This window comes from Allohahella marinimesophila, assembly GCF_039538005.1.
Classification (GTDB): domain Bacteria; phylum Pseudomonadota; class Gammaproteobacteria; order Pseudomonadales; family Oleiphilaceae; genus Allohahella; species Allohahella marinimesophila.
This window is the reverse complement of sequence record NZ_BAABBO010000001.1, coordinates 229,686-691,058: the sequence shown is the minus strand read 5'-3', so window position 1 is coordinate 691,058 and position 461,373 is coordinate 229,686. Positions and strand designations below refer to the sequence as shown.

The window sequence follows — 461,373 nt, the reverse complement described above, 5'->3', positions numbered from 1 at the left end:
ACGAAGGCCGACGATACATGCCTGAACACCCGCTGTTTCAAGTCAGCCTGGCCGCCGTAGGGGTCTATGAGCTCGCCATCCCTACCCCTGGCCATGGCGTTGATCGTCAGGTCCCTGCGCTGGAGGTCCTCTTCCAGCGTGAGGTCGGGGCTGAAATCGCAGATGAACCCTGTATGGCCACGGCCTGCCTTGCGCTCCGTTCGTGCCAGCGCATATTCTTCGTGGGTTTCCGGGTGCAGAAAGGTCGGAAAATCGCTACCAATCTGCGAGAATCCGGCTTCGATGAGCTCGGCGGGTGTCGCACCGGTGACAACGTAGTCACGATCAGCCACTGGCCGCCCCAACAATTCGTCACGAACGGCTCCGCCAACAAGAAAGATGTCCATAATGCTGAATATATTCACTCGTAGATGATTGATCCTGAGCAGCAGCCTGACTGCGAAGTCCCGTGCGAGACAGCGACCATCGAGCTCGCGCGACTCACGGCGTCTGCACTGTGCGACTTCACCAAGACTCGACTATGGAATACTGCGCATGCTTCAGACGCACTGTACCTCAATCATGATCTACTGTGTCGCCCGGGCGTCGGCAGAGCGACCTATCATCGCTTCGATTCTGCTTCGCGCCGGCACCTGATCGTCTTCGGTCAGAAGATGATCGTCGACAAATGGCAGTCTGTGGTGAACGGCACAGGCGCGCTCGAGCGCTGGTTGACGGTGCGGGAGATTCGCAGGCGCGGTTACTTCGATGGTCTCGTGAGCCTTGAGTCAGTCCTGCTGCAGACCTGTCTTCATGAGTTCGCTCATCTTCTACAGACTGTCGACAGGAAGCGCCGCTATGGCAGTGTTCACAACGAGGCTTTTTACACCCATCTCCAGCGTCTGCACGACACAGTGGATCTGAACCTCGCCAGATCCCAGCTTCGTGAACTGCTTCCACAGCAACTCGTGGGGGCGCCCTGTTTTCAGCAAAGCATCGAGAAAGCAGAGGCCACTCAGCGATCGCGTTCCGCGCAGAATTTTGCCGCGGGCGACCGGGTGGTCTTCCATTATCGTCAACAGCTCGTTCAGGCTGTCGTACTCAAACAGAATCGTATCAACTGCAAGCTACAAGGTCTTGGTCGCCACAAGGGCATGATCTACCGCTGCCATCCTTCATTGCTGAGCCCGGACCAGACCACCTCGTCCTGAAACCGACGCTCAGGTGGCGCTGGATTCGACTACCTTTCCGGATTCGTCGAGCCGTCCACTGCGGAGCACCCGCATTTCCAGCGGCTGACTCGTGCTGAGATGGACGTCGCGCTGCGGGTAGGCTATCGAAATTTCAGCCTCGTTCAAGGCCTCATAAATCTGCGTAATCAGCTCGGTCGCGACCGGCAGTCGCAGCGCCAGTTCGCCGACGAAGGCACGCAGGAAGATCTGCAGAGCGCTGTCACCAAATGCTTCGAAGGTCACCAGTGGTGCCGGTTCAGTGAGTACGTTCGGATGAGACGTGGCGACATCGCTGATGATCTGCATGGCTTTGCGTGGATCGGATCCATAGGCGATGCCGACAGGAATCAAGAGACGCGTCGTTTCATCGGTCAGGGTCCAGTTCAATAAACGGCTGGTGATGAACTCCTTGTTGGGCACCAGCAATTCCTTGTTGTCCCAGTTCCTGATGGTCGTGGCCCGTATCTTGATTCGAGTGACGACGCCGTCTGTGTCTCCGACCGTAACAACGTCACCGACCCGAATTGGACGTTCGAACAGAATGATGAGGCCGCTGATGAAGTTGGCCACTATTTCCTGCAGACCAAAACCGATGCCGACACTGAGTGCCGCGGCCATCCACCCGATCTGCGACCAGTTGGCGCCCACCTGTGCCAGCGCCACGATAATGCCAATGCCGACCACAAGGTAGCCCGCGAGCGTTCTGATGGTGTAGCTGCCCCCTGGGCCCATGGCGAGCCGCTGAAGCACGGCAAATTCGAGTAAGGCCGGGATTCGGCGGGCTGCAAATATCGTGAGTACGATCACAAAAATCGATAATCCGAGATCGAACAGTGTCACCGGTACGATGCGAGCCTCCTCGCCAGTGCCCTCGGTGTACTGCCAGATCGCGACCTCTTCGAAGATATTGAAGGCTGGCAGCACATCTTCCCAGATAAACCATAAACCGAAGGCACCCGCGGCCAGCATTACGGTACTCAACAGTTCGCGCATGCCTTTGCTGAGCACGGCGATATCGAGACCAGACTCCTGTCCTGCCTCAACCGCTGCCTCCACGGCAGCAGTAATTTCCGGGTTACGCACAGCTTCATGCTCGTCCGGTGCAGTGACTGGCAGGGCGGCGGCACGCGCAGTGAGGCGGGCCGCATTGCGCTTCTCGATTGCACGCTTGTAGGCCACTTTCCGCTGCGTGAGGATGATGCCCCGTACCATGAGCAGATGCACGACAAGAAGAGCGACCAGCAGAAAAATGGTATCGCTGATCAGCACGAACACGGTGCCTACGGTGTAGAGATAACCCAGCAAGGCTGTACCACCCAAGGCTGCCGGAATCAGAATCGAGCTGACAATGAGGAACCTGTGGGCCCTCGATGAAGCTTCCCTGTGCCGGTAACGCAGGTAGATTCGAATAACCCCCCTGTCGCGGCTGAACAACTTCACGAGCGCATAGCCCAATGCCGTCAATGACAGCAGAGGCACCAGGTTAGGCAAGGCGCCAACGCCTGAGCCAAAGTCGAAATTGATAATGAAGCTCGCAACCAGTATCAGGGGCAAAACGAGGTAAAGAAAGCGGTTCAGGTCGCGATAGATCATCTCGACATGCTCCCTCGGCCATCGCAGATGCGCCACGGCAATGCCATCTGGCACACAGAGCATGCGAATAACCTGCAGGTAGAACAGCAGGGACACCATGCCATGGAGGGCTGCCGTAAGGGCGACGGCAGGGCGGCTCTGCAGCGGCGTCTGCTCGAGAGCCATGCTGATGGACCAGAAGATGACTGGCCAAGGCAGCGCCAGCAGAATCGTGACCAGAAGAGCCTTGGCCGACCAGGCAAAACTGTCGGTACTCAAGCGCCCCAACGGCACTGCGTAGTTTCGTAACATCACCTTCAGACTGTAGCGGCGCAGGTAGGCTGCAAAAGCCAGGAAGGCGACGACCCACCAGACAAGACCTGCTGACAGACTTTCACGAATATCTACCAATAGACCGCGCCAGTGCTGGAATCGCATCAGTTCCCGCACCTGGGTACCGATGCCCAGCAGCATGCCGCCGTCCACGACCGGACTGCTACGAATCCACAGCAGGCGCTCGTTGATGAAAGCCTGATAGCTTTCACCCACATCGTCGAGTTGCGTCAACATATAGTCCAGTTCACTGAGGCTCTGAAGATAGGACTGATCTGCGCTGGTCAGTTCATCGAGAATGCTGCGGCGGGTTTCGAGCACCGGAATCATCATGTCGACAAATTCCGCCTGCTCCATCTCTGCGGGCTTCAGTTTCTCGCGGCGATACAAACGCTCGGCAAAGTCTTCCAGATCCCGCAGATCCCGACGCATTTCTGCGTTCTGTATCTGCGAAAGACCCGCCCTGGCAATGAGGTCCTGACTAGTGAGCGCCCGCGCTTCCTGCAGACGTGGTTCTCTCAACTGCCGGCGCTCTTCAAGCAGAATCTGACCAAGCGCCTGGCTGAGACCGGCCACCTCGACCTTGCTTCGGGTATATCGGAAACGTTCGCGAATATCGGCCAGTTCATCATTGGCAGCGGCCACATTCCGATCGATGACTTCTGTAGACTGTGTTCGCTGCAGCAGGTCGTCACTGAGCGCCAGGTTGGTTTGCTGGTTGCGGGATATGACCTTGTCGGCAAGACCGAGTTTCTGGCCACTGGCCTGCACATCAGACTTCACATCTTCCTTGAGCCGACTTGCTTCCTCAATATTGAGTTCGGCAATGCGTTGTTGGAGCACGCGGACCAACTTGGTCAGACGCTCGGCCTTGATGGCAGTCAGGGTCCTATCCGCTTCGATGAGATCGCCACGAAGCGACTGACTTGCCAGTTCAATCTGATTGCGGTCGGCCTTTTCGCTCAAGGCCAGCGCTTCGGCCGCAAGCGCCCACCGTTCGGTCAGGGATTCGAAGGCTGACAATGTCTGCGCCATTGGGGCGTCTGCCGAGTCGTCGGCACCTTCATCCTCGACGAGTGCAGAGTAGGCTTTTTCGACAGTAGGCGTATCAGCCTGGCCGTCGTAGGTCTGCAGAGCGATGTCTATACGAGTCAGGCGGTCATTGATTTCGCTGAGCTCTCGTCGGGCATCGTCCGGGCGAGCTCTCAATTCAGTCAGCTCCTCGGTCAGATCCTCGAGGTGGCTGTTGAGCTGCTGAAGCTCGGTTTCTGATTTCACCAGACGACCTGACAGTGTCTGCTGCAGTTCGTCGATCTGTGCCGGCTCCAGGTCGCTGAGTGGCGCCGACAATGCGTCATCCTGAGCGATCAGATCCGGCTCTTTCTCCCTCTGCAGTGTCTTGGTGACCAGTTCTCGCGTCTTGAGATCTTCCGGGCCGTGATCGAGTCTGTCCTGGTATTCATCGGCCTGTTTCCTGTCTGTTCGAGCCTGCTTCTTGAATACGCTGGTCTTTTCAAGCCGCTCGAGGAGCGTCTGCTTTTCAGCTTCGGCGATGTCTCGCGCCTCGATACGCGCCTTGATGGCCTCGATCTCGGCCTTGGAAGGCACGTCGTCCCTGGCCGCACGTTGCGCGGGCGAGGCCGAATCATCTGAGTCACGGATCTGGGTCGGCGCGGCAGGTGGCGCGGCAGCAAGCTGTCCTGCCAGCAGGGTGAGTCCAAAAATAACGGCGACTACGAGCCGGTGCATGCTCACTGAACAAGCGTTGTGTCCGCGTCTCACCGTGATGCGAGACCTGTCTGAAGTGCAGAAGCATCGCCAGTGGCGGGGTGCTTCAGCTGCACGAGATGATAGCCGAGGTGTCCGGCGATGAAAGTCTGGATGAAAAAGTAGCTATGGTCATAGCCTTCCCTGAGCTGGTACTCAAGCTCGATACCGGCATCCTCGCACACGGCCTGAAGCGACTCCGGCCGCAGTTGCCCAGCTTCGAGGAAATCATCTGCGTCACCCTGCTCTACCCGAATCCGGCCAGGGCCTCGGGCCCCTTGCCGTATCAGGCTACAGGCGTCGTATTCTGCCCATTCTGCTTGGTCACTACCGAGATAGGCCGAAAATGCGCGCTGGCCCCAGTCACATTTCGAGGGCTCACAGATCGGCGCGAAGGCGCTGACTGAGCGGAACAGATCCGGACGCTTCAAGGCCATGATGAGTGCGCCGTGCCCTCCCATGGAGTGACCTGCGACACCAAGATGCTCCAGCGATACCGGCAACTGCTCAGCGACCAGGGTCAGAAATTCCTCAGTGATGTAGCTGAACATCTGATAGCCATCGCGCCAGGGCGACTCGGTGGCATCGACATAGAAGCCCGCACCGCTGCCGAGGTCATACCGCTCATCTTCGCCATCGATATTCAGACCTCTTGGACTGGTATCAGGCACCAGCAGGATGCAGCCTGCTGCGGACGCCGCCGCTGCCGCATGTGCCTTCTGAACGAAATTCTGATCGGTACAGGTGAGGCCGGACAGCCAGAGCAGCGCTGGCTTCCTATCACCGGGCGCCATGGCCCCGGAATGACTTTCGCAGCCAGGAGGGAGATAGACAGAGAAGGTCATCTCACACTGGCATAAGGCCGATACATGGCTGTAGCGTTGCCAGACGCCTTCGAAGCATCTGTTGGTCTCGAGCAGTTTCATCGTGCCTCCTGGCTTTGCAGACATGTGCGGTCCCTAGAACAGTATGACTGTACGGATACTTTCGCCCGCATGCAGTGCGTCAAAAGCCTTGTTGATATCTTCGAGCTTCATGGTGTGTGTCACGAAAGGATCGATCTTGATGTCGCCGGACATGTACTGATCCACGAAGCCAGGTAATTCACTGCGGCCCTTCACGCCACCAAAGGCCGAACCCTTCCACACTCGACCGGTCACCAGCTGAAACGGACGTGTACTGATTTCCTTGCCGGCCCCGGCTACCCCAATGATGACAGAAACGCCCCATCCCTTATGAGTACACTCGAGTGCGGTGCGCATGAGGTCGACATTGCCGACGCATTCGAAGGAATAATCAACGCCACCATCGGTCATGTCGACGATTGCCTGCTGAAGTGAGCCTCTGCCGTCTGGCAAATCATCAGGATTGAGCACATCGGTTGCGCCCATCTGCTTCGCGAGTTCAAATTTATCAGGGTTGAGATCGACGCCAATGATGCGGCCGGCGCCCGCCATCGCAGCGCCCTGTATGACGCTCAGGCCAATTCCGCCCAGACCGAAGACCGCCACTGTAGAACCGGCTTCCACTTTGGCCGTGTGGGTCACGGCGCCGATGCCAGTGGTCACGCCGCAGCCAAGCAGGCAGACTTTGTCCAGCGGCGCAGACTCGTCGATTTTCGCCAGTGCGATTTCGGGGATGACTGCGTACTCAGAGAAGGTCGAAGTGCCCATGTAATGATGTATCGGCTTGCCCTGATAGCTAAGTCGCGATGTTCCGTCGGGCATCAGTCCGCGGCCCTGCGTGGATCGAATGGCCTGACAGAGATTGGTCTTGCCAGACCGGCAGAATTTGCATTCGCCGCACTCCGGCGTGTAGAGGGGAATGACGTGATCCCCTACCGCCACCGTGCTCACCCCTTCACCAAGCGCCTCCACTACGCCGCCGCCCTCATGGCCGAGCACACAGGGGAAAAGCCCCTCGGGATCTTCGCCGGACAGCGTGTAGGCGTCTGTATGGCACACACCTGTAGCGACCATTCTTACCAGCACTTCGCCTTTCTTTGGTGGCTCGATGTCGATGTCTACGATTTCAAGAGGTTTGCCGGCCTCGAAGGCGACAGCAGCGCGTGACTTCATAGCGATTACTTCCTTTTGGGATGACTGACTAGGCGTTATACGCAGCTCATTGCGAATCCTGACACCGGACGATACCGATCAGGCCAGCGTTCTGTCTATGAAGGAGTGCAGTGAGCGCTCACAATGTGCCGGTATGGCGGTGAACTCGAGGCTGCTGATATACTCATTTCTGTCCTTGCTGGTACGCAGGACCTTGGCGTAGATGTCATGGTCCGTAGGCGATGCCATGGCAAGACTGAAGGGAAACTTGATATTAGAAAAGGGTTCGAGAAACTCGCTCGTCCGAGCACGCATGCCGTAGTAACCAAGGTCGAGGATTTCCCCCTCCCCCACCTCCGCGCCGATGGTTGTGCCTTCCACTCGCCAGTACTGCATTGGCAGATGCACCGGCACCCGTGGACTCTTCCGGTCGTCACAACGCGGAATGTGCAATGTACGCGCTGTCCCCTCTTCCTCGACAGCAGTATCGGCCTCGGCCGACAGCTCGACACTCGTGAGCTCATAGATCCTGAGCGGCCGCGGCTGTCCCTTGACGAAGACATCGGCAGGCTCACCGACGGCCACATATCGCTCGACCAGAGAATACAGTGGCGCCGTCAGCAAGACCTGCCCCCGAAGGCTATGCGCTTCGACCCGGGCAGCCACATTGACCGTCTCCCCGATGACAGTATATTCACCATGTGTCTCACAGCCCAGTGTGGTCGCGACCACTTCGCCACAGTTCAAACCCACTCCGATATATACTGCATCAAGCCCCAGGCGGGCCGCAAAGAGATTAACTTCCTCCATGGACCGCTGCATTTCAGCAGCACAACGGACGGCGTCGAGACTGGACCTGCGGGGTTTACGCTTGTTCTTGAGTCCGAACACGGCCATGACACTGTCGCCCATGAACTTGTCGACAAAACCGTCGTACTTGTAGATGAGCTCGACCATTCTGGTGAAGAAGAAGTTGAGCAAGGCAACGATCTGGGTAGGTCGGTTTGAAGCGGTGAGCTGTGTGAAGCCTCTGATATCGGCTATCAGGACAGTGGCTATCTTGAGCTCGGGTGTCAACTTGAGCGGACTGGGATCGACAATCTCACGAATCGCAGTCGTGATCGCCCCGCGTGAGTGTCTGGCAAGGCTGCCGGACACCCCTTTCTGTGCGGATTGGCTTTCCTGACTGCCAGCAGGTGTCGCCCTCCGCCGCTCGTCGACGAGCAGTTCGAGAGTGAAGTCGGTTAATTCCTCGACCAGACGGGATTTGGACTGCATCGCTTGTTATTATTGCCTTTCGTCATCCACTGATCTTTTGATAATGGTCTGCAGGACCACGGGTGTCAATTGAACCGAAGGATTAAATTACTGACAATTGCGGACGATATCAGTCGCTGTCAATTCTGCGAAGTGGCGGGCCTGATTCCCGAAGCGAAGCCAATATTCCAGCTGCCCGTGACTGCACGAATCGGTATCTTCAGCCAGGCGCCGGGTAACAAGGCCCACTTGAAGGGCCTGCCTTTTTTTGACCCCTCTGGTGTGCGACTCCGTAGCTGGCTCGGCGTCGATGAGACAGCCTTCTATGAGTCAGGCAAATTCGCCATTGCACCGATGGCCTTCTGCTTTCCCGGCTACGATGGCAGCGGCAAGACCGGCAAAGGTGGCGATAAGCCGCCTGTATCCGAGTGTGCCGAGCGCTGGCGGACGCAGCTCATGGCGCAGCTCATGCCGCAGCTGGATCTCGTGCTGCTCATCGGCCAGTATGCCCAGCGCTGGCATCTTCCCGAGCAGAGCCATCTTTCAATGACCGCCAGGGTTGCCAACTGGCGCGCAGCGCTTGGTAGACCAGCTCCGGGTGAGCCGATTCTGCTGCCAATGCCGCATCCTTCCTGGCGCAATACGGCGTGGCTGAAGAAAAACCCCTGGTTCGAGGACGAATTCGTACCAGAACTGCAAGCCAGAGTCAGGCGGGCACTGCAGGGCTCGACTCAGGACCTTCATCAACTGGACACGACAATATGACCTATATCATCGGCATCATGGTAGCCGCAGTCTTCGGCTACCTGATCGTCACCAATCTGCAGACGACCGATCCGAAAGATGAGGCGGCGGCACGGGAAATTCTCGATTTACATCGACATCGAACCGATGTTGCTGAAGACGAAATTCTTGCCGTTCTGCAAAAGCATGGACGAAATCGGGCACAGGGTGAGCAGGTTGCACGTATGTTGTTGGTAAGATTCCGAAAAGTCGGTAAATTCGAAAATGACAGGATTCATGCGATGCCGCAGGTCAGGCGCGCGGTGGCACGCCTGCCTGTCACCATTGACAGCAATTCCCCACAGTAGGCCATTGCATTCGTACTCATAAAAAGGACACTACATGACAGCAAAGAAGAACAGCCCAGCCAGCAAAGCCGCCAAGCCTTCTGCCCCGGCCAACAAAATGGCAAAAAAACCGGCCAAGCCCCCCGAAACAACGCCGCAATACGATCTCATCATTTTTGGCGCGACCAGCTTCGTGGGCGAACTGGTCGCCGAATACCTGCTCGAAACCTATGGTGTCGGACAAAACCTCAAGTGGGCTGCTGCCGGTCGATCACGCAACAAGTTACGCGAGATGCGCAGCAAGCTCGGGCCCACGGCTGCCAGCTTGCCTCTGATCATTGCAGACGCCAACGATACAGCCTCGCTGGCGAACATGTGCGCGCAGACCAAGGTGGTACTCACTACGGTCGGTCCTTATGCGCTCTATGGCGAACCCCTGGTGCGTATCTGCGCCAAGACTGGCACTGACTACTGCGATCTTGCCGGCGAAGTACAGTGGATCAAAGAGATGATTGACCGTTATGAGCCCGATGCCAAGGCTTCTGGCGCACGCATCGTGCATTGCTGCGGCTTCGACTCGATTCCATCCGATCTGGGTGTACACTTTCTTCAGCAAGCAGCGATGGAGCGGTTCGGCGAGCCTTGTAACCACGTCAGCATGCGGGTCAAGGGCGCCAAGGGTGAGTTCTCGGGCGGAACTGTGGCCAGCTTGATGAACTTGATCAAGGAGGCGAAGAACGATTCTGAGCTGCGCAAGCAGTTGAGTAATCCTTATCTGCTCTGTCCTGACAGTCATCATCCGGACACCCGGCAGCCGGATGCCAACACGCCTCGCTACGATGCAGATTTCCGGTCATGGACCGCGCCCTTCATCATGGCGGCCATCAATACTCGAGTCGTGCACCGCAGCAATGGTCTCAAGCAGGCCGAATACGGCAAGGACTTCACGTACAGCGAGGCCACGCTCACCGGACGCGGCGTCAAAGGTCGTCTTGCAGCCTACGCAGTGGCCGGCGCCACCGCCGCGTTCATGGTAGGCTCAGCGATCAAGCCAACCCGCTGGGCGATCGAAACCTTTCTTGTGCCAAAGCCTGGCGAAGGCCCGGACAAGGCTTCCCGCAACGCTGGCTACTTCGACCTCCGATTCAAGGGCAAGACCAAAGGTGGCGCGAAGATCAGCATCAAGGTCACTGGCGAACGCGATCCCGGCTATGGCTGTACGGCGAGAATGATGTCGCAGGCAGCGATCTGTCTGGCACAGGATGTGAGCGCACTCAAGGGTGGTTTCTGGACACCGTCGACGGCCATGGGTACCGTCCTCATCGAACGTCTGACGAAAAGTGCCGGGATGACTTTCGAGGAACTCGATGCCTGATGCATCGAACTGAGCAGGACAGGCTGGCGCCATCGCGCATCAGCCTGCCTCATTCCGCCCGTTAGCTAGGCTAGCGGGTTGGGCCAACCTGAATCAGCAGACTGGTATTGAAGGTCTGAGTGCCCTGAATATACTGCGCATTGACTCTGACTGTCGTCAGCGACACGATATTGGTCAGCGTATTGATTTCCAGGAAGCCGTCACCGTCGATTGTCGCAATGGTATCTCCCTCATCGCGGGGAATCTGCCAGGTAATCTCATCTCGCTCGTCGCCGTCGGCAAAGTCCACTGTGCCACGCTCGCCATTCGACAGCACACCATAGAGTTCAAGCTCGACACGATCACCCGCCACCAGATTCCCCGTGCGGGGATTGACGATCACGATATCGTTGATGCCAATGGCATTGGCTGAAATAGTACCGTCGAGACCACCACAACTAGCTGTAATTTCAGCACTGCCCGGTGCTACGCCGCTCAGACGCCCTGCTGCGTCGACCCTGACCGCTGCATCATTGGCACTACTCCAGTTGACCGCCGGCGTGATTGTCTGCGCGGGCGTACCGTTCGAATAGATACCGGTAGCCGCGAGGCTCGCCGCGCCACCCACCTGAACAGTGGTGGAGCCAGTGCCGCCATCTTCGCCTGATACCGTTATTCCGGACAGTGTATCGCTGACATTGAGTGGCGCGGGCTGAGACACTACGCCACCGAGCGAAGCAGTAATATCGCTGGCGCCTGCGTTCAGCGTGAGAATATTGCCACTGTCATCGATCCTGGCGATGTCTGGCGCTGTGGAAGTCCAGCCGAGGCCGTTGAGAGGTCTTACGGTGCCGTCACTATAGTTGCCGACAGCCGACGCACTCGTCGGCAGGCACTCGTTCACCGGGTCCTGCGACGCCAGCGAAGTAGTGATGCTGACGAGCGCCGCGTCGCTGACATTCACTTCCAGGCTGGCACTGAACTGGGCCCAGTCGGCGCTGATAATGACTGGCGATACGCCAGTCACCGCACCAGCGTTGAATTGTCCACCGTTAATTCGTGCGACCGAGGTATCACTGCTGCGCCAATCGACACGGCTGGTTGCATCGAAAGTAGTGCCATCGGCCCTGGTAGCCACCACCGAAAAATCCCAGTTCTCACCAGGCGCAAAGATTCTCTTGTCGTTCGCCGACTGCACGGCAATGCTGGCCACATTCTCACGAGCGATCACTACTGCGCGTTCGAGAGATTCACTTTCGTCTTCGCCGGAGCAGGCACTGATCGCAAGGGCTGTGAAGATTGCCAGGCCCAGGCGCCTGCATAGTCTAGAATTCATAAACCGCTCCCAGAATCGCGGCCTTTATCGTGACGTCACCGTCAAGAAACACATGCTGGTACCCGCCTCGGAGAATGACCGACGGCATGGACTTGAGTCGCTCCTCCAGCCGAAACTGCAGACTCGGGCCACGATAATCCTGGGAGCCCGGCTCACCGCTGGCACCCGCCTGGGTATCAAGCTCATAGAAGGTATAGCCAAGCCCCAATGCAATACTGGTGCGCCCGCTGAAAGCGCCGCCAACGAACATGTGGGCGCCACCTGCGAATTCGACCGACATCTCGGCGTCGTCACTATCGTCGTCATAGACACCGGCACCGGCCGTCAGCTCAGTGGTCAACAGCTCGCTGATGCGATAGCCAAAATCGGCCTGCAGCACGGCAGGGCTGAACTTTTCTCCACCGGCATCGACGAAGAGCATACCGGCGCTGAGCCCAGCATAAGGGCCTCGCTCGAAATCCGGAGTATCGATCTCATCGATGGCGTGAGCAGACGCAGTAAATCCAAGGAAGCCTGCGGACAGTAGCAACAGCGCAGGACGCGCAATGGATAAAAACCTGATAAAACGATGTTTCAAACTGACAATCTCTTGGAGGCGCAAAATTTTCACGAGTTGTACCTGTCTGGGCAGCAGCGGTCAACCATGCTTTCGGCTCATTCGTTGGCTATGAAATAGCAGAGACAGTCACTGAGGGCTATGTCTGCGCGCGTTGTCATCATAAAAAAGCGAGTACTGTGCTTCGTGACCAGATCGTAACGCCGAAGCTCGAAATAGTCTGTGACGTTCGCCACCCCAATATGACTTTTTACCGAAAGTTTTGCGAAAGCCTCCGGCTGCATTCTCGCGATCACCGTGTCCGGCCCGACAGCACCAAAATTCAGTGCGTCAGCGTCGTCTGCCAGCACGATATCCTTGCCGAGTTCGAGAGCGACCTCTTCATTCTGATGGTAGGCTGCCGCATCGGCGTAAGCAATGCTGGTAGATGCATCGAGTTGCAGCCGCATCGGATTACGAAACACCCTGGTCTGCATGGCCTGCTCGGCACCGGCTTCCGGTTCCAGCGCGCGCTGTCCGGGCAGCTGGCAAAATCGCCGCAGGCCCTCATAGGCGATAAGGACAGCGTTACTGTCACCCGCCCCGCCACACTCTATGGTCACAGTCGGCACCGAGCGCTCGCTCAGTTCCATCAATGCACCAAGCCGCAAATCTGTAACGATCATGTCGCAGGTCCAGAGGGCCGTGAGCGCTCGGTGGCAGGCATCATCACGTATAGAGACCGCAAAGGCAGGCCCCTTGCCTGAAGTATTATGGATATCGATCAGGCTTTCGGGCTGAAAATCTCTGATACAGGCCAGAATCGATGACGCCAGAGCCGCGTCGACATCTTCTTCTGGCCCTGCCATGCCAGATGGCTCCGGACGGTTGAAGAAACAACGGTTCAGATCGCTATGCCCTGGGATAAAGCGATGCCGAAAAGCTTGCCCGTGCAGCGCGGCTGAAGGATTGGCAACGATGCAGGCGACGATGCCATGCGGCTCCAGCTCCGCCTGCACCAGGCGCAACAGCGCGAGAAGACCGGAGGGCTCATTGCCGTGAAGCAGCGTGATGACCAGCCGACGGGATGGCCTGTCGTCCCGCGCCTGCACTTTACTGGGGTCAGCGTTCAGATGCAGGAGACAGGGTCCGGGCAGCAGGTTCAAGAAGGCGGCCGCAAGCGCTCGCTCTCGTTGCAGCGATGCATCCACACCATTACCGGTTTCAGCCTCGACCCTGGCACTCTGCCGACTCGCCGCCTTCACCAGGCTTCGAACGTCTGCCAACGATAGTTCTGGCAGTGGCGAAGGCGTTTTCACAGGCGCTCCCATTGGGATACTGGTGTATTGCTGAGCGCGCGCTGGCGGTACTGGTTGACGAGCGTTCGGAGCGCAGCCTGCTTGTCGCTGCCATCAGCAGTCAGTCTGGCCAGATTGTCCAGCAGCCATCGACTGCCGTTCTGACGACTGCCAAGGGTATCAGCGGCAATGCTGACCGCTCTGTCAATATCGCTGGCGGATACGCCAAGACCACTCAGGCCGACTGGTACCATGGGCAGCAACTCCCCGAGGATATCGGCAACGGTGCGTTCCCTCAGTGTGCTGCTGTCGATGTCAGGCCACAGCATGATGGCTTCGAGTCCATGATGAGCCGCATTGTAGAAGTTCTCTGTAGCATAGCGGAAAGGCAAGCCGGGGATAATGGTGTTGATGTAGGGCTTCATGGCTTCGATGAGGCCAATGAAGACTGCCGCGTTGGCGCACATGTCGGCACAGGTCGGCCCCGCCGGCAGCGCCCGTAATTCGATTCTGATGTGCCCCCCGTCAGCCGGGTCATATATTGGTCTGTTCCAGGACCATATCGATCCCTGATGCAATCGCATCGCGCCAAGCTCGCCCGGTGCCGTCGCCTCGGGCATCACAGGCATCAGTGGTGGAAACAGATAGGCGCCCTCCACGAAGAGCTCATGAATGCCCTCGCGGAGCCAGCCGTTGCCGAAGCCTACCCGGGGCGGCAGGCGTGCACGAAAGGTATGGGCCACGCGACTGTCGACGGACTGTTCAAACAGGGGAATTCTGGTTTCCTGCCACAGCCGCCTGCCAAATAGCAGAGGCGAGTTTGCTGCGAGTGCGGTCATCAGCGGTGTCAGCAGTGAGGCCGTATTCCAGACATCACGAAAGTCCGCTGGGTCGACGCGGTAATGAAACTGAAAAGAGGTATTCGCGCCTTCGAGCGTCACATCCCCCCAGCGCATATCGAGGGTTTCGAGTCCCTGGATACGGATGGCGAAGTCCTCACCACGCCGATGTCTGAGCGCACTGGCGAGCGCATGATAGCGTGGCAGGTCGGTCATCGCATGGGCGCCGAGCTGGCTGGTGGTCAGCGTCGGCAGAATACCAATGGGAACGATACCAGCGCCCGAAGCAGCCGCTGCCTGATCGAGCTTGAGCAGGGTGTCCTGCAGCGTCTTCTCGATACTGGCGAAGGGGCTACCCCTGGCCGGCACAGGATCGAGGTTGAATTCGAGATTGAAGCGATTGAGTTCAAGCGTGAGCCGATCGTCGCCAGCAGCCTTGCGAACGGCTTCGTTGGCGTAAACAACGTTAGCATCCCGATCCACGAGATACAGTTCGACTTCGGCACCAAAACTTGCCGGCCCCTTACCAAAATGCGGTCGATCGAGAATGGCTCTGAATTCGCTCAGATCATCCAGCAGCTGCGCCCGAAAGCGTTCATAGTCTTCCGCTGCAAAGCTTGTCCGGTCTATTGACTGGCCCAGTCAGTTACCCCGCCTGTCGTTTCTCCAACATACCGTGGTGTACGATGAAATCAACGATTTCAGCAACACCGTCATCTTTGAGTACGTTGGCAAAAACAAATGGTTTGCTTCCGCGCACGCGTAAGGTATCGCGCTCCATGACTTCGAGCGACGCACCGACGTGCGGCGCCAGCTCCGTTTTGTTGATGACCAACAAATCAGACTTGGTAATACCGGGCCCGCCCTTCCGCGGAATCTTGTCGCCGGCACAGACGTCGATGACATAGATCGTCAGATCCGAAAGCTCAGGACTGAAGGTGGCGCTCAGGTTATCACCGCCGCTTTCAACAAAGACAAGCTCAAGCCCGGGATGCCGAGCCTGCAGTGATTCTACCGCCGCAAGATTCATCGAGGCGTCCTCCCTGATAGCCGTGTGTGGACACCCACCCGTCTCGACGCCCAGTATGCGATCGCTTGGCAGAGCTTCGTAACGCAGCAGAAATTCCGCATCTTCCCTCGTATAGATATCGTTGGTGACGACAGCGAGGTTGTAACGATCGCGCATGGCCAGACACAGCTGCTTCACAAGTGCCGTCTTGCCTGATCCGACCGGTCCGCCGACGCCGACTCTTAGGCAGGATGTTGTCATGATAGTAGTCTCCGTTAGGGCCAGGCTCAGCTTCTGAACAGCCTGGCATATTGTGTCTCATGCAGCATGCTGGCGATGGCCATGCCAGGCAGGCCGCTGCCGATATCATCAACCCCGATCGCGGCACTGCGGGTAACGAGGGCATCCAGTCGCGGCAAGAAGTACTGCAGCACCGACTGTGCATCCGTCTGTCCAAGCGGTATCGTTTTCTGGGCAGCGCTTACCTGGTTCTCCAGCCAGCTCCATACAAAGGCACTGGCGCACTCCTCAGCGGACATCTTCCACAGCCGACCACCTAACGCGAATACGAGAGGCCAGGCGAAGTCCGCAATGTCGCTTGCCAGGCCTGCTCGGGCTTCTCTCGGTTCGGAGAGATCAGAAAGGCTGCCGGACTGTGGACCCTCGGGATTCTGGCTGAGCAGACGCGCCATAGTGGCCGCAAGCTGACGATCTTCCGCCAGCAACTCACTGGTCTCACGGAAAGCCAGTATTCGCTGGGACAGCGTCGATAACTCTCCACTACAGGCACGAAGAAGCCTATGCAGGTGCGCGGATCTGGTCTCGTTCCCGGCCTCCCCATCGCCACTGACTTCGTGGGTGAGCATGATGGCAGTCGCCAGGTGAATTGCCGGCAGATCGAGTTGAGCGATTCCATCCTCGAGCGTTGCCGAGAGCCAATCTGCCAGAGTCTGCCGGTCCTTAACCCAGCCTAACTCGATCGCACTTTCAAGCCCCTGCGACCAGGCGAAGCCACCAACCGGTAAGGCCGGACTGGCGAGGTACATCATGGCAAATCGCGCAGTCACCGTACTGAATCACCAGGCAGGTCATGGCCATGGTCGTGGTCGTGGTCGTGGTCGTGGTCGTGGTTATGATCGTGGGCATGGTGAGCGTGCCCATCAGCCGCGGCGTGCGCGCTATAGGCGCCCGACTCCGGGTGGAAAGGCATTTCCACCAGCGCAGTGGACAGGCCGAGGCGTTCCACCATTTCTCGCAGCACATGGTCTGGTGCCAGCCGCAACCAGCCATGGCCGACCTGCAGGGGCACATGACGGTTACCGAGGTGATAGCAGCAACGCGCCAACAGATGCATATTCGTGGTGGAGGCCTCAATGACCTGCTCTGGCCTGGCGATCACCTCGATCACGAGGCCATCATCGTCGGCGAAGCGTTCGCCGCCTGCCAATACAGTGCCTCGCTCCGTAAACAGACCGACCTCGACCCCAGCGTCAGTGACGGCCCTGAGGCGGCATTTCTGGCGCTGATCGAAGTCCAGCTGCAAAGTGTCGGCGGCTGGCCGGAGGTCGTGAATCTGTCGAAGTGTTCTCATGCTACTGCTCTCGTTGCGCACTGGCTAGAAAAGAAAATATCGCTGAGCCAGCGGTAGTTCGCTTGCCGGTTCGCAGGTCAGCAGTTCGCCGTCGGCTCTCACTTCATAGGTCTGGGCATCAACCTCGATATGCGGCGTTGCGCCGTTGAGTATCATGTCAGACTTGCGCACCTGGCGGACGCCTCTACAGGCCGATAGCGTCTTGTTCAGCTTCAGTCGTTGCGCGATATCCGATTCAAGGGCGAGCTGACTGACAAAGGTGAGCGAAGTAGCTGCCACCGCTCCACCATAACTACCGAACATCGGTCGATAATGCACTGGCTGTGGCGTAGGAATCGAAGCATTGGGATCGCCCATCGCAGCGGCTGCGATCATGCCGCCCTTGATGATGAGACTCGGCTTCACACCGAAGAAAGCCGGGCGCCAGATACAGAGATCGGCCAGCTTGCCGACCTCGATCGAACCGACTTCATGGGCAATGCCATGAGTGATGGCAGGATTGATGGTGTATTTGGCGATGTAGCGTCTAATGCGCAAATTGTCAGCGCCAGTACCCTCGTCGCCTGGCAACTCGCCACGCTGAACCTTCATTTTGTGAGCCGTCTGCCAGGTGCGGCTGATGACCTCGCCGACTCGACCCATGGCCTGCGAATCCGAAGAAATCATGGAAAATACGCCGAGATCGTGAAGAATGTCTTCGGCTGCAATGGTTTCCTTGCGGATCCGCGAGTCCGCAAAGGCGACGTCTTCCGGGATGGACGGGTCCAGATGGTGGCAAACCATCAGCATGTCGAGATGCTCATCGACAGTGTTGACGGTATAAGGACGGGTCGGGTTCGTCGATGACGGCAGAATATTTGCCAGGCCTGCGATTTTGATGATATCTGGTGCGTGGCCGCCCCCCGCTCCTTCAGTGTGATAGGTGTGAATGCAGCGATCGCCAATGGCCTTGATCGTATCCTCGACAAAGCCGGATTCGTTGAGCGTATCGGTATGAATGGCCACCTGAACATCATATTGCTCAGCGACGTGCAGGCAGTTGTCAATCGATGCCGGCGTTGTCCCCCAGTCCTCATGTAATTTGAGACCACAGGCACCCGCTTGCAGTTGTTCTACCAGCGGGTCTGGCAAGCTCGCGTTACCCTTGCCGAGAAAGCCGAAATTCATCGGGAAGGCCTCAGCCGCCTGCAGCATCTTGCCTATATGCCAGGGCCCGGGTGTGCAGGTGGTGGCCTTGGTCCCTGTGGCTGGACCCGTTCCGCCCCCCAACATCGTCGTGATGCCAGACATGAGCGCTTCTTCGATCTGCTGCGGGCAAATGAAGTGGATATGCGCGTCAATCGCACCAGCGGTGACGATCTGCCCTTCTCCGGCAATAATCTCGGTACCAGCGCCAATCGCAATGGTGACGCCCGCCTGTGTATCCGGGTTACCGGCTTTGCCAATAGCGCTGATCCGGCCATCCTTGATACCGATGTCCGCCTTGACGATGCCCCAGTGATCAATGATGAGAGCATTGGTGATCACCGTATCTGCCACATGCCTGCTGGTGAGCTGACTCTGACCCTGTCCATCACGGATGACCTTACCACCACCAAATTTGACTTCATCGCCATATATGGTGAAATCCTTTTCAACTTTGGCCCAGAGTTCTGTGTCTGCCAGTCGGACACAGTCGCCAGTAGTCGGACCGAACATTTCGGCATAGGTTTGTCTTGCTATTGAACGAGCCATCTACAGTGCTCCCATGATGTCGCCGCGGAAGCCGTAGATTTCTCGCTTGCCTGCATACTCAACCAGTTCGATGTCACGTCGCTGCCCAGGCTCGAAGCGAATGGCAGTCCCGGCAGGCAGATTTGGTCGCATCCCACGTGCCTTCGCACGATCGAAGTCCAGCGCCGGGTTGGCTTCAAAGAAGTGATAGTGCGATCCGACCTGCACCGGTCGATCACCATGATTGACGACACTGACTGTACAAGTGCGGCGGCCTTCGTTCAGAACGATATCGCCTTCGGCAAGTCGGTACTCTCCGGGTATCATGGCAAGCTCCTTCGCAGGGTGAAATTCAAAGAGGTCAAACTAGCGAATGGGATCATGCACGGTCACCAGTTTCGTGCCGTCGGGAAAGGTGGCCTCTACCTGCACGTCATGGATCATGTCGGCAATACCTTCCATCACATCGTCGACGCTCAGCAGGGTCTGGCCGTAGCTCATCAGCTCCGCTACGGTCCTGCCATCTCGTGCGCCCTCCATGATGGCCGCGCTCAGGTAGGCGATGGCCTCCGGATAATTCAGTTTCAGCCCCCTCGCCTTGCGTCGCTCCGCCAGCAACGCAGCCGTGAAGATCAGCAGCTTGTCTTTTTCTCTGGGACTCAGATCCATGAAGGACTTCCTGATTCAGGTGTCGGCCCTGTGTCGGGCTGGAAAAAGCCAACATTAGCAAGGCTTGAAGAAGCTGACCAGAGACAATCACGCCGCCACCCAAAGCGGCATCAATATGGTTCAAAATCGATAGCATTCATGCGCTTAAATGGTGCGACAGCCTCTTTTTGGTGCGCGCAGAGTCAGGTGGCCCAGATACGGGGAGCCGTGGCCACGCGTCCAAGCACGGCAGGCCGAAGCCGCCGCCACAACAAGTCGAAAAAGGCTGTAGCTTCGCCGCTCTCATGGCCGAGATAGCGACCGATGAGCAGGCCCGGCTTAGTGGTCAACGCCAGGCAGCCCGAGGACTGCGGAAAGGCAGCACTGATGTCGTCTCGCAAATCATCCAGAAGACTGGCACGCACCGCGCCGCTGAAGGCATCGAGATGCTCATCGGCAAAGCCGTGAACCAGAAGGCTTCCCGTAACGCTGAAATCGCCCATCTGCGCCCGGTTACGCATATTGCCTGCGTGAAGCCTTATGCGCTCCTCATGAATCGGCCGGCCATCGGCAGTCAGGAGACGCAGATTCTGTCGCAGGGCGCTGTCGGGAGACTCGTGAAAGTGGACGCCACTCGCCGGACGGCCAAGACAGGTAACTTCCCGGTAAAACAGCCCAGCTCGGTGATGAAGAATGATATCGGTATCGAATTCGGCTCGACTCCCCGTGAAGAAGATGTTTTCCAGAGGAAGCCATTCCAGAGAGCCCTCGGCAGCGACTTCGAATCTCAGCTTCTGTCGCTGCGGCACTCGCCGCTCATCCACCCGATAAATCCGCGTAGCTGAAGTGGTCGTCAACAGCGCACGGGCGCCTGTTTCGACACTGACATCGATCGCCAGCCTGTCGCCACTAACGACGCCACCTGGTGGATGTAAGAGATAGCTGTGGCAGACAGACGTACCGCCACGACAGTCCGCTGATCGAATTTCTGGATAAAAGCCGCGCTGCACCTTGAGGGGACCAGACACCGAGAGCAGATCGGCCACTGTCTTCAGGCCACTGCGATCGGGGCGATAGCGCAGGTGCAGTTCGGCCAGCCAGCTCCGCTCGGCGACCTCTGGTTGCCCCAGCGGCCTTGCTGAACTGCTGTCAGTCTTCGATAATGCGAGACCACCATTCATCATCACTTTTCCTCAAGCACTACAGACAGTCCTTTGCTAGAATCAGCGCTCCGATAGTCGTCAGAAAAGTAAGTGATGTCAAAAAATTCAAGATTGGTTTACAGCACTGATCAGGGCCGTATGTGTCCAGATTGCGAACAGCCTCAGGAACAATGCATCTGTGGTGAGGCGACACCGCCCGCCGCGGAGGTGGTCCTCATCTCTCTGGATACCAAAGGTCGCAAGGGCAAAGGCGTCACGCTCGTGCAAGGCCTGGGACTGGATAAGCCGGGCCTGGACACACTGTCCAAGCAGATGAAGAAGCAGTGTGGTGTTGGGGGTAGCGTCAAGGACTGGACAATAGAGATGCAGGGCGACCAGCGCAGCAAGCTTTCACCCCTCCTTGAAGCCCTCGGTTATCGCGTCAAAGTTCGCTAGCTCAAGCTCACCAGCGTCGTGACACTGGCGGAATTGTAAACAATTGCAAAATTAGGTTCCCGCCCGCTCGCCACTACGACGCTTCACTGTATAGTGAGCGCTGGTCAATAATCAGGCGCCGGCAGTGAACCATATTCAGAGCAGCGGCTCCATACTTCGACGAGCAGCCGCGTGAAAGCGCTTACGCTTGCGCTGGTCATGCTTGGCAGCCAGTACAGTCTTGCCGACGATTTACTGTTCGACGCTACCGTCGAAACGCCAGTCGACAGAACTGACATGGCACTGCCCGTGCTCAATGGCCAGGCGCTTGGCCCTGAGCGAAGTCTCAAGTCTGGTGCCGACGCAGCAGCACTCATACCACCATGCTATCAAAACAGGTGGCCAGTCGCCGGCCCATCTTTTCCAGCCCTGTCTTTCCCTGAACTGTTCGAACCATCCTTGTCGAACTACTGGCCCGGGCTGAATGGGAGCGTCTGGATGGGTCGCAGTGATGATCAGCTCTATGCGATTCGGGATCTACGTGTGCTTCGAGGCAGCCTGGCGACGGTTGGGCAGCCCAGCCTTACCATATACGATGCTTCTGGCACTGCCCTGTTGCGGGAAAACCTTCTGAACCTGATCGCAGTGAACACCTCCAAGGGTCTTCTGTTGACGGGCTTCTTTCACCAACACGCCGGCCTGCACTGCCTCGATATCCTGATGCCAAATAAGTCAGAGTCAGCCGCCAGAGCCAGCAGGCTCTATTTCAGAAAGGCTGGCACGCTTTATACCAAAACACTGGATCTTCGACGCTTCATATCGGATAACACAAAGGAATGGCAGCAATGAATGTCTCGTGGGCCTTTCTAGCAGTTTTTCAGGACCTCATGGTGGAGATAGCGCTTCTCACCGGTCTATTGGTGGCATTGGCGCTTATTCGCTTCCGCGACACCATGGCACTGTTCTGGTTGAAACTACGTATCAATGTCCCCGTTCTTGGTCTGTCTGCCCGGCTGTCACGACAGTTGAGTCACGACCCGGCAAGCGGCTGGTTCCGCGCCGAACACGCGCTCTGTCGTGCGTTCAGAGCTCATGCCATCGATCTGGACCGACGAGTCAACGCTTACGATCAGAGCGTCAGCTATCTGCGGAAATGCCAGGAGCTTGGGCGTCAACGCCTCAGCATACCGGGATGGTCTGTCATTGCCATCATGGTGTTCCTCGAGGCTATTGGCTTTTCCTACGTGCTGGCTGGCTACACCCTGCCTGGTGCCAGCGAAGCGCTGAAACAACAGGGCGCAGTGGGCATCGCCCTCCTGGTATCGGTGCTGCTGGTGTACATGACGCATTACAGTGGCCATGAGCTGCACCATAACGATCTCGTCAGAAAGATCCGCATCTGGTTCCGCCAGAGTGGTGCCAGTGAAGAACAGCTCGAGCCCAATACCCAGGTGTCGCTGGCCAATGAAGATGCCGACAATCATGAACCAGCCTGGTGTCAGCTGCTGAATCGGCTGCAGACCAACGCCGATATCACTCCGACCTACCGGATCACCATCGCTACGGTGATCATGGTCATTCTCATCGCGATTGGAGCGACCTATGTTCGCGGCCAGGTTCTCGAGCAGGACAATCTGGAGCAGCAACGGGTTGGGCCGTCCCTGGCTGCGCCATCGACAGACCTGTACACCGAACTCTACGTGCCGGCCGAGCTGGAAACCGAGCAGCGAGCGATAGATCAGCAACTTGATGAAGCCAGTCGACATGCCGATCTGAAAGCAGGCTGGGGTACATTTCTGGTTCTGGCCGTTATCTTCGTATTTTTGCAGATTCTCAGCATTATCATGGGTTACCGTACCGGCTTCGCTGCCCGTGAAGCGGCGACAGCGCGCTCGACGATTGGGCGCTTCAGAACCCGGCAGCAATTCCTGGATTATCACGAGCGAAAGCGGACAGATGTCCTGATGTCAGCGCAGGCCGCACTGGAAAACCTGCAAAGCCGAATGCTGAATCGCGCTGAATCCCGGGGCGTATCTCCCGAAAAGCTGGATTTGCTGCAGCACACTGGCGGACGCACTTTTCAGTCATGGCTTGAACATGATTGTGGATCTCGACCTCCAGCCACCCAAGCTGCTGACGCAAGGGCTACCGAAACCAGGAGTCGAGGTGGCTTGCAGATCGTTTCGACGCCAGGGCTGGCCGCGCACGCCGCCAATCAGTCCGATAACCTGGACGAGGCTGAAATTCTTTCATGGATGTCACGCTTCGGCTGGAGTCGGGAACGGACGATATCTGCCTTGCTGAAGCACCGCACCCGACAGTTTTCAGCAGCCGGACTATCCGAAGAAGCGGCGCTCAACATGCTTCAGGGCGAACCAGCTTTTCGAAAAGGCAGGCCCCGGTCATGATCAGACTCGGCCTTTGTCTTCTGCTCCTGATCAGCGCACAGGTCAGTGCAGATGCGCGCGATGATTTCCCCTCATGCTACACCGTGCTGGACAAGCCAAGACAGGCTCAGGCCAGCGCCCGAGAACTGATTGTCATCATCGACCAGACTGTGAAACTCAACGTCGCGCTCAAGCGACACGTCCATGCGACAGTGAATGGCTTTCTTCAGCCTGGTGATCGTTTCACGCTGCTGACGTTCAGCGCGTATGCGCAAAGTCACTACGCCTCGATGCCGCTGAGTGGTGCCACGGATGTTCCGCTCGACGAAGACACGCGTTATCACACCAGTCTGACTTCGCTGCGCAAGTTCGACCGTTGCATGGCACGACAGGGCAAAATGGTCAGACGCAGTATCGATCAAGCCATCAAGACCGCGCTGGATGGCGCTGACGACAGCTTACCGCGAACAGAAGTGGCCGCCTCGCTGGCAGAGTTTGGTGACAGTGTGATTGCCGTTTCAACAGCACCACGCCGGGTGGTATTGCTTGTTTCAGACATGCTGGAAAATTCGGCGACCGCCAGTTTCTACAGGAATGGAGAGCTGGCAGAGCTCGAGGTCGAAGCCGCGCTGACGACTACGGCTTCAGCGGGGGCCTTGAGCAATTGGCGAGAGGCGGAGATCTATATCATCGGCGCAGCCTACTCGCCAGACGGTGTCTACCGCACCCGGCCAGTGCTGGATAGTCTGCGGCAGTTCTGGACGGCTTATCTTGAGAAATCGAACGCCAGATTACTCGGCTGGGGCCAGCCAGAACTGCTTGCCCAGATACCCTGATTGTATTCTGGTTTAGTCGGCGAAGTAGGCGCAGCAGTAGTCTGTTACTTCCAGTACCCTGATATTGAACGAGGAATTGGCTGGGACGTCGAAGGACTCTCCGGCTTTGTAGGCCACCCACGCAGCCGCGTCAGGCATTCGGACTTCAACCTGCCCCGATTGAATGGCCATGTTTTCACGCTGCTCAGTGCCGAACCTGTATTCGCCGGGGAGCATCACACCGAGCGTCTTCTTTTCACCACCTGCAAACAGGATGGTATGGCTGATGACCTTGCCATCGAAATACACACTGGCCTTCTTCAACACACTGACGTTATCGAACTGACTCATTGCAGGTTTTCCTGAGTGGAGAATATTTCGGCGAGAATGTAGCAGAGCGCTGGCTGCCTGACCATCAGGATCTGGTAGTCGGCGTCGGGTCTTGTCGTCGCATCGGCAGCATCTGCTCGAAAGACACAACAGAATGCTCCTCTTCGAGCCAGTCCCTGAAGTCCTCCTCCGTCAAAGGTCTGGCAAACAGATAGCCCTGAAAGCTTTCGCAGCCGAGTTCGATGAGGCGCTGGCAATGGTATCCTGTCTCAACGCCTTCGGCGACAACGACAAGCCCCATGTTGCGGCCGATATCGATGATCGACTCGACAAGCGGATGCTCCATTTCGCCACTGAGTTCAGCAATGAACGACTTGTCGATCTTGAGTTGATCAAGCGGCAGGTCGCGCAGGTAGGCCAGTGAGGAATAGCCTGTGCCGAAATCGTCAAGCGCGATGCCGACACCATGATTGCGTAGTGCCCTGAGTTTTTCGATAGTTTCCTGCAGATCGTACAACAGTGCCGACTCTGTCAACTCGAGCATCAAGCGCTGCGGGGGCACCTGATAGTCGGCCAGCGCTGCGAATACTTGCGAGACGAAATCGGGCCGTGAAAACTGCCAGGCGCTGACGTTTATCGATAGATGCCCTGTAAAAGGCACCGCTTGACGAGCCCATTCGCTAAGATGCCGACACGACTCGGTGAGCACCCAGGTGCCAATGGCGTGGATACCACCCGTCTCTTCCGCAACCGGTATGAAGTCGACCGGTGACACATATCCAAGCTCAGGATGTCTCCAACGAAGCAGCACCTCAGCGCCGATGACACCGACCGATCGCCCAAGCTGCGGCTGAAAGCGCAGCTGCAGCTCACCGTTGCCGAGCGCGTTTCTCAGCCCTTCTTCGAGCTGCAACCTGTTCGCTACAGCTGCCTGCAGCGCGGGCCGAAACAGATTGATAGTGCCGCGACCGGACTTTTTCGCCTCATATAAGGCGAGATCCGCATGTCGCAGGATGTCTGCCTCCCCACTGCCAGCAATCGGAAACAGTGCAACACCAATACTCGCGCCGACACTGAAGGTCCGTTCACCCACATACAGGAGTTGAGACAGACCTTCCAATATACCTTCGGCCAACTTGACAGCCGCAAGCTGAGCACTCCCTTCCACAGTCAGCATGACGACGAATTCGTCGCCACCCAGGCGGGCCACCCTGGCATCGGCGCCAGCAATATCCTGCAGACGCCTGGCGACAGACTGGAGAAGCCCGTCGCCGACTTCATGACCGAGCGCATCGTTGATGGTTTTGAAATGATCGAGATCGATGAGCAAAAGCGCGTTTTGAGGCTCGACCGCCGCTGTCGTGTCGTTGGCTTCCGAGAGCCACTCCTGCAGCTGGCCACGATTAGGTAGTCCAGTAAGATAATCGTGATAAGCCATGTGCCGAATATGCGCTTCGGCCTGTTGCCGCTGCAGTTCCGACTCTGCACGGGCAGCGAAAATCTCCAGGATTCTGGTGTTTTCTTCGACATGCATCAGGGGGCGGGTATCGCTCAGGGCTATCAGCCCAATCACCTTGCCCCTGGCGTCGCGCAGCGGCGTGGCAATGAAGTCCGTTGTGCCAAGATCGCTAAGCAGGCTGTCTTGTGGATAATCCTGCCGAACCTCATGGAAATACTTCGACTGCCCGATCTGGAGAACTTCTTTACAGGCAGAAGCTTCGAGGGGGATAAGGCGTTCGCCAACGAGTCGACCACTCGCCGACCAGGCCAGTGTTCTCAACGTGTTCTCCAGCCGATCATCGGTCACGGCGATGAAGGCATCGCTGGCGTCGAAGACTTGGGCAATATTCACCACCAGTTTGTCGAAGAATTCGTCGACAGTCGATGAGGAGACCGCGGTGGCCACTAGCTGCATGGCATCGTCGGTTCGTTTTTTATCAGTGACATCCTGATGCATAAGGATCACATCGCTGATATCGCCGCTGCCATCCTTGATGGGATAGATATAGGCTGCCACCCACCGATCGCGCGACGGGCCTTCCAGATATGGATCTTCAGCGGGATTGTAAACCAGCGGCGGAATTTCCGTTGCCACGCCACCGAAGCCCTTGAGCAGATAAGGCATCGCGCCTTTTTCAATGAGTTGGGGATCTTCCAGCAATTGGTGAGACGCCATATCTTCTTTAGTCAGCCCCCACAACTGCTCCCAGGCTGAGTTGACCTGTCGGGTCTTGCCGTCGGGTGTGAGCACCTGAATGCTGAACGGTGATTGCTCGACAAGGGACCTGAATCGACGTTCGGAAGCCTGAAGGCGCTGGAAAGACTCCCTGTTCAAGGCAGTGCCCATGATGAGCGGCATGAGCAGAAAGACAAACGGCGCCAGATGGATGAAGTCCATCAGCCCCAGTCGAACCATCGCACCCTGCACTGTCGCTGCAAGAAACAGTAGCGCAGCACAGAGCATGGCAATCACGGCCCCGGAGCGGGTTTGCCACCACAGGCGCGTCAGCGCATAGACGCCGTAGAGCAATACACAGAAGGTCAGCAACACCGCGACCTTCATGCTCAGACTGATCGAACCCGCAGCCAGTGTGACTGATTCTGCCCAGGGCAATTCGAACTGATAGAGCTCGATGACGGAATCGAACTGAAGGCTGTGATCTTTCGACAGGTTGATTATCGCCAGCACTGCATAGATTGCACTCACGACCTGCAGAAGGCGGATAGAGCCCCGTCCGGTATAACGTTGGATGAATGGCCCGTAGAAGGCGAAGAAGATGCAGACACTGAATATATTGACTTTCAAGCCAAGCAGGTAAGCGGCTTCGTCGTATGAGGTGAAGCAGACGACCTGCGAAATACCGTAAGCCACAACTGCCAGGCACATTCCCGCGAAAAGCCCCTGGGTGGGATCATAGGGGCGTCGCAATGCCGCCAGGGCATGGGCCACGGAGGCCATGATACATATGCCGGTCAGCATCAAAAGACTGGAAACTACCATTATACCTGACTTTTCCTCTCACCGGGCCCAGGTTCCGGACCATCCCTTTTGAAGAGTAGCACAGGGATTCGGGCTGGACAGGCCACCCCTTATTCGACGATCACCGCGAAGGCGGCCTGGTCTTCACCAGAAGCGTTCACCGTTCGTACGATGAAGTTATACACCCCGCTTCCCGTCGGCAGCCATTGCACCCTGCCGGTAGCGGCATCGATGGTCGCACCGGTCGGTCCCTCCACCAGACTGAATCGACCGATCGGGTGTCCGGTCACTGGAATGTCGTAGTCGAGCGCGGCGCCCGACGCGAGCTGCCGATTCGACGGCTCAAGCAAGGGCGCCGCTGCCGTGCAGCGTGGCAATATGTCTTGTAGGGCTTCGAACCACACCAGCGCCATTTTTTCAGACCCAATGTCGTTGGTATGAACTTCATCGAACATGTCGGTGGCGTAATCGAGCACTGGCTCATGGTCGACCAGGAAGAGGTTATCGCCGGCCTGCTGCCGCTGAACGACCGCCTGGGCAAGCAGCTGATTGAAGTCAGACGTCGAGGCGTCATAAGTCCGTCGGTTGATGATTTTGCCAACTATCATCGGCACCGTGGCATCGAACTGGTCCAGCCGGTCGAAGATCTTCTGCATGCTAGGCACGTCGAAGCGGTTCGTGCCCAGGTGGGTCAACACCAGCTCAGGTGGATTCATCTGCAGCCAGGTCGACAATCGCTCGGATACCGCCAGCGGCGAAATGCCTGACCAGCCTTCGTGTGCCTTGTCGTGCGACCCAGCCTCCTGTCCTGTCTGACCGCCGACGAAATCGACCCGATAACCGGAGTTCGTCAGCAAATTGAACAGTGCGGGCCGATAGGTACCCCAGAATGTAGTCGCCGAACCGTTGGCGCCCTCGGTAATACTGTCGCCCAGCGGCATGATCCGTACCGGAGCCTCGCACTGCGAAAGACCGCGCTTAAGGCCTGTCGTCAGATCAGTCACGAGACGGGCCAGTTCATCACGACGCTGGGTGCGGGTATGCACCGAGAGCTCGTCGATTCGACCTGCGAAAAAGCCATTCAGATCCGAGCCGCCGACTGCAAGCGGTACCTGGCTTGCAGACAGTGCTGCAAGCGCGGATGACATGGCAGCGCTGTCGATAGACACCAGACCACGCTGGACGCCATCTATCATGAGACGCATCTGACCAGCGTGACCGTCGAGGCCGAGGCTGACCAGGTGCCAGACGCCATCGTTGATATCGAGGTTACCTGTTACTGTCACCGGTGCCGCCGAAGCAGTCTTCACGGTAGCAGTCAGACTGCCATTCTGGCACTGCAATGCCAGAACGCCCGACTCAGCGCTACCCAGCGCCACAATCTCGTCTGTTCCACCACACGCCGTTCGCATCAGGATGTTCATGGTAATGCCGCGTGATGCTGCGACAGCGCTGAGATCAATTCCGGTATCGGTCAAAGAGGTGGACTGTCCATCGAAATCCAGGGCCTGGCCAACAAGGCCGGCCGCTGCTGCAGGACAATTCGTGCAAGCAAAGCTGGTGTTGCCCATGCTGGCAGCCAGTCTGGCTGTCTGGCTGCTGCCGTCGAAGCTCCAGATAGCGGCAGTCTCATCATGCACGATAGTCGCTGCAGCGGCGCCCGACCGCGGGGCCGATTCCGGACCATTGCCAGATGGGGTGAAGTCGGCATCACGGGTCAGCAACAACTTGTCGATGATCATGCCTGATTCACGCATCCAGATATTCAGCGTATGGCGACCGGTGTTGTTCACCCTGAGTACCGCACGCTTGTAGGTCACGAATTGCTTGTTCGACCAGTTCATCTGCCCGAAAGGCTCGAAGTAGCTGATGGGCGAACTGTCCTCGCCTGGCACGCCATCAAGCCCGAGATGTACCGAGTCCGAGGCACCATCTTTCGCTTCCGCTCTTATCCAGATGTAGTAATCGCCTGTCTGACTGAATTCGATGTCGTAATCGAGCTGCGCGGTAGTGTCAGTGAAATCACGCGAATAGCCGTGGCCGAAGGGTAAGGCCTGCACGGCACGGTCGTTCGACCAGTTGCCATCGCTGACAGCCGTCCACTCAGTGCCCACCGTAGACATACGGGCCCTGACGAAATCTTCGGCTTCGATGGCTATGATGCCACCATAGCTATCAGCCTGGCTGACTGGCGCAGCATCTCCACCAGAACCGGAACCGGCCGCGGTGACCGTCAGCTGCAGCGTCCTCGATACCACAAGACTGTTATCAAGTGCGTCCGTAGCGTAAACAGTCAGCTCGTATGAGGCCTCTGTGGCATCGGCGCCTGGCGTCCAGCTCAGCAGCGCTGAACCATCGCCATTATCCGTCAGGCTGGCTATACCCGGCAGTGAACCCAGATCTGCATCGATGATGGGGGCGGGACTCTGCGCCGCGCTTGCACTGTCCGGATCGCTCGCCTGCAAGCTGAGGCTGAGGCTGGCATCCGCCGCCACACTGGCTGAAGAAGTCGAGTCGATCCACTGCGGACTGGCGTTACCAAAGCTGAATGGCAGTGTCAGCTCATCGCTATCGATGAACCCTGCTCCGCCAGCCACAGCCCGCAAGGTCAGATCAGAGCTGATCATGAACGGTCCGGAGTACAGTTGACTGCTGGTACCGGGTTGGCTGCCATCGAGGGTATAGTAAATGCTGGCATTTGCGCTGGCGCTACTGAGATTCACGCTGACAGGGTTGACGAATTGCCCACCGTCAGTGTTGGCCGTCGGCTTTGCTGCCTGCGGCACAGGCTCTTCACCATCGATGATCTGTGGCGTTTCTTCCGGACCACTTCCGCTCGGTACATAGCCCGAGCTCTTCGTCAACAGGACACGGTCGAACACGAAGCCGGTCTCCCGCATCCAGATATTGACAGTATGAATACCGGCTTCTGGAATGCCGATGCGTGCGTAGCTGCCGGTAGCCTGGCTATAACGACTCCAGATCGGCCGACCGTATGGCGTAAAAGAGGTCACGGCCTTGCCTGTGGCTACTGGTTCTCCATTCAGACCCAGGTGCACGGAATCGGAGCCACCATCACTGCCCTGCCCGCGAATCCAGACATAGTAAGTGCCAGCCTCGGCGAAACGGATACGATAGTCGAGACGGGCGCTGACGTTTTCATAGTCGCTGTTGTAGCTACCAGTGCCAGCAGGCACTGCCTGAAGGGCCGCTCCCGAACCGAAGTTCGTGGCATTCACGGATGTCCAGTTCTGACCGTAGACCGCCACGCTCTGTTCATGGAAGTGCTCAGCTTCGATGACCACCAGGCCGCCCGCTGCAGTGCCCGGGGTGAACACCGGCAGGCCAGTACCTGGTTCGCCGCCATCCCCTCCGGAAGTGCTGAGCGTCAGCGTGACGATATGCTGAGTAGTCAACGACGGATTCAAAGCATCAGTTGCTGTCAGCGTAAGACTGAAGCTCGCTGCCGCGGCTTCAGCGCCAGGAGCCCAGGCCAGCGAAGCTGTGCCATTGCGGTTATCGGTAAAACTGGCTGTGCCTGGCAATGCCGCGAGTTCAGTCGCATCGGCAGTGAGCACAGGTTCTGGGCTCTGAGCGGCTGTGTTGCTGTCTGCATCGCTTGCACTGAACACAAGGCTCAGGTTGGCGCCGGCGTCTACAGTGGCTGAAGCTGCAGGGTTGAGCCACTGCGGAGCCGTGTTGCCAAAACTGAAAGTCGCCTGCATTTCGGCGCTCGGGCTATAGCCCACACCGCCCGCAATGGCCCTGAGCGTAGCGTTACTACTGATTGAAATGGGGCCGGAATAAACCGCACTACTGTCGCTCGGCGCCGAGCCATCCAGGGTGTAGAAGATCGAAGCATCGGTAGAGGTCGTCGCAAGACTCACCGTCACTGGGTTGACGTATTGCCCGCCCTGAAGGTTCGCCATGGGCTTCGCCGCCTGGGGATCGGGAGCTTCACCGTCGATGATCTGCTGCGTTTCTTCCGGACCTGTGCCGCTGGGCTTGTAGCCTGAACTGCGCGTCAGCAGCACACGGTCAACAATGAAGCCGGTTTCACGCATCCACAGATTGAGCGTGTGATCGCCTGCGCTCGGTACCACGATTCGCGCATTACCACCTGAAGCCTGGCTATAGCGGCTCCATGCCGGCTGACCCAAGGGAGAAAACCAGGTGATGGCCTTGGCCGAGGCCACTGGCTCGCCATTGAGGCCTACGTGAATCGAGTCCGATCCAACATCATCACCTTGCCCACGAATCCAGACATAGTAGGTGCCTGCTTCAGCAAAACGGATCCGGTAACCCAGTGCCGCACTGACTGTTTCATAATCACTGTTATAGCTGCCAGTGCCTGCTGGCTGAGCCTGCAGGGCCGCGTTGCCGCTATAACGCGAATTCGCGAGCGGCGCCCAGTTCTGACCATAGAGCGCAACGCTTTGGTCGTGAAAGTGCTCCGCCTCGATAACGATACGCCCGGAATTGTCTGGATCCTGCAGAAAAACCGAAAGGCCTTCGGCTGGCGGCTCTCCGCCATCACCCACTGCCGTGACGCTCAGATTCAGGGTATGGGAAGTCGACACCTGACTATCGAGCGCGTCGGTCGCTGTCAGTACCAGCGAATAGCTCGCTGCGGTGGCTTCAGCACCCGGCGTCCACGACAGTGTGGCCTGGCCATTGCCTGAATCAGTGAGCGTGGCTGTGCCAGGCAGCGCCGCCAACTGATCAGCGTTCGCAGTGATGACCGGCGCAGGGCTCTGCGCGGCTGTGGCACTGTCTTCGTCAATGGCAAGCAGCTGCAGGCTGAAGGTCTGACCAGCTGGAACGGTGCCCGAAGCTGGCGCCGACTGCCATTGCGGTGCAGCGTTGCCGAATACGAAGCTCAGTTGAAGCTCGTTGCTCTGACTGAAACCTGAGCCGATGGCGACTGCTCGTACAGTAGCCTCCGAAGCAATGCTGAACGGTGCATCATAGACGAGACTCGCGCTGTCAGGCGCTGTTCCATCGATGGTGTAGTAAATTTGAGTACCTGCAGAGGCGCTGCTCAGCTCGATGGTGACGGGATCGACATACCGACCACTGCTCAGGCTCGCAGTGGGTTGAGCCGCCTGGGGATCGGGCAGTTCGCCGTCGATGATCTGAACGCTCGCTTCGGGTCCGGTGTCGCTTGGCGTATACCACGTGCTTTTTGTCAGCAACAGACGATCAATGATGAAGCCTGTTTCTCGCATCCAGACGTTGAGGGTATGTACGCCAGCACTGGGAATGGTAACGACCGCGTTCTTGCCAGTCGCCTGGCTGTAGCGGCTCCAGTCGAGTTGCCCTCTGGGATAGAAGGACGTGATCGCCTTGCCAGCGGCTATGGCTTCCCCGTTGAGTCCGATATGGACAGAATCCGAGGCGCCGTCAGGCCCGTCACCACGGACCCACACTACGTATGTGCCCGGCTCATCGAAACGAATACGATATTCAAGCGCAGCACTGAGGGTGTCGTAATCGTTGTTGTAACTGCCAGTGCCGGCGGGCTCGGCCCTGAGGGCAAGGCCGTCGGCATAGCGGCTACCTGTTGCGGGCACCCAGCTCTGGCCACTCACTGCAGCGCTGCTGTCGTGAAACTGTTCAGCTTCAATCACTACCTGGCCATTGTCGTTCTGCAAATACACCGCAGAGTCGGCTGACTGAGCCAGGCCTCCCGACAGCAGCAGGCTCATGCCCATCAGGCTGATGGTGAACTTTCGTAGACTGGACATGGGCATTGACGACACCTGCAACTGGATCAGAAACGGTGTTCATTTTCTGCCAAAAGTGCAGGAAAGACTACAAAACAGCCACCAGATTTAACAAAGTATTACATTCTGTCCAGCCCGCTCCACGGCAGCTAGAAGCTATCTGTCAGCCTACAACTGGCGTCGCGCGCGCTATGATGGATGCAGCATTGGTATTCACCGGGAGATTTCCATAGTTCAGCCCTCCATGCAGACCCATCCGTGTGGCGCAGAAAGCCTCTGCCATGGCCGACGAAGAGTGACGGATCATCAGCGCACCCTGCATGACCAGGGCCAGACGGTCCACCAGATTGCGGGCACGGTACTCGAGGTTGTCGGTATTCATCAAGTCGCTTTGCAGTTTTACGAGGAAGACATCGAAGCGGGCATCGGAGCCTTTGGCGGCGCCGACTTCGTTGAAGTACACCTCGAGACTCGCAGGGGATTTGGCCAGCGCCCGTAAGATATCCAGACACTGGACGTTGCCACTGCCCTCCCAGATGGCGTTGACCGGTGACTCACGCAACAGGCGCGGCATGATGCTATCTTCCATAACCCCGCTGCCGCCAATGCATTCCATGGCCTCGTAGGCATGGTTCGGTGCCCGTTTGCAAATCCAGTACTTGCCAATTGGCGTGGCCAGTCGCGCCAGCAGCTGCTCTTCTTCTTCGGACTGATGATCGAGCGCTCGAGCCAGCCGGAGCGTCATCAGCAATGCGGCTTCGCTTTCGATGGCAAGATCTGCCAGCACATTCTGCATCAGTGGCTGATCGGACAGTCGAGCGCCAAAGGCTGAGCGGTGTCTGCAGTGATGCAGCGCCTGCGCAGCCGCCTGGCGCATACCTGCAGAGCTGCCAATCATGCAATCGAAACGGGTCATGGCGACCATCTCAATGATGGTCGGTACGCCTCGCCCCTCTTCGCCAATCATCCAGCCGAGTGCACCACGCAGTTCTGCCTCACTGGATGCGTTGGCGACGTTGCCCATCTTGTTCTTGAGGCGCTGGATGTGCCAGGGGTTCTTGGTGCCGTCAGGGCGCCAGCGGGGCATGAGAAAACACGATAGCCCGCCAGGGGCCTGTGCCAGCACCAGAAAAGCATCGCACATCGGCGCCGAAACAAACCACTTGTGACCAACCAGACGGTAAGGCTTGCCCGGACCGGGCTGCTCGATTGGCATGGCACGGGTGCTGTTGGCACGCACGTCAGAACCGCCCTGCTTCTCGGTCATGGCCATACCGATGGTCACCGCCGACTTTTCTTCTGCAGGCACATTGCGTGGATCATAGGCTCGGGCGGTCATCTTCGGACCCCAGACGGCAGCGATATCCGGCTGCAGCGCGATCGACGGCATGGCCGCGAAAGTCATGGTGACGGGGCAACCGTGGGCAGCCTCGACCTGCGCATGCATGTAATATCTGGCGGCCCGGGCAACATGCGCGCCCTCCCGTGGATGCGTCCAGGGACTGCTGTGCAGGCCATGCTCCAGTGCAAGGGTCATCAGTTGATGGTAGGCGGGATGAAACTTCACCAGATCCTGACGATGGCCGAAGCGGTCGTGGCTATGGAAGATCGGCTTGTTTTCATTGGCCAGAAAGCCAAGTTCGATAATGTCCGAACGGCCTGCGAGTGCGCCGTATTCTCCAAGTTCACCCTCTGCCCACGCGGCGCCCTCGCGGACCACGCCTTCTCGCAAGGCCTGATCCTGTTCGAACAGATTATAGTTTTCCAAGGGGGGTGGCTGGTTGACCACCTCGTGGGTGTCGGCGAGATAACTGTCTTCGGCGGCCGATTCGGCACTCTGGGCAGATGACACTGAAGCGTTCAAATCTATCTCCTCTGGCCGCTCACCCCCTGCATGCAGAAGTCGATGATTGGCTCTATCAAGACCTTCTGCCAACTCGAATCCTGGGCAGAAGGCATATGCTGTGCTGCAGCCGTTTGCTGTGGGGGCGATAGCGGCCCTACCAGACTTTCCGCCAATGCGCCCACCAGGCAGGTGGCGCTGAGATGGGCATCCTGTCGCGGCAGGCTGCCTGCTTCTACACCTTCGAGAATCACGCGCTCGAAGAATTCCGCATAAGAGCGTCTGTAGTTCAGCCGCTCTTCCTCGACTCGTGGATCTACCGGCTCTGCGATGAGCGACCAGGCCATGACCGGCCCTCGCAAGGCCCTTTCTGCAAACTGCCTGAGGGCATGCTCGAGTCGGCTCAGTGCAGGCTCATCTCCAGTCAGCGCAGTCGCCACCTTGTCGAGTTCAATCTGCGTGGCCCTGCGGAAGACTTCCGCAAACAGCTCGGCTTTGGATTCGAAGTGTCGATACACCGACCCGGTCGCCACGCCAGCCTGTTCGGCTACCAGATTGATGGGCGCATTGCGAAAACCGCCCTCACTGACACGCTGGTAGGCACAGTCGAAGATACGCTGGCGGATCTCGGCCTTGCGCAGGCGCATTTTTTCGGTTTCACGATAGGCCATTGCGTAGCCAGATAAAGAATGAATCAATATTCATTGTATGTCAATCGAAGTCGGCCTGATCGGTCGGGACCTAGAATACGCTCAGCGGCCTTTCCTGGATGGCGGACTGCTGTTCACGGAGCTGGAGAATATGATCCCTCCAGTAGCGGGGGCTGTTGAACCAGGTAAATGCCTGTGGAAAAGCAGGATCCTGCCAGCGCTCGGCGATCCAGCCCGCGTGATGAATCATACGGATTGTTCGAAGGGCTTCGATCCAGCGCAGGCTCGGATAGTCGAATTCACGGAAGGTTTCATAGCCTTCGAGCACCTTATCCAGTTGCTGACACTGGGTTTCCCTGTCACCTGCGAGCAGCATCCAGATATCCTGCACCGGCGGCGCTATTCTGGCGTCATCAAAGTCGACCAGATTGAAATAGTCGTCGCGCCAGAGAATGTTGCCACGATGCAGGTCGCCGTGAATGCGTATGCCTGCTGCCAAATAACTGTCGTCGAGAATGGCACGGCAACGGGCCGTGAGGTCATCGACAATCGAGCGATAGGCCGGTAGCAGATCGGGCGGGAGGAAGTCCGCTTCGATGAGCGCCCGGCCGCGGCCAATAAAGTCGTCTGTCGTCAAAAGAGGTCGATGGAGAAACTTCGAGTTGGCGCCAATGTTGTGCATCTGTCCCAACAAACGACCCAGCATTTTCAGGGTCTCCGGCTGGTCGAGATCCGGTGCATGGCCACCACGGCGCTTGAAGACCGAGAAGCGGAACTCATCGTGCCGGTGCAGGGTCTGGCCGTTGAAATGCTCTGGCGGAACACAGGGCAGCTCAGCTTCAGTCAACTCGAGCTGAAAGGCATGCTCTTCAAGAATCTGCTCATCCGTCCAGCGCTCTGGGCGGTAGATCTTGAGAATGACTGGTTCAGACTGGTCGATACCGATCTGATACACACGGTTTTCATAGCTGTTCAATGCCGCCAACTGGCCATTACAGACCAGCCCCAGGGATTCCACAGCATCGAGGACGAGATCAGGGCTGATTCGTGCGAACGGGTGGACCGCAGCTTCGTCTTCTCGGTCGGTTGACACGTCGGTCATGCTATCTCCATTATTCAATGTGCACCTCGCCAGGGCCTGGACCCTGTTGGCGGGCGCTTGCGCTGCGTCACCCTAACGCTGGCCTGTTGAAAACGCCAGTGACGAAGCAACCATATGGAAAGATATCATGATCACTTCGAGCGTACCGAACGGCTACTTGGCCATCCTGCCCTGGAAAAGGCTCATGTTTGCCGCCGCAGGGCTCTGTCTTGCCGGCTCAGCGCTGGCTCTCGAACCACAGGAACCGCAAATGCGTCAGGTGAGTTTCAGCGTCGAGTCAGCGTCGAAAATAGATCAGGACCTCATCGAGGCGAGCCTGTACTACGAGACACAGAGACTGGAGGCTGCCGACGCCGCAGCTGAGGTCAACAACAAGATGGCAGAAGCCCTGAAGTTGCTCGAAGGGCGCGATGGTCTCGAGTACAGCACCCTCGCCTATCAGACTTACCCCGTGTATGAAAAAAGCAATATAGAAGGCTGGCGGGTCCGCCAGGTCCTGCAGGTGAGCGGACAGGACAAGACCGCCGTGACAGAGGCGTTGACAGCTCTGCAGAAGACGCTGTCGATCCAGTCACTGGAATTTGTGGTGTCGAGGGGAGCGCGAGAGGAAACGAACGCCCAGCTGACGAAGGATGTCCTGGCCAAATTCAAACAGCGGGCGCAGCTGATCAGCACGAGTATGGATGCTGCGACTTATGAAATCACCAGCATTCAGATTGATACCCAGGGCGGTAATCAACCAAATTATCCCCGAGCGGAGATGATGATGGCACGAGACAGCTCGGGCGGTTCTGGACCGGCTCTGGAGGCCGGCAAGGCCGAAATCGTGGTCAGTGCCAATGCCACGATAGAGCTGGTGTTCGATGGCGACAAGCGTTAGGTCAGATCAGCGTTGCCCGATCTCAATTACCTTGGGCAGCGCTGTCTTCTTCGTTCATGATCTGTTCTAACCGTTTGCCGACGGCTTCCGGGATCAGTACCTGCTCGATGGCATGAAGAACGCCGTTGCTGGCCTCGATATCGGACGCCAGCACCTTGATGCCATCAATTGATAACACGCCGCCCTTATGCATTATGGGCAGCGTCGCCCCATCCATCATTTCGACTTCCTTGCGCTCAGCCAACTGCTTCGCAGACAGTTCGCCCTTGATGACATGATGCTTCAGGAGGTCCGCGAGCGTGTCATGATCTTCACGCAGCGCATCGAACTGTTCTCTGGGAATGGCTGCAAAGGCCGCATTGGACGGCGCCAGAATGGTATACGGCCCTTCTCCACGAAGCACCTCCTCGAGACCGGCCGCTTTCACTGCCAGCACAAAGGTACTGAAATCGCCATGGGCAATAGCGACCCCAACGACATCCTTGTCACCCATCGCTTCGGTGGCTGCCGCGCCGCTACCATCGCCCACTTCGCCATCTTCGATATTGGAGGCAACCGCCAGCGCCGTGACCGGGCTCAGCGAAAACGAAAATGCAGCAGCCAGCAAAAAATCTTTGAGTTTCATCGCAGTGATCCTTTTTGTTTCGTCATTGTTTTTCATCCGGAACCGTCCTTCATCCAGTCAAGGGCAGCTCTGAACCTACAGGGTCCAACATGGCCGCATCATCACCACGACCTTACCTTTCGGTTATGTTTGGGGCGTTTTCCGTAAACACAACAGGCTCCAGGCCAGTAGTCCGGCTATTGCTCCGAGCATGTGGGCCTCATGAAGAACAGGTGCTCCAATCAAGGTTTCACTGACCCTGCTCACAGCGTTAGACCCAGCCGATGGCCAGATACCCGCCACAATCCGGAACAGAAAATAAATGACAGCGACGCCGAGTAATCCCAACCGCAGCATGCCCCGTGGATCAACCACCTGCCGTGCGCGCCGTGCTTCCTGCATTATTCCGGCGAGCAGCCCATACAGTATCTGCCCATACAGCACGCCACTGTAACCGGCGTACCACTGTACTTGTGGATAGAACAGAAACAGTCCGGCCGATATGACCAGCATCCCGAGCACTAGACACGCAGCCAGATCTCTGGCACTGCCATCCAGCAGCAGATAGCAGGCGGACAGCCCAAGCACGTTGACACCAAGATGCGCCCAGTTCAGATGGACAAGATGGGCTGTCAGCAAGCGATAATATTCTCCGCCCACAATAAGTTCGCGCTCATAACGAAATACGGAGCGCAGGCTCGACTCGCTCATTATCTGCTCAACGAGCTGAAAACCGCCGAGTATCACGATGGTGACTATCAGCCAAACCATCTTGGCGCTCAGCGGCCTAACGTTTTCCAGCATGTAAATCACCGTTTCGTGAAGGAGTTGGCGGCGTCAGTATGAAAGGGCGTGTCCTGATGACCCGTGTTCAGTTATCATCGAAAAGCCTGCGAAGGCACCTTCGAAACTAACAACGCAACTATAAATACAAAGCCGTCAGGTGACCTCATGCGCCCAGATTCCACGCTTCTGCCGAAACAGAGCAGACGCCGTTTTCTCACACACTCCGCCATGGTGCTCGCAGCCCCTGCTGCCAGCAGCCTGCTGGTGGGCTGTGCAGGCCCATCTGCCCGTGACGGCGGCGGCTTGCAAGCCAGGGAGTTCGACACGTCCTCGCCGTTCGTCCGCGGCATCTACCTTGATGAAGATGGTAGCAGATTCTTTCGTGCCGCTTCCCTTGCGGTCCTGCCGGAACTGGAACAGCCAGATGCCGAGACCATGGATAATCACCTGAGGCAGGTCGATACGGCCTTTGTCGCGTTCGGACCCGTCACCCAGAATGAATTTGCCGCACTCCTCTCCCTATTGACCTGGGCACCGACCAGAATGGGCGTAGCTGGTGTCTGGAGTGACTGGGAGACTGCCTCGCCGGCAGAGGTAGACGGCTTCCTCTCCGACTGGCGCAACAGCAGCTCGACCCTGCTGAATGCTGGCTACAACGGCATCGTCAAGATCATCAGCACGAGCTACTATGGTCAGCCCGAAAACTTCGCCAAAAGCGGTTATCCCGGTCCACCGGCCTTCGCTACCAGCAGTTTGCCGCAATTTCAGCGGGAGACCGCAGTATGAGCGTTCAGGATGTGATCACCCTTGGCCTGGAGCGCGGCTGGGCAGTCTATTCGGCGCGGCCAGAATCTGAAATTGATAACGCGAACCGAGATTTCATCAAGCCGGTCTCATCCATGCGCGAAGTCGAGTTCGATGTCATCGTGATTGGCACCGGCGCCGGGGGCGGCACCGCGGCCGAGACCTTTGCCGGACAGGGCCTGAGCGTGCTCATGCTCGAGGAAGGCCGTCTCCATAGTCTGAAAGACTTCAAGATGGAGGAGCTCTGGTCTTACGGCAACCTGTACCAGGAAGCGCTGGCGCGAACGACTGAAGATGCCGGCATTTCCATTATGCAAGGTCGAAGTGTCGGCGGCTCGACCACTGTCAACTGGACCTCAAGCTTCAGAACTCCAGAGAAAACGCTTGACCACTGGGCAGGCGCCCATCTTGTTGCCCAAAGCACGCCGAGCGAGATGCGGAGCTTTTTCGAAAACCGTGAACAGCGGCTCAATATTTCACCCTGGGCCGGTCTGCCGAATGAAAACAACGCTGTCCTGCAACGCGGTTGTCAAGCTCTCGGATGGTCCACCAGCCTGATTCCTCGCAATGTTCTCGGCTGCTGGAATCTGGGGTACTGTGGTTTTGGCTGCCCCACCAATGCCAAGCAATCCATGCTCACGACCACCATACCGGCTGCGCTCGACAAGGGCGCAACACTGATGACCAGCGTCAGGGCAGAGCGACTGATGCAGGTCGGCGACACTATTCGTGGTCTGGTGTGCCATCCGGTCGCCGTGAACCATGAAGTTGATGTCGACAGTGAAATCCTGCTCAAGGCTCGCCATTACGTGCTCGCCGCTGGCGCTATCGGTAGCCCGGCAGTACTTTTGCGATCCGGCGTGAGCGATCCCCACGAGCGCGCGGGCAAGCGGACTTTCCTGCACCCCGTGGTGGCCACGATCGCTGATATGGGCAAGCCTGTGGATCCCTACTACGGTGCTCCACAGTCTGTATACTCGGATGAATTTCTCTGGCGTGATGGCGTGACAGGGAAGATGGGTTACAAACTTGAAGTACCACCGCTGCATCCGTCACTGTCTGCTGGCGTCATTGGATTGCATGGCGAAGAACTGATGGATCGTATGCGTATGCTGCCGCAGATGAACTCGGTGCTGGCGTTGCTGCGCGACGGCTTCAACGACGAGAGCCAGGGGGGCGAAGTCTTTCTGAGGGATGGCGGCCACCCTGGGCTACGTTATGAACTGAACGATTATCTTTGGGAGGGCGCCAGGGATGCCTATCTGAAGATGGCAGAGGTGCAGTTCGCCGGAGGCGCGCGCTCAGTTCGACTGGTTCACCTCGACTCAGAAGACTACAGTAGCTGGTCAGCAGCCCGCGAGGCCATCGAGGCGATGCCCATGGCGGCCCAGCGCACCAAGCTGTTCAGTGCGCATGTCATGGGAGGATGTGCCATGGGCGAAAATCCTCGCGAAGCGGTAGTCGACAGCTATGGCCAGCATCATCAGATCAGCAACCTGAGTGTCATGGATGGCTCGGTCTTCCCCACCAGTATCGGGGCAAATCCTCAGTTATCCATCTACGGTCTGGTCTACCGCAACGCCTTGAGGCTTGCTCAGCAGCTAGCCTAAACCTGGCGTTTTGGCGGCTAGCTGTCATCGAAGCTGCCGAGGCGGTAGAAATCGAGCAACTGCCCTTCGGCCACGCTGTCATACTCGGGTACCACGGCCAGCCCTTCAGCCCAGCAAGCGGACATCAGCATGCCAGAGCTCTGATTGTCGAAAGGTGCTATTCGGCCATTCTCGATGCGAGCCCGGAGGAAGTCTCGCCGGATGGAGGGCTTGTCGCGGGTAAAGGCGGCCGGCAGTCTTTCCGCCCGGGGCCGCAGCATCTGCAGGCGTCTGTCAGGGGACGATTCGCTCACCCCCCTCCCCTGCAGCCATGAGATCAGAGGTCTCGCAAACACCAGGCTGCTCACGAAGGCCGCACCCGGGTTACCAGGAATACCCAGAAATGGAATCTTCCTGTGCTTGCCGAGGAGACCAAAAGCCAGCGGCTTACCCGGTTTCATGCGAATTTTCCAGAAGCCCAGCTCGCCCAACTGCTCCACCGCTGCCTTGATATGGTCTTCTTCACCAACAGACATTCCCCCCGTACTGATGACGAGATCGGCCTCGCGACTGGCGCGCTCGAGGCAGCTGATGCTGGCTTCGGGCGTATCAGCAATGATGCCGTAGTCAATGACATTGCAACCAATCGATTGCAGCCAGCTGGTGAGCAGATAGCGGTTACTGTTGTATATCTGGCCAGGCTGCAGAGGCCAGCCTGGTTCAACGAGTTCGTCTCCGGTCGACAGCAGGCCGACCTTCAGGCGCTCGAATACCGGCACGCTGTGCTGACCAATCGAGGCCAGTAGTCCCAGATGCCTTGGCTGCAGGAGCTGGCCAGCTTCAAGTACCGTGTTGCCGCTAGCGATATCCTGAGCTTTGGGGCGAACATTGCTCCCTGGCAACAAGGTTCCCGACTTGACCCGCGCGGGTACCAGGTCTGAGCCGTCGAGATCGACATCTTCCTGCATGACCACGCAATCAGCCCCAGGTGGGAGCGGCGCGCCGGTGAATAGCCTGATCGCTGTGCCAGCTTCGAGCGGCTCATCTGGTGCAGGATCCCCTGCTGCAATCCGTCCCACGACGGTAAGTGAGGCCAGCCTGCTATCAGCTGAACGAAGGGCGTAGCCATCGACAGCGCTGTTGTCGAAAGGCGGCACGTCGATCGCTGAATGGACCGACGAAGCCAGCACACGCCCCCTGGCTTCCAGCAGGGGCACCGTTTGCTGGACAGGCACAACGGCATGTGTAGCCACGATTTCAATCATCGCGTGGAGGGCTTCTTCTACAGAAGTAAGGTCATCTGGCGTCTGCAATCTGTTTCCTGTCTATCGAAGTTTCGGAGGATGATATGGATGTTCAGGCTAAGCGTTGCGGTAAGCAAGCGGCGATTTGCCCGTCAGGGTTTTGAAGCGTCTCGAAAAGGCGGCGGCCTCCCCGTATCCGAGCAGATCTGCGATGGCCGCGACCGGCAGGGTGGTCTCCCTTAAATATCGCATGGCCAGCTCTGTTCTGGCGGTATCCAGCAAGCCTCTGAAGCTTAAGTTCTTCTTGGCCAATCGGCGTTGAAGTGTGCGAACAGGCACATGCAGAAGTTGGGCGAACTGCTGAATCGACACATCACCTAGCGGTATGCATTGTCTCAGCGCAATTTCCAGTCGACCGACCAGATCAGGAGCCCGCTGTAGCGCCTGCTGCTTCAGCAAGGTATCCCTGAAGGAGAGCAAGAGCGTGGCGTCAGGACTGACCCGGCGGTTGAGCAGCTGCAATGGGAATACAACAACATTACTGTCCTGGTTGAACAGTACCGGACAGCCAAACACAGCCCTATAACGGCTTGCATCCTCAGGCCTGACCTGATGCGCCAGATAGACCGAAACACCCGGCAGCGAGCCACCGACCAGACGGCCCACGATCGAAAGCCCCAGGGCCAGGGTCAGGTCGATGACCTGGGCCGCGCGACCTTCATGACTCACCAGCGGTGTGTAGACCACCATGACTTGCTGGCCGTCGATACTGTAATCGATCTGGCCCGACTGGCTGTGAACATACAGGAAGCGCCGCAGTAGCTGTAGTGCCTCGCCAAGCGTACTGCAGGCGCAGAGCAGATTACCGACGACGCCCAAAATGGCGATGCTCTGCCTCGCAGACAGCTCCAGGCCGAAAGTGGGCCGCCCACTCTCCGTTGCAGTGATCTCCAGCAACTTGCAGAAGCGATCCGCGGAAACCAGCAAATCGTCATTCTGAAGCACGTTCTCCGGCAAGCCACAACGCGCCATCAGCGCAGCCGTATTCACCCCTGACTCACTGGCGAGCCCGGCATACCCATAAAGACTGGCTGAGCGAACGAATAAATTCATTGGCGCAATTTATCAAAAACTGTCGCAATTTGTCATGCGCGGATTTCTGAATCTTTTATGCTCGCCAGAGATCTCATGAGAAGTCCCCTGGTCCGAACGAAGGTAGCTCAGCATGACAAAACAAGAACAGCTGCACCATCCCGAGCATTATGACCTCATCATCACCAATGGTCTGGTGTTTTCAGGTGACGACGAAGCGCCAAGAAATGCCTGCGTCCACATCCGTGATGGCCGCGTCAGCAGAATCAGTCCCACGCAACTTGGCAGCGCCAGCCATGTCATCGATGCCAGCGGCTCATGGGTCACCCCTGGCTTCATTGACTCCCACACTCATTACGACGCCGAGGCCTTGATATCCCCGGGCCTGACTGAATCGGTCCGCCATGGCATCACGACAGTGTTCATCGGCAGCTGTTCCATTAGCATGATTCTCAACGATCCTGAAGACACTGCAGACATGTTCACCCGGGTGGAAGCCGTGCCCAGGGAAGCTGTGCTGCCAGTGCTGCAGAAGCAGAAAAGCTGGCGCGATGTCGAGGCCTACACGCGTTTCTATGACCAGCACCCGACTGGGCCGAACATCGCCAGCTATCTTGGCCATTCAGACCTTCGGGCCGCCGTCATGGGGCTTGGCCGGGCGACCACACAAGGCGAAGTGCCGACAGAGACTGAGCTGAAGCAGATGACCGGGTTGCTCGAATCTGCGCTGGACCACGGCTTGCTGGGCCTATCGACCATGACCACCAAGTGGGACAAGATCGACGGTGACCGTTATCGAAGCGCCTCGCTGCCCTCGACCTACGCCCACTGGAAGGAGTTTCGTGCGCTCAACAGCGTCCTGCGCGAGCGTGAACGGGTGCATCAAGGCGCACCGAACATCGTGACCAAATGGAATACGGTGCTGTTCATGTTCGAAAGCATGGGGCTGATGAGAAAGCGGCTGAAAACGACATTGATCACGCTGATGGACAGCAAGGCCAATCCGGGCCTGGTCGGCCTGATCAGCAATACCACACGCCAGCTCAACCGCTTTTTCAATGCCGACTTCAGGTGGCAGGCGCTGCCCAACACCTTCGAGGTGTACGCTGATGGTATGGACCTGGTAGTTTTCGAAGAGTTTGGCAGCGGTGAAGCCGCGCTGCACCTCAAGACAGAAATTGAACGCAATGAGTTGCTAAGCGACGTCAATTACAGACGACAGTTCCGCAAGGATTACGAGAAGAAATGGGGGGGTCGCGTATGGCATCGCGATTTTGGCGATGCCCTCATCTCTGGGTGCCCCGACAAGACCCTGATTGGTCGCAGTTTTGGCTCGATCGCGCTGGAGCGCAAGCTGCACCCAGCTGATCTCTTCCTCGATCTCGTCATTGAATATGGCGCCAAGCTGCGCTGGCACACGGTCATCGCCAACCACAGACCGCATGTGGTCGAGCAGATTGTTCAGTCCCCCGACGTGATCATCAGTTTTTCAGACGCAGGCGCCCACCTTCGCAACATGGCCTTCTACAACTTTGGTCTGCGCCTGCTGCAGATTGCAGCCGTACAGAAGCCGGCGAAGCTCAGCGTTCAGCGTGCGGTACATCGACTCACCGGGGAGCTGGCCGACTGGTTCAATCTGGATGTCGGTCATCTGCGCGAGGGTGCGCGAGCGGATATCGCCATTATCGACCCCGCAAAACTGCATCAACCGCTCGACGCTTATGCGGAAGCGCAGTTCGATGGCATCGATTCGCTGCAGCGCATGGTGAACCGCCCGGATGACTGCGTGACCCATACCATCATCAACGGCAACATTGCCTATGAGGCCGGACGCTTCGCGGGAGACTTCGGCAGGGCCCGAAACTATGGCTGTTTCCTGCGCGCTGGCGAGCCGGCTCCTGCAGGATACTCGGCCGGCAGCGAAGCCAGAAAGGCGCCCCCGGTCGAAACGAATACTTCAAGGGCATCTGTGGAGCGCACTGCTGTATGACAACCGGGACACCCATGGTCAGGTTCGGCACCGACGCTGTGCGGATAAGCGGGTCGGGAGCACCCGCTCTGTTTTTGCATGGTGTACCCGATACCAGCGCCCTCTGGGAAGATGTGATCGTTGGTGTGGAAGATCGGTTCCACTGCTTTGCGCCCGACTTGCCGGGCTTTGGCGAATCCGAGCTCCCCGAAGGCTTCAGCTTCGACTTACGGGCCTACGGTCAACACATCAACCGACTTGTAGAGGCCTGCGGCATCGAGACACCCTTGACGCTGGTCCTGCACGACTGGGGTGCCATATTCGGCCTCAGCTTTGCGGCGCAGTTCCCCGACAAGGTCGCCGCCATTGTCGGGGCCAGCTTTCCCTTTTCGCATCTCTATCGCTGGCACACCTGGGCGAGGATCTGGCAAACGCCCGGGCTTGGCGAACTGTCGATGCTGATGATGAATCACCCGCTGTTCAGTCATGAGATCCGCCGAGGCAGTAAGAATCTGGATACCGCCACCATTCGGCGGATGTTCGCATCCGCCAACAGGCCCACCACCAAGGCGACTATTCTGAAGCTGTACCGATCTGCCCCACCGTACGCCTTCACTGAACTGCAGGCGGAACTGAGACGGCATATCGACGCATCGCGCATTCAGCTGCTCTGGGGCGATAGCGATCCATATATTCCCAGCCATTTTGGCCGACAGATTCCACATGAGCGTATAGTAATAGTTGAAGGCTGTGGGCACTGGCTTCCGTCAGAATACCCGGAAGCAGTAATACGGACATTGACCACGATACTGACAGACTCATTGAGAGGGACCTCGCGTGAACTCACATCGGTTTCAGCCACACTCGCTCCTCACCAGCGCCCACCTGCAGACGATCTGGAGTCAGCTCACCCGCACAAAACCACTGGTGTGGCGTGACAGGGAACGCCTGCATACACCGGATGGTGATTTTCTCGATCTCGACTGGCACGTACCGCAGGTAGCACTCAAGACTGATCTTCAGCCGATTACCGCAGTGCTGTTTCACGGGCTGACAGGCTCGAGTGACAGTCTCTACGTACTCGGCTTGCAGAAGGCCCTTGGGCAGGTCGGCATCGCCAGCGTCGCCGTGAATTTCAGAGGATGCTCAGGCACACCCAACTGGTTACCCCGTGGCTATCATTCTGGTGACACTGAAGACGTCGAGTTGGTGATGCAACACGTCAGGTTGCGCTTCCCCGAGCATTTCATCGCTGCCGTAGGCTACTCCATGGGCGGTAATGCGCTGTGCAAATGGTTTGGCGAGCAGCGCGATGCTGCCTGCGCAGACGCCGGCGTCATTGTCTCTGCGCCCTTCGATCTGGTCGCCTGCGCCAATCACATGGATGAAGGCATCAGCCGTGTCTATCGTAATCAGCTCGTCGGTGGCTGCCTGGAATATATCGCCGCGAAAAAGCGGATGTTCCAGTTTCTGAGTCAACGCAGCGGCGCCAGAGAGCCATGGCATTCACGCTTTGAACAAATGGAAGCGCTTGGCAGCGACGAGACACTGGCGGGCATCAAGAGTTTCTGGGATTTCGACAGACTGATCACTGCGCCGCTAAATAACTTCAGTTCGGCCCGCGACTACTATGAACGGAGTTCAGCGAAATACTTCCTGCCGAAAGTTACTCGCCCACTGTGGGTCATCCACTCCCGGGACGATCCCTTTATGCCGGAATCATCAGCGCCCAGTGAAGAAGGCTGCCCTCCAAACATCCGCTTCGACATCAGCTCTGGCGGCGGCCACCTCGGGTTTATCTCGGAACAGCTGACCGTTGGCCTGCAGGGGCATATCCCTTCGCTACGAAGATCGTCTTTCTGGCTCGAGGAAGTCATTCCAAAGTGGATCGAGAAACAGGCGGCAGAGCAACCACAGTCGAGTCAGGCGCCTACGGGACTTGTGGCGACACCATAATGCTGGCGGTGGCCGACAATGAGTCAGGGAAAAACAGAAGGAAGCGAGAAAAGGTGGCGGAGGGACAGGGATTCGAACCCTGGATAGGCTATAAACCTATGCCGGTTTTCAAGACCGGTGCATTCAACCGCTCTGCCATCCCTCCGTCGGGACTTCACCAGTGTGAGCGGGGTGAAGAAGCGCGTAATAATACGTTATCTTCAGGCAGTGTCAACCTGAATGCACGAGTTCTTGGCGCTGACGCCTCCTGAGCTCCGGTGCGTTCTCTACATGCAGCAAATTACACCAAATTAAGCACTATCGTGACCGCCAGCATTGAATTTGCGCCCGGTGTCTATATTATAAAAGCAGTTCGAGTTGAACCTTTGCTGGCGCTGGGCGCCGGTAAAGCAGCATTTAAGCATGTCTTTGGAGGACTGTATGCAGGACAGACGTTATCAACAGGGTTACAACCTGGCGGCCGCAGGAGCAGGCTCAACGCCTGTCGTCGATAGCGACACCGCCAATACTGTTCTCAAGAACACCTACTGGCTCCTGGGCATGACCCTGGCGTTTTCGGCGTTTACGGCATTTATCTCAAGCGGAATGGCCTTCAATCCGGTCGTGCACTTTGGTGCATTGATTGGCGCGCTGGTCATCAGCTTCGTCATCAACAAGGTGGCGAACAGTGTCTGGGGTCTCGTGCTCGCATTTGCGTTCACTGGCCTCCTCGGCCTCACCATTGGCCCGATTGTTGGCACGCTCGTAGCCGCTGGCCAGGGACAAATGGTCACGACAGCCCTGGGACTGACAGCCTTTGCCTTCTTTGGTCTGAGCGGCACCGCGCTGGTCACCAAGAAAGACTTCAGCTTCCTGAGCAGCTTCGTCACGATCGGCTTCTTCGTTATTCTCGGCGCTTTCATCCTGAATCTGTTCCTGCAGATCCCGGCTGTAGCCCTGGCCATCTCGGTAGCCATCATCCTGATGTCATCAGCAGCGATCCTGTGGCAGACCAGCGCCATTGTTCGTGGTGGTGAAACGAACTACATCCTGGCCGCGGTCAGCCTGTATGCTTCGATCTACAACATCTTCATGAGCCTGCTGCATATCCTCATGGCTTTCGGCGGCGACGACTGATAGACCTGTCAAGCGAAGCCCGGCACTGCCGGGCTTTTTTATGCCTGCCATTTGATGAATTGACAGTCAGATCAGCCGCCTACCCCGGGGCTTTATGCTACAGTACAAGATGAGTCGGCCCGCTAGCCCGTAGCCGAATGCAAGGGGATCTGAACCGTGTCATCTCTCACCTACAGCCTGCTGGTGATGTCTGCACCGCTTGGTCACCAGGCACCATACACCGCAGAACAGTTCTGTCGTGCGGCCATCGCCCGAGGCCATCGTATCTTCAGGGTTTTTTTCTACCACGACGGTGTTTACAACGCCCTCTCGACGGCGGTCCCGCCACAAGATGCTGCGCAGCTTCCAGCAGGCTGGCGGGAGCTGCGAGAGCGACACGATATCGCCCTCACCGTCTGTATTGCCAGCGCACTGAAAAAGGGGGTCGTCGATGCCGGCGAGGCCAAGCGCTACGAACTCGACGCGGTTACCCTCGACAGCCATTTTGAAATTGCAGGCCTGGGCGACTGGATAGAAGCTACTCAGGTGTCGGATCGCATCCTGACATTCGCCCGCTAAGGAGTCCCTATGCAGCATAGCCGCCACCTCGCTTTCGTCTTTCTCAAGCCACCTTACGGCCGCAGTCTGGCAGCCGATGGCCTCGACATGCTGCTGGCAACAGCCGCCTTCGACCAGAAAATCACCGCAATCTTTCTTGGTTCCGGACTGTTCAACCTGCTGCCGGGCCAAAGCCACGATATCAACATGAAAAATCAGACCAAGGCCTTTGCCTCCCTGCCACTGTTCGATGTCGCCAAGGTGCTGGTAGATGAGCGTGAGATCGTGCGCTATGGCCTGCATGTCGAGCAGTTCCTGTTGCCGGTCACCCCGGTTTCACTCGCCAGCGTTCGTGAACATCTGCACGCTGCCGACCACGTCCACAGCTTCTAGGCCACCGCTCATGCTGCATATATTCACCCTGGGACTCGACGCGGGAAGCCAGCTCGAGCACTGTCTTGCGCTCATGGGATCGAAGGACGCGCTGCTGCTGATCGAAGACGGTGTGTACTGGTCTCATCCCAGCGAAGCCAGCGGACGCCTCTGGGCCGCACTAGGGCTGGCCAACGATCTTGATCCCCAGTGCTACCAGGCGCCCGGTGAACCCACGCCTGCTTTTGCGACTGAGCCTCATCAGGTCATGGTGCTAAAGGCCGACTGCACCGCCCGTGGCATCGCGGACGCCAGCCTACCCGGAGATGCTGGCAGATGCTTCCAGCTGATAGATTTTGATCGTTTCGTGGAGCTGACAGAGCACCACATACAGTCCATGACCTGGTACTGATCATTCCGATGAGCAGTATCCCTGGCGTTGAGCCACAAACCGACAAGGAAGGATTTCTACGCAATATCGCCGACTGGTCCGAAACAGTCGCCCGTCAGCTGGCACAACAATCAGACATCGAGCTCGAGCGGGCCCATCTCGAACTCCTGCTCGCTGCCCGTACTTACTATGAGCTTTACGGCCAGGCTCCGCTGGCACGCAGTTTTGTTCGCTACCTTCAGCAGAGTACCCCTGAATTCAGCAGCATGAGCCTGATGCACTTGTTTCCACCTTCCTCCACGGCCGGCAGCTCGATCAAGCAGATCTGCCGCATGGCCGGTTTGCCGAAACCGCCTGGCTGTCTCTGAATCCGAAATTGTGTCGACGATCCGACAATCTGGTCTTCGAATGTTTGCTAGCACCTGCGATCTAGGCCACTCTTAGCCCTTCTTTGAACAAAAACAAAAATGCCAATCGGAGCATCTCTTGAGTACCAAGCCCTCAGTCAATCCTGCATCCGCCGCCCATGTCGGCAAACAGGCCGATAACGCCTGGAGCGTTCTCTTCCTGCTTTTCCTGGTCAATCTGCTGAATTTTTTCGATCGCACCATTCCGGCTGTCGTTCTGGAACCAATGCGTATCGAGTTCGATCTCAACGATTTGCAGCTCGGCATTATTGGCGCAGCGTTCACGGTGGTGTATGCGATTGCAGGTATCCCGTTGGGAAGGCTGTCTGACACAGGCACCAGAAAAAAAGTCCTGGCGGCTGGACTGACAGTCTGGAGTGGCCTGACAGCCGCCACAGGCATGGCAGGAAGTTTCATGACCCTGCTCCTCGCCCGGATGGGTGTGGGTGTTGGCGAGGCCAGCTGCGCACCCGCTGCCACCTCACTCATCGGTGACCTCTTTCCCGCAAACAAGCGCTCACGCGCGATGGGGGTCTTCATGCTCGGACTGCCGCTCGGCCTCGTACTAGCATTCTTCACGGTCGGTGCCATGGTCAAGGCCTTCGATAGCTGGCGAGCACCGTTCTTCATAGCCGCGATACCCGGCCTGATACTGGCAGTCGTCATCCTGTTCATGAAGGAACCTGCGCGCGGTGCTGCCGAGGAAACGGCGCTTGGGCAGAATGTACTCGACAAGCCACTTCGTCGTGTCCTGAGCATTCCCACAATGTGGTGGATCATTCTTTCCGGCGTTGCCGTCAACTTTGCTGCGTATGCCGGCAACGGCTATCTGGTCGCCCTCCTGCAACGCTATTACGAGCTCCCCATCGAGCAAGCGGCCATGCTGACCGGTCTCATTGTGGGTGTCACGGGACTGATTGGTCTGACCGTCGGCGGACAGATATCGGATCGAATTCATATGCGCAGCCAGACCGGACGGCTCAACTACGGCGCGCTGTGCATGGTGATAGCGGCCCTGGCAACAGGCTTTGCGCTTGACGGCGACAATGGTGTGATCGCGTTCTCTGTGCTCTTCGGCATTGGCTGGCTGACCTACTACAGCTACTACACCACGGTTTACCCAGCACTGCAGGACGTCGTGGAGCCGCGGCTACGGGCCACTGCCATGGCCTTGTACTTCGCGGGCATGTACCTGCTCGGCGGCGCCTTTGGCCTCGTGGTGGTGGGCGGCCTGTCCGACTACCTGGCAAATGAGGCCATGATGGCTGCGGGCGCGCTCGAAATGACTGAAGGATTCAGAGCGATCGGACTTCACGGGGCCATGTATCTCGTGCCGGTGACCCTTGGTATTACTGCGATCTTCGTCTTCCTGGCGGGCCGGTCCTTCCGCAAGGATCACCTGCGCATGCTCGATCAGATGAAAAGCTAAGGGGACCTCTCGACAGCAGCTTTACTTCCAAGGCCACTTCGCAGCCAGTACACTGGGAACACCACCCACCCTGCGGAGCCCGGCCTTGGATTCAACTGATTCGAATTCAGCAGTCACCAAAACCAATTTTCTCGAACGCAACGAACATAGCTTCGCGCAATACATCCGCATTCTTGGCAAGGGCAAGCGCGGTACCCGCTCGTTCAGTAGGGAAGAGGCCTGCGCAGCGATGGGACAGATACTCGATGGTCAGGTGCTGGATCTGCAGCTGGGCGCCTTTCTGATGCTATTGCGGGTCAAGGAAGAAACACCAGATGAGATTGCAGGCTTCGTCGAAGCTGCCCAGATAGAACTCGATACCCGAACCCACAATGCATTTACCGACATTCCGGTCGATCTCGACTGGAGCTCCTATGCCGGAAAGCGCCGACATGTGCCCTGGTTTCTGCTATCAATCAAGGCTTTGGCTTCTGCAGGCCATAGAATCTTCGTGCATGGTGCGGCTGGGCACACGCATGGCCGCCTCTATACCCAGGATCTTGCAGCGTCACTGCATATCCCCCTTGCATCAGACCCTGGCGAGGCAGCCTCCGCGCTCGATAAATACAACTGCGTGTTCATGCCGTTGAAGATGATCTGGCCCCGGCTGGAAGACATCATTCAGATGCGTTCGATACTCGGCTTGAGGTCGCCCATTCACTCGATGGCGCGACTATTGAACCCCTGTCGCGCACCGGCCGTCATCCAGGGCGTGTTCCATCCGCCCTATCTGGCCATTCACCAGCATGCAGGGCTAGCCCTTGGTTACAGGAGCACGCTGGTCATCAAGGGGGAAGGTGGTGAGATCGAGCGTAATCCGGACGCGAAAACCCTTGCTCACTGGACGCGCCCTGAGCAGGACCCATCGCACGGCATCGATGAGCTGCCTCCTCTATTCGAGCGACGGCACATGAAGCCGGATACGCTCGACCCATCGGCCCTCAATGCCATGTGGCGGGGCGAACTTGATGATGAGTACGGAGAGGCTGCAGTCATTTCGACCATTGAACTGGGACTGAGAGCCGTCAAGCCAGAGTCAGAGGGTCTGGCGGAAGAGGCTCGGAAGATCTGGGCAGAAAGAGACAAGTCCCTGGTGGCGCCTTATGGGCAACATGAGAGTTGCCCCCTGGGCTAGTCACTGATGTAAGACACCAAGGCCTACTTGTAGTAGGCGTTTGCCGTTTCGCTGTGATCCGTGACGTCGCGAACAGCGGCCAGCTCGGGCACCTGCTCCTTGAGCGTTTTCTCAACGCCACTCTTCAAGGTGATATCCACTGCTGAGCAACCCTGGCAACCACCGCCAAATTTCAGCACCGCCACTTTGTCTTCGGTCACCTCGACCAGGCTGACTTCCCCGCCATGGGAGGCCAGGCCTGGATTGATTTCCGAATAAAGGATGTAATTGATGCGATCGGCCAGTGGGGCATCGGCGCCGACCCTGGGCGCCTTGGCGTTCGGCGCCTTGATGGTGAGCTGACCACCAAAGCGTTCGGTATTGAAATCGACCACCGCATCTTCAAGATACGGCAGGCTTGGCGTATCGAGATACAACATGAAATGTTCGAGCGGCACCTTTTCATCCGTCTCGATGACTTCTTCTGGTTTGCAGTAGGCAAGGCAGGTTTCTGCCTGACGCGTGCCAGGTTGCGTGACAAAGACGCGAACCGCCATGCCCTCGACATCCTGCTTTTTCAGCAACTGACCCAGGTACTCTTGTGCGCTCTCGCTGATAGTTACCATGATGCAGGAATGGCCCTCAAACCGTATTGAAATGAATAGTCAGTCTAACCGCTTCGCTGCGTGCAAAGAAGGCAGCAAACGCCGACCAGGTATTACATGTGGGCAATTGTACCACGCTGCAAGGCTTTGAGAGCAGAAAGCACGGATTTCGCAGCAGGTTCTGGTATCATGCAGCGTTCTTTAATTCGTCTCACGATCAGCAGCCCATAGCCTATGACCTCAAGCACACGTCCCGACACGCAGAACACCGGCCGCAAAAAAACCGCCGCCTGGATCAAACTCGACAGCATACTCGCCGAGCGGATCATGGTACTCGATGGCGCGATGGGCACGATGATTCAGAGCTATGGCCTGGAAGAAGAGGACTATCGCGGCGACGTGTTCAGCGATCATCCTTCGGATCTGAAAGGCAACAACGATCTGCTGTGCATGACGCGCCCAGCCTTGATCGAAGAGATCCACAAGGCCTATCTGGATGCCGGCGCGGACATCATCGAGACCAACAGCTTCAACGCCACCCGGGTTTCACAGGGTGAGTATGGTCTCGAACATATCGTCTATGACCTGAATCTGGCCGCTGCTAAAGTCGCCAAAGCGGCGGCTGATGCGAAAACTGCAGAAACCCCAGACAAGCCGCGCTTTGTCGCGGGCGTGCTCGGCCCGACTTCACGCACCGCCTCGCTATCGCCAGACGTCAACGATCCAGGTTTCCGGAACATTACCTTCCAGGGCCTGGTGGACAACTATTATGAGTCGATGAAAGGCCTGCTCGATGGTGGCGCCGACATCATCATGATCGAGACCATATTCGATACGCTCAATGCGAAGGCCTGCATCTTCGCAGTTCAGCAGTTCTTCATAGATAACGACATCGAACTGCCGGTCATGATCTCTGGCACGATTACCGATGCTTCCGGCCGTACCCTATCGGGGCAGACCACCGAAGCGTTCTGGATTTCCATGTCGCACGCCCGACCCTTGAGCATCGGGCTGAACTGTGCGCTTGGTGCAGACGCGCTGCGCCCTCATGTGGAAGAACTGTCCAACAAGGCGGACTGTTTCGTCAGCGCGCACCCGAACGCCGGACTGCCAAACGAATTCGGCGAATATGACCAGACACCCGAACAGATGGCCGAGATTGTCGAAGGCTTCGCCCGTGATGGTTTCGTCAATATCATCGGTGGCTGTTGCGGATCCATGCCGTCGCATATCGAGGCGATTGCCAAAGCTGTTGCCAAATACAAGCCTCGACAGATTCCCGAGCTCGAGCCAAGGCTCAGGCTTTCCGGTCTGGAAGCCTTTGTACTTACCGACAACATCCGCTTCGTCAACGTCGGGGAACGAACCAACGTGACTGGTTCGCGGCGCTTCCTGCGATTGATCAAGGAAGAACAGTATGAGGAAGCGCTCGATGTCGCGCTGGACCAGGTCGTCAACGGCGCCCAGATCATCGACATCAACATGGACGAGGGCATGCTCGACGCCGTCGAGGTCTTGCCCAAGTTCCTGAACCTGCTGGCAGCAGAGCCTGACATCTCGCGAGTCCCGATCATGGTCGATTCGTCGAAGTGGGAAGTCATCGAGGCCGGCCTGCGCTGCATTCAGGGCAAGGCTGTGGTCAACTCGATCAGCCTCAAGGAAGGTGAGACAGAGTTTATCCACAAGGCGAAGCTGTGCATGCGCTATGGTGCAGCTGTCGTTGTCATGGCCTTCGATGAAGACGGTCAGGCGGATACCTTCAAGCGCAAGACCGAGATCTGCAAGCGCAGCTACGACGTGCTGACCGGCATCGGCTTTCCGCCGCAGGACATCATTTTTGATCCGAACATCTTTGCCATTGCGACCGGCATTGATGAGCATAACAATTATGCCGTCGACTTCATCGAAGCCTGCCGCTGGATCACTGACAACCTGCCCCACGCCAATATTTCCGGCGGCGTCAGTAACGTCTCATTTTCCTTCCGCGGCAACGATCGCGTACGTGAGGCCATTCACTCGGTGTTCCTGTATCACGCCATCAATAACGGCATGAACATGGGCATCGTCAACCCGGCACAGCTCGAGGTGTATGACGACATCCCCGCCGATCTGAAGGATCTTGTCGAAGATGTCGTGCTCAACAAGCACGAGGGCGGCACGGAAGCGCTGCTCGAGAAAGCCGAGAGCTATAAGGGCACTGGCGAAGTCGCCGAAGCCGAAAAGCTCGAATGGCGCGACTGGCCTGTGACGAAGCGGCTTGAACACGCACTGGTGAAAGGCATCAATGCCTTCATTATCGAAGATACCGAGGCCGCCAGACTGGAAGCCAAACGGCCAATAGACGTCATCGAAGGCCCACTGATGGCCGGTATGAACGTGGTAGGCGACCTATTCGGATCCGGCAAGATGTTCCTGCCCCAGGTCGTCAAGAGTGCCCGGGTCATGAAGCAGTCAGTGGCCCATCTCATCCCCTTTATCGAGGCCGAGAAAACCGGCAAGAGCAAGGCCAAGGGAAAGATCCTGATGGCCACGGTCAAGGGTGACGTCCACGATATCGGCAAGAACATCGTCGGGGTAGTGCTGCAGTGCAACAACTACGAAGTCATCGACCTCGGCGTCATGGTCTCGGCAGAAAAGATTCTGGACACCGCCCGCAAGGAAAAGGTGGACATTATCGGCCTCTCGGGACTGATCACGCCTTCCCTCGATGAAATGGTACATGTTGCCAAGGAAATGCAGCGTCTGGACTTCCAGATCCCACTCATGATCGGCGGTGCGACGACATCGAAGGCACATACAGCGGTCAAGATCGAGCCGCGTTACAGTAATGATGCGGTGGTGTACGTCACCGACGCGTCACGATCGGTGAGCGTAGCCACCAAACTGATCAGCGAGACGCAGAAGGACGAGTATGTCGCCAGCATCAAGAGCGAATACGAGGACGTGCGCGTGCGTCGTAGTCAGCGCGAGCCCGCCCAGGTCAGCGTGCCTTACCCAGAAGCCGTCAAGCGTGGTCTGAAGCTGGATTTTTCGAGCTACCAGCCGCCGAAACCGACATTTACTGGCCTGAAGGTCTTCGATAACTATCCTCTCGAGGAGCTGGTCGACTATATCGACTGGACGCCATTCTTCATTTCGTGGGAACTGGTTGGGAAATACCCGAAAATTCTGGAAGACAAGGTCGTCGGTGAGGCCGCGACGCAGCTGTTCAAGGATGCCCAGGCCATGCTCCGCCGGATCATCGACGAACAGCTGCTGGAGGCGAAGGCCGTGATAGGTTTCTGGCCCGCCACGCGCACCGGACCAGATTCGGTCACCATCGACACGGCTGAAGAGGGCGACATCACGCTCGAGCATCTCCGTCAGCAGACCGAGCGCAACCGCTCGGGAAAGACCTCTTCACAGTCCCAGTGCCTCAGCCTGGCTGATTACGTTGCGCCAGCCGACTCTGGCGTACAGGACTACATGGGTGGCTTTGCCGTCACCGCAGGCATTGGCGCGGAAGAACTGTCGAAGCAGTTCGAAGCGAAGAACGATGACTACAACAGCATTATGGTCAAGGCGCTGGCGGACCGGCTGGCAGAAGCGCTGGCCGAGCGTATGCACGAACGCGTCCGGAAGGAGTTCTGGGGCTATGCCGAGGACGAGACACTCGACAATACGGCCCTGATCAAGGAGCGTTATCAGGGCATACGTCCGGCGCCTGGTTACCCGGCCTGCCCCGACCATACCGAAAAGGCGAAGCTGTTCCGCATTCTTGATGTCGATCAGAAGATCGGGCTGCGGCTGACTGAAAGCTTTGCCATGTATCCGGCGGCAGCTGTGAGTGGCTGGTACTTCTCGCACCCTGAGTCAAAATATTTCAATGTGGGCAAATTGCAGAAGGACCAGGTGAATACCTACGCCGAGCGCAAGGGCATGTCAGTGCAGGAAATAGAACGCTGGATGGGCTCGAGCCTTGGCTACGACACCTGAGGCAGACAATATGAAGTCAGCGGAGACAGAGAATAGATCCAGTGACGACACCGTCGCTGGCAGTAAGGCCGAAAAGCAGCCAGAAGAGACGAGCGGACTATCAATGCTGAGCCTGATCGGCAGCATCTTTGCAGCCGCCTTCGGCGTGCAGAGCAGCAAAGCCCGCGAACGTGACTTCAGTCAGCGTTCGCCCCTGCCCTTCATCATTGGCGGGGTCCTGTTCGGCATACTGTTCGTGGTGACGCTTGTGGTCGTCGTCAGCATGGTGCTGCCGGACTGATGCACTTCGTCCGGCCAGCGCCTGTCATCGATAGGAGTGCCTGGGCTAGCGGGTAGATACCCAGAGCAGCATGCCACCGGCAATGCACAGAATCAGCATGAAGGCTGCAAAGGCATCAGCCTTGCTGTCGCTGGTATCAGTGCCGTCGTACTTGCTGAGTATATCCTGCGACTCATGATCGATATCGCCGTGGTGGTCGTTGCCATGACCCGCTGCAGATGCGGTATTGGCTGCATTATTTTGCTGATGACGTGCGGCGTCATTGGCGAAAGCTTCTTTCGCCGGCCCGTAGTGACGAGAATGTTTCGGTTCCACAATATCTCCCTGATTGATAATAGTTTGTTCTTGTAAATTCACGGAAATCAGTTCAGCCGAGGCCAGTAGTCCCGCTTAATTGACCCACGAATCCAGCCGCGAAAATGGCGAAGAAGGAGCCAATCAGGTTTAAAACAGGTATACTATGACACGAATTTTTTTCTGGCACGAGACTTATGTATCAATACGATAAGCACGATCAGGTGATCATAGAAGAGCGCGTGAAGCAGTTCCGCGACCAGACCCGGCGCTATCTGAACGGCCAGCTCAGCGAAGAAGAGTTTCTACCGCTGCGCCTGCAGAACGGCCTTTATGTTCAGCGTCTTGCGCCAATGCTGCGTATTGCCGTGCCTTACGGCATGCTCAACAGCGCGCAGCTCAGACGTCTGGCCCATGTTAGCCGCAATTACGACAAGGGCTTTGCGCACTTTACCACTCGACAGAATCTCCAGCTGAACTGGCCTACAGTCAAGGATTCGCCGGATATCCTGGCGGAGCTGGCCGAAGTGCAGATGCACGCGGTCCAGACCAGTGGTAATTGTATTCGCAACACCACCACAGATCAGTATGCTGGCGTAACGCCAGATGAGATCGTCGACCCACGCCCATACTGCGAGATCATCAGGCAGTGGTCGACCTTCCATCCTGAGTTCGCCTTTTTGCCGCGCAAGTTCAAGATTGCCGTCAATGCCTGCCCGGAAGTCGATCGTGCAGCGACGCAGGTCCACGACATCGGCGTGCATCTGGTTCGTAATGACGCTGGTGAGATCGGCTACAGAATACTGGTCGGCGGTGGCCTGGGCCGAACGCCCATGATCGGCTCCGTGATACGGGAGTTCCTGCCTGAGCTGGACCTGCTGACTTATCTCGACGCTATTCTACGGGTCTATAACCGCTATGGGCGCCGGGACAACAAGTACAAGGCGCGCATCAAGATACTCGTCAAGGCTCTGAGCCCTGAAACCTTTGCTGAAAAGGTCGAGGCCGAGTGGGCACATTTCAAGGATGGTGAAGGCCGTATCACTGCCGAAGAGCTCGCGCGCGTGCAGAGCTACTTTGTAGACCCTGCTTACGAAGATTTCGGCAGCCGTGCCGATGATCTCGAAAACACCCTGAAACAGCAGTGCGCAGAGAACACCTATTTCGCAAACTGGCTGCGTCGCAATACCGCCGCGCACAAGCGCCCCGGTTATCGCATCGTCACCATGTCGCTGAAAAAGATTGGCATCCCACCGGGCAATGTCAGCGATCATCAGCTGGACGCGCTCGCAGATCTTGCTGACGAGTACAGCTTTGGCGAAGCCCGCGTAACACATGAGCAGAACATTGTGCTGGCTGATGTGAAGGTAGACCAACTGTTCACGCTGTGGGAGAAGATCAAGCCGCTTGGCTTCGCAACACCGACGCTCGGTACGCTGGCGGATATCATCTGCTGCCCCGGCGGCGACTACTGCGCCCTGGCCAATGCGAAGTCCATTCCAGTGGCCGAGGCCATTCAGGTGGAGTTCGATGACCTCGACTTCCTCTACGACCTTGGTGACCTCGATATCAATATTTCGGGCTGCATGAACGCCTGTGGCCACCATCATGTCGGTCATATCGGCATTCTCGGCGTCGACAAGAAGGGCGAAGAGTGGTACCAGATTTCGATTGGCGGCCAGGCTGGCAAGGTGACTGCGCTGGCGAAGATTCTCGGCCCTTCGTTCGCTCGCTCGGATGTTCCGCAGGTCGTGCGCAAACTGGTGGACGTCTATGTCGAACACAGACAGCCTGAAGAGCTCTTCGTCGATACTTACAATCGCCTCGGAATAGACCCATTCAAGGAGCGAATCTATGCCAAATCTCATTAAGATACCGGTTCGCGCAGATCATTCTGAAGCGAAGCTGGTCGATCACGAGTGGAGCCGGCTGGAAAAAGACCTGTCGCCTGAAGCGCTTGGGTCACAGGTTGAGCAAGCGTTGAAATCAGCCTACGGGGTACTTGTATACTGGGAGGACGCACTCGCCGCCGGCCTGGAAGGCGCACAAGTTCAGCATGATCTTGGTCTGACCGCTGACAATTTCGGCGTCTGGTTCGACAGCGACGATGAGGTCGAAGCGCTTGGGAAAGGTGCTCAGCAGTTTCCGCTCATCGCCTTGCACTTTCCGAAGTTTGTGGATGGCAGGAGCTACTCCAGTGCCTATCTGCTGCGCAGCCGCTTTGGCTTTACCGGTGAGTTACGGGCAGTTGGCGATGTACTGGTCGACCAGCTGTTCTTCATGCGCCGCTGTGGTTTCGACGCCTTCGAGCTTCGGGCCGACAAGCTCGTGGAAGACGCACTGACTGCACTGAATGCCTTTTCCGTGAAGTACCAGGGCAGCATCGATCGAAGTGAGCCTCTGTTCCGCATCGAAGATCGGCCCGCGGCCAGCGCCTGATATCTGCCCGATCGTGGCAACGTTAGCAGTTGCCACGGTTCAGGCGTTTACATCTTCGGCTGATGCATCAGGCTCATAAGCCGGGTCCAGCCACGGTCAATGGCGACCGAGGCGGCTATACCAAACTTCTCCGCCAGATTCTTCGGCTCTTCATAGCTCACCTGATATACGTCCGCAACCTTCGCTGAAGCCTGCAGGTAGTCATCGCTGGTCAGTATTTCGTCGATGAGCTTCTTGTCTATGGCGCGCTGCCCGTACCATATTTCGCCCTTGCTGACCTCTTCGATATCGACCACCGGACGGTTCGTGGACACGAACTCCTTGAACAGCACATGGGTCTCGTGCAGGTCATCCAGGAACTTCGCTCTGCCCTGCTCAGTGTTTTCGCCCAGTATCGTCAGTGTTCGCTTGTACTCACCTGCCGTGAGGACCTCGACATCGATGTCATTCTTTTTCAGCAGCCTGTGCACGTTCGGCACCTGGGCGACCACGCCGATTGAGCCAATGATGGCGAAAGGCGCCGCAATGATCTTGTCTGCCAGACAGGCCATAAGATAGCCACCGCTGGCCGCAACCTTATCGACGCAGACCGTCAGCGGAATATTGCGCGCCTTGATTCGACCAAGTTGCGATGCTGCCAGGCCATAGCTATGCACCATGCCACCTGGGCTTTCGAGCCTTACAACGACTTCGTCAGTGGGACGGGCCAGGGTAAGTACGGCCGTAATCGACTCACGCAGAGAGTCGACTTCGGAGGCTTTTATATCACCATCGAAATCCAGCACATAGACACGCTTACGCCCATCATCGTCAACTGCTTCTTCCTTTGATAAAGCAGTGTCTGTCGCCTTCGCAGTGTCAGCGCTCTTCCCTGAGGCGTCACGCTCTATGGTCGCGCCACGTTTTTCACCCGAGGCAGCTTTGGACGGCAAGGCCTTGAGTGCAGCCTTCTCGGCAAGTTTGGCTTCCTTCTTTCGAGCCTTGTATTCGAGTTTCTCGGCCTTCTGCTCGATCTTTTCGCGCGATTTCAGCCAGAGCTCATCGTGAATCTTGTGCTCGAGCACCCGCCGCATTCTGTCAAAGCGGTCGTTGAGATTCTTGATGCGCAGGAGCCCATCCTGCTTGTCCTTCTGGCGCTGGCTAATAGCGACGATCGAGCCGACAATGATGATGAAGGCTGCGACCAGCGTGACCGTCTTGGCCAGAAACAGACCGTACTGCAGTAAAAATTCCAAAAGTATTTCCTCGGTGTGGCTGGGGTTCGGGCTGCCTGGCTCAGGACAGCACCCCTGAAAAATTCATGGGCAAGCCGAAAGGGATGAGCTGTATATTGTGGCGGACAGTAAAAAAACAAGGCTGTTGACAGCTCAGGACATTGCCCATAAAGTCTTTTGCCAATAAGATTTCCACTGAACCAGACCACCATACGAACAGGATAAGAATTATGGCAGTGCAACAAACATTTGAAAAACTGAAAAACAACTTCAACTCTGATGCCGCTCAGGGTCTGGACCTGGTATTTCAGTTCGATATCGAAGATGGTGAGAACGCACACCTGATCGTGAAGGACGGCAAGTGCGATCTTGGTGAAGGCAACCACCCTGATCCATCTGTAACCCTGATCATGGATGAGCAGACTTTCCAGAACATCGTCAGCGGCGAAACTGACGGCATGCAGGCATTCATGGCTGGTCAGCTGCGCGCTGAAGGCGACATGATGCTGGCCATGAAGCTGGGTGAACTGTTCAACATGGGCTAGTTGCCCAGGCGGGATTCTGCTTGCAGAGTGATAGCGAGCAGAGTCTCATTGTTCTGCTCGCCCCGATTTTCCCCTGGCACGTCCCTATTTCCAGTTTTGCACGGCATCGAAAGCAGGCGCAGTCAAAGGCCTTGCCTTGAGGCCATCTGTCCCCAGCACTATCGCATAGCGCGCACCATGACTCATTGGCATGTAAACCGCTGCGCCATATTTGGCATCAACCCAGGGCAGATCGTACTCCCGGCTCAGGCTCCACAGATCCGGCATCACTCGTTCTTCATCGAAGCTGAGATCATAGACGCTGCGGATGCCCGCCTTTTCGTCACTGACACTGCCATATCGTCCTGAGAGGCGTTCTATTTCGTAGAAAGGCGCAGTACCGAATAGTCTGAGTGGGCCTTTCAGACTGATGAATCGAGCGTCCACCATCCAGAAGTCACCATGCAGTGGCGCTTTGAACACACGTTCATCGGGATATAGCAGCGTCGCCTGGAAGGTCTGGCGATCGAGCTTTTCAAAGCTGATGGTGGCGACGATGCCATTATCTCGCGCCTGCAGCATGCCATCGAGCTGGTAGTAAAACAGGCCAGCACCGCCGGCCATTGTTAATACGCCGAGCCAGAGGGTGACTCTGATCGCGGTGAAAATTCGGCCCATACTGTAGTCAGCTTACCTTGAAGCCGAGTTCTTTCAGGCTCTCGGCAGCAAACTGCAGTAGTTCCGTATTGCCTTCGAGGTTACGTGTCAGACTGTCGACAAAGTATTCGAGAGACGTCAGCGCATCAGCCAGCGTTTCGAGAAAGTGAGCATCATCTCTCTGCTTGAGACCTGCGCCATCCTCACCCAGAAATTTCTGCTGAATGCAGGCAATCGTTGCCTGCACGATCTTGGCCGCATTGTCATGCTCGAGCATGGCCATGGCTCCACGAATCGCATCGAGCGTGTCGGGCACGTTAGCCAGATGCAGCTGATCCCCGCCCGACTCCAGGTAGGCTGTGATCGATTTCTTTGCCAGCAACAGGCCTGTTTTTGACTCTTCGACCACGACGTCATGGGCGTTGCGGAAATATGGCGTCATGCCGGGTCGCGTCGAATCGCCACCAGCACGTTGCAGCAACTGGTCGGCCATGCGATCCGTTTCCATTGTCAGTCCGCCGCGCTCGAGCAGCAGAATAGCCTGCTCGACAATGAGCAGGGCATCGGCGACCGCCGCCATTTCCTGATACTGATCAGTACCTGGCTCCAGCGTCAATGGTTGGCTACCACCCTCAGACTGCAGCGCCCCCAGACGCACAGCAATATGTCCCGCCACCTGACCAAGCTTTGGCAGACTGAGCATGGTCAGGGTATGGCCGAGACGCGTAAGACTATCAACAATCTGGCCGAGCCCATTTTCTTCGCTGTCCATACCGCGCTCGATAATATCGAGCTTGTCTTTGATGAGGCCGATCTCTTCCTGCAATGCCGTAGTCACTGCCGCCAGCACATCCGCGCCGGGACCCATCAACAATTCCTTGTGAGCCAGGAAAGTGTGGCTGTCCAGCACCTCGGCATCCGAAACATGGTAGAAGTCCAGCAGGGCCTGTGCCGCGTCCGATCTGTGACGATCGCGAGCAATCCAGTGCAGAAGGTCCTTGCTGACGATTTCAGAGACAGTCTTCGAGGTAGACAGCCGGCCAGTGGCGACGGCCTCCTTGAAGTAACGTTCGACACGCATTAGAAGCTGCTTGCGTGCAGCCGGTAGGGGGCCAAGCGAGATAACCGAAGCCGCCGCCTGTTGCAGCAATCGCCAGAACTGCGACATGGTGCTGCCTTCACAGATCTTGAGCATGCCTTCAGCGGCTCTTGATACCAGCTTGCTACCGATTTCCAGATCTTCGTAACGGGTCTTTCGCAATAGCGCCAGCAGACCTACCTGATACATATGCCGTAGACGGCGAGCCCGCATTTCGAACACGTCCTGCTCGATGCCCTGCACCACCTGGGGCTGAATATCCTTCGGAAGCTCAATGTCGACGAAGTAACTTTCAGGCAGCGCTTTCGCATCGCGAATCAGCCGATACTGGTTGATGATATCGAGCAGCAGCTCCGGGTTGTCTTCCCGACGCTTGCGGAAATATTCAACATAACGTCGCAGTACATACAGTAGCTGATTCAGAGCAGCGAGCAGGCCATCCTTGCTCTGCTGTGCATCGACAGGCACTTCATTGGCCAGTGCCACGGCTTCGTTCGCCAGCAGTGTTGCGCCATCGAGTTCGATAAGCACAAAAATGCCGCGTAGCTGGTGCAGAAAATCTATACAGTTCTGCAGCTCCTCACCATTCTCCCGATTTTCGTGGAAGCGCTCGAGGCTTTGCTCTGCCTGTTCAATTGTAAGTCCGAGCTCAGCTTCGACCAGGTCGAAGGAGACCGACTTCTTTGCTATCCCACCGGGATCAACCATAAATTCAACACCCTACTTCTAGGCACCCGAAAGGTGTCCGTCTGACCGACAATAAAGGCAGACTCTGATATTCGACTGATGTACGAACCGTATCTGGTTCTAAGTCTAGCTCAATTCGGAAACTTGGCAGTAAGCCTGCATTACGGACTGGACAGCAGGCTTACCCTCATGACTCAGAGTGGCCAGCGAAGTGAGCGATGCAGCCTGGACCGCACGCTAAGACGAAAGGAAGACCACGGTCCCAACATCGCGAGACCGCTTCAGAGATGTGAGCTGCGGATCAGCCGAAGCCTACCACTGCAAGCTCCGCCACAAGGCCGGGCTGTCCGGCTTTTCGATAGCAGACAGTCTGCTGTCGTGCGCTTCCAGTTCCGCGGCCGAGGCAGCGATAACGGTCAGGCGTGGACGTTCTGCCGGCAAAATCCAGCGATGCGAAGATTCTGACTCTGCACCATCGTCATCCCCATACAGTCCCAGGCTAGTCTGGCCGCCAGTCATCAGTAGATAGACATCTGCCAGTATTTCAGCATCCAGCAGGGCGCCGTGCAGCTCCCGCTGACTGTTGTCGACACCGTAGCGCTTGCAGAGGGCATCCAGACTATTGCGCTGCCCTGGGTGCTTTTTCCGCGCCATGAGCAAGGTATCTATCACGCCGCAATGATCGGCGATACAGCCATGGGCCTGAAGTAGTTTCAGTTCGTGGTCGAGAAAGCCGATATCGAACGCGGCGTTGTGAATGATCAGCTCGCCGTCACGGATGAAGTCCATGAAGGCATCGGCGACGTTACGGAACAGCGGCTTGTCAGCCAGGAACTCGTCCGACAGTCCGTGCACTTCGAGCGCGCCGATATCGACTTTGCGCTCAGGATTGATGTACACGTGAAAGTGGCGGCCAGTCAGCCGGCGATCGACAATTTCCACACAGCCGATCTCGATAATGCGATGCCCTTCGCCGGGCTCAAGACCAGTTGTTTCGGTATCAAGAACGATTTGGCGCATGACTGTACACGACTCCCTTGTTGGCCAGCGCATCCGCCAGGTCGTTGAGGGGATGACCGCTATGACCCTTGACCCAATGCCAGTGCACATCGTGTCGCCCAGTCGCGGCTTCGAGCGCCATCCAGAGGTCCTGGTTCTTCACCGGCTTGCCGGCGCTGTTCTTCCAGCCCTTCTTCTTCCAGCCATGAATCCAGCTGGTAATCCCCTGACGGACGTACTGCGAATCGGTATAGAGTTCCACACGGCACGGCTCGGTGAGCGCATTCAGGGCTTCGACCGCAGCAGTGAGTTCCATCTGATTGTTGGTGACGTCAGGCGCGCCGCCAAATAGCTCTTTCTGTTTGCCCTGGAACTGCATGACAGCACCCCAGCCGCCTGGGCCGGGGTTGCCCTTGCAGGCCCCATCGGTATAGATCGTTATCGTCTTCAAGTAGATCCTGTCGTTTTCGAGGTGATGCGCAGGGGGATGACCAACGCTCAGTGCGAGTGATCGGTATTCTCGTCATCGTAGGCCGCGTCCTCGTAAGCAGCCTCTCTATACGCGGCCATATTGAGCACGGCCGCACTGCTACGAATTTTAGGACGCCACGCCGTTTTCAGGGGAATCATACTACCCACCTGCTTCTGGCTTACGCAAACATAAAAGCCGCCCAGCGGCAATTTGAGCCGTCGAGCAAGACGCTCCAGTAGCCCGGGCTGGTCTTCGGCTACAGCCCTTGCGGCTGAACTCCCCCCTTTCAGTAGTGTTCCAAAGAGACGGTATTCCATTCGCCGCGCACTCAGGTCCAGCAGACTGCACCAGTCTTCGAGCCGCGAGCCGCTGAGGAAACGGCCCGCCCAAGGCACTTTGCGCCGTCTGGTAATCAGACGCATGAAGCCCCACAGACTATATGGGTTGAAGCCCACCACCACGACATGACCGCCCGAGCGCAGGACTCGCGATGCCTCACGCAGCACCTGGTGCGGATGGGCGCTCACATCGAGGGTATGGTGCAGAATCACGAGGTCAACAGAGTCACTGGCGATCGGCAACAAATGCGCCTGGCACGGCAATACGCTCTCAAGCTGCCCACTTGGACGGGCCGTGGCGATGATACGGTGACCAAGCAGGCTGCCGGCACCAATGTCTGCGGTATCCGACAGCACCACCTCAAGCTGGTGGTATCCGAAAAAGCGCTGTACGCAGGCCGTCACAGTGGCGCGCTCAGCAGCCAGCAGGGACTGCCCGGCAGCAGATTCAAACCATTTTGCCCAGGCCTTTGACGACGGCATGCGGACACCTCGCTCAAACTGGTAATGTCGAATGCTTCATCTTACATTGGCCAGAAGATGCGGTATAGTCTTTCAAACACAGCTGATGGATGATGATTTTGACAGGATCGATACACCCTGCGCGGATCGAACTGGAGGCCGTGCCTGCCTTCAACGACAATTATATCTGGTGCTTCAGACGCATCGACTCCCCGCTCACCTGGGTAGTCGATCCCGGTCAGGCTGCGCCTGCGATCGCCTATCTTGAGACCAGGGGCCTGAAGCTGGCAGGCATCCTGTTGACACACCATCATCCCGACCACACTGGCGGCGTTGGTCAGCTCATCAGCGAGTGCTGGCATATTGAGGGTGAATGTCCGGTATTTGGCAGTCGGCAGTCCGCACGTGCAGACCGCATACCCCACATTAACCGGCCGCTCGGGGCTGGTGAGCAGTTCGAGGCTGCCGGCCTCACCTTCGAGACCCTCTCGGTGCCGGGACATACGCTCGATCATGTTGCCTTCTTCACCGACTCCCCTCTGGAACTGGCGAATACTCACAGGCTCAGCGTACTTGAAAAGGCCGCCTGCGGCGCCGACGCTGTGCCCCCGAATGGGGCAAGTGCGCGTCCTCTGCTATTCTGTGGAGACACACTTTTTTCTGCTGGCTGTGGCCGCCTGTTCGAGGGGACACCAGAACAGATGCTGAATTCCCTTGATTCCATGGCCTCACTGCCGGCATCGACCATGGTTTGCTGCGGGCACGAATACACACTTGCAAACCTGGCATTCACAGCCGGGGCCTGGCCAGACAACAAGGCTCTTCCTGGCTATCGCGATGTCTGTGAACGCCTGCGTGAAGCCGGCGAGCCCACATTGCCGTCGAGCCTGGCCATCGAACACAGGATCAATCCTTTCATGAACCCTGAACTTACCCGATTTACAGACAGCGACACCGATAACGCTGAAAATTGCGGCAAGGGACAGCGTATGCCATCCGCTGACCAGCGTCTGCAAGCCTTCACCCAGCTGCGCGCAGCAAAGGATAAAGCCTAGTGCGTAGCCTCGCTGTATTGCTGTGTACGCTTGCGATGCTCACCTCGCCCGTATCAAATGCGGAAAATGCTGAGGCGACCGGTCTTAATGCGACAGCGTCCGTGACGCACGCAGGTGCAGTGCGACTGAACGACCCTGGCGAGCCAGGCGGCGCAGTGAAGTTGCCGACTGCGAAACCCGCCATCTGGAATCGCATTCGTCAGGGCCTCAGTCTTTATCAGCACGAGAATCATCCTCGCATCGACGACGAGATCCGTTTCCTGAAAAGGAATCCGAGCTATCTCGACATCACGCTGCGACGAGCTCAGCCCTATCTCTACTACATCGTGACCGAGGCCGAAAAGCGCAACATACCACTGGAATTTGCACTGCTGCCGATCGTCGAAAGTGCTTACGATCCTTTCGCCTATAGTCACGGTCGTGCTGCTGGTCTATGGCAGTTCATTCCCATGACCGGACAACGATTCAAACTGCGTCAGAGCTGGTGGTACGACGGACGCCGCGACGTCTATGCCTCGACTCAGGCGGCCTTTCAGTATCTCAATGCGCTGAACCGTTTTTTCGGTGGTGACTGGCTGCATGCGCTGGCTGGCTACAATGCTGGCGAAGGTAATGTGCGCAAGGCCGTGAATGCCAATAAGGCGCGCAAGCGACCCTACGGCTATTGGCACCTCAAGCTACCGAGGGAAACCGAACTCTATGTGCCGCGACTGATGGCCATCGCTCGCGTTGTGGCGAATCCTGCCGCTTACGGCGTTACCCTGCCCTATATCGCGGATGAGCCCTTTTTTGAAGTGGTTGAAATCAAGTCACAGATCGACCTGGCGCAGGCAGCGAAGCTCGCCAACCTGTCCATCGACGACATTTACCGTATGAATCCCGGATTCAATCAGTGGGCCACTGATCCGGATGGCCCGCACCGTCTGCTCATTCCGAAGACGCATGCCACAGCTTTCCGGACAGAACTGGCCCTGCTGCCATCATCCCAACGTCTGAAATGGCATCGTTACCTCGTCAAGAGTGGCGATACACTTGGTCATATTGCTCAGCGTTTCAAGACCACCCGTGCCGTCGTCAGGGATGTCAACCAGATCGAAGGCGACAATCTGAAGATCGGCCAGGCGCTATTGATTCCCACGGCATCGAAACGCGACGAGCATTACACGCTCAACGTCAACAACCGGGTGCAGCAGGCGATTGCGAACGTGAATCCGCGCGCCGGCAGTAGCAAGATCGTGCATAAGGTAGAGGCTGGTGATACGCTCTGGGATCTGGCCAACACTTATGATGTCAGTGTCGGACAATTAGCCAAGTGGAACAGTATGGCGCCAGGCGATCCATTGCGATCCGGTGCCAGCCTCACGTTGTGGGTCCCGGCCGAGATCACCAAGCGTCCGGGCAGCATTGCACTGAACGGTGTGAATCCGCAGAATACTGTGCGTAAATTTGGCTATACCGTTCGCGATGGCGACTCAATTTCCAAGATCGCCGGACATTACAATGTTTCCATGGACGACCTGTTACGCTGGAACTCAATCAGACCAGGTAGCATCCTGCGTCCTGGGCAACGGCTCACGGTGTTTGTGGACGTTACCCAGCTCTCGCGTTGAGGGCCGCATAACAATGATATGAAAGGGGTTTTTGAATATGGCTCATGAATCAACCGATTCATTCCTGAGACGCTGCTTACTCACCCTCCCCGTAGTCGTCATGCTCTTTTCCCCCGCGGCTTCCTCTCTGGCTCAGGAGGCTGAACAGGCACCTGCCAAAGCTGAAGCCCCGGCAGAGGCTGGCAAGGCTGCCGTCACCACGACCAGCAGCTTCGCCCTCCGCGGCGAGCCGAAATACCAGGAAGGCTTCGGACATTTCGAATACGCCAACCCGGATGCGCCCAAGGGTGGCAGTCTGCGACGTTCTGCCGTAGGCACCTTCGACAACCTGCATCGCTACGCGCAGCGCGGTACGCCTGCCACGGCTTCAGACGGCCTGTACGACCCGCTGATGAAGGGCTCGCTGGATGAACTGGATGTTTATTATCCTCTGATCGCAGAAAAAATCAGTTACCCGTCCGATTACAGCTTCCTGCGTTTCCACATCAATCCGAAAGCCACCTTTCAGGACGGCAAGCCGATCACCGCAGAATCAGTCAAATTCTCCTTCGAGAAGTTCGCTGAGGAAGGTGTACCGCAGTTCAAGAAGTACTACAGCTTCGTCAAGGATATTGAGGTCGAGGACAAACAGACAGTCACCTTTCATCTCGAAGGCGCCAACCGCGAGGAAATGGCGTCGCTGCTGTCACTGAAGATTCTGCCCGAACATTACTGGGGCAGCCGTAATTTCAGCGAGCCCAGCAAGGAGATTGCCATCGGCAGTAGTGGCATGACCATCGACAACTTCAAGCTGGGCCAGTATATCGAGTACCGGCATCTCGACGATTACTGGGCCAAGGATCTTCCAGTCAATAAAGGCAGTAACAATTTCGATATCGTTCGCTACGATTACTACCTGGACGCCAACGTCGCCTTCGAAGGCTTCAAGTCAGGTCAGTTCGAATTCTGGGAAGAAACCCAGGCCAAGAACTGGGCGACTGCCTATGATTTCCCTGCGCTCGATGAAGGCAAGGTCAAGCGCGAAGCCCTCGAACACTCGCTGCCTCAGGCGACTTCAGGCTTCATTTTCAATACCCAGAGACCGCTGTTCAAGGACCGCCGGGTCAGGGAGGCCTTGAGCTATCTGCTCGATTTCGAATGGATGAACAAGGCGCTGTTCTACGATCAGTACACCCGCACACGTTCGTATTTCACCAATACTGATTACGCTTCGAGTGGACTTCCTTCTGAAGAAGAACTCGCGATTCTCAAGCCGATGACATCGCTTGTTCCACCACAGGTGTTCGACAAGGCTTTCGAGCTGCCTGAAACCAAGGGCGACGGCAATATACGCACCCAGATGCGGGCGGCACTGGCACTGCTCAAGAAAGCCGGCTGGACCTTGAAGGATGGCCGTCTCATCAACGACAAAGGCGAACCCTTCGAGTTCGAGTTCATTTCCAGAGACCCCCAGACCGAACGGATCGTGGCGCCGTACAAGGCAAATCTGGAGAAGATAGGGATTACTCTGAACGTGCGACGCATCGATGCCAGTCAGTTCATCAACCGTTTGCGAAACCACGATTTCGATATGCTCTCAGGCTCATACCCAGCCTTGCCGACGCCTTCGTCCGATATGAAGATTCTGTTCGACTCGAAGTTCGTCGATTCCACCTGGAACATCGCGAATATTCAGGATGAGGCCATCGACAAGCTCGTCGCGGGCATTACAGAGAATCTGACCAATGACGACGCCCTGCTCGCCTGGGGCCGTGCATTCGACCGGGTAGCCCTGTGGAACTATTTCCTGATTCCGCACTGGCATATCAGTGCATTCAGAATTGCCTACTGGGACAAGTTCGACCGACCTGAGACACGCCCGGAATATGATCTTGGCGAAAGCCTCTGGTGGTCGAAGGATGCGAAGTAAGCCTCAGGCGGTTCTGATGATCTTGACGAGCAGGATGAGCTGAGTGGGCGTCTACATACTCAAGCGACTGTTGCTGATGATCCCGACTCTGTGGATCATCATCACCATCAATTTTCTCATCGTGCAGGCGGCGCCTGGTGGCCCGGTGGAGCAGGCCATCGCCGCCAGCCGTGGCATGGGCAGCGGTATGATGGACCGTCTGACGAATGCCAACCAGGCCGATGTTCAGGGCGCCGTGGCACAATCCGCCAGCGAGGGTGGTTACAAGGGCGCGCGGGGTCTCGATCCCGAGATCATTGCCGCCCTCGAGAAGCGCTTCGGATTCGACAAGCCCCTGCATGAACGTTATTTCGATATGCTGGGCGACTACCTCACCTTTGATTTCGGTGACAGCCTATTCAAGGCCGGCAGTGTGGTGGATCTGATTCTGGCGGCAATGCCAGTCAGTATCTCGCTCGGGCTGTGGACACTGCTGATCGTCTACCTGGTCTCCATTCCCCTGGGCATCATGAAGGCACTGCGTAACGGCCAGTCTTTCGACCGCTGGACCAGCATCGTACTGTCGATTTTCTACGCCATACCAGGCTTCCTGTTCGGCATTCTGCTCATCATTCTTTTTGCTGGTGGGCAATATTTCGACTGGTTTCCGCTTCGGGGCATGGTGTCGGAAAACTGGGACTCGCTATCCTGGCCGGACAAGATCATCGACTACTTCTGGCATATGGCGCTGCCCATCACAGCCAGCGTCATCGGGGGCTTTTCGACGCTCGCCATGCTGACCAAGAACTCGTTTCTCGACGAGATCAACAAGCAATATGTCATGACAGCGCGGGCCAAGGGCCTCACACCACGAAAGGTGCTGTACACGCATGTGTTTCGTAATGCCATGCTGATCATCATCGCAGGCTTTCCAAGCGCATTTCTGGGCATTTTCTTCACCGGAGCGCTGCTCATCGAAATCATCTTCTCACTCAACGGTCTTGGCCTGCTGGGCTACGAGGCGGTGCTTCAGCGTGACTACCCGGTCATCTTCAGTACGCTGTATATCTTCACCCTCATCGGTCTCATCGTCGGTCTGATCACGGACCTGACCTATACTTGGGTCGACCCACGCATCGACTTCGAGTCGCGGGGTTGAGGGGCCAGACATGAGCAGCAAAGTGGTTGGAAAATTATCGGTCAAGAACAGGCAGCGCTGGCAGCGTTTCAAGTCGCATCGGGTGGGCTATTACTCACTCTATATCTTCGCATTCATCTTCATCGTGTCGATGCTGTCGGACCTCATTGCCAACGACAGGCCACTGGCCATCGAGTTTCAGGATGAGTGGTACTTCCCCATATTCCAGACCTATTCCGAAACCGATTTCGGTGGAGAGTTCGATGTCGAGGCGGATTACACCGACCCTTATCTGGCAGATATCATAGAAGCCGAGGGTTCTATCATCTGGCCACTGATTCCCTACAGTTACGACACGATCATCTATGATCTGCCCTCCCCGGCGCCCAGCCCGCCTAGCGCGGAAAACTGGCTGGGCACGGATGATCAGAGCCGTGACGTGCTGGCAAGAGTACTTTACGGAACGCGCGTAGCCATTCTTTTCGGCTTTTCGCTGACCATTGCGTCCGCCGTCATTGGCGTGACGGCGGGCGCGCTGCAGGGCTACTATGGTGGCCGCGTGGACCTCTTCTTCCAGCGCTTCATCGAAATCTGGTCGAGCCTGCCTACCCTGTTCATGCTGATCATCCTGGCCAGCGTCATCCAGCCCACCTTCTGGATACTGATCGGCTTCATGCTGCTGTTTTCCTGGATGAGTTATGTCGGCGTGGTGCGGGCCGAATTCCTGCGAGGTCGGAACTTCGATTATGTCGTGGCCGCCAGGGCCATGGGCATGAGCGACAATCGCATCATGTTCAAGCACATCCTGCCCAATGCCATGGTCGCCACCATGACGTTCGTGCCCTTCGTCTTATCGGGGTCGGTCGTCGCCCTGACCTCGCTCGACTTCCTCGGCTATGGTCTGCCACCAGGATCACCCTCACTGGGTGAACTGCTGGCCCAGGGCAAGGCAAACCTGCAGGCACCATGGTTAGGCATCACCGCTTTCTGCTCGCTGTCGATTCTGACCGGCCTGCTGATCTTCGTCGGTGAGGCAGTTCGTGATGCCTATGATCCCAGGACGGTCTACAAATGAGCCTCTTGAATATTCGTGATCTGACGCTCGACTTCCGGGGGCCACACACCCCGCTGCAAGAGGCCGTTATCCGCAAGGTCAGCTTTGATATCGAGCCCGCCGAGACACTGGCCCTCGTCGGCGAAAGCGGCTCCGGCAAGTCAGTCACTGCGATGACCATCCTGCGCCTGATCGATTCGCCACCCCTGCATGTGCTGGGAGGTGACATCGAGTTCAAGGGCACCCAGATTCTCAAAGCCTCGGAGGCTGAACTGCGCCGGATCCGCTCTGGCGAAGTCGGCGTCATCTTTCAGGAGCCACTGACCTCGCTGAACCCGCTGCATCGGATCCATCGCCAGCTCACCGAAAAGATCGTGTTGCAAAGAGGACTCGGCAAACGGGAAGCACTCGAGCTGGCGCTGTTCTGGCTCAACAAGGTAGGGATCCGCAATGCTGCGCAGCGTCTGCAGGCCTTTCCTCATGAGCTCTCAGGCGGCGAGCGGCAGCGTGTGATGATTGCCATGGCCCTGGTCAATGAGCCATCTCTGCTGATTGCGGACGAACCGACAACGGCCCTCGATGTGACCGTACAGGCGCAGATTCTCGAGCTGATACAGCGGCTTCAGGATGAGATGAAAATGGCGGTCCTGTTTATCACCCACGACCTGCATATCGTGCGTCAGATCGCTGATCGCGTAGTGGTCATGGAACGTGGTGAGGTCGTGGAGCAGGGAGAATGCCGTCAGGTGTTCGAACAGCCTGCGCATCCCTATACTCAAAAGCTGATCCAGTCGGAGCCACACGGTACGCCCCCTGATATCGTGTCCGACAAAAGCATTCTGGACGTCAACGGCCTTCGCTGCTGGTATCCGCTGAAAAAGAGCCTGTTCGGCAAGGTGAAGAGCTACGTCAAGGCGGTGGATGATGTCTCACTCACCATTCGCCGCGGCGAATCGATCGGGCTGGTTGGTGAAAGCGGCTCGGGCAAATCGTCGTTCGGCCGCGCCGTGCTTCGCCTCGAAAGCAGCGAGGGCGAGATCGTCTTCGATGGCCAGCGCATCGATGACCTGAAAGGCTCCGCGCTCAAGCCCCTGCGCAAGCGCATACAGGTCATTTTTCAGGATCCCTACGGCGCCCTGTCGCCACGGCTGACTCTGGACGAAATCATTCGTGAGGGCCTGGAGATTCATGAGTCACTCAGCCCAGCCGAGCTGGCTGTTGCCGTCACCGAAGCCATGGAGGCGGTGCAGCTCGATCCGAGCTGGCGCGACCGCTATCCGCACGAACTGTCTGGCGGCCAGCGCCAGCGTGTCTGTATCGCGCGTGCGCTGATATTGAAACCTGAGCTGCTGGTGCTGGATGAACCGACCTCTTCGCTGGATCGCACCATTCAGCAACAGATCATCGAGCTGCTACAGAAGCTGCAAAGAGACTTTGGCCTGAGCTTTCTGTTCATCAGTCATGACCTTCGGGTCGTTCAGGCCATGTGCCATCGGGTCTTCGTCATGCGACAGGGAAAGATCGTTGAACACAACACTACGGAAGCCCTTTTCAGCAACCCCGTTGAGCCCTACACTCGCGAATTAATCAAGACAGCCTTCCTCGGAGAGACACCCCTGGGCCAGCCGCAGTAGACAAGCGCGGGCATGGAATCCTGAAACCGACCTAACAAGACAAGGAGTAGATCATGGGACTGCTGAGTGGAAAACGCGCACTGATCGTGGGCGTGGCAAGCAAGTTATCCATCGCCAAGGGCATCGCGGATGCCTTTCACAGGGAAGGCGCCGAAATCGCCCTGACCTATCAGAATGACAAGCTACAGGGCCGGGTGGAGAAGTTTGCTGCCGAGTACGATTCCACACTCACCTTTCCCTGCGATGTGGCTGACGATGCCCAGATCGAGACCCTGTTTCAGGATCTCGGCAAGCACTGGGAAAGTTTCGATATCCTGGTGCATTCCGTAGGCTATGCGCCGGGCGACCAGCTCGATGGCGACTTCACAGACGTCACCACGCGGGAAGGTTTCCGCATCGCCCATGATATCAGCGTCTACAGCTTCATTGCGCTGGCCAGAGCGGCGCGGCCCATGCTCGAGCCGAGGAAAGGCTCATTGTTGACGCTGACCTATCTCGGTTCACAGCGGACCATGCCCAATTACAATGTCATGGGCCTTGCCAAAGCCAGTCTGGAAGCTTCCGTACGCTATCTTGCCGCAAGCCTTGGACCATCCGGCATGCGGGTCAATGCCATCTCGGCGGGCCCGATCAGAACGCTGGCGGCCTCAGGTATCAAGAACTTCCGCAAGATGCTGAACGAGTTCGAGCGACAGACGCCAATGCGACGCAATGTGACCATCGAGGAGGTCGGCAATGCGGCGACCTTCCTCTGCTCGGACTGGGCAAGCGGTGTGACCGGCGAAATCATGTTCGTCGATGGCGGCTTCAGTTTTTCCGCCATGGGTGCGATAGAAGACGACTCAGGCAAGGCTGGGCCGGGAGACTGAGCCACAGATCACTGTTTACGGCGCGCATACGGGGTAGCATCCTGCTTCGCTGCATTCACTCATGACCAATCATCTCATGATCATCAACCAACGCCGCCGGCTATCAAGACGCTGAATGACAAGACCAACTGCACCCAGAACCCATGGCGGCTCCATGTCCGTCACCACTCGCGCCCTGGCGACCTTCGGCCTGTTGTTCGGCTTGCTGCTCAGCACAGGCTGCGAGTCGATGAAAGCCAGCCAGACCTTATCGAACGCTATGGGCTTCGGCGGAATTCCGCCAGTCGATCTGGAAGAGCAGTATATCAATGAGGACTCCGAGTTCCTGCAAATACGTGGCATGCGCATCCACTACCGGGATGTGGGTGAAGGCCCCGTTATCATCCTCGTCCACGGCATCTTTTCCTCGCTGCATACCTGGGATGGCTGGGTGGAGGAACTGCGTAAAAGTAATCGTGTCATCACCCTCGACCTGCCTGGTTATGGACTGACGGGTGGACCCGAAAACATCGATGACTTCAATGTCGAGTTCGTATACAGCGTGTTTCAGAACTTCATTCAATATATGGAGGCCGAACATTTCACGCTGGCAGGCTCTTCCTTCGGTGGCTACCTGAGCGCCCGCTACGCAGTCGACCATCCTGAAAAGGTCGACCGGCTGATATTGATCGATCCTTCCGGTTATTCGCAGGGAGAACGCCCCCTGGTATTCAAGATGGCTTCAACGCCCGTCGTTGGCTCCATCATGAAGGTTTTCCAACCGCCCTTCATGATTACAAGGAACGTAAAGAAAAACTATGGCGATCCGTCGAAGCTCACTGAGGAAAACCTGTATCGCTACGTTCACATGGCGCAGCGCGAAGGTGCGAAGCCGCTCTATGTGAAAACACTGCAGATGCTCGGTGAAGACAAGGCAGATGGCACCGACATGAGCTTCAGCGGCGTCAAGGCACCTACATTGCTGATGTGGGGCGAAGAGGATGAGTGGACGCCACTAAGCCAGTCAGAGCGCTGGATGGCTGATCTGCGCAACGTCAAGCTGATCACCTATCCCGAGGTTGGTCATATGCCTATGGAAGAAATACCCTTCCAGACCGTATCCGATGCCATCACTTTCCTGGCCGATGCGCCTGGCGCAGGTGACGCGGAGGAAGACACCTTTCGTTCGATCAATAATACCAGTAGCGAAGATCTCGAATCGCTCATCAATGACAGCAATGAATTTCAGGAACTGTCTGAAGAAGACGTCAAACGGATGGAGAGGGATCTGGAGTAAGCTCGGATCCTCAGCCAGTAACGTGGTCGTCGTGCTCCTGTCCGAGCATGGCGGCCACGGCAAGTTTCCAGTCAACTATTGACGTATCATCGGATTCGAACAGTCTGAATCCCACAAGCCACCCCGCAGTGCCTGGCAGACGACGTTGCCACTTTACCTCCGATGCAAGCTCAAACTTGTCGCCGGTTCGTTCGCGGACGATGCAGAGCTGCAGGATGGTGCCAACCTGAAGCGGCTTTGGAAACCTGACCTGCAGTCCGTTGGCTGACACGTCAATGGTTTCAGAAGCAGCTACCTCAGGTTCGATCTGCTCGCTTTCCATCGCACAATTGCCGATGATTTCGACATACACCGTTTCGTAATGCGGCAGTCTTGGTTCGCTGCGCTGATTATCCTGCAGAGGGCCTTCGGAAAACGACATTTCAGTCTCCAGTGTTGGACTGCAGCAGTTGCCTGCCGCTAGTTGCGGACGCCGATGCGACCGACAGCTCTGGCCAGCCGGGCTTCGAAAGCCTGACCTGCATCGCGTATGATTATGTCACCGTCGAGCAGTCTCTGCACGGCGTCATCCCGCAGTATTTCCTCGAGCTTCAGCCCGAGATCGTTCACGAATATCAGTTTGCCAGTCGCATTGAGGCGTACGGCAAGTTTCCCGTTGACCATTTCCCCGTTCTTCCTGATCTGCACACTACCGCCCAGATGAATGGCATCGATCTGCTCACGGGCAGCCTGCAGAAGCTGAAGCTCAGCCTTCGCTTCGGAATCGAGTTCGGCCTGCTGCATCTGCCTGGCAGCTTCGGCTTTTTCCTCGTCAGCCCTCGCCTGCGCGTTTTCCCGAGCCAGCAGTATGGCTGCCGCTTCAGCCTGCGCCTTCTCGCGCGCAGTTTCGCGCTGAACCTTTTCAGCAGCGAATCGTTCCGACGCCTGTACCTTCTGATCCAGATAGGCCTGAACGGTTCGCAGGCCGACGCGTCTGGCTACGGCATACAGTGGAACAGCGCCCGCTTCTGCAGTGAGAATGCCCTTCTCGGCTTCCGCCAGCACTTCGGCAAGCGGCTCCGTCAGCACCTTGCGGCCAGCAAAGTCGCTCCAGAGAATGGCCTGTTGCCAGGGGAGATAAATGAGCGCCTTGCACAACCTGTCGCCTCGCCTGAACCAACTGGGCCCCAGCTTTTGCATGAGTTTCGCCGCGTCCACCGCCACGTCATCGTTCCCTGAAGCAGCGCCATTAACTGCAGATTCGGCGGCTCGACCGCGCTGAGCTGCGGCGAGCACCGGCCAGGGCTGGCGCTCGAGTTCCTTGCCCCGAAGTATGTCCTGAAGCGCTGCATCAAAGGTCGCCAGAACGCTGCTCTTGCGTCCTGCATCATTATCGAGGCTGCCAAGTCGTTGACCGACCTCCGTCGATAAGGCTGCAGCAAAGCCGAACAGTTTCTGCCGCTGCAGTTCGGACTCGATTTCACGAAAGGCGAAGACCATCCGGTCGCAGAGTACATGCATGTCTCGGTACTGCTTACTCTCTGGACCATGTTGACGACAGGCGAGCAGCATGGAGTCCTGCCATACCCCCTGCAGAAATTCGATGACCTGCACTGGTAACTGGAAATGCGATGCCACGGCATTGAGCCGCTGGGCGACAAGCGACTCGGCCTGCATACTCAGATCCTGGCCAAGTTCAGAGTCTGTCAGTCGCTGTTCCAGGATCTGCCGACGCTTCTGTTCCCGCTGCCATTCAGTTCGCACCTGCTCGAGCGTGCGGACCTGCTGCTCGTGCTGCAGCACGTGATCGTCGTCGAGCAGATTCTGCAAAGTATCAAAGGCCCGGGAGACGAAACCGGGTGCCGGACCCTGCGCCGATTCCCAGCCGGCAAATAACTGCTCTACGAAGTTGAGCAGCTGTGCTACCGGGTGGGACGGGTCGAGTATGAACTCCGGTTGGTCGATGAGTAGTGCTGCAAATACGAAGCGGCGTTTGAGCAGGGCCGTACGCACGGCATCTTCGAGCCCGCTCTGCCCTGACCACTGGGTACAGATGCGTTCGATGAACACGAGACTGTTCGCCAGCAGGCGGTCGAAATAGTCGTGCCGCTCTATCCAGTCTTCACACAGATTGGTGAGACTGCCTTCAGCGCGTAAGCTGGCTTCAGCGAGCGAGCGGGCCAATTCGTGACGGGAAGTCTGATCCACCTCGGTGCCTGCGGTGCGCGCGTCCGGCACCGGCGCTCGCATGAGTTCATTGGGGATCGCCAGCAGATCGCGGGTTTCGCTGAATTCTGCACGCATGAGCGCTTCACTGAGATTCGCCGCCAACTCTTTCAGGGACTGACCCTGCTGTCCTTCTTCGGCCGACGTGCTGATTTGGCCAGGCGTGTCTGGCCCAGGGGCTTGCGGTAAATTCACTGTGGTCTGTTCATGGTCGGTGGGCACTGTTCATTGGATACAGTCTAGCTGCTTTCGCTGTAGTTGCTTTCGAATGTCAGCCTTTCCATACTGGGTACGGATCTGCCTACTTGCGAGAAAATCTCGTTGTCTCCCGCACCCATTTGATTTACGGGGAGTATCACAGTTCGTTTCGATGTGTGCTCATTTGTAGTTCGGAAGGCCGCTTTACTGATTATGGTGTAATCTCATATCAGTACCAGTTTAAGGATCGATGCATTTATGCGCGTACGCGTCTTCTCACTTTCACAGTTTCTGCAGACTCTGAGCCTGCTTATCGCTGGCTTTACGCTCATGTTGTCAATGCAGGCCAGAGCCGCAAGCCTTGAAGGTTTGCAGCTGAACGGCATCGCCACGTACGAGCAGCTTGGCAAACCGTATTATATTGTCGCCCTGTATACGGACACCCCAGTGAGCTCTGGCAGCGATTTGGTGGATGGGGATGGCCGCGCAGTCGCCGTCATGAAAATAGTGAGTGGCAACTGGACCAGCATCGGTTTTTCACAGATCTGGACACGGGATGTATCTATCAACAATGAGCTTTCAGGTCAGTCGCCAGATATCGATGCGCTGCTGAAGTTTTTCAGTCTGGCCAAAGAACCTCTTGAAGTGGGTGACACTATCGAAGTGGCCTATCTGCCCGGTCGTGGCACCAGAATCGAACTGAATAGCGAAACCGTGCTGACCACGCCAAACAAGGCGCTCTTCAACTACATCGTGAATGTCTGGGTAGGGCCCTCTGCGCCTTCTCGGGACTTCAAGGCAGCCATGCTGGCCGGTTCACAGGCTACAGCCACAGACAACGCAGCGCTGGTGCAGGACTTTGCAGAATTTCGCACAGATCCAAAACGCGCAGCGCTGGTGACACAGTGGCAGCAAAAGGAAAGCGAGAGTGCTGCGAAAAAAGCCCGTGCTGAAGCCGAGCGCCAGGCCGAACGTGAGCGGCTGGCTGCTGAACAACAGGCTGCCGAGAAGAAACGCCGTGAAGACGAGCTGGCTGCAAAGCAGCGCGCAGAGGCTGCGGCTACTGCCAAGTTAGCTGCGGAGAAGGCCGCAGCTGCAGCAGCAGCGGTTGCGAGCGCAGCCGAGCGCAAGGCCCAGCTTGCAGCGGCTCAGGCGCTGGAGCAGAGCAAGCGAGTTAAAAAACAGGATGAAGAGCGGGTATTGAAACGCCTGAAGCAGCAGGAACGTACCACTGCTGAAGCAGAAACCCGCGAAGCTTCAGATCGAACTGATGCTGAAGGGGCTCGACGAGTCGCTGCAGATGCAGAGCGGGCGCGTCAGGAGGCCGCTGCTCAGGCAGAAGCGGCGGCTGAACGCGCCCGAGAGGAAGCCGCAGCGCAGGCACGCGCTGAAGCAGAAGCCCAGCGCCTGCAGCAGGAGAAGTTGGCAGGCCTGCAAAAAGATTACGACCAGGCGATGTACATCTGGCAGGTTCAGCGTACGGTGTTGTCGAATATCAAGTATCCCGAATGGGCTCGAGAATTTGGCCGTGAAGGCAATATCAGAATTCTGGCGACGCTCGATAAGGCAGGTAACGTCATAGGCACTGAAGTTGTGGAAGGTGCGCAGCACAACCTTCTGGTGCAGGAAGTCATTTCCACGGTCAATCAGGCCGGTCCTTACGGGGCGTCGGGAAGAAACTCGGTCACCGTACCCATTGCCTATTCATTCGATCTGAAAAGTACCCGTCAGCCAGACAGCAGCTCTGGCACAGTTGCCCAACTCCCACCTCAACCTGTCATGCCGCCAGAGCTGACCCTGGTGAAGCAGCAGTCTGTCAGTGGTCCTGATCGGGCGGGCAAGGTCGCTGAATATGCCGACCTTGTGCGCACCAAGATTCTTGCCACCATCGAGTACCCGCTCTGGGCAAAAAACCTGCGGCAGGAAGGTGAAGCGGAAATTGAAATTATCGTGGCCGCTGATGGTTCGATCGTGAATACCAAGCTGTTGAAGGAGACGCGTCACAACCTGCTGAACAAGGAAATGCAGTCAGCGGTAGAGCGGGCAACGCCCTTCCCGGTTATTCCGCCAGAGTTGGGCATCGACACTATCGACGTTAAATTCAGCTACAACTTTGGACGCTGACCTCTAATCAGCGCCTGATTTAGTCCTGCTCCGGTGGCAGGGCTAGAATTTCAGAGCCTGAGAGATGCCGAGTGTCATGCTGGAGGCATCCTCACTGAACTGTTCGAATTCGCCACGCACGCTCAACCCTGGCGTGATGTGGTATAGCAATCCGCCTGCCCAGGCCAGCTGCAGGCTGCTATCTTCCTCGACAGCGATCCGGCTGCTGTCAGAATCGGTCATCAACGTAGACACCCCGACCTTTGCAAACAGATCCCAACTCTTTCGGTTCCCATTGAGCAGGAATCCTGCCATGACAGCCGGCGCTGCGTAGCTGATTGCCGCTGACCCGGCATTCGGGTTGATGGACCTTACCTCTGCGTCGCCAAGCACGCTGTACAGAACTTCAGCAAAGAAGTTCCGATGAAACTGCACCCCACCGAAGACTTTCCAGGCGAGGTCACCGTCCTCGATGAGGCGAAAACCAGTGCCCTTCGTTTCCGGCTCCAGGGTAGACATTCCCATGGATGCTCCCAGGTAGGTACAGGCGGCCGACAGCTGAAACATCGGTTCTTCGGAACCGTCGCCCTGTTCATTGAAACAGCCTGGTTGGGCAGCCTGCGCGCGCCCCGCTCCCAGGGCGAACACCAACAAGCCGAAGCCGAACATAGACAAGAGCGGCAAAGCACCAATCGAGCCGGTGCCGCCTACAGCGGTCTGTATTTTCGGGGTCACCTGCAATCGGTCAGGAATACCGTCCTGGTTGAAGTCGACATTTTCCTGGCCATCTTCAAGCCCGTCATTGTCGCTATCCCGATCCCTGTAGTTCTCGAGGCCATCGCCATCAGTGTCGATGACGCGATCATACCGATCGTCGATTCCATTCATGTTCTCGTCCACACCTCTTGTTTGATCAACATCCGTCGCATCGTCGATGCCATCGCGATCTACATCCCGCCCGAACAGCACCAGACCACTTTGCTCGATCAGGTCAGTGATCGTGTCACCGTCACTATCGGTATCCAGGCGGTCCTCGACACCATCGCCATCGGTATCGACTAGCGGAATATTATCATCCAGTCCGTTGTCGTCCGTATCACTGCTGCCGTTGACTTCGATATCGTAGGCATCATCGAGTCCATTACTATTGATATCGGCATTCAGAGGCGGTAGCAGGTTCGCCTCTCGGGAGTCTTCGAGGCCATCGTTGTCGCTATCCCTGTCGAGCCGGTCCACGATGCCATCACCATCGGTATCCACATTGCCTTCGAAAATATCCGGCAGGCCGTCGTTATCGTCGTCGGCGTCTTCATCGTTAAAGAGGCCATCGCCATCGGCATCGCCACCATGACCAAATTCGCCCAGCCCTCGATCCACGCTGTCATCAATACCATCTCGATCAGCGTCGACCGTGAGATCGATCCGACCGTCGCCATTGGCGTCAAAGCTCGCGAACGGCGTTCCGGCAATGTCGTATACACCATCGCCATTGCTGTCGACATCACGGTAATCTGGCCCGACGAGCGCGCCAGTACTGTCGAAATCCACGGCGTTATCACTGTCTGGTGGCGCTGTCACAAGTACGACCTCGCTATCGATGACTGCATCCTGGTTGACGTCCTGACTGCCGCCTTCGACGACATCAAAAACACCATCATTATCGGAATCCAGATCCCGGAAGTCAGGCAAGCCATCACCATCGGTATCCGGTAGACGGTTCGTGTCGTCAATGTCGTCGTCATTGGCATCCACACGGATCAGCCCCATCGAGACACCTGCATCGAAAAGATCCTGAATACCGTTCTTGTTGGCGTCGGCGAGCGCCTCAAAGCTCTGGAAGACTTCGATAAGATCGGCAATACCATCGTTATCCGAATCGAGATCCCGATAATCGGGCAGACCGTCGCCATCACTGTCCAGACCAGAAGCAGCGTCATCTACGCCGTCACCGTCCAGGTCGGTTCCGCCCGTCACATCGACATCGATCGCATCATCAAGACCATCGCCATCGCTATCCAGATCGGCAAAGCCAAACTCTATGCGGTCAGGGATTCCATCGTTATCGCTGTCCTTTTCCCTGTAGTCGGGGATCCCATCGCCATCGGCGTCAGGGAAGTTGTAGGCGTCTATGACACCGTCGCCATCGGCGTCGAGTACATTACTATTATCGGCGTCGAACACGTCAATGAGGCCATCGCCGTCAGAATCCGTCGCCAGTTGCTCGGCGCTGAGACCGGCTTCCACGCTGTCCGGAATACCATCGCCATCTGAATCGGTATCGAGGGCGTCGACCAGTGGATCATCATCCGACTCTTCAGTACCCTCGAAGACATCGGGAATCCCGTCACCATCCTCGTCAGAGGATCGGTCGAGAAAATCTGGCACGCCATCCAAATCTGCGTCGCCAGTGCCTTCGGCAGTATCGCTGACACCGTCGCCATCACTATCCAGATCTCGGAAGTTCAGGATTCCATCGCCATCGACGTCACCAGAGCCTTCTTCTCTGTCCGATATGCCATCGTTGTCGCTGTCATCGTCCAAGGCGTCGATGACGCCGTCGCCATCTGTGTCGAAAGGCTGTGAAACTGAGCCGATCTCAATCGAATCCGGGATGGTATCGGAATCGGAATCGGTACGGTTAGGGAACATGCCGAGCGCGGTTTCAACGTCGTCATCGATACCGTCGCCATCAGTGTCGACAGCGAAAGCCGCTGTGGAGGCCATCAGCAACGAGGCAAACAGTCCGGTCAGGATACCGGCGCGGGAAAGTGTGGAGGTCGTAATCAAGGGCGCGCACTCTCATTATAATATGGGCAATCTGGAATTGGCCCTAGAATACACGCCCCAGCGATGCTGTCTATGCACCGCGTCTCAGAGAGGCCATTTACTGGCGTATGGCTTCGAACTCGAGAATGATATCGACATCATCGCCTACCAGATTATTTTCCACACCGTATTCCATGCCCCATTTACTGCGCTGAATGGTGGTTCTGGCCGACACGCCCAGGGTATATTCTTCATGGCCAAACGGGTATTCGGCCGCCTTGTTCAGAGTGACGTCGAGCTCTACCGGATGAGTCTGGCCGAGCATCGTCAGGTCCCCGCCCAGTGTGCCGGTTTTACCGTCATCGGTTTTCAATTCTTTGGCCTTGAAGGTGATGGTGTCGTAGTCATCGACATTGAGGAAGTCATCACTCTTGACGTGTTCATCGCGCTTTTCATGATTGGTAAACAGGCTATCGCTCTGGATGGTGACCGTGCCGCTCTTCAGCGACTTCGCAGACTCGTCATATACAAAGCTGCCCTTACCTTCCAGGAACATGCCGAGCATCTTCTCGTAGCCAACGTGGCCAATCATGAAACCGATGGAAAAATGCTCAGGATCAATCTCATAGGTCCGGGGTTCTGCCAGCGCGGGACGGATCAGTCCGACCACCAGAACGGCTGCGGATAGAAGTTTCAGGGGGGACGTCAGGTTTCTCATGCTCATTCTCCATCAGATCAGGGCTTCTGAACTCGATTCGCGATCCTCATGCAAAAGTCGACAAGGCTCAATGTAGCAACTTTACTTAGAGGGTTACCTTGTACTACGGGCTTATAAACGAATTTGACCTTCCATCTGGCAAGTCTTGTGAATCATCGCGCACCGGGTACAGCACGGCGACATCGACTCGTGCGTGAACTCTGCCTGAGTTGGGTTGTGGCTGCTGTCATGATGGCTTCAGCGATGACGCAGGCCGCGACGCCCCAGAGCCCGCCTCTGGATGTTGCCCTCAACCAGGACAAGACCCTGCTGAACCCGGCACTGAGCTACAGTCTCGACGCCGGCTCGGCGATGAGTCCGGCCGATCTCGTAGAGACCCATCCGGACTGGCAGGAGGCTGGAGACGAAATACTCAATTTCGGCTTCGAGGCGAAGACGCTGTGGTTAAGACTGAGACTGGTGAATAGCCGGGGCTCTCCCGTCACCCGGTTTATCAGTATCGAACATCCCATTCTCAATGAAGTGGACTTCTTCCGGGTGGACCCCACTGGCCACATTGTCGAAGAGGTACGGACTGGCGATCAGCGGCCATTTACCACCCGTTCTATCGACAGCAGACACTACGTCTTCCCGATCACCCTCGAAGGCGGCGCAGCGACCTGGATATATTTCAGAATTCGCTCTGACAGCTCCCTGCAGGCACCGGTATGGCTTTCGCCGCCGACCGTATTCTATTCAGACGCTCAGCGCGATATCGTGCAGCACACCATGTACGCAGGCGTAATGCTCGCCATGGTGCTATATAACCTTTTCCTGCTCGCCTCTTTGCGTGAGCGGGTCTATTTCTACTATGTCATGTTCGTCTTCAGCTCGCTTCTGGCCCAGGTCTGCCTGACAGGACTCTGGGCCGGATTCGTCGCACCGGGTGCGACAGGCCTGCAGGACACCCTGCTCAGGGTCGCCGTCCCAGCCTTACCTCTATTTTCATGCCTCTTTGCCCGAAGCTTTCTGCGCCTGAAAGTCAACGCGCCGCGTTTCGACAGGCTGTTTCTGCTCGCATCCATAGCGAGTGGTGCAATCCTTGTCGCCGGCTTCTTCATCAGCTACAAGGTCACCATACTGGCAGCCATTGCCCTGATCCTGGTCACATCCGTAAGCTGCCTTGTCGTCGGCCCCTACCTTTGGGCTCGAGGAAACACGCTGGCGCGCTTCTACACCCTCGCCTGGGCTGGTGTGATGGTGGCCATATTCGTATTCATGCTCACGCGCTTCAATATCATTCCGCGCACTTTCCTGACCGAGAACAGCCCGCCCATAGGCTCGGCGCTTGAAGCGATACTGCTCTCGTTCGCACTCGCCGATCGCCTCAATCAGGAGCGGCGCCGACGCTACAAGTCGCAAAAAGCGCTACTGACGGAAACCCAGCATCGACGGGCAGCGGAGTCCAGCCTGTATCGTCAGGCCCTCTACCATCATCGTTTACAGATCCCGAATCGGGCCTTTCTGGAATCCTGGTTTCAGCGAAATATCATCGCCGACTCGCAGCTGATGATCTGTCTGCTGCACTTTTCACGCTTTCACGAAGTCAACAAGACCCTCGGTCACGCAAAGGCCGATCAGATGCTATTGGCGCTGTGCGAACGTCTCGACGCCCGGGTCTCCAGGCTGACGGGCGCTGTAAAACTTGAAAATCTCGATGCAGTGGAGCGTCCGGGGCAGGATGCTGCCAATTTTATCTGCTCTGTCGAGGGTGCGACCTTCGCAATTCTGATTCAGCCGCCAAGCCGATTTGCGAGTTCGGACGATGAGTTTACCGAGGAAGCCCTGCTGAGTGGCAGCAATGCCTTTGTGACCCGATCGTTGGCCGAGCTCGAGCAGCTGGTGGCGGAATTTGCTGAACCTTTCGAAACTGGCGAGCTAGTCGTCGAGCTTGGCGCCGTGGCCGGCATTGCAGTTTGTCCAGTCCACGCTGACCGGGTAGAGCCACTGTTGCAGAAAGCCCAGATTGCTGTCGATGCATCGAGCCGCATGAATCATTCGCTCACGCTCTTCAGCGAACAGATCAACCCATACAATGAGCGCCGCTTGAGTTTGGCTGGCGACCTGCGCAAGGCGATTGCGGACAACACGCTCACGCTCGCCTTTCAGCCAAAGATCACTGCCAGCTCCTCGAAGATCGACTCCATCGAAGCCCTGCTGCGCTGGCATCATCCACAACACGGCTACATTGGACCGGATGAATTCATTCCAGTGGCCGAGCAGACAGGCATTATCCACTGGCTGACAGACTGGGTACTGAAAACCGCCCTGCAGAGCCTGGCAGTGCTGCAGGCCCAGGGATTCGACCTCAAGGTTGCCGTGAATATTTCCGCGGTAAATCTGCGTGAGCGCGACTTCGCAGCGCGATTGGCCAATGCCCTCGCCATCCATGATATGCCGGCAAGTGCCCTTATCCTCGAGGTAACGGAGAGCGCCATGATGATCGATCCCGAGCGGGCCTGTGAAGTGCTCGATGAGCTGCATGCCATGGGCGTCAGCCTGTCGATCGATGATTTTGGCACCGGGTATTCATCACTGTCCTATATCAAGCGTTTGCCGGTGCAGGAGATCAAGCTCGACCGGTCCTTCGTCATGGAGCTCGATGGTTCCAACGATGATCGGGTGATCGTCGACACGACCATTCGCATGGCCCATGCCCTCGACCTGAAGATCGTTGCCGAAGGCGTCGAAACCAAGACCGCTTTCGAACTGCTGGCTGGAATGGGCTGCGATGTGCTGCAGGGCTATTACATGAGTCGTCCGATACCGCTGGCAGAACTGTCGACACTGTTGACATCAAGCAGAGGCCACTTTCATCACAAGCCGGCAGATCCCTCAGTGGTCAACTGACCCCTGCACCGGCGGCTGTCCCCGCAACAGATCCCATACATCCTTCGCAAAAGAGCCTGTGAGCAAGAGCAGCGCCGTGAGCAGGATCGCCTTTGCAGTTTCAGCTTCAAGCATGGGGTGTAGGCAGATAACGAGGCTCACCACCTGCACCACACAGATGGTCTTGCGCCGCAGACTCGGTGGCAAAGGCGCTTTGAGGGCGGGCAGCGGCACCGCCGCTGCGACGAAGCCATAACGCATGAGACCTATGATCAGCACCCATGCGGGCGCGACACCAGTGCGCCAGAGCAATATACAGAGCACCAGAATAAAGGCGGCATCGACTTCCATATCGAAGCGAGCGCCGAAGTCAGACGTTGCCTGAGCCTTGCGGGCAATGAAGCCGTCCACTCCATCAAGCAGGAGACAAACGGTGGCAATCCCAATCATCGTGTAAGGCCAGAGCATAGCCCCACCCTCGCCAGGCAGCATTCGCTCAGTCACGAAGGGCACCATTCCAGCCAGTGCTACGGTAATGAGCGTTCTGAACAAGGTGACTCTGTTGGCCCAGCCAAAGGGCCGAGACCCCGAAGCCTGAGACCTGTTCCAGGTGAAGTGCAGAATTATGCCCGCTATTCCATACAGCGCGATACAGAGCCCGATATACCACAACTTCTCCGGATAGCCGGGCGTGACCTGCGGTGCCAGCCCGGCCGCCATGGTGACCAGCAGCAATAGTCCGACGGCTGGCTCGGGAAACCGCCGGGCGCTCTGGCTTGACAGTAGGCGTTCATTATATGTCGAAATGGGAGTACGCTCTCTTCGATAAATGGTCCGGGTAAGCCGGGCTCGGCTTTACTTACGTAAATACTCTCGCAACCATACACCGGATGACCCGCCCTTCGCCTGAACATTCCAGGCGCCAGTATCAAGGACAACATGCTGACATGACTGCGACTGCCGCCCCTGACCACATCGTGCCCGCACGAGCCCTCTGGATAACGGCTCCCCGAACAGCGACCATCGAGGGCGGCGCAGTGAGACCAGAGGATGTCGAGACGACGGAGGCCCCGGTGCTCGTCAACACCTGCTATACCGCCATCAGTCGTGGCACCGAACGTCTGGTGTACAATGGCCTCGTGCCGACTTCGGAACATGCCAGGATGCGTGCACCCTTTCAGAGCGGCGATTTTACTTTCCCAGTGAAATACGGCTATGCGAACGTCGGCCGCGTGGCCCCTTCGCCTGCGGCAGACCATGCCGGACTCAGCGGCCACCATGTATTTGGCCTTTACCCCCATCAGACCGCCTTCTATGCCGATCCGGCGACGCTGTCGCTTGTCCCGGATTCGGTGCCAGTGCGGCGCGCCGTGCTCGCTGCCAACATGGAAACAGCCCTGAACGCCTGCTGGGACGCTGCGCCACTGCCGGGTGACCGGATTGCCGTTGTAGGTTGTGGCCTTGTCGGGGCGCTTATCGTCTACCTCTGCGCGCGGATACCAGGCGTCAGTGTGCTGGCGGTGGAGACCGACTCATTGAAAGCAGAAGTCCTGCAACGACTGGGCGCAGCCAGCGTTCAGTCGGCGCCTGCTGAAGGCGGATACGATCTCGTGTTTCACGCCAGCGCCACGCAGGCGGGTCTGCACACAGCCATTTCACTGGCTGAGAAAGCCGCACGAATCGTTGAGCTGAGCTGGTACGGCGACCAGGCGGTGAGCATCGGACTTGGCGGGCGCTTTCACGCATTACGCCTGCAGCTGCACTCAAGCCAGGTGGGAACGATACCTCCCGCCCAGGCCGCGAGATGGAGCTTCAGACGGCGCCTTGCCACCGCGCTTGAACTCCTGGCCGACGATCGCCTCGATGCACTGCTGAGTCCCGATGCCTCTTTTGACGAGCTACCAGATACCATGGCCACAGTGTGCGGTTCCGGTCCACTGCACAAAGGGCCTGCCCCATTATTTTGTCAGGTGGTGCGCTATCCATGACCCTGGCTTTACCAACAAACAGGAGTTGAACCTTGTATTCCCTTACCGTTCGAGATCACATGATGATTGCCCACAGTTTCAGGGGCGAAATATTCGGTCCAGCACAGAATCTTCACGGCGCCACCTTTGTGGTCGATCTGACCTTCGAGTCCGAGCAACTTGACGGCGACAATCTCGTTATCGATATCGGCCTGGCCAGCGAAGCCCTCAAGGCGATCCTGCAGCCACTCAACTATCAGAACCTTGATGAGCTGCCGCTATTCGCTGGCCAGAACACCACTACGGAGTTCCTGGCCAAGCACATATTTGATGAGGTGGCCGCGCAGATGAAGGCCGGACAGCTTGGCAAGCAGGCTAAAGTTGTCAAGCGGCTCACCGTCCAGTTGAAGGAAAGTCACGTTGCCTGGGCCAGCTACAGTGGACACCTGGCTTGATCCGACTTGTGGTGCCAGGGTCGGTCAATCAGCTGACAGGTGGATATCGCTATGATGCCGCCCTGCTGAAGGCTCTTCAGTGGAGCGGTGTCGACGCTGAGGCCATTGAGGTCTTGAATCTCGAAGAGCCGGATGAATTGCGCGCCCTGGTCAGAGATCTGCAGTCGGATACGCCAGGCCCCTGCCACCTCATCGTCGACGGTCTGGCCCTGGCGCGTCTCCACCAGCATCATGCAGAGCTTCTTCAGCAGTTCTCTCGGGTTGCCTCGCACACCCACTCGCTCAGCGCGCTGGTCCATCATCCGCTTTGTGACGAAACCGGACTCGACGACAAACAGCAGGTCAGTCTGCAAACGCTCGAGGCTGCGGCCCTGCAACAGGTCGACCTGATCATCACGACCAGCAGCCATACCTGCGAACGAATCAAATGTCTGTTCGAACCACAGCAGACGGTGGTTGCGATTGAGCCTGGCGTCGAGCGTCCTAAAACACTGTTGAAAAAGCAGCACAGGCAAGGCGCTGAGCCCCTGAAGCTGCTGTGTGTGGCCAGCCTGGTGCCGCGCAAGGGTCAGGACATTCTAGTGCGAGCGCTGCACCGACTGTCTTCACAGGATGTTCACTGCACGCTGGTAGGACTGCTGGACCGCGATCCCGAATTCGTCACTCAGATTCGCCAGACGGTGGCAGAGCTCGGTCTGCATAGTCAGGTCGAAATGTCCGGACCGCTTGAAGAGGATGCTCTGGAACGGCATTGGCAGACAGCCGATGTACTGGTGTTACCCTCCTGGTACGAAGGCTACGGGATGGTCCTCGATGAAGCTGCTGTACGAGGCGTTCCAGTGCTGACCACCACAGGCGGCGCCCTGGCTGCCACCTTCCGTGAAGGGACCGGCCTGCAAGTTCCACCTGGCGATATAGAGGCTCTGGCCGCGGCGATAGCGCGATTTGCTCACGACACTGCTCTGCTATCGACCTGTCGAACAGCCGCACTGGCGATCAGTCAGGCACAACGGACCTGGGAGGAGGCGGCAGCTGAAACGTGTCTGGCTCTGGAGGTGATGGTTCCCGAAGCCAGGCGCCTGGACCTGTTTGATGAGACATGGCTGGCACTGCGAGAACCCTTTGATCATCAGGCGCGCTCCGACAATCAGGCCGAGCAGGCTCTCCGTCAGTGGAGTCAAACGCTACAAACAGCTGGCAGTGCGTTAACGGTCATTGATCTCGGAGCTGGCAGTGGCTCGAATCTGCGCCATCTCGATGCCTGCCTGCGCACGCAGAACGACGAGAGCCTTATCGGGAAGCGCATTGCCATGGATCACGATCCTGCCATGTTACAGGCGCTCAGGCAGCTCCCGGCTACGGAGGCTCGTGCAGTAGACTTTCAGGACCTACCATCATTTGCAGCTGCAATTCATGATGCCATACCAGGCGGGGACGCCAGTCTGCTTACTGGATCCGCCCTGCTCGATCTCGTGTCGGACTCCTGGATGACGACGGTCCTCGAGCTGGCGAGACAGCACAACTCAGCTGTGTTCTTCGCGCTTAGCGTCGATGGCAGCAGTACGCTGTGCCCGGCTGATGAGGATGACGATCTGGTTCAACAGTTGTTCAATATGCATCAACGGCAGGGTGCTGGCCCGGGCCCCGATGCCGCAGCAATGTTCGCAAGAATGGCGCGCAAGCGTCTGTTCGAAGTCACCGTAGATGCCAGCGACTGGCAACTGGACAGTGCTGCTGGTGCTTCAGACCGTCAGCTGATGACCAGCCTGTTGACCGGATGGCGCGTCGCTGCTCGCGAACAGCTTGCTCATGCTCATCTCAGTGCTTCGAGCAGCCGTGAGGCGCGTACCGGCGAGCAGTTGATCAAGGTAGATGCCTGGTGCCAGCGGCGCATGGTGCAGATTCGAAACGGTACCCTGCGTCTGAGGCTCGGGCACTGCGATCTGCTTGCCATACCGGGTCCAGCGGCGGTATCCGCGGTGATTTGATGACGACCCGCCCGGTCTTCAGACTGCTGTTTTCCCTGAGCCTGCTTCTGGCGGTAATTGCCTTCTCGGACCTGGACGCGGTTCAGCAACAGTTCGTGGCCCTTGGTAACGACAGGAAGAATGGTAGTGCTGCAGCCTGGATCGTGCTCGCCATTTTCGCGACCTTTCCGCAGTATCTGCTGTCGGCACGCCGGTGGCAGCTGACTGCTGCTCAACTCGATCTGAACCTGCCCTACGGCGCTGCGCTGAAAGCCTACTACAAGGCTACATTTTTCAATCAGGTGCTGCCGGGAGGCGTGCTCGGTGACGTAGCCCGTGCCGTCGAACATGGCAGACACGGTTCGCCTGACCAGCGTTTTTCAGCCTGGCGTGCGGTCGCCATCGAACGACTTGCCGGCCAGCTCGTGCTGATAGCGGCTGTGTGCCTCGCGCCGCCCTTCGTCGGGTTTACCGGTGAGACTGCATCGACGTCGGCGACATCGACAGGCTGGTGGAGTGTAATGGCGGCGCTGGCACTCATAACGTTAATTGTTGCGGCATATAACGCCGCGCCGCGCCTGGCGTTCGTGACGAAAATATCCGCAGGCCTGCAGACATTTACCGCGGACCTCGCGCGAGCCTGGCTCAGGCCCGGACTGCCAGTGAGGCAATTGGCGCTGTCGCTAGCGGTTCTTGTCAGCTATGTCCTGAGTTATATCGCCCTGGCCCTGGCCTTCGGATTCGACGGCGATCTGTTGTGGCTGAGCAGTGTGATACTGCTGGTGCTGCTATCGATGTCCCTACCCTTGAGCGTGGCTGGTTGGGGCGTGAGAGAAGTCAGCGCTGCCGGCCTGTGGCTGGCTGGAGGACAGGATCCGTCGGCGGGCGTCGCCATCGCCGTGGCTTATGGGCTCCTGAACCTGGGCTGCAGCCTGCCCGGCCTCTGGTTCATATTACGTCGGCGCGGGATGAGCTAGTGTCGACAAAATTCCAGGTCGAACAAGGTATCCTGCTCCAGACTGAAGCGCCGGGTTCTCGCCCTGACCGCAGCATCGATAGAACTGATTTCGCTGAGCGAAAAAGAGGGTTTTCCCGATCCAAGAATCATGGGCGCCACGGTGACGTGAATCCGATCAAGCACACCAGCTTCAAGAAAACGTGAAACGGTTGTGCCCCCGCCCTCGATCAGTACCCGCTTCAGGCCACGCGCCTGCAGTGTTGCCAGCACCCCACTCACGCCACAACCTGAGGATGCGCCTGCCAGGTCCGGCACAGCGCTACCGGAACAGGAACTGGCGGCATCGATGCACAACTGCAACGTTCTGGCACAGCCATCCCTGAAAAGTCGTTGCCCGCCCGGAACCCGACCGCTCGGGTCGATCACCACTCTCACCGGACTCGGCCCCTCCACATGCCTGACTGTCAGCAGGGGATCATCGGCAATGGCGGTGCTGGCACCAATGACGACTGCATCCACCAGCGCCCTGAGGCGATGCAGATGGATGAGGCCAGCCGGTCCATTGATCAGCTCATTACGGCCGTCGACGGTGGCAATGCGTCCATCGAGCGTCTGTCCCATCTGCGCAATCACCAGGGGCTGATCGCCTGCACGACTCACCAGCGGCAGATAGATGTCGAAGAGCTGACGCGCCTCGGCCGTCACCTTGGCATAGCTTTGCCAACCGCCATCATCGGCAATAGTCAGCGCCTCAACCTCACGTCCCTGGCGAATATCCAGAATCATTTTCCAGGCCGTGGAGGCGGTAATACTTCCCTGCCAATGGGCGCGCAGGGTTGATGTGGTGCGGAGTTCCATAATGGCGTCTCTACGTCTCGGATCGTCTGGCAGCCCGATTGATACGTTGCCATGAGCCGCTCGATTCACCACGTAATGCACGAAATCATGATCAGACTGTGAGGTAGCGCTGAATAATGGCATCCGACAGTTCGGGCATGGCCCCCTCGCTGACTTTCCGGCCTCTGTCCAGAATCACGTACCGGTCGGCCACCTTCCTCGCAAAAGGAAGCTTCTGCTCCACGATAATGACGGTGAGTCCGAATTCCTGATTCAGTCGCCTGATGATCGTGGCGATATCGGCCACCAGGTTTGGCTGAATACCTTCCGTGGGCTCGTCCAGAATCAGCAGCTTGGGATCGATCACCAGCGCCCGTCCGATGGCGAGCTGCTGTTGCTGCCCACCCGAAAGGTCACCTCCACGCCGCCCGAGCATTTCCTTCAACACCGGAAACAACTCGTAGATGAAGCTGGGGATGCTGCGCGCCTTGTCCTTTCTGGCCGACAGACCAATCTGCAGGTTTTCCTCGACGCTCAATAGCGGGAAGATCTGTCGCCCCTGTGGGACCAGTCCTATACCAGCTGGCGCGCGGTATTCGATGGCCTTGCGGGAAATATCTTCCCCAGCAAATTGAATGCTGCCGCTGTCCAGGTTGCGCATACCCATGATGGTCTCCATGAGCGTCGTCTTGCCGACACCGTTGCGGCCCATCACCACGGTGCACTGCCCTTCCGGGACATCGAGGTCGATGTCCCACAGGGTGTGACTCTGACCATAGCTCTGATTGACGCCGCGCAGCTCTAGCAGGTTACTGGCAGTGGTCGCTTCAGGCCCCAAGATACACCTCCCGAACTTTCGGATCCGATTGCACCTGGTCCATGCTGCCCTCCTTGAGAATACTGCCCTGATGCAGCACCGTAACGGTCTGCGCGATACTGCGAATGAACTCCATGTCGTGCTCCACAACGACCACGGTATGCCGCCCGGCGAGACCTTTGAGCAGCTCTGCAGTCTTGTCCATTTCCTGATGGGTCATGCCAGCTACCGGTTCATCGACCAGGAGCATTTTAGGGTTCTGCATCAGCAGCATGCCGATCTCCAGCCATTGTTTCTGTCCATGCGAAAGCGTACCCGCGAGCGACGACTGCAGATCCGAAAGGCCGATGAGATTGATGACTTCATCCATGCGCGCCAGCTGTTCGGCACTCAGCTTGCGGTTGAACAAGCGAGGAATACTGCGCTGCCCGCCAAGCGCGAGCCACAGATTCTCGAAAACCGTCAGGGCCTCGAAAACCGTCGGCTTCTGGAACTTGCGGCCGATACCCGCGTTAGCGATTTCAGGCTCTTTCATCTTCAGCAGGTCCATACTCTGACCGAACCAGACACTGCCTGAGTCAGGCTGGGTCTTGCCAGTGATGATATCCATCATCGTAGTCTTGCCAGCCCCGTTGGGGCCAATGATGCAACGCAACTCACCTTCCCTGATATACAGGTTCAGATTATTGATGGCCTTGAAGCCATCGAAGCTGACGGAAACATCTTCCATGTAGAGAATGTAGCCCTTGCGGGTATCAAGGTCTCCTGCCCCCTGGGGTGCAAGAAAATCGAACACGCGATCGCGCTGTCGAATCGAATTGATCAAGCTCATGCTGTCGCCTCCCTGTGAACTGGAGCATCAGGCCCTATCGGCGGGTCGCCCTGCTTCTTTTTCAGGTGACGGAACAGTCCGGATATACCCTGCGGCAGTACGATAGTGACGAACACGAACAGACCACCCAGCGCAAACAGCCACACTTCCGGCATCACGCCGGTAAACCAGGTCTTGCTGAAGTTGACCAGTAGCGCGCCAATGACAGCGCCATACAACGTCGCCCTGCCGCCGATCGCGACCCAGACGACGATTTCTATGGAATTCAGTGGGGAGAACTCACCAGGGTTGATGATGCCCACCTGAGGCACATAGAGCGCGCCTGCCACACCGGCGATCATGGCCGACAGCACGAAGACTACCAGCTGTACATGCTCGACCTTGTAGCCACTGAATCGTGTACGGTTCTCGGCATCACGAACGGCCAGCATCACGCGCCCGAAGCGGGTGACCGTGATCCACTTGCACAGCAGGTAACCCAGCGACAGCGCAATCGCCGAGGTGATGAAGAGCCCTATCCTGGTATCGTCCGATTGCAGATCGAAGCCAAGGAGGTCTTTGAAATCCGTCAGCCCGTTATTGCCGCCGAAGCCCATCTCGTTGCGGAAGAAGGCCAGCATCAAAGCGTAGGTCAACGCCTGGGTGATAATTGATAGATATACACCACTGACCCGCGAGCGGAACGCCAGCCAGCCAAAAACAAAGGCCAAGGTGCCAGGCACCAGCAGGATCATTAGCGCTGCAAACCAGAACTGATCGAAGCCCTGCCAGAACCAGGGCAGTTCACTCCAGTTCAGGAAGACCATGAAGTCCGGGAGCTCCGGATGGCCATAGACGCCGCGATCGCCGATCTGACGCATGAGGTACATCCCCATGGCATAGCCGCCAAGCCCGAAGAAGGCACCATGACCAAGACTGAGAATGCCCATATAGCCCCAGACGAAGTCGACCGCCACAGCAAGCAAAGCCAGTGTCAGGTACTTGCCTAGCAGGGTGACGGTGAAGGTCGCCACGTGAAAGGGGCTATCTGGGGGGAGCAGCTGGTTTGCCAGGGTGACCAGCAGGGTGGCCGCGAACAGAACACCAAGGAACCAGTTGGTGCCTGCATCGAAGACTGCCTTTCTGTGTGTACCGGCAAATCTGGCCGGATTGAGCTCAGCCATCGACGGCTCTCCCTTTTTGCGGAAACAGACCGCGTGGTCGCTTCTGGATGAACAATATGATGAAGATCAGCACCAGTATCTTTGCCAGAACGGCGCCGCTGAAGGGTTCGAGGAATTTGTTGGCCACACCGAGACTGAGTCCTGCGACGAGGGTTCCCCAGAGATTGCCGACACCACCGAACACGACCACCATGAATGAGTCGATAATATAACTCTGCCCCAGATTGGGCCCGACGTTGGTCAGCTGACTCAGGGCTACACCGGCAATGCCGGCAATCCCCGACCCAAGGCCGAAGGTGGTGCAGTCGACCCAGGCCGAACGCACACCCATGGCCTGTGCCATGGCACGATTCTGTGAGACCGCCCGCACCCTCAGTCCCAGTGACGTCTTCTTCAGCACCAGCAACAGGGCAAAGAACACCATGAGTGAGAAAAAGATGATGAACAGTCTGTTGTAGGTGATCGAGAAAATGGGGTTGATCTGCCAGACACCATGCATCCAGTCCGGAGACTCTACAGCTCTATTGAGCGGCGAAAATATCGAGCGCACCGCCTGCTGCAATATGAGACTCACACCGAAGGTCGCCAGCAGGGTCTCGAGCGGCCGTCCGTAAAGGAAGCGAATCACGCCGCGCTCGATCAGCATGCCGACCACAGCGGAAACGACAAATGCACAGGGAATGGAGAGGAGCAATGCCAGCCCGACCTGCTGCGGCATGAGTTGCTGGATGACGAAGGTCGTATAGGCGCCCAGCATGATCAATTCGCCGTGGGCCATGTTGATGACACCCATTACTCCGAAGGTCACTGCCAGACCAATGGCCGCCAATACCAGCACGGAGCCAAGGCTCAGGCCGAAAAAGAGATTCTCGACTTTGGAATAGAATTCAGCCTTTTCTTCGACCTTTCTGATGCCGTCGCTGGCAGCTCTCTGCAACAGCTTCTCCTGCGCTGTTAGCGGCCTGGTATCAGCAATATCGGTCAACTCACGTCTGAGACTGCGGAACTCGTTGACGACGGCAGGTTGCAGACTGTCCTGCAGATTCTGCGCGGCTTCGAGCTGATCGCCGAGCGCTCCGGTCTGCAGCCTGAAGAGTTGCAGAGCCTGCTGCATCAGCGCCTTCACCTCTGCATTGTCTTCCCCGGCGAAAGCGGACTGGATAAGTTCGACATTATCTTCGTCAAGCTTGTCGAATATCTGATTGACAGCATTGAGGCGTCTGGATACCTCCTTGTGTTGCAGACTGCGAGTCGCAATCAGCGTACGAATCTGTCGCCGCATGGCGTTGTTGGTGGCGACTCGCCTGAAATCTCCCTTTTTGGCAATTTCAGGCTCAGTCAGCCCGGGTGGCTCTGTTGCCATGTCCAGTCGTCGCACTTCGACGCCGCCCGGCATCGTTGCGCCCATGACCACCAGACGGTCGTCGGCTCTGCTGCGGTACAGGTCACTGGTCAGTAGCGCCGCTAGCAGTTCATCGGCTACTTCCGATTCGCTATCCTTCAACAAGGGTAAGGCCTGCCTCACCTCCATCAGCTTGGGAGACTGCAATTTCAGGACGGCCTGATCAAGGGCCTCATCAGCAAACACATGAGGGCTCGATGCGAGCAGCATCAATATCACGGCCTGGAGGGCTAGCAGCCAGTGCAGCCTCCCTCCGGACTTGTTCATTTTCATAAGGAGCCTATCGAGTCAGAGACAAAAAAAATCACCCGGACGTGAGCGCCCGGATGATTTTCAGACAGCGCGATCCGGAATCAGAAATTCTGACCTGAACACTTGCCGGTCTTGACGTTGTAGTTACCGCAAGACATTGGCTTCCTCCAGTCAGCGATGAGGTCCTTGCTGTCAGGCAGGAAGTCAGACCAGGCATCACCCGCGACAAGACCGGAAGTCTCCCAGACAACCTGGAACTGGCCGTCGTCCTGTATTTCGCCAATGAGGACCGGTTTGGTGATGTGGTGGTTAGGCATCATTGCCGAGTAGCCACCAGTGAGGTTAGGCACCGCCACTCCAACCATCGCGTCGATGACGGCATCTGTTTCAGTCGTCTGGGCTTTCTTGACGGCTTCGATCCACATGTTGAAGCCGATGTAATGGGCTTCCATCGGATCGTTGGTCACACGATCAGTGTTCTTGATGAACTTCTTCCAGGAGTCGATGAACTGGGTGTTAACGTCAGATTCGACACTCTGGAAATAGTTCCAGGCCGCGAGATGACCGACGAGAGGCTTGGTGTCGATACCAGAGAGTTCTTCCTCGCCAACCGAGAAGGCCACGACTGGGATATCTTCGGCGCTGATGCCCTGGTTACCGAGCTCCTTGTAGAAAGGCACGTTGGCATCACCATTGATAGTGGATACCACGGCGGTCTTCTTGCCGGCATCACCGAACTTCTTGATGTCCGATACGATGCTCTGCCAGTCGGAATGTCCGAAAGGCGTGTAGTTGATCATGATGTCTTCGGCGTTCACGCCCTTACCCTTGAGGTAGGCCTCCAGCACCTTGTTGGTCGTCCGCGGGTAGACATAGTCTGTACCGGCCAGTACCCAGCGCTCGACACCGAGATCATTCATCAGGTAGTCGACCGCAGGAATCGCCTGCTGGTTTGGCGCAGCGCCGGTGTAAAACACGTTGCGGGAGGATTCTTCACCTTCATACTGAACGGGATAGAACAGAAGACTATTGAGTTCCTCGAAGACCGGTAACACCGACTTCCGTGAGACCGAGGTCCAGCAGCCGAATACCGCAGCCACCTTTTCCTTCGAAATCAAATCACGGGCCTTCTCAGCGAACAGTGGCCAATCCGATGCTGGATCGACCACCACGGCTTCGAGCTTCTTGCCAAGCACGCCACCCTTCTTGTTCTGCTCGTCGATGAGCATGAGCATGGTGTCTTTCAGCGTCGTTTCACTAATGGCCATCGTGCCGGAGAGTGAGTGCAGGATACCGACCTTGATGGTCTCTTCAGCCAGCGCACCGCCCGCCATCAGAGAAGTCGTGAAAGCAAGCGTCAGTGGTGCAAAGAATCGTTGTGCCTTGTTCATGAAAGTACCTGTGTCTTCTGTGTGATTGATCCCTGGCCTACGGAGCATTTATTGAAGTGTGCTTCTCTGGGTTGGGGCCGTTATTTGGCAATCTTGTCGCGTAACGCAGGAGGGATTTAGCACAGAGCGTGCCAGGCCATCACTTCCGCCCAATTCACGCCTGTTTACTAGCGAATCCGTGGGTGGCAGGGGGAACTATCAGATGCCCCCCTCAAAGATCGCCAGCATTCGTGCACCAGATTTGATCTCAAGGTGGTATGGCAAGGTACCAGTGCACCGGAATGGTGCGACACGGTATGAACGCACATCGTCCATCTACTTTTCGACACGCACTTCGGGAAGCGGATAAAATATGAGTAAGGTCTTAAACTCTGAAGACCGAATAATGTACCATTGCGCCGACATGGGAGAAGTATGTGTATGGTTTCGGCACAATTAGTAGGTATCAGCTTAATCGATTATTTCGGAAACCGGATTCCGATTACCGACCTTGAGGGAGATATTGAGTATCAGGAGCTGGCTAAAGACGACGTCAGCCCAATGGCTCCGTTCGGCATCACGCCATTCGGTGATATCGTCAACAAGCCGGGCACCTCGATTCAATCGGGCATATATGCGTCAAACATGCTTGAAGCGCTGTACTCCATACGACGCGACCTCGATCTGATCAGACACTATCAGGAGGCCTTTTACGCCGTGAACGATACGCCTCTAGAAGTTGCGGCGATCAAGGACAGATCGTATAGACTCTACAGCAACGGTAAACTGCTGAAAATTCTGACATCGTCTGAGATGGCGACCGAGTATGAAAAGATCACCAGAAATCACCGCAGCCTCGTCAAAAGACATCTTGCCCGCAATAAATAGCGGCCATCGATAGGGTCCTGCGGCCTTCCGCCAACTTCATATAAAAAGAGACTCATGAGCCAGAAGAACGGGTTTTCAGCTCACCGCAAAGACAGAATCAGCGCACCAAGCACGGTGACTGTCTATTACTGGCATCGAATCGTTCTATTCGGCTTGCTGCTGATATTCATCATCGGTGGCCTTGCCTTCTGGGCCTTCAGTCAGTTCGACACCGCACCAAAAGCGGTCATCCCCGGCAGCAGCGCCGAGTTGGCGGCCGAGCGTAACGAAAGCAACGGTCGCACTGATGACGCGCTGAGCGATTATGAACAATCCGCGATGACACCGACGCCAGCCGACGCGCCTGTCTTCGCCTCACAGGTCGAAGACGCGCCTGTGGCAGACGCGCCTGGCAGCGTAGAGCCTGACTCTGCTCTCGAGCCCACTCTAGATGAATCATCTACTGGCATAGGGGACGAATCAGAAGCCGATGTGGGTGACAGCGCAACATCAGGCAGTGAAGCCCCTAAAGAGACAGTTGCCGAACCGGACACTGTCATAGTCGACGATGCGCCGGTCATTGACGAAGCGCCCGGAACCGAGGAAGCCTCCGGAAATGACTCAGCTGACGTCGATGGCATGCAGGACGAAGTGGCTGACACCAACACTGATGCCGACCCCGCTGTGGCCCAAGGCGTTGACAGTGAGCGTGGCAAGCCGACGACCACCGAGATATTGTCTGAAGCGATTGCCAGAGCCAGTCTCGCCAGGGGTTTACGCGAACGCGAGCCCATCGGTATCTACAAGAATGCCGTGAGCTTGAATGGGCAGGACCTCATCACCGTCTTCATGTTCACTCAGACGCGCGGCTATGTGGGTGAGGAGCTCTTTCATAACTGGTATCTGAACGATGATCGCATCGCTCAGGTCGTCATCAAGCCATGGGTGTCACCAATGCGTGCCTCTTCCAGCAAGAAGATCATTCCGACCATGATCGGTGACTGGCGGGTGGAGATCGTTGATGCGACTGGCAAGAAGCTGGCCGTGACCACTTTCGAAGTCGTCGAATAGGCTGACTTACTGTTCGCGCCAGGCTTTATCGAAGGCCGTCAGCAGAGGCTCTGCAAAATACTGGAGTGGCGTCGATTCGCCGGTGAGAATGTAGACTTCTGCGGGCATGCCTGGTTTGACCGTCTCCTCTCCCCATAGGGGGTTCGCGCCATTGTCCATGACAATTCTGGCCTCGAAGTAGTATTGCCCGCTCTGTTCATCGAAGAGTGCATCCGCAGATACGAACTCCAGCGTACCCTGCAGCTCCGGCATCTCATGCTGACGATAGCCTGAGAGGCGGGCACGAGCAGCCTGTCTGCCGCTCACCTTATCGACGTCAAGTGGGCGAATCCTGGCATCGATGACGAGTTCATCTCTCGCAGGAACGATTTCCATCAAGGTATCGCCTGGCCGCACCACTTCACCAATGTTGTGGATGGCGAGATCGACAACGACACCATCGACGGGCGCTGCGAGGCTGACACGCTCAAGCACGTTGGTGCTGGCGGCCAAGCGCTGAACCAGCGTCTCCATATCGCCACGTAACTCACGCAATTCATTGGCGGCTTCATAGCGATACTCCTGCCGCGACTGTTCGCGCTCCAGTTCAATTTCAGACTGTTTGGTTCGTGCCTCGGCTATAGCCGTATTCAGACTCGCGATTTCTCCTCGTGCGCGGGCGGCTTCACGTTTCAGTTCCAGCGAACGTGCCTTGCCAGTCATGCGCCGTTGCAGCAGTGTTTCAAGGGAGGCCAGCTCTTCTTCTATCAAAGCCAGTTGCTCCTCGCCAGCAAGCACTTCGGCACGCATGCCACGAATCTGATCGCCGAGTTGCAGGCTCTGCTGCTCCAATATGGCCAGCTTTCCCTTGAGCGTGCTTCGGTCCAGCTCAAACAGCGCTTCTGTTTCACGCATTCTGGACTGCATGATCGGGTCCGCCTGCTCAAGCAGGTGCTTCGGGAAGCTCAGGGCATCCTGTCCGGTCTGCGCAGCAAGGAGGGCCGCTTCCCGCACCTGCAGGGCGTTGAGCTGCTGTGAGAGCAGGAGATACTCCGACTCAGCGAAGGTCTGATCCAGCGTTACCAGAATCTGTCCGGCCCTGACCATTTCCCCTTCCCGCACCAGAATGCGTTTGACCAGTCCACCTTCCAGATGCTGGATTCGCTTCCGCTCTGAACCAACCTTCACCACACCTTCCGCTATCACCGCACTGGCCAGGGGCACCGAGGCAGCCCACGTGAGAAAGCCGCCAAATCCGATGCCAGTGATGAGGACGCCACTGATGATCAGTCCCTGCAGGCTGCGGGCCGGCGTTGTACTGGCAGATTTACTCATCACCCGACTCCCGTAGATTCACCACTGACGCAGACTTTCGAATGATCACTGGCTCGGACCGACGACGAGCTTCCGGTCTGAGCATGTCAGCCAGCAGCGCTTTTGTAGGCCCGAAGCGTTCGAGCCTGCCGTTGGCCATCAAGGCCAGGAAGTCTGTCTCGTTGAGCAGGTGTGACTGATGACTGATCGTGATGACTGTTGTGCCGCGGGCTTTCAGAGCTCTGAGAGCAGACTGGAAAGCTTGCTGCCCCTCCGCGTCCAGACTTGAGGTCGGTTCATCCAGCACGACTATGGCCGGACTGCCGAACAGCGCGCGCGCCAGCCCAATTCTCTGCTTCTGACCGCCGGACAATGGCACACCGGCGGGCCCGATAGGCGTGTCGTAGCCTGCCTGCAACGACAGGATCATTGTCTCGACACCAGCCAGGCGAGCGGCCTCCATGATGTCATTCGGAGTTGCATCAGAAAATCTGGCGATATTCTCCGCTACGCTGCCATCGAAAAGCTCCACGTCCTGAGGCAGATACCCCATGAACCCGGCGAACTGATCCCTGAGTTGTGGCGTCATTTCCGCCCCATCTATGCGCACCTCGCCGGAGTCCGCGAACGACACGCCCAGAATGAGCCTGATAAGCGAGGTCTTGCCAGCGCCACTGGGCCCAATAACGCCTAGTGAACTGCCTGCGGGCAGTGCCAGCGAAATATCTGTCAGCAGCGGTTTTATCGCAAGACCGGAGCCTGTGAGCATGGTTGCGGAAAGACTGGCCCTGGAGATCGCGAGCTCGCCACGGGGACGCGGGAGCTGCATGCCTGGTTTCTGAGAGTCTGCCGTTTCAAGAAAATTGTCGAGGCTTTGCAGTGCCTGCCTGGCGCTGACCAGTGTGCGCCATCCCTGTATCGACTGCTCGATCGGCGCCAGTGCTCTGGCGATTATGATTGAGGCTGCAATCATGACGCCTGCAGTAGTGATGTTGTCCATGGTCAACCAGGCACCAGCAGCGAGCACCGCAATCTGCAGAAACTGCCTGATCACCTTGGCGAATGTCGAAAGACGGGCATTGCGCTCAGCCGCGACACTCAGCAATGACAAACCTGCCCCCTGTCTTTTCTGCCACAGCCGCGACAACGCAGGCGCCATGCCCATGCCCAATACCGCCTCACGATTACGCGTACTGTGTTCGGCGAAACTGGAGGCCTGTCCCAATGCCATATTTCCCTGTTTATAGGCGGCACGCGATATCAGTTCATTGAGAACCGCCAGACCGATGAGCAACAGCGCGCCCGCAAGACCGATGTGGCCGAGTAGTGGATGCAGCAGGTACACCAGACCGAGAAAAAGCGGTATCCAGGGTGCATCGAAGAGAGCAAGCGTATAGGGCGAACTGATGAAGGTGCGTATGGTATTGAGGTCATGTACAGGTTGCGACGATCGAGAAAATCGCAGCGTCTCGGCGAACACCGTGCTGCCCAGGTCGTCATCGAAGCGGTTCGCCACCCTGACCAGCAGTCGCTGCCTGATCGAATCGATCAGGCCCAGCACCAGGAGCGCAAAGACAGCGACACCGAACAGAAAGAACAGCGTTTCCCGGCTACCAGACAATAGCACCCGATCATACACCTGCAGCATGAACAGCGGCGCGGTCAACAACAGTACGTTGACCACGAGGCTGAAAGCGAACACTGGCAGGAAGCCACGTCTGACGCGCGACAGGGCCGCGCTCAACTGGCTAGGTGATGCCTTTGCAGCACTCACATCAATGACCCTGCAAGACCGGCTCAACCAGCCAGAAAGTCATTGTCAGTGCCGTTGATCAGCACCTCGACCGTGGCCATGCTGGTGCCGCCGTTGCCATCGCTGACCGTGTAGGTAAACGTATCGGTCGCCGTCTCACCTGCGGCCAGCGCGTCGAACTGACCGGCAGGATCGTAGGTGAAGCTGCCATCGGCATTCGCCACTACTGAGCCAGTCAGCGAGCTGTCATCGAACGACAGGATCGACAGTGCGTACCCATCCAGGTCAGTATCGTTCTCCAGTACGCGTATGCTCACGGCAGTCGCCTCATCGGTGGCAGCCTCATCAGCAGCGGCTACCACAGCATCATTGACGCCTGTGACTTCGAGTTCGATCAGTGCAGTGGAGAATGCCCCGCTGCCATCCGTGATCGTATATTCGGCCGTAGTGATCACCGTTTCTCCAGCCTTCAGGTAATCGAATCCCGTCTCGGCGCTGAACCGTGCACGGCCATCAGCATAAATCTGGAACGCCCCACCCTCTGAGCCGGCGACCGTGATACTGGTGCCTGACATCGGCACATCATTCACAGCGGACACCCGAATGATCGCGTTCGCATCCGCATCGGTATCGTTACCCACCGGCCGCGAGTCGGTAAGAATATTCAGAGCAAAACGAAAACTGCCTTCGTTGACCTGATAAAAGTCATCCACGGCGACCGGCGCATCGTTGGCACCAGTCACCACAACGGACACGTTACCGAACGCACTGCCGCCTGCACCATCTGACACTGTGTATTGCAACTGTTCAGTGACCTGCTGGCCCGCACCCAGGTAGTCGAAGTCGCCGTCAGTGAAGAATTCGGCTGTACCATCAGCCTCGAGTATCCAGTAGCCGCCATTGGTGCCAGCCACGACTTCGCCGACCTTGGTAGCGCTCCTGGCCACTGCAGAGACAAACAGCTCATCCTGATCAGCATCGGTGTCGTTGAGCAATACGTTGGACAGAATCAGAGATGGCGCATCTTCGTTTATCGTACCGCTATCATTGACTGCCCGTGGCGCCTGGTTGGCTACGCCGTTCACAGTCACCTGATAAACCGCAGTGGATGTATCACCGTCTTCGTCAGCGATGGTATAGGTGACCGTAGTGATCGCGGTTTCGCCGCCCTGCAGGTAGGTAAAATCGCCGTTGGCGTCGAATATCACCGAGCCATCAGCTGCAATCGTAAATTCTCCGCCATTCGATCCTGCAGCCGGAGCTCCAACATTGCCGGCGCCGCCTGCGACAGCCACGACTGTGGACGCTCCGTCTCCTCGAATATCGTTGACCAGCGCATTGAGCAGCGACAACTGGTTTGCGCCTTCGGTCGCGGAGACGCTGTCGGCTACCGCTACCGGTACCTGGTTACCAGCGTCGTCGACCGTCACTGTCAGCGTGGCCGTCGAGGTCTGGCCGTCGTTATCATTGATCGTGTAGGTGACGCTGGTAGTGGCGCTCTCTCCTTCCTGCAAATAGTCGAACTCACCATTGGGGTCGAAATCTGCATTGCCGTCTGCGTCGATGACGAAGAGTCCGCCGCTAGAACCTGCAATCACGGCGCCAACCTGCGCGGCGCTGCCATTGACCTCGGTCACGACCGCAGGCGCATCACCATTCTGGTCGTTGGCCAGCACATTGAGATCCACGGCAGTCAGGTCATCCGTGCTCACTGCATCATCATAGGCAATGACGGCAACATTCTCACCATTGACCTGCATAGTCACCGTGGCCGTCGAGCTCGCCCCGTTACTGTCGCTCACGGTATAACTGATTTGTGTGAGAAGGACTTCATCCTGATCCAGGTTTTCAAAGCCGGTTTCTGCACTTAGTCGTGCCCTACCGTCAGCGTATACCAAAAATTCCCCGCCGTTCGAACCGGTGACCGTCATGCTGTTGCCCGTCATCACCTGGCCATTGACCTCAGTGATTCGAAGCGTATCGTTGAGATCGCTATCAATATCGTTCTGAACAAGTCTGTTATCGGTAAAGATGTTCAGGGCGACGAAGAACTCACCTTCCCGGACCTCGTAGAGATCGTCCGTGGCGACGGGCGCGTCGTTGGCACCAGTAATAGTGACCGTGACCGAACTGAAATCCTCTCCACCTCGACCGTCGGATATCTTGTACTGCAGGGTCTCTGTGGTCTCCTCGCCAACGGCGAGGAAGTCGAACTCACCATTGGTGAAGAACTCTGCCCGACCGTCACTTTGCAGCACCCAGTAACCGCCCTGGCTACCGGCAATCTGCTGCCCGACATTCGCAGATGAACCAGCCACTTCCGACACTGACAGGCTGTCACCATCGGCATCGGTATCGTTCGCCAGCACATTCTCGAAGACGACTGACGATTCATCCTCGCTCACAACCGCACTGTCAATGGCCGCGTCGGGCGCAGTCGATGGATTCTGACCTTCAACGGTAACGGTATAAGTAGCTGTGCTCAGGTCACCATCCTCATCGCTGATGGTGTAGGTCACACTGGTAGTCGCCGTTTCACCCGCGTTCAATGCAGCAAACTGCCCATCTGGATCGAAAGAAACAGAGCCATCGGCAGCCATCACAAACAGGCCACCATTGGAGCCAGCAACGCTTGCACCCACATTCAGGGCATCACCATTGACCATACTGATGATCATGGTGCCATCGCCTGCAAGATCGTTCAGCAGGGCATTGCCTATCTGGCTGAGACCAGCTTCTTCCTGAACGCTTGCGCTGTCGTCGACCGCGACAGGCAACGCGTTGGTGTCATTTACCGTGACGGCCACTGAGGCCTCAGAGCTTCCACCATTGCCGTCGGTGATGGTGTAGAGAATGCTGTCTTCGCCGGTAAAGTCGGCATCCGGGGTGTAAGTCAGTGAACCATCGGCATTGATGACGACAGTGCCGTTGGCGGCACTCGCAGAGGATACTGTAAGGGCATCGCCATCGGGATCGGTGTCATTTGCCAGAACATCTACTGTCACCGCGGTGTTTTCGTCGGTCACGGCGGCATCGTCAACAGCGACTGGTGCAAGATTTTCTGGGGGGGGATCAGTCGGGTCGATATCGCCATCGTCAAAGCGAAACTGTTCCACGTCGACCACCAGGTCCTGATCTCCGCTGGCGAGGTGGGTGACACGGAAACAGGCAGATCCGATCTGCTCAATCCGGTACTCGCTTCGCTCGCCTGCAAATACGGCCACATCGTAGCCGCCATTGCCGTCGATGAGATCGCTGCCCCGACCACCAATCAGGATATCATCGCCCTGCTCTCCGAACAGTGCATCGTCGCCGTCATCACCATGAAGGGTGTCGTCGCCACGGCCGCCGAACAGCGCATCACTGTCATCACCACCCGACAGGGTATCGTCACCATTGCCACCGGAGATCAGGTCATTACCTGAGCCGCCATCGACGGTATCGTCGCCGTTTCCACTCAATATGAGATCATCCCCGGCACCACCATTGACCACGTCATCACCCGAGCCCGAGAGGATCAGATCATTGCCGTCATTACCCTCTATTTCATCGTCTTTTCGAGAGCCGATAATAAGATCGCTGTGATTACTGCCGTTGATGTCCGTCATGTTTTCTCCTGGGATGCGCGTGGTCTATGCCTTATGGCTTATTTTTTTTTGGAACGCATCTTTATAAAGCAAGGTCTAAACGTTTCAAAGTGTTTCGATTTGTTAACGTGATGCTTCTCTCCTTTTATTGCGCTGTTCGTCAATATGTGGCAATGAAAAGGTCTAACCCGTCACAGTCCTTGTAAACACTGCGCTGGTGGCTGTGGTGATGTTCCGCGGCAGAGGATTTCGGCAATATAATTAACGATTTTTAATGATAGAGCCGAGATATCTTTCCGCCGCTAACTTGCGGTTTTATAAAGCAGTTGACTGTGCAAAAAGCGTTGTTTGAGGCAGTATTAGTATAAATAAAAGCCGAGTTCGACTCCGATTCAAGGTGGGTCAGGGCTAACCACAGAGATGGAGTACCTAGCGTATGACCCAATCTATCCGACAGTTTCCCAGCAGGCTTCGGACCCAGTCCTGGCGAAGTGATGCCAGCGTGCTCACCTACGGCAAAGGTCGCCATGAACACCTCTGCAATCTCGTGCTCGGCCTGGAAAGCCAGACCATCACGCCGACTGAGCTGATCATTGCTTACATGGCGGACGAACCCTATTCAAACCTGCCGCAGGCGTCATTCCCCATTCGACAGATCCACGTGTCAGCTGATACCGCAGCGCTGCCTCTGGCAGCCGCCAGAAATGCTGCAGCCCAAGCAGCCGTGTCCAGTCATCTGGTGTTTCTCGATATCGACTGCATTCCTTCCCCTCGACTGGTCGAGGACTACATCGCTGCGCTCTCTCACTGGAATGGCCTGCTTGTCGGGGACGTTCGTTATCTACGCAAAGGCGGCAATGCGCCAGGATGGACGCCTCACACGCTTATGCTTGCATCGGTAGTCCATGCCGAGCGACGCTTACCGCCCAAGAATGGTATTGAGCGCTGCACTGACTACAGGGTTTTTTCGTCGATGTCTTTTGCCGCCAGGAAGACGCTCTTTCTCGAGGCTGGCGGTTTCGACGAACGTTATGACGGATACGGTGCAGAAGATAGCGACTTTAGTCGCGAAATGTCCGAGCTCGGCATCGATATAGGCTGGTGCGCTGGAGCGACGGCCTTCCATCAGTATCATCTGCAGCACAGACCACCAGTTCACAGGTTACAGACCGTATTGGCCAACAACAGAGTCTATCGGCAGAAGTGGGGGCAAAATACAATGGAGCATTGGCTTCGCGCGTTCGAGAGGCTTGGCCTGATAAAGCCGGCGGGCGATGACTTCGAGATTCTCAGAGACGTCACTGATCAGGATCTTCTGCTGACACAGCAGAGCCCAAACGACGCCTACGCCTCTACTCGTGCATTTCTCGACAGGTTGGACGTGACTACCTCTGAAGAGAACGGCACACACTCCACTGCTTCGGTCCTGACGGCGAGCGCGTCGCCTGACTGACCTTATATGAAGTGGCGACCTATTTGCCGCGAGCAGATATCTCAGCCGCTACCTTTTATAACGTTAGTTGTAGGGACGTCTGCGCCGAGTGTAGTACTTACGCGCTCTCCTTCTGCCTGCTGATCGTCTAAGGGCAATTGAGCCAGGCGTCGTTTCTGCCGAAAAGGCCGATTGGGGTCGGATTTCATGATAAGGCGTTCGTCGTGAGTTACCAACATGGTCTAATCTCTATTGATGCTTTCAGCTGAACATTCATAATACGTGCCACCCTGAGACGAGACCGTTGTCCATGGCTCACCACAGCCCGCTTGCGCTCATGCGCAGCCGCCAGTTCCTGCCCTTCTTTCTGACTCAGGCCCTCGGGGCCTTCAACGACAATGTCTTCAAGAATGCCCTGCTGCTGCTGTTGACCTTTTCGGCCGGCAGCAGTTTGGGAATGGATATCAATGTGGTGGTCAATCTGGCGGCCGGCTTATTCATCCTGCCATTCTTTCTGGTGTCGCCAATGGCAGGCCAGATTGCCGACAAGTACGAAAAATCTGCCATTATTCGGTGGGTCAAGCTGGGCGAAGTCGTGATCATGAGTCTGGCGGCGGTGGCCCTCATTCTCGATGCGTACCTTGCCCTGCTTCTGCTGCTGTTGGCCATGGGCACACAATCGGCTTTTTTTGGCCCGGTGAAGTACGCCATCATGCCGCAGCACCTTAACGATCGCGATCTCGTTGGGGGCAATGCCCTGGTGGAATTGGGCACCTTTCTGGCTATTCTCGCAGGCACCATACTGGCCGGTGTATTGTCCCCACTCAGCGCGGCCAGCACCTGGATAGCCATCACAGTCGTCGTACTCGCCGTGGCTGGCTATATTGCCAGTCGAGGCATACCCGAAGCAGCCGCCAGCAACCCCGGTTTGAACATTGACTGGAATCCGTTTACGCAGCTTGCCAACATCTGGCGGCAAACACGCCGAAATCCGGCCGTGTTTCAGTCGATACTGGCTATCAGCTGGTTCTGGTTCCTTGGCGCCAGCTACCTGACGCAGTTTCCGAACTTCACCAAGGATGTACTCTCATCTGGCGCCGGCGTGGTGACCTTGTTACTGGCCGTGTTCTCGGTCGGTATCGCAGTCGGATCCCTGCTGTGCGAGCGGCTGTCCAGAGGGCGGGTCGAACTCGGTATCGTACCCATCGGCGCTTTCGGTCTGACTGTTTTCGGGGCCGACCTGTACTTCGCTGCACTCGCCCTGCAGACGACGCTGGCGGAGGCTGCGGATCCTGAACTGCTCAATACGGTCGCCAGTCTCTGGCGCAGTGCGGGTAGTGGACGACTACTGGCCGACCTCGGCCTTATCGGACTAAGCGGTGGTTTGTTCATCGTTCCGCTGTATGCATTGATCCAGCAGCGAAGTGCGCCTGCGCAGCGGGCCCAGGTCATTGCAGCCAATAATGTGCTGAACGCCCTTTTCATGGTCGTCAGCGCTGTGTTCGCCATTATTTGCCTCAGCATATTCGCGCTGTCGATACCGGCTTATTTTCTTATACTGGCCTTGATCAACCTTGGCGTGAGCATCTACGTGTTCAGGCAGGTGCCTGAATTTGTATTCCGTTTCATCATCTGGTTGCTCGGTCACACGATCTATCGCGTACGCACCACTGGCCTCGATAACCTGCCCGAAGAAGGCCCCGCTCTTCTGGTATGTAATCACGTCAGCTACGCTGACGCAGTCATCATCGGCGGTGCCATTCACCGCCCTGTTCGCTTCGTGATGGACCGCACCATCGCGGGCCTGCCTGGCATGCGCTGGTTCTTCCGCATGGCCAAGACGATCCCCATCTGTTCTGAGCGTGCAGATCCAGCAGTCTTCAACGCCGCCTTTGCTGACATTCGCGCCTGCCTGGAGGCCGGCGAGGTGGTGTGTATTTTTCCTGAGGGTCGGCTTACGAAGGATGGCGAGATTGCACCATTCCGCAAAGGCGTCGAGCGGATCATCGCAGATACTCCGGTGCCGGTCGTACCCATGGCTCTACAAGGCCTGTGGGGGTCGGTATTCAGCCACGCTGGCGGCACAGCACTCACCAAACTTCCGCGTAGGTTCTGGTCACGAATCACACTCGTGCTCGGCCCGCCAGAGCAGCCGGACCGAGTGACGGCCGAGCATTTACAGACTCGGGTCGAAGATCTCAGGGGCAGTCTGAAGTGATGGCATGGCATAAGCGTAATAGGCCGGTAACCCTTTCGCGGGGCTCAGTTCTGTAAAGTGCTCCGCATGATTGTATTCAAACTCTTTCTGAGCACGACGGGCCTTTTTCTGCTTCTGCTGGCGGGCCCATTGTTCATGGCGGCGTGCAGCCCCACCAAAAGCGTCAAGAGCTGGCACCAGGCGGACCGCTCCAGTGCCGGGATCGCGCCATCGCCGTCGGAAGTCCCTGAAGCCGTAGTTCAGGTTTACGGCGCCAGGGCGTATAGCTGGCGCGGACACTTTGCGGTGCACACCTGGATTGCGACCAAGGCCGCTGATGCGCCGCATTTCAAGGTGCACGAGGTGGTAGGTTGGGGCCGGAACAAGGTCAGGTCAAGAACAGGCAAGCCCGATCACGCCTGGTATGGCAACAAACCTGCACTGATCGCTGACATTCGGGGCGAGCGCGCCGCTGCGATGATTCCGCAGATCGATCAAGCCATCGTAGATTATCCTTATCCTGATCGATATCAGGCCTGGCCGGGGCCAAACAGTAACACCTTCGTCGCTTGGGTGATTCGAGAGGTCCCAGACTTTCGCGTAGCCTTGCCCAACATCGCTATAGGCAAGGACTACCTGGGAGATGGCGTTATCGCGAAAACCCCCACCGGCACGGGTTATCAGTTTTCTCTGTGGGGCTGGTTTGGTGTGATGGCGAGCGTGAGGGAGGGCTTCGAACTCAACGTGCTTGGACTGTCACTTGGTATCGACCCACTGGCGCTGGCGATAAAGCTACCGGGTGTGGGTCAGCTGGGCTGGCGTGATCCCTGGATGGATGGCAAGCCGGTTCAGACGGCTGAGGTCTTACCCTCAGAACCGGGTGAACTGGCGGGCCTCGCAGAGCCAGCGGGGTCGGAGGCACCTCCGCCGGAGCTCTAGCTGACAGCGCTTCAGCGCTCCCAGATGACCTTGTCACCCGAGTTGCAGATCTGTTCCATCAACTGCGTATAACGATCTTCCACCTTGCTTCGCTTGATCTTCAGGGTGGGGGTGACCATTCCGCTTTCAGGCAGCCAATCGTCTTTTGAAATTATGACGCCACAAAGTTTCTCGTGGTTCAGCAGCTGACGGTTTACCTGCTCGATATGGCTTTCAATAGCCGTCTTCAATTCCTCTTTTGGAATCTGCCGAGCCTGTTCAGTCAGTGTCACGATCGCCACAGGCTGGTTCAGACCCGAGCCCGCCAGACAGATCTGTTCGAACTCCTTCATCGAGGCAATCTTGGCCTCTATCGGGGCTGGCGCAACGTACTCACCTTTTTCAGTCTTGAAGAGCTCTTTGATCCGGCCGGTAATTCGCAGGTAGCCATCCTGATCGATCTCTCCAAGATCGCCCGAATGATAGTAGCCTTCGGCATCGATAGCCTCAGCAGTTTTTTCTGGCTCGCGATAATAACCGGTCATGAGCGTCGGCGACTTGAACAGCACCTCCCCTTGCTCGCTCAGCCTGAAACCGCTATCCGGCATGGCCTGCCCGACAGTCCCCGGCTTGCTCTTGCCGCGACGGGCAATGAAGCCATAGGCGAAGTTCTCGGTCATGCCGTAGCCTTCGAGTATCTCGATGCCAAGCGCCTGGTACCAGGCCAGCAACGATGGTGCGATCGGCGCCGCGCCGGAAATCACATAACGCGCTTCAGCAAGACCCAGGGCCTTGCGCAACTTGGCCGCCACGATGTTCTTGATGAACGGAATCTTCATCAGGAGATCAAGCTTCTTCTGCGGCATCTTTTCCAGTATGCCTCCCTGAAACTTCTTCCAGAGTCTCGGAACGGAAAAGAATATCGTTGGCTGAACCGATACCAGATCACGTTGAAAAGTATCGAGCGACTGGGTGAAGCTGACTTGCATGCCACAATAGAGGCTGGTGGTCGCCAGCAGTAGGCGCTCGGCGACGTGGGCCAGGGGCAGAAACGAAAAGCCCTTGTCGTCGGGGCCCAGGTCGAAGATTTCCATGGCGCGAGATCCCACAAGGCGAGTGCCACCGAAAACATGAACCGCACCCTTGGGATTGCCAGTCGTGCCCGATGTATAGACGATGGTCCAGATATCATCATCCGCAGGTACAGGACTGTCCTCGAAGGGCTCGTTCTGCGCAATCAGATCCTTGGTGTGATGCTGGACCTCGCCTTCTTTCGGGAAATCACCATCGGACCCCAGAAAGTCGAAGCCTATTGTCGTCATGCCAGAAGGGATACCGGGTTTGAGCCGCTGCCAGACCGGCTTGTCCAGCTTGCCGACGAAAATGCCCTTCGACTCCGAGTGTTCGAGCACGTAGCGCATGGTCTCGGGCGTCTGATCAAAATACAGGGGCACGCTGACAAATCCACCAAGCTGCATGGCAATGTCGGTCTTGATCCATTCTGCGCAGTTCTTGGAGAGAATGGCGATTTTGTCGCCGCGTTTGAAGCCCATACCGAGCAATGCTGTCACGAGCCCTCGGGCGTGTTTGCCCACGTCGCCCCAAGTGTACTCGTTCCAGTTGCCATCGATGGGTTGACGGAGATAGACCCGATCGGTGGCTGTTTCTTCCCAATGGTAGAACATTTCGATGGGGGTCTTGTTACGGGCGATATCGGCAAGGTTCATGTGTGTGCGCGCTCCAACAGCTGCTTATTGTAATTTTGCAGCCTGATACTACCGGCTCCGAGGCTTGTCCGACAAGTTAGGTGGAGGCTTTGCACAAGCTCAATGCCAAACACCGCACGATCTGCTCATGTTCTGATCAATTTAACGGTCTCTCTGCCTGTAAATCTGTATACTCCGGCCCGTCCATGGATGGAGATCCCCGCTTGCTACGCCCTAAAAACCACGCGCTTGCCTATTACTGCTTCGCAGTTCTGCTCTCGATCATCACGCTGGCTGAATTTCTGCACTTCAACTTTCTCGGAAAGCTTGAGAGTGGCGCCTACGACCTGTCGCTGAAGCACCGTCTGTTCCATGCGCCGGCAGATCCGGACATCGTCATCATCGATATCGATGAGAAGTCGCTGGCGGCCATGGGCGAGGAGTATGGTCGCTGGCCATGGCCGCGGACTGTGCTGGCTGAATTCGTCGAAGGCCTGGAGGCACAATCCCCGGCAGCCGTCGTATTCGACATCCTGTTTTCGGAGCCGGACATCTATAATCCTGAGTCCGATGCCTATCTCAACTCAGTGGCAGACAGCTACGACAACGTATTTTTTCCGTTTATCAGACTGCCCTCGCATAATGACTCGCTGAGTGAACTTCGCCCATCCATGGTGCCTGGCCTCGAGCGTCTGGATGATCTGCCGAGCACTGATGCCCCGTTCGCCGCAATCCTGCCCTTTCTGAGCGCAGCGACCTCGTCAGGACGAATAGGCACCAACACCATCCAACCTGAGGACGACGGCATCGTTCGCAGCTATGAACTGTATGAGATTCATGACGGCTGGCTGATCCCGTCGCTGCCCCTGACCCTGGCGAAACGATTGAACGGTGCCGTTCCGCAGGCGCAGTCGTTATTGATTAACTGGAGGGGTGATGTGGGCGCCTATGAGTCAGTCAGCTTCGTGGAGGTTTTCGAGGACTTCCTTCAACGTAAGCCCTCACGTCCGGCCAACGAATTCGAGAATCGGATCATCATCATCGGTTCGACGGCGCCCAGCCTTCATGACCTGAAACCAACGCCAATTGCCCGCTCCCATCCTGGTGTGGAAATACTTGCCACGGGCATCGACAATGCCTTGAACAGGGACTTCATTCGCACCTTTCAGACGCCGTGGGTGCCCCTGCTTACCGCACTTCTTATCATCTGGCTTACCGCCCTTGCCTTTGCACGTCAGATTCCCGTCACGGTGATCGATGGACTGTACGGGGCCAGTCAGGGCGGTCTGCTCGTTCTGGGCTTCGCCAGCATCAACCTGTCGGATTTCTATCTCGACCTCTCCGCCCCGGTCTTCTTTGGTCTCGCCTACTTCGCGGTAGCCAGGGGCTATCAGATCTACAGTACGAAATCCGATTCGCAGCGCGTATGGCAGAAACGCTTTGCCACCCCCGGCCCAGTCGGTATCGGCATCCTGCATTTTCCTTCCAAGACTGAGACCAGACAGCTCAGACGGCAGACGCTGGCCAGAATGAGAAAACTGTTCAGAACTGTTCATGTCGAAAAGGTGCCCGCAGAAAACAGTGCCTTGCAGGCAACTTTCGGCGAGACCTACTTCATCTTCAACCTGTTCGACGAACGGCCTGAACTGTTCGCCACGGGCGCTTTGCACACTCATTTACTCGAAGCTCGCGCCAGACCGATACCAGCGGACTCACTCTTCGTGGCCACCAAGGTCATGCAGTTCGATGCAGATCGCCCTGCAAATGAGCAGCTCTGGAGATCGCAGGCCTTCAAATTACTTCAACAGACCACCAATACAGGGAAGCATAGTGAACAGACACCGACGAATTAATATTGCTTTGCTGGCAGCTGCGTTGATATCTGCGCCACTGCCTTTGCTGGCCAAGGAGGCCAGTCTGGGTAAGCCATCAAGGCTCTACACAGAGCCCTTCAAGGATGCCGCAGTCATCGCAACCCTCAGCGCCACCTCTACGGTGAAGGTGCTGGAGCGCAAGGGCGGCTGGTCGCGGATTCAGCATCAGCAGAGCGAGGGCTGGATCAGAACCCTGGATCTTCGCTTCGGCAAGTCAGCAGAAGGCTCGGTGGTGGCAGATACCTTCGGTCTGGCGACCGGCCGTGCAGGGAGCGGCAATGTCGTGGCCACTACAGGTATTCGCGGCCTGGACGAAGAAGACCTCAAAAGCGCCAATTTCAGTGCTGAACAGATCTCGCTGGCCGAGAGTTACCGCATAGACGCCTCAGTGGCGGAAAGTGCAGCAGCTCGTGCTGGACTGCAAAGCACTACGGTCGAGTACTTCGAGGATATTACCAACGCCACACCCGCTGCCAGGAGGCACGACCGATGAAACTGCTCAGCACCATCTGCCTTCTCGCTACTGTCAGCCTGTCACTCTCCAATCCAGCTATCGCGTTCGATCTCGGGGGGCTGGCGGGCGATATTCTCAATAAGGCCACATCGTCCACTGCGCCCGGTGACGACAGTTCAGGTGTCAGCGACCTGTCCCGAGGGCTCGAGGTCCTCTCCATCCTGACCACCGACGTGGCAGAAGATGAAGAGGTCGCCATCGGGCGTGAAATTGCCGGTCGATTGCTCGGTGCAGCGCCGCTGGTGGCAGACGCCAAGCTCCAGCGCTACGTGAACCGGGTTGGCAAATGGGTGGCCCTGCAATCTGAAAGACCAGGACTCGAATGGACCTTCGGCGTCATCGACTCGGATTCCGTCAACGCCTTCGCGAGTCCAGGCGGCTATATCTTCGTTACCCGTGGCCTCTACGCCCTGCTGAACAACGAGTCGGAACTCGCCGGCGTTCTAGGCCATGAAATTGGTCACGTAGTCCGTCGCCATCACCTCGAACTACTGAATCAGTCAAAGCTGGTCGATACCGGTTCCAAAATACTCAGCGACAAGGTCCGCAACCGGACCCAGGTCGTGGACAACCTCATTGGCAACGGGGCCGAGATTCTGGCGCGCGGTCTGGATAAAGATGCGGAATACGAAGCCGATCTGATTGGCATCGTGCTGGCCTCCAGGGCAGGCTATGAGGCCTATGGCCTGCCGGTTGTGCTGCAGGAAATTGGTCATTCATCGGCCGCCAGTAACGAAGGCGGGCTGATGTACAAGACCCACCCACTACCCGCTGACCGATTGAGCAGGCTCAACGAATTTGCACCCAGATTCCCGGAGTCAGGCCAACTCGCCAGCACAGGTCTGTATCCGCTGAAGAAGCGCTGACGCCTCTCTCAGAGGCGTCAGGAGTAGGCCTTTAGGACAAGAATCGATCTCGCTGTGCCAGCCGTATACCCAGCTGTATAGACAAGCTGGAGATATGATTTTGGTCGGTTTCACGATGAGCACAGCGAGCGATGACAACTGGGTAATTCACAGCACCGGCGGTCCGGTATTGGCTACAGCAGTCCATGCAGGACATGCCATGCGAGAGGAGCTTCGCCCCTACCTGGAGGCCGACGAAGCTGAACTCAGACGTGAAGAGGATCCGCTGACTGATATCTGGGCTTCGGCCGCTCCTGATCATTTTCTCTGCCGAACGTCCCGCTTCGAAGTCGATCTCAACCGCTCGCGCGATATGGCGCTCGCCACCAACCCGGAACATACCTGGGGAAAGCGCATCTGGCGGGAAAGCCCACCTCAGGCCATGATCGAGCGCTCGCTTGCGCAACACGACCGCTTCTACGGGTTGATGAGCGACTGGATCAAGTCGCTCATCACCACTCACGGCAAAATACTACTTCTCGACATCCATTCCTATAATCACCGTCGCGATGGTGAATACGCGCCGCCCGCGTCTTCTTCAAGCAATCCTGATATCGACCTTGGACTCACCGAACTCAATCATGACCGCTACGGCTCGCTGATCGACGTTTTCAGCGAGGCGCTCGCTCAGGTGCCTTGCCAGGGCCGCAGACCAGATGTTCGCGGCAACGTCCGCTATCCCGACGGTGGGCATTGGCCGGAGTGGGTCTTCGCCGAGTTCGGAGATGATGTCTGCACTGTCACCCTTGAATACAAGAAGTTCTACATGGACGAATGGACCGGACACGCCTACCTGCCAGTGGTGGAAGATCTGCGTAGCGGGCTTGCTCATGCCATCGAGGCAGCTACACGGGAGCTAAGACAATGTCGTTAAAAGCGGATCTGGACAGTGGTAAGAAAGTCGATCACCTCAGGCCACTGCCGCCGATAGCGGCCGAAGTCGACCGGGCGCTGGTGGGAATCGACGACAAGGTGGATTGGCTGTATTACCTGTCGCCTCTTCATAACGATGATATCTGGGAAGCCTTTCAGAAGAGCGGTTACAAGGATGAGCCCTTGCTGGAATATGTCGACATTCCGGACGATTTCAAGCTGCTGCGGAAAAGCCTGAGAGAACTCCAGGTTGACGATATCGAGCACCCTGCTATTCACGCTCTTCTGCTCGAAAAGCAGAAAGAGCTGGAATTGCAATGCGAACTCGTCCTGTTACGTGATACCGAGGGCTTTGTAGCCGTCTCGGTCGACCTGTTTGGGGGCACAGATCGCGCCCTCCTGCATACGGCTGAACGGATTTTGCGCAGCGTCAAGGATGAAGATCAGACACTCGATACGGCGGGCGCTGACGATGTGGCCGCCGCCGCCGAGCGACACCTCGCACACTATCGTCAGTCAGCGCCGGATCTCGCTTCCAGAGTAATCATTCAGCCCGACCTCAACTCGATGATGATGGTGCATCGCGGCAATCTTGAAATTGCCCGCAGCGTGCACCTCTCACCCGAACGGATTGAAGCGCTGATGGCCCACGAAGTCGGTGTTCATGTCGTTACGCGCTATAACGGCCATCATCAGGTGTTGAAGCAGCTGGAGGTCGGCCTGGCGCATTACGATGCCCTGCAGGAGGGACTGGGCACCCTGGCGGAGTATCTGGCCGGGTATTTACCGCCCAGACGATTGCGAATCATAGCTGCGCGCGTCGTCGCCAGTGATCTCGTCATCCAGCGCAAGAATATTGTAGACATTTTCGCGGTGCTTCACGAGGAGCATGGCCTACCCGCTGAAGATGCCTTTGACATTGCGGTGAGGGCCCGCCGTGGTGGCGGCCTCACCAAGGACTCCGTCTATCTCCACGGACTGCAGAATCTGCTTGAATATCTCGCAGACGGTGGAAGCCTCGAGTTCCTGTATCTCGGCAAATTTGCGCTGCAACAGCGCTTCATTCTACAGGAACTCGTCGATGATGGTCTGGTGTCACTCCCTCGTCTCCTGCCTCGTCACCTCGAATCTACTGCCTGCCTGGAAAGACTGGAACGTGTTCGCACTCTCAGCGTGGAAGCGCTTTTTCAAGGAAGACCTGAATCATGAAACTCGCCTTTATCATCAATGACATCTGTACCGAGAAAGACAACTACACCACAATCCGGCTGGCTCGACGTGCCATTGGTATGGGTCACGAAGTGGTGCTCGTCGGTATAGGGAATCTCATCTACGAATCCAACGAGTCAGTCGCTGCCTTGGTAACGCGCCCAAGCCGGACAGATTATGAGGACGATACTGATCTACTGGCCGACCTGCAGTCCGACAAAGTCGAGAAGACACGCTGCAATCTCAGCGAGATGGATGTGGTCCTGCTTCGCTTCGATCCTGCCGACGAAATCAATACCCGTCCATGGGCACCGCCTTCGGCATTATTATTCGCTCAGCTGCTGGCCAATCAGGGCATCATCGTCCTCAACGACCCAACGCATCTCACGGATGCCTCCAACAAAACCTACTTCCAGACCTACCCTGAACTCGTTAGACCAAAGACCGCCATCGTTCACAATGCTGCCGAGATCAAGAATGTGGTAGAGCGCTTCGGCGGAAAAGCCGTCATCAAACCGTTGCAGGGCTCGGGCGGACAGGGCGTGTTTATCATCAACAGGGAGTCGAGTTCAAACCTGAACCAGATGATCGAAGCCAGTCTCCGCGATGGCTATGTCATCGTACAGGAGTACCTGCCGCTGGCAGCCGACGGTGATCTTCGCTTACTCACGCTGAATGGCAAGCCACTGCAAGTCGACGGGGTCTATGCCTGCTTCAAGCGCTATAACGAATCGGGCGATGGTCGTTCCAATATCTCGGCAGGTGGCAAGATCAAGATGGCCGAACCTGATGATGACGCATTGCGCCTGGCTGAGGCAGTAGGTCCGAAGCTGGTCCGCGACGGCATGTATTTTACCGGACTGGATATCGTCGGTAACAAGATGATGGAGATCAATGTCGACAGCCCTGGCGGTATTACCATGGCCGAGGACCTGACAGGCAAGGATTTTTCAGGCGCGATCATCGCCGATCTCGAGCGCAAGGTGAGACTGAAGCGCTATTACGGCGGCAAACTCAGCGTGACCGAACTCGCCGTGATGTAAGCGCCGCTGGAGGCCCCGAGTGACGCTTTACACGTAGCCAGCCTTCTTGAGCATTGAATAGGCCTGATTCAGCCGTTTGGATTCGTCCTCTGCCCGCAGCCTCACATCCGGTGCGGCACCAGCCACCTTGTCCGGATGACAGAGTTTCATTTTCTGACGATAGCGCTTTCTGATGGCGAGCTTGTCTGCCTCTGGACCGAGATCCAGCGCCTGCAGGCAGGCCGAAATCGAATCCGGTGCTGAGTGATCCTGCCTCGACCTGCCCGAACCCGCTTTCCCCCCTGTGGTCGCCTTGTACACGAAAATCTGGCCGTACTGATCGATCTCCATTCTGAAAGGCTCACGACAGCTACCACAGCGGCCTACGCCTGCCTGCGCTGGCAATCGGATGCGCATCTTGCGCTCGCAGCTTGGGCACCAGACAATTTTCTCGTGCTGCGATTGAGCAGAGTCGCTGCGCGGGCTGGCACTACCTTGCGCCGCATGGCGGGTCCGTGTACCAGCTGCATGATCAAATCGTCCTCGCTCGAATACCGACTTTCTGGAAGGCGTGAGGCCGAGCACAATCATCCACAGAACATTGAGGCCGGGTATGAGAAACAGCACCGACAACCAGGCGGGCCAGCCAGTATCACGGCTGCGCTTGGCAAGTATGGCAAGGAAGGGATACAGCAGGAGCAGATAGAGGGGCAGCGAGGCCGTACTGAACAGGCCATTGGCCCAGAGCAGCCCAGTGACTGCGAGAAGCCCCGCCAGAGCCAACCAGTAGCCAGAGCGGCCCAGCCGGCCATTGAAGGATAAATACAGCGAAACGATATCCATGTCTAAACAGTGCTCACATCAGAAAAACGACTCTCGATGGAGCATTGTACGCTAGCAGGGCCTGCTATGGCTGCGATCCAGTTGAAGATCAGCGGTCGAAAGGATAGGCCTCACCTTCGACCGACAGCGCTTGCAGTGTGCCATCCTGCCAGCGAAGCCGCCGGGTACTGAAAACATCATCACTATTATCGTCACACACCTGGTCAGCACTTCTCACGATGAAGGTCGAGATAACGCCATTGCCTGTATTGAATTGCCAGGTGCCTTGCAGTAGCACGTCTGTCATCGCGCCGTTCACCAGGCAGCGCCGAGTGACCAACAGATTGTCATCGCTGACGAAGCTCACCAGCACGGCACTCGCAAGACCATTCTCTGCAGTGGGCTCCAGCACCCAAAGACCCGAAGGACTTGCCGGATCATAGGGGCGTGTGTCAGGCGTGACAGGATCACCATCGGCACCGGGATCGATGGAGCCCTCAAGTCGGGCCAGTTGAGCTTCAAGATGGCTGATAGCATCGATGACAGGGATCAGGCCGATGCGAATGATACTCAGCCCGGAGTTGGGTAGAAGCTGTGTGACCGCAGTTGATGCCGCAAAATCTGCAACCGTCTGCGCAAAGATGACCTGCGTGGCATTCAGTTTGGCCTGCTCAGAAATGGTGATCCCGTTTTCAGGGTTGCCGTCCACATCCAGCGACTGCAGGAGGCGGATGATATTGGTCACCTCATCGTTGATGGTGGCGTCGGCTGACATGTCCAGAGGAGTGACCACTGGCGCTGCAGTGACTTCAGGCAGCGCGAGATCACCTATGGCGAAGGTGACGCTTTCGCCCGGCAGGTAGGTAAACTCCCCCTGCGCAGAGGTCACACCCGAACGGCTTGCGGTACGATAGTCAATATTGGCGACCGGGCTGTCCAGAAAGACACCAGTGAGCACCTGCGGCTCACCCGGCGGCGTCTGCCCTGCCCCACTGCGGTCCGGCTGTTGCGCAACGGGATCTGAATTCTGGACAGGATCACTGTCGTTATCGCTGCTGCTGCAGGCGATCAGTGATAAGGCTATCGAAGCGGCGAGAAAGACATTGAGCGGGAAAGACATACAGGCATCCATGGCATGATTATTCTAAGCGTCCCTGTATTAGGCCATATCGACAAGCTGTGAGCTGTGAACTGGCACACGCTAGCACCCTGTCTAGAGCTGTTGCTTGAATGGCTTCATGGCCACTTCGCCAGCCCGCTGCCAGAGCGAGCGCTGTGTCCATCTGGTGAAGTCGATGGGCTCGCAATGTTCCGAGTCAGCATCGAAGTCCGCATTCAGACGCTCGGCTACGGCCACAGAATCGACCACCATGCTGATCTCTTCATCCTTCTGCATCGAACGCTGATTGAAGTTCGCCGACCCAATGCAGACGAGCTCGCCGTCGACGATGATCAACTTGGTATGCAGCATGGTTTTCTGATACAGCAACAGTGTCACGCCAGCATCGAGCAAGCGCCGGAAACCGTCTTCGCCGCCCAGCTGCGAGACACGCTGATCGGTGTGTCGACCTGGCAGCATGACGGTAATCGACACCCCACGGGCCACCGTAGCGGCCAGCAGATCGATCAGCACCGGATCGGGCACAAAATAAGCAGTGGCGATTCTCACTTCGCGACGGGCTGAAAACAGCAGCGCCTGTATCAGGGTGGCGACATCCGACCAGCCGAGGGCTGAGCTGGACTTCAGCACCTGTATAGTCACGTTTTCAAAAATATCGCTACCCGGCAGACGGACGTGCTCGGGAAGGCTGACCGGAGACATGAGATCTGGTTCCACCAGGCGACCTTCGTCTACCCAGTTACCCAGGAAAGCTGCATGCATGCCTTCGAGACAAGGGCCCGTCAGCTGAAAATGCGTGTCGCGCCATTGCTCTGGATTTTCGGCGTCGCCCTCCCATTGCGACGCGATACCGACCCCACCGGTAAAGCCAATGCACTGGTCGACGAGCAGAATCTTGCGGTGGGTCCTGTGATCGCTTCTCCAGACTTTCCAGGTCGCCATTGGCCGAAACCAGCGAATGATGACACCCGCCTCGCGCATGGCATCCAGTAGATCATCGTTCATCGTGGCTGCGCCATAACTATCAAGTAGTACCCGCACACACAGCCCCTCTCTCGCCTTTTCAGCCAGGGCTTCAGCAAATTCGACAGCAATATCACCAGTCCAGTAGACAAAGGTCAGGAACTCGATACGCTCATTCGCCTGCCTCACGGCCTCAAGCATGGCAGGAAATATCTGACAGCCGTTTCTGAGTATGCGAAGGGTATTATTGTTCGTGAACGGAACACCAAGTGCGTGCTCGAGTACGGCCCGCTTGTGCGATTGCCTGTCTGAATCAGTCATTAGCTCTCCAGTAACAGCGGTGCTGCTATCCGACTTCTCGTAGCTATCATTTTCGAACGTCATGATGCGATCATAACTGCTAACGATCCGATCCGCGACCATCCCTGAGACTGGTCGAATAATTCCTCGGCCCAGCTGGCGGGCTGCCAAGCTTCAGGATCATCTGTAATCTTGCAATGCCGGGCAAATTCGCGAGCAGAATCTTGATGGTGGCCAGCATGGGTGTGGCCATCAAAGCACCCGGCACGCCCCACAACCAGCTCCAGATGATGACACCCAGAAATACCGATACAGGATTCAGTCGCAAACTATGACCCACCGCCGTAGGTGTGATGAACTGCCCCTCCAGCGTGGTGAGGATAAGGAATATCCCAGGCACAGCCAGGGCATCGGTCATCACCGGAAACTCCGTGATACCTACCATGGTCAGCAGACAGGCGGTGCCCATGGCGCCTATGTAAGGAACGAAGTTCAACAGACCAGCTAGCGTTCCCCAGAACAGTGGATTGGGCACGTCCAGCAAAAACAGATAGCCGGCAACCAGCAGACCGAGACAGGTGTTGATGATAGTCACCATACCCAGATAGCGGGAAATGTCGCGCTGAATCTTGGTCGCGATATAGACCGTTTGACGCTTGCCGCGCCAGGTGGAATTGAGTCGGACCATTCTTCGCAAAAAATGCTGGTTTGCCGAGAGCAGAAAGAAGGTCAGCACCAGCGTGATGATGAGATAACCTGTAAACTTCGGCAGGCTTTCTGTCATGATGCCGCTCAGGACGTCCTGCTCCTTGATTTTCACGGACAGCGGCTCTTCACCCCTGGTCACCTGATCCATCTCGGTGAGGTTCTCAACCTCCTGTGAGACCCGCTGCAGATCACCGAATGCCCCGCCCCCAGTCGCGACAAAATCTTTGAGCGCCTGCAGATTGGCTGGTAGCTCTTTCAGCAGTTCAGCCGCGGGCTCGGCCAGAAAGTCAGTCAACACGAGCAGAAGTACGAGCATCGTCATGATAATAACGGCTGCAGTAAAGGCCGAGTGGATACGGTAGCGGTTGCCGAACTTTACGATGGGCAGCAATAGCGAGCTCAGAAGCCAGGCAAGCACGATTGGCACGAGTATGCCCGAGGCAAAATATAATGCCGTCGCCAGCGCCAGCGCTGTCAGTATGAGCAGGCAGACTACCTTGCAACGTTCGATATGCAGTTCGGACTGGGTCATTTCAGAACTCTACTCACAGATTTCATTGTTGTTGACCCGCCAGCCAACCGCATGAGGCCAGCGGGTATTACATCCGGGATGACGTGTCCCCAGGTACTTACTATATACTGGCACAAACCGCTGTTCCTGCCGGAACTTTCCTCCGACCGCCCTGGACTGGACCAATGCCCCCAAAGGATTCAACCCGACGATTCATCGAACAGGTCTCTCAGATGAGGCCGGAAGGCTCGCATGACAAGAGCAGACTCGAGCGTGAATATACGATTGACGAACTGGCACGTGCGACTGGGACTACCACTCGAAACATCCGGGCTTACCAGGAGCGTGGCATTCTTCGATCTCCACGGCTTCGAGGACGGAAGGGTATCTATTCAGATGAGCACTACTCAAGACTCCGGCTGATCGCTAATTTGCTGGAGCGCGGCTACACCTTGTCCAGTATTGGTGATCTACTTACGGCTGTAGAACAGGGAATGGACCTGAAAAATTTTGTCGGCATCGAATCTGCGCTCACCAGCCCATGGACTGATGAAGAAACCGTGGTCATGCCGTTGACACAACTCATGGCCATGTTCGATACGAAAATGACGAGTGAGGCGCTGGCAAAAGCCAGAGACCTGGATCTGTTCCGGATCGAAGGTGATCATGTGTCGATCCGTAGCCTTCGAATGATGCAGGCCGGTGCAGAGCTGGTCTCGACTGGCATTCCGTTCGAGGAACTGCTCGACATCATTCAGATGCTGCGTGGGAATGTGGAACGTGTGGCCAATGAGTTGGTCAAGCTGGTATCCGAGCACGTGCTCGAGAAGTACGATTTCGATGCCACGCCGCCAAAGGAAGACTTACCGCAGCTGGTCGATCTGATCTGGCGACTGCGCCCTCTGGCTGAAATGGCGGTGCATGCCGAACTCGCGCGGGCAATGGAGCGTGCCGCCAACCACTTCCTTGGCGACAGGCTGGAAACCATCATTCAGGAGCTCGAGGTGCTCAAGCGGAAGTGACCGTCGCCAGCCTTCTCGTGGCCACACTTTGCTGCTCAGGCTGCCTGCTGTTCATGTCCGAATGACTCCACTCGTTCCACCAGCTCATCAAGTTGCTCCAGGTGATGCCGGTTGTCATGCTGCCATGGGTGAAAGCCAGGCTTGAACCAGGCGAACCATGACGGCAGGGCCTTGCGGAAAACGCCTGGCCTTAACCAGAGGTGTCTTGTAAGAGACCACCAGCCGCGAAGATTGATCAATGCCCGGCTACGCCGCAATATTCTCAGATAGAAAATTGTGCACAGGGAAAAGAAGATCGTCGTTGCCATAAACAGCGTGGCGCAACGTAGCAGATAGGCCCGGGTGCCGGTACCCACGACTTGCTGATAAACGTCGAAGGCAACCGCCTTGTGCTCTGTTTCCTCGAGGGCGTGCCATTCCCACAGTGCCTTGAAGCGAGGTTCGGCACCCTCCAGGGCTGCCGGACTTTTCAGCAGCGCATCAGCCATGATGGCAGTCAGATGTTCCAGCGCGACCGTCACAGCCAGACAGTACGCTGGTGACGAGACCTTCTGCAGTCGCTTGAGGCGCCGAGTAACACGATCTTCCATAGATTTGATGGGGAACCCAGCCGCTTCCATGGCGTCATTATAGATTTGATGTTCGCGGCCATGCATCGCCTCCTGAGCGATAAATGCCTTGACTGAAGCCTGAAGCTCCGGCTCGTCGATCTGATCACGGTAGTGCCGTACGCTATCGATAAAGAATCGCTCGCCCTGAGGGAAGAACAGCGACAAGGTATTGAGAAATTGGGAGACATGAACGCCATCTGCATGCCAGTCGGTGACGCGGTCGACGGGTAGCAGGAATTTTAGGTTGCGCTGTATTGGATTGACGATACTCATTAGGCATTCCTTCCATAGGTGGCGGCTTGCTTACATTATCTATGTGCCATCGATCTATGGCACATAGATAATGTAAGCAAGCGTGACAGACAAATGCAAGGATTTTTTGCGCAATCACTTGTGCCCGGAACAGGCTAGACTAGTGTGTAATCTGAACCATTAAGCCGTGGCCATTCGCACTGATGCGTGGCAAGGTAGGCGCCTCTCACACCAGATTCCGGATGCTCGAATGTTGTTTTCGATACGTATGCTGCTGTTAAGCGTGCACTTCATCGTCGCCAGCTTGGTCGGCCTCATTGTCTGTCTCTTTCGACCATTCAATCCTGATAACAGCAGAATTGCCGGCAGACTATATGCGAGCCTCGCGCTACCGATCATGGGTGTGCGCCTCAAGGCAGATCCACTTCCCACCAGGGCCACACCCTGTGTGTATGTCGCGAACCACCAGTCCAACTATGACCTCTTTATCATGGGTGGCCTGATAGCCCCAAGAACGGTCAGTCTCGGCAAGAAGAGCCTCAAGTGGGTACCCTTGTTCGGCCAGTTGTACTGGCTCTCTGGTAATGTTTTGATCGATCGTGGGAATGTCATGCGCTCGCGTCAGTCGATGCTGAAGACGACTGAAACACTGCGCCACCGCAATACGTCGATCTGGTTCTTCGCCGAAGGTACGCGAAACCCCAGTGGCGAGTTGCTCCCTTTCAAGAAGGGCGCCTTCCAGATGGCGATCGCCGCAGGTGTCCCTATCGTGCCAGTATGTGCCAGCAGCTACATGAAGCATATTGATTTGAACCGATGGAACAGCGGTAGGATATTGCTCGATTCACTACCGGAAATTCCCACTGCAGGCCTTACTGCTGAAGACGTACCAGCCCTGCTGGCACAATGCCAGACGCAGATGCAACAGCGTATCCGGGAACTGGATTCACAGGTGGCCTAGTCATCTGAAGACAGTGCAGAAAATGAAGATCTGTTAGCTGCTGGCCTCAGTGTCCGTCTTGGGGAGTTCAATCAGAAAGGTCGTGCCATCCTCGGAGGTTGAGGTCAGACTGACCATGCCGTGATGCGCCTGCACGAGTTCCCGCACAATGTAGAGCCCAAGGCCCATGTTCTTGTCAGGATTATATCTGCCTGACATTGTGCTCTCTGCCAGGTCAAAGATTCGCTTGTGATCTTTTGTGGGAATCGGATCGCCAGCGTTATGTACACTAAGTTCCACCGTCTCAGCACGCTCACTACAGCAGACAAGGATCTCGCCTTTCGGCGCGCCATGATGAATTGCATTGCCAATAAGATTCTGGCAAATCTGTCCCAGCCTGCCCGGATCCCACTCACCACGACAATCCCCCGTGTGGAGTTCGCGAAAGACATGCCCAGGATGCGAGCCACGAAACTCCTCCACGACCCGACTGACGATCGCCGGTAGATCCATTGGCACCGGGTGGATGCTCAAGCCTCCCCCGATGCGGCTCTGGGTAAAATCCATCAGATTGTCCAGCATACCTTTCAAGCGGTGCACGCTTCCGAGTATACGAGTCCCGATCTGAACATGGCTGGCGTCAATATTCTTCGTCAGTTTAAGGCTTTCAGCCCCGAAGCTGATGGACTGCAGGGGCGCGCGCAGGTCGTGTCCAAGCATACCGAGAAATATATCGGAATTTTTAATGACAGCATCCGAATACCGCGATATGGACTCGGCCAGCGCCTGATCGATGGCTTCGTTGAATCGAATCACGTCTTCCAGGCCTTCCTGTTCGCGCGACCTCGGCTCTTGAAACCAGAGTCTCAACACACTCGCGCGCAGTGCTCTGTACTCCGCCACCAGCAGGATGACAGAAAAACCCGAGAGCAAACGACCTTCAGCATGAGTTTCGGCGGCAGTTTCTATGTTGCTACCGGGACTCTGTCCTTTGGATTTGCGAGTCCGTTGCCGTTCAGTCTGGTTGGTTGACATGTCGTCGATGATGACCAGCAACATGTCCTGCGCATGATCGCGCAACTCCATGACATCCATATCACCACCAGACGGCTGAATGGCACGCGCAAACGCTTCCCATTCAAGGATGATGGCTTCCATGTTGGCCGAAATGAAGTTGTGCAGTCGCATAAGGCACTCTCGTCGGCGCTCGACTCAAGGTCAAACGTAGTACTGAATAGGAGAGTCTTGCTGCTGGAATCACTAAAAGCGCCTTGTGATGCGCAAGGCATCGTGGCGTGAAACAGCCGCTCCTGACACCCACGACACTACACGAAGCGCCTATCGGAGAGCCAGAAAAACACGTGATAGAGAGTTAACAATGCAGCAGGACAGCGAAGCTGGTGAAATATGGATATATGTAGAAATGGTCGGGACGGGAGGATTTGAACCTCCGACCACCTGCACCCCATGCAGGTGCGCTACCAGGCTGCGCTACGCCCCGAAATCCGAGATGACAAGACTTGCCACTCAGGAAGGGTGGCGATGATAGCCTAGGGCTCGAGAACCTTCAAGACTTCTTCGAGTTCTGTAATCATTTGACGAATCAACTGACGGGCCTGGGTAGCGTCATCCTTCTGATCGTCACCCGTCAGCTTGAGCTTGGCACCGCCAATGGTATAGCCCTGATCGTACAACAGGCCACGAATCTGGCGAATCGTCAGAACATCCTGACGCTGGTAATAGCGACGATTGCCCCGACGTTTTACCGGCGCCAGTTGAGGAAACTCCTGCTCCCAGTACCGCAGGACATGCGGTTTGACGCAGCAGAGTTCACTCACTTCACCAATGGTAAAATAACGTTTGCCCGGAATCGTTGGTAATTCCGCGTTATTACTCGCCTCCAGCATACGCCTCTACTTTCGTCTTCAACTTCTGGCCGGGACGGAAGGTAACGACTCTCCGGGCAGTGATCGGGATTTCTTCACCGGTTTTCGGATTCCGACCAGGACGTTGATTCTTGTCGCGCAGGTCGAAGTTACCGAAACCAGACAGTTTGACCTGTTCGTTATGGCTTAGTGCTTCTTTGATCTCGCCGAAAAACAGCTCGACCATTTCTTTGGCTTCCCTTTTATTGAGACCGACTTCCTCGAACAGCGTTTCCGCCATGTCAGCCTTGGTTAAAGCCGTCATTCACTAACTCCTTAGAACCGCTCCAAACTGCTCGCGTAAGCGACTTACTATGTCATTGAAAGCGGACTGTACTTCTTCGTCACGAAGGGTTCGGTCAGGGTGTTGCCAGACAACACCAATACCCAGACTCTTCATGCCCAGCTCAAGCCCTTTCGCCGCCTCGCCGTTCTGCCCCTGATAGACATCGAACAACACCTGACGTTGAAAGTAGTCCCCTCCGGCAGAACGCACAAGTTCGCTCACTGCCTGATAGGAAATGGACTCTTCAATAATAATAGCAAGATCTCGCCGAATTTCAGGATATCTGGAAATTGACCTGCTTTGCGGCAGATCTGTCGCCAGAACCTCGCTTAAGCGTAGTTCAAAACCGAAGACTGGGCCATTCATGTCCAGATTTTTCAGCGCAGAGGGGTGCAACTTACCGGCATAACCAATCGTTTTGCCCTCTGGGCCGCCAGACTGTTGATTTTTCGATGTTTCCTCAGAATTTCGAACAATACGGCAGCGCTGCCCCTGCTGGAAGATAGCACCGTAATGCCCATCGTCATCATCGAAAGGCTCGTAACTGATGTCCTGGTGCCCAGTTCGGGCCGCAAGCAACTGCTCGATGTTGCCTTTCATGTCGAAGAAATCGACCGGCCTGGCTTTGGCGTCACGACTTTCTGGCATCGGCGAGCCAAACAGTACACCTGCCAGCATCTTGTCCTGCACGATCCTCGCACTGACCGCCAGGTCGGCTGGGCGACCCGGTGGCCTGGCGCCAGTATCGACTACATTCACAGCCGGCTGTTGCACGGGAATGAAACGGAGACCTGTTTCAAACAGTCTCACACGGCTTTGCTGGCGGTTCTGGTTATAACGCATGGCCTGCAACAGCCCTGGCAGGAGACTCACTCGCATTTGTCCCATGTCGCTGGCAATCGGATTTGCGAGGTCAATGCCCTCGAGCGTGGGGAATAGCTTCGCCTGCTTGATGCCATCGACGAAACTGTATGTGATGGCTTCCTGAAAGCCCATCGTCAACAGCGCCTGCCGAATCTGGCCAAGCTCCCGCTGCTTTTCAGGCAGGGGCTGGAATCCAATCGCCGCTTTCGGCTTGGTCACCGGTAGCTTGTTGTAACCGTAAAGACGTGCAACCTCTTCGATGATGTCGACTTCACGACGAACATCGAAACGGTGCGCTGGCACGTTAAAACGCCAGCCCTCCTTGTTCACCTGCTCTACCCTGATATCGAGTAGTCCGAGCAGTTGCTCGATTTCGTCACGGCTAAGCTGAAGTCCCAGCAAATCAGCAACATACTGCTCGCGCACACTCACCGGCGGGCGCGCCGGCATAGTCGCGGTATCCAGCTGGATATCGATCGGACCCGGTTCACCACCGCAGATATCGATGAGCAGCTGCGTCGCCCGATGGACGGCGCGCTCCTGATGGTCGGGGTCGACGCCGCGTTCAAAACGATGCGAGGCATCTGTATGCAGACCATAATGCCGGGCTCGGCCAGCCATGGGCACCGGCGCGAAAAAAGCGCACTCGAACAGAATATTTTTGGTCTGCGATGTCACGCCGCTGTTCAATCCACCCATGATGCCAGCCAGGGCCAGCGGTCCATTGGCATCAGCGATGACCAGGCTGCTGTCCGTGAGATCGATACTGGTCTCATCGAGCAGCGTCAGCGTTTCTCCAGCCGCCGCATGCCGAACCTGCAGCTCGCCATTCAATACATCAAGATCGAAAGCATGCATGGGCTGGCCGAGTTCGAGCATGACATAATTCGTGACGTCGACAGCCGCATCTATGCTACGGATGCCCGAACGGCGGAGACGCTCGACCATCCACACCGGGGTCGGCTGGCTCAGGTCCACATTACGGACGATGCGGGAAGTAAATTTCGGGCAATCGGCGCTTGCCATGACCTTGACCGGAAAGGTTTCGTCATGAGCTGCCGCTACTTCAGCCGAGATTTTCTCGAGCAGATTCTCATCGATACGAATACGATTGACCGCGGCTACTTCACGAGCAATACCAAGCACACTCAGGCAGTCCCCACGGTTTGGCGTCAGATCAATATCAATGATGCTATCGTCGAGCTTGAGATACTGTTCGAGTGGCTTGCCAGCGGGAGCAGCCGCCGGCAACTCCATCAGACCGTCAGCGGCTTCGCTCAACTGCAGCTCCGCCTCGGAGCACAGCATCCCGGATGATTCGACACCGCGCAGCTTCGCCTTCCTGATTTTGAAGGGTTCACCTTCTGCCCCCTTCAGCGAAGCCCCGATTCGGGCAAATGGCACTTTTGTACCCACGCGGGCATTTGGTGCACCACACACTACCTGGTGAGACCCAATACCGTCACTTACAGTGCAGACGTTGAGACGATCTGCCTCAGGGTGTTTCTCCATCGCGGTAATTTCACCGACCACGACATCGGTGAACGAAGCTGCCACAGTCTCCACGGCATCGACTTCAAGGCCGGCCATGGTGATCTGGTGAACCAGCGCAGATGTGCTCAATGCCGGGTCTACCCAGTCACGCAACCACTGCTCGCTAATCTTCATTACTTGTCCTCAATACGCGGTGTCGCTTGCTAGAACTGGTTCAGGAAGCGCAAATCGTTTTCAAAAAACTGGCGGAGGTCATTCACGCCATATCGCAGCATAGCCATTCGCTCCACGCCCATGCCGAAGGCAAAGCCACGGTATTGTGTGGTATCGATACCTGAGGCTTCGAAGACGGTGGGGTGGACCATACCGCAGCCCATCACTTCCAGCCATCTGACCTGCCCCTGGTCATCCCGCCCCCACTCTATATCGACTTCCGCAGAAGGCTCTGTGAACGGAAAATAGGATGGACGGAAGCGCACTTCGAGATCGCGCTCGAAAAACTCCCTCAGGAAGGACACGATGGTGCTTTTAAGATCGGCAAAACTGACTTGTCTGTCGACCAGCAGCCCTTCCACCTGATGGAACATCGGCGTGTGCGTCTGATCGGAGTCGTTGCGGTATACCCTGCCCGGACAAATCATTCTGAACGGAGGCTTCGCAGACTCCATGACCCTGACCTGGACCGGCGAGGTGTGGGTGCGCAGCAGCGTGCCAGGATCAAAATAAAAGGTGTCGTGCATGGCACGGGCCGGGTGATGCGCCGGAATATTCAGCGCTTCGAAGTTATGATAATCATCTTCAATTTCCGGACCTTCCTCGACGCTGTAACCGCAGCGGGTGAAAAAGGCTTCGATACGCTGCATGGTGCGGGTAACCGGGTGCAGCTTGCCACTACTCTGGAACCGGCCAGGCAGTGTGATATCTATGGCTTCAGCTGAAAGCTGGGATTCTAGCGCAGCTGACTCGAGTTGGGCACGGGCCTCATTCAAGGCATGCTGAACACCGGCCTTGGCCTCATTCACACGTGCGCCAAATGCAGGTCGCTCTTCAGCGCTCATTTTACCGAGACTCGACATCAGGCCAGCAAAATGACCTTTCTTACCAAGATAATCGACCCTGATCTGCTCGAGCGCCTTCAGGTCACCCGCCTGTTGAATCGAACCCTGCGCCTCATGCAGCAAGGCTTCAAGGTTGTCCATGTGCCATCCTCATTTTTTTACCTTTGACCCAGACGAAAAAAGGGAAGAGTCGCCCCTTCCCCTTTTATCAGACATATCAGACTGCGCCCGAGGGCACTGTCCTCACATCACTGTCAGCTAATCAAGCTGCCAGTGCTGTTTTAGCCCGTTCTACGACAGCTGCAAAGCCGTCTTTCTCGTTCATGGCCAGGTCAGCAAGTACGCGACGGTCGATAACGACATTCGCAGCCTTGAGACCGGCAATCAGCTTGCTGTAATTCAGGCCGTTCATGCGTGCACCGGCGTTGATACGCGCAATCCAGAGCGCACGGAACACACGCTTCTTGGCACGACGGTCACGGTAGGCGTATTGACCCGCCTTGATAACAGCCTGCTTGGCAACCCGGAATACACGGCTTCTAGCGCCGTAATAACCCTTGGCCTGCTTTAAAATCTTTTTGTGCCGACGCCTGGCCTGCACACCACGTTTTACTCGAGCCATTTTCTATCTCCTCAACAAGCCAGCATGCGATTGATCAAAGGCACATCGCACTTCGCAACCTGCGCCATGGGACGCAAATGACGCTTACGCTTGGTACTTTTCTTGGTGAGGATGTGGCTCGTGAAAGACTGCTTGTGCTTATAGCCGTTGGCTGTCTTCTTGAACCGCTTACTCGCCGAACTCTTGGCTTTCATCTTGGGCATAACTTACTCCGCAATTTGCTCTATTCAAAAACTGCTGTGAGTCTCTCGACTACTTCTTCTTTTTAGGAGCGATCACCATGATGGCCTGACGTCCCTCGACTTTTGGTCTCGATTCGACAGTACCAATGTCGACAAGGTCCTTCTCGATACGTTCGAGAAGTTGAATGCCGAGCTCTTGGTGCGCCATTTCACGTCCGCGAAAGCGAATCGATACTTTGGCTTTATCTCCCTGCTCCAGGAAACGCATCAGGTTGCGCAGTTTTACCTGATAGTCACCTTCTTCCGTGCCTGGTCTGAACTTCATTTCCTTGACTTGCTGTTGCTTCTGCTTTTTCTTCGCAGCGGCTTTCTGCTTTTTCTCGTCAAAGATCTTCTTCCCATAGTCCATGATCTTGCCGACTACGGGGTCACCCTCAGACATCTGGACCAGATCGAGACTCTCTGCCTCCGCCGCCGATAATGCTTCCTGCAAGGAAACGATACCCATCTGTTCCCCAGAAGAGGAAATCAGTCTTACCTGGGTTGCGACGATATTCTGGTTTATTTTTGGACGTTCTTTGCCACTGCCTGCTTGGGTGCGCTTAATCGTGTATTCTCCGCTAGTTAGCTGTTCTGATCCGGAACGCCTGCGGCCATGCCGCGGCTTCTCCTACTGATATCGGCTTCGAGTCGTTGTATGAATGCCTCGATACTGTCTGAGCCAAGGTCCTCACCTGTGCGCGTACGTACCGCCACGGTGTTGGATTCGACCTCGTTATCGCCCACGACAAGAAGATAGGGAGTCCGGTCAATTGTGTGCTGGCGGATTTTAAAGCCTATCTTCTCATTTCTCAAGTCGCAGACCGCCCGAAAACCGTTTAAATTCAATTTATCGGAAATTTTCTGGCAATATTCGGCCTGATTGTCGGTGATATTCATCACTACGACCTGCTTGGGCGCCAACCAGGTGGGGAACGCACCTTCGTATTCTTCGATCAGAATACCGATAAATCGCTCAAATGAACCCAGAATGGCGCGATGCAGCATCACCGGTGTACGGCGCTCCTGGGTTTCGCTGACATACTGCGCACCTAATCTGCCGGGCATGGAGAAATCCACCTGCATGGTGCCGCACTGCCAAACCCGGCCGATACAGTCCTTGAGCGAAAACTCGATTTTCGGTCCGTAGAATGCGCCCTCGCCCGGCTGTAAATCCCAGGGCAGCCCCTTGGCGTTGAGCGCATCCTCGAGCGCCTGTTCGGCCTTGTCCCACTGTGCATCCTCACCCACCCGCTTTTCAGGCCTGGTGGAGAGCTTGTACTGCATTTCCGTAAAGCCAAAGTCGGCGTAGACGTCGTGAAGGAAATCGATGAAAGCTGCGCACTCCGCCTGAATCTGGTCTTCGGTGCAGAAGATGTGGCCGTCATCCTGCGTAAAGCCACGCACACGCATGAGGCCGTGCAAAGCGCCAGACGCTTCGTTGCGATGACATGAGCCAAATTCAGCGAGGCGAAGCGGCAATTCGCGGTGAGATCGCAGGCCCTGGTTGAAGACCTGCACGTGACCCGGACAGTTCATCGGCTTTATGGCGTAGTCGCGATCTTCCGATTGTGTGGTGAACATGTCGTCGCGGAACTTTTCCCAATGCCCGGATTTCTCCCAGAGACTGCGGTCGATCACCTGCGGCGTCTTGATTTCCTTGTAATCGCGGGCACGCTGCTGCGCACGCATATACTTCTCGACTGCCTGATAGATAGCCCAGCCGTCGGGATGCCAGAACACCATGCCTGGCGCTTCTTCCTGCATGTGGAACAGGTCGAGCTTTTTCCCGACTTTTCGATGATCCCGCTTTTCAGCTTCGGCCAGCCGATTGAGGTAGGCCTTCAGGTCCTTCTTGTTGGCCCAGGCCGTACCGTAAATACGCTGCAGCATCTCGTTATTGGAATCACCACGCCAGTAGGCTCCAGCCACGCGTGTCAGCTTGAAGGCCTTGATCTTGCCGGTACTCGGCACGTGAGGGCCGCGGCAGAGGTCGATGAAGTCACCCTGCTTGTAGAAACTGAGCGGCTCCTCACCGGGAATCGCTGCGATGATTTCCTTTTTGTAGGCCTCGCCCATCTTGTCGAACAGACTGATGGCCTCTTCCCTGTCCAGGACTGAGCGGAATACCGGCAGATCATCTTTCGACAGATCTTCCATGCGCTTCTCGATGGCTTCGAGGTCGTCTGGTGTAAACGGCCTATGGAAAGCGAAGTCGTAATAGAAGCCATCGTCGATGACCGGGCCGATGGTGACCTGTGCTTCAGGAAACAGATCCTGAACAGCCATGGCCAGCAGGTGAGCCGCGGAATGCCGAATGATGTCGAGGCCTTCCTCGTCGCGCTCGGTGACAATGGCCAGACGGGTGTCGCGGTCTATGAGAAACGAGGTGTCGACCAGGGTTTCCTGGCCATCTTCATGTATGAGTTTTCCGCCCAGGGCTGCCTTGGCGAGTCCCGGACCAATGTCTGCGGCAATATCATGCACGGTGACAGCCTGACTGAACGCGCGTTCGCTGCCATCCGGGAGTGTGATAAGCGGCATAGTGACTCTACCTCGATGTCGATTCTGTAATTCGCACAGGCGACTGTTGTCGTGACGCTTTGCGATTAAACGGCGGTGGATTCTATCAATAGAACAAGCCCGTGGCTATCATGCCAGTCAACCCTGAGCCTAAGACCTTGCATTATGCGATCAATCGCTATCTACAATCTCAAAGGCGGCGTCGGGAAAACCGCGACGGCTGTCAATCTGGCTGCACTGGCTGCCGAGTCGGGTGGCAGAACCCTGGTCTGGGATCTCGACCCCCAGGCCGCTGCAAGCTGGTATCTTCGTGCAGAACCCGTAAAAGGTTTCAAGGCTGGCAGGCTCATCAAAGGTAAGATCCCAATCGGCCAGTGTATACAGCGAACGGCTATAGCACATCTCGATGTCCTGCCGGCTGATCTGACACTCCGCAATCTGGACATCATCCTCAGGCGGGAAGCAGAACTCCATCCGGCAGACGCAGGCAGTCATGCTGCCATGGTGTTCGAAAGGTGGCTCAGCGCCCTGAGCGAAACCTATCGGCTGATCATCTTCGATTGTCCAGCCTCACTCTCGGATCTCGCGGCGACAGTGCTTCAGGTCGCCGACCTTGTCGTCATTCCCGTTATTCCGACGCACCTGTCTTTCGAGACCTATGGTCATGTGCAGCGGCTGATGACAGCAAAGAAGCTGAAACCGAAGAAACTCGTGCCCGTACTGACGATGGTCGATCGCCGCAAGCTGCTGCACCAGACCTTCTGTCGGGAAGCGAGCGAGCGTCTGGGAAGAGCGCCGATCGGGCTCATACCCTATGCCAGCGACATCGAGAAGATGGGCAACCTCAGGCAGCCGCTCCTGCAGTTTGCCCCACGCTCAGCAGCGACGCTGGCATATCGTATGCTCTGGAAGAACCTCGCAGAACTGCTCAGGCAGCAGTAACGACGAAGTCACCTTCGAGGCGACAGGTCAGCACCTGGGCGCAGTGCACTTCACTGAGCATATGAAGCCGCCCCTTGTGACGGCGCCTGAACATGCCGAGGAAACGCTGCCAGGCCTGCTCGTCGAGCTCGCACCGGGCGGTGAAGGCGTCGCGCATCGGAAGCAGATATTCGAGATTTGAACGCTGGACCACAAGATCGCCCTCCAGCTTTTCAGCTTTGAGGCGAACGTAGATCATCGTCCACGCCGCCAGCGTGGCCACAGAAGCTATGCTACCCCCGAAGACCGTTCCCTGATGATTGATATTCGGCGGGAAAGGTGCGGAGAGGGTGATGGCGGTTTCACTCTGCTCAAGCACCTCGACCCCCATGGCCTGGCTGATCGGGATGTGCGTGTGGAGATAATCGACGATTGCTGCCTTGTCCATTGTGGAAGATCTCATCTGCCGCTATTGCCTCACCAGTCCTGCCTCACGAAAGTAGCGTGCTGCGCCGGGATGAGTCGGGGTTGCAAGACGTTCACTGGCCATGTCCTGAATGCGCAGGTTTGCCAGCGCTGGATGGCGCTGCCTGAAGCCTTCAAAGTTTTCGAAGACAGCCTTGACCAGTCGGTACACGGTTTCTTCATCGGTAGCGGCATCGGTCACTAACACTGCGCCAACACCGAAGGTGGGCGTAGCCTCGTCATTATGACGATACATCGACGCTGGGATGGCGGATTCCCGGTAGTAAGGAAAGGCGGAGGTGAGCGATTTCACCATTTGCTGGCTCAAGGGAATCAAACGGCTCTTGCACAGTGTCGTGACCTCCTTGACCGCACCATTGGGATGCCCGACTACATAAAGCATGACGTCGATCTTTCCCCGGCACAGAGCGTCAGGCTGATCGACTGCTGGCAGCTCGGTTGTTTCACTGAAATCACTGAAACTCCAGCCAAGGTGGCCGAGAAGAATTTCGATGGTGGCCCGTTGGCCGGAACCCCGGCTACCGACATTGACACGCCTGTTTTTGAGATCGTCCAGGTCACGTATGGGCGAATCGGCCCGCACGACTGCGGTAAAGGCTTCGGGATGAAGACTGAAGACCGAACGCAGTGATTTCTGCGCCGGCATTGTGTCATTACCGTGGTAGGCATTGTGCTGCCAGTCGGTCTGGACGATGGCGAAGGAGACTTCCCTGCGGGCAAGGGCTTCGAGGTTGGCAATACTGCCATCGGTACTTTCGATGAAACAGCGAGTACCATCGCCTCGATACACCTGATTGACCAGCCGGCAGATAGCGCCGCCTGCAGGAAAATACACGCCTGTCTCATTGCCGGTAGCAATGGTAATGGTCGGTGTATCAACCGGTGCGACTGAAGACTCCGTCTGTGCATGCGCGGCGCCATGGAGGGCCGCTATCAGTAGCAGGCATGACAGCAGTCGATACCGCCACCTGCCTGCCCCAAACCGTCTCTCCATGACAGACCATCTCCATCGGATAGATTAACTGGCTACCTGCGCTGCCTTGGCCTTCGCCACCATCTGGTCAGGACGGAGCAGGAAGCGGGCCAGCGCTGGCAGCAGCCAGATGGCACCGATCATGTTCCAGATAAACATGAAGAACAACAAGAGCCCCATGTTAGCCTGGAATTTGATCGGACTCAGTATCCAGGTGCAGACGCCAATACCCAGGGTGATACCAGTGAAGATAACGGCCTTACCGGTGCTGCGCAAGGTCTCGAAATAGGCGTTCTGCAGGGAGCGCCCCTGCAGCAGGAAGTGCTCGAACTTGGCATAGATATATATACCGTAATCGACACCTATACCAACACCCAGCGCGATGACCGGCAGCGTTTCCACCTTGATACCAATGCCCAGCTGCGCCATGAGGGCCTCACAGAGCACCGAAGTCAGGCCAAGCGGGATGACGATACAGAGCACAGCACGAATGGACCGGAAAGTAATGAAACACAATATGCTGACTACGGCATAGACGAAGACGAGCATCATGTTCTTCGCGTCGCTGATCACCTCATTGGTAGCTGCATCCACGCCAGCGTTACCCGCGCCGAGCAGGAACTGGAAATCGTCCTGTGGGTTTTCTGCCACATAGTCTTCAACCACGCCAACCACACGCTGCAGTGTTTCTGCCTTGTGATCCTCGAGGAAGGCCAGCACCGGCGTCAGGCTACAATCAGAATTGATGAGACCTGACGGTGCACGTTGAACTGACGAGTTGATGACCTGCTGGTTACGCGACAGTTCAGACCACTTGAAGTTACCTTCGTTAAAGGCCTTCGTCACAATCTTCGAGACGGTCACGATGGAAGCGGTGGACTCCACGCCGGGCGTGTTTTCAAGACGCCACTGCAGATCGTTCATCGCCGCCATGACCGGATAACTCGAGCAACGTTCAGGCTCGGTCGTGACCATAATCACTAGCACATCCGAACTCGTGCTGTAGTTTTCCATCATGAACTGATTGTCCATGTTGTATCGGCTGTCTGCCCGCAGTTCAGGGGCACCCGGATCCAGGTCACCGACCTTGAGATCCTGCTTCAGATAGAAGCCGAGTCCCGTGCCTATCAGGGCTATCAGAATTGAAACGGGCGCAACAGACGGGTGAGCGAATTTCGACATCCAGTGCCATTTGCGATCGTGACGCTCATCATGGTTCTGCACGTAGCGCACACCGCTCTTGCTGATGCCGACATAGGACAGCAAGACAGGATGCAGAACCAGGTTGGTGACGATGACTACGGCCACGCCAATACTCGCCGATATTGCCAGGTCACGAATGACGTCAATTTCGATAAACAGCAGCGTGAGAAAGCCTATCGCATCACTCAGCAGTGCAATCATACCGGGCACATACAACCCTCGGAAGGCACGCTTGGCTGATTCGTAAGCGTTATGACCATCTGCACTTTCGACGGCCATCGCGTTGACGATCTGCACACCGTGACTGATGCCCACCGCGAAGACCAGGAAAGGCACCAGCACCGAATAGGGGTCCAGGCCAAAGCCCAGCAGCTTGAGTATGCCGAGCTGCCAGAAGACGGCAATGATAGACGAGAAAATAGGCGTCAGCGTGCCTGACCAGCAGCGGGAATACAGCAACAGCAGTACGAAAGTCAGGCCAATGGTCACCAGGAAGAACAGACCAATCGACTGTATTCCGTTGATCAGATCACCAACTTTCTTGGCGAAACCGACAACGTGGATATCAATATTCGGGTTGTCTGCACCGTACTTCTGTCTGATCTTTTCTTCGATTGCGTTCCCGAATGCCTGATAGTCCAGGGTTTCACCGGTCTCTGGATTCTTCTCGAGCAGGGGTGCGGAAATGATGGTGGACTTGAAATCATCTGCGACCAGGCGCCCAATCTCGCCAGAGCGCTGGATATTCTGTTCAAGTGCATTCAGTCGGGTAGCATCCCAGCCGTCGCCACCAGGAATCACGGTGCCGCCCTGGAATCCTTCTTCAGTCACTTCCACCCAGCGGGTATTTGGCGTCCAGATACCCTGCACTCCAGCGCGATCGACACCGTTCAGGAAGAACACCTCGTCGGTGACCTTCTCGAGCAGGTCCATATACTCCTCGGTGAAGATATCGCCGTCTTTCACGGCCACAGCTATCCTGATCGAATTACCAAGGTTCGACAGATCCGCCCTGTGCTCCATCATGTTCTTGATGTAGGGGTGCTCGAGCGGAATCAGGCGCTCGAAACTGGCATCGGGCTTGATCTGGACGGCGTGATAGCCAAAGAACGCTGTAAGCAGCGCAAAGATGACCAGGATGATCGGCCGACTACCGAATATCAGCCGCTCCAGCAAAGGCTCTGCTTTCGGAGTGGTAATATAATGTTCGCCCTTGTCGTGCAGCGGATTAGACATAACGAGCCCTTCGAGAAGTTCTTATATTGGAATTCGATTTAAATCTTGCTGATACCGTTCATGATACTGACGCCGCTTTCGCCAGTGATGAGAACCTTGTCCTCATTGACGATCCACGCGGAAGTCAGCGACAGACGATCATCACGGATGCGCGCCCGAAATGTTCGCCCATGATCCGAGCTGAAGAGCATGACGCCGGAGTTACCAACCACCACGATACGTCCTGAGCTCTGCGCCATGCCGCCGGTCAGTGTCGCGTCGGTCTGCGAATTGACCTCATCCCAGCTTTCACCGTTATCGGTTGAGAGAAACATGTTGCCACGCAGGCCAAGCAGAAGGACTTCGTTGACATTGCCGGTACCGGTGACCGCAAAGAAGGAGCCATCATAGGGACTTTCCATGGTTTGCCAGGTATCGCCTGCATCGACTGACCGGAACACGATACCGCCTTCACCAGCGATGTATATCGTTCCGCCAGCCACCTGATTGATGGCATTGAGATGGAAGCGATCAAGATTGTCGATATTGCCCGAGTAGTTCTGCCAGGTCTCGCCGCCATCTTCGGTTTTGAAGAAAAAGCCATACGAACCTACTGCGAAACCACGCTGACTGTTCTGAAACCAGACATCGAGCAGTGGCTTGGTTGGGCCGAGTTTGGCGTCTTCCTGCGCATCCTCGAGGTTGTATTGTGCATCCTCCAGCTGTATCTCCAACTCGGACATGGAGCCAGCGTCTTCCGCTGAAGCATCGGCATCGGCGCCGTCCTCTTGAGCAGCCAGTGCAGCTTCCAGTTCTTCGATAATGGATTTGGACTCGGTGATCACCAGCTCGTTGGCATCGTCTCCATCGAACTGTTTCGTCCAGGTCCTGCCAGAGTCACTAGAGTGAAGAATGATACCGCTGTGCCCAACAGCCCAGCCGTTCTCCGCATCAGGAAAATGCACGGCTGTGAGCAGCACGTTCACCGGAACGTCGGCCTGCTCCCAGGTCTTTCCGCCATCGTCGGAATAGATGATGTGGCCCCGCTGCCCGACGGCAACCAGACGATCACCAGCACTACTCACATCAATCAACAGGGTGGAAGTGACAAGATCACTCTGGATGGCTGGCTTGGTGAGTGGCTCGGCCGCAATGGCCGCGGCCGGCATGGCACTGGCCAATGCCGTCGCCAATGAAACACCCAGGCCGGCCTTGCGTAGCCAGAACTTCGCTGTAGTTGCTGAACTCATTTATTATTCCTGTATGCAGCGGGAGTTAACACAGTACTATCTGCCGCGGCGGCGCAGTGCCTGCGGACTGAAGTAACGTCTTGATGGAGCCTCTCCAGTGAACATCTTTGCTGTTTTTTCTTCAGAGTCCATACCTTGCACGTGATAGCGCATGGACCGCAAATCATAAAATGCGTCTACAGTGGTCCACGTAGTCGGCAGCTCATAAAAATTCTTGAGATGCGCCATGCTGACACGCCAGAGTTCATCCCGCGTGTCATATTGATCGACCATGGCCACGTTCCAGCTATCGGCATCAATGTAGAATACACGCTTGCCGTAGATATGGCGCTCCCCTTTCTTCAGCTTGGCTTCTACCACGTGAACACGTTGTTTCTCGAAGCGCAGCAAATCCGGGTTCAGATGGCTGTTATCCAGCAGCTGATCATAGGTGACATCACCTTGCGACAGCTTATAGCTGTTGTAGGGAATATACATTTCGCGTATGCCCATGTATTTCCAGTCATAGCGATCCGGGCTGCCGTTGTACATGTCCGTGTCATCTGCTGTACGAAGGCCTTCGGCATCTGCGATAGGTGAATCGTACGCAAGATTGGGTGCCTTGCGGACCCTGCGCTGACCGGAATCGTAGCCCCAGGCCTGTCGCGGCTCCTTGACCTGATCGACTGTTTCGTGAATCAGGACGGCGCCTCCAGCCTTACGTGCCGGGGCAATGTTGAACGACAGATAATAAAACAGGATGTTGTCCAGTGTCTTTGCAGAGCCTTCCGGATTGTAATAGTTGAAATAGACTTCCTGCTGTGAGGTAACGAGGGTGTATTCGCCATTCCGTTGTACAGCAACATCACTGGCCTTTCTGGTCACAAAAATACCGCGATAGCGGGTGATATGATTCCAGATCGCTTGCAAGCCTTTTTGTTCATCAGTGCCGTCAAGTATCGGAAATGGCACGCCACCGTAAGCGCCCTTGATACCATTACCCCCATCGACGAGCTGCGCTGACTTCGCATTCTCAAAAGTATTTTCATAGACCCACTTTGGCGCAGCATGCGTGCGGTGACTGGTATACACCGGCACCTTGAAGGAGCTGGCGTAGGTCTTCACCATAGCCTGGAGACCATCCGACATGGCAGGCGCATATTTGGCAAGGTTGGTCGAGTCTATGGTAAAGAGAGGCTTCTCATCGGCGAAGGGGTTCGGATGATGCTGCCCCGGTCGCTCATAATCTTTGGGAGCTTCCGTAATGCCGCCCGTCCAGGCTGGAATATCTTTGCCATTTCCCTTTCGAGGTGCGCCGTACGGAGTGAGTTCGTCCTTTAGCTTCGCAGCTTCTGCATCAGATACCTTCGCCTGCGCCGGCATTTGAGCCGTTAGGACAACGAGGGCTGCACATGAAAGCTTTAACAGTGTTCGAGAGGGTAGCGACCGGTTCATAAAAGTCATGCTGCTATGTATTCCTGACAATTGTGAGGGACCTGGCACCGGAGGAGACGATTCACGAAGTCCAGACGGTACCCAACTTCCATAGCTTAGACCAGCACCGTAGTTTGTCCACGGCGGAGGCGTCGACCCCAGCCGTGGCAAACAGACAAATCAGCTACCTTTTGACGTTTCCTGAAGTGATTTATATACGATCTCGTAAAGATCTTTCGATATTTCCGTACCTTCAACCGGTTTAGCCAGAGCCGATAGCTCGGCTTTGAGCAAACTGCTATAGGGCTCGGCATATTTACGCCATCTGGTCAGCGGTGTAGCCATACGCGAAGCGATCTGCGGATTGTTCTGATCCAGTTCAGCTATAGTCTTGCGGATGAAGCGATAACCGGCACCGTCGGTTGCGTGAAAACAGGCCCAGTTCTGTCCGGCAAAGGTGCTGAAGAGTGAACGCAGCTTGTTCGGATTGAAGCGGCTGAACAGACGGTGTTCCGACAGTCGCTCGATATCCTCTAGAGTGCCGTAGTCCCTGGATGCGGCCTGAAGGCCAAACCAGTTATCCATGACGAGACTATCCTGCTGCCATTGATGTTCGAAAGCTTCAATGGCCTGCGCAGGGCGACTCGATTGCGACCGTGGATACCTTAGCAGCGCACGGAACCCTGCCAGTTGATCGGTCATCAGCTTTGCGGCGTCGAAGTGCTGCCAGGCCAGCTCGTCATGACCCGGCAGTCTCGAGAGCACGCCAAGACAGGTATTGCGCAGGGCTCGCAAGGCAGCCCCCTTTTCTCTTTGGCCTATATCCGCATGAGCACCCAGTTCGTCGTAGCATTGCCTGGCAGACTGCTCCAGTTGGGAACAGACCTCCAGTGTTGCCTGCTCATAACAACCGAGCGCAAGCTGTATGTCCACTTGAGGCAGCCGTTCAATCCAGGCGGAAAACTCAGGCATCTGCAGCAGAAGCGCACAGAAGGCCGGATCCTGCCGACTCGTTGATCCGGGCTTCAGGTACTGCTTCAGCGCAGTTGCATATTCCTGCAGGAAGCCCATATCGGCTTCATCGATAGCGGACCCACCCTGGCTATTCTCTCCGGCTGAAGCGCGACCGAGCACACGGTCGAACAGGCTGAGTGCAAGGATCTGCCCCGCATTCCAGCGATTGAATCCATCACTGTCATACTGCATGAGGTGGAGCAGCTCGGTGGTGTCGTAGTCATATTCGACCCGGACAGGCGCCGAAAAACCGCGGTTGAGTGAAACGACCGGCTTATGCGCAATATCCTTGAAGACCACGGTTTCTTCTGTTTCCCGCAGTTCGATCATGAGGCCATGGCCATCGCTGACGCTGGCCGTGGCAGTCGACTCCGAGGCCACCCTGGCTTCAAAATCCTTGCCGTCATCCGAAACAAGACCAATACAGAACGGAAAATGCATAGGCTGCTTCCCGGTCTGCCCAGGGGTGTCCGGAATATGCTGGCGAATCGTGAGCCGATACTCACCAGTCTTCGCATTGTAGTGATCCTTGACCTTGACGCAGGGCGTGCCGGCCTGGCTGTACCAGAGTTTGAACTGGCTCAGATCACGATCGCTCACCTCTTCCATACAGGCGACGAAATCTTCCGTAGTGACGGCCTGGCCGTCGAAGCGATCAAAATAAAGATCGCTGCCGCGCCTGAACAGCTCGTCCCCGAGCAGCAGGTGAATCATGCGGACGACTTCGGCACCCTTTTCATAGATGGTCAGGGTGTAGAAGTTGGAGATCTCCATATAGCTCTCAGGACGCACAGCGTGTGCCATGGGACCTGCGTCTTCAGCAAACTGCGCGGTGCGTAGAAAGCGCACATGCTCGATACGGTTGACGACCGGCGAATGCATGTCTGCGCTGAAGCAGGCATCGCGATACACGGTGAAACCTTCTTTCAGACTCAACTGGAACCAGTCGCGACAGGTGACCCGGTTGCCCGACCAGTTATGGAAATATTCGTGAGCCACGATCGACTCGACGCGATCGAAGCTGGCATCACTGGCTGTGGCTGTGTCAGCCAATACGCAACTTGAGTTAAAGATATTGAGGCTCTTGTTCTCCATTGCGCCCATGTTGAAGTCATCAACCGCCACGATATTGAAGAGATCGAGATCATATTCACGTCCATAGCGCTCCTCATCCCAGCGCATGGCCTTCTTGAGGCTATCGAGGGCGTGACGGCACTTTCCGCTATTGCCTGGATCGACATAGATATGGAGGTCAATGTTACGGCCGGACATCGTGGTAAAGCTGTCCTCTACCCTGTCGAGCGTGCCCGCCACCAGTGCGAACAGATAACTCGGCTTGCGGAAGGGATCTTCCCAGATGGCACGATGTCGATTCTCCCCGACAGGCTCTTCCCCGATCAGGTTACCGTTGCTGAGCAGAACCGGATACTTCTCACGGTCTGCCTCGATGGTGCAGCGATAGGTCGCCATGACGTCCGGCCGGTCGAGGAACCAGGTGATGCTTCTGAAGCCTTCGGCCTCGCACTGCGTACAGAACAGATTTTTGGAGCGATACAGGCCTTCGAGCCGGGTATTGTCCTGTGGCCTGATGCGGCTGACGGTTTCCAGCACGAAAGGCTGCGCCATCTCGGTACGATGCGTGATCAGCATGCCGTTTTCATCGATACGAAAGTCCTGCTCGGTGAGGCGCGTACCGTTGATAGTGACACTGACGAGCTCAAGTGATTCGCCATGCAGCCAGAGATCAGCCTTCGCTTCCGCCTTGGCAGCCTGAATATTCAGTGTTCCAGTGACCATCGCATGGTCTTCATGCAGGTCGACATACAGGTCGACGGTGTCGATGGTATAGGCAGGCGGCGTATAGTCACGCAGGTAGACCGCCTGATTCTGCGAAGCCTTTGCCGCGTCGGCATCTGGCCCGGGCGCTGCGTCCGGGAGCTCAGGTTGGGTCAGTTTCGGTGCAGTCGCAGTAGGCTCTGGGCTGACGCTCAATGTCGTTCTCCTGTCTGTTTAATGGTGAGGATCTGTTCGGCCTGCGTCCCGCACGCCATTTCCTTTTTACCGCCGACATAACCAGTACGTCTTTCATCTGGAAAATTATTGATGTGTTCGTAGCGGATGATGGCTTCCATGCATAGCGCCTTCTGTTCCTGGGTCAGCTGATTGCCATCGGGCCAGCGGCCAAGTTGAAGCGAGCTTCTCAGTGCCTCATACACATCTGGGGTTATCTGTTTGAGAAGAGTCTGCAGATCCATTCTGTTTTCCTGGGCTAACGCTTGAATTAACGGTCAGTGAAGCGGAGCACCCCTGACGGGCGGCTGTCTGACAAGTGAAGAACAGGCCTGCCACAGAACACCGCTGAGGAAGCCAACGAAGTGGGCTGTATCGGCCATATAGACATCGAACAGCTCACTGAGATTACTAAGGCCAAAAGCCATACCGACAACGGCCAGGATGACGAAGCCGGACGGCCCCCACACTGGATTGCCTTTATCGAGTACGAGCGCCACGGCATGCACGCCCACCAGGGCGTAAACAACACCTGAAAAGCCAGCAAAAGCGGCGCCGTGAAACAAGTATTGCGCCAGGTTGCTGACCAGCGCTGACGTAATCATCAGCAAGAGCATCCATAACCGGCCGTGCATCAACTCGATTGCCCGGCCGAAGACGAAGAGGCCTAGTGCGTTCCCTACGAGATGGAGTACGCCGAGGTGCGTCAGTGCAGGTGACAGAGGACGCCACACCTGCCCGTCCATCAGGACCAGCCAGAGCACCTCCCAGCGCTGGGCAAGCCCGTCGACCCCATACAGCGAGGGCGGGACCATGTAGAAGTCGTCCTGCGAGGGAAAGCGACCGAAGCCGGTCCAGGCGCCCACGAGCAGCAACAGCGCCAGTGTCAGCCAGACCAGAGGGAAGCGGGCTGTGCTGACCAGTATCGTGGTCGAGAGCGAATCTCCGGAACGGGTTTTCGCGCGCTTCGTACGCAAATGCGTGACTTCGGCATCAACCTGCTGGCGAATTTCAGCGCTGCTACTGTAGCGGCTGAAGGCCTCCCTGACTTTGGACACCAAGGCTTCGTCTTCGACCCAGATACTCTGCAGGCCATTCTGCTCAATGACTCTTACAGGCACTCCATTGAGTCTCAACGATTCGTACAACGCGCTTATATCAGTTTCGATGTCGAGTTCTAGTGCCTTGAACATGGCGCGCCTACCATTGTGATTCCTTGCCGACGTCTACCCAGACAAACTTGTCTTCACTGATTTCACTTTCGTCATCGAGCCGATAGGCGACCAGCTTGCCGTATTTTACGGCGCTGTAATCCAGGCAGCAGATATTCGGACGAATACGCCTCGGCTTCCCGGTGAGCCAGTAATGTCCGATAAAGAGCATGGGCTCGTCAGGTCCGTAATACGTCAACTGGTCCTGCTCCGCAATCGTCAGCGGCCGGTCTTCCACACTTTCAGGCAGCGCATCTGGCTGAAAGACCACATCGCCATAAGTCTGGGGATCTGTAGCCCAGTATTTCGTTCTGAAAAAGTCACGGACAAAGCCATCGCCACCAGCAATGCGAACGCCATCTGGCAGCTGAAGATCGGTTCCCCGGGTCAGCCGGTCCATGACCTTGTGTTCATACGAGCTAGGGTCTGCCGAAGCCTTGAGAAAATTCAGATCGATACAGCCACTGGGGTAGCGCTGGAGGAACTGGCTGATCAGCTCATTGTCCCAGCACGCATGAACCACCCGGAAATGGCCGAAATCCAGCAACAGCGGCAGGCTCATGAACCAGTCGAGATAACCGGCCCACTCGTCGGGATGCAAGGCAAACTGCTCCAGTGTTTCCTTGATTAGCCTGTCGTTACGCGGCGTGCGCTTACGCAGATAGCGTTTTTCCGCACCGACGCCGTCAGTCGTGCAGTAGCTCAGTGCATTATATTCATGGTTGCCCATGATGACATGGGCCTCGCCAGCATCCGCCATCGCCTTCACAGTACTGAGCGCTTCGCGAATACGAGGCCCTCTGTCGATGATATCGCCAACGAAAATGGCTTTCCTCGATGGATGGCGGTAGCAGCCATCCCGGCGGGTATAGCCGAGCTTTTCCAGCAGACGAAGCAGCGTGAGCCCGCAGCCATGAATGTCGCCAATCAGGTCATAGCCTTCGCAGGCACTGGTGTCAGCCACAGCTGCTCCCAACGGCTCCGCCAAGGCTAGAAACCTCCCAGATGCCCGGACCAGCCAAGTTTTTCGCGACAGATCTGATAGAAATCGTGCGACTCAGGATGGATGAGGCGCAGCTTCTGAGGCTTCTTGCTGATAGTGACAGTATCGCCTGGGGCACAATTGATGTGGGTCTGACCATCACAACTGATATGCGGATAGGTCTGGTTGTCTTCACCGATCAGGATCTTGATCTCGCTATTGCCGTCGACGACGATGGGTCGTGAACTCAGGGTATGTGGATACATGGGAACCAATACGACGGCATCCAGCTTCGGGTGCATTATCGGCCCACCGGCAGACAGCGCATAAGCCGTTGATCCGGTCGGCGTGGCGACAATAAGACCGTCCGAGCGCTGGCTGTTGACGAACTGGCCTTCGATATTCAGCTCGAAACTGATCATGCGGGTACTCTTGCCCGGATGCAGCACGATGTCGTTGAGCGCCAGGCCGGTTCCGATCGGTTCACCATTCCGACGAACCAAGGCACCGATCAGGAAGCGATACTCCGAGACATATTTACCCTTGAGCACTTCAAGTATTTCGGCTTCAGCCGTATTCGGCGAGATATCCGTCAGAAAGCCCAGGCGACCCCGGTTAACGCCGAGTACCGGCACATCGGAACCTGCCAGCGCTCGAGCAGCCCCAAGGAGACTACCATCGCCGCCGACCACGATGACCAGGTCGCAGCTCTGACGCATCATTTTCGCCGTTGATACCTGGGCTGAGTGGCCGGGCATCACGTTGGCGATACCATCGTCCAGAATCACAGAATAGCCCTGTTGGCTCAGAAACCTGTTGATGCGCCTGACGGTATCGATTACCTGCACCGATCCCAGCCTGCCTATCAAGCCGATGTTTCTGAACTGATCCATGTGTCTGTCTACTCCAGGATGACGGGAAGGGCTGGTGTCTGAAGGCCGCCGGTATGAATGATGACGTGTCGGCGCTGGTCTTGTGCGACCCCTTCGAGTGCCACCCGTGCAACCTTGCAGGTATACACAGGATCGAGCCGGATACCATACTCTCTATCGAAGTCTGAAATAAAGTCTCTTAACCAATCTGTCATGCGGCCAAAGTTGCCGGTATCGGTGGTGGTATCGAGCCACCAGTCGCACTCGATCGGACTACCCTGTTCTGCCAGGACATTAGTCACTGCTGTCTGCAACCAAAGTCCAAACCGGCCTGCCGGCACGCCTACGATTCGGCAGTGCTCATTGGCTTCAAAGATAAAGCCCGCCATCGTGGCCCCAGTGCCTGCGCCAAGATACAAGGTGACAGGATTAGCTGCGTCAGGTCGGAGCGCGTCGATTATGCTCCGGGCCCACTCACGAACGCCTTTGACAGCTGCAGCATTGCTGCCACCCTCCGGCAGAAGCCAGACCTGATGCGGCTCGAAGCCGAGTCGCTGCGGCAGCCCCTGCCACTGCCGTTCGCGTTCTGCCCGAAAGTCCACACGATCGAGATGATGCAGCCTCATGCCAAGACTGTGCAGACTGTCAATGGTCGGGGTACTTGAGTAATCGAGGCCGCGGATGAAGCCGTGGACCGGCAAGTTGCGTCTGGAACAGGCATGCGCCAATGCGTGCAGATGATTGGACCAGGGGCCGCCCACAGATATCACAGGTGGACAGGGCGAACCTTGCTGCGGGAGATTGTAGCGAAGCTTGAAGTGCTTGTTACCCTCGCCTGCTGCGCCTATGCAATCACCACGGACGATGAGCAGGCGGCCATGCCCGAGTTCGGGAAAGCTCGGGCTGGCGGGTATATTCTGAATCAGAGGTTCAGAGTTCGACCTTATGGGCCGCGCAGCGATTGTCTTCTCCATGCTCATAGTCAGCGGGCACGGTTACCCGTTCCACTGTTTTTCCACAGACTTCGCAGAGCGGCGTTTCGTAATGCTCCAGCCAGTGTTTGTAATTCTGTTCGGTCACGAAACAGCGGCTTGCGGCGTAAGCCAGAGGCTTCTCGGAATAGGTTTTCAGATCTGCTGCTGGCAGCGTGAGATGTCCTGCACCGGGATGGTAGACCACGAACACGACGTCGAGCTCCGACAACCTGGTGATAATTTCCATGTCGTCGTGATCTTCAAGTTGCGCCTGTGCAGTCTGGATTTCCGCCCTGAGCTGCTCTTCTCGCTCCGAACGCATCTGCAGTTCAGCCTCGCGGCGCTGTAGTTGCTCCTTCACGATGGAGAGTTCTGCCCGCAGGCGACTGGCATTACGGTCTTCATCAGTGCTGCCAGCCTTGCCGCTTGCAGCACTGACTGCCGCCTGCTTCTGCAGCAGCCGAATCTGCTGCTTCAGCTCGTCAACGCTTGATTGCAGCTTGAGCACCTGTTCACCACGCTCTTTCAGGCGTGCCTTGAGCTGATCACTGAGCACACTGACTTGCTGAAGCTTCTGCTCAAGCACCTGGGTACGATTCTTGTGCGCCTGCTGCTCCAGCCGCTGTGCCCGCACGAGATCGCCAATTTCGGTTTCGTGCTGGCTCGACAGCGCCTTGATGCGCAGACGTTGATCCCGCAGCAGCCGCGCCAGCCTGGTTCGGTGATCAACGCCAGTACCATCACGCTCCGGCGTGGCCTGCAGCTCATCGCTGAAGCTGAGGGCGTCCTCATCGCTGAGCTCTTCGCTGTCTGTATCACTGTATTGATCGTGAACAGGGAGCTCACGATAGCCGGCGCTCTTCAGGCTTGGAACACCTTCGCCAGTACCTTCTGCAACGCGCTCGAAACCAAGCCGGTTGTCCTTGAGTGCTTTGCGAATGACTTGAAAGTCATTGCCGCCCGGGCGCATATCCGGATCCCACAGATCCGCAAGATGCCATGAAATCGGGCATTGACTGCGGCAGGCGAGGCGAACAGGGCCGGCTCCGAGGTCAGGCCCGGGGCCAGCTATACGTGCGAGCCGTCTGAGCGGCAGGTTCCATTCGGGATCAGCACGTCCCTCTTCGTCAAAATAGATCTTGAAAAAGACAGTGGCGCGAACCTGGAGTTGCTCATCCATGACGGCATAAACGGCAAAGGATTCGGCATCCGCAAGATCAGGCATCGGTACGACGCCATCGAGCACGGCTTCGAATTCTGCAAACCGCATCTGCCGAACCACATACTGGTCTTCCAGAAACAGCACAGCTTCGAAACCATTTATCATTTCTGCTTTGGGCATTCGATCCCCGACTTCAAAAGCACTCCGGACGACGAGAAGTCGAACCGGTCCAACAGCAAAAAAATAGCACTAAAAGCCGGGGGTGTCAGTGCCAGCTTTGTAGCCGGCACTGTGAGGGGTCTGACTTGTGACAGGGTTGGCTTACCAATACAGCCTTACAGCGCTGCAGCTACCCGGCAACCCTGGTTAATCGCCCGCTTTGCATCCAGCTCGGCCGCAACATCTGATCCGCCAATGAGTTGCACCGAAATTCCGGCTGCCTCCAGTGGTTCAAAGAGCTCCCTCAGAGGCTCCTGACCGGCACAGATAATCACATGATCGACATCGAGAACCTGCGGCTGACCATTCACCGTAATGTGAAAACCTTCGTCATCTATTTTCAGATATTCACAGCCAGAGAGCATCTTCACTTCACGATGCTTCAGTGAAGTACGATGGATCCATCCGGTGGTCTTGCCCAGGTTCTTGCCAAGCTTGCTGGTCTTGCGCTGCATGAGGATGACCTCACGTGCCGGTTTCTCGATCTCCGCCTCAACGCCAGCGATACCACCGCGATGGTCGACGCCCAGATCGACACCCCACTCCTCCATGAACTTTTCGGTGTTCAATGCGGGAGACTCACCTGTATGCGTGAGGAATTCCGACACATCGAAACCGATACCACCAGCACCCACCACTGCGACTTTCTGGCCAATGTCGACCCGCTGGTACAGTGCATCGATATAGCTGACTGCCTTTGGATGGTCGATACCTTCGATCTCAGGCGTTCGTGGCTTGACGCCCGTCGCCAGCAGTACCTCATCAAAGCCACCATCGATCAGATCCTGTGCGGTGACGCGAGCACCAAGACGTACATCGACATTGTGCTTCTTCAGCATCACATCGTAATAGCGCAGCGTCTCGTAAAATTCTTCCTTGCCCGGGATCAGCTTCGCCATATTGAACTGGCCACCAATCTTGTCAGCAGAGTCGAACAGCGTCACCTCGTGACCCCGCTCTGCAGCGATGGTCGATGCCGCAAGACCAGCCGGACCAGCACCGACAACAGCAATTTTCTTCGGTTGAGCAGTTTTGACGTAGACCAGTTCGGTTTCATGACAGGCACGTGGGTTGACCAGACAGCTGGTCAGCTTGAGCTGGAAGGTGTGATCGAGACAAGCCTGGTTGCAGGCGATACAGGTGTTGATTTCGTGAGCCTTCCCGGCCGCCGCCTTGTTGACGAAATCAGGATCCGCCAGGAAGGGACGCGCCATTGAAATCATGTCGGCATCACCGTCCGCCAGCACCTTCTCGGCCACAGCCGGCATGTTGATGCGGTTGGTGGTGATGACCGGAATATTGACGTGCGGCTTCAGCTTGGCGGTCACCTTGGTGAAAGCAGCCCGCGGCACCATGGTCGCGATGGTCGGCACACGCGCTTCGTGCCAGCCGATACCGGTGTTCAGAATAGTCGCGCCGGCCTTTTCAATGGCCTGACCAAGCTGTACAACTTCATCCCAGGTGCTGCCGTCGTCGATAAGATCGAGCATGGACAGGCGGTAGATAATGATAAAGTTCGGACCTACTCGCTCACGGACTCGACGCACGACTTCGATAGGCAAACGGGTGCGGTTCTCGTAGGAGCCGCCCCACTTGTCGGTGCGCTTGTTGGTATGCGACACGATGAACTGGTTGATGAAGTAGCCTTCGGAGCCCATGATCTCGACGCCGTCGTAGCCGGCATCCTGCGCCAGCGCGGCACAGCGCGCGTAGGCCTCGATCTGCTCATCGACTTCTTCGGTCGACAGTTCCTTCGGGTTGAACATGTTGATCGGCGCCTTGATGGCTGAAGGCGCAACGAGCTTGGGATGATAGGCGTAGCGACCGGCGTGGAGGATCTGCATGCAGATCTTGCCGTCGTGAGCATGCACAGCATCGGTGACGATCTTATGCTTGGCGACTTCTTCCTGGGTGGTCAGCTTGGAGGCACCCTGCGCGACACAGCCTTCTTCGTTGGGGCCGATACCGCCGGTCACGATGAGGCCCACACCACCTTTGGCGCGTTCGGCAAAATAGGCCGCCATGCGATTGAAGCCGTTCGGCGACTCTTCGAGGCCAGTATGCATGCTGCCCATCAACATGCGGTTTTTCAGTGTCGTGAAACCGAGGTCCAGTGGGCTGAGCATGTGTGGATATTTCTGATCTGACTCGAGGGTCGCGTGCATTCTGATCTCCGTTATTGATCTGACCGCCCCACATCGGGCGACTGGTCGTACTGATGCGCTTTAATGTAGACCCTGTATCGCAGCAGAACAATGTCCTAAACTCACAGAATCATATCCCTGGAGTACAGGCCAATGCCACGTGGAACCAGCAGCGCTCGCCCGTTGGGAGATATTTCAGTCAATTTCCTTCGGCTGCTGGCCGATACCGCGCAGGCGCTTGGTGCCGCACCAGACCCCGTGCTGCGCAAATACAAGATCGGTGAAGAAGACTTGCAGCAGTCGCAGGCCAGGGTGAGCATTCAGCGCTACATGCGCATCGGCAAGGAATTGATCGACCTCAGTGGCCGAGCGGACCTGGGGCTCGAGATGGGCGCCAGAATGCAGGTGACCACCCTCGGGATGCCAGGCTACGCAGCCATGACAGCGAACTCTCTCGAGCACGCCATCCGACTCGCCATCATGTATGAACGCCTGGCCAGCAGAAACCAGCAGGGCAGCAGCCGTTATTATCGCGAACAGCTGAAAAATGGTTCGCGCGACCCGGACACGAACCGGCGTTTGCATGGCGTCGCCCAACTGTATTCGCTTGAGCCTTATAACGAGTACAACCATTTCGTCGTCGACTCCACCCTGGCTGGGTGGTTCACAATAGCGCGCTGGCTTACCGGCCGCAGTGATATCGTCGATATGATCGAAGTGGAATACCCGCAACCTGAATACGCCAAAGCCTACAGGGCCTTTTTCGGCTGTCCGGTTCACTTCGGGCAGTCTCGCAACGCCGTGACATTTTCAGCATCGGCACTGGACCTTCCGTCACTGTACAAACATCCGGTAACGCATTTGCAGATGCTCGGCATCTGTGATGCTGCACTGACAAGAGTCAATGTGGAGATGACGATGGCAGAACGAGTCTCTGACATCATACGCTCTCGCCTGGAGAGCGGCGGAATCAGCCTGACTAAAACGGCTGATCAACTGGTCACGACGCCCTGGTCGCTGCGTCGGCAGCTTGCCAAGGAACAGACCAGCTTCAATGCATTGCTTGATGAGGTTCGGCGCAATCGGGCGGACTTTCTGCTGAAGACCACAGATCGCTCACTGACACAGATCAGCTTCGAACTGGGCTTTGCCAATCCCGCCTCATTCCACCGCGCGCGGCGGCGATGGCAGTCAGAGTCCTGACCAACTGGCCTTACAGCTCTTCGCCATCATCGTGGTCTGCGTCGTCTTCGAAAAAGATATCGCTGCTTTGTGAGACTCTCACTTCCATCAGCTCTTCGTAGTAATCCTGCATGTTGCCTTCTCCTGCGTCGTCAGCTATTGAGCGCTTCGCCCGTATTCTGCGAAGTATCCCCGCTGTAGATGACAGTATTGTGAAGGCCTCTGCTCCAGACCCCGCAGTTCGATCGTATTCAGGCTGAGCCGCACATTTTGGCGGCAGGTCTGTCCGAAGGACGTAACAAGCGAAAAGGAGTTATATCGTGCTCGAATCCATGAATGCAGTGCCCGTGCGGCGGCTGCTTGCCAGCGTTTTGATCAGTTGCTCGCTCATTGCCTGCAGCGATGATGACGACAAGGAAGAACGTGACGAAGGAAGAGATTTGTATGTGTTTGGTGACAGCCTGTCTGACACCGGCAACCTGGGTGAGTTTCTGACACTCAATGACGACCTGCCGGATCCATTTTATGAAAACCGTATTTCCAATGGGCCGGTTATCGTCGATTACGTCGGCCAGGCACTTGGCGAGCCAGTGGAACCAGCCGAATATGTCGAACCGGGCGAGGATGGTACCAACTACGCCGTTTCGGGCTCAAAGGCCAATGATCCCGACCCGAACCTGACACTGAAGAATCAGATCGATTTCTTCCTCGGTAACAACAACGATGTCGTCGATCCCAAGGATCTGTTCATCATCTTCATTGGTGGCAACGATATCAACAGTGTCGTGGGCCAGGAAGGCGCGACTGCCATGGCCGCGCTCGATCTTGCTGTCGAGGAAGTCGGCGCTGCCGTTGAAGATATTGCGACGCGTGGCGGCAGGGAGTTTTTCGTGCTGACTGTGCCGGATATCGGCAAGACGCCTGATGTGCTCGCAGCGGAGGCACAAACGCCTGGACGGGCGGCAAATGCCACAATGCTGACTCAGTATTACAACCAGGCGCTGCGAGACAATCTTGTTGTCGTGAGTGACCGACTGAATGCGACCGGAGTGCCAGGCGTACGGATCAACGTGATCGACACCTTTGCAATCTTCAATGACAAGATTGCCAGGGCCGGGGAACTGGGACTCACGAATACTACGGATGCCTGCTATATCATTGCAGACTTCACCTATCAGCCTCCGTGTAATGAGAGCCTGTTACCGAACTACGCCTTTTTCGACAAGATTCACCCAAGTGGTCGGATGCATGAGCTGGTCGGTACAGAGGTGGCTGCAGAGATTCAGGCCGTCCTGAACGCGCAGTAAGCAATGAACTGAGGGCCTGGGTGTGCGGTATTCCACCCGGGTTTCTCGGACCCGCATAAATCTCGGACACGAGAAAGAACCGGCCTGCTTTGCGCATGTCGGTTTATTTTCTGTGCCTGAAACGGCAAGAGAATTCAGAAAAAAGTTGGCGGAGCGGACGGGACTCGAACCCGCGACCCCCGGCGTGACAGGCCGGTATTCTAACCAACTGAACTACCGCTCCATTTTGGTGGGTGGTACAGGGATCGAACCTGTGACCTACGCCTTGTAAGGGCGCCGCTCTCCCAGCTGAGCTAACCACCCGAGCTCAACGCTTTAGATTTCGTCCTGAGGACTGCGTCGATATTCGGTATCAGTGCGTGCCAGCGTTGTTTCTGCTTGCACGTTTGAGGCCGCGAATATTAAAGAGAGGACCCACCTCTGTCAACACCTAATCTTCACTTAATTCAAATTACTGTGACGAAAGAACATTGAGCTGCAAAGAGAGCTCATTCAGGCGCCGATCCACGGCCACGAAACGCTGCACCAGCTGCTGACGCGTGGCATCTATCGAGTCAACCTGCTGTTGTAACGACTTTACGGTATCAGGGGATACCGCCTCTCGTGAGGCTGCCCTGGAAGCGCTCTGCGCCAGCTTGCGAGCCTCTACGATCTGATCGCCATGCTGCGCCACCGTAGACTGCAGCTGGGACAGGCCCTTCTCTAACTTCTCCACATTGCTGTTCAAGGCTGCCACGCGCTCCTGAGCGGCTTCTCCTGCCTGCTCCGCCATCTGCGCCACCGCGTCATCGATCTTGCCAAGCCGAGTCTCAAGTGCAGCTGTCGTTGTGCTCAGGGCATTCTGTTCCGCAAGAATATCCTCCGACATCTGGCTCAGGGTGCCGAGACTTGTTGTATGCTGCGCAATGGTTTTGGTGGCAGTGGCGAGTTGTGCATCCAGTGCCACCTGCTTCTGTACCAGAATCGCGTTGGTCTTTTCAATCTGGGCGAGCTTGTCGCTGGCTGCGGCAGTCGATGCTGCAGTGGATTTTTCCAGCTTACGCAATTGCGCATCCATCTTTTTCAGGGCTCGCGCCATCTCGTTGCCACTCTGTGCCAGCGTCGCATCAGTCTGACTGAGCTGGCCCTCGAGCTCACCAGCCAGTTTCTGACTCTCGTCTGCCAGCGTTTGCGCGGTAGTCAGTTCGTTCTGAAGATTGTCCACCACCTGTTGCTGCAAATAGAGGACGTAAGCACCAGCGCCTGCCAGTGCAAGCAGAAGCAGCCAGAGCAGCCAGGTGCTGCCGGAACTTTTTGCGGGAGGGGCTGAGCCTCCACCGCCTGTGTAAGCTGACCCACGGCTTGCGGAAGCACCGTAGTTGTCTCGCCCCGCCCTCATGGCGCTGTCGCCGGCGTCGTGGCGATCGCTGGCGCCACGTTGACCGGATGGTGCCGGCTTGCCTCTGCCAGCGCCGGGTCGATCGAGTTCATCGAAGTCGGGTTTGAGTGGTTCCATGGGTCTCCAGTGTACAATGAGGTTGCCCTGCCAAGAGGCTTGGCAGAGTTTGGCTTCGAGTCTGAATTCATTGTCGCTAAGCTGGCGGGCGAAATCCATGCTTATTGCACTCGCTGCGTACCGTAGATAGACTGCACGGTTTTCAATTTGCCGGTAGACACAATTCATGAGCGAATCCAATCAGGCGCTTGTCGGTATCATCATGGGCTCCAGGTCAGACTGGCCCACCATGATCCACGCCTCAGAAATGCTGACCAGACTCGGGGTCGCTCACGAAGTCGAGGTGGTCTCTGCCCATCGCACACCTCACAGACTGACTGAATACGCCACCCAGGCTCGTGAGCGCGGCCTGATGGCCATTATTGCTGGTGCCGGTGGGGCTGCCCATCTGCCAGGCATGGTGGCCGCGCACACCTCACTACCTGTGCTAGGCGTGCCCGTGAAATCGAAGACCCTGAATGGCCTCGACTCGCTGCTATCGATAGTTCAAATGCCTGCAGGGATCGCAGTCGGCACATTGGCCATCGGTCAGGCAGGCGCCAGCAATGCTGGCTTGCTGGCTGCTCAGATCATCAGCCTGCACGATGACAGTGTGCGCAGAAATATCGACGATTTTCGTCAGCAACAGACCGAAAAAGTGACACGGGGCAACGATCCTCGTATTGAACTTGACGCCCCCTCGGATCCGACATCATGAGCAGCACCGCGCGCAGCCGCAATCGTACAACAGGCCTGAAGGTCGGCGTATTGGGCGCGGGACAGCTTGGACGAATGATGGCTCTGGAAGGCATCCCCTTGGGTATGCAGTTTGCCTTCTACGACACATCCGGAACACCTTCGGCGGGTCTTGGCAAGATCTACAGTGACCCCGATAACAGCCTGGCGCCGCTGAACGACTTCATTGCCGATGTCGATGTGGTGACTTATGAGTTCGAACACCTTCCGCTCGATCTGGCGAGTCAGGTCGCTGATGCGAAGCCACTTTACCCCGGGGTGAAGGCGCTGCGCATCTGCCAGAACCGCGTGCTCGAAAAACAGACTTTTGATGAACTGAATATTCCCACAGCCCCTTTCAGGGTCGTCGACTCGCAAGCGGATCTCGAACAGGCGGTCAGCGAACTCGGCCTGCCCTGCGTACTGAAGTCGACCACCGAAGGCTATGATGGCAAGGGCCAGGCCGTACTTCGCGATGCTGCCAATATCGCTGATGTATGGCTGAGTCTGGGCGAGCGTCAACTGATTGCGGAGGCCTTCATTCCCTTCCAGCGCGAACTCTCGATCATAGCCGTGCGTGCTGAAGATGGCGCGACAGCAACCTACCCGCTCATGGAAAACATTCATTCGGAGGGCATTCTCAGATATACGCTAGCCCCTGCCCCTGACTGCAGCAGCGAGACCTTCGTGCGGGCCAGCGACTACGCTGAGCGGCTGCTCAATCATCTCGACTATGTTGGTGTGCTGGCGCTTGAGTTGTTCGAAGTGAACGGCGCTCTGATGGCAAATGAAATGGCGCCCAGGGTACATAATTCAGGCCACTGGACCCAGAACGGCGCGCATACCAGCCAGTTCGAAAACCACCTGCGGGCTATCTCGGGACTGCCGCTAGGCGATACCGGCGCGATCGGCGTCAGCTGCATGGTAAACCTGATCGGACGTGAAGCAGATACGGCCGCCGTGCTCACTCTGGCCGACACTCACCTTCACCTGTATGGCAAGTCTGAGCGCCCCGGCCGAAAAGTAGGTCATATCAATATTGTGGCCAGCGACTACGCAGAGCTCCTGAAAAAGCTGAAGCTTTGCCTGCCGCACGTGCCTGAACACCCGGCCTTTTCCTCGAGCCTGATCTCACTGCCCTGAAAACTGCGCAGAATTCTCAGCGCCTGCTTCACCGAGACCCGAAATAAAAAAAGCCGGCATTGCCGGCTTTTTTACTGTCCCGAGCTTACTTGACCTTCGATTCGCCCTGAGCCGAGCGGTCTTCAAGCGGGTTGCCAAGGAAGAGGGACTCGACGTCTGGGCGCACCAGATTCCCGACAGCTTCTTCGCCCTCGGTTTGCGCCTTCAGATCAAGATTCAGCTTCCAGAGCTTGTTGTACCGGTCCTCGACGATGGTCGCGGCCTCACCCTTGTTGCGCAGGATGGTAGGTCGCAGGAAGACCATGAGGTTGGCCTTCTCCTTGTTCCTGGTCGTGGTACGGAACAAGGCGCCAATGAGCGGGATATCACCCAGCAGCGGCACCTTGGCCTCGCTGAAACGATAATTCTCGCTGATCAGACCACCCAACACGATGGTTTCGAGGTTGTCAGCCAGAACCGAGGTCTTGATTTCACGTTTGTTCGTGATGATGTCGCTCGCCGCTTCGTTAGACGGCGCGATCGACGAAGACTCCTGCTCGATTTCAAGGCGTACCAGCTCACCATCACTGATGCTTGGCGTGACCCTCAGCGTGAGACCAACATCCTGACGCTCAATGGTGGTAAACGGATTCGACAGTCCGTCCGTTCCGGTCGAAGTCGAGCCGGTTCTGAACGGTACGTTCTGACCGACGACAATCTCGGACTCCTGGTTGTCCATGGTGATGATGCTCGGTGTACTGAGCAGCTTCGCCTGGCCGCTGGTGGCCAGAGCCTGGATGAGCGCGCCCCAGACCTTGCCATCATCCTTCTGTTCGCCGAAGGCAATGGCTGCGCCATCTGGCACACCAGGAATGGTGCCGGTATCAGAGATGATCGCACCGATGACCGTGGCTGCAGAAACGCCGCCATTTGAGAAATTGGTGAAGGCCGCAGGTACATTGTTCGCACCAGCAGCAAGCTGCACACCCAGCGCGCGGCTGAGGCCATCACTGATTTCAACGATGGCAGCTTCGATCAGCACCTGGGCGCGACGAACGTCCAGCTGCTCCACGATCGCTTCAATTTCAGTCATCATGGATGGCTCGGCACGCACAACCAGCGCATTCAGGCCTTCATCTGCATAAATGCTGACCTTGGTAGACTGACCGCCTCCACCACCGCCGGCAGCACCTTCTCCACCCTGACTGACATTCTTCTCGATGTCGCCCATGATGCCCTTGAGCAACTCGGCCAGCTTCTCGGCGTCAGCGTTTCGAAGATTGATAACCTTGGTCGCGCCGGACACAGCAGCCGGCTGATCGAGCTTGGCGACAAGATCGCGAACCTTGTCCCTGAAAACATCATCGCCCTTGATGATAAGGCGATTACTGCGCTCGTCTGCCACTACGCTGAACTTGGCTCCGGGACCACCCTTGCCCGCACCAGCCTTGCCGAGCTCGGTAGGTGCCAGTTGCTCGAGCAGCTTGACCAGATCACCGACCCAGGCTTCCTGCAGCTGAATGACTTCGAGCTTATAGTCTGCTGGACTATCGAGTTCGCGCACCAGAGAGCGAATGCGATTGATGTTGTTGACGTGGTCACTGATGATCAAAGCGTTAGATGCTGCCACACCGGCGAGGTGTCCATACTTGGCGACCATTGGGCGCAGTATGGGTACCAGTTCGAGGGCATTGGCATTCTTGACCTCGATGACCTGAGTCACCAGCTGATCGGCCGGCACCTTCTTGAATCGATCCAGATTGGCGGCGCCCTGCTTGGCTTCGTTTTCCAGAACGATCTTGATAACGTCTTCACCTGGAATGGCACTGAAGCCATGCACGTTCAGCACGGAGAGGAACATCTCATAGACCTCCTCCCTGTTCATCGGCGTGTTGGAGATGACAGTAACCTTTGCCTTGACCCTGGGGTTGATGACGAAGCTATAGCCGGTGATGTCAGCGATCTGGGTGATGAAGGCGCGAATGTCGGCGTCCTTCAGGTTGATCTTCCAGGTCTGTTCCTGGCTCTCGCTGGCGGCACCGTTCTGCTGGCCGGCCGGTGGAGCAGCGAGCACTGGAGCACTCACGCCGAGCAAGGCGCTCATGGCCACAGCACTCACGAGACGGGTCATACCGCTCGAAACGTGTCTGCTCACAAGAAAACGGTCTGCATTCAAGCAGCGGTCTTGACCGGTTTCGCCGGTCAGGCCTGTCGAAACCGGCTGCAGAGGTGATCTTATCATCCTGGACATAAAGTTCTGCTTATCAAAGTGGTCGATTCAAAGTTCATCAGCTGAGTGCTGCCCGCAGCAAACCCGCCTGGCTTACGGTATAGGATAGCTTATTGAGAACACAGCTCCATCGCGTTCAACTTCCACTTCGAGCATACCGCTCTGGTGGAACTCCTTCATCATGCGCCTGTCTTCCTGAACGTTACCCAGCACATGACCATTGATAGATCGTATGACATCTCCCGGCTGCAGGTTCAGCGAACGCAGCATCGGGTTGCCACCAGTAAAGCGATAGCCTTCGGCAGCGCCCCCAGCGGCAGCAGGCTCGAGCCCCACAGAGGCGAGCGCTGCAGGCGCATCTTCCGTCAACTGCTGCTCAGCCATGCTGAGAAACTCTTCTGGCGACTGCGGCAGCGGTGAACCACTACTGGCTACGGGTGGCTGAGTAGCCTGCGGGCGAACCATCGTCTTGATCGTCGCGCCCTTGTCAAAGGAGAGTGTTTCCATGACGCCGTTGCGATCGAGCAGCACACGGTCATCATACACCGCTGCCAGCACTACGCCGCCCGGCAACTCCTCATCCATCCTATAATAGTTCGCTTCTGCATTCCGCTCCGAAATGATCGCCCCGCTGCTGCGACTATCGAGCCCTACAACAACCCCATGCAGATCGAGCTGCATGGCTGTCTCTGGCACTTCGACCTGCGCCATTTCCTGACGAACCTCACCGGCAGGTTTGCGCCCAAAGAGATTCCAGGCTGCGTAGTTTGCCTTAATTGCTTCGGCACCACCGCGACCTTGCTCAAAGTTCGCGACCAAAGGCCTGAACGCATCTGGATAGAGCACCGGCCAAATCCACTTGCCAAGCAGCCACACAAAAAGAAAGATCGCCGTCCAGAGCAGCAGGTTAGTCAACCACGTTCTTGCTCCAGTACCAAGGCTTGCCAGCCGACCTGTCGACATGTTCATTGTGGAGCCAGAGGCTGTTTCAGCCGAAAAACGATGGCATCTGCATCCGCGCGGTCACTATAGGGCGCACCAGCCACATCGAGCATGCGCTTGCGCACTTGCAAAGCCAGCATCATGCCGGGCTCAAGCACAGCCGACAGCAATTTGGCACCGGTATCATTCAGCACAACATCAAGTGAAGGCTGCCCGCCTGTTTCACCCAGATCACCGCGCAAAGCGGGTATATCTGTAGTCTGGTCCTTAGCGCCCACCGGGTAGCTCACACGACCGCCGGGCCAGAACAGATCCCCGCTGGCACTCAGCAGTTGCTCATTATTGAAATCGTAACTCGCCTGAACATTTCTTACATCAACCAAACCACCGACCTGAAGCCGATTTTGCGACAGAATTGGCCTGAATACGTCCAGATCGATACTGCCACTGACATTCACATCAGCGACTGAAGAACTTGTGGTAGCGCCGACCGTAAGATCTATGCCTCGCGTTCGCACCTTAGTCTGAACGAACTCTTCGCCAAACAGCAAACTGCCGACCGACAGATTCCAGTTGACCAGCACCTGTTCACCAGTCTGCTGAACCACAGCGAGCGCCGCACCATCCCAAATAGTACCCGAGAGCTGCTGCGGCTGAACGGGCATTGATCTCAAATCCGCAGACTTGCTGACCATATCCCACATCACGGCCGCCGGCATATGCACGAGCGCGCTCGTGATGAAGATCAGCGATACCAGCAGAACAGCTGCAATGGCGAGAAATATTCTCATGAAAAAGGTATTAATCCCTTGAACGACGTTGGCGCCACTTTATTTCGCAGGCACGAAAGCGACGCATCATAGCAAAAGCATAGCAGTGAATTCACATTTAACTGCTCATAAAAAAGCCTCGCAACCATAGGGATGCGAGGCTCTTCTCATCTTGAGGCTTACATCTGCGTAAGCCTGTCGACTTTTTCGCTGGGTAGCGAGGGCTTTACATCATGCCGCCCATGCCGCCCATTCCACCCATGCCGCCCATATCTGGCATGCCACCACCTTTCTCGTCAGCTGGCTCATCAGCGATCATGCACTCGGTCGTGATCATGAGGCTGGCGATAGAGGCCGCAGACTGCAGCGCAGTACGGGTGACTTTGGCTGGATCCAGGATACCCATTTCCAGCATGTCGCCGTACTCTTCCGACGCAGCATTGTAGCCGTAAGAGCCCTTGTTCTGCTTGATCTTGTCGATAACGACTGAGGCTTCGCCGCCAGCGTTAGTGACGATCTGACGCAGTGGTGCTTCCATGGCCTTGCGCAGCAGGTTGATGCCGACGGTCTGGTCATCGTTATCGCCCTTCAGGCCTTCGAGACCCTGCAGTGCGCGAAGCAGTGCAACACCGCCGCCAGGTACAACGCCTTCTTCAACTGCAGCACGAGTAGAGTGAAGCGCGTCTTCTACGCGAGCCTTCTTCTCTTTCATTTCAGTTTCAGTGACAGCGCCAACCTTGATGACTGCAACACCGCCTGCCAGCTTGGCAACGCGCTCCTGCAACTTCTCACGGTCGTAATCTGAAGTGGTGTCTTCGATCTGCTTGCGGATCTGGCCAACACGGGCATCAATATCGTTCTTCGCGCCTGCACCATCGATGATGGTGGTGTTTTCCTTGGTGATCACGGCACGCTTGGCACGACCGAGGTCGTCAAGAGTGGCGTTTTCGAGAGACAGACCAACTTCTTCAGAGATGACAGTACCGCCGGTAAGAATGGCGATGTCCTGCAGCATTTCCTTGCGACGGTCACCAAAGCCAGGCGCCTTCACAGCAGCCACTTTCACGATGCCGCGCATGTTGTTGACAACCAGAGTTGCCAGCGCTTCGCCTTCGAGGTCTTCACTGATGACCAGGAGTGGCTTGCCAGCCTTGGCGACAGCTTCGAGCACAGGCAGCATCTCACGGATGTTGCTGATCTTCTTGTCTACCAGCAGAACCAGCGGCTCTTCAACTTCAGCGCTCATGTTCTCCTGGTTATTGATGAAGTAAGGCGACAGGTAACCACGGTCGAACTGCATACCTTCGACGACTTCGAGTTCGTCTTCGAGGCCAGTGCCTTCTTCAACCGTGATGACGCCTTCCTTGCCAACTTTCGCCATTGCGTCTGCAATGAGCTGACCGATGCGGGTGTCGCTGTTGGCAGAGATGGTGCCGACCTGAGCGATAGCCTTGCTGTCTTCACATGGCTTGGACAGTGAACGAATTTCTTCAACAGCAGCCTTGACTGCCTTGTCGATGCCGCGCTTGAGATCCATAGGATTCATACCGGCAGCAACGGCCTTGAGGCCTTCGTTGAGGATGGCCTGGGTCAGGACTGTCGCGGTAGTGGTGCCATCGCCAGCTTCGTCGTTTGTTCTGGAAGCGACTTCCTTCACCATTTGCGCGCCCATGTTCTCGAACTTGTCTTTTAGTTCGATTTCCTTGGCAACGGAAACGCCGTCTTTAGTGACGGTAGGTGCGCCATACGACTTGTCGAGGATGACGTTACGGCCTTTAGGGCCGAGTGTGACTTTTACCGCATCCGCCAGGATGTTGACACCTGCGACCATGCGCTTACGGGCGGTTTCGCCGAATTTGATTTCTTTAGCAGCCATTTCGATTAATCCTTTAGAAATTGTTTATTTGATCATGAGCCTGGGCTTGTACTGCCACAGTGGCCGGTATCAGGTTTCGCTGATTAAGACTCAATAACGCCGAAGATATCGCTCTCATTCATGATGAGGAGCTCTTCGCCGTCGACCTTGACGGTGCTGCCTGAATACTGACCGAACATGACTTTGTCACCGGCCTTTACACTGCAGGGACGCACGTCACCATTGGTCAGGATCCGGCCTTCACCAACAGCGAGAACCTCGCCCTGCTGCGGCTTTTCTGCAGCACTTCCTGGCAACACAATACCGCCGGCAGATTTTGTTTCTTCTTCGTTACGGCGAACGACCACACGATCGTGAAGCGGACGAATTTTCATCTCAGAGACTCTCCCAATTCGAAAAAACCAGATGTTTACTGATGTTACGTGCCACGACCGCGGCGTCCGGCAAGAAACAGGACTCGCTGCAGTGGCGATGTGAACTGAATGTGGGGCTGCCCGTCAGGAATTCAACGGGCGGGGAGGAAAATTTTTTACTTTTTGTCGATCTCGGTGAACTCACCTTCGATAACGCGGCCGGAGCCGGAATCAGGACTGGAGGGCCCGGCCTCATCTTCGTTGGCAGCTGGACCGCTGCCGAAAGGATTACCATCAGGCCGCCGACCGAAGCCACCGGCACCGAAGGGCCCCTGATTCCTGCTGGAGGGTCCCTGGCTATCACCAAAGGGCCCCTGACTGCTGCCAAAAGGCCCCTGACCGCCGCCAAATGTGCTGTAACGGGTGACGGCAGCGCCAGCCAGGCGCTTGCTCACGCTTGAAATCAGCAGAGCCCGGGTCGGTGGCAGAATCAGGAACATGCCACAGGCATCGGTGACGAAGCCTGGGGTCATCAGCAGAATGCCGCCAACGACCATCAACAGGCCTTCGACGAGTTCCCGCGCAGGCATTTCACCTGCCGCAGCCTTCATCTGCACCTGCGCCATGATCTGCGGACCCTGACGTCGAAGCAGCCAGGCGCCGGTAACACCGGTGGCGATGATGATGAGTATCGTTGGTCCAAGACCGATCACCTGACCGACCTTGACGAGGACGATGAGCTCGATAATGGCGATAACTGGAATAAGAAATAACAGGCGACTCATGAGTTTCGGGCCGAACTGGTTGGAAGAAGGGAGATAGCATACCATATCCGGCCTTGCTATCGATTCAGGAACTGCTGACAGTGAGTCGGCAGTGCAGACAGGTGTGTTGATTATGAATACGAACGATTGTGTAGTTGTGATTACTGGCGGCGGCGCTGGGCTTGGGCGCTCGATGGCGCTGTACCTGGCATCACGGAAAGCGAAGCTTGCCCTGCTCGACGTCAACGAAGACGGGCTGACCGAAACCGCCAAGCTGTGCCGTGAAGCTGGCGCCATGGATGTCGCCACGTTCAAATGTAACGTCGCTTCAGAAAGTGAAGTCGAGTCGGTGTTCGGCGCCGTCGTCGACTATTTTGGACATATCGACTGCCTGGTCAACAACGCTGGTGTGTTGCGTGACGGCATGCTGATCAAGGCCAAGGACGGGGAAATCGTCAAGCGCATGTCGCTGGCTGAATGGCAGATGGTCATCGATGTGAATCTGACAGGCGTCTTCCTGTGTGGCCGCGAAGCTGCTACGCATATGATCAACACCAAACGACCTGGCGTGATCATCAATATCTCCAGCGTTTCGCGTGCTGGCAATATTGGCCAGAGCAACTATTCGGCGGCAAAAGCTGGCGTTGCGGCGATGTCGGTCACCTGGGCGAAAGAACTGTCGCGCTACAACATCCGCGCCATGGCCGTAGCGCCAGGGTTCATTGAAACTGACATGGTCAAATCCATGAAGCCTGAAGCGCTGCAGAAAATGACAAGCCAGATTCCCTTACAGCGCATGGGGCAGCCCGACGAAATCGCCAAAACGATCGCCTTCATCATCGAGAACGACTACCTGACAGGTCGGGTCATCGAGGTAGACGGTGGCATCCGGGTCTGAAGATGAGCGTCGGCAGGCCATCTTCGCTACGGTGATGGCCATTCCGCCCGGCCGTGTGTGCAGCTATGGCGAGGTGGCGCGGCTGTCGCAGCAGCCGGGGCTGGCTCGCTTTGTTGGGCGGATTCTCGGCGAGGTCGATGGACTGCCGTGGTTCAGGGTCGTGCGGGCAGGCGGACAGATTGCCTTTGCGCAGGAGACACAGAAGTACCATGAACAGGTCAGCCGACTGGTTGCCGAAGGCGTGGAGATTAAAAATGGACGGGTGCAGGACTGGAAGCAGCGCTACTGGCAGGGCTACTGAAGCGCGTGGCCTTGCGTATAGGCGGCATGAATGTCCTGTATCACGCCTTCCTGTGTCAGCGCCCTGAATGCCAGCTCGGCGCGAGCGACAACGTCGGAGGGAACATCAAGACTGAACGCCATATATAGCGGACTTGAGATCTCATCAAGCGAAATGGCGACTTCGAGGTCCGCAGGATCGAAGCCCTCCTTGCGAACAATAAACGGCAGGCTCGTCGAGCTCACGGGCAGAAGATCGATCCGACCGGCAAAAAGCTTGCGAACGTTCAGCGCAGCCGTGCGCTCGAGCTCAATATTCCAGTCTTCTTCGAAGCCTTCGCTCTTGAGATAGAGCTGCTTGATATCCAGATACTCGCCGCCGACCTGGTAGAGCTTGGCCTGCTGCACATCTTCGATGCGAATATCCTTGCGCGACCGAAGCTTATAAAGGTTGATCTGGTAAGGCGCCAGCGGACCAACCCACTGAAACATGTCCTCCCGCTGAGTGGATCTGGCGATGGAGAATATGAGTGTATTGCGGCCGGTTCTGGCCAGAGTATAGGCCCTCGCCCAGGGATAAACCTTATAGCTGGTGGTCTGGATGTTGGCCCTGGCCAGAATGGCCTGAACGATTTCGGTACTCAGGCCGGAGACCTTGCCGTCGTCAGAAAAGGAATAAGGCGGAAAGTCAGTTGTCAGCACGGTCATCGGCTCGGCGAGCACCACTCCGGCAGACAGCACGGATTGGCAGAGCAATACCGTGAGAAATTTCAGACCCCGCTTCATTGTTGTTACTCGATCAGATGAGGCTTTCCGCCTTTTATATTGACCAGTTTAGTCTTCGGCAGATGAAGCTGCCTCCTTTATAGTCATCATTTTTTCAGCTGCAGGAGCTCCACCTTGTTGCTCTCACCGAAGTCCAGCTCAATGCTCGAGCAGTCCGCGTTAACTGTGCCCTCCATCACGTCTCCTTTTTCAGATGTGGGGTCGGCATTCATCAGAATGCGATCGCCTTCGATCGTATAAGGGCCAGTGCCTTTGTGCGTGCCGAAGAATGTCATTTCAAAAGTCTTTGATTCAGGATCGAGTGACAGCCTTGGCAGCAAATTCTCCGCATCGGCCTGCTGGTCGTTAGCCATCATCTTGTCAATCGTTGGCTGCATGGCGGCGGGATAGGCCTTGGGAGAACGAAAATCGCCTTTACATACTATGGCGTGAGCGAGCGGGACGAGGGTGAGTGTGAGCAGAAGGACTGTGCTGGCGACCGTTTTGTGGCTTGTAAGAGACATGGCTGAACTCGAGAGAAGCTTTGGAATCAAATGAGATGATAAGTGAATGGTTCCGGCTCGGCTACCTGCGGTAGCTTATGGCAAGCTGCAAGCGCGGCAGGAAGCTTTCGTATTGCACGGTCGAAAAGCCGTCGCGCATCTTCATTGTGTCCGTCAGAGGTTAATGGAACGAACCTCAGCGTAATTTTTGCGCACACATATAAATGAAGGATGCTGTATGAAGACCCTCGCCTCACGATTTGCTCTGCACAAGCTCTCGGTTGCTGTGACCCTCGCCCTGGCCCTCTCCGCCTGCGGCGGTGGCTCTGGTGGTGACGATTCGCCCGCTGCGCCGGTTGGCGGCCCGGAACCAACTACACCCTCTAACCCTGTTGGATCTGGCAGCACGCCGCCCGAGGCCACGCCAGAAGAACCAGGCGAAGTACTCCAGCTTGCCGGCGTGGTGCGAAACTATTACACAGGTGAGGTCATTCCTTCTGCACTGATTCGGCTCTCTGCATCGGCTGATCAGGGCTTCGCGGCCTTTTCAGAGGCCACAGCTGACGCGGCTGGCGCTTTCAGTATCAACCGCCCCAATTCGGACACCGCGCTCCTGCTGGATGTGACCGCTTCAGGCTATGCCCGTGGCGTGGTGACCATTCCTGCTGGCAGTGCCGGCCTGGCTGTAGAGCTGATTCCTCAGTTGCAGCCAGTAGTTGCTCAGGTTGGTGGTTCGACCACTGCACCGCTTGTGGTGAATTACACTCGAACCACAATAGATGGTGAGACTACTGCGCCGGTACTCAACGTGCCTGCTGCCAGTCTTGTCGATGCGGCCGGAAATCTCTTTGAAGGCGACTATAGCGTTGGCTTTACGCTGATCGACCCATCCTCAGACCCAGCCCTGATGCCAGGCAGTTTTGAAGCTGTTGACCCTGCCACTGGCACCATCAGCCAGATCGAGAGCTTCGGTGCAATCGAAATTGGTATCAGCAACCCTGCCGGTGAAGCGCTTAACTTTGTTGGTGGCAGCGCGCCAGTGCTGAGCATCCCACTCGCTTCGACCATCAATCCAGCGACCGCACCAGCCAGCGTACCGCTCTTCTTTTTCGACACTTCGTTGGGCTACTGGGTCGATCGTGGAGTCGCTCAGCTGACTCAACTCGGTGAAAGCTGGGCCTATCAGGGGGCAATAGACAGGACAGGCATCTGGAACGCTGATATCCAGTTCGATGCGGTCACACTGACTGGCTGTGTTGCCGATGCGGAAGGTCAGCGTCTGCCCAACGTTCGACTTATGGCGGACGGCCGAACCTACATCGGCCGAAGCAGAACGCTCACGGATGCAAACGGGCAGTTCAGCGTGCCGGTTCGCCCCGACAGCCAACTGTTGGTGGCGGCGGTACTGCAAGCACAGAGCGAAACCGTTATCACAGATATTGGCGCGACCGATGTCAATATTGCTGACTGTCTGGTGCTGTCGCCCAGTGCCGCCACGGCTCGGCTGACCTGGGGTGAGAACCCGCGTGACCTCGATACTTACTTCTTCGGACCCGACGGTAATGGAGGGGAATTCGAGGTGTCCTTTATGGACAAGACGGTAGCCGTAGGCACCACTCAGTATGATCTCGATGTCGACGATGTCACCTCGTTCGGCCCGGAGGTGCTCACCCTGCCTGAGTTCCAGTTCCCAGGCATCTATCGCTATGTGGTCGACCTTTACGCTGGCACTGGCACGATGGCGGCCTCCCCTACTCGGGTCGAGCTGAACCTGAAAGGGGATATCCGGGTGTTTTCGGCGACTGAAGCACAGGGTGACGCGAGCCTGGAGAAATGGCACGTCTTCAATCTGGTTGTAGATGAGGCACTGACTGTGACCATGCAGCCGGTGCAGCGCTTCTCTGATTCGGACAGAGCGGATGCCTTTGATGTGGCTGGCTTCGGACCGGCTTCAGTGAAGAGTGAGATCAAGCCTGAGAAGTATTATGCACAGCCAGTTTCTGGTGCTGTCCCTACTCGGCAGTTGGCTGATTAATTAGCGCACTCCGGGCTGGGTCATGGCGAGTGCTGTGGCCCAGCCGTCTCGACTCCCCCACGCTGCGTCCACAACCAATAAAAACTCAAGCCAATCGCCGGCAGCCCCAGCGCAGCCGCGAGCAGAAAGAAGTTCCCAAAGCCCCAGCTATCAACCATCACGCCCGAATACCCGCTAAAGAACTTGCCTGGCAAGGTCATGATCGAACTGAATAACGCATATTGCGTTGCGGTGTGTTCGCTACTGGTAAGACTCGATAAAAAGGCGATAAAGGCCACGATGGCGAGGCCGCCACTGAGGTTATCCGCACTGATGACGATGCCGAGCGCGAACAAGTCCGGCGGGACGGTGCTGAGCCATGAGAACAGCAAATTGGTGCCAGAGACGCAGATGGCACCAATGCAGAGTATCGGCGCGACACCGTAGCGTGTGACGAGCAGGCCGCCAAGGAAGGAGCCGAGGATGGTCATGCCGAAGCCGAAGACCTTGGTCACGTTGGCGATGTCGGTCTTGCTGAAGCCCAGTTGCAGATAAAAGGGGTTGGCCATCGCACCCATGATGATGTCGCTGATGCGGTAGCAGCCCACCAGCAGCAGAATCAGCAGCGCCTGGTAGCGGTAGCGACGCAGAAAGTCGGCAAAGGGGTCGACGACGGCATGGGTCAGCCAGGCAACGGCACCACTGCCAGGCGCCAGGGTGGTACTCGGCCGACGCACGGTGGCCTGGTCGGCTATCAGCGTGACGCCCAGCAGGACGAAGGCCAGCGCAGCCATTGACTGGTAGGCAATCTGCCAGGAGAAGAACTCGGCGATATACAGCGCCCCTGCCCCACCTATCAACAGCGCGACGCGATAGCCGAACACATAGGCAGCAGACATCGCGGCCTGCATATTGTCTTCAGCCAGTTCGATGCGGTAGGCGTCGATGGCGATATCCTGCGTAGCGGAGGAGAAAGCGACGACAACGGCGAAGAAGGCGAGCAGCTCGAATTCGGTGGCGGGGTTCAGCACACTCATGGCCAGTAGACCAGCCCCGATGCCGATTTGCGCCAGCATGATGAAGCTGCGCCTCGGCCCGAACCAGCGGTGTAAAAATGGTATGCGAATCCGGTCGACCAGCGGCGCCCAGATGATCTTGATCGAATAGGTAATGCCGACCCAGCTGATGAAACCGATCGTGGTATTGGTCAGGCCGGCTTCAGTCAGCCAGGCCGTAAGCGTGGAGAACACGAGCAGGAACGGCAGGCCCGCAGAAACACCCAGCGCAAACAGGATGAGCACCGGTTTACTGGCATAGACCGACAGCGCGGCCCGCCAGGACTTCTCCTGAGGTATGTTCAATCGCGAAAGTTGGTGAAAGTCAGCGGTACCGGAATGTCGTCATTCCCACGCAACAGGCCCATCGCTTCCTGCAGATCGTCACGTTTCTTGCCGGTCACCCGAACCTGCTCGCCCTGTATCGAGGCCTGCACCTTCAGCTTGGCATCCTTGATGACCTTGACGATTTTCTTCGCGGTTGGCTGATCGATGCCCTGTTTCAGTGGATAACTACGGGTCATCTTGCGACCGGTACGATTGGTCGTGGACTCACCGAGGCTTCTGACGTCCAGTTTACGCTTGGTCAGGGCTGTGACGAGGATGGAAAACATCTGATCGACGTGGAAGCTTTCCTCGGCGGTGAGGTCCACGCTATTCTCGGTCAACTCGAAAGATGCATCGATGCCTTTGAAATCAAAGCGTCTTTCGAGTTCCTTGTTGGCCTGGTCGACGGCATTGGTCATTTCGTGTCGATCGAAGGTGCTTTCAATATCAAAACTCGGCACAGCTATTGTCCTCACTAGAATTTCTTTGAGATTCTACACGGAATCAAAGTCATGCGACTATACTTCCCGGAGCACGTCGCGAGCAGGATGCCATGCTCAGGGACAATCAAAACGACCTTAGCCATCAGAAGATCCTGCCTATGCCCAATCTAGACCTCGCCATCATGGTCGTCGACGACGCCAAATTCAGCAGTGCCATCATCGCCCGAACCCTGAAGAATGCCGGCTATCGCGACATTCGCATAGCCAATACCCCGCACGGCGGCGTGACCGCCCTGGAAACCCGACCTGCCAGCGTGCTCATCGCCGACTGGCTGATGCCAGAGATGGACGGCCTTGAGCTGGCAGACAGGGTTCGGCAGCTCGACGAAGCACAGAATCATTTTACCTATATCATCCTGCTCACCGCCCGGGAGGGTAATGACGCTCTGCTCGAGGCCTTCGATCGTGGCGTTGACGACTTCATTCACAAGTCGGACATGAACAAGCAGTTGCTGCCGCGTATCTATGCCGCCGACCGCACCTCTGAAATTCAGAATAATCTGCTGACCGCCAATCAGTTGCTGCTTGAGAATAACAATGAGCTACAGGCGAAGAATGGTCTGGACCTGCTCACCGGCATGCCCAACCATCGCATGGCCCACACCAGGCTAGCGGATTCACTGAAGCAGGCAGAAGCGCGCGGCGGCGCGTCCTGTATTCTGATGATTGGCATGCTCAACTGGCAGCAGCTGAAGCGACGGTATAGCGCCACGCTGCTGGATGAGTTGATCATCGGTGTGGCCAGACGGCTCAGACATCTCACCCGCCCACTGGACATGGTGGCTCGATTCAGTGAAAACCAGTTCGTGGTGATTAGTCAGTTCAATGATATCGAGCATTGCACATCGAGCTGTTTTCGACGCGTGCATGAAGGTCTGAACCTGAAGGCCTTCAAGACCAGCTCAGGGTTTGTGTCGATACAGGTAGGGACTGGTGGCGTGGCCATCGATGCGTCCACTCATATTCCTTCGGCAGATGTGATTGAGCAGGCCGCACACCGCCAGCTGGCGCACGCCTACGAGACCGGCACGCTATCGATGGTGCACTGGAAGGAAGTGGCGAAGCATTTTACTCAGGCGGAACAGTAACCTGCTGCTATTTCAGGCTTTTGAAATATACATTTACGTTTACTTACCGGCTGCTTGCAAAAGACGACATCAACACAACAGCATGAGTCGTCGATAGCCCTTATTATCTGAATCGTGGAGTTGAGTAGTATCCCACTTGGGGCAGAAGCAGATGAGTAGTCGCTTCAGCCTTTTTTTTCGCCTGAATTTTGATGGCGAAGCCTGTTTGACGAAAATGCTCGCCACTCAGTTCCCGCGTTACGCATGTTTACCAGCTGGACACTTAACTCCAACAGCAGCACAACGGAAGATACATGTGACCTCGCGTATTATCTCGAAAGTGGAATCAAGCAGTATCCACGGCGGAATCAAGTAGTATCCGTCGGGCAGAAGCAGATGAGTAGTCGCTTCTGCCTTTTTTTTGCCTGCGATTCAGCGCCGCCTTACTTGAGGTGGGCGTTCATCGTGATATCGGCGTTGAGCACCTTCGAGACCGGGCAATTCTTCTTGGTCGCTTCGGCTATTTCCTGAAACTGTCCATTGTCGATGCCAGGAATGCTGGCTTCGACATCAAGATGAACAGCAGAAATAGTAAAGCCACCATTGTCTTCGATGAGGCTGACCGTTGCCTTGGTATCGATGCTGTCTGCTGTAAAATCCTGCTTGCCGAGTTCGAGTGACAGGGCCATGGAAAAACAACCAGCATGGGCAGCGCCGATGAGCTCTTCAGGATTGGTGCCGGGTTTGCCTTCGAAGCGGGTATTAAAGCCGAAGGGCTGTTCACTCAACGCCTTACTCTCAGTGCTGATAGATCCCTTGCCTTCCTTGATTGGACCTGTCCAGTGCGCGCTTGCTGTTTTCTTGATAGTCATAATCGCTTCCCTCTTCATGATTGAACGTCTACTAGCGTACGCAGGCTAGCCGATAGGTGTTCACAGCGAGGGATATCCGGTGATGTCGCGGATGGATTTGTAAAGCGGCTGAAGCTGCTGATACATGCGCTTGTAGACCTCGGTATACAGACGCTCGTAAATGGCTACGGCTTCGCGTTGCGGCTCGAAGCGTTTGCCGACTCGGGTCATGCTGTCCATGGCACTTCGATGATCGGGGTAGATACCGAGCCCGACCATGGTATTGATGGCTGCCCCCAGGGCGGAGGTCTCGGCGGTGTGGGGGCGCTCTACTGGCAGGTCGAAAATATCGGCAGTGAGTTGGAGTGCTATATCACTCTTCGATCCGCCGCCAGACACACGTAAATACTGCAGCTTCGTACCCGAACGCTTCTCGATTTTTTCTCGGCCCTCCCGCAGGCCATAGGCCAGGCCTTCGAGGATGGCCCGATAGATATGCGCGCGGGTGTGAACATCCCCGAAGCCGATAATGGCGCCTTTGGCCTCAGGGCCAGGATCGCGAGCGCCTGGCGACCAGTAAGGCTGCAGGATCAGGCCCATCGAACCAGCTGGTATTTCGCTGATCAGCTTGTCCAATACAGACTCGGGGGCCACATCGAGCTCGTCGGCCAGGGCCACTTCTCGCGAACCAAACTCCTTCTTGAACCAGCTCACCATCCAGAAGCCGCGGTAGATGTTCACCTCGGTAGCAAACCTGCCTGGTACGGCAGCAGGATACGGAGGCATATGCCGTTCCACCTCCAGATAGCTGTCGCGGCAGGTGTTAATGGTGGCTGTGGTGCCGTAACTCAGGCAGCCTATTTCGGGTGTGTAGCCACCAGAGCCGAGAATTTCGCAGGCCTTGTCGCTGGCCGCCGCGAATACCGGCAGACCGGCAGGCAGACCCATTTCCTTGGCCTGTGCCGTCTGAAGATGCCCAAGCAGCTCACCTGGTTCGACAAGCGTCGGCAATTGCTCCGGCCGCACTGGTACCGCATGCCAGCGCCAGTCTCGCTGGCCCGCCCAGCGGCGACGCTTGAAATCAAAGGGTATGTAGCCCACCTGGGAGGCGATCGAGTCACGGAATTCGCCAGTGAGCTGACAGTTGAGCCAGGCTGATAACAGACCGAAGCGCTCAGTGCGCGCCCAGATGTCTGGTTCATGTTCTGCGATCCAGTTGGCCTGGGCTCGTTTGCAGAAACGTTCAATGGTGTGGCTGACACCCGCCAGCCTGAACAGCAGACGCCACTGCAGCGGCAACGTTCGGGTGGACGAGCATTCGCGCTGGTCGAGCCAGATGATGGCAGGGCGTAGCGCACCGCCCTGCGCATCCATGCAGACGACTGTACCGCGCTGCGTAGTCACGCTGAGGCCTTCGATCTGCGCCGGCTTTACCAGGCCGCTCTGCCAGACCTGCTGACAGGCAGACCGCAAGGCTTGCCAATAGACATCGACATGCTGCTCGGCCCAGCCTGGCTGGACAGAAAAATACGGATCGATCTCCTGTTTGCCGGATGCCACGACCTTTCCGGTCTCGTCGAACACGATGGCACGAACGCTTTGGGTACCATTATCGATGGCCATCACGTAGGTCACGCGGCGGCTCCTGACACTGTACCGCTGGCAGGCGAACTGGCAGAGGCAGCCTGGGTAGCGATGCTGAAGTAACAGCTATAGATATGATGATAGCGCTCGAGTTCGAGGCGCCACCGAGCGTCACCCCAATTCAGGTGCTGCTTGCAGAGTGGCTCGAGACGGTCGAACACTTCGGTGCCGCCATTGTCGAGCAGATTGCCCAGGCGGGTGCGACGCAACAGCAGATCGTCGAGGTGAAACACCGCCTCATGCTTGAGGGCCCATTCTAGTTCGCACCATTGGAAAGCAGTATTGCCGACGCTATCTGAAGACCCTTTCATCAGCAACGCGGCTGTACCATAACGCCCATAAAGGCGGCTCGCGCCGGCATCTAATATCGTGGCATCCGGCGAGTCGAAGATGGCTTGATCAGTTTTACCTGCCTGAATATCAGTGTATTTGGCAGCATGCGCGAGCGCATCCAGGGCAATCAGTCGGAAAGTCGTCAGTTTGCCGCCCGCTATGGTAATCAATCCATTGTCATCCCAGATGGCATGTTCGCGATTTTCCTTCGAAGGGTCGATGGCCTCACCGCTGGCGATGACCGGTCTCACGCCAGACCAACTTGAGATGATGTCGCTACGCGCCAGCTTGACGCCGGGGAACAGCGCATCGACGCCTGAAAGCATATAAGCGGTTTCGGCTTCGCTGATAGCGATATCGGTGGCATCTGTCCTCTGCAGGCTGGCGCTGTGATCGAGATCTGTCGTTCCAATCACAGTAGCGCCTTCCCACGGAAATACAAAAACAGGACGCTTGTCGACCGGATGAAAATAGCTCACTGAAAACGCGACCGGGAAGCGCCAGGCAGGCACTACAAGGTGACTGCCGCGCAGCGGCCGGATGGAGGCCTCATGCCCTTCGTGCATTCGCAGAGTATCGGCCCAGGCGCCGGTGGCACTGATGACCGTTTTCGCCCGGATCAGGAACGGCTTGTCGCTCTCCGCATCCGGGCTGGTATCGACTACCCAGGCACCTTCAATGCGCCCTTTCCCACCATTATGGCTATCTGCTCTGGCGACTGCCTGTACCTTGAGATAGTTGAAGGCCTCGACGCCGGACTGCTGGGCTTCGAAGAGCACACGCATGACGAGCCGGGCGTCGTCAGTGACCGCATCAGTGAACTGGGTCAGTGCCGACAGGCCTTGCTGTTTCAGATTCGTGGCCAACATACCCTGCTCGGCCGCCGACCATTGTCGGTGGCGCATCGCCTTCACATGCTGTCGCTCTGCACCCTGCTGCCGTGCCGCGGAACGGGCAAAGCGGTCGTAGACATGCAGCAATTTGTCGAACAGCCAGGCGGGTGGGAACTCGCCCTTGTAGTGCGCCATGAGAAACTGCAGAGGCTCGACCAGTCCGGCAGCTTCCACCAGCATGCGTTCGCGTTCGGAGACAGATTCGCGAGCCAAGCGCAGCTGACCGCTGCCGAGATAACGCAAACCGCCATGAACCATTTTTGAAGATTTGCTCGAGGTGCCCCAGGCAAAATCGTGCTGCTCACAAAGAATCGCTGAGCAGCCCGCGCGTGCAGCTTCCCGCAGTACACCTGCGCCTGTGATGCCACCACCAACGACAAGAACGTCGACAAGCGGAGGGCTGGCACGCCAGGCGGCCAGGGTCTTGCGGCGCGTCTCTGTCGACCAGTGTTTCATGTCAGTCTCCTGCCAGCTGTTCAGGGAGACGCACACCAGGCGCGTCGGCCAGCAGGGTGCCGGGATTGAGCAGGCCAGCAGGATCGAAGTGCTTCATGACCGCCTCAATGGCGTCCATGGCCACCTCACCCTTCTCTGCCGGCAGATACGGCGCATGATCCTTGCCGACACCATGCTGGTGGCTGATGGTGCCACCATACTCGACGATAATGGCCGATGTGCTGTGCTTCAGTTTCGCCCAGGTCTTCAGGGTGTCTTCGTAGCTGCCCGCACACGGAAACACGTAGGTCGTATAGATCGAGCAGCCCTGGCTGTACACGTGAGAAAGATGGGTGAACACGTGCGCTTTCGGACCTGCCGTTCGAAGGTTGTCCTCGATGGCGTTGAGCAGCCGGTCGACATTGCGCCAGTTGGTCGCAGTCTCGAGTGTGTCCACCACGTACCCCTGCTTCCACAAGGCCTCGCGCAGATAGGGCATCATGAAGCGCTTCTCAGCCCACTTGCGACCCAGCAGTTCACCGGTCGACACGGCGTTAAAATCGCTAAGCACATGCTTGAGCTGTTGCTTGACAGCGCTCACTTGTGCCCGGCTCCCGGTGACACCGAGGGTCATCATGCACTTGCCTTCGCTGGCTCCACGCCAGCCCAGATAGCGCTCCAGCCAGGCGATCTGCCCCGGATGCCCGGCGAGTGCGAGCTGGGTTTGCGTTTCAACGGCATTCGAGACGCGCAGCATGGAGAGCTGGGTTCGGCTTTGCACCAGGGCCCGAGCAGCATCACGGGCCTTGTTCCAGTTCGGCAGGAAAAAGGCGAGAAAAGTCTCTTTCTCTGCCAGGCGGGTCACCCTGACCTTGACCTCCGTCAGGATCCCCATGCGACCTTCACTGCCCAGACACCACTCGCGCAGATCGGGTCCGGCTGCCGAGGCCGGAAAGGCCGGTATGTCCAGCGCTTTGCCGTCGCCACGCAGCAGTTCCAATCGGCCACCAGCGAATAGCTGCTCAATCCGACCATAACGCAGAGATTGCTGGCCGCTGGATCGGGTGACGACCCAGCCACCAAGCGTAGAGAGTTCGAAAGACTGCGGAAAGTGGCCCAAGGTGAAGCCTTTTGCACGAAGCTGAGCTTCGAGATGCGGGCCTGCAACACCTGCTCCGAAAGTCGCAACCTGGCTCTCTTCGTCGAGATCGAGCAGGCTATTCATGCGCGAGAGCGAGATCGTCAATATTGGCCTGGCGGAATCTTCCACCGGATTGATATGCCCTGCGACGCTGGTGCCGCCACCGTATGGAATCACCACGATATCGTGACGAGCGCAGTGCACCAACAGTTTTCGCACTTCGGGGCTTGAGCGGGGGAAGGCCACGGCGTCGGGAAAGGCACCGAAGTCGCCGCTGCGCATGGCGAGCCAGTCAGCGAGACTCTGCCCTCGGGCGTGACGGATGCGTGTCTCGGCGTCATGTGAAACCTCCACTCCAGTCGCATCGGCGATGCCCTGCAGGCGTGATGGCGGCACGTGCGCTTTCACGGTGTCCAGCGTGGCATCCGCCAGTGGCTGGCCAGATCCAATGCGCTCGCCGAGAAAGCTCAGACCCTGTGCAGGCAGATCCATAGAGGTCGCGGTATCGCCCCACCCGTTCCATCGTCGCATTGCAGTCGCTCCAGTCTTGTTGTCGAGATGCTGCATCCTAGCGCATTTCAAGTTTTAGTCAGTGTCACTTACGGACAGGCCAGTGTATCATTTTGCGACATCGCCACACTGAAGACATTATTAGAGCCTTCCGATGAGCACAGCTCGCATCACCTCAGCGCAGGCACCAGGCCTGGTTTCGCGCCCAGCCGCCCTGCAATATCTGCTGGCGGCAGGGGCCATGGGACTGGATACAGCTCGCGCCTGCCAGGCTGCCGATCTCGCCTTCGATGAGGTGCTCGACAAATCCGGCGGTATGCTGACGGGCGTGCAGCTTGCGCTGATTCTGCAGGACCTTTTGCTGCAATCTGGCGACCCCTTGCTGGGCCTCAAGAGTGGGGCATTCGTGCAGCCAGGCAGCTATTCCGCGCTTGGCTACATCCTCATGAGCTGTCAGACGTTAGGCCAGGCCGTGCATCGAATCTCACCCTACGAAAAGCTGGTTGGCGATATGGGCACGACACATCTGCTGACCGGCATGGCGCTGCAGCCACTTGCTAATAGGCTGCCGGCTTCCGAGACCCCGCTACTTGGCGTGGAGTGGCGCTGTAGCTACACCGTCCCGGTGCTTCGGCAGCTGATGGTAGATAATGTCTTTGCTTCGTGGACTCAGTATGCGCGCTGGCTGGCCAATGCGGCCACTTTGATGCCTCAGGCGGTGCTGCTCACAAGGCCGAAACCCGACGCGGGAGAATGCTTACGCTACGAAGAAGTGTTTGGTAAAACACTGCGCTTTGGAGCGGAGATCGATTGCATCGTCATTCGAACCAGTGACTTGTCGCGCCCTCTGCGGCAACCCGATGAAGGCCTGCTGCAGACGCTCGAGCGACATGCAGAATTGCAACTCAAAGGTCTGGTGAGTAAATCGCGCGGTCGGAGCGCCATCGACAGTCCGCAAGCTGACGGTTTTGTTCGACTGGTTGAGGCCGCAATAGCCGACGCGCTGGCACTTGGCTCCGTGGATCAGACATTGATAGCCACTCAACTGGGTGTGACGGCACGCACACTGCAGCGCAGACTCAGCGCAGAGGGCGCGCGCTTCAGCCACTGTGTGGAACGGGCTCGAATTACCGAGGCCTGCCGGTTGCTTGAAGAAAACAGCTCAGAATCCCCAATGAGCGTAGCTGAAATCGCCGCACGCCTGGGGTATCAGGAACCACGGTCACTGCACCGGGCTTTTCGCCGTGTCAAAGGCATGACGCCGGGTGCCTGGCGCGAACAGAACAGGCATTGCTAAGCTCAGTCCTGCTTCAAACCTCGCGGCCCGAATACCCCCTCCGTCTCGAGCGCCCTGATCTCTTCTTCTGCCAGACCATGCGCCTTGAGAACCGCGAGGGTATCTTCGCCGAGCGCAGCCCCAGTGTAAGCCGGTTGAGGCCGCCCACGATCTTCCCCCTGTTGCATGACAACGGCGGGTGCGAGCTGACGCGAGAGATTGCCACTGGTTCTGTCTTCGACTTCCACGAACATCTCGCGCTCTTCGAACAGAGAATGTCTTGCAGTTTCGTCCAGTGTCAGTACGGGCTCGACACAGGCATCTACCTCCGCAAACACCTTGATCCAGTCTGCCTGCGTTCGGGTCAGAAAAATGTCTCGCAATGCGGAGCGACTCTTTGTCCGGTCTTCAGGACGCTGACTCACCATGGTCGGCACCAGCTGGCGAATATCGAGCGCTGCGCACAGTGCCTGCGCAAACTGTGGCTCGAGTGCGCCGGCTGACATGTAGCGGCCGTCTGCAGTTTCAAAGTAATTGTAGGCACCGGCACCATTGAGCGCATCGCTCTCCAGGTCGGGCACCGCACCACCGGCCAGCACTGCCGCCATGCTCATGTGATTCAGCGTGAGCGCCGCATCGGTCATCGAGACATCCAGATGCACACCTGCCCCTGTCCGCTGGCGATGAATGACTGCAGCGAGAAGATTCATGACTGCCTGGTGCGAGCCGCCGGCGACATCGGCGATCTGGATACCGCTTACCGCAGGACCTTCGCTAGCATGGCCACTATAAGAACTGATGCCGGCGAGTCCAAGATAATTGATATCATGCCCGGCACGCTGGCTGAATTGACCATACTGACCGTAACCCGTGATCGAGCAATAGATGAGCTCGGGCCACTGTTCACTCAAGGCCTGATAGCCGAGTCCGAAACGGTCCATGACCCCTGGCCTGAACTGCTCCACGATGATGTCGTACGCTTCGAGCAACTTTTTCACCACCGACACAGCGCCCGGCTTCTTCAGATCCAGCGCCAGGGAGCGCTTGCCACGATTGAGATAGGCGTGCGCGGCCGAGCCATCGCCCTGCCTGGGCGGAAGCAGCCTGAGAAAGTCCGGACGGGTGGGTGACTCGATCCGCAGCACATCGGCGCCGAGGTCAGCCAGCATCATCGTGGCGCAGGGCCCAGGCAGCAGTGTGCTGAAATCGAGAATCTTCAATCCTTCGAGCAGTCGGAATCCAGTCTTTCCCTGAGCCATCTGAGTTGCCTTCGTTTTATTCATTCATGTTTTTGAAAGGCTGGATGCTACCGCCTGGCCGCCCCCATCGCCAATGATCGATTTGACCAGTCGCTGTGATGAAAATGGTAATTGCACTTCGTACAGCGTACGTTCATACTGTTCAGTCAACACTAAACAAAGCGAATACATTGAGTGACCCAGTCCCAGGACACCGCCATCTCCGAATTCATCGAGCGCCTCGGCATGGTAACGCAGGCCGATGGCCTGTCCCGAATTGCTGGTCGAATTCTCGGCTTTCTCATCATCCACGGTGGCCCGTTCAGCTTCTCTGAACTGGCGCAGCGGCTGCAGGTGAGTCGCGGCAGCATCAGCACCAATACCCGCCTGCTGGAGACCATCGGCGTAATAGAACGGGTGTCCATGCCTGGAGATCGGCAGGATTATTTCCAGATCAGAAACAAACCGTATGACGAGCTGTTACGGGGTTCGATCCTGCGCTTGCGCAAGGCGCGTGAAGTGGTGCTGACGGCTGAAAAGGATATTCCCGATTCGCTCGACGCTGCCCACATGCGGCTGAAGGAACTACGGGAGTTCTACGAAATGTTGATCGTCAATACGGAAGCCATCGTTGGCAAAGAGAGTACACAGTCATGAAACAGTCGCATGTCATTGCCCTGCTGGCCACGGTGGCCCTGGTGGTCTGGATGGGCATCGGAGTGCTCTCGCCTTCGCAGGGTTCCGAGCCAGTTGCAGCAAGCGAGCGCAGTAGGACTGACGAGACCCGTCAGTCGCAGATGCTGGTGGAAACACGAACACTGAATGCGGAAGAGATCGAGCGGACGATCCTGTCGCTCGGTCAGGTCGAACCGGATCGCAACGTGACTATCCGCAGCGATCTCGAAGGCCGTATTACAGAGGTGCCGGTAGCCGCCGGCACACGTGTGAAGGCTGGCACTATTATCGCCCGGATGGACAACAGTGAGTGGGCTGCGGCGCTGGACAAGGGTCAGGCCGTCTTCAACGAGCGCAAGGCTGCCTGGGAACGGCTCAAGCAGCTGAGCGACAAGGGTTATCAGTCGCGCAATCTCATCGATGAAGCCTATTCAGCCTATCAGGTCGCCGAGGCCGAGTTGGCCATACTCAGACGCAATCTTCGCAATACGGACATTCTAGCCCCCTTTGATGGCGTTATTGATCATCGTGCTGTCGAAGTCGGCGATTTCGTCACGGTCAATGGAGAAATTGCCACCTTGGTCGACAACGACCCACTTCTGGTCACCGCGCAGATATCACAGAGCGATGTGGATGATATTGAAGTCGGGAGTGTGGCAAAGGTCGATTTCCCAAACGACAGGACAGCTGAAGGCAAGGTGCGATTCATAGCCACTCAGGCGGCCGAGGCAACGCGAACCTTCCGCGTCGAGATAGAGATTCCGAATCCAGAGCTGACGCTGCGATCAGGCACCAGTGCCGAGGCCCGCATTCCCACTGGCACCGTGACGGCACACTTCGTATCGCCTGCCCTGTTGACGCTGGACGACAGTGGTCGAATCGGCATCAAGACCGTGGACGCGAAAAACGTGGTCGAGTTTCATCCAGTCACGGTCGAGCTGACTGAAACTGGGGGCATCTGGGTCAGCGGTCTGCCAGCAAGGGCTGAGGTCATTGCAGTGGGCCAGGGCTTCGTCCGTGAAGGCGAAACTGTGCGCATCGGCACCAGAGCACCAGATGACAAGCCGGCAGAAGCGCCACTGCCTGCGATCGCCGCACAATGAATGCCCTGATCGATGCCGCGTTCAGTCGCGGTCGAACCGTCATCATGCTCTTCGTCATCATCCTCGGTGCGGGCGCAGTAGCCTACTTTGGCATTCCCAAGGAGTCGGAGCCGGACATACCGATTCCGACCATTTATGTGTCTGTCACCCATGAAGGTATTTCGCCCGGTGATGCCGAACGCTTGCTGGCCAAACCTCTCGAGAAGGAATTGCAGACGCTCGAGGGTCTGAAGGAAATGCGTGCCACCGCGGCCGAGGGCTATGCCTCGGTGACGCTCGAATTTGACGCGGGTTTCGATGCTGACAAGGCCTTGCAGGACGTGCGTGAAAAGGTTGACCTGGCCAAGGTCGAACTTCCAAGTGATAGTGATGAGCCCCGAGTCACTGAAATCAACACTGCTCTGTTTCCGGTGCTCACGGTTGTGCTCTCAGGCCAGGTGCCGGAACGGACCCTGGTCACCCTGGCGCGCGATCTGAAAGACAAGGTCGAATCACTGGCCGGCGTCCTGGAAGTCGATATCGGTGGCGACCGTGAAGAAGTACTGGAAATCATCGCCAATCCTTCGGTCATGGAAACCTACAACATCTCCTATAACGATGTCTTTACTCTGGTGCAGCGTAACAACCGGCTCGTGGCGGCTGGCGCACTCGATACCGGTGCAGGCCGCATGGTGCTGAAAGTGCCCGGTCTCATCGAGGACCTCGAAGACGTGTTGAGCCTGCCAATCAAGGTATCAGGCAATACAGTCGTCACCTTTCGCGACGTCGCTGATATTCGTCGCACCTTCAAGGATCCCGACAGCTTCGCCCGCGTAGGTGGCGAACCCGCGCTGGTGCTGGAAATCTCCAAGCGCAGCGGTGCAAACATCATCGAGACAATTGCTGAAATCCGCGCGCTTATAGCGTCCGAGCAGTTAGCCTGGCCCGAAGGGCTCAGCGTCAGCTTCCTGCAGGATAAGTCCGAACAGATCAAGACCATGCTCGGCGACCTTGAGAATAATGTCATTACCGCCGTCGTACTGGTCATGATCGTAATTGTCGCGGCACTGGGTGGTCGGCCCGCCATACTGGTTGGGCTGGCCATTCCAGGCTCATTTCTCGCGGGCATGCTGGTGCTGGATGCGATGGGCATCACTCTCAACATCGTGGTGCTGTTCAGTCTCATTCTCGTCGTGGGCATGCTGGTTGACGGCGCCATCGTGACCACAGAGCTGGCCGACCGACGCATGGCAGAAGGGGCTGACCGTAAGGAGGCCTATGCCTTCGCCGCCAAACGCATGGCCTGGCCGATCATTTCCTCTACAGCCACAACGCTCGCTGTATTCATCCCGCTGGTATTCTGGCCTGGTATCGTCGGCGAATTCATGAAGTTCCTGCCGATTACGGTGCTCATCACGCTGGCTGCCTCTATCGCCATGGCACTGATATTCATTCCAGTGCTTGGCGGCATGATTGCCAGGCCCATGGATAGCAGGGACCTGAAAAGCGGCGATCCGGTCGAAGACGCGCGAGGGTTTACCCGCAGATACCTGAACGTCGTGGCCACGCTGCTGCGACACCCGGCCAAGACGCTCGTGACAGCAATCCTGATTACCGTGGGCACCTATGTCGCGTACGGCAGCTTTGGTCGCGGTGTCGAGTTCTTTCCCAGCACCGAACCAGACTTCGCCCAGGTGCAGGTGCAGGCGCGCGGAGATCTCTCGGTGCTCGAGCGCGACGCGCTGGTGCGTCAGGTGGAATCACGCCTGCTCGAAGTGCCTGAGCTGAAGACTGTCTATGCACGAACTATTGGCGGCGGCGCCCAAGGCGGCCAGAATCGCACAGCAGACACCGTTGGCGTGATTCAGATCGAGTTCATCGACTGGTCGGTGAGAGATCCTGCCGAAGTCATCATCCCTCGTCTGCGCGAGCTGGTGGCGGACATTCCCGGTATCGTGATTCAGGTCAGGGAGCAGGAATCGGGGCCTTCTGGGGGTAAGCCTGTGCAGATGGAAGTCAGCGCACGCGATCCCGCCCTGCTCGAAGCCTCTGTCGTGAAGCTGCGAGGGCTGCTTGATGAACTCGGTGGCTTTGAAGACATCGCCGATAACCGTGCCCTGCCAAGCATCGAATGGCAACTCCATGTCGATCGTGCCAAGGCGGCGCTCTATGGCGCCGATGTTGCGCTACTCGGTGACGCCGTGAAGATGCTGACGACGGGCATACAGCTGGCCGAGTACCGACCGGACGATACCGATGATGCTGTCGATATTCGTCTGCGCTTCCCGCTCGACGAGCGCAATCTGGAACGCATCAAGCAGCTGCGGGTGCCGACCGCTGACGGCCAGATACCTGTCAGCAATTTCCTGACGCTGCAACCAGCACAGAAGACTGGCGCACTCAGTCGAACAGACGGCAGACGGGTCATGACCATCGAAGCGGATGTCGCCCCCGATCTGTTGCCTGACCAGCAGGTACAGAGAATCAGGGCGGCGCTGGCCGACGTCGGACTCGACCCTGCTGTCCAGGTGACCTTCAAGGGGCAGGATGAGGATCAACGGGAAACATCCGCCTTCCTCGGTACTGCCTTCCTGACGGCCATGTTCCTGATGATCACCATACTGGTGACACAGTTCAACAGCTTCTATCAAACGGCACTCGTGCTCAGCGCTATTGTTTTCTCGACGGCTGGCGTGCTGCTGGGACTCATGGTCATGGGTCAGCCTTTCGGTATCGTCATGGGTGGGATCGGCGTGATCGCGCTGGCTGGTATCGTGGTGAACAACAACATCGTGCTCATCGATACCTTCAACGACCTCCGCAAGGCTGGCATGGCTGCGAGAGAAGCCATCATGCAGACGGTAGCTGAGCGTATGCGCCCAGTATTGCTGACCTCTGTGACGACGGTGCTGGGGCTGCTGCCGATGGTGTTCGCGATGAACATCGATCTCATCGGCCAGAACATCAGTTTCGGCGCTCCGTCGACGCAGTGGTGGGTGCAACTGTCCAGTGCGATCGCGGGCGGGCTGACACTCGCGACCATGCTGACACTGCTGCTGACGCCCTGTCTGCTCATGCTCGGTGAGAATGTGTCTGCTGCGCGCGCTCGTCGACGTGAACAGCGTGAGCGCTCGAGACTGGCGCTGCAACAGGACCAGGCCTGATCGTGTCTCCGGAGGGGTGCCGCGCTTCCCTCAACATGGCATGATGGCTAACTTTCTTATGGCACTGGATCAGCATGACGGAAAATACAATGGATACGCTCAGTATCCCCAACGTCTTCGTCAGGGGCGTCCTCAGCGGCGCCGAGCAATCCGGCGTGGACCCGGTCCAGCTGCTGTCTGCGGCTGGCATTTCGGCGGAAGTACTACGTAACCCGCTTGCCCGGGTTGACGCCACACGCTATGCCCGTCTGGTGCGCCAGGTCTGGCTCGAGCTGGAAGACGAATTCATGGGCCTGGCTGGCGTTCGCAGCAAGCCAGGCACTTTTGCCATGATGTCTTTGCTGGCCATACGCTCGCGTACGATAGGTGGCGTTATGCGCCGCTCAGAGCAGTTTTACGGCCTTTTCGACAACCCGGTCGTTATGCACTTCGAAGCGCAGCTGGCAGAGCCTGATGAAGGCCTGGCAGCACTGACCTTGCGAACAGCCCAGCCACTCAGGGATCCTCAGCACTTTTTCCAGGAGTCCTTGCTGGTGATCTGGCATCGTTTCAACAGCTGGCTCATTGGTCAGCAAGTGCTGCTTGATCGCGTAGAGTTCGATTATCCTGCGCCAGCCCATGTGAAGGAATACCAGCAGATTTTCAACTGCCCGCTACACTTCGACTGCCCGGCGACCCGCATCGTCTTCCAGCAGCGTTTTCTTAATTTCCCCGTTATCCGCGACGATGCCGAGCTACGAGAATTTCTCATCACCTCCCCCGCGGACCTGCTGGCAAGACCTGCCGATAATCAGTCCTACCTCGCGCGGATACGCAATGTGATCGGCCGTGACCTGAGCGCCTCCCTGCCCGACTTCGAGTACGTTGCGGAACAGCTCCACCTGAGCCCGCAGACGCTGCGCAGACGTCTGCGGGAGGAGAACACCTCGTATCAGGAGATCAAGGACGACCTGCGGCGGGACGTGGCCATCTATCACCTGTCGCGGCCTGACTTTCCGATCAATGAAATTGCCTATCAGGTCGGCTTTACGGAGGCCAGCACGTTTCACCGCGCCTTCAAGAAATGGACTGGACTGACGCCTGGCGCGTATCGTGAAGCTGCCCTGGCGAAACGCAAGGATTCCGAATGACCATCTGGACTGCTCGATGAAGAAAAATATGGGGTTGGAAGACAAGGCCTTTCTGCTATTGCTCATCCTGGTAACGATAGCCTTCGGCATGGTGCTGAAGCCTTTTTTCAGCGCGATACTCTGGGCGGTACTGCTGGTCATCCTGTTCATACCCATGCACCGGAAGATACTCAAGTTCATGGGTGAGCGGCGTATTCTCGCAGCACTCACGACGCTCCTGGTGGTCAATCTCATTTTCATTATCCCGCTCGCCCTGATCGTGACGGCCCTGGGGGTCGAAGCGAATGCCTTCTATGAGCGTATTCAGTCCGGCAACCTGGATGTGCAGACCGTTACGGACCAGGTCACGCAGAAATTCCCCTTTGTCGAAACAGCTGCCGGCTGGTTCAATCTCGACCTCAGCAATATCGAATCACAGATCAACGAAGCCGGACTCAAGGCGAGCCAGTTCATCGCCAAGCAGGCTGTGAGCGTGGGCCAGAACACCTTCACCTTCAGCCTCAATTTGGTGCTCACCGGTTATCTGGCGTTCTTCCTGCTGATAGATCACCAGCGACTCATCCGCATTCTCATCTGGGTGTTGCCACTCGGCGATGACCGCGAGCGAATGCTATTCAGGAAATTTACGGAAGTATCACGGGCGACCATCAAGGGCAATCTGGTCGTCGGTGCCGTCCAGGGCACTCTGGGCGGCCTGATCTTCTGGATACTGGGCATACAGGGGCCCTTCCTCTGGGGCGTGGTCATGGCCTTCCTGTCATTGCTACCAGCTGTCGGGGCTGCGCTGATCTGGGCGCCTACCGCCATCTTCCTGGCGCTCAGCGATCAGGTCGTCCCTGCCATCATACTGGCGCTGTATGGCTTCTTCGTGATCGGCATGGCAGATAATGTGCTGCGTCCCATACTCGTCGGCCGCGACACCAAGCTGCCGGATTACATTGTGCTACTGTCGACGCTTGGTGGACTGGCACTCTTCGGCATCAATGGTTTCGTCATCGGGCCTGTGATTGCCGCCCTGTTTATCGCTTTCTGGCAGATTTTCACTATTGAGTTCAACGACAGCGCAGCGGATACCTTTGATGAGCAGGAGCTGATCACTGAGGCCGAAGCGAAAGCCGAGGACCACGGCCATGAGGGCACGCATCTCGATGCCGCTCCGCTCGATGCTGAATTGGAACCGCTTGATCATGAACCAGATCGATCATCCGATAGACAGGGCGCCCCAAAGCCGCCCTTGTGAGGCTTATCCCTGGGACGAGGTTGTCAGGCCGGCGAACTGGTAGATTTCTTCGCCTTCTGACGATAGAGCCGTTCGTCCGCGAGTTTGAGTAACTTGCGTCCGGTGGGCTCGACGATACTGGTGGTGGCTGCGGTGCCTATCGATGCCTTGACCGGTATTCGATGGGTGCCGTGGATGAGCGGGTTTTCACGAAAACACTCGCAGATCCGCTCAGCGATCAATGCGGCACCCTCTTCGTCCTGGTTAGGCAGCAGTATGACGAATTCATCACCGGCAAAGCGGAAGGCCAGGTCGGTTTTTCGCAGCGCCAGAACCAGAAGATTGGCCAGGTGCTGCAGGTACTGGTCGCCCGTTTCGTGACCGTACTCATCATTGATCTTCTTGAAGTCATCGCAATCGAGAAAAGCCAGCGCCAGGGGTGAGCCGTGACGATGCACCCGCGAAATTTCATGCTCCAGCGTTTCCTCCATTTCGCGCCGATTGCGTAAGTGCGTCAGAGGATCACGTGTTGCCAGGAACTCGATCTTCTCCCGAGCCACTACAGAGCTCAGACAGAGCGATACTTTCACAGCGAGCTGGTGCAGGAAAAAGGCTTCCTTGCCTGCCTGATAGCGCTCTTCATCATATGCCCCCAGATTGAGGCTACCGGCGAGACGGCCATCGAGCAGCAACGGTAGCGAAGCAATCGAGCGCAGCGCAGGCCGCAGGCGATGCGGGGTCAGTGGCCGGAAGCGAGAGAGATCGCAATGATCCAGCACCGGCTCTCTGGCGCCCTTCAAAGCGGCGTGAAAATCGACAGCCGCGACACTACGCCAATGGGCACCGAGCTTTTCACTTCTTTCGAGCGTCGAGCGGATGCACTGAGTAGCGGGCTTATCGATGATGGCATACCAGACTTCGTCTATGCCGAAATGTTCGCGCAGATGAGCGTGCAGCAGTTCCAGAAAGTCCTGAACACTCGAAATGTTGAGTATCGCCACTTCAAGGTTGAACATGCGGCGAGCGATATCCTCGTTCTTCCGCGCGTGTGCGATCAGTGCTTCGAGTTGACTCATCTGTTGGCTACCGTTCACAGTCTCTACTCTGTCTGTTCAACTACTCGGTGCCGGGATGATTCCGACCGACCGCCATCTGGTAATTTCTTTACAATTATGGTGAACAAGTAAACATAAGCAAATGACATACAAGGCATCTTGAGGTTTTTTTACAATGGGGCTTGACCTTGTCCCCATCGGCCTTTAGTATACGCCCTCCTCTGACGCGGGGTGGAGCAGTCTGGTAGCTCGTCGGGCTCATAACCCGAAGGTCGTAGGTTCAAATCCTGCCCCCGCAACCATATTTAATAATGACTTAGGCTGATCGAAAGATCGGCCTTTGTTGTTTCTGCTCCAGGCAAATAATTACTGTCCGCTTCGCAGCAAGCGCCCATATTCGGGGCTTTCCGATATCGTGTTATGCCCGGTTCCGGCAACGATACTGAGTTCGGCCACTCCAGGCCGAAAAAACTCCAGCAATGTCTTGGTATTCGATAAGGGAATGATCTCATCGTGCTCGGCAGTGATGAGCAAGGTAGGTACCGCAATTTTCGGCGCGTAGGCAGATGATTCGTACTTGTCCTGCAGGAGCCAGCGCACAGGCAACCAGGGGAACTGCTGCTGGGCGATGGCCATGATACTGTCGAACGGCGTCACGAGCACCAATCGGGACACCGGACGCTGACTGGCCAGATAGGTAGCCACGCCGCTTCCCAGACTGCGTCCCATGACGACGACATGCTCATACTTCGCGTGGACTTCGTCGAATAGCATGAGTGCATCAGCGAAAAGTGCCGCCTCCGAAGGCTTACCTTCACTCCCGCCATAACCGCGATAATGCATCAGATGAATGGCATGCCGAGGAAAGCTGGCCGCGAGATCTGGCAGGCTATAGACCACATTTTCCGCATTGCCACCAAAGTAGATCAGCGCCTTGCGCCCGTCCCGCGGGCGAACCGTCACGTGAATGTCCGCTCCCCTGGCTGGCAGGATCATCAGATTGGTCCCGGCGGGTCGAACCGAAACTTCCGGCTGCGGAAAGTAGATCAACGATCGCTGGAAGACGTAGAGAGAGATACAGACTCCGGCGTACACGAGCACGATAAAAGTCAGAAAACTGGTCATGCCACGCCGCCAGGGCGCAATGTATTGCTTCTCAGGCACATTCGGGCTCCAGGTGGTGATATGACAAGCAGCGCTTCGTCCTGATAGTACGCCGGTCCTGGTAGCTACGAAACCGCGCGCCAACCCACAGCCAACGAACAGGAGCCCCATGCTCGATTTTAAACACGTTTTCAAACTGGCTGGCAAACAGCTGGTCGGTACTACGATGTTCCTGGCCACCCTCTCACTGGAACCGGCTGCGGCAAGCGCGCCATGGCCTGACTTTGCCGCAATCAATCTGAACAAGGAACCTGTTCAGAGTAGCTCGCTGATTGGACAACGGACGATAGTCATCGTGACACCATCAGAAGAAGCCGCCGACTCGACCCAGCGCTGGGTCGAAGCGCTTCGAAGTGAGGTGGAGGAGGATGCCTTCCGGGTGCGAACGCTCATTACACTTGACCTGCCGTTCTTCGTCTCCGTGGAAGCGGCCGTGGGTGATGCGAAAGAAGTCGTTCCCGAGGAGTTCCATGACCAGACCTGGATTCTGGACTCCGACGTGCTTGAAGATGCCATCGGCGTCGAGCGGGGAAGCTCACGAGCCGCAGTCATCATTCTCGACAGCCAGGGCAACATGGTTGAACTGTCTCACGGACCACTGACCGAGGAGCGCTTGCAGACGGTTGTAAAGGCAGCCCGGGCACTCAACCAGTAAATCAGATCACTTCAGCAAGAGGGGATGGACTAAAAACCCGCCCTCCTCATACCCAAATGATATTACAGAATGTAACTATTTGTTTCAGATTGTTTGACAGTTCAAAGTTTTTTGCGATGGCATGACAGACCATGCAGCTCCGCTCAACTAGGACATGCCGTCATGATCAATCAGCATCTAACTTCGACCGTGAGTCCCCTCGCAGTAATTCGCGTGGCCAGCCTGTCTCTGTTTATGGCTGCCACGACCTCGATCATTCTTTTTCAATCTGCCTACGCCAATACTGAGCCTAAACCAGCAGCTGAAATAGTTGGGGATCAGAGCGGCCTCGTTCTCAATGGTTTCGCCACTCGCAAATTCCTCTTCATGGTCGACGTCTATGTTGGTTCGCTGTATGTGGAGCGAAAGTCACGAGACCCCCGGGCGCTCATGAGTGCCGACGAGCATCGTGTCATGCAGTTCGACCTGCTCAGAGATGTTCGTGGGCGTCGCATTGCCAACGCTTTTTATGAAGGCATGCAGCTCAACGTCAGTCCAGAGAAAATTCAGTCGCTCGAGCCACAGATCAGTCAGCTGCTGACCATGTTTGATCAGAAACTGGAAACTGGCGACACGGCCATCGTCGAGTACATACCTGAAGTCGGCACACGCGTGGTTCTGGCTGGTCAGGAGAAAGGCGTCATTCCTGGAAAAGAATTATTCGACGCAATCCTCTCGATCTGGATTGGCGAGTATCCAGTCAGTGAGACGTTCAAGGAAGGCATTCTTGGGATGAAAAGCTAGCTCTCCATCGCCTGGAAATGAAGGGGCAAACTATTCACACACGAGGCGCCGGACCTGTTGGCGATCCGGTCCTCGGGTGACGGCCTGCTCCGTTAAACTACTGCTCCAATAGAATCTCTACACGGCGGTTCTTCGAGCGACCAGCGTCAGTATCATTAGTGGCGACAGGGAACTGCTCGCCCATACCTTTAGTAGTCATTCGACTCGCCTCAACCCCATTTTCAAGCATTGCGTCTCTCACGGCATTGGCACGCTCTTCCGAAAGCTTCTGGTTGAACTCTTCAGAGCCGATTGAGTCCGTAAAGCCCTCGATGACAAGACTCACCTTCGGATTCTTGTTGATGAATTCGGCAAGCTTTTTCATGGTGCGCTCGGCTCCATCCTTCAATTCGGACTTTCCGAATTCGAACAGAATATCCTGCAGCGTCAGTAGCGTGCCTCGATCGGTCTGCTCGGCCTTGACGTTCTCGAGCTCTGCCGACAGCGCCATGGCCTGATCGGCAGCCAGTTGAGCTTCAAGACGGGCCTGTTCAACCTCTTCACGCGCCAACTGAGCTTCCTGCTGTGCCTTTCTGCGTGCCTCTTCTGCTTCCTGCGCTCGTCCTTGAGTAGACTTCAGATCTTCCCGGGCTGCAGCAAGACGAGCCTCCTGGGCATCCAGTCTCAGCTGATTGCGCTGTTCTGCGAGAGAATTGACTTCCTGTCGCTTCTCACCAATTTCAGTGCGGGCGCGAGTGACTTCTGCCTGCTTCTGCGCCAGGAAAAGCACATGTTCGTATTCGCGATCATCGCCATCGGACCAGCTTGATTGTGCGCGCTGCGTGAGGTTTTCCAATTCATCCAGCTGCACCGCCGCAGTTCTCACCGTAGTGGGATTGCTCTGGAACGACTTCAACTGGCTTTCAAGATTCTGCAACTCATCGGGTTTCGTCTGCTGCCCTGCGCAGGCCTGGAGTAGCATGAAACCCGCTGCAATCGGCAGGACTCGTATCTTCCTCATCTGAATGCTCATTCGCTGGCTCCTCCGCTATTGGCATTGATTTCGCGCTTGAGATCCTTGATGGCTGCGCGTACTTCCTGAACGGTCTTGTCTTCGCGAGCGAGCTCTGATTTGGCAACAGCGTAATCGGCTTCCATCTCTGCTTTTTCAAGCAGGCGTCTGGCTTCGAGGTTATCTTCTTTGGCTAATGCCTGACGAGCCGCAGTGAGGTGCTGTTCGGCATTCTTGATTTCTACAGGCGCGTACTGATAGGCCTCGTTGTTCTTCGCTTCGCTGATACGGGACTCAGCCAGCACGAGCTGGCGATCAGGCTTGGGCGCCGAGGCACATGCACCAAGCACGCCTACGCAGAGGCCGACCGTTAGCCAGCGGGATATTATTGTTCGCTTCATACAAACCTCTATGACAGAACTGAATCGGCATCATCTATGGAGAAATTTTGGCTGTTAACACTTCACGCCGCCCCAAGGATGATGAATGGAGTAACTTATGAACGTCCCTGTTTGACAAACGTTCTACTGCTTCATGACATACAAACTATAGACCAACTGCAGAATTACCAAGCATTTCAGGCGTTAAAAAGATCTTCTTAATGCTCTTACTAACGTAATTCTTGTAAACCTTACAGCCAAAAGGCCTAAAGGCGATACATGTCGCTCTTTTCCGTCAGTCTTCCTCAATACTGTACGTAAACCTTTGAGCGGAAAGATCTATTCTTGCTCTGTTTGCCCGGCCAGCAGCGCTTCCAGCTGCATGACGATGAGCTGCTTCAGGCAGGCGACCAATGTAGTGCGCATCGGTTCTTCGGTATTTACGGCAAATCGGAGGGCGCTTCCGGCCGCTTCACACAACAGCACACCGACCGCCAGCAAGTGCTGTCGATCCAGTTGTGGATAACGCACAGCCATCGTAGCTGAGAATATACTGGCGTATGGAGGGTATCGTCCCGATCCAGCTGACTGAGCGCTGGCTCAGACTGAAAGCCGGCCCACAGTGCTGGGAACCCTGGCTCTTCGCGGTAGAAATGGAAGGCTGCATCGACGGTTCGATCGACAGCTACAGGCAGCGGGCTACGGTTTTGCATGCAACCTTGCCAGGCTTCGAATAGCCTGGCTTCGAAGCGCTTGTTGAATTGCTCGCCAAGCCCCTTGAGTATGGACGCCTTGTTGGGGAAATATTGATAGAGCGAACCGATCTGCACCTTCGCCCGACGAGCGATATCCCGCATGACCAGGCCTTCAGTGCCGCGTTCGATGAGCAGCATGGTGGACACGGCAAGTATGGCCTCCACCCTCGCCTGGCTCCGTTGTTGCACCGGCTTCCGCCCTTCGCCTGAACGACCCATCGGCTCTCCCTCGTGAAAATGACGCCCGCACGCTTCGATCGTTCCTGATTATTTTGCGTATAAGCAGCTTTAATCATATCATTTCAAAAATGATCATCGATCATATTAAGGCATTTGAAATGATGGTATCGCTCGCCCTTCCCATGGCTACCTGATGATGAATAGCCACAGTACTGACACGCAAGCCTCTGAAGCGCTTGCGAATTTCCCTCATTCTGCCATGCAGGAGCAGTTCTCGGTAGCGATAATCGGCGCTGGAGCTGCTGGTATTGCAGTGGCAAAGTGCCTGAAAGAAGCTCGCCTGGATTACCATATTTTCGAGCGGCATACGGATTTCGGGGGTGTATGGGACATCATGGCCCCCGACTCTCCCATGTATGAATCGGCGCACCTGATTTCCTCGAGGGCGTCTTCGTCGTTCAGCGATCAGCCGATGGACGAGCGCCTGCCGGATTATCCGTCGCACCGGCAGGTGCTGGCCTATCTCAGGAGCTATGCGCGACAGCACAGACTCTATGATTCAGCGACCTTCAATACGACCGTCAGCGCCGTAAAGCCTGAGGGAGCGCGCTGGAGTGTAGAGACTCATACTGGCCGGAGGTTCATTTTCGATGCCGTTATCTGTACGACAGGCATGTACTGGGACCCGGTCATGCCGGACTTTGCGCGTAAGGCGCAGGCAGATGCGACCAACCAGTGTCGAATCATGCACTCGCGCGAATACTGTGATGGCACCTCACTCGCGGGGCAACGGGTTCTGGTGGTTGGTGGTGGCAACTCAGGCGCGGATATCGCCTGCGACGCCGCAATTCACGCTGCCCAGGCCACGATCATTGTTCGCCGAGGCTATCACTTTCTACCGAAATATCTGTTTGGCATACCGACAACTGTAGTGGCAGATCACTTTCCCACGTGGCTTCCCTTTCGCCTACAGCAGCTCATGATGTCCAGCGTACTGCGCAGAACGCTCGGCAGCCCTGAGCAGTTTGGCCTGCCGAAACCTGACCACGGTGTGCTGGAGACCCACCCTGTGGTGAACAGCCAGATTTTACACCATTGCGCCCATGGCGATCTGAAAGTCCGTGGCGATGTCGTGTCCATGAGTGGCAAACGCGTCAACTTCAGTGACGGCAGTAGCGGTATATTCGACACCGTTATCTGCGCTACCGGCTACGAAGAGCGCCTGCCCTTTCTGCTCGACGATCTGCTGCCGAAGAAGGATGGCAAGCCAGATCTGTACTTGCACATGTTCAATGCCGAACAGCCCACACTCATTGTGATGGGGATGATGGAAATCGATAACGGTGCCCTGCCCGTTTTCGAAGCCTGTGCAGAGGTGATAGCACACTATCTTCAGGACAAGGCCTCGGGCTCTGTCAATGCACAACAGCTGGAGCAACTCATGCATCTTCGACCGGATACTCGCGGTAATCGCAAGCTGCTGAAAAGCCGGCGGCACATCAATTATGTCCACAAGCCAAGCTATCTTGCCCAGCTTAGGCGACTGCGCAAGCTGATGGGCTGGCGGGCGCTACTTTCATCACCAGCTCAGCCCGAAGCCAGCACCGGCGACGTGCTCACCGAAATCTAGCCCAGGCTAGGTCAACTGTGCCAGGCCATCGCGTCTGAGTAGAAAGGCCAGACAGACCGCTCGAGCTATCACGAAGGCCACGAAGGCCGCCCACAGGCCGTCATTGCCGAAACCGCCCCCCAGTATCAGCGCCAGGATGAAGAACGCTACCGTGGACACGATGGCTGCATTGCGCATACCCCTGGTAGCGGTCGCACCGATGAAGACCCCATCGAGGTGAAAGGCCGCCGACGAACAGGCAATGTAGGCTACAGCCCAGTGCAGACTTTCGTTGGTCTGCCTCAATACCGCAGGCAGATCGGTCAGCAGCCCGACTGCCATGTCACCGCCCAGCGCCAGCCCTGACGCCAGAAAAACACCAGTCACTGCCGCAAGTCGGAAGCAGCGCCAGCTCACCTGTTTCGCCAAGGTCAGATCGCCCTGCCCACGGGCCCGGCCAACAAAGCTTTCGGTCACGAAGGCAAAGCCGTCAAGAAAGAATGCACTGAAGGCGATGAACTGCAACAGAACATGGTTGGCTGCCAGAACTTCATCCCCGAAGCTGGCGCTGATATTGGTGAACCAGGCGAAGGCCAGTAAGAGCATCACGGTTCTGATCATGACATTGCCATTGGCCTGCATCAGGGCAAGCAGCGCAGCGGGGGCCAGTATGACTTTTTTCACCCAGACGAAGTCGGGTGTCATATTGACTGGTCGCCGTCCCAGCACAGTAGCCAGATATATGATGGCAACGATCACAGTGACGTACTCGGCCACTATGGTCCCGAGGGCGATTCCGGCCACGCCCATCTGAAAATGGGCAGCAAAGATAAAGTCGAGCAGAATGTTCAGGCCGTTTAGCAGCAGTTGGAGCCAGAGCAGCGCAGATGTGCGGCCGGCGCCGATCAAAACGCCGAAACAGACATAGGTCAGCAATGTGGCAGGGGCGCCCCAGACTCTGATGTCAAAGTAGACCGCCGCCAGACCTTCAACCGCGTCGCTGGCAGTAAAGGCCGTGAAGGCCAGCCAGCTGATCAGCGCCTGGGTTAACAGAATACCGCTGGCGATCACCAGTGCGATGACCGCGGCTCTGCCGACCACCGCTAGCACCCGGTCGGCAGTCTGATCATCCCAGCACTGGCTCACAAAGCCCGTCGTGGTCATCCGCAGGAAGCCGAACGCCCAGTAGACAAAACTGAAAATGAGAGAGCCGAGGGCTACAGCGCCAAGATCAGCAACGCCTGCGTAATGGCCAATAATGGCCGTATCGGCCAGCCCGAGCAGGGGCACAGCACAGTTCGCCGCGATAATCGGGGCTGCAGATAACACAAGGCGGCCGTAGCCCGGTGGGTTGCTCATCTTGGTCCGGATGTGATGTCGTCTCCTCGCGCTGCTCGGAGTACACTGCAGTTGGCACGGCAGTGTAGCAGCAGAATGATCGCAGAAGGAATGCATACCATGACCACCTCAACCAGAATAACGAAAGGTAACGCGGCAGAACACCAGAGGAAAGACTCGCAGGAGATCTACTTCTATGGCACCTGCCTCATCGACCTGTTTCTGCCGCAGGCTGGCATCGATGCAGTACGCCTGCTCGAACGAGAAGGCTTGAAGGTGCTGTACCCGCAGGCGCAAACCTGCTGTGGTCAGCCTGCCTTCAACAGCGGTTACCGACGCGAAGCACTGGCAGTCGCGAGAAGCCAGCTTGCACTGTTTCAGAAGCCCATCCCCCTCGTTATCCCCTCGGGCTCCTGCGCCGCCATGTTCCGGAAGGATTATCCGGACCTGTTCCGTCACGAGCCCGAATACGAAGCGGCGCTCGATCTGGCTAGTCGAGTATATGAACTGGCTGAATTCATGGTTGATGTGCTTCAGGTGCAGCTCTGTGATCAGGGCGCTGAAGAAGCCGTGATTCTGCATTCTTCCTGCAGTCTGAGACGCTCGCTGTCCGCCCATGATCAGACGCTCGCACTGCTCGGACAATTGAATAAGGTCCATCTGCAGGAGCCGGATCGCGCCAGCGACTGCTGCGGCTTCGGTGGCACCTTTGCCGTCAAGCAGCCGGCGCTGTCCGCCGCGCTCACTCGCGATAAATGCGCCAACATTGAAGCCAGTGGCTGCAAGCGCCTTGTTGGCGGGGACCAGGGCTGTCTGATGAACATCGACGGCATGCTACAGCGCCAGAACAGTGATATTGAAAGTCAGCACATCGCCACTTTCATCTGGCAGCGTACCTCATGAGCCATACCGACTTTCAGGATCGTGCCGCCGTCACCTTGAACGACGTGAAGCTGACTACAGAGTTCCGCAATGCCATGGATTTCCTGCGCAACAAGCGTAGTAGTGTCATACCTTCACGGGACGAGTTCGAGGCACTCGCCGCCCGTGGGCGCGCCATCCGTGAGGAAGCCCTCGATCAATTGCCAGATTTGCTGGTGGCGCTGGAAAAGCGCTGCCTGGCCAATGGCATTCAGGTGCACTGGGCAGAGGACTCGGCCCAGGCCTGCGAGATCGTCGAGGGCATAGCGAAAGACCGGCAGGCACGCAGCTTCATCAAAGGTAAATCAATGGCCAGCGAAGAGATTGGCCTCAATCATTTTCTTATCGAGCGCGGTTACGAGTGCCTGGAATCGGACATGGGCGAATATATCGTTCAGCTCGCCGGCGAGACGCCTTCGCACATCATCATGCCGGCCATCCACAAGAGCAAGGTAGCCATTGCAGAGCTCTTTGCCGAACGCATCGAAGGCCATCGATACACCGAGAACGTCGATGAACTCATTGGCGCTGGACGGGCAGTGCTTCGTGAGAAATTTGAAGCCGCCGACATCGGCATTTCGGGCGTGAATTTCGCCGTGGCCGAGACGGGTACGCTGTGCCTGGTCGAAAACGAAGGCAACGGCCGCATGTCTACAACGGTTCCGAACACTCACATTGCGATATGCGGCATTGAAAAGGTGATTCCACGCCTTGAGGACCTTCCAACCTTGCTGAGCCTGTTGACCCGATCAGCGACCGGACAGAAGATCACCACCTACGTCAACCTGATCTCTTCACCTCGTCAGCCCGGTGACCTGGATGGCCCGGCCGCAGTGCACCTCATACTGCTGGACAACGGTCGTAGCCGGATTCACCGTGATCCAGAGCTTCGCGAAACTTTATTGTGCATTCGCTGCGGCGCGTGCATGAATCATTGCCCGGTCTATACCCGAATAGGTGGCCATGCTTATGGGAGCGTCTACCCCGGGCCGATTGGTCAGGTCGTTGCACCCCAGCTTGAAGGCCTGGCGCAGCACGGCGAAATAGTCGAAGCCTGCACGCTCAACGGCGCCTGCGGCGAGGTCTGCCCGGTAGGCATCCCCCTGCCCGGTCTCATTCGCCGGCTGCGCGAGCGTAAACGTCACACGCCTGATGAACAGGCTGATGCCGATGCGGTACCGGGCAGCGGTCGTGGACGTTCCTGGTTTGAAGCCGGCCTTTGGAGGGCCTGGACCCTGGCAGCTAGTAGCCCTCGGCTATATAGTCTCATCCGACTATTCGTCACTCGTGCGAGAGCCCTGATACCTCGAAGAATTGGCTCATGGTCGAGCGTGAGGACGCAACCGAAACCGGCGCCTCGCAGTCTCAACGAACTCATGAAGGACAGGCATGTCTGACTCAGAGCAACAGAGCGCGCGCGAACGGATTCTCGATCGCCTCACGACAGCGCAGCCAGAGACCGCACCAGCGGACAATCTGCCGATGACACCAAGTGCTTCAGAATCAGATTCGAGCGCGCGCCCACGCAGTGCGAAACAGCAGCGTCAGCTGGTCTCTCAGCTGGCTGATGCCTTGTTAGCCTCACACGCTGAAGTCCTACATGTGCGTGAAGACGATTGGCCCCATACGCTGGCGACCCTGGCGCAGGCAGAGCAGCTCCGAACCTGGTTATGCCATCCCGCTTGTGAGGCCGGTCGGATGTTCAGCACTTACATTGGCGACAGGCAGCCAGGGGCGCTGAAGCTGAGGCATTATTCAGGCGAGTATCCTTTGCCAGCAGATCAGGCAGGGACCAGACAATGGCCTGACAAGGCAGCACTGTTCCACAATATCGATGCTGGCCTGAGCCATGCAACAGCGGGCATTGCTGACACAGGGACACTGCTTCTATTCAGTTCGCCCACTCAGCCAAGACTGCTGTCACTGGTACCGCCGGTGCACGCTGTTACCCTTCGCTACTCTGCGATTCAGTCGAACATGGCCGAGTGTATGGCCACAAACGCTGTCTTTCGCCAGCGGCCGCTCCCAGCGAATATCATCTTCGTATCGGGACCATCGAAGACCGCAGACATTCAGCAGACGCTGGCCTATGGTGCTCACGGACCAAAGCGGCTGATCGTCATGCTGATCGATGACCTGGCGCAGTTCAGCTCGACGTCATCCTGAAGATACCCTGAGCGTTGGAACTATCGAAGCGTAAATCCAGTGAACGCCTGCCCTCGTTATCCACGATTTCGCCGCGCTGAATGAACTCGAAAAAGGAGCCGGGTACCCAGAGCGCATCCTCACTCGGTTGCGCCTGTTCCACCGAAGTCATCGGCCGTGATACCGGCGCCGCGTGAAATGCCGTCTGCTGAACCTTGGCGTGACGGGCCACTTCGATCTCCGGCTTGATCGCCCGGCCTTTTTCGCGCTGTACTGCCTCTACCGCCTTGATGTCATCTACGCGGTCGGTGGCATGATTGAAAACGTTGCCTTCGGTGCTGATCCATGCCATCTCACGGGACTCGGTCTTCAGCAGATGATAATCCTCGAGGCTGGGCAATTCGTGATACCGCTCGAAACAGCCCACCAGTTTTGGCAACAGTTTGACCGCGTCGTTCATTGGCAGCACATGGTGCTCGGATAATTGCTCCAGGAGGCTATCATCATCTGAGCTGAGCGGATCCTGCTCAGTACCCAGAATGGTGGTCACAACAGCCTGGAATTGCTCTGAAAACTGTTCCGGGTAAAGCTCACTGACGAAGAACTGCGACAGACTGTCGGGCAGATCCTCAGAGGCGTATACGAAGCCACACATTCTGATTTTCTCGAGCGGGTACTCGCCGGCCAGGTGGTACCCCAGCGGCTCGAGGATCCGCTTGAAAGCCAGGTGACCTGATGGCAGCCCAGCTTCATGATGACGCTGATACCGCACTGTGCGCAGAGCGCCGTGGTCGAGCATGACCTTGCCGCCTCCCTGCCACTTTTCTCGAACGTAGGCAGCGCCGTCGGGTACTCGCTCGAGCAGACGATGCAAAAGCGCAAGATTCATCGCATGAGCAATCAAGCTGCGGTGGATACCGTCACGTTCCGACGACGCAAGCGGACTCGGGTGCTGAACACCGTTGATAATTGTATCCAGCGTCGAGTCGTCCCAGCCAAGTCCGTTCTTCAACAATTCGCGAAGCTGCTGGCGAAAGGTGGTCTGCTCGCCGGATTCATCCGTCGATGACGCTTGCTCTTGCCTCATGGTTCACTCCTCTATCGGGGAAATACACAATTTGTCTTGAGGTCCATGCTACGCCTCTTGAATCATTGGTGCATCCTGAACAAGCTGTAATCGCCAGCTGAAGCCTGAGTTCGTCTACAAAGACCTTCGCTTCGTAAGTAAAAGAGTATGCTTCAATCTTCCCGAGATCGCCTATGCTTCGACCCGCTCTCCTAACGCTGGCATGGGCGGCGCTGTCAGCCTGCTCTGTTCCAGACCTTCAACGTAGCTCACCTCGTGAACACTATCTGGCGGGGCTTGAAAATGGCGGCCTTCTGCAAACTCGACTCGTAGATGAATGGCAGACGGCGGCTCGTTCAGCGCTCAATGCGCCGGCCAGACTGGCATTACCGGTGAGCGAGACCATCTGGGTCGAACAGGCGACACCACGTGCGCTCGCCTATCGAGTCAGCCTGCTTGAAGATCAGTTTCTTCACGTCATGGTTCAGAGCTTGCCGTATGATGCGCTCAACGCTGCGAATGGCGAAGTCCCACCATCCCTGATTAATCCCCTGGATCAGTCTACCGCAGGCAGCCAGGGAAAAGTTTTCCATGAAGTCTATTCGGATCCTCAGGCAGAACCTCATGCCTGGCTCAAGCCCCACGATGAGGGCTCAGAATCCGAGGGAAATGAGATCGATCATAGCGAAGCTGATGAATCGCAAATCGATCGGGCCTTCTGGCAGGTGGACGCGGACGGTGAGTACACCCTACTGATACAGCCTGAGCTTCTGGCTGCGGGTCGCTTCAATATCACGATCAGCGTTCGCTCTGCTCTTGCCTTCCCGGTGTTTGAGAGAGACAACACCGCCGTGAGAAGCTTTTTCGGTGCGCCGCGTGATGGTGGGCGCCGTGCCCATCACGGTGTCGATATCTTCGCACCGCGGGGCACTGCAGTGCTTGCCGTAGCCGATGGAACGGTAGCCCGGACTGGGGATACGCCTCTAGGTGGCCTGCATGTCTGGCAGCGATCAGCCAGTCAGGGTCATCGTTATTACTACGCCCACCTGGACAGTATTTCTGTTGCGGCTGGTGACCGGCTCAAAGCGGGCGATGTAATTGGCACCGTGGGAAACACCGGCAATGCCCGGCTCACACCGCCCCACCTGCATTTTGGCGTTTATGCGACATTCAGTGGACCGGTAGATCCTCTGCCGATGATCAGCCTGCGTAGTAATAGCCGACCTGAACTCACCGACAATAGCCCGCAGCCGGCGCCAATTCTCGAAGTGGATGCTGCACGACTCAACGTCCGCGCTGGCCCCTCCACAGCCGACCCCATGCTTGAACAACTCATCGCTGGACAACGGGTCGCCATTGTAGCCAGAGCAGGCGCCTGGTATCGCGTACGAACCCTGGAAGGCAGTACTGGCTACGTGTCCGGGGAGTTTCTCAGGGCGCCAGTGAGCGCAAGGCCTGAAACGGACTCAGGATGAGCGGTCGAGCAATTGATGCAATGTGGAGAGATCTCTGACCACCGGCACGTCGTCCTCGCGGGGGGCGCCTTCAGGATTGAACCAGATCGCCTTCATGCCTACTGCCAGAGCCGCATCGACATCCTCTTCTGCATGATCGCCGATATGAAGACCTTCGTGAGCTTCGACGCCTGCCATGCGCAAGGCTTCTTCGAACATATAAGGCTCAGGCTTCGGCCGCATGGTCTGTTCGGCAATCAGATGTCCCTTGAAGTACTGCTTCAGCCCTACCCGCTCGAGATCAGCATTGCCGTTGCTAATGGCGATGATTTCATATTGACGGCTGAGTGACTCGAGCACTTCACGGGCAAAGGGGAAAAGATCGATGCGGTTGCGCTCAGCGAAGAACACTTCAAAACCGGCTTCGGTCACCTCATCCAGCATTTTTGGGCTGAGTGAAGCGGGTGCCAGTACTTGCTGCATCAGTTTACGCCTGAAACGGGAAGGCTGCCGACCAAGGGAGGGGTCCTCTTCCAGAATTGCAGTGCGTGCTAGTTGCACGGCATCATCATGATACAGCGGGTGCAATTCTGGGTGGGTTGCTTCCAGCCAGGTTCTGAACGCCAGATTGGCGCGGTCGATAACCGGCCACACATCCCACAGCGTATTATCCAGGTCGAAGGTCAGCAATCGGATATTGTGAAAGTCAGTAAAGGAAGTCATGTATGCCCGTAAGGTGGAGTAGTGACTCCGATAAGGAATATGAATGGAGTCAGCCCAGCAGTTGATACGTCGTGAGTGCTTTTGCAGACGCATAAAAAAAGGCTGCCGAGGCAGCCTTTGATTCATCAGCGCATTATTTACTGCGCAGTATGCACAACCTTTACAGCGTCGGTCACGGCACTGCTTGGTACATAACCAATGATGTTGGGATTGCTGGATACCAGCTCGATCATCTCACTCACAGTGGCTTCGGACGGTTGAGTGCCTTTGCCTGTGAAGATCAGTTTCGACCAGTAGGCCTTGAGCTGCGACGAACTCTTGTCGAGCACTTTCGTCTCGAATTCTTCGCGTTCCGCAGCAGAAGACTCCAGGTTTACCGGAACAGCCTTCGCGCCGTTGCTGAAGGACTTTTCCTTGCCAAGGAATATTCGCTCGATGGCTGTGGCATCAACAGTCGCTGAGTTCGACGGATGAACAATCACAGACACTTCAGCAAAAGACACGGCAGCAAAAGTCGTCAGACACAGGGTAGTCAGTACTTGAATAGCTCTCATTGTCAACACCCCGTTAGAATACAAAGTCAAGGCCGACGGCAAAAATTTCTGCCTCGCGCTGTGGATTGTCGTCATCCATCACCGTGGTGTAGTCCGCCTTCAGGGCAACGGCGGCATCGAAGTCATATCTGACGCCGAAGATGTAGAACTCACTGTCTTCTACCTGAGCGTTCTGAAGCGCATTGACCCCCGCAACGAGACCCACCAGGCTGTCTGGCTGGAATCCTGGCGGCACCGCCGCGTTTACAGCAGAGGCCAACTGGTCAGCAGCATCAGTGCTGGCGTCGTTCTTGTCCTGGCCATAGGTAGCGTGGAAGGTATATTGACCGAATCTGTAACCGCCGGTGAAATACCAGGATTCCTGATCCGCAAGACTTGATTCGCTGAAGTTCTGATCGCTGTACTCGGCAAGGACGAACACATCGCCATTATCCCAACCAGCATACAAATCCCAGGTGAACACCTCGATATCGTCGTTCTTAAGATCACGAACGTCATTCGCGATGGCGCCGCTGATCAGACCCTGGGCCACCAGACCGTCCAGTGCGTCCTGACCAGCCTGATTTTGGCCGAACACGCCCTGTAGACGGGGGTCTGCCCCTAGAATGTCGTACGAGAGTTCAGGAATGTAGGCGAAGTTCGCGCCAAAGTTGAATTGCTGAAAGTTGAAATCGAGCGAAAGAATATGGCTCAACTGAATGTCTATCGTCGATGGGTTACCTCCGGTAGAAGGAACGAAATCATCGATTGTCGAACCGAGGATGTTGTACTGAAGATTGACTTCGAGATCCCCAGCATAGGTCTGATACGCTGCACCGACGCCGTCGCCGGAGGAGAACGGTACCGAGTATACGCCCTGCGGCAGTCTCAGCCATGGATAAGCATAACCGACATCCACGTAGCCGGAATATTTGTACTGCTTGAAGCGTTGGCGCCCGAAGAACAGCTTGAGGTTCGAAGTGGCTTCATAAGATAGATAGGCCCATTCAAAGGTTGGATCGTACTGATCTTCACCACGCGCCAGAATCTGAGCCGTGGCCGACCACTTTTCACTCAGACGAGAGCTGACCTGAACTGCGAAGCGCGATTCGTTCTGAAAATCGAATTCGTCATCGATGCCGTAGAGGTTTTCATCCTCGTCACTGGTCATGCTGCCAATGATCGAGCCGAAACCGTTGATGTCAATAGAGTTGACATCAAGCGCATGAGCGGTAAATGGCATTACCAACCCGACGCACAGTGAAAATGCAGGTAGTTTCATCGCATACCCTTGAGGTTGTAGAGATACAACTCAAGGTATAGCCATGGAACAGCCGCTAGTCAACTAAAGAGATGAAAAAATCCGGCATTTAAATCAGCGGTTTAGCAGCAAGATAACCGCTGTGTAATGTCTTGGTGACGCGCCTACAGCGCGTCTACACCCGTCTCGCCCGTTCTGATTCTGACGACCTGATCAAGCGACTGGACGAAAATCTTTCCGTCTCCAATCTTGCCTGTGTTGGCCGCCTTCGTGATCGCGTCGATGGCTGTGTCGACCTGATTATCGTCGACGGCAATCATCAGCTTGAGCTTGGGCAGAAAATCAACGACGTATTCTGCGCCGCGGTAAAGCTCTGTGTGGCCCTTTTGCCGTCCGAAGCCTTTGACCTCTTCGACAGTCAGGCCATTGACACCGATTTCCGAGAGATTGGTTCGGACATCATCCAGCTTGAACGGTTTAATGACAGCAATGATCATTTTCATGGTACGTAATGCTCTTGATCAGAATTAAATGAAGTGCCTGGTCAACCCCGAGAGGTGCTTAAAAGATTTCACATTGATCATGGCCTCTGACCGCAGTATAGCCCATGGCTGGACGCTGCCGTCAGGGGCCCCGCGCTCTGGAGCGGGTCCCCGTACTGTAATATATCAGCCCAGCTTCTTATTCTCACCCATATTAGGCGTTTCATCCTTGATATTTGCCTTGGTGATCTTGAAAAGCTGCACGAGCTTGCTCGAAGGTGAATCCCAGTATTGCGCAAGATAAGTATCAATCTTCAGCAGCGCCACATCCTGGCTGTTCTTGCCTTCAGGAAACCAGGCAGATACAACATCGTTCCAGTAGGTATCGATCGTGCTCTGATCGGTCACGAGCGTCGCCACACCTGATACCGACACGAAGGTCTTCTTCGAGGGATCACTGAACGCGACGTTGACTTCGCGATTGTGCAGAATCTCATCAACCTTGGTATCAGATCTGTGGGTGAAAAAATAAAGCGAACCGTTGAATTCGTCCTGCACCAGTTGCATCGGACGGCTTTGAAGAAAATCACCGTTCCAGTTGGCCAGCATCCCTGTACCGACGGGCTCGATCATTTTCCACAGCTTAGCGGTTTCGTCTTTTGAAAGCATAAAGGGTCTCCTTGTATTCAGTCTTTTGCGGGGGCTTTCAGACAAGCTTTGCCGCATCTCACTGTATGAGTACGCAGAAGACCGGGAATTGCGCTACCCGACCATAAGTCTCAGTTGAAGGGCCCTAGATTCGGCGCTCTGTGCGGCGCAGCGCAATCAGCAATTCGGCATCGGCGGGTGAGAGATGGCAGGTCCTGACCAGATCATCGGCGGTGGCCCCGGCATTAACGAGCTTTTCCGCTTCAGCGAGGTCGAATTGCCCATCGGTGGACGCGTGGTTCACCGACTGTTGCGACTGCTCACTCTTCTGCAAGCGCTGACTGAGCATGACAACGCGCCGGCCAACCCCTCGCTCGCCTTCAGCAAGAATCTGCAGTTTTTCCTGCTGCACCTCGACCTGGGATTGCAGACGCTGACAATCCCTGCGCACACGAACCAGATAAGCCAGTGTCAGAATTGAAAAACCAATGGCGACGATGGCAATGATCGAGATGACGAGCAGAACGCTGAACTGATGTCGAAGCAGTAATTCGCTCATTCAGGCGACCTGACGGGAAAACCTAGCCGCCCCATTCTTCATCCAGCATCAACTTTTCGAACTCGACGAGAATGATCAGCTCGCCATTCTTGTTGCAGACGCCGTGAATGAACTTGGCGCTCTCTTCGTTGCCCACATTCGGCGCTGATTCAATCTCTGACTGCCTCAGGTAGACGACCTCAGCGACCGAGTCGACGAGTATGCCCATGACTTGAGAATCAACCTCGATGACTACGATGCGACTGCTGTCGGAGACTTCCGACTGGGACAGTCCGAAGCGCTGGCGCGTGTCTATGACAGTGACGACGTTACCACGCAGGTTGATGATGCCCATGACATAGGAAGGAGACCCAGGTACGGGGGCAATTTCGGTATACCGAAGAACCTCCTGAATCTGCATCACATTGATGCCGTAGGTCTCATGATCCAACCTGAAGGTAACGTATTGCAGTACCGGATCGTCTGAAGCTTTGGCCTGTCCGCTGCTGGATGCCATAGTGTAGTCCTCTTTGTCTGGCAGCTGTTCGTGGCGCGCACAGCCTGCGGAAAATCCTGGAATGTCTGCATTGAGCATAGATCATCGAAGGCCAAATGCCAGAGCCCGCGGCTGGCTTCAGTCAGTGTGACCATTGCCTGCCGATGACTGCAGCAGCTGGTCGAGATAACGGTGCAACTGCTTGGGGTCAACGAGAATGCAAAGGTCACTGGCCAAGGTGCCGATGCACCAGGAGCGCGATGAGGAGGCGCCTGGTTTGCGCCACCGGATATCGGCCCGCTTCAGCTGGCGAACCTCAATGATCTCATGACAGGCAAGCGCCCAGCGACTCCCATACAATACGACCAGTCGCTGAATCGGTTCGGGCACCGCTGCACGCTGGTGGCCAGCGCTCCCTGAAAACAGGCTGAGCATGTCGACAACGCAGAGTCGCTCCCTGGGCATCTGCACGACGCCGAGTATCCAGCTCACCATACCAGGCAACTCATGTAAGGCATCACCGTAGTTATGCACACTGCTGATGCCGAGAAGCGGCAAGGCGAGTTTGAAAGGCCCAACACGAAACAGCAGGCTGTCGAAAGCGGACGGCAGGCCAGCATAATCGACCGATGGCTTGTCGGAGCTCACATGAACCGCGGGCAATGATTCGGCTTTTTCAGATGTCGCCTGAACCGGGGTGCGATCTGGCAAGACTGGTGCCGGCGCGTCCGCTTCCGGGGCCTCTGGCTCGACCGTCAACAGGTCCGCCAGGTAGTCCATCAGCTCCGCATCGCGGTGTTGACGGCTCATGTCAGCCCAGTGTCTTCGATAGTGCCGATAAGGTCCTGCAGCAGCCGGGTATAAGCCTTGACGCCATGTGTCGATGGGTCAAACAGCGATGGCACGAGACCCGCCTGACTGGCGTCCCTGAAGCGGGTATCGATCGGGATGGCATAACGCCACGCCGTCTCGGGATAATCATGCTTGATTCGACGGAGACTCTTGATCGAGGCGCCTGTCCTTCGGTCGAACATGGTAGGCACGATGATATAGGGCAGCAACCTTTTCTGACTTCGCATGACCATGGTCAGGGTATGCAGCATCCGTTCGAGGCCCATGAGCGCAAGAAACTCGGTTTGTACAGGAATCAGAATGCGTTCGCAGGCTGCCAGTGAATTGATGAGCAATACCCCGAGCACCGGAGTGTTATCAAGCAGAACGAAATCGAATTCATCGCGTAGATGACCCAGCGCTTTCCTGAGCACAAGACCCATGCCTTCGACGCCAGCGAGCTTTCGCTCCAGCGTAGCCTGCAGGGTAGAGGCCGGTAACAGCATGAGGCCCGGACAGGTCGTATCTCGCAGCAGCTGCGCAGGCAGATCCGCCGGCACTTCGCGGCGGCCGTCGGGATTCAGCACCGATGTGAAGATATCGTGCACGCTGCCCTGAAGCGTATCCGGATCATGACCAAAATAGGAAGTGAGCGAGCCCTGTGGATCAAGATCCACGAGCAGCACTCGCTTGCCCTGCCCGGCCAACAGCCCACCGAGGGCAACAGCGGTCGTAGTCTTGCCTACACCGCCCTTTTGATTGGCAATGGTAATGACTTGCATGCGTGATCTGCACTTCCCGCAGGAGTGAGTGAGCTATTCCGCCGGTGTGCGACGGATGAACTGGCGGACCTTGTCGGATTTTGCAACGAGTATGACAACCCGGCGATTACGGGCCCGCCCTGCCGGCGTCTCGTTATCGGCCAGGGGCTGATATTCACCATAACCGACTGCGGCAACCTGTTGAGGCCCTACTCCTCCCATTATCAACAAGCGTGCCATTGCCGCCGCACGCGCTGCCGATAGTTCCCAGTTCGACGGGTAAACGCTTGATCGTATGGGAATATTATCGGTAAATCCCTCGACGACTATCGCGTTTGAATAGTCCTTGAGAATCTCCGAGATACTGTCAACCAGGGTAAAAGCGGCATTGACCGGCAAGGCATCACCGCTGGTGAAGAGCAGATTGTTCCGTAACGACAGTTCTATCCATTCATCAGTCACCTCGACTGTGACCAGACCCTGGCCGATGAGGGTTTTCAGTTTGCTTTCGAAGCGTCTCGAAATGTCTTTGAGTCGGCCGTCTGCATCGCTGTGCAGTGTAGTCCCTTCGTCGCGGTCGGGTTGGTCGAAAGGCAGCAGATTGGGAACGTCGGTCTGGGGTTGAGCCGCCGACTCTTCACCGATCTGGATAGGCTTGATGGATCGCTGGGTGGCACTGAACACGCCATCGAGTGTCTGCGACAATATCTTGTACTTGCCATCGTTGACCGATGAGACCGAATACATCACCACGAAGAACGCAAACAACAAGGTAATGAAGTCGGCATACGACACCAGCCAGCGCTCATGATTCTCTGGCGGATCGGGACGCTTCTGTCTCTGCCGCCTCACAGGGCCAACCTAGGCTGACTCATAGCTCTGCAGCTTCATTTCAATGGCCCTGGGATTCTCTCCTTCCGCGATCGCAACGACGCCTTCGAGCAGCATCTCGCGATATTGGGTCTTGCTGTGTACCAGACTCTTGAGTTTGCTGGCCACGGGAAAGAACAACAGGTTGGCCAAAGCCACACCGTAAATGGTAGCGACGAAGGCCGTCGCTATACCCGGGCCAAGTTTGGAGGGGTCTGCCAGATTCTGCATGACATGGACGAGCCCCAGAACCGCGCCCAGGATACCGAGCGTAGGCGCATAGCCGCCCATCGCGTCGTACACCCTTGCAGCATCCAGATCGACCTTTTCGAAATTGTCGAGCTCGAGTTCGAGTACCGAGCGGATCACCTCGGGCTCGGCGCCATCTACGAGTAGCTGAAGCCCCTTGCGTGAAAACGGATCAGGCTCGGATTCGGCGATGCCTTCAAGCCCGAGGAGACCTTCCTTGCGCGCGATGTTGCTCCAGCCGACAACTTGCTCGATACCTACCGTGAAATCCGGTTTCGGTGGCCTGATGATCCAGACCAACTGACGACAGGCATTTTTCAGAACTTTGCCGGAGTGCTGTATGACAATTGCACCGAGGGTGCCGCCAATGACGATAAGGGCAGCCGGTGCGTTGACCAGGGCAGCCAGGTGACCACCTTCAATATAGTTGCCGCCAATCACTGCGACCAGCGCAATGATAATGCCGACAATGCTCAGCACGTCCGTCCGGCTGTGCATGCTCAGCTCGCAAACATCTGGTTCAGGAGAACGGGGAACTTGAGCAGGTCAAGTGAGCAATCCGAAAGTCCCGCCCTGTCCACGGCCTGAGGCATGCCATAAATCACGCAGCTGGCTTCGTCCTGGGTCATGATCACGGCGCCGCGGGATTTGAGCAGTCTGGCGCCCTCGAGACCATCCTGCCCCATGCCAGTCAGCACGATGCCCAGCACTTTGCCGTCAAAGGCTTTTGCCGCGGAACCAAAAGTGATGTCGACGCAGGGCTTGTAATTGATACGCTCATCGCCAGCAATGATTCTGGCGATCACCTGCGATCCGCTGCGCTCGAGAAAGGTCTGCATACCGCCCGGCGCGATGTAGACGCAGCCGTTCTTCAGCACCTGACCATCCTCGATCTGCGCAACGCTCAACGCAGACAGCTTGTTCAGCCGTTCGGCGAATGCCGGTGTGAAAGTGGACGGCATATGCTGCACCAGCACCACGGGACGACTGAACCCCGGCTTGAGCTCACTCACGACTTTCTGCAGTGCGATCGGTCCACCTGTCGATGTGCCGATGAGTACGATACCAGCCTGCCGTGCGCGTTCGAAGGTGCTGCGATCTAGGCTGCCGTTCTTTTCCAAGGGGCCGCGTTCGGTCGATCCCCGCTCAACCGGAACGCGTTCTGGCTTTGGTCTTTCGGTGATGCTGGCACGCTCGTGCGCAGGCGGCGCAGGTCTGAAAGGCGCAATTTTGGGAGCGGTGGAGACGGGTACAGGTTCAGGCGAGGCTTGTGCTGCAGGCCTCGCCGTACCAGTAATTCGCCCGGATTTTACGGGTGGGGCTGCAGTCGCACCATCAGCCAGACCTGTTTTGCGGGCCAGCCCCTTGATACGGACGCTCAGCAGCTTGGCAAGGTTTGCAGAATTGGAAGTCAGATCCTCGAAGCTCTTTGGCAGAAAATCTACCGCACCCGCTTCGAGGGCGTCGAAGGTGACTCTTGCACCCTCGTAGGTCAGTGAAGAAAACATGAGAATGGGAACAGGTCGTTCGGCCATGATCAGCCTGACGGCAGAGATACCATCCATGACCGGCATCTCATAGTCCATGGTGATGACATCGGGCTTCAGATTGCGGGCCATCTCAACGCCCATGGCCCCGTGCTCGGCAATACCGACCACCTGAATATCAGGATCCTGGCTCAACAGGCTCTTGAGCCGGTTTCTGAAGAAGGCTGAGTCGTCACATATGAGAAGTTTAACTGCCATCTGAAACCACTTTAGCCAGCTGATGCCTTGAGGACACCATCTGGCTGATCATCCGGCTCGTCCGCGTCTATGGCCGCAAATTTCGGCCTGATATAACTCTTGCTCTGCTTCGAATACCGGCCCAACAGGCTCGGAATATCCAGGATGAGTGCGATTCTTCCGTCACCTGTGATCGTAGCGCCCGCCATACCTGCGGTACCGTGTAGCATCTTGCCAAGGGGCTTGATGACCACTTCTTCCTGCCCGACCAACTGGTCAACGACTAGTCCAACCCTGCGGGTGCCAACGGCCACGATGACCACATGGCCACTGCGAGCTGGCGGCTGACTGAGTGAGGACGGTACCAGCCAACGCTTGATATGGAACAGCGGGAAGACCTTCTCGCGCACTACTACGCACTCCTGCCCATCGACGATGTTCGTCTTGGTCAGATCGAGGTGGAAAATCTCGACCACGCTCACCAGCGGGAAAGCGAAAGCCTGTTGGTCCAGCATGACCATCAGCGTTGGCATGATCGCCAGCGTCAATGGCACCTTGATGATGATGCGGCTGCCCTTACCCAACTCGGATTCGACCTGCAGTGTGCCGTTGAGCTGGGTGATCTTGGTCTTGACCACGTCCATGCCAACACCACGACCGGACACATCGGAAATTTCAGTCTTGGTCGAAAAACCTGGCGCAAAAATCAGGTTGAACGCTTCATTATCGCTCAGACGCTCTGCAGCGTCCTCGTCGTAGATGCTTTTCTCGACTGCCTTGCGCCTCAGCACGTGAGGATCCATGCCACCGCCATCGTCTTCGATGAACAGGAGAATGTGATCACCTTCCTGCTGGGCGGATAACAACACCCGGCCAATTCTTGGCTTGCCTGCAGCCTCTCTCACCTCAGGGCGCTCGATACCGTGATCGACCGCATTTCTGACCAGGTGGACGAGCGGGTCCGACAGGGCCTCGACGAGATTCTTGTCGAGATCGGTTTCTTCTCCCTTGAGCTCGAGGTTGATTTCCTTCTTCAATTGACGCGCCAGATCGCGCACGACTCGCGGGAAGCGGCCGAAGACCTTCTTGATCGGCTGCATACGCGTCTGCATGACAGCCGACTGAAGATCGCTGGTCACGACATCGAGGTTGGATACCGCCTTGGTCATGCTCTCATGAGCCAGCTCTTCACCGAGCCGTTTGAGCCGGTTGCGGACAAGCACGAGCTCGCCCACCATGTTCATGATGTCATCAAGCCGCTTGGTATCGACTCGGACAGTGGTTTCGGTCGCGATTCCACCGCTGTCCTTAGGTGCTGCCTTGGCAGCAGCTTGGGTCGCTGGCGATCTTGCACTGTCGCCATCATCATCCGTGTCAATCGCTGCTGGCCTGGCGGCCACTGCAGGTTTTGGTGCTGGCGCCGTCTGCGGTTTCGCAGCCGCAGCCTTGGCTACCGGCGCTTGCGCAGCTGGGGCCCTGGCAGCCGTTGGCTTGGCAGATTTTGCACCCGACGCTGACTTACCTGCTCCATGCAGTTCATCCAGCAGCTTTTCAAATTCATCATCAGTGATCAGATCGCTATTGGCCGCCGCAGGCGCTTGTGAATCATTCGGCTTCGCGACGTCACCGCTGGCAGCTGCAGGAGCGGCCTTGAACTTGCCCTTGCCGTGCAGGTCGTCCAGCAGAGCCTCGAACTCATCGTCAGTTATTTCGTCGTTACTGCTGCCAGATTTCTCGGGCTGCTTCGCAGCAGCCTTGTCGGCTTTAGCTGGCTTTTCGGCTGTCTTCGCAGCGTTCTTTTCCGGTTTGGCAGTCGAGGCGGCTTTATCGGCAGAAAATTTTCCTGCGCCGTGCAGCTGATCGAGCAGGTTTTCGAATTCGTCGTCGGTAATCTCGTCGCTGTTACTGGCCTTGGGCTCGACAGCTTTGCCAGTAGCCGGTTCTGCAGCTGCACTGGCATGCTGAGAGCTCTGCTCGGAATCCAGCGCATCAAGCAGGGTTTCGTATTCTTCATCAGAAATTTCGTCGCCGGGCGCACCCTTCACTGCAGACTTGGTGGACGCTTCCTCAACGACGGCGGACTGCTCGAGTTCTGCGGCACGCGCCTCTTCACTCGGCCCATCTTCGAGCAGAGCCGCAAGGCCCTGGATCAGAGCCGGATCGGCTGGCTGCGGGGCTTCGCCGCGCTTGACCTGGTCAAACATTTCATTTACGGCGTCGAGCGCCTGCAGAACGACGTCCATGACCTCAGAGTTGACTGACAACAAGCCGTTGCGAAGATGGTCAAATACGTTTTCAGCTACGTGACAGCATTCAACCAGCGCATCGAGCTGCAGAAAGCCAGCACCGCCCTTGACGGTATGGAAGCCACGAAATATGGCGTTAAGCAGTTCCTTGTCGTCAGGGTTCCGCTCGAGCTCGACGAGTTGCTCGCCGAGCGCTTCGAGTATCTCTCCAGCTTCAACCAGGAAATCCTGAAGGATTTCGTCGTCAGCATCAAAGCTCATTCAAAAAGCTCCTAAAAACCCAGACTGGATAGCAGATCGTCGACGTCGTCCTGATTACTGACGACATCTGCGGATTTTGCGGATCCGGTGTTGATTTGCGGACCGTGCCCTTTCATATCCTGGGAGTGCGCCTTGTCAGCATCATAAAGCCCATGATCAACGCCGGTAATCTTGTCCACCTGGCCAGCCATAGCCACAAGCTTGACGAGATTGACCTCCACATCGGTGATGAGCGCAGTCACCTTCTTGATGACCTGACCAGTCAGATCCTGGAAGTCCTGAGTCAGCAATATGTCTGAAAGATTGGTATAGATTCGGTCACTCTTGCTTTCCAGATCCACGAAAAAATGGTCGATGCGCTTGTAGAGTTCCCTGAATTCGGACGGATCCATTTCACGACGGCGAAGACGCTCCCAGGCGTTCTTCAGCTCATGAGCTTCCTGCTTTACCGTGGTGGCCAGCGGCATGGTTTCTTCTACCAGGTCCATCGTGCGATTGGCCGCTTCGTCGGTCTTGGTCACTACATAAGCCAGGCGGTCAGACGCATCCGAGATGGTCGAAATTTCCTGGCTCTTCTGATTGTTTATATCAATATGGAAATTACGGATGGCATCGTGCAAGGTCCGCGTCAGCTTGCCGACTTCCAGATACAGGGTTCTGTCACGGGTATCGTTGAGCTGCCCGATCACCTTCATGGCGCCATCCATATCACCAGCCGACACCCGCTCCATGAGCGAGTTCGCCTGCTGACTCAGAGTATCGTCAATATCCGGGTTCGCCATGATGTCTGCTACCTCACTATGTCTGCGGAGCCGGCCGGCGTTATTCGATGCGCTCAAAAATCTTCTCGATCTTCTCTTTCAGCACGGCCGCAGTGAAAGGCTTGACCACATAGCCGTTGACCCCGGCCTGAGCCGCCGCAACAATCTGGTCGCGCTTTGCTTCCGCAGTCACCATGAGTACCGGCAGTGACTTCAGGTTCTCGTCTGCCCGGACATGCCCGAGCAGTTCGATCCCAGTCATCCCAGGCATGTTCCAGTCGGTCACCAGAAAATCGAACTTGCCGGTTTTCAGCATCGGAAGCGCCGTCTGCCCGTCGTCGGCTTCTTCAGTGTTGGTGAAGCCGAGGTCGCGCAGCAGATTCTTTATGATCCGTCGCATTGTTGAGAAATCATCGACCACGAGGATCTTCATGTTCTTGTCCAAGGTTACCTCCACGAAGGCGTTTAAGGACGGTAAGCAGGATTCAACCGGACTCGACCAGCTCGGAAGAGTTGTCTGAAAAGTTATACCTCAGTCTAGTCTGCAAACGCAGACTATCCAGTTTTGATCACGGATTTCTGACGGTGTCGGAGAAGCGCCGAAAGCAGCTCCCGAAGCTAGCGTTGACTGACCCTGCTTTTGATGCGGTGAACCGCCTGAGAAAGGATCTGACTGACCCTCGACTCGCTGATTTCAAGCACTTGCCCAATCTCCTTCAGATTCAGCTCTTCGTCGTAATATAATGAGACCACGAGCTTTTCCCTTTCTGGCAGCGCATCGATGACCTTGCTGAGCAATGTCAGCATCTGCTCGCGCTGCACCTGAGCGTGTGGCGTCGCATCTTCGTCATCAGCGAAATCGACAGCCTGCTCGCTGTTTGCCTGCATTTCATCAATGCTGAATACATGGCCGGTGGCTGAGTCCGCCAGACTGGCGTGATACTCTTCTACGCTGATATCGAGAACGGTCGCGATCTCCTGATCATTGGCATCGCGACCGAGACGGGCTTCAAGCTTGCGAATGGCTTCACTGATCTCGCGCGATCGACGGTGGACGGAGCGTGGCACCCAGTCGTTTCGACGCACCTCATCCATCATGGCACCGCGAATGCGGATACCCGCAAAAGTTTCGAAACTGGCACCCTGGCTACTGTCATAGCGCTGAAAGGCTTCGATCAGACCCATCATGCCAACCTGAAGCAGGTCATCGAACTGGACGTGACCCGGTAGCCGGCCAAGCAGATGATGGCCGATCCGTTTCACCAGCGCGCCATGCTGTGCGAACAGCGCGCTGTACTTATCCGAGGCCGGGGCCTGATACATGCCTGTGATCCATCAATGGGTACGTCACCGCTCAGGCCTGAACCAGGCGCTCGATGAAGAATTCAAGATTACCGCGAGGGGTCGTTGGCAAGGGCCAGTTGTCGACTTTCTGCGCCAGCTCCCTGAACGCGATCGAGGCCTTGGCACGAGGATAGGCTTCGAATACCGGGCGTTGTCGCTGCACTGCCTTGCGCACGGCTTCATCGAAGGGAATGCTGCCAACGTACTGCAGAGCGACCTCCAGAAAGCGCTCGGTCACTCGGGTCAGCTTGCCGAAGAGGTGACGGCCTTCCTGTTCCGAACGGACCATATTGGCCAGGATTCTGAAGCGGTGCATATCGTAGTCGCGGTTCAGGAGCTTCATCAACGCGTAGGCATCGGTGATTGAAGTCGGTTCGTCAGTAACGACGAAAATGGCTTCCTGTGCAGCACGCACGAAGGCCAGTACGCTTTCCGAAATACCGGCTGCTGTATCGATGATGAGCACGTCGAGATCGTCGCTGATCTCGCTGAAGGCAGAAATCAGGCCTGCGTGTTGCATGGGCGATAGATGGGTCAGGTACTGGGTGCCGGATGAGGCCGGCACGATGCGCATACCCATTGGTCCCTCGACCATGATTTCCGCAAGAGTGCGCTCTCCCGAGAGCACATCCGCAATATTATGTTTCGCCGTGAGACCGAGCAGTACGTCGAGATTTGCCAAACCGAGGTCGGCATCGAGCAGCACGACCCGTCGACCCAGTGCAGTCAGGGCGAGTCCGAGATTGATCGAGACGTTGCTTTTGCCAACGCCACCCTTTCCCCCGGTAACGGCGATGACCTGTACTGAGTTCGGTCTGCTCATATTGCGTTCTGTCTTCCCATCGGGTCACCGGTTTTCAGCTGACGAGACCGATGGTATGCCTGCTTGATGAGGCTCGGTCCTGTCGCTTTATGCAAGTGATTGATTATTGACTGTCCATCAGCATAGTAGGTGATTGGCAAATTGTTTTGTATGGCTAATTCGATCACCTCGCCGAGCTCTGCTGCTTCATCGACCTTGGTCACCATCAGTACCTTCGGGCGCAACTGACTGTAGTAATGATAGGTGGATTTCACGATCTTGCTATGCTGGGTCGCTGAAACTGCGAGAACGGTATGGACATGCGCCGAGCTCTGCTCCAGCTGGTACAGCTCGTTGAACTGCGCCTTGGCGTTGGGATCTGCCGGGCTCAGCCCCGCTGTGTCGACCAGGACCAGCTGCTTGTTGCTGAAGCGTTGAAGTGCGTCTCCCAGGCTCTCGTCCGGTCTTACGACATCCACTGTGATCTTCATCAGACGCCCGTAGGCGCGCAGCTGTTCCGCTGCACCGACCCGATAGCGATCGACACTGAGAATACCCACCTCGCCTGCCCTGCCAGCCTTCGCCAGCAATGCAGCCATCTTGGCGATCGTGGTGGTTTTACCTGTACCGGATGCCCCAACGAAGACGTAGACGCCAGTGGCTTCGTCCACCTTGAAGTCTGCCGTGGGGATCATGCCAGCGATATGCTTCATGAGATGTTCAAGCGATAAGCTGGAGCCAGTAGCGCTGGTCGCCAGGGCACTTTTGAGCACGGTATCGGTATAGTCGGTCGAAAAACCCATATCGCTGAGTTTTACCGCCAGTGGATGGCGCTGCTCCGGGCGCTGGCTGCCCAGCTGCATCCACTCCGTGAGACGGACGATCTGCTGCTGCATTTCCTTGAGCACTTCAGACTGTGCCGCAGAGGCCTGTGCATTTAAGGAGGACGCTGAGTGCCCGGCATGGCGGGTGGTGTCGTTATGACGTGCACCGGCATTGCCGCCCTGCCAGCGAGCGGGCTGAGCGGCTGGACGCTGTGCCTGGTGGCCATGCTCCTGGTGACGACGGATTTGCTCGGATCGATGCTGCGCGAAGTCCGGCTGACTCTGAGCGAAGGCGGGTTCCGGCTGGCGGGCCTGGCGCTGCTGTTCAAACTGTGGGCGGGTATCCTGGCGGCGTGCAACAGGCTGCTGTGCTGGTGCTTCGACAGGCTGCATACTGTCAGGCTCATCGATACCAACGATGACCTGAACACCACTTGCTGTCCGCGAGGTGCCGAGAATCGAGGCGTCCTCGCCCAGTTCGTCACGAATCCGCTTCAATGCAAGCTGCATGGTCGCTGCTTCAAACGTCATCTGTTTCATCTCGATTCCTCTCAACCCCAAAGTAAACACGTGTGCGTCAAAATATGGTCACTGTTTGTCTTCGACCGCCTCCTCATCAACCGGAAACCGTCGCTACGATCGTAATCTGTTTGCTCTCTGGTATTTCTTGGTAAGACAGGACATGTACCCGATCTACCGCCAGTCGCACGAAGCGTGCAATCGCTGGACGCAGCGCCTGCGACACCAGCAGCAGCGCAGGTTTGCCGAGCATCTCCTGACGCTGGGCGGCATCACGAAGAGAGGTCTGCAACTTCTCCATCATGCCTGGCTCGAGCAGGAGACCAATGTCTTCCCCGGCCTGTGACTGCTGTGTCTGCTGCAGTGACTTAAGCAACAACTGTTCCAGGGCAGGATCCAGCGTGATGACCGGCAACTCGTTCTCCTGGCCGATGATGTTCTGCACGATCATGCGGCGCAGAGCAACCCGTACATGGCTGGTGAGTTGGCCGGCATCCTGGGTCTTCGGAGAGATACCAATGATGGCTTCGGCAATACTGCGCATGTCCCGAATGGCCACGTCTTCACGCAGCAACTGCTGCAGCACTTTCAGCAGCAGGCTGACGGATACCGTGCTGGGCACGAGCTCTTCCGCCAGCTTTTCGGAATGCTTGCCGAGCTGTTCGAGCCAGTTCTGCACGTCTTCATGACCCAGCAGTTCGTGAGCATGCTTGCTGAGAATCTGATTGAGATGGGTGGCGACTACGGTGCTGGCATCGACCACGGTATAACCCAGAGTCTGTGCCTGCTCTTTCTTGGAGGTGTCGATCCAGATGGCCTCAAGGCCAAATGCAGGATCAGTCGTCTGAATACCATCAAGCTTACCGAAGACCTGGCCGGGATTGATCGCCATTTCACGATCAGGGTGAATATCAGCCTCGGCGATGGTGACGCCCATCAGGGTGATGCGGTAGGTGTTCGGCATCAGGTCGAGGTTGTCGCGAATGTGTACCGATGGCATGAGGAAGCCAAGCTCCTGGCTCAACTTCTTGCGCACGCCCTTGATGCGTCCGAGCAACTGGCCGCCCTGCGATTTATCCACCAGCGGTATGAGACGGTAGCCCACTTCGAGACCGACGATATCGACCTGGCTCACATCATCCCAGCCAAGCTCCTTGGTATCGTTGACCGCGCCCTGACTCGCGCCTGGCAGTGCAGGCTGATCCATACGACCGACCGGGCCGGACTGGGCTGGCGCGCCTGCTTTTGTCAGACGCTGGGCACCATCGGCGGGCAGCTCGTCGACCAACTCCGCATCCTGCGACTTCTTCCAGTTCATGTAGGTGATGCCACCGCCGAGCGCTGCAAGTGACAGGAACGCGAAGTGTGGCATCCCTGGGATGACACCCATGATGAAGAGGATGGCTGAGGAGATACCTAGCGCCTTCACCGAACCGAAGAGCTGCTTGAAGATCTGCCCACCCATATCCTGGCTGGCACTGACGCGGGTCACCATGATGGCCGCTGCCACTGAGAGCAAGAGTGAAGGAATCTGGGCGACCAGACCATCACCGATCGTCAGCAGTGCATACACCTGCATCGCATCAGTGAAGGTGAGATCGTGTTGTATCATGCCGATGCCGACGCCACCGAGCAGGTTGATGACGAGAATCAGGATACCGGCGACGGCATCACCCTTGACGAATTTTGAAGCACCATCCATCGAGCCATAAAAATCGGCTTCTGTGGCGATGTCTGCACGACGCTTCTTGGCTTCGTCCGCTTCGATCAGACCTGCGTTGAGATCGGCATCGATAGCCATCTGTTTGCCGGGCATGGCATCAAGGGTAAAGCGGGCACTGACTTCCGAAACGCGACCGGCACCTTTGGTGACAACGGCGAAGTTGATGATCATCAGGATGGCAAAGACGATCAGACCAACCGCGTAATTACCACCAATCAGCACTTCTCCAAAAGCCTGTATGACCTTTCCTGCAGCGTCTCCGCCCTCGTGGCCTTCCAGCAGGACGATACGCGTGGAGGCGACGTTCAACGCCAGGCGCAGCAGCGTCGTGACCAGCAGCACGGTTGGAAAAACCGGGAAATCCATGGGTCTCATGGCGTAGACACACACGAGCAGCACAACCAGCGAGAGCAGGATGTTGAAGGTAAACAGAACATCGAGCAGGAAGGCCGGCACCGGCAGCGTCATCATCGCCAGCAGCGCCATCAGCAGGACGGGTATACCCAGCCCGCCGTGCTGTAGCGCCTTTAACTGGCCGAAGTTGAGGGTTGCCGACATGTTCGCTGTAGTCCTCCAGGACAAAATATTGACGACGGGTGTCGCCTGGAGGTGTACTCAGCAATAATCGTTCCCGCTTTCGCAGAAGCCTTTGCTAACGCCGGGCCTAGCCTGCCGGACCAGATTGACCACGCTTTTCACGGCGCAACTTTGACGCCTTGTCTTCGGGCCGTGGTGCTGGCGCCTCAAGGTCGCTGGGCGCATCGCTCGCCCTCACCGGCGGCAGCTTGTCCTGCCAATCCAGCCACTGCTCCCTGGGCTTGTCGGCCAGCGCGAAGGCAGCATTCTGTTTGACGGGTTCCGCCCCGCTTCCAGGCGGCGTGAAGAAGGCAACGCCTCCGGTGAGCAGACTCTCGACAGACTCGCTTTCGATACTCAGGCCGGACACGAGACCGGCCTCCAGCTTGAAGCCACTCGCATTCCAGAATCGGGTGCTGCTATTGACCAACGACTGCCATTGACGATCGATATTGATGAAGATTTCCACACGATCGGCCTCGGGAGAGAGCCTCGTACCCAGTACTTCGCCAACTCTCACCTGGCGGTAAGTGACCGCGGTGCCAGATTTGAGCGAGCCTCTCGAAGGCGCGTGGAGCACCAGATTCAGGCCGGTGGCCCGTCGTCTCGCGGGGGGCGCCTTGTCGAGCAGCCGATAGTGTCTGGAGTCGAGCTCTGCATCCGACGTGGCTTCCGTGTTCACACCAGTCATTCCAATGCCACCCTGCACCAGCGACACCAGTGGTCCGGTCTGCAGCTCAAATCCGTCCGCCCCCGAGCTGAACTCGACCGGGTTCATGCGAAAGAATCTGGTCCGCTCTCCAACGAGATAGGCATACTGCGGGTCAATTCTCACCAGCAATTCGAGCGCAGTGGCGTCTTCCAGCAAGTCGACCCGTTCGACGGTTCCCACAGACAGAGACTTGTAGTACACCGCAGACCCCGTATTGATGGACCCGAGTGACTGGGCAGTCAATTTCAGCCACAGCCCATCCCCGGTCGTTTCTTCCGGAGGCGGCGGCAGGCGCAGCCCTTCGAAGCTCAGTTTGCGCTCGCCCTCGCCTGGCTGAATGCCGATGTAATTGCCCGTCAATACGGTATCCAGACCAGAGACGCCGGCCAGGGAGATGCGGGGTTTCACGATCCAGAATCGTGTACCCTCATTCAGGAGACGCTCCGAGTCATGCTCCATATTGATGGTCACCAGGAAATTCTGCAGGTCCGCACTCAGTTTGATGTCGGCGACCCGTCCGAGGCTCATCCCGCGATACCTCACTTCCGTCTTGCCTTCCACCAGGCCATCGGCCGTTTCGAAAGTGACCTCTACGGGTATGCTGGCTTCAAGCCACGCCCTTACGCCCAGCCATGCCGCTATCAATAGTGCAATGGCTGGCACCAGCCAGACGGCGGAGATGCCCCGGGCCCTGACTTCCGGCGCATGGGCCTGCTCACTCAAGTGCGTATCGTGTTCTGTCATTGAATCAGTATTCCCTGTTCGTTCTGTCCCAGAGCAGCCTGGGATCGAATGAGCCTGCCGCGAACATGGTCAACACGACCATGGCGGCGAAGGCAGTGGCGCCCGAACCGGCTTCGATCGTCGCAATCTGTCCCAGCTGGACCAACGCGACCAGAAGGGCTACCACAAAGACGTCCAGCATCGACCAGCGACCGAAAAAGTCGATGACACGATATAGCTTCAGCTGCTTGCCGTGGGCGCTGTCGCTACCTTGCCCCCGCACTCTGTAGAGGAGATAGAACAGGCCGAGGATCTTGCCGAGCGGCACGATGAAACTCGCAAAGAAGACGATGGCTGCGATTGGCCATGCCCCGTGCTGCAGCAGAAGAATAACGCCAGACAGGATGGTGTCTGGCGCCCCTTTGCCGAAATAGCTCACCGTCATGATCGGCAGCGCATTCGCCGGAATGAACATGATCGTTGCCGCGATGGTCAGTGCCAACGTTCGTTCGAAGCTGCCCGGTATGCGCGTATGTATCTTTGCCCTGCAGCGGAGGCATCGCTCAGCCTTTCCCGAATTCAGCCGGCCACAACAATGACAGCGGGTAAGACCCTGATCCATTGCTTTCAGCCATCTGCTCATGCCAGGCCTACCTGCCTGGCGATCAAGCGCCAGAACGTGACGTCATCCGAGACGATGGTCAGAAGAACTGAACACAACAGCAGGCCGCTAAAGCACAGTAGACCTGCGCCGGGAATGAGTGCGGCCATATCGGCAAGCTTGAAGCCTGCGACAAGAATTCCGAGCATGAATACGGCCGTCATGTCCCACTCCGTCAACCAGTGCAGTTGCCTGAACGCCGTCCTCAACGCGGAGCTATCGGGCGTGTTGTGCACGAATATGCTGCCAGCGCAAAGCGCACAGAGCAAAAACCGGCATAGTGGCAGTATCATACAGAACAGCAGGAGCAGTGCGGCCAGCAAGGTCTGCCCATCGCGAAACAGAGCCAGACCGGATTCCAGAAGACTGGTAGCAGATCGATACCCGCCCGCTTCCAGCATCAACAGAGGAAGAAAACTCGCCGGTACGAAAAGAATCAGGCCCGCCAGAGAGACGGCAAGGACCTTTTCGGCCGCCTGCTCAGCAGCCTTGGCTACGACTTGCCGACAGCGTGGACAGACCAGGGCGTGATTACTCGGTCGGGTGGGCAACTGCAGCAGGAGATCGCAGTATTGGCATGCCGTGAGATCATGGGCGGCCGAGGTGCCATGGCTGATCACCCGAGCCTCTGTTTCGCGGACACGCTTCACGGTCACGCAGCGGTCTGGTTGCGGCCAGCATGTTTGGCCTTATAGAGCATGGTATCGGCGGCGATGATGCCCTCATGCAGAATCTGTTCAGGCGCTGGCGTCTCCGAGTCAATCACAACTGAGCTGACACCGAAGCTCATGGTCAGCCCCTTTCCAGGGGGAAGCCCTTCTGGCGCCAGTTCCGTGACACGGAGCCTCACACGCTCTGCGATAGCGATGGCATCTTCGAGCTGGGTATCCGGCAGTACGATCAGGTATTCCTCCCCGCCGTAACGAATGATGTGGTCATCAGGACGCGCAACGGCCCGCTGCATGGCAACTGCCACAGATCTGATGCAGTGGTCTCCGGTCTCGTGACCGTACTGGTCATTGATTGGCTTGAAGTGATCGATATCTCCGATAATGATACTGACTTCCCGCTGAACCGGCTGCGAGCTTGCATGAGCCGAACGTTTCAGACCTGCGGACAGAGTGGCAAACAGCTCCGCCAGATAGCGGCGATTGTGCAAACCGGTCAAGGCATCAATACGAGCCAGGGCTGTGAGTTGTTCATTGGCGGCTTCGAGTTCTCGCGTAGTCCGTTCGAGATCATTGGTTCGTCTTTGCACTTCAGTTTCGAGGCGATCGCTGGCGCGCCGGGCTGTTGTGGCAATCAGCTCCTGAGCAATTCGCAATTCGCGCTCCTGTTCGGTCTGCTTCTGTTGGGCAAACAAGAGCTGGTTACGCGTCTGGTTATATCTGGTCACCATAGCCATCGAGGCAAGAACAATTTCGGCACAGAGCCCCAACAGCAGGCTGTTCTCTGTGAAAGCGCTGGGCTCTATAAGCCCGAAGCGACTCGCAATGAAGGTGAGTCCGCCTAGAATGTAGGCGGTCCAGCCAAGCAGAAGATAGCGTGCCGTTCTGGAGCCTGTGGCGGCTCGCATCAACGAGATACTGAAGATGACGCCTACAGCCACCACGCTCAGCCCCAGACTCAGCAAGAGGGTAACATTACCCGGCGCAACAGCGCAGATGACGCTGACCACACCGGACACAATGGCCGTAATCTGCAGTAGCCGCGCCTGCTGCCCTCCCAGCCTGTCGATTCGTAGCAGGTGGTAAACGAAAATGGCGCTGGCCACGACCGTCAGGCTGATCGATACCGGAATGAGCAGGTTGTTGATCACGGGAAAATCAGACAACAGGTACTGAAACAGGAGGCCCTTCTGCAGGAGCATCAGTAACAGATTGCTCGCTACGAAAATACAATAGTTTCGCTGGTTCCTGTCTCGAGATCCTATATAGAGAATCGTGTGGTAGAGCAGCATGATCAGCAACAGACCGAAAGCCAGCCCGAGAATCAGTGACTCTTGTTGCTCGGCGGCAACGAATTGGGGTAGAGGCTGGAGTGACCAGGGCAATTGCAGACTATCCGTTCCCGCCATACGCACGTATATTCGATCGTTTTTCGTATCATCGAATTTGAGCGGGAAGCTGAAGCCACGGGTTGGCAGAGGTCGGTGTGAAAATGCCAGTAAATCACCAGTTTTGACTGCGTAGACCGGTATCAGGCCAGCATCAGGATGCAAACGATACTGATGTAATTCCAGCGTATCGATCAAGGCATACGGTACCCAGAAAATCTGCTCTTCCGCTTGTTGTAGCGGCAGATCTATCCGTATCCAATAGCTCGACGTGGAAAATCCAAAGGCGGGAGTCGCAGTCTCCAGTGGCTGCCAATCAAGCGGAGTCAGTCCACTGCCACTGTCTGCAGCTATGAGATCATCGATCTTCAGCTGCGATTCGGTATCCTTGATATAGTGCGTCTGGGTGGCTCTGGCCTCAGACAGTGCCAGTAAACAGAAGACGAATAACAGCCGCGCCAACGGCCTCACCAAAGCAGTGATTGAGCGCAGAATTGGGGTGTGACTTGGTGAACGGCAAGAACTCGGCACAAGTGCATCAGAACCTGATGTAAAAGCTAACTTTAGTTCAGCCCGGAAGGCTCTGCCAGCTTGGCGGCGAGCCATGTATCAGCTTAAATGGTCTGCAAGGACCTTTTGTTATCCACTCTCAACAGGATTTAAAATGTGGCCGGAGTCAGTTTACTAGCCCTCCTAGATGACATTACCACCTTGCTCGACGACGTCAGTCTGATGACCAAGGTGGCTACCAAGAAAACCGCCGGCGTGCTCGGTGATGATCTTGCGCTCAACGCACAGCAGGTCAGCGGGGTGAAACCAGAGCGCGAGCTGCCCGTCGTCTGGGCTGTTGCCAAGGGGTCCTTTCGTAACAAGGTGATACTTGTACCCGGCGCTCTGGCGATCAGTAGCTTCATTCCCTGGGCGATCACACCGCTGCTGATGATCGGCGGTCTCTATCTGTGCTATGAAGGCGCAGAGAAGATTCTCCATCGTTTCACGCAGCCTGCTGCCAATGAGAAAGCCACAGCTGACACATCGGGCCATCCTCGTTCGGCCCACGTCGCAGCTGCGGCAGACCCCAGCATCGATCTTGTCGAATTCGAAAAGGAAAAAATCAAGGGTGCCATCAATACCGACTTCATTCTTTCGGCAGAAATTATCGCGATCTCGCTCGGCACTGTCAGCCAGGAGCCTCTGCTGACACAGGCCCTGGTACTATCGACGGTTGCCATTGGTATAACGGTGGGGGTGTACGGGCTCGTCGCGGGTATCGTCAAACTGGATGACGGCGGACTTTATCTGGCGTCCAGAACGAGAAAGGATGCACTTGGCGGACTCAGTCGGACAAGTGGTCAGGCCATTCTCAGCATTGCACCGAAACTGATGCGGACCCTGTCGATCGTGGGAACGGCTGCCATGTTTCTGGTCGGAGGCGGGATCCTGCTACACGGGTTGCCAGCACTGGAAGAGATGTTCGCCGCTGGCACCGCCTCCGCCGCCGAGATTCCGACCTTTGGGGTGCTCTTTTCCACCATCGGCCCGACCTTGGCCAACGCGATGACCGGACTCGTGGCCGGCGGCCTGGCAGTGGCCGCCGTCAGTGCCGTACGGCGCTTTATTCCGCGAAAGGATGTCGCAGGATAATCGTTTCGTTGCGATCTGGGCCGGTCGAGATGATGTCGATCGGCGCTTCAATCTGAGCTTCGATGAACTTGATATAAGCTTGCGCATTCGCAGGCAGCTCATCGATGCTTCGAATACCAGCAGTGTTCTCCTGCCAGCCCGGAAGATCGACATACTCCGGCACGAGATTGTCGTAATGCTCGCAACTGATGGGTGGGCGCGTGAGCGCCTTACCAGTGGCATAACCATCTGCCGGCTTGTAACCGACACAGACCCGTACGGTATCCAGACCGTCCAGCACGTCGAGCTTGGTGAGACAGATGCCAGATACAGAATTGATTTCGATGGCATGACGCAGAGCTACGGCATCGAACCAGCCACAACGCCTCGGCCGACCTGTGGTTGCGCCGAATTCATTGCCACGCTTGGCCAGTCTCGCCCCAGGTCCGTCGGTATCGAACAGTTCTGTGGGAAACGGCCCCGAGCCCACACGGGTCGCATAGGCTTTGGTGATACCCAGAATATAGTCCAGGTATAACGGGCCGACGCCGCTGCCGGTTGCAGTGCCGCCAGCCGTCGTGTTGGAAGAAGTGACGAAAGGATAGGTGCCGAGATCGATGTCCAGCATACTGCCCTGGGCGCCTTCGAACATGATATTGCGTCCGGCCTTGCGAAAACCGTGGAGCATGTCGGTGATATCAGCAGCCATCGGCAGCAGAATTTCCGACTGCTTCATGATCTCGTCCAGGGTCTCCTGGTAGTCGCAACCATCTACCTTGTAGTACTGGGTCAACACAAAGTTATGATAATCCATGACTTCGGCCAGCTTTTCGGCGAAGAGATCAGGCTGTGACAAATCCCCTACGCGAAGACCACGGCGCGCCGCCTTGTCTTCATAGGCAGGCCCGATACCACGCCCGGTAGTGCCGATCTTGCCTTCGCCTCGGCGAATCTCTCTCGCAAGGTCGAGCTTCTGGTGATAGGGCAGTATGAGCGGGCAGGCGTTACTGATATGAAGACGACCGGTGAAATCGACGCCACTGGCCTCGAGCTCTGCCATTTCCTTCATCAGTGCCGTGGGCGAGAGCACAACGCCGTTCCCGATCAGGCACTGAACAGAGCCGCGAAGTATGCCGGATGGAATGAGATGGAGAACTGTCTTTTTCCCATCGATGACAAGCGTATGGCCAGCATTATGCCCACCTTGATAACGCACGACAGCTGCAGCATCTTCCGTTAAGAGATCGACAACCTTCCCTTTGCCCTCATCACCCCATTGAGTGCCAAGCACGACGACGTTTCTACCCATGAGAAAATCCAGATAATGTATTGATTACAGAATGAAAAAAACGAGGCTGACTACAACGCGAGCAAAGGCATGAGCTGCCATTTGTCCGGCTCATCGGCAGCAACGATCTGCCGATCGCACACTGTCGCGTAGTCGGTTGCACCCTGACCGGGAAGCAATTGTATCACTTTCTCTGTCTTGCGCAGAGTATGAATATATTGCCAGAGCGATGGAGAGTCGTCAGCAGGTGCCAGAATCGCCGAACGCTCCGATGGCACATGTCCAACGGCTAGTTTGTGAAGCACCTTCAAATCGATACTGAATCCCGTTGCCGGTCGACGGCTGCCGAAGGCAAGGCCGATATTGTCATATCGCCCGCCATAACCAATTGCCTGGCCATAGTCGCCGGTATAGGCAGCAAACATAAGACCTGTGTGGTAATTGAGACCACGCAGCTCACAAAGATCATATCGTATATTCGCTGACGGATAGCGACTGGTCACCGCCTGGCCAAGCGTCTCGATTTCACTAATGGCAGCGAGCAGCTCATGATCGAAATGACAGAGCTCGCGTGCGTCCTCAAGCACCGAGGCCGGGCCACCGAGTGATGGCAGGGCCTTGATCAAAGCTGCCAGTTGAGGGTCCGACGCCGCCGTCGCAATGACGTCGAGCTCAGCTACAGCCCGACGGTTCAGTACATCAAGTAGCTTGCTGTCCATCTTCGGGTCGAAACCAGCCAGCTGCATGACCTTTCTGATGAAGCCCACGTGGGCAAGATCGACATGAACACTGGGCAGACCAGCGCGATCGAGTACTTCGAGCATCATCGACAGCACTTCGATGTCACCAGCGATCGATGCTTCACCATAGAGCTCACAGCCGCTCTGCGTCGGTGTCCTGGTAGCCAGCACACTTTCCATGCGTGTCTTCAGCACAGAGCCTACGTAACAGTAGCGGTTGCGCTGGTTGCTGCTGTCGACGCCACCTGCCATGGACTGATGGGCATCGATGCGAGCAACCTGGGGCGTCATGTCAGCACGAATGCCCAGCATTCGACCACTGAGCTGATCGGTCACCTTGAAGGTCTGCAGTTCGAGGTCACTGCCAACACCTGTCAGCAAGCTGTCGAGAAACTCGATCATTGGCGGAACCACGAGCTGGTAGCCCCAGCTTGCGTAAAGATCCAGCACTGCCCTGCGCAAGCGCTCTATACTGGCGGCCTGATGCGGAAGCAGATCTTCTACACCATCCGGCAGCATCCATTTGCCAGAGGCTGCCAGCGTTTCTGAGGGTTCAAACATAGCGTGCTTTCAGTTCCCGAGGACGGTGCCGCAGCACCGTTTCCGATCAGTTGGTGTCTTCAGTTTCCGCAATCGGTCCGGACTGCTTCATATATTTGAAGAACTCGCTGTCAGGCTCCAGGACCATGATATTGTCCTTGGTCGCCAGCGAAGTTTCATAGGCCTTGAGTCTGCGATAGAAGGCATAGAACTCCTCGTTCTTGCCATAGGCATCAGCGTAGAGTTGTGATGCTTCGGCTTCACCTTCACCACGTAGCTGCTCTGCCTGCTCGAAGGCTCGCGCCAGCTCGACGGTTCGCTGCCTGTCTGCGTCGGCACGCACACCCTCTGCCAACTCCTCACCTTTTGATCGATGAGACTGGGCTATCTTCAGACGCTCTGATTCCATACGCTCGTAGACCGAGTCACTGACGCGCTTCGGCAGGTCGATCGCCCGAACCCTGATGTCGATGACGTTGATGCCATACTTGTCAGCCGCTTCGCGATCGACACTGGCAGTCAATTCTTCCATCAGCTCTTCACGTTCACCAGCCACCACTTCGTGCATGGTGCGCTTGCCGAACTGATCTCGCAGACCCTTGTCGATGCGCGAAATCAGCAGCGTGCGTGCACGATCTTCACTACCCTGGGCAGCCCGATAGAACTGTCCCACATTCACGATTCGCCAGGTGGCGTACGAGTTTACATCCAGCGGCTTCTGCTCGACGGTAAGATAACTCTTTACCGGCAGGTCCATGGCCAGTACCCGTGTATCGAAATTCCGGTTCTGATCCACAAACGGAATCTTGAAATGAAGGCCAGCAGGTACATCGGTCTTGATGAGGCCGCCAAAGCGCAATACGACCGCGCGATGAGTCTCAGGTACGATATAGGCCGCCTGTGCCAGGATCAGCAATGCCAGCAGTACGAGGCCGATCAGTATCAATCTAGCGCCAGACATCAGTTTCTCCCCTCTAACAGCGCACTATTGCGCCCGGTATTCTGTGTTCTTCTCGGTGTAATCACCGATGGGTCCTGATTGGCAGACACCCGCCCGTTTTCCTGCGTCTGGCTGCGACCGCTCTGCTCTAGCATACGATCGAGCGGCAGATACATGATATTCGAGCCGTTCTGCTGGTCCACCAGTATCTTGCTGCTCTTGCTCATCACCTGTTCCATCGTTTCGATGTACATGCGCTCGCGAGTGATGGCCGGCGCTGTCTCATAAATTCTGAGCACCTGCAGGAAGCGATCAGTTTCACCTTTCGCCATGGCAACAACCTGCTCGCGATAGGCATTCGCTTCTTCAATAATCCGCTGCGCCTTACCACGGGACTCAGGGACTACCTGATTACGATAGGCTTCCGCACGGTTGACGACGCGTTGCTCGTCTTCCTTCGCCCGTTGCACATCTTCGAAAGCGCCCCTGACCTGTTCAGGCGGATGGGCGGATTCAATGTTCATTGCCTGAATCTGAATACCTGCGCCGTAGAAATCAAGGATGTTCTGCAGGCGGTTCTGGGTTTCGATGGCCAGGAACTCACGACCTTCGGTCAGCACCTTGTCCATCTCGGTACCACCTACTTCATGACGAAGCGCCGAGTCTGTCGCGTAGTCCAGTGTCGTCGGTGCAGAACGCATGTTCAGTGTGAATTGCTGAAGATCCTTCACCACCCACTGCACTGAGAGATCGATATCGACGATATTCTCGTCTTCAGTCAGCATGTGCGACGATTTCTTGAGTGTGCGCACAGCTGTAACATCTTCAATGTAAACCCGATCGACGATTGGGATACGGAACTGAAGACCGGGATCCTCAGTCTTGAGGTATTTGCCGAAACGCAACACGATGGCGCGCTCCTTTTCATCTACCCGGTAGACCGAATTCCAGGCGGCCAGCAAGGCGGCGACGATGAGGGCAATGACGATGATGCCGCCCGCGTTGCTCTGCTTGTTGCCCGAGCCACCAGAGCCGCCTTTCTCGCCACCAAAAAGACTATTGAGCTTGTCCATGCCTTTCTTGAACAATTCATCAAGTTCTGGAGGGCCATCCTGGTTCCCCTTGCGACGACCCGATCCCCAGGGATCCTGTCCGCCTTTGTTACCGCCGCCGGGTTCATTCCAAGCCATTGAGTATCCCCTTTAAATCATCGAATGAGCAGACCAGGCTGCTTCAAATTGCGCCTAGTCTAAGTTCTGGTCTGGCAGTGAGCAAGCTAAGCAGGCAATGTATCGTCATTGTCATTTACTTCGAACTCATCATCCTTATGGCTGACGCGATGAGGCGCATGATCTTCAACCAGAATTTCAGAAAGCTTCACGTCAGCATGCGACAGCAGCTGATCCAGAATATGTTGTTCTATGCGAACCGTCAGTAGCGGACGACCTTCTTCGTCGACCGCTTCGTTCTCAACGACATTCCGCTCGAAAAATCTTGATCGCAAGCGACTGTGCATCTGCATGTCACAGCGAATGGTCAACAGACGCACATCAGTTCCGAGTAATTCGGCGATAGTATCGAGGAGTGTGTCGATACCCTGGCCATTGGCAGCCGAGACCCAGACTCGCTCAGGCAGCCCCTCTGCGTCCCGGTCCACGCGGCCACCAGTCGAATCGAGCGGCCACTGCGCCTGATCGAGCGCGTCAATCTTGTTCATCACTTTCACAGCAGGCACTGTATCGGCGCCAATTTCCTTCAGCACCTCGGCCACCTGCTTCTGGTTGTCATCCCGACGTGGATCGCTGGCATCTACCAGATGCAGCAGCAGATCGGCATCTCGAGTTTCCTCGAGCGTTGCGCGGAAGGCATCAACCAGCTTGTGTGGAAGATGTCGAATGAATCCGACGGTATCGGCAAAGATGATCGGACCGAAGCCATCGAGTTCGATACGGCGCAAGGTCGGGTCGAGCGTTGCAAACAGCTGATTGGCTGCGAATACGTCAGACGATGTCAGTCTGTTGAACAGGGTCGATTTACCTGCGTTTGTATAGCCGACGAGCGCCACCACAGGCACTTCATTTCGAAGACGTGCCCGCCTCCCCTGCTCGCGCTGCCGTCTGACTTTTTCCAGCCGCTTGTGTATCGATTTGATGCGTGCCCGCAATAAACGGCGGTCGGTTTCGAGCTGCGTTTCACCCGGACCGCGAAGACCGATACCACCTTTTTGCCGCTCGAGGTGAGTCCAGCCGCGAATGAGTCGAGTCGACATGTATTCAAGCTGCGCGAGTTCGACCTGCAACTTGCCTTCATGCGTGCGTGCGCGCTGGGCAAAGATATCGAGGATGAGGCCGACCCGATCCAGCACCCGGACTTCCATCGCCTTTTCAAGGTTACGCTCCTGGCTGGGCGAGAGCGCATGATTGAACAGGACGACATCAGCCTTGTGAAGCCGGACGATAGCGCTCAGCTCCTCCACCTTGCCGCTGCCTACGAAAAACTTTGGCGTGGCATGATGTCGATTGACGCTGACAACCTCGAGAACCTCCACCCCGGCAGAGAGCGCAAGATCGACGAACTCCTGGGGGTCTTCGCAATCGTTCTCTTTGTCTAGCTCGAGGTGAACGAGCAGCGCACGCTCGCCGGTATCAGGACGGTCAAACAATGGTCAGACCTGATCCGGCAGATGAACGGGGCAAATAGCAGCTTTCAGGATAGGGAACCTCAGGCGTTACCAGGCTCAGCTTCACCTTCGCCGGGATGGGTGATCTTGACGTTTCGCGATGGCACTACCGTGGAGATGGCATGCTTGTACACCATCTGGCTGACAGTATTCTTCAGCAGAATGACAAATTGATCGAAGCTCTCGATCTGTCCCTGCAGTTTGATGCCGTTGACGAGAAAGATGGATACAGGAATACGTTCCTTTCGCAGCGCATTGAGATAAGGGTCTTGTAGTGACTGCCCCTTCGACATATCTATTCTCCTGGCATTCTGATTATCAATTATTGGGGATCGGCAACAAATGGTTACCTGAGCAACGCTTCGCACGCAGTATAGCCTGATATTGTCGCAGATTCTCAGAAGATTCGCTCTAGTGCCATGTTAAACCACCGATAACTTCATTTCTGCAAAAATTCGGCGACCTGTGACAGCGTCGACTGCAACATGGCTTCCCGCTCAGTCACTCCTGGTCCACTGGCCAGCACCTGTAACTCTGGCCAGCGGCGTAACCAGGTCAACTGCCGCTTTGCGAGCTGCCGGGTAGCGGCGACACCCCGCTCGCGCATCTCCTCGCGGGATGCATGGCCTGCAAGGAAGTCCCAGACCTGTGCATAACCGACGGCACGGATACTTGGCATATCAGGATGCAGGTCGCCCCTATCGAACAGGGCGGTTACCTCGTCGACCAGACCACCCTCGAGCATGAGATCGAAGCGCTGTTCGATCTGTTCATGCAGTTTCGCGCGGTCGGCAGGCATGATGCCGAACTGAAGGAAGCTGACGCAACGACCGTCCTGAAGACGGACCTCCCCGGGAGCTTGCGCCTGCCAGAATGCTGAAATTGGCCGACCGGAAATGGCATGCACTTCAAGCGCTCTGCTGAGCCGTTGGAGGTTGTTCGGATGAATGGCCTTACTGGCGACCGGGTCAATGGTGCAGAGACGCTGATACATCGCCGACCAGCCTACGCGTTCGGCGTCCGCCAGCACGCCAGCCCTGACTTCCGGCGTCGAGGCGGGCATGTCGGCCATGCCCTCTAGCAATCGCTTGAAGTAGAGACTGGTACCACCCACGAGTACCGGAAGCAGCCCTCTCCCGAGCGCGCCTTCGATCTCGACAATGGCATCCTTGCGAAATTCAGCTGCCGAATAGGCTTCAGCGGGATCCCGGATATCGATGAGCGCATGAGGAAAGCGTTCGAGTTCCTCCGGGTCGGGTTTCGCTGACCCGACGTCCATGCCCCGATAAATCATGACCGAGTCTGCACTGATGAGGTGAACGGGAAATCTCATGGCGAGCTGACAGGCTAACCAGGTCTTGCCTGAAGCTGTCGGGCCCATGATGGCGATAGCGCGAGGTTTCACAGGTTCTTCAGCACGGCAGGCGCTGCACAGGCGCAATTCTCTCGGCACGATACATCATCGAAATGCGGGTCGTCAGCGGGTGCAGCAGGCAGGCCAGCTCAGCCTGCCTGAGCAGAAATGGCTTCAGCTCGCCGTCATCCCTGAAAGCAACACTGGCGACGCTAGAATCGTGTGACTGCTCGAGCGTTTCTCGCTCGAAATAGGCTATCAGACGGCTACACAGATCTACCGGCAACAGAAACCAGGCGGCGAGCAGTTGCCTGATCTCGAGCTCGACACTGGCCGCTATTGATCTGGATTTTTCCGTGAGCTTCATCTGATCGTAGGCTTCCCAGAGTGTGATGCAGGCAACGACATACATGCTGATCGCCCTCGCAAAATCGCGGCCCGGATCCGAGGTCGCCGCATCGACGGACAACAATCGGGTGGCCTGAAGCCTGGCTTCCAGCAAAGCCACATCGGCGGCGCAACCTGCCAGTGGCACAGCATCTCGCCAGAGACAACAACGGCTATTGAGTTCTGCCATGTCCATCCATTCAGTCCAGAGCCGTGACCGCTCCGAACTGGTGAGGGCAGCGATGGATCGCTGGTGTGAGCTGCAAATGAAAACCATGGACTCTCCTGATGTTCGAATGGTCAACAAAGATCGAACAGTCATACTAGATGATAATGATTATCATTTTCAACAGTTAATCGATTAAACTTCCTCGGTGGCCACCAACCCCGCCTGACCATGCTTCTTCGCTTCGAGCTTGAGCGCCGCCTCGACGGCATTGGTCGAGGTAGTGAAACGCGCTAGCAGACTGTAGAGCACTGGTATGATGAAGAGCGTCAATGTTGTCGCGAAAAGCAGGCCACCCAGTATGACCATGCCTATGGCAGCACGACTTTCAGCACCGGCCCCGGTGGCCAGTACCAGGGGGACTGCGCCAATGATCGTGGAGATGGTCGTCATCAGAATCGGCCTGAAGCGCAGAATGCTTCCTTCGAGAATCGCCTCGGGGATGGTGCGGCCACGATCGCGCAGCTGATTGGCAAATTCGACGATGAGTATACCGTTCTTCGCCATGAGTCCCAGCAGCATGATGATGCCTATCTGACTGTAGAGATTCATGGTGATGCCTGATAACAGCAAGGCAATGAGGGCTCCGGTAACAGCGAGGGGAACGGACAGCATGATGATCATGGGGTGGACCCAGCTTTCGAACTGGGCCGCCAGCACTAGAAAAACGATGAGGAAGGCAAGTCCGAAAGTGAGATAGATCGACGCGGACGAATCAGCGAATTCCCGGCTCAGGCCCTTGAAGGAAATTCTCGCCTCAGGCGGCAGTTCATCGATCGCGAGCTGTTGAAAATAATTCAGCGCAGACCCTAGATCATAGCCCGGCGCCAGCGAACCGCTAATCACCACAGCAGGCAGTCGATCCACTCTGCGCAAATCGGGGTTGGCCCCTACTTCAGTGATATCCACAAGGGCCTGCAAGGGAATGAGCTGCCCCCCTTCACGGGGACGCAGGAATATTTCACCAAGATCCCCGGGCGAAGCCCTGTCGGCATCGGCTGCCTGCATGATCACATCGTACTCGCGACCGCCCGACAGGTAGGTCGTGACCCGTCTCGAGGCCAGCATCGTCTGCAGGGTCAGGCCAACATCCTGGATGGTGACGTCGAGATCCGCCGCCCGCTCACGATCAATATTCACCCTGAGCTCCGGTCTGGTGAGCTCAAAATCGCTTTCCAGGTTCTGCAGGCCGGGATTGTCCTTCGCAAGCTCGAGCAATTCCTCGCTCCAGCGCTGCACCGTGTCGTAGTCAGGTCCACCGAGTACGATTTCAAGCGGCTGATTGAATCCACGCTGACCCAATCCGGGGGGATTGACGGCAACAGCCCTCACCCCCGGAATCGTCGCTAACTTACCGAAAAGCTCCCTGGCTATCTCCTGTTGTTTGACATCGCGTTCTTCCCAGGGCTTCAGACGCATGATGATGAAGCCCCTGTCGGCCTCTTCGCGAAAACCGACAATGGTGAGCAGGCTTTCCGTGAGCCCTGCTTCCTGATAAGGCACCAGTAATTCTTCCACCTTACGAACATGATGATCGGTATATTCGACGGTGGCGCCACGCGGCGCACTGGTAGGCATGATGATGATGCCGCGATCTTCTGTCGGCGCCAGTTCCTGAGGAATGAGCGGAAATATCACCACACTCAGCAACAGACCAACCATGCCGAGACCTAATGTCAGACCAGGCTGGCGCAGCGCGAACTTGAGCGCTCGCTCATAGCCGCGATTCATCCCACCGAAGACCCGCTCGCTGAAAGCCCATACGCGATGGCCGTCGGCGCTGACCGGACTGTGACGCAGCCACTTGGAGCACAACATGGGTGCCAGGGTGAGCGCAACCAGACTCGAAACAATGACGGCAGCCGCCAGGGTGAAGCCGAATTCGCTGAACAGCCGTCCGACATTACCGCCCATGAACGAGATTGGGACAAAAACTGCCACAAGGGTCAGCGTGGTCGCCACTACGGCAAACGCTACTTCACGTGCACCATTGTAGGCAGCCAGCAGGGGCGGCTCTCCTTCGTCGATTCGACGCTGAATATTTTCAAGCATGACGATGGCATCATCGACCACCAGACCGATGGCAAGGATAATCGCCAGCAAGGTAAGCACATTGATTGAGAAGCCAAGGCTCCCAAGCCCTATGAAGGCGCCAATGATACTGACTGGAATGGTCACGGCGGGAATGAGCGTGGCGCGCCAGGAACGCAGAAATATGAAGATGACCAGGATGACGAGGGCCACCGAGATACCGAGCGTCACCAGCACTTCCTTGATAGACGCCCGGATAAAGACAGACTCGTCATAATTTTCAGCGATCGTCACTTCCGGCGGCAGCGTCAGACGAATTTTTTCGAGCTCCGCGCTCACCAGATCCGATACGGCGACAGTATTGGATTTGGACTGCCTGATGATGCCCAGGCCAATTGCATTTCGTGCGTTCGCGCGCAGCCTACTGGTATCGGACTCCACGCCCATCTTGACATCGGCGACCTCGCCGAGACGAAGCAACTGGTTGCCATTTCTGCGAATCACCAGTTCGCGGAACTCCTCCACCGTCGACAATCGCCCTTCAGCACGAACAGTGAAGTCGCGAGCTGTCGATTCGATAGACCCGGCAGGCAGCTCGACGTTATTGGAGCGAAGCGCCTGTTCGACTTCCGCAACCGTAATATTTCTGGATGCCAGGCGTTCACGGTCGAGCCAGATTCTGATGGCATAGCGACGCTGACCACCGATATCCACGCTCGCTACGCCATCGAGTACGGACAACCGGTCGACCAGCACGCGCTCGGCGTAGTCGCTCAACTCGGCGCTATCCCAGACCTCACTCTGCAGCGTGACCCACATCATGGGCCTGGCATCCGAGTCGGATTTGCTGACTACTGGCGGATCCGCGGCTTCAGGTAACTCAGCCAGTACGCGGGATACGGCGTCTCTGACATCGTTCGCAGCAATATCGATGTCTCGGGAGGTTTTGAACTCGATATTGGTTCGGGATTCGCCTTGCTCGGTGCTCGACTCCACCGACCTGATACCCTCAATACCGCTGATCGCCCCTTCGATAACCTGAGTGATCTGGGTATCGACGACTTCAGCAGCCGCACCGATATAGTCGGTAGCCACCGAGACAACCGGGGCATCGATATCTGGATATTCGCGCACGGGCAACCCACGCAAGGCAGCGATTCCGAACACGACGATGAGCAGACTGATGACCGTGGCGAAAACCGGCCGCTTGATCGAGACATCCGAGAGAATCACAGCGCGCTACCCGAAGCGGCTTCGGCGCCCTGTCCACCTGCCGGAACGGCATTCTTGTCGACGACGAGCGCCTCTTCATCGATCTGAATACTCACGAGGTCTCCGCTGCTGAGTCGGTCCTGACCGGTGACGACCACCTGATCGCTGGCTGAAAGACCACTACTCACTTCAACTTGCCCGGGCTCTCGCGATCCCAGCACGACTTTCTTCCGCGAGGCCGTGTCTTCATTGACAACGAAAACATAAGCATGACTGCCTTGCACCAACACCGCCTGTTCAGGAATGACAAGGCTGTCACGCCTGCGCAGGATGAGATCGACCGACATGAACAAACCTGGCTTGAGACGACCGTTCGGGTTTTCGATAAGCGCCTTGACGGGTAAGGTACGGCTCAGTTCATCGAGGCGCGAACCAAGTTCCGCAAGCTTGCCTCTGAAGGTGTCATCGGGGAAAGCCGCCGTAGTAGCCGACAAGGCCTGTCCCTGATCAACCGCGCCAAGATAGCGCTCGGGCACCGAGAAGTTCAGCTCCATAGGGCCGGTGGCATCAAGGGTGGCCACCGTGTCCCCGACATTGAGATAAGCACCCACGCTGAGGTCTCGAAGCCCTACAGTACCTGCGAAAGGCGCTTCGATGCGATGGTCGGCCAGGCGGGTCGAAGCTGCCACCTGCTGAGCCTCTGCCACCTCAAGCTGAGTTCGAAGAAGATCGAGCTGAGCCTGCGAAATGCTGTTATTGCTGCGCAGGCTTCGTGCTCTCTCGTACTGACGTCTGGCATCACGCAGATTGGCCTCGGCCACCTGCAGATCTGCACTGGCCTGCCGATCGCTCAGACGCACGAGCAACTGGCCCTTTTCGACCAGCTGCCCGGGTTCGAAATTGAGTTCGACTATGCGACCGCTGACTTCGCTGGTCAGTTCGATCTGCTGCCTCGATCTGAGCGTTCCCACGGCCGTGACCCGATCACTGACCGAGGCGGACACCGGCGTCACTACGTTGACGACCCGCGCCTGTTTCTCCCGCGTGACCGCGGCCTCCTCGGCTTTGTAAAACGTTTGAAAAACAAATACTGCCGCACCCGCAAGGAGCGTGATGAAGAGGGCGATGACCCACTGCTTTGCCATAACCTCTCCTGAGTGGGTTTATTAAACAGAGCAATAATGGCACAGATTTCGTGGGCAGCTATTTGGCATTACATCATGGTAATGGCCTAGGCGCTTCGCAAGACGCTTATTGACCGCGTAAGAACAGATTGTCCAGCGCGCTCATGCTTAACTGAACCCAGGTGGGGCGGCCGTGATTGCACTGCCCGCTACGCTCGGTGTCTTCCATGCTTCGCAGCAAGGCATTCATTTCATCGAGCGTGAGTCGACGGTTGGCGCGTACTGAGCCGTGACAGGCCATCGTCGACAAGAGACGATCACGCAGACTCTCGATGCGGCTGCTCTGCTGATACTGCACGAGATCGTCAGCCAAGCCCCTGAGCAGCTTTTCATGGTTGCCGCGGCGAAGAATGGCGGGCACCTCGCGCAGCACGATGCTGTCGGCAGACGCCAGGGTGTAAACGAGTCCAAACGCTTCGAGCTCAGTACGAAACTCGTCCAGGGCCGCTACTTCAAGACTCGACAGACGTAATGAAAATGGCACCAACAGCGCCTGCCTCGGCTGCTCTGCCTGAGCATCCGCTTTCTGCTTGAGCCCCTCGTAAATAATGCGCTCATGCGCAGCGTGCATATCGACGATCACCAGGCCCCGTGTATTCTGAGCCAGTATGAACACACCATGCACCTGCGCCAGCGCCATCCCGAGCGGAAGATTGTCACCGGCTGAGACTTGCTCGGCCACAGCACTGCCCTGATCAGGTGTGCGCAAGTTCTGGTAAAGATCGAGCCAGTCAGCCGGGCGCCCGGAAGCCACTGGCTCAGCAGTCGATCGACCAGCGTTCGATGCAGAAGCGCCGTAGGTGGAGGACGACTCCTGGCCAAACAGATGCTGGCTTGGTCTGAACATTTCAGACCTGACCGAAGCCTGGGCCTGGCGGTCATCTGCAGCAGCCACCGCCGGCTCGGCACTCTGTTCGGGCATTTCGTCCCTGTCAGCAGCCAGCCCAGCCCGGGTTTCCGCGAGCGCGCGATGAAGGCTGCGGAAGAGGAAGTCGTGAATCATCCTGGTTTCCCGGAAGCGCACTTCATGCTTGGTCGGATGAACGTTGACGTCGACCGCCGAAGGGTCAAGCTCCAGATACAGGACATACGCCGGATGCCGACCATGAAACAGTACGTCACGATAGGCCTGACGAATGGCATGGCTGACCAGCCTGTCCCTGACCACTCGACCGTTGACGAAGAAATACTGAAGATCGGCACGACTCCGGGAAAAGGTCGGTTTTGCAACCCATCCCCGCAGCGATAGTCCGGAACCATATTCATCAATCACAAGCGCGCTATCAACGAAGTCTTCGTTACACAGTTGACTGAGCCGGCGCCTGCGGGACTCTTCACAGTCTGCAGCGCGAACGGAGAACTGTGTCTTGCCATTATGCTTGAGCTCGAAAGCAATCAGTGGCCGTGACAAGGCCTGTTGCCGAAGGGCCTCATCGATATGTCCAAACTCGGTTTTTTCGGTTCGAAGGAATTTTCGGCGCGCAGGGGTGTTGTAGAACAGGTCCCTTACCTCCACCGTCGTTCCCCTGGCACGTGACGCCGGCCTTGGTTCAGCACTGCCGGAAGCCAGGCACCACGCCATTTCACCTTCATCGGTTTTTGAGGTGAGCGTGGTTCTTGCTACCGAGCTGATACTGGCGAGCGCCTCGCCACGGAAACCAAGCGTCGCCACGGCTTCCAGATCTGAAAGCTCGGCAATCTTGCTCGTGGCATGAGGCAATAGTGCCATTGGTAGATCGTCGCTGGACATCCCGATGCCATCGTCACTCACCTGAATGAGTCTGATACCCCCGTCTTCTATATCAACAGTGACCTGGCGGGCACCGGCATCCAGCGCGTTTTCAACCAGTTCCTTGACGACAGAAGCTGGCCGCTCGACGACCTCGCCAGCGGCAATCTGGTTGGCAAGAACAATACTGAGCTGTTTGATCGAAGACATGGCAAAAGCTTACAACATGAGGGATTGGTGCGTACGACGGAACTTTTCAGGGATTTTCACCAACGATCTGCAAAACTTTGCCCCAGTGCAAGTTTTTTTGCATGGATCATCGTAAGATGGCGAGCCTGACCTGCCTCGACACTGTTTATAACAGTCGCGTGCAGGTTATCAGATTCACTCAGTCTATGCGGACAACTGATCATTTGATGGTTACAGCTGATATCACCCGCGCCGGGTCTACAACAAGGAAATCTTCTCACTGCCTTGCTGCTGTCCTGCGCCTTCTGACGCTTGTTCTGGTCGGCTCACTGCTAAGCGGTTGTCCTACTATATATCTGGCTTTCGAGAAGCATGCCGGTACTTTCCTCGTGGCCGTCGACGGGCCCCAGTTCGTTCACATTCCGGATACCGAGTGGGACAGTCGCAACAATGCCATGGTCTATTTCTATCGGCCAGCCAGCCGCTGGTCACTCGAGGAAATCGACGCACCGTCCATATTCATCGATGATCGACGCTACTTCAGTATTCGTGGCAGCGGCTTTACCTGGCTGGAAATGGCGCCGGGAACACGTCGAGTTACGGTTCGGCGACCGATAGGCTTGCTGCTGGGCTTTGAGGGTATAGGCGAATTCGCTCTGAGCAAGCCAGTCGATGCCGAATTCGAAGTCGAAGCCGGAAAAGTCTATTACTTCAGATATTCAGAAATCGACAAGCCTTCGGAAGCGAATCCGGACCTTCCACCTGATAGCCTGCTGGGCGAAGGTGATCTTCAATTGGTCAGTCATGATGTGGCTTTCGAGGAAATTGTCCAGACCCGCATGATTACCAACAAGCCGCCATTGGGCAAGATCGATGCACCAAGATCCATCGTTCAGCTCAACATTCAGGACTCTTTCGAGAAGGAGCGTCAGCAACTACTGGCTCAACGCGAAGAACAACTTGCGGAATTGAAAGCCGACGGACACTGGCGTTCTGCGCCGTGGTACAAGCCTTTTGGTTCTGGGACACCAACGAAGCGGGTCAAGGCCGACAAGGCCTTGCGCGAACTTGATAAGGAAGTTGCCGAATACGAACGAGCCCAGGCGGCTTCCGAGAAAGATGACAAGAAATGGTACTGGCCCTTCTAGGCCAGGCCCACCGAAATTGAAAGCGGCCTGCATGACATCAGCAGGCCGCACACCCGAACGTTTTCCTACTTGCCCAAAAGGCTGGTCAGCATCCAGGCAGCTTCTTCGTGCGCGCCTATTCTGGATGTCAGCAAGTCAGCTGTGAACACGTCGTCATGCTTGTCAGCCTCTTCAACAGCCTTACGCATCTGCTCTGAAAGCTTGTGGTGATCCGCCGCAAGTTCCTTGATCATTTCTTCAGCACTCGGCAGGCTTGACACGTCTTTTACTACACTGCTTTCCATGTAACTGGTCAAACCGACAGGCGTGGGAAAGCCAAGGGCTCTGACTCGCTCGGCGATCTCATCGATGGCTGCGGCAATGTCTTGATATTGCTCATCCGTCAACTTGTGGACGGCATAGAACAGTGGACCTACGACATTCCAGTGGTATGCGTGGATCTTGTGATAGAGCACGTATGAGGTCGCGAGCACTTCGCCGAGACGCTTGCTGAGTGCCTTTCTTTCATCGCGATTTACCGCACTCTTGATTTCTGTTTCTTTAGTAGCCTGTTTAGCCATTGGATTCTCCTGTTGTGATGTTTTGGCCTTGAAGAGCCAATTAAAAGACCTGTGTAGCTATACGCAGGCTTCAGCAGGAGATATCACCGCAAACACTTGAGTTTCAGTCCTGAACCGCAAGCGCCGGCGCATTATCCAGTTTTTCCATTGTAGAGGCTTTCAGAGGATTGAGAGATTCTTTCCCCTTTCGAATTTCGAAGTGAAGATTGTTGCTGGTTGCCAGACCACTGCGTCCGACTTCACCTATTTTTTCGCCCTGTTGCACGCGTGATCCTGGCTTCAGACGGCCATTGATTTCGGACAGATGCGCGTAGATTGTCTCCATACCGTTCGCATGAGACAGCCGAACTACACGACCGAAGCCGCCCTCACGTCCGGCGAGGGTCACCCTGCCCGCCGCTACTGCGAACACGTCATCACCGCGGTTGGCGGCAAAATCGACACCCTTGTGCATCATCCAGCCGGCCAGTACTGGATGCTTTCGACGACCAAAGGCCGATGAAAGACGCGCGTCATGAACCGGCAAGAAGAGCGACAGCACTATTTTTCCGTTCTTGCTGATGACCAGTTTCTGCTCGTCGCCTTCGCCAATGCGATTGACTTCAAACAGACCCTTGCTGGTCTGCACACTGGCTGCATTGATCGCTCTCGGTATGCGCTTGCGCTGTCCACCGTAGGTATAGATGGCCTCTTCGTAGCGAAGGCTGATGTCCTCGCCGCCGGCAAAATCACGCTTGAAGTCTACCTGAGACTCGAGCGTTTCAGACAGCTCGAGGATGACTTCAGGCGAGACCCCGGCCTCGACGGCCGAGTCAATGACGCTACCCGAAACGGTAAACTCCACGGATACAGTGCGTATCTGCGGCACCAGCTGGGCATACTGGGATACCGTAGAATCATTGACGAGCGTCGCTTCCGCCATACCAGCGAAACCGAGGTCGAGCAGTACACGATAGGATGCGGAAGTGCTAGAGGCTGATTTACCACCCACACCGTCGATATTTTTTTCGACCTGGACGATCTGACCAGGCTTGATCGACTTGAGATCCAGATGCTGTGCAAGCGCCTGGTTGACCTTGTATGCCTGCTGCCCGCTCATACCAGCTGCATTAAGCGCCTTGGCAAGTGTATCGCCGGACTTTATTTCATAGCTGAAACGCTCTGCAGCGAAGGCTGTATTCGAAGTCGGCACGGCCAGCATAAGGGCTGTAAGGCCCAGACCACGGAGAAGGCGGCGAAGCGGGCTGGGCTGGGGCAGGCTCTGCGTGGCCCGAGGAAGATGGTCTCTCATGTGTATAGTCTAGTTCCATTTGAATGATATGGCTTGGCCGATGACTACAGTCAATATAGTCCCAAAATGGAGGCAAGCGCCCGAGCATTGAGCTGAAAACATGAACAAGTGGTTAGATGATCTGGCGCCGTCCCGGCCAAAAGCTCTGGCCGGCGCCACGATCAGGACGATGGGATTTGTAACACCTGCCCCACCAGTAAGCGTGAACTGTTGAGTTTGTTCAGGCGCATCAGTTCCTCGATACTGCTATTGGTTTCCACGGCTATCCGGCTGAGTGTGTCCCCCTGCCGAATCGTACGGGTCAGCGAAGCCTGAGCGCTTCCCGACCGTCCTGATGGCATGCTCTCGGTTTCACGCGCCCGTTCTGCGGCAATGAAAGCTGCGGGATTCTTCTGATATGCCAGGAGACTGCCCGGCGGCGGTGTGGACCAGAAATAGTCATGTACACCTTTCGCAATCGCTGCAGCGATTCTCTGCTGGTAGGCCGGCGTGTTCAGGCGGCTGGATTCGGCTGGATTGGATATAAACCCGGTCTCGACAAGCAGTGAAGGAATATCCGGGTTCTTCAGAACGACGAAGCCAGCCTGCTCAACACTCCGCTTGTGCAGCTTTGCAAATGAACCGAGCGACTTGAGTATATTGCCACCTGCGTGCACGCTGGCCTTCATGCTGGCGGTCATGGAAAGATCCAGCAGCACACCGGCCAGAATGGCGTCCTTGTCACCAAGGGTCACACTGCCGGTACCCCCGATCAGATCGCTCGAATTTTCCTTCGCAGCCAGCCAGCGGGCGGTTTCACTGGTCGCACCGCTTTTCGACAACGCATATACCGATGCGCCGTGGGCGCGGCGATCATTAAATGCATCGGCGTGCACTGAAATCAGAATGTCCGCATTATGCCGTCTTGCAATCTCCGTGCGTGTGCGCAAGGGAATAAATGTGTCGTCGCTCCTCGTCAACTGGGCGGTATAGCCAGGCTGGTCATTGAGAAGCCGCTGCAACTGACGTGAAATTTTCAGGACGACGTCCTTCTCGCGCACCCTGTTTGAACCGATTGCGCCAGGATCCTTGCCACCATGTCCCGGATCGATGACCACCACGATATCCCGCTTTTCCAGCCCAGGCGCTTCGAGCGCTGCGGCGGTGGTAGAACTGTCGCCTAGGCCGCCCTGCCGCGCCACGGTATTCTGTGCACGAGCTTCTCGTGTAGCTGTCGAAATGACCTTGTCAGCCGCGCGGGGAATATCGATAACGAGCCGGTGCCCGAACTCTCCTTCGGGCCCCAGCACGAAACTCCGCGCCTTGGCGGTATGGCTCAGTTCCAGCACGATGCGCAAGTCCTTGTTGCTTCGCACAGCACTGCGCAGACTATTGATTGGTGTGCCAGTAAAGTCGAGTGACTCCGGGTCGACCTTCAGCCTTGAGTTGGCAAGATCGATCACTAGCCGGCTAGGCTTCTGAAGTTCAAACACGTTATGCACTGTGGAAGAATCGAGGTCGAGGACGATTCTCGAGGCGCTGCTGCCCGCCCAAATTCTGATGTTTTCGACTTCGGCCGCCATTGCATTGAACGACACGATAACGAGCGAAAACAGTATGACCAGGCACCGGTTCGACATGCGTTCAAAGCGATGCGTCTTGCGCCCGGCATGCCTATTGAATGGCGACATCAGTGTGTTCCTGTAAGGTTTGTGCAATATCGAAGGCCAGTGTATCAGTCGCCTCGACCAATGTAACAGTGCGATGGCTGCCATCGAAACTGAAGTAGAGGCTGAGGTCAGCTTGCGGCAGCACGTGTTCACCTCGTTCCGGCCATTCAACGATGTTCAGCTGAGGTGGCTGAATCTCGCCAAATTCCGAGTTCCGTGTTGGCACCACGAAGTAGTCCCTGATACCCATATACTCGAGTTCCTCAGGATCATCCAGTCGGTAAAGATCGAAATGATTGATGCTGCTGCTCGTCATCTCATAGGTCTCCACCAGAGTGTAGGTTGGGCTTTTGACCTTCCCGCTGAAGCCGAGATGCCACAGCAAATGCTGGGAGAAGGTCGTCTTGCCACTGCCGAGGTCTCCTTTGAGATAGACGGTCAGCAGACCGGTCTGACTCATCCTGGTCTGAAACTTTTCGGCACAGACAGCCGCAAACGTGTCGAGTGCTGCCAGCGTTGTTATATTCGCCATCATAAAGCCTGCACCACTCGACTCGCAGTGACAGCTGCCTCGTGAGTTTGCGCCTGCAGCGCTTCGACGGCTTCAAGCTGAAGATGTAATGCCCGTACTGCGGCCTGCCAGGCTGGCAGGCCCTGCGCCATTTGCGCCACAAGGAGACCTGTCAGCACATCACCCATGCCCCCGCTGGCCAGCGCTGGATGCGCCGAGGCCACCACAGCGACTCTGATACGGTCGCTGTCATCATCAGGCCAAGCCACCAGACCGCCTGCGCCCTTGAGCAGCACACAGCAGCCGTAGGCCCGGCTCAGGCGGCTTACGGACTCAAAGCGATCGGCGTTGATGCTGGCTGCAGTTGAAGTCGTGTCCGAATCTACCGCATTCATCAAGGTGGCTGCTTCCCCAGGATGCGGCGTAAGACAGAACCTGGACCCAAGCCTCCGAGGTTCCTTTGCCAACAGATTAAGGGCGTCGGCATCGACCACGCAGGGTACCGCCCTGTTCTGGACCATGCCGAGCACGGTTTGCCAGCACATCTGCCCCCACGGCTGACGGCCAAGTCCGGGACCAATCGCCACAGCCGTGGCGACTTCGAGCAATTCACTGAGCTCTGATCGGTTCTCGACGCCGCGCCACATGATTTCGGGCGATCGGGTCAGCCCGGCCGTCACATGAGCACTTCGTGTCGCGCTCATGACGACACCAGCGCCGCCGCGTGAGCAGCTTTCAGCGGCCAGCAAAATGGCGCCACCCATGCCTTCGTCGCCACCCGCGCAGAGCACCTTTCCGAAATTACCCTTGTGCGACACCGGTGAACGCTGAGCCAGATAGGCTAGCGCCTCACCCCGACCCACGAGCATGACATCCGTGGCGTCGGCGTCAGTCTCTGCTTCGAACCCTAGAGGCTCGAGATGTAATTCGCCCACGAATCCCGCCGCCTGATGGGTCACCAGCCCTTTTTTCAGAGCTATGAAGGTGCAGGTGAGATCCGCACACACAGCCGCATCCACTACGCTGCCGAGTTCGCAGTCAAGGCCCGAAGGACAATCAACCGCGAACACTGGTTTGTCGCTATCGTTGATCAGTTTGATGATCTCAGGACCTGGTGATCTGAGCTCGCCTGTCAGGCCGATACCGAAGAGCGCATCGACAATGAGCTCTCCACTCAGTTCTGGCGGTGCCTGTTTCTTGAACAGCACTTCCTCGAAGTCGGCGACATGCCCTTCGCCCTGGAGGTTACTCTGCAGATCGCGGAACGCTTCACTACGCTCACGTAGCTCAGCGTGGGCGTCATTCAGGCTATCGACATCAAGGCCGTATACCAGCTGTACCGACAGTCCATGCTGAAGCGCCAGTCGAGCCATTACCAGTCCGTCGCCGCCATTGTTACCGCCACCGACAACGATACTGAGACGCTTGCAATCCGGCCAACGCTTGCGAAGCAAGCGGAAGGCGGCCCTCGCTGCCATTTGCATCAGGGCGAAGTCACCATGTTGCTCGCACAGCCGGGCATCGATGTCGCGCAGCTGCGCGATTCCGTACACTGGTAAGGGCTGGCCGAAAGATCGACCAGCTGAATTTGCCCGACTATAGATTTTCATGGATGCTCTTATATGTGCCCAGTCATACATTTCAAGTCAGAAACGACATGAATATAAACCGCTATGCTTATGTAAAGCATAACAAAGCCCAAGAGAAAGTACAGAATACAACCAGATGACTGACAATAGCGGGGCAAGCCCTGCCAACCCTCGTCTCATGCATGAATTGCGCAAACTGCTTGATGTCTGGGCCAATGAGCTGGGTTTTCAACAACTTGGTGTTTCCGACATTAGTCTGGGCGAGCATCCTCAAGCACTTCGACGCTGGCTCGACAAGGGTTATCACGGGCAGATGTCTTACATGGCTGAGCGGGCTGCAATGCGAGCCGCGCCAGAAACCCTGTTCGAAAACGCAGCCAGCATCATCTCGGTACGAATGGATTTCTGGCCAGCCAGTCGACCCAGGAAAGGCCTCTCGAGCGCTCTTGATGACGGGGACACCGCCTATGTGGCGAGCTATGCGCTTGGACGGGATTACCACAAGCTGATGCGTTCCCGTCTGAAGAAGCTTGGCGAGCGCATACGTGAATTTGCTGGCAGTCACGACATGCGGCCGTTCGTCGATAGCGCCCCCGTACTCGAACGCGGTGTCGCACAACAGGCCGGGCTCGGCTGGATTGGCAAGAACACCATGCTGATCAACCCGTCTGCGGGCTCACATTTCTTCCTTGGCGAGCTATTCACCAGCCTGCCATTACCCGCCGACAAGCCATTTACCGAAAAACACTGTGGTAGCTGCCGTGCCTGTCTCGATATCTGCCCGACTTCGGCCTTTCCCGAGCCCGGTGTTCTCGATGCCCGCCGATGTATTTCCTATCTCACCATCGAGCATCGTGGCAGTATCGATGAGTCGTTGCGGCCGCTCATGGGTAATCGCGTGTTTGGCTGCGATGACTGTCAGGCCATCTGCCCCTGGAACAAGTTTGCCCGTTTTACCGACGAGGCAGACTTTCATCCGCGCCAGCAGATCAGCGACCGAAAGATGATTGAACTCTTCGGTTGGTCCGAGGAGGTGTTCCTCAAGCAGACAGAGGGTTCAGCGATCAGGCGAACAGGCTACGAAAGCTGGCTGAGGAACCTCGCGATCGGCCTTGGCAATGCACTGGCGGGACGCGGCGTACCCCGCAAGTCAGAGCCGACAATTGACGGTGAAGCCATTCGCGCCGCCCTTCTGGCACGACTGGACAGCGAGTCGGCTGTCGTGCGTGAACACGTTCGCTGGGCGCTCAGTCAGCAAAGTCCAGCCTGATAAAGTGTTCCCGATACCAGGCCAACTCGGCAATCGACTCGCGGATGTCGTCGAGGGCCGCATGGGTATTCCGTTTTGTGAAGCCTTTGAGTATGTCGGGGCGCCAGCGGCTGGCCAGTTCCTTGAGCGTGCTGACGTCAAGATTGCGATAGTGAAAGTAATCTTCAAGCGCCGGCATATAGTTGGCTAGAAAACGCCGGTCCTGACAGATGCTGTTTCCACACATCGGCGAGCCACCTTTTTCGACGTGACGTGACATGAATTCGATCATCGCCTGTTCCGCTGCGGTTTCGGTGAGGCGACTCTTGCGTACTCGCTCAGTAAGCCCGTTCTGACCATGGGTACGCTGGCACCATTCATCCATGCCATCAAGGATGGCATCACTCTGATGCACGACCAGGACCTCACTTTCCTCGATAATCTCCAGCCGTGAGTTGGTAACGATGGCCGCCATTTCAATGATCCGGTCATTAGCGGGGTCGAGCCCTGTCATTTCCAGATCGATCCACACCAGCAGCTTTTCACCACTCTTGCCCTGTGCCGCCTGTTCCTTTGCCATACGCTTGCCCCTGATAGGAAAAAATTGATCTGTAGTCGATAAGCGCTTTCACAACGCTTTCACTGATTGGGGTATAGTGGCTGCAATCGACAGGAATGCCAACCCGCTTGGTGTGACTGGGAGTAATGCTAGCGACCCGGAGTGTGATTTGTCGAAACGTAGACTGACAGTACAGCAGAAGCGCCGCATTGATGGGCGCCAGCAGCAGCACGGCAACCTGCAGAGTAAAGGTGACAGGGTCAGCGATGACAGTCTCGAGGAGCCACGGGAAGGGCTTATCGTGAGTAATCATGGCCAGAAGCTGCTCGTCGCCGAGCTTGAATCCGATAGCGATGGCGTGGAGCATCCGGTGCTCGACATCTCGCGCATGTATCGCTGTCATGCCCGCAGTAACCTCCCCCCCGTAGTCGCAGGCGATCGGGTGGTGTTCCAGATCGAACGCAAGCCAGCCACCGAGAAACTTACCGGCGTGGTGAGTGCGCTCATGGATCGTCGAAGCCTGCTATCGAGACCGGACAAGTTCGGACGTCTCAAGCCAGTCGCTGCTAATGTGGACAGGATCTGTGTCGTTGTCGCGCCCTTGCCCGAGCCACACTTTAACCTCACCGACCGCTATATCGTGGCCGCCGAACTGTCTGGCGCTGCGCCATTGATCATATTCAACAAGGCCGATCTGGTCGCCAACGATCCGTCGTCACGTGTGCATGAAATGCGCGAGCTGTATACCTCCTTGGGCTACGACTGCATCCTGGTGTCCGCCAAGTCTGAAACCGGGACGGGTGAATTGCTGGAGTTGCTCGATGGCACAACGGCGATTCTCTGCGGCCAATCCGGCGTGGGCAAGAGTGCCCTGGCAAAACTGCTGATCGATGACCAGGAGGCCAGCGAGATTGCGATAGGTGCGCTATCAGAGGCTGTCGTCAAAGGTCGGCATACCACGACAGCTGCCCGCCTCTATCGCCTGAAAGCAGGAGATGGCTTTCTCATCGACTCGCCAGGGGTTCGTGAGTTTGGTCTCTGGCATCTTGAACAGGCCGATCTCACGCATGGCTTCGTTGAGTTCCGCCCCTTTCTCGGCCAATGTCGTTTCAGTGACTGCAGTCATACCCACGAGCCTGACTGCGCCATACTGCTGGCCCTCGAGGAAGGCCATATCGACCCGCGTCGCTGGCAGAGCTATCGCGCGACCGCCGACTCACTCGATATGTTCGAGATTCGTACCGAGGTCTGACAGCGAGCGGCGGCTCATTCTATAACTCAGCCTTACCAGACTAGATTATCTGCCGCAGGTTTTGCTGGTGCTGGCTTGGCGTCCGCCGGTACCTGCTCTGGTTCTTCCCGAGTGACTCCACGCTCATCCAGTTTCTGCATGATGTCGTCCATCGATCGTGCGGCGGCACTATCGACGCTGTCGGGTTTTGCAACCGGCGGCGGCACTCGCACCGGGGCGGGAACGATCTGGTCCTCACCTGGATTGACCTGCTCGGCATCTTCCATGATCAGCGCGGCGCGCCTGTTGAGCACGAGAATCGTGATGCGACGATTGATGGGGTTGAATGGTTCCGAACTGTCGTACAGCGAGGACGATGCCAGGCCTACCACTCTTGAAATGTGATCTTCCGGGAGCCCTCCCTCGACAAGCGCCCGGCGAGCGGCATTGGCCCGGTCTGACGACAATTCCCAGTTTGAGTAACCCGCAAAGCCTGGAAAGGGTCTCGCATCAGTGTGACCGGAGACGACAAGCTTGTTGTCCACCCGGGAAATCGTTGGCGCCAGTTCGTTGATGATTTCGCGCGAATACTCTTTCAGTTCAGCGGAGCCGGTATCGAACATCGGCCTGCCCTGCTTGTCGACAATCTGAATGCGCAGGCCTTCATCGGTGATATCCAGTTTGAGTTGGTCACGGTATTCGCGGAGGGTCGGGCTACGCTCAATCTGCTCGAGAATCACATTCATCAAAGAGCGCAGCTTGCGTTGCTCCACCTGATCTACGATGTCCTGGGCCTGGCTTTCCTCGAGCTTGATTTCAGGCTGGCTGATGGGAATGGAGTCGGGGTCATCGACGACTTTTATCGAGACAGCCCCACCGAGATCAATGACCGAAGGACTACCCCCCTCTGTGAAGCCGATTGGATCCTCAAAGTAACCGGCGATCGCCTGTTTTTCTTCCGTAGTCGCCGACTGGCTGAGCCAGAGCACCAGAAAAAAAGCCATCATCGCGACTGCAAAGTCGGCGAAGGCCACCTTCCAGGCACCACCGTGCGGCTTGCCTTTCTTGACGATTCGCCGAACGATAATCGGCTGGGCCTGATTCAGCGTTTTCATCTGGCTTTGACGTGGTCGTTCAATTCCTGAAAGCTTGGCCGGACACCGGAGTCGAGTGTTTTACGCCCAAATTCGATAGCGATCTGCGGAGCCTGGCCACCGAGAAAGGCCAGAATGCTCATCTTGGTGCACTCGTAAGCCTTGATCTCTGCATCTGCCAGAGAGTGTATGGCACCGGAGAGTGGGCCGACGAATCCATAGGCCGCAAGAATACCGATGAACGTGCCTACCAGTGCTGCCGCGACGTGGAGACCAAGCTCCTCAGGCGGACCGCCCAGCGACTTCATGGTAATAACGATGCCGAGAACGGCGGCAACAATGCCGAAGCCTGGCAAGCCATCAGCAATGGCATGGACAGCGTCCCCTGGTTTCTCCAGTTCGTGCTGTCTGGTGCCGATCTCCATATCGATGAGCCCCTCGAGTTCATGGGCCGCCATATTCCCGGACGCGACGATGCGGAAATAGTCGCAGATGAAATCCCGCAGCTTCGGCTGGCTCTGGATCGAAGGATATTTGTTGAACAGATCACTGTCGTCAGGCTCATCGACATCGGCTTCGATGGCCATGATACCGGCCTTGCGTGACTTGTCGAAGAGTTCGAACAGCAGGGTCAGCAGGTCGAGGTAGAGCTGCCGGTTGAAGCGGCTGCCAACAATGACCGTCTTGATCGAGGCACCAACAGTCTTCATTGTCTTGGCGGAATTGGCGATCATGAACGCGCCCAGGGCCGCGCCAAAGATGATCACCAGCTCAAACGGCTGCCACAGGGCTGCCAGCTCCCCGTGGGAAAGCACGTAGCCCCCGAGAACACTGGCAAGAACAACTATCGAACCGATCAGAAGCAACATGGCAAATTTGTCAGGTTGGGATATGCTTGGATAAGAACAAGTTAAGTAGATGATCGCTTAATACACAACTGTCAGGAGAGTTGTACCTGAAGGACACTGAGGTGGAACACCCTGAACTGGAGTCTGACGACGAGGCCCTCATGGCTGCAGAACTGGCGCAGACTGTGGCATCGATGCTCGAACGACCGCTTCCAGCGGTCACTCATTCAGGGCGCCTGCTGCATCTTGCCCTGAAGGAAAAGGAGTTGTCCTTCGCCCAAATGGCTGCGCACGTTCAGAATGATCCGGTTCTGGCACTGACGCTGATACGCAACGCCAACCTTTTCATGCGTTCCAAAGAAGCCGCGATCCGCAATATTCCTCAGGCCATCAGCATCATCGGCCTCGAGCGCCTGAGCGTGCTACTGCAAACCACTGGATCCTATGACTTTTCCGGCGATCCTGGTCATCAGTCGACCGCCCGCCTGGAAGCGGCGCTTGGCCGCAGTCTTTGCGCCGCAGAAATGGCTCGGTTTACCTATACCACTGCAGGCAAGCCCGAAGAAGAAATCCGCAATGCCTTCTGGAACACCCTGCTCTGGGCAAGCCCATATTGGTATCTATGGCACTGGCGCGGCGAGGAGATGCAGGCAGTCTATAGTCAGACACGGATCAAGAGCATGGCTCGCTCAGATGCCCGCAAGCTCGAGCGCAGCATTCTGGGCTTCGAAATTCGTGCATTCTGGCGAGAGGCCCATAAACAGATGGCTCTGCCGATTCTGGATGCCAACACGCTGTTCGATCATGAACTGGCGGATCTGCGCAGCCTGGCTCAACTCACCTCAGCGGCTAAAAAGGGTTATGAAAACGACTCTCCAAGAGCCTTTATCACCAAACCATTGAGACAGTTCAGCAAGCGTCCAGGCTTTACTGAGACGATGCTGAACCATCTGGTCGAAAATGCGAGCATCAGCTGGCACTCCAAGGCGGTGAACCGGTGTTTCTTCGCAATGGCGGCGAGATGGAAGGCGTCGCCGATACAGGGCGTCCGCTGGGCCCATGAGGTAGCTGTTTTAAGTGCCAGACAACATCCGCTTCGGCACGGTGTAGGACTGGCAACTTCCTTGCTGAATCCAGCGCCCGGGTCGGGTGAGCCTCTCTTCGACATGCCGGAAGCCGGGCCTGGGCTCATATCGCCGCAGCCAGCAGCCAGCCAGCGGCCACCTTTGCCAACCGAAAAGCCGCTACCACCGGCTGCACCCGATCCCATTGACGGTCCGTCAGAGATAGCGGCCGAGCGCACGGTGACGCCCGAGCAGCCAGATGAAGCATCAAGACCGTCTACAGAAGAAAAGGCGTTGCGCTCTCCAGTTGCCCCACCACTGGCCTCGAAGCTGGAGCAGCCACGCCAGGCGGCTCCGAGACCGGTGGACGATTCGCCACTCAAAGCCTACGGCAACCCGGGTAATTCGCCTCAGCCGCAGCTGCGAAAAGCCCCGAACCGGGCATTGTTCAACCGCACCATCGAAGACATGCTGATCAATCCTATGCAGTTCCAGGGCCTGCCTGATCTGATGCAGACCACCATCAGCTGCGTAGTCGACGGTATTGGTCTGGAAGCCTGCCTGGTGAGTCTGATGACCCCCGACCGCGCGGCCATCAAGGCTTTCTTCACCACGCCGCTGCCCGCCCGGGAGACGCTCGAGGGCCGACAATTGCATCTGGAAGAATTTCCACTGTTTTCGAAGCTGATGCGGAAGCCGGCGTCGATCTGGGTCAGCCCGGAGTCTTCGCCGCGTATCAAGGCCCACCTGAGCGAAGAGTTCGCGTCACTGTTTCAGGTCGAAGAGTTCTTCGCCAGCTCCTGCTTCGTAGGCACGCGCCCAGTCGGCCTCATCTACGCTGATAACGGCTTTCACAGCGGGCCGATGACGACCTTTGAGTACGAAAGTTTCAAAGAGCTCTGTAATGCGACAAGCCAGGTCGTTTACAATCTTGCCCAGCGAGCCCGGTCTGACAAGAAAAAATAAAGTCCGGCGCCAAGCTTCATGACTCCAGAGGCCAGTCTTTGACTCATACAATAGCATCCCAGACCAGAGAACTTACCCACTGGTCCCTGCTGATCCAAGCTCAGCACCTGCTCGACTACATGCAACGCCCCGCGGAAACCAGAGTTCTGGTGGTCGACCTTTCGCCCAGAAGCGCCTACGAACAGCAGCATGTGGAAGGCGCTGTATGGCTGGATCCGACGAGAACGAAAACGCATCCACCCTTCAATGGCAAATTGCCAGAGCTCCAGCAACTACGATCCATCGCCGCAGATCTCGACCTGCATCAAAACGATCACCTCGTCGTCATGGACGCTGAAGGTGGTGCCTGGGCCGGACGTTTTGTCTGGCTCATGCTCAGCATGGGCTTCAAGAATGTCCATGCCATCGACGGTGGCCGTCTGGCCTGGGAGGCACTGGGGCTGCCTATGGTCGCTGGTGACAGCAGCAGCGCTGAAGGCGCAGACGACGAGCACGTTCAGACCGGCGAGTCGGCAAATATTCGTGGCCCGATATTTCTGCCCGACGAGAATTCTGTCGCTGCGAGTGCACCGACAGTCAGTGTCGATCTGGCAGAGCTCAAGCGCCTGGTCGAAGCCGGACAGGCACAGGTCTGGGACGCGCGCTCTGCCGAGGAATTTTCAGGTCAGCGCGTAACGGCCAGGAACAACGGTCATATTCCTGGCGCACGTCACCTCGAGTGGACGCGACTGCTAGACCCACACAATCACTATCGGCTTCGATCACCCGAAGCGCTGAACGAACTGTTACTGGCTGCCGGGCTTGATCCGGAATTGCCAATTATCACGCACTGCCAGACCCATCATCGCTCAGGCCTGACTTTTCTGGCTGGCCGGCAGCTGGGTCTGGATATCAAGGCCTATCCAGGTTCCTGGTCCGAATGGGGCAACAGCGACGACACTGGCCATCTCATCGAACAGACAGGAGACGCCTGACATGGGCAAACGTGACGATTTTTTCGTCAGATCGCAGTATCTCGTTCCACAGGGCTCACTCTCCCGAGTTGCGGGCAAAATAGCAGCTTCGACCGATCCACGGCTGAAGAACGCTTTTATAAAGTGGTTCGTCAAAAAGTATCAGGTCGACATGACCGAGGCAGCGGAGTCTGAACCAGAGGCTTTTGCGAGCTTCAACGAGTTTTTTACCAGAGCGCTGAAACCTGGTGCGCGCACTATCGACCCCGCTGAGGACGCTCTGGTCTCACCCGTAGATGGTGCCGTTTCGCAACTGGGCACCTTATTGGCTGGGCGTATCCTGCAAGCCAAGGGCAGGACCTACAGCGCACTCGAACTTTTTGGCGGCGACAGCCTGGCGGCGCGTCCGTTTCATGGTGGCGAGTTCGCCACTATCTATCTGGCGCCCAAAGACTATCACCGTATCCATATGCCCTGCGATGCACGCCTGACGAGCATGATCCATGTGCCCGGGCGGCTGTTCTCGGTAAATCCTGCCACGGCTGCCGCCGTGCCAAGCCTGTTTGCCCGCAATGAACGAGTCATCTGTGTGTTTGATACCGAATTCGGCCCGTTTGCGATGGTGCTGGTGGGGGCGATGATCGTTGCCAGTATCGCCACCACCTGGGCAGGACTGGTGGGTTCGGGAGACCAGAAACGAACTGGTGCCACCATCACGAGAATTGATTACGAGGCTGATGGCGAGCATCCAGCACCGACTTTCCGCAAAGGTGACGAAATGGGCCGCTTCCATCTCGGCTCCACGGTTATCCTGTTGGCACCACCAGAGAGCTTCAAGTGGAGTGAAGCACTCCACGCCGGCTCGCGACTCAGGCTTGGTGAACGCATCGCCACCCTGAAGGCAAAAAAGTCCTAGTGTCCCGTCCGGCTAAGCGCCAGCTGACGCAAAGCTGAGTACCTGATCGATACGGGAAAGGCCCAGCAGGCGCATGACCAGCCGGTCTACCCCAAGAGCAATGCCGCTGCACGGCGGCATTGCTCTCATCGCGCCCACAAGGGCCTCGTCCAGAGCCAGCTCCGACAGCCCAAGCACCCGTCGCCTTGCGTTGTCACTGTCGTGACGACGACGGAACTCCTCAACATCTGTCAGCTCGTGATATGCGTTGGCGATTTCAAGTCCATAGAGGTACAACTCGAAGCGATCGGCCACAAGCCGCCCCTGCGTATCGATCCGAGTACGTGATTGCGAGGCCTGTTCGGCTGGATAGCCTTCGACGACCGCCACCGGGCATTTGGTCAGCAGTGGCTCGGCCAGCCGACTGAACAGGAGGTCGAGCAGTATCGAGCGTTCCGCAGTGTCTGCGTCGTCGTAGTCGCGGACCAGGCTTCGGACACAGGCCCTGAGTCTATCGTCGCTCACCGTGAAAGGGTTCAGGCCACAGGCCTCGATCATCAGGTCTGCGTAAGTGAAGCGTATCGGCGTCTTCAGGAGGGCTTTGGAAGGCCACGGCAGATCGGACTGATCCCTTCCGTGCCGAGAGAGCGCCAGCAACAGATCCAGAGTTTCCTCGAGCAATTCATCGAGCGCATAGCCAGGCCGGTACCACTCGAGCATGAGAAATTCGGGGTTATGGCGCCTGCCGCTTTCGTTGGCCCGAAAGGCCTTGCTGAGGGTAAAAATGGCGCCAGCACCAGACCCGAGCAGACGCTTCATGTAAGGCTCGGGTGAGGTGAGGAGATACTGTCCGTTGCAGAGACGAAGACTGTCGAGGTGCACATCACTGGCCGAGGTATCTGCCAGCACCGGGACCTCGACTTCGAGAACATCACGGGCCGAGAAAAAACGACGGATCTGGTCCAGCACCGCAGCCCTGGCCCGAAGAACCTCGAGCGCTGCGCTGCTTTGCCAGTGAGCGGCTGGGCTCAGCTTTTGACCCGGTTGACGTAGGCGCCCGAGCGGGTATCGACCTTGATGAAGTCGCCCTGGTCTACGAACAGCGGTACGCTGACCACTGCGTCTGTCGTCAGACGAGCCGGCTTGGTGCCACCCTGCGCGGTGTCACCCTTGACACCAGGATCGGTCTCGACGATCTGCAAATCAACGAAATTGGGTGGCGTCACGGATAGTGGCGCACCGTTGTACAGCGTCACCATGTAGATTTCCTGCTCTTTCAGCCACTTCTTCGTATCGCCGACTGCAGCGGCATCTGCGCCGTGCTGTTCGAACGAGCCATCTGTCAGCATGAAGTGATAGAATTCGCCGTCCGTGTAGACATATTCCATCTCGAGATCGATGACATCTGCACCTTCGAGTGATTCACCTGACTTGAAGGTCTTTTCGACGACCCGGCCAGTTTTCAGGTTTCGCAACCGCACCCGGTTGAAGGCCTGGCCCTTGCCTGGCTTGACGAATTCATTCTCGATAATCGAACATGGATCGCCATCGAGCATGATCTTCAATCCGGACTTGAACTCGTTGGTGGAAAAAGTCGCCATATACTCTCGCTTACTGTCGTTGTCTCAGGATGTTTATTATGTCGAAAGCCGTGCAGATCCCGGTCGCAGGCTCTATGGAAGCGTCCGGGGAGGCGCGCATCATAACGCGAAACGGTTCGCTTGGCGATGCCCCGGGGCGCTGGCAGGACAGTCTGAAGGACATGTTCACCAGCTATCGTGAACTGGCGGCATTTCTGGATCTGCCCATAGCAGCCTTCGATGACCTGGATGCGGTGACCCGTCAGTTTCCCTTGCGGGCAACACGGGCATTTGTGTCCAGAATTCGACGCGGGGATCCGGACGATCCGCTCCTCAGACAGATCATGCCTGACGCGAAAGAGCTGCAGACCTCGGCGGCGACGACCACGGATCCTCTGGCAGAAAAAGCCTTTACCACCCAGGCTGGGGTAGTCCGCAAGTACCGTCACCGCGCGCTTTTCATTCTCACGGGCGCCTGTGCCATACATTGTCGTTACTGCTTCAGGCGGCACTTCCCTTACGAGCAGCACAGGCAGAGCCGGCAGCTATGGGATGACACCGTCGCCGAGCTGGCCATCGACCCTGAGCTTCAGGAAATCATCCTTAGCGGCGGCGATCCGCTGATGCTGGATGATCACGCACTTGCCAGTCTGTTCAGCTCACTCCAGCAAATTCCTGGACTACAGCGCATCCGCCTTCATACTCGCATGCCGAGCGTACTGCCAGGGCGAATCACCTCGCCCCTGATCGAACTGCTCAGAAGCTGTCGGCAAAAGGTCATCGTCGTCAATCATATCAATCACGCCCATGAAATCGACGAGTCGGTCGTTCAGGCCAATCGACAGCTTCGTGAGGTCTGCACACTGCTTAATCAGACCGTTTTGCTCAAAGGCGTCAACGACTCGGCTCGCGCCCAGATCGAACTGTCACATGCGCTCTTTGACGCCGGTATACTGCCTTATTACCTGCATCTACCGGACGCCGTCGACGCCGCAGGACACTTCATGATGGCGGCCAGCACGGCAAGCGAGTTGTATGCAGAGATGCTGACCGCCCTACCCGGCTATCTTGTACCGCGCCTCGTTTATGAGGACCCAGGTTACCTCAGCAAGGTGCCGCTGCAGCCTGCCCTTGAATCGCTCACAAGGAAGACGCTTTAAGTGCCGATGATAAACCTCTGAAACGAGCAATCTTTGCGGACTTTGCTATGCTAAGGAATCGTAGTGATTTGAGAAAAGGGCTGAATGCATGTCTGGGCAACCCAATCCGCTGACACTCAAGGTTCCCAATCAGCGTCTGACCACGCTGTCCTATGCCGAACCTGCTGTCAAAGCAGTGGAGTCGTGGGCTAATGAGCTTCCAAAGGCCAATATTGGCGAGATGTCGAAGCAGCTTTATCATGCCCTGCTCGAGCTCAATGAGCTCATCTGTTCACCGCAGAGCAGGTTCCAGCTGGTCGAGGTGATTCGGCCATCGGTCTATTACATCTGTCGTGAGCTCGGCAAGCACTTCTTGAACCAGGCAGTTGTCCTGCCCGAAAAGCAGCGTAAGATCGCCAACCTTGCACAATCCCTGCAATTGAATCTTGCCAACGCCTATAAACTGGTACTGGTCGACCTTCACAAGGCTGGTCAGGCGGAGAAGAACAAGAAGCTTACAGCGCCAGCCATTCATCGTGCGATCACAGACCTCTCCAGTTGTGTGCTCCGGGCCAATCAACTGTACTGCCAGACACCACCGGACACCTGGCTGGAGCTGCACCAGCTGTATCGCTTCGCCAGAGACAACCGGCTGCTGAAAATCAAGACCGTCGATGGCTACAGTGGCAACCAGAATGAAACGACCGTCGAGCAGGCATACAAGCGCGTGCTGCTGCTCGGTTGCTGCAAGCCAAACCAGCTACGCCAGAAGGATATCGAAATAGCCTATACGGCCTTCGAGCACTGGACTGATCATGTGAGCCTCGAGGTTGAGTCTGGCGCTACTGCACTCTTCGTCATTTCCCCGAAGAAGGATCTGGCGCCGGCCTATCGCAGCCTGCAGACCATTCCCCCGTCTACAGAAAATTACGGCTTTGATACCAGCAAACTCGCCACCTTGCTGACCGAAGAACTCGCACGAGGTCACCAGGAGCCTGCGGCCGGCGGCAAGAAGACTCCGCCGCAGAGACTCCACGGCATCGAAACGATCAGCGAGCCTTTGCTATTGGCCATTTCTCAGGCGATTGGTGTACTCGCCAAGCGCAGTTTCAAGCGTACCAGCAGTCAGGGTCGTATATTGATCAGTGTCGGCCTCACCACGACGCATTACTTCGTCGCCAACGGCACCGACTTCAATACCTTTCTCAGCGGCGACCGCACCAACACAGATGCGAGTTATTTTGCTGATCATCATCGGCGAGATGTCTGGGCCCAGCCCGGTAGCGGTAATAACCAACCCGGCTCGAGCGGGGCAGACCTTTCGCCCATCCGTTACACAGGCGCCAGTGGATCGGCGAACAAGGATGCGAAGCCCGGCTATCAGCAGCACATCGTGCCACTGGTCAACACCAGCCCAGGCGGGTACTGTATTCAGTGGATAGGGGATATTCCAAGTAATGTGCAGGCGGGTGAGTTGCTTGGCGTCAGGGAAGATGAGAGCCATCCGTGGAGTATCGGCGTGATTCGCTGGATCCGACAGATTCGCCAACACGGCACGCAGTTTGGTGTCGAGCTGCTGGCGCCGAGTGCGAAGCCCTGTGGTGTGCAGCTGCTACAGAAAGTGGGAGAAAACAGCGAGTTTCTCAGAGGCCTTCTGCTTCCGGAGTTGCCTGCAATCTCACAACCTGCGAGTCTCGTAGTACCAAGACTACCTTTCCAGGTTGGACACAAGGTGGTGGTAAATCGCCAGGGCCGAAATACCAAGTTGCAGTTGCTCAAGCGAGTGAGTGCTACGGGCTCATTTACCCAATTTGAAATTGAAGCTCAGTTCGCGGACGCCGCAACACCCGCACCGCGGAAAACCATTTCATCGGAAGATGATTTTGACTCACTCTGGCCATCACTCTGAGCATGCAAGAAAAAAAACAGACCGTCCATTTACTGCTGTTGGACCCATCACTCAACGATGCTGAACATACGATCAGCGTCCTGCGTAATGATGGGAAGGCCACCAGAGCTCACCGAATTACGAGCGAAGAGGATCTTCAGGAGAGTCTGAAGTCACAGAGCTGGGACCTGCTCATCGCCAAGCGCGAAGATCAGGAGCTGACCTATCTCGACTGTCTGGACGCCATCAAGGCACAAGGTCTCGACCTACCATTGATAGCCATACTCGAAGAGTTCGATGAAGCCGAACACGTGACTGCGCTACAGAAGGGCGCCAGACAGGTCGTACTCGCCAGTCATGAGACAGTGCAGCTTCATGCCATTCGACGGGAACTCGAAGACCATGCAGATCGCCGCAAGCGAAAGAGCGTGGAGCTTCAGCTCCGCGATGCGGAAAAGCGTTGTAATTCGCTGCTCGAATCTTCGGTCGACCCGATCGCCTATATCATTGAAGGCATGCACGTCTTTGCCAACAAGGCCTACCTGGATCTGTTCGGCTATGAAGATCTGGACGACCTCATCTGTATTCCAGTACTGGATGCCATCGCCTCTTCAAGCACTGGGGCGTTCAAGACCTTCCTGAAACAGGCCGAAGGCCCTGAGGCCCTCGATACGCCTGTGCCGATCTGCATTGAGAGATCAGACGGTTCGGAAGAAATGGTAGCCGTCAGCAGCTCGCTGGCCACCTTCGAGGGCGATGCCTGTCTGCAACTCGTCATGCGCCCGCAGGTCGATGCCGAGCTCGAAGCCAAGTTGAAAAAGATCAGCCGAGAGGATTTGCTCACCGGTCTCTACAACAAGACTTACTGGATGGAACAGCTTCATCTCTTCATCGAGCAGATCATGCAGCAGAAGGCGCATGGTTTCGTCATGTTCATACAGATTCTTGATGTAGGCAGACTGAAAGATAGCCTCGGGATTACCGGCACTGACACGCTACTGGCGAGTTTTGCGACCCTGCTGCGCGAGCACAAAGGGCCGCACTCGACACTCGGGCGCTTCAGTGACGACAGCTTTGTATGGATCGAGGCTGAAAACAGTCAGGATCAGGTTCAGAAGCTGGCGTCGACTATTTCTCAGGCCGCCGAACAGAAACTTTTCGACATCAGCGGCAAGACGGCACAGGTCAAGGTCGCCGTAGGCCTGCTGCGCCTGAACGAGAATTCGGGCACGACCGAAACCGTAGTCAGCAAGGCCATCCGTGCAAGCGTGTACGCTATTGAACGCCCAGAGGCCAGTCGTCAGGGCGGCCAGGCGGTGTCGAACGTCTACATGTATAACGGTCTGGACTTCGAAGACAGCGACAAGTCGATAGACGACTATATGGCGATGCTGCAGGCAGCCCTGGATGACAACCGCTTCAAGATGCTGTTCCAGCCGATCATCAGCCTGCAAGGATCGACCGACGGTTATTACGAAGCCTTCCTGCGAATGATCGACAACGAAGGCAAGGAAATATCACCTTCGGATTTTCTTCCTGTCGAGACTGAAGCCCGCCTGGCGACGAAGCTGGACCGCTGGGTCATTCTGCAAAACGTCAAGAGCCTGAGCTCTCACCGCTCCAAGGGCTATAGCAGTAGACTGATCATCAATATCACCGGTCACACGATCACCGATGACACCTTTATCGACTGGCTGCAAAAGGCTCTGACGGCTGCGAAACTGCCAGGCGAGTCACTGGTATTCCAGGTCGCTGAAGCCGACGTCATCGAATATCTGCTGCAGGCCAAGGAGTTCAGCGCGCAAATCCACAAACTGGGCTGTCAGCTGGCCCTGTCGCGTTTCGGTTGCGCATTGGATCCGTTCAAGACGCTCGATCACGTCGAAGTGGACTATGTGAAGGTCGATGGCTCTTATACCGAAGATATTCAGAAGACGGCAGAAGCCAGAGAGGCCTTCTACGCCATGGTAGATAAACTGAAGGATCAGTCGAAGATGGTCATCACGCCGCTGGTAGAGAACGCCACCGTGCTCTCGACGCTCTATCAGGCGGGTGTCCACTACATTCAGGGCTACTACCTGCAGGCGCCGACGACCGAAATGAATTACGACTTCGCTGAAGGCGGCTGAGCCGCCTAATCCTCCTCTCCAGCATCTCGACCTTCCAGCAGGCGAAGGTCGCTTTCCCGAAAGCCAAGCAGATACAAAATACTGTCGAGCCCAAGATAGGAGATCGACTGACTGGCACTCTTGCGCACCAGTGGCTTGGCTCGAAATGCCACGCCGAGCCCTGCGGTACTCAGCATGGGCAGATCGTTCGCACCATCACCTACGGCAATGACCTGCTCGAGCTGAATTCCCTCGCGTGCGGCAATCTCATGCAGCAGGGCGGCCTTGCGGGCGCCATCCACGATTTCTCCACTTACCTCCCCCGTCACCAGCCCATCACGGATGTCCAGATCGTTGGCGAACACGTAGTCGATTCCGAGCTGCGCCTGCAAGCGTTTGGCGAAGAAATTGAAACCACCGGACAGGATTGCAGTCTTATAGCCCAGTTTGCGCAGACTGCTGATCAGCAGCTCTGCACCTTCCGTCAGCATCAGACGACGTGCAACCGTTTCGAGCGTTTCAGCGCTCAGCCCTTTCAGCAGGCGCACACGTCGACGGAAGCTTTCAGCAAACTCGATCTCCCCGCGCATGGCCAGCTCTGTAATGGCCATCACCTGCTCACCCACCCCGGCCTCTTTGGCCAGTTCATCGATGACTTCGGCTTCGATCAGGGTCGAGTCCATATCGAAGACCACCAGCCGTCGGTTGCGCCTGAACAGATCGTCGCGCTGGAAGGCGATATCGATATTGAGTTCATTGGCAATCTGCAGGAACTCTGTCTTGAGTTTCTCGGGGTCAGTAGGCTCTCCACGAACTGACAGCTCGATGCAGGCATGGTTTCGTCGCGAGGCATCGTAGAGATCAAGCCGGGTAGACAGACGCTGTATCTGGTCGATATTGAGCCCATTGGCGGCGGTAATCGCCGAAGCCCGGGCGATGTGCTCGGCCTTGATTTCACGGGCCAGCAAAGTGACGATGAAACGCGTTTTGCCTTTGCCCTTCACCCACTTGTTGTAATCCGCCTCTGGAATCGGGGTGAAACTGATGTGCAAATCCCTGGCGTGCATCTCGAACAACAGATCCTTGATGACCTGCGAGGCATCGTTGCCAGACTGACCAGCCTCGGGCAGGCGTACGAGCATGCCCCAGGTCAGATGATCGTGGATCACTGACTGACCGACATCGAGCATGACCAGATCATACGCTGCGAGAATGGAAGTTATTGCAGACGTCAGGCCCGGCTTGTCATGGCCGCTGACGTTGATCAGCAGAATATCACTCATTGCCGTCTACCTGTCCTGAAGCTGTCACATTGCCTTTGTCAGCGGCAGTAGTTGGCTGCGGGTTCAGCAGCTCTACCCGGTCGATTTTCTGCAATCCCCTCGGCAGGCGCGAACCGCGACGGCCACGCTCACCTATGTAGTGTTCGAGGTCACTCAAACCGACCTTGAGGAAGCGCTTGCCTGCGTGGAGCTGAAGGAAGGCACCGGGTCGCAGGACTGCCAGATGCGCCAATGCTTCTTCACCACTCTGGGCTCTGGCTGCAGGGATACCAATGATCTTGTTGCCCTTGCCTTTGGTCAGCTGCGGCAGATCGCTCAAGGGGAATGCCAACATCCTGCCATCACTGGTAATCGCCACCAGCATCACCTCGTTCACGTCCTGTTTCGCAGGAATGAGGATAGGTGGCAGCACGCTGGCCCCTGCACTGAGGCTCACGAGCGCCTTGCCAGTCTTGTTCTTGCTCAGCAGGTCCCCCGCCGTCGCACGGAATCCATAACCATAGCTGGAGGCGAGCAGTATGCTGTCGTCGGTCTCCGGCAGCATGGCGTAACTGATGAGCGCTCCGTCTGCAGGTGTTATCCGCCCGGTCAGGGGTTCACCCTGCCCTCGCGCAGACGGCAGACTGTGCGCTGCCAGCGAATACACCCTGCCGCTGGTATCGAAGAACAGCGCCTGATTGCTGCTGCGCCCCTTCGCGGCATGCAGGAAAGCGTCACCAGCCTTGTAACTGAGCGCCTCAGGATCCAGATCATGACCCTTACCCGCTCTCACCCAGCCTTTTTCAGAGAGCACGACGGTAACCGGCTCGCTGCTGATCAGATCAGTCTCGCGATAGGCTTTGGCTTCACTTCGCTCAACTAGCGGGCTGCGACGATCGTCGCCGAAGGTCTCCATATCCGCTTTCAGTTCTTTACCCACCAGACGCTTGAGCTTGAGCTCCGAACCAAGCAGCGCCTCGAGTTCCTGCTTTTCCTTCGCAAGCGCTTCCTGCTCGGCCTTGATCTTCATTTCTTCAAGACGGGCCAGTTGCCGCAGCTTGGTATCCAGTACGTAGTCGGCCTGAATTTCAGTAAGGCCGAAGCTGTCCATCAGCGCCTGCCTGGGCTCATCCTCTTCCCGCACGATGCGGATCACTTCGTCGAGGTTGAGAAAAGCGACCAGGAGACCTTCAAGAATGTGCAGGCGGTCGTTCACTTTCTTCAGACGGAATTCGAGTCTCCTGCGAACCGTACCGATTCTGAATTGCAGCCACTCACGCAGCAGCAAGGGCAGTGGCTTCACCGTCGGCTTGCCATTGAGGCCGATAACGTTGATGTTTACCCGGTAACTCTTTTCCAGATCAGTGGTGGCGAACAGATGCCCCATCAGGGCCTCCGTGTCCGTTCTGCTGGAGCGTGGAATCAGGACCAGTCTGCAAGGATCCTCATGGTCGGACTCATCACGAATATCGGCCAGCATCGGCAGCTTCTTCGCAGTCATCTGGGCGGCAATCTGCTCGATGAGTCGAGCACCTGACACCTGATATGGCAGCTCTGTGATAACGATATTGCCCTGTTCAGTGTTGTAGCGGGCCCTTGCCTTGACGGAGCCGCGACCGGTGGCGTACATCTGGCGCAGCTCTTCACGACTGCTGACGATCTCGCCCCCTGTTGGAAAATCAGGGCCCTGGATATGCTCCAGTAGTTCGTCGAGCTCGGCCTTGGGGTTATTCAGCAGATGCAGGCAGGCACTCGTGACCTCGCGCAGGTTGTGCGGCGGTATGTCTGTTGCCATGCCGACCGCGATACCGGTGGTGCCGTTGAGCAGCAGGTTCGGTAGCCTCGCTGGCAGCAGAGCGGGCTCTTTCAGGGAGCCATCGAAGTTGGGTACCCAATCTACTGTGCCCTGAGCGACTTCGCTCAGCAGCGTTTCGGCGTACTTTGCCAGCTTTGACTCGGTATAACGCATGGCTGCGAACGATTTCGGATCGTCCTGCGAGCCCCAGTTGCCCTGCCCATTGACGATGGGATAGCGATAGGAAAATGGCTGCGCCATGAGCACCATGGCTTCATAGCAGGCGCTGTCTCCATGAGGATGATATTTACCGAGCACGTCACCGACGGTTCGCGCCGATTTCTTATGCTTCGATGCCGCAGTCAGGCCAAGTTCTGACATCGCATAAATAATGCGTCGCTGAACCGGCTTCAAGCCATCGCCGATGTGCGGCAAGGCCCTGTCGAGAATGACGTACATCGAATAATCGAGATAGGCTTTTTCGGTGAATGTTCTAAGCGGCAATCTTTCGATTGAATCATCGACTGGCAGGTTCATAGGCAGGTGAATGGCCCTCGTAGCGCTGGTGGCTGTGATAAATCCTGATGGTTCTTAACAGGAGCAGAACGGCTGAGGCACAGGTATGGCAGGCTCAGCAGGACGCTAGCTTACGGTATTCGCCCCCTTTCGCCTAGGCACTGACTAGCGGGCTGCCCATAAACCGTAAAAAGCCCGGTCTGTGGCTTCTACGCATTTTAGCCAGGGCCGGGCTTCTTTATTGTAGCACTCATGATTACAGCCTATTCCGACCTTTTCCGAATCGTGTTAAGCGCAAGCGTCCTGATGCTTGCGATCGAGTACCTGTGGACGGGTCATATGCTCACTGCCTGGGTTTATGTCGCCATCAGCATCGGTTTCGGCCTCTTTCTACTGGTTCAGCGCAAGCCTTTCGTGGAAGACGAGCCCGACAGCGACTGATACCGCCTCGGGCTGCCCCAAATACCCCCTCAATACAAATCAGTCAACAGTACCCCAAGCCCGACTCGCTGATTGCGGTGATTGTAGTCGATGAGTGTCTCGCCGTAGCCGTTGTAATACTGTAGATAGCCCTTGAGCCTGCCAGGCAGCGGAAAGGTGTAGGACACTTCCACGGACGTCTTGTTTTCATCTGAGTCCCTCATGTTGTTCATGAGCCGGACATCGAAGACCTGATCACCCTGCTTATAAGCGAACAGGAATTCGGCATAACCCAGGAACTGATGAATATCGGCGTTGTCGTCCTCCTCCTCATCTTCAGGGATGCGCCACCAGGGCCGCACACCCAGCGTCAGGTTGCCCTTGTTGAAAAAGAACGAGGCCACCACCCGGTTCCAGCTTCTTGATTCCGGCTTGGACTCCCCGTTCGAATGGTGATTGATGCCCAGGGTCACGAACTCGGAGCTATAGCCAAACAGGTTCATCGATGTTCGATAGCGAAGGTAGACCTCCGGCTCGTGATCGATGGTGCGGAAAGGCTTGGATTGTGGATCGTTGTAAATTTGCCAGAAGCCGACCTGCGTGTAAGCCGCCCAGGCTGTCATGCCTTCAGGAAAGATGTTGCGTAGTAACTGGAACTTGAAGCTGAACTGATACTTTGCTTCGCTGCGCTGGTACTCCTCGACAAGCCGGGTTTCCTCACGAGACGGGCTGGACACGATCTCATAAGGCTTGTCGTTGTAGGTGTATGGCAGCAGGTAGTTGCGTCGATGCGGAATCATCAGGAAGCTGTTGTCAGCCAGCAACTCCTCGGACTCGAGCCGTTCATCGACAGCATTTCTGGGCCCTTGTTCATCAAGCACGGGACTCTGAAAGGTATCAGTCAGGCGATCGTAGCATTCCAGCCGTTCCTGGCTGCTCTCGAGTTCCGCACAGTCTTCGAGCCTGGTCTCGGTCTGCTTCGCCACCGATGCTTCAGTGGTCAGCTGATCCAGGTCAGACTGCCTGACTTCCTCTATATCATCAGTGCCTTCGAAAAGCTCATCCGCCTGAGCGGACGCCGTTGCACAGATCATCAGACTCGCGGCCAGCAAAGCCCTGCTTCTGTTGAAGTTCCCTGAGATGCCCTGCTTGTTCATCAAATTGTTCCGCTCATCGTTGGTGACATTACTGTAGTTGAAAATTGGTCAGCCGAATACGGTGACCGTCTGCTGACTGAAGGCCAGCAACTCGTCGCGATCGTTCCAGACTCGGGCATGGGTGTATCCATAGCCATCTGCAGCCTGAACGATTTTCGCTTCATAGCGGAACCAGTCGGTTGCCCGTGATCTTACTGTCGGCTGGACGAACTGGACGTTCCACGCCAGCGTGCTCGCCGGCACCACCTTGCGCAATAAAGGCAAAGTCGCGGGAGGCCAGGCATCGATAAGCCCTAACAGCAGCGCAGGCGTAAGCGCCGCTTCATCACCTAGAGCGGCTTCTCGAAACCGCATGTAACCATTCATGATGCCATCGCCCCGCCCGGTAAACGGGAGCTTGCCATCAGTAAACGCATAATCGAAATATTGCATAAAGTTGGGTGAGACACCCGCTACATTTGGCAGCGGCGCACCATCCTCCAGCAAACCCACGTCGGCAACGCCAGCGGGATCCACGCAAATATCGGATTCACGGCCATCGCCAAAGGCAGCACTGGCATCGAGTCTGATACTGTCGGACTGTAAAATTCGGCAGCCAAGCACGGTGACCGACTTTCCGGCGCGAAGCAGCTCCGGGGTCAGGGTGAGCGCCTGATCGTCGACTGGACCAACGAAATTGCAGTTGAAGCTTCGCAGCATTCGCCCGTCGGCATGAGCCTCCATGGCCTGAAGCGCCATCGCAGCCGACAGCCCTCCGAATGTCGAACGACCCTGCATCCAGCTGTCGTCGATGCTGAGCTTGTCATGCGTGGGCGCAGCTGCACCTGTTTCTCGAATGGCCACGCGTGAGGCCGCAGAAAGATAATCTGTAAATAACATGGGATACTCCTGACAATACAGACGCGCAAGGCCTGCTATACGGCGTAAAGTTCGAAAAGGTACACTATCATGAATACAGTGCAACACTCTTCACACCAGCGGGCGGCAGTATATGGCTATCGAAGGTTCAGTCCGACACTTCTTACTCACGGTGATCACGGGCTGGCTTGTTCTGGCCTCCACCACATCCGTACGCGCCGATAGCACCCTAGAGCCCGGTCAGGAGAGCCAGAGCATGGGCCTGGCAAAACTGGCCACCGTGCGGATCTACTATCACGACGCCTCAGCAATTGCCGATCGTCTGAACATGATGTTTGAGCCAGCCGATCTGAAAGCTTCGGGGCTCGGACGCGATCTGATTCTGCGGGCGAGCTCGGAGGCATTGCTCCACGACGCAAAAACACTGGTCGCTGATCTGGATAGGCAACCCGCGCAGTTCCGCATTTTCATCCGTGAAGTCGCCCAGGGCAGCGGCCGCAATGGCGACCTCAGGACCAGCGTCGAAGGCAAAGTCGGGGCGGGAACTGGCTCTCGAGATGGCCGAGCCGATATCTCGGTCAGCTACGGTAATCGCAGTTATAGTACCGGGAGTAGAACCGAGCAGACTGTTACCGTACTGGAGGGCAGCTCGGTCAGTCTCACCGCCGGTCAGCTCAGGCCTGTCCAGAACGTCTACCTCTCTCATAGCGGTATCGCTGTCGGCAATGCCGGAGAACGGGAGCTGGTCGGCAGTGATCTACTGGTCACGCCCACGCTGGCTGGACCAGAGGGGGAGCCGCGCGCCCGAGTCACGCTGGCCGTAAGACATCAACGTGACGCGAGAGATGGTCAGTCGCTCGACGCTTTCGAACTGGCATCGACACAACTGCTCCCCTTCGGCGAATGGGCTCCGCTCGGCGGCAGCACGAGTAGAAGCAGGAACGACTCGGATGGAAGCTTCGGCACAAGCTATTCGACCCGCTCATCTGACATGACACAGCACTACGAAATAATGATCCACCTACTGCCCTGAGACGGCAGATTCAGGCTCGGCTCAGCGTACCCACTAATGCAAACGCGCCAGCGAAACCGCAGATGACCAGCAGAAGCGGCCGGAATCTGCCCGCGTCGACATAGGGTCGTGCCTGCTTGCCGGTAAAGAAGCCAAGCAGACAGAACGGTACGAAAGTCAAAGATACCAGGAGCAGTTCAAGCGTCAAGATATCCGCCAGCCAGTAACCGATCAAGCTCAGGGCACAACTGTAAACGAAGAACACCGACAGGTTCGCGCGGACAGTCATCGGCGCGCCGTGCTGCATGACCAGGGCCATCGGCGGGCCACCAATCGAGGTGGTGGTACCGGTAATACCACTCACGAAGGCCGCCACCCCCAATCGAGCCGGTGTGTACTGGAACTGGGGGCCCTTGAAGCTGATGAGCACTGCGAGCAATACTGTCGAGGCAACAAAGATCTGCAGCCAGAAGGCATTCAGTTGCAACAACAGCCAGGTGCCCAGAATAGTGCCAGGAATGCGGGTGATGAAGGGAATGCGTAACTGATGCATTTCAATGGCTGTGCGCTGATTCCAGCTATTGAGCAGACTGAGGTTGAGCGCCGTGATGGTCAACACGACCGGCACCCACTCTGGCTCGACCATGACCACGACCGGGGCCGCAATAACGGCCATACCAAAGCCAAGCGCCGTCTGCACCCAGCAGCCCACGAGCAGTATGGCTGCCGTAACAGCCCAGGGGAAAAACTCCACTAACGCTACCTCTCATTCGAATACACAGTCACAACCGAGCAGAGGTTTCGGCATCAGGGGTAATAATCAAGGTGCAGATGATGTCCCGGTGGCCGGCGACTCTTTAACCGGCGCTACTGTGTCAAGGTACGCGCTGTCTGAAATTTCGGTCCAATTGCGGATACGCCTGAGATATTGCGCCTGCGCTTCGATAATCTCTGCAGCCAGCGGATCAGACTTCGCCATCTCATCGAGCAGATCTTCGTTCGCGGCTTTCAGCGCTTCAATGATCGGCTCGGGGAACCGACGGATTTCAATCTCCGGGTGCTCAGTTTTCATCGTAGCCCAGCTCTCAGCGTTCATATGCATGCTCTGGGCATACATGTCATGGGCGGCCGCCCGAATGGCCACGCGAAGAATCTCCTGCAGATCTTCCGGCAACTTCTTCCATACCCTGGCATTGATCAGGAACTGCAGCTCGGCTGCAGGCTCATGCCAGCCTGTATAGTAAAACCTGGCCACCTTGTGGAAGCCCATTGGCAGGTCGAGCGCAGGTCCTACCCACTCGAGCGCATCTATAGTGCCCCGCTCCAATGCGGTATACAGCTCCCCGGGCGCGATGTTGGTCACAGCGATACCCAAGCGCGCCATCACCTCTCCAGCGAAACCTGGCGCGCGCATCTTCAGGCCTTTGAGATCCTCCTGGGATTTGATTTCCTCCCTGAACCAGCCCCCCATCTGATTTCCTGTGTTGCCACCTGGGAGAGATATGACACCCAGGGGTTCATAGACGCGTTGCATCAGCTCCAGGCCGCCGCCGTAGTAGAACCAGGCGTACTGTTCCGGTGTCGTCATGCCAAATGGCATCGTGGTGAAAAAGATCGAGTTCGGCACCTGGCCTTTATAGTAGTAGGAAGCGGTATGACCCATGTCGTACTGCCCACCCCGAACAAGATCCAGTATGCCGAAAGGCGCCTTGTGCTTGTTCGCCGAGTCCACACGAATATCGAGCCGGCCATTCGACATCCGTCTGGCCATCTCGGCCATATTACGTGAGGTTTCACCGAGAATCGGTGTGCCGGTGCCCCAGGTTTCGGCGAGGCGCAGACGATACACCCTGTCATCCGCTTCTGCGGCGACCAGTTGTGCGCTGCCAACAGTAAGGACAACCAGGGCAAGAATGACGAGTGTTCGATAAGAAGGCATCAGGCAGATCTCTATTCGTGAATGTCAGGCGATAGCGACTCTGTCCCGGCCGCTTTGCTTGGCATTGTAAAGCGCTTTGTCTGCGAGGCCCAGCAGCTCCTTTGGATGGCCGGCCTGTTCCGGCCAACTGGCGATACCCAGTGAGATAGTGGTCACCCCGAGCTTCTGGCCCTGATACATGACCTCGTGTTTGCGCAGTGTTTCCAGCAGGCGCTGCGCGCACTGCCAGGCATGACCGGAATCCGTACCTGGCATGAGGATGACGAACTCTTCCCCGCCAAAACGGCAGATGATATCGGTATCCCGAAAATGCGCGCGAAGGGCATCGGCAGCAGCCTGCAGCGCGGCATCTCCCGCTTCGTGACCATGGGCATCATTGAACCGTTTGAAATTATCTAGATCCCCCATGATGATAGTGAGCGGCGAACGGCTTCTCAAGGCGACTGCAGTTTCATGGACGAGCAGTTCATCGAAAAAGCGGCGGTTCTTCAGGCCTGTCAGCGAGTCCTCGTAGGAAAACTTTTCCAGCTCATCCCGCAGCGACAGACTCGTGAGGGTAACGGCAGTCTTGTCTACTGCTCTTTCTATGGACTGGAACAGCTGAGCACCACCAAAACCGGTTTCTCCGGCGGGCGGACCGTGCAAAAACAACAGGCCAACCTTGAGATTCCCGTACTTGGTATTTTGTATGGTCAAGCGGAAACACCACTGACTGCCGGCGTCGAACTCTTCTTCATCGGCGATGCTTACCGGCAATCTGTCTGGATCTGTATCACCCCAGACACAGACCCTGGAGAAGCGGCGCGACTCATCAGGCCGGAAGTAGGCTGAACCGTGCATGGGGCTGCAAAGCTCTGGCATACGGGCACCCAACACCGCAATGGCTGCCCTGAAATCGTCACTACCCTGCATCTCGGAAATGACGTCGTTCAGCAGGAGCGCCTTTTCATTATTGAAGCTCACGATCTCGGCTCGTCCTCTCTCGAGCTCCGCCAGTTGCTCGAGCCGTCGTGTTCTCACCGCCACCTTGCGCTCGAGTGAAGCGTTCATACGCTTCATGATCCGCTGGGTCCGGCTGTAGCTCCACAGCGAAAGCACCACCACCGCCGTAGAAAAGGCCAACGAACCCCAGGCTAGCGGCACGCGGGTCCACGACAGGTATCCATGGGCCACTGCCATGTCTGTCAGCAGCAGGGCCAGATACATGACGCAGGCCGTGAGCATGACCCCCTGCTCCCATGAAATTCGTTGTACCTTGCACACCACAAAGACCACCATGACTAGCATGGACACCAAGAACAAGGCATCGAAGACCGGAAAGGTGCTGGCGAGACTGAATGCTCCAGCATAGGCCAGCGCCGGCGCAGCGAAGGCATAAGCAAGGTGGATGCGCCATATCCAGCCAGCAACGTTGAATGGCTTCCTCGTCAGCCAGAGTTCGAGCAACAGCGCAACCGCAACAGGCAGAAGATAATACGAAAACGCACGCAGGTAGACCCAGAATAGTGGCTGGTCCCAAATGAGCTGACTGGCTTGACTTTCAGCCAGAATCATCGCGCCGGAGGCCAGGGAAAACAGCGCCAGTGTGCCAAAATGGCGACGATTTGCCTGGAACAAGGCGAAGACCAGCGCTAGCAGGCCGATCGTCAGTGTGAAGCCGCTCACCACCAGACGTTCAACAGAGTTTTTGAGAATGAACAGTTCGAGGTCCGAGCGCTCCATGACCTTTACTTCGCCCCACAGACCAATATCTGTGTAGTCCGAGAAGATGCGAAAGTGAAGCATGCCCCCATCGAGATCTTTCGGCAGATTCACCCGGTGCCATGGCCAGCCTTCGAAACGCCCTTGCCCCTGGGCATCGAAGTTGCCGTACTGATAAATCTGTTGTCCATCGAGAAAGACCTGCACAATCAGGTCGACGCTGAAGATGTAAAGGACCGGCTCATGCAGATGGAGGCTTGGGACCGGGACCCTGAACCAGACGTTGGTGTGTGATTCGCGATTCGGCGGGTTGGACGGAAACCCTATAGCCTGCCACTCGCTGGCATCTTCATTTTCAGCCCACAGCGGCACCCCATCTGGCGAAAATGGTGAGTCGCCCCATCGGTACTGCCAGTCCTCATCCAGTGGAGTCGTTGAATCAGCCAGTGCAAAGGCGCTGCCACACACGAGCAGGAGACTGAGCAGCCAATGCATATGTTTGGACATGGGACGATTCATGGTAAGCAGAAGACAGGGACCAACGCCGAAGGCCTCAGTACAGGATGAAGGAATTAAGCATAGGCTATTTCGGGCCAATTCATAATCAGGCGTGTTGAACGACCGTTCAATTATGCAGCGGAGACCTTCACAAAAACTGTGAGTTGTACGCTATGCCAGGCTGAGGCTAGACTGAGGATTATGCTAGGGCCTTGCCCTATTTTGCGCGCAGGACAATACCGCGATGTTCAGACAGCTGCTTCTTTTCTTCTGTGTACTGATACCGATGGGCGTGGCCGCACAAGTACCGTCTGATCGCCTGCTGGACCGTCCGCTCCATATTGTTACCGAAGAGTGGAAACCCTACGTGTATAGTGACGCTGAAGGACAGGTCAGGGGCAGTGACTGGGAAGTCGTTGAAGCCGTCTTCAGGAAACTGGGGGTAGACGTCACACTCGAGTTCTGCCCATGGAAACGATGCCTCGCACTGATGAAGTCAAAAGATGCTGATGCCATTCTGGGCGCCAGCTTCACCGAGGATCGAGCAAAATTTCTGGTATACCCTGACGAACCGCTCTCCACTGCACTGACGGGAATTTTCGTCCGCAGGAACGCGCCTATCGAATACCGCTCGTTGGCAAGCCTGAAAGCGCTCAGGGGTGGCGCGATGCTGGGCTATGAATACTGTCCGGAAATCTCCGCCGCCGAGCTGAATCTCGAACGTGAACGGCAACTGGCGGCCAACTTCGCCAAACTTGCCCTCCAGCGCATCGATTACGTCATTGCCAACCTCGTCGTAGGCCACCAGCACGTCAAGGAGCTCAACCTGCTCCACCGAATCCAGGCCATACCGGGCGCCCACTTCTGTGCAGGAGAGTCCAACTACCTGCCCTTCGCCCAGAAGCCGGACCTGGGATTACTCATCAAGGCATTCGATGCCGAACTTCGCTTCTTCAAGACGACCCGTGAATTCCATGCCATCCAGACTCGCTACGGTATGCCGGACTCTGCACTGGCAAACCACTGACAACGGAGCGTTCTGCAGTTTACCTGGGCCTCAGTGAAGCCCTATAATGCCCGCCGTCATGCCTCCGTAGCTCAGCTGGATAGAGTAGCGGCTTCCGAAGCCGTTGGTCGCAGGTTCGAATCCTGCCGGGGGCGCCACTTTCCTGAATACACAGCAGACAACCTCACAAGGCTCTATTCGCCTGACGCGTCATCAGCCGTCACTGCAGTGTTGACAAGCCCTGCCAAGATGCTTGCTACCGCTTCGACCTGCTCGTTATTGAGCTGCTCACCTGGTTCAAGCATTTCGTGGCGGCGTGAAATGTATTCAGGATCGTTATACGCGACGAATATTTCACCCTCCTCGCCTTGATACACCAGCATTTTTTGCGGCAGATCAAGGGCAATCGACTGTCGCACATTGATCATGGGCGAGCCGACCTGAGGATTGCCGAATACAAACAGGCTCGTTGGTCTCAGCGACATATCAGCACTCGCCGCATCAGCGGCATAGTCGATTTCAGCCATCACTTTTAGTGCACTCTGAGACTCAAGGGCCTGTCGGAGCTTTTGGTGGGTAGTCTCAAAATCGTTACCACTCGTGAGCACCACTATGCCCGCGCCCTTCTCTACACTCCCGGTGCCTTCCTGATGTGGACCAACCTCAGAACCGCTCGCAGACTCGGTCAGGGTCTTGAGCCTCTTACGGAGCTGATTCAGTGTCTCAAGCTCGCCAAGGGCGTGGCGATCACGAAGATATTCCACGCCGTTGAAGGCTAGCTTGACGCTACCCTGCGGATCTTCGTAGGCCAGTATTTTCTGCGGTAGATCAAGCGCCACCTGCTGATTTTTCTGCAAAAGGGGTACATCCAGAGCAGGATCCGAAAACAGCAGAAGAATCGTTGGCGGAATATCGATATCCACTGATTTGGCATTCGCCTGATGGTCCAGCCGGGCCACAACGGTCCCCCCCTCTCCGGCCGTCACTGCCTGCTCCAACTCATCCATCGCCTGACTGGCCGAACGCCTGCTCGGTACCGCCTGAACACCTTGGGGCGCCCCACCAACCGCAGGCATGTTCTCCGTAGGGGTGTCTGCGCTGATCGACTCGGGAGCGTTGACGGAGCTATCGTCACAAGCGGCCAGGAAAATGGCCAGGAGGGATGCGGAAGTGCCTGTTCTGAGGATTGATCTGATTGATGGCTGCATATAACGGTCCTGATCAGTTCACGAAGAATATTCACGCCCGTAAAGACCGGCGCTTTCAGAGTGATACGTCATTCATCTCACATGGACCAGTCAGGATCAGGCAGAACGACTTCGCCAGTACACACCGAGACCGGCTAATATGGCGATCGGCAGGCTGCCCGGCAGTGCAACTTCAACGGGATTGTCCGGGTCTGGACCAGCAGGACCCTGTTGGCCGTCGTAGAAGGTGACCAGCGTTTCGCCGCCATAGGTTGCACTCAACACAGGCGGGCAATCGTCTGAAAATGGCTCACAGCCAATTGGAACGTAGTCCACATAACTCTCGAACGCGAAGAGATAAGTATCCTTCACCGACGCTCGCTTCATGAAATCAAAAGTCTGATCGCCATATTGCTCGTCGAACAGGAACATTCGCAGGGTCGCATTGAGATCATGAGCCGTACCATCGGGAAATAACTCACCATAGCCGCCCTCGAGCCATGGCGAGGCGCCATTGCCGTCTAGCGTCCGGAAATAGACTCCCGTGTACAGCACTTCATCCGAGGTGGAGGCATCGCCATCTTTGAGGTCGAGCGCAAAATCGAAGTCGATCTGCTCCGGCGCCCAGTTGACATCGATCATGATCTGATCAGGCAGCTGAACTGTCCCGGCTTCAACAAGCGGGGCAGAAAGCAACATGAGCACCAGCGAGTTGACTCTAGACACTGCAGGCAGCGGTGACGACGAATAAAACATTGATGGCCTTCCTTGAAAATTCACTGGTATATAACTTCCTTCCGGAACCAGATCCCGGTTGCCTGGGGCAGGCGAATGTCGAGGTGATGGTAAAGGATGTCGTCCGAATTACCTAGGGCCCATAGTTCAAAATTGAGACAAATTCCATCGAATGTAAAACCCGCTGCGTAAGTAGCGTATAACTACAGTTCCACAAGATAAGGAAACACCTCATACATGGATACGATCATTACTGGTAAACGCCCGAAAATAGCCGTTCGCCGCGAACTTACCCTCTGGAAGCCATTCTCGGCGGTGTTGATAATGCTCTGGCTCACAGGGTGCGGTATCAACAATATCCCGACCTATGATGAGCAGGTGAAATCAGCTTGGTCGCAAGTTGAAAACCAATACCAACGCCGCGCAGATCTAGTGCCCAATCTGGTCGAAACCGTCAAAGGATTTGCGGAGCAGGAGCGTGAGACCCTCACGGCTGTCATCGAAGCCCGCGCCAAGGCCACTTCGATTCAGGTTGATGACAGTATTTTGAACGACCCCCAGAAACTGCAGCAGTTCCAGCAGGTTCAGGGCGAGTTGACCAGTGCGCTCAGCCGCCTCATGGCAGTCTCTGAACGCTACCCTGACCTCAAGTCCAATCAGAATTTTCTTACCCTGCAGTCTCAGCTTGAAGGCACAGAAAACCGGATTGCGGTGGCACGACGGGACTTCATACAGGCGGTACAGCAGTACAATACGGAAATCAGAACCTTTCCAGGACGGATCTGGCATAGCCTGATGTACAGCGACATGCCGATACGAGAAAACTTCGAGGCCACGGCGACCAACGCTGATGAGGCGCCGAAGGTCGAATTTTGATGCGCATCCCAGCCACCCTCCTCGGCCTGTTGTTGTCCTGCATTCATATCAGCGCCTGGGCAGCCGAACCGGAGTTTCCGGAACTCACTGGGCGAGTGGTTGACCAGGCCGACATGTTGCCACCTCCGGCCGAGGCCCGGGTTTCCCAGCTCTTGCAAAATCATGAAGCCGCTACGACTGAACAGCTGGTCGTAGTGACATTGCCTGACTTGCAAGGTCAGGCCATCGAAGAGTTTGGTTATCAACTCGGCCGCGCATGGGGCATCGGCCAGGCCGACTCCAGCAACGGGGCTCTGCTTATCGTTGCCAAGGAAGAGCGGAAGATTCGCATCGAGGTCGGCTACGGTCTTGAAGGCCGTCTTACAGACGCTCAGAGCAAGGTCATCATCGATCAGATCATAACACCCGCCTTCAAGCGCGGCAGATTTGCTGAAGGCATCGAAAACGGTGTCGCGGCAATCATTCAGGTGCTGGGTGGGACACCAGTCGCCACTCGTACACCTCAGGGAGCTCAGGGCGAGAAACCAACCCCTTCGATCGTCGCCGGCATCCTCTTCATCATGCTCACCCTCACTTATCTATTCGGTGGAGGCGGTCGTGGCGGCGGCAAGCGCCGAGGCATGGGAGGCCTGCTCGCTGGGGCAGTGTTGGGCTCGGTGCTGAGTCGAGGCGGCGGAGGCGGAGGTTTCGGCGGTGGTGGCTTTGGCGGCGGAGGTGGCGGCTTTGGCGGCGGCGGCGCCTCAGGCGGGTGGTAACCCTGAAGATGAACATGCCAAATTTTCGACCGAAATTTCACAAACATCTCGAAAAGGTAGATTGATGTCGCTGCTGACAAAGGAAGAATGCGCGCAGGTTGCTGCCGCTATTGAAAAAGTCGAACAAGGTACTGATGCAGAGCTGGTCACCGTCCTGGCTCGACAGGCTGATGACTACACCTACATTCCGCTGCTGTGGGCAGGCATCGTCGCGCTCATACTGCCGGGGGCAGTGAACTACTTCACTGAGTGGTATAACGCCCATCAACTATTGTTGATTCAGTGGATGGCTTTCATTGGTCTGAGCCTGCTATTCAGAATTCCGCAGATTCTTCGTCGACTCGTGCCAGATTCCGTCGCTTACTGGCGTGCCTCGAACCTGGCGCGGCGCCAGTTTCTTGAGCAGAACCTGCACCGCACGACCGATGCTACGGGTATGCTGATCTTCGTATCTGAGGCCGAACACTATGTCGAGATTCTCGTCGACAATGGCATTTCGGTCCGGCTTCCGGATTCCACTTGGCAGATCATTGTGGATGATTTCACGGCCCAGGTCCGGGCCGGCAAGACCTTGGCCGGTTTTATCGGTTGCATCGAAGCATGCGGAGATCTGCTTGCCCAGGAACTGCCTGCGACTCATCGTCGAAATGAACTTCCCAACCGGCTGGTGATCCTTGAGTAGACCCAAGAGGCCAGTGATTACAGAGCACCCACCAAAAGCGTCGTCGCCGTGTAGGCATAGGCTTACAGAGTTTGGAGATTTTCGCTCTAGGATCCGTTCAAAATTTAACCTATTGTATGCGGCATCAGCAGATTTAACGACGAGCTGGTGCAACGGCCAGGAGGCAGCGCCCGGATCAAGGATGGTCCAGCCAAGGATGGCAGGGCAGGAACGTTGTGTTAAGACCCCGATATGGATATCGAACGGCAAAGGCAGGATGCCACCGCCACTTCGCTGATGCGACCAGGGATTGGACGCATCAGCTACCCGGGAGACCAGTTTACTGGTCGGCCCGGACTTTTCTTTTCTGTCGCCTCAATCCTGTTTCAATGACACCGTCAGCGCTTCCTCGAGATAAGCTTCGATCGCACCCCCTACGGCTATCTGTGGCTCTGAAGGCGTGAACCCTTCGGTAGCCTCACGTCGGGCAATCACTACCCGCGCCAGTTCGAAAGCGTCTTGAAAGTCACGATTGTTCTCGAGCGCTTCGACCAGAAAGGCACGGCCGAAATAAGTGTACTCGGCATCGTCAGTACATCCGAATGATGTTCTATCCGCGCGGGACGCCGTGATCACCATCGTGGTGTCATCTGCCAGCAAGGGGATGTGTCCGCCCGAGTAGCAGCTGGATACGATGACGACCTTCCACTTGAAGCCGCTGCTGGCCAGGAGTGACGCGAGACCCGCTGCAGGTAGATCGTTCAGCGGAAGATTGGCCAGAACCGTTCCGATGTCGTGATTCTCGCCGCCATGGCTGGTGATGAAGAGATACAGCACATCTTCTTTCGGCTGCGCGATCCGCCCAAGCCACTGAAGACTGGCTGCAAGATTTGAGCTTATGGCCAAGGCCTGTGTGTCGACGTTATCACCATCATTGATCAGGCTCAGACTTCGACCGCGCGTGCCAAAGCTGTCGTCAAAACGTTTGCGAGCAAATCGGACCTCATTTGCGAATACCTTTTGATCGCCCCATGGCGCGTAGCCAAGAAAGTAGGCATCAACCTCGCCTGGCTTTGAAGGCTCCAATGCCAGCAATTGCTGTTTCAGCAGATCCGTCTGACTCGTCAACACCGCTTCGGCATTGAGCATCGGCAAATCTTCAGCCTCTCCTGATGCTTCTGCCAGTGCATATCGCGCAGGCACCCAAAATTCGAAGGGATACAAAAAATATTGAGGCGACTGGGCAACGATGGCGAAGGCAAGTCCAGCCAGCCATCTGCGTACAACAGCGCCTTCACAATCAGCACGAGCGGCATGCTTGAGTACACGAAAGATCACCAACAGCAGCCAGAGCTGTATCAGCCAGTAGAGCGCCCAGGCGAGTGTTCCCCCAGCACTTGAATTCTTATACAGCCCCGATATGAGTTGCATCCAGAAGGCAGCATTGAGAAAAATCACCGGGAAGCGAAACTGCAGCAGCCGGCTGCCGAGGCATCTGCTGATCAAGTAGCCCGAGAGTAGAACCAGAAGGATAAAGAAGGCCTCAGGGAAAATGCCTTCGGCCTGCAACAGGACAGGTTCATCAATGCCTGCTTTTTGCAATCCCGCCACGAGCAGCAAATTGAGGAGGACTATGCTCCAGAACGCAGTCATTGAATAGCGGAAGCCGATCTGTCCAAAAGGTCGGAACAGCACAAGCCTCAGGCCTGCGATCAGATTGTATAACAGCGTTGGCAACATGCCCGATATCCCGAATAAAAGCAGATCATCCTAGCAGCGGACGATCCGGCACACTAGCGGATGGCTCTGAGCAGCGCGAGCAGGTCCGGCGCAAACTGCGCAAGCCCCGCAAGCCTGCCTGCGAGATCGAGCCCATCCTTGCGATTTTCCAACAGGTTATGTTCAACCTGATCTACCAGATCGTGCAGATAGCGTTCGCCACGCCAGCGGTTCACCAGCCACTCACTCAAGGGCGCAAGCGCTGGCGTCAGCACCACGGCGACACCCAGGCCACCAACGGCACCAGCTACACTGACCCAGGCTGGCATGCCGCTGAACTGCAGCCACAGTGCGCCCCACCATGACTGCGAAGCCACGTAGACTGCTGAAGCTGTGGCGCTGCCAGCTGCCAGCGCACTACCGAAGGTCGCGTTGAGCCCGCTGCCTCGAGAGATCACACCGATGAGCATGAACACCAGGAGATCCCTTGTGCCCTCGCTGGGCGTACTCAGCCGCTCGAGCTCACCCGCCAGGTAGCGCTCCACCGCGTCAAGGCGGTCTTCGCCAGCCAGTTCCTGGAGCAGCGCCTGGGCATCGTCGAGCTGAGGATCGGCCTCCAGCAGTCGCTCATGCAGCTTGAACTGAAGACCTGGAAGATCGAGCAGGTCATTGCGAATGACAATCAGCATGGCCGCTTCCATACCGCTCAATACTTTTGGACTGCCGGATTCCTCAGGTCCACTGCGGCGCAGCAATCCTCTCATCCCACGCCACACGGTCCGCGGCATGCTGACAAGATCCCTGGGAATATCACGGCGGTATTGCCAGTGCCGTCTGGCAATAGAACGGGCGGATAACAGTTCGCCCTTGGAGACGTCACCCACACGAGCGCGAGCGGCGACAAAGTGAGTCTTCACAATTGCACGTAACTCGACTTCAATGTTCTGTCGTTCAGGCTGATGCTGCACGTCACGTTGCTCCACATTATTCAGTTCATCGGCCAAAAACTGGTCTCCACGCCTGTTCGCCATGTAAACTGCCCGGCCCGCACACCAGAGCACATTATGCAGACCATCCAGGCTCAGCCACTCAAGGCAGATCTTCTGCTTGTCATCGTCACCCTGCTCGCTGCAGCGGGCTGGATTTTTTCACGAGAAACTCTGCAGGGCATGCCTCCCCTGCTGTTTATCGGTATACGCTTCCTGGGCGCTGCGGTACTCCTGGCACTGCTGTCCAGGAATCACATGATGACGACGACGAAATCACAGTGGCAAGCCGGTCTGCCGTCTGCCATCTGTTTCTCGCTCGCGCTGGTAGTGTGGATCCATGCGCTGCAAAGAACGGAGCATGTTGGCGTCGGTGCCTTCATCACCAGTCTTGCCATCGTGCTCGTACCTGTGGCCGGCTGGCTGATTTACCGCGAACTGCCTCAGCGTGCGCAATGGTATTCACTGCCGGTATCGGCCGCCGGGCTGGTATTCCTGGCCACCGATGATCTGACACAGCCTGACCCGGGGCACCTGCTATTTGCAGTGGCTGCAGTACTCTTCGCTATACACTTCACCCTGACCGGCCGCGCTGTGCGTCTATTGCCCGCGCTGCCGCTAACGATTACCCAGCTCGCCATGGTAGGTCTCGTCACCCTGGTGATATCCGCCCTTGTGGAGTCATGGCCAGGTAGCATCAGTCCGGTCATCTGGGGATGGCTTCTGGCCAGCCTGGTGCTGGCCACTGCCATGCGATTCTACCTGCAGACCCATGCTCAGGCCCTGTCTTCAGCAAACCACGCCGCCGTGATACTGACCCTGGAGCCGGTGTTTACCGCCTTGCTGGCTGCTTTCTGGCTCGGAGAAACACTAAACACAGCTCAGCTGACTGGCTGCCTGCTGATATTCGGTGCCATGCTCATCGCCCGCTGGCCTGTCATCAAGGCGCTGTTCAGCAAGCGAAAGGACGCCTCATAACCAAGTATCCCGGTAGCGTCAGGCGTCGACACTTCTCATCGCCTGATCCTGGTATTCGGCATCGCCCTCTTCCGTCATGTCGCCCTTCAGCGAGGGCGCAATCGACTGGCCGTTCGGCGACCGATGCTGCAGCCAGGCCTTGACCGCCTCTTCCGCTTCATTCAGGTCGCTGAAGTCTCCGCTGCTGACACTGGCCAATAGCAGATTTTCAACAATTTCGATCCTGTTTTTCATTAGTCAGTCCTCTCTTGCGCCTGTACTCATGCCATACGAATGAGTCTGAGGCAAACCGCCCTCACGCCCTGTTACGTATCCCGATGCAAGCTGTGTATCCAGGCGTCAGTTGGGCCTACGCAGAGCTGTTACTCCTGTTTACGCAATGGAGACGTCCAATGTCTGAATCCTTTCCGGAAAATTCGCCAGTTGTCCTGTTGATCATCGATATGATGAACGATCTGGAATTCGACGATGGTGAGGCCATGCTGCCAGGTGCAGTGGAAGCTGCCCGGTCGATTGCAAGACTCAAGAAAGAAGCCAGACAACGACAAGTCCCTGTGGTCTATGTGAACGACAATTTCGGCAAATGGCGCTCCAATTTTGCGCAGATCGTCGAACACTGTCTGAAAGACGATGTCCGTGGACAGCCACTTGTAGAGCTGCTCGAACCAGATGATCAGGACTACTTCGTCATCAAATCAAAACACTCTGGCTTTTACGGAACGACGCTCGAGATCCTGCTCCGGAACATGGGTGCCAGGCATCTGATTCTCACAGGCATCACTGCCGATATCTGCGTCCTGTTTACCGCCCAGGATGCCTACATGCGCGACTATGATATCGTAGTCCCACAGGACTGTGTGGCTTGCGTCGAAGATGGCACGAAGCGTTTCACACTCCAGCATCTAGAGCGCGCCTGCAAGGCGAAAATCGTGGATACCGACAACATGACATGGGATTTTGACAGTGAGTGAGTCCGCCAAGCGTTTCAACGACATCTACCATCACGGCTACGTCAGAACAGCTGTCGGCATACCGCAGGTCAAGGTGGCTGATCCCGAATTCAATTCCGGAAGAATCATCGATCTTGCGAGACAGGCAGACGGCCAGCAAGCGGCACTGTGTCTGTTCCCAGAACTGTGCATCAGCGCCTACACCTGTGGTGACCTCTTCCATCAGGAGGCCCTGCTCGACGGCTGCCTCATAGCGATCGAACGCATTGTCGAAGCCAGCACATCACTCATGCCTGTCCTGCTCATCGGCGCACCACTTCGCATCGAAGGTCGGCTTTTCAACTGTGCCATCGCCGTCCACCGGGGTCGCATACTCGGCGTCATCCCGAAGTCCTATTTGCCGAACTACAGGGAGTTTTATGAGAAACGCCATTTCAGTTCAGGCAGGGACTGCGGCCTTCGTGAAGTGAGACTATTCGGCGAAGTCCTGCCTTTCGGACCAGATATCATATTCGATGCGGTGGACGTGCCGAACTTTCGTCTCCATGCCGAGATATGTGAAGACGTCTGGGGGCCTATCCCACCAAGCACCTATGCGGCACTGGCGGGCGCCACTGTCCTGACCAACCTTTCGGCTAGCAACATCACCGTCGACAAGGCGCGCTATCGCTCGGATCTCTGCGCGAGACAATCGGGCGCCTGCGTGGCGGCCTATCTTTATACCGCCGCCGGCTTTGGCGAGTCGACCACAGATCTGGCCTGGGACGGCCATGCCATGATTTACGAGAACAACGACAAGCTCGGCGAAACAGAGCGCTTTCTCGATGAGGAGCAATTGCTGGTATGCGACATCGATCTGGAGCGCCTCGCTCAGGACCGAATGCGACTGACTACCTTCCAGGATGCTGTGGTTGCCCATCAGGATGAGGTGACTGCCATCAGACGGATAAGCTTCGAGTTGAAACCAGTTCGGGCCAGTTTGCCGCTCAGGCGTCAGATAGACCGCTTTCCATATGTTCCCAGCAATCCTCATAACCTGGATCAGCGCTGCTTCGAAACCTATAACATTCAGGTGCACGGTCTTGCAAAGCGGCTGAAATCGTCGGGTTTTGAAAAGCTGGTCATTGGCGTCTCAGGTGGTCTCGACTCTACTCATGCGCTTATCGTCGCTGCGCGCACGATGGACAGGCTCAAACTGCCGCGAAAAAATATTCTTGCGTACACGATGCCAGGCTTCGCCACTAGCACGAAGACGAAGAATAATGCGCACGCCCTCATGAACAGTCTGGGCGTCAGCAGCAAGGAAATTGATATTCGCCCGTCCTGCAGGCAGATGCTGGAGGATATCGACCATCCCTTCAGCCGGGGTGAAGCAGTCTATGATGTCACTTTCGAAAATGTGCAGGCCGGGGAGCGCACGTCGCATCTGTTCAGATTGGCCGGGCAGAATAATGCGATCGTGCTAGGCACCGGCGATCTGTCCGAAATTGCACTTGGATGGATGACCTACGGTGTGGGGGATCACATGTCCCATTACAACGTCAACTGCAGCGTGCCGAAAACGCTGATTCAGCATCTGATTCGATGGATAGCGGCAGGCGACGAATTCTCCGCCTCCACCAATGAGATCCTGGTATCCATCGTCGATACTGAAATATCGCCCGAACTCGTCCCGGGCGATGCTGACTCGGACGAGCCTGCGCAATTGACTGAATCCAAGGTCGGGCCCTACGAGCTGCAGGACTTCAATATGTACTACATTACCCGCTTTGGTTTCTCGCCGCCGAAAGTGGCGTTCATGGCGCTACATGCCTGGCAGGATGCCAAACAGGGTGACTGGCCGAGTACAGTGCCGGAGTCAGCCAGGAAGCAGTACACACTCGAGGAGATTCGGCATTGGCTGGAAGTATTCTGCTTCCGCTTCTTCAAGATCAGTCAGTTCAAGCGTTCTGCCCTGCCGGATGGCCCCAAGGTCGGCTCTGGCGGATCGCTCTCGCCAAGGGGCGACTGGCGGGCACCTAGCGACGGCGAGGCCACTCTCTGGTTGAAGCTGATCGAAGACATTCCAAAACATTCCTGAAAACAGGCAGCAACCCAAGCAGCCTTCAGGCTGCCCTTGCTGCAAAGGAAATATCAGCCTCGATAGGGTAATGATCTGAAAAGAAGCGCGTCTCCGGCGTCTTGAGCACACGGGCGGAGTGTACCGTCATGCCAGGACCGGACCAGAGTCTGTCCAGCCCGAATATTGGCCAGCGTGTCGGAAAAGTCGCCCCCACTGGATGCGGTGTCAGCAGGCGGTTCACATTTCGCAGAAGCTTGGAAAAAATCTGCCATTCATTGAAGTCTCCGCCCACCAGTAGTGGCGCAGCCTGCCCCATTTCGAGACGCCGGAGGTGACTACTGAGCTTCTCGAATTGTGCACTGCGTTCTATACGCTTGAGACCTTTGTGCGCGTTCAGAAGATGTAGAGGTCCGCTGGGCGTCTGCACGATGACCTCCTGTATATTGCGCGGTTGTCGCCCGGCATGAGTCACGTCAATCGTCTGATTGAAGCTGACCGGGAAGCGCGTCAAAACGGCATTCCCGTACCAACCGTGTTCACTGGCAAGAGCCGGCGAGGATACCAACTGAACAAAATGATCAGCGCAGAGATCCTTGATGTCCTGGTCGCCGTCCCGCTCCGCCGGACGAGTATCCATCTCTTGCAGAAGGACGACATCTACCTTGCGCTCAGCCAGAAATTCACCAATGCGCTTATAGCTTTGCTTACCATCTACGCCGACGCCGCTATGAATATTATAAGTGACTACTCGAATGCTCATGATGTTTTACGCTGCTGGTATAGGTTGACGAGTTTCTGAGAAGCGAATATCAGTATGATCCAGAACACGATACCTCCTGTAAGATAGCCTATATTTTGAGCTGACGGGCTGATGACGATCTGCGCTAGCGAGTCGCCCACGAAGCCTTTCGCCACCATAAGGGGTGCCATGCCCAGGAAGGTGCCCATGATGAACTGATAAAACCGGATGGAGGAGAAACCCGCCACCAGGTTGACCAGACTGAACGGTGCAATTGGGATAACACGAATCGCGGCTACCCCGATAATGCCACTGTCCCTGAACTTCCTGTCGACACGCTTGACCTTGCTACCGCCGATACGACTCAGGCTGTCGCCACCCATGGCCTGCCCTGCCCCAAATAATAGCGCGGCGCTGCACAGCGCTCCTGCCATGCCATAAATTGGCCCCCATAGGGGACCAAACACAGCGGCGACCGCTACTGACAGTACTGTCACTGGAAAAAACAGAATGCCAGCCAGGATGTAAATGCCACACACGGCCGGAAGCGCCCAATATGTCCCTCTCGTGTCCTCCAGAAAACCCTGGACAGCTTCGGCGTTCAGCCAGGACACATGTTGACTGGCGTAATAGCCCAGACCAGCCAGAAGCAATATCACTAAGGCCACGCCTCCAAAAATGAGCATTTTCTTGCTGGGGTTGCTGATCTGGGTTCGCTTTCCATTAAAGAGTGGTAAAGGGGGCACTAAGGGTTCCTCCGGATCGGAAAACGGTAGCATGAATGAACGCAGAGACTGATCCGTGAATTGCTCGTCCTCGACCTCGGACAAACCATAACGACCAGGCTGGCGACAGTGCTCTAGATTTCGCAGCGGCTTTCCTGGCTCAAGATAGCTGCTCAACTGTGCCGCTTCACAGCCGGAGTGCTCGAGCACAAGATCATTGCGAGCCTGCACGACCTGCTCTCGCTGCGCCGGGCTCCTTGCTTCAAAAACCAGGTCGCATTCTGTGTCGAGCGTCATGGATCTGTTGGAGAGATTGGAGGACCCGATGACCAGGTAACGGTCATCTATGGACATGACCTTCGAGTGAATACGCTTGGAGGTCACCTTCCCCTGATCGTCCTCGATTGAAGAGGAGGCCATGAGAATTCGCTCCGGCTCGATACCGGCCTCGAGTATCTTCTTGAAGGCGACTCGGCTGGCCCAGTAGGCTTCACGTTCAACTGCGCCTTCAGGCTCATATGAGCTCACTAGTAAGACCCGCAAGCGAGAACACTGTTTCAGTCTCTCATTCAATCGTTCGGCAATTTCCTCTCGACTGGCGAACTGGTTCTCGATGTAAATCAGATCCTCGGCCTGATCGATGAGATCCAGCAGCATGCGTCTGACTTCCTGCTGTGGCTCTACGTCATCCATAAATGGAATAGTCCGCGCAATCGCGCAGGGAATATCACGAAATAACGGCCTTACAGATGGCGGCCAACTTGCAGGCATGTCGTTGGCAGCATCATCAGCATTGCCCCTGAATGGAATGGCTTCCCTACCTGCCAGTCTTTTCCAACGCCAGCGTACTAGCTCCGCCAGATCCTGGACGATTGGACCTGCCACGACGCACTGAACATCATGGAGCGGGCCGTAAGTTCCATCTTCCTCGATTCGCTCCCCCTCATCGGGGTTGTGGTCACGGGTATCCCAGCGATGAACGGCAATATCCATCCCACCCGAAAAAGCTACTTCATCGTCAATAATCACTATCTTCTGATGCTGACTGCCGCCCATGGGGATGGTCGCATCGAGTTGGACGTGCACATTGTCAGGCGTTTTTTCGTCCCAGACCTCTTTCGCCCAGAGCTCGCGCATGCCCAGGAAGGCCAGCGACGAATCCCATCGCAGCAGATAGACCTGTAGATCAGGATTGTCTTGCGCACACTTAGCCAGCAGATCGCTGACCACCGATGGCAGGTCTGAAGCCTGTTCTTCATCCCCCCGGAGCAAACGTATTCTGCTGTCTATGTCCCAGCCAATAATGAAAATGGAATGACGGGCGCGACTGAAAGCCTCGTGCAGGGCTCGATAATAATTTTCACAGTCCACAACGGGGGCAGCAAAACTGGCACTGGTGTGGCGCCAACAATTGACATCCGGCTTGAACAACGAAGCGGTCGTCATGACATCACCAAAGGCCAGGCCCTCATGCTTGATCGAATTTCGCACTGTTTAACTGTGCAGCTGACTATCCAGCTGGTGATCAAGCAGAAATCGAGCCAATTATTTACGAATGCAGAAATGTATGGTTCCCCGAGGAGCCGAGCTCCTGCCATTCCGGGCTTTACGGGTAAAACGGCAGTAAATCCGTTTTTATTTCAGGAGCGGTAAACAGTAGCTTTACAGAAGAATTTACATTTTTCGAATACGTGTCCGTCAAATGCTTCCACTGAATCCATCGCAACCAAGGAGCATCAAATGGAATCATTTATCGAGGTTTACAGAAAATATGCGCAGTTTAGTGGTCGCGCTCGCAGGCGCGAATATTGGATGTGGGTACTTATTTATGTACTGACTCTTTTCCTGCTTATCGCTGTTGAAAAAGTGCTCGGTATTGAGTCCATACTGTATTTCGCTTTCACTGCCTTGTCTTTCATTCCAGCGTTGGCTGTTGGGGTTCGTCGTTTGCACGACACTGGTCGAAGCGGATGGTGGATGCTTCTTCTGCTTATCCCCCTTGTTGGCAGCCTCGTATTGCTGGTGTTATTTGTGCTGGATAGCCAGCCAGGCTCGAACCAGTTCGGCCCCAATCCAAAGCTGGCCCAGGCTGATGAGGGAGACAGCAGCGCGGCCAGCATTTCGTGAGTCAAAATGCGGCGTCCTGCCTAATCCAGGTATGGCGCCCGCTGGGGTTCCAGGAAAAACCGGGACAATACCGCTGCAACTTTACTGGTCGACAGTGAGCGCTGAAGGGAGTCAAGTGCCTGGGCCTGCAGCTCGTCCCCAAGTATGGCGGTACGGTCTTTAATCAACTCAGCCATGAAGGCCGAATCGAACTCTGGATGTGGCTGCAGGGTCAAAGCGTTGTGACCATAAGAAAGCCCTGCGTACCTGCAAAAGTCATTGTGCAGGAAACACTCGGCAGAAGCTGGCGCATCGATAACCTGATCCTGATGAAAAGCCATGATCGACAAGGCTTCCCCATCAGCAAACTCATAGGCCTTGGCACCAATCGACCAGCCGTCATGAAATTTTTCAACACGCCCCCCCATGGCCTGGGCGATAATCTGATGGCCGAAACAAATGCCAGCTATGGGACGATCAGCTTCGAAACAGGCGCGGATGAAAGCTTCCAATGGTGCGATCCAGGCGTGCGGCTCGTAAACGCCATGTCTCGAACCAGTAATCAGCCAGGCGTCGGCCGCCTGCGGATCCGTCGGCAAATGACCGTCGAGAATCGAATAGACTTCAAAGCTGAAATGCGTCTCTCCAAGCAGGCGGACAAACATCCCGTCATAGTCACCGAAGGTTGGAAGCAGGTCGTCAGGGACGCGACCAGGTTTGAGAATGCCTATCTTCATGAACGTTACCGCAGACCTTAGAAATGAATGATCCTCAAGTATAGCGGCTGGGGAAGAGGCAGTAACGGTCCCGATAATGTCTCGGCACTTTCATGACATCTGCTGACGATCATGCGAGCTCGTAAAATCGATGTCCGGACCTGCAGGTATGATCTGAGTCGGATTGATCATGGTATGGCTGTAATAATAATGCCCTTTGATATGGGAGAAGTTCACTGTCTCTTCGAGCCCGGGCCACTGGTAAAGCTCTCTGACATATCCCGAGAGGGCAGGAAAGTCTTCGAGACGCTGTCTGTTGCACTTGAAATGCCCGTGGTACACAGCGTCGAAGCGGATGAGCGTTGTAAACAGACGCCAGTCGGCCTCAGTGATCCGCGATCCTGCCAGATAGCGCTGTTTCGAAAGCCGTTCTTCTACGCGGTCAAGCGCAGCAAACAGCGCTAAGTAAGCATCCTCGTAGGCTGACTGCTCGGTAGCGAAACCGCAGCGATATACGCCATTGTTGATATGCTCGTAAACATCTTCGTTCACCGCATCGATGTCTCCACGAAGCGCTTCAGGATAGTAATCGTCTTGATTTCCCGTGATGTGGTTGAAAGCCGAGTTGAACATTCGAATGATCTCAGCTGACTCGTTGTTGACGATACGGCCCTGCACTTTGTCCCACAGCACCGGCACAGTGACTCTGCCCGTGTAATCCGCCTTATTGCGTGTATATAACTGATGGAGATAGTCTGCCTCGTGCAAGCGGTCACCAGTGCTGCCTTCCGAGCGATCGAAGGTCCAGCCGTGTTTGAGCATGTAGGGGCTCACAACCGAGACGTCGATATGGTTTTCCAGCGCCTTCAATTTGCGGAAAATGAGGGTTCGATGCGCCCAGGGGCAGGCCAGCGATACATAGAGATGATAGCGGCCTGACTCGGCAGGGAAGCCCTGCTCGTCTGCTTCCGCGCCTACCCAGTTCCTCAGTTGTGCCGCTTCACGTTTGAACTCACCGTCACTGGTGTCGTACCAGGTATCCTGCCACTCACCATTCTTCAACAATCCCATGTAACACTCCGCATGTTTCGAGGTTTACTTGAGTTACGTCCCGAAGAGTGGTTTAGGGCAGATGGCGTTTACAGGCGAACACGCTCAGCATTGCCGACGTAGCTGAAACGACCTGGGGTACAGGTCAGCAGAATGATCTGGGAATGTGCCCCACAGTAGGCCAGAGCAGCGCCCATTGTTTCGAGCCGACTGGGGTCTGAAAAGCCCAGCGCATCGTCGATAATGACGGGCACGCCACCATGTCTCGAAACAATTTTGGCCGCAGCCAGTCGCGTAAGGATGCCCAACTGTTCCTTCGCCCCCACACTGAGCGCTTCAAAAGGGATGGTCCGGCCATTACGCGTGCATGACGATAGTGACCAGTCGTCGGCGAGTGCAATCTCGAAGTCTGCGCCAAACACAATACGCCCCAGCATTTCGATACCTTCCTTCAAAGGCCGCAAGTAGGCTTTTCGGGTGGCGTCGCGGTGTTGATTGATACACTCCCACAATCGCTTAGCAGCGGCTGCACGCCGCTTTTCGGCCGCCACACTTCGCTTGAGTTCAATAAGCTTGCGCTGCGCTTCGTCCAGCCTTTCCTGGCGACCGTCGGCCTGCGCCTTTTCAAGCCGATCGTCAAGAATGGCTCGTCTTTTTACCTGCTCAAGCAATTCATTCTGCAGCCGATCACAGCTCGCCCGAGCATTCAGCAACAAGGCTTCCACCGATTCTACCGAGCACTCGGCCAGCTGTTTTTCCAGTGAACGAAGTTTTGCTTCGACAGCCTCCTTTTCCCTGGCGCGCGCCTGCAGCCGTGAGCGAAGCGATTCACTGGATTCCGCCAGTTCACTCGCAGACAGTTCAGCACGACGCCGCTGTAGATCGGCTTCGAGCCCTTCTACCGCCTGCGAAGCGACACGCTGGTCAGCATGCACCTGCTCAAAGTCAGCGCGCGCCGCCTCATGATCCGACTGGGCAAGCTCGAGCGCCTGTTCGATTTCTCTCATCTTCTGGTCGTGCCGCTTAACATGCAAACGAGCCTGTGAGAGATCGCCGGGAAGCGCCTCCTCAGTCTCCCGCTCATTCACATATTGCGCGCAGTTGGCCCGCTTTTGAGCGACTCGCGCCTCCAGCTCCGCTTCATCATCGTCTCCCAGCAAGGCTTTACGCCTGTCACTCAAGGTTCCGAGCGTATGGCTAGCCTGTAATCGTCGAGCATCGGCGGCGAAAGCTTCGGCAAGTGTGTCCACGCCGCAGCGTTTCAGCGCTGTCGTCACATTGGCCCTGGCTTCGAGAAACTTCTCTTCGAGCTCGGCCGATGTCTGCGAGGGCACGATTCGAAGCCTTGCGAGGCCTGGAATAGTGATCGACAAGGCTGCCAGGGCATGCCGTGTCTCCAGGGCTCCGCTTCGCACATCCAGTGGCTCACCATCTATTTCGAGAGTGAAATCCTTCAGCGCCGATACTTCGACAAGGGTAGCTGCAAGGTCACGCTGGCCGCGCGCCAGCTGCAATTGGCGCTCGGCTTCTTGCAGAACATCCAGTCTTTCGGCGTTGACGCTAATTCCGTTCAAAACTGCACGCTCCGCAGCCATCTGTTCGCTGAGTGCGAGACATTGCTGCTGCCGCTGTTCTTCCCGTTCCAGCTCGGCAAGCTGATCCAGATAACGCTCATCGGCCCGAGCGATGGCCAGCCGACTACGCGCTTCCTTCAACTGCCCCTTCAGTTCACGCAGTCTGAGATCGGCGGCTTCATTCCTAGCCCGGGTCTGTTCGAGTCTGGATGAAAATATAGTCACTTCGCGTCGCTTGTTTTCGAGCGCGCCTAGATCCTGGTCGCACTGTTCAGTCGCTCGCATCCGTCGCAGTTCTTCATCGCGGACAACTTCCCAGAGCTGCTGAGCTGTGGCAAGGTCTGCCCGCGCGGCCTTGCCCTGCTGCTCAATCGAGCTGACGGCCTCCCACTCTGCCTGCCGTTTCGCCAAGGCACCTTGCAGTTCGGGACCAGCGCTTTCCAGCCGCTGGATTTCAGCGATACACCGTTCATGATCCGCCGTATCGGTAATGACCTCAGTCAGCGCCGTCTTGGCCTGGTCGACGGCTGATTCGAGCACCTCCACTTCATTGTCGAGTTTTGCGAGCCGGGGCTTGCCAGTCTTCAGCGAGAAATACTGCTCGTATTCAGCCTGAACCCGCTCGAAGACGCCCGCATCATCCTGTTCGCTGGCGGCACTCCCGACTGCCTCATCCAGCGCTCGTGCCAGACCGGCAGACTCGGACAGACCAGCGCCCCTGATCTCTTTACCCTGCTCCACCAGCAGCGCATTCCAGAGACTCATGTCTATGGTCGAGGCCAGCATAAGCTCTGCTCGTTCATGGGCCTCTCGACCGGTGAGCTGAGCGGGCTCAGGCTTCAGAATGCGAAGCGTAGTCTGCGCTTTTCTGTTGTAAGTCTTTGCGTAGACGAAATGGTACTGCCCAGTGACGACTTCTGCTTCAACTCGACTACCGACATCTTCGCCCACAGGCTGAATGGCTTTGACACTTTTCTTGTTCGATGAATCGAGCTCTGCGAACAAGGTGCGTAGCGCTTCGATCAATGTCGACTTGCCAATCTCGTTGGGGCCTTCGATGAGCGTCACGCCGTCCGAAAAATCGATATTCCTGACAACCACGCCCCGCCAGTTCTCGAGTGAGAGTCTGAGCAGCTTCATCGCCTGATCACCCCCGATTGCTGACCGCTGAGGCGATAGAACAGACGAAGTGCATCTTCGGCCACTGGATCGCTATGCGCCGCCCGCTGAAGGTCTCTCCAGGCTTCCAACGCATAACCCGTCAGTGCAAGACTGTCTTCGTCGAGTTCGTCAGGCACAATGGTCAGGCTCGAAGTTCGCTCACGACGGCTCAGGCTGGCAAACAGTTCAGCCTGAGTATCGAAGAGCTGATCAAGCTCAGCAGCGCAATGGAGACTGATGGTGCCCGTCAGACCAATTTTCAAAGCTGTTCGATCTTTTGCCCGCAGGCTCGACATCCACTCAGCAAGCAATTTCAGGTCCTCAGCACCATTGAGATGACGATGTTCTGCAATGAAGTGCCAGTCGCCGACATTCAGCACATCAACCTTACACTCGGCCTCGCTGAGGTCGACAAGGAGTGCCTTATTGGGATCGACCTCATCGAAAGCGGTGGCTACCGGCGCACCTGAGTACCATATTCGTCCACTGCTGCCGACCGAAGTCACTGAGTGACGATCGCCGAGGGCGAGATAATGGATGCGGCCATCCTGCACGGCCGCTTCAGCAGCAGAGAGACTGATGATTTCGGGCCGGGTGGCATCGGGCGACAATGTGTTCACCTGGCCGTGCGCGACGCCCACTCTGAGCGCAGTATCAGAAGGCTCAAGCCTGCTCAGAAGCCGGGCGCACAGATCCGTGCTGGGATGTTTCGTCCGCCAGGGTGCACCCACGACCTCAACATCTGAAAGGCCAGGTACTGGAACAGGTTCGTCGTCTTTCAGCACGACAATGTGAGGTGCCGCCGAAAGAAACTCCGGCGTCAAAAAGATCGAGCTCCCATCCAGCGGATCATGATTGCCCGGCAGAAGGAATACTGGCACGGGAAGGGACTTCAAAGCCTCGAGTGCCCGTAGCACCGTAGTACGAGACAACTGATTTGACTCGAATACGTCACCCGCCACCACGATAAAGTCCGCAGAATGGGAGGTGGCGAGCACACCTAGTTGTTCTATGGCGTCGATCCTGGACTGGCTGAATCGCGCGGCGGCCTCCTCGGTGAAGAAGGCCCTGGTCATGCCAAGTTGCCAGTCGGAAGAGTGTATGAAACGGGCTGTCCTGTGCATCGCGGTCCTGTAAGGGCTGATCTGAAGTCAGCTCAGGTTGACAGCAGACCGACGCGGAGGCAAATCAGTCAGCAACCACTCTGTGTCTGGGGCAGGCCGAGCTGCGTAAAAATATCGGTGCCCTCGGCAAACGACAGTTTAACCTTGGTGCCCTTCTGGATACGTCCATCGATCTGAGTGCCATCGAGCTCAACGAAACTGTATTTGTTAGACAGCGTGGTACAGACGATTTCACCACTTGTAATCGTAAACTCCTCGTCTATCCCGGCAATATTCTGTACCTCGATAAATTCAGCTGTCGCCCCGACTACCGCACCCGCAGAGGGACTTATGGAAGTGCGGAAATAGTACTTGTTGTTCTTTGCGTCATGATGCGCCATGACCACAGAACCTGAGGCTGCCATGAGACTCTTGACCCGGTGACTCTCGGCTTTCATCGTCTTGTTCAGTGTCTCGGAGAACAGGTTCTGCGCCTGGGTTGGATTGAAATCAGGGCAGCCATTATAGGTGGCAGGTAAAGTGGACGAGTCAGTACCACTGAACGCTACGGATTCTATTTTCTGCACAGGGTTGACGGTGTAGAAATTGAGTGCCCCTTCAACAAGGGCGTTGTAGGTACACTCGGCAGGCCCTTTGACGAACTTGCCTTTCTTGAAATCGTAGTTGAGTGGTTCGGGATCATAACTGGTCGTGATTGTCGCTGTCGTCAACTCTCCGGAGATAGCCAAGTTAGCCGCCTTTGGGGAGGTATATTCAGACCTGCCTTCCATTTCAATGCGTTTGAACTCATCTTCCAGCTTCGTTCTGAGCTGGCGTTCTATTCTCACACGCTCTGCCCCACTCTCAGTGATGATTCGGCCCAGTGTACCGAACAGGGTCTTGTGCAGATTTGGAGCCAGCGTCGAATCGAAATCACTCTTGATATCGGTGACGATAACCCGGAAATTATCAGTGTCCTGCGCCTTGGTACCTGGCGCCTCCTCAAGCTCGACAATAGGCATCATCTGAACGGCAACCTTGTCGCCCCTCATGGTCTTGCAGCCAACCAGACTGCCGATCAGCACGAAGCTCATGGCAGCACACAACACTGAACGTAGATTCAATTTCATTGTCCCTTCCCTCTGAATTATTCTTTAAAGTCCTAAGGCCTGCAGCAGTCCCTGCTCGGAGAAGGTCTGTGCAAGTTTATGATTGGCCTGCTCGAGTGCAGCCTGCCGGCTTGTTCTGGAAGCACCAGATACCACATGGTTTGATGTGGCAATCACAGCCCCTTTGTCGTCTATGGCTTGAATATCGACCAGCATCTTGACCATCTGATCGCCGAACACTTCCTGATAGGTGACGTCGCTGCGAATCGCAATCACCGACTTGCCCTGCCGGTTGCTCCCCTGCTCCAGAATGAGCTTGCTGGCACTGAGCAGGCCCTTGAGCTGATTGGCAAATACAGCGGTATTCTGATCGTGCTCGAGTCTGACCCGAAGCGCTTGCTGAGCGTTATCAAGCATCTGCTGACGCTGTCGGGACGAGCTCTGCAGCGTAGTGACATCGAGTCCAGGATTGAGGGCCTTTAGGGTCAGCTGATATTGCTGCGCGCGATCCAGTTTCTTCTGGAGATCGGGCAGCCGACGGACTTTGGCCAGCGAGGACCGTTTTGAAAAATCAGCAAAATCGGCGCTCAGCTCAGCCTCTATCTGAGCACTTTTCGCGTTGAGCCGATCAGCCATCGTTTTCCTGTCCACCTTGACCAGTACCCAGTATCGACCACCCTGTACGGCCGTTTCGACGACATCGAAATCACTGAATTCCGTGCTGGCCACGGTGGCCTGAATGTCCTCCTGCAGCGACTCCGACGTCTGCCCGGCCCTCATGCTGAGCGAGGTCTCCGTCTGCGCCTGAATAAACGTACCCAGCTTACCTGCGATTTCCGCCAGCGCTGCCTTCTTGGCCTGGTCCAGCGTCGATCGTTCGCCAACGCCATACATGGCCGACACCGAGTCGGATGGAGGTGCCAGAGCCCACTGCGGCACCTCGTTGGTCTGCACAGGCTGCGACGTCAAGGCACTCTGATTGTTGAGTGAGTTCGCCGAGGGATACACTGGTGGTACTGACTTGCACCCGGCGAGCGTGAGCGTCAGAGACAGCAACAGGATTAAAAGGCAGGTCGAAAAACTGGAGAGCATCGGGGGCACCCTGGGGTTACTGGTCATCTGATCTGGATCCATTCGTCATGGCGGCAGCTGTCTCACGTGAGTCATACAACGAGTCATCGGAAAGCAGTCGGTGGCGAAGCGCGCTGTCTTCTGTCGAGGCCCCCTCGCCCCCCAGCAGCCAGTGGTTGGACACCTGAGTCGTCAGTTTATTCAGTGCCAGCATGGTCTGATTGGCGGAACTCAGCACACTCGGCATTGCCTCAAGTGTGGGCTGCAAGGCCTGCATAGATTGCTCCGCGCTCATCATGAAACGGTCGGAGGTGAGCATGAGTGTCGCCGCGGGCTCCGCGAAACTGTTGATGGCCACATCCAGATTATCGAGACTGCTGTCGAAGGATCCCAGAGTATGATTTACCGATTTCAGTAGTGCGGGAATGTCTTCGGCGATGACCACCAGCTCTCCGGTGAAAGCCGACATGTTAGCCAGAGCGACAGAGACCTCGGTCTGTTGAGCAGCCAGATTGCTTGTGATTGTTTCGAGATTGGCCACAATGGTCTGGATCTGCGTTGCCAGCTCCTCCAGCTTCATCTCGTCCATGATCTGATCAATACTCTTGGGCTCGACGATCGCGATCGAACCACCATTGTCGAGCAACTGATCCGAAGTCCCTGGAATCAACTCCAGACTCGAACCCGAAAGGACTGTATCAAGGCCAAGTGCGCTGCTTACCTGAAGTTTGCTGTCGATTTTGAGCAACTGGGCGTACTGGTCGTCGATGAGGGTGTCGATCTCGACGCGGGCGTCCTTGCGAAGACGTACGTCGCCCACCTGTCCTATCGTGACACCAGACAACTCTATCAGCGTGCCGGGCTTGACCCCAAAGGAGTTGGATAACAAGGATTCCAGTTGTATCCAGCCAAGCTTCTGACTCTGCGAGTAGGTCTGCTGCAACAGTAGGTAAAGAGCAATGCCACAGGCCACTACTATGAAGAGCCCTAGCGTCCGGTCCTGCCGGCGTAGCTCGGCGACTGCATTCGATTTCGCTGTCATGTCCGCTCCACCACTGTTCTGTCTTTAATCAGCAGATGCCGGTCCGCAAAGCCATCTTCATCACCCGAGGTAGTCACCATGACGACTGTCTTGTTTCGGGCCGCCTGCGCCTGTAATTGCGCCACTACCTTGCTGTACATCACTTGCGACATCCCTGTCTGTAATTCATCGATGAGTAGCACATCTGCATCAATCGCAAATGCTCTTGCGAGGTTCACCAGGCGTTGCTGAACGTCGTTGAGCTCGTGCGGTTCTGCATGGGTCAGGTGCGCAATCCCCAGTTGCGTCATAGCCCGCTGCACGCGCTCTTCGACCTCGTCTTCGTCGCAGATCCCATGGTACCGAAGCGGGATTGCAATATTGTTGTAAACAGTAAAGAGACTTACGAGCCCGCCCGCTTCGAAACAATAACTGATGGCCTGGAAGCGACAGTCGACAGGCATTTGGTGTACCGACTGCGTTTTCCAGCTGATCTCGCCACCCTGCACGGGCAAAATGCCTGCGCAGCATTTCAGCAGTGTTGAACTGCCATCGAGCACACCACCCTTTCGAATGCTGGTAATCAGTCCAGCATCGAACTGGCAGTCGAGGCCCTCGAATAAGGGCGTCGATCCGGCACCTACCTGAACGCCCCTGAGCTCCAGCATCTCAGTACACCAGTACCGACAGACCAATGCTGATGCAGAAATAGGCAATCAGCAGTGCAGTGGTGCTGCTCGAGATAGCTCTGGAAATATCGGTGAAGCGGCCGCCGACTCGCCAGCCCGAATGCAGGCTTACGAGGGCTATGACGACGCCGCCAAGCATCGCCTTCAGCGCTGTCACCAGCAGTTCGCCTCCCGTCAGTCGATCAGTCACTGCCGAAATCAGCAGGCTCAGCGTCCAGCCCGAATCTGCAAGAAAATACAGATAGGCCCAGGCCGAGATCAGACACACGAAATTGAAATAGACCAACATCAGCAAGAGCGATATCGGGAAGGCAAAGAAGACCGGCAGGATGAACAGAAAAACCGGATCAATACCCTGAGCCCGCAGGACATCAAATTCGTTATTCAGCCTGAGATAGCCAATCTCAGCTGTAGCCGCCGTCGCCGAGCGCGCTATCAGAATGATTCCCGACAGCATCGGCGCCAATTCCCTGACCACCACGACCACAAAAAGATCTGCGGCGTTCCCGATCTTCGGCATGTAGCCAAACAGCTGGTCAGCAAGCCCTATCCCCAATAACACGGCAATGGCGCAGTTCACATAAGCCGCCCTGAAGCCGGTGTTATACAGCTGCCGCCTGAACTGGGTCAGAAAAACATCCCTTCTTGCACCAGCAGACAGTTTCGGTAACTGTTTCAATGTCAGCGCGAACAGTCCCAGAACATCGCCAAAGAAGCTGATGGTGCGGCGGGTGTGGCCCCCGATTGCCTCGATCACTGCTGCGAACCCTTCAAAGCCAACCACTGAGCAATCACCGTTATCCGGGAGGGCTCACCACTTTGCCTGGCCGACAGAAGCGCTCGCTGGGCAAGCTCGAGCGCGGCAGCTGGTGATGTCTCGAGCGTCGCGGCGAGAAACAGTGAATCTGTTACGCCATACACGTCAGCAGCGAGGCGATAGTGCTTCAAGGCCTCGATGACCAGCGCCTTGTCACCATTATGTTTGCCGAGTCGGTATAGAACGAAGGCACGTGCGGCGTTCTCGGCTCGAGAGGCGTTGGCTGGCTGCTCGTACGCTGCCAATGCCTGTGTTGCCGCAGCATGGTCGTTCAGCAACACATGTATTACGGCCGTTTCAAGTGCATTCTGCGCATGTGGCATGGCTGAAAGAATGATGTCGCGGTCCTGAGTCAGCTGTCCAAGTTGCAAAGACGATTCATACATCGCATGGGTCGAATTCGTGTGAGGAGCCAGCTCGAAGGCCTGCCGGGAATACGCCGCCCCCGTCTCGACTTCCCTTTGAGCGATATGCCAATTAGCCAGTGCTGCTGAAGCCGCCCAGCGACCGGGCCGGTCATCGAGTGCCTCAAAGACACCAAGTGCACTCCTGAGATCGGCACGAGCCGCGTCGTCCTTGCGGCCTTCCGCATTCTGCACAAGCTGGAAGGCAGCTTCTGCTTCAGATGAGCGGACTGGGGCTTTGTGCTCAACGCTGCCGCATCCTGCCAGAAACAGTGACAGTACTATGAGCAGAATCGAAGTCCTCATCATGGGACTACAAAATGTCGCTGTATCACCTCATCACCACGATGAAGCTTGTAACTCAGACCGTCGTCATCGAGTACGACATCGTCGAAATAGCCATTGGCAGCCGCATCGCCATGCAGCAGGGTAATGTTCAGACCTTGTGGCTCATCATTGATCTGCAGCAGCGAAATCTGAAATTCGCCACTTCGCTGATGTTCGACCAGCAGCAAATTTTGCCTCGTGCTGACATCGATGATCCTGTCGGTATCCAGCGGCGCAGTGATCGCCCGGACCTGATCGGACCCACTGATCTGAAACCATTGCTGATCCGGACTGGTCGCTGTATAGCAAAGCCGCCCGGGGAGCGCGGCATGAGTATCGATACATCTCATGGACTGGCCTAACTGAGTGGCCGCTGCTGTAGACGGTTCGGATGCCGTTCCGGCAGTGTCCTGGCTTGCCTTTCTCGGCAATGGCACACCTTGCTGAGAAAGCACAGGTCCGTGGCCGTCGTGCTCACCAGTCCTGGGCGTGCCGGTATAGAGGCTGGTGACCAGCACACCCAAAGCCAATCCAAATGCCGCGCTCAGCGCCGGGTTGTACCAGAATCCCGATAGCAGACGCTGCAGCTTCTGCCCCATACTTTCATTGGCGGTGGAGTTGAGAGGCCGAGCCGGCTTGGCCGTGGAAGGGTTTCGGTGCAGGCTGCCTTCACCCGCATGCTTCTCCATGAACCTCGAAAAGGTCAACCACCTGGCGTAAGTTTCAGAGTCACGCATAAGTACCGACATCGCCTCAGCTCGATCCGCCGCCTTTGTCGATGGATCGGACAGCTGCTCATACAGCTTCAGAATCGCCTCGTCGCTAGGCCGTGAATCCTCAGGAACGCCGCCGGCCCTGGCTTTGGCTGCTTCTGCAAGCATGCGTCCGAGCAGGCGTTCAGGGTATTCAGATGTCTTTTTGTCGTTCGCCATGGGTGATTACTTTTTCAAAAGCTGGCTGAAATTTCCGCGCCTGCAAGCTGGCTCATCATGCCCCCACCAGGTTCGGCTCGATACCGCGCCTTGTGAGTTGCTGTCTAGCTCGCTCAAGCGCTTTCTGTGTAAGACGGACAGGCGCCTGCTTTGGTAGCCCAAGCGCACGAGCGATGGCAGAAAAACTCAGGCCATCGCAGAAATGCATTCGAAGCACAAGGGCTTCCTCCTGGCTCAGTTCCAGGCCCGTTACGGCATCCACCACCCGCTGGGGATCGGAGATTGACAGTTTGTCTGCATCAACAGAGTCGTCCTCCTGCTTCAGGAGTTCGTGCGCAAAATACAGCATATCGTCCTCCATGACCGGCTCATCAACGCTGGCAGCTTCAACCAGCCGCACAACCGACTCGCTGTCATCCATCGAGTCAACCCGATTACTCACGCCACACCAGGGCAGCCTTGTCCGGATTTCCCGGATAGCATCCAGCACTATGTGTCTATCGCCATCGACAAGGGCGAGATGTCGGTCGACCACTGACTCAGGGGCCTGGCGATCCTGGCAAAGCGATTTCCACAAGGCCATCCAGAGAATGCCCTTGCGCTTCAGCCAGACTGGCGGCCGCTGTCGGCCATAGACCTTGCGTGCATAATCGAGAATGAGATTGGTGCTGAGGGTGTAGAGGAAGGTTTCTGGCGCACTCCCACCCTTGAAGCTCTTGCACCTTTTCCAGTCGTCGTCAGAGAGAGAGGAGATGGTATAGGTAACAGCCTCTTCGACTGTCGCCTCATCCGGGATACTTGATCTTGCGAGGGTTTCTACTCGCTGAAAGAATCGCTCGCTGAACACGAGCTCTGGCCAATTGATTGTCATTTCTGAGGATTCCGTTCCCAACAGCAGACATACTACCTGCTCAATTGACATTACAGTACAGAAAGGTTGTAATCTGTTCAACTTTTGGACCGCAGGAATACCCGCGACATGCACGGATGCAGTTGTCCCCGAAGCCCGAAACTGCAGGCGTCTGGTAGCAGATCGAGTCCTCGGCCCCGCTCAATCTTCTTCTCAGTATTGCTACTCGCATCACTATTCGGTCTATTGCCAATTCTGATTCCGTTTGCACTGGCCGATGACGAGTTCGAGCGCTGGAAACAGGCTGAGCAAGCTGCCTTCAGTGAGTTTCAGACCAGTGAAGACAGAGCGTTTATCGCATTCCTGGAAACAGAATGGCAGGCCTTCGAGCGTTTCAAGGGCGTCAGCCGCGACCAGAGCCCCAAGCCAGCAGTACCACCCCGTATCAGCAATAGCCTGGCATCGACTGCCAACAGCGCTCCGGGCAAAATTGCGGTTCGCTCGTCACCTCACGACATCGACAACACGTTCTTTGCCCACGATGTTCAGGGTCTCGTCCTGCCAGAGGTTGAGTGGCCTGATCTGTCGTCAGCAGATGGTGATGTCCTTGCGGCCACCTGGTCTGCACTCAGTTCAGCGGATCACCGCCCAGCACTGCAAGGGCTCAGATCGCTTGCCAATGAGCTCGCACTCGGTGACTGGGGCACATTGCAACTTTGTCGCTGGCAACTCAGGGACGAAGACAGTCACCGCAGGAGTGCCTACTGCTGGTTTCTGCTGAACCGTTTAGGATACGACCTGCGAATAGGCTACGACGGCCAATCGGTATTTCTGCTTTTGCCAGCTTCTATTCCAGTATATGGAAATAATTTTGTCCGTCTCGGGGACAAGCCTTTCTACATTATTGCCGATGCCGACAATGACGAAGGCAAGAGTGCTTTGCGTGAAATTCGCGCGTATGAGCGCTCTTCAAATCAAAGCCTGCGCGACTTTGACCTCAGACTCGAAAAGGTCATGCAGGCTTCAGGAAGCACTCGCTCGTTCTTGGTACCTGCAGAAAACAGCAGCGATCAGACCGGGATGGCGCTCGATTTCGACGCCGGGCGCAGTGCGCTGCTGGCTACTCATCCACAGATTGATCTCAACTGGTATTTTTCAACGCCCCCTGGGGCACCGACTGCCGCAAGTCTTAGTAATGCATTGCAACCTCGTCTGAGCTCGCTCGCAGAGCGCGAAGCCATCAATCATCTGCTGCATTTTGTGCAGAGCAGTTTTCAATATCAGACTGATCAGGAACAGTTCGGCGAGGAGCGCTATTTGCTGGCGGAAGAAAGTCTGAACTATGGCATCAACGACTGTGAGGATCGCTCCATCCTCCTGGCCTGGTTACTCCATGATCTCTTGAATCTCGATGTGGTCGTGCTCGACTATCCAGGACATGTCGCCCTGGCTGTTCGAACACCCTTGCTCCCAGACGATGCATTCGTGGTCCATGCTGGGAAGAAGTATGTGGTTCTGGACCCGACATATATTGGCGCCGACGCGGGAATGGTCATGCCTGCAGTAGCCGCGCTCTCGCCCGAGACTTTCCCTGCACAGTATTCCCGACATACGAACTGAAGCAAATTTTGAAGAAGAAGTGGATGCTGCATTGTCACGATAGTGGTTCACTTGAATTATCTGTCCGTCCAATACAAGCATCATCAGGTCCAGGTATATCAACAACAGCAACCCGATCATAGTGATCCGATATCGAACCCAGGAGTTTCAAATGAACACATCGAGTAATTTCAAGAAACTGGCGCTGATTGTCAGCGTGTCGACGCTGGCTGCCTGCGCTTCGCAACAACAGGTTCCTGAAGCGCCGGTAGCTCAGCAGTCCTCTCTTCCGGACTGGGTCATGATGCCCGTTGTTGAAAATGGTATTGCCGACACCCAGTGTGTTGCCTCAAAGCCAGGCATCGGTCTCAACTATCTCAAGAGCACGGCCACTTCACTGGCGCGCGCAGAACTGGCCAAGCAGATCGATATCAAGGTCAAGGCGATGGACAAGACCTATCAGCGAATGGCAGATACAAATGAAGGCCTGTCAGTCGGTAGCTCCTTCGAGTCAGTATCCAAGCAGGTCACTGAAAAGAACCTCGCCGGTAGCCGTGCCATCAAGATGGACTATGTGACCATGGCGGACAACACCCAGAACTTCTGCGTCATGATGGCTATGTCGCCAGAGGTTACGAAGGCCCTATTCAAGGATCTGGTAGAAGCCTCCGGCAATCAGAGTCTTTCGCCACAGAACGAAGCTGTTCTCTACGAACGCTTCCTTGCAGAAAAAGCAGCCAAGGAACTCGACGCTGAGTTCGAGAACAGCAACTAGTCCATCAGGCTTAACCGATAACATCACTGTACAAACAGCCCACCGTCGAAAGGACGTTCATCATGTATATCTTCGGCTATCGTCACCTCGCGCCTTCAGCATTGGCAGTCTTGCTGCTGTTGCCTGCCATACAGATGGCAAATGCGGACGATCCTTTCGCGGAGCTGGAAGCTGCCACGGCCTCTGGCTCGACTGACGCCAAGCCGCAGAACACCGAGGCGGATGACTTTGAAGCCTACAAAAAATCTCACCAGGGCGAGTTCGACGATTACAAGACAAAACTGATGGAAGAGTACGCCGCCTATACTCGAATCGCTGCGGAGGAGACTGAGCGCTACAGCAAGGAATTGCAGCAGGTCTGGGACACTCCCGAGCTGTCCGGCCCAAAGGTCTGGGTGGACTACTCAGGCGATCTGAAGGAGCGGAATTCGGTAGACTTCGAGAAAAAAACCATAGCGATGTCCACCGTTGTTGATGCTGACGACAAGGGTGTCAGTGATGAACGTCTCGGTGAGCGTCTGAAAGCCCTGCTCACCAAAAACCAGGCACAAGCCTTTTCTGACGACAAAATAGCGCAGGCGATCGAGAAGCGGAGCAAGGCCGAACTGACAATGCTGCAGACCGCTGAGGTCGAGCCGGAGCCGATTCTACTACCTTTCGTCTCTGACGAGACTGAGCCCAGCGACGAGGAAGTCAACGCCATCGTCAACGATCTTGTGTCGAAGCAGAGCCGAAAGGAAAGTACCAACCAGCAGGGTCAGAAGGTTGTCACCATAGAGGTCCCGCTGGGTTCGGAGGCTGAAGAGCCAGATCCGATACCTGAAGCAACACCAGCACCCAAGGCCGAGCCTCAGTCTAAGCCGACACCGAAGGCCAGTGAACCCGTTCAGTCCACACCGCAGCCGAAGGCAGTCCCTGCACCACGCCAGATGGCAGACGCTCGCCTGAACCGGCTGCCAAAAGCGGCGCGACTACTGGAAGGCGATGTCACCACCTTTGCCAACAGTGCCAAGATGGACACGGCCCTGGTCTATGCCATTATCGAAACCGAATCAGCATTCAATCCGATGGCAAAATCGCCAGTGCCTGCCTACGGCCTGATGCAGATCGTGCCAGGGTCAGCGGGCATAGACGCCACTGAGCAGTTGTTCGGCAAAGGCAGAGTTCTGGCGCCCTCATATCTGTATACCCAGGACAAGAACATCGAGATTGGGTCCACATACCTGAACATTCTCTATTATCGATATCTCAAGGGGGTGAACGATCCTCTGAGCCGGCTCTACTGTTCGATAGCAGCCTACAATACTGGCGCTGGCAATGTCGCCAAGGCCTTCATTGGCACGACCCGTCTGGGTACGGCCTTGCCGAAGATCAATGCCATGACACCAGAAGAGGTTTACGATCATCTCATCGAAAACCTGCCTTATGAAGAGACGAGGCATTATCTGCAGCGGGTCGTCAGTCGTATGGACAAGTATCGAACTACAGATGGTCCACTGACAGGATCTCTTGCCAATGCCGATTGATGATGTGCAGAAAACATCGCTCAAGGCTGAGTTGAGAGAAGAACTGGCCAGGGATCTGCAGAATTTCGTAGCCAGTGAAGTCGATGAGGAAGTTGATGAGGAAATGAAGAAACGGGCGCTGCACACGCCCGCCTGGACACGCTTCAGAAGCATATTCTTTGCGGTAGCGGCCACTATCATTGCGCTCGGACAGTTTTCTGAGGCGGTCACGCTGATTGAGGGCAGTCTGATGAAGCTGCAGTCGCGCCTGACCAACACGGTAGAGTACGACCTGCTCGACCAGATTCATGTTGGGAACACGGAAGGCTATATTGAGAATCTCCTTGGCCAACCACAGGTGTCCAAAGCGATCGAGGATGGTATCGAAGCCAGATACTATTACGACGAAAAATTTCTGCTCACTGTCTTTATCGCCGACCAGCGGGTGACCGCCCACTTCGTGGTTCCACTGAAGGAGGATTTCACGCCAGTCGTAGTAGACAATGAGGCAGCCGATTTCGAACTGCAGCAATCTGTTTTCGCCGCCTACCCTGCCAACCCCAAAACGTATGTAGTCGATCACTCGAATACCGTCAGCTACTATCTTGAAGAGCTGGACTCTGGAAAGGCAGGTCTGTTCTTTCATACCTATCTTGGCATCGTCTCGTTCACACAGTCACCGGCCGACCAGAATCTTGTTGCCCTCTACGACGCGGTCGTACACGGCGATGTCGATGCAGAGCTGGGGGTCCAAACAAGCTTGCGTGAAACTTCGTCACCGAATATGTATGGACGGGGTACCCTGGATCTCACGCTGATTCAGAAAGGCATCCTGACCGGCGCTGAGTTCGCCAATTATTTCGGCCGCTAGCCGGCATGCGATGCAACAGACAAACAGCTGCACGCCAACCCCGACCCGGTGCACTCACGGGGTGCCTGATAGCTGCGACTTTTGGCTTCATCGGCTTGGCGACCCCTGCAGCTGCAGATGCCGCACCCTGTTGGATGGAAACATTGGTGCAGGGGAGCAAGGTTGGGCAGATAGGCATTGCTCGCAACATCCATGCAGGAGGCACGACGCCAAAAGCTCTGAGTGAAATGCGTGCGATCAGCGGCCTCTGCAACACACTCGCGCTCGCTTGCGATGATATGCTGCTGAAAAAGGCGCTCGAAGAAAAGCAGCTTGCCGGAAGACGGCTGTTCTTCGACACCCATATCAGCCATGGGCAGGTTTACGCCTATGCGGCATTTTCACCAATAGACGACAACAGCTGCAGCGCACCCGCCTGCCGCATAGAGACCTGCGACCCAGCCTGGTTATGCCATGGCGCTGTTGATAACAAGCCAGCTTTGCTCGGGATCAGCTATCGCTCAATGAGCGCCTACCGCCAGACCCTCAATGCCATGGAGAATGCGCTTCTGCAGGCTGAATACATGTTTGGAGTAGACGTGGATGCCAGCACGGAGCTTCATCAGGGCCGCATTGGTCAGCAGAATTACCTGATCTATCATCAACAGGGGGATGTGGATACGGGCGCGCGCGAGGTCGTACCCTTCCATGTGGCCCATCAATGTGAGGCCAGCGATACACTGTATCAGCAGATCGTCCTCGATCTGCCGCTGGCCAGCGAAATCAGCCTGGCTAGCGACGATCTGGGATGGGTGCGTAATCCAAAGCACCTCGGGATGGATGGCGCTGTTGGCATTATAGACAAGCGCGCAGCGTCCGGGCTTGTGTCCGACCAGATCAAGCTCGCTATCAAGCAGGCTGCCATTCAACTGGCCTTTGAGAAAAGCACAGATGTCTCTGAAGACAATCTTATAGTGACCTCAGATAATGCGGGGCTCATTCAGATCACACAGATCAGTCAGCAGACCACCAGTACACTGAAAGCACGCGTCATGCGTATTCGTTTTGATCGGCCCGAAGGCGCTGCACTTCGCGTTATGGCCTGGCTGGTGATCATTCCCTGAGCCAGGCCAGCCTCCGGCAAGAGGGCTCTTAACTATCTTCGCTGAAGGCGCTGACAAGCCGAATCAGGAAGTTCATGCCGGCCGAGCTGAGGAAGAAGCGCTCCGGTCCACTTCTGAAGACAAAGTGCCTACGAACCAGAAAGTCCATGGCCTCGCCCCAGCCCTTGTCGAAGCGCGCGGTTCGCAGAATATCGTTGTATTCGTCATCTGCAGCCATGGCGTTGAGATCTTCGTCCTTCAGGCCGGCATCGGCACGCCCAAGGTACATCAGATCGCGCCCTGTGCGTGCGAAGTAACGCCCGATGAGAAGCAGGGCGACCTGTATTTTCAACGCGTTTTCGTCATGCTCATCACTGTCATCATCCAGCACCTCCCTGAGATAGAAGAATCCACCGGCGTCACTGAAGGCCAGCTCATAGCCCAGATGTGCGTATAGCTCAGTAAAGTGGGAGAGGTGGTTGAATACCAGATTGTACAGTGGATTGTCCTCCAGCTCCGCTGTGTGGACATTCCATAGTGACCGCAAGATTACCTTGCCTGCTGTCAGCTCCCTGTATATCGCAGCACTCTGCTTAGGCAGAATGCCTTCAAAGCCTGAACGCTGACTCTCTGTCATAGCACTCACGATGTCCCTGCTCCATTGATCTGGTTTTGTTTCTGGCCTGTGTCGAGACGGCGACGCCGGTATACGAATAGATGACCATCCTCGTGTACCAGGGTTCTGAATCGATTTGACGTGATGACCCGTCCACCCGCCACTGGCCCATTTGAAAATCGATTCAGCGCTCCGAGCAGGTCGGGAAACTGATAGCCCTCGATAAATCCATGAAGCCGGCCGTGTAGCTCTTTGACAAGATCCGGGCTCGATCGCAGCTCGAGGGTATCGATCCATCCAAACAGCTTTTCTATCCGGCGTATATCGGTAAGCGCTGGCGCTGTCGAAGCAGCCAGCTGCGGAAGGTCTGGGGCCTTGGACGCTCGCTGGATATCGGAAAGTCGCAGTTCTATTTCTGAAAACAGTACCTGGAAATAACTGACGCTTTCGCCAAAGGCGTAGGGCTTGGGCCTGGAATGGCCTTTGAGGCCACGCATGAATCCGGTCTGCTGAACGAAATCCTGGGCGCTCAATCTCGTCTTGCGAAGGTCCTGCGTCTGGGTGTCGCGATGCAGCGACTGCAAGCGTTCGAAATGATGCGCCATCGCGTTGTATTGCAACATGCCGTTCCTGGTCTTGCGCAGGAAGTTGTCTACCTCACGGGCTACCACTTCGATCGGCCGGTGCATGGCATTGAGGCTGAGCGTGGCCCGAAAGAGCTGGTTGGCTGCAGCCTCCCAGCCATTGCGGTCCAGAAGGCTCTTGATTGACTCGAGCGTGGCCAACAGATTGTCGCCATCTTCCAGACGGGTATCAGGATTCAGGAAGGCCAATGTAGGCTTGAGATGTCGCTCATACAGGTGGGCGATCTGCTGCAGCAGGGTCTGGCGGAATTGGGCGAACTGCTCTGGCGAACGACTGGCCTCGGCAGAAATCCCGGCAAGATCGCTACTGATGCCCTGCATACGATCGATATTCTGCCGCAATAAACCGATGAGCAGACTGACCTGCTCATTGAGGTCATCGATCAACTCGACAAAGTCTGGATCTGCCCGGTGAAAACTGGATACCATCAGCCTGGCTTGGGTGTCCCACAGACCAACGAGGCGGGTCCGCAGCCGGGCGTCCGTCAGCTCCTGGTAGAGCGAAGCATTGCAGGCGCGCAGCAATCCTATCAGAGGCTCCTGGAAAACGAGCCGTCTTTCGCCCTCGACATTGTCGATATCGATGACCAGCGTCGAGTGGAACAGGTTGTCGCTACTGAACGCTCTGATCAGGCGTGCACGTTCGCGTGCCTTCATGCTACTCGTGTACTCGACCACCGCATGCGTCAGATCCGACTCGCGCACGAATCGTTCTGAGGCTCGATCCATTCGCTGGATAAGACTGAACATGATACGCGGATGCTCAAACAGAATCCGCGTGGTCTCGATTGTGGAGAAACGCTTACTCAATGCCCTGCTCCAGCAGCTCACTCTGCTCCTGCGAGAACCAGCCGCCAAACTCAGCTTCACTGGTAAAGCCCTCTGCCCCACCCCAAAAGACGAGAGTCCGCCGCTTGTCGTAGGGGCGCGCCGTTCGCATCTGACCGATTTCGAAATGCCGGCCAATCTGATAAATCAGCTCCGGACTCGCACTGTGTGTCGCTGCGGCGAAGAGATTGAAGCCCTGTTGCTTCAGACGGTGCAGAAGAGCTGGCACCTGACTGACATCAACGCTCGCGAGTTCGTCCAGTACCATCGGGAATTCAAGCCGGATGCCCGGATACAGCACACGTCGGAGCAGGCGCTGGACAAGTTCCAGATTGATCAGGGCGGTGGTCGATGTCGACTGCCCTTTTCGATCGAGGCTGGTCTGGCTTTCCTTGCGAGTTCGATAGGAAATGCCAGTAATGACCCGATCCATTGTAAGGCGGTAGCCGTGCTGGCGTGCAGGACTGACTCCAGAAGCATTGGCATCGAAAAACTCGGCGACGAACACTTTCAGACGCTCGTAGAACGCATCGGACAACAGTTCAGCCGAAAATGGGTCGATCGCGGCAGACTCTTCCACGAGGTTACGAAATTTCGGATGACAATGGATATCCACCCGAACTTCTGCAAGGTCATTGATCGTGACGTCTTCAAGCTCCTTGTTGAGGCTGCGCTCAAAGCGCCTGATGTGCTCGTCGTTGGCCTTGAGTGCCTGCCGATACGATGCCACTGTTTCGTTGTGACCCTGTATCTGCTTCCGAAGCAGTTCGCGCCGCGCGGGCAATTCCATGAAAATAGTCTCAAGTGCCTGGTAGGCTTCCCGAATAGTCGCTGAAGAAGGACTTTCCTGCGTGCGCTGACCATCACCATGATCAATCACGCCCACCATGGCGAACTCGCGAATGTGAGATAGCACCGCCACTCGCAACTGCTCGAAGTCTTCAAGCTGCAGCCTGATCTGCGAAAAATGTTCTGTATTGATCGATTCAGCTGGCAACGGCGCTTCAGCCGACGCCTGTTCCAGATGTCGTATTCTCGACTGAAGATTGCTGAGATCCTGCTCCAGCGAGAACAGGCCGCTCTGGCGGGTGTCGACCTGGTCCAGCGCAGCACGGTCGGCCGCAAGTCGTGATTGACAGCTTTGAAGATCGTTTAGCTGTGTTTTCAAGGCGTCTTCCTGCGCTGACTGAAGCGCTCGATTCTTTTCGATGGCAGCGGCAATATCGGCCAGCCTGACCTCGGCACCTGCCAGACGTTGCAACAGCACAAGATCTTTCTGAGTGGATGTCAGCGCTTTCTTCAGCTTTTCTATTTTCCGAGGTCGGTCATTCGGGCTCTGCCCTGTGTCGCTAAGGTCCTCTAGCTGGTCCTTCAGGTTGCTCTGCTCGAGGTATAGCGTCTTGCGTTGTGCCTGTAGATTCTCTGTCTCCGGCTCGCGGCCATTAAAACTGATATCGAACCAGTCAAATACTTTCTTCGATTCACTCGAAGCCTGGGCGCAAAAAAGCTTCGAAAAGCCCTCAATCTGCGCCAGCTGCTCAGGCTCAAGTAGACGTCCCGGGCTTGCCTGCAGTAGACGTGGCTCGACCGCCCGCAATGGCGCTGCCACTGATTCATCCAGTTGGCGACCCAGCTGGAACTCCGCTCCAGCTATCCGAAGGTCGAGCGCGTCCAACTGCGTCTGCTGTGCCCTGATCTTCTGGGACAAACGCAGCCGCTGCTCTTCAGCCTGGGCTTCGTTCTGCAAGGCGTTGAGTTGCTGCTCGAGCTCACTTCGTTCTTCCTTGAGCGTATCTTCGACCTGATCTGCACGCATGCCTGGGTATCGGGACAGCAGCACCTCGCCGTCACGAAGATCGCTTTCAGCCTGCTTCTGCATTCGCTCATTCTCGCGAATGGCACCAGCAGACTCCTGGACACTGCGTTCAAGTTCGGCAACCTTCTGACGCAGCGTCTTCATCTCGGACTCCCGCACACCAAGCGTTTCGGCCAGGCTCGCCCGTTGTGTTTTCGTCGAAGCCAGCACAGCGCTCAAACCATCGCGAAAAGCCGCAAACTCATGTTGGGTCTGTGCCAGCTCGCGGTAACGATGGTAAGCCGCATGGAAGCGCTCATAGCGTCCTTGCTCCTTTTCGACATCGGTCAGGCCTTCGTTCTGCGCCTTGAGATCCTCATGTCGCTGCAGGAACTGATCGATATCAAAATCCAGTGCGTCTGCCGTGAATTTCTTGTCGGCCTCGACGATGCTGGCGACCGCCGCTGCCATCGCCTTGTCATTGGCGCTCATCTCGAACAAGAGCAGAATCAGTGTTCGCAGGGACTCTACCCTTCGATCATCGGTGTCGCTCAGTGGGAGCACACAATAACGCATGGCTTCCTGGGACATCATCTCGCTCGCATACAACATGCTGCGGAGCCGAGCGGTATCACTGGTGAATATGCTGTCCCTGGAATATTTCTTCGCTGCTTCGGTCAGCGTGCGCAATGAAAGGCCTGGTACGGCCCGGCCGATGCCCTCTTCGTCACCTGCCGTGTCCCAGAACAGCGGCCGTAGTTCGCTATATGGCGCAGGGATAAAGATTCGGCCGTAGCCCAGCTCACGTGTCTGCGACTGACTTCGGTGCAGGATCTGGCAGTGCGTGCCGACGGGATTGCGCACTTCCATGATGAGAAAGCTGTGCATCCCCGGGAAGTAATGCTGGAAGCTTTCCTCCTTGCTGTAGTAGCTGCCGGCGCTGGCATTTCTGAAAGCAAACTTGAGCCGGCTATTGCGGAAGTTGTTCTCTGGCAACAGAAACAATCGCAGGGAATTGAGCAGGCTCGATTTGCCGAGGTTGCCACTGCCCAGCAGCAGGGCATGTTGGTCTACCGGAATCTCGACGTAACAGAAACCAGCCGAGTCGACGAGGACGAGACGTCGGATTTCGAAATTGAACTTCTGCGAGTGAGCAGGCTGATCTGGCATATCTATATCTTCTCTAAAGTCGTTCAAGGGCGGATGGCTCCGCCAAAAGGCTTTCCTGCTCCATGAAGTGGCCAGTCTGATGTATGACTTCTGCCAGCCCGGTAAATCCGAGTTGCGTGGCGAGATCGATGGCCTGCAGAAAACGCTTCGTCGTTCTTGGTGGGTATATAAAGTAGTCGCGAAACGGCGCCCAGTCCGGTGGCTGAAGAAAGGTAGTCTGAATCCCGAGCCTCTTCTTCAGCGCCCTGAACATGCGCAGCCCGCCAAGATCGAAATCGAAGGCACAGATGATGTCATCGTAGTGTGACAACCAGGACGTGATGCGAGCACTATTGACGCGACTCCCGCCACCATAGACCACATCGGTATTCTCGAGTGTCAGCAACTGGCCGCAAAAAGCCGATGCAATCCGCAGCATCGCGGCACTTTGCACAAAGTTCTGCTGGTTTTCAATGAGAAGGGCCAGCGGCTTGCATTTGAAGTCCTGCACTGTCTCATCTGCCGACAGATAAACGACGCCGGGCCTGCTATCTACTAGCAAAGAATGATACACCAACAGGATAGCGGCTTCAGAAACTGTTTGGTGCGAGTTGCCTAGGACGGCCGCAGCTACACGATCATCTGGCTTGGTGGCCGCACTCTGAAGCTTTTCAATCAGCCCTGCCTCTTGGCAAGTTACCAACCATCGCTGAGCGCCCACACGGGTGGTGCTGAAAATGAGCATATGTCGGGCAGAAATATCCGCAGGCAGGCACCTGAGGAAGTTTTCGTAATTCACTGGTTTTCCCTGGCGGATTTTTTCGAGATATCCGGCCAGTGTCACTGCGACAATCCCAGCAATTCTCCCAGGCCTGATGACCGGACCACCCGATGCCTCGCGGCATCGAGAAAGGTCTGTTCGTCTGGAACAATGAGGCTGAACCAGTTTCTGGCGCGAGTGATTCCTGTATAAATCAGCTCCCGGGTGAGGACAGGGCTCGAGCGGTCGGGGAGCACCAGGCAGGTGTGGGCGAACTCTGAACCCTGTGATTTGTGAACAGTCATCGCGTACACGGTGTCGACCGCCTGCAAACGACTGGGGGACACCCAGCGTATGCCCCCAGACCCATCGCCCATCGGGAAGGCAACTCGCAGAATCCTGGTCGACGGCGACTCGCGACTGGGCGCTGAGACGGATGCCGGCACGCTGAGTGTAATACCGACGTCACCATTCATCAGCTTCAGCGAGTAGTCATTCCGCGTCACGAGCACCGGGCGACCGGCATACCAGCTACCATTGCGCTGGATCAGCTTTTTCGTGTTCAAAGCCTCCGCTATCAATTCATTCAGTCCTGCCACACCAAAAGGTCCTGCACGCAAGGCACAGAGCACCTGAAATCTGGAAAAGGCTTCCAGGACGGCTTTCGCCCAATCATCAAAAGCTGGAGAGCCAGCATCAACGGCGGGTCGCGTTTTACGCATGATCTCCAGGTAATGCTGATAGCCAAAAGGGCCATCCTGTGACCAGGCATCGGCAAGCGAGCCTTTCATTGGAAAGCTTGCCGGGCTACCTGTCAGCGCATGCATGGAAATAACGTCAGAGCTTGCGGCAGATGAGCCTCGAACCTTCAACCACGCAAGGTCTGAAAATGATCCTCCCTGAAATGGCTCGAGTGCGGCAGCGTCCAGCCTGCCAGCGTTGATCAGCTCAGCCAGCGCCTTGATGCCGCTGTTGTCGCCGAAGCGCCAGGTCTTGCGAAGCATGGTGATGCTTTGGTCGATGGCCCGACCTTGGGAAGAATCCGACTCATTGACGATGTAACCCTGATCCAGCTGCTGTTTCGCAATCTGTTGCAGCCACTGTGCAGTCGCTGGCGTATAGCCGCCTTCGTTTGCCCGCTGGCATAGCTCACCCAGCACGGCGCCGGCATCGACCGAAGATAACTGATCTTTGTCCCCGAGCAGGATGAGCCGAGCGTGGGGTGGCAAAGCCTGAAATACAGCGGCCATCATTTCGACATCGACCATCGAGGCTTCGTCTATGACGAGTACATCGATTGGGAGAGGATTGCCAGCATGATGACGAAACAGCCTGGTGCCCGGACGACTCCCCAGCAAGCGATGCAGGGTGGTGACAACCGTGGGAATGCTCAATCGCAGACGGTCACCTTCTGGCAAGTCCCCAATCGACAGGGCATCGACGGAACCGGAGATGGACTCGCTTAGCCGCGCCGCTGCCTTGCCGGTCGGTGCGGCCAGACGTATCCGAAGCGGACGAGTGCCCCTGACACCAAGGTCCCGCATGGCCACCGACTGAAGCACCATGAGCAGGCGAAGAACTGTCGTCGTTTTACCGGTACCGGGACCGCCTGTGATGATGCTGAACTGACTACGAGCCGCCAGAGCGCAGGCTATCTTCTGCCAGTCCGCAGACTGAGATCCGGAAGTGCCTTCAGCTCCAAACATAGCATCGAGTGCCTCCCGCAGTTGGCTGGCTGCCTGCGAATCTGGCTCATTGCAGGGCACGGTGACCGCTAATCTCGAACGTATACCATCGGAAATAATTTGCTCGTAGGTCCAGAATCGCCTCAGATAAAGTCTGGGGCCCACTCTGACAAGGGGCGTGGATCCCGTAAAGCTGCTATCAACTGGGACGCCACCGACCGTCGATGGTTCATTCAGGGCTGACTCCCAATCCTTCAGTGTAATAGCGCTGAGCAGGGATGACGGTCGAACAGTCGCTGACTCACCCACTTCCTCCGGTATGGCATTTTCCGGAGGCAGGACGAGTATCGCATCGGGATCCTGTGAAGTTAGCTGGCCGATATGCAGACAAACATGGCCACGCCCCACCTGGTGCGACGTCAGCGCCGCGGCCAGCAGCAAGAGCGGCGACAGAGATTCGCCACGAGTTGCCGCCTGACTATCGAGTAGACGGGCGAAAGCGACATCCAACGCGCGCAGCCAGTCCGCAGCCAGCCAGCTATCGAGCAGCGCCAGCATGGCTTCCGGGGTTTGAGGAAATATGTGATTCATGCCATCGCCTCTTCGCCGCAGAACAGCGAATCGAGCGCCTCGATCACAGCCAGTGGTGGTTTTTCGATAAAAACGCCCCGAGTTGACGATTCGTAGCCTCTGAGAAAAAAGTAGATTGCCCCGCCAACGTCGCGTTCATAATCGTAGTCCTGCAGCCTTGACCTCAGCAGTCGATGCAGGGCGAGCAGGTAGAGGACGAACTGAAGGTCGTAACGTTTTTCGAGAATTGCTGCCTGCATGGCCTCGCTGGTATAGGCGGCGTCGCCCGCTCCCAGATAATTTGACTTGTAATCGAGCACGAAATATCGACCTTCGTGCTCGAACACCAGGTCGATGAAGCCCTTGAGCATACCATTGAGCGTCATGCTCGCCAGAGCTGGACGATGTGCGCCCGAGACGGTGTGGCGGTTTAGCAGCGCGTCGAGTGCCCGGCTATCGACTGCTCTGGTTTCAAACCAGAACTCAAGTTCGACCTGATAGGTATGCAGCGCGCCCAGACTAAAGACACCCTTCCCTGCACTCCCAAGCGGAACCTGAATCAGACCCATCAGCCAGCGTTCGAGGGCGTCGACCCAATATCCCAGCCTCGAGGAAAACAGCGGCGACGCAACATGTCGCGCATCTCGTCGCTGGCTTCACCCGATGCGACGGCCAGGAAGCCGCGTTCAGCCACCCACTCGAGCAGACCGTGCAGAAACACACCGGCCACTGCGCCGCGCGGAAACTCATGATGGCGAGTATCACCGGGATGTCCTGACGCTGGAATCGTGCTCTGATCCTCGGTGAACTCATCGCCTGCCGTGGCCTCCTGGGAGGAGTCCGGTGTCGGCAGTCTCGAAGCAATTGCCGAGTAGCTGGCGATCCACCAGTGCTCTCGCGCCACTCTCTGCGGCGTCAAGGCAGGTCCAAGCGATGCCAACGATTTTTCACTGATGGATACCGAATCCGGCTCTGGCACGGGTTCTACAACGATGGCCCCGTCAGCAGAGACTGTACCGCCGGCTATCGACTGTAGCGCCTCGCTCAGCGTCTCCTTCGACGGCGTCGAGCCAGTGAGATAGCCAAGTCCGCTACGATCCCAGTCTCGCGTGTCGGCTACGCCGACCCAGGTCCTGAAACGAGCACGGGTGAGCGCGACGTAGAGCTTGCGAACATCCTCAGCAAGTCGCTCATCGTCTGCCAGCGTAATTGGAACATCGTCCTTACCGTGCCCCATGTGCAGCTGGCCGCTATCGTCGTGCCACTTGATCAGGCTGTCTTTTTTCTGTACCGGTCGGAAGTTGATGGCGAACGGCAGAAATACCAGGGGGTACTCCAGCCCCTTCGATTTATGCACGGTGATCACCTGCACGACATCTGCATCGCTTTCAAGCCGCACCTGTAGCAGCTCACTATTGCCCGGTGTATTCTCGAGCATGTTGACGTAGTGCCGAATGAGGCCATGACGGCCTTCGATATTGGCACTCGCCTGCTGCAATACTTCGGCGATATGTAGCAGATCGGTGAGCTGCCGCTCCCCATCGGCGCCGCCGATCAGGCGACCGGGAATACCAAATTCGATGAGCAGTGCGCGCAGCATCGGCAGAACACCCTGCGACTGCCAAATGTCACCGAGGGTGGTGAATCGATCAATTTCATCCTCCATGAGCAACTCGTCTTCGTTCAGCGCGGCCAGATAAGCGTCACTGATCCCCATAGAGGGAGTGGCGAGGGCGGCTCGGAGCAGGCCGAGCTGCAGCGGATCAGCACAGGCGGCCAGCCAGTAGCGAATCTCACGAGCCTGAGCAGTATCGAGGACCGACTCCCTATCCGAAAGATAGACACTCGGCACACCCCGCTGTCGCAGTGCCTGCCTCACTGCGACAGCTTCCTTACCCTTGTTGACGAGTACAGCGATGTCACCCGCCTTCAGTGCTGTAAATTTTTCGCCTTTTTGAAATCCGACCTGCCCAAGCTCGGCGCGATTCAACAGCTGAACGATATTCGTCGCACAGGCCTCGCTCAGGTGCTCTACATAGTGGCCCTTGCTGACACCCTTCCCATTCTCATCGTCAGCCATGGTCCAGACACTCAGTGCTGCGGACGCCATGTCGCCATCAACCCAGACTGTTTCTGGTTCACGCGCGCTCACGCTGACGAATGGCAGCTGGTTGTCGGCGGGCTTACCAAACATGAATGCCGCCCTCGGCAGGGCCTCGTCTGCCTGCGAAAACACCTGGTTCACCGCGCTCACCATGGCCGGGGTCGAGCGAAAGTTGGTATCGAGTGAGTAGTGGCGGCCGGTCGTTGCTCTGCGTGCCTTCAGGTAGGTGAAGATATCCGCATTGCGGAAGGCATAAATCGCCTGTTTCGGATCACCGATCAGAAAAATGCCACCTTCCGAAACGTTAGTATCAGAAGCGTCGATTTCAGAACCATCGCCAATACGGTAGATCTGCTCGAATATACTGTATTGAACGGGATCGGTGTCCTGAAATTCATCAATCATTGCGACTGGGAACTGTGCTCGAATGATATCCGCCAGCGCCTGCCCACCATGGCCGAGGAGCGCCTTGTTCAGATGAAGCAGGATATCGTCGAAACCGAGTTCAGCGCGACGCTGCTTTTCCTGTTCGAGGCGCCGCCGCACCCAGGTGACGGCATGCATCAGTGAGGGTGATCGACAGCTCGGCAACCAGCGTCCGCTATCTCGAATAAGCTTCAGTGACTCCCAGGCTGGATGGGAGACCAGCTCATCGCAGCGCTTGTCTGGCGTTTTCACGGCCTCCTGCAGACCGGCAGGCGTGAAGCGCTCGTAGGCACTGACCGTCAGCCCCAGCTCGCATCTGGAGTCGTCTTCGAGCCACTCGCGGATAGCGGCTAACCATCTTGTACAGCTATCTGCTCTCAGCTTCCGGCCATCGAAGAGTTTCTGCTTCTGCACAGCCGCAAACCGTGCCTCCAGATCTGGCAACCATTCAAGCCATGGCTGCTTATGCGCAGTCGCCTTTTGTTGACGCTCTTCATTGACGGTATTGATGATGTCGACGAGCGAAGAGGCTTCGTCATCTCGTCCCGACATCTCTTCAAAACCAAGCCGGGGCACGATGTCATCGAGTAGAGCTTCTGGTGTCTTCCAATGATCGTGAATGTCACCGACACAGGATGGGGCGAGTTGATAGATATGCGTCCGCCAGTAGTCGCGTACGGCTTCAGTCATCACACTGGACAGATCGGTCTGCAGTGTCTGCCTGAAGAAACTGCCACTGGCAAAGGCATGCTCACCCAGCATTCGGTTACACCAGGCATGAATGGTCGAGACAGCAGCTTCGTCCATCCACTCCGCCGCCCGTTGCAGTTTCCTGGCGCAGGCCGACCAGTCTTCAGGAGGAATCTCCTGGCGCAGGCCGACTAGCAGAGGGTCTGGCTTGTTAGTCTCCGCTGTCTCTGAAAAACAGGCCGCGGCTTCGACCAGACGTGAGCGAATGCGATCGCGGAGCTCTTTCGCCGCTGCATCGGTGAAGGTGACCACCAGAATTTCTGGTGGCGTAAGGCCCTCCTGCAAGCTGCCATCATCGCGGTGACCCAACACCAGCCGCACGTACAGGAAGGCAATGGTGAAGGTTTTGCCAGTACCTGCACTGGCCTCGATAAGACGGCTGCCATGCAGGGGGAAACGAAGCGGATCGAGCCGCTGAATAACAGGGGTGGAAGGCGTACTCATTTCGCTGTCGCCTTGGCGCTAAGTTTCAGGGGACAGTACAACTCGCGAACCAGCCGGGTGAACAGTGGGTCCTCTGCCATCGTGGTAAAGTCGGGGAAGGCCCGCTGAAGATAGCCATCATCGTATTCGAGTTCCTGTGCATAGGCCGCCTCTGCCGCATCCATCAGGATGGCTGGTAGAGCACCCTCTCGTGACGAGCCTCCGATAGCAGCAAATCCGGCAGATACCGAAAGGGGCAAGGGCCGGTCGATACCCAGCACCCACGCAGCCAGCATGTGTCGGAAGACAGTGTCTGCCTGTTCTGAAGACAAGGGGCTGAACACAATCGAGCCGTTCTTGCTGACCAGCTCAGTGGTCATACCGGTCGATGCTGCTTCGCCACCTGGCAGATGAGCCGCCACGTGAATGACCCAGGCGTTCAGCATCGCCTTATATTGATAGGTGGCTGACGATTTGCCAGGGTTCCTGATCAGCGATGAAGACATCAGCACGAGACGACACAAGTGGCCTTGTGAGTTTTCACGCAAGTCATCAATGGTATCTTCGACTTCGATCTGCACACTGTTGGGCTGCGCCGCATCAAGGTAGCGGTAGCTGACCGTGATGCGCGTTTCGCTGCTGATGGGCCAGCGAGCTAGCGCCTTGTGAAATCGCTCGTGCAGGTCGTGCAGCGGTTCGGCCACGAGTTCATGCAGCAGGGTTTCGGTACTCCCCATACCGAGGCGACCCTGCGCCGCCATCCGATCAATCAGGCGGCGGGCTTCGGTCTGCATCTCATCAGGATCGGCAGTCGATTTAACGACATCGCTTATAAGTTCATCCTGCAAGGCCCACTTCCCCAGACCATCCAGTTCGAAGACCTCTGCTTCATCCCTTGCGTGCTCAGCGAGCGAAAAATCGATCCCGAGTCGGCGCTGATAGAAATATTGCACCGGGTGCCGAAGGAAACGTGCGAGATCATTGAGCTGTACGGGATCATCGACTCCGGCTGCCTGATGGCTACTCGGATACGGCGAAACCTCACCCGCACCGAAACTCGTAGCCGTTTCACGATGGGCGCTGCGCCAGGTGTGGTCGAAACTGAAGAGCGCCCGGCTTGCCAGAATACTCTGAATCGCAGGCTCTGCATCATCAGCGCCGGCGTTCGACCGGTCAGGAAAATAGGCCCGACTAAACGGTTGAAGCGGATGCTCTGTGGTCAGGGCATCTGACACACGGCCTGTTGCGGCCGGCGGGTGATCAAGTCTCCAGCAATCATTGATATGATCACGCATCTGAGCCACGAGCACCGAGGGCGGCAAAGCCGCGTTATCCTTGATACTGCGCCCTACCCAACTGACGTAGAGCTGCTCTCGAGCCGAGAGCATCGCCTCGAGGAACAGATAACGATCATCTTCGCGGCGAGACCGATCGCCAGGACGATAATCCTTTCCCATCAAGTCGAAATCAACCGGTGGCCGGCTGCGTGGATAGTCGCCATCGTTCATTCCGAGTAGACAGACATAGCGAAAAGGAATCGCCCGCATCGGCATCAGTGTCGCGAAATTGACACGGCCTGCAAGAAAACGCTGGTTGAGACCCTTGTCCTCCAGTCCTTCGATCCAGACCTCGCGGACGATGGCGAGCGGGATGTCAAACGACTCGCCCTCAGGATCGTCCTGGTCCAGCCGTGCCTCACGGCAGGCCGAGTGCCATTGGGCCACGGCATCCTGCACGCGAACAAGCATCAGCAGATCGCCTTGGTCCTCTGGCTGGAAGAACCTTGCCTGGATCTCAGCCAGCCTGTCGACCCATTGCTGCGGCGAACAATCTGTCTGCAACAGTTGCCACAGCCAGTCCAGCGCCCCAACGAATTCGTGAAGCAAGCCGGCCAGATGGGCTTCCAGGCCACCTATTTCGCCATAAGGCTCTATCCCTGACCAGGCTTCGCTATCGCCCACGCTGTAGCCAAGGATCATGCGCTCCAGTCCGAAGCGCCAGGTATTGCGATGCATGTCCTGCGGAAGACCCAGTTTTGCGCGCTGACCGGCATCCAGCCCCCAATAGATGTTCGCGCCATTGATCCAGTCGAGCAATTGCGGCAGATCGCCCTCTTCAATACCAAATCGGGCCCTGACCGCCGGCACTTCAAGCAGCGTCATGACCTCGACAGCGCCGAAACGGCTATCCGGTAGCGATAGCAGGTTTTCCAACGCTACGACGAGTGGCTGACGATGTCGTAAGCCCTGGTCAGATATCGTAAAGGGAATGCTGTAGTATTCATCCTCGGCGTGTCGTCCGAAAACGGCCTGAATACCCGGCGCATAACTGTTGATATCAGGCACCATGACCATGATATCCCTTGGACGCAGCGTCTTATCTGCGCTGAAGGCCGCAAGTAGTTGATCATGCAGGATCTCAAGCTCTCGCTGTGGGCTGTGAGCGACATGAAAAACGATCGATCGATCTCTGGCAGGATCGACCGGTGGCCATTGCTCTCGGGACTCCTGACAGGGGCGCAGCGAAACGATGTCGTCCTGCAGCTGATGCAATAGTCCTTCACCTTCGGGGGCGCGAAAGATATCCACCCGTTGGCCCGCGGTGTGAAAACGGGAGCGGTAGACTTCAGGATCATCGAACTCGTCCAGCAGCCGTATATAGTCTCGCCCCTGCTTCCCCCAGGCAGCCAGAAGCGGTTGGGCATGCAGGTGCATGTCACTGTCATCAAGGTCTGGGGGCATGGCCGCCTTCCTCGCCGCACGCCGCCGGGTAGCGCGCAGCAGGTCACGATCGCTGACGATGTCGGCCCAATAGAACTGACAGGGGTTATGGACGCAGAGCACCACCTGGGAAAATCGCCCGAGCACATCGAGCACCTCCAGGGTCTGCTGGGGCAATGACGAGACTCCAAACACCACAATGCGTCTTGGCAGGCCGCGTGGACGGTCGTGTGCAGCCATGGTGAGGCCTCTGGCCTTGAAGCGCTCATGGATGCTGGCACGGCTGCCAGCATAGCCAGGCTCGTTCGCCATATCGTCTATGAGCCGGCGCCAGAGTTCGGGCTGCCACTGCAGGTCTTCAGGCAGGACCTGTGGCTTGCCTCGAGCCGGACGCATCCTGTCCGAGCCGTCAGCCCACTCGGATAACCAGTCGGCCCTGAACACCCCATACTGCTCGTAAAGTTCAGCGAGCCGTTGCGATAGCTGATACAGCCGCTGGTCGCCTCGGGCGCCACCGAGGAATCTCGCCAACGGCGTGAATACTGATTCGTGCGTCAGCTCCGGCAGTAGCCGGAAGAGTCGCCAGACGAGCCTCTCCCTGTCGAATGGCGAACGCTCGGGAATCGCATCCTCGGCCAGCACGCTCCTGTAGGCCTGCCATACGAAACGATGCGGCAGGAGAAAGGTATTGGCAGCACTGATACCGCAACCGCCGCCCTCGTCGCTTCTATTTTCTGCCAGCGCCAGCTTCAACCATTGAGCGATACCATTGCTCTGCACCAGAAAAACCTCGTTTTCGAGCGGTGGAATCGGATATTCCCTGGTTAGCCACACCACCATTTGGCGAAGATCTTCCAGATGATTGGCATGGATGGCCTGCAGTCCAACAGGCACGAGGGGGTCTTTGGCCTGGGCGGCTAGCGCTTGCGACATCTATGGTTCCTGACTACTGAAAGCGGATACGCTGCTGAAAGACACCTATTACTACAAATTTTCGGTTCCCAGCAGAGACTGGCCAGTCTAAAGTAGTACAACGACAGCACCCGTCGCAAACAGCGAATCGGGTTGATCCTCGATAGCAACCGTTCAGCGACTGTCACTCATCACTTCAAGGCAGCGCGCGTCGGCACCAGGACGAGCAATGAGACTACTATTGAAGATCGGCGTTATCCTGCTTGGTCTTTTACCAGCTGGCCTTGTGTCGGCAGACACCGTTGTAAAGTTTTTCGGCGACAGCGCCTACCCCCCCTACGCTTACAGTGAAGGGGATGAAATGGCAGGCTATTACACCGAAATCATTCGTGAGGCGGATCGTCGTCTTCCAGGCTATCACATTGACTTGAGACCGGTTCCCTGGGGTAGAGGCCTGAAGCTGCTTGAAACTGGAGAGATCGGTTTCCTGTACCCGCCCTATGACCGGTCAGAAACACGACCATTCATGCACTACAGTACCAGCATCATGAAGGAGCACCTTGCGCTCTTCTGCAGAAGCGGATTGATAGCGAGCGGAAACCCGCAGTTTCCTGACGATTTCAAGGGCAGGTCCATCGGCAGGCTGCAAAGCTTTGCGACTGGTCAGCAATTCGATGACGCCGCCGCAGAAGGCTTGGTGACCTTGAGGGAATACGCCTCCGACAGCTTGATTTTCAAGCAGCTGATGGCCGGCAGACTGGACTGTTACGTCAACGATCGCGCTGCCATACAACAAAGCATTACAGACCTTGAAAATGCCGGGCTTTACGAAGGCGACCGCATAGAAGAGACACTCTCGATCAGTCATGAAGAGGGCTATATCGGTTTGACTAATCGTAAGGAGCTCTATCCGTTCATGGATGAGTTCATTTCACGATTCAATCAGGTGATAGAAGACATGAAAACTGATGGGACCATTACCCGTATCATCCAACCCCTCAAGAATGACACGGCGAAAGAACAGCCATGAGCGAAGGTAGAATCAACATTGTATTGGCCGTTGGTGATCCAAGACCCGAGCGCTGGACAGAGCCGCTGAAATCGCTGATTCCCGACGCAAGCATCGAGGTCTTTACCGATGAGACGCCATCACCAGCTGGCGCTGACTACGCCATCGTATGGAAGCCGCCGGCAGCGCTATTCGATCAGCACACCAGCCTGAAGGCGATTTTCTGTATTGGTGCGGGCGTAGATTCGCTTCTGGCGGTGCCTACCCTCCCTGCCAATGTGCCTGTTATTCGACTGGAAAACGCAGGCATGGCGGTGCAGATGGCGGAATATGTCGCGCATCAGATCATCGATATCACCCGAAATATGGGCTTGTACCGCGAGCAGCAGGGTCGTAACACGTGGAAAGCCCACCGCCCGATCGAACGTGCGGCCTGGCCCGTGGGCGTCATGGGCCTGGGTGAGATTGGCGGACGTGTCGCGAGTGTTCTTGCCCAGCTCGACTATCCCGTCAATGGCTGGTCGCGCTCGATGCACGCACTTGACAGGGTCAAGTGCTTTGCCGGTCAGGCGGATTTCAACGCCTTCCTGAGCGCCAGCCGGATTCTGGTGAATACCTTGCCATTGACCAGTGACACCGCGGGCATCATCAATGCCCAGACAATCAACCAGCTGATGCCAGAGGCCATGATCATCAACGTTGGTCGAGGGGGGCATCTGGTCGAAAATGATCTCCTGAAAGCGCTGGCCGAGCGACGTGTCATTCGCGCGACACTCGATGTATTTGAAGAGGAGCCGCTGCCTGCCGAGCACCCTTTCTGGCGCGACCCTCATGTCACGATCACGCCTCACGTAGCAGCCACCACGCTTCGCGATGAGACGATCGAGCAAATAGCAGGCAAGATTCTTGCGCTCGAGGCCGGGCAAACCGTTACCGGCATCGTAGACCGTCAACACAGCTACTGAAGCGGAGTATCCATGGCCACCGCACGTTGGGACGATCTGCTGCTGTTCAATGAGCAGCTCGATGAGACCGAACGCCAGGTGCAGCAGAGTATACGGGCTTTTTGTGATGCAAAACTGCGGCCCACCGTCCTGCTGGCCAACAGGCACGAACAATTCGACCCTGGCCTGTTCACGGCAATGGGTGAACTCGGCATGCTCGGAGCCACGCTACCAGAGCGGTACGGCGGCCCCGGTCTCAGCCATGTCTGTTATGGCCTGATCGCCAGGGAGGTCGAGCGTGTCGACTCTGCTTATCGCTCGGCCCTCAGCGTGCAATCCTCGCTAGTGATCTTCCCCATTTTCGCTTATGCCACCGAGCCGTTGAAGCGGCGTTTACTGCCTGCCCTGGTCACCGGCCAGAAGATTGGCTGCTTCGGCCTTACCGAGCCGGACCACGGCTCTGATCCGGGACAGATGGCTAGCCGCGCGGTCAAGGTCGACGGCGGATACCTGCTGAGCGGATCGAAGACCTGGATCACCAACGCCCCTATCGCGAACGTGTTTGTAGTCTGGGCAAAGCTGGACGGGCAGATTACGGGCTTTGTCATCGAGCGAAACGATGATGGCGTCAAGGGCCTCACAACGCCCAGGATAGAGGGTAAATTCTCTCTGCGCGCTTCGGAAACTGGCTCGATCTTCATGGATGGCGTTTTTGTACCTGACGAAAACCGTCTCGATGTCACAGGCCTGAAAGGCCCCCTGAGCTGTCTGACCAAGGCTCGCTACGGCATCTGCTGGGGCGTCCTCGGGGCTGCTGAGTACTGCTGGCACGCTGCCAGAGCTTACACTTTGGAACGCCAGCAATTCGGTAGGCCGCTTGCAGCCACTCAGCTGATCCAGAAAAAGCTGGTGGACATGCAGACCGAGATTTCATTGGGTCTTCAGGCGGTGCTGCAGCTGGGGCGCATGATGGATGCAGGCAAAGCTTCCCCTGAGGCGGTCTCAATGCTGAAAAGGAATAATTGCGGCAAGGCGCTCGATATTGCACGCACTGCAAGGGATATGCACGGCGGCAACGGTATCTCCGACGAATATCATGTCATCCGCCATGTCATGAATCTCGAAGCGGTGAATACCTATGAAGGCACGCATGATGTGCATGCACTCATCCTCGGCAAACTTCAGACAGGGCTGCAAGCCTTCAACTAGATCTCGTCAGAACGAAAAAAGCCCCTCGAAAGGGGCTTCCATCAGAGCAGATGCTCCTCAGTATTCAGCTTACTTGCTACGACGTGACAGTCTCAGTGCAGCAACACCCAGTGCCAGAAGGCCCAGTGTAGCTGGTGCTGGAACGTCCAGGCCGGTATCTGGACGCAGATCCAGGTCGAAGTTCAGGTCCCAGTGGTTGCCACCAGTGAACATTGGCGTGCCGTTGGCAGAGAACATGTCCAGCCAGGTCGAGCCACCGAAAGCATCTGTCTTGTCGTTCGCACCAGTACCGATCTGGAACACAGGCATTGTGCCGATGTTATTAGGCGCGCCAACCAACTGTGCAAAGTAGGTCGTGGTGTTGACAGTGATGGAACTATCAGCACTCAGACCGGTGTAGAACGTCCAGTCAGCCGTGTTGGCAGAACCACCAGTCTTGACCGGGGCATACGTGTCGGTAAAACCAGTGAAAGTCATGTCGAACGAAGCGTTGATACCGTACAGATTGATCGCAGAACCAGTCAGCTTGGCTGTGCCGTCGTCAAACGTAGTCAGTGTTGCACCGTCCTGAATGCTGTAGAAGTGCGCACAACCAGAGTTTGATCCACGCAGCAGTGTGCTGGTATACAAACCGTAGGCTGGGTTACCACATGAAGATGAGGACTGAGCCTGATTCTTCACGTCGTAGACGCTGATCACCGCAGCAGAAGCTGGCAAAGCGAAAGCAGCTGCAAGAGCGGTCAGAGCAAAACTTTTGATAGTCATTGAAGTAGTCATTTAATTAATTCCTGCGCAACTGGTGTAAGACTCAAGGGAAGCCTGCATGCCATTCTTTGGCACCTGCAGCTACGACGTTTAGGTATTACTGATCTATTCGTTCGTGAGTAATACATAGCAACCGCCGTGCCATAATTGCAGCACATTGATTTTGCTCAGCATTTGATCAGCCTCATCATTCATACTGTAAGTATATGTATAAGAAATTGACAAAACTTAACACTCGCTCACGAGTTGAAACGGGCCTTCCAGCACCGTCCTCAGCAGGGGGCTGCTGGAATCGCTGTATGGTTTCCCGACTGTCCTGCTGATCAGCCGTTACGGTGAAGCGCCTGCTGTAGTAACAGCAATGCTTCTTTCAGGACAGACCTCTGGGTACCGATATTCATACGCATGAAGCCACTGCCATTCTTGCCGAAGGTAATGCCCGGGTTCATACCAATGCTGGCCTCGTTCACGAAGAAATGTTTCAAATCGCGGTCATCCCAATTTCTCGATTGGCACAGAGACCTGCAGTCCAGCCACAGCAGATAGGTCCCTTCGGAAGGCATCACCCTGATGTCTGGCACATGGTTCTGAAGAAAACTGATCACGAACTGGCGGTTACCGTCTACATATTTCATCATTTCGTCGAGCCAGGCTTCACCGCCAGCGTACGCGGCCTCACAGGCAGTCAGACTGAATGGATTTCCCATTTCAATATGCAGCGAGGCAAACACCTTCCCGAGGGCCTTACGCTGATCTCCATCGCTCACCACCAGCGCCGACAGGCCGAGACCGGGCACATTGAAGCTTTTACTGGGTGCCAAGGTGGTAATGACCCGATCCGGACGATCCGTCAGCAGGGCCAGCGGAGTATGCGCGTGCCCCTCGAACACAAGATCGCAATGGATCTCGTCTGCTACCACGATCATGTCATACGCATCGGCAATTGCGAGCAGACGGCTGAGCTCGTCACGCCGCCAGACCCGACCGACCGGGTTGTGTGGAGAACAAAGAATCAACAGTCGTGCGCCGTCTTGCGCGCAGCGCTCAAGGTGGTCGAAGTCCATCTCGTAATGCTGATCAACGAGGCGCAGTGGGTTCTCGACCAGGCGTCGACCTGTATGCGCTGCGATATTGAAAAACGGCGCATAGACGGGTGTCTGGATCACAATGGCGTCGTCGGGCTGGGTCAGCGCGAGGACAGCGGCATGTATCGATGGCACCACGCCGGGAGCCAGCATGATCGAAGCACGCTCGATGGGAAACTGGTGACGACGGGCAAACCAGTTGATCATGGCTTGATAGAGACTATCGGGGGCTAGTGAGTAGCCATAGTTGGGATGTTTCGCTCGCTTCAGCAAGGCCTCGCTAATCGCCGGCGGAACAGCGAAGTCGGTATCAGCCACCCAGAGCGGAATGATGTCTTCAACACCAAATACGGCCTTTCTAGCGTCAAACTTGACCGAATTTGTACCTGCTCGGGCTATCGGCTCATCAAAATCAAAGTGCAAGATCAGTTCTCCTCATTTATTCTCCTCCCAGTCGGCGGGACTCACATAATTCCGATCTTCGCCTTCCGAATTGCCATGAAAGCGCAGGAAGAGCCGCTCGAGTACGAAGATGGCGACGACGCCGCCGGCGGCCCAGTAGAGCACATAGATATCGCGCTCCCACTTGAGCCATATGAATGCGCAGAGCACGACTAGGTCGAGAACCATGGCCGATATCATTACCCACCCCTTCGCGTTGATGTCGCGGCGCAGATAACGAAACACACCCCAATGCACGGCAATATCCATAATGAGGTAAAAAATTGCGCCGAGGGATGCAATTCTGCTCAGATCGAAGAATACCGTGAGTAGTGCGGCTATGACACAGATGTACACCAGCATATGGGTCTGGATATGGCCACTCATACCCAGGTGACGGTGCGGAATCATCTCCATTTTCGTCAGCATGGCCATCATCCGGGAGACTGCAAAAATACTCGCCAGAATGCCTGAGGCTGTCGCAACGATCGCGACGCCGACGGTGAACCAGACGCCGTATTCGCCAAAGGCGGGGCGCGAGGCCTCAGCGAGCGCGTAATCCCTGGTCTGCACGATTTCCGGAATGGACAAGGTTGAGCCTACCGCCCATCCCACCAGCAGATAAACCACCAGGCAGATCGTCAGGGAAATGATAATCGCCCTGCCCACATTCTTTTCTGGATTGCTGAGTTCACTGCCACTATTTGTGATGGTGGTAAAACCCTTGTATGCCAGTATCCCCAGCGCTACAGCTGCTACAAAACCGAGCATGCCGACGGCTGGTTCATCGCTACTGCCAATACTACTGGCGGGTTCGAAGGAAAATCCGGCCATATAGAGAGTGGCTGCAGCAAATATGAGAATGCCGCCGACTTTGACCGCCGCAGCCACCATTGAAATTCGACTGATGAGCTTGTTCGTGGCGACGTTTACTGCGAAAGCTGCAGCGATGAGCAGCACGCCGAGAATCGGCACCCAGATTGAATCCTTGCTGCCACCGAAAGCCTGCATGGTATAGGTACCGAAGGTTCGGGCCACCAGGCTTTCATTGATGATCATGGAGAACACCATGAGTAGCGCGCAGGCGCCGGTCATGACACTACGACCATAGGCCTTGTTGAGAAACATTCCGATGCCGCCCGCCGACGGATAGGCATTGGCCATCTTGACGTAACTGTAGGCACTGAAGCCGCTCACGATGGCTGCCACCAGAAAAGCCAAGGGGAACAGTGGGCCGGCCATTTCGGCCACCTGCCCTGTCAGTGCAAAGATGCCAGCACCGATCATGACGCCGGTGCCCATGGCTATTGCGCCGGGCAGCGACAGGCTCCCGGATTTATAAGGGTCACTCATGCGGGATCCCCTGCGCTGAAAAATGAAAAGAAACGGGCCAGCGAGCACCCGTCTTTAACGAAAAATCATGCGGCCATCTTGCGACATTCCTGGGCGCATCGCTTGCAGGCTTCCGCGCACTTCTGGCAGTGTTCGGCGTCATGATGCTCACACTCGGCTGCGCAGGCTTCACAGATCTCCGCGCAGACTCGGGCGAGATGGCCTACATGTTCACTTCCCCTGGACATGGCCGCGGCTGTAGTCGCACAGATGGCTGCGCAATCGATATCACTTGCGATGCACTTTGCCATCATCTTGACATCGTCTTCCTGAAGACAGGCAGACGCACAATGGTTGCAGGCTTGGAAGCAGTCGAGGCAGGCCTTGATACAGTCTTTATATTTGTCAGTGTGGGACATAATACTTTCCTTGAACAGGTTCAGTACATGGTCGGTCGCGCACTTTTACGACCGACCGGCTGCAGGGAAGCCAGGTGCCGACCGACGCTTCCCTTCGGGTGGTACGGCCAGAGCGCTAGAGAGGATTGGCGAAGCGCCCCATTGACTAAGAGTCTGGCTGTATCTCGGTGATGGTCATCTTGCCCTGCCTGTCGACTACCCGAAATTTGATCTTTTCGCCTGCTTCGAGTCCATCGAGATTCACACCCTCGTCAGTCTGAAACACCATGGACATCGGTGGCATGCCCAGATTCTTGATGGGACCGTGCTTGATCGTGAGGGTGCGGGCATCAGTATCAATATTACGGAGCACGCCGCTGCTCATAGGCCCACCGTCATGTTTCATACCTTTCTTGGCACCCATCTGGCCCTGCATGCCTTTCATGTTCTTGTGCATGTCGTCCATGTTTTTATGCATATCATCGTTCATCCCCTCATGCATTTCACCTGACATGCCACCCGACATACCGGAGTGCTTGCCTTCATCTTTCACGGTGTCTGCAATAGCGGCTGTCGATGCAATGGCCAGCGTAGCGGCGAGTGCGTAGCTTATGATTGTCTGCATTGTTCTGATCCTCATCGATGGTTTGATTATTTGTCTGAGACTTCTACGGCGATGGTGCCAACCATGCCTGACTGGTAATGACCAGCAATCAGACAGGCGAAATCGAAATGGCCGGATTTGTTGAAGGTCCAGTTCACTTCGCCGGTTTCGCCGGGCGGTACGTGAACCATGTAGGGCTCGCTATGTTCCATGCCAGGAAACTTGACCATCAGCGCCGCATGTTCGGCTAGGGTTTCTTCGGTACCGAGCACGAACTCATGCATCATCTCGCCCTCGTTCCTGATTTTGAAAGTGACCGTCTCACCTTCTCTTACAGACAGTTTTTCCGGCGAGAATCGCATGTCGTCAGACATGCTGATCGTGATGGTCTGGTCAGCTGTCCCAGGATCTGCGGCCAGTCCCCAGAGCTGCTGGGTCTTGTCTACTGCTTCGGTGGAAACTGCTTCGTGCTGGTTCTCGTGCGCGAACGCCTGACCGCTGGCGAGTAACAAAGCCGAAGGCAGTGCGACCAAAAGGTGTATTTTTCGTGACTCATTCATACGCTTGTTCTCTTTAAAGATGATGGAAAGCATCAATGCTGATGACCTCCGCCGCCCGGTTTGCGAACTTTCACTTCGATATCTTCCGCTGGACGATGTGCCGCCGGCATCGCCGAGGCACCTGCGTCGGTGGAACGCTCAGCAGTGGGTACTTCACCCTCATACTCGAAAGCGACAGTACCTGCTGGATGATTGAAGAAGCCGGGGTCACTGTAGTCACCGTGCGGCTGATGCTTGCGAACCTTCACCAGGCTGAACATACCGCCCATTTCCACTGAGCCGAACTGGCCCTCGCCGGTCATCATGCGGGCGGTATTTTCCGGGATCGGCATATCCATTTCCGCCATATCTGCCATACCGCGCTCGCCCATGACCATGTAGTCGGGAATGAGTTTGGTGATCTTCTTTGTCAGACCGGTATGGTCGACGCCGATGAGCGTGGGCACGTCATGTCCCATGGCATTCATGGTGTGATGACTCTTGTGGCAGTGGAAGGCCCAGTCACCCTCCTCGTCTGCGAGAAATTCGATCTGGCGCATCTGACCGACTGCGATATCGGAGGTCACTTCAGGCCAGCGCGCGCCTTTAGGAACCGGCCCGCCATCCGTGCCCGTGACCTCGAATTCATGACCGTGCAGGTGCATGGGGTGATTGGTCATGGTGAGATTGCCCATGCGAATACGCACCCGATCATTCTTGCGCACGTTCAGCGAGTCGATGCCGGGAAAGATGCGGCTATTCCAGGACCAGAGATTGAAATCCAGCATGGTCATGATCTTTGGCGTGTAGCTGCCAGGGTCGATGTCATAGGCGTTGAGCAGGAAGCAGAAATCCCTGTCCACGGGATCGATCAGGGGATGATTTCCCTTTGGATGCGTGACCCAGAAGCCCATCATGCCCATGGCCATCTGCGTCATTTCATCGGCATGCGGGTGGTACATGAAGGTGCCGGGGCGCCTTGCGGTGAATTCGTAGACGAAGGTCTTGCCTGCAGGAATGCCAGGTTGGGTGAGGCCAGTGACTCCATCCATGCCATTGGGCAAACGCTGGCCGTGCCAGTGAATGCTGGTGTGCTCAGGCAGGCGATTGGTCACGAAGATCCTCACCTTGTCGCCCTCCACAACCTCGATAGTTGGGCCTGGCGACTGGCCGTTGTAGCCCCAAAGGTGGGCCTTGAAACCGGGCGTCATCTCTCGGACGACCGGCTCAGCGACCAGATGAAACTCTTTCACGCCATTATTCATCCGCCAAGGCAGGGTCCAGCCGTTGAGGGTGACTACCGGGGTGTAGGGCCTTCCCGTCTCCGGCACCAGCGGCGCCATGGTGTCTGTACTCGTCTGGATAACAGGCTCGGGAATGGCCGACATGGCCACCTTGCTCATGCTAGCCGCCGCGACCATTCCGCCGGTCATCCCGGCGAACTTCAGGAACTCGCGACGTGCGGTAGCTGTGCGAGCCATTGTTCGCTGATCAATGGGCTTCATCGCCACCTCCGGCAGGGTTGGATTCGATTGACAGGCTGGTATTCAGGTTGGTGGGACGACCGATTAAAGTGGCTTCAAGAGCCGCGTCGGCGAGCCAGAAATTCTGTGTGGCATCGATCGCGCCAATTACGCTTGCCACCTGCTGACGATGGTCAGCGAGCAACTCGAAGACGCCAATGATCATGCCGTTGTAGCGCAGAACCGACTCTTCCATTATTTTCTGACGCAAGGGAATGACCTCTGTTCTGTAATGTCTGGCGACGTCGTAAGCCGTACGATAGGCCGAATACTGCTCACGTAGATCCGACCCTATTGAGCGGAGTGTTGCCTCCAGACTGTTGGCGGCGGCTAGCGTTCGGGCATTCATGGCCTCTCGCTGCATGCCACCCCAATTGAAGATTGGCAGTGTCAGTTCGAATTCATAGCCCCAGGCTGACTCACGGTCGCCATCTTCGAAGACGGTCTCCCGCAGTGCAGCGACTTCAATGTCGGTGAAACTGGTGAGCAGGGTCAGGCCTTGCGCTTCAGCAGCGGCTTCGAAACCAGCTTTGGCAATCTGCACATCGAGTCTTTTCTGCAGCGCTTCGTTTTCAAGTGTGTTTGCCTGAACCGGCGCCTGCGGAATATCAGGTAGGCGCTTGGGGAGCACGAGACGGTCGGCCTGTTCTTCAGTGAGACCCAGTCGTTGCACCAGCGCTTCACGTGCTGCTATCGCCTGGTGCCTTGCGCTGGCAAGCCTGGTCACGGCGTCGGAGTAGAACACCTGCTGGCGGGCTCTTGCGAGTTCGCTGAAATTACCGGCAGCACGCATCCTCTGCGCCAGTTCCGCGCTGGCTTCAGCGCTTTCAAAGACCTGGTAGGCATACTCGAGCCGTTCGCTGGCGCCAACGGCCTCAACCCAGGCCTGACGCACCTCCGTGACCTCCTCGACTACTGTGGCGGTAAGCCCCAACTGAGCAGACGCCAGCGCTCTTTGAGCACGGCTGTAGCGTTGTGGATAGGTCAGTACATCGACAAGCCCGAATGACAGCGCACGGGCGATTTCCAGCTCCCCGCCGAGACGGATGCGTTCGAAGGCAAACACGGGATTGGCAATGCGGCCATTCTCGGCAGCCTCAGCCGCCTCGGACCAGTACTGTGCGATCAGCATTTGCATCCTGGGGCTGTTGATGAGCGCAACACGCACAGCTTCATCCTGTCCCAACGGATCGGCTAACAGCTCATCCGCACGCGCCTGCATGGTACTTCGCTGGTCATCCGTCTGGGCCAGCTGAAGCTGACCACCGGTAAAGTCCGCGGCTTGCTCGTTGGTGTGCTGGATCGACTCATCGATATCGACTGAGGCACAGCCACCCAGCAAAGCTACAAGCAGCAGGCCACTGAGACGAATTGTCATGGGTGACCTCCCGAATGCCCACTATGGTCAGCATTGTCATGCCGCTCTTCGGAAGGCTCGGCTTCGGCGGCTTCATCCTCATAGGGCTCCATGGCGTAAGTGCGCCAGCCTCCTATCTCGGCGACACGCCTGTTGAGCCTCGGCCAGGACAGCACGGGCTGGGTCTCGAAGGCTTCGTAATCAGAGAATACCGACTCCCATTCAGGGACGATTTCGATAGGTACTGATGGAGCCTCTGATGAAGATTCAGCGAAAACTGGCGCGGCCTTGCCTAGGGCCAGAACAACCGAAACAAGGCACACTCGCGAAAGCTTTCGCAGTGGAAATGGATGAAACATGTCTTCCTCACAGTTTGCTCAGAATGCATAGACCGATGCGGAGAGCTGAGCTCCAACCAGCAACAGAATGCGTGCAAGATCAGTCAAGGAAGAACTATCGGGGGGGACGTTCCAGGGCGGGTGTCGGTATGGAAAGATAGAATGGTATAGGCACGGCAGCGGCGTGAACCGATCTACTTTCAGAAAACTGTAGCGCACTGGCCTGGACGAGGGGCGCGCTGGCATTACAGGGGGCACAATTGAAGCAGACGTCCTGATTCTGCGGGTGCTGCCCAGGCGCCTCAGGGTTCTGATCGCCATGAATGGCATGTATCGGATCAACGGCAGAATTTACATCATGACTGACCACTGCCTCTGCCAAATGGGTCACATCGTGAGCGTGCTCTTGCCCCGTTAGATGGTGAGCTTCGGACGGCGCCGACGAGGCGCTACTGACTGGGCTATGACACTGAATCGCGCTCGCAAAAGCCTGCATCGGCATCAGGAAAGCCAACACGAATACAAGCCAGGCGCGCAGTGAATGAAAAGTCATAAAGTCTTTCTAGCAAAAAGGACTGCGGCGGGCAAGCCCACACAATTACACTTTAGTGACGTTGAGCTCGCTGAGATCATTCAGTCCTGGCTGGGAGGCTCACGCAAGCCTACATGGCTCGAGTACACAGCCTGCCCCTTTTCACCAAACTGAATGACATCATATTTGTCAGGTGCACCACCCGTTTCCATACCCGGAGAACCTATGGGCATACCCGGAACAGCGAGGCCCTTCACATCGGGTTTTTCCTTCAACACCCGATGCACATCTTCGGCTGGCACATGACCTTCGAAGGTATAACCGCCGATCTCTGCTGTATGGCAACTCTGCAGTGAGGTCGGCACACCGAACTTCTGCTTGATCGGGGCAAGATCCTCAATCTGGTGAACCTTCACCTCGAAGCCATTGGCGCTCATGTGGTCCACCCAGTCAGCGCAGCAACCGCACCAGGGCGTCTTGTAGACTTCAACCACTTCAGCGTCGGCACCTGCTGCGTTTGCACCCCCGGCACCGAGGAGTAGCGTTAGCGTCAGGCCCCTCATTGACTTCATCATTGGCTTACTCCACGCAGTTGATCTGCTTGTAATATGGTTGCTCTTATACTGTAGACTGTCCAGCCTGTTTCCAAGCACCCTGATCACGCTGCCGGTGTAGATAACTAATATTTCATCTGAAGAATGTTCACCTTACAGGTTTGCCAGGCAGACCATCAAAAAAGTCGACCAGACCAGTCTCGAGAGAATACTCCGCACCCACGACCAGCAAACCGTCCTGCTCGGTCAATTGCTCCAGAATCTGAGAACCATTACGAAGTTGGTGGGCGGACGAACGAATATTGGCTCGTACAGCGTGATGCATGAGTTTATCGGGATTCTTTTCGACGTCAGTATGCAGTAGCGTTTCCACAGAAGGCCGGATACGCCCGACGATCGAGCGCATGTTAGGCGACCGCTCTTCCGGCGGCCGTTTCAATTCTTCGATAGTGGCCTGCACAGCTCCACAGCTGGAATGCCCGAGCACGACTACGAGGCGGGTACCGAACCGCTCTGCAGCAAACTCGATACTGGCTACCAGGGAGGGTGCGACGACATTGCCAGCGACTCGAATGACGAAAAGATCTCCAAGACCCTGATCAAAAAGAATCTCCGCGGGTGCTCTCGAGTCCGAGCAACCGAGGATGATAGCGAACGGTTCCTGACCAGACACCAGCTGGTTGCGCCGTTCTGCGCTGGAAGTATTGCCAATGCCCCCCTCGCCTTCAGCAAATCGACGGTTGCCTTCCTGCAGCCTTGCAAGCGCTTCCAGTGCGGTCATCATGATACTGCCTCCAATGCCTGAGCAACGTCGGCGACGATATCGTCAATATGTTCGATGCCGACTGAAATGCGCACGAGATCTCTTGATACGCCAGCCCGCCCAAGCTCTTCATCGTTGAGTTGGCGGTGGGTGGTCGAGGCCGGATGACAGGCCAGCGACTTGGCATCACCAATGTTTACCAGCCGCAGAATCATTTGCAGGGCATCGATGAACTGAGCGCCCGCGACCTGTCCGCCCTTGATGCCGAAGCTGAGAATCCCCGAGGCCCGCCCACCGGTAATCTTCTGGCAGGTTGCAAAATAGGGGCTGTCCGGAAGGGCTGCATAATTCACCCATTCGACCTTCTCGTGTTTTTGCAGATAGTCTGCGAGCCTGGCGGCATTCTCGCAGTGACGCTCCATTCGAAGACCCAGAGTTTCCAGGCCCTGAAGGATCTGGAAAGCATTCATTGGCGACAGTGCAGCACCGGTATTGCGTAGCGGCACGACGCGGCATCTACCAATGAATGCGGCCTCACCAAGCGCCTCGGTATACACCACACCGTGGTAGGAGGGATCAGGCTCGTTGAGGACGGCAAAGCGCTTCTTGTCCTTCGTCCAGTCGAAGCGACCTGAGTCGACAATCACGCCACCGACAGAAGTACCGTGACCACCAATGTACTTGGTCAGCGAGTGCACGGCGATGTCGGCGCCATGGTCGAAGACACGGCACAAGTAAGGCGTGGCCACCGTATTGTCGACGATCAATGGGACACCTGCTGCATGAGCGATCTTCGCCAGGCGCTCGATATCGACCACGTTGCCAGCAGGGTTACCGATCGATTCGCAGAATACCGCCCGCGTATTGCTGTCTATGGCGCGCTCGAAACCTTCAAAATCATCCGCCGACACCATCCGTACTTCAATACCCTGACGCGGAAAAGAGTGGGCGAACAGATTGTAGGTACCGCCATACAGCTGGCTGGTACTGACGATATTGCTGCCAACTTCGCAGAGACACTGAATGGCATAGGTAATGGCGGCCATGCCTGAGGCCACCGCTAGCGCGCCTACGCCACCTTCCATGGCCGCCATTCGCTCCTCGAGCACTGCATTGGTCGGATTCATGATTCTGGTGTAGATGTTGCCGGCCACTTTCAGATCGAAAAGGTCGGCGCCGTGCTGGGTATCATCGAAGGTATAGGAAGTGGTCTGATAGATAGGAACAGCGGCTGCGCGTGTTGTCGCTTCGGACTTGTAACCCTGGTGCAGGGCAATTGATTCCAGTTTCATCGTGGTCATCTTCGGCTAGTGGTTGCGGAAATATGTCCACTACGCCACGACGGCACTGTGTAGTCAATACACCGCTTGTCACGCGCTACGGATATAACGCAGGACCTGGGCACGCAGCGGCGGATTGAGGGCTGCGCCGTGCACTGACAGCGATTGCGTATGGGCATAACCATAAGCCACCATCCGCTTGCTGAAGCGGGCATGATTGCCACGGCCAGGATCCACGATGATGACTTCACATGCAGGCTTTGCATGGCGCTCGATGAAGTGCGACAGCAGATCGACGTGCTCAGTCTCATACAGCAGATCGCTGCCGACTATCAGGTCAAACTTGCCGAGTTCTTCGATTTCATCTGCCCAGCTGATGCGAAGGAAAGGAATTTCTCGATCACCATTCAAACGGGCATTCTCCGCCAGAAAATTGCCGGCCTCAGGGTGATAGTCAGTCGCTGTGATGTCCGCACCTCGGTGACTCAGAAGCAGACTGGCCAGCCCGATCCCGCAACCCACTTCGAGCACACGCTTGCCGGCGACATCGTAATCAAAGAGGTAGCGCGCAAGGATCTCACCCGAGCCCCAGACAATGCCGAACAATGGCCACGTGGCAGACGAAATCCCGAGCTTCTCCGCGATACCTTCAGCGTCGTAGAACTGCTGATTGTCGCGTAGGGACCTTATGTGAATGTCGACGTCGCCAAATTCGACCGTCTGATAGCGAACACGTATTGAGGTCATCTTCTACCTTTGCATGAGCGTACTGATGCCGCTTCGGTTTCCTGTCAATGCAAGGAGATTACGCCTCTTCAGGCCCGGCAGGGCCAATCTTGTGATTATTTCACAATCAGCGAGTCCCCGTGTCCATCAGTAACTTGAGTCCGAGGGCTGCCGCTGAGGTGCGATTTTCGACACCCAGTTTCCGGAAGACCTGTTCAAGATGCTTATTGACCGTTCTGGGACTCATGCTGAGAATAGTAGCAATCTCGCGATTGGCCTTGCCGCGGGTGACCCACAGCATGACCTCTGCCTCTCGTTCCGTCAGCGCAAACTGCGTGCGCAGCCGAGTGGTGTCCTCAGGCGTTTCAGGGTCGATCAGTCGCAGCAGAATTTCGTCTGGACCTGTGCGACTGATATGGCGGATCTGCAACTCACCGGCATCGGTGGAGAACGTCAGTCCTTTGTCCCGGTTATGTGCCGGCAGGAGAAATTGACGCAGGCGCTCGGGCAATTCCTTATCGAGCCATCGCGCGCCCATACCGTGTCGCTCGAACAGAAGATGAACCTGAGGGGTAGCCCAGGAGAGCGCGCCATTGCCGTCCACCGCCATCAGGAACTGACCTGCCGAATCGAGCGCCATCCTGGCACTCTGCGTTAGTCTGGCGTTAGCGAGATGCACCCGCATCCTGGCGATCAGCTCCTCCGCCTTGAGTGGCTTGGTCACATAGTCGACACCGCCGGCCTCGAAGCCCTGAACGATACTTTCGGTATCCGATAAACCGGTCATGAAGATGACCGGAATATGAGAGAGCTCCTGGCTCTGCTTCAGGCGGCGACAGGTTTCGAAACCGTCCATGGCCGGCATCAGGGCATCGAGAAGTATGATGTCTGGCGTAATATTGCCCGCAATCGTGATCGCCTGAGCGCCACCGAGCGCCACGAGCACCGTCAGGCCCTCTGCCTGCAAAGTGTCGTTGAGCATGGCGAGCGTCTCGGCGCTATCGTCGACGACGAGCACCACGTCTCTTCGCTGATGCGCGACGGTGCTCATAGATCATCCCCTCCGAGCAGTGTGATCAGACTTTCAAAGTCCATACTGAGCGTCAGTGATCTGAGTGTCGCGATCAGCTGTTCATCGTAAATGCCTTGCGCCTCGATCATCTCCAGACGTTGCCGGATAGCTGAGAGGTAGCCAATTCGAGCCAATTCTATCAGTTCCTGTCTTGCGTCTATGGACAACAGTGGAATCAGCTCGGCACCTGAGGCTGAGGTACTTGCCAGCCTGGTTTCGAGTCCGGATGTCGGGCTTGGTTCGGCATCATGACACCATCGCACCCCGGCGCTTTGCGCCAGCTGCTCAAGAAGATGGTAGTGATTCAGAGGTTTGACCAGATACCCATTGTTGATGCCATCAGGGACATGCTTCGGCGGCTGTTCATGGGCATTGGCAGATATCATGAGAATGGTTGCAGCAGGGTGGCCTTCGCGGATGGCCGCAGCAAGATCCCAGCCGGACATGCCCGGCATCGAAACATCCAGCAGGAAAATGGGCGCTGTCAGACTGTGCCCATGCTGCAGCATGTCCAGACAGGTCACCGCATCCGGTGCCTGTATTACATTGAAGCCCAGCGGCGTGAGCAGGTCGAACAGTAAGGCCCTGTGCGCTGGCTCGTCGTCGACGGCAATTATGGTGCGATCGGGACCCTCATAGCCTGTGATTACCCGCTGCGGAACTGGTAGTTCGTGTCGCCTTCCCCGACTACTCAGCATGAGTGACACCCTGAACGTGCTGCCCTTGCCGGGCTCGCTGCTGATGGCGATGTCGCCCCCCATGATATCCGTCAACAGACGGGTAATCGTGAGCCCGAGTCCGGTGCCAGTGACATAAGGATCGCCTGCCTTGTGAATCCGTTCGAAGGGACGGAATATCCGATCCATGTCCTGCTCCGAGATACCCACGCCAGTGTCGATGATGGAAAACTCCGCCACCTGATTACGATAACGAACCTGAAATCTGACCGAGCCCGCCTGGGTATATTTGAGCGCATTGGACAAGAGATTGAGCAGGATCTGACGAAGCCGTTTTTCATCAGTGCGGACCATGTCCGGCAGGGGCGTCAACCGCTCGTACTCGAACCCAATGCCCTTCGCATTGGCCTGGACCTGCAGCATGCTGACCAGCTGGTCGAGCAGCGCCGGCAGGTTGACATCTTTCTGGATCAGTTCCAGCCGTCCAGCTTCGATGCGAGAAATATCCAGCAGGCCTTCAATGAGGTCGGCAAGATATTCACTGCTACGACGGATGACTCCCAGGGCCTCGCGTTTCATCAACGGTAGCGAGGTATCCTTCTCAAGCAACTGCGCATAGCCGAGAATGGCGTTGAGCGGTGAACGCAGCTCATGACTGATACCAGTGAGATAGCGACTCTTGGCGCTATTGGCAGCTTCTGCCTTCTCCTTCGCCTGCTGCAGGGCCAGGTCGGTTTGTGTGTGGGCATCGATCTCTGCCATCAACAGACCTGTCTGGCGCCGCGACTCCTCGAGCGCCACTTGCCGGCTCTCGTGAACGAGCACGAACATCCAGGCGACCACGCCCGAGACGATAAGCTGAATGAAGAAGACGTTTATCAGAGCATTGGCAATCACCGACTTGCCAACACCCTGATCCAGCGTGATCTGAAAGTAGACCAGGGCCAACAGGCAGCCGATCACGATGCTGGTGAGGACGAATATCGCAATGAAGTTGCCGAAGCGACTGTTGAGTACACGGAGCCAGCTGGCCGGCAGCAGACGTGCCAGTACGGCATTGAGCTGATCTGGCAGTCTGGACTTCGATTTGCACATATCTTCGCAGCGGGTATCGAGCGAGCAACACAGCGAACAGATCGGTCCGCCATAGGCCGGGCATCGGCTCATGTCCTCCGGTTCGAATCGGTGTCCGCAGATACAGCAGGCAATATCAGGCTGGCCTGCAAAACTGTCAGCCTCGCGGGCGATGTAGAATCTGCCTTTGGTCAGAAGGGCGATGCCTGGTGCCAGCAGAAAGGTGCAGCCAAGCGTGATATAGGTCGCCAGCGCTTCCGCCAGCTCCCCAAACAGTCCGAAGAAGGCCAGAAAGCCAATGGTCGACGAGCCCAGCATCGAGCCCACACCGACTGGATTGATGTCGTAAAGATGCGCTCTCCGAAATTCCATGGCCTGGGGCCGAAGCTTCAGTGTTCTGTTGATAACGAGATCAGCGACCAGTGACCCCACCCAGGCCAGTGCCAGAATTGAAAACACCGACAGGATGTCTTCCAGCACGCGGTAGATGCCCAGCTCCATGAGCATGAGCGCAATGGTCACGTTGAACACCAGCCAGACAACACGCCCGGGATGGTTGTGGGTGAGACGCGAAAAAAAGTTGGACCAGGCTATCGAGCCAGCGTAGGCGTTGGTGACATTGATTTTCAGCTGGGAAATGATGACGAAGCCGCCCACCAGGACAAGCGTCAATTCTGGCGAGCTGGTGACGTAGCTGAAGGCGGTCAGGTACATCCGGTTGGGATCAGAGGCCTGCTCGATTGGTACACCGTGGCTCAGCGCGAGAATGGCCAGAAAAGAGCCGATGAGAATCTTCAGTGAGCCTACGATAATCCATCCTGGCCCCGCAGCCATCATCGCGCCCCACCACTTCAGGGCAGACCGTCGGCCTGCCGCGGGCACTGGCATGAAGCGCAGAAAATCAACCTGCTCACCAATTTGCGCGATTAACGAAAACACCACCGCCGATGCTGCCCCGAAAGCCAGAATATTGAACCCGGAAGAGCCAGATTCTCCGGACTCGAAATTTGTCCATAGCATGAATGCATCGTCAGCCTGGACCGCTATGCAGATCAGAGGTGTGATTTGCAGCAGTATCCAGACCGGCTGTGTCCAGACCTGGAAACGACTGATGAGGGTGATGCCGTGGGTCACCAATGGAATGACCACAATAGCGCTGATGAAGTAGCCGATGGTCAGGGGAATGCCGAGGGTCAATTCCAGCGCCAGCGCCATGATGGCCGCTTCGAGCGCAAAGAAGATAAACGTAAAGGTCGCATAAATGAGGGAGGTAATTGTAGAGCCGATATACCCGAAGCCTGCACCACGAGTGAGCAGATCGATATCGACGCCCTGTTTTGATGCGTGGTAAGTGATCGGAATTCCGGTGAGAAAGATGATAAGGCCTACGACTGCGATGGCCCATACCGCATTGGTGAAGCCATAGCTGAGCGTGATGGCACCGCCAATCGCCTCGAGTGCCAGAAATGAAATTGCACCTAGTGCAGTCTGCGAAACCCGTGCGGCCGACCAGCGACGGGCCCGCTTGGCGGTGAAACGCAGGGCGTAGTCTTCCAGGGTTTCGTTAGCGACCCACTGATTGTAATTCCGCCGGACCCGAAAGACGGCTTGTTGAGCGTTCATAGCCAGACCATTTCCCCTACTGCCACTACCCGGCCGACTTCGCCAGGACAGATCGCACGCAAAAGCCACGCCAGTGCGTGCGCTCGCCTGACCCTAGCCGAAGACATGAACGCCGAACATACGTCAGATGACGTAGCCGGAGGGAGCATGCAGCGCATGTTCAGCCGCCTGCCGGAAGCAGAGACTTGTGGTGTATCCAAACCCACAGGCGGAAACTCCAATGAAGAAGACATCTCACCACAGGGGACGGGCTGGCGCTTCTGCGATCCAGCGTGACCCGCAGTCCGGATCCTCAGCCTTGAGGCGTACCCTGCTCGGCACACTCTGCGCGCTGCCAATGAGTCTCATGCTGGGTGCTGGCCTGTCATGGGCGGTACCGGCGACTAAAGACGTCAACACCACCGGCCTTGCCGTCACTGATGACACCGTCACGGTCGGCATTCTGCATTCGGTCACCGGCACCATGGCGATCAGTGAGACTGGTTCGGTACAGGCGGAAACACTGGCTATCGAGCAGATCAACGCCTCAGGCGGCGTACTCGGACGGCAGATCAAGGCGATCCAGGAAGACGGCGCCAGCGACTGGCCGACCTTCGCCGAGAAAGCCAAGAAGTTGCTCGTGAACGATGATGTCGCCGCAGTGTTCGGCTGCTGGACATCGGCCTCCAGAAAAGCGGTATTGCCGGTCTTCGAGCAATACAACGGCATGCTGTACTACCCGACGTTCTACGAAGGACTTGAACAGTCCCCTAACGTCATCTACACCGGCCAGGAAGCCACGCAGCAGATCATTGCCGGTATTGACTGGGTCGTGAAGGAAAAAGGCGCGAAGACCTTCTATCTACTCGGCTCCGACTACATCTGGCCAAGAACCTCCAACAAGATTGCGCGCAAGCACATCGAGAAGCTGGGCCTCAAGGTCGTGGGTGAAGAGTACTACCCACTGGGCCACACGCAATTCAACTCGGTCATCAACAAGATCAAGCTGAAGAAGCCTGATGTGATCTACGGCATCGTCGTTGGCGGCTCCAACGTGGCGTTCTACAAGCAGCTCAATGCCGCTGGTATCGACCTCACCAAGGAAAAGCCACTACTGCTCACCATCTCGGTCACTGAGGACGAAATCCTTGGTATCGGCGGCGAGAACATCAAAGGCGCCTATGCCGCGATGAAGTACTTCCAGAGTCTGGAGAACGAGAACAACAAGGCTTTCGTCAAGGCCTTCAAGGAACGCTGGGGTGATGACATTGTCATAGGCGACGTCACTCAGGCCGCTTACCTTGGACCCTGGTTGTGGAAGGCTGCGGTCGAGAAAGCCGGTAGTTTCGATATCGACAAGATCAAGGCCGCCTCGCCCGGCATCGAGCTGGATACTGCGCCCGAGGGCTATGTACGGATCCACGACAACCATCACCTCTGGTCGAAGACCCGCGTTGGACACGCCCAGGCTGATGGCCAGTACAAAGTGGTGTTCGAAAGCAGTGATCTGATCGAACCAAACCCGTTCCCCAAAGGTTATCAGTGAGCTTGAAGGCTTAAGACTTATTGCTTGAGTGAAGCACCCCTCCGGACCAGCGCAGCGACGTGTGGTTCGGAGGTATTCAGGAGTTAGATCCCATGTTTGCTGAATACACGACATCCGAACTCACCGCGATTTTTGCAATGCAGGGCTTTGCCGGTCTGATCCTGTTTTCGGTACTGGTGCTCATGGCACTGGGCCTCGCGATCATATTTGGCCAGATGGGCGTGATCAACATGGCGCATGGCGAGTTCATGATACTCGGCGCCTACGTGACCTACCTGACTTCAAATCTTTTCGCGACCTATCTGCCTGGCCTCTTTGACGCCTATTTCTTCGTCGCCATGGGGCTGGCATTTCTGGCAACCTTTCTGCTGGGCATGCTGGTGGAATGGGGGCTGATCCGCTTTCTGTACAAGCGGCCACTCGACACGCTGCTGGCCACCTGGGGCCTGAGTCTGATCCTGCAGCAGCTCTACCGATCCATATTTGGTGCCCGCGAAGTTGGCGTGACCCTGCCGGACTGGATGATGGGTTCCTATCCACTGACAGACGTCATCGAGGTACCTGTAAATGGCCTGTTCGTGATGGCGCTGACGATCGTGATCACCACAGGCGTCTATTTCCTCATGTTCCGCTCACGCTGGGGCAAGCAGGTTCGTGCGGTCGTGCAGAACCGACCCATGGCGAGCGCAGTCGGCATCAATACCGGGAAAGTGGATCGCTATACCTTCGGCATCGGTTGCGGTATCGCCGGTGTGGCAGGTAGCGCTTTCACCATGATCGGCTCGACCGGTCCGACGTCCGGACAGCTCTATATCGTCGATACCTTCCTCGTGGTGGTTTTCGGCGGGGCGCAGAGTCTGTTCGGTACCATCGCCTCGGCATTCACGATTTCGCAGGCGCAATCGACCATGGAATTCTTTCTCAGTGGCTCGATGGCCAAGGTTCTCACGCTCCTGTTCGTGGTCGGCATCCTGATGCTTCGTCCACAGGGACTTTTCACCCTGAAAGTTCGCAAATAGCGCTTGTACAGGCCGTAAACGAGGTTACTCATGTCGACATCACACGCACTTGCCGCCTCTTCAAAGATGCGGTTCATGCCAAGGCAGGACCTGGTGGGCTTTGCCATACTGGCCCTCCTACTCCTGCTTGTACTGCCGTTGGCGCTGGATGCCTTCAGGCTCAACCTCATCGGCAAATATCTCACCTACGCCTTCGTCGCCATCGGCCTCGTGCTCTGCTGGGGACTCGGGGGCATCCTGAGCCTTGGCCAAGGGGTCTTCTTCGGTCTCGGCGGCTACTGCATGGCGATGTTTCTGAAGCTCGAGGCTTCCAGCCCGGAGGCCACCAAGATCCAGTCGACACCGGGCATACCGGACTTCATGGACTGGAACCAGATCACGGCGCTGCCAGGCTGGTGGGAACCCTTCCAGAGCTTTGGCTTCACCCTGTTCGCCATTATTGCGATACCGACCTTCTTTGCCTTCGTCATCGGATTTGCGATGTTCACCCGACGTGTGGGTGGTGTGTACTTCGCCATTATCACGCAGGCCATCGCCGCAATACTCACGATTCTGATCATCGGCCAGCAGGGCTTTACCGGTGGCGTCAACGGCATCACTGACTTGCGCACGCTGCTGGGCTGGGATATCCGCACTGACAGCGCCAAGTTGATCCTGTACTTCATCAACTGCGCCCTGCTCTTTGCCTGCCTCTTCGCTGCTCAGTACATCCGCCGCAACAAGGCTGGCCGCATTCTGGTGGCCATGCGCGACCAGGAAGACCGGGTGCGCTTCTCAGGCTATGACGTCGCAAGCTTCAAGATTTTCGTGTTCTGCGTAGCGGCGGCGTTCTCGGCTATTGGTGGTGCGATGTTCACCTTGCAGGTCGGCTTCATGTCGCCATCCTTCGTCGGCATCGTGCCTTCGATAGAGATGGTCATTTTCTGCGCGGTGGGTGGCCGCCTGTCATTGCTGGGCGCTGTCTACGGCGCGCTGCTGGTGAACTGGACCAAGTCAGCAGTGTCCGAGAGCTTTCCGGAGCTCTGGGTGCTGGTCATGGGTGCACTGTTTATTGCAGTAGTGCTGGCCTTCCCTAATGGACTCGCGGGTCTATATCAGCGTTATGTCGCGCCCCGACTGCCTGAGTTCATCACTGGCAAGCCGAAGAAAGCCGAGGAATCTCCAGTAGATGACGCGCCAGCCGCAATGGCACCCTCGACTGCTTCCTCGCCCACGGCTACGGCCACACCATCGGACAGCAGTAAATCCGACAAACTCGACGGAGGTCTCCATGTCAGTCCATCAAACTGAGTTCGCACTGGCAGTCGAAGGGCTCACTGTGTCTTTCGATGGGTTCAAGGCGGTCAACGATCTGTCCTTCTATGTCGATGAAGGCGAGATCCGCGTGATCATTGGTCCTAACGGTGCCGGCAAGACCACCGTGCTCGATCTGATCTGCGGACGGACTTCCGCCACCAGCGGGTCAATCAAGTTTCGCGGCAAGGAGCTCACCCGCATGAAGGAGCATCAGATCGTACGCGCCGGTGTGGGCCGCAAGTTCCAGAATCCGTCGATCTACGAGGATCTCACAGTGTTCGAGAATCTCGAGATTTCATTCCCCAGAGGTCGCAGCGTATTCGGCGCGCTTGCATTCAAGCGCGACAGCGCTGTCGTGGCGAAGGTGGCTGAAATCGCAGAAATGATTTTCCTGGATGGCGATCTGGACAAGCAGGCAGGTCTGCTGAGCCACGGACAAAAGCAGTGGCTCGAGATCGGTATGTTGCTGATACAGGACCCGGAGCTGTTGATGCTCGATGAACCGGTAGCCGGGATGTCGGTCGCAGAGCGTCACAAGACGGCCGCCTTGCTACGCCGAATCACCAAGGGCCGTTCGGTCATCGTGATCGAGCATGACATGAAGTTCGTCGCTGATATCGCCGATCGCGTGACAGTCCTCCATCAGGGCAAGGTCCTGTCGGAAGGCTCGATGGAGCGTGTTCAGTCCGATCCAAAAGTCATCGAGGTCTACCTCGGACAGGACCCGATCAAACATGCGGGCGACGACAAAAACGATATCAGTAGTGAGGAAACCCCCAATGTTCGCAGTGCATGATTACCACGTGGCCTATGGTCAGAGCGAAGTGCTTCACGGTCTCGACATTGATATCAAGCCGAAGGAAATCGTGGCAGTGATGGGCCGCAACGGTATGGGCAAATCGACCCTGATGAAATCTCTGATCGGTATGATCCCGTCCTCAAAAGGCCGTGTCAGCCTGGACGACGTCGACCTTACTGCGCAGAAAAGCCATGAACGTGTCGCGAGTGGGCTGGGCTATGTCCCACAAGGTCGAATGATCTTCTCGACCATGACCGTGCAGGAAAATATCGAAACCGGCCTGACCAGTACACGACGAAAATCAGTGCCGCCGGATCTCTACGAACTGTTTCCGGTGCTTCAGGAAATGCGTAACCGCCGCGGTGGAAATCTGTCGGGTGGTCAACAACAGCAACTGGCGATCGCCAGGGCTTTGGCAAGCGATCCTACAGTCCTGCTTCTGGACGAGCCCACTGAAGGTATTCAGCCCTCCATCATCAAGGACATGGCGCGAACCCTCAAGCAGATCCGCGATAGCCGCAACCTCACCATCGTCGTGTCTGAACAGGTGCTCAGTTTTGCACTCGAAATAGCAGACAGGGTCCTGGTGCTGGAAAACGGCCGCATCGTCCACGAAGAACTCAGACATACCCTGAATGAAGGCAAGATTGCGGCCTACCTCGCCGTATAGGGCACAGCCCGGATACTCATGAACTTACAAACAAAGCATCAAACAAGCAGGAGAACAGCATGGCCGAAACTCTCATCAAAGTGGATCTGAATCAATCCGCCTACGACAACGACAAACTCCACAATCGCTGGCATCCGGATATCCCAATGGTGGCCAAGGTCAAGCCGGGTGACGATTTCATCATCGAGTGCGTGGACTGGACCGGCGGGCAGATTCATAACAACGATTCCGCTGACGACGTGCGCGACGTCGACCTGACCAAAGTGCATTTCCTGTCGGGTCCTGTAGAGGTCGAAGGCGCGGAACCGGGTGACCTCCTGGTCGTCGATATCCTCGACATCGGAGCCTTCAAGGAGAGCCAGTGGGGTTTCAACGGCTTCTTCTCGAAGCAGAACGGCGGTGGCTTCCTGACCGAGCATTTTCCTGAGGCCCAAAAGACCATCTGGGACTTCAATGGCATGTTCACCAAGTCCAGGCATATTCCGGGTGTCGAGTTCGCGGGTCTGATTCATCCTGGTCTGATCGGCTGCTTGCCCTCGAAGTCGATGCTTGAAGAGTGGAATACTCGTGAGAAAGCGTTGGTCGATACCGACCCCGAGCGTGTTCCACCGCTGGCTGCACTACCCTATGCCGAGACCGCGCATATGGGGCAGATGTCACCAGAGGCTGCCAAGACCGCCGCTGCCGAAGGCGCTCGCACGGTGCCACCCCGCGAACATGGGGGTAACTGCGATATCAAGGATCTCTCGCGTGGCTCGCAGGTGTACTTTCCAGTCTACGTGGATGGCGCAGGCCTGAGCGTTGGCGACCTTCACTTCAGTCAGGGCGACGGCGAAATCACCTTCTGCGGCGCCATCGAAATGGCTGGCTGGATTCATATGCGGGTGAAGCTGATCAAGGGCGGAATGCAGAAATACGGCATCAAGAATCCGATCTTCAAGCCGAGCCCCATTACGCCGCGTTATGATGACTATCTGATATTCGAGGGCATTTCGGTTGACGAAAAAGGCAAGCAGCACTATCTCGACGTGCATATCGCCTATCGTCAGGCCTGTCTCAATGCCATCGAGTACATGACCAAGTTCGGTTACAGCAAGGCGCAGGCCTACGCAATTCTTGGTTGCGCACCAGTACAGGGTCATATCAGTGGTGTAGTCGACATACCGAACGCCTGTGCGACGCTGTGGCTGCCAACAGGCATCTTCGACTTCGACATCAACCCGGGTGCTGATGGACCGAAGCAGGCCCTCGACGGCAGCGTCGATGTCCCATTGTCGAAAGACCTCTAGAGGAGACAGGTGCCATGCCACTCTACGATTACAAGTGTGCCCAACACGGTGTGTTCCATGAGCTGGCTACGATGGCAGAGGCGGGCATGCCCTGCCGCTGCCCTCAATGCAGCGAGCTGAGTCCGCGCATCATTATGATACCACCGCAGGTACTCGCCATGGCTGAGGAGAAGCGCAAGGCCATGGCGCGAAACGAGAAGGCCGCCCATGAACCGATCGTTACGACGTCGTCGTTACGCGAAGCCAGGGCGAAGGAGCGCGATAAAGCCCAGCAGGATAGTCGACGAAAGTCAGGGGGTGGCTGTGGCTGCGATCATCATGATGCGCAGTCAGGTCTTCGCAAGCAGGTGGTTTATCTGGCGGATGGCAGCAAGGTCTTTCCTTCGCAGCGGCCGTGGATGATCAGTCACTAACCCAGGCAGTCAGAAGCCTTGAGTGCACAGAGTCCGTCGCAAAAACCGCGGCAGACTCTGTGTTCATTCGAAGGGTATGAAACCTGTTTGAGTGCTGAGAAATTCGCCAAGCCGGCGCCAGGATTTCATGTCAGCATCCTTTTTATAACGCTCAGTCCCAAACACGGTAAACGCGTGTGGTGCCCCACCATAGGTGATCATTTCGTGCTCGGCACCAGCGTTTTCAAGCTCAACTGCAAGGCCCGCAAATTCGCTCATCGGTATCGCCGTGTCCGCAGTGCCGTGGAGAATGAGCAGCGGCGCTTTTACCTTGTCGTAATTCTGATCGGACGGCGTTGCCAGTCCACCATGGAAACTTACAAAGCCTTTCAGATCTACACCTGACCTTGCCAGCTCCAGCACAGCTGCTCCCCCAAAACAGTAGCCCATGGCCACGGCATTATCAGTCTTTGCACCCTGTGCGGCAGCCGCTTTGATGGCAGCCTGCATGATCGAGCGCATCTTCTTTCTGTCCGCGTACAGCTCACCGGTATGCTGCTTCCTGTCTTCAGGCCTTGTTGGTCGAACGCCCTTGCCGAATAGATCCATGGCAAATACGGCGTAGCCTTCTTCAGTCAACATGTCAGCACGAGTCTGCTCGTACTCGGTGAGGCCGTCCCAGTCATGGATCATCAACACGAGTGGTGCCTCGCCAGAGGCTTCACGCGCAGGGCTGTTGTAATAGCCTTCATAGGTCACACCATCCGACTGATAGGTGACAGCCTCGCCTGCAGCGACAACGGCGTTGGACAGCAAGCTGAACAGGATGATTACATTTGCTTTCATGAGGTTTCGCTCGAGTGTATGTGCGCTGAAACAAGATTGACGAACTCTGCCGCAAAGCGATGACAGTCGCCAGGCCAGCGGGCCGAAAGGTAGTGATCGTCCAGTACAGTGAAACCCGGCCAGCGCATGGTTTCGGTATCCCGGACCGGCAGCGGTGAACCAGAACTGAAATCGTCTGGATCTGCCAATGCGCGCCTGACCTCCTCTTCAACAGACTCTGGATAGGTACGATAATAGTCACCCAGCCAGAGACGGGTCATTTGCCAGGCAGTGAGTTCCAGACTCTTCGTCAAGGCGGTCGTCTTTCGGCCGTGCAGCACTGACCGGTCCGTGTCGGAATCGATGCTACGGGCCAACAGTAATACTCCGTGACAGACGGCCGCGACTGGTTTGCGTACCCTGAACGCATCGACCACGAGACGCTGGGCATCCGCATTTTCCAGCAGGCTTTTCACGCCCCCCGCATGGCCGCCCGGTACCAGAAGTGCCTCGAAGTCTTCAGGCAGAATATCGGAGAAGGCCAATGGGCTCAGGAAGGCAGGCTGCTCGATCATCCGGCCGTAACAGGCAAGATCGCTCTTGCGGGTCATCAGGAAGGGTGTGAGGAGACCAAAGCCCTTGCTCACCAAGCGTTTATCAGCATAGGCGGGCTTGCCCTCCGGTGTGGCGAACAGCACAGAATGCCCGGCTGATTCAAGCGCGGACCAAGGTACGGCTGACTCAGTAGGATCGTAATCAGAATCGGGTAGAAGAATGAGCATGCCAGCCATCGGGTTCTCCAAGGCAGATGAACATGTCAGGACAGTTGGCGTAAGGCGGCTACTACCGCTTGCCCGGTAAGACTCGAATGCGTGACCAGTTCTTGAGCCAATGCTGCGCCATCACGGGCTCTGAGGGCTTCCATGATAGCCGCGTGTTCTTCAACCGAATCATCCCAGCGCCCATCCGACATATTCGCCAGATAACGCGCCCGCATAGCTTTCTGGGTCAGGCTCAGATAGGTTTTCAGCAACACTTCATTGCTGGCAATTTCAGCCAGCCGGGTATGAATCTGCAGGTTCAAGCGAAAATAATCAGCGCGCCGACGGCGCTCGTGAAACTCAAGCATTCGGTCATGCAGCGCTTCCATTTCAGCCAGCAGGGGATCTGTAAGATTCTGCACCGCCAGGGTGCCCACAAGTTGTTCAAGCGCAGCGAGCACCATAAAAAGATCATGACACTGCTCTGGTGTCACCTCAGTGGCCACGGCGCCACGGTGAGGCAGCAATCTGACCAGCCCCTCCGAAGCCAGAACCTTGAGTGCTTCGCGCAACGGTGTTCTGGATATGTCGAGCTCCTCACACAGCGAAGTTTCTGGAATTCGACTGCCGGGCCGAATACGCCCCTCAAGCAGCCTGAGTCGCAGATCGTCGACAATCTGGTCGTGCAGCGACAGCCGCCGGCGAGGCGCATGTCCCCCGGGGCTGGTGATTATCTGAAGCGAAGAGGCTCTCATAAGGCCGATCCTTTCGGGTGCTGCAATAGCCGAAGTATGTCAACAGTTCAGCGTATTCCAAAGCCCGACGCAAGGAGAATCGCTCACGCACCATCACGAAGCGCAGATGACCGCTTATGGTGCGCAAGCCATTGCCTTGCCCAGCTTATGAAAACACCAATTACCATATTTTTCTGTAAGTTACGCGCCTTTGTATTACAAATACAGTTTTGGCGCAGGTCTTGCTCTTCGATCATGGTGCAAGCATGCGAGCCAGGAGAAACGATGAAAGCGTTGACCAGAACACTATTAGGCATGGTGACTCCCTCGTCGAATACCGTGCTCGAACCCCTGACCTCGATGATGCTCGCACCGCTCTACCCGACAGTCAGCGCGCATTTCAGTCGATTCAGGGTTACGGAGATATCCATGAGCGCATCAGCGCTCATGCAGTTCGAGACTGAAAAGCTCCTCGCGGCCGCCAACCTGCTGGCCGACGCGAAGCCGGCAGCCATTGCCTGGAACGGTACTTCCGCCAGCTGGCTGGGCTTCGCTCATGACGAGTCGCTCTGCGCTGCCATCGAGCGCGAAACCGGCATACCTACGATTACCAGCGTGCTGACCCTCAACGAGCTGCTGGCCAGCAGAGACATTACCAGACTCGGGCTGGTGACCCCCTACCATCGGGAGGTGCAAGCCAGAATCATTGAAAACTATGCGGGCCTTGGCATTGAAGTCGTCGGCGACATTCATTTCGGCGAGACCAACAACTTCGCCTTTGCAGAATTCGACGAGGCCTTCCTGGCGGACAGAATTCGATTGGCCGCCCGATCCGAGCCACAGGCCATCACCATACTCTGCACCAATTTGAGAGCCGCGCCGCTGGTGGCTGAGCTCGAGGTCGAGCTGGGTATCCCAATTTATGATTCGGTGGCCATAGTGGTCTGGAAAGCGCTGCAACTCGCCGGAATCGACTCAGGTCCGCTGCGAAAATGGGGCAGCCTTTTTCAATAGACAGCAAAGGTGAGAACATGTTTGGACACGGGCAATTTCTGGCTTGGGCCAGGCCGCAGATGGTGCCGTTTTCCGGCAGCGCGTCATGAAGTCGGTACAGATTCATGCTTTCGAAATGCGATCGCCTGATGATACCCGTGCACTCGAACAGGCACTTGAGGTGGGCGCAATCGAGGGCGACGAGATCGTCTGTATTCTGGTCAAGACCGAAGGTAATGGACTCGCGAATGACTTCACTCGAGCACTGGCCGAGATCAGTCTGCTCAGCCTGCTTTGCCGGCATCTACACCTTGGCAGAGATGATGTCGAGGCCAGGATCTCCCTGATCTGCAGCGGGGGAACCGAGGGTGTTCTCAGTCCTCACATGACCGTTGTGTGTGTATCGTATCAAGCTGGTGGCACTGACGTGGGTAGTGGGCCGAGGCTGGCCTTTGGTCATGCTCATGCCCAGCGAGTTGTCCATAGTGGCGTTGGCATTGACGAAACAGCACAGCGCCGGGCCATCACCGCTGCGGTCAACCAGGCGATGATCAAGGCCGGGCTCTACGACCATAGCGCTGTGCATCTGGTACTTGTGAAGGCTGCCCTGCCAGCTGGGCTCGAAGCGGGGGCACAACAGCAGGCAAAGCCTGCATTGCGCGCAGCTTCTGCCCTGGGTGTGGCGGTAGCCCTCGCAGAATTATCACCTGAGCATTTGCATGATCTCAGCGAGGTGCCACGTTCGGCATGGTCCTCCAGAGCTTGCGTCACAGCTGCCAGCGATCTCGCATGTAGTGAGATCGTCGTGTTTGGCAACAGTCCTGCCTGGGGTGGAGAGCTGGTCGCGGGACATACCATACTGGCAGACATGCTCGACAGCCCCTCGGTAGCGAGGCTGCTGAAGCAGTTGGGCTACGACGCCTCTCCTCAGCTCAACGCGGTCGACACAGCTGCGGTAAAAGCCGTCGTACTCAAGGGGGAGCCCCCCAGATCCGATATTCGGGGACACCGGCATACGATGTGGGACGATAGCGACATCAATGCACTTCGACACTATCGATCAGCAATGGGAGCCCTGCTGAGTGGGCTTTTGGGCTGCACCAGACATTATCTTTCAGCCGGTGCAGAGCATCAGGGGCCGCCAGGAGGCGCAAACCTGTGCGTCATCATGCAAGCACCGGCGTCGCCGACTCATAACGCCCGGGAGCCGTGAGCATGGGAATCGAACATGATGACAAGGCCCTGAGCAGCTTCATCGAAAACTACCAGCTGAATGGCTATGTTGTCCTTTCCGGGCTCCTGGCCGGGAGCCTGCTTGATCAGCTCAATCAGCTGACTGAGGACCTCCTGACACGCGCTGGAGCGATAAGCGCCGAGGACGCCATCTATGACCTCGAGCCCGGGCACACAGCACAACAACCAGCGGTACGCCGAATCAAGAAACCACATGACATCGACGCACTCTACCGCTCTGCAGCCGCCGACAAAGTGCTCCTCCCCTATCTCAAGGCTGTGATTGGTCACGACATCAGGCTGCACCACAGCAAGATCAATACGAAGCAACCACTCACTGGCTCGTCACTGGAATGGCATCAGGACTGGGCCTTTATCCCGCACACCAACCAGAGTGTTGTCGTCGCTTCACTCATGCTGGATGACGTTGACGCCACCAACGGTCCAATGCTCGTGATTCCTGGCAGTCATCGCAAGACGCTGCTCGACCATCGTAATTCCGCTGGCGAGTTTACCGGTGCCATCGATCCTGATGATCCTGAATTATCGACTGAGGAAGCTGTGGCGGTCACCGGTCCCGCCGGCACGGTAACGCTGCATCATCCTCTATTGATTCATGGCGCCGGCCCGAACCGTTCGGAGCGTCGACGCAACGTGCTGTTCTACGAATACGCAGCCGCTGATGCCTGGCCACTGTTTTATGGCGTGAACTGGCCTGAATACAGCAGCCGCCTGATTTGCGGAAAGGAGTGCATCGAACCACGGCTTGAACCCTGCTTTGTGCGAATGGGCTATCCCCGTCCTTACGAAGGGTCGATTTATGCAAATCAACAGGCTGCCCGTAAACGCTTCTTTACTGATCGCTAGCGGATGGTCGACTGCCTTTCGCGCGGAGTCTCAGAGCACGAATGATGAAGACGGTATTGGAGATGCTTTCTGCCGCCATCACCACGATACCCGGAATCGAGCCGGCATGGATATTAAAGACCAGCCATAGCAGGCCTCCGAGCAACAGACCGCCGCGACGCCATAAGCCGCTCAGCAGAAAGACGGCAGACGAGCCGGAGCAGACCGCTATGGTAGGCAGCACATCCCAGGCACTTTCCCAGGTCAGTCCACCAGAGATCAGATAGGCGGTAATGAAAACATAGCCCAGTGAGCGCATATTGCCGCGCACTGCGAGCAGGTTTCGCACAAGGGTAATAGCATTCATCAGCGCAGCCGTCACGGCGCCAAGCAGTAGGAAGTGCAAGGCCCAGAGTCCCGCCGCAGCCGCCAGGCAGTACATCATTCTGTTTTCACTGCGCAGTTGAAAGGCAGTGATACCTACCAGCGCAGCCAGGCCACCGACCACCTGCGCAGTAATGAAAGCCGTAGAAGGTTCGGGAATCAGGGAAATCTGGCCTGTATGGTAGCGTCCGGAATATCCATCGCCTTACAGCGCTCATATATGCGTGTATAGGCCTCTCTGAGCCGTCCAACAGTGTTTTCGGATAGCGTGATATGTGGTTCCAGTTCGGAATGAGCTTCCTGAATCTCTGCGATCAATGCAGCTTCATCCACCTGCGTCAGTTGCCCGCCCCGCATGACCTGCCTGCCATCGACGAACACACTGTCGAGCCCCCTGCCCGTCTGGGCATATACCAGCTGGTTGATCGGATTGTTCAAGGGTGTGAAGGCAATATCATCGAGTCGGTACAAGGCGAGATCGGCGGTTCTACCAACGTCGATCGCGCCGAGATCCTCTCGTCCCAGGCCTTGAGCGCCACCCAGTGTGGCCGCACGCCAGGCCTCTCTGGCACCGATCCAGCGGGTGTGATCGTCGCCGCGCAACTTCTGCGCCAGTGCCGTGTTGTACAGCACACGAAGCATGTCGACGCCTTCGATGGAGCCGCAGCCATCACTGCCTAGCGAGATATTGACGCCCGCATCGAGCATGGCCCGCATCGGCATCAGCCCGCTGCCGAGCTTGAAGTTGCTGCAGGGATTATGCTGAACGGTAACGCCGGCTCGACCAAGAATGTCCAGCTCAGCGGGAGTGACCCAGACACCGTGAATCACGGTTGTGCCCGCCTTGAGAAAGCCGATGCGATCCAGGTACTCTATCATGGTCGACCCGTAGAACTCGTAGCCGGTGATGACCTGCATTCGGGTTTCCTGTACATGGATCATCAGTGGTACGCGAAGCTCGTCAGCCATCGCTCGCACCGCCAGCAAGAACGGTTCCGTACAGCGCTGCGGCGCTGATGGCGCAGCGATATACGCTACCCGATTACTATCAGGGTGGTGCTTCGTCGCCAGCGAACGTGCAAAACCGAGGATCTCTTCTGCAGACGTACTACTGGTGGAATCCAGTTCAGCGAGCAGATCGGCGGGCAACTCTTCATCAACGAAGGGTACGCCCCTGAAGAAGGGCTTATCGAAAAGCGTGATACCCACGTAGGCACGGATACCCACATCCTCATAAGCCTGATAGGCCGCCTCGACCAGTGCGGGATCGAGCCGCGGGCTTACATTGAGATCATCCACGATCGTCGTAGCACCGGTTCGCAGCGCCTCCATGGCGCTGATCATTGTACGCAGGTATACCTGCCTCGGTGTGACCGGCAGGGGCTTCAACGGACGCACGAAATTCATCCAAAGTTCTAACGGCAGATTGTCGTAGCGCCCCTTGTGGAAGTTCTCGTGACTATGATGGTGGCCGTTGACCATGCCCGGCACGACCAGCCTATTGCTGGCATCGATCACTTCGCCTTCCGCTGGCCTAGTGCCAGCCGCAGAAATACGCGCTATTTTTGTGCCGGAAATGACAATGTCGACCAGCCCTTCGCTGAGGGTGGCCGACTCGCCAAGCAGCGCCTTACAGCCTGTGAGGGTGCAGGTGGTGCTCATCCTATTTGCCGGTACTGTCAGCAATGGCTTTCATGTTGTCGACTTCGGCCGCAAACAGTTTTGAAAACTGTTCATGATCTGCAAAATCAATCTTGCTGTTGATCTTGGAGATCAGACTGACAAAGCCGGGGTCTTCAACAAGTTTTGCGAAGCCTTCGCTGAGCTTGCTGACAATAGGTGCTGGCGTATCTTTCGGTACCATGACACCGCGCCAGAACTGAAACACCACATCGTAGCCAAGTTCCTGGCAGGTCTTCACATCCGGCATGGCAGGCCAGGCTTCGGTATCCGTTACGCAAAGCGCTTTCAGGGCGCCCGACGCAACATGATCGCCAACTACGGAGGGGTCGCCCGCATAGGCCATCGTATTACCTCCAAGCAGTTGGGTCACGGCCGGGCCGCCACCACCGAACTCAACTCCCCGCATTTTGGTATCGGTTTTGACCTTGAGCAGCTCGAACACTGTATAGGTCCAGCCATTGAGGTTGTCGGAACTGTATACCAGTTCGTCAGGATTCTTTTTCGCGAATTCCACCATCTCTTTCATCGTCCCGAAGGGCGCATCGGCCCTGACCACGAACACGGCAGGCGAATAATTGATTCGTGCGACCGGGATGAAGTCTTCCACCTCGAACGGCAGGTCTTCGACCTGAGGTCGCAGCGAATTGATGGTGGGATCGCCGAAGAGCAAGGTATAACCGTCTGCCTTGGCGTTGGCCACTTCTGCTGCACCGACAACACCGCCGCCGCCAGCTCGTGTAATTGAGATCATTGGCTGACCGAATACGCCTTCGCTCACTGTAGTAATGATACCGGCATGAAGGGAGTGTGAGCCGCCTGGCGGATAGGGCGTGACGAAACGTATGGGCTTAGAGGGGAAGTCTTCGACGCTTTCCGCAAAGGCGACAGACGGGACGATCAACCCCAGCCCGAGCGCAAGACTGACACTACTAGCCAGTGCAGTAAGCTTTGAGACCTTTGTAGAGCGGTCTGCGCCTGTAAACAACGCAACTGATTGACTATCTGACACTTGCTTCATGGGACTACTCCTGTGAGGAAACTTTTGATGGCGTTTGTGCAGGTGGCATCTGCGGCGATACTGCGTCCTGAGCGGCTTCCCGCTGTATGGCGACATAGCGCCAGATCATGACGACGATGCTCAACACCAGTAGTGATAGCAGTACAAGCGATATGGGCCGCGTGACGAAGATCGACAGTGATCCATTTGATAGCAGCAGCGTCTGCCGCAGCGCATTTTCAAGACCCGGCGCCAGCAATAGTGCTATGACCAGTGGCGGAATGGGTACGCCGGTTTTGCGCATCCCATAGCCAAGCACACCGCCAGCCAGCATGATCACAAGGTCGAAACTGCTGTTGTTTACGGAAAACGCACCGGCGAAGCAGAGCACTACTACCGCCGGATACAACAGACCCTGGGGAATCCGATTGATATGTCTGAGATGGCGAATGGCGAGCAGACCAAAGGCGATCAGCATGATGTTGGTCACGAGCAGAATTGCGAAGAACCCATACATGAGGTCTGGCGCCCGCTCGAACAGCAGTGGTCCCGGCATCAGGTCATGTGCCATGAAGGCGCCGAGCAGTACTGCGGTGATGGTATCGCCAGGTATACCGAATACCATCATTGGAATGAGGGCGGCGGGCACTACGGCATTGTTTCCCGCTTCGGCTGCACAGATACCAGAGAGCGAGCCTTTTCCGAACTGCTGCGGTCGCCGAGAGCGACGCTTGGCGACACCGTACGAAATCCAGCAGGAAATTTCCGCGCCCAGGCCAGGCAGAGCACCAAGGAAGGTTCCAATTCCAGTCGAGCGCAGAGACACCGGTAGCAGGGACCGCGCCTGACGCCAGCTGAGCCCTCGCCCTCCAAGACGGTCCATGCCCTGTGATTTCGCAGCACCGTTTTCTGCCTGGATGAGAATTTCACTCAGTGCAAACATACCGATCAGCAAGGGGACCAGCGAAATGCCCTGAAGCAGATCGGTCACACCGAAGGTGAAGCGCTGAAAGCCTGTCATTGGATCAAGCCCTATGACAGCCAGCAGCAATCCTCCGGCTGCACTGAGCAGACCCTTGACGAAATCGTTGCCCGACACGCCTGCGATCAGCGTCAAGGCAAACAGATACAGCAGAACGAATTCAGATGAGCCAAAGCTGATGGCAATACTCGCAAGTGGTGCCGCCACAAGTATGAGTACTACGGTAGATAGCAGATCGGCGAGAACCGAGGCGAACAGGCTCGTTTCCAGTGCCAGCCTCACCCTTCCGCGATTGGCCAGCGCGTTACCATCGATGGCTGTGGCCGCCGACGCGGCCGTACCCGGCGTGTTGATGGTGATGGCCGGTATCGATCCACCGTAGATAGCACCCTTATAAACCCCAAGCAAAAAGGGAATGCCAATGGTCGCGTCAATGAAGAAGGTGAACGGCGCCAGCACAGCCACTGCCATCGTCGCGGTGAGGCCCGGCAATGCCCCGACGAAAATGCCTCCGACAAGCCCCAGTGCAGCAGCCGCCAGCGTGATGGGCGTCATCAACGTGGCAAAGCCTGCGAGCAGGTGTTCCAGCATCAGAAGATCCAGCCGGAAGGCAGCAGAATATTCAGCAGGCGCTCAAACAGAAGGTAAATGCTGACAGGCGTCATGATCGACAGCGCGGCTATCCCCCAGATATTCCGATAGCCGAACAACAGGGAAGCCACCACGATGAATAGCATCGAGGACAGCAGCATGCCCAGGACAAAGACAAGCACGCCATAGACGAGAATGCTGAGACCGATCCAGCCAGCTTTAGCTGACTGCAGGTCTGCCGGTGCAGCTTCTTCCGCGAGGGCGGTACTACGACCTTTGACGACTCGACGCAGCAGAAGCCCGCAGATACCGCACATGAGCACGGCTGCTATGGCCGGGAACAGGAAGGGGGATCGCATTCCGAATATGGTGGTGCTTGATTCGCCGAAGGCAGCATTCACGAGGAAAAGCGCCACAGCGAGTCCCAGGAAACCTGATACCACAGCAAGAATGAAATCCAGACGCCTGTCTGGCGCAAGTGACTCCAGTCCACGGCCTAGTCCCGCCTCGAAATCTGGTGCGAAATGCCAGTATCTGCTCCGATCGATCAGTCTGCTCATGACTAGCTCCGTAGGACACACGAGAACCATTGCAACGAGCAGGCCAATTTGGATTACAAATACAATTTACTGTATCAGTATGTTTTCTATAGACTTAAATCCTTTAATATTTTAGACACAACTCGAAGACCCAGTTTTCGCACCACTATGGCGCCATAAGGGTCGGTGATGGTGCATTCGCTCAGCGCAGTGTGATCCGGCAGCATCCAATACCCTCGAAGCAGACCTCCGCGACCTGGCCCGCCTCCAGTGGCGTCACGCCCGAAAAAGTGCCCGTGGTGACCACGTCCCCCTCGGCCAGCCCGACATCATGAGCACTCAGGTGATTGGCTAACTGTGTCAGGGTGTCCCAGGGGTCCGGCTGGGGATGCGCCCGCTCGGCATCCTGCACGGTCCGGTCATCCACCGTCAGACGGTAACTGGCACGGGTAAGCCTGGCCGGGCTATTGATTGGCACGCCCTTGCCAAGTACAAAACAACCATGGCTCATACCGTCTGCCAGCAACCAGAGCGCATCTACATCTGGCCAGGCTTCGAAGCGGGTATCGACGACTTCAAAGGCAGGATGGATGAAGCCAGCAGCAGCCTGCACGTCTGCCCTGGTGTAAGGCTCAGGCCGCGGCGGCAAGGCCTTTCCGAAGGATATGGCCAATTCACTTTCCAGCAGAAAGCGGTTGAACGCTCCACGCTTCAGGTGTGCTGGCGATGGATGGGTGCGTTCTGCATACAGGGGCGCGTGAATTGCCCGGCCTTCCGCATTCAGGCCCAGCTTCCAGCCGCTTCGAAGGCCAAGCTCGTCGGCGACGATCGACTGCACCTCATAAGCCTCCGTTTCGTTTGTGAGCGGATATGGTTCGGCCTCAAGCCAATCCCGGCTTCGATGCGCCTGAACCAGCGCCTCGGCCGCGAGCTCAATCCTGTTATCGTCCGTCATGACATTGACCCTCTCTGCCTCTGGTGAAGTTGTGACTGTACCCCGGTTCGATCGTTCAGACGACCCAGGCCGGATCCGCCGCCGCTACCTGTCTGAGCCCAGCCAGAATCGCATCCAGCTCGGAGGAATGCATATCCAGCCTGTGGTTGACGAAGAGTGGATAAGTGAATTCCGGTGACCCTGCCACCCTTACCAGGCGGCCAGAACGAAGATACTGATCGACCACTCGGGTCCTGAACCACCCATTGCCCCCACTGCCAAGCATGGTGTGCAAGGCCAGCAGCCCCAGGTTAAAACCGAAAGCATTCTTCTTCGGACGCGGGAGTACGGTGCTGATGTCAGCAGCGCTATCATCTCCCCATTGGATGCTGATATCAGGCTCTCCCTTTCCAGGCACCTGTACGTGTATCAGCTTCTCTTCAAGAATCTGCTCGACCCCGAGGCTCGGATGATATAGCGGTCGATGAACAATGACTGCGTCCAGCACACCATGCTCGAGATCGGTCGTGAGAATGGCTGCGTTATCGACTCGTGCATCGAAGGTGATCATGGGCTCGTGCTGCCGAATCCAGAGCAACCAGCTCAGGAGCAGCGGATTCCAGAGACTGGTTTCACCGCCGATCCTCAGACACACCTGATCACCCTGTGGATTACGAAGTTCGTCACGGGCGCGTGCCCAGGTCTGAACAAGCGCATTGGCATACGGTGCGAAACGTTCGCCTTCCGGCGTCAGCGAAGCACCCGATTTGTTCCTCACGAACAGTCGAACCTGCAACTGCTCTTCGAGATTCTGAATTCGAGTGGTGACGGTGGTTTGGGTGACATGCAGCTTGTCTGAAGCCCGAATGAAACTCCGTGAGTTCATCACCTCGATGAAGGTTTTCGCCAAATTGATATCCATCAGCATCTCTTGGATTTGATATCGATATAATTGATATTATCAATCGTATAATTTCATTATCCATAATTTAAGCTGAAACATACAATGGGTGCTGAACTTCACCTAAGGGGTAGATTCATGACGCTCTTACGTATTTCCTCCCTACTGATGAGTATTTCGTCAATCGTCGTGGTCGTGGCACTGGCCATCGCATTCGGCCTGAGCGATGTGCTGCCAATAGGTCTTCTGGTGCTTGGTCATGCTCTCGCCATGATCGCTGCAGTCGGTATCAAGGTAGGGTACGTCGTTCGACTCGAGGCGCTCGCCCAGGAACGACGTATCAGCCAGGCAGCCTGACAGGCATTCGCCCCCAGCTTTTCTTTCAATTTTCTGATAATTGACGAAGTCAGTGTGTCCGTAGTTCATAAATGGTGGCACGAGTTTTCTCTGCTCATAGGCTTGGGAGACAACGCTACCAGCCATAAGGAAAAGTTACTGTCTGGGATGGGCGCAGCGCTTGGAATGTATGCGATCGTTCTCTGTAACACCATATATCCGGTTGGGGAGCACTCGATCTGGGTCACCGCCTGTATTGGCGCATCAGCAGTGCTCTTGTTCGCCGCGCCACATGGGGCCTTGTCACAACCATGGCCCCTGCTTGGTGGTTATCTCGTGTCTGCAATCATCGGCGTGGCCTGCCAGCAGTCGATCCCTGACACCGGCATCGCACTGTCATTCGCTGTGGGCTTGGCCATCGTGGCCATGCACTACCTTCGCTGCCTGCATCCGCCCGGTGGGGCCGCTGCGCTTCTTGCAGTGGTTGGCGGCGCTGACATCACCGAGCAGGGCTATGGCTTCGTTCTGATGCCAGTGCTCGTCAACGCCCTGGTACTCATGAGCGTGGCCGTCCTCTTCAACGCCTTCTTTGCCTGGCGCCGATATCCCGCTCACCTTGCGCAGCGTCAATCCCGACCTGCGTTCCGTCCTGGTCAGAGAAGCGCTGTACTGACTGAAGAGGATTTTGCCGCAGCCTTGCATGACATGGACTCCTTTATCGATGTCACGCCAGAGGATTTGCAAACGTTGGTGGCGCTTGCAGACGAACACGCCGGTCGTCGGACCCGGCCAGCCATCAAGCCGCTCGAGACCGTGAAGAAGCTGAAGACGCTGTTCAGAAAAGACAGCGAGCCCGTCACTCCGAAGCGAGACGCCACTTCTGTCAAGCCTTCCGAAGCCAGCACCACCGAAGACGACGGCGGCAGTTGACCTGTTCCGTGTCTCCAACAATCGAGGCCGCCAGCGACCCGGTGCTTCATACCACCAGGCGATTCCACGAGCCATATTGATGGCGGATTTTGCCGCGCGGCAGGCTCAGGACCATGAGCAGGACACCGCAGACTAGGCTCGACACAATCGACAGAATTCCTGCGTCGTACATGAAGGGCGTGGCGAACAAGGCCAGTCCCAGGGGAATGAGCAGAAAGCGAACTGCTCGGGCAGCTTCCGCCAGCGCTGTAATCACCACAGTGAGGACAAGCGCACCGATCAGATGATCCGCGTTGGCCATGTCACCACCGTGGCCGAGCGTCAGCCTGGTCAGCATGAGCCAGAGACCGATGAGCAGACAGAGGGCCAGGTTCCATGGCAAACGAAGATCATTGAACATCTCATAGACAATCTTGCCCGGTGTCTGCTCGAAACTGTCTTCGATCTGCTCGGTCGGACCGTCATCGGTATCACCCATGAAGAACACCCGCAATAGCGGCCGCCCCTTTTTCTTTCGTCGATAGAGGAACTGACCTGTGGCGACCAGCTCATCAATCGAGTACGGAATCTGAATGAGCATCGCCGCTGCGCCGACAAGACAGAGCGTGCACCATGTTCCAATCACGATGGGCTGAATGATAATGAAGATGATCGATACGGCACCCAGGGGCACAATCATGATGCCGAACAGCATCACCAGCCAGGGCATGGTGCGCCAGCGCCGTGCCGAGCCCATGACCCCGGTCAGGATTTCCAGCGCGTAGGTCATTGCGCCAAGCCCCGCATCAGGCACAGGCCAGGCTTCCGATACTGATGAGGTAATGATCTCTTCCGTGCCATTCTTGGGATCATTGGCTGCACCACCAAAAAACGGATCCCATACCGCATCGATATGACCAAGCTGATAGGCGCAGAGATAGCGCGAGATCAGAAAGCCCACCAAAGCCAGAATGATGATTGGCAGACGCTGGAACCAGGCGGAGGGATTGTAGGTCCAGCCGGGCGGGAGCGTCGGGCCGGTAGTCAGTGCAACGCTGGATACGCCCGGCGTCGGCCTCGTCAGAATGGCGAAAGCCATCACCATCATGCCAACCAGTGTACCGTTCATGTAGGCGGCGGCCGTGGGCGCCCAGAAGGCCAGCGGCGCAAATAACAACCAGAGCCCTACTGCAGCAGAGAACCAGCGGACAATGCTCAGGCGGTGTGACAGTGATAGCGACGCGAACAGTAGCAGCAGCACACCCGAGCCGATGTCGCTGACTGTCATGGCCGTCGATTCATAGCCAAGCGTGAAGGGCGCTGTGATCAGCCAGAAGGCAAGCGCCATATTCATGAAATGGGCCCAGAGACTATTGCGATGCTGGGCGCGGAAGGTCTGATCGTATTCGGCGCGCACGCTTTCTGCGTTGCGGTTCTTCTCTTCAGATGTCTCCACACGATCTGGCGGGGTGATGCCGTTCCGCTTGTACCAGGTGAAGGGATCGCTCTTCAAATTGTCAATCAGCGCTTCGAGGCCGTGATAAATGCTGTGCGTCGGCTGCCAGCCCAATTGCTGACGAGCCTTGCGAATATCGAGATCGTAGTGGTCCGAAGACAGCTCGATCATGAACGGACGAATGAAGGGCTTTTCGCCCTTGTCGATGGCATCCGGCACCACTGGCTCGGCCTTCACCTGCATCCAGGCGCCAGGCTTGGCCACGACTTCAGGCATGGACATGGTCGTCCATTCTTCATCACCGAACAGCAGTTGGCCAATCCTGTTTTGCAGCGCCTGATAGCCCATCACCGAGTCTTCGCCGATCAGGATGCTGCCAGTCGGCTCAAGTTCATTTCTCCGCTCTACTGCTCGCTCGAATGCGTCGATCATATCGTCCTGATGAAGAAAGGCCTGACCAGCCATGAGATCACCAGAATAGACATGGCTTTTCAGATCGCGCTCATAGATGCGTGCTATCTGCTGACTGAGTGTCGGCACGGCTGAGCTGTCGTCATAGAGTCCGGCTAGCCGGAGCAGCGTGTAAGGAATATCGCCATGAGTCTGTTCTATCACCGCCTCAGTCTCGGCTTTCGATTCAGGATAGGCCCAGCCAGGATCGATGGGCGTGTGTTCATCGATCTTCTGACCAGGTACGCCGGGCTTGTGAACGAGCATCGTGGAGGCATAGAAAAAGCGCTCTACCTCAAAAGGCTGGAGTGCCTCGAGCAGGTAGCGCGTGCCCTGAACGTTGACCTCATCATACAAGGGACTTTTGTTGCCGGTGAAATCAAAGTAGGCAGCCAGGTGAATGACGGCAGCGATGGAATTGCCGTAATCCTGACGCAGTCTTGTCAGAGCGAGTTCGATTGACTCGGGATTGGTAAGGTCGCACTCGAACAGTCGATCAGCTTCCCGCTCCGGTTCTTCGGGGGGGCTTTGGTCCAGTCCGATGACGTGATAGCTGTCCCTGAATGCGCTCACCAGCGCGGAGCCGATGCGGCCGCTTGCGCCAGTAAGCAGAATGAGGGGCTTGTTGGCTTTATCTGTGACCTTACCCTGCGTATCCACTGACTCTCCCTGTTCGCTCAGAAACATTCACTGCTTACCGCTGCTGCAGTAAGACTGCGTGTTCTATGATAGTTTGCACTGTGACGTGTCTACGGCAGCTAACCAGCAGTAGTTCCCCTTTTGTCGATATCCAGATTGCAATTCAAGCATGGCCAACGCCTCATTACCCATTGAAGTCATACTCACGGAGTTGCTGGAAGCAACGCGTGGGACACAGCGTGTGATCGTGCAGGCGCCGCCTGGCGCCGGGAAGACCACCATTATTCCTGTGGCCTTGCTGCAGACTGGCTGGGTGAACGGCCGAATCATTCTCATTCAGCCTCGACGCCTCGCAGCCTACGCTGCAGCGAGTCGGATGGCTGGCCTGCTTGGGGAGACGGTCGGCCAGACTGTAGGCTACCGGACCCGTCATGACAGTGCCGTATCTAAAGCCACGCGAATTGAGGTCGTGACCGATGGCATATTTCTCCGCTGGATACAGAGTGATCCAGCTTTGGGTGGCATCAGTGCTGTGCTCTTCGATGAATTTCACGAACGCACCGTAGCCATGGACCTCGGCCTGGGGTTCGCTCTCGAAGCACATCACGCTCTACGCGAAGATGATGACCCGCTTTACCTCATCGTGATGTCGGCCACATTGGACGGACCACGATTTGCCGAGTGGCTCGATGCGGCCTTTTTCGAATCCGCCGGACGGCTATATCCCGTCGATATTCACCACAGCCCACTACTAGCCCGACAAGTGCTCAGTCAGCATATTGCACAGGTAACGCTTGCAGCCATGCGCGGCGATCCCGGTGATGCGCTCGTGTTCCTGCCAGGTTTTCGCGAAATCAATCAGGTGCGCCGTGCACTGACCGATGCTGTGCCAAGCGGAGTCGTCGTGCATAGTCTGCATGCCTCGTTGCCGCAGACGGAGCAAATGGCTGCTCTGAACCCCGCAGCGGCAGGACAACGCAAGATTGTGCTCGCGACCAATATCGCCGAAACCAGCGTGACCATCGAAGGCATTCGCATCGTTGTCGACAGCGGGCTGGCCCGGGTATCACGCCATGATGAGCGGCGCGGACTCGATATGCTGGAAACCCGTCGAGTTTCACTGGCCTCAGCGCGCCAGCGGACGGGTCGTGCCGGTCGCACATCCTCTGGCATTTGCCATCGTCTCTGGAGCAGGGCTGACGAGGCGACCATGGCCGCCTTCGATGAACCCGACATTCTGAAGACCGACCTGGTGCCAGTCGCGCTTGAACTGGCGCAATGGGGCGCGCCTGATTTTCCCAGTTTCAAGCTGCCTACCCAACCAAATCCGGACGCCTGGACCCGAGCCCTTCAAATTCTGCAGAGTCTTGGGGCAATGGACAGCGCTGGCCGGCTGACTCCACAGGGACAGCAGCTCAGCGAACTTGGCATGCACCCTCGGCTCGGACTGCTTTTGCTGACCCATCGACACACGGCGCTGGCTTCGGCGGCGCTCGGATGCGCTGCCCTGATGTCGGAAGGTGACCCCCTGCGCTTTCCGGGCGAATCCCCGCATGCCGATATCCGCCTTCGTCTGGCATCGTGGCAGCACGCGCCGACCTTCGGCGTGTTGCAGAGAAACACCTGGCAGGGCATTCAGAAGACCGTGAAGCAGCTTGCCCGACGGACTCGCTCGACATGGGAGCCGGAAGCGGCTGATTCGGAAGGCATTGCCGAGGCACTGGCGCAGGCATGGCCCGATCGCATTGCCCAGCTTCGCGAGCACAGCGCTACGCGTTACCGCATGATGGACGGGCGTGGCGTGAAGCTGAACAACGACGACAGTCTGGCGGGTAGTCCGTGGCTCGTCGTGCTCGACACCGCCGGCCAGGCAGGCGGAGCAACAACTCAGCGTATGCCTGGTGAGACAGCGGCACGAGAGCTGACAGTCGTTCTGGCCTGCTCCATCGGCCGCGGTGAACTGGAGAACGCCCTCGGCCATCTCTTCAGACAGCGGGAAGTGATGGCCTGGAACAAGCAGCGTCAACGTGTGGATACTGAGCATCAGCTTGTACTCGGTGAGCTGGTGATCTCCAGCCAGGCTGTGCAGAAGCCATGGTCAGCGGCACTGTCCCTCGCTGTCAGGCAATGTCTGCTGGAACAGCTGATCGCTGATCGAGGTGCCGCCCTGCCCTGGAGTGATCGCACCAGCCAGTTGAGGGCGAGGATGCAATGGCTGCATCAACAAGATCCTGAGCAATGGCCCGATATGAGCGATCAACGCCTCTTTGGCGATATTACTGCACTTGATGAATGGCTTGGACCTGATCTTGATCAGCGTGCCAGCTTCGCATCACTGGCGTCGATCGACCTGACTGCAGCACTGAAGCGCAGGTTGAGTTGGGCTCAATGGCCACAGTTGGATCAGCTGGCGCCAGTCAGCCTTTCGCTCAAGAACGGCCAGACAGTCGAAGTAGATTATCAGGATGAACGAGGACCAGTCATTCGGGTTCGACTTCAGGCGCTTTTCGGGCTTGACGAGCATCCGCGCCTGGGCAACGGTGCGACCCTGTTGATTGAGCTTCTGTCACCGGCACGCAGACCCTTGCAGGTCACGAGCGATTTACCCGGTTTCTGGAGCGGCAGCTACAGGGAGGTCGCCAAAGAAATGCGTGGACGGTATCCGAAACACCCCTGGCCAGACGATCCCGCTCAGGCTGTTGCTACGACTCGAGCCAAACCCCGGCGTTGAGACCTGCCCCTCAAATCTCCGAGATCGCCTGCAGATTCCGCCCCCCTGCCGGTTACTGCCAGTCGAATTGAAGCTATGCTTCAGTAGTTGGCACGCTGTTCGCCTCCATGAGGCTAGCCACTATCAACCCTATTCCCAAGCAGGCTGCATTCCTGAGCAGCGGAGCCGATATGTCAAGACGACTCGTTCTACCGGCGGCCGTAGTCGCCACCCTTACGCTCGGAGCCTGCTCGTACGTTGCCAAACCGACTAGCGCCCTACTCCCGGGCAACGCCGAGGGTAACAGGATCGGCGCTACGCTCGCCCAGACGGACAAGATGCTCAAGCGCAAGGTCGCCATCGCAGGCTTTACAGATGACACCCGTCATGGCAATGCTTTTGGTTTGAACCAGGGTAACGATCGTGTGGGCGAACAGGCAATGGACATCCTCTCCCGGCGACTGAGCGAAACGGGACAGTTTCTGATGCTGGAACGCGCCGACCTCGACAAGCTCCATACTGAACAGTCCTTGAAAGGCCTGCAGCATGCGGAGATAGGGGCAGACTACCTCATTGTCGGCTCGATATCAGAGTTCGGGCGTTCAGCAGAGAGCGAGGTAGGCATGTTCAGCCGCAACAAGATTCAGGCGGCCAGAGCCAAACTGAACGTGCGACTGGTCGACGTCAAGACAGGCCAGATTATCTATTCCCAGGAAAGTAGCGGCGAGGCCACAGCGGAGGCCGACACTGTAGTCGAGCCTGGGCAACAAGCTGCTTACGACGCCTCGCTGGACGCCAGGGCTATTTCTGCTGCCATCAGTCAGCTGATGAGCAGTCTGGTTAACAATCTGCTGGACCAGCCCTGGCGGGCTTATGTCATCGGCGAACAGGATGGCCAGTATATCCTGACTGGCGGACAGTCCCAGGGCATTGTGGTCGGAGACGAATTCAGGCTGATGAAACCAGGCCAACTGGTCAGGAACCCACAGACCGGCATGCTGCTTGAACTACCTGGCAAGCAGGTAGGGATGGTCCGCGTCGAAAGCTTCGGCGGCTATGGCCATGAGGAGATAGCCCTTGCTTCGCTGGTATCGGGTCGAATAGATGCAAACAATCTTGCCGCTTTTTATGTCGTCAACCACAAGCCCGCCCTGCAAGGACCTCAATCATGAGAATCATCAGTCTTGATGCCATGCTACTTGCCAGGCGGCGCGCACCATAGCGGCGGGTAGATAGCGAAAGAATGGCGAGAAAGTCTGAATCTCCCCTAGAACACAGCGGCTGAACAATTTACAGTGATCGCTCTGACGACAGGGGAGGTGCGGATGAACGTCGTACTCAAGGACTGCGGATCGTTTCTGAGCGGCCGCGCGGATGAAGTCGTGAGTCGGTGGTTCGAAGCCTGTAAACATGATGAAGCGCTTGGAGTTGTCGTCGCCAAGCTGTCGCAGCAAGCCTTTGTAGATGACATACCGAAGGCCATAGACGGGCTCGCGCTCACTATCAGGCAAGGCGGTGAGGCTTATTTCACCCCTTCAGGCACCGTGCTCGACTTGCATAGTCAGCACCGCTGGAGGCAGGGCTTCAGCCTTCGGCAACTGATTCGGGATTGGGGCAATCTGAACAAGGCCCTCGTTCAGGAAGTCGATGCATATTTCAGCCGCTATTATCAGAACAACCATGCCAACCGGGCGCTCGTCTTCGAGCGACTGTCCGATTTTATCACGGAAGCCCTGAGTGAAAGTGTTCGCTGTTTCGAGGCTTTGAGACGGCGGGAAGCTGGCGGTGTGGCCAACGAACTTCAGGCCATTCAGGATCAATTCGATGAAACAAGCTCGTCCCGGTCCAGATTGCTTCGTGAAGCGACGCACGACCTCCGCGGCGGGCTCTCTGCCATTGCTGGCGCCACTGCGGTACTGAAGTTCGCTGAGCAGCCAAACCCGATGTTCGGAGATGCGCTTGAAAGCCTCGACCGTGGCGTAGAGTCGGTAAAAACCATGCTGGACTCCCTGCTCGACCTGTCTCGCCTCGAATCAGGCCAGGATGTGGTAAAACTTCAATTGCTCGATATCGTGCCGGTGCTGCAGACTATATCGGCAGAATATAGGGTCATTGCGAAGAATAAGCGGCTCCAGCTCGAAGGCAAGGGAACGAGCACGCTGCTCGTCCAGACTGACCCTGAGAAAATTCGCCGAATTACCCAGAATATTCTCATCAACGCGCTGGAATATACCGACAAGGGCAAGGTCAGCTTGTCCTTGCATGCTGAACCCGAGCGGAAACGTTGGGTGCTCAGCATCTCCGATACCGGACCCGGCCTTGACTGCACCAGCCCCACTTCACTCGCGCATGAGCTCGAATCCGATAATCCACTGGAGCAATCGGCCTCTTCCTTTTCGGGCGAAGGCATCGGGCTCACTATCGTCAAGCGCCTGTGCGAAGCGCTCAGTGCCACCTTGACCGTACAGTCATCAGCAGGACATGGCACGGTCTTCACATTGCATTTCCCGCTCGATTACGACAAGGCTGTTGACCAGGCGTACGCAAGCCGTCCCGACTCACCTTGAAGCCAGTATCTGGTATTGGGCTGGCAGCTCACAATCAACGCACAGGCATAACGCTAGCGGCAATCGGCATGTTCGTCCTCAGTTTCGACGCGCTACTGGTGCGTCTGGCAGACGTGGCCTCATGGGACATTGTATTCTGGCGGGGCTGGCTGGTGTGTCTGGCGCTCATGGCCTACCTGCTCGTAGCCGGCCGCCTTGATCAGTTCCGCCAGTTAAGACAGTTCTGGCTCGCTGTATTGCTCATTGCTTCGCTTTACGCACTCGGCTCATCACTGTTCGTGTTTTCAGTGAAATTGACCAAGGTGGCCAACACCGTTCTCATTCTGAGCTGTACACCCTTCTGCGCGGCGATATTTTCATGGTTCCTGTTAGGCGAACGAATTCGCCAGCGCACACTGATTGCGATGATTGCTGCAACGGCAGGTATTGGCGTCGTGTTCGCGGGCGCTGCCGGTTTCGGTGATGGCATCAACGATGTCATTGGCAGCTTTCTGGCCTTGCTGATTGCGATCAACACGGGCCTGACCCTGACACTTCTGAGAAAGTTTGCCGGTCTTCCGCTTATTCCAGTCCTGGCGGTGAGCGGCGCGATTGCCGGTGCTGTTGCCCTGCCATTTGCTAGCCCTTTCAGTCTCTCAGGCGAGAGCATGGGATGGTTGATGGTGATGGGGCTGGTTCAGATTCCGATTGCCTGGATTTGCGCGCTGTCGGCCACAAGGTATATTCCAGCGCCAGAAGTCAGCCTCTTCCTGCTCATCGAAACGGTCCTTGGGCCGGTATGGGTCTGGCTGGTGCTAGCCGAAGCGATACCACCGCTCACACTGCTGGGCGGCGTCTTCATACTGGGTGCGGTGAGCGTGAATGCCTGGCTGGGCCTGCGTGAAACTCTTCAAGTGCGACCCGTTTAAGGTCGATTCCACAGCGTCACTCGCGCGATGAATCCTCGATCATTTTCAGTTTTCTTGTTCGAGACCATCGCTTCAGGGCGTATTCACGTTTACTCGCAGCAGCGCGATCGGGCTGTGGCTCAAGCCAAACCAGTCTGACCGGCCGCCGCGCACGGGTATATTTGGCCCCCAGCTTGTCCGATTCGTTGTGCTCGAGCTCCCGTCGTTGCCAGTCAGTAGTGATGCCGGTGTAGAAAGAGCCATCCGCACACTCGAGCATATACACGTACCAGGCCTCGCTGGCTTTTGCCGCTGTCATCGTCCTGAGCCTGCCAGGTAGGCGCACAATGGTCGAGTGCCGCGCAACTCAGAAACCCAGCAAGGCGGGCAATTCGGATAAATTCTGCACCAGCAGATCAGGCTCTGCCAGCCTGATGTCCTCACCATGATTGTAACCATATGGCACCGCGATACTGAGCATGCCAGCGCGCTGTGCAGCAGTGATATCATGTTTAGAATCACCCACCATCAGGCTGTTAGCAACGGGCACGTCCAGCCGTTCAGCAGCGTGCAACAGCGGCATGGGGTCCGGCTTCTTACGCGGAAGAGAATCACCGGATAGCACCAGGTGGAACAGCTGGCAGATATCCAGCTTCGCCAGTAGTGGCAGCGTGAATCGCTCGGCCTTGTTGGTCACGCAGCACAGCTTGAGTCCTGCACGCCTGAGCTGCCCAAGTGTTGTGTGTGCGCCGGGATACAAGGTAGAGCGCTCGCTCAAATGCTCACCATAGGCTTTGTCGAACAGCTGCAACGCTTGCCGAAATACAACGTCCTCGGGCTCCCCGGCTACCTCTCCAGTCAACAGACGCTTGACCAGACGATCGATACCGTTGCCGATGGCGTGTCTGACGGCGAGTTCACCACACGAAGGCAAACCCATCTGCCTGAGCATGATGTCGGCACTTGCGGCGATATCAGGCACCGAATCTACGAGCGTGCCATCCAGATCAAAGATCACGAGGCGTATGTCTTTCAAAGCCTGGCCAATCCCGGCAGGCACTGCAGATGCGCTCACCGGCCGCCCTTCAGCGGCGCGGCCAGCACCATCGTCCACCATGTTTCAAACTCGGAATCTTCATCGCTGAGGCAGGCAACGCCAATATCCACCACTTCCGGCCTCAACATATTCTCGAGATGAGAGGAACTGCTTTCCCATCCGGCCATCACCGCTTCGACACCGCGCTGCCCGGCAGCGACATTTTCAGCCACGACACCATAGGTATAGCCCTGTGCTTCGACTCGATCAGATACCTGACTGCCGTTGGGACCGGCATGTCCCATCTGGTTCTGCTGACTCATGTGCACGCTTTGCACTTCAGCAGCTGCAGTGAGTTTACTTGACGATGAGACGGTTCCGAGACCTCTATCCTGCCGGAGTCCATTCACCAGGCTGACAAGCTCTGCTGCACCCTTATCATCAAGGCAGACCTTGCTGACTGGTTCGCCGGCCCCAACAACGGCCGGCATGGCCAACAGACCCAAAAGGAGAGCGGAACGCTGCAATGATCGTAACGTAGACATAACGACAACTCTTGAAGGCAGATGATGTTAATCAAAGTAGTACGAGCACAGCCCGTACCACGGCTCGCACATCTCAGGCTGACAGATGTCTGCGCCACCACTACACTCTGCAGAAATAGCTAGCCATGGCCCGGAGAAACGATGCGCCCCACGCTTAAAGTACTGATTATCGAAGATGATGCCCTTCTGCTCAGCCAGATCACCGAAAATATCACCAAGACGATCGTGACCTTCGAGCGGCAGGATATCGACATCGTGGTACTTGAAGCTGAAAGCGTCAAGCTTGCGCTGGAAGCGGTCAGAAACGACGGTGATATTCAGGCGGTAGTCTTCAGCTGGGATGTCAGTACCAACTGGCGGGAAATCGATGTCGAACGCAATGGCAAGGTCGATAACAACGCAGTCGTCATCGATGCCATCAAGCACATTCGGCATGAACTGCCTGTCTATGTTCTCGGCGACGCCGAACGCGGACTCGAAATCGTCAACGATACCCGAGCCATGGAGTCGTTTTTCTATCGGAACGACATCATCTCCGATCCTGAATCAATACTCGGCTATATCATCAATGACTATGACGACCGCTGCGATACACCGTTCTGGACCGCCTACCGCAAGTATGTCGTAGAGGCGAATGATTCGTGGCACACGCCAGGTCACAGCGGGGGTGCCAGCTTTCGCAACTCGTCTTACATCAAGGATTTTTACGATTTCTTCGGGCGCAATGTCTTTGTCAGCGATCTGTCGGTATCGGTAGATTCTCTAGGCTCGCTCTCGGACAGTACCAATGCCATTCGCCGCGCCCAGGAGGCAGTCGCCTATACCTTCGATGTCCGAAAATCATATTTCGTCACTAACGGCTCCAGCACTTCGAACAAGATCGTGCTGCAGACCTTACTCAGACCGGGCGACAAGGCCATCGTGGATCGAAACTGTCACAAGTCGGTGCATTACGGCATCGTACAGTCGTACGCGATGCCCATTTACCTCGACAGCATTCTGAATCCGCAATTCGGTATTTTTGCGCCGCCTTCGCTGGAGAATATCAGTGCAGCCATCGAAGCCAATTCCGATGCCAAGCTGCTCATTCTTACCGGGTGTACCTATGATGGTCTGCTGATCGACCTGGCACAGGTGGTCAAGAAAGCCCACGCACACAATATCAAGGTCTTCATTGATGAAGCCTGGTTTGCCTATGCCTCCTTCCACCCGAGATTCAGGCATTATTCCGCCATCAATTCGGGTGCGGATTACATTACGCATTCCGCGCACAAGGTGGTCTCTGCGTTTTCGCAAGCGTCGTACATTCACATCAACGATCCGGAGTTCGACCAGGACTACTTCAAGGAGATCTACAACATCTATGTGAGTACTTCGCCGAAGTATCAGCTCATTGCCTCTCTGGACGTCTGCCGCAAGCAACTGGAAATGGAGGGTTACAAGATCCTAAACACCCTGCTGCGTAACGTCGAGGAGCTGAAACAGCAGGTGAGCCGTTTCAAGCGAATCCGCATACTCGGCCCTGAAGACTTTGCGAAGATGTTCAGCCATTTCGAATCGAACAACATGGGCCACGATCCATTGAAAATTCTCATCGACATTTCTGCGCTGGAGTATTCCAACCAGGAAATCCATCGCTACCTGATGGATGAAGTCGGCCTCGAAATCGAGAAGTTTACGCACTCCACGCTGCTGGTCTTACTGACGCTCGGTGGCATGCGTTCCAAGATGGTTCGCCTCTACAACGCCCTGAAAAAACTGGACGATGGCAAGGTCAGCCTGATTCGCAGTCGTTCCAAGCACCGCCTGCCTGATGGCATTCCACCGATCAATCTGGCCTGCCTGCCCTCCGAGGCCTTTTTCGGTCGCCGGGAATCCATTCCCCTGCAGGAAGCCGTAGGTCGAATTGCCTGCGCGCTGGTAACGCCCTACCCGCCCGGTATTCCCTTACTGGTGCCGGGGCAGAAAATCGAGGAAGCACATCTCAGTTATCTCAAGGCGCTGTCGACACAAAAACTGACGATTCAGGGTATGTTCGACGGTGATATCTACGTGCTCGCCAACCCGGTAGAACAGCCGGAAACACCGAAGCCGGAGGCATGACATGATTTCCGATCTACAACAGCAGGTGATCTATGTCACCGGAGGCGCCCAGGGCATCGGCAGAGGCATTGTCGAGCACCTGCTTCGGCTGGGACATCAGGTCGTGGCTGCGGACATCGATGAGGAGGCCGGTGAGGAACTACTCAGCGCGCTGTCAGCGCAGCGAGAGCGACTGAGGTTTGTGAAAACCGATATCGCTGATGAAGCCTCGGTGCAGGCCAGCCTGCTGGCCACCGTGGAAGCGTTTGGGCGCCTGGATGGCATCGTCAACAATGCCGCCATCGCCGACCCCTACAACGCTGCACTGGAAGAATTCACCTTTGATGCGTGGCGCAAGGTCCTGGACACCAACCTGCACGGCGCCTTTCTTGTGTCGAAATATGCGCTGCCCTACCTCCGACAACACGGCGGCAGCATCGTGAACATGGCCTCGACGCGAGCGCTGCAGTCAGAGCCAAACAGTGAAGCCTATGCCACCTGCAAGGGTGGGCTGCTCGCGCTGACCCATGCCATGGCCATCAGTCTGGGCCCCCAGGTGCGGGTAAATGCCGTCAGCCCTGGCTGGATCGACGTGAGTGGCTGGCAGAAGGCTAGTAAGCACGAGCAGGCGAAGCTCAGTCAGGCGGATCATGAGCAGCATCCTGTCGGACGGGTTGGCAAGCCGGGTGATGTAGCTGCCACTGTGGCCTTCCTGCTGTCGAACGAAGCAGGCTTTATCACCGGCCAGAACATTGTTGTCGATGGCGGGATGACCCGCAAGATGATCTACGAAGGCTGAATCATTACGACTGGGCCTGATAGGCCTCGATCAGATCGCGAAGCACCTGCGCCTCCACAGGTTTGACCAGGTGCTCGTCGAAGCCTGCATTGCGTGATAGTCGGCGATCCTCTTCCTGACCATACCCAGTCATCGCCACCAGTAGTATCCTGCTGAAGGCTGGCTGGCTGCGAAGCCGGGTCGCCACTTCGTAGCCGTCCATGAGGGGCAGGCCAATGTCGAGCAGGACAACCTGCGGCATGAAGCTGTCTGCCATTTCAAGCGCGGCTGTGCCGTCATGGGCTGTTCGCACTTCATGACCCCACATATCGAGCAGCATGGCAGTCACATGGGCGGCATCGGTATTGTCATCGACCACGAGGATTCGCATCGACTCTAGGGTCTCAGCTGGCTGCTTTTCGATCTCAGGTGCAGCTTCTCGCTCCCGCCTTCTATCCAATGGCAGTCGCACGACGAACTCGCTTCCCAGATCGCTGCCCTCGCTTTTTGCCGTTATACTACCGCCGTGAAGATCAATCAGATTCTTGACGAGTGCGAGACCAATGCCCAACCCGCCCTCCGAGCGATCCAGTGATTTGTCGCCTTGCGTGAAGAGATCGAAAATTCGTGGGAGCAACTCCTCTTCGATGCCCACGCCTTCATCTTTCACCCTAATTTCAGTCTCCGACTCTATCTGCGTGACAGACAGACGAATCTCTGTGTCGGCACTACTGTACTTTGACGCGTTATTCAAAAGATTACCGAAGGCCTGTTCGAGCCTGGTAGCGTCAGCGAACAGGAAAAGCTCTGCGCTGCTGAAATGGAGCATCAGGGTCTGCCGTTTTCGCTCGATGAGAGGCCGCACGCGCTCGACCGCGCGCTCGACCAGCTCATTCACCGTCACCCGCTCCCGATTCAGCCGGATTCGACCGCTGGAAATACGTGACACCTCAGTCAGGTCATCGACGAGGCGGGCAAGGTGTCGCACCTGGCGCTCGATCACGCCCCGAGCATCATGCTGTGTCTGAGACTCGTCGCCGAGGTGCCTGATCAGTTCGAGCGCATTGAAAACCGGCGCCAGTGGGTTACGCAATTCATGCGCCAGCATGGCGAGGAATTCATCCTTGTGTCGATCGGCATCAGCAAGCTCAGCTGACTGCTGCGTGATCTGCCGTTCCATCGCCTTACGCTCGGTGATATCCCGGACATTGCATTGCGCCATGCGACGATTTTCTTCTTCATACACATTACAGATGAATTCGACCTCCTGAACCCGGCCAAGCCTGGTTTCCAGGGGCAGATCATCGTAGCGAACGTAACCATCGATTCTGAGCGCTTCCATAGCCTCCTTGCTTTGTCGCTTGTCCTTGAAGAATCCGATCTCCCAGAGCTGTTTGCCATGAAACTGTTGCTGTGAGTAGCCAAGCAGCTCGGACATATAGGGATTGGCGTCGATAATGCTCATATTCTCAGCATCAAGGATCAGTATTCCGTCTTTGGCCGACTCAAACAGCCGTCGAAAGCGCTTTTCTGACTCGTTGAGCTGCCGCTCAGCCTGCTTTCTGGCAGTAATATCGGCTGCGGTACCATCAAAGCTCAAGGCTTTTCGACCATTGCCGGTATGGTCGAATAGCGATCGGCCCTTCGCATAGATCCAGCGCCAACTGCCATCCGGATGCTGGACCCGATACTCGATTTCATAGAGTTGAGGGTCCACTGGATTGAGTGCAGCATTCACTGCAGCTCGAACACGCTCACGATCGTCGGGATGCATGCGCTCAAGGCCACGCTCGAAGTCTACGAGTTCGAGATCGATCCCGAAGATCGCACGAGAACGCGCATCTGTACTCAGCTGCATTGACTCGGGATCCAAATGCCAGGCGCCGAGCTCGGCAGCATCCAGAGCCAGCTTGCGTTGATCCTCACTAGCCTGCAGCTTCTGTTCAGCCACCTTTCTCGAAGTGATATCAACCGCGACCCCTGGAAGCCGGATCGCCGTGCCTGAAGCATTTTTTTCCAGTCTTCCGCGCGCCACCACCCAGCGGATTTCGCCCGCAGCACCAACAAGACGATATTCCGCTTCAAACAGCCGATCCGCGGAAACTGCTTCGGCGAGGCTCATTTTCACCCGGTCACGATCATCGGGGTGAATTGCCCTTGTATAGGCTTCGACAGGGCCGCCAGCAGCTTCCCCTTGAGTCACCTGAAACATATTCGCCAGGTTGGCATCCGCCCAGACCCGGTTGGACAACAGGTCATACTCCCATGTGCCTATTTCAGCAGCACCCAGTGTCGAGTTCAGGCGCGAGCGGGCCATTTGCAACTTTTCTTCGGCCTGGCGACGCTCAGTAATGTCTTCGATCGCTAGCAGGATAAGTTCAGTGTGCTCGGGCGATGGCATGCGACGTGCGTTGAGTTGTAGTACCTTGACCCCGCGGCCGGGAAGGTACTGCTGAACCTCATAATCCTTGTACTCGAACAACAGTTGTTCTTCGAGCAGCATCTTCAGTTCAGGATTGTTCCACTCACCGTTACCCAGTTCGTAGATCAGGCGGCCTTCGATTTCAGCACGCTTCAGCTGAAAATTTTCGTAGAATGCCGCATTAGCCGACACGACGTGAAGGCTGTCGTCGAGTACCAGCAGGGATTCGCGCAAGGTACCGATGATGTTGGTAGCGTAGGCGAGCGCATCCTCTATCTTCTGTTTCTGGGCCCTGCGCTCGGAGATGTCGCGGAAAACGATGACCGCACCGGACACCCGGTTGTCCCGGTCACGAATCGGCGCTGCACTGTCATCGATTGGACGCTCGGTACCGTCCCGGGCGATTAGCAGGGTATTGCTGGCCAGGCCAACGACCTCACCTTTGCGCAGTGCGTCGAAAATAGGATTATCTACCTTGTTTCTGGTGTCTGCGTTGACCAGGGCGAGGATCTGATCCAGATGAAGCCCTCCGGCATCTTCGAAAGTCCAGCCGGACAGCGTCTCTGCTACCGCATTGACAAAGGTCACGCGGCCTTCGGAATCCACGGCAATTACCGCATCACCAATACTATCGAGGGTCGTTCTCAGCCAATAGGCAGTTTGCAGCAGGGCATCAGTCATCTCAGACCCAGCCATGTACTGCGCTTACATCAAGGCGCATTGATCATCCTTCCAGAGAGACGTCTGCTGCAGGCCGATCTTAGCTAATCACCGGTCATAAAACGGAACCGAGATGGCCTCTGAGCAATGAAGAATACGCTCATGGATTAAAAGCCGATCAGCAGGTGGTGAAGGCGCAGACGGCCGGTCGGACGACTTCCAGTAGACGCACGGGCGTGACAGAATGAGCCTTTGCGCCAACCGAGTCTGCTTTTGAATGACCCTTGCCGTCCTGTCAGTAAAAGACCATGAATAGCCGGGAAGCACTTATCCAGGCGCTCGATCTCACGCATCAGAGAATAGAGTCGCTGGTGAGTGAATTGTCCGATGAACAGCGAGCAGTGCCCTATCACTCCGGCATCAACCCGCCCGTGTGGGAGCTCGGTCATAGTGCCTTCTTCTATGAGTTTTTCCTGCTGATGGCTCTCGATGGCGTCAGCTCATTCGACCCAAGCATGGACGAGGTCTGGGATTCGTTTGAACTGGATCACGCGGACCGATGGTCCCCCAGTCTCTTCCCCCCCTATCTGGCCACGCTCGACTATGTGAGGCACGTGCAACGTCAGGTGATGACTCGATTGTTTGAGAAGCCGCTGACGTCGAATGATCACTATCTCTACCGTTATGCCATCTGCCATCAGAACATGCATATCGAGTCGATGATCTGGGCGAGACAGACCCTGGCTTTACCGACACCACCAGCGCCGCCAGAAGAGCCGAATTTATCGCACACTGACACCGGCGATACAGCCAATGCCGTGGGCGATACTGACATTCGGGGCGGCTACTTTCTGATCGGTCTGCCGGGCGATTCCAGTGAGTTCGCACGTCGGGACTTCGGTTTCGACTGCGAGCAACCTGGGTTCCGCGCAGTCATCAGCGATTTTTCAATCAGCAGGACTCTGGTGACCTGCGGAGACTTTCTCGCCTTCGTCGAAGATGGCGGTTATGACCGACCCGAGTTCTGGAGCCAGGGTGGAAGGGGCTGGTTGCGTAATGCCCAGAAGCGACCCATAGCAGCCGAATGGCACGCGCAGCAGGCCCGTTATATTCATCAGCAGGGCGATATACCGGCAGACGCGCCACCGCGGCATCCGCAATACTGGCGAAAGCGCGCCTCAAGAGACGGCTGGGAAGTGCGGCATTTCGATCAATGGCTGCCACTTGAACCCTCGCACCCGGTGCTTCACATCGCTTACTGGGAGGCCGAAGCATGGTGCGCATGGGCCGGTCGTCGGCTGCCAACCGAGCTGGAGTGGGAGGCCGCTGCGCTGGACAATCGCCCCGGCCAGGATTTTCAGCTACTGCCCTGGGAGCGCACGGGGGTCAGCGATGGCTCCCCGGAAGACTTCGCCAGTCTTGCGGACATGGATGCGCGTGCTCTGGGCCGACTGCCAGCCACTGCCCTGCCGGCTGGTGCCAGTCCCTCGGGCTGTCTTCAGATGATCGGTACATGCTGGGAATGGACCTCGTCACAGTTCCTGCCGTACGACGGCTTCAGAATGGATATGTATCCCTATATGTCAACGCTTCAGTTCGGCACCCACAAAACGACACGTGGCGGCTCTTGTGCTACATCGTCGTTACTCATCCGTGGTACCTATCGACAAGCCTACCTGCCTGACCGGTTCGATGTCTTCACCGGCTTCCGTAGCTGTGCACTCAACCCGAGCAGACAAACATGACCATTGGCATGACCCAGGCCACTTATGAAACTGATGAATTATTGGACCAGTACCTCGATTTTCATTACGGCCCCGACCATTTTGGTGTGGCCAATTATCCTGCCCGCTGTGCAGAACTCTGCGTCGAAGCGTTGTCTGAGCGCACAGACCTGAGATCTCTCGACGGTCCCATTCGCGTGCTTGAGCTGGGCTGCGCCTGCGGTCGCACGGCCTTCGAACTCGCCAGGCATTTCGAGCACGTCGAGGCGATCGATCTGTCTGCACGCTTCATCGAAGCGGCAAGGACGCTTCAGGAGACTGGACAGCACCGATACTCACTCACGACTCAGGGCGAATTGAGGGAAAACTATTCAGCAGACCTGGCGCGTTTGAAACTGGCAGATACAGCCGGTCGAGTGAAGTTTCAGGTGGGGGACGCCTGCGTAGCAAAATCAGGCCAACGGCATGATCTGATTTTCGCTGGCAACCTGCTCGATCGCCTGTCTGCACCAGCTGCCTTTCTCGACAGTATGCAAGAGCGACTGAACGACGACGGGCTGTTCGTCATCAGCAGTCCTTATACCCTGTTGGAAGCGTTCACCGAGCGGACGGACTGGATTGGTGGCTTCATCGACGCAGACGGTGAGCCACGAACGGTACTGGATGGCATGCACGCCATACTGGACGAACATTTCGAACGGCAGGATAATCCGGTCGACGTGCATTTCGTGATCAGGGAAACCGCCAGAAAGTTTCAGCACTCGGTGGCTGAAATGACCGTCTGGCGGCGACGCAGGCGCCCTGCTTAAGCTGCCTTGTCCAGGATACTCTGTATCTGCGCGTGGGCACTGTCCACGCTGTCGTCACCGGCAGCATTCAGGCGGTCTGCGGTGATGAAGGTGACGTCATTGATTCCGATGAAGCCCAGCACGAATCGCACGTAGGGGCTCAGGAAGTCCGCTTCGCTGCCAATGGCCACCCCGCCCGTCGCGACAGCGACATAAGCGCGCTTACCCTCCAGTAACCCGACAGGCCCTGTAGCTGTATAGCGAAAGGTGCGTCCCACTCTCGCAACCAGATCGATCCAGGCCTTGAAACTTGCTGGAACATTGAAATTGTACATCGGCAGACCGATGACGACGATGTCGGCAGCCTCGAGTTGATCGACCAGCGCTTCGGATACCGCAATGTTTGCCAGCTGTGTTTCAGTGCGGGCATCGGATGCTGTGTAATAAGCGCCAATCATCGCTTCAGTCACGAAGGGAAGGCCTTCGGCCAGATCCTGGTAAATGACTTGATCGCCATCCTTCTGCAAGCCGTCAAGCAAAGCGCTTGAGAGCTTTCGGCTGGTGGAATCCGTATTGCGGGCGCTGGCGTCGATGTGAAGAATTGTGGTCATGCTACTGTCCTGTTCCAATGGGCGGGCTAACTATGGACTTACTCTATCTTTTTCCGGGAGAATGATAATCCGCTCAATCGGAATATTATTAAGTCCATAACAGCTATAATCGCTCAAGTATTTATCAGCAGGAGAACGAAGTGGAGCGGCTTAGTCGGGTGGAATTCTTTCTCGAGATCGTTCGTCACAAAAGTTTCACTGGCGCAGCCAACGCACTGGGCACCAGTGGTTCGGCCTTGAGCAAACAGATGCAGAACCTGGAGGCTCAGCTCGGGGTCAAGCTGCTCAACCGAACCACCCGGCATGTTTCACTCACAGAAGCAGGGGCCATTTACTATGAACGGGCGCGGCAGGCACTCGAAGATCTTGCCGAAGCAGAGCGGCAAATACAGGATCTTGGTGCAGCGCCGCAGGGATCGCTGAAAATCAGCGCACCAATGTCTTTCGGTCGAAGGCATCTGGTCAAGCCTTTTGCTGCCTTTGCCGCCCGGTATCCAGAGGTGCACCTGCAGATCGATTTCGACGACCGCCATGTCGATCTCGTGTCCGAAGGCTACGATGTAGCCATACGCATCGCCTCTCTTGCTGACTCGACTCTGGTCGCCCGGCGTCTGGCCGACTGCCCTATCATGCTTTGTGCAAGTCCTTCGTATCTGCAACAACACGGCCGTCCGGAAACACCCGAGGACCTGGCCGGACACCGCCATATCATCTACAGCCGCCATGGCCTTCAGTCCGACTGGCTTTTCGAGCATAAGGATGGACGGCAGGGTAGCGTATATAGACACGCCCATATGCTGGCGAATTCGGCCGAAATGATGAGCACTGCAGTGGCGGAGGGCATCGGCATCGGCCTGTTACCGATATTTGCTGCTGCGCAACAGCTGAAGGCTGGCACGATGGAACAGATTCTAGCTGACTATAAAACCATACCAGACAGAGGTATCTATGCGATGTACCCGCAGAATCGATACCTGTCTGCAAAGGTTCGTTTGTTGATCGATGAACTGCTGACAGTTGGACAGACCTTACCCTGGTAGGCTTGGCGGACTCAGCCAGTGCACGCTTCTGCTAGCGTGACCCTGTTCCGCCCGCTATGTTTGGATTTGTACAGCGCTGTGTCGGCCGACTTGAGCAACGACTCCACGCCCGCCTCCGTACCTGGTACCAAGGCAGCGAGACCAATACTGATCGAGACGTCGACCAGCTCACCATCGACTGAAAACCCGAGTTCTTCCGTAGCCAGTCTTATACGCTCCGCAATGTAGAAGGCGCCTTCGAGGCTGGTTGTCGGCAGCAGTACGCAGAACTCCTCACCACCATAGCGCGCAGCAACATCGGAAGGACGTTGCAACTGAGCCCGTATTGCCTCCGCCACGGCCTTGAGGCACTGGTCACCCACCAGGTGACCGTAGTCGTCATTGAAGCGTTTGAAGTTGTCGATATCCAGCACCATGACGGCCAGCATGATCTTGTCCCGAAAAGCTCTGGCATATTCAAGTTCCAGCCGTTGCTCAAAGAAGCGCCGATTGTGCAGTCCCGTCAGACCATCGGTGAAGCTCATCTTCTCGAGCTTAAGATTAGCCTTCTCCAGCTGCTCGGTGCGCTGGCGCACCCGCTCTTCAAGCGTATCGTTTGCTCTGAGCTGAACTTCGAGCGCATGAGCCTGAGCCTGCTGGACCTGCCGCTGTGAACGCTCTCGCTGACGAACTTCGATATTGATCCGCTCGGCAATGGCCATGGACAGTAGAAGCGCCTCGACTGCTGAACCCATTTGCCAGCCGTACTCTGTGAACAGATTTACCGGCAGAATGCCCCAGGCCTTGAGGCTGAAGGCAAAACCACCAATGATCACGAAGGCCCATGCCAGCAGGAAGTACCGTGCGGCGCTATTGCCATTGCGGTAACTGTTCCAACCCGCAAGGCACAGCAATACGCCCGTGATTGAAGCCACCGGGTTGGCAATCCGAATAGAGATATAGTAATCGAGGAAAATACTGGCGATCGCGGTCACCACCGCCAAGCACTGAAGTGCGACGATCCAGCGATCAAGACGGGGCTGCTCCTGCCGGGTATTCAGCAGAAGGCGGCTGAACTGCATGATGATGGCCATCGACAGCGCAGCCACCAGAGAGAGCGCCTCGCGGAACCACCATGGATGTTCAAGACCGAAATAGTCATAGGTCAGACCGTCGTACATGGCGAAGAACAGGCCATGATGCACGACTATGGTCAGGATATAGAACACGTATACCTTGTCGCGTACAGTGACCAGTAGAAAGATACTGAACACCGTCATGGCGAAAATCAGCCCCTGATAGAACGTCAACCATGCGTAGCTGACACGCTGAGACTCATTCAGTGCCGCTTCGTCGAACAGTTGCAAGGGCATGTAGAAGGTGTCGGCGCTGTCGGCGTAGAGGTAGAAAGTCTGCGACTGTTCTGCAGGCAGCGTTATGGGGAGGACGAAATGCCGGGACTGGTATGGTCGATCTGCGGGCAATACCAGCCTGCCCGAGCGTTGCAGGTCATAGCCACCCTGTTCCAAGGGTTGATAGAGCCTGATGGTGTCAACGAAGGGCGTCTGATAGTCGAGAAAGACCGTCTGGGCTTCGGTCGTCACATTACGGAGCTGAAAGCGAACCCAGTAACCGGCCGAGGTATAGCCGGGATTGATGACTTCAGCCTCGCTTCGAATGAAGTCCTCGCTCCGCTCCAGCACTTCTGGCAGGGTCAGCTCGCGCTGTGGATCTTTCAGATACTCCAGGTGTTTTCCGAGAGCCGCACTGTTGAATTGCTCGTCGACCCGTATTTCATCCAGCGCAAGACAGTCTGTCGCCGGCATTACAAATACCAGGAGCATGCAACGAAGCCAGCCCAACAGCTGGTTCCGATCTTGTTTATCACCGGTCGAAAGCACTATGTCGTCTATCGTTTCAGGTGGTGGCACTGCAGTGGGCAGGCCGTCGATGATGTTCTGTCAGGGGTAGTGAACTCCACGCTCGCTGTTTTGGTGCAGGTGCACCTATAGAGGCAAGTATAGGAGGCTGTGGGTGGCAGACCATTGTGGAAGCGCATGATCTTGTAAAGAAATGAACGGCTGGCCGAAAGACCTAAAACAGAACGCGTGCTGCCGCCCATTCACCGATAGCAGTTTACAGTGAGAAGGTGGAAGGCGATGTCAGGCTGGATCTCAGACTGTCAGCAAGCGCCGGTTTCAAAGCGATTTCGACCGTTCGACTTGGCCATATACAGTCGTGCATCTGCCAGTGTCAGAAGCTCTGCCTGGCCGTCCCGCTTTGACGGCACGCCAGCGGCAATGCCAATACTGACTGTCATGTTCACGGCCCCCGCCTCCGCGGGTACAACAGTTGCGTAAACAAAACGTCTCCTATGCTGCGGGATGACCGCTTCCGCAGTTCGGTTCGGCATCGCAGCTCAGGCGCATGCCAGCGTCCTCTGGTTGCAGGGTACTGTGGGTAATAGCGAAGCGATCTCGCAATACACTGCGTAACTGCGGCAGGATGTCCACCCAGGACTGCATCGAACTCAATTCGATATGCGCCGCCAGCGCGTGACTACTCGTCGTCAGACTCCAGATATGCATATCGTGGACTGCCTGAACGCCTGGTGTTTGCGTCAGCGCTTCGCTGACCTCACTGACATTGATACCGGCCGGCACCCCCTCCATCAACACGTGTGCAATTTCACGCAGCAGGCGCAGGGCAGAGATCAGAATCAACAGACTGACGCCCAATGACAGTATTGGGTCGACAATATACGGACCGCCAAAATAGATCGCTGCACCGGCAGCAAGCGCAGCGACCGAGCCCAGCAGGTCGCCCATGACGTGCAGAAGCGCTCCACGAACATTGATATTCTGCTCGCCTCGCATGAGCACCCAGGCCACTACGACATTGACCAGAAGCCCCAGCCCACCAATGACCATCACGACAAGGCCGTTGACCTCGGGGGTCTCACTCAACCTGAGAACCGCCTCATAGGTGATGAAGGCGACGACAAGAAACATGAAGATAACGTTGAATAGCGCGCCCAGCACTTCGGCCCGCTGCAATCCAAAAGAGTGCCGCCGAGAAGCAGGCTTGCTGGCCAGCCAGGCGGCAAAGGCCCCCACGCCAAGCGACAGGGAATCCGTGAACATATGACCCGCATCGGACAACAGCGCGAGCGAATCCGCCATGAGCCCCCCCAGCACTTCGACGACGGCAAAACTGATGGTGAAGATCAGGGCAAACAGCAGAGTCTTCCCACTCCCATGGCTGTGACTATGACTGTGGTTGTGACCATGGCTGTGGTCAGTGTGATGGTGGTGTTTGTGGGCAGCCATGCAGGACCTTCCTCTTCCTACTTATTCAACGAAAACGCTTGGGCGATGTCAGTATAGTAGGAGAGCGCTTGCGGCGCTTCAGGGTTTGTCCTAGCATCACGGTATCCCCTAAATATCCATCAACAGTTTCGCTATCGAAGCGACGCTGTTTTCGAGGTTTTTGCCATGGTTAGCATGCCACCCATCAAGCTATCGACTGTCGACTACAGGCGTCTCAGTGCCTTGCTGGACAAGTTACCCTTCAGCCCGGAAGCTGATTTGCTGGCTGAAGAAATCGAACGTGCCGAACATCGGATGCCTGAAGACATGCCGGCTGACGTGGCCACCATGCGCTCGCGGGTGACCTTCACTATTCTTTCTACGCAGAAAACGTTCACCTATACACTGGTCTATCCTGAAGAACTAACTGGTTACGACAGTCCTCTCTCTGTACTTACGCCGGTTGGTAGCGCACTGCTTGGGCTATCCACGGGTCAGACAATGGAATGGCCGCTTGGATCTGATCGTTCGACAAGGGTTCGGATCGACAACATCTGCTACCAACCCGAAATGGCCGGCGATTTTCACCTTTAGCGCTAGTCATTGGCGCGGCAGCTTCTTGTGAAGCGCCGCGCACAGTGCGGCAGCGACGTATTCCTCGTAAGCATCGGCAGGGTCGAATGCACCCTTGTAAATGATGTCGACTGTTTCAATAAGCGCAGCGATCCTGGCCAGTGAGGCATCGTCTGTGGTCTCAAGCGCTTCAACCTCCAGTGCAGTGCTCAGCAGAAAGTCCCAAAATTGTTTATTCCTCACGAATACGCTCCTGTAGCAGGCATCTCGTTCGCTTGAGTGGCTGCAAATATCATTTGAACAGCTCAGCCGCGAACGGAAGACAGAGCGCCGTAAAAATACCGGTCAGCCCCATGCCTAGCGACGAAAACGCGCCGGCCAGGGGACTGATAGTGAAGGCATGCACGGTCCCGATGGCGTGACCATTGACGCCAAGCACGAAGCCGATGATGCGATCATCAGTGACGCCCAATAAAGGCGCGAGCAGACTGACGAATAGCGTAGCCACCACTCCGGTCACCAACAGCCCGCCCATCATCAACGAAAGCGAGCCGCCGATGTGTTCGGTAATACCCATCGCAATGGGAGCAGTGACTGACTTCGGCGCCAGGGAAAGCAGCACCTCCGGTGTGCCGCCCATCCACCAGGCCAGCGCCACGGCGTAAATACAGGCAAGCGTTGCGGCCAGTGGCACTGTCGCCAGAATAGGCAGCCATAAGGCACGGATATGATGAATCTGTTGGTAAAGTGGTACGCCGAGAGCCACGGTGGCTGGGCCTAGGAGAATGGACACCCATTCGGCACCGCGTCGATAATCAACAAAATCAATCGCCAGTATAGCCAGCACGGCAGCCGTCAGCATCGCGGAGATGAGGACTGGCGGGCACCAGATTGGATGTTTCAACCGGCGGAAGATCCATGTACCTGCCAGGAAGGCGGCTATCGTCAGTGCAATAGCCAGTATCGAAGACTGACCCAGATGCGCCAGAAGGTCATCCAGCCAGCGCGGCAGCTCAGTCATGGTCGCTTGGCCGGGATTTATCGCGAGTGAGGACCATCATGATCAGAAAGGTGCTGAGGACACTGAGTAGAGTCCCCAGCACGAGGGCGACGCCAAAGGTCAGCCATTGTCCGGCAAAGCGATCGGCGAGAAAGAACACACCGACCACACCAGGCAGGATCAGAATAATCAGTATCGAGATGAGATGCTGACTCGCTATCGCAATGTCCTCACTGACCTTGCCCCTTGCGAGTAGATACACGGTCAGCAGCAACATGCCCAGCACACCACCGCTCACCGGCCAGCCGAAGCTGTAGCGGACAGACTCCCCGACAATCAGGAACAGACACAGGGCAAAGAACCCTTGGATCAACAGCATCGCTTATAGATGAATCAGGTGAATGATGCGACGGTAGTTCAACGCATGGTCTTGAGTGATGTCGCCCATTTTGCCAGTTCATCGAGCATGGCAGTGGCCGAGCTATCGAGGTGATCGTCGGCCTGGAAGACTTTGGACTCATTGATCCGCTTGCCAGCCATCTGAATCATGACGCCTTCGACCATAGGCATCATCTTCACGGTCGTCACCAGTTGCTTCGCGGCCTGGGCCGAACGCAGGCCGCCGGAGACGCCGCCGTAGCTGACGAAACAGCAGGGCTTGTAATTCCATTCCCGGTAAAGATAGTTGATCGCATTCACGAAGGAGGGCGGCGGAAAATAGTTGTACTCAGGCAGCACGAAAACATAGGCATCTGCTTCGGAAACGCTTGCGGACCACTTTTTGGTGTGGTCATGCGTGTACTGCTGCAGCATGGGATGAGCAGGTTCGTCAAAAACCGGTAACTCGAATGCTGCCAGATCGACAAGGCTGCAATCAAAGCCGCCATGTTTGCTCGAAAACTCATGAAACCACTGGGCGATGGAAAGACCGATGCGCCCAGGCCGGGTGCTACAGGCAATTGTTTGGAGTTTCATAATCGTAGGTCCGCTTCTGATGTGAAGAGAATACGAAAGGGTAACTGAAGCGGACCCGACGCGCGAGTCAGCGCACGAATATCAGGCGGCCCGGGCGGCGTCAACGAGGGCATCACAAGCCTTGAGGGGATCTTCTGTCCGCCGAAAGCTCTCTATCCACTGTCCGTAATAACGCATGTCCGGGATATCCGTAGGATGGAAGCCCGGTTTGAAATAAGCCAGAATCTTCGGTAGCAGGGCCGAAAACACGCCATTGACGCCATACATCCAGCCGAGGTTGGCCAGAAGCATGCGCTTTCGCGCCCACCAGCCAAACCCATCCGCCTTCAGCAGCGCCTCGCAGTAGCCGAGCATCATCCGCACAGTCAGCAGCGTGCTGTAGGCCATGGCCGCAGTGCGCCTGGCGTACCCTACCCCGGCCACCTTCTGCATCACGTCGAAAGCGACTGACTTATGCTCCATCTCTTCGATGGCATGCCAGGCGAACAGGGACTTGACCCGATGATCAGCACCCGCCAGCACTGAGGCATCGGTGAAGAACGCATCAGCCATCAAGGCTGTAAAATGCTCGAAACCCGCCGTCATGGCAAGATTGAAGGCCGGAGAAAACCGTTCGAGATGCCGCTCGAGCTGCTTCTTGTGAAAGGCGATCACTTGCGAGACCGGCATACCCTGCTGCGCCAGTAAGGTGTTGAACTTGGTGTGGGCGAGACCGTGCTGCCCCTCCTGGCGGATAAAATCCTTCACCTGCTGTTCGAGCGTCGGATCTGATATTCCGGCTCGAAAAGCTCTGACGCAGGTAATGAAGTAGCGCTCGCCTTCCGGAAACGACATTTGCATGCCATCGAGAAGACGCGTCTTGAAAGGGTCGTTGCGAAACCAGTACTTCGGGATAGTCTCGTCCAGTTGAAAATCCATGTGCTCTCGTGGCTGGATTTTTGAAGCCGTAGCAGTCTGGCTGATCATGAGGACTTCCTTATTGTTTTTGTTTTTAGTGAACTGTTGGCGTCTGATAACTCAGGCTTTCGGCCCCTTCAGGATGTCATAGTGCTCAGGATCCATCAGCGCTTTCAATTCACCATGAAGCAGCCGGTTCCTTTTTTCCAGGGGCAGGCTCCAGGAGGTCAGCCAAAGCTTGAAAGAGTTATGACCACAGACAATGCGCTGTTTGCCAGAGCGGATTCCGCGAATCACCTGGCGGACGACGTCGGCAGGGTCCGTCTTCAGATACTTCGCAGTAAACTCTTCACCGCCTTCGACGCCCTTGGCGATATTGGTTCTGACACCGCCCGGATGCACCAGGTGCACAGATATCGCTGACGTCTGTAGCTCGACCATGAGTGATTCGGTAAAGCCGCGGACTGCGAATTTGGCGGCACAGTAGTCCGAGGTATTAGGCGTGCCGACGAGACCGAATACACTGGAGACGTTCACCACGGCGCCTTCGCCGTTGCGGAGCAGTTGCGGCAGAAACGCCCGGGTGCCATAGACCACACCGAAAAAGTTGATCTGCATGGTTCGCTCATAGTCGTCATCGCTATTGAGCCAGACTGGCTTGCCGCCACCACCAACTCCAGCATTGTTGATGATGATATGCGCATCTCCCAGTTCAGCCTTTACCTCGTCAGCAAAACTGTTCATGGTGGCCTTGTCGCCTACATCAAAGACCTTACTCACCACTGCCGGGGCAGCGCCCTCCACCAGACCCACCGTCTCCGCAAGTCCATCAGCATCGTAGTCGTTCAGCGCCAACCTGGCCCCCAACCTGGCGAACTCGACTGCATAGGCGCGCCCCATACCTGAACCGGCCCCGGTAATCACGACAACACGATTTTTGAAATCCTTCATGCTGCTTTATCTCCTGAATCTGCGACTGGTGTCTTATGGGCCTTCACGCTGTCAAACCGAAGATGGGGGTCGGCGATCTGCCCCTTCCGGAGCACTGTCTTATCGTGTTTGTAGTCCATCGACATTACCCAGGGCCAGCCCTCACCCTGCCTCGGCAGACTGTCAATCGATCGCTTGACATAACCGGCGCCAAAATCCAGCAATGGTCGCGTCTTCATGTCCTTTGAAGGTAACTCTGGTGTACAGGTACTGAAGCCATGGTCATCCATATGGGCCAGCAAGCGGCAGAAATGCTCGCACAGTAGCCCGATCTTCAATGTCCAGGACGAATTCGTGTAGCCCACCGCGAAAGCGAGATTCGGCACTCCATCGAGCATCATGCCCTTGAACGCGACTTTCTCCGAGTAGTCGACGGGCTGACCATCGACAGTCAACTTGATGCCGCCGAAGACCAGCAGGTTCAGGCCGGTAGCCGTCACGATAATGTCTGCCTCCAGCTCCCGCCCGGATTTGAGCGTTACCCCTTTGTCAGTGAACGCTTCGATATGATCTGTCACCACCGAAGCTTTGCCCTTCGATATGGCTCTGAACAAATCGCCGTCGGGTACAGCACACAGTCGCTGATCCCACGGGTTGTAGGGGGGATTGAAATGCTCATCCACCGGATAGCCTTCCGGCAGGGCTTTTCGGTTGAAGTGGCGAATAAACCGTCGGGCCATCTTCGGATACTTCTGACAGAAGCGCCAGACGGCACTGGATATCGCAATATTCTTGCGCCGCGTCAGTGCGAAAGCCCAGCGCTCAGGCAGGAGCCTGCGCAAACCATTGGCAACAGCGTCTTTTGACGGCAGGCTCATAACGTAAGTGGGCGTCCGCTGCAACATGGTCACATGCGCAGCCTGCCTGGCCAAGGCTGGCACCAGCGTCACGGCAGTCGCGCCGCTGCCAATCACCAGGACACGTTTACCGGCATAGTCCAGATCTTCTGGCCAGTGCTGTGGATGAATCACCTGTCCTCTGAAATCTTCCCTGCCCTTGAACTTCGGGGTGAAGCCTTCGTCATAACGGTAATAACCAGCGGCGGCAAATATCCAGTTGCAGGTCATGCTGGTGCGCTCGCCAGTGTCGGCCCGCTCTACTTCGACTGTCCAGCGCGCGTCTGCACTGCTCCAGGCGGCGCTGCAGACTTTGTGCTGATAGCGGATCTTGCTATCGATACCATGCTCTGCAGCGGTCTTGCGGAGATAGGCAAGAATTCGGTCTGCGCCTGCAATGGCCTCTGAATCCACCCAGGGCTTGAACTCATAGCCAAAGGTATGCAAATCGGAATCCGATCGAATGCCCGGATAACGAAACAGGTCCCAGGTGCCGCCAGAGGCTTCACGTGCTTCCAGAATGGTATATGACTTTTCGGGCTGGTCACGCTGCAGGTAATACGCAGCACCGATGCCTGAAATGCCTGCACCGACAATGATGACATCTGTATGCGCTGTGGCTGCTTGTTGTTGTAGTGGCACTGCGGCTCCTTGAACAATGGTTGATCATGTAGAAGCTATTGTGTGCACAATAAATGGACTGAACAAGGTACTAACTGCATCAATTTTCAATCTACAAGGTGCAAAGCGCCCTTTTTCACCGAAGCATTCAGACGTTAGACTATGGACATATCGATATGCTAACTCTCCGACCCTATGCCTTGAGGACACTGTCATGCCGCAAACTCCAGCTTCGGCAAAATGGGCGCCCCCTTCCCCGGCTGTATGCGAGTTATTCCGTCGGGGAGCAGAAATCGCGCTGAGTGCGCCGCCGGAGTGGCTGGAGGAAATTGATCAGGCAAGCCTGTCGACCGACAACCTGCAACTGATGGCCGATGACCCTGTCATCATGGCAGCCACCAGACGCGCCAACCGGTCAAATCTGATTCACTGGGCGATCGCCAACATCGAGAAGCCTGGCGCTCCGGTTGCGCCAAATCTGCCGTCTGACATGATGAGCACCGCCCGCGAACTGGTGCGACGGGATGCCACCAATCTCATGTTCACCGCCGCGCGAGCAGCCCAGGACGCCGCCTGGCAACGATGGATGGCTATAGCATTTCAGCTGACTTCAGATCCGGACGAGCTTCGGGAGCTACTGTCTGTGTCGGCCCGCTCGATCGCCAGCTTCATTGATGCCTGCATGCGGGAAATGGCCAGCTTCATGAAGACCGAACATGAGCAATTGGTACGTGGCACCCATGTCGACCGCCGCGAATTGGTCACCGCCATTCTCGAGGGTGCATCGGTCAGCAGTCAGCAGGCCAGCCACCGTCTTGGCTATTCTCTCAATCACGCTCACCATGCCGCAGTGGTCTGGAGCGAGCAGGCGGAAACCGAAATAGGCTTGCTTGATGAGGCGGCCCATACGCTGGCTCGTTGCGCGGGTACGGAGCAGATGCTGACAGTACTCGCAAATACAGCGACTTTATGGGTCTGGACTACCGGCGACAAAGGACTGGACGTTCAGGCGCTCAAGACTGCCATGAGAAAACTGGCTGACCTTCGAATGACGACTGCATCTGCCGGACGGGGTATCGAAGGCTTCAGACGCGCGCATCTGGACGCCCTCGCCACGCAGAGTGTGCTGGGCAGACTGAACTCCAGTGCACAGCTCGCCAGCTTCGACGAAGTCCGGCTCGTTTCATTGATGTCGCGTGACCCCGAAGCGACACAGCAGTTCATCAAACACACGCTGGGCGACCTTGCGAGCGCTCAGCCTGCGCTCAGACGCTCGCTTCGCACCTATCTGACCGTAGGCTGCAACGCAACGCTGGCCGCAGAACGTCTCCACACCCACCGCAATACCCTGTTACGCCGGCTCGCGCGCGCAGAAGACCTTCTGCCACGTCCCATGGCGCAGAACCAGATTCATATCGCTGCCGCGCTTGAAGCACTGAGCTGGACAGCGGATGATTAGCTATCAGACCACTTCAGCCAGATCGCCCTTGTCTTCGAGCCAGGTCTTGCGATCTCCAGCACGCTTCTTGGCCAGCAGCATGTCCATCAGCTCCATCGCTTCGCTGGGCTCGTCAATGGTCATCTGGACCAGTCGGCGGGTATCCGGTGCCATGGTGGTTTCACGCAGCTGTAAGGGGTTCATTTCACCGAGCCCCTTGAAACGCGTCACTTGTGGCGTGCCACGCTTCTTTTCCGCTTCGAGTCGGTCAAGTACACCCTTTTTTTCATACTCGTCAAGGGCGTAGAAAGTCTCCTTGCCCAGATCGATACGATACAGCGGCGGCATGGCGATATAGACATGACCAGCAGCTACAAGCGGGCGGAAATGCTGGAAGAAGAGTGCGCACAATAGCGTGGCAATGTGCGCACCATCGCTGTCGGCATCAGCCAGAATACAGACTTTGCCGTAGCGCAGACCAGTCAGGTCGTCGGAGCCAGGGTCCACACCCAGCGCCACGGCGATATCATGTACTTCCTGCGAAGCCAATATCATCCCGGACTCGACTTCCCAGGTATTCAGAATCTTTCCGCGCAGGGGCATGATGGCCTGAAACTCACGGTTTCTCGCCTGCTTGGCAGAGCCGCCCGCAGAGTCACCTTCCACGAGAAACAGTTCACTCAGGGCGATATCGCTGCCGCTACAGTCTGCCAGCTTGCCGGGCAAGGCCGGGCCGCTGGTAATCTTCTTGCGGGCCACCTGCTTCGAGGCTTTGAGGCGACGCTGAGCCTGCTCGATAACCATTTGCGCCAGCGCTTCACCTTCACTCACATGCTGATTCAGCCAGAGCGTGAACGCATCCTTGACCACACCAGCGACGAAGGTTGCGCATTCACGCGACGACAGCCGCTCCTTGGTCTGACCGGAAAACTGGGGATCGGCCAGTTTGACTGACAGCACATAGCAGCAACGGTCCCAGATATCGTCGGGTGCCAGGCGCACGCCACGCGGCAGCAGATTACGGAATTCGCAGAAATTGCGCAGCGCTTCGAGCAGGCCGGTTCGCAGACCATTGACGTGGGTGCCGCCCTGAATGGTCGGGATCAGGTTGACGTAGCTTTCGGCGATGGTTTCAGCCCGCTCCGGCGTCCATTGAACGGCCCAGTCCACGGCTTCCTGGCCGCCAGCCATGGACCCAACGAAAGGCTCCTGTGGAACGGTGACCGTGTCTTCGGTAGAGGATTTGAGATAGTCAGTCAGACCATCTTCGTAGTGCCACTCGATGGTTTCATTGTCGATTTCATTCTTGAACGTAATGCGAAGCCCGGAGCACAACACTGCCTTGGCGCGCAGGTTGTGCTTGAGCCGACTGACAGAGAACTTCGGTGAGTCGAAGTACTGCGGGTCCGGCACGAAGTTGATCGAAGTGCCGGTATTGCGCTTGCCAACGGTATCGACAATATTCAGGTCTTCTACCTTCTCGCCCCCGGCAAAGCGCATCTGGTAGACATTGCCATCACGCTTGATCTGCACTGTGAGCTTGAGTGACAGTGCGTTGACGACAGAAACACCAACACCGTGCAGGCCACCGGAAAACTGATAATTCTTGTTGGAGAACTTGCCACCAGCGTGCAACTTGGTGAGGATCAGCTCAACGCCTGGCAGTCCTTGATCCTTGTGGATATCAACTGGCATGCCTCGGCCATCATCGCTTACGGTCAGCGTGTGGTCCGCATGCAGCGTGACACTGATATGCTTGGCGTGCCCAGCGAGCGCCTCATCGACACTATTGTCGATCACTTCCTGAGCCAGGTGGTTGGGCCGCTGGGTGTCCGTATACATGCCCGGCCTGCGCCGCACCGGATCTAGACCGGTCAGGACCTCTATCGAATCTGCATTATAGTCGCTGGTAGAACTGGAGCCACTGCTCGCCAAGTCTGTTTCTCCGTTAAATCAATTAGTGGATGAGGCGCCCGCAGTCACCTTCAGATCGTCCTCGAGCGCCGGATATGTTTGTACCACAACACAGGGCTGAGTCACCACTGCAGCCGACATCGTACCGGGCGCCGGATCGCGAATGGTCACTGGCACCTGAAGGAGATCATCAGCGCGCGCAGCATTGCCAGCCAGCTCGATACCGCCTCCGGAACGACTCTGGGGCGCTGCGATTACGGCTATTAACGAATGCTTGTCGAAATCGACTTCAGGGGCTGGTGGCGCTTCGAACTGCGAAGAATGTACCGACTTCCAGAATAGCTGCCATTTGGCGGCATCGCGAACCACTATGACACGCTCGACCGCAGCGGCGTTCAGATTCTGCTCAGGTTCGAGTGCCTTGACGGCTGCCGGGAGCAGGTTGCACTGGCTGCTCAGCCAGAGTGTATTGAGCGCGACCTGGCCGGGTATCGGGGACTCGGTCTCACCATCCGAGGATGCGCAGGCGCTGGTGATGAAAACGAAAGAAGCCGCAAGTGCGGCTTTGGAAATGATTTTGAACTGTGACATGGTGCCTCATCATCGGCCGGCATCCATTGCCGGCTCATCCAGATTAATTGGTAGGCACTATCCTCCGAAGACCTGTCTGTCGCTGGCCAGAGGATTCTGGTCCTGACTACGAGGTGTACCCGGAAGACGCTTGATGCCCTTGCCCGAAAGAATACTCGATAACAGCGAGTCTGACGATGAGCCTTCTGCCGCAATGTCATCTTCGAAGCCTGTCTGGAAGTCGATATCGTTGCGATCAGTAGCCAGCCTGATGATGTCCGGAAGATTTCGCAAGGGGAAGGCTGCACAGGCTTCACCGGTGTCACAGATAAAGCCATCGTTGTCCATATCCGAACCGGCATAGACCTGGTAATTGCCGGCAGGAATCTCACTGAAGGCGAAATCGTAGAAGCCGTTTGAGACATTAGCAATGAACTGGTAATCCTCGCCTGTGTCGACCTCCACCAGCAACACGTAGTGGGCGCCGGCATCTGAAGCGATATTGGTATTCGGAATATCAAGCGCTACCGGAATAGTGAGCGTGCGCGCAACTGGCATGCCACCAACGATCGACGACGTATATATCACTTTGACAGCGCCAGGGTATGAGACGCCCTCAGCTAGCCCGTTGACATTGGCGTTGGCGATTATACGGTAATTCGCATCATCAATTTTTTCGTAGGTAAGCCAGCCCTGATCGCCTACGGTGGTAGCTGCGACGTTTGTGACCACCACACCTGTTTCCGGAACGCTCAGTATCAGATCCACTGAGCCAGATACCGTAAACTGAATGTTAGTGACGTTAGCGTTGATCACCGGCGTCGGCACCGGGTTTGGACCTGCTTGAGCAACGACCGTCAACGCTTTGGTCGCATCGATGATGCCATCACCATAGACGTCGTCGCGCTGAGGATCACCAAGATCTCGGGTAAAATCTCCAGAGGCTATGTAACCTCGAACAGCGTCCGGAGTGAGCACTGGCAGTGCATCGACCGTCTTGCGATATGACTGCAGAAGCGCAATGACGCCAGCCACGTGTGGCGCTGCCATCGACGTACCCTGCATGAAGCCATAGCTTGCCACGACTGAACTGCCGCTATCATTGGCCCAGGTGCTCAACACGCCATCACCGTAGGTGTCGGTATTGAGGTCCTGTTGAATATTGCCTCCCGGCGCCACAAGACTGATCGTAGATCCAAAGTTGGAATATGGTGCCTTGACGAGATCCAGCCCTACCGCGCCAACCGAAATGACTTCCGGAAATGCTGCTGGATAGAACGGCGCCGACGTGCTGTCGTTGCCAGCCGCTGCCACGACGACCACACCAGCGTCATTGGCTGCCTTCACGGCATTGCTGAGTGTGACCGAATTGCCTGGGCTACCAAGGCTGAGGTTGATGACGTCTACCTTGGTGGCTGTGCCACCGCACTCAGGGACGTTTTCAAGACCTGCAGCAAAACGGATGGCGCGAGCGATATCGAAGTCGCTGCCCTCACCATTCTTGCCCAGCACTCGAAGAGGCATCACTTTCGAGCTGAACGCAACGCCAATACCGCCAACGGTGTTATCGGCTGCGACGATGGTGCCTGCCACATGCGTACCATGGAAGCTGCTCTGTCCAATCAGGCTGTCGCCTGGATCCTCTGGATTGCCATCCACACCATCACCATCGAGGGAGGTGTTCAGATTGCTCACAAAGTCACAGCCTGCAGTGGTTTGACCAAGGAGGTCCGGATGATTCGAATAGATGCCTGTATCCAGAACGGCCACAACGCTGCCTTCACCACTCGTCAGTTCCCAGGCTGGCGTCAGGTTGACCGCATCGTTATGCCACTGATATCGGCGTAGCGGATTGGTACCTGCCGGGGCCGCACTGGCGTGGCGAATGTAGTTAGGCTCGGCCAGCAGAACACCAGGCTGCTTTCGCAGCTCGGCGATTCGTGCGAGTGTTTCCGCGCGGGCTGCCTCACGCCCGTTTGGGGCCGAAGAAGCCGAAGCTGTAGACATGCCACCAGACATGTCGAAAGTGAACTTGTGAGTATCCGAGCCTTCTGTCAGTGCCTCCACATCCACGATATTCTGCGAGGACATCAGCTCCGCGATCGATGCCGCCCCGTTCTCCTCACTGGCGGACGCCGTGGCATAAGCCCCGGAATCGTTGCCCTTCATGACCACAATCGCTTCGCCAGCTACGAAGCGGGCTCCGGCGGGTACGTTCAAATCGACGGCAGCGGTATTGTCAAGGCTCGCCAAAGCACCAAACTCTCCAACGATGAGCGTGTAATTAGAAGGTCCTTTGGTTTCGTCAATCTGAATGAGGTACTCACCAGAGTCAATGATCTGAACGGTTTGCGGATCATCAGACACCATGGGATTGTTGATATTTTCCGGGTCCATGGTGGGATCGTCTTTATTCACCTTTTTGACCGTCAACCGCTGAGCCACGACAGAACTGCCAAGAAAATCATCAGCAATTCTTGGCTTCAGGGTGACCTGCTGGCCAGCCACCAAGGTCACCCTGTAAAAGTCAGTGGGATCTGCCGGGTAGCTAAAAAGGTTGCCGGAGCTGGCATAGGTGCCGGAGCGCGCGCTGACGTAACCGCCAACTATCGCCGGGTTGTTGATGGCTTGCGGTGCAGTGATCCGATTGTTGCGCGCAGTAAATATGCCGCCACCCGTATCGGCTGTATCAAGATCCACATATGAATTGGCAGCCACCTGAATACGACCCGACACGGCAAAATTCTTGTCCACGATCGGCGCTATCGATGTTGCACCGCTGCCTCCACCACCACCGCCGCCACAACCGGCGAGCGCAATGCTCAAGCCAAGCAAAGTCGGGACGAAGAGCTTCGGTCTAACCAGCGCAGCACTGGCGGCTTTTACTTCTGCCTTGCCCTCCGGCATGGTATTTTTTCGGGAGTCGAACATAAGCTATGTACTGCCACGGTGATGATCATCGGCTTTAGTCTTTGGTGGATCTTTGATCAGATCTCTTGTCTACTGATCTTAGAAGGCTGCCGGCCGAAGTTCAGTTCCAGTTGGCGTTGAATTGCTACGGTATGTAGCATTTGCGTTAACTACACTTGACTTTGTGTACGTGCAGGTACTTATGGCAACTCACACATACATCCCATGACCTAAGCGGTACATGTAATGAGCTACGATTTAAAAACTTACAGAATGCCGGGTCTGACCGGCCGCGGACTCGGCCTCTCGGTGTCGGTACTCGAAACCGACATGGCCAGAAAAATTCTCGAGCCGATCGTCAACTCCCAGCTCGGCATGAATGAGTTCAGACAACACCGCTACGATATCCATCCCAGCTTCACCCCCTTGCACACCAATACATCGGCGGTGACCGCGACTGGCGCTCAGCGTTCGGTCCAATTGTTCATGGAGTCCGTAGAAGAAGAGAATCTGAATCAGAAAAGTGCCAGTTTGCGAGGATCACTCAATTGCGCCACGCTCGCTTATGCGCGCGACTATCGCAGTGAACTGAGATCACCGCTAACGGTTTCACTGCAGTTGCAGGCGGCGCTCGAGTCACCGCATATGCAGGACTCAAAGGCCTTTGTCTTCACCGACAGCCAGGCGCTCAAGCACCAGGCCGAGCTCAGCACGAAGCGCTTCATGGCGGTGCAGCCAAGAGGGCTTCTTGAAGGTGTTCCGGTGGCCATCAAGGACAGCATCAACGCGGTGCCCTACGCCACGACCGGCGGCACAGAAGTCTTTGGCCAGGACCATAGTGCGGAAAAGGACGCCACGGTCGTCTCGCGGCTGAGAGCGGCAGGCGCCATGGTCCTTGGCAAAACCAACATGCACGAGATCGGCATTGGCGTTACAGGCGCCAACCCGCATTACGGCCATTGTCTCAACCCCTGGGATACCGACTTTCTTGCCGGTGGCTCGTCTGGTGGCAGTGCAGCTGCGGTCGCGAGCGGCATCTGCCCTGTTGCGATCGGATCGGATGGCGGTGGCTCCGTCCGCATCCCGGCGGCCTTCTGCGGCGTGGTCGGACTCAAACCGACCTGGGGGCGCATCAGCAGCGCTGGCACCTTGTCTGTCTGTGACACTGTGGACCATCTCGGCCCGATCGGTGCGAGCGTCGACGATGTGGCGCTCGCCTATGCCACCATCGCAGGGCCGGATCCGCTTTATGGACCAAGCTGTCACCAGCCATTCCCGCACCTCTCGAACTATTTCAAGGCGGATCTTACAGGTCTGAAGATCGGCATCTATAAGCCGTGGTTCGATCATGCGGACAAAGCCATAGTCGCGGCCTGTCGTGAAGCGGTGAAGGTTCTCGAGAGCCTGGGGGCGGAGATTGTGCCGGTCATCATCGAAGGGCTGGAAGACATGAGACTCGCGCATGCTGTCACCATCATGACCGAGATGCTCTCTTCGGTGGAACAGCCCCATCGCGAAACGCCTGAGCGCTTCAATGACGATACCCGGATGCTGCTGGCCTTTGCCCGCCTCTTCCGCAGCACAGACTATGTGAAGGCCCAGCGGGTCCGGACGCGCGCAATCGCACAGCACGAGGCGCTGTATGCCAAGGTCGACATGCTGGTCACTCCAGCAACAGGCGCCTTGCCGCCGAGACGGCCGAAAGGCAGCAAAGTGGCACTCGACCTTGGGCAGATGACAGAAATCATGCGCTTTTCGATTAACGACAACCTGGTGGGCATGCCGGCCATCACACTGCCGGTCAAACTGTCTGGCGATGGCCTTCCAATAGGTCTGCAACTCCATGCTGGACCCTGGCAGGAGCACGTACTGTTGCGGACGGCGAGATCACTGGAGTCGGCCCTGCGATTCAATGCCACCCACAGGCCGCCGCACTTTTTCGATTTCGCCTAGAAGTTCAGACTTTGACGTAGGGATTGTTTTCCTTTTCGTCACCAAAAGTCGACATTGGACCATGTCCGGGGACGAATGAGATGTCGTCACCCAAGGGCCAGAGTTTATCGCGGATAGAGGAGATGAGGGTGGCGTGATCACCCTTTGGAAAATCCGTGCGGCCAATCGAGCCGTGAAAAAGGACATCCCCTACCAGGGCAAGCCCTCTCGCCTTATTGTAGAAGACCACGTGGCCAGGGGTATGACCTGGGCAGTGGATCACCTGCAGCACTTCCTTGCCGACAGTGACTTCATCACCATCAGCCAGCCAACGGGTGGGCTCGAAAGTCTCGGCTTCGGGAAACCCGAACATCTGGCTCTGTTGCGGAAGAAGATCGATCCAGAACTTATCCTCTAGCGCCGGGCCTTCGATGGGGACCTTACGCAAGGCTGCCAATGTGGACACGGCACCGGCATGGTCGATATGGGCATGGGTCACCAGAATCTTCTCTAGCTCGAGATCTTCGAAATCCAGCGCTGAAAGAATTCTGTCCAGATCTCCACCCGGATCGACTACAGCCGCCTTTCGAGTCTCCTCGCACCAGATAATGGAACAATTCTGTTCAAAAGCCGTGACGGGAATTACCTTGAACTGCATGCGGAGCGTGCACCTTGCCGTGGATTGAAGGCTCAAGTGTAGCCCGCCGAGGCGGGCTTGTCAGTCCAGGAGGCGCTGAGATCGAGGCCTCAGGCAGCTTCTTCTTCGGCTGGCTCCTGCTGATCACTAACAGTACCGGGTACAGGTGTTCTGATCAGGTGATCGAAAGCGCCGAGTGCAGCGCCTGACCCCGCTCCCATCGCAATGATGATCTGCTTGTAAGGTACTGTGGTCACATCGCCGGCAGCAAACACGCCTGGCAGTGAAGTATGGCCCTTGGTGTCCACCACGATTTCGCCTCGCTCACTCAACTCGATATCGCCCTTGAGCCATTCCGTATTCGGCACAAGACCAATCTGGACGAAAATGCCGGCCAGTTCGATGTGTTGTGCTTCCTGTGTAGCCCGGTCGATATAGTTGAGACCATTCACTCGCTTGCCGTCACCAGTCACCTCGGTAGTCATGGCTTCCTTGATGATTGTAACGTTCTTCAATGATTTCGCCTTGCGAACGAGTACCTCATCCGCGCGCAGCGTATCGGCAAACTCCAGCACGGTCACGTGCTCCACTAGCCCAGCCAGGTCGATGGCTGCCTCGATGCCCGAGTTGCCGCCACCGATGACAGCCACGCGCTTGCCCTTGAATAAGGGTCCGTCACAGTGCGGGCAGTAAGCCACGCCCCTGCCCCGGTATTCCTGCTCACCAGGCACATTCATTTCACGCCAGCGAGCACCGGTTGCCAGGATGACCGAACGGCTTTTCAAACGCGCTCCTGATTCCAGTTCCACTTCGATCAGATTAGTGGGCGTGCCGTCAGTGTCGACACTAGCCGGGTGAAGCTTGCGAGCCTTTTGGCTATTCATCAGATCGACATCGTACTGCAGCACATGTTGCTCGAGGTTGGCCACCATCTTCGGCCCATCGGTCTCCTTCACGGAGATGAAGTTTTCGATGCTCATGGTATCGGCCACCTGGCCGCCAAAGCGCTCCGCGACGATGCCGGTACGTATGCCCTTGCGAGCAGCATAAACGGCCGCCGAGGCGCCTGCAGGGCCGCCACCCACGATCAGGACTTCGTAGGGTGTCTTGTCTGCCAGCGCTGCGGCCTTCTTCTCGGCCGCTTTGTCATCAACCTTGTCGAGAATTTCGGGCAGGCTCATCTTGCCCTGTCCAAAGACTTCACCGTTCACGAACACTGCTGGGACAGCCAGTACGTTGCGGTCCTCGACCTCACTCTTGAATAGACCGCCATCGATCATGGTATGGCTGATCTTTGGATTCAGTACGGCCATCAGGTTCAAGGCCTGCACGACGTCCGGGCAGTTGTGACATGACAGCGAGATATAAGTTTCGAACTTGAGTTCCGTAGAAGGATCAAGCTCGACTATTTGATCGAGTAGTGCTTTTTCTGTCTTCGATGGATGGCCACCCGCCTGGAGCAATGCCAGCACCAGTGACGTGAATTCATGCCCCATCGGAATACCCGCAAACTCGACCCTGGCCTTTTCGCCTTCGGGTGCGATCGTCAGGAGGGGCACGCGGCCCTCCTGAGCGGGTTGATTGACAGTCAGCGCAATCTTAGGAGACATGGCTGCAATCTCTTGTGCCAGTTCCAGCAGCTCCTGCGACTTGGGCCTGTCATCAACCGATACGGTCAATTCGATTGGCTTGACGATATTCTGCAGATAACCGTTGAGCTGTTGCTTGAGTTTTGCATCCAACATATCCGACGTTCTCCTAAAGATTGGCTGACTATCGATGACGGCTGTTTAGATCTTGCCGACGAGATCGAGTGAAGGTGCCAGAGTGGCTTCGCCTTCTTTCCACTTGGCTGGGCAGACTTCACCTGGGTGAGCTGCAACATACTGGGCAGCCTTGACTTTGCGAACCAGCTCACCAGCATCACGACCTACACCACCGGCATTGATCTCGATGATCTGGATCTTGCCTTCAGGGTCGATAACAAATGTGCCACGCTCGGCCAGACCAGCCTCTTCGATCATCACACCGAAGTTGCGTGTGATGGCGCCAGTAGGGTCGCCGATCATCGGGAAATCGATCTTGCCGATGGTCTCTGACGTGTCGTGCCATGCCTTATGGGTAAAGTGTGTATCGGTAGAGACTGAGTAGACTTCAACGCCCATGTCCTTCAGCTGGCTGTAGTAATCGGCCAGGTCGCCCAGCTCGGTTGGGCATACGAAGGTAAAATCGGCTGGGTAGAAGAAGACGATAGCCCACTTGCCCTTGAGGTCTTCGCTGGAAACGGTGACGAACTCACCATTGTGGAAGGCTTCTGCTTTGAAAGGTTTGATTTCGGTATTGATTAAGGTTGCTGACATTCTTTGTCTCCATTAGGTCACTTGGGTAAACCGTGGAAACAATACTACAGCGACGAGACTGATATCAAAAATTGATTATTTAATTAGGAACGATAGATAGAGGCTATCAAGCCTCCTCTTTATATCAGGAGGAGGCTTTGCCGAGGTGCGAGGAATTTACGGTGCGTAGGCGAAGAGCAGTCGGCCACCCCGTTCATGCAGTGCGGCCGTGGGATGGACTTCATCGAAATAGGCATAGCTATCGATGTTCTGGCCAAAGGCACAGCCTTCGGTATAGCTGCGCGTCGCTTGGCTGAAACATGGCTCGGTAGTATTGGTGATGCCGTACGCCAGTGCATCCTTGTCAATGCTTCGGAAGGCGGAAAACAGATCAACCAGGACAATCTCCTGACCACTCGCCTTTTCCAGAGACTTCACCCGCTGCTTGAGCCCCAGATTGTAAGCCGCGGTCTTGACGGTCGCGGAGGTCGGCAGGAACCAATTGCCACTGGTTGTGGCCAGCTGGCGGGTCTCAGGAATCGCACCAATGTCAGGCACATTCACCACCATCACCTGCTGAGCACCGGCCGCCAGAAGTTTCTCGACGTTGGCCTTTACACCGTCGAGTGCCAGCCGTAGCAGATTGCTGGATTCACGGTGATTCTGTTCATCACGCGCTGCACGTACGTCGTTACCGCCTATGAAAACGACATATAGCGCTTCTGCAGGTGCCTGCCCCTGAGTGTTGAGCAGGAAGGCATCGACCTGGGTGTTGAGGTCTATAGGCTCGTCAGTACCAGCTTTGGCGCCCGCCACTGAATAGTTGGTGCCCTGCGCGGGTCCAAGCAGATGCAGTGAGGCCTCGAGCTCAACGCCACGGAGGTCAGCAAGCACCTCAACAGCAGTATCGCCGTTGGTGACGCGATTACCAGAAAACGGTGGATTTGGAAATGCACTGGTCACCGAGGCCAGATTGCCTGTATCCGATAGACTGTCGCCAAAGACATAAATGGCTTCAGCACGGACCATATTGGCGAAGGCCAGGCTTCCGAGCATGGCAAAGACAACGGTAAAACAGCGATATGAGGCGCTTTTTCGAGTCGAAAGAGCACGTGATGAGCTATGAAGAGAAGTGTTCGGCATATGAGGTGAGCATCCTGAGTCTTATTGGTATTGTTATAAGTCACGCAGTCCCGAAGGCTGCCATCAAAAGGCCGATTGGCCCGGTGCTATCGCTTGACCGCCAGCGCGAGCGCCTGCGAAGCGAGATCTTCCAATGATGCGCTACCGTCCGTGCGATACCAGGTTACCGTCCAGCTGAGCGCCCCGGCGAGTAATCGTCTCAGAATGCCAGGGTCGACGGCTATTTGACCAGCCGCCGCGCATTCTTGCAATACACTCAGCCACAGATGCTCATAATAATCCCTCAGTTTGAGAACCTGTTCCTGCCTCTCCTTCGCCAGACTGCGCCATTCGTATACCAGCACAGCCATGGCTTCACTGGTTTGGCCATTCACTGCCTGCAACTCACAGAAGATCAGTGATCGCAAGCGCTCCACCGGATCAGTAGACCGCGCCAGCTCAGCCTCCATGCGAGCAGTGATCTCCTCGATGGTGTCGACCATGATGTAGTAAAGAATATCCTCTTTCGAGCGAAAGTGATGGAAGATACTGCCGCTCTGAATGCCCACAGCTGCTGCGATATCTCGCACAGTGGTTCGTTCATACCCCTTCTCGCGAAACAGATGAGCAGCCTCCCTCAGAAGTCTGCCTCTCGGCGACTCGCCTTCCACTGCAAGGTCGACTGATTCATTCATCCTGTAGCGTCCCGTAATCGATCGAATAAAGCGATCATATCCGAATTTTTCAGCTTTACAAACCAAGCGCTTGCTTGGTAGTGTTTTGTGATGATGCAGACAGCTTGCAAAAGGAGCACGCAATGACCCCGGTACGCCCAGAAACAGCAGCTCAGGAAACATCCTCCACCCCAGCCACAGATCGGGTGGTCCGCATCGGCTGCGCCTCCGGCTTTTGGGGCGATACCAATACCGCAGCCGAGCAGCTGGTTGAGAAAGGGCAGCTTGATTATCTGGTATTCGACTATCTGGCAGAAATCACCATGTCGATCATGGCTGCACAGAAGATGAAGGACCCCAAGGCGGGCTATGCCAGCGACTTCGTCAAACAGGTCATGGGCCCCCTGCTTCCCGAGCTCAAGCGACAGGGCATCAAGGTGATCAGCAATGCGGGCGGTGTGAACCCCCAGGCCTGCGCCGAAGCGATCCAGGCGCTTGCCCGTGAACAGAATATCGAGCTGAGCATTGCCGTGGTGAACGGCGATGACGTCCTGCCAAAGAAGGCCGAGTTTGCGCAGCAGGGTATCAAGGAAATGTTCACGGACCAGCCGCTCCCGGCGATGATGGTCAGCATGAACGCCTACCTGGGCGCACCGGCCATCGCAGCTGCGTTGGCGACAGGCGCTGACGTCGTCATCACCGGACGCGTTGTGGATAGCGCAGTGGTCGTGGCGCCACTCATGCACGAATTCGGCTGGAGCTGGCAGGACTACGATCGGCTCGCCCAGGCCAGTCTCGCCGGTCATATCATCGAATGCGGCGCCCAATGCACCGGCGGCAATTTCACAGACTGGAAGGCGGTCAGCGAAGGCTACGACAACATGGGCTTTCCCATCATCGATGTGCGTGCCGATGGCAGCTTCACGGTCAGCAAACCTGAAGACACTGGTGGTCTGGTCAGCTTTGCCACGGTAGCCGAACAGCTTGTCTACGAAATTGGCGACCCGGCGGCATATCGCCTGCCCGACGTCATCTGTGATTTCACGCAGGTTCAGATAGACAGCATCGAAGACAACAGACAAGTTACCGTTTCAGGCGCCCGCGGCAGAGCGCCAGGCCCGGACTACAAGGTCTCCGGCACCTGGCCCGATGGCTTCAAATGTGCGGTCAGCTTCATGATGGCCGGTATCGAGGCGCCAGCGAAAGCGCGCGCGGTAGCCGAAGCCATACTCCGGAAGACCAGCCGACTGTTTGCCGAAAAGGACTGGCCGGATTACACAGATACCACCATCGAAGTGCTGGGCATTGAGCAGACTTACGGCCCCAACGCCAGACAGAAACTGGCTGATAGTCGCGAGGTCGTGGTGAAAATCGGCTGCGCGCATCCAAAGAAGGAAGCGCTTGTGCTATTTTCACGCGAAATCGCCCAGGCCAGTACCGGCATGGCGCCGGGCATGACCGGCCTGGTGGGCGGACGCCCTGACGTCTGGCCAAAGATCCGTTTGTTCTCCTGCCTTGTCCCCAAGACTGCGTGCGAGCTCTCCGTGACGGTACTGGGCGCCAGTAGTGACGAAACGTTTCCCGTAGAGCTCCCTGACGTGGCAGAGCAGTCGACTTTGCAGCAGAACTCAACACCGGTAGCCAGCGAAGCACTGTCAGGCACAACAGAGACTGTGCCACTTATCCGGCTAGCCTGGGCACGATCAGGTGACAAGGGCGACGTCTCCAATATCGGTGTCATTGCGCGCAAAGCCGAATGGCTGCCAGCCATTCGTGCAGCACTGACCGCTGAAGCGGTCGCTGATTACATGGGTCATACACTTGCAGGCCCTGCGGCTGAGAAGCGCTCGCTGGTTCATCGCTACGACCTGCCTGGCATCAATGCGCTCAACTTCGTGCTTGAGCAGGCCCTCGGTGGCGGGGGCGTGGCCAGTCTGCGCATCGACCCGCAGGGCAAGGCCTTCGGCCAGCAACTTCTGGACTTCCCTATTCCGGTCACCGCCGACATTGCTGCCCAGCTCGCAGCTGCATCATCAACCAGTGCCTGAGAACCAGCCATGCCTTATTCATCAGTGTTCAAAGATAAGCTCTTCGCGGCCCAGACCATCATCGTCACCGGCGGGGGCAGTGGTATCGGTCGATGCAACGCACACGAACTGGCTGCGCTCGGCGCTCAGGTCATCCTGATCGGACGCAAGCCGGAGAAGCTTGACGCCACGCAGGCGGAAATAATCGAAGACGGCGGCAAGGCGGACACGAGAGTCTGCGATATTCGCGAAGAGGCGGGGGTTGTCGACACCATACGATCTATCGTCGAGACGCATGGTCAGATTCACGGCCTGGTCAACAACGCCGGCGGCCAGTTTCCCGGCCCGCTCAGCTCGATATCCCAGAAAGGGTTCGAGACCGTCGTCAGGACGAACCTGACTGGCGGCTTTCTGATGGCCCGAGAGGTTTACAAGCAGTCAATGAGCAAGCACGGGGGCGCCATCGTCAACATCATCGCTGATATGTGGGGCGGCATGCCCGGCATGGGTCACTCTGGCGCAGCGCGAGCCGGGATGGAGAACCTGACCAAAACAGCTGCTGTCGAATGGGCTTCGAGTGGCACCCGCGTGAATGCGATTGCACCGGGTTGGATCGCTTCCAGCGGTCTGGATAACTACGACATTAGCATGAAGCCACTCATTTCACAGCTCGCTGAAAGTGTGCCGCAGAAGCGTCTCGGCACTGAAGCGGAAGTCAGCGCCGCTATTTGCTTTCTGCTGAGTGAAGGCGCCTGTTTCATCAACGGCACGACCATTCGTGTGGACGGCGCAGCTTCCCTCGGCAACCGGGTCTGGCCCCTGGCGAAGGCACGCAACACCCCAGAATTTAATGGCTTTCACCGCAGCGTGACACCGAAAGTGCTGCAGAAGGACTGACTCATGTACGGATTCGAAAGCACCCTCAACACCCACGGCGATACCTTCGAGCGCAATAGCGCGGCCATGCAAGCCCATGTCGACGAATTCCGGGCGATTGAGCGCAAGGTCTTTGACAGTGCAGAGGCCGCGAGGGAAAAGTTCGAAAAGCGGGGCAAGCTGCTGCCCTGGGATCGCATACGGCGCCTCATAGACCGCGATAGCGAGTTTCTCGAACTCTGCAGCCTCGCTGGCTACAAGATGCATGACGATAAGGACGGTAGCCTGGCTGGCGGCGGCATCATAGGCGGTATTGGCATCGTATCCGGCATGCGCTGCCTGGTCGTGGCCAGCAACGCAGCTATCAAGGGCGGTACCATCAGCCCTGCGGGCCTGCAGAAGTCGCTCAGACTGCAGACCATCGCGCGTGAAAACAAGCTGCCTATCATCACGCTCGCCGAGAGTGGTGGCGCCAATCTTAATTACGCTACCGATGTATTCGTCGAGGGGGCCCGCGGGTTCGCCAATCAGGCGCGGCTGTCGGCGCTCGGTATTCCCCAGATAACAATTGTGCATGGTAACGCCACGGCGGGTGGCGCCTATCAGCCTGGCCTATCCGACTATGTCGTGGTGGTCAAGGGCCAATCCAAGCTGTTCCTCGCGGGCCCACCACTGCTCAAGGCTGCCACTGGCGAAGTGGCGACTGATGAGGAACTTGGTGGCGCTGACATGCATGCTACCGACGCTGGCACAGCCGAATATCTGGCCGAGAACGATAGTGATGCCATCGAGACGGTTCGAGAGCTGGTAGCCCTGCTGCCATGGCAACGCAAGCTGCCCTTGAACCGGGCAGAACCTGAAGCGGCCGCCTATGATCAGAACGAACTGCTTGGGCTCGTGCCCGCCGACAGCAAGACGCCTTACGATGTGCGGGAAATCGTGATCAGGCTGGCCGACGGTGGCCGATACCAGGATTTCAAAGCGGCCTACGATACACAGACAATCTGCGGTTTCATTCGAATCGATGGCTTCAGCTGCGGCATCATCGGGAACAACGGCCCCATCACTCCCGCCGGTGCAACAAAGGCCGCGCAGTTCATTCAGCTTTGCGAACAGAGCAATACCGCCATCATATTCTTCCATAACACGACGGGCTTCATGGTCGGGACGGATAGTGAGCAGAACGGCATCATCAAGCACGGCTCCAAGATGCTGCAGGCAGTGGCCAACGCCACAGTGCCGAGGCTGACCGTCATCGTCGGAGGCTCCTATGGGGCCGGCAACTACGCCATGTGCGGGCGTGGACTCGATCCAAGATTCATCTTCGCCTGGCCCAACAGTCGCACCGCGGTCATGGGTGGGGCGCAGGCTGGCAAGGTCCTGCGAATCGTGGCTGAAGAGAAGCAGCGCAAGCTAGGCATGGAGCCAGACCCGAAGATGCTAGATGCGCTGGAAGCTGCCACCGCCGAGAAACTGAACAAGGGCAGCACTTCACTCTATGGCACGGCCAGACTCTGGGACGATGGTCTCATCGACCCTCGGGAGACGAGAGCGATACTTGCCCATTGCCTGCTGGTCTGTCATGAAGCCGAAGCACGAACACTGCGACCCAGTACCTTTGGCGTCGCCCGTTTCTAATTCAAAACAATTCAAATTACGGGAGTAGCCAGATGCTGTTTACCCAGGAACATAACGAAATTCGCCGGACCGTGCGTCAGTTCGTCGAACAGGAGATCAATCCTCACGTCGCAGACTGGGAGGCAGAGGGCCGCTTTCCGATGCGTGAGATCTTCAAGAAAATGGGCGCTCTTGGTCTGCTGGGTATTCACAAACCAGAGAAGTATGGCGGGCTGGGTCTCGACTACTCCTATAACCTGGTGGCCGCAGAAGAACTTGGCACGGCCTGGGCCGGCGGTATTCCCCTGGCTATTGGGGTGCAGACTGACATGTGCACGCCTGCCATTGCCAGATTTGGGTCCGACGAACTCAAGCGCGAGTTTCTGGCACCCTCCATCACTGGCGAGGCCATTGGCTGTATTGGCGTCAGCGAAACCGGTGCAGGTTCGGATGTTGCCGGACTGAAAACGACGGCACGCAAGGATGGCGACGACTACATCATCAATGGCCACAAGATGTGGATCACCAACTCGCCTCAGGCCGACTTCATCTGTCTGCTTGCCAACACCAGTGACGACAAGCCGCACAAGAACAAAACGCTGATCGTCGTGCCCATGAATACCCCTGGCATCAGCCTGTCCAAGCACCTGGACAAGCTGGGAATGCGCTCGTCAGAAACGGCTCAGGTGTTTTTCGACGAGGTGCGCGTACCCCAGCGCTATCGTATTGGCGCCGAGGGCACCGGTTTCATGTTGCAGATGCTGCAGTTTCAGGAAGAACGCTTGTGGGGGGCTGCCAATATCCTCAAGGCACTGGAAAGTTGCGTGAATGAAACCATCAAGTACTGTCGCGAACGCAAGACTTTCGGCCAGCCCCTGATCGACAACCAGGTGATCCATTTTCGTCTGGCCGAGTTACAGACGGAAATCGAATGTCTCAGGGCCCTTACCTACCAGGCCTGCGAGCTCTATGTCTCGGGCAAGGACGTCACCAATCTTGCCTCGATGGCCAAGCTCAAGGCTGGTCGACTTGGCCGGGAAGTCACGGACAGCTGCCTGCAGTACTGGGGTGGCATGGGCTTCATGTGGGAAAACCAGATCTCCCGGGCTTTCAGGGACGTTCGGCTGGTCTCCATAGGCGGCGGTGCTGACGAAATCATGCTCGGTATCATCTGCAAGCTGATGGGTACCCTCCCCGGCAAGAAAAAGTCGCCAGTGGCAGCCGCAGCAGCTGTCGCCAATGTCGAGGCTGCCACACAGGAGGTACTGAAATGAACTTTCCAGCTACGGACACGCTAAAACTCGATTTCTCCCAGGGCGTGCTGCGCGTCGTGCTGTCACGGCCAAAGGTTCGCAACGCCATGAGCCTACAGATGGTGAAGGAACTCATCGCGGTCTTTGAAGCCATCGACGAACGTAATGCCTCGGCCATTTTGACGGCAGAGACCGTTCGCGTCGTGGTCATCTCAGGCGAGGGGCAGCACTTCTGCGCCGGTGCCGATATCAGCGACATGGCCGGGGCAAGACAGCGCTCCTCAGCAGGCAATGCGTCCAGCCATGCGGTCGAAGGCTTGCAGCAAACGAGTTCACAGCAGATCGCTTCCGACCCTTTCGCTGCATTGAATCGTGCCTTCGGTACAATGCTCATGACTATCGATCAAGCGCCATGTGCCGTGGTGGTAGCGCTGGATGGCGCTGTGCTGGGGGGTGGGTTCGGCCTCGCCTGTGTCAGCGACCACGCCATCGCTGCTCCTGACACCCGCTTTGGGCTGCCGGAAACCAGCCTCGGTATATTGCCGGCACAGATCGCCCCCTTCGTCGTGCGTCGGATCGGTCTCACCCAGGCCCGGTCACTGGCTTTGCTCGGACGTCGCTTCGGTGCGGATGAAGCGCTACGACTCGGCGTTATCCATGACACGGTAGATTCGGCCGAAGCGCTCGAGGGACGGGTGGAAGCCGTCATTGCGGAGATTCGTCGCTGCGCACCAAGGGCGAGCCGTGAGACAAAGGCATTGCTGCATCGTGTAGACCCACCCTCCCGTGAACCACTGCATGACATTCTCGATGCGGCTGCGCTCGGCTTCAGTGCTGCAGTTCGCGGGGATGAAGGCGCCGAGGGCACTATGGCCTTCATGGAAAAGCGCAAGCCACGATGGGAAGGTGATCAGCAATGAATGAGCGCGAAATAGAGATTCACCAGTTCGACAGCATTCTGATTGCCAATCGGGGAGAAATCGCCTGCCGGGTAATACGCACAGCGCAACGGCTCGGTTATCGAGCCATTGCTGTTTACAGTGAACCGGATGCCGATTCGGCCCATGTTCGACTGGCCGACGACGCTTATGCGCTGAAGGGGTCCTCCAGCAGCGAGAGCTATCTCGATATTGCCCAGATCGTCGCGGCCTGTCACGCCACTGGTGCCGGCGCAGTGCACCCCGGGTATGGTTTCCTCTCGGAAAATACCGCTTTCGCCAGTGCCTGCGAATCCGCTGGTGTCGTATTCATTGGCCCGCCTGCCGATGCCATCGAGCTCATGGGCAGCAAGCGACTGTCGAAGGTCGCCATGCTCGAAGCCGGCGTGCCCTGCATACCTGGCTATGAAGACGCCGCACAGGACACCGACACACTCAAGGCAGCGGCAGACCGGATTGGCTATCCGCTAATGATCAAGGCTTCAGCGGGTGGTGGCGGTCGTGGTATGCGGCTGGTCGAGAAGGCTGCTGATTTCGAGGCGCAATTGAAAACGGCGCGGTCCGAGGCGCTCAACGCCTTTGGCAGCGATGAGGTTATTCTCGAAAAAGCGGTCATCGAACCACGCCACATCGAAATTCAGGTCATGGCCGACCGATATGGCAATACTATCCATCTTGGTGAACGCGACTGCTCCATTCAGCGGCGCCATCAGAAAGTCGTCGAAGAAGCGCCCTCGCCTGTAGTAAGCGAAGCACTGAGGCAAAAGATGGGCGAAGCAGCCGTCCGCGCCGCCAGAAGCTGTGGCTATTATGGCGCGGGCACCGTGGAGTTCCTTCTGGACCGAAGTGGTGACTTCTATTTTCTGGAAATGAATACGCGTTTACAGGTTGAGCATCCGGTCACCGAAATGGTGACGGGGCTCGACCTCGTGGCCATGCAGATCGAAGTAGCTGCTGGACGCAAGCTCGAATTGCAACAGAGCGACATCGTGCTGCGCGGGCATGCCATCGAAGTGCGGGTATACGCCGAAGACCCTGCCCGTGATTTCCTGCCGCAAACGGGCCACATTGCACTGTGGCAACACCATGGGCAGAACGTCGATGAACTGGGGCTGCTGACCGACTTCAGCGCATCACCCACTCCACTCGCGGCCCGCAGCGGTGGCCTCCGTGTGGACGACGGCTTCCTGAGCGGGCAGACGATTTCACCCTACTACGATCCCATGCTCGCCAAGGTCATTGGTTTCGGCCCAGATCGTGAGACCGCGCGTCGGCATCTGATCAAAGGTCTGGAAAACATGACGCTCTTCGGTCTGACCAGCAACCTGTCGTTTCTCGGTGCTATCTTAGGCAACAGCGAGTTTATAGCCGGCCGTACGACGACTGCTTTTTTACAACAGCAGAGCCAGACACTGAATATTGCGAAAGATGATGCCGGCCTGGCCCTGGCCCTGGCAGCGCTGGTGATCTACTTCAAATCTGATCCGCGAGCCACTGGGCTGAGCGCGACGGGCGCCCTCGCGGTGCCGGTCGCTGCCAACATCATCCTCCAGGCTGAGGGTGGTGAAACGCCACCCCAGACGATCAGGCTGCGCCGAAGGGCAGCTGGTGTATCCATGGGCCATCAGCATCAGGCACACCCATCCTTCGACATCAGCACGGATGAGGGAACACATGAACTCGTTGTGCTAGCCACCGAGGCAGACGCTCTTCTCGTCCTCATCGACAGATGCCGTTTACGTGTACCTTTCATCCTGAAGGGTCCGGAAGCCAGCCGGACCGTGTGGCTCAAGGTGAGGAGCGCCGGCACTATCGCGCACCATGCATTTGTCGATGTCACCCGGCAGCGAAAGAGTTCTGCTGCCAGTGTTGGAGATGGACGAATTTATGCTTCAATGGACGGATTGGTCATTGCCGCTCATGCAAGCGAAGGAGACATTGTGAAACAGGGTGATCTGCTGTTCACGCTCGAAGCCATGAAAATTGAACATCCACTCAGAGCCAATGCCAGTGGCAGACTGTCAGCCGTGCATGTCAATGCCGGCACGCAGGTCAAGGGCCGTCAGTTGCTTGCAGAGATTGAGATTCAAAGCGATGAGTGAAGGCGAGCGCATCGGCCTGACGGATATTGTCAGGAAGCTGCCAGCTGTCGTAAGACGTCTGCCATCGATTCTGAAGGGCGCCTATTACTTTGCGCTTATCAGGGAGCAGGCTGACCTGACCATGGGCGACATTCTGGTAAATAACGCCAACAAACACGGCGATGTCACCGCAATATTGTATGAATCAAGAGCCATTTCATACAGCCAGCTCAATGCGCTCGTCAACAAGACCGCGAACTACCTGCATGCGCTTGGCATAGAGCGCGGTGATGTCATCGCGCTCAACATGCAAAACCGGCCGGAAGTTCTGGCGATCATCATGGCCGCTGCCAAACTTGGCGCAGCCTGCGCAATGTTCAATACCGCCCAACGCAGCGAAGGCCTGGTTCATTCACTTACCCTCACAAGACCTCGCGCAGTCATCATCGGCGAAGAACAGATGGAGGCCTGGCATACCGCAACGGCTGCTGCCACTTCTCCAAGCGCGCTGGATTTTGAATTCAAGCTGTTCGTACCCGATATAGACATCCTCAGTGAGAGCGCGTTCAAGCAGTGGAAACGTCGACACAAGACGCCTGAGCACTTCGTCAATCTCATCTCCGCCGTAGACAGCTATCGCTCTGACGAACCTCGCGTTCTGAATCGACCGGTAGCCGGGGATACGGCAGTGTATCTGTTCACTTCTGGCACGACAGGATTACCCAAGGCGGCGCCAAGCAGTCATCTCAAGTGGTTCAAGGCCTACGGTGGCTTTGGCCATATGGCCCTTGCGCTCAAGCCCGATGATGTCGTTTACGTGCCTCTGCCCCTCTATCATGGCACAGGGCTTCTGGTCTGCTGGGGTGCTGCATTGGCAGGCTCCTGTGCGATAGCCATTCGACGAAAGTTTTCAGCCACCCAGTTCTGGGATGACGTTCGCCGCTTCGATGCCACGGTGTTCGGCTACGTCGGAGAACTCTGTCGCTACCTGCTCGCACAAGCCCCAAGCCCAAGAGACAAGCAACATCGGCTTACAAGGATGATTGGGAACGGCTTGAGACCCAGCATCTGGAAACCGTTCAAAAAGCGCTTCGGCATCAAACAGGTCTCGGAGCTCTACGCCGCCAGTGAAGGCAATATCGGATTCAGCAACTTTCTGAACCTCGACAATACGGTAGGTTTTTCCACCGCGCCCTTTGCCCTCGTTCAATACAAGGAAGGCACTCGTGAGCCGGTGCGGAACAAGCACGGCCAGCTCACCAGGGTTGCCCAGGGCGAACCAGGCCTGCTACTCGGCGAGATCACCGAGCGCTGGAAGTTCGAGGGCTACAGTCAGTCAGAGGCCACTGAACAGGCCATCGTTCGAGACGCTTTCAAAAAAGCCGATGCCTGGTTCAATACCGGCGATGTACTCCGAAGTATCGGCTGGCGACATCTGCAATTCGTTGACCGCATGGGCGATACTTTTCGCTGGAAGGGTGAGAATGTTTCGACTACAGAGGTCGAAAATATTCTCGATGATTTCAATAATATCGGCGAAGTGATTGTCTACGGCGTTGAAATACCCGAAGGCAGCGGCCGAGTGGGCATGGCGACCGTCACCTTGGCAGAACCCTCTGCCGGGCTCGACACCAACTCACTATTGCTTTTTCTGGAAGAGCGCCTGCCTCGTTATGCTTTACCAGTCTTTCTCAGGGTGACACCCGAAATCGAGAAGACGGCGACCTTCAAATACAAGAAAGTGGACCTGAAAAAACTTGGGTACTCAGCTCGGCCTGGCGATAGCCTATACGTGCTCCACCCTGACAAGAGCCGCTATGTCCGACTCACACTTGCCTTGGCCAAACAGATCGATGACGCTACACTCCGATTCTGACGCGGGACACCAGTTTCTTGCATAGCCCCAGATCGTGGCATCTGGCATCCTGCGACATGTAAACCGTTCAGTTCGTGCGCTGTGGAACGGTTGTCACATTCTAGGGACGCCCGATCTATGGCAAGGAACATGCCACGACACTCCAGTGCTCCACGCTTGCGCTTCCAATGGAGCCATCTGTGCCGCCTCCCAGTGGCCGCAGTTTTATTCGTTGCGGTTGTACTTTGCATACAGCTCGCAGAAGCCGAGAGCGACAGTCAGCCAGGCCGAGTGCTTGAGGGAACGGATCTTCTGCACCTGGAGGATGCCGCGGGCTTGCTCTCTAAAGCCGAGGCGCTCGACCAGCTGGACACTTTCAAGCCCTATACCCGCCGGACGGTCAATCTGGGCTTCAGCGACGCTGTCCATTGGTTATTCATCCCTCAGCTGCTTGAGTTCCACACCCTGAAAGAGCAAGCCACTTACTATCTGGAAGTGGGATATTCCCTCCTGGACCACGTCGATGCCGTGGTGCTCACGCGGCCTGCCGGTAGCGAACAGCCTTTCGATCAAGCGGCTCACTTCCACACGGGTGACCGGGAAATTTTTGCGCAGCGGCCAGTGCCCCACCCGAACTTCATTTTTCCCATCGATGTGCTGCCTGACACTGAATATGCCGTATTGTTGCGTATCAAGACGGACTCGGCAGTGCAGGTACCACTAAACCTGTGGACGCCGGCCGGTTTCAGCGAGAACACCTTTGACCAGGCCGTCTTTTCTGGCGGACTCATCGGCATTATTGCCATTATGGCACTGACAAATCTGCTGCTCTACCTGTCGGTGGGCGACCGATCCTATCTCTACTTTGCCATGTGCATGAGTGGATACGCTATTGTTCAGGCCTGCACGCTGGGCCTGGCATTTCAATACATCTGGCCCGCCTCCATTTTCCTGCAGGAGAAGGGGCTGATGCTGGCGGCAAATTTTACCCTGGCATCACTGGCGCTGTTCACCCGAGAATTCCTTGGCCTTGAGAGCTTTGCACCACGCGCTGCCTCGATTTTCAGGTTGCTGGCCGCGGCAAATATCCTTATTTGTGTACTGGTCCTGGTCCTCCCCTACTCCGCGGCCATAAAAATCACAACGCTCAATGTGGGTGTCAGCCCTTTCCTGAACTACTGCATCGGTGTTTGGCTGCTGATCCAGGGACACAAGTCAGCACGCCTGTATGTTTCCGCATTTTCAGTCTTTATCGTTTCGGCCGTGATCTTCATTCTGAGCAAATTCGGCCTGGTTGACCGCTCCCTGTTCAGTGAATACAGCGTGCACTTCGGTGCCATAACCGCAGTGTCACTGATGAGTTTCGCGCTCGCCGATCGGATTCGCCTGGAACGAAAGCTCAAGGAAGAGGCGCAGGATGCAGCGATACGCCACCTCGACAGCTATCGAACGATTTACGAGCATTCCCTGGAAGGCCTGTTTCAGCTGGATGAAAATGGCACGCTCCTGGTATGCAACTCGGCCTTTCTCAAGCTGATGGGGGCGCACAGTAAAGCCGAACTCGCCACGCTCGCGCCCACCATGAAAAATCTGGTCCCGGAATCTGCAGTCGAGTTCCGACTGTTGTACAAACGTCTCAAAAATCATGGCCAGGTTATCGGCTATGAGACCAGTTGCCGGGATCTCCTCGGCAATCAATTCTGGGGCACCCTCAACATGCATACTGTGCAGCTGCCAGGTGAACGCATGGGTTACGAGGGCTCGCTCATCGATATCACTGATCGCCGCCGGCATCAGGACCAGCTGAAGTACTATGCCGAGCACGACGCGCTGACAGGTCTCATCAACAGACTGGTGTTCGAAAAGCAGGTGCAGGGCGCCATAGAGACGGCGGCGACCGGCGACCACGAGCACGCCATGCTGTTCATGGATCTCGATCAGTTCAAGATCGTCAACGACACGGGCGGACACTCAGCGGGTGATGAGCTGCTCAGGCTGCTGGCCTCGGAGTTCTCCACGATAGTGAAGGATACTGACACCATCGCACGCTTTGGCGGAGACGAGTTCGCCATTCTCCTGAACGATTGCGACCTCGACGAGGCGAAGAAGGTGGGTGATCGACTGCGCGAAGCGGTCGCCGACTTCAAGTTTGCCTGGCAGGGCAAGACATTTTCCATCGGCGTCAGTATTGGCATCGTTGCCATTACCCAGGAAATTGCGACGCTCGAGAATCTGTTCAGCCTGGCTGATACGGCGTGTTATGCCGCTAAGGATGCTGGTCGGAACCGCGTGGTCGTGCACTCGGACGCGAGCCACGCAGTCCGCATCCGTCAGGGGGAGATGATTCTCGTGGGCGAGTTGCGTAATGCCATCAAAGCGGATCAGCTACGGCTGTTCACTCAGCCGATCCAGGCGCTACAGCGTCAACGCAAAGGCGCCGCCTACGAACTGCTGGTGCGATTCGAAGCCGGTGATCAGACGCTCCTCCCAGGTGCTTTTCTACCAGCCGCCGAGCGCTTCAATGTCATCAATCTCATCGATCGCTGGGTGATCGAGCACTATTTCGACTTCCTGAAGCAGAACCCACGCGCCCTGGAAACCCTGAGTCAGGCCAATATCAATCTGAGCGCACAAACCATTGGGAGCCAGGACTTCCAGCAATTCCTGACAGCGATGTTCAAGCGCTATGAGATACCGGAAAACAAGATCTGCTTCGAGATCACTGAATCCGCAGCCGTAGCCAGCCTGACCGATACCAAGCACTTCCTGATGAGCATGCGCCGCAACGGCCTCAAGTTCGCGCTGGATGATTTCGGTAGCGGTTTCTCCTCCTATTCCTACCTCAAGAGCCTCCCGGTCGATCTGCTCAAGATTGACGGTAGTTTCGTGCGTGACGTATTCGAGGATCCTGTGGATCTGGCAATGGTGAAGTCGATTACGGAGATCGCCCATCTGACTGGAATGGGCGTGTGTGCGGAGTATGTGGAAAGCAAGGCAGTGCTCGAACTCATGACTCACCTCGGCGTCGATTACGCACAGGGCTTTTATATTGGTGAGCCAGAGGTACTGTTCAGCGGCTCAGGCCAGCAGCGACCTGAGCAATAGAGATTCGAAGGATGAGCGGTAGGCATCTCCCGGCTGCTTCAGACTTACTCTTCGCTGGAGGTGCACTCGGCCGCTGCGGGGGTGTGCTTGCAGCGTACCTTTTTCATGAGCCGGAGTGCCTTGGCATCATAGAGGCCCTCCTTCATGAGCGCGATCCGACTGTCACGCATGAAGTTACGGTACTCTTCCTTGCGCTCTTCAGGCAGACGAATCCAGTTTTCGGCAGGAATCTCGCTCTGAGCCTGCTGAACCATCGACTGAAATTCACTGAACCGCTGCATGAGCAGGCTACGCATCAGTTGCCCGAAACTCTCCGGAAATTTCTCCCAGGCAATCACGATCTGCATCGAGGTCTGCAATAGTGGAAAGTCGAGAATACCGCCTCCCGATTGCAGGCCCTTGTAAAGCTCCATCGTGTTGTAGGCGACTGCCGGTGCAAAAATGACATCCACACTACCGTTGTTGAACTGGCCGGAAAAGTTCGCCAGGGATGAGCCAACCACTGAACCGCCGATGCGGCGCACCATATTCATCGCCACCGGATCGTTTTCGAAGACTGCCATCTTCTTGCCCTGCAACTCTTCGACAGTATCGACCGAGCGATCACGGACAAATATGAATACCGAGCCGATCGGGAGGATGCCCGCCACTTCATATGGCCCCTGACGCATCAGACTGGCAGCTTTCGGCTGTGCCAGCGTAGTCAGCAAAGTCTTGAGCTCGTTATCACCAGGGATGGCGCCGATGGCACCCAGCGTGCCTGTAAAGGAGTTAAACTGCCGTGCATTGACTTCCGTGATCAAAACGCCGTCGCAGTTGCCGCCCTTGAAATCATTTGCAGCAATATTCTCGTCTGTATAGGCCTGGATATTCAGCTTGACGCCAATGGCCATCATGGCGGGTTGTGCATTTTTCACCAGACCGACGATAGGGCCAGTCGAACCGACGGGATCCCAGACGCAGAACGTTCGCTCGACCATGCCGGTCATGGGTGCAAGCGACTTGGCTCCTGCTTCCGCCTGAGGCGCCGGCGAAGTTTCGGCCGCCAGCGGCATGGCCAGCAGGCCAGTCAGCGCCAGCATGGCCATTTGCCCTAAACACTTGCCACGGACACTGCGAAGCGAGGTCTGGCTGGATGGTTTGGCGTGGGTCATCTCACTGGCGGGAATAGTCATACGTCGAACGTTCATAAATACTCAGCTATTTGTTGTGCGATTGTTATATTTCAGTGCCTGCCGGCAAACTGCTAGAAGCGCCGAACCAGCTGGTCCGTCTCGGTTTCCAGCGCCTTATTTATTTTCCATTGCAGATAGAATGCCTGAAACAGTACCGCAAGTATGGGACCGCTCCACAATGGGTGACCTTTTTCCACATTTAATAGCTGATTAAGCCGATTGCGGATCTTGAACGACCAGATCGCAGTGAGGATAAGGACGATATTTCCGAAGATTTGTACCGCGACCCATACGCCCGGAAGCGGTTGATCGGCCAGACTCTCGACAGTGGCGCCCTCAGGCACCTGCAGAGCTTCGGGAAAGTACACGCTGGCATAAATCACGAGGCCAATGTAGACGATATAAGCGGCCACGACATTATTGATGAACATGCTCGATATCGGATTGGCAGGCAGGGCTTCATTCAATTTTTTCGAACGATGCCAGTGCCAGTACATGAAGTACAAGCCCTGAGTCAGGATGGTGAGGCCGAGCACGTACCAGACGCTGAAGCTATTGAACACAGCGATGCCCGGCCCCTTGTCCTGGTCGGACGTAGCATTCTGCTGCGGACCTTCGCCCTGATCGCCATTGTCGCCACCGTTTCCAGTGAGCTGCCGAGACTCGGGCTCTTGCGAGTCTTCCACGGGCTGATCGGACTGGGCGGGCTTGTCGGGACGTGATTCTGGATCTTCCGGAAAAGAGGACATGACTATATACAGACCAGAGGTTTGATGTATTGAAACAGGGGGTCGCTTGACCGATGGCAAACTGATTGCGAACTCAGTTCGCGAACCCTCGGAGTTTTACATATCAACTACACTTAGTAAATCAAATACCGTCTACGGAGACCGTGATGCCTGACACTCCCCCGCCAACAAATTCGTTCCAGGATCGTCGTTCGGATGACCTGCAGCAGGAGAGGGATCAGCAGCGCGCGCTGAATCAACAGGCGCTGGCATTGAGTCGGCAGGAACGTGAGCTCGAACGTCAACAGACCAAGTTCGAACAGGACAGAAAACGCGCCGAAGATCAGCACGCCAGGTCGGCAAAAATGGCCGAGGAGCAGATGGCCAGGCGTGAAACCCAGCTGGAAACCGAACAGGTCAAGGCACGCAATCAAATGGCTGCTGCCGAAGCCCAGGCCCGGGCTGCGGACGAAATGTTGGCGGAAGCTTCGAGACTCAAAGCCTCCGCAGATGCAGCCAGGCATCGGGGCTGGTGGCTGTTCGCGCTCGCGCTACCCGTTGCGGCCGCTTTCATCTGGTTTGCCTGGCAAAGCAATGATCGCCAGGCCATGCTGGAGCGCACACTCACTACCCTTGCGGCAGACACAGGTCAGCTGGCTGACGATCTCGACGACTCGAGCAGAGCTCGGGCCGAGCTACTGGAGACGGTCAGATCTCTGAAACAATCCGAGTCGGCATCGGCAGGTGAGGCCGAAACGCTGCAACAGGACAACACGGCACTCGAAGCGCGGCTGTCATCACTACGCGAGCAGCTGGCGCAGCAACAGGCAGAGGTCACACGTCTGACCGAAGCTGCACAGGCTGGCCAGACCCTGGTCGACAGCAACATGGAGCGACTTGACGCGCTCAGACTCGAGCTTGCTGAAGCCACCGAAAGCAGCGAACAAACGCAATCCCGTCTGCGTGGCGAGGCCGAAACACTGCAGGCCGAGCTGGTATCCACCCAGCAGGCCCTGCAAACCAGCGAAGCTGCAAATCTCGCCCAGGCCGAGGCTCATGCGGCTGAGCGTGCGGCGCTGGATGCGCGGATAGCAGAACTGGAACAGACGATCAGTGCCGCCGAGACTGCTGAGACTGGCGAAGCCGAAGCGAGTAGAACGGGCAATCCACCGAGCGATGTATCAGCGGTTGAGGACACTGAACAGGCGTTTGAACAGCAAGAGCCAGACCGGCCCGCCCCTCCTGAGCCCGCTGCGCAGATAGACGCTGCAGAAGAGCCTGCAGATATCGACCAGTCGGAGGATGCCTCAGCCTTGTAGCAAAGCTACCGATTGTCGGCCAGGTCATGAATCGGATTCCATATCTGTGTTTTAATGCTGCGTTATAAAAAATTACACAGTTGCACAGCCAGGAATGCTCCAGATGTCAGTGATTACGAATACAGGGCGACAGGCTCCGCCAGTCTCCAGCCGCTTATTTGCCTGCCCGGTCTTTGGCCAGGTGTCCTCGATCATTACGCTCCTGTTTTGCTGGCTCCTGGCTGGGAGTGTCGCAGCGAGTATAGATCTGACGCGTTTGCCCGATACCGATGTCCCATTGGCTAGCGCCAAGTTCCTCAGTGCGCAGGATGGTGAAAAACTGGCTTACCGCCAGTACATTCCTCGTGATGCACGCGCATCGGTCGTTCTATTGCACGGTGTAGGCTTCCATAGCGGGATCGGTCTGCAGCATCTGGCCTATCCCCTGGCAGCCGAGCATGATATTGCGGTGTATACGCCCGACCTCAGAGGTCACGGCCGATCAGCTGGCGATGCGCTGACGCCTGGGCGCGTGGCCACGCTCTGGAACGATATGGATACGGTGCTGAATTACGTTCGTTCACAGAACAAGGTCCGCCCACTCGTGGTCGTGGCCCATTCGAGTGCTGCCCGAGTGTTGCTGAATTATATGGCGTCGAAAGTGACACCCCGTCTGGACGGGATCGTGTTCATTTCACCCGACCTCGGTGACTCGGCAGAGCTCTACCGAAGCAAGGAAGGTAATTACTACGAAAGTATTCTGCTGGGCAGCCTGACAGGCAAACTGACCTTTGGCTTCGGCTGCAGTAGTTGTGTGGCCGGCAGGGTGCAGCACAGTAACGAAAACACTTTTGCCCACCCTGGTCTGGTGAAGGAATACAACTTCGCCTTTGCCAAGGCCCTCTCGCTCAGTAAACCCTATATGGCAATCCGTCGACTGAGAATACCGTTTGCCATGATCGCCGGCAGCAGCGACGAGTATATTCAGGGCGGTCGCACGAAGATGTATTTCAAGCAGAATGGCAGAACGCCATGGATGCGTGAGAACGAACTCATCAAGGGCGCCAGCCATTTCTCGGTGTTGACTGAGGCTGACGACCTTGTTGGGAAGTTCATCGATGGTCTGGACGTCAACGGCTCCTGAGCATCTTTCGTCCGCGCGCACTCACAGCGAGCGGGCGATAATTTCCTTCATGATTTCGTTCGTTCCCGCATAGATCTTCTGCACGCGGGCATCTGCCCAGGCTCTGGCGATTGGGTATTCCCACATGTAACCATAGCCTCCGTGGAGTTGCACACACTCATCCGTGACCTTGCACTGCAGATCAGTCGTCAGCTGCTTGATCATGGCCGCGGTTGGAATATCGAGCTTGCGCTTGAGGTGTAATTCGAGACAACGATCGACGAATACCCGTGCGGCTGTTACTTCAGATGTCAGTTCTGCGAGCTTGAAGCGCGTGTTCTGGAAGTTCATGAGCGGCTTGCCAAAGCTTTTTCGCTCCTTGCAGTACGCAATCGTCCATTCAAGCGCCGCTTCCGCAGACGCCACCGCATTGATGCCGACCATGAGCCGTTCCTGTGGCAACTCCTGCATCAATGCAATGAAGCCACTGTTCTCGGCGCCAAGCAGGTTGGCGGCTGGCACCTGGACGTCCTGGAAGAACAGCTCGGAAGTGTCCTGTGCCTTCATTCCCACCTTTTCGAGATTACGGCCCTTGCTGAAGCCATCCCAAGCCGCCTCGACGAGAAAAAGGCTGATGCCCTTGGCACCCACTGAAGGGTCGGTCTTTGCCACCACGATGACCAGGTCGGCCATCTGTCCATTGGTGATGAAGGTCTTGCTGCCGTTCAGGATGTAGTGATCACCCTGCTTGACCGCTGTTGTTCTGACGCCCTGTAAATCAGAGCCTGCTCCCGGCTCGGTCATGGCTATTGCGGTAATCATTTCGCCATTGGCCATCTTCGGCAAATAGTGTTCCTTCAGCCAGGCACTCCCATAATGGAGCACATAAGGCGCCACGATATCTGAATGCAGACCGAAGCCTATGCCGGACAGGCCATGCCGGGCGATTTCCTCGGAGACCACCGCACAATAGCGGAAGTCTGCAGCGCTACCACCGTATTCCTCTGGCAATTCGGGACAGAGAAAGCCCATCTCGCCTGCCTTGCGCCAGAGCTCGCGGCTGACCTGACCGTCCTTTTCCCACTGGGCATGATACGGAATGGCCTCCTGCTCGAGAAATTTGCGGAAGCTGTCTCGGAAACCTTCGACATCCGCGTCGAACAGATCTCGTGGAATACTGCTGGTCATGGCGTGCGCCCTCAATCGGCTCTTAAGTGTCCCGAGTCTGACTCAGGCGGCAGACAGGCCCAATGGGGAAAAGACTCTTTCCTGCTGACGAAATCCGACAGGCTTACTGGACGCCAACTCTGGAGCCACTTCTATCCTCTGAGTAATGCCGGTGAAACTGCTGGGCGACCCGTCCACTGCGACCTCCCCGTGCGGTGGCAAACTGAATGGCCATTCGGTGCAGCTCGGCCCGGTCCACAAAGCGTGTGGAGAGTGGTTCAGGGAAGTAGAGATCGACCAGGCTCAGATAGGCGTCCTGGTTGAATGGATAAAAGCCGAGGCGCAGGCCGAAGCGATCGGCCAGCGCGATCTTCTCTTCCAGGGCCTCATTCATGTGGATTTCAGTATCTTCGACCTGGGCATCCAGGTTTTCATGCATGTGCTCCGGCAGCAGATGCCGCCGATTGGAAGTGGCATACATGAGCATGTTCGGCGGTGGCATCTCGATAGAGCCCTCGATCAGGCTTTTGAGCCCCTTGTAGGAGCTTTCGCCAAAATCGAAGGAGAGATCGTCGCAATACAGGATGAAATGATATTCAGGGGTGTCCCAGATCAGATCGGCAATTGTGAGCCAGTCTGACAGATGCGATTTCTCAACCTGAATCAACCGCAGCCCCTGAGGCGCAAAATGATTCAGCACTGCCTTGATCAGCGAGGATTTGCCGGTGCCCTTGGCCCCCCACAGCAATGCATGGTTGGCCTTGAGCCCACTGAGAAAGCGCTCTGTATTGCTGACTATTGCCTTTTTCTGCTGGTCTACTGAATAGACCTCATCCAGCGTGACTGGGTCGTAGGCTCGCACCGCCCTGAGCACCACATCCGAAGTCCAGGGCGAGCCCCGTTCATGATCAGGTGGTCCACTACGCCAGATTGCTGCCTTGTGATGTCGCCAGTCGAATGACATACCGCTCTTCCTTATGCTGCTCGTTTTACTATCAGGTGCTCAATGTTCGTCAGGACTGGCGCTCGTCCTGCCCCAGACAGGCATGAGTGTCTGCGGAATATCCAGTTGCTGCAAGATGCGCGCGACCACGAAGTCGATGAGATCCTCAATCCGGCTAGGCTTGTGATAAAAGCCGGGGGCGGCAGGCAGAATCACAGCCCCAGCCTGACTCAGGGTCAGCATATTCTGTAGATGAATGGTACTGAAGGGCGATTCCCGAGGGACAAGGATGAGCTTCTTGCGTTCCTTGAGCACCACATCGGCTGCGCGTTCAATGAGGTTGTTGCTGAGGCCATTGGCCACTGCTGCCAGTGTACCTGTGCTGCAGGGGCAGATCACCATGCACTGCGGAGAACCTGAACCGGAGGCCACAGGAGACATCCAGTCTTCCTTGCCGAACACTCGAAGCTGCTCGGGATCGGCCTTGAACCTGTCGACGAGATGCTGTTGCAAGGCAGCGGCCTGGGCCGGCAGTTTCAGGTCGAGCTCCGTTGCGGCCACGACATAAGCCGCCTTGGAGATCATCAGATACACACGATGCTGCGTCTGAAACAATACTTCCAGCAGGCGCAGCGCATACTGGAACCCCGAAGCACCTGTGATCGCGAGCGTGACCGTTTTCATCGCAGTGGCTCGCGGTAGTCATTCTGCAGCCGTCCGGAGAGGCCACCGAAACCGCCATTGCTCATCAACACCACGATATTCTCCTGATCACCGTAGGTAGCCAGGCTGGCCCGGATCGCCTGCAGAATGCCAGGCTGATCGAGGCACACCAATTGGCTGTTGGCTGTGGCTGCACCCTGCTCATGAATCAGTGTGTCCAGCCAGCCGGCGCCATCGAGATTGGCCCAGATCACGGCATCTGCTGAAGCTGTGGAGGGCAGCAGCCGCGCGAAATGCACACCCTGCTTCATGGTATTGCTGCGGGGTTCGATTACAGCTGTAATGGCCGCTTGCGGATGTCGCGCCCGCAAGGCACCCAGCGTCTCCTCGATGGCCGTCGGGTGATGGGCAAAGTCATCATAGATTCGCAGCCCGGCCTGCTCGACGATCAGCTCGAGCCGTCGCTTCACACCAGGAAAACTGCTGAGGGCCCTGGCCGCGACTTCCGGAAGAATACCAACGTGGTGAGCCGCTGCAATGGCAGCCAGGCCATTGAGCATATTATGGCGGCCAGCCATCGAACCCTGCACTTCGGCCACTACCCGGCCCTTATGAAGAACACTGAAACTGGCACAGTCATCGCTGTTGGCCCGACACGACCAGAGCACATCGCCAGCAGAACCTTCGATACCAAACGCAGCGCGCCTTGACCAGCAACCCTGCTCGAGTACCTGATCAACGGCTTCGACACCAGCCGGATAAATGACTTCGCCAACACCAGGCAGAATTCTCATCAGGTGATGAAACTGGCGCTGGATATCCGCCAGGGTCGGAAAGATGTCAGCGTGATCATATTCGAGATTGTTGATGATCAGTGTTTTCGGCAGGTAGTGTACGAACTTGGATCGCTTGTCGAAAAAAGCCGTGTCGTATTCATCCGCTTCAATAACGAAAAAGTCGCTCGAACCAAGGCTGGCGGAGTTATCGAAACCATTGGGGACACCACCGATGAGATAACCCGGCGCCATACCGGCCTCACGGAGTATCCAGGTGAGCATGGTGGTAGTCGTCGTCTTGCCGTGGGTGCCGGAGACCGCCAGTACCCAGCGTTTCTGCAGCACCTGGGTTCTGAGGAACTCCGGGCCACTGCTATAGGGCAGATTATGATCGAGCATGTACTCGACCGCCGGGTTGCCCCGACTCATTGCGTTGCCGACGATCACAAGATCTGGCGCAGGCTGCAGATGGGCAGGCTCATAGCCGTTCATGATGTCGACGCCGGCATCGGTCAACTGCGTGCTCATGGGTGGATACACGTGCTGATCCGAGCCGCTGACCTGGTGGCCAAGCTCACGCGCCAGCAAGGCGAGGCTGCCCATGAACGTACCGCAGATACCTAAAAAGTGGAGATGCATGGGGCGAAACATTATCCTTGCACAAATTTTGGACGAGACCAGGCTGGATATTCAGGCCAAGGTCGATTCTGGTTATCAATTGTCGCTCACAATAGCAGGTATTACGAATGCGCAAAAATGCGTTCTACGCTCAGTCCGGCGGTGTTACAGCCGTCATCAACGCCTCCGCCGCTGCGGTCATCGAGACCTGCCGTCAGCACCCTGACCGAATCGGCACCCTCTATGCCGGTCGCAACGGAATTCTCGGCGCCCTGCGTGAAGAACTGATCGATACCAGCCTCGAGTCGGACGAGTCCATTGCCGCGCTCAAGCATACGCCTGGCGGCGCGTTCGGCTCATGCAGACACAAGCTCAAGGACATCGACACGCACCTGGCTGAATACGAACGCATTATTGAAGTCTTCCGCGCTCACGACATCGGCTATTTTTTCTATAACGGTGGTGGTGACTCCTCGGACACCACGCTGAAAATGTCGCAGGTTGCCGAAAAAATGGGCTACCCCCTCACCTGCGTCGGCATCCCAAAGACGGTCGACAACGATCTTCCACTGACCGATTGCTCACCCGGTTTCGGCTCCGTTGCCAAATACATTGCCACCTCCGTCATGGAAGCCACCCTCGACATCAAGTCGATGTGCAACAGTTCAACCAGGATCTTCGTCATGGAGGTCATGGGCCGGCACGCTGGCTGGATTGCGGCAGCAGCTGGTCTTGCCCAGTCAGAACAGGCCGAGCTGCCCGATGGCGCTGTTGGTCACGCGCCGCAAGTCATCCTGTTTCCGGAAGTTGCTTTCGACGAAGCCGCCTTTCTGGAAAAGGTGCAGGCGAGTGTGGATCGCGATGGCTTCTGTACTGTCGTCGTATCCGAAGGGGTGCAAAATGCCGACGGTGAATTCCTGGCCAAATCAGGCCTCAAGGATGTTTTCGGACACACCCAGCTTGGCGGTGTCGCTCCTCTCATCGCCAACCTGATCAAGGATCGCCTGGGACACCGCTACCATTGGGCCGTCGCCGACTACCTGCAGAGATCAGCTCGACATATCGTGTCCGCTACCGATCTCGAACATGCCATTGCCGTAGGACGACACGCTGTCGAACTGGCACTGGAAGGGAAAAATGCCAGCATGGCCATCATCGTTCGAGAGTCGGACGAGCCCTACCACTGGCACGTAGGCGACGCCCCCCTGAGTGAAATTGCCAACGTCGAAAAATTCATGCCGGACAATTTCATATCTTCGGATGGCTTTGGCATCACCGCTGAAGCGAAGCGCTATCTGAAACCGCTGATCAAAGGAGAAGCGCCACCACCATTCAAGGATGGCCTCCCAAGCTATGTGACACTTCGCAACGAGCTCGTCGCGAAGAAACTTCCGAACAGCTTCGATATCTGAAGCCTGCCTGCGATACCCCGCTGGTGGCGCCTACAGCGGGGTGTCGTGCCTTACCATGATCAACTCATCAGTGGCAAAGCCAAGCTCAGCGGCCTTGGCGATGAGCCTGTCGAGTACGGCCTTTTCCATCTCGGGCCTGCGCGCCAATATCCAGAGATAATCCCTGTCGGGGCCGCAGACCAATGCCCACTGATAGTCTTCGTCCAGTTCGATGATGTTGTAAGCGCCATAGAATGGACCGAAGAAACTCACCTTCAGACGGCCGACGTCCCTGTCGCCGATGAAATAAGCTTTACCGTCTGCTGACTCCCGCTTGTCTTCTTCCACGTTGTAGCCACTATTGAGGACATCGATCCCGCCATCGTCACGCTCACTGTATTCCGCCGTCACGCCTTGCAAACCCTGTTCGAAACTATGATCCAGCCTTGCAATTTCGTACCATTTTCCAAGATAGCGGGATGCTTCAAAATCGTGCACGACTTCCACACCTTCCGGCACACCCGTGCATGATAAAAGGGCGCCCATTCCAAGCGTTAGAAATATCGCGCGCACAAACTTGATGCATACCATCATGAGTTATACCTATATCCTTCGTTTAAACCATGGTTGACTGGGTCTAGCGCTTCTTTTAAAAAAAAGCGTATGCTAACGTCGATTCCGATCATAAGAACATAAAGAGGAACTTCCATGAAAGTAACACTTCTCTCTGCCATTATTGCCGCGAGCGTAATTGGTGCATCAAGCCACGCCAGTGCAGCAAAGCTTGACGACGTCAAGAAAGAGGGCGTCGTCAAATGCGGCGTCAGTACCGGCCTTCCTGGGTTCTCCAACCCGGACGACAAGGGCAAGTGGACCGGCCTGGACGTCGATCTCTGTAAAGCCGTTGCTGCCGCCGTTCTCGGTGACGCAGAAAAGGTCAAATACATCCCTCTGAATGCCAAAGAGCGTTTTACTGCGCTGCAGTCGGGCGAAGTCGATATCCTTTCCCGTAACACCACGTGGACCATCACCCGTGATGGCTCACTCGGCATCAACTTCGCTGGCGTCAACTACTACGACGGCCAGGGCTTCATGGTCAACAAGGGCCTTGGTGTCAAGAGTGCCAAGGAACTGGATGGCGCGGCCATCTGCATTCAGGCCGGTACGACTACCGAGCTGAATCTTGCTGATTACTTCCGCAAGGAAGGCGGCATGAAATACCAGGCCATCGTATTTGACACGTCGGATCAGACCGTAAAGGGTTTCGAAACCGGTCGTTGCGACGTGCTCACATCAGATCAGTCACAACTCTACTCACTTCGAGTGAAGCTGAAAGATCCTGAGCAGGCCATCGTTCTGCCTGAAATCATTTCGAAGGAGCCTTTGGGCCCAGCTGTTCAGCAGGGTGATGATCAGTGGTTCAACATCGTGAAGTGGGTTCACTTCGCAACATTGAATGCTGAAGAGCTTGGCGTGACCTCCAAAAATGTCGAAGACATGAAGAAGAGCGACAATCCGGATATCCAGCGCCTGCTGGGTGTGAAGGACCAGGACATGGGTCAGACCATTGGTCTCTCCGCAGACTGGGCTGCCAATGCGATAAAGCAGGTCGGCAACTACGGCGAGATGTTCGAGCGCAATGTTGGCAAGGACTCTCCACTTGATATCGAGCGCGGCCTGAACGCGCTCTGGACTGAAGGCGGCATTCAGTACGCTCCACCAGTCAGATAGAAAACACACGGGCGCCCTAGGGCGCCCGTTCTGATTCATGTATCCCACAATTCGCTATTGAATTATATGCCTGCCCACAGTAAACCGCAGTATCTCGTACAGGAGAACGCCGCATGAGTAACGGGAAGAAAGGTGGCGTGACAAGCCTGATCTACGATCCCAGACTCAGATCCATTTTTTTCCAGCTCGTTGCCATAGCCTGTGTCGCCGGGTTCTTCTGGCACATTCTCGACAACGCAAACACCAACATGGCTGCCAGAGGCATCACCACCGGTTTCGGATTTCTCGATAACCAGGCGGGCTTCGGCATCATTCAGTCCCTGATCGATTACACCGAAACGGACACCTACGCACGGACCTTCACAGTGGGTCTGTTGAACACTTTACTCGTATCGATGCTCGGCATTTTCTTCGCGACAATCGTTGGCTTCCTGATGGGGATAGCACGGCTGTCTTCGAACTGGCTCATTAGGAAGCTGGCGCTGTGTTACATCGAAGTATTCAGAAACATTCCACTGCTGCTGCAGATCTTTTTCTGGTACTTCGCTGTACTTCGGGCCCTACCCTCTCCCCGGATGAGCATGGAAATGGGCGATGCCTTTTTCCTCAACATCCGTGGTCTGTACATGCCGGAGCCAATACCCGGGGCCGGCTTCGATTATGTCTGGATTGCCCTGATTGCTGGCGTCGTTGGTAGCTACGCGCTGTATCGCTATGCCAAAAAGATTCAGGCTGAAACAGGACGTATCATCCCTATGTTCCTCCCAACGCTGGGCATGATTATCGGCCTGCCATTGATCGTGTTCTTCATCGCAGGCTCGCCATTAAGCTGGGAATACCCTGTATTGAAGGGCTTCAACTTCACCGATGGCATCACCATAATCCCCGAGTTCCTGGCCCTGTTGTTTGCGCTGACCATATATACCTCGGCCTTTATCGCAGAAGTGGTGCGCTCCGGCATCGAAGCCGTCTCCCACGGTCAGACCGAAGCGGCAAGCGCCCTCGGCCTTACCAATGGGCAGCGTCTGCGTCTTATCGTGATACCACAATCGATGCGGATCATCATCCCACCGCTGACCAACCAGTATCTCAACCTGACGAAGAACTCCTCTCTCGCGACGGCTATCGGCTACCCGGACCTCGTATCGGTGTTTGCGGGTACGACCTTGAATCAGACCGGACAGGCCGTTGAAATCATCTTCATGACGATGGGGGTCTATCTGACCATCAGTCTGGTGACATCAGCAGCCATGAACTATTACAACTCTCGCAAGGCGCTCATCGAGCGATAAAGTGGTCTCCGGGGAGCCTAAAATATGCCAAACATACCATCCGATACGCTGACACCACCGCAGCCGGAAAACGCCACAGGCTATAAGCCACTACCCGACAGGGCAGCGCCGGGAAATACTGTCGGCATTATAGGCTGGGTGCGGGCCAACCTGTTCAACAGTGTTGGCAATACCATTCTCACGCTGATAGCCCTGTACTTCATCTACCAGGCGGCGGCCTGGTTCCTGGACTGGGGCATCATCAATGCGGATCTCGCTGGTGATTCTGCAGAAGCCTGCACAAGTTCCGGTGCTTGCTGGGTCTTCATCAAGGCCCGCTTTCCACAGTTCATCTACGGTTTTTACCCGTCCGATGAAGTGTGGCGAATCAATATCATGTTCGGACTGTTCGCCTTCTGCATCATCGGTCTCGTAGTCGACTCGATTCCGGGCAAGAAGTGGTTCGCTATCTTTACCCTGGTCATCTTTCCGGTGCTCGCCTACTACCTCATGCTCGGTGGCGCTTTTGGACTGGAGAAGGTAGGCACGCATCGATGGGGCGGGTTTTCTCTCACGCTCATTCTCGCAATGGTGGGTATCGTAGCTTCGTTGCCAATAGGCATAGTACTGGCACTCGGCAGGCGCTCGGAAATGCCCATCGTTCGCAGTATCTGCATTACCTACATCGAATTCTGGCGCGGTGTTCCGCTCATCACGGTGCTCTTCATGGCTTCAGTCATGCTGCCGTTGTTCATGACTGCAGGCACCGATACCGACAAGCTGGTGAGAGCCCTCATCGGTATTACCATGTTCCAGAGCGCATATATGGCGGAAGTCGTTCGGGGTGGTCTGCAAGCCATCCCGAAAGGTCAGTATGAGGCCGCCGAAGCGCTGGGCCTGGGGTACTGGAAAAAAACAGGGCTTATCATTCTGCCTCAAGCACTCAAGCTGATGATTCCCGGCATCGTCAACACCTTCATTGCGCTGTTCAAGGACACCAGCCTGGTATTGATCATCGGTCTGTTCGACCTGCTGGCCATTGTCCAATCGGCGATAACGGACCCGAACTGGCCGCAGGTTTCAGTAGAAGGCTACCTCTTCGTTGCCTTCATGTTCTGGATCTGCTGCTTCAGCATGTCGCAATACAGTCAGCGACTCGAGCGCAAGTTCAGTACCGGCCACAAAACAGCTTAAGCAATAACTTTACGGATTCATCAGGAGCCTTGCCAAATGGCTGAAGATACAGCGAAGACAGAAACAAACGAAAAAAACATGATCGAGCTGCGGAACGTCAATAAGTGGTACGGTAGCTTCCACGTTTTGAAAGACATCAACATATCGGTTCGGCGAGGGGAACGAATTGTCATTTGTGGTCCTTCTGGTTCAGGTAAGTCCACCTGTATCCGATGCATCAACCGGCTCGAGGAGCATCAGGAAGGTGACATTATCGTCAATGGCGTCCCGCTGACGAATGATCTGAAGAACATCGATACTGTTCGCCGCGAAGTTGGCATGGTGTTTCAGCACTTCAACCTCTTCCCTCACCTGACGGTACTGCAGAACTGCACCCTTGCGCCCATCTGGGTTCGCAAAACGCCCAAGAAACAGGCGGAAGAAGAGGCCATGAAGTATCTCGAGCGGGTAAAGATTCCTCAGCAGGCGCTGAAGTATCCAGGACAACTGTCCGGCGGCCAGCAACAGCGAGTAGCCATCGCCCGCAGCCTGTGCATGAATCCTGCGGTGATGCTGTTCGACGAACCGACCTCAGCCCTCGACCCGGAGATGATCAAGGAAGTACTGGATGTCATGGTGGAATTGGCTGAGTCCGGCATGACGATGATCTGCGTCACCCACGAAATGGGCTTCGCGAAAACGGTGGCAGACCGAGTGATCTTCATGGACGAGGGGCAGATCGTGGAAGAAAATGAACCACATGCCTTCTTTGAAAACCCGCAGCATGAGCGTACCAAGCTCTTCCTGAGTCAGATACTGGCGCACTGATGCGTTTAGTGGCGTGCTGGTTTTACCAGGCGCCGCCCTCTAAAGTTCTATCTAGCTCCAATCGCGAATGACGAGCGGCTCCCAGTCGACTTCGTCATTCGCCAGCAGGTTTTCGAGCTTTTCAGCATTGGTGAGTGTCTGACGGCCATCGTTCAACATGGCCCTGTCAGCAACACTATGCCCAGCCTGCCTGACTGACTCCTTGTTGCCACTGATCAGCGGATGCCAATCTGGCAGGGGTTTTCCTTCCCAGCGCAGGCGGTAGGCGCATGTTCCTGGCAGCCAATGGGCCGACTCGGCGAGCAAGGCTGGTGTAATTTTGATGCAGTCAGTCTTCCGGGACAGGCGCTTGGTGTAGCACGCACAGGTAACGGTCTTTGTTTCGGCACCGTCTGCGCTGTTGCCACATTTGGTTCGGAGGTGATCACAGGCGATAATGGAAAACAGCATGCCAGCGCCTTCGTCATCCTCGAGTTTTTCGAGGCAGCACTTTCCACAGCCATCACACAGCGCTTCCCATTCGGATGTGTTCAGTGCCTGAATGGGTTTGAGCCACCACTGTTCTGAAGCCTTGTCGTCCGTCATCTTGCTCATGATTTAAAGCGGTCGATTGCCAGATTTCTCCGCACTGATGATGGTCATCATGGCCTCGATATCGGCCTCGGTCTGTGGCATCTGCAGGTAATAGCCTTTTTCGGCAATGCTTTTCAGTACCTGATGAACGTCCGATCGGGCGAGCTGGCGCCCCGGGTCTGCTGTGAAATCCATCGCATGAGTCAGTCGCCCGGTGGCCTGCATCAGATCTTCAGGCAGATCAGCTTCCACGGTCGCCTGATCACGACCCGCAGGCACGAACAGGTACATTTCTGCCTTCCTTGCGCACCGGTAGGCACTTAGGGTTTGCGCCACGGCCTCTGTGATTGCTTGCGCTTTCTCACTCATTGCATCTCGACCACTGTTTGAAATTTGGTCGAAGTCTACACGAGTTTAGCTGGATCCAGTAAGGCCTTGAGCTCATCCCGGCTCATATCGGTCTGTTCTACAGCCACATCCAGTACCGGGCGCTTTTCTTTATAGGCCTGCTTGGCGATCTTCGCCGCGGACTCATAGCCGATGACCGGATTGAGCGCAGTGACCAGTATGGGATTCGACGCCAGCGCCTTTTCCAGCTGCTCGTGATTCACTTCAAAGGTGGCGATCGCTCTGTCTGCGAGCAGCTGACAACTGTTGGTAACGAGCTGCAGTGAGTACAGCAGGTTGTCTGCTATGACCGGCAGCATGACGTTGAGTTCAAAGTTTCCGGATTGGCCTGCGACCGTAATGGTGGCATCGTTGCCAATGACCTGGGCAGAGGCCATGGCGACGGCTTCGGGAATCACCGGATTCACCTTCCCGGGCATGATGGATGAGCCCGGCTGTAAGGCTTCGAGCTGAATTTCGCCTAGACCGGCCAGCGGACCAGAGTTCATCCAGCGCAGATCGTTGGCAATCTTCATCAGCGACACGGCGCAGGTTTTCAGCTGACCCGAGAGTGCCACAGCAGTATCCTGCGCAGCGATGCGGGAGAACAGATCATCCGCTCTTCTGAATGGTAGGCCGGTGTTGCGGCCAAGCGTCTCGTTAAAGGCTTCGGCAAATGACTCGTGGGCATTGATGCCGGTGCCTACCGCAGTACCACCTTGAGGCAGCGCCAACAGCTGGCCAAGCATGTCGTTGAGCCGGTCACGGTTATCTGCCATCTGCGCCGCCCAGGCGCCAAGGCTCTGCCCCAAACTGACCGGCATCGCGTCCATGAGATGGGTACGGCCGGTCTTGATGACACTCCGCAGCTCTTCCGAGCGCTGGTTCATGACCTGAATGCAGTGGGTCAAGGCTGGTAATGTGTGCCTGTGAAGATAACAGGCTGCACTGATCTGTATGGCACTGGGAATTACATCGTTGCTGCTCTGCCCCCTGTTGACATGATCGTTGGGGTGAACTTCAGCGTCGTGATCCCCGGCATTGGCGAGATGCGCGATCACCTCATTGGCATTCATATTGGTACTGGTACCAGACCCTGTCTGGAAGATATCAACCGGGAAGTGATCAAGGAGTCTGTCATCGTTCAGCAGCCGGTCGACGGCCTCGATGATCGCACCAGCACGGCCTGCGTCCAGTTCTTCGAGATTCTGGTTGGCCTGCGCCGCTGCCTTCTTGATATCAAGAACTGCCCGAATGAAGGCTTCCGGCAGGCGCCGGAGACTCATCGGAAAGTTATTGACTGCCCTTTGAGTCTGGGCTGCCCAGAGAGCCTGCTGTGGGACCCGGACTTCGCCCAGGCTATCGTGTTCGGAGCGGAAGCCATCTGCCTGGCTTCCGCTTTTACCATCCTCTGGTGATTTCCCTTTATTTTCCGTATCTCCTGACATCACGCTTCTCCTCTTTCGGCCTGGTATGCATCAGATACCTACGCCGACATGGGAGCAGCAGTCTTGTCAGAGGCCGTTACCCCGGATGACGAGTCCGAGATTGTCGATATTGATACCGAGCATTTCCACGCCGCCGAAGCTGCTGACTTGCCCGCCGATGACACCGATGCCTTCATATGGCTCGACGAACACCCCCATGTCGCCCATCTTGAAGTTGATATCAGAGTCACTGAAAGTAATACCGATACCGCCATCACCCTCGGCCACGTCACCGCCGTTCGCTACGACGTTCGCCAGGTCAGCTGTTGCGTCGATGGTCACGTCCATGCGTCCAGCCACAGCAATATCCTTGACGATAATACCGGCGAGAGGCTTCTCAGTGAGTACACTTTGCAGTGGCTGAAGTCTGGTGTTCACACCAGTGTTGGTCTCCTGATCCCAGCCGCCCTCGATATCAACGATATATTTGAAGGCCTCGATGGTAATACCTGCATTCGACCAGTCAGCGCCGTAGAAGTCGCCCAGGGTGCCGGACTGCTCGACTACTGAGCCATCCGCAAGCGTGGTGCTCGCGGTATAGGCGTTTTCGGCCGATCTGTCGATGCCACCAATCGAGCCGAAGCCAGCTTCGATCACGATACCGCTTTGTCCTGAAACTTCCGCCATGTCTGCATCATCAATAGCCTGCAGCTCAGCTTGCGCGCTCGTTGCCGTCATGATGGCCGCAGCCAGTGACGCATATTTTAGTGTTGTTCTCATCTGTTCTACTCCAGATTTGCAGAAGGAGGGGCCTGCATTGCGCAGGCCCCGACCAGCCTCAGGGCTGAACTGGTGTCAGTGTGAGGTTGATAGTGTTGTCGTCCCCTTCAAGGAAGTTGCTGAGGACGGAGGTCAATGCACCACAGTTTTCCAGTGCAGTCAGGTCGTAGGAGCCTGTCACGGTTCCACCACCAAGCGGCAGGAAGGTTTCGCCGTCTGGCGAAGCTACCGTGAACGAGACTGGTTCAGCAGTCCGACACTCGGCACCACCACCGATCGGCAGCTTGAGGCCGAACAGGTTGACTGTGACGCGTGGAACCTTGACATAGGCCTGGGCTGAAGTAGTCAGCTTGCCATTGATCAGCGTACCGGTGGCCTCACCTACGTTTTCGAACTCAACCTCTGCAGTGGCAGTCAGCTTGCGGAACCACTTGCTGACCTGGAAGGTGCCGCTCGTAGGATCGAGATGCAGCTCTGCAGTCAGCATGCCGGTGGCCAGATCGACTACGCTGTCGATGACGCCAGTGAGTGGCAGCGTGTTGCCTGTAGAGGTCAGCGTGGTGGAGCCATCGACATCCAGCTTGATATCGAGCGTTGAACCGCCAGTGTCGTCGTCGTTCACCTGTCCTGAAAGATCGACAGTGACGGCGGCCTCATCAGGATCATCCGATGTAATCGTCAGCACATCGCTGCTGGCGCCTACCGCATTACCGGTAAACCGCAGGCCAACGGCGCAGCTGCTGGCTGGAGCGACAGTGCTACAGTCATTGCTCAGCACGCTGAAGTCACCACCAGTCTGCAGAGATACATCACTGATGTTGAGGGCGGCACTACCGACATTGTTGATGGTCAGCGTGCGGTCTGATGTCACACCGAGGTCGATGGCCCCAAAGCCCAGCTCGTCGTCACTGACTTCGATATCGGCTTCCGGCTCGAGCTGTCCATTACCACTCAGGTCGACAGTCACGACTCCACTGTCCGGATCGTCAGTTTCAATAGACAGTACGGCTGCCTGCGCACCTTCTGAACCGGCTGCGAAGGTCACGTCGATCGTACAGCTCTCAGCTGAAGCGAGTGTGGTGCAGTCATTGGTCTGGATGAACGCGTCGGCATTGGCGCCAGATACAGTCACACCGTTAATAGCCAGAATGCCGCCGCCGTCGTTGGTGACGGTCACGCTGCGCTGCTCAGAAAGACCCAGCTGAACATTGCCGAAGTCCACTGCTTCAACATCGACCGCCACATTGGCTGGATCACCGCCGCCGCCGGGGCCGCCGTCTACAATATCAAAGCTTGCCAACACGTTATCCTGGCCAGCAACTACTTCACAGTCGGTGGTGAACTCGCCAACCGGCATGCCTGCCAGCGTGCCGTCGGCGCGAAGGTTTCGCAAACTCAGGATGAGATCGTCGACAGTGACTTGTCCTGGGCCCACATCGCCGTCGGTCAGCGCGACAGGGTCAGCCACGCCGCCGGCAGCCACTTCAAACTCGCCTGGCGTACTAGGAACAGGTGAAGGCTCTACAGTCAGATCAACGGTGCTTTCAATATCTCGAGCCGTCGTACTGATAGTGGTAAAGCTCTGTGCTGTGCCAGTTACAGTAACCGCGCCGAGCAATGACAAGCCCTGGCGGGAAGGTTCGTTGACTACAGTGATGGTATCAACGGTAATAGCCGGAACACCTTCACTCGCTGTAATTTCAGCGGGGTAGTCTGCAGTGATACGAGCCTGGATTGGTTGCTCGCCTATCAATGGAAATGGGCAACGCAACTCAAGGTCCAGCGTCACGGGCTCCGCGAGCGCCATGGTATGAGCTGTCATGAGTATCGTGCCTGCCACTGCAGCACCAAGGCGCGTACGTCGCGCGTTAAAAGTCGTGGTCATTATTGTCGTCCTCTTTTCTGTTGTTCTGTCGCTGTGGATCAGGGATGATCCGTGGATTACAGTACTTTTTGTCGTCCTTTTTTCCTGTCACACCAACCATTTAGCGACAAGCTCAGAAAGTAAGCATTGTCCTAAACGGAAGCTCTTTTGTTAAAACAGGAATATTGCGAGGTGCGTTCGTTATTTCGTGACACTGTTCAGGTTTTGGACAAGTATCGCGGGCTGTTATACAGAGGCAGGAGGTATGCTATCCCCCAAAAGAGGGCTAAAAAGCCGGTAGCCGTAATGGAACCAGACTGAATAGCCGTGGCATGAAGGTGTGAAAGCAACAATTATGTCAGAAATGATTACTTACAAAGTTCCTTTGGTTTCATCAAGATACCTGCGAAAGTTTGTATCCTTCATGCAGTCCAAGGGTGTCAGTCAGGAAGCTTTGCTCAACAACACGGGCATAGGTCTGGCCACAATCGATGATGCAGATGCTTTTCTGCCTGTTAGCCAGATTGTCAAGATGCTGGAAAATGCACAATGGCTTGCAACGGACGAAAGAGCGGGATTTCAGTTCGGACAGAAACTTGACCTTATCGCGCACGGTCTGTTCGGCTACGTGCTCCTCAGCCGGGAAAGTAATGCAAAGCTGGTCGAGATGGTGGTTCAACACCTGCGCGTCTGCCTGCCCCTCATCGATATGGAATGCACTGTTACCGGCACACAGGCAAAAATCCGCCTGAAAGACAACTGGAATACCGGAACAGCTCGCCCTTTTCTGACGAAGGTATACCTGGGCAGTATTTATTCGATCGCATCCCAGGTCTCGCATGCGGCCAGCTTCGAGTTCGATTACGATTCCGCACTCGGCGAAGCAGACTGGCAGGCGCTGGCACCTGACTCCAGCTGGCAGTTTAACGGACAACACAATCAGATCACCCTGTCGCTGGTGGGGCGCAAACCCCAGGACGACAACACGCGGGTGGCTTATTCACTGGCGAGGGAAAAGCACATAGAGAATGATGGCGAGTCTGCCGTGGCTGATGATGCAGAGTGCGGCTCGCCGGAAAGTCGTGAGATTGCGGCTCAGGCGCGGGAACAGATTCTGAAGCAGCCCGGGAAGGCAACGCTGGAGCGCACAGCCAAGCAACTCGGCATGAGCTCACGCTACCTTCGACAACATCTGGCAGCCGCAGGCACTTCGTTCCGCAAGATGCGGCAGGACATCCGTCACAGCTATGCCGACCTCTATCTCATCGACACGCCGCTGTCCCTCATGGATATTGCGCTGAAACTTGGGTTCAGTGATCAAGCGAGCTTCACAAAGGCCTATAGAAGCTGGACAGGCAACACACCCGGCGACGTGCGGCGCAGAGGCCGGGACGCGACAGCTCGCGACGAGGCGGAGTGAATACTCGGAAAAGAATGACGTTGTCAATTTACCGGTACATTTTCTGGTCGCGGGCCAGCCTCCGCAGCCACTCCGCCAGACCGGTGGCTACCACCATACACAGACCAGCCAGCAATAATCCGTCGCGATAACTTCCACCGTGACGCGTGATCTCGCCCACGATCGCCGGGGCCAGCATCTGAGCCACTGCATAACCAATGGTCAACTTGCCCATCATCTTGGCTGGTTTGGTGGGATGGTGCTTGCCAGCCATTGTCAGCACCAGACTCACGATACCGATGAATGTGGCGCCGAAGAGGGCCGCACTGAGATAGGCCAGCCAGAGTGCATTGCTGATATATGGCGTGAGTATGCTGAAGGTGTGCAAGACACAGGTCAGCAGCAAGGTTCGATGATCACCCAGTACCCGCGCCACACGGTCGAGGATGAGACACGCTGGCGCTGCCGCAAGGCCGAGCACCAGGAAGGCTCTTGTGCCGGCATTGCCGACCGACTCGGCATCGATGATGGCGACAATAAATGTGGCGCTCACCACATACCCGACACCGGCCAGGGCGTAGGCAGCGCAGAATACGAGCAGATAGTGTCGCGTAGGGGGCGAATCACTGAGTAGCCGCCCGGGAGGTTGAAGATGTGCTTTTACGGGCCTGGGTAGCCAGAACCAGGCAGGAATGGCCAGCACGAGGCCAATGCCGCCGAGCAGAAGCCAGTGTCCTCGCCAGTCGAGCGTGGGTGTGAGCATCTCTATCATCAATGAGGAGAGCGCGATGCCTATACCAACGCCGGCAAAGTGAACGCCCAACTCACTGCGGTAATGATGTCGCATCAGCCAGTTCAGCACGAGCCCAGAGCCCAGCATCAGACCGGCGGCACTACTGAGCCCTGCCAGATAACGCAGGCCACCGAGCCACCAGAAGTTATCGCTCAGTGCCGACCCTGCGGTCGTCGAAACCGCAAGAAGAAGTCCGATTCGGTAGAGTGTATCTTTCGTGCGGAGATCATTGAGCAATGACGCCAGGATGACGCCACTGAAATAACCGAGATAGTTTAGGCTGGCGAGCCAGGCGCCCTCCTCAAGCCCCAGCCAGGTCTGCGCCTGCATCAGTGGCATGAGGGGAGTATAGGCAAAGCGGGCTATGCCCAGCATCAGCACCAGGCTGCAGATGCCCGCGACGAGCACCTTCAGTCGTTCGGCATCGGATTGTATGACCTTTGCCTGTTGAGGTATCAATCAAGCATCCATCGCGGTGCCGGTCGGTGGACGCTCGTCACGCTCCCCGCTTGCCAGCAGATCCTGAGGCGGCGCTTCCGACCCCCTTGGTAGCCTTGATGGCCCTGACCGAACGCTTGCGGGGCGCCGCCTTTCGGGGCGCTCGCTTCATCGCACTCCGCCTTGAAGCCGTAGCACCAGCGTTGAGCAGTACCTCGAGCTCCTCGAGCGCCTCACCAGTGTATACCGCGAGCTTCTGCATGCTCGGCAAGGTGTCGCGGCAGCCGGTGAAACCGAAGTTGAGTGATCCGTCATAGCTGAGACAGGTGACATTGAGCGCACCGCCATGAGCTATCAGAGACACCGGATACATGGCTTCCAGTTTGGCACCTTCGTAATACAGGGTCTGTTCCGGACCAGGCACATTTGAAATGGTGACGTTGAAAACCGGCCTCATGCGTCCACCGAGTCCGGACATGAGCTGCAGGATATATGGTGACATCAGCAGCATCGTGTACTGGTTGAGCGCCGCCCTAGGGAGCTTTTGGAGATGTTCCTTCGCCTGCAGTGTCGAATATCTGATAGCCTCGAGACGCGACATCGGATCGGCTACATCGGTGGCCAGGTTCGCGATCATGAAGCTGATCGCTGTGCCCATGCCAGTGTCGTCGGCCGGTCGGATATTGACCGGTATTCCGGCTGTCAGCGGCTCGTCCGGCAAATTGTTCTGTTCGATGAGAAAGCGTCGCAATGCCGTGCCGCAGAGATAGAGCACGATATCGTTCAGCGAGCTGCCGCTGTTCTTGCTCAACTTCTTCAACCTGCTCAACTGATAATGCTGGGTTGCGAAACGGCGCTGTCCAGTCACACGTCGGTTGAGTACCGAGTTTGGGCCGGAAAAAGGCGCTGTCAGGCCATCCTCCGGATGCCGAACGGATTTCACCACCCTCGTTAGCGCACCGGCCAGTCGCGGTGCCATATCGGCCTGCAGTTTGAGGGCCTCCATCGCCTGCGAGAAGGCCGCAGGCATGCTCGGCTCCCGGTCAGTCTTGCTACCCCGTGTACTTTGGGGCCTCACTGACCAGGGTGGCAGCATATTCGTCTCGTTCGGGTCGGTAGTCAGCACCCGCTGTAACAGGCGCACGCCGCTGATGCCGTCAATCACACAGTGATGCATTTTGGTATACAGGGCGAAGCGGTTGTTCTCGAGGCCCTCGATGATGTGACACTCCCACAGTGGACGTTTGAAATCCAGCGGGTTCGAATGCAGTCTCGATACCAGTATACCGAGTTCGCGCTCACTGCCAGGGCTTGGCAGCGCTGAATGGCGAACGTGATAGTCAAGATCGATATTCTCGTCAGTTACCCAGCCCGGCGCGATGACACGCCCAAGCAGACTCGGATGCGCCAGCTTGGAACACCAGGGCGGTGCTATTTCGAAATCGGCTTTCATGCGGGCCAGCATGTCTCGAAGGAAGGTATCCCCTGCACCTTCGGGCAGTGAAAATATCTGCATGTTGCCAACATGCATAGGCGTATCGTCGGACTCGACCGCCAGCCAGGATGCGTCCAGTGTACCCATTCTTTTCATTGTCATTCCCATATGCTATTCGCAGCCCTTTTCCAGGGCCGTCTCACAAGGGCCCCATGATAACAGTCTTCGCGCTGCTTTGCGGATGTTGACCTGGTTTAATAGTGCGGGCTGAGTCACAGCTGGAACACTCGCGTTGTGCAAAAGCATCCATTGCCGAAGTGTCAGCTTTTCAGGCGGTATCCCGTCCGAAACATCCACGAAACAACACCTATGCACAGGACCAGGAAAAACAGTGCGACGCCAATACTGATGCCAATGCTCACATCGCCTTCACCATAGAAACTCCAGCGAAAGCCACTGATAAGATAGACCGCCGGATTGAAGAGGCTGAATGCCTGCCATTGGGACGGCAACATATCGATGGAGTAGAAAGCGCCCCCGAGAAACGTCAGTGGCGTCACGATCAGCATCGGCACAAATTGCAGCTGCTCGAAGTTCGTCGCCCAGATGCCAATGATGAACCCGAACAGGCTGAAGGTCACAGCCGTCATCACGAGGAAGAAGACCATCCAGCCGGGGTGCATGATCTGCACATCGACGAACAGGGTTGCCGTTGCCAATATGATGGACCCTAGCACGATGGCCTTGGTGGCCGCTGCACCCACGTAGGCCAGCACGATCTCGAAGGGCGAGAGCGGCGCCGACAGCAATTCATAGATTGTCCCGGTGAATTTCGGAAAATAGATGCCAAAGGAGGCATACGAAAGGCTCTGCGTAAACAGCGAAAGCATGATCAGACCTGGAACAATGAAAGCGCCGTACTCCACTCCGCCTACTGCCTGCATGCGGGAGCCAATGGCGGCGCCGAAGACTACGAAATACAGCGCTGTAGTGATGACCGGTGCAACCAGGCTTTGCAGAAAGGTTCGTCGCGCCCTGAGCATCTCGAACCTGTAAATCGCCCAGACGCCATGCCAGTTTGCCTTCATGCTTCAGCCTCGACGAGATTCACGAATATTTCCTCGAGCGAACGCTGCCGTGTGGTCAGATCGGTGTATACGATGCCCAGCGACTCGAGCTGTTTGAGCAGCACACCGATGCCATCAGTGCCAGCCGCCTGACCGGGGCTAGCGCCGAAACCATAATGCAGTTCCGTACCCGCTTCATTCAGCGTCAGGGACCAGGCCGCCAGTTCGGCTGGCACCTGGGTCAAGACCTGATCGAGCTGAATGATGAGCTGCTTACGCCCCAGCTGACTCATGAGCGCCACCTTGTCTTCGACCAGAATCAGTTCACCGCTGCGGATCACGCCGATTCTGTCTGCCATCTCTTCGGCCTCTTCGATGTAATGGGTAGTCAGTATAATGGTCACGCCATCGTCACGCAGGTCCTTGACGATCTGCCACATGTCACGACGCAGGTTGACGTCCACCCCTGCCGTTGGCTCGTCCAGAAACAGGATGCGCGGCTCATGGGACAGGGCCTTGGCGATCATGACCCTGCGCTTCATGCCTCCGGAAAGGGTCATGATCTGATTCTTGCGCTTGTCCCAAAGGCTCAATTGTCTGAGTATTTTTTCTATGTGCTGGCGATTGGGCGGATGGCCGAACATGCCACGGCTGAGCGAGACGGTATCCCACACTGACTCGAAAGCGTCAGTGGTCAGCTCCTGCGGCACCAGGCCAATCATGGCGCGAGTAACGCGATAGTCCCGCTCGATATCGTAGCCTGCGACGGCCACACTTCCAGCGCTGCGGGTGACGATGCCACAGATGATACTGATGAGCGTCGTCTTCCCCGCTCCATTGGGTCCAAGCAGAGCAAAGATCTCACCCTGCTGTATTTCCAGGTCTATCGCGCTGAGGGCGTGATGGCCGGATTGATAGGTCTTGGTCAGACCGTTAATAGAAATGACTGGCGTTGAACTCAAATGAAATGTCCGGCTGAATACGGGAGCGGCCACCATCTCACATGCATGAAGAGGATGCCAAGCTGTAGTACGCCGCGCCCGGCCAAAGCGATCGAGACGCTTGCAGCTGAATCGGCTAAAATGGACTGCCAGGTCAATTGACCTGCATTCGCCATCTGACTCTCTGCCACCGCTCTGTTGACCCCATGAGGCATACCCCATGTTCAAGCGCATCACTCTGGCCGTCATCCTGAGCCTCATTTTTGGCTGCAGTGTCTGGCAGGCCCGCCAGTTCGACGAGCAGTATGGCCCGGCCGATGCTGAGACATTCGATGCTGCCGCTGCGCAGTTTGTAACCACTGAGCCGCAGCTAGCGAGCGCTTCCACAGCAGACGACGCGTCCAGGCCTGAGGTATGGCAGGCCGCCGAACGGGTGTTGGAAACGCGCTGTGTCGTCTGTCATGGCTGCCTGGATTCACCATGTCAGCTGAACATGAGTCGCTGGGACGGTATTGCCAGAGGCGCCGTGAAGACGCCCGTTTACGATGGCACAAGGCTGAGTCCTGCCCGTATTACAAATCTCATCGATGCCCCGCGACTGACGAGCGAGTGGCGACAGGAAGGTTTTTTTCCAGTGCTCAACGAGCGCACGGCAGATTCAGACGCCAATATCAGGCTCAGTGTGCTCGCGCAGATGTTGCTCTTGAAGCAGCGACACCCGGGCGGAGAAGGGAAATTGCTACCGCCAGAGATCAGACTCGGGCTCAATGCCGCTCACGAGTGCCCCACCATTGAAGAATTCGATGACTATGCATCGGAATACCCCAAGTCAGGCATGCCCTACGGACTGCCTGCATTGACACCTGCTGAGCATGAGACTGTGCTGCAGTGGGTGAAGAATGGCGCGCCACATCCGCAACGGCCAGCAGTGGACCAGGCTACAGCCGCACAGCGCGACCGATGGGAAGCCTTTTTCAATCAGGACAGCCTGAAAGGTCAGCTCAGCAGTCGCTACATGTATGAGCATCTGTTCTTGGCGTCGCTGTATTTCGGCGAACGCGAAGAACAGGCCGGCACCATGAGCAAGGCACCGAACCGCTTCTTCAAGTTGATTCGCTCAGCCACGCCCCCGGGCCAGCCGGTCGAACGCCTTCCCAGCCGCCGGCCCTACGATGATCCCGGCGTCGATCGTGTCTATTATCGGCTTGTGCCCGAAGATAGTACGGTGCTGGTCAAGACCCACATGCCATACGCGCTGAATGACCAGCGAATGCAGCACTGGCACAATCTTTTTTTCGAGGTCGACTATGAGGTCAGCAAGCTGCCCGGCTATGATCCTGAAACAGCGTCGAATCCTTTCGTGACTTTTGCCGCTCTCCCGCAGCTGGCACGTTACCGGTTCATGCTCGAAGAAGCGCACTACACTATCTCGGGCTATATCAAGGGGCCAGTATGCCGTGGTCAGGTGGCCCTGAATGTCATCAACGATTACTTCTGGGTAGCCTTCGCCGATCCACGCTTTTCTGCCTTGGCTGAAGATGCCGACTTCATTGCTGACGCGCGCGACCACCTGCGCTTGCCAGCCGAGGACGAAAGCGATGCCGGTCTGTTGGCCTGGGGGAAGTTTGCCGACATGGAGCAGGCCTATCTGAAGAAAAAGGTTGCCGTCATCGACCGGGTAACCCGCAAGGAGCCGATCAACCTGGACTACCTGTGGAAGGGTGACGGCTTCAATCAGAATGCAACACTGACCATTTTTCGCCACGAAGACAGTGCAACGGTGATCAAGGGGCTGGCCGGTACGGCACCCCAGACAGCCTGGGTCATCACCTATCCCTTGCTGGAGCGCATACATTATTTGCTGGTGGCCGGGTTTGACGTGTACGGCAATGTCGGTCATCAACTGAGTACACGACTGTATATGGATTTTCTGCGAATGGAGGGCGAATTCAACTTCCTCGCCTTTCTACCCTCCCAGGCACGTATCGCCGCGCGTGACCACTGGTATCGTGGTGCCAGCGAAGACGTCAAGGCTTATGTCCATGGTCGATACGCAACTCTGTCTGAGGATACCGGCATGAGCTTCGAGACGGACGATCCCCTGCATGAATTTTATGGCGATTTGAAGCGCTTCTTTTTGCCATTGCAACCAGAACACCTCGAGCTGACAAACCCCGAGCCCGGATCAATCGAAGCAACGCTCACTCAGTTAAACGATGTTTACGGCGGAGCAGTCAGGTTCATGCCCCAGGTCAGCTTCATACGGGTGGTGAGCAAAGATGTACAGGAAGCTGAGTGGTTTTCACTGTTGCATCACAATGCTCATCTGAATATCGCCCACCCTTTCAATGAAGAAGAACGACGAGTACCTGAAGAAGATCAGCTCATGATTCTGCCGGGCTTCGTCGGCGCTTACCCAAATGCGTTATTTTCGGTGGAGTCTTCAGATGTGGAAGATTTCGTCACCCGCTTAGGCGCAATTGACTCAAAGGATCACTATGAGGCATTTGTCGATCGCTACGGCATCAGACGAACTGACAAAGGCTTCTGGCCCTTCAGCGACGCGCTGCATCAATCGCTGGCACACAGGCGGCCACTTGAAGCCGGGCTATTCGACTTCAATCGCCTTCAAAATCGGTAAATGCTTCACGAGCGGGCAGCTTGCGGCAGATCAAGTTTCCAGAATGTCGTCTACACTAGACTTGTTGAAAGCATCTGACCGGACTGCCAGTAGAGGGCCGACGAAATTTCCGACACTGCTCCCATAGCCAACAGGCAAAACCGCCGTCCGCCCGAGCTCGTCCGCCAGGATCAACGCCTGCGCAAGCGACGACTTGGTATGTCTGTGGTGTCCTACACCCTGACGCTGTGCATCGTGACCTTTGCCTGGTCGCAGGCGCTCGTGCCGAGCCGAATACTGTTCGAGTTCATTGGCTTCATGGTTGGCTTCAACGTCGTTTTCTTCTGGCTCATTCACAGTGACCTGAACCTGAGATTTCGCGATCCCAGTATGACTGCGGTCCAGATGATCGTGTCTCTGATTCCTGCCCTGTGGGTGGTCTATGCGCTGGACGATGGCCAGGCTCGCGCGGTCTTCCTGCTAGTGGGCATCGTCCCCGCCCTCTATGGAATTCTGGCGCTCAACACACGACAGTTTCTATTCGTCGGTGTGTTTTATCTTCTGTTTTATGGCATTACGATGTTGATGCTGTGGTACGACGGGTCGACGCTGCTGAATCCCCCACTCGAAGTGATGCAGTTCATTGCCCTCGCCCTGGTCACTACCCAGATTGCCGTCATCGGTGGCTATATCAATAGCCTGAGGGGCCAGCTGAGAAAACGTAACGGTGAATTGCGCGTAGCGACCACCGAACTTGCCGAGGCGCTTGAGAAAATCGGTGAACTTGCCAGCCGGGACTCGCTCACCGGCGTCTTCAACCGACGTCATCTCCTCGATGTCCTGTCCAAGGAAGCCAATCGTCGCAAGCGCAGTACCGGGCCGTTCAGCCTCTGCATCATGGACGTCGACTGGTTCAAGAAGGTCAATGACGAATACGGCCACAAGGCGGGTGACGACGTGCTCAAGGAAGTCGCGCTGGCGACCAGTCGTGATCTCCGGGGCATAGACTGCTTCGGTCGCTACGGTGGCGAAGAATTTCTGCTCATCCTGCCGCAAACGCCGCTCGAAGGCGCCCGGGTCAAAGCGGAGCGGGTTCGTCAGAGCATCGAAAACCTGCGCTTCCCGGAGATAGGCCCGGATTTCCGTATCACCGTGTCAATCGGCCTGGCAGAGCACCGTGACACGGAAGACGTCGATGCCACCATACATCGAGCTGACATGGCGCTATATCAGGCAAAGCACGATGGAAGGAACCGAACCGTAGGCGAAGACTCTCTCCCGGCGGCCTGAGCTCAGGCCAGCGGACGAACGCCAGCAAAGAGCACATTGTAGCTACGTCCTGTCCATGCCTGCATCAGGCTGAAGTCTCTTTCCAGTATGCGTACCTCGAAGCCTATCTGTTTCATGCAGGCTTCAACGGTAGTGATGGCGATAGCTGTCATCGTGTGACGATCATTCCACTGCGCGGCTTCAATGCCTCGAGCCGGGTCTGCCATACGGTTGATCGACACCAGCAGATCGAGATCTTCTCCCTCCCCACGATAACGCCAGCCAGAGCGAAACTCGAAGCGGACGCCATCCTGCTCGGCCCGGCTGACGGCGTCGCGCTGCGCTACTCCGGCCTTGTCCGCCAGGTCGAATACGAGAACACCGCCAGGGCGCAGGGCCTCGAAAGCAAGCCTCAGCGTCCGTTGTAGCGACGCCGAGGGATGGCTGTAATGCATCGAATACAGGAAACAGGTGATCAGGTCGAAACGCCGGGTAAAGTCGAAATTTGCCAAATCCTGCAGGATGAGTGTTGCTGACGGACATCGCCGCCCCGCGGCTTCAAGCATCGCGGGACTGTTGTCCAATCCGCTTACGGCGAAACCTTTCGCCGCCATATGGCTGAGGTGTTGTCCTGTGCCGCAGGCGAGGTCGAGCAAATCTTGTCCCCGGCTCTCGCCGAAGGCCCTGAAGAGTCTGTCGGTAAAGGCACACTGTTGGGCATAGTCCACGTCAGCACAGAAACAGTCGTAATAGCGCGACAGATCGGCGTAGAGCCCCGAATCAGCGGAACGGTCGACTGTCGTCCTGTTGCTGATCTCAGGCTGCTCCTCTGGCGCTATCGAAGAAACCGACACATTGGGCGAGTTTCGCCTGTTCGGAGGCTGCCTGATCGACGAAATGGATGCCGTACTGGAAACGGCCGGATTCATCCTTGCGCCAGACGATATGGCCCGAAATAGTACAGCTCGCCTGATGAGAGAAATCGTTGACATCCTTGCTAGGCAAGCGGATTTGCATCTCGACTTTTTGCCCCTTCTCGAAGCGGTTCTTGATGAGCAACTTGATGCCGGTCATGCTGATATCCTGGGTAAGCCCTTCAAAACGGTGTCCACCAGCATTGACTGTGACGAGTAGATGACCCGGGACGCGACCATTGGTTCGTCGCTCCTCGCTGGAGGCAGTCTTTTTCTGACTCTCTTCCGGCTTGCGATACTTCATGCCAGTTAGCTGATTCTGAAGCCTGGTATTGAGCGTGAAGAGCGCTTCACCGATATTGGCTGTATTGCCAATCTTGCGGGCATTGTCCTGCAGCATCTCGAACAAGGCTGCGAGCGTCCCATTCACCTGCTCAAGGCCATTCAGCTGCACAGTAGAGGCCTGGCTGATCCTCTGGTTCAATCCCGTGGTTTCGGAGAGGTCGGTCCCCATGGCCTCGATGATATGGATGGTTCTTTGAGAGGATTCGCGATTGGTTTCCATATCAGCGACCACACCATCCATGACCTGTGCGACCGACCCCACACGCTCAGTGAGATCACCAACGATTCTCGAGACCTCCTCAGCAGAGTGACCGGCACGGCCCGCCAGGGCTCGCACTTCATCCGCTACCACAGCAAAGCCTCGTCCGCTTTCTCCTGCCCGCGCAGCCTCGATGGCCGCGTTAAGTGCCAGCAGATTCGTCTGCTCCGAGATCGATCGAATTGCAGCCACGATTTGTCCAATAGTCGCTACAGCCACCTTGAGGTCATTGACTTCGGAAGAGGCGTTACTGATGCCGTCGCCGATGATACGCATTCGGTCAATCGTCCCCTGCACCGATTTCACGCCTTCAGCCCCGCGAGCTTCCGTCTGCAGGGCTTTTTCAAGCGTGTTACCACTGAGGTCGCGCACCTGCTCGGACGCTTCGAACAACATTCTTGTCGCTTCGCTCACCTCGGTCGAACGTGCTTCCTGGGTTTTGGTGATCGTTTCGATCTCCTGAGAGACAGCCGCGATCTGGTAAGCGGACTGACCCATATGCAGCGATGAATCGTCGATACTTGAAAAGAGCCCATTCAGGCGATCGAGCATGCTGTTGAACTGAACCTGCAGCTGGCCGATTTCGTCTTCGGAAGTCACGTCGACAGATTTCGTGAGATCGCCTTTTTCAACCGATTTGAGTGATTTCAACAGGCCATTGAGCGGTCGGACCAGTACATTGGCCAGCAGGGCTATAAGCGCAAACTGAATGATGAATTCTATGCCAGAGCCAATAATCGCACTGGTCATGATCTCGTCGAAGCGCGCGTTGAGCACGCTCATGGCCTGCTCGGAAACGCCCTGAGCCTTTGCCAGTGCGAGCATGGAGAGCAGATCGCTGCGCTCTACCAGCCGGTTGTATATCGTGATCGCCATCGTGATCGCGAAAAACACGATCTGCAGCTTCCAGCGAAGTCCCAATCTTGACCACCAGCCCACTTCAGTTTACCTCGAATCATTTGAATGGTCGCAAAACGACAAAGAGTAGTCCTATAGGTATAGCAGCCTTCCCAAAACAGGGCCGGAGTAGGGGCAATATTTAATGTTTTCTTCGGTAACTCTGCCCACTCGACTATTCGAATTCAAAAAAGGAGCCGGTAGATAATTCAGATGCTTGTATATATTACAAGACGCTCTTCAGAAGCTTAAAGCAGATCAATCAAATGCTATAACTTGGGCCAGGACAGCCGAACTGAATGATGGTCAATACGGCCCTTGCCGAGACTGCGCCCCATAAAAGCAGGCCAGACAGGGTTATGGCACATTATTCGCAGCGTTATGTACAGTTATCCTCCCAACGCAGGAAGCCTCTTTTGAGACAAGAACATGAACGGAATATCCGGCAGTCATTAACCATTCTCATGACGACCGATACCGAGGGCGAAGTCTGGTCCTATACTATCGACCTCTGCGAGGCATTGCAGGCTCACCCGGTCTGCATAGAACTCGCTTTGATAGGCAAAGCGCTATCAACGCAGCAAAGTGAGCAATTGGCTGCCCTGCCGAACGTTCAGGTTCATGACAGTGGATTTGACGTGCGCTGGATATCGGACTCCCCACCTGACATCAAGGCATCCGGTCAATGGCTAGTGCAGCTCGCCGAGAGTCTGAAACCGGATCTCGTTCACCTCAATCACCTGGCGTATGGCGCATTATCCTGGTCATGTCCGGTTCTGCTGGTAGGACATTTCTGCATTCTGTCCTGGTGGGCGGCCGCCAAAAATGAAGCCGCCCCAATGCCCCAATGGGCAGGCTATAAGACCTTGCTCAGCGACAGTATTCAAAAGGCCAGTCTGCTCGTCGCACCTACGCTGGCCGCCCTGCACTCCTTGCTATCTCACTATGGCCCTGCGGAAAGAACCCGGGTCATCTATAACGGCCTCAGCCGACCCGAAACGGCGGAGCCAGCTGAAAACGAAGACGATGAAGTCTCGATACTCGTAGATGGAGCGATCTGGCAGCAGGACAGTCATCTGGCAGTACTTACAGCTATTTCCAAAGAACTCGCTTGTTCGGTCTATGTTGCTGGAGAAGCACCCTCATCGAATAGCAGTGAGCGATGCGCCGAAGGGGTGACCTTCCTTGGACATGTTTCGCCGGGCGAACTGCAGGACAGGCTTGTTCGAGCCAGCCTTTACGCGGCGCCGACGGCTTACGAGCCTCTTGGCCTGGGCGCTCTCGAAGCCGCGAGAGCAGGTTGTGCACTGCTATTGGGCGACATCAAGAATCTTCGGGAAGTGTGGGGAGATGCTGCGGTCTATGTCGCCCCTAATGACGTCGATGCATTAAGGGACAAGCTATATAATCTGATTACGCGTCCAAAGCGTCGACATTATCTTGCAACAGCCGCTTGGGCCAGATCGAAGCGCTTCACGACAGCTTCCGCTGCGAAAGCCTATCTGCAAAGTTACCGGTCACTGCTCGCTACAGAGGATGAAACCGCTCAGCAGCTGCCGAGGTCCAACGCCGCCTCTGAAGCGCTATTGGCTGAAACCTGAGTCCGAAATCGCCCTTCGACACCAACTGTGCGGGAGATCGTACAAAAGCCTCCCCCGCCACTCTATCACGGCTATTTCTTATGGCTGTCGTTATCGGCAGCGCCACCACTGGTCGTACCGGGATTCCAGGAAGGGGGATCACTGGCCGGAAAGGTTTCCTCAACCGTTTCATCAACCTCTTCTTCGTCTTCCTTATTGCGGGGGCTTTTCTGGGGTTTTTCATCTTTATCGGTCATACCAGGGCTATCTCCAATTGAGGATGTTAGCGCTGTGTACGTGGCGGATACGCCTTCACGTTCATTTCGAGTACACCATTTCCGATGATTCACACGAAATAAATCGTGACCGCCTTTCAGCGGCCACAACTGTCACCTACGATCAGGCAGCTGTAGCTGCCTTACGCTTGCGAGCCGTCCAGCCATATGCGGCCAGGCCACTCATCATCAGCCAGGCAGCTGCTGGCAGCGGCACTGGTGTTGGTGTATCTGGTCCAGTGACTGCACTGATGTTCAGACCGGAGATCTTGAAAAAGTCGTTGCCTGTGTAGCCGCCAGCGATTGAGGCCGACACCAACAAGGCATTTCCGGTTCCGCTCAGGCCTACAGTCAGAGCATGGTTGCTCACGGTCGAGTGCGCATCAGTTCGCGATCCAAATCCAACCGCTTCAAGAGAAGAATAGGTATTGCCGGAAAGGTTGAAGTCGGTACCAACCGAACCAACCCAGTAGGAAATGTCTCGATCGAACTTACCATAAGGATCGATAGTCACCGAATCGAAATTCACGGCTGAATCGAAGAAGAAAGCGACGAGGTCTTTTGAGTGAGAGTTGTCGACCTGATGCTGTGGGGACCCACAGTTCTTTCGCTCGTCCCGGTTGCAGACGCCCAAACCGGTATTCCACTGGAGCAGTTGGGCCGTTTCCAGCTTGCCATAATAGCCAGTGTCCGCATAAGCGCGAGCAGTCATGCTACCGAAGGTCAGACTGTTGCCATACCCATTTCCGCTACTGGCGTCCGCCGCTTTGGTGAAGTCGACGGATAAAGCCGCCGCTGGCAGACTGAAGCCGACCGTGAGTGCCACGGCTGCTACTGTCTGCATTAGTCCCTTGTGTTTATTCATAGAGATGTTCTCCTGAGGTTCATGTATTAGCCGGTGAACACTTGCTTGCGCGCTTGAAAAAAATTACGTTACACTCGGCAACATAATATTACGAAACTTCAACAAACAAGTATCGAATTATCAGGAGAACAACCGTTAGTTGTGACAAGGGTCTCGCTCAGCCGCAATAGGCCGATTGCATGATTCTTCAACGGAGCTCGGTTTTTGTTTTTCCACAGCGCTCGCAAATGAAGGTCGTGTGTAACTTCCCCTGCCTGCTGTCGAATCGGCTGTTGTTGTCTATTTTCCATTTATGGAAGCCATGCTGACAGAGCCCTTTGCTTGGCTGCTTGCCAACCGGCTTTCTGAATTGAAGTATCTCGCCCATACGCCATACTCATTGATTCGCTGCTGTCTAACCCTCACTCACTCCTCGCTGGAAGTGGTCTCTGGCCAGCTGATCGTTACCGTCTGCGTGCCCCATTCCAGGGCCGCTTCCACATCCTTTCCCATGAAAATATCAATCTTGTCCTCCCACCGACTGTTCATTTTGTCGCGAACGATATAAGTACCTTCGAGCCCCTCGATAGTCACCGGCGTCATGTGGTCAAGGCCCGCGTCGATGAGGTCGCGGGAGACGGCTATCGACTTCATACCAGGCTCAAGCTGATCGCCCCAGGCGGCCAGACCTACGTTCCCTTTTTTGGTTTCAGCCTCACGCATGGTGTATGCGCTTGCAGTGACCTCCAGCGTGCGCACTTCCGGCTGCTTTTCCTGGCATGCAGACAGAAAGCCGGCCGAGCCAGCTGCCAACATGCAGATGGACGCGAGCGTGGCCAGTCCTCTATTTCGTTTGCCCATGAAGTGAATCTCTTTTGACAGATATCAGGAATACGCGGTGAGACTGACGCACGATCAGCGATCAGCTGCCGCGCCGTCAGTACCGTCAAGAACGCCCCTTACCTCCTCATACCAGCGCAACCACGCTTCCTCGAACTGCATTCCTAGTTTCAGTGTCATATACGGCAGTATATACCGCTGCCTT

The 461,373-nt window shown here is 56.5% G+C and carries 395 protein-coding genes and 6 tRNA genes (2 of these 401 running past the window's edge); 148 read left to right on the top strand and 253 right to left on the bottom strand.

Features of this window, described 5'->3' with window-relative positions:
- Positions 1 to 404 carry the beginning of a tRNA nucleotidyltransferase/poly(A) polymerase-related protein gene (locus tag ABD735_RS03055; RefSeq protein WP_425548556.1) on the bottom strand. Its footprint begins 835 nt before the window's first position, so only the first 404 of its 1,239 coding nucleotides appear in the window; the start codon lies at positions 402 to 404; the stop codon falls past the left edge of the window.
- A gap of 6 nt (positions 405 to 410) precedes the next feature.
- Here ABD735_RS03055 and ABD735_RS03050 point away from each other — a divergent pair, with 6 nt between their 5' ends.
- Complete coding sequence (locus ABD735_RS03050; RefSeq protein ID WP_344803153.1) at positions 411 to 1,190, top strand: hypothetical protein; 780 nt, start codon at positions 411 to 413, stop codon at positions 1,188 to 1,190.
- A 9-nt stretch (positions 1,191 to 1,199) separates the two neighbouring features.
- Here ABD735_RS03050 and ABD735_RS03045 read toward each other — a convergent pair whose 3' ends face one another.
- The 4 genes from ABD735_RS03045 to ABD735_RS03030 all read right to left on the bottom strand — a co-directional run bounded on the left by ABD735_RS03045 (position 1,200) and on the right by ABD735_RS03030 (position 8,218).
- On the bottom strand, positions 1,200 to 4,865 hold the full coding sequence (locus ABD735_RS03045; protein ID WP_344803788.1) for a mechanosensitive ion channel domain-containing protein: 3,666 nt from the start codon (positions 4,863 to 4,865) through the stop codon (positions 1,200 to 1,202).
- Positions 4,866 to 4,894: 29 nt separating this feature from the next.
- A complete protein-coding gene (fghA, locus tag ABD735_RS03040) occupies positions 4,895 to 5,809 on the bottom strand; it encodes an S-formylglutathione hydrolase (protein WP_344803151.1) in 915 nt (304 codons plus the stop codon).
- Between the two features lie 33 nt (positions 5,810 to 5,842).
- Positions 5,843 to 6,961 (bottom strand): S-(hydroxymethyl)glutathione dehydrogenase/class III alcohol dehydrogenase, encoded by a 1,119-nt coding sequence (locus ABD735_RS03035; RefSeq protein ID WP_344803149.1) that lies wholly within the window; start codon positions 6,959 to 6,961, stop codon positions 5,843 to 5,845.
- Positions 6,962 to 7,039: 78 nt separating this feature from the next.
- Positions 7,040 to 8,218, bottom strand: a complete 1,179-nt coding sequence (locus ABD735_RS03030) for an adenylate/guanylate cyclase domain-containing protein (RefSeq protein ID WP_344803147.1) — start codon at positions 8,216 to 8,218, stop codon at positions 7,040 to 7,042.
- Between the two features lie 69 nt (positions 8,219 to 8,287).
- Between ABD735_RS03030 and ABD735_RS03025 the strand changes: the two genes are divergently transcribed.
- Genes ABD735_RS03025 through ABD735_RS03015 form a run of 3 tightly spaced genes read left to right on the top strand, consistent with a single transcriptional unit; the run spans position 8,288 to position 10,642 of the window.
- Complete coding sequence (locus ABD735_RS03025) at positions 8,288 to 8,962, top strand: uracil-DNA glycosylase family protein (RefSeq protein WP_344803145.1); 675 nt, start codon at positions 8,288 to 8,290, stop codon at positions 8,960 to 8,962.
- The gene (locus tag ABD735_RS03020; protein ID WP_344803143.1) at positions 8,959 to 9,288 is read left to right on the top strand and encodes a hypothetical protein; all 330 of its coding nucleotides are present in this window, start codon (positions 8,959 to 8,961) and stop codon (positions 9,286 to 9,288) included. The genes ABD735_RS03025 and ABD735_RS03020 overlap by 4 nt, the downstream gene beginning before the upstream one ends.
- A gap of 34 nt (positions 9,289 to 9,322) precedes the next feature.
- A complete protein-coding gene (locus ABD735_RS03015; RefSeq protein WP_344803141.1) occupies positions 9,323 to 10,642 on the top strand; it encodes a saccharopine dehydrogenase family protein in 1,320 nt (439 codons plus the stop codon).
- A gap of 70 nt (positions 10,643 to 10,712) precedes the next feature.
- On the opposite strand, the gene ABD735_RS03010 is transcribed toward ABD735_RS03015, so the two are convergent.
- The 11 genes from ABD735_RS03010 to ABD735_RS02960 form a co-directional block, all read right to left on the bottom strand.
- Complete coding sequence (locus ABD735_RS03010; protein ID WP_344803139.1) at positions 10,713 to 11,957, bottom strand: Ig-like domain-containing protein; 1,245 nt, start codon at positions 11,955 to 11,957, stop codon at positions 10,713 to 10,715.
- On the bottom strand, positions 11,947 to 12,534 hold the full coding sequence (locus ABD735_RS03005) for an outer membrane beta-barrel protein (RefSeq protein ID WP_344803137.1): 588 nt from the start codon (positions 12,532 to 12,534) through the stop codon (positions 11,947 to 11,949). The genes ABD735_RS03010 and ABD735_RS03005 overlap by 11 nt, the downstream gene beginning before the upstream one ends.
- Before the next feature lie 77 nt (positions 12,535 to 12,611).
- Positions 12,612 to 13,811, bottom strand: a complete 1,200-nt coding sequence (locus ABD735_RS03000; protein WP_344803135.1) for a M14 family metallopeptidase — start codon at positions 13,809 to 13,811, stop codon at positions 12,612 to 12,614.
- Positions 13,808 to 15,259 (bottom strand): glutamate-cysteine ligase family protein, encoded by a 1,452-nt coding sequence (locus ABD735_RS02995; protein ID WP_344803786.1) that lies wholly within the window; start codon positions 15,257 to 15,259, stop codon positions 13,808 to 13,810. The genes ABD735_RS03000 and ABD735_RS02995 overlap by 4 nt, the downstream gene beginning before the upstream one ends.
- A 16-nt stretch (positions 15,260 to 15,275) precedes the next feature.
- Positions 15,276 to 15,899 (bottom strand): urease accessory protein UreG, encoded by a 624-nt coding sequence (ureG, locus tag ABD735_RS02990; RefSeq protein WP_344803133.1) that lies wholly within the window; start codon positions 15,897 to 15,899, stop codon positions 15,276 to 15,278.
- A 26-nt stretch (positions 15,900 to 15,925) separates the two neighbouring features.
- Positions 15,926 to 16,705 (bottom strand): urease accessory protein UreF, encoded by a 780-nt coding sequence (locus tag ABD735_RS02985; RefSeq protein WP_344803131.1) that lies wholly within the window; start codon positions 16,703 to 16,705, stop codon positions 15,926 to 15,928.
- Positions 16,702 to 17,229 (bottom strand): urease accessory protein UreE, encoded by a 528-nt coding sequence (gene ureE / locus ABD735_RS02980; RefSeq protein ID WP_344803129.1) that lies wholly within the window; start codon positions 17,227 to 17,229, stop codon positions 16,702 to 16,704. The genes ABD735_RS02985 and ureE overlap by 4 nt, the downstream gene beginning before the upstream one ends.
- A gap of 24 nt (positions 17,230 to 17,253) precedes the next feature.
- Positions 17,254 to 18,963 carry an urease subunit alpha gene (gene ureC / locus ABD735_RS02975; protein WP_344803127.1) on the bottom strand — a complete coding sequence of 570 codons (1,710 nt, stop codon included), beginning with the start codon at positions 18,961 to 18,963 and terminating at the stop codon, positions 17,254 to 17,256.
- On the bottom strand, positions 18,964 to 19,269 hold the full coding sequence (locus tag ABD735_RS02970; protein ID WP_344803125.1) for an urease subunit beta: 306 nt from the start codon (positions 19,267 to 19,269) through the stop codon (positions 18,964 to 18,966).
- Positions 19,270 to 19,308: 39 nt separating this feature from the next.
- Positions 19,309 to 19,611 carry an urease subunit gamma gene (gene ureA / locus ABD735_RS02965; RefSeq protein WP_344803123.1) on the bottom strand — a complete coding sequence of 101 codons (303 nt, stop codon included), beginning with the start codon at positions 19,609 to 19,611 and terminating at the stop codon, positions 19,309 to 19,311.
- Between the two features lie 182 nt (positions 19,612 to 19,793).
- Positions 19,794 to 20,774, bottom strand: coding sequence for an urease accessory protein UreD (locus ABD735_RS02960; RefSeq protein ID WP_344803121.1), 981 nt, complete (start codon positions 20,772 to 20,774; stop codon positions 19,794 to 19,796).
- A gap of 72 nt (positions 20,775 to 20,846) precedes the next feature.
- Between ABD735_RS02960 and ABD735_RS02955 the strand changes: the two genes are divergently transcribed.
- The 4 genes from ABD735_RS02955 to ABD735_RS02940 all read left to right on the top strand — a co-directional run bounded on the left by ABD735_RS02955 (position 20,847) and on the right by ABD735_RS02940 (position 24,390).
- Complete coding sequence (locus tag ABD735_RS02955; protein WP_344803784.1) at positions 20,847 to 21,188, top strand: SUI1 family translation initiation factor; 342 nt, start codon at positions 20,847 to 20,849, stop codon at positions 21,186 to 21,188.
- Between the two features lie 171 nt (positions 21,189 to 21,359).
- Positions 21,360 to 22,016, top strand: a complete 657-nt coding sequence (locus ABD735_RS02950; protein WP_344803119.1) for a hypothetical protein — start codon at positions 21,360 to 21,362, stop codon at positions 22,014 to 22,016.
- On the top strand, positions 22,013 to 23,575 hold the full coding sequence (locus ABD735_RS02945; RefSeq protein ID WP_344803117.1) for a hypothetical protein: 1,563 nt from the start codon (positions 22,013 to 22,015) through the stop codon (positions 23,573 to 23,575). The genes ABD735_RS02950 and ABD735_RS02945 overlap by 4 nt, the downstream gene beginning before the upstream one ends.
- Positions 23,572 to 24,390 carry a hypothetical protein gene (locus ABD735_RS02940; protein ID WP_344803115.1) on the top strand — a complete coding sequence of 273 codons (819 nt, stop codon included), beginning with the start codon at positions 23,572 to 23,574 and terminating at the stop codon, positions 24,388 to 24,390. The genes ABD735_RS02945 and ABD735_RS02940 overlap by 4 nt, the downstream gene beginning before the upstream one ends.
- 12 nt (positions 24,391 to 24,402) lie before the next feature.
- On the opposite strand, the gene ppnP is transcribed toward ABD735_RS02940, so the two are convergent.
- The 6 genes from ppnP to ABD735_RS02910 all read right to left on the bottom strand — a co-directional run bounded on the left by ppnP (position 24,403) and on the right by ABD735_RS02910 (position 37,000).
- Positions 24,403 to 24,720 (bottom strand): pyrimidine/purine nucleoside phosphorylase, encoded by a 318-nt coding sequence (gene ppnP / locus ABD735_RS02935; protein ID WP_425548555.1) that lies wholly within the window; start codon positions 24,718 to 24,720, stop codon positions 24,403 to 24,405.
- Between the two features lie 64 nt (positions 24,721 to 24,784).
- Complete coding sequence (locus ABD735_RS02930) at positions 24,785 to 27,700, bottom strand: bifunctional diguanylate cyclase/phosphodiesterase (protein ID WP_344803113.1); 2,916 nt, start codon at positions 27,698 to 27,700, stop codon at positions 24,785 to 24,787.
- 89 nt (positions 27,701 to 27,789) lie between these two features.
- The gene (locus ABD735_RS02925; protein WP_344803111.1) at positions 27,790 to 33,432 is read right to left on the bottom strand and encodes a chitobiase/beta-hexosaminidase C-terminal domain-containing protein; all 5,643 of its coding nucleotides are present in this window, start codon (positions 33,430 to 33,432) and stop codon (positions 27,790 to 27,792) included.
- A 136-nt stretch (positions 33,433 to 33,568) separates the two neighbouring features.
- The gene (locus ABD735_RS02920; RefSeq protein WP_344803109.1) at positions 33,569 to 35,269 is read right to left on the bottom strand and encodes an isovaleryl-CoA dehydrogenase; all 1,701 of its coding nucleotides are present in this window, start codon (positions 35,267 to 35,269) and stop codon (positions 33,569 to 33,571) included.
- A 2-nt stretch (positions 35,270 to 35,271) separates the two neighbouring features.
- On the bottom strand, positions 35,272 to 35,919 hold the full coding sequence (locus ABD735_RS02915) for a TetR/AcrR family transcriptional regulator (protein ID WP_344803107.1): 648 nt from the start codon (positions 35,917 to 35,919) through the stop codon (positions 35,272 to 35,274).
- A 70-nt stretch (positions 35,920 to 35,989) separates the two neighbouring features.
- Complete coding sequence (locus ABD735_RS02910; protein WP_344803105.1) at positions 35,990 to 37,000, bottom strand: serine/threonine protein kinase; 1,011 nt, start codon at positions 36,998 to 37,000, stop codon at positions 35,990 to 35,992.
- A gap of 127 nt (positions 37,001 to 37,127) precedes the next feature.
- On the opposite strand from ABD735_RS02910, the gene ABD735_RS02905 reads away from it, so the two are divergent.
- Complete coding sequence (locus ABD735_RS02905) at positions 37,128 to 37,880, top strand: SIMPL domain-containing protein (protein WP_344803103.1); 753 nt, start codon at positions 37,128 to 37,130, stop codon at positions 37,878 to 37,880.
- 22 nt (positions 37,881 to 37,902) lie between these two features.
- Here the strand turns inward: ABD735_RS02905 and ABD735_RS02900 are convergent, their stop codons facing one another.
- Positions 37,903 to 38,505 carry a fasciclin domain-containing protein gene (locus tag ABD735_RS02900; protein ID WP_344803101.1) on the bottom strand — a complete coding sequence of 201 codons (603 nt, stop codon included), beginning with the start codon at positions 38,503 to 38,505 and terminating at the stop codon, positions 37,903 to 37,905.
- 123 nt (positions 38,506 to 38,628) lie between these two features.
- Positions 38,629 to 39,288 carry a rhombosortase gene (gene rrtA / locus ABD735_RS02895; protein ID WP_344803099.1) on the bottom strand — a complete coding sequence of 220 codons (660 nt, stop codon included), beginning with the start codon at positions 39,286 to 39,288 and terminating at the stop codon, positions 38,629 to 38,631.
- Between the two features lie 147 nt (positions 39,289 to 39,435).
- Here rrtA and ABD735_RS02890 point away from each other — a divergent pair, with 147 nt between their 5' ends.
- Positions 39,436 to 40,056, top strand: coding sequence for a hypothetical protein (locus ABD735_RS02890; protein ID WP_344803097.1), 621 nt, complete (start codon positions 39,436 to 39,438; stop codon positions 40,054 to 40,056).
- A complete protein-coding gene (locus ABD735_RS02885; protein ID WP_344803095.1) occupies positions 40,053 to 41,684 on the top strand; it encodes a GMC family oxidoreductase N-terminal domain-containing protein in 1,632 nt (543 codons plus the stop codon). Before ABD735_RS02890 ends, ABD735_RS02885 begins: the two co-directional genes overlap by 4 nt.
- A gap of 17 nt (positions 41,685 to 41,701) precedes the next feature.
- Here ABD735_RS02885 and ABD735_RS02880 read toward each other — a convergent pair whose 3' ends face one another.
- Positions 41,702 to 42,976: a molybdopterin molybdotransferase MoeA gene (locus ABD735_RS02880; RefSeq protein WP_344803093.1), complete on the bottom strand. Its 1,275-nt coding sequence runs from the start codon at positions 42,974 to 42,976 to the stop codon at positions 41,702 to 41,704.
- 48 nt (positions 42,977 to 43,024) lie between these two features.
- Positions 43,025 to 44,020: an AraC family transcriptional regulator gene (locus ABD735_RS02875; RefSeq protein WP_344803091.1), complete on the bottom strand. Its 996-nt coding sequence runs from the start codon at positions 44,018 to 44,020 to the stop codon at positions 43,025 to 43,027.
- Positions 44,021 to 44,132: 112 nt separating this feature from the next.
- On the opposite strand from ABD735_RS02875, the gene ABD735_RS02870 reads away from it, so the two are divergent.
- The 3 genes from ABD735_RS02870 to ABD735_RS02860 are packed head-to-tail and all read left to right on the top strand — an operon-like array spanning position 44,133 to position 47,924.
- Positions 44,133 to 45,989, top strand: coding sequence for an N-acyl-D-amino-acid deacylase family protein (locus tag ABD735_RS02870; protein ID WP_344803088.1), 1,857 nt, complete (start codon positions 44,133 to 44,135; stop codon positions 45,987 to 45,989).
- Complete coding sequence (locus ABD735_RS02865) at positions 45,986 to 46,906, top strand: alpha/beta fold hydrolase (RefSeq protein WP_344803086.1); 921 nt, start codon at positions 45,986 to 45,988, stop codon at positions 46,904 to 46,906. The genes ABD735_RS02870 and ABD735_RS02865 overlap by 4 nt, the downstream gene beginning before the upstream one ends.
- Positions 46,806 to 47,924: a hydrolase gene (locus tag ABD735_RS02860; protein WP_344803084.1), complete on the top strand. Its 1,119-nt coding sequence runs from the start codon at positions 46,806 to 46,808 to the stop codon at positions 47,922 to 47,924. The genes ABD735_RS02865 and ABD735_RS02860 overlap by 101 nt, the downstream gene beginning before the upstream one ends.
- A 54-nt stretch (positions 47,925 to 47,978) precedes the next feature.
- Here ABD735_RS02860 and ABD735_RS02855 read toward each other — a convergent pair.
- Positions 47,979 to 48,069, bottom strand: a tRNA-Ser gene (locus tag ABD735_RS02855).
- 275 nt (positions 48,070 to 48,344) lie between these two features.
- Between ABD735_RS02855 and ABD735_RS02850 the strand changes: the two genes are divergently transcribed.
- From ABD735_RS02850 to ABD735_RS02820, 7 genes are all read left to right on the top strand, one after another.
- On the top strand, positions 48,345 to 49,040 hold the full coding sequence (locus ABD735_RS02850) for a Bax inhibitor-1/YccA family protein (protein WP_344803082.1): 696 nt from the start codon (positions 48,345 to 48,347) through the stop codon (positions 49,038 to 49,040).
- Between the two features lie 156 nt (positions 49,041 to 49,196).
- The gene (tusD, locus tag ABD735_RS02845; protein ID WP_344803080.1) at positions 49,197 to 49,598 is read left to right on the top strand and encodes a sulfurtransferase complex subunit TusD; all 402 of its coding nucleotides are present in this window, start codon (positions 49,197 to 49,199) and stop codon (positions 49,596 to 49,598) included.
- 9 nt (positions 49,599 to 49,607) lie between these two features.
- Positions 49,608 to 49,970 carry a sulfurtransferase complex subunit TusC gene (gene tusC, locus ABD735_RS02840; protein ID WP_344803078.1) on the top strand — a complete coding sequence of 121 codons (363 nt, stop codon included), beginning with the start codon at positions 49,608 to 49,610 and terminating at the stop codon, positions 49,968 to 49,970.
- Between the two features lie 10 nt (positions 49,971 to 49,980).
- On the top strand, positions 49,981 to 50,361 hold the full coding sequence (locus ABD735_RS02835) for a DsrH/TusB family sulfur relay protein (protein ID WP_344803076.1): 381 nt from the start codon (positions 49,981 to 49,983) through the stop codon (positions 50,359 to 50,361).
- A gap of 8 nt (positions 50,362 to 50,369) precedes the next feature.
- Entirely contained in the window at positions 50,370 to 50,708 is a 339-nt protein-coding gene (locus tag ABD735_RS02830) for a TusE/DsrC/DsvC family sulfur relay protein (RefSeq protein WP_344803075.1), read from the top strand.
- Positions 50,709 to 50,826: 118 nt separating this feature from the next.
- Entirely contained in the window at positions 50,827 to 52,176 is a 1,350-nt protein-coding gene (locus ABD735_RS02825) for a spinster family MFS transporter (protein WP_344803073.1), read from the top strand.
- Positions 52,177 to 52,261: 85 nt separating this feature from the next.
- Entirely contained in the window at positions 52,262 to 53,350 is a 1,089-nt protein-coding gene (locus ABD735_RS02820) for a glycosyl transferase family protein (RefSeq protein ID WP_344803071.1), read from the top strand.
- A 23-nt stretch (positions 53,351 to 53,373) separates the two neighbouring features.
- Here the strand turns inward: ABD735_RS02820 and nfuA are convergent, their stop codons facing one another.
- Entirely contained in the window at positions 53,374 to 53,955 is a 582-nt protein-coding gene (gene nfuA, locus ABD735_RS02815; RefSeq protein ID WP_344803069.1) for a Fe-S biogenesis protein NfuA, read from the bottom strand.
- Between the two features lie 213 nt (positions 53,956 to 54,168).
- Between nfuA and metH the strand changes: the two genes are divergently transcribed.
- Together metH and ABD735_RS02805 are read left to right on the top strand one after the other, a co-directional pair.
- Positions 54,169 to 57,909: a methionine synthase gene (gene metH, locus ABD735_RS02810; protein WP_344803067.1), complete on the top strand. Its 3,741-nt coding sequence runs from the start codon at positions 54,169 to 54,171 to the stop codon at positions 57,907 to 57,909.
- A 10-nt stretch (positions 57,910 to 57,919) separates the two neighbouring features.
- Positions 57,920 to 58,189, top strand: coding sequence for a DUF2970 domain-containing protein (locus ABD735_RS02805; protein ID WP_344803065.1), 270 nt, complete (start codon positions 57,920 to 57,922; stop codon positions 58,187 to 58,189).
- Positions 58,190 to 58,234: 45 nt separating this feature from the next.
- Here ABD735_RS02805 and ABD735_RS02800 read toward each other — a convergent pair whose 3' ends face one another.
- Complete coding sequence (locus ABD735_RS02800; protein WP_344803063.1) at positions 58,235 to 58,504, bottom strand: hypothetical protein; 270 nt, start codon at positions 58,502 to 58,504, stop codon at positions 58,235 to 58,237.
- A 176-nt stretch (positions 58,505 to 58,680) separates the two neighbouring features.
- Between ABD735_RS02800 and ABD735_RS02795 the strand changes: the two genes are divergently transcribed.
- Together ABD735_RS02795 and ABD735_RS02790 are read left to right on the top strand one after the other, a co-directional pair.
- Positions 58,681 to 60,354: a nitrite/sulfite reductase gene (locus ABD735_RS02795; RefSeq protein ID WP_344803061.1), complete on the top strand. Its 1,674-nt coding sequence runs from the start codon at positions 58,681 to 58,683 to the stop codon at positions 60,352 to 60,354.
- Positions 60,338 to 60,922, top strand: coding sequence for a DUF934 domain-containing protein (locus tag ABD735_RS02790; protein WP_344803059.1), 585 nt, complete (start codon positions 60,338 to 60,340; stop codon positions 60,920 to 60,922). Before ABD735_RS02795 ends, ABD735_RS02790 begins: the two co-directional genes overlap by 17 nt.
- A 47-nt stretch (positions 60,923 to 60,969) precedes the next feature.
- Here the strand turns inward: ABD735_RS02790 and sohB are convergent, their stop codons facing one another.
- On the bottom strand, positions 60,970 to 62,157 hold the full coding sequence (gene sohB / locus ABD735_RS02785) for a protease SohB (RefSeq protein ID WP_344803057.1): 1,188 nt from the start codon (positions 62,155 to 62,157) through the stop codon (positions 60,970 to 60,972).
- A gap of 209 nt (positions 62,158 to 62,366) precedes the next feature.
- Here sohB and ABD735_RS02780 point away from each other — a divergent pair, with 209 nt between their 5' ends.
- On the top strand, positions 62,367 to 62,681 hold the full coding sequence (locus tag ABD735_RS02780) for an SCP2 sterol-binding domain-containing protein (RefSeq protein ID WP_344803055.1): 315 nt from the start codon (positions 62,367 to 62,369) through the stop codon (positions 62,679 to 62,681).
- Between the two features lie 84 nt (positions 62,682 to 62,765).
- On the opposite strand, the gene ABD735_RS02775 is transcribed toward ABD735_RS02780, so the two are convergent.
- From ABD735_RS02775 to ABD735_RS02755, 5 genes are all read right to left on the bottom strand, one after another.
- Entirely contained in the window at positions 62,766 to 63,338 is a 573-nt protein-coding gene (locus ABD735_RS02775) for a hypothetical protein (RefSeq protein ID WP_344803053.1), read from the bottom strand.
- 7 nt (positions 63,339 to 63,345) lie between these two features.
- Complete coding sequence (locus ABD735_RS02770; RefSeq protein WP_344803051.1) at positions 63,346 to 65,124, bottom strand: FimL-related protein; 1,779 nt, start codon at positions 65,122 to 65,124, stop codon at positions 63,346 to 63,348.
- Positions 65,125 to 65,415: 291 nt separating this feature from the next.
- The gene (gene dnaQ / locus ABD735_RS02765) at positions 65,416 to 66,123 is read right to left on the bottom strand and encodes a DNA polymerase III subunit epsilon (RefSeq protein WP_344803050.1); all 708 of its coding nucleotides are present in this window, start codon (positions 66,121 to 66,123) and stop codon (positions 65,416 to 65,418) included.
- Positions 66,104 to 66,553 (bottom strand): ribonuclease HI, encoded by a 450-nt coding sequence (gene rnhA, locus ABD735_RS02760; protein ID WP_344803048.1) that lies wholly within the window; start codon positions 66,551 to 66,553, stop codon positions 66,104 to 66,106. Before rnhA ends, dnaQ begins: the two co-directional genes overlap by 20 nt.
- A 47-nt stretch (positions 66,554 to 66,600) precedes the next feature.
- Positions 66,601 to 67,395, bottom strand: a complete 795-nt coding sequence (locus ABD735_RS02755) for a class I SAM-dependent methyltransferase (RefSeq protein ID WP_344803046.1) — start codon at positions 67,393 to 67,395, stop codon at positions 66,601 to 66,603.
- 98 nt (positions 67,396 to 67,493) lie between these two features.
- Between ABD735_RS02755 and gloB the strand changes: the two genes are divergently transcribed.
- From gloB to ABD735_RS02715, 8 genes are all read left to right on the top strand, one after another.
- A complete protein-coding gene (gene gloB / locus ABD735_RS02750) occupies positions 67,494 to 68,429 on the top strand; it encodes a hydroxyacylglutathione hydrolase (RefSeq protein ID WP_344803044.1) in 936 nt (311 codons plus the stop codon).
- On the top strand, positions 68,429 to 70,039 hold the full coding sequence (locus tag ABD735_RS02745; protein ID WP_344803042.1) for a LysM peptidoglycan-binding domain-containing protein: 1,611 nt from the start codon (positions 68,429 to 68,431) through the stop codon (positions 70,037 to 70,039). The genes gloB and ABD735_RS02745 overlap by 1 nt, the downstream gene beginning before the upstream one ends.
- Positions 70,040 to 70,076: 37 nt before the next feature.
- Positions 70,077 to 71,948, top strand: coding sequence for an extracellular solute-binding protein (locus tag ABD735_RS02740; RefSeq protein WP_344803040.1), 1,872 nt, complete (start codon positions 70,077 to 70,079; stop codon positions 71,946 to 71,948).
- 43 nt (positions 71,949 to 71,991) lie between these two features.
- The gene (locus tag ABD735_RS02735) at positions 71,992 to 73,086 is read left to right on the top strand and encodes a microcin C ABC transporter permease YejB (protein ID WP_344803038.1); all 1,095 of its coding nucleotides are present in this window, start codon (positions 71,992 to 71,994) and stop codon (positions 73,084 to 73,086) included.
- Positions 73,087 to 73,096: 10 nt separating this feature from the next.
- Complete coding sequence (locus tag ABD735_RS02730; protein WP_344803036.1) at positions 73,097 to 74,140, top strand: ABC transporter permease; 1,044 nt, start codon at positions 73,097 to 73,099, stop codon at positions 74,138 to 74,140.
- Positions 74,137 to 75,753 (top strand): ABC transporter ATP-binding protein, encoded by a 1,617-nt coding sequence (locus ABD735_RS02725; RefSeq protein WP_344803034.1) that lies wholly within the window; start codon positions 74,137 to 74,139, stop codon positions 75,751 to 75,753. Before ABD735_RS02730 ends, ABD735_RS02725 begins: the two co-directional genes overlap by 4 nt.
- Before the next feature lie 53 nt (positions 75,754 to 75,806).
- A complete protein-coding gene (locus ABD735_RS02720) occupies positions 75,807 to 76,622 on the top strand; it encodes an enoyl-ACP reductase FabI (RefSeq protein WP_344803032.1) in 816 nt (271 codons plus the stop codon).
- 115 nt (positions 76,623 to 76,737) lie between these two features.
- Positions 76,738 to 77,898, top strand: coding sequence for an alpha/beta fold hydrolase (locus ABD735_RS02715; RefSeq protein ID WP_344803030.1), 1,161 nt, complete (start codon positions 76,738 to 76,740; stop codon positions 77,896 to 77,898).
- A 10-nt stretch (positions 77,899 to 77,908) separates the two neighbouring features.
- On the opposite strand, the gene ABD735_RS02710 is transcribed toward ABD735_RS02715, so the two are convergent.
- Complete coding sequence (locus tag ABD735_RS02710; protein ID WP_344803028.1) at positions 77,909 to 78,319, bottom strand: PilZ domain-containing protein; 411 nt, start codon at positions 78,317 to 78,319, stop codon at positions 77,909 to 77,911.
- 38 nt (positions 78,320 to 78,357) lie between these two features.
- Positions 78,358 to 80,298, bottom strand: a complete 1,941-nt coding sequence (locus ABD735_RS02705) for a DUF1631 family protein (RefSeq protein ID WP_344803026.1) — start codon at positions 80,296 to 80,298, stop codon at positions 78,358 to 78,360.
- A 261-nt stretch (positions 80,299 to 80,559) separates the two neighbouring features.
- Between ABD735_RS02705 and ABD735_RS02700 the strand changes: the two genes are divergently transcribed.
- Entirely contained in the window at positions 80,560 to 82,425 is a 1,866-nt protein-coding gene (locus ABD735_RS02700) for a TonB family protein (RefSeq protein WP_344803024.1), read from the top strand.
- Between the two features lie 42 nt (positions 82,426 to 82,467).
- Here the strand turns inward: ABD735_RS02700 and ABD735_RS02695 are convergent, their stop codons facing one another.
- Positions 82,468 to 85,191, bottom strand: coding sequence for a hypothetical protein (locus tag ABD735_RS02695; protein WP_344803022.1), 2,724 nt, complete (start codon positions 85,189 to 85,191; stop codon positions 82,468 to 82,470).
- 97 nt (positions 85,192 to 85,288) lie between these two features.
- Positions 85,289 to 85,888 (bottom strand): YceI family protein, encoded by a 600-nt coding sequence (locus ABD735_RS02690; RefSeq protein ID WP_344803020.1) that lies wholly within the window; start codon positions 85,886 to 85,888, stop codon positions 85,289 to 85,291.
- A 147-nt stretch (positions 85,889 to 86,035) separates the two neighbouring features.
- Here ABD735_RS02690 and ABD735_RS02685 point away from each other — a divergent pair, with 147 nt between their 5' ends.
- Positions 86,036 to 88,777, top strand: coding sequence for an EAL domain-containing protein (locus ABD735_RS02685; protein ID WP_344803018.1), 2,742 nt, complete (start codon positions 86,036 to 86,038; stop codon positions 88,775 to 88,777).
- On the opposite strand, the gene ABD735_RS02680 is transcribed toward ABD735_RS02685, so the two are convergent.
- A complete protein-coding gene (locus ABD735_RS02680) occupies positions 88,763 to 89,476 on the bottom strand; it encodes a CDP-alcohol phosphatidyltransferase family protein (RefSeq protein WP_344803016.1) in 714 nt (237 codons plus the stop codon). The genes ABD735_RS02685 and ABD735_RS02680 overlap by 15 nt on opposite strands.
- Positions 89,477 to 89,703: 227 nt before the next feature.
- Between ABD735_RS02680 and ABD735_RS02675 the strand changes: the two genes are divergently transcribed.
- The 4 genes from ABD735_RS02675 to ABD735_RS02660 are packed head-to-tail and all read left to right on the top strand — an operon-like array spanning position 89,704 to position 94,122.
- Positions 89,704 to 90,744, top strand: coding sequence for a zinc-dependent alcohol dehydrogenase (locus tag ABD735_RS02675; protein ID WP_344803014.1), 1,041 nt, complete (start codon positions 89,704 to 89,706; stop codon positions 90,742 to 90,744).
- Positions 90,745 to 90,776: 32 nt separating this feature from the next.
- The gene (locus tag ABD735_RS02670; protein WP_344803012.1) at positions 90,777 to 91,178 is read left to right on the top strand and encodes a 6-pyruvoyl trahydropterin synthase family protein; all 402 of its coding nucleotides are present in this window, start codon (positions 90,777 to 90,779) and stop codon (positions 91,176 to 91,178) included.
- On the top strand, positions 91,175 to 93,166 hold the full coding sequence (locus ABD735_RS02665) for a glycosyltransferase (protein ID WP_344803010.1): 1,992 nt from the start codon (positions 91,175 to 91,177) through the stop codon (positions 93,164 to 93,166). The genes ABD735_RS02670 and ABD735_RS02665 overlap by 4 nt, the downstream gene beginning before the upstream one ends.
- On the top strand, positions 93,166 to 94,122 hold the full coding sequence (locus ABD735_RS02660) for a lysylphosphatidylglycerol synthase transmembrane domain-containing protein (protein ID WP_344803008.1): 957 nt from the start codon (positions 93,166 to 93,168) through the stop codon (positions 94,120 to 94,122). The genes ABD735_RS02665 and ABD735_RS02660 overlap by 1 nt, the downstream gene beginning before the upstream one ends.
- Here the strand turns inward: ABD735_RS02660 and ABD735_RS02655 are convergent.
- From ABD735_RS02655 to urtA (ABD735_RS02630), 6 genes are all read right to left on the bottom strand, one after another.
- Positions 94,119 to 95,084 (bottom strand): RibD family protein, encoded by a 966-nt coding sequence (locus ABD735_RS02655; RefSeq protein WP_344803006.1) that lies wholly within the window; start codon positions 95,082 to 95,084, stop codon positions 94,119 to 94,121. The genes ABD735_RS02660 and ABD735_RS02655 overlap by 4 nt on opposite strands.
- On the bottom strand, positions 95,053 to 95,748 hold the full coding sequence (urtE, locus tag ABD735_RS02650; RefSeq protein WP_344803780.1) for an urea ABC transporter ATP-binding subunit UrtE: 696 nt from the start codon (positions 95,746 to 95,748) through the stop codon (positions 95,053 to 95,055). The genes ABD735_RS02655 and urtE (ABD735_RS02650) overlap by 32 nt, the downstream gene beginning before the upstream one ends.
- Positions 95,749 to 95,767: 19 nt before the next feature.
- Positions 95,768 to 96,589: an urea ABC transporter ATP-binding protein UrtD gene (gene urtD / locus ABD735_RS02645; protein WP_344803004.1), complete on the bottom strand. Its 822-nt coding sequence runs from the start codon at positions 96,587 to 96,589 to the stop codon at positions 95,768 to 95,770.
- The gene (urtC, locus tag ABD735_RS02640) at positions 96,586 to 97,752 is read right to left on the bottom strand and encodes an urea ABC transporter permease subunit UrtC (RefSeq protein ID WP_344803002.1); all 1,167 of its coding nucleotides are present in this window, start codon (positions 97,750 to 97,752) and stop codon (positions 96,586 to 96,588) included. The genes urtD (ABD735_RS02645) and urtC (ABD735_RS02640) overlap by 4 nt, the downstream gene beginning before the upstream one ends.
- Positions 97,745 to 99,421 carry an urea ABC transporter permease subunit UrtB gene (urtB, locus tag ABD735_RS02635; protein ID WP_344803000.1) on the bottom strand — a complete coding sequence of 559 codons (1,677 nt, stop codon included), beginning with the start codon at positions 99,419 to 99,421 and terminating at the stop codon, positions 97,745 to 97,747. Before urtB (ABD735_RS02635) ends, urtC (ABD735_RS02640) begins: the two co-directional genes overlap by 8 nt.
- An 86-nt stretch (positions 99,422 to 99,507) precedes the next feature.
- Positions 99,508 to 100,740 carry an urea ABC transporter substrate-binding protein gene (gene urtA / locus ABD735_RS02630; protein WP_344803778.1) on the bottom strand — a complete coding sequence of 411 codons (1,233 nt, stop codon included), beginning with the start codon at positions 100,738 to 100,740 and terminating at the stop codon, positions 99,508 to 99,510.
- 477 nt (positions 100,741 to 101,217) lie between these two features.
- Here urtA (ABD735_RS02630) and ABD735_RS02625 point away from each other — a divergent pair, with 477 nt between their 5' ends.
- Together ABD735_RS02625 and ABD735_RS02620 are read left to right on the top strand one after the other, a co-directional pair.
- Positions 101,218 to 101,664, top strand: coding sequence for a hypothetical protein (locus ABD735_RS02625; protein WP_344802998.1), 447 nt, complete (start codon positions 101,218 to 101,220; stop codon positions 101,662 to 101,664).
- A gap of 54 nt (positions 101,665 to 101,718) precedes the next feature.
- Positions 101,719 to 102,714 (top strand): DUF2914 domain-containing protein, encoded by a 996-nt coding sequence (locus ABD735_RS02620; RefSeq protein ID WP_344802996.1) that lies wholly within the window; start codon positions 101,719 to 101,721, stop codon positions 102,712 to 102,714.
- Positions 102,715 to 102,720: 6 nt separating this feature from the next.
- On the opposite strand, the gene ABD735_RS02615 is transcribed toward ABD735_RS02620, so the two are convergent.
- The 3 genes from ABD735_RS02615 to ABD735_RS02605 are packed head-to-tail and all read right to left on the bottom strand — an operon-like array spanning position 102,721 to position 109,368.
- A complete protein-coding gene (locus ABD735_RS02615) occupies positions 102,721 to 104,028 on the bottom strand; it encodes an HlyD family type I secretion periplasmic adaptor subunit (protein ID WP_344802994.1) in 1,308 nt (435 codons plus the stop codon).
- A complete protein-coding gene (locus ABD735_RS02610; protein ID WP_344802992.1) occupies positions 104,021 to 105,781 on the bottom strand; it encodes a type I secretion system permease/ATPase in 1,761 nt (586 codons plus the stop codon). Before ABD735_RS02610 ends, ABD735_RS02615 begins: the two co-directional genes overlap by 8 nt.
- A 23-nt stretch (positions 105,782 to 105,804) precedes the next feature.
- Positions 105,805 to 109,368, bottom strand: coding sequence for an Ig-like domain-containing protein (locus tag ABD735_RS02605; RefSeq protein ID WP_344802990.1), 3,564 nt, complete (start codon positions 109,366 to 109,368; stop codon positions 105,805 to 105,807).
- Positions 109,369 to 109,783: 415 nt separating this feature from the next.
- Between ABD735_RS02605 and ABD735_RS02600 the strand changes: the two genes are divergently transcribed.
- The 3 genes from ABD735_RS02600 to ABD735_RS02590 all read left to right on the top strand — a co-directional run bounded on the left by ABD735_RS02600 (position 109,784) and on the right by ABD735_RS02590 (position 113,915).
- Entirely contained in the window at positions 109,784 to 110,800 is a 1,017-nt protein-coding gene (locus tag ABD735_RS02600; protein WP_344802988.1) for a glycosyltransferase family 2 protein, read from the top strand.
- Between the two features lie 289 nt (positions 110,801 to 111,089).
- Positions 111,090 to 112,997 carry an MFS transporter gene (locus tag ABD735_RS02595; protein ID WP_344802986.1) on the top strand — a complete coding sequence of 636 codons (1,908 nt, stop codon included), beginning with the start codon at positions 111,090 to 111,092 and terminating at the stop codon, positions 112,995 to 112,997.
- 66 nt (positions 112,998 to 113,063) lie between these two features.
- Positions 113,064 to 113,915, top strand: a complete 852-nt coding sequence (locus ABD735_RS02590) for a DUF3750 domain-containing protein (protein ID WP_344802984.1) — start codon at positions 113,064 to 113,066, stop codon at positions 113,913 to 113,915.
- Between the two features lie 11 nt (positions 113,916 to 113,926).
- Here the strand turns inward: ABD735_RS02590 and ABD735_RS02585 are convergent, their stop codons facing one another.
- Positions 113,927 to 115,621, bottom strand: coding sequence for an AMP-binding protein (locus ABD735_RS02585; protein ID WP_344802982.1), 1,695 nt, complete (start codon positions 115,619 to 115,621; stop codon positions 113,927 to 113,929).
- A gap of 203 nt (positions 115,622 to 115,824) precedes the next feature.
- On the opposite strand from ABD735_RS02585, the gene ABD735_RS02580 reads away from it, so the two are divergent.
- The 6 genes from ABD735_RS02580 to ABD735_RS02555 all read left to right on the top strand — a co-directional run bounded on the left by ABD735_RS02580 (position 115,825) and on the right by ABD735_RS02555 (position 122,018).
- Positions 115,825 to 117,453, top strand: coding sequence for a CHASE2 domain-containing protein (locus tag ABD735_RS02580; protein ID WP_344802980.1), 1,629 nt, complete (start codon positions 115,825 to 115,827; stop codon positions 117,451 to 117,453).
- Positions 117,431 to 117,967 carry an SH3 domain-containing protein gene (locus ABD735_RS02575; RefSeq protein ID WP_344802978.1) on the top strand — a complete coding sequence of 179 codons (537 nt, stop codon included), beginning with the start codon at positions 117,431 to 117,433 and terminating at the stop codon, positions 117,965 to 117,967. The genes ABD735_RS02580 and ABD735_RS02575 overlap by 23 nt, the downstream gene beginning before the upstream one ends.
- A complete protein-coding gene (locus ABD735_RS02570; protein WP_344802976.1) occupies positions 117,964 to 118,854 on the top strand; it encodes a M48 family metalloprotease in 891 nt (296 codons plus the stop codon). The genes ABD735_RS02575 and ABD735_RS02570 overlap by 4 nt, the downstream gene beginning before the upstream one ends.
- A 115-nt stretch (positions 118,855 to 118,969) precedes the next feature.
- On the top strand, positions 118,970 to 119,767 hold the full coding sequence (locus ABD735_RS02565) for an N-formylglutamate amidohydrolase (protein ID WP_344802974.1): 798 nt from the start codon (positions 118,970 to 118,972) through the stop codon (positions 119,765 to 119,767).
- Positions 119,758 to 120,975, top strand: coding sequence for a tyrosine/phenylalanine carboxypeptidase domain-containing protein (locus ABD735_RS02560; RefSeq protein WP_344802972.1), 1,218 nt, complete (start codon positions 119,758 to 119,760; stop codon positions 120,973 to 120,975). Before ABD735_RS02565 ends, ABD735_RS02560 begins: the two co-directional genes overlap by 10 nt.
- On the top strand, positions 120,972 to 122,018 hold the full coding sequence (locus ABD735_RS02555; RefSeq protein ID WP_344802970.1) for an ATP-grasp domain-containing protein: 1,047 nt from the start codon (positions 120,972 to 120,974) through the stop codon (positions 122,016 to 122,018). The genes ABD735_RS02560 and ABD735_RS02555 overlap by 4 nt, the downstream gene beginning before the upstream one ends.
- Positions 122,019 to 122,045: 27 nt before the next feature.
- Here the strand turns inward: ABD735_RS02555 and ABD735_RS02550 are convergent, their stop codons facing one another.
- The 4 genes from ABD735_RS02550 to ABD735_RS02535 form a co-directional block, all read right to left on the bottom strand.
- Positions 122,046 to 122,840, bottom strand: a complete 795-nt coding sequence (locus ABD735_RS02550) for a DUF805 domain-containing protein (protein ID WP_344802968.1) — start codon at positions 122,838 to 122,840, stop codon at positions 122,046 to 122,048.
- Between the two features lie 88 nt (positions 122,841 to 122,928).
- Positions 122,929 to 123,939 carry a hypothetical protein gene (locus ABD735_RS02545; protein WP_344802966.1) on the bottom strand — a complete coding sequence of 337 codons (1,011 nt, stop codon included), beginning with the start codon at positions 123,937 to 123,939 and terminating at the stop codon, positions 122,929 to 122,931.
- A 93-nt stretch (positions 123,940 to 124,032) separates the two neighbouring features.
- Positions 124,033 to 125,223, bottom strand: a complete 1,191-nt coding sequence (locus ABD735_RS02540) for a phospholipase D-like domain-containing protein (protein WP_344802964.1) — start codon at positions 125,221 to 125,223, stop codon at positions 124,033 to 124,035.
- A gap of 79 nt (positions 125,224 to 125,302) precedes the next feature.
- On the bottom strand, positions 125,303 to 126,442 hold the full coding sequence (locus tag ABD735_RS02535; protein WP_344802962.1) for an AI-2E family transporter: 1,140 nt from the start codon (positions 126,440 to 126,442) through the stop codon (positions 125,303 to 125,305).
- A 164-nt stretch (positions 126,443 to 126,606) separates the two neighbouring features.
- Here ABD735_RS02535 and ABD735_RS02530 point away from each other — a divergent pair, with 164 nt between their 5' ends.
- The gene (locus ABD735_RS02530; protein ID WP_344802960.1) at positions 126,607 to 127,443 is read left to right on the top strand and encodes a MerR family transcriptional regulator; all 837 of its coding nucleotides are present in this window, start codon (positions 126,607 to 126,609) and stop codon (positions 127,441 to 127,443) included.
- A gap of 35 nt (positions 127,444 to 127,478) precedes the next feature.
- Here ABD735_RS02530 and ABD735_RS02525 read toward each other — a convergent pair whose 3' ends face one another.
- Positions 127,479 to 128,327, bottom strand: coding sequence for a metal-dependent hydrolase (locus tag ABD735_RS02525; protein ID WP_344802958.1), 849 nt, complete (start codon positions 128,325 to 128,327; stop codon positions 127,479 to 127,481).
- Between the two features lie 229 nt (positions 128,328 to 128,556).
- Between ABD735_RS02525 and ABD735_RS02520 the strand changes: the two genes are divergently transcribed.
- Entirely contained in the window at positions 128,557 to 129,267 is a 711-nt protein-coding gene (locus ABD735_RS02520; protein ID WP_344802956.1) for a 1-acylglycerol-3-phosphate O-acyltransferase, read from the top strand.
- 33 nt (positions 129,268 to 129,300) lie between these two features.
- Here the strand turns inward: ABD735_RS02520 and ABD735_RS02515 are convergent, their stop codons facing one another.
- The 10 genes from ABD735_RS02515 to thrS all read right to left on the bottom strand — a co-directional run bounded on the left by ABD735_RS02515 (position 129,301) and on the right by thrS (position 138,260).
- Positions 129,301 to 130,434: a sensor histidine kinase gene (locus tag ABD735_RS02515; RefSeq protein ID WP_344802954.1), complete on the bottom strand. Its 1,134-nt coding sequence runs from the start codon at positions 130,432 to 130,434 to the stop codon at positions 129,301 to 129,303.
- A 236-nt stretch (positions 130,435 to 130,670) separates the two neighbouring features.
- A tRNA-Pro gene (locus ABD735_RS02510) sits at positions 130,671 to 130,747 on the bottom strand.
- Between the two features lie 49 nt (positions 130,748 to 130,796).
- Positions 130,797 to 131,153, bottom strand: a complete 357-nt coding sequence (locus ABD735_RS02505; RefSeq protein WP_344802952.1) for a MerR family transcriptional regulator — start codon at positions 131,151 to 131,153, stop codon at positions 130,797 to 130,799.
- Entirely contained in the window at positions 131,137 to 131,436 is a 300-nt protein-coding gene (ihfA, locus tag ABD735_RS02500; protein WP_344802950.1) for an integration host factor subunit alpha, read from the bottom strand. The genes ABD735_RS02505 and ihfA overlap by 17 nt, the downstream gene beginning before the upstream one ends.
- A 3-nt stretch (positions 131,437 to 131,439) precedes the next feature.
- The gene (gene pheT, locus ABD735_RS02495) at positions 131,440 to 133,989 is read right to left on the bottom strand and encodes a phenylalanine--tRNA ligase subunit beta (RefSeq protein WP_344802948.1); all 2,550 of its coding nucleotides are present in this window, start codon (positions 133,987 to 133,989) and stop codon (positions 131,440 to 131,442) included.
- 29 nt (positions 133,990 to 134,018) lie between these two features.
- Positions 134,019 to 135,014, bottom strand: a complete 996-nt coding sequence (pheS, locus tag ABD735_RS02490) for a phenylalanine--tRNA ligase subunit alpha (protein ID WP_344802946.1) — start codon at positions 135,012 to 135,014, stop codon at positions 134,019 to 134,021.
- A 121-nt stretch (positions 135,015 to 135,135) separates the two neighbouring features.
- Entirely contained in the window at positions 135,136 to 135,495 is a 360-nt protein-coding gene (gene rplT, locus ABD735_RS02485; protein ID WP_344802944.1) for a 50S ribosomal protein L20, read from the bottom strand.
- An 11-nt stretch (positions 135,496 to 135,506) separates the two neighbouring features.
- Positions 135,507 to 135,698 carry a 50S ribosomal protein L35 gene (rpmI, locus tag ABD735_RS02480; protein WP_344802942.1) on the bottom strand — a complete coding sequence of 64 codons (192 nt, stop codon included), beginning with the start codon at positions 135,696 to 135,698 and terminating at the stop codon, positions 135,507 to 135,509.
- Positions 135,699 to 135,747: 49 nt separating this feature from the next.
- On the bottom strand, positions 135,748 to 136,242 hold the full coding sequence (infC, locus tag ABD735_RS02475) for a translation initiation factor IF-3 (RefSeq protein WP_425548572.1): 495 nt from the start codon (positions 136,240 to 136,242) through the stop codon (positions 135,748 to 135,750).
- A 59-nt stretch (positions 136,243 to 136,301) separates the two neighbouring features.
- Entirely contained in the window at positions 136,302 to 138,260 is a 1,959-nt protein-coding gene (thrS, locus tag ABD735_RS02470) for a threonine--tRNA ligase (protein ID WP_344802940.1), read from the bottom strand.
- A gap of 144 nt (positions 138,261 to 138,404) precedes the next feature.
- Here thrS and ABD735_RS02465 point away from each other — a divergent pair, with 144 nt between their 5' ends.
- Complete coding sequence (locus tag ABD735_RS02465) at positions 138,405 to 139,181, top strand: ParA family protein (RefSeq protein ID WP_344802938.1); 777 nt, start codon at positions 138,405 to 138,407, stop codon at positions 139,179 to 139,181.
- Here ABD735_RS02465 and ABD735_RS02460 read toward each other — a convergent pair.
- The 13 genes from ABD735_RS02460 to ABD735_RS02400 form a co-directional block, all read right to left on the bottom strand.
- Positions 139,168 to 139,623: a YiiD C-terminal domain-containing protein gene (locus ABD735_RS02460; protein WP_344802936.1), complete on the bottom strand. Its 456-nt coding sequence runs from the start codon at positions 139,621 to 139,623 to the stop codon at positions 139,168 to 139,170. The two genes, ABD735_RS02465 and ABD735_RS02460, sit on opposite strands and share 14 nt — an antisense overlap.
- 6 nt (positions 139,624 to 139,629) lie before the next feature.
- Positions 139,630 to 140,640 (bottom strand): TAXI family TRAP transporter solute-binding subunit, encoded by a 1,011-nt coding sequence (locus ABD735_RS02455; protein ID WP_344802934.1) that lies wholly within the window; start codon positions 140,638 to 140,640, stop codon positions 139,630 to 139,632.
- Between the two features lie 24 nt (positions 140,641 to 140,664).
- Positions 140,665 to 143,058, bottom strand: a complete 2,394-nt coding sequence (locus ABD735_RS02450) for an efflux RND transporter permease subunit (RefSeq protein ID WP_344802932.1) — start codon at positions 143,056 to 143,058, stop codon at positions 140,665 to 140,667.
- Positions 143,059 to 143,096: 38 nt separating this feature from the next.
- The gene (locus tag ABD735_RS02445; RefSeq protein WP_344802930.1) at positions 143,097 to 144,287 is read right to left on the bottom strand and encodes a WD40/YVTN/BNR-like repeat-containing protein; all 1,191 of its coding nucleotides are present in this window, start codon (positions 144,285 to 144,287) and stop codon (positions 143,097 to 143,099) included.
- Positions 144,288 to 144,323: 36 nt separating this feature from the next.
- A complete protein-coding gene (locus ABD735_RS02440) occupies positions 144,324 to 145,730 on the bottom strand; it encodes a DUF1329 domain-containing protein (protein WP_344802928.1) in 1,407 nt (468 codons plus the stop codon).
- Positions 145,731 to 145,880: 150 nt separating this feature from the next.
- Positions 145,881 to 148,706: an aminopeptidase N gene (gene pepN / locus ABD735_RS02435; protein WP_344802926.1), complete on the bottom strand. Its 2,826-nt coding sequence runs from the start codon at positions 148,704 to 148,706 to the stop codon at positions 145,881 to 145,883.
- Positions 148,703 to 148,969, bottom strand: a complete 267-nt coding sequence (locus tag ABD735_RS02430) for a YeaC family protein (protein WP_344802924.1) — start codon at positions 148,967 to 148,969, stop codon at positions 148,703 to 148,705. The genes pepN and ABD735_RS02430 overlap by 4 nt, the downstream gene beginning before the upstream one ends.
- A 33-nt stretch (positions 148,970 to 149,002) precedes the next feature.
- Positions 149,003 to 149,917 (bottom strand): rhomboid family intramembrane serine protease, encoded by a 915-nt coding sequence (locus ABD735_RS02425; protein ID WP_344802922.1) that lies wholly within the window; start codon positions 149,915 to 149,917, stop codon positions 149,003 to 149,005.
- A 7-nt stretch (positions 149,918 to 149,924) separates the two neighbouring features.
- Entirely contained in the window at positions 149,925 to 150,899 is a 975-nt protein-coding gene (locus ABD735_RS02420; protein WP_344802920.1) for a metallophosphoesterase, read from the bottom strand.
- A gap of 26 nt (positions 150,900 to 150,925) precedes the next feature.
- Positions 150,926 to 151,810: an NAD(+) kinase gene (locus tag ABD735_RS02415; protein ID WP_344802918.1), complete on the bottom strand. Its 885-nt coding sequence runs from the start codon at positions 151,808 to 151,810 to the stop codon at positions 150,926 to 150,928.
- A gap of 8 nt (positions 151,811 to 151,818) precedes the next feature.
- The gene (locus ABD735_RS02410; RefSeq protein ID WP_344802916.1) at positions 151,819 to 152,763 is read right to left on the bottom strand and encodes a 1-aminocyclopropane-1-carboxylate deaminase/D-cysteine desulfhydrase; all 945 of its coding nucleotides are present in this window, start codon (positions 152,761 to 152,763) and stop codon (positions 151,819 to 151,821) included.
- Positions 152,720 to 154,105 carry a DNA repair ATPase gene (locus ABD735_RS02405; RefSeq protein WP_344802914.1) on the bottom strand — a complete coding sequence of 462 codons (1,386 nt, stop codon included), beginning with the start codon at positions 154,103 to 154,105 and terminating at the stop codon, positions 152,720 to 152,722. The genes ABD735_RS02410 and ABD735_RS02405 overlap by 44 nt, the downstream gene beginning before the upstream one ends.
- Positions 154,106 to 154,260: 155 nt before the next feature.
- Positions 154,261 to 156,309, bottom strand: a complete 2,049-nt coding sequence (locus ABD735_RS02400; RefSeq protein WP_344802912.1) for an oxidoreductase — start codon at positions 156,307 to 156,309, stop codon at positions 154,261 to 154,263.
- A gap of 132 nt (positions 156,310 to 156,441) precedes the next feature.
- Here ABD735_RS02400 and ABD735_RS02395 point away from each other — a divergent pair, with 132 nt between their 5' ends.
- Together ABD735_RS02395 and ABD735_RS02390 are read left to right on the top strand one after the other, a co-directional pair.
- Positions 156,442 to 157,491 carry an AraC family transcriptional regulator gene (locus ABD735_RS02395; protein ID WP_344802910.1) on the top strand — a complete coding sequence of 350 codons (1,050 nt, stop codon included), beginning with the start codon at positions 156,442 to 156,444 and terminating at the stop codon, positions 157,489 to 157,491.
- A 299-nt stretch (positions 157,492 to 157,790) separates the two neighbouring features.
- On the top strand, positions 157,791 to 158,777 hold the full coding sequence (locus tag ABD735_RS02390; protein WP_344802908.1) for an SGNH/GDSL hydrolase family protein: 987 nt from the start codon (positions 157,791 to 157,793) through the stop codon (positions 158,775 to 158,777).
- 146 nt (positions 158,778 to 158,923) lie between these two features.
- Here the strand turns inward: ABD735_RS02390 and ABD735_RS02385 are convergent.
- The 3 genes from ABD735_RS02385 to ABD735_RS02375 all read right to left on the bottom strand — a co-directional run bounded on the left by ABD735_RS02385 (position 158,924) and on the right by ABD735_RS02375 (position 160,272).
- Positions 158,924 to 159,000, bottom strand: a tRNA-Asp gene (locus tag ABD735_RS02385).
- 4 nt (positions 159,001 to 159,004) lie between these two features.
- Positions 159,005 to 159,080 (bottom strand) — tRNA-Val (locus ABD735_RS02380).
- A 148-nt stretch (positions 159,081 to 159,228) separates the two neighbouring features.
- The gene (locus ABD735_RS02375; protein WP_344802906.1) at positions 159,229 to 160,272 is read right to left on the bottom strand and encodes a coiled-coil domain-containing protein; all 1,044 of its coding nucleotides are present in this window, start codon (positions 160,270 to 160,272) and stop codon (positions 159,229 to 159,231) included.
- 166 nt (positions 160,273 to 160,438) lie between these two features.
- Between ABD735_RS02375 and purE the strand changes: the two genes are divergently transcribed.
- Together purE and ABD735_RS02365 are read left to right on the top strand one after the other, a co-directional pair.
- Positions 160,439 to 160,969, top strand: coding sequence for a 5-(carboxyamino)imidazole ribonucleotide mutase (gene purE / locus ABD735_RS02370; protein ID WP_344802904.1), 531 nt, complete (start codon positions 160,439 to 160,441; stop codon positions 160,967 to 160,969).
- Complete coding sequence (locus tag ABD735_RS02365; protein WP_344802902.1) at positions 160,966 to 162,129, top strand: 5-(carboxyamino)imidazole ribonucleotide synthase; 1,164 nt, start codon at positions 160,966 to 160,968, stop codon at positions 162,127 to 162,129. Before purE ends, ABD735_RS02365 begins: the two co-directional genes overlap by 4 nt.
- 85 nt (positions 162,130 to 162,214) lie before the next feature.
- Here ABD735_RS02365 and gspD read toward each other — a convergent pair whose 3' ends face one another.
- The 6 genes from gspD to ABD735_RS02335 form a co-directional block, all read right to left on the bottom strand.
- Positions 162,215 to 164,263 (bottom strand): type II secretion system secretin GspD, encoded by a 2,049-nt coding sequence (gene gspD / locus ABD735_RS02360; protein ID WP_344802900.1) that lies wholly within the window; start codon positions 164,261 to 164,263, stop codon positions 162,215 to 162,217.
- Positions 164,264 to 164,431: 168 nt separating this feature from the next.
- Complete coding sequence (locus ABD735_RS02355) at positions 164,432 to 165,307, bottom strand: type II secretion system protein N (protein ID WP_344802898.1); 876 nt, start codon at positions 165,305 to 165,307, stop codon at positions 164,432 to 164,434.
- Positions 165,304 to 166,071: a type II secretion system protein N gene (gene gspN / locus ABD735_RS02350; protein ID WP_344802896.1), complete on the bottom strand. Its 768-nt coding sequence runs from the start codon at positions 166,069 to 166,071 to the stop codon at positions 165,304 to 165,306. Before gspN ends, ABD735_RS02355 begins: the two co-directional genes overlap by 4 nt.
- Positions 166,072 to 166,276: 205 nt before the next feature.
- Positions 166,277 to 167,926: a chaperonin GroEL gene (groL, locus tag ABD735_RS02345; protein WP_344802894.1), complete on the bottom strand. Its 1,650-nt coding sequence runs from the start codon at positions 167,924 to 167,926 to the stop codon at positions 166,277 to 166,279.
- An 83-nt stretch (positions 167,927 to 168,009) separates the two neighbouring features.
- Positions 168,010 to 168,300 (bottom strand): co-chaperone GroES, encoded by a 291-nt coding sequence (locus ABD735_RS02340; RefSeq protein ID WP_344802892.1) that lies wholly within the window; start codon positions 168,298 to 168,300, stop codon positions 168,010 to 168,012.
- A 155-nt stretch (positions 168,301 to 168,455) separates the two neighbouring features.
- On the bottom strand, positions 168,456 to 169,109 hold the full coding sequence (locus tag ABD735_RS02335) for an FxsA family protein (protein ID WP_344802890.1): 654 nt from the start codon (positions 169,107 to 169,109) through the stop codon (positions 168,456 to 168,458).
- A 67-nt stretch (positions 169,110 to 169,176) separates the two neighbouring features.
- Here ABD735_RS02335 and ABD735_RS02330 point away from each other — a divergent pair, with 67 nt between their 5' ends.
- Both ABD735_RS02330 and ABD735_RS02325 read left to right on the top strand, forming a co-directional pair.
- Positions 169,177 to 169,941 carry an SDR family oxidoreductase gene (locus tag ABD735_RS02330; RefSeq protein WP_344802888.1) on the top strand — a complete coding sequence of 255 codons (765 nt, stop codon included), beginning with the start codon at positions 169,177 to 169,179 and terminating at the stop codon, positions 169,939 to 169,941.
- Positions 169,925 to 170,242 carry an MGMT family protein gene (locus ABD735_RS02325; protein ID WP_344802886.1) on the top strand — a complete coding sequence of 106 codons (318 nt, stop codon included), beginning with the start codon at positions 169,925 to 169,927 and terminating at the stop codon, positions 170,240 to 170,242. Before ABD735_RS02330 ends, ABD735_RS02325 begins: the two co-directional genes overlap by 17 nt.
- Here the strand turns inward: ABD735_RS02325 and ABD735_RS02320 are convergent.
- Both ABD735_RS02320 and ABD735_RS02315 read right to left on the bottom strand, forming a co-directional pair.
- Positions 170,236 to 171,006 (bottom strand): substrate-binding periplasmic protein, encoded by a 771-nt coding sequence (locus tag ABD735_RS02320; RefSeq protein ID WP_344802885.1) that lies wholly within the window; start codon positions 171,004 to 171,006, stop codon positions 170,236 to 170,238. The two genes, ABD735_RS02325 and ABD735_RS02320, sit on opposite strands and share 7 nt — an antisense overlap.
- An 86-nt stretch (positions 171,007 to 171,092) precedes the next feature.
- A complete protein-coding gene (locus ABD735_RS02315; protein WP_344802883.1) occupies positions 171,093 to 171,509 on the bottom strand; it encodes a hypothetical protein in 417 nt (138 codons plus the stop codon).
- 217 nt (positions 171,510 to 171,726) lie between these two features.
- Here ABD735_RS02315 and ABD735_RS02310 point away from each other — a divergent pair, with 217 nt between their 5' ends.
- Positions 171,727 to 173,523: a carboxypeptidase-like regulatory domain-containing protein gene (locus ABD735_RS02310; RefSeq protein ID WP_344802881.1), complete on the top strand. Its 1,797-nt coding sequence runs from the start codon at positions 171,727 to 171,729 to the stop codon at positions 173,521 to 173,523.
- 20 nt (positions 173,524 to 173,543) lie between these two features.
- On the opposite strand, the gene ABD735_RS02305 is transcribed toward ABD735_RS02310, so the two are convergent.
- Positions 173,544 to 174,863, bottom strand: coding sequence for an AmpG family muropeptide MFS transporter (locus ABD735_RS02305; RefSeq protein WP_344802879.1), 1,320 nt, complete (start codon positions 174,861 to 174,863; stop codon positions 173,544 to 173,546).
- Positions 174,860 to 175,345, bottom strand: coding sequence for a YajQ family cyclic di-GMP-binding protein (locus tag ABD735_RS02300; protein ID WP_344802877.1), 486 nt, complete (start codon positions 175,343 to 175,345; stop codon positions 174,860 to 174,862). The genes ABD735_RS02305 and ABD735_RS02300 overlap by 4 nt, the downstream gene beginning before the upstream one ends.
- Before the next feature lie 140 nt (positions 175,346 to 175,485).
- Between ABD735_RS02300 and ABD735_RS02295 the strand changes: the two genes are divergently transcribed.
- Positions 175,486 to 176,475, top strand: coding sequence for a response regulator (locus ABD735_RS02295; protein ID WP_344802875.1), 990 nt, complete (start codon positions 175,486 to 175,488; stop codon positions 176,473 to 176,475).
- A 422-nt stretch (positions 176,476 to 176,897) separates the two neighbouring features.
- On the opposite strand, the gene ABD735_RS02290 is transcribed toward ABD735_RS02295, so the two are convergent.
- From ABD735_RS02290 to ABD735_RS02275, 4 genes are all read right to left on the bottom strand, one after another.
- The gene (locus ABD735_RS02290; protein ID WP_425548571.1) at positions 176,898 to 177,320 is read right to left on the bottom strand and encodes an OsmC family protein; all 423 of its coding nucleotides are present in this window, start codon (positions 177,318 to 177,320) and stop codon (positions 176,898 to 176,900) included.
- Between the two features lie 66 nt (positions 177,321 to 177,386).
- Positions 177,387 to 178,940, bottom strand: coding sequence for an FGGY-family carbohydrate kinase (locus ABD735_RS02285; protein WP_344802871.1), 1,554 nt, complete (start codon positions 178,938 to 178,940; stop codon positions 177,387 to 177,389).
- The gene (locus ABD735_RS02280) at positions 178,937 to 180,631 is read right to left on the bottom strand and encodes a glycerol-3-phosphate dehydrogenase/oxidase (RefSeq protein ID WP_344802869.1); all 1,695 of its coding nucleotides are present in this window, start codon (positions 180,629 to 180,631) and stop codon (positions 178,937 to 178,939) included. The genes ABD735_RS02285 and ABD735_RS02280 overlap by 4 nt, the downstream gene beginning before the upstream one ends.
- 1 nt (position 180,632) lies before the next feature.
- A complete protein-coding gene (locus ABD735_RS02275) occupies positions 180,633 to 182,282 on the bottom strand; it encodes an FAD-binding oxidoreductase (RefSeq protein WP_344802867.1) in 1,650 nt (549 codons plus the stop codon).
- A gap of 133 nt (positions 182,283 to 182,415) precedes the next feature.
- Between ABD735_RS02275 and ABD735_RS02270 the strand changes: the two genes are divergently transcribed.
- A complete protein-coding gene (locus tag ABD735_RS02270; protein WP_344802865.1) occupies positions 182,416 to 183,558 on the top strand; it encodes an AraC family transcriptional regulator in 1,143 nt (380 codons plus the stop codon).
- A 2-nt stretch (positions 183,559 to 183,560) separates the two neighbouring features.
- Here ABD735_RS02270 and ABD735_RS02265 read toward each other — a convergent pair whose 3' ends face one another.
- The gene (locus ABD735_RS02265; protein ID WP_344802863.1) at positions 183,561 to 184,796 is read right to left on the bottom strand and encodes a CaiB/BaiF CoA transferase family protein; all 1,236 of its coding nucleotides are present in this window, start codon (positions 184,794 to 184,796) and stop codon (positions 183,561 to 183,563) included.
- Between the two features lie 174 nt (positions 184,797 to 184,970).
- Between ABD735_RS02265 and ABD735_RS02260 the strand changes: the two genes are divergently transcribed.
- The 5 genes from ABD735_RS02260 (at position 184,971) to ABD735_RS02240 (ending at position 192,066) form a co-directional block, all read left to right on the top strand.
- A complete protein-coding gene (locus ABD735_RS02260) occupies positions 184,971 to 185,432 on the top strand; it encodes a GbsR/MarR family transcriptional regulator (RefSeq protein ID WP_344802861.1) in 462 nt (153 codons plus the stop codon).
- Positions 185,429 to 186,553: an efflux RND transporter periplasmic adaptor subunit gene (locus ABD735_RS02255; RefSeq protein WP_344802859.1), complete on the top strand. Its 1,125-nt coding sequence runs from the start codon at positions 185,429 to 185,431 to the stop codon at positions 186,551 to 186,553. The genes ABD735_RS02260 and ABD735_RS02255 overlap by 4 nt, the downstream gene beginning before the upstream one ends.
- Positions 186,550 to 189,696: an efflux RND transporter permease subunit gene (locus tag ABD735_RS02250; RefSeq protein ID WP_344802857.1), complete on the top strand. Its 3,147-nt coding sequence runs from the start codon at positions 186,550 to 186,552 to the stop codon at positions 189,694 to 189,696. The genes ABD735_RS02255 and ABD735_RS02250 overlap by 4 nt, the downstream gene beginning before the upstream one ends.
- Positions 189,697 to 189,785: 89 nt before the next feature.
- Positions 189,786 to 190,826, top strand: coding sequence for an AraC family transcriptional regulator (locus ABD735_RS02245; RefSeq protein ID WP_344802855.1), 1,041 nt, complete (start codon positions 189,786 to 189,788; stop codon positions 190,824 to 190,826).
- A 16-nt stretch (positions 190,827 to 190,842) separates the two neighbouring features.
- Positions 190,843 to 192,066 carry an AI-2E family transporter gene (locus ABD735_RS02240; RefSeq protein ID WP_344802853.1) on the top strand — a complete coding sequence of 408 codons (1,224 nt, stop codon included), beginning with the start codon at positions 190,843 to 190,845 and terminating at the stop codon, positions 192,064 to 192,066.
- A gap of 23 nt (positions 192,067 to 192,089) precedes the next feature.
- Here the strand turns inward: ABD735_RS02240 and ABD735_RS02235 are convergent, their stop codons facing one another.
- Positions 192,090 to 193,121 (bottom strand): GGDEF domain-containing protein, encoded by a 1,032-nt coding sequence (locus ABD735_RS02235; RefSeq protein ID WP_344802851.1) that lies wholly within the window; start codon positions 193,119 to 193,121, stop codon positions 192,090 to 192,092.
- 204 nt (positions 193,122 to 193,325) lie between these two features.
- On the opposite strand from ABD735_RS02235, the gene ABD735_RS02230 reads away from it, so the two are divergent.
- Positions 193,326 to 193,402 (top strand) — tRNA-Met (locus tag ABD735_RS02230).
- Positions 193,403 to 193,466: 64 nt separating this feature from the next.
- Here ABD735_RS02230 and ABD735_RS02225 read toward each other — a convergent pair.
- Positions 193,467 to 194,264, bottom strand: coding sequence for an alpha/beta hydrolase (locus ABD735_RS02225; RefSeq protein WP_344802849.1), 798 nt, complete (start codon positions 194,262 to 194,264; stop codon positions 193,467 to 193,469).
- A gap of 109 nt (positions 194,265 to 194,373) precedes the next feature.
- Here ABD735_RS02225 and ABD735_RS02220 point away from each other — a divergent pair, with 109 nt between their 5' ends.
- Both ABD735_RS02220 and ABD735_RS02215 read left to right on the top strand, forming a co-directional pair.
- On the top strand, positions 194,374 to 194,919 hold the full coding sequence (locus ABD735_RS02220; protein ID WP_344802847.1) for a hypothetical protein: 546 nt from the start codon (positions 194,374 to 194,376) through the stop codon (positions 194,917 to 194,919).
- Positions 194,920 to 195,081: 162 nt separating this feature from the next.
- Positions 195,082 to 195,702, top strand: coding sequence for a chalcone isomerase family protein (locus ABD735_RS02215; protein WP_344802845.1), 621 nt, complete (start codon positions 195,082 to 195,084; stop codon positions 195,700 to 195,702).
- Positions 195,703 to 195,799: 97 nt separating this feature from the next.
- On the opposite strand, the gene ABD735_RS02210 is transcribed toward ABD735_RS02215, so the two are convergent.
- From ABD735_RS02210 to ABD735_RS02200, 3 genes are all read right to left on the bottom strand, one after another.
- A complete protein-coding gene (locus tag ABD735_RS02210) occupies positions 195,800 to 196,714 on the bottom strand; it encodes an OmpA family protein (RefSeq protein ID WP_344802843.1) in 915 nt (304 codons plus the stop codon).
- Positions 196,711 to 197,094 carry a DUF4398 domain-containing protein gene (locus ABD735_RS02205; protein ID WP_344802841.1) on the bottom strand — a complete coding sequence of 128 codons (384 nt, stop codon included), beginning with the start codon at positions 197,092 to 197,094 and terminating at the stop codon, positions 196,711 to 196,713. Before ABD735_RS02205 ends, ABD735_RS02210 begins: the two co-directional genes overlap by 4 nt.
- 419 nt (positions 197,095 to 197,513) lie before the next feature.
- Positions 197,514 to 198,047 carry a TetR/AcrR family transcriptional regulator gene (locus ABD735_RS02200; protein WP_344802839.1) on the bottom strand — a complete coding sequence of 178 codons (534 nt, stop codon included), beginning with the start codon at positions 198,045 to 198,047 and terminating at the stop codon, positions 197,514 to 197,516.
- 154 nt (positions 198,048 to 198,201) lie between these two features.
- On the opposite strand from ABD735_RS02200, the gene ABD735_RS02195 reads away from it, so the two are divergent.
- Positions 198,202 to 199,638, top strand: coding sequence for a flavin-containing monooxygenase (locus tag ABD735_RS02195; RefSeq protein ID WP_344802837.1), 1,437 nt, complete (start codon positions 198,202 to 198,204; stop codon positions 199,636 to 199,638).
- A 6-nt stretch (positions 199,639 to 199,644) separates the two neighbouring features.
- Here the strand turns inward: ABD735_RS02195 and ABD735_RS02190 are convergent, their stop codons facing one another.
- Complete coding sequence (locus ABD735_RS02190; protein ID WP_344802835.1) at positions 199,645 to 200,976, bottom strand: MATE family efflux transporter; 1,332 nt, start codon at positions 200,974 to 200,976, stop codon at positions 199,645 to 199,647.
- A 99-nt stretch (positions 200,977 to 201,075) separates the two neighbouring features.
- Between ABD735_RS02190 and ABD735_RS02185 the strand changes: the two genes are divergently transcribed.
- The 3 genes from ABD735_RS02185 to ABD735_RS02175 are packed head-to-tail and all read left to right on the top strand — an operon-like array spanning position 201,076 to position 204,042.
- Complete coding sequence (locus ABD735_RS02185) at positions 201,076 to 201,858, top strand: (Fe-S)-binding protein (RefSeq protein ID WP_344802833.1); 783 nt, start codon at positions 201,076 to 201,078, stop codon at positions 201,856 to 201,858.
- A complete protein-coding gene (locus ABD735_RS02180; RefSeq protein ID WP_344802831.1) occupies positions 201,855 to 203,273 on the top strand; it encodes a LutB/LldF family L-lactate oxidation iron-sulfur protein in 1,419 nt (472 codons plus the stop codon). Before ABD735_RS02185 ends, ABD735_RS02180 begins: the two co-directional genes overlap by 4 nt.
- Entirely contained in the window at positions 203,266 to 204,042 is a 777-nt protein-coding gene (locus ABD735_RS02175) for a LutC/YkgG family protein (protein ID WP_344802829.1), read from the top strand. The genes ABD735_RS02180 and ABD735_RS02175 overlap by 8 nt, the downstream gene beginning before the upstream one ends.
- Here the strand turns inward: ABD735_RS02175 and ABD735_RS02170 are convergent.
- A complete protein-coding gene (locus ABD735_RS02170) occupies positions 204,023 to 205,108 on the bottom strand; it encodes a 2-oxoadipate dioxygenase/decarboxylase family protein (protein ID WP_344802827.1) in 1,086 nt (361 codons plus the stop codon). The genes ABD735_RS02175 and ABD735_RS02170 overlap by 20 nt on opposite strands.
- Before the next feature lie 173 nt (positions 205,109 to 205,281).
- On the opposite strand from ABD735_RS02170, the gene ABD735_RS02165 reads away from it, so the two are divergent.
- On the top strand, positions 205,282 to 206,562 hold the full coding sequence (locus ABD735_RS02165) for a peptidoglycan DD-metalloendopeptidase family protein (RefSeq protein ID WP_344802825.1): 1,281 nt from the start codon (positions 205,282 to 205,284) through the stop codon (positions 206,560 to 206,562).
- Here ABD735_RS02165 and ABD735_RS02160 read toward each other — a convergent pair.
- The 23 genes from ABD735_RS02160 to ABD735_RS02050 form a co-directional block, all read right to left on the bottom strand.
- On the bottom strand, positions 206,554 to 207,264 hold the full coding sequence (locus ABD735_RS02160) for an HAD family hydrolase (RefSeq protein WP_344802823.1): 711 nt from the start codon (positions 207,262 to 207,264) through the stop codon (positions 206,554 to 206,556). The genes ABD735_RS02165 and ABD735_RS02160 overlap by 9 nt on opposite strands.
- A gap of 137 nt (positions 207,265 to 207,401) precedes the next feature.
- On the bottom strand, positions 207,402 to 207,818 hold the full coding sequence (locus tag ABD735_RS02155) for a type 2 periplasmic-binding domain-containing protein (protein ID WP_344802821.1): 417 nt from the start codon (positions 207,816 to 207,818) through the stop codon (positions 207,402 to 207,404).
- Positions 207,819 to 207,831: 13 nt separating this feature from the next.
- Positions 207,832 to 209,079 carry a hypothetical protein gene (locus ABD735_RS02150; RefSeq protein ID WP_344802819.1) on the bottom strand — a complete coding sequence of 416 codons (1,248 nt, stop codon included), beginning with the start codon at positions 209,077 to 209,079 and terminating at the stop codon, positions 207,832 to 207,834.
- 143 nt (positions 209,080 to 209,222) lie between these two features.
- The gene (locus ABD735_RS02145) at positions 209,223 to 209,561 is read right to left on the bottom strand and encodes a P-II family nitrogen regulator (RefSeq protein ID WP_344802817.1); all 339 of its coding nucleotides are present in this window, start codon (positions 209,559 to 209,561) and stop codon (positions 209,223 to 209,225) included.
- A 165-nt stretch (positions 209,562 to 209,726) separates the two neighbouring features.
- Entirely contained in the window at positions 209,727 to 210,209 is a 483-nt protein-coding gene (locus ABD735_RS02140) for a pyridoxamine 5'-phosphate oxidase family protein (protein ID WP_344802815.1), read from the bottom strand.
- Positions 210,210 to 210,333: 124 nt separating this feature from the next.
- Positions 210,334 to 210,747: a DUF2802 domain-containing protein gene (locus ABD735_RS02135; RefSeq protein ID WP_344802813.1), complete on the bottom strand. Its 414-nt coding sequence runs from the start codon at positions 210,745 to 210,747 to the stop codon at positions 210,334 to 210,336.
- Positions 210,748 to 210,769: 22 nt separating this feature from the next.
- A complete protein-coding gene (locus ABD735_RS02130) occupies positions 210,770 to 211,243 on the bottom strand; it encodes a chemotaxis protein CheW (protein WP_344802811.1) in 474 nt (157 codons plus the stop codon).
- Positions 211,244 to 211,360: 117 nt separating this feature from the next.
- The gene (locus tag ABD735_RS02125; RefSeq protein WP_344802809.1) at positions 211,361 to 212,032 is read right to left on the bottom strand and encodes a chemotaxis protein CheW; all 672 of its coding nucleotides are present in this window, start codon (positions 212,030 to 212,032) and stop codon (positions 211,361 to 211,363) included.
- Positions 212,029 to 212,835 carry a ParA family protein gene (locus ABD735_RS02120; protein ID WP_344802807.1) on the bottom strand — a complete coding sequence of 269 codons (807 nt, stop codon included), beginning with the start codon at positions 212,833 to 212,835 and terminating at the stop codon, positions 212,029 to 212,031. Before ABD735_RS02120 ends, ABD735_RS02125 begins: the two co-directional genes overlap by 4 nt.
- A gap of 33 nt (positions 212,836 to 212,868) precedes the next feature.
- The gene (motD, locus tag ABD735_RS02115; RefSeq protein ID WP_344802805.1) at positions 212,869 to 213,666 is read right to left on the bottom strand and encodes a flagellar motor protein MotD; all 798 of its coding nucleotides are present in this window, start codon (positions 213,664 to 213,666) and stop codon (positions 212,869 to 212,871) included.
- A 9-nt stretch (positions 213,667 to 213,675) separates the two neighbouring features.
- Positions 213,676 to 214,431, bottom strand: coding sequence for a flagellar motor protein (locus ABD735_RS02110; RefSeq protein ID WP_344802803.1), 756 nt, complete (start codon positions 214,429 to 214,431; stop codon positions 213,676 to 213,678).
- Between the two features lie 2 nt (positions 214,432 to 214,433).
- Positions 214,434 to 215,678 (bottom strand): protein-glutamate methylesterase/protein-glutamine glutaminase, encoded by a 1,245-nt coding sequence (locus ABD735_RS02105; RefSeq protein WP_344802801.1) that lies wholly within the window; start codon positions 215,676 to 215,678, stop codon positions 214,434 to 214,436.
- A gap of 11 nt (positions 215,679 to 215,689) precedes the next feature.
- Positions 215,690 to 218,164 carry a chemotaxis protein CheW gene (locus ABD735_RS02100; RefSeq protein WP_344802799.1) on the bottom strand — a complete coding sequence of 825 codons (2,475 nt, stop codon included), beginning with the start codon at positions 218,162 to 218,164 and terminating at the stop codon, positions 215,690 to 215,692.
- Positions 218,165 to 218,175: 11 nt separating this feature from the next.
- Positions 218,176 to 218,946, bottom strand: a complete 771-nt coding sequence (locus ABD735_RS02095; protein WP_344802797.1) for a protein phosphatase CheZ — start codon at positions 218,944 to 218,946, stop codon at positions 218,176 to 218,178.
- A 40-nt stretch (positions 218,947 to 218,986) separates the two neighbouring features.
- Entirely contained in the window at positions 218,987 to 219,358 is a 372-nt protein-coding gene (gene cheY, locus ABD735_RS02090; protein WP_425548570.1) for a chemotaxis response regulator CheY, read from the bottom strand.
- Positions 219,359 to 219,543: 185 nt separating this feature from the next.
- Positions 219,544 to 220,248, bottom strand: coding sequence for an RNA polymerase sigma factor FliA (locus ABD735_RS02085; protein ID WP_344802793.1), 705 nt, complete (start codon positions 220,246 to 220,248; stop codon positions 219,544 to 219,546).
- A 31-nt stretch (positions 220,249 to 220,279) separates the two neighbouring features.
- Positions 220,280 to 221,092 carry a MinD/ParA family protein gene (locus ABD735_RS02080; RefSeq protein WP_344802791.1) on the bottom strand — a complete coding sequence of 271 codons (813 nt, stop codon included), beginning with the start codon at positions 221,090 to 221,092 and terminating at the stop codon, positions 220,280 to 220,282.
- On the bottom strand, positions 221,089 to 222,435 hold the full coding sequence (gene flhF, locus ABD735_RS02075) for a flagellar biosynthesis GTPase FlhF (protein WP_344802789.1): 1,347 nt from the start codon (positions 222,433 to 222,435) through the stop codon (positions 221,089 to 221,091). The genes ABD735_RS02080 and flhF overlap by 4 nt, the downstream gene beginning before the upstream one ends.
- Positions 222,436 to 222,511: 76 nt before the next feature.
- Positions 222,512 to 224,695, bottom strand: coding sequence for a flagellar biosynthesis protein FlhA (gene flhA, locus ABD735_RS02070; RefSeq protein ID WP_344802787.1), 2,184 nt, complete (start codon positions 224,693 to 224,695; stop codon positions 222,512 to 222,514).
- Between the two features lie 106 nt (positions 224,696 to 224,801).
- Positions 224,802 to 226,169 carry a PqiB family protein gene (locus ABD735_RS02065; protein WP_344802785.1) on the bottom strand — a complete coding sequence of 456 codons (1,368 nt, stop codon included), beginning with the start codon at positions 226,167 to 226,169 and terminating at the stop codon, positions 224,802 to 224,804.
- Positions 226,170 to 226,173: 4 nt separating this feature from the next.
- Entirely contained in the window at positions 226,174 to 226,650 is a 477-nt protein-coding gene (locus ABD735_RS02060; RefSeq protein ID WP_344802783.1) for a paraquat-inducible protein A, read from the bottom strand.
- A 137-nt stretch (positions 226,651 to 226,787) separates the two neighbouring features.
- Complete coding sequence (locus ABD735_RS02055; RefSeq protein ID WP_344802781.1) at positions 226,788 to 227,465, bottom strand: paraquat-inducible protein A; 678 nt, start codon at positions 227,463 to 227,465, stop codon at positions 226,788 to 226,790.
- Positions 227,462 to 229,327, bottom strand: coding sequence for a sensor domain-containing diguanylate cyclase (locus ABD735_RS02050; RefSeq protein WP_344802779.1), 1,866 nt, complete (start codon positions 229,325 to 229,327; stop codon positions 227,462 to 227,464). Before ABD735_RS02050 ends, ABD735_RS02055 begins: the two co-directional genes overlap by 4 nt.
- Positions 229,328 to 229,531: 204 nt before the next feature.
- Between ABD735_RS02050 and ABD735_RS02045 the strand changes: the two genes are divergently transcribed.
- Positions 229,532 to 230,509 carry a DUF808 domain-containing protein gene (locus ABD735_RS02045; protein WP_344802777.1) on the top strand — a complete coding sequence of 326 codons (978 nt, stop codon included), beginning with the start codon at positions 229,532 to 229,534 and terminating at the stop codon, positions 230,507 to 230,509.
- On the opposite strand, the gene ABD735_RS02040 is transcribed toward ABD735_RS02045, so the two are convergent.
- The 11 genes from ABD735_RS02040 to mutL all read right to left on the bottom strand — a co-directional run bounded on the left by ABD735_RS02040 (position 230,481) and on the right by mutL (position 245,009).
- A complete protein-coding gene (locus ABD735_RS02040; protein WP_344802775.1) occupies positions 230,481 to 231,797 on the bottom strand; it encodes an adenylosuccinate synthase in 1,317 nt (438 codons plus the stop codon). The genes ABD735_RS02045 and ABD735_RS02040 overlap by 29 nt on opposite strands.
- A gap of 50 nt (positions 231,798 to 231,847) precedes the next feature.
- Complete coding sequence (locus ABD735_RS02035) at positions 231,848 to 233,077, bottom strand: ATP phosphoribosyltransferase regulatory subunit (RefSeq protein WP_344802773.1); 1,230 nt, start codon at positions 233,075 to 233,077, stop codon at positions 231,848 to 231,850.
- 46 nt (positions 233,078 to 233,123) lie between these two features.
- Positions 233,124 to 234,017: a protease modulator HflC gene (gene hflC, locus ABD735_RS02030; protein WP_344802771.1), complete on the bottom strand. Its 894-nt coding sequence runs from the start codon at positions 234,015 to 234,017 to the stop codon at positions 233,124 to 233,126.
- Complete coding sequence (gene hflK / locus ABD735_RS02025; RefSeq protein ID WP_344802769.1) at positions 234,017 to 235,186, bottom strand: FtsH protease activity modulator HflK; 1,170 nt, start codon at positions 235,184 to 235,186, stop codon at positions 234,017 to 234,019. The genes hflC and hflK overlap by 1 nt, the downstream gene beginning before the upstream one ends.
- Positions 235,187 to 235,272: 86 nt before the next feature.
- Entirely contained in the window at positions 235,273 to 236,658 is a 1,386-nt protein-coding gene (gene hflX, locus ABD735_RS02020) for a ribosome rescue GTPase HflX (protein WP_344802767.1), read from the bottom strand.
- 59 nt (positions 236,659 to 236,717) lie between these two features.
- Positions 236,718 to 236,969 carry an RNA chaperone Hfq gene (hfq, locus tag ABD735_RS02015; protein WP_344802765.1) on the bottom strand — a complete coding sequence of 84 codons (252 nt, stop codon included), beginning with the start codon at positions 236,967 to 236,969 and terminating at the stop codon, positions 236,718 to 236,720.
- Positions 236,970 to 237,115: 146 nt separating this feature from the next.
- The gene (gene miaA / locus ABD735_RS02010; RefSeq protein ID WP_344802763.1) at positions 237,116 to 238,081 is read right to left on the bottom strand and encodes a tRNA (adenosine(37)-N6)-dimethylallyltransferase MiaA; all 966 of its coding nucleotides are present in this window, start codon (positions 238,079 to 238,081) and stop codon (positions 237,116 to 237,118) included.
- Positions 238,082 to 238,088: 7 nt separating this feature from the next.
- Positions 238,089 to 238,694 carry a hypothetical protein gene (locus tag ABD735_RS02005; protein WP_344802761.1) on the bottom strand — a complete coding sequence of 202 codons (606 nt, stop codon included), beginning with the start codon at positions 238,692 to 238,694 and terminating at the stop codon, positions 238,089 to 238,091.
- 84 nt (positions 238,695 to 238,778) lie between these two features.
- Entirely contained in the window at positions 238,779 to 241,907 is a 3,129-nt protein-coding gene (locus ABD735_RS02000) for an efflux RND transporter permease subunit (protein WP_344802759.1), read from the bottom strand.
- Positions 241,904 to 243,031 carry an efflux RND transporter periplasmic adaptor subunit gene (locus ABD735_RS01995; protein WP_344802757.1) on the bottom strand — a complete coding sequence of 376 codons (1,128 nt, stop codon included), beginning with the start codon at positions 243,029 to 243,031 and terminating at the stop codon, positions 241,904 to 241,906. The genes ABD735_RS02000 and ABD735_RS01995 overlap by 4 nt, the downstream gene beginning before the upstream one ends.
- A gap of 106 nt (positions 243,032 to 243,137) precedes the next feature.
- Positions 243,138 to 245,009 (bottom strand): DNA mismatch repair endonuclease MutL, encoded by a 1,872-nt coding sequence (mutL, locus tag ABD735_RS01990; RefSeq protein WP_344802755.1) that lies wholly within the window; start codon positions 245,007 to 245,009, stop codon positions 243,138 to 243,140.
- A gap of 206 nt (positions 245,010 to 245,215) precedes the next feature.
- On the opposite strand from mutL, the gene ABD735_RS01985 reads away from it, so the two are divergent.
- On the top strand, positions 245,216 to 246,136 hold the full coding sequence (locus ABD735_RS01985; protein WP_344802753.1) for a DUF2846 domain-containing protein: 921 nt from the start codon (positions 245,216 to 245,218) through the stop codon (positions 246,134 to 246,136).
- A 65-nt stretch (positions 246,137 to 246,201) separates the two neighbouring features.
- On the opposite strand, the gene ABD735_RS01980 is transcribed toward ABD735_RS01985, so the two are convergent.
- The 5 genes from ABD735_RS01980 to ABD735_RS01960 form a co-directional block, all read right to left on the bottom strand.
- On the bottom strand, positions 246,202 to 246,696 hold the full coding sequence (locus ABD735_RS01980) for a Dps family protein (RefSeq protein WP_344802751.1): 495 nt from the start codon (positions 246,694 to 246,696) through the stop codon (positions 246,202 to 246,204).
- 103 nt (positions 246,697 to 246,799) lie between these two features.
- The gene (locus ABD735_RS01975) at positions 246,800 to 247,987 is read right to left on the bottom strand and encodes a M23 family metallopeptidase (protein WP_344802749.1); all 1,188 of its coding nucleotides are present in this window, start codon (positions 247,985 to 247,987) and stop codon (positions 246,800 to 246,802) included.
- A 161-nt stretch (positions 247,988 to 248,148) separates the two neighbouring features.
- On the bottom strand, positions 248,149 to 249,657 hold the full coding sequence (locus ABD735_RS01970) for an N-acetylmuramoyl-L-alanine amidase (protein WP_344802747.1): 1,509 nt from the start codon (positions 249,655 to 249,657) through the stop codon (positions 248,149 to 248,151).
- Positions 249,641 to 250,171 carry a tRNA (adenosine(37)-N6)-threonylcarbamoyltransferase complex ATPase subunit type 1 TsaE gene (gene tsaE, locus ABD735_RS01965; protein WP_344802744.1) on the bottom strand — a complete coding sequence of 177 codons (531 nt, stop codon included), beginning with the start codon at positions 250,169 to 250,171 and terminating at the stop codon, positions 249,641 to 249,643. The genes ABD735_RS01970 and tsaE overlap by 17 nt, the downstream gene beginning before the upstream one ends.
- The gene (locus ABD735_RS01960; RefSeq protein ID WP_344802742.1) at positions 250,168 to 251,757 is read right to left on the bottom strand and encodes an NAD(P)H-hydrate dehydratase; all 1,590 of its coding nucleotides are present in this window, start codon (positions 251,755 to 251,757) and stop codon (positions 250,168 to 250,170) included. Before ABD735_RS01960 ends, tsaE begins: the two co-directional genes overlap by 4 nt.
- Before the next feature lie 115 nt (positions 251,758 to 251,872).
- On the opposite strand from ABD735_RS01960, the gene queG reads away from it, so the two are divergent.
- The gene (queG, locus tag ABD735_RS01955; RefSeq protein ID WP_344802740.1) at positions 251,873 to 253,006 is read left to right on the top strand and encodes a tRNA epoxyqueuosine(34) reductase QueG; all 1,134 of its coding nucleotides are present in this window, start codon (positions 251,873 to 251,875) and stop codon (positions 253,004 to 253,006) included.
- On the opposite strand, the gene orn is transcribed toward queG, so the two are convergent.
- Positions 252,984 to 253,565, bottom strand: a complete 582-nt coding sequence (gene orn / locus ABD735_RS01950) for an oligoribonuclease (RefSeq protein ID WP_344802738.1) — start codon at positions 253,563 to 253,565, stop codon at positions 252,984 to 252,986. The genes queG and orn overlap by 23 nt on opposite strands.
- 148 nt (positions 253,566 to 253,713) lie before the next feature.
- Here orn and rsgA point away from each other — a divergent pair, with 148 nt between their 5' ends.
- Positions 253,714 to 254,796: a small ribosomal subunit biogenesis GTPase RsgA gene (gene rsgA / locus ABD735_RS01945; protein WP_344802736.1), complete on the top strand. Its 1,083-nt coding sequence runs from the start codon at positions 253,714 to 253,716 to the stop codon at positions 254,794 to 254,796.
- Between the two features lie 32 nt (positions 254,797 to 254,828).
- Here the strand turns inward: rsgA and motB are convergent, their stop codons facing one another.
- On the bottom strand, positions 254,829 to 255,890 hold the full coding sequence (gene motB / locus ABD735_RS01940) for a flagellar motor protein MotB (RefSeq protein ID WP_344802734.1): 1,062 nt from the start codon (positions 255,888 to 255,890) through the stop codon (positions 254,829 to 254,831).
- Positions 255,887 to 256,738, bottom strand: a complete 852-nt coding sequence (gene motA / locus ABD735_RS01935) for a flagellar motor stator protein MotA (RefSeq protein ID WP_344802732.1) — start codon at positions 256,736 to 256,738, stop codon at positions 255,887 to 255,889. The genes motB and motA overlap by 4 nt, the downstream gene beginning before the upstream one ends.
- A 101-nt stretch (positions 256,739 to 256,839) precedes the next feature.
- Here motA and ABD735_RS01930 point away from each other — a divergent pair, with 101 nt between their 5' ends.
- The 3 genes from ABD735_RS01930 to asd are packed head-to-tail and all read left to right on the top strand — an operon-like array spanning position 256,840 to position 260,616.
- The gene (locus tag ABD735_RS01930) at positions 256,840 to 258,747 is read left to right on the top strand and encodes an HDOD domain-containing protein (RefSeq protein ID WP_344802730.1); all 1,908 of its coding nucleotides are present in this window, start codon (positions 256,840 to 256,842) and stop codon (positions 258,745 to 258,747) included.
- A 38-nt stretch (positions 258,748 to 258,785) separates the two neighbouring features.
- On the top strand, positions 258,786 to 259,721 hold the full coding sequence (locus ABD735_RS01925) for a sulfurtransferase (protein WP_344802728.1): 936 nt from the start codon (positions 258,786 to 258,788) through the stop codon (positions 259,719 to 259,721).
- Position 259,722: 1 nt separating this feature from the next.
- Positions 259,723 to 260,616: an archaetidylserine decarboxylase gene (gene asd, locus ABD735_RS01920; RefSeq protein ID WP_344802726.1), complete on the top strand. Its 894-nt coding sequence runs from the start codon at positions 259,723 to 259,725 to the stop codon at positions 260,614 to 260,616.
- Between the two features lie 12 nt (positions 260,617 to 260,628).
- Here the strand turns inward: asd and epmA are convergent, their stop codons facing one another.
- Entirely contained in the window at positions 260,629 to 261,627 is a 999-nt protein-coding gene (gene epmA / locus ABD735_RS01915) for an EF-P lysine aminoacylase EpmA (protein ID WP_344803774.1), read from the bottom strand.
- Positions 261,624 to 262,196: an elongation factor P gene (gene efp, locus ABD735_RS01910; protein ID WP_344802724.1), complete on the bottom strand. Its 573-nt coding sequence runs from the start codon at positions 262,194 to 262,196 to the stop codon at positions 261,624 to 261,626. The genes epmA and efp overlap by 4 nt, the downstream gene beginning before the upstream one ends.
- A gap of 38 nt (positions 262,197 to 262,234) precedes the next feature.
- Here efp and epmB point away from each other — a divergent pair, with 38 nt between their 5' ends.
- The 3 genes from epmB to ABD735_RS01895 all read left to right on the top strand — a co-directional run bounded on the left by epmB (position 262,235) and on the right by ABD735_RS01895 (position 267,331).
- Positions 262,235 to 263,335 carry an EF-P beta-lysylation protein EpmB gene (gene epmB, locus ABD735_RS01905; RefSeq protein ID WP_344802722.1) on the top strand — a complete coding sequence of 367 codons (1,101 nt, stop codon included), beginning with the start codon at positions 262,235 to 262,237 and terminating at the stop codon, positions 263,333 to 263,335.
- Between the two features lie 88 nt (positions 263,336 to 263,423).
- A complete protein-coding gene (locus tag ABD735_RS01900; RefSeq protein ID WP_344802720.1) occupies positions 263,424 to 265,223 on the top strand; it encodes a GTPase in 1,800 nt (599 codons plus the stop codon).
- A 2-nt stretch (positions 265,224 to 265,225) separates the two neighbouring features.
- Positions 265,226 to 267,331 (top strand): EAL domain-containing protein, encoded by a 2,106-nt coding sequence (locus tag ABD735_RS01895; RefSeq protein ID WP_344802718.1) that lies wholly within the window; start codon positions 265,226 to 265,228, stop codon positions 267,329 to 267,331.
- A 5-nt stretch (positions 267,332 to 267,336) separates the two neighbouring features.
- On the opposite strand, the gene serB is transcribed toward ABD735_RS01895, so the two are convergent.
- The gene (gene serB, locus ABD735_RS01890) at positions 267,337 to 268,593 is read right to left on the bottom strand and encodes a phosphoserine phosphatase SerB (RefSeq protein ID WP_344802716.1); all 1,257 of its coding nucleotides are present in this window, start codon (positions 268,591 to 268,593) and stop codon (positions 267,337 to 267,339) included.
- Positions 268,586 to 270,904 carry a DNA topoisomerase IV subunit A gene (parC, locus tag ABD735_RS01885; protein WP_344802714.1) on the bottom strand — a complete coding sequence of 773 codons (2,319 nt, stop codon included), beginning with the start codon at positions 270,902 to 270,904 and terminating at the stop codon, positions 268,586 to 268,588. The genes serB and parC overlap by 8 nt, the downstream gene beginning before the upstream one ends.
- 231 nt (positions 270,905 to 271,135) lie before the next feature.
- Between parC and ABD735_RS01880 the strand changes: the two genes are divergently transcribed.
- Positions 271,136 to 271,324 (top strand): hypothetical protein, encoded by a 189-nt coding sequence (locus ABD735_RS01880; RefSeq protein WP_344802712.1) that lies wholly within the window; start codon positions 271,136 to 271,138, stop codon positions 271,322 to 271,324.
- A gap of 29 nt (positions 271,325 to 271,353) precedes the next feature.
- On the opposite strand, the gene ABD735_RS01875 is transcribed toward ABD735_RS01880, so the two are convergent.
- Both ABD735_RS01875 and ABD735_RS01870 read right to left on the bottom strand, forming a co-directional pair.
- Positions 271,354 to 272,460, bottom strand: coding sequence for a phospholipase A (locus tag ABD735_RS01875; protein ID WP_344802710.1), 1,107 nt, complete (start codon positions 272,458 to 272,460; stop codon positions 271,354 to 271,356).
- Positions 272,461 to 272,508: 48 nt separating this feature from the next.
- Positions 272,509 to 273,339 (bottom strand): thioesterase family protein, encoded by an 831-nt coding sequence (locus ABD735_RS01870; RefSeq protein WP_344802708.1) that lies wholly within the window; start codon positions 273,337 to 273,339, stop codon positions 272,509 to 272,511.
- A 112-nt stretch (positions 273,340 to 273,451) separates the two neighbouring features.
- Between ABD735_RS01870 and ABD735_RS01865 the strand changes: the two genes are divergently transcribed.
- Positions 273,452 to 274,351 carry a hypothetical protein gene (locus ABD735_RS01865; protein ID WP_344802706.1) on the top strand — a complete coding sequence of 300 codons (900 nt, stop codon included), beginning with the start codon at positions 273,452 to 273,454 and terminating at the stop codon, positions 274,349 to 274,351.
- Between the two features lie 10 nt (positions 274,352 to 274,361).
- Here the strand turns inward: ABD735_RS01865 and ABD735_RS01860 are convergent, their stop codons facing one another.
- From ABD735_RS01860 to ABD735_RS01850, 3 genes are all read right to left on the bottom strand, one after another.
- The gene (locus ABD735_RS01860) at positions 274,362 to 275,084 is read right to left on the bottom strand and encodes a TSUP family transporter (protein ID WP_344802704.1); all 723 of its coding nucleotides are present in this window, start codon (positions 275,082 to 275,084) and stop codon (positions 274,362 to 274,364) included.
- Between the two features lie 66 nt (positions 275,085 to 275,150).
- Complete coding sequence (locus ABD735_RS01855; protein WP_344802702.1) at positions 275,151 to 276,269, bottom strand: TRAP transporter substrate-binding protein; 1,119 nt, start codon at positions 276,267 to 276,269, stop codon at positions 275,151 to 275,153.
- 24 nt (positions 276,270 to 276,293) lie between these two features.
- On the bottom strand, positions 276,294 to 278,477 hold the full coding sequence (locus tag ABD735_RS01850) for a sensor domain-containing diguanylate cyclase (protein ID WP_344802700.1): 2,184 nt from the start codon (positions 278,475 to 278,477) through the stop codon (positions 276,294 to 276,296).
- A 235-nt stretch (positions 278,478 to 278,712) separates the two neighbouring features.
- On the opposite strand from ABD735_RS01850, the gene ABD735_RS01845 reads away from it, so the two are divergent.
- Positions 278,713 to 279,495, top strand: coding sequence for a substrate-binding periplasmic protein (locus ABD735_RS01845; protein WP_344802698.1), 783 nt, complete (start codon positions 278,713 to 278,715; stop codon positions 279,493 to 279,495).
- A 60-nt stretch (positions 279,496 to 279,555) separates the two neighbouring features.
- A tRNA-Arg gene (locus ABD735_RS01840) sits at positions 279,556 to 279,632 on the top strand.
- 36 nt (positions 279,633 to 279,668) lie between these two features.
- On the opposite strand, the gene ABD735_RS01835 is transcribed toward ABD735_RS01840, so the two are convergent.
- Both ABD735_RS01835 and ABD735_RS01830 read right to left on the bottom strand, forming a co-directional pair.
- On the bottom strand, positions 279,669 to 280,682 hold the full coding sequence (locus tag ABD735_RS01835; protein ID WP_344802695.1) for a DUF302 domain-containing protein: 1,014 nt from the start codon (positions 280,680 to 280,682) through the stop codon (positions 279,669 to 279,671).
- Between the two features lie 96 nt (positions 280,683 to 280,778).
- Positions 280,779 to 281,417: a hypothetical protein gene (locus tag ABD735_RS01830; RefSeq protein WP_344802693.1), complete on the bottom strand. Its 639-nt coding sequence runs from the start codon at positions 281,415 to 281,417 to the stop codon at positions 280,779 to 280,781.
- A gap of 303 nt (positions 281,418 to 281,720) precedes the next feature.
- On the opposite strand from ABD735_RS01830, the gene ABD735_RS01825 reads away from it, so the two are divergent.
- From ABD735_RS01825 to ABD735_RS01815, 3 genes are all read left to right on the top strand, one after another.
- The gene (locus tag ABD735_RS01825; RefSeq protein WP_344803772.1) at positions 281,721 to 282,272 is read left to right on the top strand and encodes a LemA family protein; all 552 of its coding nucleotides are present in this window, start codon (positions 281,721 to 281,723) and stop codon (positions 282,270 to 282,272) included.
- Complete coding sequence (locus ABD735_RS01820) at positions 282,272 to 283,027, top strand: TPM domain-containing protein (protein ID WP_344802691.1); 756 nt, start codon at positions 282,272 to 282,274, stop codon at positions 283,025 to 283,027. Before ABD735_RS01825 ends, ABD735_RS01820 begins: the two co-directional genes overlap by 1 nt.
- A 64-nt stretch (positions 283,028 to 283,091) precedes the next feature.
- The gene (locus ABD735_RS01815; protein WP_344802689.1) at positions 283,092 to 283,709 is read left to right on the top strand and encodes a TPM domain-containing protein; all 618 of its coding nucleotides are present in this window, start codon (positions 283,092 to 283,094) and stop codon (positions 283,707 to 283,709) included.
- A gap of 354 nt (positions 283,710 to 284,063) precedes the next feature.
- Here the strand turns inward: ABD735_RS01815 and ABD735_RS01810 are convergent, their stop codons facing one another.
- Both ABD735_RS01810 and ABD735_RS01805 read right to left on the bottom strand, forming a co-directional pair.
- Positions 284,064 to 285,428 (bottom strand): C13 family peptidase, encoded by a 1,365-nt coding sequence (locus ABD735_RS01810; protein WP_344802687.1) that lies wholly within the window; start codon positions 285,426 to 285,428, stop codon positions 284,064 to 284,066.
- 53 nt (positions 285,429 to 285,481) lie between these two features.
- On the bottom strand, positions 285,482 to 286,411 hold the full coding sequence (locus ABD735_RS01805; RefSeq protein WP_344802685.1) for a hypothetical protein: 930 nt from the start codon (positions 286,409 to 286,411) through the stop codon (positions 285,482 to 285,484).
- A 60-nt stretch (positions 286,412 to 286,471) separates the two neighbouring features.
- Between ABD735_RS01805 and ABD735_RS01800 the strand changes: the two genes are divergently transcribed.
- Positions 286,472 to 287,371 (top strand): DMT family transporter, encoded by a 900-nt coding sequence (locus ABD735_RS01800; protein WP_344802683.1) that lies wholly within the window; start codon positions 286,472 to 286,474, stop codon positions 287,369 to 287,371.
- 18 nt (positions 287,372 to 287,389) lie between these two features.
- On the opposite strand, the gene ABD735_RS01795 is transcribed toward ABD735_RS01800, so the two are convergent.
- Positions 287,390 to 287,605: a hypothetical protein gene (locus tag ABD735_RS01795; protein WP_344802681.1), complete on the bottom strand. Its 216-nt coding sequence runs from the start codon at positions 287,603 to 287,605 to the stop codon at positions 287,390 to 287,392.
- Positions 287,606 to 287,763: 158 nt separating this feature from the next.
- Here ABD735_RS01795 and ABD735_RS01790 point away from each other — a divergent pair, with 158 nt between their 5' ends.
- Positions 287,764 to 288,342 carry a cysteine hydrolase family protein gene (locus ABD735_RS01790; protein WP_344802679.1) on the top strand — a complete coding sequence of 193 codons (579 nt, stop codon included), beginning with the start codon at positions 287,764 to 287,766 and terminating at the stop codon, positions 288,340 to 288,342.
- The gene (locus tag ABD735_RS01785) at positions 288,335 to 290,401 is read left to right on the top strand and encodes an NAD(+) synthase (protein WP_344802677.1); all 2,067 of its coding nucleotides are present in this window, start codon (positions 288,335 to 288,337) and stop codon (positions 290,399 to 290,401) included. Before ABD735_RS01790 ends, ABD735_RS01785 begins: the two co-directional genes overlap by 8 nt.
- A gap of 25 nt (positions 290,402 to 290,426) precedes the next feature.
- On the opposite strand, the gene ABD735_RS01780 is transcribed toward ABD735_RS01785, so the two are convergent.
- The gene (locus tag ABD735_RS01780; protein ID WP_344802675.1) at positions 290,427 to 291,143 is read right to left on the bottom strand and encodes an endonuclease/exonuclease/phosphatase family protein; all 717 of its coding nucleotides are present in this window, start codon (positions 291,141 to 291,143) and stop codon (positions 290,427 to 290,429) included.
- The gene (locus tag ABD735_RS01775; RefSeq protein ID WP_344802673.1) at positions 291,140 to 293,338 is read right to left on the bottom strand and encodes a VTT domain-containing protein; all 2,199 of its coding nucleotides are present in this window, start codon (positions 293,336 to 293,338) and stop codon (positions 291,140 to 291,142) included. Before ABD735_RS01775 ends, ABD735_RS01780 begins: the two co-directional genes overlap by 4 nt.
- 249 nt (positions 293,339 to 293,587) lie before the next feature.
- On the opposite strand from ABD735_RS01775, the gene ABD735_RS01770 reads away from it, so the two are divergent.
- Positions 293,588 to 293,974, top strand: a complete 387-nt coding sequence (locus tag ABD735_RS01770; RefSeq protein WP_344802671.1) for a DUF805 domain-containing protein — start codon at positions 293,588 to 293,590, stop codon at positions 293,972 to 293,974.
- 20 nt (positions 293,975 to 293,994) lie between these two features.
- Here ABD735_RS01770 and ABD735_RS01765 read toward each other — a convergent pair whose 3' ends face one another.
- The 12 genes from ABD735_RS01765 to ABD735_RS01710 form a co-directional block, all read right to left on the bottom strand.
- On the bottom strand, positions 293,995 to 294,690 hold the full coding sequence (locus ABD735_RS01765) for a type 1 glutamine amidotransferase (protein WP_344802669.1): 696 nt from the start codon (positions 294,688 to 294,690) through the stop codon (positions 293,995 to 293,997).
- 90 nt (positions 294,691 to 294,780) lie between these two features.
- Complete coding sequence (locus ABD735_RS01760) at positions 294,781 to 295,740, bottom strand: glutathione S-transferase family protein (protein WP_344802667.1); 960 nt, start codon at positions 295,738 to 295,740, stop codon at positions 294,781 to 294,783.
- 68 nt (positions 295,741 to 295,808) lie between these two features.
- Positions 295,809 to 298,433, bottom strand: coding sequence for an AAA family ATPase (locus ABD735_RS01755; protein ID WP_344802665.1), 2,625 nt, complete (start codon positions 298,431 to 298,433; stop codon positions 295,809 to 295,811).
- The gene (locus ABD735_RS01750; protein ID WP_344802663.1) at positions 298,430 to 299,578 is read right to left on the bottom strand and encodes a metallophosphoesterase family protein; all 1,149 of its coding nucleotides are present in this window, start codon (positions 299,576 to 299,578) and stop codon (positions 298,430 to 298,432) included. Before ABD735_RS01750 ends, ABD735_RS01755 begins: the two co-directional genes overlap by 4 nt.
- Before the next feature lie 68 nt (positions 299,579 to 299,646).
- Positions 299,647 to 300,687: a hypothetical protein gene (locus tag ABD735_RS01745; RefSeq protein ID WP_344802661.1), complete on the bottom strand. Its 1,041-nt coding sequence runs from the start codon at positions 300,685 to 300,687 to the stop codon at positions 299,647 to 299,649.
- A gap of 24 nt (positions 300,688 to 300,711) precedes the next feature.
- The gene (locus tag ABD735_RS01740) at positions 300,712 to 301,785 is read right to left on the bottom strand and encodes an LPP20 family lipoprotein (protein ID WP_344802659.1); all 1,074 of its coding nucleotides are present in this window, start codon (positions 301,783 to 301,785) and stop codon (positions 300,712 to 300,714) included.
- Entirely contained in the window at positions 301,775 to 302,779 is a 1,005-nt protein-coding gene (locus ABD735_RS01735; RefSeq protein WP_344802657.1) for an MlaD family protein, read from the bottom strand. The genes ABD735_RS01740 and ABD735_RS01735 overlap by 11 nt, the downstream gene beginning before the upstream one ends.
- Positions 302,776 to 303,426, bottom strand: a complete 651-nt coding sequence (locus tag ABD735_RS01730; protein WP_344802655.1) for an ABC transporter ATP-binding protein — start codon at positions 303,424 to 303,426, stop codon at positions 302,776 to 302,778. The genes ABD735_RS01735 and ABD735_RS01730 overlap by 4 nt, the downstream gene beginning before the upstream one ends.
- A 1-nt stretch (position 303,427) precedes the next feature.
- A complete protein-coding gene (locus tag ABD735_RS01725) occupies positions 303,428 to 304,204 on the bottom strand; it encodes an MlaE family ABC transporter permease (RefSeq protein WP_344802654.1) in 777 nt (258 codons plus the stop codon).
- Complete coding sequence (locus ABD735_RS01720; RefSeq protein WP_344802652.1) at positions 304,201 to 304,977, bottom strand: hypothetical protein; 777 nt, start codon at positions 304,975 to 304,977, stop codon at positions 304,201 to 304,203. The genes ABD735_RS01725 and ABD735_RS01720 overlap by 4 nt, the downstream gene beginning before the upstream one ends.
- Positions 304,974 to 305,927, bottom strand: a complete 954-nt coding sequence (locus tag ABD735_RS01715; protein WP_344802650.1) for a hypothetical protein — start codon at positions 305,925 to 305,927, stop codon at positions 304,974 to 304,976. Before ABD735_RS01715 ends, ABD735_RS01720 begins: the two co-directional genes overlap by 4 nt.
- 55 nt (positions 305,928 to 305,982) lie before the next feature.
- Positions 305,983 to 306,798, bottom strand: coding sequence for an RNA polymerase sigma factor (locus ABD735_RS01710; RefSeq protein WP_344802648.1), 816 nt, complete (start codon positions 306,796 to 306,798; stop codon positions 305,983 to 305,985).
- Between the two features lie 225 nt (positions 306,799 to 307,023).
- Here ABD735_RS01710 and ABD735_RS01705 point away from each other — a divergent pair, with 225 nt between their 5' ends.
- The 5 genes from ABD735_RS01705 to ABD735_RS01685 all read left to right on the top strand — a co-directional run bounded on the left by ABD735_RS01705 (position 307,024) and on the right by ABD735_RS01685 (position 312,630).
- Positions 307,024 to 308,397, top strand: a complete 1,374-nt coding sequence (locus ABD735_RS01705; protein ID WP_344802646.1) for a hypothetical protein — start codon at positions 307,024 to 307,026, stop codon at positions 308,395 to 308,397.
- A 151-nt stretch (positions 308,398 to 308,548) separates the two neighbouring features.
- Positions 308,549 to 309,151, top strand: coding sequence for a hypothetical protein (locus tag ABD735_RS01700; RefSeq protein ID WP_344802644.1), 603 nt, complete (start codon positions 308,549 to 308,551; stop codon positions 309,149 to 309,151).
- Between the two features lie 62 nt (positions 309,152 to 309,213).
- Complete coding sequence (locus ABD735_RS01695) at positions 309,214 to 310,677, top strand: transglycosylase SLT domain-containing protein (protein WP_344802642.1); 1,464 nt, start codon at positions 309,214 to 309,216, stop codon at positions 310,675 to 310,677.
- Positions 310,667 to 311,527, top strand: coding sequence for an ETEC_3214 domain-containing protein (locus ABD735_RS01690; protein ID WP_344802640.1), 861 nt, complete (start codon positions 310,667 to 310,669; stop codon positions 311,525 to 311,527). The genes ABD735_RS01695 and ABD735_RS01690 overlap by 11 nt, the downstream gene beginning before the upstream one ends.
- Before the next feature lie 146 nt (positions 311,528 to 311,673).
- Entirely contained in the window at positions 311,674 to 312,630 is a 957-nt protein-coding gene (locus ABD735_RS01685) for a hypothetical protein (RefSeq protein ID WP_344802637.1), read from the top strand.
- A gap of 28 nt (positions 312,631 to 312,658) precedes the next feature.
- Here the strand turns inward: ABD735_RS01685 and ABD735_RS01680 are convergent, their stop codons facing one another.
- The 8 genes from ABD735_RS01680 to recC are packed head-to-tail and all read right to left on the bottom strand — an operon-like array spanning position 312,659 to position 328,012.
- Positions 312,659 to 313,246, bottom strand: coding sequence for a condensin complex protein MksE (locus ABD735_RS01680; RefSeq protein ID WP_425548569.1), 588 nt, complete (start codon positions 313,244 to 313,246; stop codon positions 312,659 to 312,661).
- Positions 313,247 to 313,251: 5 nt separating this feature from the next.
- Complete coding sequence (locus ABD735_RS01675; RefSeq protein ID WP_344802632.1) at positions 313,252 to 314,679, bottom strand: hypothetical protein; 1,428 nt, start codon at positions 314,677 to 314,679, stop codon at positions 313,252 to 313,254.
- Positions 314,672 to 317,662 (bottom strand): coiled-coil domain-containing protein, encoded by a 2,991-nt coding sequence (locus ABD735_RS01670; RefSeq protein WP_344802630.1) that lies wholly within the window; start codon positions 317,660 to 317,662, stop codon positions 314,672 to 314,674. The genes ABD735_RS01675 and ABD735_RS01670 overlap by 8 nt, the downstream gene beginning before the upstream one ends.
- 13 nt (positions 317,663 to 317,675) lie before the next feature.
- Positions 317,676 to 318,485, bottom strand: coding sequence for a hypothetical protein (locus tag ABD735_RS01665; RefSeq protein ID WP_344802628.1), 810 nt, complete (start codon positions 318,483 to 318,485; stop codon positions 317,676 to 317,678).
- Positions 318,482 to 320,677, bottom strand: coding sequence for an exodeoxyribonuclease V subunit alpha (recD, locus tag ABD735_RS01660; RefSeq protein ID WP_344802626.1), 2,196 nt, complete (start codon positions 320,675 to 320,677; stop codon positions 318,482 to 318,484). Before recD ends, ABD735_RS01665 begins: the two co-directional genes overlap by 4 nt.
- Complete coding sequence (locus ABD735_RS01655; RefSeq protein WP_344802624.1) at positions 320,674 to 321,225, bottom strand: PD-(D/E)XK nuclease family protein; 552 nt, start codon at positions 321,223 to 321,225, stop codon at positions 320,674 to 320,676. The genes recD and ABD735_RS01655 overlap by 4 nt, the downstream gene beginning before the upstream one ends.
- Complete coding sequence (gene recB / locus ABD735_RS01650) at positions 321,225 to 324,380, bottom strand: exodeoxyribonuclease V subunit beta (RefSeq protein WP_344802622.1); 3,156 nt, start codon at positions 324,378 to 324,380, stop codon at positions 321,225 to 321,227. The genes ABD735_RS01655 and recB overlap by 1 nt, the downstream gene beginning before the upstream one ends.
- Positions 324,377 to 328,012 (bottom strand): exodeoxyribonuclease V subunit gamma, encoded by a 3,636-nt coding sequence (recC, locus tag ABD735_RS01645; RefSeq protein WP_344802620.1) that lies wholly within the window; start codon positions 328,010 to 328,012, stop codon positions 324,377 to 324,379. Before recC ends, recB begins: the two co-directional genes overlap by 4 nt.
- Positions 328,013 to 328,220: 208 nt before the next feature.
- On the opposite strand from recC, the gene ABD735_RS01640 reads away from it, so the two are divergent.
- From ABD735_RS01640 to ABD735_RS01630, 3 genes are read left to right on the top strand one after another with little or no spacing between them, the layout of a single operon-like run.
- Entirely contained in the window at positions 328,221 to 329,021 is an 801-nt protein-coding gene (locus ABD735_RS01640; RefSeq protein WP_344802618.1) for a substrate-binding periplasmic protein, read from the top strand.
- Positions 329,018 to 329,965 (top strand): 2-hydroxyacid dehydrogenase, encoded by a 948-nt coding sequence (locus ABD735_RS01635; RefSeq protein ID WP_344802616.1) that lies wholly within the window; start codon positions 329,018 to 329,020, stop codon positions 329,963 to 329,965. The genes ABD735_RS01640 and ABD735_RS01635 overlap by 4 nt, the downstream gene beginning before the upstream one ends.
- Before the next feature lie 12 nt (positions 329,966 to 329,977).
- A complete protein-coding gene (locus tag ABD735_RS01630; RefSeq protein ID WP_344802615.1) occupies positions 329,978 to 331,153 on the top strand; it encodes an acyl-CoA dehydrogenase in 1,176 nt (391 codons plus the stop codon).
- A 69-nt stretch (positions 331,154 to 331,222) separates the two neighbouring features.
- On the opposite strand, the gene ABD735_RS01625 is transcribed toward ABD735_RS01630, so the two are convergent.
- The 16 genes from ABD735_RS01625 to ABD735_RS01550 all read right to left on the bottom strand — a co-directional run bounded on the left by ABD735_RS01625 (position 331,223) and on the right by ABD735_RS01550 (position 347,836).
- Positions 331,223 to 331,930: a PEP-CTERM sorting domain-containing protein gene (locus tag ABD735_RS01625; RefSeq protein ID WP_344802613.1), complete on the bottom strand. Its 708-nt coding sequence runs from the start codon at positions 331,928 to 331,930 to the stop codon at positions 331,223 to 331,225.
- A 311-nt stretch (positions 331,931 to 332,241) separates the two neighbouring features.
- The gene (locus tag ABD735_RS01620; protein ID WP_344802611.1) at positions 332,242 to 333,426 is read right to left on the bottom strand and encodes a MalY/PatB family protein; all 1,185 of its coding nucleotides are present in this window, start codon (positions 333,424 to 333,426) and stop codon (positions 332,242 to 332,244) included.
- Between the two features lie 12 nt (positions 333,427 to 333,438).
- Entirely contained in the window at positions 333,439 to 334,797 is a 1,359-nt protein-coding gene (locus tag ABD735_RS01615) for an APC family permease (RefSeq protein WP_344802609.1), read from the bottom strand.
- A gap of 65 nt (positions 334,798 to 334,862) precedes the next feature.
- Entirely contained in the window at positions 334,863 to 335,195 is a 333-nt protein-coding gene (locus tag ABD735_RS01610; RefSeq protein WP_344802607.1) for a four-helix bundle copper-binding protein, read from the bottom strand.
- A gap of 145 nt (positions 335,196 to 335,340) precedes the next feature.
- The gene (locus ABD735_RS01605) at positions 335,341 to 335,799 is read right to left on the bottom strand and encodes a copper-binding protein (RefSeq protein ID WP_344802605.1); all 459 of its coding nucleotides are present in this window, start codon (positions 335,797 to 335,799) and stop codon (positions 335,341 to 335,343) included.
- 26 nt (positions 335,800 to 335,825) lie between these two features.
- Entirely contained in the window at positions 335,826 to 336,338 is a 513-nt protein-coding gene (locus ABD735_RS01600) for a cupredoxin domain-containing protein (protein WP_344802603.1), read from the bottom strand.
- Positions 336,339 to 336,370: 32 nt separating this feature from the next.
- A complete protein-coding gene (locus tag ABD735_RS01595; protein ID WP_344802602.1) occupies positions 336,371 to 337,822 on the bottom strand; it encodes a multicopper oxidase family protein in 1,452 nt (483 codons plus the stop codon).
- Complete coding sequence (locus ABD735_RS01590) at positions 337,809 to 339,218, bottom strand: TolC family protein (RefSeq protein WP_344802600.1); 1,410 nt, start codon at positions 339,216 to 339,218, stop codon at positions 337,809 to 337,811. Before ABD735_RS01590 ends, ABD735_RS01595 begins: the two co-directional genes overlap by 14 nt.
- A complete protein-coding gene (locus tag ABD735_RS01585) occupies positions 339,215 to 339,556 on the bottom strand; it encodes a hypothetical protein (protein WP_344802598.1) in 342 nt (113 codons plus the stop codon). Before ABD735_RS01585 ends, ABD735_RS01590 begins: the two co-directional genes overlap by 4 nt.
- A gap of 94 nt (positions 339,557 to 339,650) precedes the next feature.
- Positions 339,651 to 340,088: a hypothetical protein gene (locus tag ABD735_RS01580; protein WP_344802596.1), complete on the bottom strand. Its 438-nt coding sequence runs from the start codon at positions 340,086 to 340,088 to the stop codon at positions 339,651 to 339,653.
- Between the two features lie 80 nt (positions 340,089 to 340,168).
- Complete coding sequence (locus tag ABD735_RS01575) at positions 340,169 to 340,642, bottom strand: DUF411 domain-containing protein (protein ID WP_344802594.1); 474 nt, start codon at positions 340,640 to 340,642, stop codon at positions 340,169 to 340,171.
- A 127-nt stretch (positions 340,643 to 340,769) separates the two neighbouring features.
- Positions 340,770 to 341,405 (bottom strand): carbonic anhydrase, encoded by a 636-nt coding sequence (locus tag ABD735_RS01570; protein ID WP_344802592.1) that lies wholly within the window; start codon positions 341,403 to 341,405, stop codon positions 340,770 to 340,772.
- Positions 341,402 to 342,676: an O-acetylhomoserine aminocarboxypropyltransferase/cysteine synthase family protein gene (locus tag ABD735_RS01565; protein WP_344802590.1), complete on the bottom strand. Its 1,275-nt coding sequence runs from the start codon at positions 342,674 to 342,676 to the stop codon at positions 341,402 to 341,404. Before ABD735_RS01565 ends, ABD735_RS01570 begins: the two co-directional genes overlap by 4 nt.
- A gap of 78 nt (positions 342,677 to 342,754) precedes the next feature.
- On the bottom strand, positions 342,755 to 343,411 hold the full coding sequence (locus ABD735_RS01560) for a class I SAM-dependent methyltransferase (RefSeq protein WP_344802588.1): 657 nt from the start codon (positions 343,409 to 343,411) through the stop codon (positions 342,755 to 342,757).
- 106 nt (positions 343,412 to 343,517) lie between these two features.
- Complete coding sequence (locus ABD735_RS01555) at positions 343,518 to 344,441, bottom strand: response regulator (protein ID WP_344802586.1); 924 nt, start codon at positions 344,439 to 344,441, stop codon at positions 343,518 to 343,520.
- On the bottom strand, positions 344,438 to 347,836 hold the full coding sequence (locus ABD735_RS01550) for a hybrid sensor histidine kinase/response regulator (RefSeq protein ID WP_344802584.1): 3,399 nt from the start codon (positions 347,834 to 347,836) through the stop codon (positions 344,438 to 344,440). Before ABD735_RS01550 ends, ABD735_RS01555 begins: the two co-directional genes overlap by 4 nt.
- 220 nt (positions 347,837 to 348,056) lie before the next feature.
- Between ABD735_RS01550 and urtA (ABD735_RS01545) the strand changes: the two genes are divergently transcribed.
- The 7 genes from urtA (ABD735_RS01545) to ABD735_RS01515 all read left to right on the top strand — a co-directional run bounded on the left by urtA (ABD735_RS01545) (position 348,057) and on the right by ABD735_RS01515 (position 354,847).
- Positions 348,057 to 349,361, top strand: a complete 1,305-nt coding sequence (gene urtA / locus ABD735_RS01545) for an urea ABC transporter substrate-binding protein (RefSeq protein WP_425548549.1) — start codon at positions 348,057 to 348,059, stop codon at positions 349,359 to 349,361.
- Between the two features lie 92 nt (positions 349,362 to 349,453).
- A complete protein-coding gene (gene urtB, locus ABD735_RS01540; RefSeq protein WP_344802582.1) occupies positions 349,454 to 350,380 on the top strand; it encodes an urea ABC transporter permease subunit UrtB in 927 nt (308 codons plus the stop codon).
- A 66-nt stretch (positions 350,381 to 350,446) separates the two neighbouring features.
- Positions 350,447 to 351,670 carry an urea ABC transporter permease subunit UrtC gene (urtC, locus tag ABD735_RS01535; protein WP_425548568.1) on the top strand — a complete coding sequence of 408 codons (1,224 nt, stop codon included), beginning with the start codon at positions 350,447 to 350,449 and terminating at the stop codon, positions 351,668 to 351,670.
- The gene (gene urtD, locus ABD735_RS01530) at positions 351,651 to 352,472 is read left to right on the top strand and encodes an urea ABC transporter ATP-binding protein UrtD (protein WP_344802578.1); all 822 of its coding nucleotides are present in this window, start codon (positions 351,651 to 351,653) and stop codon (positions 352,470 to 352,472) included. The genes urtC (ABD735_RS01535) and urtD (ABD735_RS01530) overlap by 20 nt, the downstream gene beginning before the upstream one ends.
- Positions 352,456 to 353,145, top strand: coding sequence for an urea ABC transporter ATP-binding subunit UrtE (gene urtE, locus ABD735_RS01525; protein WP_344802576.1), 690 nt, complete (start codon positions 352,456 to 352,458; stop codon positions 353,143 to 353,145). The genes urtD (ABD735_RS01530) and urtE (ABD735_RS01525) overlap by 17 nt, the downstream gene beginning before the upstream one ends.
- A gap of 59 nt (positions 353,146 to 353,204) precedes the next feature.
- Positions 353,205 to 354,434 (top strand): formamidase, encoded by a 1,230-nt coding sequence (gene fmdA / locus ABD735_RS01520; protein WP_344802574.1) that lies wholly within the window; start codon positions 353,205 to 353,207, stop codon positions 354,432 to 354,434.
- Between the two features lie 14 nt (positions 354,435 to 354,448).
- Positions 354,449 to 354,847, top strand: coding sequence for an FmdB family zinc ribbon protein (locus ABD735_RS01515; RefSeq protein ID WP_344802572.1), 399 nt, complete (start codon positions 354,449 to 354,451; stop codon positions 354,845 to 354,847).
- A gap of 63 nt (positions 354,848 to 354,910) precedes the next feature.
- Here ABD735_RS01515 and ABD735_RS01510 read toward each other — a convergent pair whose 3' ends face one another.
- The 3 genes from ABD735_RS01510 to ABD735_RS01500 are packed head-to-tail and all read right to left on the bottom strand — an operon-like array spanning position 354,911 to position 357,167.
- A complete protein-coding gene (locus tag ABD735_RS01510) occupies positions 354,911 to 355,672 on the bottom strand; it encodes a dienelactone hydrolase family protein (RefSeq protein ID WP_344802570.1) in 762 nt (253 codons plus the stop codon).
- Entirely contained in the window at positions 355,669 to 356,442 is a 774-nt protein-coding gene (locus ABD735_RS01505; protein ID WP_344802568.1) for a type 1 glutamine amidotransferase domain-containing protein, read from the bottom strand. The genes ABD735_RS01510 and ABD735_RS01505 overlap by 4 nt, the downstream gene beginning before the upstream one ends.
- Positions 356,443 to 356,468: 26 nt before the next feature.
- A complete protein-coding gene (locus ABD735_RS01500; RefSeq protein ID WP_344802566.1) occupies positions 356,469 to 357,167 on the bottom strand; it encodes a GntR family transcriptional regulator in 699 nt (232 codons plus the stop codon).
- Positions 357,168 to 357,431: 264 nt separating this feature from the next.
- Here ABD735_RS01500 and ABD735_RS01495 point away from each other — a divergent pair, with 264 nt between their 5' ends.
- The 3 genes from ABD735_RS01495 to ABD735_RS01485 all read left to right on the top strand — a co-directional run bounded on the left by ABD735_RS01495 (position 357,432) and on the right by ABD735_RS01485 (position 360,239).
- On the top strand, positions 357,432 to 358,160 hold the full coding sequence (locus ABD735_RS01495; RefSeq protein WP_344802564.1) for a maleate cis-trans isomerase family protein: 729 nt from the start codon (positions 357,432 to 357,434) through the stop codon (positions 358,158 to 358,160).
- Positions 358,161 to 358,245: 85 nt separating this feature from the next.
- Complete coding sequence (locus ABD735_RS01490; protein WP_344802562.1) at positions 358,246 to 359,352, top strand: ring-opening amidohydrolase; 1,107 nt, start codon at positions 358,246 to 358,248, stop codon at positions 359,350 to 359,352.
- A gap of 2 nt (positions 359,353 to 359,354) precedes the next feature.
- Positions 359,355 to 360,239, top strand: coding sequence for a phytanoyl-CoA dioxygenase family protein (locus ABD735_RS01485; protein ID WP_344802560.1), 885 nt, complete (start codon positions 359,355 to 359,357; stop codon positions 360,237 to 360,239).
- Here ABD735_RS01485 and ABD735_RS01480 read toward each other — a convergent pair.
- The 7 genes from ABD735_RS01480 to ABD735_RS01450 all read right to left on the bottom strand — a co-directional run bounded on the left by ABD735_RS01480 (position 360,226) and on the right by ABD735_RS01450 (position 367,250).
- Positions 360,226 to 360,726, bottom strand: a complete 501-nt coding sequence (locus ABD735_RS01480) for a YgjV family protein (protein ID WP_344802558.1) — start codon at positions 360,724 to 360,726, stop codon at positions 360,226 to 360,228. The two genes, ABD735_RS01485 and ABD735_RS01480, sit on opposite strands and share 14 nt — an antisense overlap.
- A 35-nt stretch (positions 360,727 to 360,761) precedes the next feature.
- A complete protein-coding gene (locus tag ABD735_RS01475; RefSeq protein WP_344802556.1) occupies positions 360,762 to 362,264 on the bottom strand; it encodes an amidohydrolase family protein in 1,503 nt (500 codons plus the stop codon).
- Position 362,265: 1 nt separating this feature from the next.
- Positions 362,266 to 363,303 carry a Bug family tripartite tricarboxylate transporter substrate binding protein gene (locus ABD735_RS01470; RefSeq protein ID WP_344802554.1) on the bottom strand — a complete coding sequence of 346 codons (1,038 nt, stop codon included), beginning with the start codon at positions 363,301 to 363,303 and terminating at the stop codon, positions 362,266 to 362,268.
- A gap of 4 nt (positions 363,304 to 363,307) precedes the next feature.
- Positions 363,308 to 364,855 carry a tripartite tricarboxylate transporter permease gene (locus ABD735_RS01465; RefSeq protein ID WP_344802552.1) on the bottom strand — a complete coding sequence of 516 codons (1,548 nt, stop codon included), beginning with the start codon at positions 364,853 to 364,855 and terminating at the stop codon, positions 363,308 to 363,310.
- Positions 364,855 to 365,415, bottom strand: coding sequence for a tripartite tricarboxylate transporter TctB family protein (locus ABD735_RS01460; RefSeq protein ID WP_344802550.1), 561 nt, complete (start codon positions 365,413 to 365,415; stop codon positions 364,855 to 364,857). Before ABD735_RS01460 ends, ABD735_RS01465 begins: the two co-directional genes overlap by 1 nt.
- A gap of 181 nt (positions 365,416 to 365,596) precedes the next feature.
- Positions 365,597 to 366,349, bottom strand: a complete 753-nt coding sequence (locus tag ABD735_RS01455; RefSeq protein ID WP_344802548.1) for a 2-keto-4-pentenoate hydratase — start codon at positions 366,347 to 366,349, stop codon at positions 365,597 to 365,599.
- A gap of 55 nt (positions 366,350 to 366,404) precedes the next feature.
- Entirely contained in the window at positions 366,405 to 367,250 is an 846-nt protein-coding gene (locus ABD735_RS01450) for a LysR family transcriptional regulator (protein ID WP_344802546.1), read from the bottom strand.
- Between the two features lie 117 nt (positions 367,251 to 367,367).
- On the opposite strand from ABD735_RS01450, the gene ABD735_RS01445 reads away from it, so the two are divergent.
- Together ABD735_RS01445 and ABD735_RS01440 are read left to right on the top strand one after the other, a co-directional pair.
- Entirely contained in the window at positions 367,368 to 367,586 is a 219-nt protein-coding gene (locus ABD735_RS01445; RefSeq protein WP_344802544.1) for a hypothetical protein, read from the top strand.
- A gap of 54 nt (positions 367,587 to 367,640) precedes the next feature.
- The gene (locus ABD735_RS01440) at positions 367,641 to 368,495 is read left to right on the top strand and encodes an HPP family protein (protein ID WP_344802542.1); all 855 of its coding nucleotides are present in this window, start codon (positions 367,641 to 367,643) and stop codon (positions 368,493 to 368,495) included.
- A 46-nt stretch (positions 368,496 to 368,541) separates the two neighbouring features.
- On the opposite strand, the gene ABD735_RS01435 is transcribed toward ABD735_RS01440, so the two are convergent.
- Positions 368,542 to 371,067 (bottom strand): vitamin K epoxide reductase family protein, encoded by a 2,526-nt coding sequence (locus ABD735_RS01435; protein WP_344802540.1) that lies wholly within the window; start codon positions 371,065 to 371,067, stop codon positions 368,542 to 368,544.
- A 121-nt stretch (positions 371,068 to 371,188) separates the two neighbouring features.
- Here ABD735_RS01435 and hrpB point away from each other — a divergent pair, with 121 nt between their 5' ends.
- The 4 genes from hrpB (at position 371,189) to ABD735_RS01415 (ending at position 377,204) form a co-directional block, all read left to right on the top strand.
- Entirely contained in the window at positions 371,189 to 373,750 is a 2,562-nt protein-coding gene (hrpB, locus tag ABD735_RS01430; RefSeq protein ID WP_344802538.1) for an ATP-dependent helicase HrpB, read from the top strand.
- Between the two features lie 170 nt (positions 373,751 to 373,920).
- On the top strand, positions 373,921 to 374,901 hold the full coding sequence (locus ABD735_RS01425) for a CsgG/HfaB family protein (RefSeq protein WP_344802536.1): 981 nt from the start codon (positions 373,921 to 373,923) through the stop codon (positions 374,899 to 374,901).
- A 153-nt stretch (positions 374,902 to 375,054) separates the two neighbouring features.
- On the top strand, positions 375,055 to 376,296 hold the full coding sequence (locus ABD735_RS01420) for a sensor histidine kinase (protein ID WP_344802535.1): 1,242 nt from the start codon (positions 375,055 to 375,057) through the stop codon (positions 376,294 to 376,296).
- The gene (locus ABD735_RS01415) at positions 376,293 to 377,204 is read left to right on the top strand and encodes a DMT family transporter (protein WP_344802533.1); all 912 of its coding nucleotides are present in this window, start codon (positions 376,293 to 376,295) and stop codon (positions 377,202 to 377,204) included. The genes ABD735_RS01420 and ABD735_RS01415 overlap by 4 nt, the downstream gene beginning before the upstream one ends.
- A 16-nt stretch (positions 377,205 to 377,220) precedes the next feature.
- On the opposite strand, the gene ABD735_RS01410 is transcribed toward ABD735_RS01415, so the two are convergent.
- Genes ABD735_RS01410 through ABD735_RS01400 form a run of 3 tightly spaced genes read right to left on the bottom strand, consistent with a single transcriptional unit; the run spans position 377,221 to position 378,764 of the window.
- Positions 377,221 to 377,502: a GIY-YIG nuclease family protein gene (locus tag ABD735_RS01410; protein ID WP_344802532.1), complete on the bottom strand. Its 282-nt coding sequence runs from the start codon at positions 377,500 to 377,502 to the stop codon at positions 377,221 to 377,223.
- Between the two features lie 48 nt (positions 377,503 to 377,550).
- Positions 377,551 to 378,300, bottom strand: a complete 750-nt coding sequence (locus tag ABD735_RS01405) for a phosphoglycolate phosphatase (protein ID WP_344802531.1) — start codon at positions 378,298 to 378,300, stop codon at positions 377,551 to 377,553.
- A complete protein-coding gene (locus tag ABD735_RS01400) occupies positions 378,255 to 378,764 on the bottom strand; it encodes a CAP domain-containing protein (RefSeq protein ID WP_344802529.1) in 510 nt (169 codons plus the stop codon). Before ABD735_RS01400 ends, ABD735_RS01405 begins: the two co-directional genes overlap by 46 nt.
- A 141-nt stretch (positions 378,765 to 378,905) precedes the next feature.
- Here ABD735_RS01400 and ABD735_RS01395 point away from each other — a divergent pair, with 141 nt between their 5' ends.
- Together ABD735_RS01395 and ABD735_RS01390 are read left to right on the top strand one after the other, a co-directional pair.
- Positions 378,906 to 380,867, top strand: a complete 1,962-nt coding sequence (locus tag ABD735_RS01395) for an aminotransferase class V-fold PLP-dependent enzyme (protein ID WP_344802527.1) — start codon at positions 378,906 to 378,908, stop codon at positions 380,865 to 380,867.
- Between the two features lies 1 nt (position 380,868).
- Entirely contained in the window at positions 380,869 to 381,645 is a 777-nt protein-coding gene (locus ABD735_RS01390) for an SDR family oxidoreductase (protein ID WP_344802525.1), read from the top strand.
- Between the two features lie 4 nt (positions 381,646 to 381,649).
- On the opposite strand, the gene ABD735_RS01385 is transcribed toward ABD735_RS01390, so the two are convergent.
- Positions 381,650 to 384,742, bottom strand: coding sequence for a PAS domain-containing hybrid sensor histidine kinase/response regulator (locus tag ABD735_RS01385; RefSeq protein WP_344802523.1), 3,093 nt, complete (start codon positions 384,740 to 384,742; stop codon positions 381,650 to 381,652).
- 272 nt (positions 384,743 to 385,014) lie between these two features.
- On the opposite strand from ABD735_RS01385, the gene ABD735_RS01380 reads away from it, so the two are divergent.
- Together ABD735_RS01380 and ABD735_RS01375 are read left to right on the top strand one after the other, a co-directional pair.
- On the top strand, positions 385,015 to 386,451 hold the full coding sequence (locus ABD735_RS01380) for an SUMF1/EgtB/PvdO family nonheme iron enzyme (protein ID WP_344802521.1): 1,437 nt from the start codon (positions 385,015 to 385,017) through the stop codon (positions 386,449 to 386,451).
- Positions 386,448 to 387,239 carry a putative 4-mercaptohistidine N1-methyltransferase gene (locus ABD735_RS01375; RefSeq protein WP_344802520.1) on the top strand — a complete coding sequence of 264 codons (792 nt, stop codon included), beginning with the start codon at positions 386,448 to 386,450 and terminating at the stop codon, positions 387,237 to 387,239. Before ABD735_RS01380 ends, ABD735_RS01375 begins: the two co-directional genes overlap by 4 nt.
- Here the strand turns inward: ABD735_RS01375 and ABD735_RS01370 are convergent.
- Positions 387,236 to 387,829, bottom strand: a complete 594-nt coding sequence (locus tag ABD735_RS01370) for an FMN-dependent NADH-azoreductase (protein ID WP_344802519.1) — start codon at positions 387,827 to 387,829, stop codon at positions 387,236 to 387,238. The two genes, ABD735_RS01375 and ABD735_RS01370, sit on opposite strands and share 4 nt — an antisense overlap.
- Positions 387,830 to 387,969: 140 nt before the next feature.
- Here ABD735_RS01370 and ABD735_RS01365 point away from each other — a divergent pair, with 140 nt between their 5' ends.
- Positions 387,970 to 388,869: a LysR family transcriptional regulator gene (locus tag ABD735_RS01365; RefSeq protein ID WP_344802517.1), complete on the top strand. Its 900-nt coding sequence runs from the start codon at positions 387,970 to 387,972 to the stop codon at positions 388,867 to 388,869.
- Positions 388,870 to 388,880: 11 nt separating this feature from the next.
- On the opposite strand, the gene ABD735_RS01360 is transcribed toward ABD735_RS01365, so the two are convergent.
- From ABD735_RS01360 to ABD735_RS01350, 3 genes are all read right to left on the bottom strand, one after another.
- Entirely contained in the window at positions 388,881 to 390,674 is a 1,794-nt protein-coding gene (locus ABD735_RS01360; RefSeq protein ID WP_344802515.1) for a sensor domain-containing diguanylate cyclase, read from the bottom strand.
- A gap of 356 nt (positions 390,675 to 391,030) precedes the next feature.
- Positions 391,031 to 391,261 (bottom strand): GGDEF domain-containing protein, encoded by a 231-nt coding sequence (locus tag ABD735_RS01355; RefSeq protein ID WP_344802513.1) that lies wholly within the window; start codon positions 391,259 to 391,261, stop codon positions 391,031 to 391,033.
- Positions 391,221 to 392,177 (bottom strand): cation diffusion facilitator family transporter, encoded by a 957-nt coding sequence (locus tag ABD735_RS01350; RefSeq protein WP_344802511.1) that lies wholly within the window; start codon positions 392,175 to 392,177, stop codon positions 391,221 to 391,223. The genes ABD735_RS01355 and ABD735_RS01350 overlap by 41 nt, the downstream gene beginning before the upstream one ends.
- 165 nt (positions 392,178 to 392,342) lie before the next feature.
- Here ABD735_RS01350 and rnk point away from each other — a divergent pair, with 165 nt between their 5' ends.
- Positions 392,343 to 392,750, top strand: coding sequence for a nucleoside diphosphate kinase regulator (rnk, locus tag ABD735_RS01345; protein ID WP_344802509.1), 408 nt, complete (start codon positions 392,343 to 392,345; stop codon positions 392,748 to 392,750).
- A gap of 6 nt (positions 392,751 to 392,756) precedes the next feature.
- Here the strand turns inward: rnk and ABD735_RS01340 are convergent, their stop codons facing one another.
- The 7 genes from ABD735_RS01340 to ABD735_RS01310 all read right to left on the bottom strand — a co-directional run bounded on the left by ABD735_RS01340 (position 392,757) and on the right by ABD735_RS01310 (position 398,069).
- Positions 392,757 to 392,972, bottom strand: a complete 216-nt coding sequence (locus ABD735_RS01340; RefSeq protein WP_344802507.1) for a hypothetical protein — start codon at positions 392,970 to 392,972, stop codon at positions 392,757 to 392,759.
- Positions 392,973 to 393,021: 49 nt separating this feature from the next.
- A complete protein-coding gene (locus ABD735_RS01335; protein WP_344802505.1) occupies positions 393,022 to 393,750 on the bottom strand; it encodes an LrgB family protein in 729 nt (242 codons plus the stop codon).
- On the bottom strand, positions 393,743 to 394,108 hold the full coding sequence (locus tag ABD735_RS01330; RefSeq protein WP_344802503.1) for a CidA/LrgA family protein: 366 nt from the start codon (positions 394,106 to 394,108) through the stop codon (positions 393,743 to 393,745). Before ABD735_RS01330 ends, ABD735_RS01335 begins: the two co-directional genes overlap by 8 nt.
- A gap of 38 nt (positions 394,109 to 394,146) precedes the next feature.
- Positions 394,147 to 394,704: an NADPH-dependent FMN reductase gene (locus ABD735_RS01325; protein ID WP_344802501.1), complete on the bottom strand. Its 558-nt coding sequence runs from the start codon at positions 394,702 to 394,704 to the stop codon at positions 394,147 to 394,149.
- A gap of 81 nt (positions 394,705 to 394,785) precedes the next feature.
- Positions 394,786 to 395,670 (bottom strand): metal-dependent hydrolase, encoded by an 885-nt coding sequence (locus tag ABD735_RS01320; RefSeq protein ID WP_344802499.1) that lies wholly within the window; start codon positions 395,668 to 395,670, stop codon positions 394,786 to 394,788.
- A gap of 51 nt (positions 395,671 to 395,721) precedes the next feature.
- The gene (locus tag ABD735_RS01315) at positions 395,722 to 396,552 is read right to left on the bottom strand and encodes an SDR family NAD(P)-dependent oxidoreductase (protein WP_344802497.1); all 831 of its coding nucleotides are present in this window, start codon (positions 396,550 to 396,552) and stop codon (positions 395,722 to 395,724) included.
- Complete coding sequence (locus ABD735_RS01310; RefSeq protein ID WP_344802495.1) at positions 396,549 to 398,069, bottom strand: flavin-containing monooxygenase; 1,521 nt, start codon at positions 398,067 to 398,069, stop codon at positions 396,549 to 396,551. Before ABD735_RS01310 ends, ABD735_RS01315 begins: the two co-directional genes overlap by 4 nt.
- A gap of 193 nt (positions 398,070 to 398,262) precedes the next feature.
- Here ABD735_RS01310 and ABD735_RS01305 point away from each other — a divergent pair, with 193 nt between their 5' ends.
- Complete coding sequence (locus tag ABD735_RS01305) at positions 398,263 to 399,507, top strand: PucR family transcriptional regulator (protein ID WP_344802493.1); 1,245 nt, start codon at positions 398,263 to 398,265, stop codon at positions 399,505 to 399,507.
- Between the two features lie 3 nt (positions 399,508 to 399,510).
- On the opposite strand, the gene parE is transcribed toward ABD735_RS01305, so the two are convergent.
- From parE to ABD735_RS01290, 3 genes are read right to left on the bottom strand one after another with little or no spacing between them, the layout of a single operon-like run.
- Entirely contained in the window at positions 399,511 to 401,421 is a 1,911-nt protein-coding gene (gene parE, locus ABD735_RS01300; RefSeq protein ID WP_344802491.1) for a DNA topoisomerase IV subunit B, read from the bottom strand.
- 18 nt (positions 401,422 to 401,439) lie between these two features.
- Complete coding sequence (locus ABD735_RS01295) at positions 401,440 to 401,991, bottom strand: protease complex subunit PrcB family protein (RefSeq protein WP_344802489.1); 552 nt, start codon at positions 401,989 to 401,991, stop codon at positions 401,440 to 401,442.
- 57 nt (positions 401,992 to 402,048) lie between these two features.
- Complete coding sequence (locus tag ABD735_RS01290) at positions 402,049 to 404,901, bottom strand: S8 family serine peptidase (RefSeq protein ID WP_344802487.1); 2,853 nt, start codon at positions 404,899 to 404,901, stop codon at positions 402,049 to 402,051.
- Positions 404,902 to 405,126: 225 nt separating this feature from the next.
- On the opposite strand from ABD735_RS01290, the gene ABD735_RS01285 reads away from it, so the two are divergent.
- A complete protein-coding gene (locus tag ABD735_RS01285; RefSeq protein ID WP_344802485.1) occupies positions 405,127 to 406,833 on the top strand; it encodes an amidase in 1,707 nt (568 codons plus the stop codon).
- Between the two features lie 4 nt (positions 406,834 to 406,837).
- Here the strand turns inward: ABD735_RS01285 and ABD735_RS01280 are convergent, their stop codons facing one another.
- From ABD735_RS01280 to ABD735_RS01260, 5 genes are all read right to left on the bottom strand, one after another.
- Positions 406,838 to 407,470 (bottom strand): MBL fold metallo-hydrolase, encoded by a 633-nt coding sequence (locus ABD735_RS01280; protein WP_344802483.1) that lies wholly within the window; start codon positions 407,468 to 407,470, stop codon positions 406,838 to 406,840.
- A gap of 89 nt (positions 407,471 to 407,559) precedes the next feature.
- Positions 407,560 to 409,194, bottom strand: coding sequence for an alkyl hydroperoxide reductase subunit F (gene ahpF / locus ABD735_RS01275; RefSeq protein ID WP_344802480.1), 1,635 nt, complete (start codon positions 409,192 to 409,194; stop codon positions 407,560 to 407,562).
- 45 nt (positions 409,195 to 409,239) lie between these two features.
- Complete coding sequence (ahpC, locus tag ABD735_RS01270) at positions 409,240 to 409,809, bottom strand: alkyl hydroperoxide reductase subunit C (RefSeq protein WP_344802478.1); 570 nt, start codon at positions 409,807 to 409,809, stop codon at positions 409,240 to 409,242.
- 156 nt (positions 409,810 to 409,965) lie between these two features.
- Positions 409,966 to 410,931 carry an SGNH/GDSL hydrolase family protein gene (locus ABD735_RS01265; RefSeq protein ID WP_344802476.1) on the bottom strand — a complete coding sequence of 322 codons (966 nt, stop codon included), beginning with the start codon at positions 410,929 to 410,931 and terminating at the stop codon, positions 409,966 to 409,968.
- 86 nt (positions 410,932 to 411,017) lie between these two features.
- Positions 411,018 to 411,605, bottom strand: a complete 588-nt coding sequence (locus tag ABD735_RS01260) for a TetR/AcrR family transcriptional regulator (RefSeq protein ID WP_344802474.1) — start codon at positions 411,603 to 411,605, stop codon at positions 411,018 to 411,020.
- Between the two features lie 122 nt (positions 411,606 to 411,727).
- Between ABD735_RS01260 and ABD735_RS01255 the strand changes: the two genes are divergently transcribed.
- The 8 genes from ABD735_RS01255 (at position 411,728) to ABD735_RS01220 (ending at position 425,336) form a co-directional block, all read left to right on the top strand.
- Positions 411,728 to 413,632 carry an acyclic terpene utilization AtuA family protein gene (locus ABD735_RS01255; RefSeq protein WP_344802472.1) on the top strand — a complete coding sequence of 635 codons (1,905 nt, stop codon included), beginning with the start codon at positions 411,728 to 411,730 and terminating at the stop codon, positions 413,630 to 413,632.
- Positions 413,633 to 413,641: 9 nt separating this feature from the next.
- The gene (locus tag ABD735_RS01250; RefSeq protein WP_344802470.1) at positions 413,642 to 414,508 is read left to right on the top strand and encodes an SDR family oxidoreductase; all 867 of its coding nucleotides are present in this window, start codon (positions 413,642 to 413,644) and stop codon (positions 414,506 to 414,508) included.
- Positions 414,509 to 414,511: 3 nt separating this feature from the next.
- Positions 414,512 to 416,125 carry an acyl-CoA carboxylase subunit beta gene (locus ABD735_RS01245; protein ID WP_344802468.1) on the top strand — a complete coding sequence of 538 codons (1,614 nt, stop codon included), beginning with the start codon at positions 414,512 to 414,514 and terminating at the stop codon, positions 416,123 to 416,125.
- Positions 416,126 to 416,157: 32 nt separating this feature from the next.
- Positions 416,158 to 417,378, top strand: a complete 1,221-nt coding sequence (atuD, locus tag ABD735_RS01240; RefSeq protein WP_344802466.1) for a citronellyl-CoA dehydrogenase — start codon at positions 416,158 to 416,160, stop codon at positions 417,376 to 417,378.
- Positions 417,375 to 418,277 (top strand): enoyl-CoA hydratase/isomerase family protein, encoded by a 903-nt coding sequence (locus ABD735_RS01235; RefSeq protein ID WP_344802464.1) that lies wholly within the window; start codon positions 417,375 to 417,377, stop codon positions 418,275 to 418,277. The genes atuD and ABD735_RS01235 overlap by 4 nt, the downstream gene beginning before the upstream one ends.
- Positions 418,274 to 420,397 (top strand): acetyl/propionyl/methylcrotonyl-CoA carboxylase subunit alpha, encoded by a 2,124-nt coding sequence (locus ABD735_RS01230; RefSeq protein ID WP_344802462.1) that lies wholly within the window; start codon positions 418,274 to 418,276, stop codon positions 420,395 to 420,397. The genes ABD735_RS01235 and ABD735_RS01230 overlap by 4 nt, the downstream gene beginning before the upstream one ends.
- Entirely contained in the window at positions 420,390 to 422,252 is a 1,863-nt protein-coding gene (locus ABD735_RS01225) for a long-chain-acyl-CoA synthetase (protein WP_344802460.1), read from the top strand. Before ABD735_RS01230 ends, ABD735_RS01225 begins: the two co-directional genes overlap by 8 nt.
- A gap of 129 nt (positions 422,253 to 422,381) precedes the next feature.
- Positions 422,382 to 425,336, top strand: a complete 2,955-nt coding sequence (locus ABD735_RS01220) for an EAL domain-containing protein (RefSeq protein WP_344802458.1) — start codon at positions 422,382 to 422,384, stop codon at positions 425,334 to 425,336.
- Positions 425,337 to 425,380: 44 nt separating this feature from the next.
- Here the strand turns inward: ABD735_RS01220 and ABD735_RS01215 are convergent, their stop codons facing one another.
- Positions 425,381 to 426,526: a putative solute-binding protein gene (locus ABD735_RS01215; RefSeq protein ID WP_344802456.1), complete on the bottom strand. Its 1,146-nt coding sequence runs from the start codon at positions 426,524 to 426,526 to the stop codon at positions 425,381 to 425,383.
- 56 nt (positions 426,527 to 426,582) lie between these two features.
- On the bottom strand, positions 426,583 to 427,260 hold the full coding sequence (locus ABD735_RS01210) for a DUF4234 domain-containing protein (protein ID WP_344802454.1): 678 nt from the start codon (positions 427,258 to 427,260) through the stop codon (positions 426,583 to 426,585).
- A gap of 146 nt (positions 427,261 to 427,406) precedes the next feature.
- Here ABD735_RS01210 and ABD735_RS01205 point away from each other — a divergent pair, with 146 nt between their 5' ends.
- Complete coding sequence (locus ABD735_RS01205) at positions 427,407 to 428,558, top strand: coiled-coil domain-containing protein (protein WP_344802452.1); 1,152 nt, start codon at positions 427,407 to 427,409, stop codon at positions 428,556 to 428,558.
- 103 nt (positions 428,559 to 428,661) lie between these two features.
- Positions 428,662 to 429,681, top strand: coding sequence for an alpha/beta hydrolase (locus ABD735_RS01200; RefSeq protein ID WP_344802450.1), 1,020 nt, complete (start codon positions 428,662 to 428,664; stop codon positions 429,679 to 429,681).
- A 21-nt stretch (positions 429,682 to 429,702) separates the two neighbouring features.
- Here ABD735_RS01200 and ABD735_RS01195 read toward each other — a convergent pair whose 3' ends face one another.
- The 4 genes from ABD735_RS01195 to mpl form a co-directional block, all read right to left on the bottom strand.
- The gene (locus tag ABD735_RS01195; protein ID WP_344802448.1) at positions 429,703 to 430,848 is read right to left on the bottom strand and encodes an acyl-CoA dehydrogenase family protein; all 1,146 of its coding nucleotides are present in this window, start codon (positions 430,846 to 430,848) and stop codon (positions 429,703 to 429,705) included.
- A gap of 103 nt (positions 430,849 to 430,951) precedes the next feature.
- Positions 430,952 to 431,791 (bottom strand): ATP-binding protein, encoded by an 840-nt coding sequence (locus ABD735_RS01190; RefSeq protein WP_344802446.1) that lies wholly within the window; start codon positions 431,789 to 431,791, stop codon positions 430,952 to 430,954.
- Positions 431,792 to 431,830: 39 nt separating this feature from the next.
- Positions 431,831 to 432,454, bottom strand: a complete 624-nt coding sequence (locus tag ABD735_RS01185) for a flavin prenyltransferase UbiX (protein ID WP_344802444.1) — start codon at positions 432,452 to 432,454, stop codon at positions 431,831 to 431,833.
- Positions 432,451 to 433,848: a UDP-N-acetylmuramate:L-alanyl-gamma-D-glutamyl-meso-diaminopimelate ligase gene (gene mpl, locus ABD735_RS01180; protein ID WP_344802442.1), complete on the bottom strand. Its 1,398-nt coding sequence runs from the start codon at positions 433,846 to 433,848 to the stop codon at positions 432,451 to 432,453. The genes ABD735_RS01185 and mpl overlap by 4 nt, the downstream gene beginning before the upstream one ends.
- A 107-nt stretch (positions 433,849 to 433,955) precedes the next feature.
- On the opposite strand from mpl, the gene ABD735_RS01175 reads away from it, so the two are divergent.
- Complete coding sequence (locus ABD735_RS01175; RefSeq protein WP_344802440.1) at positions 433,956 to 435,239, top strand: 6-phosphofructokinase; 1,284 nt, start codon at positions 433,956 to 433,958, stop codon at positions 435,237 to 435,239.
- Positions 435,240 to 435,269: 30 nt separating this feature from the next.
- On the opposite strand, the gene ABD735_RS01170 is transcribed toward ABD735_RS01175, so the two are convergent.
- Positions 435,270 to 435,812: a lipocalin family protein gene (locus ABD735_RS01170; RefSeq protein WP_425548548.1), complete on the bottom strand. Its 543-nt coding sequence runs from the start codon at positions 435,810 to 435,812 to the stop codon at positions 435,270 to 435,272.
- A 114-nt stretch (positions 435,813 to 435,926) separates the two neighbouring features.
- On the opposite strand from ABD735_RS01170, the gene ABD735_RS01165 reads away from it, so the two are divergent.
- The 4 genes from ABD735_RS01165 (at position 435,927) to ABD735_RS01150 (ending at position 440,221) form a co-directional block, all read left to right on the top strand.
- Positions 435,927 to 436,949: an amino acid ABC transporter substrate-binding protein gene (locus tag ABD735_RS01165; protein ID WP_344802438.1), complete on the top strand. Its 1,023-nt coding sequence runs from the start codon at positions 435,927 to 435,929 to the stop codon at positions 436,947 to 436,949.
- 113 nt (positions 436,950 to 437,062) lie between these two features.
- Entirely contained in the window at positions 437,063 to 438,241 is a 1,179-nt protein-coding gene (locus ABD735_RS01160; protein ID WP_344802436.1) for an amino acid ABC transporter permease, read from the top strand.
- Between the two features lie 24 nt (positions 438,242 to 438,265).
- Positions 438,266 to 439,414: an amino acid ABC transporter permease gene (locus ABD735_RS01155; protein ID WP_344802434.1), complete on the top strand. Its 1,149-nt coding sequence runs from the start codon at positions 438,266 to 438,268 to the stop codon at positions 439,412 to 439,414.
- Positions 439,415 to 439,492: 78 nt separating this feature from the next.
- Positions 439,493 to 440,221 carry an amino acid ABC transporter ATP-binding protein gene (locus ABD735_RS01150; RefSeq protein ID WP_344803766.1) on the top strand — a complete coding sequence of 243 codons (729 nt, stop codon included), beginning with the start codon at positions 439,493 to 439,495 and terminating at the stop codon, positions 440,219 to 440,221.
- Positions 440,222 to 440,272: 51 nt separating this feature from the next.
- Here ABD735_RS01150 and ABD735_RS01145 read toward each other — a convergent pair whose 3' ends face one another.
- The 5 genes from ABD735_RS01145 to ABD735_RS01125 form a co-directional block, all read right to left on the bottom strand.
- On the bottom strand, positions 440,273 to 440,815 hold the full coding sequence (locus ABD735_RS01145; protein WP_344802432.1) for a CxxCxxCC domain-containing protein: 543 nt from the start codon (positions 440,813 to 440,815) through the stop codon (positions 440,273 to 440,275).
- Between the two features lie 3 nt (positions 440,816 to 440,818).
- A complete protein-coding gene (locus ABD735_RS01140) occupies positions 440,819 to 441,163 on the bottom strand; it encodes a YcgL domain-containing protein (protein ID WP_344802430.1) in 345 nt (114 codons plus the stop codon).
- A gap of 35 nt (positions 441,164 to 441,198) precedes the next feature.
- Entirely contained in the window at positions 441,199 to 442,629 is a 1,431-nt protein-coding gene (locus ABD735_RS01135; RefSeq protein ID WP_344802428.1) for a class II fumarate hydratase, read from the bottom strand.
- A 66-nt stretch (positions 442,630 to 442,695) separates the two neighbouring features.
- A complete protein-coding gene (locus ABD735_RS01130) occupies positions 442,696 to 443,388 on the bottom strand; it encodes a DUF6160 family protein (RefSeq protein WP_344802426.1) in 693 nt (230 codons plus the stop codon).
- A gap of 58 nt (positions 443,389 to 443,446) precedes the next feature.
- Positions 443,447 to 445,273, bottom strand: a complete 1,827-nt coding sequence (locus ABD735_RS01125) for a choice-of-anchor D domain-containing protein (protein WP_344802424.1) — start codon at positions 445,271 to 445,273, stop codon at positions 443,447 to 443,449.
- 403 nt (positions 445,274 to 445,676) lie between these two features.
- Here ABD735_RS01125 and ABD735_RS01120 point away from each other — a divergent pair, with 403 nt between their 5' ends.
- Complete coding sequence (locus tag ABD735_RS01120) at positions 445,677 to 446,672, top strand: helix-turn-helix domain-containing protein (protein ID WP_344802422.1); 996 nt, start codon at positions 445,677 to 445,679, stop codon at positions 446,670 to 446,672.
- 28 nt (positions 446,673 to 446,700) lie between these two features.
- On the opposite strand, the gene ABD735_RS01115 is transcribed toward ABD735_RS01120, so the two are convergent.
- The 4 genes from ABD735_RS01115 to ABD735_RS01100 form a co-directional block, all read right to left on the bottom strand.
- Complete coding sequence (locus ABD735_RS01115) at positions 446,701 to 447,903, bottom strand: YbfB/YjiJ family MFS transporter (RefSeq protein ID WP_344802420.1); 1,203 nt, start codon at positions 447,901 to 447,903, stop codon at positions 446,701 to 446,703.
- Between the two features lie 37 nt (positions 447,904 to 447,940).
- Complete coding sequence (locus ABD735_RS01110; protein WP_344802418.1) at positions 447,941 to 449,479, bottom strand: WS/DGAT/MGAT family O-acyltransferase; 1,539 nt, start codon at positions 449,477 to 449,479, stop codon at positions 447,941 to 447,943.
- Between the two features lie 158 nt (positions 449,480 to 449,637).
- Positions 449,638 to 450,405, bottom strand: coding sequence for an ABC transporter permease (locus tag ABD735_RS01105; RefSeq protein ID WP_344802416.1), 768 nt, complete (start codon positions 450,403 to 450,405; stop codon positions 449,638 to 449,640).
- A complete protein-coding gene (locus ABD735_RS01100; RefSeq protein ID WP_344802414.1) occupies positions 450,402 to 451,382 on the bottom strand; it encodes an ABC transporter ATP-binding protein in 981 nt (326 codons plus the stop codon). The genes ABD735_RS01105 and ABD735_RS01100 overlap by 4 nt, the downstream gene beginning before the upstream one ends.
- Positions 451,383 to 451,545: 163 nt before the next feature.
- On the opposite strand from ABD735_RS01100, the gene ABD735_RS01095 reads away from it, so the two are divergent.
- Both ABD735_RS01095 and ABD735_RS01090 read left to right on the top strand, forming a co-directional pair.
- Positions 451,546 to 453,966 (top strand): fatty acid cis/trans isomerase, encoded by a 2,421-nt coding sequence (locus ABD735_RS01095; protein ID WP_344802412.1) that lies wholly within the window; start codon positions 451,546 to 451,548, stop codon positions 453,964 to 453,966.
- A gap of 198 nt (positions 453,967 to 454,164) precedes the next feature.
- Positions 454,165 to 455,235, top strand: a complete 1,071-nt coding sequence (locus ABD735_RS01090) for a diguanylate cyclase (RefSeq protein WP_344802410.1) — start codon at positions 454,165 to 454,167, stop codon at positions 455,233 to 455,235.
- Between the two features lie 2 nt (positions 455,236 to 455,237).
- Here the strand turns inward: ABD735_RS01090 and ABD735_RS01085 are convergent, their stop codons facing one another.
- Complete coding sequence (locus ABD735_RS01085) at positions 455,238 to 456,068, bottom strand: class I SAM-dependent DNA methyltransferase (RefSeq protein WP_344802408.1); 831 nt, start codon at positions 456,066 to 456,068, stop codon at positions 455,238 to 455,240.
- Positions 456,031 to 457,653 (bottom strand): methyl-accepting chemotaxis protein, encoded by a 1,623-nt coding sequence (locus tag ABD735_RS01080; protein ID WP_344802406.1) that lies wholly within the window; start codon positions 457,651 to 457,653, stop codon positions 456,031 to 456,033. Before ABD735_RS01080 ends, ABD735_RS01085 begins: the two co-directional genes overlap by 38 nt.
- A gap of 392 nt (positions 457,654 to 458,045) precedes the next feature.
- Here ABD735_RS01080 and ABD735_RS01075 point away from each other — a divergent pair, with 392 nt between their 5' ends.
- Positions 458,046 to 459,230 carry a glycosyltransferase gene (locus tag ABD735_RS01075; protein ID WP_344802404.1) on the top strand — a complete coding sequence of 395 codons (1,185 nt, stop codon included), beginning with the start codon at positions 458,046 to 458,048 and terminating at the stop codon, positions 459,228 to 459,230.
- Positions 459,231 to 459,301: 71 nt separating this feature from the next.
- On the opposite strand, the gene ABD735_RS01070 is transcribed toward ABD735_RS01075, so the two are convergent.
- The 4 genes from ABD735_RS01070 to ABD735_RS01055 form a co-directional block, all read right to left on the bottom strand.
- A complete protein-coding gene (locus tag ABD735_RS01070; RefSeq protein WP_344802402.1) occupies positions 459,302 to 459,466 on the bottom strand; it encodes a hypothetical protein in 165 nt (54 codons plus the stop codon).
- Positions 459,467 to 459,608: 142 nt separating this feature from the next.
- Positions 459,609 to 460,349, bottom strand: a complete 741-nt coding sequence (locus ABD735_RS01065; protein WP_344802400.1) for a VPLPA-CTERM sorting domain-containing protein — start codon at positions 460,347 to 460,349, stop codon at positions 459,609 to 459,611.
- 405 nt (positions 460,350 to 460,754) lie between these two features.
- Positions 460,755 to 461,189, bottom strand: coding sequence for a 3D domain-containing protein (locus tag ABD735_RS01060; RefSeq protein ID WP_344802398.1), 435 nt, complete (start codon positions 461,187 to 461,189; stop codon positions 460,755 to 460,757).
- Positions 461,190 to 461,243: 54 nt separating this feature from the next.
- A protein-coding gene (locus ABD735_RS01055; RefSeq protein ID WP_344802396.1) for a PadR family transcriptional regulator crosses the window boundary here: on the bottom strand, positions 461,244 to 461,373 show its end. Its footprint extends 428 nt past the window's final position; only the last 130 of its 558 coding nucleotides appear in the window; the start codon falls outside the window, past its right edge — the gene reads right to left on this strand; its stop codon occupies positions 461,244 to 461,246.

Bases quoted from the DNA above. Each gene is read 5' to 3' on its own strand.
- ABD735_RS03050 (WP_344803153.1), top strand. From the start codon at position 411: ATGATTGATCCTGAGCAGCAGCCTGACTGCGAAGTCCCGTGCGAGACA.
- ABD735_RS03045 (WP_344803788.1), bottom strand. From the start codon at position 4,865: ATGCACCGGCTCGTAGTCGCCGTTATTTTTGGACTCACCCTGCTGGCA.
- fghA (WP_344803151.1), bottom strand. From the start codon at position 5,809: ATGAAACTGCTCGAGACCAACAGATGCTTCGAAGGCGTCTGGCAACGC.
- ABD735_RS03035 (WP_344803149.1), bottom strand. From the start codon at position 6,961: ATGAAGTCACGCGCTGCTGTCGCCTTCGAGGCCGGCAAACCTCTTGAA.
- ABD735_RS03030 (WP_344803147.1), bottom strand. From the start codon at position 8,218: ATGCAGTCCAAATCCCGTCTGGTCGAGGAATTAACCGACTTCACTCTC.
- ABD735_RS03020 (WP_344803143.1), top strand. From the start codon at position 8,959: ATGACCTATATCATCGGCATCATGGTAGCCGCAGTCTTCGGCTACCTG.
- ABD735_RS03015 (WP_344803141.1), top strand. From the start codon at position 9,323: ATGACAGCAAAGAAGAACAGCCCAGCCAGCAAAGCCGCCAAGCCTTCT.
- ABD735_RS03010 (WP_344803139.1), bottom strand. From the start codon at position 11,957: ATGAATTCTAGACTATGCAGGCGCCTGGGCCTGGCAATCTTCACAGCC.
- ureG (WP_344803133.1), bottom strand. From the start codon at position 15,899: ATGACAACATCCTGCCTAAGAGTCGGCGTCGGCGGACCGGTCGGATCA.
- ureE (WP_344803129.1), bottom strand. From the start codon at position 17,229: ATGAGAACACTTCGACAGATTCACGACCTCCGGCCAGCCGCCGACACT.
- ureC (WP_344803127.1), bottom strand. From the start codon at position 18,963: ATGGCTCGTTCAATAGCAAGACAAACCTATGCCGAAATGTTCGGTCCG.
- ABD735_RS02970 (WP_344803125.1), bottom strand. From the start codon at position 19,269: ATGATACCCGGAGAGTACCGACTTGCCGAAGGCGATATCGTTCTGAAC.
- ureA (WP_344803123.1), bottom strand. From the start codon at position 19,611: ATGGATCTGAGTCCCAGAGAAAAAGACAAGCTGCTGATCTTCACGGCT.
- ABD735_RS02960 (WP_344803121.1), bottom strand. From the start codon at position 20,774: ATGATGAATGGTGGTCTCGCATTATCGAAGACTGACAGCAGTTCAGCA.
- ABD735_RS02955 (WP_344803784.1), top strand. From the start codon at position 20,847: ATGTCAAAAAATTCAAGATTGGTTTACAGCACTGATCAGGGCCGTATG.
- ABD735_RS02945 (WP_344803117.1), top strand. From the start codon at position 22,013: ATGAATGTCTCGTGGGCCTTTCTAGCAGTTTTTCAGGACCTCATGGTG.
- ABD735_RS02940 (WP_344803115.1), top strand. From the start codon at position 23,572: ATGATCAGACTCGGCCTTTGTCTTCTGCTCCTGATCAGCGCACAGGTC.
- ppnP (WP_425548555.1), bottom strand. From the start codon at position 24,720: ATGAGTCAGTTCGATAACGTCAGTGTGTTGAAGAAGGCCAGTGTGTAT.
- ABD735_RS02930 (WP_344803113.1), bottom strand. From the start codon at position 27,700: ATGGTAGTTTCCAGTCTTTTGATGCTGACCGGCATATGTATCATGGCC.
- ABD735_RS02925 (WP_344803111.1), bottom strand. From the start codon at position 33,432: ATGCCCATGTCCAGTCTACGAAAGTTCACCATCAGCCTGATGGGCATG.
- ABD735_RS02915 (WP_344803107.1), bottom strand. From the start codon at position 35,919: ATGGCCTATCGTGAAACCGAAAAAATGCGCCTGCGCAAGGCCGAGATC.
- ABD735_RS02910 (WP_344803105.1), bottom strand. From the start codon at position 37,000: ATGACCGACGTGTCAACCGACCGAGAAGACGAAGCTGCGGTCCACCCG.
- ABD735_RS02905 (WP_344803103.1), top strand. From the start codon at position 37,128: ATGATCACTTCGAGCGTACCGAACGGCTACTTGGCCATCCTGCCCTGG.
- ABD735_RS02900 (WP_344803101.1), bottom strand. From the start codon at position 38,505: ATGAAACTCAAAGATTTTTTGCTGGCTGCTGCATTTTCGTTTTCGCTG.
- rrtA (WP_344803099.1), bottom strand. From the start codon at position 39,288: ATGCTGGAAAACGTTAGGCCGCTGAGCGCCAAGATGGTTTGGCTGATA.
- ABD735_RS02890 (WP_344803097.1), top strand. From the start codon at position 39,436: ATGCGCCCAGATTCCACGCTTCTGCCGAAACAGAGCAGACGCCGTTTT.
- ABD735_RS02885 (WP_344803095.1), top strand. From the start codon at position 40,053: ATGAGCGTTCAGGATGTGATCACCCTTGGCCTGGAGCGCGGCTGGGCA.
- ABD735_RS02875 (WP_344803091.1), bottom strand. From the start codon at position 44,020: ATGAATTTATTCGTTCGCTCAGCCAGTCTTTATGGGTATGCCGGGCTC.
- ABD735_RS02870 (WP_344803088.1), top strand. From the start codon at position 44,133: ATGACAAAACAAGAACAGCTGCACCATCCCGAGCATTATGACCTCATC.
- ABD735_RS02865 (WP_344803086.1), top strand. From the start codon at position 45,986: ATGACAACCGGGACACCCATGGTCAGGTTCGGCACCGACGCTGTGCGG.
- ABD735_RS02850 (WP_344803082.1), top strand. From the start codon at position 48,345: ATGCAGGACAGACGTTATCAACAGGGTTACAACCTGGCGGCCGCAGGA.
- tusC (WP_344803078.1), top strand. From the start codon at position 49,608: ATGCAGCATAGCCGCCACCTCGCTTTCGTCTTTCTCAAGCCACCTTAC.
- ABD735_RS02835 (WP_344803076.1), top strand. From the start codon at position 49,981: ATGCTGCATATATTCACCCTGGGACTCGACGCGGGAAGCCAGCTCGAG.
- ABD735_RS02830 (WP_344803075.1), top strand. From the start codon at position 50,370: ATGAGCAGTATCCCTGGCGTTGAGCCACAAACCGACAAGGAAGGATTT.
- nfuA (WP_344803069.1), bottom strand. From the start codon at position 53,955: ATGGTAACTATCAGCGAGAGCGCACAAGAGTACCTGGGTCAGTTGCTG.
- metH (WP_344803067.1), top strand. From the start codon at position 54,169: ATGACCTCAAGCACACGTCCCGACACGCAGAACACCGGCCGCAAAAAA.
- ABD735_RS02805 (WP_344803065.1), top strand. From the start codon at position 57,920: ATGAAGTCAGCGGAGACAGAGAATAGATCCAGTGACGACACCGTCGCT.
- ABD735_RS02795 (WP_344803061.1), top strand. From the start codon at position 58,681: ATGTATCAATACGATAAGCACGATCAGGTGATCATAGAAGAGCGCGTG.
- ABD735_RS02790 (WP_344803059.1), top strand. From the start codon at position 60,338: ATGCCAAATCTCATTAAGATACCGGTTCGCGCAGATCATTCTGAAGCG.
- ABD735_RS02780 (WP_344803055.1), top strand. From the start codon at position 62,367: ATGGCAGTGCAACAAACATTTGAAAAACTGAAAAACAACTTCAACTCT.
- ABD735_RS02775 (WP_344803053.1), bottom strand. From the start codon at position 63,338: ATGGGCCGAATTTTCACCGCGATCAGAGTCACCCTCTGGCTCGGCGTA.
- ABD735_RS02770 (WP_344803051.1), bottom strand. From the start codon at position 65,124: ATGGTTGATCCCGGTGGGATAGCAAAGAAGTCGGTCTCCTTCGACCTG.
- dnaQ (WP_344803050.1), bottom strand. From the start codon at position 66,123: ATGCGCCAAATCGTTCTTGATACCGAAACAACTGGTCTTGAGCCCGGC.
- ABD735_RS02755 (WP_344803046.1), bottom strand. From the start codon at position 67,395: ATGCCGTCGTCAAAGGCCTGGGCAAAATGGTTTGAATCTGCTGCCGGG.
- ABD735_RS02740 (WP_344803040.1), top strand. From the start codon at position 70,077: ATGGCTCATGAATCAACCGATTCATTCCTGAGACGCTGCTTACTCACC.
- ABD735_RS02730 (WP_344803036.1), top strand. From the start codon at position 73,097: ATGAGCAGCAAAGTGGTTGGAAAATTATCGGTCAAGAACAGGCAGCGC.
- ABD735_RS02725 (WP_344803034.1), top strand. From the start codon at position 74,137: ATGAGCCTCTTGAATATTCGTGATCTGACGCTCGACTTCCGGGGGCCA.
- ABD735_RS02720 (WP_344803032.1), top strand. From the start codon at position 75,807: ATGGGACTGCTGAGTGGAAAACGCGCACTGATCGTGGGCGTGGCAAGC.
- ABD735_RS02715 (WP_344803030.1), top strand. From the start codon at position 76,738: ATGACAAGACCAACTGCACCCAGAACCCATGGCGGCTCCATGTCCGTC.
- ABD735_RS02710 (WP_344803028.1), bottom strand. From the start codon at position 78,319: ATGTCGTTTTCCGAAGGCCCTCTGCAGGATAATCAGCGCAGCGAACCA.
- ABD735_RS02700 (WP_344803024.1), top strand. From the start codon at position 80,560: ATGCGCGTACGCGTCTTCTCACTTTCACAGTTTCTGCAGACTCTGAGC.
- ABD735_RS02690 (WP_344803020.1), bottom strand. From the start codon at position 85,888: ATGAGAAACCTGACGTCCCCCCTGAAACTTCTATCCGCAGCCGTTCTG.
- ABD735_RS02680 (WP_344803016.1), bottom strand. From the start codon at position 89,476: ATGGCGGCCGGGCTGGCACCGCAGGTCACGCCCGGCTATCCGGAGAAG.
- ABD735_RS02675 (WP_344803014.1), top strand. From the start codon at position 89,704: ATGACTGCGACTGCCGCCCCTGACCACATCGTGCCCGCACGAGCCCTC.
- ABD735_RS02660 (WP_344803008.1), top strand. From the start codon at position 93,166: ATGACGACCCGCCCGGTCTTCAGACTGCTGTTTTCCCTGAGCCTGCTT.
- ABD735_RS02655 (WP_344803006.1), bottom strand. From the start codon at position 95,084: ATGCCATTATTCAGCGCTACCTCACAGTCTGATCATGATTTCGTGCAT.
- urtD (WP_344803004.1), bottom strand. From the start codon at position 96,589: ATGAGCTTGATCAATTCGATTCGACAGCGCGATCGCGTGTTCGATTTT.
- urtC (WP_344803002.1), bottom strand. From the start codon at position 97,752: ATGGCTGAGCTCAATCCGGCCAGATTTGCCGGTACACACAGAAAGGCA.
- urtB (WP_344803000.1), bottom strand. From the start codon at position 99,421: ATGAACAAGTCCGGAGGGAGGCTGCACTGGCTGCTAGCCCTCCAGGCC.
- urtA (WP_344803778.1), bottom strand. From the start codon at position 100,740: ATGGCGGGCGGTGCGCTGGCTGAAGAGACCATCAAGGTCGGTATCCTG.
- ABD735_RS02625 (WP_344802998.1), top strand. From the start codon at position 101,218: ATGGTTTCGGCACAATTAGTAGGTATCAGCTTAATCGATTATTTCGGA.
- ABD735_RS02620 (WP_344802996.1), top strand. From the start codon at position 101,719: ATGAGCCAGAAGAACGGGTTTTCAGCTCACCGCAAAGACAGAATCAGC.
- ABD735_RS02615 (WP_344802994.1), bottom strand. From the start codon at position 104,028: ATGAGTAAATCTGCCAGTACAACGCCGGCCCGCAGCCTGCAGGGACTG.
- ABD735_RS02605 (WP_344802990.1), bottom strand. From the start codon at position 109,368: ATGACGGACATCAACGGCAGTAATCACAGCGATCTTATTATCGGCTCT.
- ABD735_RS02600 (WP_344802988.1), top strand. From the start codon at position 109,784: ATGACCCAATCTATCCGACAGTTTCCCAGCAGGCTTCGGACCCAGTCC.
- ABD735_RS02595 (WP_344802986.1), top strand. From the start codon at position 111,090: ATGGCTCACCACAGCCCGCTTGCGCTCATGCGCAGCCGCCAGTTCCTG.
- ABD735_RS02590 (WP_344802984.1), top strand. From the start codon at position 113,064: ATGATTGTATTCAAACTCTTTCTGAGCACGACGGGCCTTTTTCTGCTT.
- ABD735_RS02585 (WP_344802982.1), bottom strand. From the start codon at position 115,621: ATGAACCTTGCCGATATCGCCCGTAACAAGACCCCCATCGAAATGTTC.
- ABD735_RS02570 (WP_344802976.1), top strand. From the start codon at position 117,964: ATGAAACTGCTCAGCACCATCTGCCTTCTCGCTACTGTCAGCCTGTCA.
- ABD735_RS02565 (WP_344802974.1), top strand. From the start codon at position 118,970: ATGAGCACAGCGAGCGATGACAACTGGGTAATTCACAGCACCGGCGGT.
- ABD735_RS02560 (WP_344802972.1), top strand. From the start codon at position 119,758: ATGTCGTTAAAAGCGGATCTGGACAGTGGTAAGAAAGTCGATCACCTC.
- ABD735_RS02555 (WP_344802970.1), top strand. From the start codon at position 120,972: ATGAAACTCGCCTTTATCATCAATGACATCTGTACCGAGAAAGACAAC.
- ABD735_RS02550 (WP_344802968.1), bottom strand. From the start codon at position 122,840: ATGGATATCGTTTCGCTGTATTTATCCTTCAATGGCCGGCTGGGCCGC.
- ABD735_RS02545 (WP_344802966.1), bottom strand. From the start codon at position 123,939: ATGTCTTTCCCGCTCAATGTCTTTCTCGCCGCTTCGATAGCCTTATCA.
- ABD735_RS02540 (WP_344802964.1), bottom strand. From the start codon at position 125,223: ATGACTGATTCAGACAGGCAATCGCACAAGCGGGCCGTACTCGAGCAC.
- ABD735_RS02535 (WP_344802962.1), bottom strand. From the start codon at position 126,442: ATGACCCAGTCCGAACTGCATATCGAACGTTGCAAGGTAGTCTGCCTG.
- ABD735_RS02530 (WP_344802960.1), top strand. From the start codon at position 126,607: ATGCCCCCAAAGGATTCAACCCGACGATTCATCGAACAGGTCTCTCAG.
- ABD735_RS02525 (WP_344802958.1), bottom strand. From the start codon at position 128,327: ATGAGTATCGTCAATCCAATACAGCGCAACCTAAAATTCCTGCTACCC.
- ABD735_RS02520 (WP_344802956.1), top strand. From the start codon at position 128,557: ATGTTGTTTTCGATACGTATGCTGCTGTTAAGCGTGCACTTCATCGTC.
- ABD735_RS02515 (WP_344802954.1), bottom strand. From the start codon at position 130,434: ATGCGACTGCACAACTTCATTTCGGCCAACATGGAAGCCATCATCCTT.
- ABD735_RS02505 (WP_344802952.1), bottom strand. From the start codon at position 131,153: ATGCTGGAGGCGAGTAATAACGCGGAATTACCAACGATTCCGGGCAAA.
- ihfA (WP_344802950.1), bottom strand. From the start codon at position 131,436: ATGACGGCTTTAACCAAGGCTGACATGGCGGAAACGCTGTTCGAGGAA.
- pheT (WP_344802948.1), bottom strand. From the start codon at position 133,989: ATGAAGATTAGCGAGCAGTGGTTGCGTGACTGGGTAGACCCGGCATTG.
- pheS (WP_344802946.1), bottom strand. From the start codon at position 135,014: ATGGACAACCTTGAAGCCTTGCTGCATGAGGCGCAGGGTTCGATTCAA.
- rplT (WP_344802944.1), bottom strand. From the start codon at position 135,495: ATGGCTCGAGTAAAACGTGGTGTGCAGGCCAGGCGTCGGCACAAAAAG.
- rpmI (WP_344802942.1), bottom strand. From the start codon at position 135,698: ATGCCCAAGATGAAAGCCAAGAGTTCGGCGAGTAAGCGGTTCAAGAAG.
- thrS (WP_344802940.1), bottom strand. From the start codon at position 138,260: ATGCCGCTTATCACACTCCCGGATGGCAGCGAACGCGCGTTCAGTCAG.
- ABD735_RS02465 (WP_344802938.1), top strand. From the start codon at position 138,405: ATGCGATCAATCGCTATCTACAATCTCAAAGGCGGCGTCGGGAAAACC.
- ABD735_RS02460 (WP_344802936.1), bottom strand. From the start codon at position 139,623: ATGAGATCTTCCACAATGGACAAGGCAGCAATCGTCGATTATCTCCAC.
- ABD735_RS02455 (WP_344802934.1), bottom strand. From the start codon at position 140,640: ATGGAGAGACGGTTTGGGGCAGGCAGGTGGCGGTATCGACTGCTGTCA.
- ABD735_RS02450 (WP_344802932.1), bottom strand. From the start codon at position 143,058: ATGTCTAATCCGCTGCACGACAAGGGCGAACATTATATTACCACTCCG.
- ABD735_RS02445 (WP_344802930.1), bottom strand. From the start codon at position 144,287: ATGAGTTCAGCAACTACAGCGAAGTTCTGGCTACGCAAGGCCGGCCTG.
- ABD735_RS02440 (WP_344802928.1), bottom strand. From the start codon at position 145,730: ATGACTTTTATGAACCGGTCGCTACCCTCTCGAACACTGTTAAAGCTT.
- ABD735_RS02430 (WP_344802924.1), bottom strand. From the start codon at position 148,969: ATGGATCTGCAGACTCTTCTCAAACAGATAACCCCAGATGTGTATGAG.
- ABD735_RS02425 (WP_344802922.1), bottom strand. From the start codon at position 149,917: ATGTTCAAGGCACTAGAACTCGACATCGAAACTGATATAAGCGCGTTG.
- ABD735_RS02415 (WP_344802918.1), bottom strand. From the start codon at position 151,810: ATGGATCAGTTCAGAAACATCGGCTTGATAGGCAGGCTGGGATCGGTG.
- ABD735_RS02410 (WP_344802916.1), bottom strand. From the start codon at position 152,763: ATGGAGAAGACAATCGCTGCGCGGCCCATAAGGTCGAACTCTGAACCT.
- ABD735_RS02405 (WP_344802914.1), bottom strand. From the start codon at position 154,105: ATGCCCAAAGCAGAAATGATAAATGGTTTCGAAGCTGTGCTGTTTCTG.
- ABD735_RS02400 (WP_344802912.1), bottom strand. From the start codon at position 156,309: ATGCACGCGACCCTCGAGTCAGATCAGAAATATCCACACATGCTCAGC.
- ABD735_RS02395 (WP_344802910.1), top strand. From the start codon at position 156,442: ATGCCACGTGGAACCAGCAGCGCTCGCCCGTTGGGAGATATTTCAGTC.
- ABD735_RS02375 (WP_344802906.1), bottom strand. From the start codon at position 160,272: ATGGAACCACTCAAACCCGACTTCGATGAACTCGATCGACCCGGCGCT.
- purE (WP_344802904.1), top strand. From the start codon at position 160,439: ATGAGCGAATCCAATCAGGCGCTTGTCGGTATCATCATGGGCTCCAGG.
- ABD735_RS02365 (WP_344802902.1), top strand. From the start codon at position 160,966: ATGAGCAGCACCGCGCGCAGCCGCAATCGTACAACAGGCCTGAAGGTC.
- ABD735_RS02355 (WP_344802898.1), bottom strand. From the start codon at position 165,307: ATGAACATGTCGACAGGTCGGCTGGCAAGCCTTGGTACTGGAGCAAGA.
- gspN (WP_344802896.1), bottom strand. From the start codon at position 166,071: ATGAGAATATTTCTCGCCATTGCAGCTGTTCTGCTGGTATCGCTGATC.
- groL (WP_344802894.1), bottom strand. From the start codon at position 167,926: ATGGCTGCTAAAGAAATCAAATTCGGCGAAACCGCCCGTAAGCGCATG.
- ABD735_RS02340 (WP_344802892.1), bottom strand. From the start codon at position 168,300: ATGAAAATTCGTCCGCTTCACGATCGTGTGGTCGTTCGCCGTAACGAA.
- ABD735_RS02335 (WP_344802890.1), bottom strand. From the start codon at position 169,109: ATGGTATGCTATCTCCCTTCTTCCAACCAGTTCGGCCCGAAACTCATG.
- ABD735_RS02330 (WP_344802888.1), top strand. From the start codon at position 169,177: ATGAATACGAACGATTGTGTAGTTGTGATTACTGGCGGCGGCGCTGGG.
- ABD735_RS02320 (WP_344802885.1), bottom strand. From the start codon at position 171,006: ATGAAGCGGGGTCTGAAATTTCTCACGGTATTGCTCTGCCAATCCGTG.
- ABD735_RS02315 (WP_344802883.1), bottom strand. From the start codon at position 171,509: ATGTCTCTTACAAGCCACAAAACGGTCGCCAGCACAGTCCTTCTGCTC.
- ABD735_RS02310 (WP_344802881.1), top strand. From the start codon at position 171,727: ATGAAGACCCTCGCCTCACGATTTGCTCTGCACAAGCTCTCGGTTGCT.
- ABD735_RS02295 (WP_344802875.1), top strand. From the start codon at position 175,486: ATGCCCAATCTAGACCTCGCCATCATGGTCGTCGACGACGCCAAATTC.
- ABD735_RS02280 (WP_344802869.1), bottom strand. From the start codon at position 180,631: ATGAAACACTGGTCGACAGAGACGCGCCGCAAGACCCTGGCCGCCTGG.
- ABD735_RS02275 (WP_344802867.1), bottom strand. From the start codon at position 182,282: ATGCGACGATGGAACGGGTGGGGCGATACCGCGACCTCTATGGATCTG.
- ABD735_RS02270 (WP_344802865.1), top strand. From the start codon at position 182,416: ATGAGCACAGCTCGCATCACCTCAGCGCAGGCACCAGGCCTGGTTTCG.
- ABD735_RS02265 (WP_344802863.1), bottom strand. From the start codon at position 184,796: ATGGCTCAGGGAAAGACTGGATTCCGACTGCTCGAAGGATTGAAGATT.
- ABD735_RS02255 (WP_344802859.1), top strand. From the start codon at position 185,429: ATGAAACAGTCGCATGTCATTGCCCTGCTGGCCACGGTGGCCCTGGTG.
- ABD735_RS02250 (WP_344802857.1), top strand. From the start codon at position 186,550: ATGAATGCCCTGATCGATGCCGCGTTCAGTCGCGGTCGAACCGTCATC.
- ABD735_RS02245 (WP_344802855.1), top strand. From the start codon at position 189,786: ATGGATACGCTCAGTATCCCCAACGTCTTCGTCAGGGGCGTCCTCAGC.
- ABD735_RS02240 (WP_344802853.1), top strand. From the start codon at position 190,843: ATGAAGAAAAATATGGGGTTGGAAGACAAGGCCTTTCTGCTATTGCTC.
- ABD735_RS02235 (WP_344802851.1), bottom strand. From the start codon at position 193,121: ATGAGTCAACTCGAAGCACTGATCGCACACGCGCGGAAGAACGAGGAT.
- ABD735_RS02220 (WP_344802847.1), top strand. From the start codon at position 194,374: ATGCTCGATTTTAAACACGTTTTCAAACTGGCTGGCAAACAGCTGGTC.
- ABD735_RS02215 (WP_344802845.1), top strand. From the start codon at position 195,082: ATGATCAATCAGCATCTAACTTCGACCGTGAGTCCCCTCGCAGTAATT.
- ABD735_RS02210 (WP_344802843.1), bottom strand. From the start codon at position 196,714: ATGAGCATTCAGATGAGGAAGATACGAGTCCTGCCGATTGCAGCGGGT.
- ABD735_RS02205 (WP_344802841.1), bottom strand. From the start codon at position 197,094: ATGAAGCGAACAATAATATCCCGCTGGCTAACGGTCGGCCTCTGCGTA.
- ABD735_RS02200 (WP_344802839.1), bottom strand. From the start codon at position 198,047: ATGGGTCGTTCAGGCGAAGGGCGGAAGCCGGTGCAACAACGGAGCCAG.
- ABD735_RS02195 (WP_344802837.1), top strand. From the start codon at position 198,202: ATGATGAATAGCCACAGTACTGACACGCAAGCCTCTGAAGCGCTTGCG.
- ABD735_RS02190 (WP_344802835.1), bottom strand. From the start codon at position 200,976: ATGAGCAACCCACCGGGCTACGGCCGCCTTGTGTTATCTGCAGCCCCG.
- ABD735_RS02185 (WP_344802833.1), top strand. From the start codon at position 201,076: ATGACCACCTCAACCAGAATAACGAAAGGTAACGCGGCAGAACACCAG.
- ABD735_RS02180 (WP_344802831.1), top strand. From the start codon at position 201,855: ATGAGCCATACCGACTTTCAGGATCGTGCCGCCGTCACCTTGAACGAC.
- ABD735_RS02175 (WP_344802829.1), top strand. From the start codon at position 203,266: ATGTCTGACTCAGAGCAACAGAGCGCGCGCGAACGGATTCTCGATCGC.
- ABD735_RS02170 (WP_344802827.1), bottom strand. From the start codon at position 205,108: ATGAGGCAAGAGCAAGCGTCATCGACGGATGAATCCGGCGAGCAGACC.
- ABD735_RS02165 (WP_344802825.1), top strand. From the start codon at position 205,282: ATGCTTCGACCCGCTCTCCTAACGCTGGCATGGGCGGCGCTGTCAGCC.
- ABD735_RS02160 (WP_344802823.1), bottom strand. From the start codon at position 207,264: ATGACTTCCTTTACTGACTTTCACAATATCCGATTGCTGACCTTCGAC.
- ABD735_RS02155 (WP_344802821.1), bottom strand. From the start codon at position 207,818: ATGAGAGCTATTCAAGTACTGACTACCCTGTGTCTGACGACTTTTGCT.
- ABD735_RS02150 (WP_344802819.1), bottom strand. From the start codon at position 209,079: ATGAAACTACCTGCATTTTCACTGTGCGTCGGGTTGGTAATGCCATTT.
- ABD735_RS02145 (WP_344802817.1), bottom strand. From the start codon at position 209,561: ATGAAAATGATCATTGCTGTCATTAAACCGTTCAAGCTGGATGATGTC.
- ABD735_RS02140 (WP_344802815.1), bottom strand. From the start codon at position 210,209: ATGCTTTCAAAAGACGAAACCGCTAAGCTGTGGAAAATGATCGAGCCC.
- ABD735_RS02135 (WP_344802813.1), bottom strand. From the start codon at position 210,747: ATGAGCGAATTACTGCTTCGACATCAGTTCAGCGTTCTGCTCGTCATC.
- ABD735_RS02130 (WP_344802811.1), bottom strand. From the start codon at position 211,243: ATGGCATCCAGCAGCGGACAGGCCAAAGCTTCAGACGATCCGGTACTG.
- ABD735_RS02125 (WP_344802809.1), bottom strand. From the start codon at position 212,032: ATGAGCCGTCAACACCGCGATGCGGAGCTGATGGACTACCTGGCGGAC.
- ABD735_RS02120 (WP_344802807.1), bottom strand. From the start codon at position 212,835: ATGCAAGTCATTACCATTGCCAATCAAAAGGGCGGTGTAGGCAAGACT.
- ABD735_RS02110 (WP_344802803.1), bottom strand. From the start codon at position 214,431: ATGCACAGCCGGACGGACGTGCTGAGCATTGTCGGCATTATCATTGCG.
- ABD735_RS02105 (WP_344802801.1), bottom strand. From the start codon at position 215,678: ATGGCAGTTAAACTTCTCATATGTGACGACTCAGCCTTCTTCAGAAAC.
- ABD735_RS02100 (WP_344802799.1), bottom strand. From the start codon at position 218,164: ATGAGCTTTGATGCTGACGACGAAATCCTTCAGGATTTCCTGGTTGAA.
- ABD735_RS02095 (WP_344802797.1), bottom strand. From the start codon at position 218,946: ATGGCGAACCCGGATATTGACGATACTCTGAGTCAGCAGGCGAACTCG.
- cheY (WP_425548570.1), bottom strand. From the start codon at position 219,358: ATGAAGATCCTCGTGGTCGATGATTTCTCAACAATGCGACGGATCATA.
- ABD735_RS02085 (WP_344802793.1), bottom strand. From the start codon at position 220,248: ATGTATCAGGCCCCGGCCTCGGATAAGTACAGCGCGCTGTTCGCACAG.
- ABD735_RS02080 (WP_344802791.1), bottom strand. From the start codon at position 221,092: ATGAGCAGACCGAACTCAGTACAGGTCATCGCCGTTACCGGGGGAAAG.
- flhF (WP_344802789.1), bottom strand. From the start codon at position 222,435: ATGAAACAGATGACGTTTGAAGCAGCGACCATGCAGCTTGCATTGAAG.
- flhA (WP_344802787.1), bottom strand. From the start codon at position 224,695: ATGTCGGCAACCCTCAACTTCGGCCAGTTAAAGGCGCTACAGCACGGC.
- ABD735_RS02065 (WP_344802785.1), bottom strand. From the start codon at position 226,169: ATGACAGAACACGATACGCACTTGAGTGAGCAGGCCCATGCGCCGGAA.
- ABD735_RS02040 (WP_344802775.1), bottom strand. From the start codon at position 231,797: ATGGGTAGAAACGTCGTCGTGCTTGGCACTCAATGGGGTGATGAGGGC.
- ABD735_RS02035 (WP_344802773.1), bottom strand. From the start codon at position 233,077: ATGTTTGAACCCTCAGAAACGCTGGCAGCCTCTGGCAAATGGATGCTG.
- hflC (WP_344802771.1), bottom strand. From the start codon at position 234,017: ATGTCTGGCGCTAGATTGATACTGATCGGCCTCGTACTGCTGGCATTG.
- hflK (WP_344802769.1), bottom strand. From the start codon at position 235,186: ATGGCTTGGAATGAACCCGGCGGCGGTAACAAAGGCGGACAGGATCCC.
- hfq (WP_344802765.1), bottom strand. From the start codon at position 236,969: ATGTCGAAGGGGCAGTCACTACAAGACCCTTATCTCAATGCGCTGCGA.
- ABD735_RS02005 (WP_344802761.1), bottom strand. From the start codon at position 238,694: ATGGTTTTCATTTGCAGCTCACACCAGCGATCCATCGCTGCCCTCACC.
- ABD735_RS01995 (WP_344802757.1), bottom strand. From the start codon at position 243,031: ATGGCAAAGCAGTGGGTCATCGCCCTCTTCATCACGCTCCTTGCGGGT.
- mutL (WP_344802755.1), bottom strand. From the start codon at position 245,009: ATGTCTTCGATCAAACAGCTCAGTATTGTTCTTGCCAACCAGATTGCC.
- ABD735_RS01985 (WP_344802753.1), top strand. From the start codon at position 245,216: ATGGTTACAGCTGATATCACCCGCGCCGGGTCTACAACAAGGAAATCT.
- ABD735_RS01980 (WP_344802751.1), bottom strand. From the start codon at position 246,696: ATGGCTAAACAGGCTACTAAAGAAACAGAAATCAAGAGTGCGGTAAAT.
- ABD735_RS01975 (WP_344802749.1), bottom strand. From the start codon at position 247,987: ATGAGAGACCATCTTCCTCGGGCCACGCAGAGCCTGCCCCAGCCCAGC.
- ABD735_RS01970 (WP_344802747.1), bottom strand. From the start codon at position 249,657: ATGTCGCCATTCAATAGGCATGCCGGGCGCAAGACGCATCGCTTTGAA.
- tsaE (WP_344802744.1), bottom strand. From the start codon at position 250,171: ATGATGGCGAATATAACAACGCTGGCAGCACTCGACACGTTTGCGGCT.
- ABD735_RS01960 (WP_344802742.1), bottom strand. From the start codon at position 251,757: ATGAAAATCTATAGTCGGGCAAATTCAGCTGGTCGATCTTTCGGCCAG.
- queG (WP_344802740.1), top strand. From the start codon at position 251,873: ATGACTGACAATAGCGGGGCAAGCCCTGCCAACCCTCGTCTCATGCAT.
- orn (WP_344802738.1), bottom strand. From the start codon at position 253,565: ATGGCAAAGGAACAGGCGGCACAGGGCAAGAGTGGTGAAAAGCTGCTG.
- motB (WP_344802734.1), bottom strand. From the start codon at position 255,890: ATGAAAACGCTGAATCAGGCCCAGCCGATTATCGTTCGGCGAATCGTC.
- motA (WP_344802732.1), bottom strand. From the start codon at position 256,738: ATGTTGCTTCTGATCGGTTCGATAGTTGTTCTTGCCAGTGTTCTCGGG.
- asd (WP_344802726.1), top strand. From the start codon at position 259,723: ATGGGCAAACGTGACGATTTTTTCGTCAGATCGCAGTATCTCGTTCCA.
- efp (WP_344802724.1), bottom strand. From the start codon at position 262,196: ATGGCGACTTTTTCCACCAACGAGTTCAAGTCCGGATTGAAGATCATG.
- epmB (WP_344802722.1), top strand. From the start codon at position 262,235: ATGTCGAAAGCCGTGCAGATCCCGGTCGCAGGCTCTATGGAAGCGTCC.
- ABD735_RS01900 (WP_344802720.1), top strand. From the start codon at position 263,424: ATGTCTGGGCAACCCAATCCGCTGACACTCAAGGTTCCCAATCAGCGT.
- ABD735_RS01895 (WP_344802718.1), top strand. From the start codon at position 265,226: ATGCAAGAAAAAAAACAGACCGTCCATTTACTGCTGTTGGACCCATCA.
- serB (WP_344802716.1), bottom strand. From the start codon at position 268,593: ATGAGTGATATTCTGCTGATCAACGTCAGCGGCCATGACAAGCCGGGC.
- parC (WP_344802714.1), bottom strand. From the start codon at position 270,904: ATGAACCTGCCAGTCGATGATTCAATCGAAAGATTGCCGCTTAGAACA.
- ABD735_RS01880 (WP_344802712.1), top strand. From the start codon at position 271,136: ATGATTACAGCCTATTCCGACCTTTTCCGAATCGTGTTAAGCGCAAGC.
- ABD735_RS01875 (WP_344802710.1), bottom strand. From the start codon at position 272,460: ATGAACAAGCAGGGCATCTCAGGGAACTTCAACAGAAGCAGGGCTTTG.
- ABD735_RS01870 (WP_344802708.1), bottom strand. From the start codon at position 273,339: ATGTTATTTACAGATTATCTTTCTGCGGCCTCACGCGTGGCCATTCGA.
- ABD735_RS01865 (WP_344802706.1), top strand. From the start codon at position 273,452: ATGGCTATCGAAGGTTCAGTCCGACACTTCTTACTCACGGTGATCACG.
- ABD735_RS01855 (WP_344802702.1), bottom strand. From the start codon at position 276,269: ATGCCTTCTTATCGAACACTCGTCATTCTTGCCCTGGTTGTCCTTACT.
- ABD735_RS01850 (WP_344802700.1), bottom strand. From the start codon at position 278,477: ATGTCCAAACATATGCATTGGCTGCTCAGTCTCCTGCTCGTGTGTGGC.
- ABD735_RS01845 (WP_344802698.1), top strand. From the start codon at position 278,713: ATGTTCAGACAGCTGCTTCTTTTCTTCTGTGTACTGATACCGATGGGC.
- ABD735_RS01835 (WP_344802695.1), bottom strand. From the start codon at position 280,682: ATGCAGCCATCAATCAGATCAATCCTCAGAACAGGCACTTCCGCATCC.
- ABD735_RS01830 (WP_344802693.1), bottom strand. From the start codon at position 281,417: ATGTTTTATTCGTCGTCACCGCTGCCTGCAGTGTCTAGAGTCAACTCG.
- ABD735_RS01825 (WP_344803772.1), top strand. From the start codon at position 281,721: ATGCTCTGGCTCACAGGGTGCGGTATCAACAATATCCCGACCTATGAT.
- ABD735_RS01820 (WP_344802691.1), top strand. From the start codon at position 282,272: ATGCGCATCCCAGCCACCCTCCTCGGCCTGTTGTTGTCCTGCATTCAT.
- ABD735_RS01815 (WP_344802689.1), top strand. From the start codon at position 283,092: ATGTCGCTGCTGACAAAGGAAGAATGCGCGCAGGTTGCTGCCGCTATT.
- ABD735_RS01810 (WP_344802687.1), bottom strand. From the start codon at position 285,428: ATGTTGCCAACGCTGTTATACAATCTGATCGCAGGCCTGAGGCTTGTG.
- ABD735_RS01800 (WP_344802683.1), top strand. From the start codon at position 286,472: ATGCAGACCATCCAGGCTCAGCCACTCAAGGCAGATCTTCTGCTTGTC.
- ABD735_RS01795 (WP_344802681.1), bottom strand. From the start codon at position 287,605: ATGAAAAACAGGATCGAAATTGTTGAAAATCTGCTATTGGCCAGTGTC.
- ABD735_RS01790 (WP_344802679.1), top strand. From the start codon at position 287,764: ATGTCTGAATCCTTTCCGGAAAATTCGCCAGTTGTCCTGTTGATCATC.
- ABD735_RS01780 (WP_344802675.1), bottom strand. From the start codon at position 291,143: ATGAGCATTCGAGTAGTCACTTATAATATTCATAGCGGCGTCGGCGTA.
- ABD735_RS01770 (WP_344802671.1), top strand. From the start codon at position 293,588: ATGGAATCATTTATCGAGGTTTACAGAAAATATGCGCAGTTTAGTGGT.
- ABD735_RS01765 (WP_344802669.1), bottom strand. From the start codon at position 294,690: ATGAAGATAGGCATTCTCAAACCTGGTCGCGTCCCTGACGACCTGCTT.
- ABD735_RS01760 (WP_344802667.1), bottom strand. From the start codon at position 295,740: ATGGGATTGTTGAAGAATGGTGAGTGGCAGGATACCTGGTACGACACC.
- ABD735_RS01755 (WP_344802665.1), bottom strand. From the start codon at position 298,433: ATGAAGCTGCTCAGACTCTCACTCGAGAACTGGCGGGGCGTGGTTGTC.
- ABD735_RS01750 (WP_344802663.1), bottom strand. From the start codon at position 299,578: ATGCACAGGACAGCCCGTTTCATACACTCTTCCGACTGGCAACTTGGC.
- ABD735_RS01745 (WP_344802661.1), bottom strand. From the start codon at position 300,687: ATGAAATTGAATCTACGTTCAGTGTTGTGTGCTGCCATGAGCTTCGTG.
- ABD735_RS01740 (WP_344802659.1), bottom strand. From the start codon at position 301,785: ATGACCAGTAACCCCAGGGTGCCCCCGATGCTCTCCAGTTTTTCGACC.
- ABD735_RS01735 (WP_344802657.1), bottom strand. From the start codon at position 302,779: ATGACAGCGAAATCGAATGCAGTCGCCGAGCTACGCCGGCAGGACCGG.
- ABD735_RS01730 (WP_344802655.1), bottom strand. From the start codon at position 303,426: ATGCTGGAGCTCAGGGGCGTTCAGGTAGGTGCCGGATCGACGCCCTTA.
- ABD735_RS01720 (WP_344802652.1), bottom strand. From the start codon at position 304,977: ATGATGAGGACTTCGATTCTGCTCATAGTACTGTCACTGTTTCTGGCA.
- ABD735_RS01715 (WP_344802650.1), bottom strand. From the start codon at position 305,927: ATGGCGAACGACAAAAAGACATCTGAATACCCTGAACGCCTGCTCGGA.
- ABD735_RS01710 (WP_344802648.1), bottom strand. From the start codon at position 306,798: ATGACAATCAATTGGCCAGAGCTCGTGTTCAGCGAGCGATTCTTTCAG.
- ABD735_RS01700 (WP_344802644.1), top strand. From the start codon at position 308,549: ATGAACACATCGAGTAATTTCAAGAAACTGGCGCTGATTGTCAGCGTG.
- ABD735_RS01695 (WP_344802642.1), top strand. From the start codon at position 309,214: ATGTATATCTTCGGCTATCGTCACCTCGCGCCTTCAGCATTGGCAGTC.
- ABD735_RS01690 (WP_344802640.1), top strand. From the start codon at position 310,667: ATGCCGATTGATGATGTGCAGAAAACATCGCTCAAGGCTGAGTTGAGA.
- ABD735_RS01680 (WP_425548569.1), bottom strand. From the start codon at position 313,246: ATGACAGAGAGTCAGCGTTCAGGCTTTGAAGGCATTCTGCCTAAGCAG.
- ABD735_RS01670 (WP_344802630.1), bottom strand. From the start codon at position 317,662: ATGCCAGATCAGCCTGCTCACTCGCAGAAGTTCAATTTCGAAATCCGA.
- recD (WP_344802626.1), bottom strand. From the start codon at position 320,677: ATGAATCACATATTTCCTCAAACCCCGGAAGCCATGCTGGCGCTGCTC.
- ABD735_RS01655 (WP_344802624.1), bottom strand. From the start codon at position 321,225: ATGGGTCTGATTCAGGTTCCGCTTGGGAGTGCAGGGAAGGGTGTCTTT.
- recB (WP_344802622.1), bottom strand. From the start codon at position 324,380: ATGAGTACGCCTTCCACCCCTGTTATTCAGCGGCTCGATCCGCTTCGT.
- recC (WP_344802620.1), bottom strand. From the start codon at position 328,012: ATGTCGCAAGCGCTAGCCGCCCAGGCCAAAGACCCCCTCGTGCCTGTT.
- ABD735_RS01640 (WP_344802618.1), top strand. From the start codon at position 328,221: ATGAGACTACTATTGAAGATCGGCGTTATCCTGCTTGGTCTTTTACCA.
- ABD735_RS01635 (WP_344802616.1), top strand. From the start codon at position 329,018: ATGAGCGAAGGTAGAATCAACATTGTATTGGCCGTTGGTGATCCAAGA.
- ABD735_RS01630 (WP_344802615.1), top strand. From the start codon at position 329,978: ATGGCCACCGCACGTTGGGACGATCTGCTGCTGTTCAATGAGCAGCTC.
- ABD735_RS01625 (WP_344802613.1), bottom strand. From the start codon at position 331,930: ATGACTACTTCAATGACTATCAAAAGTTTTGCTCTGACCGCTCTTGCA.
- ABD735_RS01615 (WP_344802609.1), bottom strand. From the start codon at position 334,797: ATGAGTGACCCTTATAAATCCGGGAGCCTGTCGCTGCCCGGCGCAATA.
- ABD735_RS01610 (WP_344802607.1), bottom strand. From the start codon at position 335,195: ATGTCCCACACTGACAAATATAAAGACTGTATCAAGGCCTGCCTCGAC.
- ABD735_RS01605 (WP_344802605.1), bottom strand. From the start codon at position 335,799: ATGCAGACAATCATAAGCTACGCACTCGCCGCTACGCTGGCCATTGCA.
- ABD735_RS01600 (WP_344802603.1), bottom strand. From the start codon at position 336,338: ATGAATGAGTCACGAAAAATACACCTTTTGGTCGCACTGCCTTCGGCT.
- ABD735_RS01595 (WP_344802602.1), bottom strand. From the start codon at position 337,822: ATGAAGCCCATTGATCAGCGAACAATGGCTCGCACAGCTACCGCACGT.
- ABD735_RS01590 (WP_344802600.1), bottom strand. From the start codon at position 339,218: ATGACAATTCGTCTCAGTGGCCTGCTGCTTGTAGCTTTGCTGGGTGGC.
- ABD735_RS01585 (WP_344802598.1), bottom strand. From the start codon at position 339,556: ATGTTTCATCCATTTCCACTGCGAAAGCTTTCGCGAGTGTGCCTTGTT.
- ABD735_RS01580 (WP_344802596.1), bottom strand. From the start codon at position 340,088: ATGACTTTTCATTCACTGCGCGCCTGGCTTGTATTCGTGTTGGCTTTC.
- ABD735_RS01575 (WP_344802594.1), bottom strand. From the start codon at position 340,642: ATGATGAAGTCAATGAGGGGCCTGACGCTAACGCTACTCCTCGGTGCC.
- ABD735_RS01570 (WP_344802592.1), bottom strand. From the start codon at position 341,405: ATGATGACCGCACTGGAAGCGCTTGCAAGGCTGCAGGAAGGCAACCGT.
- ABD735_RS01565 (WP_344802590.1), bottom strand. From the start codon at position 342,676: ATGAAACTGGAATCAATTGCCCTGCACCAGGGTTACAAGTCCGAAGCG.
- ABD735_RS01560 (WP_344802588.1), bottom strand. From the start codon at position 343,411: ATGACCTCAATACGTGTTCGCTATCAGACGGTCGAATTTGGCGACGTC.
- ABD735_RS01555 (WP_344802586.1), bottom strand. From the start codon at position 344,441: ATGAGCACCGTCGCGCATCAGCGAAGAGACGTGGTGCTCGTCGTCGAC.
- ABD735_RS01550 (WP_344802584.1), bottom strand. From the start codon at position 347,836: ATGAACGCTCAACAAGCCGTCTTTCGGGTCCGGCGGAATTACAATCAG.
- urtA (WP_425548549.1), top strand. From the start codon at position 348,057: ATGAAGAAGACATCTCACCACAGGGGACGGGCTGGCGCTTCTGCGATC.
- urtB (WP_344802582.1), top strand. From the start codon at position 349,454: ATGTTTGCTGAATACACGACATCCGAACTCACCGCGATTTTTGCAATG.
- urtC (WP_425548568.1), top strand. From the start codon at position 350,447: ATGCGGTTCATGCCAAGGCAGGACCTGGTGGGCTTTGCCATACTGGCC.
- urtD (WP_344802578.1), top strand. From the start codon at position 351,651: ATGTCAGTCCATCAAACTGAGTTCGCACTGGCAGTCGAAGGGCTCACT.
- urtE (WP_344802576.1), top strand. From the start codon at position 352,456: ATGTTCGCAGTGCATGATTACCACGTGGCCTATGGTCAGAGCGAAGTG.
- fmdA (WP_344802574.1), top strand. From the start codon at position 353,205: ATGGCCGAAACTCTCATCAAAGTGGATCTGAATCAATCCGCCTACGAC.
- ABD735_RS01515 (WP_344802572.1), top strand. From the start codon at position 354,449: ATGCCACTCTACGATTACAAGTGTGCCCAACACGGTGTGTTCCATGAG.
- ABD735_RS01510 (WP_344802570.1), bottom strand. From the start codon at position 355,672: ATGAAAGCAAATGTAATCATCCTGTTCAGCTTGCTGTCCAACGCCGTT.
- ABD735_RS01505 (WP_344802568.1), bottom strand. From the start codon at position 356,442: ATGGCTGGCATGCTCATTCTTCTACCCGATTCTGATTACGATCCTACT.
- ABD735_RS01500 (WP_344802566.1), bottom strand. From the start codon at position 357,167: ATGAGAGCCTCTTCGCTTCAGATAATCACCAGCCCCGGGGGACATGCG.
- ABD735_RS01495 (WP_344802564.1), top strand. From the start codon at position 357,432: ATGAAAGCGTTGACCAGAACACTATTAGGCATGGTGACTCCCTCGTCG.
- ABD735_RS01490 (WP_344802562.1), top strand. From the start codon at position 358,246: ATGAAGTCGGTACAGATTCATGCTTTCGAAATGCGATCGCCTGATGAT.
- ABD735_RS01485 (WP_344802560.1), top strand. From the start codon at position 359,355: ATGGGAATCGAACATGATGACAAGGCCCTGAGCAGCTTCATCGAAAAC.
- ABD735_RS01475 (WP_344802556.1), bottom strand. From the start codon at position 362,264: ATGAGCACCACCTGCACCCTCACAGGCTGTAAGGCGCTGCTTGGCGAG.
- ABD735_RS01470 (WP_344802554.1), bottom strand. From the start codon at position 363,303: ATGAAGCAAGTGTCAGATAGTCAATCAGTTGCGTTGTTTACAGGCGCA.
- ABD735_RS01465 (WP_344802552.1), bottom strand. From the start codon at position 364,855: ATGCTGGAACACCTGCTCGCAGGCTTTGCCACGTTGATGACGCCCATC.
- ABD735_RS01460 (WP_344802550.1), bottom strand. From the start codon at position 365,415: ATGAGCAGACTGATCGATCGGAGCAGATACTGGCATTTCGCACCAGAT.
- ABD735_RS01455 (WP_344802548.1), bottom strand. From the start codon at position 366,349: ATGACGGACGATAACAGGATTGAGCTCGCGGCCGAGGCGCTGGTTCAG.
- ABD735_RS01450 (WP_344802546.1), bottom strand. From the start codon at position 367,250: ATGGATATCAATTTGGCGAAAACCTTCATCGAGGTGATGAACTCACGG.
- ABD735_RS01445 (WP_344802544.1), top strand. From the start codon at position 367,368: ATGACGCTCTTACGTATTTCCTCCCTACTGATGAGTATTTCGTCAATC.
- ABD735_RS01435 (WP_344802540.1), bottom strand. From the start codon at position 371,067: ATGTTTCTGAGCGAACAGGGAGAGTCAGTGGATACGCAGGGTAAGGTC.
- hrpB (WP_344802538.1), top strand. From the start codon at position 371,189: ATGGCCAACGCCTCATTACCCATTGAAGTCATACTCACGGAGTTGCTG.
- ABD735_RS01425 (WP_344802536.1), top strand. From the start codon at position 373,921: ATGTCAAGACGACTCGTTCTACCGGCGGCCGTAGTCGCCACCCTTACG.
- ABD735_RS01420 (WP_344802535.1), top strand. From the start codon at position 375,055: ATGAACGTCGTACTCAAGGACTGCGGATCGTTTCTGAGCGGCCGCGCG.
- ABD735_RS01410 (WP_344802532.1), bottom strand. From the start codon at position 377,502: ATGACAGCGGCAAAAGCCAGCGAGGCCTGGTACGTGTATATGCTCGAG.
- ABD735_RS01405 (WP_344802531.1), bottom strand. From the start codon at position 378,300: ATGGTGGACGATGGTGCTGGCCGCGCCGCTGAAGGGCGGCCGGTGAGC.
- ABD735_RS01400 (WP_344802529.1), bottom strand. From the start codon at position 378,764: ATGTCTACGTTACGATCATTGCAGCGTTCCGCTCTCCTTTTGGGTCTG.
- ABD735_RS01395 (WP_344802527.1), top strand. From the start codon at position 378,906: ATGCGCCCCACGCTTAAAGTACTGATTATCGAAGATGATGCCCTTCTG.
- ABD735_RS01390 (WP_344802525.1), top strand. From the start codon at position 380,869: ATGATTTCCGATCTACAACAGCAGGTGATCTATGTCACCGGAGGCGCC.
- ABD735_RS01385 (WP_344802523.1), bottom strand. From the start codon at position 384,742: ATGGCTGGGTCTGAGATGACTGATGCCCTGCTGCAAACTGCCTATTGG.
- ABD735_RS01380 (WP_344802521.1), top strand. From the start codon at position 385,015: ATGAATAGCCGGGAAGCACTTATCCAGGCGCTCGATCTCACGCATCAG.
- ABD735_RS01375 (WP_344802520.1), top strand. From the start codon at position 386,448: ATGACCATTGGCATGACCCAGGCCACTTATGAAACTGATGAATTATTG.
- ABD735_RS01370 (WP_344802519.1), bottom strand. From the start codon at position 387,829: ATGACCACAATTCTTCACATCGACGCCAGCGCCCGCAATACGGATTCC.
- ABD735_RS01360 (WP_344802515.1), bottom strand. From the start codon at position 390,674: ATGCCGGCGACAGACTGTCTTGCGCTGGATGAAATACGGGTCGACGAG.
- ABD735_RS01355 (WP_344802513.1), bottom strand. From the start codon at position 391,261: ATGCCGAACCGAACTGCGGAAGCGGTCATCCCGCAGCATAGGAGACGT.
- ABD735_RS01350 (WP_344802511.1), bottom strand. From the start codon at position 392,177: ATGGCTGCCCACAAACACCACCATCACACTGACCACAGCCATGGTCAC.
- rnk (WP_344802509.1), top strand. From the start codon at position 392,343: ATGGTTAGCATGCCACCCATCAAGCTATCGACTGTCGACTACAGGCGT.
- ABD735_RS01335 (WP_344802505.1), bottom strand. From the start codon at position 393,750: ATGACTGAGCTGCCGCGCTGGCTGGATGACCTTCTGGCGCATCTGGGT.
- ABD735_RS01330 (WP_344802503.1), bottom strand. From the start codon at position 394,108: ATGCTGTTGATCCAAGGGTTCTTTGCCCTGTGTCTGTTCCTGATTGTC.
- ABD735_RS01325 (WP_344802501.1), bottom strand. From the start codon at position 394,704: ATGAAACTCCAAACAATTGCCTGTAGCACCCGGCCTGGGCGCATCGGT.
- ABD735_RS01320 (WP_344802499.1), bottom strand. From the start codon at position 395,670: ATGATCAGCCAGACTGCTACGGCTTCAAAAATCCAGCCACGAGAGCAC.
- ABD735_RS01315 (WP_344802497.1), bottom strand. From the start codon at position 396,552: ATGAAGGATTTCAAAAATCGTGTTGTCGTGATTACCGGGGCCGGTTCA.
- ABD735_RS01305 (WP_344802493.1), top strand. From the start codon at position 398,263: ATGCCGCAAACTCCAGCTTCGGCAAAATGGGCGCCCCCTTCCCCGGCT.
- ABD735_RS01295 (WP_344802489.1), bottom strand. From the start codon at position 401,991: ATGTCACAGTTCAAAATCATTTCCAAAGCCGCACTTGCGGCTTCTTTC.
- ABD735_RS01290 (WP_344802487.1), bottom strand. From the start codon at position 404,901: ATGTTCGACTCCCGAAAAAATACCATGCCGGAGGGCAAGGCAGAAGTA.
- ABD735_RS01285 (WP_344802485.1), top strand. From the start codon at position 405,127: ATGAGCTACGATTTAAAAACTTACAGAATGCCGGGTCTGACCGGCCGC.
- ABD735_RS01280 (WP_344802483.1), bottom strand. From the start codon at position 407,470: ATGCAGTTCAAGGTAATTCCCGTCACGGCTTTTGAACAGAATTGTTCC.
- ahpF (WP_344802480.1), bottom strand. From the start codon at position 409,194: ATGTTGGATGCAAAACTCAAGCAACAGCTCAACGGTTATCTGCAGAAT.
- ahpC (WP_344802478.1), bottom strand. From the start codon at position 409,809: ATGTCAGCAACCTTAATCAATACCGAAATCAAACCTTTCAAAGCAGAA.
- ABD735_RS01265 (WP_344802476.1), bottom strand. From the start codon at position 410,931: ATGCCGAACACTTCTCTTCATAGCTCATCACGTGCTCTTTCGACTCGA.
- ABD735_RS01260 (WP_344802474.1), bottom strand. From the start codon at position 411,605: ATGAATGAATCAGTCGACCTTGCAGTGGAAGGCGAGTCGCCGAGAGGC.
- ABD735_RS01255 (WP_344802472.1), top strand. From the start codon at position 411,728: ATGACCCCGGTACGCCCAGAAACAGCAGCTCAGGAAACATCCTCCACC.
- ABD735_RS01250 (WP_344802470.1), top strand. From the start codon at position 413,642: ATGCCTTATTCATCAGTGTTCAAAGATAAGCTCTTCGCGGCCCAGACC.
- ABD735_RS01245 (WP_344802468.1), top strand. From the start codon at position 414,512: ATGTACGGATTCGAAAGCACCCTCAACACCCACGGCGATACCTTCGAG.
- atuD (WP_344802466.1), top strand. From the start codon at position 416,158: ATGCTGTTTACCCAGGAACATAACGAAATTCGCCGGACCGTGCGTCAG.
- ABD735_RS01235 (WP_344802464.1), top strand. From the start codon at position 417,375: ATGAACTTTCCAGCTACGGACACGCTAAAACTCGATTTCTCCCAGGGC.
- ABD735_RS01230 (WP_344802462.1), top strand. From the start codon at position 418,274: ATGAATGAGCGCGAAATAGAGATTCACCAGTTCGACAGCATTCTGATT.
- ABD735_RS01225 (WP_344802460.1), top strand. From the start codon at position 420,390: ATGAGTGAAGGCGAGCGCATCGGCCTGACGGATATTGTCAGGAAGCTG.
- ABD735_RS01220 (WP_344802458.1), top strand. From the start codon at position 422,382: ATGCCACGACACTCCAGTGCTCCACGCTTGCGCTTCCAATGGAGCCAT.
- ABD735_RS01215 (WP_344802456.1), bottom strand. From the start codon at position 426,526: ATGAACGTTCGACGTATGACTATTCCCGCCAGTGAGATGACCCACGCC.
- ABD735_RS01210 (WP_344802454.1), bottom strand. From the start codon at position 427,260: ATGTCCTCTTTTCCGGAAGATCCAGAATCACGTCCCGACAAGCCCGCC.
- ABD735_RS01205 (WP_344802452.1), top strand. From the start codon at position 427,407: ATGCCTGACACTCCCCCGCCAACAAATTCGTTCCAGGATCGTCGTTCG.
- ABD735_RS01200 (WP_344802450.1), top strand. From the start codon at position 428,662: ATGTCAGTGATTACGAATACAGGGCGACAGGCTCCGCCAGTCTCCAGC.
- ABD735_RS01195 (WP_344802448.1), bottom strand. From the start codon at position 430,848: ATGACCAGCAGTATTCCACGAGATCTGTTCGACGCGGATGTCGAAGGT.
- ABD735_RS01190 (WP_344802446.1), bottom strand. From the start codon at position 431,791: ATGTCATTCGACTGGCGACATCACAAGGCAGCAATCTGGCGTAGTGGA.
- ABD735_RS01185 (WP_344802444.1), bottom strand. From the start codon at position 432,454: ATGAAAACGGTCACGCTCGCGATCACAGGTGCTTCGGGGTTCCAGTAT.
- mpl (WP_344802442.1), bottom strand. From the start codon at position 433,848: ATGCATCTCCACTTTTTAGGTATCTGCGGTACGTTCATGGGCAGCCTC.
- ABD735_RS01175 (WP_344802440.1), top strand. From the start codon at position 433,956: ATGCGCAAAAATGCGTTCTACGCTCAGTCCGGCGGTGTTACAGCCGTC.
- ABD735_RS01170 (WP_425548548.1), bottom strand. From the start codon at position 435,812: ATGATGGTATGCATCAAGTTTGTGCGCGCGATATTTCTAACGCTTGGA.
- ABD735_RS01165 (WP_344802438.1), top strand. From the start codon at position 435,927: ATGAAAGTAACACTTCTCTCTGCCATTATTGCCGCGAGCGTAATTGGT.
- ABD735_RS01160 (WP_344802436.1), top strand. From the start codon at position 437,063: ATGAGTAACGGGAAGAAAGGTGGCGTGACAAGCCTGATCTACGATCCC.
- ABD735_RS01155 (WP_344802434.1), top strand. From the start codon at position 438,266: ATGCCAAACATACCATCCGATACGCTGACACCACCGCAGCCGGAAAAC.
- ABD735_RS01150 (WP_344803766.1), top strand. From the start codon at position 439,493: ATGATCGAGCTGCGGAACGTCAATAAGTGGTACGGTAGCTTCCACGTT.
- ABD735_RS01145 (WP_344802432.1), bottom strand. From the start codon at position 440,815: ATGAGCAAGATGACGGACGACAAGGCTTCAGAACAGTGGTGGCTCAAA.
- ABD735_RS01140 (WP_344802430.1), bottom strand. From the start codon at position 441,163: ATGAGTGAGAAAGCGCAAGCAATCACAGAGGCCGTGGCGCAAACCCTA.
- ABD735_RS01135 (WP_344802428.1), bottom strand. From the start codon at position 442,629: ATGTCAGGAGATACGGAAAATAAAGGGAAATCACCAGAGGATGGTAAA.
- ABD735_RS01130 (WP_344802426.1), bottom strand. From the start codon at position 443,388: ATGAGAACAACACTAAAATATGCGTCACTGGCTGCGGCCATCATGACG.
- ABD735_RS01125 (WP_344802424.1), bottom strand. From the start codon at position 445,273: ATGACCACGACTTTTAACGCGCGACGTACGCGCCTTGGTGCTGCAGTG.
- ABD735_RS01120 (WP_344802422.1), top strand. From the start codon at position 445,677: ATGCAGTCCAAGGGTGTCAGTCAGGAAGCTTTGCTCAACAACACGGGC.
- ABD735_RS01110 (WP_344802418.1), bottom strand. From the start codon at position 449,479: ATGACAATGAAAAGAATGGGTACACTGGACGCATCCTGGCTGGCGGTC.
- ABD735_RS01105 (WP_344802416.1), bottom strand. From the start codon at position 450,405: ATGAAGGCAAACTGGCATGGCGTCTGGGCGATTTACAGGTTCGAGATG.
- ABD735_RS01100 (WP_344802414.1), bottom strand. From the start codon at position 451,382: ATGGTGGCCGCTCCCGTATTCAGCCGGACATTTCATTTGAGTTCAACG.
- ABD735_RS01095 (WP_344802412.1), top strand. From the start codon at position 451,546: ATGTTCAAGCGCATCACTCTGGCCGTCATCCTGAGCCTCATTTTTGGC.
- ABD735_RS01090 (WP_344802410.1), top strand. From the start codon at position 454,165: ATGTCTGTGGTGTCCTACACCCTGACGCTGTGCATCGTGACCTTTGCC.
- ABD735_RS01070 (WP_344802402.1), bottom strand. From the start codon at position 459,466: ATGACCGATAAAGATGAAAAACCCCAGAAAAGCCCCCGCAATAAGGAA.
- ABD735_RS01065 (WP_344802400.1), bottom strand. From the start codon at position 460,349: ATGAATAAACACAAGGGACTAATGCAGACAGTAGCAGCCGTGGCACTC.
- ABD735_RS01060 (WP_344802398.1), bottom strand. From the start codon at position 461,189: ATGGGCAAACGAAATAGAGGACTGGCCACGCTCGCGTCCATCTGCATG.